Source organism: Rhodococcus sp. ACS1, assembly GCF_002300155.1.
Lineage (GTDB): Bacteria > Actinomycetota > Actinomycetes > Mycobacteriales > Mycobacteriaceae > Rhodococcus_F > Rhodococcus_F koreensis.
In genome coordinates this window covers 228436-654991 of sequence record NZ_NSDZ01000011.1, presented here as the reverse complement: position 1 = coordinate 654991, position 426556 = coordinate 228436, and the positions used below count along the sequence as shown (strand labels likewise).

The 426556-nt window shown below is 67.5% G+C and carries 398 protein-coding genes, 3 tRNA genes and 8 pseudogenes (1 of these 409 cut by a window edge); 198 read left to right on the top strand and 211 right to left on the bottom strand.

Features of this window, described 5'->3' with window-relative positions; genetic code table 11:
- Positions 1-430: 430 nt before the first annotated feature.
- From CJ179_RS44515 to CJ179_RS44480, 8 genes are all read right to left on the bottom strand, one after another.
- Complete coding sequence (locus CJ179_RS44515; protein WP_072949480.1) at positions 431-1405, bottom strand: 2-hydroxyacid dehydrogenase; 975 nt, start codon at positions 1403-1405, stop codon at positions 431-433.
- Positions 1405-2742 (bottom strand): glucarate dehydratase, encoded by a 1338-nt coding sequence (gene gudD, locus CJ179_RS44510; protein WP_072949482.1) that lies wholly within the window; start codon positions 2740-2742, stop codon positions 1405-1407. The genes CJ179_RS44515 and gudD overlap by 1 nt, the downstream gene beginning before the upstream one ends.
- A gap of 121 nt (positions 2743-2863) precedes the next feature.
- A complete protein-coding gene (locus tag CJ179_RS44505) occupies positions 2864-3580 on the bottom strand; it encodes a sulfite exporter TauE/SafE family protein (RefSeq protein WP_095865663.1) in 717 nt (238 codons plus the stop codon).
- Positions 3577-4587 (bottom strand): ABC transporter ATP-binding protein, encoded by a 1011-nt coding sequence (locus CJ179_RS44500; RefSeq protein ID WP_095865662.1) that lies wholly within the window; start codon positions 4585-4587, stop codon positions 3577-3579. Before CJ179_RS44500 ends, CJ179_RS44505 begins: the two co-directional genes overlap by 4 nt.
- Position 4588: 1 nt before the next feature.
- Positions 4589-5605 carry an ABC transporter ATP-binding protein gene (locus tag CJ179_RS44495; RefSeq protein WP_072949489.1) on the bottom strand — a complete coding sequence of 339 codons (1017 nt, stop codon included), beginning with the start codon at positions 5603-5605 and terminating at the stop codon, positions 4589-4591.
- Positions 5602-6615 carry an ABC transporter permease gene (locus CJ179_RS44490; protein ID WP_095865661.1) on the bottom strand — a complete coding sequence of 338 codons (1014 nt, stop codon included), beginning with the start codon at positions 6613-6615 and terminating at the stop codon, positions 5602-5604. Before CJ179_RS44490 ends, CJ179_RS44495 begins: the two co-directional genes overlap by 4 nt.
- A 12-nt stretch (positions 6616-6627) precedes the next feature.
- On the bottom strand, positions 6628-7554 hold the full coding sequence (locus CJ179_RS44485) for an ABC transporter permease (RefSeq protein WP_072949493.1): 927 nt from the start codon (positions 7552-7554) through the stop codon (positions 6628-6630).
- Between the two features lie 66 nt (positions 7555-7620).
- Positions 7621-9204 carry an ABC transporter substrate-binding protein gene (locus tag CJ179_RS44480; RefSeq protein WP_095865660.1) on the bottom strand — a complete coding sequence of 528 codons (1584 nt, stop codon included), beginning with the start codon at positions 9202-9204 and terminating at the stop codon, positions 7621-7623.
- Positions 9205-9558: 354 nt separating this feature from the next.
- Here CJ179_RS44480 and CJ179_RS44475 point away from each other — a divergent pair, with 354 nt between their 5' ends.
- The 4 genes from CJ179_RS44475 to CJ179_RS44460 all read left to right on the top strand — a co-directional run bounded on the left by CJ179_RS44475 (position 9559) and on the right by CJ179_RS44460 (position 12455).
- Positions 9559-10563 (top strand): 2-hydroxyacid dehydrogenase, encoded by a 1005-nt coding sequence (locus CJ179_RS44475; protein WP_095865659.1) that lies wholly within the window; start codon positions 9559-9561, stop codon positions 10561-10563.
- Complete coding sequence (locus CJ179_RS44470) at positions 10560-10955, top strand: universal stress protein (protein ID WP_072949500.1); 396 nt, start codon at positions 10560-10562, stop codon at positions 10953-10955. The genes CJ179_RS44475 and CJ179_RS44470 overlap by 4 nt, the downstream gene beginning before the upstream one ends.
- 85 nt (positions 10956-11040) lie before the next feature.
- Positions 11041-11937 carry a hypothetical protein gene (locus tag CJ179_RS44465; protein WP_095865658.1) on the top strand — a complete coding sequence of 299 codons (897 nt, stop codon included), beginning with the start codon at positions 11041-11043 and terminating at the stop codon, positions 11935-11937.
- Between the two features lie 62 nt (positions 11938-11999).
- Entirely contained in the window at positions 12000-12455 is a 456-nt protein-coding gene (locus tag CJ179_RS44460) for a hypothetical protein (protein WP_095865657.1), read from the top strand.
- Between the two features lie 6 nt (positions 12456-12461).
- Here CJ179_RS44460 and CJ179_RS44455 read toward each other — a convergent pair whose 3' ends face one another.
- Together CJ179_RS44455 and CJ179_RS44450 are read right to left on the bottom strand one after the other, a co-directional pair.
- Positions 12462-13916 (bottom strand): short-chain fatty acid transporter, encoded by a 1455-nt coding sequence (locus tag CJ179_RS44455; protein WP_095865656.1) that lies wholly within the window; start codon positions 13914-13916, stop codon positions 12462-12464.
- Positions 13913-15343: an amidase gene (locus CJ179_RS44450; RefSeq protein WP_072949506.1), complete on the bottom strand. Its 1431-nt coding sequence runs from the start codon at positions 15341-15343 to the stop codon at positions 13913-13915. The genes CJ179_RS44455 and CJ179_RS44450 overlap by 4 nt, the downstream gene beginning before the upstream one ends.
- Positions 15344-15456: 113 nt before the next feature.
- Here CJ179_RS44450 and CJ179_RS44445 point away from each other — a divergent pair, with 113 nt between their 5' ends.
- Together CJ179_RS44445 and CJ179_RS44440 are read left to right on the top strand one after the other, a co-directional pair.
- The gene (locus CJ179_RS44445; protein WP_095865655.1) at positions 15457-16434 is read left to right on the top strand and encodes an Lrp/AsnC family transcriptional regulator; all 978 of its coding nucleotides are present in this window, start codon (positions 15457-15459) and stop codon (positions 16432-16434) included.
- Between the two features lie 312 nt (positions 16435-16746).
- Positions 16747-17133 (top strand): hypothetical protein, encoded by a 387-nt coding sequence (locus tag CJ179_RS44440; protein WP_072949510.1) that lies wholly within the window; start codon positions 16747-16749, stop codon positions 17131-17133.
- A 15-nt stretch (positions 17134-17148) separates the two neighbouring features.
- Here the strand turns inward: CJ179_RS44440 and CJ179_RS44435 are convergent, their stop codons facing one another.
- A complete protein-coding gene (locus CJ179_RS44435; RefSeq protein ID WP_241031430.1) occupies positions 17149-17412 on the bottom strand; it encodes a hypothetical protein in 264 nt (87 codons plus the stop codon).
- 148 nt (positions 17413-17560) lie between these two features.
- On the opposite strand from CJ179_RS44435, the gene CJ179_RS44430 reads away from it, so the two are divergent.
- Positions 17561-18703: an RNA-guided endonuclease TnpB family protein gene (locus CJ179_RS44430; protein WP_095865654.1), complete on the top strand. Its 1143-nt coding sequence runs from the start codon at positions 17561-17563 to the stop codon at positions 18701-18703.
- Between the two features lie 111 nt (positions 18704-18814).
- On the opposite strand, the gene CJ179_RS44425 is transcribed toward CJ179_RS44430, so the two are convergent.
- Positions 18815-19408 (bottom strand): TetR/AcrR family transcriptional regulator, encoded by a 594-nt coding sequence (locus tag CJ179_RS44425; protein WP_095865653.1) that lies wholly within the window; start codon positions 19406-19408, stop codon positions 18815-18817.
- A 127-nt stretch (positions 19409-19535) separates the two neighbouring features.
- Between CJ179_RS44425 and CJ179_RS44420 the strand changes: the two genes are divergently transcribed.
- The 3 genes from CJ179_RS44420 (at position 19536) to CJ179_RS44410 (ending at position 23068) form a co-directional block, all read left to right on the top strand.
- Positions 19536-21041 (top strand): APC family permease, encoded by a 1506-nt coding sequence (locus CJ179_RS44420; RefSeq protein WP_095865652.1) that lies wholly within the window; start codon positions 19536-19538, stop codon positions 21039-21041.
- A gap of 3 nt (positions 21042-21044) precedes the next feature.
- On the top strand, positions 21045-21941 hold the full coding sequence (locus CJ179_RS44415) for a carbon-nitrogen hydrolase family protein (RefSeq protein ID WP_072949521.1): 897 nt from the start codon (positions 21045-21047) through the stop codon (positions 21939-21941).
- A 71-nt stretch (positions 21942-22012) separates the two neighbouring features.
- Positions 22013-23068 carry a diguanylate cyclase gene (locus CJ179_RS44410; RefSeq protein WP_095865651.1) on the top strand — a complete coding sequence of 352 codons (1056 nt, stop codon included), beginning with the start codon at positions 22013-22015 and terminating at the stop codon, positions 23066-23068.
- Here the strand turns inward: CJ179_RS44410 and CJ179_RS44405 are convergent.
- Positions 22956-24044 carry a DMT family transporter gene (locus CJ179_RS44405; RefSeq protein ID WP_095865650.1) on the bottom strand — a complete coding sequence of 363 codons (1089 nt, stop codon included), beginning with the start codon at positions 24042-24044 and terminating at the stop codon, positions 22956-22958. The genes CJ179_RS44410 and CJ179_RS44405 overlap by 113 nt on opposite strands.
- A gap of 74 nt (positions 24045-24118) precedes the next feature.
- Here CJ179_RS44405 and CJ179_RS44400 point away from each other — a divergent pair, with 74 nt between their 5' ends.
- From CJ179_RS44400 to CJ179_RS44390, 3 genes are all read left to right on the top strand, one after another.
- Positions 24119-25021, top strand: a complete 903-nt coding sequence (locus CJ179_RS44400; RefSeq protein WP_095865649.1) for a LysR family transcriptional regulator — start codon at positions 24119-24121, stop codon at positions 25019-25021.
- Positions 25022-25106: 85 nt separating this feature from the next.
- Positions 25107-25406, top strand: coding sequence for a hypothetical protein (locus CJ179_RS44395; protein ID WP_095865705.1), 300 nt, complete (start codon positions 25107-25109; stop codon positions 25404-25406).
- Between the two features lie 111 nt (positions 25407-25517).
- A complete protein-coding gene (locus CJ179_RS44390) occupies positions 25518-26123 on the top strand; it encodes a hypothetical protein (RefSeq protein WP_179377888.1) in 606 nt (201 codons plus the stop codon).
- Positions 26124-26133: 10 nt separating this feature from the next.
- Here CJ179_RS44390 and CJ179_RS44385 read toward each other — a convergent pair whose 3' ends face one another.
- From CJ179_RS44385 to CJ179_RS44335, 11 genes are all read right to left on the bottom strand, one after another.
- Entirely contained in the window at positions 26134-27078 is a 945-nt protein-coding gene (locus CJ179_RS44385; protein ID WP_095865648.1) for a dioxygenase, read from the bottom strand.
- A gap of 145 nt (positions 27079-27223) precedes the next feature.
- Positions 27224-27424: a hypothetical protein gene (locus CJ179_RS44380; RefSeq protein ID WP_072949538.1), complete on the bottom strand. Its 201-nt coding sequence runs from the start codon at positions 27422-27424 to the stop codon at positions 27224-27226.
- Between the two features lie 99 nt (positions 27425-27523).
- Positions 27524-28108, bottom strand: coding sequence for a hypothetical protein (locus tag CJ179_RS44375; protein WP_095865647.1), 585 nt, complete (start codon positions 28106-28108; stop codon positions 27524-27526).
- A 169-nt stretch (positions 28109-28277) separates the two neighbouring features.
- The gene (locus CJ179_RS44370) at positions 28278-29411 is read right to left on the bottom strand and encodes a DUF3500 domain-containing protein (protein ID WP_095865646.1); all 1134 of its coding nucleotides are present in this window, start codon (positions 29409-29411) and stop codon (positions 28278-28280) included.
- Between the two features lie 57 nt (positions 29412-29468).
- A complete protein-coding gene (locus tag CJ179_RS44365) occupies positions 29469-31103 on the bottom strand; it encodes an FAD-dependent oxidoreductase (RefSeq protein WP_095865645.1) in 1635 nt (544 codons plus the stop codon).
- A complete protein-coding gene (locus tag CJ179_RS44360) occupies positions 31100-31945 on the bottom strand; it encodes a fumarylacetoacetate hydrolase family protein (protein WP_095865644.1) in 846 nt (281 codons plus the stop codon). Before CJ179_RS44360 ends, CJ179_RS44365 begins: the two co-directional genes overlap by 4 nt.
- A gap of 41 nt (positions 31946-31986) precedes the next feature.
- Positions 31987-33264 (bottom strand): aromatic acid/H+ symport family MFS transporter, encoded by a 1278-nt coding sequence (locus CJ179_RS44355; RefSeq protein WP_095865704.1) that lies wholly within the window; start codon positions 33262-33264, stop codon positions 31987-31989.
- A 134-nt stretch (positions 33265-33398) separates the two neighbouring features.
- Positions 33399-34076 (bottom strand): FadR/GntR family transcriptional regulator, encoded by a 678-nt coding sequence (locus tag CJ179_RS44350; RefSeq protein WP_072949549.1) that lies wholly within the window; start codon positions 34074-34076, stop codon positions 33399-33401.
- Between the two features lie 51 nt (positions 34077-34127).
- Entirely contained in the window at positions 34128-35198 is a 1071-nt protein-coding gene (locus CJ179_RS44345; protein ID WP_095865643.1) for a quercetin 2,3-dioxygenase, read from the bottom strand.
- Positions 35195-36139 carry an alpha/beta hydrolase gene (locus CJ179_RS44340; RefSeq protein WP_095865642.1) on the bottom strand — a complete coding sequence of 315 codons (945 nt, stop codon included), beginning with the start codon at positions 36137-36139 and terminating at the stop codon, positions 35195-35197. The genes CJ179_RS44345 and CJ179_RS44340 overlap by 4 nt, the downstream gene beginning before the upstream one ends.
- A 73-nt stretch (positions 36140-36212) precedes the next feature.
- Positions 36213-36887: a TetR/AcrR family transcriptional regulator gene (locus CJ179_RS44335; protein ID WP_241031429.1), complete on the bottom strand. Its 675-nt coding sequence runs from the start codon at positions 36885-36887 to the stop codon at positions 36213-36215.
- 143 nt (positions 36888-37030) lie between these two features.
- On the opposite strand from CJ179_RS44335, the gene CJ179_RS44330 reads away from it, so the two are divergent.
- Both CJ179_RS44330 and CJ179_RS44325 read left to right on the top strand, forming a co-directional pair.
- Complete coding sequence (locus CJ179_RS44330; RefSeq protein ID WP_095865640.1) at positions 37031-38314, top strand: MFS transporter; 1284 nt, start codon at positions 37031-37033, stop codon at positions 38312-38314.
- The gene (locus CJ179_RS44325) at positions 38311-41019 is read left to right on the top strand and encodes an alpha-L-rhamnosidase (protein ID WP_095865639.1); all 2709 of its coding nucleotides are present in this window, start codon (positions 38311-38313) and stop codon (positions 41017-41019) included. The genes CJ179_RS44330 and CJ179_RS44325 overlap by 4 nt, the downstream gene beginning before the upstream one ends.
- Here CJ179_RS44325 and CJ179_RS44320 read toward each other — a convergent pair.
- Positions 40982-41758 carry a pirin-like bicupin family protein gene (locus tag CJ179_RS44320; RefSeq protein ID WP_072949564.1) on the bottom strand — a complete coding sequence of 259 codons (777 nt, stop codon included), beginning with the start codon at positions 41756-41758 and terminating at the stop codon, positions 40982-40984. The two genes, CJ179_RS44325 and CJ179_RS44320, sit on opposite strands and share 38 nt — an antisense overlap.
- Before the next feature lie 36 nt (positions 41759-41794).
- Positions 41795-42304, bottom strand: a complete 510-nt coding sequence (locus CJ179_RS44315) for a VOC family protein (RefSeq protein ID WP_095865638.1) — start codon at positions 42302-42304, stop codon at positions 41795-41797.
- A 102-nt stretch (positions 42305-42406) separates the two neighbouring features.
- Here CJ179_RS44315 and CJ179_RS44310 point away from each other — a divergent pair, with 102 nt between their 5' ends.
- The 5 genes from CJ179_RS44310 (at position 42407) to CJ179_RS44290 (ending at position 44695) form a co-directional block, all read left to right on the top strand.
- Complete coding sequence (locus CJ179_RS44310) at positions 42407-42868, top strand: MarR family winged helix-turn-helix transcriptional regulator (protein ID WP_072949569.1); 462 nt, start codon at positions 42407-42409, stop codon at positions 42866-42868.
- A gap of 22 nt (positions 42869-42890) precedes the next feature.
- On the top strand, positions 42891-43367 hold the full coding sequence (locus CJ179_RS44305) for a carboxymuconolactone decarboxylase family protein (protein ID WP_072949571.1): 477 nt from the start codon (positions 42891-42893) through the stop codon (positions 43365-43367).
- 117 nt (positions 43368-43484) lie between these two features.
- Positions 43485-44039 carry a YceI family protein gene (locus CJ179_RS44300; RefSeq protein WP_072949574.1) on the top strand — a complete coding sequence of 185 codons (555 nt, stop codon included), beginning with the start codon at positions 43485-43487 and terminating at the stop codon, positions 44037-44039.
- 193 nt (positions 44040-44232) lie between these two features.
- Positions 44233-44472 (top strand): DUF6400 family protein, encoded by a 240-nt coding sequence (locus tag CJ179_RS44295; RefSeq protein ID WP_072949576.1) that lies wholly within the window; start codon positions 44233-44235, stop codon positions 44470-44472.
- Positions 44459-44695 (top strand): hypothetical protein, encoded by a 237-nt coding sequence (locus CJ179_RS44290; protein WP_095865637.1) that lies wholly within the window; start codon positions 44459-44461, stop codon positions 44693-44695. The genes CJ179_RS44295 and CJ179_RS44290 overlap by 14 nt, the downstream gene beginning before the upstream one ends.
- A 19-nt stretch (positions 44696-44714) precedes the next feature.
- Here the strand turns inward: CJ179_RS44290 and CJ179_RS44285 are convergent, their stop codons facing one another.
- Positions 44715-45497, bottom strand: coding sequence for an IclR family transcriptional regulator (locus CJ179_RS44285; RefSeq protein ID WP_095865636.1), 783 nt, complete (start codon positions 45495-45497; stop codon positions 44715-44717).
- Between the two features lie 198 nt (positions 45498-45695).
- Here CJ179_RS44285 and CJ179_RS44280 point away from each other — a divergent pair, with 198 nt between their 5' ends.
- Genes CJ179_RS44280 through CJ179_RS44270 form a run of 3 tightly spaced genes read left to right on the top strand, consistent with a single transcriptional unit; the run spans position 45696 to position 48354 of the window.
- Positions 45696-46463, top strand: coding sequence for a CoA transferase subunit A (locus CJ179_RS44280; protein ID WP_087555275.1), 768 nt, complete (start codon positions 45696-45698; stop codon positions 46461-46463).
- Positions 46460-47122, top strand: coding sequence for a 3-oxoacid CoA-transferase subunit B (locus tag CJ179_RS44275; RefSeq protein ID WP_072949585.1), 663 nt, complete (start codon positions 46460-46462; stop codon positions 47120-47122). Before CJ179_RS44280 ends, CJ179_RS44275 begins: the two co-directional genes overlap by 4 nt.
- A 32-nt stretch (positions 47123-47154) precedes the next feature.
- Entirely contained in the window at positions 47155-48354 is a 1200-nt protein-coding gene (locus CJ179_RS44270; RefSeq protein WP_095865635.1) for an acetyl-CoA C-acetyltransferase, read from the top strand.
- A 36-nt stretch (positions 48355-48390) separates the two neighbouring features.
- Here CJ179_RS44270 and CJ179_RS44265 read toward each other — a convergent pair whose 3' ends face one another.
- Positions 48391-49053, bottom strand: coding sequence for an enoyl-CoA hydratase-related protein (locus tag CJ179_RS44265; protein ID WP_072943521.1), 663 nt, complete (start codon positions 49051-49053; stop codon positions 48391-48393).
- Positions 49053-49688 carry a TetR/AcrR family transcriptional regulator gene (locus CJ179_RS44260; protein WP_095865634.1) on the bottom strand — a complete coding sequence of 212 codons (636 nt, stop codon included), beginning with the start codon at positions 49686-49688 and terminating at the stop codon, positions 49053-49055. The genes CJ179_RS44265 and CJ179_RS44260 overlap by 1 nt, the downstream gene beginning before the upstream one ends.
- A gap of 153 nt (positions 49689-49841) precedes the next feature.
- On the opposite strand from CJ179_RS44260, the gene CJ179_RS44255 reads away from it, so the two are divergent.
- Together CJ179_RS44255 and CJ179_RS44250 are read left to right on the top strand one after the other, a co-directional pair.
- A complete protein-coding gene (locus CJ179_RS44255; protein ID WP_095865633.1) occupies positions 49842-51284 on the top strand; it encodes a sugar porter family MFS transporter in 1443 nt (480 codons plus the stop codon).
- Positions 51285-51320: 36 nt separating this feature from the next.
- Entirely contained in the window at positions 51321-51680 is a 360-nt protein-coding gene (locus tag CJ179_RS44250; protein WP_095865632.1) for a universal stress protein, read from the top strand.
- A gap of 43 nt (positions 51681-51723) precedes the next feature.
- On the opposite strand, the gene CJ179_RS44245 is transcribed toward CJ179_RS44250, so the two are convergent.
- Positions 51724-52800, bottom strand: a complete 1077-nt coding sequence (locus CJ179_RS44245) for a LacI family DNA-binding transcriptional regulator (RefSeq protein WP_257016123.1) — start codon at positions 52798-52800, stop codon at positions 51724-51726.
- An 86-nt stretch (positions 52801-52886) separates the two neighbouring features.
- Here CJ179_RS44245 and CJ179_RS44240 point away from each other — a divergent pair, with 86 nt between their 5' ends.
- Together CJ179_RS44240 and CJ179_RS44235 are read left to right on the top strand one after the other, a co-directional pair.
- On the top strand, positions 52887-54071 hold the full coding sequence (locus tag CJ179_RS44240) for a Gfo/Idh/MocA family protein (RefSeq protein WP_095865631.1): 1185 nt from the start codon (positions 52887-52889) through the stop codon (positions 54069-54071).
- A 1-nt stretch (position 54072) separates the two neighbouring features.
- On the top strand, positions 54073-55074 hold the full coding sequence (locus tag CJ179_RS44235) for a Gfo/Idh/MocA family oxidoreductase (RefSeq protein ID WP_095865630.1): 1002 nt from the start codon (positions 54073-54075) through the stop codon (positions 55072-55074).
- A 4-nt stretch (positions 55075-55078) separates the two neighbouring features.
- Here CJ179_RS44235 and CJ179_RS44230 read toward each other — a convergent pair whose 3' ends face one another.
- The 5 genes and pseudogenes from CJ179_RS44230 to CJ179_RS44210 all read right to left on the bottom strand — a co-directional run bounded on the left by CJ179_RS44230 (position 55079) and on the right by CJ179_RS44210 (position 59649).
- Positions 55079-55708: a nucleoside/nucleotide kinase family protein gene (locus CJ179_RS44230; RefSeq protein ID WP_095865629.1), complete on the bottom strand. Its 630-nt coding sequence runs from the start codon at positions 55706-55708 to the stop codon at positions 55079-55081.
- A 20-nt stretch (positions 55709-55728) separates the two neighbouring features.
- Positions 55729-56142: a hypothetical protein gene (locus CJ179_RS44225; protein WP_179377887.1), complete on the bottom strand. Its 414-nt coding sequence runs from the start codon at positions 56140-56142 to the stop codon at positions 55729-55731.
- 133 nt (positions 56143-56275) lie between these two features.
- Positions 56276-57464, bottom strand: a pseudogene (locus tag CJ179_RS44220) (RNA-guided endonuclease TnpB family protein).
- A gap of 94 nt (positions 57465-57558) precedes the next feature.
- A complete protein-coding gene (locus tag CJ179_RS44215; protein WP_143549046.1) occupies positions 57559-57864 on the bottom strand; it encodes a hypothetical protein in 306 nt (101 codons plus the stop codon).
- Positions 57865-58146: 282 nt separating this feature from the next.
- Positions 58147-59649: an APC family permease gene (locus CJ179_RS44210; protein WP_095865627.1), complete on the bottom strand. Its 1503-nt coding sequence runs from the start codon at positions 59647-59649 to the stop codon at positions 58147-58149.
- Positions 59650-59811: 162 nt separating this feature from the next.
- Here CJ179_RS44210 and CJ179_RS44205 point away from each other — a divergent pair, with 162 nt between their 5' ends.
- Positions 59812-60441, top strand: a complete 630-nt coding sequence (locus CJ179_RS44205; RefSeq protein WP_072943544.1) for a TetR/AcrR family transcriptional regulator — start codon at positions 59812-59814, stop codon at positions 60439-60441.
- A 9-nt stretch (positions 60442-60450) separates the two neighbouring features.
- Here the strand turns inward: CJ179_RS44205 and CJ179_RS44200 are convergent, their stop codons facing one another.
- Entirely contained in the window at positions 60451-62064 is a 1614-nt protein-coding gene (locus CJ179_RS44200) for an amidohydrolase (RefSeq protein WP_095865626.1), read from the bottom strand.
- Between the two features lie 327 nt (positions 62065-62391).
- Here CJ179_RS44200 and CJ179_RS44195 point away from each other — a divergent pair, with 327 nt between their 5' ends.
- The 9 genes from CJ179_RS44195 to rox all read left to right on the top strand — a co-directional run bounded on the left by CJ179_RS44195 (position 62392) and on the right by rox (position 70690).
- Positions 62392-63759: an MFS transporter gene (locus CJ179_RS44195; RefSeq protein ID WP_095865625.1), complete on the top strand. Its 1368-nt coding sequence runs from the start codon at positions 62392-62394 to the stop codon at positions 63757-63759.
- Between the two features lie 21 nt (positions 63760-63780).
- Complete coding sequence (locus tag CJ179_RS44190; protein WP_072943549.1) at positions 63781-64425, top strand: GntR family transcriptional regulator; 645 nt, start codon at positions 63781-63783, stop codon at positions 64423-64425.
- Between the two features lie 17 nt (positions 64426-64442).
- The gene (locus tag CJ179_RS44185) at positions 64443-65255 is read left to right on the top strand and encodes a carbon-nitrogen family hydrolase (protein WP_095865624.1); all 813 of its coding nucleotides are present in this window, start codon (positions 64443-64445) and stop codon (positions 65253-65255) included.
- Positions 65252-65929 (top strand): DUF2848 domain-containing protein, encoded by a 678-nt coding sequence (locus tag CJ179_RS44180; RefSeq protein WP_095865623.1) that lies wholly within the window; start codon positions 65252-65254, stop codon positions 65927-65929. Before CJ179_RS44185 ends, CJ179_RS44180 begins: the two co-directional genes overlap by 4 nt.
- 1 nt (position 65930) lies before the next feature.
- Positions 65931-67388, top strand: a complete 1458-nt coding sequence (locus CJ179_RS44175; protein WP_095865622.1) for a pyrrole-2-carboxylate monooxygenase subunit — start codon at positions 65931-65933, stop codon at positions 67386-67388.
- A 6-nt stretch (positions 67389-67394) separates the two neighbouring features.
- The gene (locus CJ179_RS44170; protein WP_016884597.1) at positions 67395-67742 is read left to right on the top strand and encodes a cupin domain-containing protein; all 348 of its coding nucleotides are present in this window, start codon (positions 67395-67397) and stop codon (positions 67740-67742) included.
- A 7-nt stretch (positions 67743-67749) separates the two neighbouring features.
- Positions 67750-68274 (top strand): flavin reductase family protein, encoded by a 525-nt coding sequence (locus CJ179_RS44165; protein ID WP_072943556.1) that lies wholly within the window; start codon positions 67750-67752, stop codon positions 68272-68274.
- A 252-nt stretch (positions 68275-68526) separates the two neighbouring features.
- Positions 68527-69240: a GntR family transcriptional regulator gene (locus CJ179_RS44160; protein ID WP_257016116.1), complete on the top strand. Its 714-nt coding sequence runs from the start codon at positions 68527-68529 to the stop codon at positions 69238-69240.
- A 10-nt stretch (positions 69241-69250) separates the two neighbouring features.
- Positions 69251-70690: a rifampin monooxygenase gene (gene rox / locus CJ179_RS44155; protein ID WP_095865621.1), complete on the top strand. Its 1440-nt coding sequence runs from the start codon at positions 69251-69253 to the stop codon at positions 70688-70690.
- Positions 70691-70776: 86 nt separating this feature from the next.
- Here the strand turns inward: rox and CJ179_RS44150 are convergent, their stop codons facing one another.
- The 5 genes from CJ179_RS44150 to CJ179_RS44130 form a co-directional block, all read right to left on the bottom strand.
- Positions 70777-71925 (bottom strand): ABC transporter ATP-binding protein, encoded by a 1149-nt coding sequence (locus tag CJ179_RS44150; RefSeq protein WP_072943560.1) that lies wholly within the window; start codon positions 71923-71925, stop codon positions 70777-70779.
- Positions 71926-71937: 12 nt separating this feature from the next.
- On the bottom strand, positions 71938-73710 hold the full coding sequence (locus tag CJ179_RS44145; protein WP_072943562.1) for an iron ABC transporter permease: 1773 nt from the start codon (positions 73708-73710) through the stop codon (positions 71938-71940).
- Positions 73711-73782: 72 nt separating this feature from the next.
- Positions 73783-74844 carry an ABC transporter substrate-binding protein gene (locus CJ179_RS44140; RefSeq protein WP_257016115.1) on the bottom strand — a complete coding sequence of 354 codons (1062 nt, stop codon included), beginning with the start codon at positions 74842-74844 and terminating at the stop codon, positions 73783-73785.
- Between the two features lie 5 nt (positions 74845-74849).
- Complete coding sequence (locus CJ179_RS44135; protein WP_072943566.1) at positions 74850-75734, bottom strand: amidohydrolase; 885 nt, start codon at positions 75732-75734, stop codon at positions 74850-74852.
- Positions 75735-75790: 56 nt separating this feature from the next.
- Positions 75791-76696: a hypothetical protein gene (locus CJ179_RS44130; protein ID WP_095865619.1), complete on the bottom strand. Its 906-nt coding sequence runs from the start codon at positions 76694-76696 to the stop codon at positions 75791-75793.
- Positions 76697-77282: 586 nt separating this feature from the next.
- On the opposite strand from CJ179_RS44130, the gene CJ179_RS44125 reads away from it, so the two are divergent.
- The 8 genes from CJ179_RS44125 (at position 77283) to CJ179_RS44090 (ending at position 85594) form a co-directional block, all read left to right on the top strand.
- Complete coding sequence (locus CJ179_RS44125; RefSeq protein ID WP_095865618.1) at positions 77283-77855, top strand: SRPBCC family protein; 573 nt, start codon at positions 77283-77285, stop codon at positions 77853-77855.
- Positions 77839-78693, top strand: a complete 855-nt coding sequence (locus CJ179_RS44120; protein ID WP_095865617.1) for an HpcH/HpaI aldolase/citrate lyase family protein — start codon at positions 77839-77841, stop codon at positions 78691-78693. The genes CJ179_RS44125 and CJ179_RS44120 overlap by 17 nt, the downstream gene beginning before the upstream one ends.
- A 30-nt stretch (positions 78694-78723) precedes the next feature.
- Complete coding sequence (locus CJ179_RS44115) at positions 78724-79782, top strand: amidohydrolase family protein (protein WP_095865616.1); 1059 nt, start codon at positions 78724-78726, stop codon at positions 79780-79782.
- Complete coding sequence (locus CJ179_RS44110; protein ID WP_095865615.1) at positions 79779-81431, top strand: thiamine pyrophosphate-binding protein; 1653 nt, start codon at positions 79779-79781, stop codon at positions 81429-81431. The genes CJ179_RS44115 and CJ179_RS44110 overlap by 4 nt, the downstream gene beginning before the upstream one ends.
- A 43-nt stretch (positions 81432-81474) precedes the next feature.
- Positions 81475-82356: a hypothetical protein gene (locus CJ179_RS44105; RefSeq protein ID WP_095865614.1), complete on the top strand. Its 882-nt coding sequence runs from the start codon at positions 81475-81477 to the stop codon at positions 82354-82356.
- Between the two features lie 35 nt (positions 82357-82391).
- Complete coding sequence (locus CJ179_RS44100) at positions 82392-83372, top strand: 4,5-dihydroxyphthalate decarboxylase (RefSeq protein WP_095865613.1); 981 nt, start codon at positions 82392-82394, stop codon at positions 83370-83372.
- Between the two features lie 31 nt (positions 83373-83403).
- The gene (locus CJ179_RS44095; RefSeq protein ID WP_095865612.1) at positions 83404-84255 is read left to right on the top strand and encodes an amidohydrolase; all 852 of its coding nucleotides are present in this window, start codon (positions 83404-83406) and stop codon (positions 84253-84255) included.
- A gap of 112 nt (positions 84256-84367) precedes the next feature.
- Complete coding sequence (locus CJ179_RS44090) at positions 84368-85594, top strand: MFS transporter (RefSeq protein WP_095865611.1); 1227 nt, start codon at positions 84368-84370, stop codon at positions 85592-85594.
- Here the strand turns inward: CJ179_RS44090 and CJ179_RS44085 are convergent.
- Together CJ179_RS44085 and CJ179_RS44080 are read right to left on the bottom strand one after the other, a co-directional pair.
- Complete coding sequence (locus CJ179_RS44085; RefSeq protein WP_095865610.1) at positions 85591-88845, bottom strand: protein kinase; 3255 nt, start codon at positions 88843-88845, stop codon at positions 85591-85593. The genes CJ179_RS44090 and CJ179_RS44085 overlap by 4 nt on opposite strands.
- A gap of 131 nt (positions 88846-88976) precedes the next feature.
- Positions 88977-90002 (bottom strand): LacI family DNA-binding transcriptional regulator, encoded by a 1026-nt coding sequence (locus CJ179_RS44080; RefSeq protein ID WP_095865609.1) that lies wholly within the window; start codon positions 90000-90002, stop codon positions 88977-88979.
- Positions 90003-90165: 163 nt separating this feature from the next.
- On the opposite strand from CJ179_RS44080, the gene CJ179_RS44075 reads away from it, so the two are divergent.
- Together CJ179_RS44075 and CJ179_RS44070 are read left to right on the top strand one after the other, a co-directional pair.
- The gene (locus tag CJ179_RS44075; protein WP_095865701.1) at positions 90166-91593 is read left to right on the top strand and encodes a cytosine permease; all 1428 of its coding nucleotides are present in this window, start codon (positions 90166-90168) and stop codon (positions 91591-91593) included.
- Positions 91594-91652: 59 nt separating this feature from the next.
- Positions 91653-92786, top strand: a complete 1134-nt coding sequence (locus CJ179_RS44070; RefSeq protein WP_095865608.1) for a C45 family peptidase — start codon at positions 91653-91655, stop codon at positions 92784-92786.
- Positions 92787-92829: 43 nt separating this feature from the next.
- Here the strand turns inward: CJ179_RS44070 and CJ179_RS44065 are convergent, their stop codons facing one another.
- From CJ179_RS44065 to CJ179_RS44050, 4 genes are all read right to left on the bottom strand, one after another.
- The gene (locus CJ179_RS44065; protein WP_072943589.1) at positions 92830-93480 is read right to left on the bottom strand and encodes a GntR family transcriptional regulator; all 651 of its coding nucleotides are present in this window, start codon (positions 93478-93480) and stop codon (positions 92830-92832) included.
- A gap of 116 nt (positions 93481-93596) precedes the next feature.
- Positions 93597-94592, bottom strand: a complete 996-nt coding sequence (locus tag CJ179_RS44060) for a transketolase family protein (RefSeq protein WP_095865607.1) — start codon at positions 94590-94592, stop codon at positions 93597-93599.
- 1 nt (position 94593) lies between these two features.
- Positions 94594-95481 (bottom strand): transketolase, encoded by an 888-nt coding sequence (locus CJ179_RS44055; protein WP_095865606.1) that lies wholly within the window; start codon positions 95479-95481, stop codon positions 94594-94596.
- Positions 95478-96869, bottom strand: a complete 1392-nt coding sequence (locus CJ179_RS44050; protein WP_072943595.1) for an MFS transporter — start codon at positions 96867-96869, stop codon at positions 95478-95480. Before CJ179_RS44050 ends, CJ179_RS44055 begins: the two co-directional genes overlap by 4 nt.
- 237 nt (positions 96870-97106) lie before the next feature.
- On the opposite strand from CJ179_RS44050, the gene CJ179_RS44045 reads away from it, so the two are divergent.
- The 3 genes from CJ179_RS44045 to CJ179_RS44035 all read left to right on the top strand — a co-directional run bounded on the left by CJ179_RS44045 (position 97107) and on the right by CJ179_RS44035 (position 99749).
- The gene (locus tag CJ179_RS44045) at positions 97107-97880 is read left to right on the top strand and encodes an SDR family NAD(P)-dependent oxidoreductase (protein ID WP_095865605.1); all 774 of its coding nucleotides are present in this window, start codon (positions 97107-97109) and stop codon (positions 97878-97880) included.
- A 145-nt stretch (positions 97881-98025) separates the two neighbouring features.
- Positions 98026-98448: a YciI family protein gene (locus CJ179_RS44040; protein ID WP_095865604.1), complete on the top strand. Its 423-nt coding sequence runs from the start codon at positions 98026-98028 to the stop codon at positions 98446-98448.
- Positions 98421-99749 carry an RNA polymerase sigma factor gene (locus tag CJ179_RS44035; RefSeq protein ID WP_072943601.1) on the top strand — a complete coding sequence of 443 codons (1329 nt, stop codon included), beginning with the start codon at positions 98421-98423 and terminating at the stop codon, positions 99747-99749. Before CJ179_RS44040 ends, CJ179_RS44035 begins: the two co-directional genes overlap by 28 nt.
- Here CJ179_RS44035 and CJ179_RS44030 read toward each other — a convergent pair.
- The 4 genes from CJ179_RS44030 to CJ179_RS44015 all read right to left on the bottom strand — a co-directional run bounded on the left by CJ179_RS44030 (position 99729) and on the right by CJ179_RS44015 (position 104436).
- On the bottom strand, positions 99729-100931 hold the full coding sequence (locus CJ179_RS44030; RefSeq protein ID WP_095865603.1) for a serine hydrolase: 1203 nt from the start codon (positions 100929-100931) through the stop codon (positions 99729-99731). The genes CJ179_RS44035 and CJ179_RS44030 overlap by 21 nt on opposite strands.
- A 192-nt stretch (positions 100932-101123) precedes the next feature.
- Positions 101124-103508, bottom strand: a complete 2385-nt coding sequence (locus CJ179_RS44025) for an excinuclease ABC subunit UvrA (protein WP_072943604.1) — start codon at positions 103506-103508, stop codon at positions 101124-101126.
- 62 nt (positions 103509-103570) lie between these two features.
- The gene (locus CJ179_RS44020; protein ID WP_072943842.1) at positions 103571-103981 is read right to left on the bottom strand and encodes a VOC family protein; all 411 of its coding nucleotides are present in this window, start codon (positions 103979-103981) and stop codon (positions 103571-103573) included.
- 5 nt (positions 103982-103986) lie between these two features.
- A complete protein-coding gene (locus tag CJ179_RS44015) occupies positions 103987-104436 on the bottom strand; it encodes a helix-turn-helix transcriptional regulator (protein WP_072943606.1) in 450 nt (149 codons plus the stop codon).
- 399 nt (positions 104437-104835) lie between these two features.
- On the opposite strand from CJ179_RS44015, the gene CJ179_RS44010 reads away from it, so the two are divergent.
- The 3 genes from CJ179_RS44010 to CJ179_RS44000 all read left to right on the top strand — a co-directional run bounded on the left by CJ179_RS44010 (position 104836) and on the right by CJ179_RS44000 (position 106179).
- On the top strand, positions 104836-105537 hold the full coding sequence (locus tag CJ179_RS44010; RefSeq protein WP_095865602.1) for an RNA polymerase sigma factor: 702 nt from the start codon (positions 104836-104838) through the stop codon (positions 105535-105537).
- 3 nt (positions 105538-105540) lie between these two features.
- On the top strand, positions 105541-105765 hold the full coding sequence (locus CJ179_RS44005) for an anti-sigma factor (protein ID WP_072943609.1): 225 nt from the start codon (positions 105541-105543) through the stop codon (positions 105763-105765).
- Between the two features lie 120 nt (positions 105766-105885).
- Positions 105886-106179: a hypothetical protein gene (locus CJ179_RS44000; protein ID WP_072943611.1), complete on the top strand. Its 294-nt coding sequence runs from the start codon at positions 105886-105888 to the stop codon at positions 106177-106179.
- Positions 106180-106261: 82 nt separating this feature from the next.
- On the opposite strand, the gene CJ179_RS43995 is transcribed toward CJ179_RS44000, so the two are convergent.
- Positions 106262-107278, bottom strand: coding sequence for an Lrp/AsnC family transcriptional regulator (locus CJ179_RS43995; protein WP_072943613.1), 1017 nt, complete (start codon positions 107276-107278; stop codon positions 106262-106264).
- 85 nt (positions 107279-107363) lie between these two features.
- Between CJ179_RS43995 and CJ179_RS43990 the strand changes: the two genes are divergently transcribed.
- From CJ179_RS43990 to CJ179_RS43975, 4 genes are all read left to right on the top strand, one after another.
- Positions 107364-108842, top strand: a complete 1479-nt coding sequence (locus CJ179_RS43990) for an MFS transporter (protein WP_072943615.1) — start codon at positions 107364-107366, stop codon at positions 108840-108842.
- Positions 108843-108876: 34 nt separating this feature from the next.
- Positions 108877-110271 (top strand): amidase, encoded by a 1395-nt coding sequence (locus CJ179_RS43985; RefSeq protein ID WP_095865601.1) that lies wholly within the window; start codon positions 108877-108879, stop codon positions 110269-110271.
- A 37-nt stretch (positions 110272-110308) separates the two neighbouring features.
- Positions 110309-111715: a M20 family metallopeptidase gene (locus tag CJ179_RS43980; RefSeq protein ID WP_095865600.1), complete on the top strand. Its 1407-nt coding sequence runs from the start codon at positions 110309-110311 to the stop codon at positions 111713-111715.
- Positions 111716-111843: 128 nt separating this feature from the next.
- Positions 111844-112308 carry a nitroreductase family deazaflavin-dependent oxidoreductase gene (locus CJ179_RS43975; RefSeq protein ID WP_072943620.1) on the top strand — a complete coding sequence of 155 codons (465 nt, stop codon included), beginning with the start codon at positions 111844-111846 and terminating at the stop codon, positions 112306-112308.
- A gap of 58 nt (positions 112309-112366) precedes the next feature.
- On the opposite strand, the gene CJ179_RS43970 is transcribed toward CJ179_RS43975, so the two are convergent.
- From CJ179_RS43970 to CJ179_RS43935, 8 genes are all read right to left on the bottom strand, one after another.
- On the bottom strand, positions 112367-112888 hold the full coding sequence (locus tag CJ179_RS43970; RefSeq protein WP_072943622.1) for a universal stress protein: 522 nt from the start codon (positions 112886-112888) through the stop codon (positions 112367-112369).
- Between the two features lie 10 nt (positions 112889-112898).
- A complete protein-coding gene (crcB, locus tag CJ179_RS43965) occupies positions 112899-113264 on the bottom strand; it encodes a fluoride efflux transporter CrcB (protein ID WP_072943623.1) in 366 nt (121 codons plus the stop codon).
- The gene (locus CJ179_RS43960) at positions 113261-113752 is read right to left on the bottom strand and encodes a CrcB family protein (RefSeq protein ID WP_072943843.1); all 492 of its coding nucleotides are present in this window, start codon (positions 113750-113752) and stop codon (positions 113261-113263) included. The genes crcB and CJ179_RS43960 overlap by 4 nt, the downstream gene beginning before the upstream one ends.
- 206 nt (positions 113753-113958) lie before the next feature.
- On the bottom strand, positions 113959-114738 hold the full coding sequence (locus CJ179_RS43955; protein ID WP_072943625.1) for an NAD(P)-binding domain-containing protein: 780 nt from the start codon (positions 114736-114738) through the stop codon (positions 113959-113961).
- 51 nt (positions 114739-114789) lie between these two features.
- Positions 114790-115191, bottom strand: a complete 402-nt coding sequence (locus tag CJ179_RS43950) for a carboxymuconolactone decarboxylase family protein (RefSeq protein ID WP_072943626.1) — start codon at positions 115189-115191, stop codon at positions 114790-114792.
- Positions 115192-115376: 185 nt separating this feature from the next.
- Positions 115377-116753, bottom strand: coding sequence for an NAD-dependent succinate-semialdehyde dehydrogenase (locus tag CJ179_RS43945; protein WP_095865599.1), 1377 nt, complete (start codon positions 116751-116753; stop codon positions 115377-115379).
- A 31-nt stretch (positions 116754-116784) separates the two neighbouring features.
- The gene (locus tag CJ179_RS43940; protein WP_095865598.1) at positions 116785-118404 is read right to left on the bottom strand and encodes an NAD(P)/FAD-dependent oxidoreductase; all 1620 of its coding nucleotides are present in this window, start codon (positions 118402-118404) and stop codon (positions 116785-116787) included.
- 61 nt (positions 118405-118465) lie between these two features.
- On the bottom strand, positions 118466-119401 hold the full coding sequence (locus CJ179_RS43935; protein ID WP_095865597.1) for an alpha/beta hydrolase: 936 nt from the start codon (positions 119399-119401) through the stop codon (positions 118466-118468).
- A 223-nt stretch (positions 119402-119624) separates the two neighbouring features.
- On the opposite strand from CJ179_RS43935, the gene CJ179_RS43930 reads away from it, so the two are divergent.
- The 4 genes from CJ179_RS43930 (at position 119625) to CJ179_RS43915 (ending at position 124357) form a co-directional block, all read left to right on the top strand.
- Positions 119625-120683 (top strand): alcohol dehydrogenase, encoded by a 1059-nt coding sequence (locus tag CJ179_RS43930; RefSeq protein ID WP_095865596.1) that lies wholly within the window; start codon positions 119625-119627, stop codon positions 120681-120683.
- A gap of 13 nt (positions 120684-120696) precedes the next feature.
- Positions 120697-122487, top strand: coding sequence for a sigma-54-dependent Fis family transcriptional regulator (locus CJ179_RS43925; protein ID WP_179377885.1), 1791 nt, complete (start codon positions 120697-120699; stop codon positions 122485-122487).
- A 233-nt stretch (positions 122488-122720) separates the two neighbouring features.
- Positions 122721-123923, top strand: coding sequence for an acyl-CoA dehydrogenase family protein (locus CJ179_RS43920; RefSeq protein WP_179377884.1), 1203 nt, complete (start codon positions 122721-122723; stop codon positions 123921-123923).
- A complete protein-coding gene (locus CJ179_RS43915) occupies positions 123920-124357 on the top strand; it encodes a WhiB family transcriptional regulator (protein ID WP_095865593.1) in 438 nt (145 codons plus the stop codon). The genes CJ179_RS43920 and CJ179_RS43915 overlap by 4 nt, the downstream gene beginning before the upstream one ends.
- 79 nt (positions 124358-124436) lie before the next feature.
- Here CJ179_RS43915 and CJ179_RS43910 read toward each other — a convergent pair whose 3' ends face one another.
- The 8 genes from CJ179_RS43910 to CJ179_RS43875 form a co-directional block, all read right to left on the bottom strand.
- Entirely contained in the window at positions 124437-124769 is a 333-nt protein-coding gene (locus tag CJ179_RS43910) for a helix-turn-helix domain-containing protein (protein ID WP_241031424.1), read from the bottom strand.
- Between the two features lie 107 nt (positions 124770-124876).
- Positions 124877-125233, bottom strand: coding sequence for a hypothetical protein (locus CJ179_RS51870; RefSeq protein ID WP_179377883.1), 357 nt, complete (start codon positions 125231-125233; stop codon positions 124877-124879).
- 131 nt (positions 125234-125364) lie between these two features.
- Positions 125365-126867: a long-chain fatty acid--CoA ligase gene (locus tag CJ179_RS43900; RefSeq protein WP_095865590.1), complete on the bottom strand. Its 1503-nt coding sequence runs from the start codon at positions 126865-126867 to the stop codon at positions 125365-125367.
- On the bottom strand, positions 126864-127646 hold the full coding sequence (locus CJ179_RS43895) for a triacylglycerol lipase (RefSeq protein ID WP_218834917.1): 783 nt from the start codon (positions 127644-127646) through the stop codon (positions 126864-126866). The genes CJ179_RS43900 and CJ179_RS43895 overlap by 4 nt, the downstream gene beginning before the upstream one ends.
- Positions 127643-128182: a GNAT family N-acetyltransferase gene (locus tag CJ179_RS43890; protein ID WP_095865589.1), complete on the bottom strand. Its 540-nt coding sequence runs from the start codon at positions 128180-128182 to the stop codon at positions 127643-127645. Before CJ179_RS43890 ends, CJ179_RS43895 begins: the two co-directional genes overlap by 4 nt.
- Entirely contained in the window at positions 128179-129282 is a 1104-nt protein-coding gene (locus tag CJ179_RS43885; protein ID WP_257016111.1) for an alpha/beta fold hydrolase, read from the bottom strand. The genes CJ179_RS43890 and CJ179_RS43885 overlap by 4 nt, the downstream gene beginning before the upstream one ends.
- Positions 129272-129571 carry a hypothetical protein gene (locus CJ179_RS43880; protein WP_095865588.1) on the bottom strand — a complete coding sequence of 100 codons (300 nt, stop codon included), beginning with the start codon at positions 129569-129571 and terminating at the stop codon, positions 129272-129274. Before CJ179_RS43880 ends, CJ179_RS43885 begins: the two co-directional genes overlap by 11 nt.
- A 132-nt stretch (positions 129572-129703) precedes the next feature.
- On the bottom strand, positions 129704-131323 hold the full coding sequence (locus tag CJ179_RS43875) for an NAD(P)/FAD-dependent oxidoreductase (RefSeq protein ID WP_095865587.1): 1620 nt from the start codon (positions 131321-131323) through the stop codon (positions 129704-129706).
- Between the two features lie 469 nt (positions 131324-131792).
- Here CJ179_RS43875 and CJ179_RS43870 point away from each other — a divergent pair, with 469 nt between their 5' ends.
- The 3 genes from CJ179_RS43870 (at position 131793) to CJ179_RS51075 (ending at position 134168) form a co-directional block, all read left to right on the top strand.
- The gene (locus CJ179_RS43870) at positions 131793-132926 is read left to right on the top strand and encodes an IS630 family transposase (protein WP_095865586.1); all 1134 of its coding nucleotides are present in this window, start codon (positions 131793-131795) and stop codon (positions 132924-132926) included.
- Between the two features lie 100 nt (positions 132927-133026).
- Positions 133027-133497: a helix-turn-helix domain-containing protein gene (locus CJ179_RS52380; protein WP_095863992.1), complete on the top strand. Its 471-nt coding sequence runs from the start codon at positions 133027-133029 to the stop codon at positions 133495-133497.
- Positions 133386-134168, top strand: a complete 783-nt coding sequence (locus tag CJ179_RS51075; protein ID WP_218834851.1) for an IS630 family transposase — start codon at positions 133386-133388, stop codon at positions 134166-134168. Before CJ179_RS52380 ends, CJ179_RS51075 begins: the two co-directional genes overlap by 112 nt.
- A 13-nt stretch (positions 134169-134181) precedes the next feature.
- Here CJ179_RS51075 and CJ179_RS43855 read toward each other — a convergent pair whose 3' ends face one another.
- The gene (locus CJ179_RS43855; protein ID WP_257016110.1) at positions 134182-135564 is read right to left on the bottom strand and encodes an MFS transporter; all 1383 of its coding nucleotides are present in this window, start codon (positions 135562-135564) and stop codon (positions 134182-134184) included.
- 318 nt (positions 135565-135882) lie between these two features.
- On the opposite strand from CJ179_RS43855, the gene CJ179_RS43850 reads away from it, so the two are divergent.
- Positions 135883-139293, top strand: a complete 3411-nt coding sequence (locus CJ179_RS43850; protein ID WP_095865697.1) for a serine/threonine-protein kinase — start codon at positions 135883-135885, stop codon at positions 139291-139293.
- A 56-nt stretch (positions 139294-139349) separates the two neighbouring features.
- Here the strand turns inward: CJ179_RS43850 and CJ179_RS43845 are convergent, their stop codons facing one another.
- Entirely contained in the window at positions 139350-139691 is a 342-nt protein-coding gene (locus tag CJ179_RS43845) for a hypothetical protein (protein WP_257016109.1), read from the bottom strand.
- 122 nt (positions 139692-139813) lie between these two features.
- Positions 139814-140599, bottom strand: coding sequence for a GntR family transcriptional regulator (locus CJ179_RS43840; RefSeq protein ID WP_072943631.1), 786 nt, complete (start codon positions 140597-140599; stop codon positions 139814-139816).
- 103 nt (positions 140600-140702) lie between these two features.
- Between CJ179_RS43840 and CJ179_RS43835 the strand changes: the two genes are divergently transcribed.
- The 3 genes from CJ179_RS43835 (at position 140703) to CJ179_RS43825 (ending at position 143356) form a co-directional block, all read left to right on the top strand.
- Positions 140703-141446, top strand: a complete 744-nt coding sequence (locus tag CJ179_RS43835; protein WP_218834916.1) for a class I fructose-bisphosphate aldolase — start codon at positions 140703-140705, stop codon at positions 141444-141446.
- Between the two features lie 135 nt (positions 141447-141581).
- Positions 141582-142547, top strand: coding sequence for a sugar phosphate isomerase/epimerase (locus tag CJ179_RS43830; RefSeq protein WP_095865583.1), 966 nt, complete (start codon positions 141582-141584; stop codon positions 142545-142547).
- A gap of 128 nt (positions 142548-142675) precedes the next feature.
- Entirely contained in the window at positions 142676-143356 is a 681-nt protein-coding gene (locus tag CJ179_RS43825) for a class I SAM-dependent methyltransferase (RefSeq protein WP_095865582.1), read from the top strand.
- Between the two features lie 3 nt (positions 143357-143359).
- Here the strand turns inward: CJ179_RS43825 and CJ179_RS43820 are convergent, their stop codons facing one another.
- Entirely contained in the window at positions 143360-144589 is a 1230-nt protein-coding gene (locus CJ179_RS43820; protein WP_095865581.1) for a cytochrome P450, read from the bottom strand.
- A 142-nt stretch (positions 144590-144731) separates the two neighbouring features.
- Between CJ179_RS43820 and CJ179_RS43815 the strand changes: the two genes are divergently transcribed.
- Positions 144732-145499, top strand: coding sequence for a hypothetical protein (locus CJ179_RS43815; RefSeq protein ID WP_095865580.1), 768 nt, complete (start codon positions 144732-144734; stop codon positions 145497-145499).
- 143 nt (positions 145500-145642) lie between these two features.
- Positions 145643-147049, top strand: coding sequence for a guanine deaminase (locus tag CJ179_RS43810; RefSeq protein WP_095865579.1), 1407 nt, complete (start codon positions 145643-145645; stop codon positions 147047-147049).
- Positions 147050-147095: 46 nt separating this feature from the next.
- On the opposite strand, the gene CJ179_RS43805 is transcribed toward CJ179_RS43810, so the two are convergent.
- The 4 genes from CJ179_RS43805 to CJ179_RS43790 form a co-directional block, all read right to left on the bottom strand.
- Positions 147096-147566, bottom strand: a complete 471-nt coding sequence (locus CJ179_RS43805) for an SgcJ/EcaC family oxidoreductase (protein WP_095865578.1) — start codon at positions 147564-147566, stop codon at positions 147096-147098.
- 86 nt (positions 147567-147652) lie between these two features.
- A complete protein-coding gene (locus CJ179_RS43800; RefSeq protein ID WP_072943638.1) occupies positions 147653-148816 on the bottom strand; it encodes a Gfo/Idh/MocA family protein in 1164 nt (387 codons plus the stop codon).
- 180 nt (positions 148817-148996) lie between these two features.
- Positions 148997-149278 (bottom strand): hypothetical protein, encoded by a 282-nt coding sequence (locus CJ179_RS43795; RefSeq protein ID WP_072943639.1) that lies wholly within the window; start codon positions 149276-149278, stop codon positions 148997-148999.
- Complete coding sequence (locus tag CJ179_RS43790) at positions 149275-149556, bottom strand: hypothetical protein (RefSeq protein ID WP_072943640.1); 282 nt, start codon at positions 149554-149556, stop codon at positions 149275-149277. The genes CJ179_RS43795 and CJ179_RS43790 overlap by 4 nt, the downstream gene beginning before the upstream one ends.
- Before the next feature lie 423 nt (positions 149557-149979).
- Here CJ179_RS43790 and CJ179_RS43785 point away from each other — a divergent pair, with 423 nt between their 5' ends.
- From CJ179_RS43785 to CJ179_RS43775, 3 genes are all read left to right on the top strand, one after another.
- On the top strand, positions 149980-151260 hold the full coding sequence (locus CJ179_RS43785) for a sodium:proton antiporter (protein WP_095865577.1): 1281 nt from the start codon (positions 149980-149982) through the stop codon (positions 151258-151260).
- Positions 151261-151475: 215 nt separating this feature from the next.
- Positions 151476-152045: an XRE family transcriptional regulator gene (locus tag CJ179_RS54285; RefSeq protein ID WP_072943643.1), complete on the top strand. Its 570-nt coding sequence runs from the start codon at positions 151476-151478 to the stop codon at positions 152043-152045.
- Positions 152046-152055: 10 nt separating this feature from the next.
- Positions 152056-153126: a low specificity L-threonine aldolase gene (locus tag CJ179_RS43775; protein WP_072943644.1), complete on the top strand. Its 1071-nt coding sequence runs from the start codon at positions 152056-152058 to the stop codon at positions 153124-153126.
- A gap of 127 nt (positions 153127-153253) precedes the next feature.
- Here CJ179_RS43775 and CJ179_RS43770 read toward each other — a convergent pair whose 3' ends face one another.
- Positions 153254-154465: a CaiB/BaiF CoA-transferase family protein gene (locus CJ179_RS43770; RefSeq protein WP_072943646.1), complete on the bottom strand. Its 1212-nt coding sequence runs from the start codon at positions 154463-154465 to the stop codon at positions 153254-153256.
- Positions 154466-154697: 232 nt separating this feature from the next.
- Positions 154698-155186 (bottom strand): hypothetical protein, encoded by a 489-nt coding sequence (locus CJ179_RS43765; RefSeq protein WP_072943648.1) that lies wholly within the window; start codon positions 155184-155186, stop codon positions 154698-154700.
- A gap of 531 nt (positions 155187-155717) precedes the next feature.
- Here CJ179_RS43765 and CJ179_RS43760 point away from each other — a divergent pair.
- Positions 155718-157895 carry a glutamine synthetase III gene (locus tag CJ179_RS43760; RefSeq protein WP_095865576.1) on the top strand — a complete coding sequence of 726 codons (2178 nt, stop codon included), beginning with the start codon at positions 155718-155720 and terminating at the stop codon, positions 157893-157895.
- 118 nt (positions 157896-158013) lie between these two features.
- Here CJ179_RS43760 and CJ179_RS43755 read toward each other — a convergent pair whose 3' ends face one another.
- Genes CJ179_RS43755 through CJ179_RS43735 form a run of 5 tightly spaced genes read right to left on the bottom strand, consistent with a single transcriptional unit; the run spans position 158014 to position 163391 of the window.
- Positions 158014-159102 carry a phosphotransferase gene (locus CJ179_RS43755; RefSeq protein ID WP_095865575.1) on the bottom strand — a complete coding sequence of 363 codons (1089 nt, stop codon included), beginning with the start codon at positions 159100-159102 and terminating at the stop codon, positions 158014-158016.
- Positions 159099-159452 (bottom strand): hypothetical protein, encoded by a 354-nt coding sequence (locus tag CJ179_RS43750; RefSeq protein ID WP_072943653.1) that lies wholly within the window; start codon positions 159450-159452, stop codon positions 159099-159101. Before CJ179_RS43750 ends, CJ179_RS43755 begins: the two co-directional genes overlap by 4 nt.
- Positions 159449-160474 (bottom strand): TIGR03857 family LLM class F420-dependent oxidoreductase, encoded by a 1026-nt coding sequence (locus CJ179_RS43745; protein ID WP_095865696.1) that lies wholly within the window; start codon positions 160472-160474, stop codon positions 159449-159451. Before CJ179_RS43745 ends, CJ179_RS43750 begins: the two co-directional genes overlap by 4 nt.
- Before the next feature lie 51 nt (positions 160475-160525).
- Complete coding sequence (locus CJ179_RS43740; protein WP_095865574.1) at positions 160526-161620, bottom strand: phosphotransferase; 1095 nt, start codon at positions 161618-161620, stop codon at positions 160526-160528.
- Positions 161621-161651: 31 nt separating this feature from the next.
- Positions 161652-163391 carry a PEP-utilizing enzyme gene (locus CJ179_RS43735; RefSeq protein ID WP_095865573.1) on the bottom strand — a complete coding sequence of 580 codons (1740 nt, stop codon included), beginning with the start codon at positions 163389-163391 and terminating at the stop codon, positions 161652-161654.
- Between the two features lie 267 nt (positions 163392-163658).
- Here CJ179_RS43735 and surE point away from each other — a divergent pair, with 267 nt between their 5' ends.
- Positions 163659-164444 carry a 5'/3'-nucleotidase SurE gene (gene surE, locus CJ179_RS43730; RefSeq protein ID WP_072943659.1) on the top strand — a complete coding sequence of 262 codons (786 nt, stop codon included), beginning with the start codon at positions 163659-163661 and terminating at the stop codon, positions 164442-164444.
- A gap of 94 nt (positions 164445-164538) precedes the next feature.
- Here the strand turns inward: surE and CJ179_RS43725 are convergent, their stop codons facing one another.
- Positions 164539-165171 (bottom strand): hypothetical protein, encoded by a 633-nt coding sequence (locus tag CJ179_RS43725; protein WP_095865572.1) that lies wholly within the window; start codon positions 165169-165171, stop codon positions 164539-164541.
- A 44-nt stretch (positions 165172-165215) separates the two neighbouring features.
- Positions 165216-166724, bottom strand: a complete 1509-nt coding sequence (locus CJ179_RS43720) for an AMP-binding protein (RefSeq protein ID WP_072943663.1) — start codon at positions 166722-166724, stop codon at positions 165216-165218.
- A 150-nt stretch (positions 166725-166874) separates the two neighbouring features.
- On the opposite strand from CJ179_RS43720, the gene CJ179_RS43715 reads away from it, so the two are divergent.
- From CJ179_RS43715 to CJ179_RS43690, 6 genes are all read left to right on the top strand, one after another.
- Positions 166875-168077, top strand: coding sequence for a cytochrome P450 (locus CJ179_RS43715; RefSeq protein WP_095865571.1), 1203 nt, complete (start codon positions 166875-166877; stop codon positions 168075-168077).
- Positions 168070-169500, top strand: coding sequence for an aldehyde dehydrogenase family protein (locus CJ179_RS43710; RefSeq protein ID WP_095865570.1), 1431 nt, complete (start codon positions 168070-168072; stop codon positions 169498-169500). The genes CJ179_RS43715 and CJ179_RS43710 overlap by 8 nt, the downstream gene beginning before the upstream one ends.
- On the top strand, positions 169497-170303 hold the full coding sequence (locus CJ179_RS43705) for a coniferyl-alcohol dehydrogenase (RefSeq protein ID WP_095865569.1): 807 nt from the start codon (positions 169497-169499) through the stop codon (positions 170301-170303). The genes CJ179_RS43710 and CJ179_RS43705 overlap by 4 nt, the downstream gene beginning before the upstream one ends.
- A complete protein-coding gene (locus CJ179_RS43700; protein ID WP_095865568.1) occupies positions 170300-171796 on the top strand; it encodes a pyruvate, phosphate dikinase in 1497 nt (498 codons plus the stop codon). Before CJ179_RS43705 ends, CJ179_RS43700 begins: the two co-directional genes overlap by 4 nt.
- Positions 171797-171873: 77 nt before the next feature.
- The gene (locus tag CJ179_RS43695; RefSeq protein WP_095865567.1) at positions 171874-172581 is read left to right on the top strand and encodes a TetR/AcrR family transcriptional regulator; all 708 of its coding nucleotides are present in this window, start codon (positions 171874-171876) and stop codon (positions 172579-172581) included.
- An 82-nt stretch (positions 172582-172663) separates the two neighbouring features.
- Positions 172664-173704 (top strand): ferredoxin--NADP reductase, encoded by a 1041-nt coding sequence (locus CJ179_RS43690; RefSeq protein WP_095865566.1) that lies wholly within the window; start codon positions 172664-172666, stop codon positions 173702-173704.
- 22 nt (positions 173705-173726) lie between these two features.
- Here the strand turns inward: CJ179_RS43690 and CJ179_RS43685 are convergent, their stop codons facing one another.
- The 10 genes from CJ179_RS43685 to CJ179_RS43640 form a co-directional block, all read right to left on the bottom strand.
- On the bottom strand, positions 173727-174707 hold the full coding sequence (locus tag CJ179_RS43685; protein WP_095865565.1) for a nitronate monooxygenase family protein: 981 nt from the start codon (positions 174705-174707) through the stop codon (positions 173727-173729).
- A 32-nt stretch (positions 174708-174739) separates the two neighbouring features.
- Positions 174740-176095: an NAD(P)/FAD-dependent oxidoreductase gene (locus CJ179_RS43680; protein WP_095865564.1), complete on the bottom strand. Its 1356-nt coding sequence runs from the start codon at positions 176093-176095 to the stop codon at positions 174740-174742.
- 45 nt (positions 176096-176140) lie between these two features.
- Positions 176141-176833, bottom strand: a complete 693-nt coding sequence (locus CJ179_RS43675) for a transporter (protein ID WP_095865563.1) — start codon at positions 176831-176833, stop codon at positions 176141-176143.
- 34 nt (positions 176834-176867) lie between these two features.
- The gene (locus tag CJ179_RS43670; RefSeq protein ID WP_095865562.1) at positions 176868-178166 is read right to left on the bottom strand and encodes an FAD-binding oxidoreductase; all 1299 of its coding nucleotides are present in this window, start codon (positions 178164-178166) and stop codon (positions 176868-176870) included.
- Positions 178167-178168: 2 nt separating this feature from the next.
- Positions 178169-178546, bottom strand: a complete 378-nt coding sequence (locus CJ179_RS43665) for a hotdog domain-containing protein (protein ID WP_072943681.1) — start codon at positions 178544-178546, stop codon at positions 178169-178171.
- Positions 178543-180207, bottom strand: coding sequence for an NAD(P)/FAD-dependent oxidoreductase (locus CJ179_RS43660; protein WP_095865561.1), 1665 nt, complete (start codon positions 180205-180207; stop codon positions 178543-178545). The genes CJ179_RS43665 and CJ179_RS43660 overlap by 4 nt, the downstream gene beginning before the upstream one ends.
- Before the next feature lie 107 nt (positions 180208-180314).
- Positions 180315-181772 carry an aldehyde dehydrogenase gene (locus CJ179_RS43655; RefSeq protein WP_095865560.1) on the bottom strand — a complete coding sequence of 486 codons (1458 nt, stop codon included), beginning with the start codon at positions 181770-181772 and terminating at the stop codon, positions 180315-180317.
- A gap of 44 nt (positions 181773-181816) precedes the next feature.
- Positions 181817-182911 (bottom strand): Zn-dependent alcohol dehydrogenase, encoded by a 1095-nt coding sequence (locus CJ179_RS43650; RefSeq protein WP_095865559.1) that lies wholly within the window; start codon positions 182909-182911, stop codon positions 181817-181819.
- 14 nt (positions 182912-182925) lie between these two features.
- Positions 182926-183705, bottom strand: a complete 780-nt coding sequence (locus CJ179_RS43645) for an enoyl-CoA hydratase/isomerase family protein (protein ID WP_072943688.1) — start codon at positions 183703-183705, stop codon at positions 182926-182928.
- A gap of 10 nt (positions 183706-183715) precedes the next feature.
- Positions 183716-185338: a class I adenylate-forming enzyme family protein gene (locus CJ179_RS43640; RefSeq protein ID WP_257016104.1), complete on the bottom strand. Its 1623-nt coding sequence runs from the start codon at positions 185336-185338 to the stop codon at positions 183716-183718.
- Positions 185339-185645: 307 nt separating this feature from the next.
- On the opposite strand from CJ179_RS43640, the gene CJ179_RS43635 reads away from it, so the two are divergent.
- Positions 185646-186326: a TetR/AcrR family transcriptional regulator gene (locus CJ179_RS43635; RefSeq protein ID WP_095865557.1), complete on the top strand. Its 681-nt coding sequence runs from the start codon at positions 185646-185648 to the stop codon at positions 186324-186326.
- 42 nt (positions 186327-186368) lie between these two features.
- Here the strand turns inward: CJ179_RS43635 and CJ179_RS43630 are convergent, their stop codons facing one another.
- Positions 186369-187838 carry an MFS transporter gene (locus CJ179_RS43630; protein ID WP_095865556.1) on the bottom strand — a complete coding sequence of 490 codons (1470 nt, stop codon included), beginning with the start codon at positions 187836-187838 and terminating at the stop codon, positions 186369-186371.
- Positions 187839-188128: 290 nt separating this feature from the next.
- On the opposite strand from CJ179_RS43630, the gene CJ179_RS43625 reads away from it, so the two are divergent.
- A complete protein-coding gene (locus tag CJ179_RS43625; protein ID WP_095865555.1) occupies positions 188129-188806 on the top strand; it encodes a TetR/AcrR family transcriptional regulator in 678 nt (225 codons plus the stop codon).
- 66 nt (positions 188807-188872) lie between these two features.
- On the opposite strand, the gene CJ179_RS43620 is transcribed toward CJ179_RS43625, so the two are convergent.
- Genes CJ179_RS43620 through CJ179_RS43610 form a run of 3 tightly spaced genes read right to left on the bottom strand, consistent with a single transcriptional unit; the run spans position 188873 to position 191656 of the window.
- Positions 188873-189646 carry a gamma-glutamyl-gamma-aminobutyrate hydrolase family protein gene (locus CJ179_RS43620; protein ID WP_095865554.1) on the bottom strand — a complete coding sequence of 258 codons (774 nt, stop codon included), beginning with the start codon at positions 189644-189646 and terminating at the stop codon, positions 188873-188875.
- Positions 189643-190998, bottom strand: coding sequence for a glutamine synthetase family protein (locus tag CJ179_RS43615; protein WP_095865553.1), 1356 nt, complete (start codon positions 190996-190998; stop codon positions 189643-189645). The genes CJ179_RS43620 and CJ179_RS43615 overlap by 4 nt, the downstream gene beginning before the upstream one ends.
- Complete coding sequence (locus CJ179_RS43610; RefSeq protein WP_095865552.1) at positions 190991-191656, bottom strand: hypothetical protein; 666 nt, start codon at positions 191654-191656, stop codon at positions 190991-190993. Before CJ179_RS43610 ends, CJ179_RS43615 begins: the two co-directional genes overlap by 8 nt.
- Before the next feature lie 157 nt (positions 191657-191813).
- Between CJ179_RS43610 and CJ179_RS43605 the strand changes: the two genes are divergently transcribed.
- Positions 191814-192779 carry an alpha/beta hydrolase gene (locus tag CJ179_RS43605; protein WP_095865551.1) on the top strand — a complete coding sequence of 322 codons (966 nt, stop codon included), beginning with the start codon at positions 191814-191816 and terminating at the stop codon, positions 192777-192779.
- A gap of 16 nt (positions 192780-192795) precedes the next feature.
- Here the strand turns inward: CJ179_RS43605 and CJ179_RS43600 are convergent, their stop codons facing one another.
- The gene (locus CJ179_RS43600; RefSeq protein WP_095865550.1) at positions 192796-193506 is read right to left on the bottom strand and encodes a TetR/AcrR family transcriptional regulator; all 711 of its coding nucleotides are present in this window, start codon (positions 193504-193506) and stop codon (positions 192796-192798) included.
- A gap of 141 nt (positions 193507-193647) precedes the next feature.
- Here CJ179_RS43600 and CJ179_RS43595 point away from each other — a divergent pair, with 141 nt between their 5' ends.
- Both CJ179_RS43595 and CJ179_RS43590 read left to right on the top strand, forming a co-directional pair.
- Positions 193648-195036: an APC family permease gene (locus CJ179_RS43595; protein ID WP_095865549.1), complete on the top strand. Its 1389-nt coding sequence runs from the start codon at positions 193648-193650 to the stop codon at positions 195034-195036.
- A complete protein-coding gene (locus CJ179_RS43590) occupies positions 195036-196181 on the top strand; it encodes a serine hydrolase (protein ID WP_218834922.1) in 1146 nt (381 codons plus the stop codon). Before CJ179_RS43595 ends, CJ179_RS43590 begins: the two co-directional genes overlap by 1 nt.
- 19 nt (positions 196182-196200) lie before the next feature.
- Here the strand turns inward: CJ179_RS43590 and CJ179_RS43585 are convergent.
- A pseudogene (locus CJ179_RS43585) lies at positions 196201-196380 on the bottom strand (FAD-dependent oxidoreductase); the annotation flags it as partial.
- 196 nt (positions 196381-196576) lie between these two features.
- Complete coding sequence (locus CJ179_RS43580; RefSeq protein WP_095865547.1) at positions 196577-199840, bottom strand: protein kinase; 3264 nt, start codon at positions 199838-199840, stop codon at positions 196577-196579.
- Positions 199841-200081: 241 nt separating this feature from the next.
- Between CJ179_RS43580 and CJ179_RS43575 the strand changes: the two genes are divergently transcribed.
- The gene (locus CJ179_RS43575; protein WP_095865546.1) at positions 200082-200612 is read left to right on the top strand and encodes a DUF1269 domain-containing protein; all 531 of its coding nucleotides are present in this window, start codon (positions 200082-200084) and stop codon (positions 200610-200612) included.
- Between the two features lie 103 nt (positions 200613-200715).
- The gene (adhP, locus tag CJ179_RS43570; RefSeq protein WP_174705514.1) at positions 200716-201741 is read left to right on the top strand and encodes an alcohol dehydrogenase AdhP; all 1026 of its coding nucleotides are present in this window, start codon (positions 200716-200718) and stop codon (positions 201739-201741) included.
- Positions 201742-201756: 15 nt separating this feature from the next.
- On the opposite strand, the gene CJ179_RS43565 is transcribed toward adhP, so the two are convergent.
- The 4 genes from CJ179_RS43565 to CJ179_RS43555 form a co-directional block, all read right to left on the bottom strand.
- On the bottom strand, positions 201757-204111 hold the full coding sequence (locus CJ179_RS43565; RefSeq protein WP_095865545.1) for an arylsulfatase: 2355 nt from the start codon (positions 204109-204111) through the stop codon (positions 201757-201759).
- Positions 204112-204201: 90 nt separating this feature from the next.
- Positions 204202-204867: a DUF1214 domain-containing protein gene (locus CJ179_RS53460; RefSeq protein WP_257016101.1), complete on the bottom strand. Its 666-nt coding sequence runs from the start codon at positions 204865-204867 to the stop codon at positions 204202-204204.
- Positions 204864-205682: a DUF1254 domain-containing protein gene (locus CJ179_RS53455; RefSeq protein WP_257016099.1), complete on the bottom strand. Its 819-nt coding sequence runs from the start codon at positions 205680-205682 to the stop codon at positions 204864-204866. The genes CJ179_RS53460 and CJ179_RS53455 overlap by 4 nt, the downstream gene beginning before the upstream one ends.
- A 101-nt stretch (positions 205683-205783) precedes the next feature.
- Positions 205784-206053 carry a hypothetical protein gene (locus CJ179_RS43555; protein ID WP_095865544.1) on the bottom strand — a complete coding sequence of 90 codons (270 nt, stop codon included), beginning with the start codon at positions 206051-206053 and terminating at the stop codon, positions 205784-205786.
- 107 nt (positions 206054-206160) lie between these two features.
- On the opposite strand from CJ179_RS43555, the gene CJ179_RS43550 reads away from it, so the two are divergent.
- The 5 genes from CJ179_RS43550 to CJ179_RS43530 all read left to right on the top strand — a co-directional run bounded on the left by CJ179_RS43550 (position 206161) and on the right by CJ179_RS43530 (position 210234).
- Positions 206161-207189 (top strand): IS110 family transposase, encoded by a 1029-nt coding sequence (locus CJ179_RS43550; protein ID WP_095865543.1) that lies wholly within the window; start codon positions 206161-206163, stop codon positions 207187-207189.
- A gap of 738 nt (positions 207190-207927) precedes the next feature.
- Positions 207928-208452 carry a PRC-barrel domain-containing protein gene (locus tag CJ179_RS43545; protein WP_095865542.1) on the top strand — a complete coding sequence of 175 codons (525 nt, stop codon included), beginning with the start codon at positions 207928-207930 and terminating at the stop codon, positions 208450-208452.
- Between the two features lie 182 nt (positions 208453-208634).
- Entirely contained in the window at positions 208635-208943 is a 309-nt protein-coding gene (locus CJ179_RS43540; protein ID WP_143549044.1) for a hypothetical protein, read from the top strand.
- Positions 208944-208981: 38 nt separating this feature from the next.
- Positions 208982-209470: a sigma factor-like helix-turn-helix DNA-binding protein gene (locus CJ179_RS43535; protein ID WP_095865540.1), complete on the top strand. Its 489-nt coding sequence runs from the start codon at positions 208982-208984 to the stop codon at positions 209468-209470.
- Positions 209471-209484: 14 nt separating this feature from the next.
- Positions 209485-210234 carry a rhomboid-like protein gene (locus CJ179_RS43530; RefSeq protein WP_241031418.1) on the top strand — a complete coding sequence of 250 codons (750 nt, stop codon included), beginning with the start codon at positions 209485-209487 and terminating at the stop codon, positions 210232-210234.
- Between the two features lie 90 nt (positions 210235-210324).
- Here the strand turns inward: CJ179_RS43530 and CJ179_RS43525 are convergent, their stop codons facing one another.
- Positions 210325-211026: an MspA family porin gene (locus CJ179_RS43525; RefSeq protein ID WP_095865539.1), complete on the bottom strand. Its 702-nt coding sequence runs from the start codon at positions 211024-211026 to the stop codon at positions 210325-210327.
- Positions 211027-211756: 730 nt separating this feature from the next.
- Here CJ179_RS43525 and CJ179_RS43520 point away from each other — a divergent pair.
- Positions 211757-212458, top strand: a complete 702-nt coding sequence (locus CJ179_RS43520) for a response regulator transcription factor (RefSeq protein ID WP_095865538.1) — start codon at positions 211757-211759, stop codon at positions 212456-212458.
- On the opposite strand, the gene CJ179_RS43515 is transcribed toward CJ179_RS43520, so the two are convergent.
- The 4 genes from CJ179_RS43515 to CJ179_RS43500 all read right to left on the bottom strand — a co-directional run bounded on the left by CJ179_RS43515 (position 212415) and on the right by CJ179_RS43500 (position 216391).
- Positions 212415-213815 carry an ATP-binding protein gene (locus CJ179_RS43515; protein WP_095865537.1) on the bottom strand — a complete coding sequence of 467 codons (1401 nt, stop codon included), beginning with the start codon at positions 213813-213815 and terminating at the stop codon, positions 212415-212417. The genes CJ179_RS43520 and CJ179_RS43515 overlap by 44 nt on opposite strands.
- A 60-nt stretch (positions 213816-213875) precedes the next feature.
- A complete protein-coding gene (locus CJ179_RS43510) occupies positions 213876-214793 on the bottom strand; it encodes a phosphatase PAP2 family protein (protein WP_083395676.1) in 918 nt (305 codons plus the stop codon).
- Between the two features lie 161 nt (positions 214794-214954).
- Complete coding sequence (locus tag CJ179_RS53850) at positions 214955-215293, bottom strand: hypothetical protein (RefSeq protein ID WP_167372186.1); 339 nt, start codon at positions 215291-215293, stop codon at positions 214955-214957.
- Between the two features lie 396 nt (positions 215294-215689).
- On the bottom strand, positions 215690-216391 hold the full coding sequence (locus CJ179_RS43500) for a GntR family transcriptional regulator (protein WP_072943730.1): 702 nt from the start codon (positions 216389-216391) through the stop codon (positions 215690-215692).
- A gap of 184 nt (positions 216392-216575) precedes the next feature.
- Between CJ179_RS43500 and CJ179_RS43495 the strand changes: the two genes are divergently transcribed.
- Genes CJ179_RS43495 through CJ179_RS43480 form a run of 4 tightly spaced genes read left to right on the top strand, consistent with a single transcriptional unit; the run spans position 216576 to position 222197 of the window.
- A complete protein-coding gene (locus tag CJ179_RS43495) occupies positions 216576-218357 on the top strand; it encodes an FAD-dependent monooxygenase (protein WP_095865536.1) in 1782 nt (593 codons plus the stop codon).
- A gap of 26 nt (positions 218358-218383) precedes the next feature.
- Positions 218384-219250, top strand: coding sequence for a fumarylacetoacetate hydrolase family protein (locus CJ179_RS43490; RefSeq protein WP_072943732.1), 867 nt, complete (start codon positions 218384-218386; stop codon positions 219248-219250).
- Between the two features lie 27 nt (positions 219251-219277).
- On the top strand, positions 219278-220201 hold the full coding sequence (locus tag CJ179_RS43485) for a VOC family protein (RefSeq protein ID WP_072943733.1): 924 nt from the start codon (positions 219278-219280) through the stop codon (positions 220199-220201).
- On the top strand, positions 220191-222197 hold the full coding sequence (locus CJ179_RS43480) for an acetoacetate--CoA ligase (protein WP_095865535.1): 2007 nt from the start codon (positions 220191-220193) through the stop codon (positions 222195-222197). Before CJ179_RS43485 ends, CJ179_RS43480 begins: the two co-directional genes overlap by 11 nt.
- Positions 222198-222242: 45 nt before the next feature.
- Here the strand turns inward: CJ179_RS43480 and CJ179_RS43475 are convergent, their stop codons facing one another.
- Entirely contained in the window at positions 222243-222839 is a 597-nt protein-coding gene (locus CJ179_RS43475) for a TetR/AcrR family transcriptional regulator (RefSeq protein WP_095865534.1), read from the bottom strand.
- A gap of 85 nt (positions 222840-222924) precedes the next feature.
- Here CJ179_RS43475 and CJ179_RS43470 point away from each other — a divergent pair, with 85 nt between their 5' ends.
- Positions 222925-223461 carry a GNAT family N-acetyltransferase gene (locus CJ179_RS43470; RefSeq protein WP_072943736.1) on the top strand — a complete coding sequence of 179 codons (537 nt, stop codon included), beginning with the start codon at positions 222925-222927 and terminating at the stop codon, positions 223459-223461.
- A 4-nt stretch (positions 223462-223465) separates the two neighbouring features.
- Here CJ179_RS43470 and CJ179_RS43465 read toward each other — a convergent pair whose 3' ends face one another.
- Both CJ179_RS43465 and CJ179_RS43460 read right to left on the bottom strand, forming a co-directional pair.
- On the bottom strand, positions 223466-223912 hold the full coding sequence (locus CJ179_RS43465) for an Imm63 family immunity protein (RefSeq protein WP_095865693.1): 447 nt from the start codon (positions 223910-223912) through the stop codon (positions 223466-223468).
- A 7-nt stretch (positions 223913-223919) separates the two neighbouring features.
- Entirely contained in the window at positions 223920-224612 is a 693-nt protein-coding gene (locus CJ179_RS43460; RefSeq protein WP_095865533.1) for a TNT domain-containing protein, read from the bottom strand.
- A 337-nt stretch (positions 224613-224949) separates the two neighbouring features.
- On the opposite strand from CJ179_RS43460, the gene CJ179_RS43455 reads away from it, so the two are divergent.
- Both CJ179_RS43455 and CJ179_RS43445 read left to right on the top strand, forming a co-directional pair.
- Entirely contained in the window at positions 224950-225243 is a 294-nt protein-coding gene (locus CJ179_RS43455) for a DUF4193 domain-containing protein (RefSeq protein WP_072943739.1), read from the top strand.
- A 338-nt stretch (positions 225244-225581) separates the two neighbouring features.
- Complete coding sequence (locus tag CJ179_RS43445; RefSeq protein ID WP_095865531.1) at positions 225582-226226, top strand: dihydrofolate reductase family protein; 645 nt, start codon at positions 225582-225584, stop codon at positions 226224-226226.
- 59 nt (positions 226227-226285) lie between these two features.
- On the opposite strand, the gene CJ179_RS43440 is transcribed toward CJ179_RS43445, so the two are convergent.
- Entirely contained in the window at positions 226286-226981 is a 696-nt protein-coding gene (locus CJ179_RS43440; RefSeq protein WP_095865530.1) for a metalloregulator ArsR/SmtB family transcription factor, read from the bottom strand.
- A gap of 92 nt (positions 226982-227073) precedes the next feature.
- Between CJ179_RS43440 and CJ179_RS43435 the strand changes: the two genes are divergently transcribed.
- The gene (locus CJ179_RS43435; protein ID WP_072943743.1) at positions 227074-227538 is read left to right on the top strand and encodes a DoxX family protein; all 465 of its coding nucleotides are present in this window, start codon (positions 227074-227076) and stop codon (positions 227536-227538) included.
- Positions 227539-227627: 89 nt separating this feature from the next.
- On the opposite strand, the gene CJ179_RS43430 is transcribed toward CJ179_RS43435, so the two are convergent.
- The gene (locus CJ179_RS43430; RefSeq protein ID WP_072943744.1) at positions 227628-228677 is read right to left on the bottom strand and encodes a type III polyketide synthase; all 1050 of its coding nucleotides are present in this window, start codon (positions 228675-228677) and stop codon (positions 227628-227630) included.
- A gap of 182 nt (positions 228678-228859) precedes the next feature.
- Here CJ179_RS43430 and CJ179_RS43425 point away from each other — a divergent pair, with 182 nt between their 5' ends.
- The 3 genes from CJ179_RS43425 to CJ179_RS43415 are packed head-to-tail and all read left to right on the top strand — an operon-like array spanning position 228860 to position 232432.
- Positions 228860-230155, top strand: a complete 1296-nt coding sequence (locus CJ179_RS43425; RefSeq protein ID WP_095865529.1) for a nucleotide disphospho-sugar-binding domain-containing protein — start codon at positions 228860-228862, stop codon at positions 230153-230155.
- A 9-nt stretch (positions 230156-230164) separates the two neighbouring features.
- A complete protein-coding gene (locus CJ179_RS43420) occupies positions 230165-230842 on the top strand; it encodes a YceI family protein (RefSeq protein ID WP_095865528.1) in 678 nt (225 codons plus the stop codon).
- 6 nt (positions 230843-230848) lie between these two features.
- On the top strand, positions 230849-232432 hold the full coding sequence (locus tag CJ179_RS43415; protein WP_095865527.1) for a bifunctional 3-(3-hydroxy-phenyl)propionate/3-hydroxycinnamic acid hydroxylase: 1584 nt from the start codon (positions 230849-230851) through the stop codon (positions 232430-232432).
- Here the strand turns inward: CJ179_RS43415 and CJ179_RS43410 are convergent.
- Positions 232425-233570 carry an endonuclease/exonuclease/phosphatase family protein gene (locus tag CJ179_RS43410; protein ID WP_218834915.1) on the bottom strand — a complete coding sequence of 382 codons (1146 nt, stop codon included), beginning with the start codon at positions 233568-233570 and terminating at the stop codon, positions 232425-232427. The genes CJ179_RS43415 and CJ179_RS43410 overlap by 8 nt on opposite strands.
- 389 nt (positions 233571-233959) lie before the next feature.
- On the opposite strand from CJ179_RS43410, the gene phoU reads away from it, so the two are divergent.
- The 6 genes and pseudogenes from phoU to CJ179_RS43380 all read left to right on the top strand — a co-directional run bounded on the left by phoU (position 233960) and on the right by CJ179_RS43380 (position 237584).
- Positions 233960-234607 carry a phosphate signaling complex protein PhoU gene (phoU, locus tag CJ179_RS43405; protein ID WP_095865526.1) on the top strand — a complete coding sequence of 216 codons (648 nt, stop codon included), beginning with the start codon at positions 233960-233962 and terminating at the stop codon, positions 234605-234607.
- Between the two features lie 156 nt (positions 234608-234763).
- Complete coding sequence (locus tag CJ179_RS43400) at positions 234764-235162, top strand: hypothetical protein (RefSeq protein WP_095865525.1); 399 nt, start codon at positions 234764-234766, stop codon at positions 235160-235162.
- Between the two features lie 102 nt (positions 235163-235264).
- Positions 235265-235465, top strand: a complete 201-nt coding sequence (locus CJ179_RS43395; protein WP_095865524.1) for a three-helix bundle dimerization domain-containing protein — start codon at positions 235265-235267, stop codon at positions 235463-235465.
- A 74-nt stretch (positions 235466-235539) separates the two neighbouring features.
- Positions 235540-235929: pseudogene (locus CJ179_RS43390) on the top strand (hypothetical protein); the annotation flags it as partial.
- 339 nt (positions 235930-236268) lie between these two features.
- Positions 236269-236685 carry a hypothetical protein gene (locus tag CJ179_RS51860; RefSeq protein ID WP_179377882.1) on the top strand — a complete coding sequence of 139 codons (417 nt, stop codon included), beginning with the start codon at positions 236269-236271 and terminating at the stop codon, positions 236683-236685.
- Positions 236686-236831: 146 nt separating this feature from the next.
- Positions 236832-237584 carry an SDR family oxidoreductase gene (locus tag CJ179_RS43380; protein WP_257016092.1) on the top strand — a complete coding sequence of 251 codons (753 nt, stop codon included), beginning with the start codon at positions 236832-236834 and terminating at the stop codon, positions 237582-237584.
- An 89-nt stretch (positions 237585-237673) separates the two neighbouring features.
- On the opposite strand, the gene CJ179_RS43375 is transcribed toward CJ179_RS43380, so the two are convergent.
- Genes CJ179_RS43375 through CJ179_RS43360 form a run of 4 tightly spaced genes read right to left on the bottom strand, consistent with a single transcriptional unit; the run spans position 237674 to position 242037 of the window.
- Positions 237674-238984 (bottom strand): CdaR family transcriptional regulator, encoded by a 1311-nt coding sequence (locus tag CJ179_RS43375; RefSeq protein WP_095865523.1) that lies wholly within the window; start codon positions 238982-238984, stop codon positions 237674-237676.
- A gap of 40 nt (positions 238985-239024) precedes the next feature.
- On the bottom strand, positions 239025-239414 hold the full coding sequence (locus CJ179_RS43370; RefSeq protein ID WP_095865522.1) for an ester cyclase: 390 nt from the start codon (positions 239412-239414) through the stop codon (positions 239025-239027).
- Positions 239415-239454: 40 nt separating this feature from the next.
- Positions 239455-240645 (bottom strand): acyl-CoA dehydrogenase family protein, encoded by a 1191-nt coding sequence (locus CJ179_RS43365; protein WP_095865521.1) that lies wholly within the window; start codon positions 240643-240645, stop codon positions 239455-239457.
- A gap of 45 nt (positions 240646-240690) precedes the next feature.
- Positions 240691-242037, bottom strand: coding sequence for an amidohydrolase family protein (locus tag CJ179_RS43360; RefSeq protein ID WP_179377881.1), 1347 nt, complete (start codon positions 242035-242037; stop codon positions 240691-240693).
- A 409-nt stretch (positions 242038-242446) separates the two neighbouring features.
- Here CJ179_RS43360 and CJ179_RS43355 point away from each other — a divergent pair, with 409 nt between their 5' ends.
- Both CJ179_RS43355 and CJ179_RS43350 read left to right on the top strand, forming a co-directional pair.
- Positions 242447-242833 (top strand): nuclear transport factor 2 family protein, encoded by a 387-nt coding sequence (locus CJ179_RS43355; protein ID WP_257016091.1) that lies wholly within the window; start codon positions 242447-242449, stop codon positions 242831-242833.
- Between the two features lie 48 nt (positions 242834-242881).
- Positions 242882-243514 carry an NADPH-dependent F420 reductase gene (locus CJ179_RS43350; RefSeq protein WP_095865519.1) on the top strand — a complete coding sequence of 211 codons (633 nt, stop codon included), beginning with the start codon at positions 242882-242884 and terminating at the stop codon, positions 243512-243514.
- Between the two features lie 132 nt (positions 243515-243646).
- Here the strand turns inward: CJ179_RS43350 and CJ179_RS43345 are convergent, their stop codons facing one another.
- From CJ179_RS43345 to CJ179_RS43305, 9 genes are all read right to left on the bottom strand, one after another.
- On the bottom strand, positions 243647-243997 hold the full coding sequence (locus tag CJ179_RS43345) for a hypothetical protein (protein ID WP_373560190.1): 351 nt from the start codon (positions 243995-243997) through the stop codon (positions 243647-243649).
- A gap of 529 nt (positions 243998-244526) precedes the next feature.
- Positions 244527-246056, bottom strand: coding sequence for an amidohydrolase family protein (locus CJ179_RS43340; RefSeq protein WP_095865518.1), 1530 nt, complete (start codon positions 246054-246056; stop codon positions 244527-244529).
- A gap of 92 nt (positions 246057-246148) precedes the next feature.
- A complete protein-coding gene (locus CJ179_RS43335) occupies positions 246149-247183 on the bottom strand; it encodes a 3,4-dihydroxy-2-butanone-4-phosphate synthase (RefSeq protein WP_095865517.1) in 1035 nt (344 codons plus the stop codon).
- Positions 247184-247239: 56 nt separating this feature from the next.
- Complete coding sequence (locus CJ179_RS43330) at positions 247240-247770, bottom strand: DoxX family protein (RefSeq protein ID WP_095865516.1); 531 nt, start codon at positions 247768-247770, stop codon at positions 247240-247242.
- A gap of 302 nt (positions 247771-248072) precedes the next feature.
- Positions 248073-248567 carry a flavin reductase family protein gene (locus tag CJ179_RS43325; protein ID WP_257016089.1) on the bottom strand — a complete coding sequence of 165 codons (495 nt, stop codon included), beginning with the start codon at positions 248565-248567 and terminating at the stop codon, positions 248073-248075.
- Between the two features lie 31 nt (positions 248568-248598).
- Positions 248599-249849 (bottom strand): acyl-CoA dehydrogenase family protein, encoded by a 1251-nt coding sequence (locus CJ179_RS43320; protein ID WP_095865515.1) that lies wholly within the window; start codon positions 249847-249849, stop codon positions 248599-248601.
- A 118-nt stretch (positions 249850-249967) separates the two neighbouring features.
- Positions 249968-250810 carry a fumarylacetoacetate hydrolase family protein gene (locus tag CJ179_RS43315; protein WP_095865514.1) on the bottom strand — a complete coding sequence of 281 codons (843 nt, stop codon included), beginning with the start codon at positions 250808-250810 and terminating at the stop codon, positions 249968-249970.
- A gap of 80 nt (positions 250811-250890) precedes the next feature.
- Positions 250891-252372, bottom strand: coding sequence for a CoA-acylating methylmalonate-semialdehyde dehydrogenase (locus CJ179_RS43310; protein WP_095865513.1), 1482 nt, complete (start codon positions 252370-252372; stop codon positions 250891-250893).
- Positions 252373-252414: 42 nt separating this feature from the next.
- Positions 252415-252969: a nuclear transport factor 2 family protein gene (locus CJ179_RS43305; protein ID WP_257016088.1), complete on the bottom strand. Its 555-nt coding sequence runs from the start codon at positions 252967-252969 to the stop codon at positions 252415-252417.
- 704 nt (positions 252970-253673) lie between these two features.
- Here CJ179_RS43305 and CJ179_RS43300 point away from each other — a divergent pair.
- A complete protein-coding gene (locus tag CJ179_RS43300; protein WP_095865512.1) occupies positions 253674-254609 on the top strand; it encodes a recombinase family protein in 936 nt (311 codons plus the stop codon).
- A gap of 123 nt (positions 254610-254732) precedes the next feature.
- On the opposite strand, the gene CJ179_RS43295 is transcribed toward CJ179_RS43300, so the two are convergent.
- Positions 254733-256064 carry an MFS transporter gene (locus tag CJ179_RS43295; protein ID WP_095865511.1) on the bottom strand — a complete coding sequence of 444 codons (1332 nt, stop codon included), beginning with the start codon at positions 256062-256064 and terminating at the stop codon, positions 254733-254735.
- A gap of 283 nt (positions 256065-256347) precedes the next feature.
- Here CJ179_RS43295 and CJ179_RS43290 point away from each other — a divergent pair, with 283 nt between their 5' ends.
- Positions 256348-257937, top strand: a complete 1590-nt coding sequence (locus CJ179_RS43290; protein ID WP_095865510.1) for a GntR family transcriptional regulator — start codon at positions 256348-256350, stop codon at positions 257935-257937.
- A 70-nt stretch (positions 257938-258007) separates the two neighbouring features.
- Positions 258008-258268: an acyl-CoA-binding protein gene (locus CJ179_RS43285; RefSeq protein WP_072943759.1), complete on the top strand. Its 261-nt coding sequence runs from the start codon at positions 258008-258010 to the stop codon at positions 258266-258268.
- A 61-nt stretch (positions 258269-258329) separates the two neighbouring features.
- On the opposite strand, the gene CJ179_RS43280 is transcribed toward CJ179_RS43285, so the two are convergent.
- Both CJ179_RS43280 and CJ179_RS43275 read right to left on the bottom strand, forming a co-directional pair.
- Positions 258330-259286, bottom strand: coding sequence for an alpha/beta fold hydrolase (locus tag CJ179_RS43280; RefSeq protein WP_095865509.1), 957 nt, complete (start codon positions 259284-259286; stop codon positions 258330-258332).
- A 163-nt stretch (positions 259287-259449) separates the two neighbouring features.
- Positions 259450-260574: a serine hydrolase gene (locus CJ179_RS43275; RefSeq protein WP_072943761.1), complete on the bottom strand. Its 1125-nt coding sequence runs from the start codon at positions 260572-260574 to the stop codon at positions 259450-259452.
- A 150-nt stretch (positions 260575-260724) separates the two neighbouring features.
- Between CJ179_RS43275 and CJ179_RS43270 the strand changes: the two genes are divergently transcribed.
- The gene (locus tag CJ179_RS43270; RefSeq protein WP_072943762.1) at positions 260725-261789 is read left to right on the top strand and encodes an MBL fold metallo-hydrolase; all 1065 of its coding nucleotides are present in this window, start codon (positions 260725-260727) and stop codon (positions 261787-261789) included.
- Between the two features lie 36 nt (positions 261790-261825).
- On the opposite strand, the gene CJ179_RS43265 is transcribed toward CJ179_RS43270, so the two are convergent.
- Positions 261826-262164, bottom strand: a complete 339-nt coding sequence (locus tag CJ179_RS43265) for a helix-turn-helix domain-containing protein (protein ID WP_072943763.1) — start codon at positions 262162-262164, stop codon at positions 261826-261828.
- A 91-nt stretch (positions 262165-262255) separates the two neighbouring features.
- On the opposite strand from CJ179_RS43265, the pseudogene CJ179_RS43260 reads away from it, so the two are divergent.
- A pseudogene (locus CJ179_RS43260) lies at positions 262256-262866 on the top strand (malonic semialdehyde reductase).
- On the opposite strand, the gene CJ179_RS43255 reads toward CJ179_RS43260, so the two are convergent.
- Entirely contained in the window at positions 262867-263157 is a 291-nt protein-coding gene (locus CJ179_RS43255; protein WP_072943765.1) for a hypothetical protein, read from the bottom strand. It abuts the pseudogene before it with no gap.
- Positions 263158-263417: 260 nt separating this feature from the next.
- Here CJ179_RS43255 and gvpJ point away from each other — a divergent pair, with 260 nt between their 5' ends.
- Positions 263418-263786, top strand: coding sequence for a gas vesicle protein GvpJ (gvpJ, locus tag CJ179_RS43250; protein WP_072943766.1), 369 nt, complete (start codon positions 263418-263420; stop codon positions 263784-263786).
- A gap of 80 nt (positions 263787-263866) precedes the next feature.
- The gene (locus CJ179_RS43245; protein ID WP_095865508.1) at positions 263867-264349 is read left to right on the top strand and encodes a carboxymuconolactone decarboxylase family protein; all 483 of its coding nucleotides are present in this window, start codon (positions 263867-263869) and stop codon (positions 264347-264349) included.
- 12 nt (positions 264350-264361) lie between these two features.
- Here the strand turns inward: CJ179_RS43245 and CJ179_RS43240 are convergent, their stop codons facing one another.
- From CJ179_RS43240 to CJ179_RS43225, 5 genes and pseudogenes are all read right to left on the bottom strand, one after another.
- Positions 264362-265255, bottom strand: coding sequence for a LysR substrate-binding domain-containing protein (locus CJ179_RS43240; protein WP_072943770.1), 894 nt, complete (start codon positions 265253-265255; stop codon positions 264362-264364).
- Positions 265256-265358: 103 nt separating this feature from the next.
- Positions 265359-266630: a glucarate dehydratase family protein gene (locus CJ179_RS43235; protein WP_095865507.1), complete on the bottom strand. Its 1272-nt coding sequence runs from the start codon at positions 266628-266630 to the stop codon at positions 265359-265361.
- Positions 266630-267565: a 5-dehydro-4-deoxyglucarate dehydratase gene (locus CJ179_RS52375; protein ID WP_218834920.1), complete on the bottom strand. Its 936-nt coding sequence runs from the start codon at positions 267563-267565 to the stop codon at positions 266630-266632. Before CJ179_RS52375 ends, CJ179_RS43235 begins: the two co-directional genes overlap by 1 nt.
- 30 nt (positions 267566-267595) lie before the next feature.
- Positions 267596-269185: pseudogene (locus CJ179_RS52370) on the bottom strand (aldehyde dehydrogenase (NADP(+))); the annotation flags it as partial.
- Positions 269186-269234: 49 nt separating this feature from the next.
- Positions 269235-270593: an MFS transporter gene (locus CJ179_RS43225; RefSeq protein ID WP_072943777.1), complete on the bottom strand. Its 1359-nt coding sequence runs from the start codon at positions 270591-270593 to the stop codon at positions 269235-269237.
- 185 nt (positions 270594-270778) lie between these two features.
- Between CJ179_RS43225 and CJ179_RS43220 the strand changes: the two genes are divergently transcribed.
- Together CJ179_RS43220 and CJ179_RS43215 are read left to right on the top strand one after the other, a co-directional pair.
- Positions 270779-271333, top strand: a complete 555-nt coding sequence (locus tag CJ179_RS43220; protein ID WP_095865505.1) for a GNAT family N-acetyltransferase — start codon at positions 270779-270781, stop codon at positions 271331-271333.
- A 16-nt stretch (positions 271334-271349) separates the two neighbouring features.
- Positions 271350-272174, top strand: coding sequence for a class II glutamine amidotransferase (locus tag CJ179_RS43215; protein WP_095865504.1), 825 nt, complete (start codon positions 271350-271352; stop codon positions 272172-272174).
- Positions 272175-272192: 18 nt separating this feature from the next.
- Here CJ179_RS43215 and CJ179_RS43210 read toward each other — a convergent pair whose 3' ends face one another.
- The gene (locus tag CJ179_RS43210) at positions 272193-273542 is read right to left on the bottom strand and encodes an APC family permease (protein WP_095865503.1); all 1350 of its coding nucleotides are present in this window, start codon (positions 273540-273542) and stop codon (positions 272193-272195) included.
- Between the two features lie 338 nt (positions 273543-273880).
- Between CJ179_RS43210 and CJ179_RS43205 the strand changes: the two genes are divergently transcribed.
- The 5 genes from CJ179_RS43205 to CJ179_RS43185 all read left to right on the top strand — a co-directional run bounded on the left by CJ179_RS43205 (position 273881) and on the right by CJ179_RS43185 (position 278722).
- A complete protein-coding gene (locus CJ179_RS43205) occupies positions 273881-275017 on the top strand; it encodes a Xaa-Pro peptidase family protein (protein ID WP_179377880.1) in 1137 nt (378 codons plus the stop codon).
- A gap of 71 nt (positions 275018-275088) precedes the next feature.
- On the top strand, positions 275089-276543 hold the full coding sequence (locus CJ179_RS43200) for an APC family permease (RefSeq protein WP_095865502.1): 1455 nt from the start codon (positions 275089-275091) through the stop codon (positions 276541-276543).
- Positions 276540-276986 carry a hypothetical protein gene (locus CJ179_RS43195; protein ID WP_072943786.1) on the top strand — a complete coding sequence of 149 codons (447 nt, stop codon included), beginning with the start codon at positions 276540-276542 and terminating at the stop codon, positions 276984-276986. Before CJ179_RS43200 ends, CJ179_RS43195 begins: the two co-directional genes overlap by 4 nt.
- 3 nt (positions 276987-276989) lie before the next feature.
- Positions 276990-278336: a dipeptidase gene (locus tag CJ179_RS43190; RefSeq protein ID WP_095865501.1), complete on the top strand. Its 1347-nt coding sequence runs from the start codon at positions 276990-276992 to the stop codon at positions 278334-278336.
- Positions 278333-278722: a hypothetical protein gene (locus CJ179_RS43185; protein WP_072943790.1), complete on the top strand. Its 390-nt coding sequence runs from the start codon at positions 278333-278335 to the stop codon at positions 278720-278722. Before CJ179_RS43190 ends, CJ179_RS43185 begins: the two co-directional genes overlap by 4 nt.
- On the opposite strand, the gene CJ179_RS43180 is transcribed toward CJ179_RS43185, so the two are convergent.
- On the bottom strand, positions 278712-279722 hold the full coding sequence (locus tag CJ179_RS43180) for an AraC family transcriptional regulator (RefSeq protein WP_072943791.1): 1011 nt from the start codon (positions 279720-279722) through the stop codon (positions 278712-278714). The two genes, CJ179_RS43185 and CJ179_RS43180, sit on opposite strands and share 11 nt — an antisense overlap.
- Before the next feature lie 221 nt (positions 279723-279943).
- On the opposite strand from CJ179_RS43180, the gene CJ179_RS43175 reads away from it, so the two are divergent.
- From CJ179_RS43175 to CJ179_RS43130, 10 genes are all read left to right on the top strand, one after another.
- Positions 279944-280918 carry a quinone oxidoreductase gene (locus tag CJ179_RS43175; protein ID WP_095865500.1) on the top strand — a complete coding sequence of 325 codons (975 nt, stop codon included), beginning with the start codon at positions 279944-279946 and terminating at the stop codon, positions 280916-280918.
- A 35-nt stretch (positions 280919-280953) separates the two neighbouring features.
- Complete coding sequence (locus CJ179_RS43170) at positions 280954-281868, top strand: TauD/TfdA family dioxygenase (RefSeq protein WP_095865499.1); 915 nt, start codon at positions 280954-280956, stop codon at positions 281866-281868.
- Between the two features lie 51 nt (positions 281869-281919).
- The gene (locus CJ179_RS43165; RefSeq protein ID WP_072943797.1) at positions 281920-282972 is read left to right on the top strand and encodes a 3-keto-5-aminohexanoate cleavage protein; all 1053 of its coding nucleotides are present in this window, start codon (positions 281920-281922) and stop codon (positions 282970-282972) included.
- A gap of 125 nt (positions 282973-283097) precedes the next feature.
- Complete coding sequence (locus CJ179_RS43160) at positions 283098-284405, top strand: MFS transporter (RefSeq protein WP_095865498.1); 1308 nt, start codon at positions 283098-283100, stop codon at positions 284403-284405.
- A 16-nt stretch (positions 284406-284421) separates the two neighbouring features.
- Entirely contained in the window at positions 284422-285015 is a 594-nt protein-coding gene (locus CJ179_RS43155; RefSeq protein ID WP_072943801.1) for an alpha/beta hydrolase, read from the top strand.
- A gap of 36 nt (positions 285016-285051) precedes the next feature.
- Positions 285052-286623, top strand: a complete 1572-nt coding sequence (locus CJ179_RS43150) for a long-chain fatty acid--CoA ligase (protein WP_072943803.1) — start codon at positions 285052-285054, stop codon at positions 286621-286623.
- 52 nt (positions 286624-286675) lie between these two features.
- Positions 286676-288376, top strand: a complete 1701-nt coding sequence (locus CJ179_RS43145; RefSeq protein WP_072943805.1) for an alpha/beta hydrolase — start codon at positions 286676-286678, stop codon at positions 288374-288376.
- 27 nt (positions 288377-288403) lie between these two features.
- Positions 288404-288856: a MaoC family dehydratase gene (locus tag CJ179_RS43140; protein WP_072943807.1), complete on the top strand. Its 453-nt coding sequence runs from the start codon at positions 288404-288406 to the stop codon at positions 288854-288856.
- Positions 288853-289707 carry a poly(3-hydroxyalkanoate) depolymerase gene (gene phaZ / locus CJ179_RS43135; protein WP_072943809.1) on the top strand — a complete coding sequence of 285 codons (855 nt, stop codon included), beginning with the start codon at positions 288853-288855 and terminating at the stop codon, positions 289705-289707. Before CJ179_RS43140 ends, phaZ begins: the two co-directional genes overlap by 4 nt.
- A gap of 85 nt (positions 289708-289792) precedes the next feature.
- Complete coding sequence (locus CJ179_RS43130; RefSeq protein ID WP_072943810.1) at positions 289793-291373, top strand: MFS transporter; 1581 nt, start codon at positions 289793-289795, stop codon at positions 291371-291373.
- 7 nt (positions 291374-291380) lie between these two features.
- Here CJ179_RS43130 and CJ179_RS43125 read toward each other — a convergent pair whose 3' ends face one another.
- Positions 291381-293072 (bottom strand): alpha/beta-hydrolase family protein, encoded by a 1692-nt coding sequence (locus CJ179_RS43125; RefSeq protein ID WP_072943812.1) that lies wholly within the window; start codon positions 293070-293072, stop codon positions 291381-291383.
- A gap of 62 nt (positions 293073-293134) precedes the next feature.
- On the bottom strand, positions 293135-293542 hold the full coding sequence (locus CJ179_RS43120; protein ID WP_072943814.1) for a hypothetical protein: 408 nt from the start codon (positions 293540-293542) through the stop codon (positions 293135-293137).
- 165 nt (positions 293543-293707) lie between these two features.
- On the opposite strand from CJ179_RS43120, the gene CJ179_RS43115 reads away from it, so the two are divergent.
- Together CJ179_RS43115 and CJ179_RS43110 are read left to right on the top strand one after the other, a co-directional pair.
- Complete coding sequence (locus CJ179_RS43115; RefSeq protein WP_072943816.1) at positions 293708-294106, top strand: hypothetical protein; 399 nt, start codon at positions 293708-293710, stop codon at positions 294104-294106.
- Positions 294107-294112: 6 nt separating this feature from the next.
- Positions 294113-295510: a hypothetical protein gene (locus CJ179_RS43110; RefSeq protein ID WP_095865497.1), complete on the top strand. Its 1398-nt coding sequence runs from the start codon at positions 294113-294115 to the stop codon at positions 295508-295510.
- A 32-nt stretch (positions 295511-295542) separates the two neighbouring features.
- Here the strand turns inward: CJ179_RS43110 and CJ179_RS43105 are convergent.
- The 5 genes and pseudogenes from CJ179_RS43105 to CJ179_RS43085 form a co-directional block, all read right to left on the bottom strand.
- A pseudogene (locus tag CJ179_RS43105) lies at positions 295543-295810 on the bottom strand (IS630 family transposase); the annotation flags it as partial.
- 62 nt (positions 295811-295872) lie between these two features.
- Complete coding sequence (locus CJ179_RS43100) at positions 295873-296250, bottom strand: SHOCT domain-containing protein (RefSeq protein WP_072943820.1); 378 nt, start codon at positions 296248-296250, stop codon at positions 295873-295875.
- Between the two features lie 30 nt (positions 296251-296280).
- The gene (locus CJ179_RS43095) at positions 296281-296580 is read right to left on the bottom strand and encodes an SHOCT domain-containing protein (protein ID WP_072943821.1); all 300 of its coding nucleotides are present in this window, start codon (positions 296578-296580) and stop codon (positions 296281-296283) included.
- Positions 296581-296613: 33 nt separating this feature from the next.
- On the bottom strand, positions 296614-297063 hold the full coding sequence (locus CJ179_RS43090; RefSeq protein WP_072943823.1) for a DUF6325 family protein: 450 nt from the start codon (positions 297061-297063) through the stop codon (positions 296614-296616).
- 91 nt (positions 297064-297154) lie between these two features.
- The gene (locus CJ179_RS43085) at positions 297155-297373 is read right to left on the bottom strand and encodes a three-helix bundle dimerization domain-containing protein (RefSeq protein ID WP_072943824.1); all 219 of its coding nucleotides are present in this window, start codon (positions 297371-297373) and stop codon (positions 297155-297157) included.
- 228 nt (positions 297374-297601) lie between these two features.
- On the opposite strand from CJ179_RS43085, the gene CJ179_RS43080 reads away from it, so the two are divergent.
- From CJ179_RS43080 to CJ179_RS43065, 4 genes are read left to right on the top strand one after another with little or no spacing between them, the layout of a single operon-like run.
- Positions 297602-298000 carry a hypothetical protein gene (locus CJ179_RS43080; protein ID WP_095865496.1) on the top strand — a complete coding sequence of 133 codons (399 nt, stop codon included), beginning with the start codon at positions 297602-297604 and terminating at the stop codon, positions 297998-298000.
- Between the two features lie 24 nt (positions 298001-298024).
- Entirely contained in the window at positions 298025-298864 is an 840-nt protein-coding gene (gene ppk2, locus CJ179_RS43075) for a polyphosphate kinase 2 (RefSeq protein ID WP_072943826.1), read from the top strand.
- 28 nt (positions 298865-298892) lie between these two features.
- Entirely contained in the window at positions 298893-301646 is a 2754-nt protein-coding gene (locus CJ179_RS43070) for a cation-translocating P-type ATPase (protein ID WP_095865495.1), read from the top strand.
- 10 nt (positions 301647-301656) lie between these two features.
- Positions 301657-303372, top strand: coding sequence for a SulP family inorganic anion transporter (locus CJ179_RS43065; protein ID WP_095865685.1), 1716 nt, complete (start codon positions 301657-301659; stop codon positions 303370-303372).
- A 5-nt stretch (positions 303373-303377) separates the two neighbouring features.
- On the opposite strand, the gene CJ179_RS43060 is transcribed toward CJ179_RS43065, so the two are convergent.
- Positions 303378-304352, bottom strand: a complete 975-nt coding sequence (locus CJ179_RS43060) for a GlxA family transcriptional regulator (RefSeq protein ID WP_072943828.1) — start codon at positions 304350-304352, stop codon at positions 303378-303380.
- A gap of 71 nt (positions 304353-304423) precedes the next feature.
- Between CJ179_RS43060 and CJ179_RS43055 the strand changes: the two genes are divergently transcribed.
- The 7 genes from CJ179_RS43055 to CJ179_RS43025 all read left to right on the top strand — a co-directional run bounded on the left by CJ179_RS43055 (position 304424) and on the right by CJ179_RS43025 (position 312734).
- The gene (locus CJ179_RS43055; protein ID WP_095865494.1) at positions 304424-305734 is read left to right on the top strand and encodes an MFS transporter; all 1311 of its coding nucleotides are present in this window, start codon (positions 304424-304426) and stop codon (positions 305732-305734) included.
- Positions 305735-305784: 50 nt separating this feature from the next.
- The gene (locus tag CJ179_RS43050) at positions 305785-307635 is read left to right on the top strand and encodes a long-chain fatty acid--CoA ligase (RefSeq protein WP_095865493.1); all 1851 of its coding nucleotides are present in this window, start codon (positions 305785-305787) and stop codon (positions 307633-307635) included.
- 39 nt (positions 307636-307674) lie between these two features.
- Positions 307675-308436, top strand: coding sequence for a MerR family transcriptional regulator (locus CJ179_RS43045; RefSeq protein ID WP_095865492.1), 762 nt, complete (start codon positions 307675-307677; stop codon positions 308434-308436).
- Positions 308437-308452: 16 nt separating this feature from the next.
- Positions 308453-308842: a DUF5313 family protein gene (locus tag CJ179_RS43040; RefSeq protein WP_072943834.1), complete on the top strand. Its 390-nt coding sequence runs from the start codon at positions 308453-308455 to the stop codon at positions 308840-308842.
- A gap of 168 nt (positions 308843-309010) precedes the next feature.
- Positions 309011-310633, top strand: coding sequence for an acyl-CoA carboxylase subunit beta (locus CJ179_RS43035; RefSeq protein WP_095865491.1), 1623 nt, complete (start codon positions 309011-309013; stop codon positions 310631-310633).
- A complete protein-coding gene (locus CJ179_RS43030) occupies positions 310630-310929 on the top strand; it encodes an acyl-CoA carboxylase subunit epsilon (RefSeq protein WP_095865490.1) in 300 nt (99 codons plus the stop codon). The genes CJ179_RS43035 and CJ179_RS43030 overlap by 4 nt, the downstream gene beginning before the upstream one ends.
- Before the next feature lie 26 nt (positions 310930-310955).
- Positions 310956-312734 (top strand): acetyl/propionyl/methylcrotonyl-CoA carboxylase subunit alpha, encoded by a 1779-nt coding sequence (locus CJ179_RS43025; protein ID WP_095865489.1) that lies wholly within the window; start codon positions 310956-310958, stop codon positions 312732-312734.
- Positions 312735-312773: 39 nt separating this feature from the next.
- Here CJ179_RS43025 and CJ179_RS43020 read toward each other — a convergent pair whose 3' ends face one another.
- Complete coding sequence (locus CJ179_RS43020; protein ID WP_072942838.1) at positions 312774-313679, bottom strand: IclR family transcriptional regulator; 906 nt, start codon at positions 313677-313679, stop codon at positions 312774-312776.
- A gap of 115 nt (positions 313680-313794) precedes the next feature.
- Here CJ179_RS43020 and CJ179_RS43015 point away from each other — a divergent pair, with 115 nt between their 5' ends.
- Together CJ179_RS43015 and CJ179_RS43010 are read left to right on the top strand one after the other, a co-directional pair.
- Entirely contained in the window at positions 313795-314718 is a 924-nt protein-coding gene (locus CJ179_RS43015; RefSeq protein ID WP_095865488.1) for an oxygenase MpaB family protein, read from the top strand.
- Between the two features lie 116 nt (positions 314719-314834).
- The gene (locus CJ179_RS43010; protein WP_095865487.1) at positions 314835-315233 is read left to right on the top strand and encodes a hypothetical protein; all 399 of its coding nucleotides are present in this window, start codon (positions 314835-314837) and stop codon (positions 315231-315233) included.
- Positions 315234-315263: 30 nt separating this feature from the next.
- On the opposite strand, the gene CJ179_RS43005 is transcribed toward CJ179_RS43010, so the two are convergent.
- Entirely contained in the window at positions 315264-315944 is a 681-nt protein-coding gene (locus tag CJ179_RS43005) for a TetR/AcrR family transcriptional regulator (protein WP_072942833.1), read from the bottom strand.
- Between the two features lie 36 nt (positions 315945-315980).
- Positions 315981-316826: an SDR family oxidoreductase gene (locus CJ179_RS43000; RefSeq protein WP_095865486.1), complete on the bottom strand. Its 846-nt coding sequence runs from the start codon at positions 316824-316826 to the stop codon at positions 315981-315983.
- Positions 316827-316867: 41 nt separating this feature from the next.
- Between CJ179_RS43000 and rraA the strand changes: the two genes are divergently transcribed.
- Positions 316868-317338, top strand: a complete 471-nt coding sequence (gene rraA, locus CJ179_RS42995) for a ribonuclease E activity regulator RraA (RefSeq protein WP_005563989.1) — start codon at positions 316868-316870, stop codon at positions 317336-317338.
- Between the two features lie 152 nt (positions 317339-317490).
- Here rraA and CJ179_RS42990 read toward each other — a convergent pair whose 3' ends face one another.
- The gene (locus tag CJ179_RS42990) at positions 317491-317718 is read right to left on the bottom strand and encodes an RNA-binding S4 domain-containing protein (protein ID WP_005263380.1); all 228 of its coding nucleotides are present in this window, start codon (positions 317716-317718) and stop codon (positions 317491-317493) included.
- Between the two features lie 110 nt (positions 317719-317828).
- Between CJ179_RS42990 and lysX the strand changes: the two genes are divergently transcribed.
- The 4 genes from lysX to CJ179_RS42970 are packed head-to-tail and all read left to right on the top strand — an operon-like array spanning position 317829 to position 323285.
- Entirely contained in the window at positions 317829-321170 is a 3342-nt protein-coding gene (gene lysX, locus CJ179_RS42985) for a bifunctional lysylphosphatidylglycerol synthetase/lysine--tRNA ligase LysX (RefSeq protein WP_095865485.1), read from the top strand.
- Entirely contained in the window at positions 321167-321847 is a 681-nt protein-coding gene (locus tag CJ179_RS42980; protein ID WP_095865484.1) for a DUF998 domain-containing protein, read from the top strand. The genes lysX and CJ179_RS42980 overlap by 4 nt, the downstream gene beginning before the upstream one ends.
- A gap of 14 nt (positions 321848-321861) precedes the next feature.
- The gene (locus CJ179_RS42975) at positions 321862-322680 is read left to right on the top strand and encodes an alpha/beta fold hydrolase (protein WP_095865483.1); all 819 of its coding nucleotides are present in this window, start codon (positions 321862-321864) and stop codon (positions 322678-322680) included.
- Between the two features lie 5 nt (positions 322681-322685).
- The gene (locus tag CJ179_RS42970) at positions 322686-323285 is read left to right on the top strand and encodes a histidine phosphatase family protein (RefSeq protein ID WP_095865482.1); all 600 of its coding nucleotides are present in this window, start codon (positions 322686-322688) and stop codon (positions 323283-323285) included.
- Positions 323286-323301: 16 nt separating this feature from the next.
- Here CJ179_RS42970 and CJ179_RS42965 read toward each other — a convergent pair whose 3' ends face one another.
- The 5 genes from CJ179_RS42965 to CJ179_RS42945 all read right to left on the bottom strand — a co-directional run bounded on the left by CJ179_RS42965 (position 323302) and on the right by CJ179_RS42945 (position 327842).
- The gene (locus CJ179_RS42965) at positions 323302-324519 is read right to left on the bottom strand and encodes an Hsp70 family protein (protein WP_095865481.1); all 1218 of its coding nucleotides are present in this window, start codon (positions 324517-324519) and stop codon (positions 323302-323304) included.
- 70 nt (positions 324520-324589) lie between these two features.
- A complete protein-coding gene (locus tag CJ179_RS42960) occupies positions 324590-326044 on the bottom strand; it encodes an Hsp70 family protein (RefSeq protein WP_174705504.1) in 1455 nt (484 codons plus the stop codon).
- A gap of 232 nt (positions 326045-326276) precedes the next feature.
- Positions 326277-326978: a dienelactone hydrolase family protein gene (locus CJ179_RS42955; protein WP_095865480.1), complete on the bottom strand. Its 702-nt coding sequence runs from the start codon at positions 326976-326978 to the stop codon at positions 326277-326279.
- A gap of 11 nt (positions 326979-326989) precedes the next feature.
- Positions 326990-327283: a putative quinol monooxygenase gene (locus CJ179_RS42950; protein WP_072942817.1), complete on the bottom strand. Its 294-nt coding sequence runs from the start codon at positions 327281-327283 to the stop codon at positions 326990-326992.
- Between the two features lie 61 nt (positions 327284-327344).
- Positions 327345-327842, bottom strand: a complete 498-nt coding sequence (locus CJ179_RS42945; RefSeq protein ID WP_072942815.1) for a hypothetical protein — start codon at positions 327840-327842, stop codon at positions 327345-327347.
- Positions 327843-327873: 31 nt separating this feature from the next.
- Here CJ179_RS42945 and CJ179_RS42940 point away from each other — a divergent pair, with 31 nt between their 5' ends.
- Positions 327874-328782, top strand: coding sequence for an SDR family NAD(P)-dependent oxidoreductase (locus CJ179_RS42940; protein ID WP_095865479.1), 909 nt, complete (start codon positions 327874-327876; stop codon positions 328780-328782).
- A 93-nt stretch (positions 328783-328875) separates the two neighbouring features.
- On the opposite strand, the gene CJ179_RS42935 is transcribed toward CJ179_RS42940, so the two are convergent.
- From CJ179_RS42935 to CJ179_RS42910, 5 genes are all read right to left on the bottom strand, one after another.
- Positions 328876-329325 carry a thioesterase family protein gene (locus CJ179_RS42935; RefSeq protein WP_083395677.1) on the bottom strand — a complete coding sequence of 150 codons (450 nt, stop codon included), beginning with the start codon at positions 329323-329325 and terminating at the stop codon, positions 328876-328878.
- A 22-nt stretch (positions 329326-329347) separates the two neighbouring features.
- Entirely contained in the window at positions 329348-330262 is a 915-nt protein-coding gene (locus tag CJ179_RS42930) for a cutinase family protein (protein WP_072942812.1), read from the bottom strand.
- Positions 330263-330443: 181 nt separating this feature from the next.
- On the bottom strand, positions 330444-331895 hold the full coding sequence (locus CJ179_RS42925) for a glutamate synthase subunit beta (RefSeq protein WP_072942810.1): 1452 nt from the start codon (positions 331893-331895) through the stop codon (positions 330444-330446).
- Positions 331888-336486: a glutamate synthase large subunit gene (gltB, locus tag CJ179_RS42920; RefSeq protein ID WP_095865478.1), complete on the bottom strand. Its 4599-nt coding sequence runs from the start codon at positions 336484-336486 to the stop codon at positions 331888-331890. Before gltB ends, CJ179_RS42925 begins: the two co-directional genes overlap by 8 nt.
- Positions 336487-336792: 306 nt before the next feature.
- Positions 336793-337341, bottom strand: coding sequence for a TetR/AcrR family transcriptional regulator (locus tag CJ179_RS42910; protein ID WP_095865477.1), 549 nt, complete (start codon positions 337339-337341; stop codon positions 336793-336795).
- Positions 337342-337396: 55 nt separating this feature from the next.
- On the opposite strand from CJ179_RS42910, the gene CJ179_RS42905 reads away from it, so the two are divergent.
- The 4 genes from CJ179_RS42905 (at position 337397) to CJ179_RS42890 (ending at position 341098) form a co-directional block, all read left to right on the top strand.
- Positions 337397-338419, top strand: a complete 1023-nt coding sequence (locus CJ179_RS42905) for an FAD-dependent oxidoreductase (RefSeq protein WP_179377879.1) — start codon at positions 337397-337399, stop codon at positions 338417-338419.
- A 300-nt stretch (positions 338420-338719) separates the two neighbouring features.
- Entirely contained in the window at positions 338720-339586 is an 867-nt protein-coding gene (locus CJ179_RS42900; RefSeq protein ID WP_095865475.1) for a glycoprotein, read from the top strand.
- Positions 339587-339656: 70 nt separating this feature from the next.
- Positions 339657-340334 carry a hypothetical protein gene (locus tag CJ179_RS42895; protein WP_095865474.1) on the top strand — a complete coding sequence of 226 codons (678 nt, stop codon included), beginning with the start codon at positions 339657-339659 and terminating at the stop codon, positions 340332-340334.
- The gene (locus CJ179_RS42890) at positions 340331-341098 is read left to right on the top strand and encodes a hypothetical protein (RefSeq protein WP_095865473.1); all 768 of its coding nucleotides are present in this window, start codon (positions 340331-340333) and stop codon (positions 341096-341098) included. Before CJ179_RS42895 ends, CJ179_RS42890 begins: the two co-directional genes overlap by 4 nt.
- Positions 341099-341469: 371 nt before the next feature.
- Here CJ179_RS42890 and CJ179_RS42885 read toward each other — a convergent pair whose 3' ends face one another.
- Positions 341470-341865 carry an SRPBCC family protein gene (locus CJ179_RS42885; protein WP_174705503.1) on the bottom strand — a complete coding sequence of 132 codons (396 nt, stop codon included), beginning with the start codon at positions 341863-341865 and terminating at the stop codon, positions 341470-341472.
- A 113-nt stretch (positions 341866-341978) separates the two neighbouring features.
- On the opposite strand from CJ179_RS42885, the gene CJ179_RS42880 reads away from it, so the two are divergent.
- The gene (locus tag CJ179_RS42880) at positions 341979-342374 is read left to right on the top strand and encodes a VOC family protein (protein ID WP_095865684.1); all 396 of its coding nucleotides are present in this window, start codon (positions 341979-341981) and stop codon (positions 342372-342374) included.
- Here CJ179_RS42880 and CJ179_RS42875 read toward each other — a convergent pair.
- Genes CJ179_RS42875 through CJ179_RS42860 form a run of 4 tightly spaced genes read right to left on the bottom strand, consistent with a single transcriptional unit; the run spans position 342364 to position 344655 of the window.
- Positions 342364-343047 (bottom strand): helix-turn-helix domain-containing protein, encoded by a 684-nt coding sequence (locus CJ179_RS42875; RefSeq protein ID WP_095865472.1) that lies wholly within the window; start codon positions 343045-343047, stop codon positions 342364-342366. The genes CJ179_RS42880 and CJ179_RS42875 overlap by 11 nt on opposite strands.
- A gap of 46 nt (positions 343048-343093) precedes the next feature.
- A complete protein-coding gene (locus CJ179_RS42870; protein ID WP_072942794.1) occupies positions 343094-343555 on the bottom strand; it encodes an RDD family protein in 462 nt (153 codons plus the stop codon).
- A complete protein-coding gene (locus CJ179_RS42865; protein ID WP_095865471.1) occupies positions 343552-344205 on the bottom strand; it encodes a hypothetical protein in 654 nt (217 codons plus the stop codon). Before CJ179_RS42865 ends, CJ179_RS42870 begins: the two co-directional genes overlap by 4 nt.
- A 54-nt stretch (positions 344206-344259) precedes the next feature.
- Positions 344260-344655 (bottom strand): DUF6292 family protein, encoded by a 396-nt coding sequence (locus tag CJ179_RS42860; protein ID WP_095865470.1) that lies wholly within the window; start codon positions 344653-344655, stop codon positions 344260-344262.
- Positions 344656-344927: 272 nt separating this feature from the next.
- Between CJ179_RS42860 and CJ179_RS42855 the strand changes: the two genes are divergently transcribed.
- Positions 344928-345374: a hypothetical protein gene (locus CJ179_RS42855; protein WP_072942788.1), complete on the top strand. Its 447-nt coding sequence runs from the start codon at positions 344928-344930 to the stop codon at positions 345372-345374.
- Positions 345375-345455: 81 nt separating this feature from the next.
- Here the strand turns inward: CJ179_RS42855 and CJ179_RS42850 are convergent.
- Positions 345456-345541: transfer RNA gene (locus CJ179_RS42850), tRNA-Leu, on the bottom strand.
- Between the two features lie 255 nt (positions 345542-345796).
- Between CJ179_RS42850 and CJ179_RS42845 the strand changes: the two genes are divergently transcribed.
- From CJ179_RS42845 to pknB, 7 genes are all read left to right on the top strand, one after another.
- Positions 345797-347095 (top strand): DUF3662 and FHA domain-containing protein, encoded by a 1299-nt coding sequence (locus CJ179_RS42845; protein WP_072942786.1) that lies wholly within the window; start codon positions 345797-345799, stop codon positions 347093-347095.
- A gap of 256 nt (positions 347096-347351) precedes the next feature.
- Positions 347352-347816, top strand: coding sequence for an FHA domain-containing protein (locus CJ179_RS42835; protein ID WP_005249074.1), 465 nt, complete (start codon positions 347352-347354; stop codon positions 347814-347816).
- The gene (locus CJ179_RS42830) at positions 347813-349300 is read left to right on the top strand and encodes a PP2C family serine/threonine-protein phosphatase (protein WP_072942784.1); all 1488 of its coding nucleotides are present in this window, start codon (positions 347813-347815) and stop codon (positions 349298-349300) included. Before CJ179_RS42835 ends, CJ179_RS42830 begins: the two co-directional genes overlap by 4 nt.
- The gene (locus CJ179_RS42825; protein WP_009476773.1) at positions 349300-350754 is read left to right on the top strand and encodes an FtsW/RodA/SpoVE family cell cycle protein; all 1455 of its coding nucleotides are present in this window, start codon (positions 349300-349302) and stop codon (positions 350752-350754) included. Before CJ179_RS42830 ends, CJ179_RS42825 begins: the two co-directional genes overlap by 1 nt.
- Positions 350751-352238 (top strand): penicillin-binding transpeptidase domain-containing protein, encoded by a 1488-nt coding sequence (locus CJ179_RS42820; protein WP_095865469.1) that lies wholly within the window; start codon positions 350751-350753, stop codon positions 352236-352238. Before CJ179_RS42825 ends, CJ179_RS42820 begins: the two co-directional genes overlap by 4 nt.
- A 2-nt stretch (positions 352239-352240) precedes the next feature.
- Positions 352241-353632, top strand: a complete 1392-nt coding sequence (locus CJ179_RS42815) for a serine/threonine-protein kinase (protein ID WP_095865468.1) — start codon at positions 352241-352243, stop codon at positions 353630-353632.
- Positions 353629-355548: a Stk1 family PASTA domain-containing Ser/Thr kinase gene (gene pknB, locus CJ179_RS42810; RefSeq protein ID WP_072942779.1), complete on the top strand. Its 1920-nt coding sequence runs from the start codon at positions 353629-353631 to the stop codon at positions 355546-355548. Before CJ179_RS42815 ends, pknB begins: the two co-directional genes overlap by 4 nt.
- A gap of 60 nt (positions 355549-355608) precedes the next feature.
- Here the strand turns inward: pknB and CJ179_RS42805 are convergent, their stop codons facing one another.
- Together CJ179_RS42805 and CJ179_RS42800 are read right to left on the bottom strand one after the other, a co-directional pair.
- A complete protein-coding gene (locus CJ179_RS42805) occupies positions 355609-356262 on the bottom strand; it encodes an aminodeoxychorismate/anthranilate synthase component II (protein WP_072942778.1) in 654 nt (217 codons plus the stop codon).
- A 54-nt stretch (positions 356263-356316) separates the two neighbouring features.
- A complete protein-coding gene (locus CJ179_RS42800) occupies positions 356317-357018 on the bottom strand; it encodes a DUF881 domain-containing protein (protein WP_072942777.1) in 702 nt (233 codons plus the stop codon).
- Positions 357019-357137: 119 nt separating this feature from the next.
- Between CJ179_RS42800 and crgA the strand changes: the two genes are divergently transcribed.
- Together crgA and CJ179_RS42790 are read left to right on the top strand one after the other, a co-directional pair.
- Complete coding sequence (gene crgA / locus CJ179_RS42795; protein ID WP_005249082.1) at positions 357138-357401, top strand: cell division protein CrgA; 264 nt, start codon at positions 357138-357140, stop codon at positions 357399-357401.
- Between the two features lie 67 nt (positions 357402-357468).
- Positions 357469-357927: a PH domain-containing protein gene (locus CJ179_RS42790; RefSeq protein WP_083395680.1), complete on the top strand. Its 459-nt coding sequence runs from the start codon at positions 357469-357471 to the stop codon at positions 357925-357927.
- Here the strand turns inward: CJ179_RS42790 and CJ179_RS42785 are convergent.
- Positions 357921-358838: a rhomboid family intramembrane serine protease gene (locus CJ179_RS42785; RefSeq protein WP_072942775.1), complete on the bottom strand. Its 918-nt coding sequence runs from the start codon at positions 358836-358838 to the stop codon at positions 357921-357923. The genes CJ179_RS42790 and CJ179_RS42785 overlap by 7 nt on opposite strands.
- A gap of 13 nt (positions 358839-358851) precedes the next feature.
- The gene (locus CJ179_RS42780) at positions 358852-359379 is read right to left on the bottom strand and encodes a peptidylprolyl isomerase (protein ID WP_025431550.1); all 528 of its coding nucleotides are present in this window, start codon (positions 359377-359379) and stop codon (positions 358852-358854) included.
- 100 nt (positions 359380-359479) lie between these two features.
- Between CJ179_RS42780 and CJ179_RS42775 the strand changes: the two genes are divergently transcribed.
- Positions 359480-360019 (top strand): hypothetical protein, encoded by a 540-nt coding sequence (locus tag CJ179_RS42775; RefSeq protein ID WP_072942774.1) that lies wholly within the window; start codon positions 359480-359482, stop codon positions 360017-360019.
- Between the two features lie 139 nt (positions 360020-360158).
- The gene (locus CJ179_RS42770; RefSeq protein ID WP_072942773.1) at positions 360159-360623 is read left to right on the top strand and encodes a hypothetical protein; all 465 of its coding nucleotides are present in this window, start codon (positions 360159-360161) and stop codon (positions 360621-360623) included.
- On the opposite strand, the gene CJ179_RS42765 is transcribed toward CJ179_RS42770, so the two are convergent.
- The 21 genes and pseudogenes from CJ179_RS42765 to dnaA form a co-directional block, all read right to left on the bottom strand.
- Entirely contained in the window at positions 360613-361584 is a 972-nt protein-coding gene (locus CJ179_RS42765; RefSeq protein WP_072942772.1) for a helix-turn-helix domain-containing protein, read from the bottom strand. The genes CJ179_RS42770 and CJ179_RS42765 overlap by 11 nt on opposite strands.
- 50 nt (positions 361585-361634) lie before the next feature.
- Complete coding sequence (locus CJ179_RS42760) at positions 361635-362225, bottom strand: chorismate mutase (RefSeq protein WP_072942771.1); 591 nt, start codon at positions 362223-362225, stop codon at positions 361635-361637.
- A 19-nt stretch (positions 362226-362244) separates the two neighbouring features.
- Entirely contained in the window at positions 362245-363078 is an 834-nt protein-coding gene (locus tag CJ179_RS42755; protein ID WP_095865467.1) for a siderophore-interacting protein, read from the bottom strand.
- Positions 363079-363172: 94 nt separating this feature from the next.
- A tRNA-Ala gene (locus CJ179_RS42750) sits at positions 363173-363245 on the bottom strand.
- 120 nt (positions 363246-363365) lie between these two features.
- Positions 363366-363439 (bottom strand) — tRNA-Ile (locus CJ179_RS42745).
- A 131-nt stretch (positions 363440-363570) separates the two neighbouring features.
- Positions 363571-364944, bottom strand: a complete 1374-nt coding sequence (locus CJ179_RS42740; protein ID WP_257016078.1) for a DUF3566 domain-containing protein — start codon at positions 364942-364944, stop codon at positions 363571-363573.
- A complete protein-coding gene (gene gyrA, locus CJ179_RS42735) occupies positions 364944-367466 on the bottom strand; it encodes a DNA gyrase subunit A (protein WP_072942768.1) in 2523 nt (840 codons plus the stop codon). Before gyrA ends, CJ179_RS42740 begins: the two co-directional genes overlap by 1 nt.
- A gap of 151 nt (positions 367467-367617) precedes the next feature.
- A complete protein-coding gene (locus tag CJ179_RS42730) occupies positions 367618-368460 on the bottom strand; it encodes an MHYT domain-containing protein (protein ID WP_095865465.1) in 843 nt (280 codons plus the stop codon).
- A gap of 11 nt (positions 368461-368471) precedes the next feature.
- Entirely contained in the window at positions 368472-369023 is a 552-nt protein-coding gene (locus CJ179_RS42725; RefSeq protein ID WP_005249094.1) for an ATP/GTP-binding protein, read from the bottom strand.
- A gap of 13 nt (positions 369024-369036) precedes the next feature.
- Entirely contained in the window at positions 369037-369411 is a 375-nt protein-coding gene (locus CJ179_RS42720; RefSeq protein ID WP_072942764.1) for a DUF742 domain-containing protein, read from the bottom strand.
- A gap of 7 nt (positions 369412-369418) precedes the next feature.
- Positions 369419-369835 (bottom strand): roadblock/LC7 domain-containing protein, encoded by a 417-nt coding sequence (locus CJ179_RS42715; RefSeq protein ID WP_005249096.1) that lies wholly within the window; start codon positions 369833-369835, stop codon positions 369419-369421.
- The gene (locus tag CJ179_RS42710; protein ID WP_095865464.1) at positions 369832-372678 is read right to left on the bottom strand and encodes a sensor histidine kinase; all 2847 of its coding nucleotides are present in this window, start codon (positions 372676-372678) and stop codon (positions 369832-369834) included. The genes CJ179_RS42715 and CJ179_RS42710 overlap by 4 nt, the downstream gene beginning before the upstream one ends.
- Positions 372679-373103: 425 nt before the next feature.
- The gene (gene gyrB, locus CJ179_RS42705) at positions 373104-375146 is read right to left on the bottom strand and encodes a DNA topoisomerase (ATP-hydrolyzing) subunit B (protein ID WP_072942754.1); all 2043 of its coding nucleotides are present in this window, start codon (positions 375144-375146) and stop codon (positions 373104-373106) included.
- Positions 375147-375343: 197 nt separating this feature from the next.
- Complete coding sequence (locus tag CJ179_RS42700) at positions 375344-376282, bottom strand: alpha/beta fold hydrolase (RefSeq protein ID WP_095865463.1); 939 nt, start codon at positions 376280-376282, stop codon at positions 375344-375346.
- A gap of 36 nt (positions 376283-376318) precedes the next feature.
- Positions 376319-377437, bottom strand: coding sequence for a PDR/VanB family oxidoreductase (locus tag CJ179_RS42695; RefSeq protein ID WP_095865462.1), 1119 nt, complete (start codon positions 377435-377437; stop codon positions 376319-376321).
- Positions 377434-378342, bottom strand: coding sequence for a metal-dependent hydrolase (locus CJ179_RS42690; RefSeq protein WP_095865461.1), 909 nt, complete (start codon positions 378340-378342; stop codon positions 377434-377436). Before CJ179_RS42690 ends, CJ179_RS42695 begins: the two co-directional genes overlap by 4 nt.
- 125 nt (positions 378343-378467) lie before the next feature.
- On the bottom strand, positions 378468-379031 hold the full coding sequence (locus CJ179_RS42685; RefSeq protein WP_072942747.1) for a DUF721 family protein: 564 nt from the start codon (positions 379029-379031) through the stop codon (positions 378468-378470).
- A complete protein-coding gene (recF, locus tag CJ179_RS42680; RefSeq protein WP_095865460.1) occupies positions 379021-380253 on the bottom strand; it encodes a DNA replication/repair protein RecF in 1233 nt (410 codons plus the stop codon). The genes CJ179_RS42685 and recF overlap by 11 nt, the downstream gene beginning before the upstream one ends.
- Positions 380254-381186 (bottom strand): annotated as a pseudogene (gene gnd / locus CJ179_RS42675) (phosphogluconate dehydrogenase (NAD(+)-dependent, decarboxylating)); the annotation flags it as partial.
- 40 nt (positions 381187-381226) lie between these two features.
- Complete coding sequence (gene dnaN / locus CJ179_RS42670; RefSeq protein WP_072942744.1) at positions 381227-382411, bottom strand: DNA polymerase III subunit beta; 1185 nt, start codon at positions 382409-382411, stop codon at positions 381227-381229.
- 660 nt (positions 382412-383071) lie between these two features.
- Complete coding sequence (dnaA, locus tag CJ179_RS42665) at positions 383072-384658, bottom strand: chromosomal replication initiator protein DnaA (protein WP_072942742.1); 1587 nt, start codon at positions 384656-384658, stop codon at positions 383072-383074.
- Positions 384659-385397: 739 nt separating this feature from the next.
- Between dnaA and rpmH the strand changes: the two genes are divergently transcribed.
- The 10 genes from rpmH to CJ179_RS42615 all read left to right on the top strand — a co-directional run bounded on the left by rpmH (position 385398) and on the right by CJ179_RS42615 (position 393600).
- Entirely contained in the window at positions 385398-385541 is a 144-nt protein-coding gene (rpmH, locus tag CJ179_RS42660) for a 50S ribosomal protein L34 (protein ID WP_005263481.1), read from the top strand.
- Between the two features lie 27 nt (positions 385542-385568).
- Positions 385569-385946: a ribonuclease P protein component gene (gene rnpA, locus CJ179_RS42655; protein WP_072942740.1), complete on the top strand. Its 378-nt coding sequence runs from the start codon at positions 385569-385571 to the stop codon at positions 385944-385946.
- A complete protein-coding gene (gene yidD, locus CJ179_RS42650; RefSeq protein WP_095865459.1) occupies positions 385943-386308 on the top strand; it encodes a membrane protein insertion efficiency factor YidD in 366 nt (121 codons plus the stop codon). The genes rnpA and yidD overlap by 4 nt, the downstream gene beginning before the upstream one ends.
- A 4-nt stretch (positions 386309-386312) precedes the next feature.
- Complete coding sequence (gene yidC, locus CJ179_RS42645) at positions 386313-387416, top strand: membrane protein insertase YidC (RefSeq protein ID WP_072942736.1); 1104 nt, start codon at positions 386313-386315, stop codon at positions 387414-387416.
- Positions 387417-387435: 19 nt separating this feature from the next.
- Positions 387436-387990, top strand: a complete 555-nt coding sequence (locus CJ179_RS42640) for a protein jag (protein ID WP_037234922.1) — start codon at positions 387436-387438, stop codon at positions 387988-387990.
- A gap of 771 nt (positions 387991-388761) precedes the next feature.
- Complete coding sequence (locus CJ179_RS42635; RefSeq protein WP_095865458.1) at positions 388762-389163, top strand: SgcJ/EcaC family oxidoreductase; 402 nt, start codon at positions 388762-388764, stop codon at positions 389161-389163.
- Positions 389164-389889: 726 nt separating this feature from the next.
- On the top strand, positions 389890-390573 hold the full coding sequence (rsmG, locus tag CJ179_RS42630; protein WP_012690670.1) for a 16S rRNA (guanine(527)-N(7))-methyltransferase RsmG: 684 nt from the start codon (positions 389890-389892) through the stop codon (positions 390571-390573).
- A gap of 69 nt (positions 390574-390642) precedes the next feature.
- Complete coding sequence (locus CJ179_RS42625) at positions 390643-391656, top strand: ParA family protein (RefSeq protein ID WP_072942732.1); 1014 nt, start codon at positions 390643-390645, stop codon at positions 391654-391656.
- Positions 391653-392744 carry a ParB/RepB/Spo0J family partition protein gene (locus CJ179_RS42620; RefSeq protein ID WP_072942730.1) on the top strand — a complete coding sequence of 364 codons (1092 nt, stop codon included), beginning with the start codon at positions 391653-391655 and terminating at the stop codon, positions 392742-392744. The genes CJ179_RS42625 and CJ179_RS42620 overlap by 4 nt, the downstream gene beginning before the upstream one ends.
- Before the next feature lie 157 nt (positions 392745-392901).
- Positions 392902-393600 carry a hypothetical protein gene (locus CJ179_RS42615; protein WP_072942728.1) on the top strand — a complete coding sequence of 233 codons (699 nt, stop codon included), beginning with the start codon at positions 392902-392904 and terminating at the stop codon, positions 393598-393600.
- Positions 393601-393615: 15 nt separating this feature from the next.
- On the opposite strand, the gene CJ179_RS42610 is transcribed toward CJ179_RS42615, so the two are convergent.
- The 5 genes and pseudogenes from CJ179_RS42610 to CJ179_RS42590 all read right to left on the bottom strand — a co-directional run.
- The gene (locus tag CJ179_RS42610; RefSeq protein WP_072942726.1) at positions 393616-394815 is read right to left on the bottom strand and encodes an N-acetylmuramoyl-L-alanine amidase; all 1200 of its coding nucleotides are present in this window, start codon (positions 394813-394815) and stop codon (positions 393616-393618) included.
- Positions 394816-394978: 163 nt separating this feature from the next.
- On the bottom strand, positions 394979-395302 hold the full coding sequence (gene trxA, locus CJ179_RS42605; protein ID WP_005249122.1) for a thioredoxin: 324 nt from the start codon (positions 395300-395302) through the stop codon (positions 394979-394981).
- A gap of 47 nt (positions 395303-395349) precedes the next feature.
- Complete coding sequence (gene trxB / locus CJ179_RS42600; protein WP_095865457.1) at positions 395350-396333, bottom strand: thioredoxin-disulfide reductase; 984 nt, start codon at positions 396331-396333, stop codon at positions 395350-395352.
- Positions 396334-396444: 111 nt separating this feature from the next.
- On the bottom strand, positions 396445-397632 hold the full coding sequence (gene nox, locus CJ179_RS42595) for a 4,4'-dithiodibutanoate disulfide reductase (RefSeq protein WP_095865456.1): 1188 nt from the start codon (positions 397630-397632) through the stop codon (positions 396445-396447).
- Positions 397633-397661: 29 nt separating this feature from the next.
- A pseudogene (locus CJ179_RS42590) lies at positions 397662-398027 on the bottom strand (dehydrogenase); the annotation flags it as partial.
- 177 nt (positions 398028-398204) lie between these two features.
- On the opposite strand from CJ179_RS42590, the gene CJ179_RS42585 reads away from it, so the two are divergent.
- On the top strand, positions 398205-398774 hold the full coding sequence (locus CJ179_RS42585) for a TetR/AcrR family transcriptional regulator (RefSeq protein WP_095865455.1): 570 nt from the start codon (positions 398205-398207) through the stop codon (positions 398772-398774).
- Between the two features lie 3 nt (positions 398775-398777).
- On the opposite strand, the gene CJ179_RS42580 is transcribed toward CJ179_RS42585, so the two are convergent.
- The 5 genes from CJ179_RS42580 to CJ179_RS42560 form a co-directional block, all read right to left on the bottom strand.
- Positions 398778-399527 (bottom strand): hypothetical protein, encoded by a 750-nt coding sequence (locus CJ179_RS42580; RefSeq protein WP_095865454.1) that lies wholly within the window; start codon positions 399525-399527, stop codon positions 398778-398780.
- 90 nt (positions 399528-399617) lie between these two features.
- Positions 399618-400199 (bottom strand): RNA polymerase sigma factor SigM, encoded by a 582-nt coding sequence (gene sigM / locus CJ179_RS42575; RefSeq protein ID WP_005263510.1) that lies wholly within the window; start codon positions 400197-400199, stop codon positions 399618-399620.
- A 47-nt stretch (positions 400200-400246) separates the two neighbouring features.
- On the bottom strand, positions 400247-404158 hold the full coding sequence (gene murJ / locus CJ179_RS42570) for a murein biosynthesis integral membrane protein MurJ (RefSeq protein ID WP_095865453.1): 3912 nt from the start codon (positions 404156-404158) through the stop codon (positions 400247-400249).
- A gap of 113 nt (positions 404159-404271) precedes the next feature.
- Positions 404272-406668, bottom strand: coding sequence for a DUF6049 family protein (locus CJ179_RS42565; protein WP_095865452.1), 2397 nt, complete (start codon positions 406666-406668; stop codon positions 404272-404274).
- A gap of 2 nt (positions 406669-406670) precedes the next feature.
- Positions 406671-407246, bottom strand: a complete 576-nt coding sequence (locus CJ179_RS42560; RefSeq protein ID WP_072942710.1) for an NUDIX hydrolase — start codon at positions 407244-407246, stop codon at positions 406671-406673.
- 149 nt (positions 407247-407395) lie between these two features.
- Between CJ179_RS42560 and CJ179_RS42555 the strand changes: the two genes are divergently transcribed.
- The 6 genes from CJ179_RS42555 (at position 407396) to CJ179_RS42530 (ending at position 416397) form a co-directional block, all read left to right on the top strand.
- On the top strand, positions 407396-408847 hold the full coding sequence (locus CJ179_RS42555; RefSeq protein ID WP_072942709.1) for a CCA tRNA nucleotidyltransferase: 1452 nt from the start codon (positions 407396-407398) through the stop codon (positions 408845-408847).
- Positions 408848-409084: 237 nt separating this feature from the next.
- The gene (locus CJ179_RS42550; protein WP_095865683.1) at positions 409085-413221 is read left to right on the top strand and encodes a bifunctional nitrate reductase/sulfite reductase flavoprotein subunit alpha; all 4137 of its coding nucleotides are present in this window, start codon (positions 409085-409087) and stop codon (positions 413219-413221) included.
- A gap of 86 nt (positions 413222-413307) precedes the next feature.
- The gene (locus CJ179_RS42545) at positions 413308-413712 is read left to right on the top strand and encodes a molybdopterin-binding protein (protein WP_072942706.1); all 405 of its coding nucleotides are present in this window, start codon (positions 413308-413310) and stop codon (positions 413710-413712) included.
- Positions 413709-414518: a molybdate ABC transporter substrate-binding protein gene (gene modA / locus CJ179_RS42540; RefSeq protein WP_095865451.1), complete on the top strand. Its 810-nt coding sequence runs from the start codon at positions 413709-413711 to the stop codon at positions 414516-414518. Before CJ179_RS42545 ends, modA begins: the two co-directional genes overlap by 4 nt.
- Positions 414515-415321, top strand: a complete 807-nt coding sequence (locus CJ179_RS42535; RefSeq protein ID WP_072942702.1) for an ABC transporter permease — start codon at positions 414515-414517, stop codon at positions 415319-415321. The genes modA and CJ179_RS42535 overlap by 4 nt, the downstream gene beginning before the upstream one ends.
- Positions 415318-416397, top strand: a complete 1080-nt coding sequence (locus tag CJ179_RS42530; protein WP_095865450.1) for a sulfate/molybdate ABC transporter ATP-binding protein — start codon at positions 415318-415320, stop codon at positions 416395-416397. Before CJ179_RS42535 ends, CJ179_RS42530 begins: the two co-directional genes overlap by 4 nt.
- A 21-nt stretch (positions 416398-416418) precedes the next feature.
- Here CJ179_RS42530 and CJ179_RS42525 read toward each other — a convergent pair whose 3' ends face one another.
- Entirely contained in the window at positions 416419-417933 is a 1515-nt protein-coding gene (locus CJ179_RS42525; RefSeq protein WP_072942762.1) for a DUF4185 domain-containing protein, read from the bottom strand.
- Between the two features lie 224 nt (positions 417934-418157).
- Between CJ179_RS42525 and CJ179_RS54280 the strand changes: the two genes are divergently transcribed.
- On the top strand, positions 418158-418571 hold the full coding sequence (locus tag CJ179_RS54280; protein ID WP_072942699.1) for a hypothetical protein: 414 nt from the start codon (positions 418158-418160) through the stop codon (positions 418569-418571).
- Positions 418568-418978, top strand: coding sequence for a PaaI family thioesterase (locus CJ179_RS42515; protein WP_072942698.1), 411 nt, complete (start codon positions 418568-418570; stop codon positions 418976-418978). The genes CJ179_RS54280 and CJ179_RS42515 overlap by 4 nt, the downstream gene beginning before the upstream one ends.
- 8 nt (positions 418979-418986) lie before the next feature.
- Here the strand turns inward: CJ179_RS42515 and CJ179_RS42510 are convergent, their stop codons facing one another.
- Positions 418987-420285: an MFS transporter gene (locus tag CJ179_RS42510; protein ID WP_072942696.1), complete on the bottom strand. Its 1299-nt coding sequence runs from the start codon at positions 420283-420285 to the stop codon at positions 418987-418989.
- A gap of 10 nt (positions 420286-420295) precedes the next feature.
- Positions 420296-421237 carry an NAD-dependent epimerase/dehydratase family protein gene (locus CJ179_RS42505; protein WP_072942694.1) on the bottom strand — a complete coding sequence of 314 codons (942 nt, stop codon included), beginning with the start codon at positions 421235-421237 and terminating at the stop codon, positions 420296-420298.
- Between the two features lie 143 nt (positions 421238-421380).
- Here CJ179_RS42505 and CJ179_RS42500 point away from each other — a divergent pair, with 143 nt between their 5' ends.
- The 3 genes from CJ179_RS42500 to CJ179_RS42490 all read left to right on the top strand — a co-directional run bounded on the left by CJ179_RS42500 (position 421381) and on the right by CJ179_RS42490 (position 423013).
- Complete coding sequence (locus CJ179_RS42500; protein ID WP_072942692.1) at positions 421381-422076, top strand: TetR/AcrR family transcriptional regulator; 696 nt, start codon at positions 421381-421383, stop codon at positions 422074-422076.
- Between the two features lie 67 nt (positions 422077-422143).
- A complete protein-coding gene (locus CJ179_RS42495; protein WP_095865449.1) occupies positions 422144-422749 on the top strand; it encodes a YqgE/AlgH family protein in 606 nt (201 codons plus the stop codon).
- Between the two features lie 87 nt (positions 422750-422836).
- Entirely contained in the window at positions 422837-423013 is a 177-nt protein-coding gene (locus CJ179_RS42490; protein WP_174705501.1) for a hypothetical protein, read from the top strand.
- On the opposite strand, the gene CJ179_RS42485 is transcribed toward CJ179_RS42490, so the two are convergent.
- Both CJ179_RS42485 and CJ179_RS42480 read right to left on the bottom strand, forming a co-directional pair.
- Positions 423001-423777, bottom strand: coding sequence for a Mut7-C RNAse domain-containing protein (locus tag CJ179_RS42485; protein WP_095865448.1), 777 nt, complete (start codon positions 423775-423777; stop codon positions 423001-423003). The two genes, CJ179_RS42490 and CJ179_RS42485, sit on opposite strands and share 13 nt — an antisense overlap.
- A gap of 15 nt (positions 423778-423792) precedes the next feature.
- Positions 423793-425097: an MFS transporter gene (locus tag CJ179_RS42480; RefSeq protein WP_095865447.1), complete on the bottom strand. Its 1305-nt coding sequence runs from the start codon at positions 425095-425097 to the stop codon at positions 423793-423795.
- 68 nt (positions 425098-425165) lie between these two features.
- Here CJ179_RS42480 and CJ179_RS42475 point away from each other — a divergent pair, with 68 nt between their 5' ends.
- The gene (locus tag CJ179_RS42475; RefSeq protein WP_072942684.1) at positions 425166-425843 is read left to right on the top strand and encodes a FadR/GntR family transcriptional regulator; all 678 of its coding nucleotides are present in this window, start codon (positions 425166-425168) and stop codon (positions 425841-425843) included.
- 32 nt (positions 425844-425875) lie between these two features.
- Here CJ179_RS42475 and CJ179_RS42470 read toward each other — a convergent pair whose 3' ends face one another.
- Positions 425876-426556, bottom strand: partial view of a DUF1648 domain-containing protein gene (locus CJ179_RS42470; RefSeq protein WP_095865446.1) — the 3' portion only. 291 nt of this gene lie beyond the right edge of the window; only the last 681 of its 972 coding nucleotides appear in the window; its start codon lies beyond the right edge, outside the window — the gene reads right to left on this strand; the stop codon is at positions 425876-425878.

The window sequence follows — 426556 nt, the reverse complement described above, 5'->3', positions numbered from 1 at the left end:
GGAGTACCAAAAACATTTGGCACTGACATTCATCGACACACTGTTGAGTTCTCAAAGAACACGCGCACACCATCACTTCTGACTCACTCGCCAGCCGCTCCGGGGCAACTTTTCCAGCTTATCTCATCGGGCTGACCGGCGCAAACCGGCACCCACTGAAGACATTCCGGGGTTGAAGCACAACCATACACGATGGTGAACTTCGGATTTGCCAGGCACTTCGTACAACCTCGTTGCATTCACCTTGCGGTGAAGGTCGGTGTCCGTGTCGCTCTGACTTGGAATAAGTTACGCGAACCGTGCGCCGTTTTCCAAATCGCCTGGTCGCAGCGATTCCGGCCGCCGATCTTCAGGATCTGCCACTGTCGCCGGCACCGACTCCTTCTATATAGGAACTCCTATATAGAAGGTCGCAAGACTGCGGCGGTCCTCAGCGACAGGTGCGCAGGACCGTCCGCCCCGTGTCCAGCCGGCGGATGTTGTCGGTGATGTCGCGGACGCGGCCGAGGAACGTGTGGTCGGTGACGCCGGACGAGTGCGGGGTCATCAGGACGTTTGGCAGGTCGCGGAACGGCAGTGCGCTCGGCGCACCGTGACCGCCGGCATCGGGATAGGAGTACCAGACGTCGATGGCCGCGCCCGCGATCCGATGCGACGCCAGTGCGTCGTACAGCGGCTGTTCCTGAACGAGGGGTCCGCGCCCGACGTTGATCAGAACTCCGTCAGGGCCGAGAGCCTCGAGTTCCGGCCCGCCGATCATGCCGCGGGTGTGATCGCCCAGCGGCGCGGACACCACGACGACGTCGGACTCGGTCATGAGCCGGAGCAGCGAGGTGTTGTCGCCCGCCCATTGGAGGCCTTCCGCGTCGGCGTCGAGATTTCCCCGGCCGGTGACCGCGCAACCCTCTGCACCGAACTTGCGGAGCAGGCTCCACGACCTCCCGCCGATGTGACCGAAGCCGACGAATCCGATCCGCGCACCACGCATGGACCGGGACTGCGCGATCGCGTCGTCGTAGACCGACGTCGCCCACACGTCGCCGCGGAGGGCGCGATCGTGTCGGAGGAATCCGCGGCGCAGCATCAGCGCCGACGACACGATGTACTCCGCGATCGAGTCCTCGTGGTGGAACGTGTTGGCGACCAGGGTGTCGGGGGGAAGGGCGTCGAAGGCCACGTTGTCGGTGCCCGCGCCGGCGACGTGCAGCAGGCGCAGCTTCGGCGCCGCGGCCGCCATCGCGGCGGTGAACCGGCCGCCCACGTACACGTCGGCGTCGGCGAGGTCGGGGACGATCGCCGACTCGTCGAACGTCCGATGCCACGACACCACGGCGCCGGACGGCAGCCCCGACTCGAACAGTTCGCGATGCGGCAGCAGATTCCGGTCGCCGACGACGATCTTCATCAGGCGCGGACCAGCGCCGGGCGCTTGCTGTCGAACGACCAGCCGGGCACCAGGAACTGCATGCCGACCGAGTCGTCGCGCGCACCGAGACCCTTCTGGAGGTACAGCTCGTGCGCGGCCTCGACCCGGTCCATGTCGAGCTCCACCCCGAGGCCCGGCGTCGACGGCACCGTCAGGTAGCCGCCCTCGATCTCATACGGGTCTCGGGTGATCCGCTGACCGTCCTGCCAGATCCAGTGGGTGTCGATGGCGGTGATGTCGCCCGGGGCCGCGGCGGCCACGTGGGTGAACATGGCGAGCGACACGTCGAAGTGGTTATTGGAATGCGATCCCCAGGTGAGGCCCCACGCATCGCAGAGCTGGGCGACGCGGACCGATCCGGCCATCGTCCAGAAGTGCGGGTCGGCGAGGGGGATGTCGACGGCGCCGGAGCGAATGGTGTGCCCCATCTCGCGCCAGTCGGTGGCGATCATGTTGGTGGCGGTCGGCAGTCCGGTGGCGCGCTTGAACTCGCTCATCACCTCGCGGCCGGAGAAGCCGCCCTCGGGGCCGACCGGATCCTCGGCGTACGCGAGCACGTCCTTCAGCCCGCGGCAGGTCTCGATGGCCTCCGACAGCAGCCACCCGCCGTTGGGGTCGAGGGTGACCCGGGCGTCGGGGAACCGTTCGGCCAGCGCCGTGACAGCCGCCGCCTCCTCGCGGGGCGCGAGGACGCCACCCTTGAGCTTGAAGTCGGCGAACCCGTACCGCGCCTGCGCGGCCTCCGCGAGTCGCACGACGGCGTCCGGTGTCAGCGCCTCCTCGTGCCGCAGGCGCAGCCAGTCGTCGGACTCGCCCGCACCCGACTGATAGTCCAGGTCGGTCTTGTTGCGGTCACCGACGAAGAAGAGGTAGCCGAGCGCCTGCACCTTCTCGCGCTGCTGACCGTCGCCGAGCAGGGCCGCGACGGGGACACCGAGGTGCTGCCCGAGAACGTCGAGGAGCGCCGACTCGACGGCGGTGACGGCGTGGATCGCGACGCGGAGGTCGAACGTCTGGTTGCCGCGGCCTGCGGAATCGCGGTCGGCGAACGTGCGCCGCAGGTCGGCGAGCACGCCGTTGTACTCGCCGATGCTGCGCCCGGTCACGATGGCGCGGGCGTCCTCGAGGGTACGCCGGATCGGCTCACCGCCGGGGACCTCGCCGACACCGGTGTTGCCGTCGGAATCGGTGAGGATCACCAGGTTCCGGGTGAAGTACGGGGCATGCGCGCCGGACAGGTTCAGGAGCATGCTGTCGTGTCCCGCGATCGGGACCACTCGCATGTCGGTGACGACCGGGGTGCTCGTTGTACTCATCTTCCGAAACCTTCCTTCACAGCGCAGCGCCGCCCGTGAGGCGCCTCACAACGAAAACTCTAAGTGGCCCGATCGATACATGTCCAAGACTTGTTGAGCATCGAACGATGCAGACACTGCATCAGAGAAGCTGCTGTCCGATCAGCATCAACGCGCCCACACAGGACACCGCGATCGACGTCCGGCGCAGGCGAGACGCGTCCAGGTGGCGGTTCACGAACCGCGACGCCACGTATCCGAGCACCGTCACCGGGGCGAGCAACGCGAACATCACCGCCGACTCGCGATGCACCGAACCCGTCGCGGCGAGAACGGCGACCGACAGCGTGGAGCCCACCAGGAAGAACGCGCTCATGTTGCCGCGCAGCTGCGCCCCCTTCGACCCCTGCATCACCAGCGCCATCGGCGGTCCGCCGATCGACGTGGCCGTGCCGAGGAGACCCGACGCGGCCCCGGCGACGGCGAGGTTCCGGCGTCGCGGCTGCGGCGCCCAGCCCAGGGTCGCGAAGACGACCCCGGACAGCACCACGCCCGCGAGCAGCAGCGACAACCCCCGTTCCGGCAGCACCACCAGCAGTACCGCGCCCGCGACGGTGCCCGGCACCCGGCCGGCCAGAGCCCACCCCGTGCCGGTCAGGTCCAGGGCCTCCCGTTCCCGCCACACCACCATCACCGTCACGACCGTCGCCGTCATGATCAGCGTCCCGGGCAGCAGGCTCGGATCGACGAGCGCCACGACCGGTGCCGCGAGCATGCCCATCCCGAATCCGATCGACGCCTGCATGCACGAGGCGAGAAAGACGGCGAGCGCGATGACCGCGAACTCGGCCCCGCTCACCCGACCGCGACCGGCACGCCGAGCGCGACCGAACGGCGAGGATGGTGGCATTCGGCGACGTGGCCGCTTTCGCTCGCGTCGACGGCGGCGGGCGGCACCGTGCTCGCGCAGATGTCGGTGGCGTGCGCGCAGCGGGTGCGGAACCGGCAGCCCGACGGCGGGTTCAGCGGCGACGGAACCTCACCCTCGAGGATGATCCGCTTGCCGCGGGATCCGGCGTCCAGCTTCGGTGCCGCCGACATCAGCGCCTCGGTATACGGGTGGGCGGGGCGGTCGAAGACGGCGTCCGTCGCACCCGTCTCCACGATCCGGCCGAGGTACATCACGGCGACGCGGTCGGCGACGTGCCGGACCACGGACAGGTCGTGCGAAATGAACACGTACGAGATGCCGAGCTGTTTCTGCAGGTCGTTCAGCAGATTGAGCACCTGAGCCTGCACCGACAGGTCGAGAGCCGACACGGGTTCGTCGCAGATGACGACGCTCGGGTTCAGCGCCAGGGCCCGGGCGATCCCGAGACGCTGACGCTGACCGCCGGAAAACTCCTGCGGGTAGCGGTGCTCGTCGCTCGGCCGCAGCCCCACGAGGTGCAGCAGTTCGCGCACCCGCGCCGCCCGGTCGCGGCTGGTCTTGTACATCGTCTTGTGGGTGCGCCACGGCTCGGCGATGATGTCCGCCGCCGACATCCGGGAGTTCAGCGACGCATAAGGGTCCTGGAACACCATCTGCACCCGGCGGCGCAGCGCCAGCAGATCCTTGCCCTTGAGCGAGAACGGGTCGACGCCGTCCCACGTCACCGAACCGGAGTCGGGACGCTCGAGCATCATCAGCGTCCGGGCGAGGGTGGACTTGCCACAGCCCGATTCGCCGACGAGCCCGAGCGTTTCGCCGCGGGCGAGGTCGAGGTCGATGCCGTCGAGCGCACGCAACTGGTTCTTGCCCGCCGCGTTGGCAGGCACCTTGAACGTCTTGGTGAGGCCCCGCACCTTCAGAATCGACTCGGACATGTCAGACCTCCTCGGGAAAATGGCACGCCGAGCGGCGGCCGGCCGCGACGCCGGCGAGCGGCGGGCGGGTGGTGCGGCACAGGTCGCGGGCGAGCGGGCAGCGCGCCTGGTAGACGCAGCCGGACGGAATGGAGTGCAGGTCGGGCGGGGTGCCGCCGATCGACTTCAGGTCCTCGCCGCGGACCGCGTGCACGGGGACCGAATCGAGCAGGCCCTTCGTATACGGGTGCTGTGGCGAGGAGAAGACCTCGGCGACCGGTCCGGTCTCGACGACGTTGCCCGCGTACATGATCGCGACGCGATCGGCCTCCTCCGCCACCAGCGCGAGGTCGTGCGTGATGAGGATGACGGCCATGTCGTGCTCGGTGCGCAGATCCCGCAGCAGCGACATGATCTGCGCCTGCACGGTGACGTCGAGTGCGGTGGTCGGCTCGTCGGCGAGCAGGACCGTCGGGCTCAGCGCGACGGCCATCGCGATCAGCAGGCGCTGCCGCATGCCGCCGGAGAACTGGTGCGGGTAGGAGTCGATGCGCGATTCCGGCTCGGGAATCCCGACCCTCTGCATCAGCGAGATCGCTTCGCGCCTCGCCTCTTTCGCGGACAGCCCGCGGTGGATCCGGAACGGTTCGGCCAACTGCTTGCCGACGGTGTAGACGGGGTTGAGCGCGGTCAGCGCGTCCTGGAACACGATGGCGAGTTCGGTCGCAGCGAGGGCGCGGCGGGTCTTCGCCTTCGCCGTCACCAGGTCGACGTCGCCGAGGCGGACCGAGCCGTCGGTGACGTCGGCGATCGGCTCGAGCAGGCCGACGAGCGCCTGCGCGGTCATCGACTTGCCGCACCCCGACTCACCGAGCAACGCGAGGGTCTCCCCGCGTCGCGCGGTGAACGACACGTGGTCGACGGCCCGAACCGTGCCCGAGGGGGTGCGCAGGTCGACGGTGAGATCCGCGACCTCGAGTGCGACGCGGTCGGTGTCTGCGAAGTCGGGTGATTCGACAGCCGGTGCAGGTGCACTCATGAGACGACCTTTCGGGTGGGGAACAGCCGGGAGCGACGCGACCGCGGGACGGTCAGGCGCCAGCGCTGGGCGGGGTCGGTGGCGATCCGGGCCCACGCGGCGAGCACGGTCGCCGACACGGTGGTGATGACGATGGCGAGTCCGGGGAAGAAGGACAGCCACCACGCCGTCTGCAGGTACGTCCGGCCCTGAGACACCATCAGGCCCCAGCTGATGTCGGGCGGCTGGATGCCGATGCCGAGGAAGCTCAGCGACGACTCGGCGAGCATCACGTAGCAGAAGTCCAGGGTGGCGACGGTGAGCAGAGTCGGCAGCAGGATGGGGAACACGTGCCTGCGGATGACGGCCCCGCTGCGGGCGCCGAACGTCCGTGCGGCGTCCACGAACAACCGGCTCTGCAGTTCCGCCGACTCCGCGCGGGCGGTGCGGAGGTAGATCGGGATGCGGGTGATCGCCAGCACCAGGACGATGTTCGCCGCGCTGGGCGAGAACACGTACAGGACGACGACGGCCATCAGCAGCGACGGGAAGCTCATGATGACGTCGGCGACGCGCATCGCCGTCGTCTCCCGCCAGCCGCGGTGGTAACCGGCCCACATGCCGATGAGCGAACCGACGATGCAGGACAGCGCGACCGCGGGCAGCGCCACCAGGAGGGTGGTGCGGCACGCGACGATCAACCGGGCGAGCATGCTGCGCCCGAGCGGGTCGGTGCCGAGGATGTTCATCCACCCGTTCGCCACGTGGAACGGTGCGAGGTTGGACTGGTCCAGGTTCTGATCGGTTGCGGCGTCGCCGACCAGCCACGGGCCGAAGACGGCGACGAGGAACACGAACACCAGGATCGCCGCCGCGACCGTGGCCACCCGGTCCCGAAGAAGCAGTTTCCACAACGGCGTCTTGTTCCGTGCGGGCTTGGGCGCGGGATCGGCCGGGGCCGGGGGCGTCTCGTCGGGGCCCTGGTGGACGTCGCCGGCTCCGTCGAGGCGGGGAGCGTTGTCTATGGACATGTCGGCGGCCTCCTAGACCTTGGTCTTCTCGCGGACACGCGCGTCGAGAAGTGCGTAGCCCGCGTCGATCAGGATGTTGAGGACGAAGATGCTGACCGCGGTCAGGAGCACCGCCGCCTGCAGGACCGCGAAGTCTCGCTGCAGGATCGCGTCGATCATCAGCTTGCCGATGCCGGGCCACCCGAAGATCGCCTCGACGACGACGGCGCCGTTGACCAGGCCGACGGTGAGGTCGCCGGCCACCGTCAGCGCCGGGGCAGCGGCGTTGCGGAGCGCGTGATGGGTGACGACGCGCAGGTCGCCGGCGCCCTTGCTGCGGGCAAGACGTACGTATGGTGCGGACAGCGCCGACACCATCGCGCCGCGCACCACCTGGGTGAGCACGCCCAGCGGGCGGATCAGTAGGGTCGCGATCGGCAGGATCCACGACAGCGCGCTTCCGGTGCCCGACGTGGGCAGCACTCCCAGCACCACCGCGAAGATCCACACGCCGGTGATGGCGAACCAGAAGTCGGGGATGCTGGCCGCGGTCATCGACAGCAGGCTCGAGATCCGGTCGGCCAGCGAGTTCGGCCGGTACGCCGCCCAGCAGCCGATCACGACGGCACCGATGATCGCGAGCAGCATCGTGAAGAACGCCAGCTGCAACGTGGCGGGGAACGCCCGCAGCGCCATGGTCGCGGCGGATTCACCCGTGCGCAGCGACTCCCCGAAGTCGAGGTGGGCGACCCCGGACAGGTAGTCGGCCATCTGGCTCAGCACCGGCTTGTCGAGGCCGTTCTCGGCCGCGAACTCGGCGCGCTGATCGGGGGTCGCGGAGACCGGGAGGTAGAGGTTGGTCGGGTCGCCGGTGAGGCGGGCGAGCAGGAACACACCGAAGAGGACGACGAGGAGAGGTACGAGGCTGGTGTAGACGCGTCGGCGCAGGAAGGCGAACATGACTCACCGCCTTCGGATCGGGTTCGGTTGGGACATCACAGTTCCTCCGGGGGCTGGGAAGAGGGTTTAGCCGTTTGCGGATGTGTCCGCGTGGGTCATCTCGCTCAGGCGCATCTCGTCGCCGGTCGCGGAGTTGGGCGTGTACTGCACGGTCGGGGACTTGGCGAGCACCGCGTTCATGTGGGCGATGTACGCGAACTGCCGGATCTCTTCCGGCTCGTTCGCCAGGACCGACGCGAACGCGTCCTGGCGGGCGTCGCCGACGAGTTGCTCGGCGGCGGCGATCTGCGCGTCGTATCCGGCCGAGCCGAAGTAGCTCTGGTAGCCGTCGCTGCGCATGTACTGGTCGACGGTGAACTGCGCGTCACCCGCCTGGTTGCCGTGCTGGATCATCAGCAGAATCGGTCCGGTGCCCTGCGGGAACGGCCGGATCTGGTACTGCATCTGCCCGGCCGTGTCCATCATCTCGATCTTCACGTTCAGGCCGGCCTTGCTCAGCGAGTTCTGGATGACCTCGATGGTCTCGTTGATCTTGGGGAACTGGCCTGTGCGCCCGATCAGGCGGATCTGGTTGTCGACGGGGACACCGTCGGCCTTGGCCTCCGCCACCAGTTGCGCGGCGCGGTCGGGGTCGTAGGGGGTGGGCTGCAGGTCGGGGTCGAACCCGACGATGCTGCTGCCGACGAGTTGCCCGGCCGGGTCGCCGAGTCCCTGGAACAGCGCCTTGACGATCCCCGCCCGGTTGACGGAGAGGTCGATGGCCTCGCGGACACGGTAGTCGTCGAGCGGCGGTTCGGTGGCCATCATCCGCAGCGCCGTCGTCTCGTTGTTGGGGTAGGCGACGCCGAGGTCGCCGGCGCCGTCCTCCGGACCGAGGTACGTGGCGAGTTCGGCCTCGTCGTTGGCGACCATCGCGGCCCGCACGCTGCCCTCGGTCCGCCACTGGTAGATCGCCCGCGCGTACTCGGGGGCCGTGCCCCAGTACGTGTCGTTGCGGACCAGGGACAGCCGCTGGCCGTGATCCCAGTAGTCGATCTTGTAGGGGCCGGTGCCGATGGGGTCGCGCACCTTGTCCTTGGCGTCGGTGGTGGACGGCACCATCTCCACGAACGAGATCCGCAGCGGCAGGATCGGGTCGGCGGTGGGCGTCTGGACCGTCACGGTCGACGGGTCGATCGCGTTCACCACGAGCGCGTCGTCGCCGAAGACGTACCCGTCGACGTCGCAGCCGATGGTCGAGTTGACGGTGCGGTCGATCGAGAACGCGGCGTCCTCGGCGTCGAACGCGCTGCCGTCGCTGAACGTGACACCGGGACGGATCCGGAACGTCCAGACGGTGTCCGACGTCTGCTCCCACGAGTCGGCGAGCTTCGGCTCCAGGTCGCCGGTGTCGGCGTTGCGTTCCACCAGCGGCTCGGTGATGTTGGAGCGGACGACGACTCCGGTCGAGGTGAGTGACGCGTCGCAGGGCTCGAGCGTGGGCGGCTCCTGCGGGAGCACGATCCGCAACGTGTCGGGGCTGGCGGCGTCGCTGTGGCTCGAATTGGCCACCGAGCAACCTGCGGCCAGAGCCGGCACCGTCAGAGCGGCGGTGGCCACGGCGACGACGCGGTAACGGGTTCCCTGCTGCAGCGAACGTGCAGGGCTCATGGTGTCCTCCGTAGGGATGTGTCGCGTACTCGACGCGAGTGAAGAGGGCCCGCCTGTGACGGTAGCCACAACGCTATGAGCGGCCCCGGGGAGCGTCAACAGGGGGTTACGGCGCAAAACGGCTCGTGAGGGCCGTCACAGACGCGATATCAGGGAGACTGCGATCACCCCGGCGGGCCCCTGACCGGCGCATACCCGAAGTTTTGACATCTGCGCACGTCAGCGCGCCGCCGACCAATGCCGTTTCAGTATCGATCCATGTTATTTACGTGTTGGACAGGTATTCCGAGGGCCGCTTAACTTACGGGTAACCGGCGGCGCGGACAGCCGCGTCGCCACTCGTCAGGAGGCACGATGGTGACCGCAGAGGCGTCCGTGAAAGAAGCTGCCGCACAGACCGTTTCAGGAGGGCGGGTTCTGCAGGTCGGGCCGCTGAAGCCGTCGCTCACCGCAACGCTCTCCGAGAAGTACGACGCCCGCACCCTCCCCCTCGGAGAAGACCGGAGCAGCTTCCTCGCCGAGCACGGCGAAACCGTCACCGCCGTCGTGACGTCCGGACGCACCGGAGTCGACGCCGCCCTGATGACGGAACTGCCGAATCTCGGCGCCATCGTGCACTTCGGAGTCGGTTACGACACAACGGATGTCGAGCGCGCCGAAGAACTCGGAATCGGCGTCAGCAACACCCCCGACGTCCTCACCGACTGCGTCGCCGACACCGCCGTCGGACTGCTGATCGACACGCTCCGCGGATTCTCCGCCTCGGACCGCTTCGTGCGCGCGGGCCGCTGGCCCGCCGAGGGCAACTACCCCCTCACCCGGAAGGTCAGCGGCACCCGGGTCGGCATCGTCGGCCTCGGCCGCATCGGCTCCGCCATCGCCGCCCGCCTCACCGGCTTCGGCTGCACGATCTCGTACCACAATCGGCGGGAGGTCCCCGGTTCGCCGTTCGCGTACGTCGACTCGGCCGCCGCCCTCGCCGCCGGGGTCGACGTGCTGATCGTCGCCGCGGCCGGCGGCAAGGGAACCCAGAAGCTGGTGGACCGAGAGGTTCTCGAAGCACTCGGGCCAGGCGGCTATCTGATCAACGTGGCACGCGGAAGCGTCGTCGACGAGGACGCGCTCGTCGAACTGCTCACCGAACGCAAACTCGCCGGCGCCGGACTGGACGTGTTCACCCGGGAGCCCCACGTTCCCGAGGCGCTCCTCGCGCTCGACACCGTCGTCCTCCTCCCCCACGTCGGGAGCGGAACCACCGAGACCCGCGCCGCGATGGAGGCTCTGACCCTGCAGAACCTCGACGAGTACCTCGCCCAGGGCACCCTGACCACCCCCGTTCTCGATCCGAGGTCACGATGAGCGTCATTCTCAGTTACGTCCCGACCGTCGAAGGTCGTGGCGCCCTGACCTTCGGGTTCATCGAAGCCCGCATGCGCGCAACGGATCTCGTGGTGATCGCCGACGGCGACAGCGCCTCGGCAGCCGGATTCGAGGCCGAACTGCACTCCGCCAGGGAGGAAGCGGACGCGGGCGCCGTCGACTACCGCATCGCACGGAACGAACCCGGCCGCTCCCACGCCGACAACCTCATCGACGCGTCCTACGACTCCGCCGCCGAACTCCTCGTCCTCGGCATGCGCCGCCGCTCCCCGGTCGGCAAACTCCTCATGGGCAGCGTCGCCCAGCGCGTGCTCCTCGAGGCGCAGTGCCCGGTCGTCGGGGTCAAGCCGCCGGTCGCCGCGGAGGTCTGAGCCGCCCCGGCGAAGTGCCCGAATCGCGGTGGATCGTGCTGCGGCGGCGGTATTCTTCCGGGCACGGGCCACGAGAGGACTGCCGATGCGCCGATCACCGTTCACCCGACTCGGCCGTCGGGCGGCCGTCATCACCGGCGCGCTGATCCTCGCCACCGCGGTGGCCGCCGCACCCGCCATTTCGGCGATGCCGGCCGCGAACACGCTCTACGTGACCGAGAACGGCACCGGTTCCGTGCTGTCCCTGCCCGCCACCGGCGGCACCCCGAGCGCCGTGGCCACCGGGATCGCCGGACCGGGCGGGATAGCGGTGTCGGGTGACACGCTGTTCGTCACCGCCGGCGCCTCGGTCGTGTCGGTGCCCGCCGCGGGCGGTAGCCCCACCACCCTCGCCACCGGCCTGGGTAACGCGTTCGACGTGGCGGTGTCCGGCGGGACGCTCTACGTCACCGAGTTCGATTCCGGCAACGTCGTCGCGCTGCCCGCAGGCGGTGGCACCCCCAGCCCGGTCGTCACCGGCCTCCAGCAACCGGTCGGGGTCGCCGTCTCCGGGAGCACCCTCTACGTCACCGTCGCCGGTGCGGGGACGCCCGGCACCGGTTCCGTCATCGCCGTGCCCGTCACCGGCGGCACCCCCACCGTGCTGGCCGCCGGCCTGAATCTCCCGGCGGGAATCGACGTCTCCGGCGGCACCCTCCACGTCGCGGTCGCCGGTGACGGATCCGTAGTTTCCCTGCCGGCCACCGGCGGCACCCCGACCGTCCTGACGACCGGGCTCGTCCGCCCGTTCGGTCTCACGGTCTCGGCGGGCACGGTGTACGTCGCGGCCGCGGGCGATGCAGGCTCGAGTAACGGCTCCGTGGTCTCCCTGCCCGCCACCGGGGGAACCCCCACCGTTCTGGCCGCCGGACTCGACCAGCCGTTTTCCGTCGCAGCCACCGCAGCGTGCACGGGTTCTCTGTGCATTCCGTTCGGTAGTTAGATCTCGCCGGCCCGACCCCATCCGGGGCCGTGGCGGCGCCGAATACCTGCCGTGGGACAGCCATGATCGACGGGCCCGATCGCGCGGACGGCGCACAACTGGGCGGTCGCCTCCTGACCTTGGTCGGCGACCGCGACTTCCACGCGCTCGCCCGCGAGATCTCGCGGATCACCTGCGGCACCGGGAGCGACGGCGCGGCGTTCACCGCGGTCGTGACGTGGATGGTCGCCACCATCGCCGACCTCGTCGCGGACCCGACCGCCAGTGTCACCGACGCCGTCGACAGCTTCATCAGCGTCGTCCCCGTCGTGCACGACGCGCCCGAGCTGGACGACGAGCTGCCCGCACCCGCCGAATGGCTGTTCAGCGCCGTCGTGAGTCACCTGCAGGGCAGGCACGGGGCGGGATCCGGTTCCCCGCCGCCCGTGCCCGCCGACACCGAACTCGCCCGGGTGCAGGCCCTCGTCGAAGCATTGCTGTGGCTCGACGCCCTCCTCGAACGCGACCACAACCTGTAGTGCCGCTCAGGGTTGCACGGGCGGGTCGTAGGTGAGCGTATTGCCGAGGAACCACAACAGTCCGAGCACGATGGGCAGGTGAAAGACGAGCTGCACCGCGGTGAACCCGACGAGGTGCCGGGCGCGCAGGCCCAGGATGCCGAGGAGCGGCAGCATCCAGAACGGGTTGACGAGATTGGGCAGCGCCTCCGCGGCGTTGTAGATCTGGACCGTCCACCCGAGATGCGCCTGAAGGTCGTTGGACGCCTGCATCACGTACGGGGCCTCGATGATCCATTTGCCGCCGCCTGACGGAATGAACAATCCGAGCACCGCCGAGTAGATACCGATGACCAATCCGAACGTGCCGTGCGACGCGACGCTGACGAAGCCCTCGGAAATGTAGTGCGCCACCGTGTTGCCGTCGGCGTCCTGCGCCCGGGTCATGATGGCCGCGATCCCGGCGTAGAACGGGAACTGCACCAGGATGCTCGCGCACGCGGGCACCGCGTTCTTCACCGCGAGCAGGAAGCGCCGCGGACGCCAGTGCAGCAGCATGCCCAACGTCAGGAACAGCAGGTTGTACGTGCTCAGGTTGGAGATCACGAGAATCGGATCGTTCGACGCGAATTCCCTGAGCAGCCAGCCGAAGACGAGTGCTCCGACGATCAGGGGAAGCACCGGGCTGTACTCGAGCCAGTCGCCGGGACGCTCCCGCTTCGGCAGCGGCGGCGGCACGTCGTGGACGTCCACCCCCAGATCCTCCGCGGTGACCGAGTTCGCCTTGTGCGGTGCGGACAGATACGCGATCACGATGCTGACCACGAAGATCACCGCCGCGAGGAACAGCGACTGCCGCAGGAAGATCGTGTCCCGGAACGGGATGACACCCGTGATCGCGAGCAGCTCCGGGGTGAGGCTCTTCGGATTCGCCTGCAGCTGCGCCGCCGAGGAGCTCAGCCCGAGCGCCCAGATTCCGCCGATTCCCAGATAGGCGGCCGCGCCCGCGGCCCGGTAGTCGAGGCCGAGTTCGGTGCGGCGCGCCATCGCCCGCGCCAGTAGACCGGCGAAGACCAGTCCGAAACCCCAGTTCACCATCGACGTCACGAGGCTCACCACCGCGATGAACGTGACGCCGCCGCGGGCAGTGCGCGGTATCGCCGCGAGCCGCGTGATGAGACGTTCGGCAGGTGGCGACGACGCCACGATGTAGCCGGTGACCACGACCATCGCCATCTGCATCGTGAACGGGATCAGATCCCAGAAACCGGTCGAGAAGTTCGTCGCCACCGTCGCCGGCGACGCCCCGATGGCCAGCGCGGCTCCGGCCACCAACGCCACCGCGAGCAGCGCGAAGATGAACGCGTCCGGGAACCACCGCTCGATGACCGCCGCGAACCGCAGCGCGACCCGGGCCAGGAAACCCTCGCGGGCGTCCTGCTGTTCCTCGTCGCGAAGCTCGGATTCGACTGTGCTGCTCATGATGTCGCCACCTTCGGCCGACGTGGCACGATAGGAAGACTCGCCGCGATGCCCACCGAGGACTCGAACATCTGCGCGTGCGCGAGCAGCCGCGCCTCCTGCCCCGGCGCACCGACCAGCTGCAGTCCCACCGGCAGTCCGGCGTCGGAGAATCCGCACGGGAGCGCAACGACCGGGCACCCGGTGAGACTCACACAGAACGTAATCGCGATCCAGTCGATGTACGTCCGCGATTCCACGCCGTCGATGCGTTCGGGATACGTCCACTCCACAGGGAAGGGATCGAGCGGCGCCGACGGGATCACCAGCAGATCGTGGGTCTCGAAGTAGTCCGCGATCTCGTGGAACAGTTGTCCGCGAACGCGTTCCGCCGACAGCAACGTCTCCGTGGACTGGGTGAGTCCACGCTCGATGTTCCAGACGATGTCGGGCTTGATCGCGCCGCGATGCTCGGCGAGAAGCCCGCCGTGCACGGCCGCCACCAGATGGCTGCGCAGCGCCTGGAAGGCGTCGTAGGCGCCGGTGAAGTCCGGGCAGTCCGTCACGACGTCGGCACCCAGTGCGTCGAAATGTTTCATCGCGTCACCGCAGACGCGGCGCATCGCCGGCTCCACCGGGAGGCACCCGAGGTCCGGGCTGAATCCGACGCGGGCGGGCGGGTCGAAGGTCGTCAGGCGTTCCAGGAACGACCGCGGCTGTTCCGGTTTCGTCAACGGGTCGTGCAGGTCGTGCCCGACCATCGCATCCAGCATGAGGGCGACGTCACCGACATCGCGTGCCATCGGCCCCTCCACCCACAGCGGGTCGAACGGGATGGCGGGCCTGCGGCGCGGGATCCGCCCGGGAGTCGGGCGCAGACCGACGGTCGCGTTGTATCCGGACGGGGTGCGGAGGCTGCCGCCCAGGTCGTTGCCGGTCGCCAGCCAGGCGCTGCCGGAGGCGAGCGCGGCCGCCGAACCACCGGAGGAACCGCCCACCGAACGGTCGAGGTTCCACGGGTTACGGCTGGGCCCGAACAGCGTGTTGTACGTGTGACCGCCGGCGAACTCGGGCACGTTGGACTTGGCGTACGGGATGCCGCCGTTGTTCTCGAGGACGCTCACCATCGCGTCGGACCGGGTGGCGACGTGGTCGGCGAACAGGGGCGAGCCGTGCGTCGTGCGCTGCCCCGCCACGTCGTTGTAGTCCTTCACCGCGACCGGTAGTCCGGCCAGCAGGCCGCGCCCGGCCGGATCCGGAACTTCGGCCTCCAACCGCGCCGCGCGTTCGGCGGCGGCATCGAAGAACTGGATCGGGAGGGAGTTGACTTGCCGGTCTGCGTCGGCAACGTACCTGCGGAGGGCTTCGAGCACGCTCGTCGGCGTCTCGGTCCCTTCGCGCAGCAGCCGGACGACCTCGCGTGCGGGTTTCTGGATCAGATCGGACATTGAGGGCTCCTCATGGGACGAACGTCAGTTTCGGCCCCAAGCGTCACCCTGGAGTCGGATTCAAGCAATGAAAACCAGCAATATGGAGGATTCAGCCGTACGATTGGCCGATCATGCCGGAACACACAGCCGATCCCCTGGACCGCAAGATCATCGCCGCGCTGATCGTCGACGGCCGCGCGACGTGGTCGACGATCGCGGCCGCCCTCGGCGAGGCCGAGCGCACGGTGGCACGCCGGGGTTCGCGGCTGCTGGAGACGGGGATGGTGGAGGTTCGCGGGATGGCGGACCCGCACCGCACCGCCGACTCCGATCCGTTCATCGTCCACGGCCGGTGCCGGCCGGACAGCACGTTGACGGCGGCCGTCGCGCTCGCGCACCGACCGGAGAGCGTGACGGTCTACGTCCTGTCCGGGCCGCAGCACTGCTACGCCGACATCTGGGCTCCGCGCCGCCGGCAGTCCCGCCTGTTCCTGCAGGAAATGGCGGCGCCGTCCGGTTTTCTGCAGATGGACATCTCGCCGGTGCTCGAATACATACGTACGCTTCACGACTGGGAACCGGGAATCCTGACCGAAACACAGACCGCCGAGATCCGCCGGATCCCGAAAACCCGCTGGCCGCAATTCACCGACCCGGTCGTCCTCGACCGGGAGGACAAGGCACTGGTGCGGTTGGTCGTCGAGAACGGCCGGGCGAGTTTCGAGGAATTGTCCCGGCTCGTGGGCATCTCCGAACAGACCGTCAAACGACGCCTCGACAAGATGCGGCAGTCCGGGCTGCTCACGTTCCGCGCGGTGTTCGACCCGGCGCTGATCGGCCTACCCGTCGCCGCGCTGCTGTGGATCCGGGCCCGGCCGTCGCGGGTGTCGGCGGTCGCCGAGGCGCTCGCCGGTCAGCCGTTTCTCCGGTACGCGGCGATCATCATGGGTGATTACCAGATCGTCGCGGACTTCCGGCTGCCGTCGAAGGAAGCCCTGCGCGAGTTGATGCTCGAGGCCGAGTGGCTCGAGCACGTCGACCGGCTGGAAAGCTCGCTGATCCTGGAAACCCTCAAGCAGAGCCGCGTGCTGGCCGGCGACCTCGGGTAGAAGACCACCTGCGGACCACCCCGTGTCGCGTATCCGGGTCAGGCCCCGTACGGTTACCCGTAGTTGAGTACACAGCTACCGAGTTCACGGGCGCCCGGCGTGTCCGTGCTCCCATCGGGCGTACCCAACTGTCACGCGGTGCCAGGACGCCCACCTCGAAGGTGGCCGACAGCGACGCTCTCGCAGCCCAAGCTCCCGACGAACAGCTTGACTTCTACCTTCTCGTGATCTGTCGGCGAATTGCATTTTCGGACCAACCTCCGAGCCTGCTGTGCCACGGCGACGGTCACAGAAATTGAAAGGTGATCGTTCATGCCACTCACCGCGGAGCACACCGCTCGTTACTCCGATGCCCTGATGACGCTGGCCCTCGCCGCGCATCGTCCGGCCACCGTCGTCAACACCGGCGCCGGATACGCCGTCCGGGTCGATTTCGAGCGCAGCATCCATTTGCTCGCCACCAACGCGCCGGGGGATCTCAGTTCCGATCCGGACGCGCAGAGCCCCTGGGTCGTGCGGTTCTTTCAGCGGCAACCCGACGCCGAGATCACTCAGCTCGTGGAGGTGACCGGGGAATGGCTCGCCGACGCGTTCGACCAGGCCCTCGCCGTGATGCCGATTGCTGGGGTCGCCGACGACCTCGATGCAGAATCTGGCGAGCACCCCACCGCACCGGGGACGCTCGACCGCGCGCAGTAACCCGACCGGCGTTCGTCACCGGCCGGCCGCGGACCGTCTCCCGCCCCCGGGCAGGCGGTCCGCGAGCCGTCCCAGCCGCTCGACCGCGGGCAAGGCGTACGCGATCTTCTCCGCGTCACGGGCAATGATCTCGGCGCTCTGATCGATTCCCTTCGCGCTGACGGCGAGCCCTTCCGCGGTCTCCGCGATCTGCTTCGCGGCGTCGAGTAGTTCGGACAGGTCGTCGAGGGCGGGACCCAGGCGGTCGATCAGTACCCCGATCTGGCGTATCCGGAGCACGACCGTCGCGACGGCCTGTTCCCACTCGCGGATCTCGCGCGAGACGTGCTGCAGGATCTTGATCCGTGAGTCTTTCGGCGCAAACCCGGTCCTTCAGGTCCGGGATAGCCGATCTGGTTTGTCGGACCGTGTGGCTAGTGTCTGGGTCATGGCGGGGAAGGTGGTGAAGCGGGCGTTCAAATACCGCTTCTATCCGACTGCAGTGCAGGCGGAACAGCTTGCTCGGACGTTCGGGTGCACCCGGTATGTCTACAACCGGGCGTTGGCCGAGCGGACGCGTGCCTGGTCGCAGGAGCAGCGGCAGGTGACCTACGCGGACACCTCGAAGATGCTCACCGGATGGAAACGCGATGCCGAGACCGCGTGGTTGGCGGAGCCGTCGAAGGGGCCGTTGCAGGAATCGCTGCGGCAACTGCAGGGTGCGTTCGAGAAGTTCTGGCGCAAGCAGACCCGCTACCCGCAATTCAAGAAGAAGGGCCAATCGAAGGATTCGGCGACCTACTATTCGAACTGCTTCACCTACCGGGGTGGGCAGGTCCGGTTGGCCAAGCAGGCCGAACCCCTGGATATTCGGTGGTCGAGGCCACTACCGGAGGGGGCCGTGCCGTCGCAGGTGACGGTGTCGCGCAATGCCCGCGGTCAGTACCACATCTCGATCCTCGTCGAAGACACCATCACCGAACTAGAGTCGACCGATCGGGTGGTCGGGCTCGACGCCGGGATCACCAGCCTGTACACGCTCTCGACGGGGGAGAAGATCACCAACCCGCGCCACGAGCGCGCGGACCGTGCGCGGCTGGCGAAGGCGCAGCGGGCACTCGCCAAGAAACAGAAAGGATCCCGGAACCGGGCCAAGGCCCGACTGAAGGTCGCGAAGATTCATGGCCGGATCGCCGATCGGCGCAACGATTATCTGCACACACTCTCCACTCGACTGGTGCGCGAAAACCAAGTGATCGCCATCGAGGATCTGAGTGTGCGGAACATGGTCAAGAATCGGTCGTTGTCTGGGGCGATCTCGGATGCGGGGTGGTCCGAGTTCCGGTCGATGCTCGAGTACAAGGCCGACTGGTACGGGCGCCGGGTGGTGGCGGTCGACCGGTTCTATCCGTCGTCGAAGACCTGCTCGGTGTGCGGGGTGATCGTCTCGGCGATGCCGCTGAACGTGCGGGAGTGGACGTGCCGATGTGGCGTCGTCCATGACCGGGATGTGAACGCGGCAAGGAACATTTTGGCCGTCGGACTGACGGTGGCAGCCTGCGGAGACGGTGTGAGACCGCCCCGCACATAACGTGCGGGGAGGCGACTGTCGGTGAAACAGGAAACCTCGGGACGCGAGACTCGGCGCCGGGCGGTGACGGGCGTCCAACCTATCCGTTACTCCGAGTATCCCGTACTCCGCCTAGCCCAGATCGTGGCCCGTCGCCGCGCGCGCGTAGGAGTGAAGGCTGGCGATCACTTCGACGCGGCTGCGCCGCCCGGCCAGCACCTCCATCTGGTAGCCGTCCTCCATCGCGACGAAATTGGCGGCGAGCATGCGCGGCGGGTCGGTGAGCGCGAAGTGTCCCTGCGTCTGCCCGATGACGAGAATGCCGTAGTAGACGTCAATTTGACGCTCGGTCAAGGAACTGTCCAGGGCCGCGGCCTTGGCGTCGCGCAGCGATCGCGGCCAGCACTCGAACAGGAGCCGAACCAGTTCGTCGTCCGGCCCACTGGCAACGCCGTGGTCGATGCAGGCGCGGAGGCGGTCACGCGCGTCGGGAAACTGTTCGGCGACGCGCTCGCGCTCCTGACTGAAGCGCTCGATGGCCCGCTGGTACGTCTCGTAGATCAGCGCATCGAGGTCGCCGTAGTAGAGCACCGCCGCGGGCGTGACCCCGGCCTGCTCCGCGATGTCGCGCAGACGCACCCCCTCCAGTCCGCGCGCGAGCACCGCCCGCTGGACGGCCTCGCCGAGTTCGGCCCGGCGTGCTCCCTGGTCCTTCTTCCGCGCCACTGCCTTCGCCCCACTCTCACCGAGTTCTTATACGAAAGTTTAGACAATACCTGCCCAGCTGTTGACAGGTAGATCACACTGTTCTTAAATTTCTATTTAAAGAATCCATTCGAGCTCAGGAGTCACCGTGCCGACCAACCCCACCGACGCCGAGACAAGCCTCGACCCACCGCAGGCACCCACCGGGAAGGGCCTGCAGGGCGGTTCCGTCGGCCTGCTCGCCGCCGTCGCGCTCGGCCTGTCGTCGGTCGCGCCGGCGTACAGCATCGCCGTCACCCTCGGTTTCGTGACGATGGTCGTCGGCAACCTCGCACCCGCCGCCCTGCTTCTCGGATTCGTGCCGATCCTTCTGACCGCGTTCGCTTTTCGCGAGCTGAACCGGGAGATGCCGGACTGCGGCACCACGTTCGTCTGGACCACCCGCGCGTTCGGCCCGCACACGGGATGGCTGTCCGGCGGCTGGGTGGTGCAGATCGCGACCCTCATCGCGATGACGGCACTCGCCCGGGTCGGAGCCGGGTACCTCTTGACGCTGCTCGGCCTGGAGTCGCTGGCGTCCAACAATGTCGCGGTGATCGTCACGGCCGTCCTGCTCGTCGCCGCGGTCACCACGATCGCCTACCGCGGTCTGCAACTCGCCGCGTCCGTGCAATACGTGCTGCTGGGGCTGCAACTGGTCGCCCTGTTCGGCTTCGGAGCGGCCGCGTTCGCCCGCACCGGCGCGTCCGCACCGAGCCTGTCCTGGCTGAACCCGTTCGCGTTCGGCGGCTTCGGCCCCTTCGCGGAGGCGGTACTGCTGTGCCTGTTCATCTACTGGGGGTGGGACGCCCTGATCACCGTCAACGAGGAAACCCGCGACAGCGACCGCATCCCGGGTCAGGCCGCGGTGATCTCCACGCTCGTCCTACTGGGCACGTATCTCTTCACCGGATTCGCCGCGATCAGCTTCGCCGGCATCGGCACCGACGGGCTGGGCCTGGGCAATCCCGACAACGCGGGCGACGTACTCGCCACGCTCGGGCCACCGGTTCTCGGCGCGGGCCTGTCGAAGGTGGTCGAACTCGCCATCTGCGTGTCGGCGATCTCGGCGCTGCTCACCTGTGTCATCGGGAGCTCACGCGCCACCCTTTCCATGGGCGCTCACGGCGCACTGCCCCGCGCCTTCACCCGCATTCACCCCACCTACCGCACCCCCGCGTTCGGCACCGTGTTCTTCGGGGCGACCGCCGCGGTCCTGCTCACCGCCCTCACGATCGTCTCGGGCAACTTCCTCGGCGACGCCATCCTGTCGATCGGCCTGCTCATCGCGTTCTACTACGGCGTCACCGGTCTCGCCTGCGTCTGGCACTTCCGGCACCGCCTGAACGACTCCCCGCGCGACCTGTTCCTCCGCGGCATCCTGCCCGCACTGGGCGCGGCGATCATGCTCGGCGCCTTCGCGCGCAGCGCCCACGACATGCTCGCCCCCGACTACGGGGCGACCTCGTTCCACGGCATCGGCGGGGTATTCCTGCTCGGTGTCGGTTCGATCGCCGTCGGCGCCGTCGCGATGGTGCTCGTCCGCACCCGCTTCCGCCGCTTCTTCCGAGACGGCCGCACCGCCGTCACCCGACTGACCGTCACAGAGGACTGAACCATGCGCACACTGACCATCGCCGCCATCCAGACCGCCCCGATCGCGTTCGACGTGGACGCCACCTGGCAGCGGTTCGCCGACCAGATCCGCGCCGTGCGCGACACCTTCCCGCACGTCGAACTCGTCGTGGTCCCCGAACTCCTGCTGGCCGCCGAGGCGCCCCTCCTCGAGTCCCGCTCCGACTGGATGGACCGGGTGGCCCTGCCGCTCGACGGCCCCCACCTCGACCGGATCTGCGCGCTCGCCGAGGAGACCGGCCTGTGGCTGGTGCCGGGAAGCCTCTACGAACGCGACGACAACAGGATCTACAACACCGCCGTCGCCGTGTCGCCGCTCGGCGAGGTCGTGGCCCGCTACCGCAAGGTCTTCCCCTGGCAGCCCTACGAGCACACCGCACCCGGCAGCGAATTCGTCGTCTTCGACATCCCCGGCACCGGCCGGATCGGGCTGGCGATCTGCTACGACGGCTCCTTCCCCGAGACCGCACGCCAACTCGCGTGGCTCGGTGCCGAAGTGATCATCCAACCCACCCTCACCACCACCCGCGACCGCGAGATGGAACTCGTCTGTTCGCGGGCCAACGCCTGGACCAACCAGGTCTACGTCGTCAATGTCAACGGCGCCGACCCGGCCGGCGTCGGTGCGAGCGTGGTGGTCGACCCCGAGGGCATCATCCGCCAGCAGGCAGGCTCGGGCGAGGAGATCCTCGTCGACACCCTCGACCTCGACGCCGTGACCCGGGTCCGCACCTACGGCACGTTCGGTCTCAACCGCCCCTGGCACCAGATCGCCCGGTACGGCAGCGACATTCGACTCCCGATGTACGAGGGCGCCGGAATCCAGACACCGCCGTGGCACGACGCCGCCGCGCCGATCCAGGCGGCCACCACCGGCTGACACGTCTCCCCGGGAGGGGCGGTGACCAAAGGCCCCGCCTTTCCCGGGACCGGTCCTGGATAATTGCCAGAGTGAGGCCCCTCGCTGCTTCGTCCGTCGACACGGTCCTTCAGGACTATCAGCCGCGCATCCTGCGCCGCTACCTGTGGATCACGACGGCGCTGCACCTGGCCGGGTTCGTTCTGCCTCCGATGGTCGGGTTGCCGATCCGGCCGGAGACCGTCGTCGCGCGCTCGGCCGGCATCCTCCTCGGAGTGATCGCACTCGTGGTGCTGTACCGGGGCGGACGCAGGCCGGGACGGCGGGCCTACCAGGTCAGCACCGCGGCAGCACTGCTCGCCACACCGATCGTGATGTCGGGTCTCATTCTTGCCGCCGCCCAATTGCTCTGCGCGATCGCGGCGACGTTCCTGGCGATGTATTTCGTCGTGTTCTACCCGAAACTGCAGGCGAGGCTCCTCGTCGGTTGCCTCACCGGATTCATGGCGGTCGGGGTCGTTCTCGCTCCCACCGCCTTCACACTGGTGCCCGTCGACGTCGACACGGCGACCGTGAAGGCTGCCGTTCTCGTCGTGGCGGTCACCTGTGTGATCGGTGCGGCCGAGATGTTCGGATCACTGACCCGGACGCTGATCGAATCGGCCAGCACCGACGCACTGACCGCCCTGCTCAACCGCGCAGGGTTCGAACTCGCGTTCCGGGACGCGCTCGCGAGCGCGGGCACGGAGCAGGCCTCGGTCACGTTGGCGCTCATCGACGTCGACCAATTCAAGTCGACCAACGACCACTACGGCCACGCTGCGGGGGACGCCGTTCTCGTCGATCTGGCGAACTACCTCGCCGCGCACCTGCCCCGCGGCGCCCTGCTCGCCCGGGTCGGTGGCGACGAGTTCGTCAGCTGCATGGTCGGCGAGCACCACGCCGAGCTGCCCGAGGTGATGGTGCGACTCGCGCGGCAGAGCCCCACCTCGTTCAGCTTCGGCGTCGCGTCGTGCACCGGAGAGTCCGACCCGCTCACCGCGCTCTATCGACGGGCCGACCGTGAGCTGTACACCGCGAAGCAGCGACACCACCCGCCCGAGCCGCCGGCCGACGAACAGTCACTGCGGACGGGGTGGAACGCCTGACCACGGGTCGTGCCACGGGTGATTCGGCGATGCGCGCGGTCACCGAACGACGGCCCGCCGGTCGCACCCGGGTGACCATCCACACCGCCGCGACGACCAGTGCGCATCCGGCGAACTGCCCGATGCTCGGACGCTCGTGCACGATCACGATGGAGAACAGCATCGCCAGGACCGGCTGGAGCAGCAGCAGCGTGGCACCCACCTCGGCGGCGAGCCTCGGCAGCGCGAATCCGATGAGGACCCAGCCGAGCACCTGGCTGCTCAGCGACAGCGCCGCCAACCAACCCAGCGCGGGCCAGCCGGGCGTGAGGTCCACCGTTCCCCAGAGCGATCCCACCACGGTCCCGACGACGCCCGCGGCGATCGTCGACACGAACACCTGCGACGACGCCCGGTGCGCGGATCCCGCCCGGCCGATGACGAAGATGTAGATCCCGTAGGCCACGCCCGCGGCCAGCGACAGCAGGGTTCCCAGGAACAACTGGTCGCCCTCGCCGCTGCCGCCGAGGATTCCGCCGGCGAGAGCCACTCCGGCGAACAGGAACGGCACCGCCACCACGAACCGGAGCGGCACCCGCGCACGGAAGACGATCCACGCCAGCAGTGGCACGACGATGACCTGGACGTTGACGACGACCGTCGAGATCCCGGCCCCGATCATCTGGATCGATCGCGCCCACAGTGCGAAGTCGACACCGAGCATCATCCCGCCGAGCACCTGGGCGGCGATCACCCGGAGAGGAATGCCGCCGTGCCGCCGAAACTCCTGCAGGGCGAGGAAACCGAGGATCGGCAACGCCAGCGCACACCGGAAGAACGTCGACGTGGCCGGCTCCACCCCGGACAATTTGATGAGACTGCCGGTCAGCGAAGTTGCCACCGCACCCGCCAGAACGAGCAGTCGCGGATCCACGGACGCGATGCTGAACGAGGGGCTGACGAGGGCACGGGGACGCAAACGGAGGACAGTAGTCACACCGAGAATTCTCCGAGCCTCCAACCATTACAACAAGTGAATAGTCGTTTCATGAAAGCAGTAGCATCACTAACATGTTGAGTTTGGAGCGCCTCCGCGCGCTGTGTGCCGTCGCCGAACACGGTTCGATCGGTGCCGCAGCGCGTGCCCTGCACGTCACACCGTCCGGGGTGTCGCAGCAACTCGGCAAGTTCGAACGCGAGGTCGGCGTCACACTCCTGGTGCCCGCGGGCCGCGGCGTTCAGCTCACCGACGCCGGCAGGCTCCTGGCCCGCCGGGGGCAGGAAGCGATATCACTGCTGGCGCAGGCCGAATCCGAGGTCGTCTCCCTCGATCGCGACGTGGTGGGCGAACTGCGCATCGGATCGTTCTCCTCCGCAGGCAGGGTCGTCGTGCCGACCGCGGTGGCCACGCTGCGCAGCCGGCACCCGCAACTCACGGTCAGCTTCTCCGCCGGCGAGACCGAGGAACTCATACCGGCGATCGTGCGCCGCGAACTCGACCTCGCCGTCGTCGACAGCTGGGTCACGATGCCCCTGCACCTCCCCGAGGACGCCGTGCACACCCTGGTGCACCGGGACTCGGCCGACGTCGCACTGTCCCGGGACCATCCCCTCGCATCCCGCGACCACGTCGACCTCGACGAGATCGCGGACATGCCGTGGACGACGTGGAAGAAGGGGGCGGTGTTCCACACCTGGCTGGTGCAGACGCTGCGCAACCGCGGCATCGAACCGGACATCCGATACGAAGCACCCGAATTCGCGGCGCAACTCGAATTCGTCGCACACGGACTCGCCGCCGCCCTCGTACCGCGCCTGGCCCGCGTCTGGGTGCCGGACAACGTCGCGATCGTCCCCGTGCGTCCCACACTCGAGCGGGAGATCTACGCACTCCGCCGCGCCGACAACGACCGGCCCACGGTCCGCGCGGGCATCGAGGCGTTGACCGAGGCCTTCGCCGGCGTCGGTGCCTGACTCGCGATCCGGGAATGCCCCGTAGGGGGCGGGCCCGAGTGCCATCATGAGATCGGTCTTCGATCGGACGGCGAGAGGAGTCGCGGTGAAACTTCGGGACGTGGTGAACCAGTCGGAGGCGAACGCCGCCGCGCGGATCTACGGCGAGCCCTACGAGACGACCGACGGAGCCACCATCCTCACCGTGACCAGATATCGCGGCGTCCTGGGCCCCGCGCCGGTCGGCGTCTTCGTCGTCCACGGCGGCACCGTGTCGTGGGAGCCCGCCGTCGACGGCAATCGGGTAGCGCTCTTCGGCGAATTCATCGGACTGGCGGCCGCCGTGATCGCCACCCTCGCCATGCTCCGCCGTCCTCCGTGGCCGGACCTCGTGCAAAAGGTCTGACTCGGCGGGCGGGCGCGAATCGAGGCCAGGCAGGAAGACCTGACAGAAGGCCCTACACGCGCAGGCGTTTCGGTTGCACAATGGTGGTGGGCAACCACCCGGAGGTGCGCGATGAGCGAAACGTGTGCAGCGCCGATACGCCTGTGGCGTCTGGGTCCGTGGAGCCGCAACCCACTCATGCGGGGTTGCGACCGACTGCGATCCGCGCTGGTCCTCGTCGGGGTGGTCTTCGTGCTCCTGATGATTCCACTGGCCGCGGCCGTCGGAACCGAGACGTACTCGCGGCTGGACAATCAGACCCAGGCCGCACTCGCCACCCAGCACTCGACCCCCGCGACGCTCGTGGAGGATTCCCGCAGCGGGAGCGCCGGCGAGGCCCTGTCCGCGGCACCGCAGTACCAAGCCCACGCGCGGGTGCAGTGGTCGGTGAACGGGCAGACGCACACCGCCGACGTTCCCACCGCAGCGGGTGCGAAGGCCGGTCAGACCGTCACCGTCTGGCTCGGCCCGAACGGCGACCTCGTCGCCGCACCGGAGACCGGTTCGCAGAACGCCGCCACGGCGGTGAGCGTCGCGTGCGGGATCTGGGTGGCGTCGACCGGCGGCTACTGCCTCCTGTTCCTGATCGTCCACTGGGTTGCGTCCCGCCGCCAGCAGGCCCGGTTGACCCGCGAATGGAACGAACTCGACAGACCTCCGGGGTGGCACGTCAGCTGACGGGCCGGCGCTACCGGCCGGGCGCCCCTGCCGGCGGTTGTCCGCCGCCCCCACCCGGACCGGCCGGCGCGGACTGCGTGTTCGCCGACTTCTCGGCGACGCCGATCGTGATCGCGATGGTCATGCCGGTGGCGGGCTCGCCGGTCACGGTGGCCAGTTCGGCGTCCCAGCCGTCGCCGAACACGTTGTCCGAGTCGAGGGAGACCTTCGACAGGTTGGAGACGCTGTTCGCGTAGCCGGTGTCGTACGCGAAGACCGTGGCGCACGGGTCCTGCGGCACCGCGATCTGCGACGTCAGACGGGCGTCCTCCCCGGCCACCGCCGATTCGAGGGTGTCGAACACCTCGAAGTGGATGTGCGGCCAGCGCCCGGAATAGCAGGCCGGGAAGATCGACGTGAACGACACCTTGCCCGCCGAATCCGCCACCTGGACGCCGCGCAGGTAGTTCTGCTCGGTGATGCCCTTGCCGTAGAGCGAGTACTCGCCGTCCCGGTCGCAGTGCCACAGGTAGACGGCCATTCCGGCGCCCGCCGCACAGTCCTTCGTCAGGTCCTGCAGGTCGAGTTCGATGGTCGTCGCGACGCCCTCCGCCGTCCCGGAGTACGCACCGAAGCTGCTGCGGATGTCCTGGCGCACGATCCCCGACTCGACCAGGACGTTCGGGCCGTTGGACCCGTCACCGGGATACGGTCCGGCCGTTTCCTGCGGCGCCGCCGCCACGCACGTGCCGTCGCTCGCCGTGTCCGCCGTAGTCGCTGCCGCGTCGGTCGTCGAGGACGAGCCCGCCGCCTGCTCGCCGCCTGCCGTCGAGCAGGCGGCGAGCGCGGTCGCTCCCGCGGCGCCGAACACGAACAGGGCGCGGCGACGCGACAACATCGACTTCAGGTCATGGCTGAGACCGCGATCGTGCTCGTGCACTTCTTCGGCGTGGTGGTGACGCGGGCTTTTCGTCATGGGGACCTCCAAGGGCTGTTTCGGGGTTGGGTCCCATACAAACGGCCCCCGGTGCGGACACCCTGGAGATTCGCTGCGAAGTCACTGTGAGCAGGTCGCAACGGAGTCACTGTGAGCAGGTCACAACGGAGTCACTGTGAGCAGGTCACAACGCTTCGGCGCCGGCCGTGCCGGAGAGCGTCTGTTTGTCGGTCTCGCGGACGAGGGGGATGCCGAGCGCAGCGAGCAGCATCCGGCAATCGTCGGCGTCGATCGAGTGGTGGGCGACGGTTCGCTGAGCGTTCCGGACGGAATCCTCGTCGAGCTCCCGCTCGCTCTCGAATATGGAAGCATCCCTGTCGGACATGGCTCCACCTTTCCTCGGCATCACCTGAATAGCCCGGAGCGAGCGCACCGAAACCGCCGTGGGGACGGCGCAATCAGGAGGTGACCGTCGAGGGAAGGATCAGCGACTGTAGGTGGCGAACAGCCTGCGGATGCTCTCGTCCCAGTACTGCTGGCGGCGGCGTTCGACGGCGCGTGCGCACATCGCCCACACCATGCCCAGGAGCAGCGCACTGGCCGCGAGGGTGAGGAGCACGGCCGCGACCGCGCCGCTGACGACGTCGGAGGTGGTGACCCTCGGGCCTGCCCAGTTGCCGTCCGCGTCGACGGCGATGGTCTTCTCGGTGCCCGCCGGCGTCCCCGAGGGGACCTCGATGCTCTGAGTGCGCGACTCGGCGGTCCAGGACCACGTCGCCTCGACCATCGGAGTGGTCCGGACCGAGCCGCGGGGCGACATGGTGATGGGGGCGTCGGTGCCGGTGACGGCCTTGGCGAGGGTGGTGGTGGCGCGCTGCTGCGCGGCCCGCGCACTCTCCTGGTTCCATTGCCAGGTGCCCATCACGGCGGCGAGCACGATCGCGATACCGGCGAGTGCAGCGATTACGGATCTCAGGGTGGCCGCGTAGCGATCGACCGGTCGTGCGAACGGGTTGGACGGTCGACCCGACACCGAGTACACCACGGTTGCCTTCGAGCGCCCCAACACGATTCACCTCATTGTTTCGTTCACGTAAATTGCCTGCTTCACCAGTGTCGCCACTGATCAGGCAACAAGGAAACCGAAATGGGCAAACTTGACGAGTCTCACACTCCGAGGTCAGAGGCGTGCAGTCCGGAGTGGGCCCCGCTCAGCGCTGTGCGGGGCCGAGCGGCACTCAGGGTTCGAGGTGCGGATCGGACTGTTCGCTGGACACCGTCCGGCTGCTCAGGTGCCCGCCGCCCCACTTCGAGTCGGTCCCGGCGTGGAGTGCGAGCAGGTCGTGGCCGAAGTCGTTGTCGAAGTCCCGCAGCACGGTGTGCAGGTGATTTCCACCGCCGACGGCGTTGACCGCTTCGATGAGGTACCGGTCGGTGTGGACGCGGAAGTAGTGCGGTGCGCCGCGCTTCTGCGCACCGGCCCACGCGAAGAACACCCGGTCGATACCCCCGTCTCGCAGGGCCTGCCGGCGGCGTTCGCCGGCCTCCTCCGGCAGTCGTTCGAGGTAGCAGTCCACGAGCCCCAGCAGCACTTGTTGCTGGTCACCGGACAATTTCGAGCCGCTGATGCCCGACGGCCGGTCGCGGACGAACTTCAGGGCGACCCGGTCGGCGTCGGTGATGGTGTAGCCAGGCATGCCGAGGTCGTAATGGTCCGGGTACTCGTAGGCCCCGATCCGCGGTACCTGCCGGGTCACGAAGTCGGCCGGCGCGACGTCGTGGATGACGGCGTGGCCGCGCTGCTCGTCGTCCAGCGAGGCCAGCAGGTCGAAGGCCAGGCCCTCGTCGTCGGCCAGCGGTTTCAGCACGCCGTCGTACTCGGTGGGCTGCGCGCCCAGCGCGACCGGGGTGGCGGAGATCCACCGCTCGTCGACGATCGTCAGGTTGAGGCACACGTGGTGACCGAGGAAGCGCATCGTCCAGGTGTCCTCGAAACCCGGCCGGCCGAAGAACGTCAGGAAGTACGAATCCGACGTGCGCCATGTCTGCAGTGCCGGTCCGAGGAAATCCTGCTCGTAGTCCCGGAGCACGTGCTCGAGTTGCGGAATCGACAGCACCTTCGTGAAGGTGCGCAGCGGCACGGCCAACCGGATCAGATCCCACACCAGCACCTTCTGGTGACGGTCCAGCTGGTGGAGCGGGATGCCGGTGCGGTCCGGCTTGGGGATGATGTCCCAGTTCAGCCGTCGCGGGTCGTCGAAATCGTCGATGATCGCGGTCGCCCGTTGCCGGGGGTCGAACGTATCGATCAAACCCATGGCGGTCACGAGCAGCTTGGTCGCCGTCTGGGGCGCCTCATGGAGAGCAGACACGTGAATCTTCCTTCTCGAGAGTGGAGGTGGAGCAGCGTTCGGCGAGGGGAGGTTTCGTCACCATCCCGCGGCGATGTCGATCGCCTTCTCGGCGTTCGCGAGGTCGCCGCCCCGCCACGCCACGTGCTGGTCGGGTCGGACGAGGACGAAGGGGCCGCCGAGGACGGCGCCCAGAGTTCCCCCGGTGTCGGACAGCCGTAGCACCGCCAGCGGGACGCCCAGTTCCGCGGCCTTCGCCGTCAGCGCGTCGAGTTCTGCGGTGTGCCGCGAGGATCCCGCGGCGTCCAGCACGACGAGGGTGTACTCCGGGCCGAGAACGTCGTAGAGCGAACGACCGTCGCCCAACCACGCGTGCGGCAGTAGCGCTCCGGGGCACGCGGTGGGCACGTACTCCACGGGATCTTCCGCCGGCGGCGTCGACCCGTCGGGAATGATGACCGGTGAGTCGGTGTAGGCGTAGCCGAGAACGAGTCCGAGCGAGTGGAATTCGCTCTTCTTCACGGCCAGCGCCTCTGCGGTGCGACGGCGTGCCTCCTCCGCTACGGGGCCTTCCTGACCGATCTCGACGGTGGAGAAGTGGTGTGCCAAAGCCTTTTCCTGCGCTCCGGCTTCGGCGATGGTGCGGGCGGCGACGGGCCGGCGTTCGGCTTCGTAACTGTCGAGCAGCTGCGGCCCGGCCCAGCCGCGCAGCGTCGCCGCGATCTTCCAGGCGATGTTGACGGCGTCACCGATGCACGTGTTGTACCCGTGCCCGCCCCACGGCGGATTGAGATGCGCGGCGTCGCCGACGAGAAACACCCTGCCCTTGCGGTAACTGTCAGACAGCAACATTCGTGCCACCCACGGGTCGGTGGCGATGATCTCGACCGGGACCGGCTCACCGATCAGGCTGTGCACGAGCGCGGTGGCGTCGACCTCCTCGTCCCGGACGTCGACGCCCTGCACGATCGCCCACCAGGTGTCCGACAGGTCGAGCCGGCCCACGATGCCCGCCGCCCCGGGCGCCATCACCCAGTGGTGGACGGCACCGTCGAACGGCACCCATTCCGCCAGGCCCGGCGCACGGAACAGGATGCTGAGATTGGGGCGCTCACCGGACGTGCCCTCGAACCGGGCGCCGATGGACTCGCGCACGACGCTCGCGCCGCCGTCGCACCCGAGGACGTAGTCCGCCACGACCGTTCGGGTCGGTCCCGGCCCTTCGACCGTCGCACGGACGGTGCCGTCGGCAAGTTCCTCGAGCGACGTGACGCGGGCGCCGAGTTGCAGGGTGGCGAGTTCGCTGCGCTGCACCGCTGCCCGCAGCACAGTTTCCACGACGGGTTGCGGTGCCTGCTGGCCGCGCTCGGGCGCCAGCGTCGGAGCGGCAACATCGAGCTGGAAACCGTTCTCGAACCGGGTGATCTCGTGGCCCAGGAGCGTCGAGCAGAACACGATGTCCTGCGCCCACTCGACGGGGAGCGGCGACGCGGCACGCACCTCGTCGGCCAGTCCCCACCGCCGCAGGTGCGTCATGGTGCGAGCGTTGGTGGTCTTGGCGCGCGGGCGTTCGGCGTCGACGTCGACCCTCGGTTCGACGACCAGGCTTGCCACCCCGTGGTGGGCCAGTTCGAGCGCGGCCGCGAGTCCGGACGGTCCGCCGCCGGCGATCAGTACCGGGGTCCGCGCTACCTCGGACGCGTTGTCGGTCATGCGCCCTTCCTTCCGCTGGCATCGACGATCGGGGTCCGCAGGACGCCGATCTTGTCGATCTCCACCTCGACGATATCGCCGGGCCCGAGCAGCCACGGTGGGTTCCGCACGTAACCGACGCCCTCCGGGGTGCCGGTGGCGATGATGTCGCCGGGGTGCAGGGTGAACGTCTCGCTGATGAGGGCGATGATCTCGCCGACCGAGAAGATCAGGTCCCGGGTGTTGCCGTCCTGCACGACTGTTCCGTTGACGCGGGTCTGCACCCGCAGACCGTCGGACAGATCCCCGACCTCACCGGCGGGAACCAGCGGGCCCAGGGGGCCGGACCGGTCCCCGTTCTTGCCGAGCGTCCATTGCGCCGTCAGCTTCTGCGCCGTGCGGGCGGTGAGGTCGTTGAAGCAGGCGTAGCCGAGCACCCCGGCCTGGCCGGTGGCCGCGTCGACGCTTTCGAGCCGGGTGCCGATGAACGCGGCCACCTCACCTTCCCAGTCGAGGCCCGCCTCGTTGGCCGGCACCGGCGTCGGGGCGCCATCGACGCTGAGCGACGGGGTCCACCGCCCGAACAGCGTCGGGTGGGTCGGCGGGGTGAAGCCGCCCTCGGCGGCGTGGGCCTTGTAGTTGAGGCCGACGCAGATGACGCGGGCGGAGTCGGGCACCGGCGGCACCATGCTGACGAGCGTGACGTCGATCTCCGGCGCCTCGAGATGTTCCGCCCGTGCCACCCAGCCGGCCGCGTCGCTCCAGAATTCCTCGAGTGCGGCGAGCGGTCGAACGAAGCCGTCTCGGAGGACACCCACGGTTACGGCGTCCTTGTCCTTCTTGCGGTAACCGACAATCTTCATCTATTTCATCCTTTTCGTCCGCCACCCTTCGGTGGCGAGTTCTAGCGGGAAATTTCGGTGCTGCGCGGGGTGGCCGCTTCGACGCGGTTGTCCGCATCGGCGGAGGTCGCGCCGGGGCGTCTCGGGAGGGTGGCCATCACAACACCGCCGATCAGCGCGGGCACGGCGAATGCCAGTGAGCTGACGATGACGGCACCGCCACCGGCGACGAAGAACGCGCCGTACGTGGGGCCCGCGATCGCCCCTGCCCGTCCGATTCCGAGCGCCCACCCGAGTCCGGTTGCCCGGAACCGGGCCGGGTAGAACGTCGCGATGTGATCGTTGAGCATGTTCTGGGTGCCGAGGCCGCCGAATCCGGCCAGCGCCACCAGCAGCATCAGGACGGCGGTCGGCGGGTGCGTGCCCAGCAGCGCGAGAGAGACTGCGGCCGTGGAAAACCCGGTCAGGACCAGCGGTTTGGGCCCGAACCGTTCGGCCAGCACGGAGGCGAGCAGCGTTCCGACGATGGCGCCGGCACTGTAGACGAGCAGGAACGTCACCGCCGAACCGATCGGGTAACCGGCATTACGCATGATCTGCGGCAGCCAGGTGGTCACCCCGAACATGGTGAGCATGCTGCAGATCGCGACGAACCAGATGCCGACCGTGGCCCGCCCCATCCGGTCACCGAACAGCTTGGCGACCGGCGACTTCGACGCCCGGCCCTCGGAGGATCGTTCGACGGCGAACGCCCGCGACTCCGGCAGAAACGCGAACGCCAACGGCAGCAACGTGATCAGCGGAACCGCACCGAATGCGTAGACCGGGCGGAAGCCGAACTCTTCGAGCAGCAGCAGGGACGCGGTCGATGCGAGGACGCCGCCGAATGCCGGCCCGGTGAGCACCATGCCGAGGATCCGGGACCGGTAGGCGGGGGACGCGAACTCCGCCGCCATCGCGATGGCGGTGGGCATCAACCCGCCGATGCCAAGGCCGGCCACCAACCGGGTTGCGGCGAAGATCTCGAAGGTCGGGGCGATCGCGGTGACCAGGGTTGCCGTCGAGAAGAGCGTCAGGCACGCGAGGAACAGGCGGCGACGGCCGAGGATGTCGGTGAGCGTCCCGGCCGTCAGCGAGCCGATGAGGACTCCGACCAGGGCGGCGCTGCCCACGGTGCCTGCCGCGCCGGCGGTGATGAACCACGGGGCGTGCCCGATCAGGGCGGGCAGGGTGGCGCCGTAGACGAACAGGTCGTATCCGTCGCTGAGGAGGGCAGCCCAGCAGAGGACGGGCACGAGCACTCTGCCGCGGCCGCCGGGCGAGGACGTGGAGAAATTCATGCGGAACACTCCTGGTCAGTGGGGGAGGATCAACTCGTCCATAAACGGTTATAACCGTTATGTGTGATGGTAGCCACAGACCACTGCCCCCTGTCAAGCACTGCATTCGGGAAAGGGCGGCAAAAAGTGATCGCTCAGTGAGCGTGCGCCTGCGCGGCCGCGCGGGCACTCGCCGCGTCGCCGGACTCGATGGCATCGACCAGTGCGCGGTGCACGTCGATCCGTCGCGCGAAGTACTCGCTGTTGGTGGCGCTTCGTTCGCGGCTCGCGCGCGTCGCGTGCTGCTCCACGTAGGTTTCGAGGCTCAGATAGGTTTCGCGCAACACCCGGTTGGGGCCGATCGCCACGATCCGGCGGTGCAGATCCCACACGGTGCGGATGAACGCCTCGGGGTCGCCGGCCGAGTCCTCGAGGACGGTCATCAGTCTCCGCAGGTCGGCGACGTCGGCCGCGGTCCGGTGCCGGGCGGCCAGTTCCGTCACGAGGGGTTCCAACTCTTCTCGGACGGCGATGGCGTCGGCGACTCCCGCCGCGTCGCCCTCGACGGTCAGCAGGGTGCGGCCGAGCCGGACCACCGACGACGGTTCGGCGACGAACAGGCCACCGCCGGGCCCGGGCCGGACGGTGATGACTCCCCGATCCTGCAGGAGCCGGACGGCCTCGATGACCGTTCCGCGGGCCATCCCCGACTCCTCCTGGAGTTCCTTGCGGGTGCCCACCCGATCACCGGGCGCGAGTTCGCCCGCGGCGATCCGATCCTGGATATGGGCGACCAGGGACTCTGCCCGGGTGACGGTGCTCTGGATCGCCATGGCTCGAGTGTAGAGCTCAGCCGCTCCGGCGGCGTGCGCGCCGGGCGGGACTCACCGCCCGGCGCCTCGGGCGGGCGGCGGGCCGACGACCTCGAGGTCCAGCTCCGAACGCGCCCGTGCGAACCCGTCGGCCGGGAACTGCATGTCGCCGCCCTCGGTGTGCACGTGCGCGTCCGTCGGGACGTTCATGTACTCGAAGAACTTCTCGAACACGCCGGTGGTCAGCAGGCCGAGCATCTGCGTGTCGTGGCTGTCGAACGCGAAACTGTGGATCGTTCCGGCAGGCGCATGGAGGAAGTCGCCCTTGGTCAGCATGATCTCCCGACCGTTGGCGTGCAGGAGAATTCGACCCTCGATGCAGAAGAAGTTCTCGGTGTGCTCGCGGTGGAAGTGACGGGGAATGTACGCACTCTTGCCGCCCATGGTGTGCATCGCGAAATACGTTCCGCCGGTGTTCCGGGGCCGTGCGAGATACGTGTTCAACTGGTCGAGGCTCGCCCAGCGGTCGCCTTCGCCTGCCTGCAGCACGTAGGGCGACTCCCCTGCCGGGAGCACCGCGCCCGTCACCGCGGGCAGGTCCTTCTTCTCGAGATCGTGGAACCGGATGCCGAACCGATCCGCGAATTCGGATTGCCGCGCGTCCGACATCGGCGCCGCGGCGGAGTCGAAGACGTGCGACTGGGTTGCGTGGCCGGTCGCCTGCGACCACCGGTGCCCGTCGCCGACGGTGAGCCAGCTCAGGAACCGGGTCCGGTGCGCGAGCATGCGGTACGCGTACGGCGTCCCGGCCGGGACGGTGACCGAGTCGCCCGGCACGAGCAGGTGCGATTCGCCCGGCAACCACACCTGCAGCCGTCCGTCGGTGACGTACAGGAAGCGATGCTCGCGGTCGTGGGAGAGGAACGGGGTCTCGGTTCCCTTGCCGCCATACACATATGCGGCGCCGAATTGTCCACCGGTGTCCTCAGGGCGGGCGATGACGGTGATCAGTTGCCCGCCGAGTTCGTGGCGCTCACCTTCACCGGCAGCCATGGCGTAGGGCACGCAGCGGCCGGGAAGGGTGTCGAGTTGCGGGGCGACAGCGTGGACCTCGTCGAGGACGGGAATGTCGAAAGTAGTCATGGTGTGCGTGTTCCTGGTTTCAGTGTGTGCGAGAAGAAGGCTTCGATCGCGGCGAATGAGGCGGAGGAGTACCTCTCGGTCAGTGCGCGACCGAAGTCGCTCACCGCGCGGGTCGAGGCCGGCGCCTGCGGATCTCGTTCGAGACGGCCTTGGTCGAGGGTCTGGTCGGGGCCGAGTTCGAGGACGTGCCCCGGGTTGAAGAACCCATGCCCGAATCCCTCGATCAGGTAGAGAATGGCGTCGTTGCCGTGAGCGACGAGCGCGTCGTACAACGCGACGCTCTGCGTGAACGGCACCAGGTTGTCGGCGACACCGTGCATGACCAGAAACGGCGGCGCTCCGGGCGCCACGTGCAGCGCGGGGCTCGCGGATCGCGCCGCGTCCAGTCGGTCCCGGATCGCGCCACCGAGCAACGACGCCTCCGGGGAATGGCCCTCCCCCGGTGTCCGTTTCGCGGAGAGGTCGACGAGGCCGGGCAGGTCGGCGGGCCCGTAACCGTCGACGACGGCCTGCACCGAGCTGTCGACGGTCGTGGGTTCTTCCCCGGGCAATCGTGTTGTGGCCGAGTGCACTCCGGTCAGCGCGGCGAGGTGCCCACCGGCCGACGATCCCCACACACCGATCCGGTCGGGGTCGATGCCGTGGTCCGCGGCGTTGGCGCGCAGCCAGCGCACCGCCCGCCGGACATCGAAGAGCTGGCCGGGGTGGCAGGTCCCGGGCGCGAGGCGGTAGTCGATGCTGACCATGACGTAGCCGTGTCCTGCGAAGTGTTGCACCAGATCTGGGCATGCAGTGCGGTCTTGAAGCCGCCAACCACCTCCGTGCACCCACACGATCGCAGGCAATGGATGCGCTGCCTCGGCGGGGCGTACGAGATCGAGTAGCAGATCGGGGGCGTACTCGACGGTGGATCGGCGGACGACGGTCGAAGCCGTGTCCAAGGGATTGAACTCCTTCGGATGCAGGACCCGGGCCTGGGTCGCCGCTCGCGCGGTTGTAAGGCCCTTCCATAGGTCACTGTCTGTCGGGCACAGTAGCAGCTTCGACAACCTGAACGGAAGACCCGGATTCTTCCTCCGTCGCGCCGGTCAGCGCGGCGGTCAGCCGCGCGGCATGTCCGCGGACACCCTCGACGATGTCGACGACGCCGTCGCTGAGCACCCACTGCAACTGCAGGCCGTCGCTCACCGCAATGCATTCACGCGCGAGCGCCGGGAAGTCCAGCGATGCCGGCAGCCCGTCTCGGTGCACCCCCTGACGCAGGCGCGCCGCGAGGGCATCGACGGCGCCGTCGTAGCGCTGCGCGAGGACGGCGTGGGCGGGACTGCTCGGATCCGCCGCCTCCGCGCTCACCAGCACGAACAGTTCGATGAGACCCGGCTGTCCGACGAGTCGCCGCGCCGCGTCGACCATCGCATCCAGGGTCGCCAGACCCGACACCTCGGCGGGGAGGGTGTCCCACCACTCGGCCGAGGTGTCGAGGCGGTACTGCGCCACGGCCAGAAGGAGGTGCTTCTTCGACGGAAAGTGGTGCAGCAGACCACTGTCGCTGATTCCCGCGTCGGTGGCGATGCTGGCCATGGTGGTCGCGTGGTACCCCTCCGCCGAGAATCGCCCCGCGGCCGCCTCCACGATTCGCGTGCGCCGCTCGATTCCCACCGAGTAGCTGCCACGCGCCCGTTTTCCCATGTCGCCACGATACGACAGCACGATTCTCGGATTGAAAACCGGATACACCCGGTTTTCGTGTACGGTGCTGTGCATCACACTGCGACGTCCGCTGCGCCCCACCTCGCCGCGCGGATCTTCACTTCACGGAAGGCGGAACGCCGATGGCTACCGTTCGCTCCACACACCCGTCCCCCGCACAGCTCGGCCACCCCTCCGCGGTCACCGCGCCGCGCCCCCGCTACGTCGTCCCCGCCCTGGTCGTCGGCGCATTCGGGGTGTATTTCGGCAGTCTGACCCCGACCATCATCACGCTGTCGATCCGCATCTTCGGCGTGGACGCCGAAGGCAAGACACTCGGACTGTCGACGGTGGTGCTGATCGGCGCCCTCGTCGCGCTCGCCTCGATACCGCTGTTCGGCTCCCTGTCCGATCGCACGACCAGCCGGCTCGGCAGGCGCACCCCGTGGCTGATCGGCGGCGCTCTCGTCGCGTTGGCCGGCCTCACCGTGATCGCGCTGGCGACGAACGTCGCGGCGATCGCCGCGGGCTGGGCACTCGCGCAGCTGGGCTACTCCGCGGCGCTGGCCGGGTTCGTCGCGCTCATCCCCGACTTCGTCCCCGACCATCTGCGCGCCCGGTTGTCGGGGATGATCGGCTTCGTCACGGCGTTCGCCGTTCTCGCAGGCGTCACCCTCGGGAGCCGCCTCGCCGACCACCCGGTGCCGATGATGATCATCCCCGGCATTACCGCCGTCGTGTGCCTGACCGTCGTCGCCGTGGTCATTCGAGGCGCCGACTCGGGTGTGGACCCGGCCACGTTGCAGCCCTACAGCTTTCGCGAGTTCGCGGCAAGCTACTGGATCAACCCGATCCGGCACGCGGACTTCGCGCTCAACTGGATCAGCCGGTTTCTGTTCGGGCTCGCGATGGTCGGGCTCACCACCTACGCGACCTACTTCCTGGTCGACGCGGCCGGACTGAGTATCACGGACGCGGCCGCCGAATACGCCCACGCCACCGCCGTCACCACCCCCATCTCGATCGGGTCGTTCCTGCTCGCCGGATTCCTCTCCGACAAACTGGGCCGGCGCAAGGCCTTCGTCGCGGTCGCATCGTTCCTCACCGGCGGCGCGCTGGTGTATCTGGCCGTGAACCCGCACGTCAGCGGGTTCCTGCTGGCGTTCGTCGCCTTCACGATCGGTCAGGCGTGCTACCTCACGGTCGACATCGCGATCGCCGCCGCGGTCATCCCCGACGTCCGGCAGACGGCCAAGGCGATGAGCGTGTACCAGGTGGCGGCCACACTCCCCTATGCCGTCGTCCCGCTCATCGGCGCCGTGCTCCTTCCACTCACCGGCGACAACTATGCGCTTCTGTTCTGCGTCCTGGCGGCCTGCGCCGCCGTCGCCGGCGCAGCCGTTCTCTTCGTGCGGTCGATCCGATGACGACACCGACACACCTGCGCCTCGAACATCTCCGGCCCGGCGAACCCTGCGGCACCACCCACCCGCGACTGTCCTGGTGGCTGCCCACCGGAAGCGCCGGTCAGCAGGCATACCAGGTCCGGGTCGCGGGCGTCTCCGACCGCACGTCGAGCACCCTGTTCACCACCGAGATCATCGAGGGACGCGACCACGTCCTCGTGCGACCCTGGACGGCAACGCATCCGGCGCCGACCGCGGGCGAGGCACGCACCTGGCAGGTGCGGTGCTGGACGGATCTCGGACCGAGCGATTGGTCCGAGCCCGCTCCATGGGTCACCGGCCTTCTGCACGGCGGCGACGTCACGGCCGACTGGATCGAACCGTACGAGCCGGACGTTCCGCCGCTCGGTCACCGTCCCGCATACCGGCTGCGCGCCTCCTGGCGACCGCGGGCGGAGATCACACACGCCTCGCTGTTCGCGACCGCTCACGGCACCTACGAGTTCTTCGTCAACGATGTCCGGGTCGGTGATCACGAGCTGACCCCGGGCTTCACCGCCTACCGCGCGCACCTGCAGGTGCAGCATTTCGACGTCACCGACCTGCTGCGCCAAGGACACAACGACCTGGGAATCCTGCTGAGCGACGGGTGGTTCCGTGGCCGGCACGGGTTCGAGCGCCACGGCGACGGATTCGGGGATCGGCTTGCCGCGCTCGCGGAACTGCACGTCCGTTATGCCGACGGTACGTCGGAACGCTTCGGCACCGGCGACGGCTGGACCAGCGCACCGAGTGAGATCGACGCCGCCGACCTGATGGACGGCCAGCGGGTGGATCTGCGCCGGGTGCCCGCCGACGAGGTACACCACCCGGCCGTGGTCGCTCGCGGTGGACTCTACGACGATCGTGTCCGGTTGACGACCGGCGTGGCACCCCCGGTGCGCCGGATCGAGACACTGGCGGCGGTGGCCGTCACCGAGCCCCGACCCGGAACGTACGTCGTGGATTTCGGGCAGAACATCAACGGATGGGTGGCTGCGGCCGACCTCGGCCCGGCCGGCACGCGCGTGACCCTCACCCACGGTGAGTCCCTCGCCGCCGACGGGAGGGTCGACACGGATCACCTGCGCGCTTTCGAGTTCGCGACCGGCAAGAGTTTGCCTGCCGGTCAGGTCGACCACGTCGTGTCGTCCGGGCGCCGCGGCGAGGCATTCGAGCCGCGCCACACCACTCACGGGTTCCGGTACGTCCAGATCTACGGGTCCGAGACGAAACCGGGGCCCGACTCGATCACCGCCGCCGTCGTGCACACCGACCTGGAACAGGTGGGAAGTTTCGGGTGCGACAACGCTCGTGTCGAGAAACTCCACGCCGCCGCGGTGTGGAGTTTCCGCGGCAACGCCTGCGACGTCCCGACCGATTGCCCCCAGCGCGAGCGGTCGGGCTTCACCGGCGACTGGCAGGTCTACGTCGAAACAGCGGCCTTCACACATGATGTCGCGGGATTCAGCGACAAATGGCTGCGTGATCTCGCCGCCGACCAGTGGCCGGACGGCACGGTACCCAACATCGTGCCCAACCCGGCAGGCAACCAGCCGTCGGGTAACCACTTCGCCGACATCGCCAACGGCTCGGCCGGTTGGGGCGACGCCGCCGTCATCGTCCCGTGGCAGCTGTGGCGCCTGTACGGCGACGTCGAAGTCCTGGAACGCCAATACGATTCCATGGCGCGGTGGGTCGAGCTGGCCGCCGGCGCAGCCCGGGACCACCGCCATCCCGACCGCGCACGTGCGCGTCCCGCACCGGACGACCACGAGAAATATCTGTGGGACACCGGTTTTCACTGGGGAGAGTGGCTCGAACCCGACGAGATTCCCGCGCCCGATCCCGCTCGCGATCACAGTGTGGTCGCCACTGCGTACCTCGCGCGGTCGGCGGGGCTGCTCGCGCAGATCGCCGGCGTACTCGGTCGCAACCGGGACGAGTGCCGGTACTCCGCGATAGCGGCGGGAGCCGTCCACGCCTGGCAGCGCGAATTCATCGCGCCGGACGGCACTCTGACCCACCCGACCCAGGCGAACTATGTCCGCGCCCTGGAGTTCGACCTCGTCCCGGCCGAGGCTCGCCCCCGGTTTGCCGACGAACTCGCACAGTTGCTCGCCGACAACGACGATCACCTCGGCACCGGTTTCCTGGCCACCGGGATGCTGCTGCCCGCGCTCGCACGCAACGGGTACCTCGACACCGCCTACCGGATACTGCTGTCCACCGGCAATCCGTCCTGGATGGAAATGATCGACCGCGGCGCCACCACCATCTGGGAGCGATGGGACGGAGTCGACGAGAACGGCCGCGCCACCGCTTCACTGAATCACTACGCCAAGGGCGCGGTCATCTCGTTTCTCCACCAGTTCGTCGCCGGCCTGCGCCCGGCCGAGACCACCGGCCCCGACACCGTCGGTTATCGCCGATTCGTCGTCGATCCGCGCCCCGGCGGGGACATCAATGCCGCCCACGCCGAGCACTGCAGCCCCTACGGCAACATCGCGGTGCGCTGGACGATCACCGACGACCTGTTCACCGTGAACCTGACCGTGCCGGCAGGCAGCGAATGCGAACTTCGACTAGGAAATACCACGGAACTCCTCCGGTCCGGGACCTACACCCGCACCTGCCCCGCCGCTCGCGTCATCCGGCGATCTTCGCGTGCATTTCCCACACGATGATCTCGGCACCGGTGTCGGTGGTCAGCTGCTGTCCACCGCCACCGCCGATCCGGACGGCGTCGCCCTCGGCGAGGAGGCCGACACCCTCCAGCGAGGCTTCGCCGCGTGCGACGAAGACGTGGAGGAACGGGGAGTCGGGCAGGGTGATGGGCGCCTGGCCGGGCTGCAGTCGTGCGACATGCATTGCGGCGTACTTGTTCTTGATGCGGATCGCCGAGTGGTCGGCGTGGCCCGGCATGCCGGACGCGACGGGAACCAGCCCGCCGGTGAGCAACTCGTGGTCGATTTCGAGTTGCTCGTAGCCGGGGGTGATCCCGGCTTCGTCGGGGACGACCCACATCTGGATGAAGTGGACCGGATCGCGGTGCTCGTCGGCGTCTCCCTGCAGTCGCCACGAGTCGTTCTTCTCCGAGTGCAGGATTCCGGTTCCCGCGCTCATGCGCTGGGCGAGTCCGGGGTAGATGACGCCGGAGTGGCCCATCGAATCCTGGTGCACCAGCGAACCCTGGAGAACCCAGGTGACGATCTCCATGTCCTGGTGCGGGTGGGTGTCGAAACCCTGGCCGGGGACGACGATGTCGTCGTTGTTGACCATGAGCACACCGTGGTGGGTGTTGGCCGGGTCGTAGTGGTTGCTGAACGAGAAGGAATGCTTGGAATCGAGCCAGCCCACGTTCGTCTTGAAGCGGTCGTCGGCGCGGCGGACGTCGAGGCGGGGTGAGGTGATGGCGGCAGTCATGAGTGAATCCTTTCCAGCGTTCTCAGAGCAGGGTTTTCACAGAACGTGTGAGCCGTACATTTCGCCGAGCGGATCGGCGATGAGTTCGAGGCGGGCACCGTCGGGATCGCGGAAGTACAGCGACACCTCGCTGTGTTCGACGAGTTCGACGCCGGCGTCGACCAGTTTCGTGCGCAGGTGATTCCAGCGGCCGGGTTCGACGCTGATCGCGATGTGGTGGAGTCCGCCGAGCACTTCCTGATACGGGCCGACCTCGAGGCCCGGGAAGTCGAAGAAGGCGAGCAGGTTGCCGTTGCCGATGTCGAAGAAGAAGTGCGAAGACCCGGGGTAGTCGCGATTCTCGATCAGTTCGGTCAGCGGGAACTCGAGGAGATCCTGATAGAACCGGACGGTGCGCTCGACATCGCTGCTGATCAGCGCGGTGTGGTGGAGTCCGCGGGCCGAGGATGCGGGCCGCGACGAGACGGGCTTCAGATGCTCGGCGCGGATCCTGTCGCGTTGCGCGGCGAACCGCTGGGAGCGCTCCTGCTCGTCTGTGGTGCTCATTGCCCGAACCTCTCTCCGCGAAACGCCGATGATTGCGCTTTCAACTATCACCACCGTACACCAAGTAGTTGCGCTGTCAACTACTTGGGATATGCTGGTCCCGTGGAATCGACCAGATGGCTCAGCGCCGAAGAACAGAACACGTGGCGCGCATACCTGGACGCCACCCGACTACTCCTGCAGGCGCTCGATCGGCAGCTCACCCGCGACTCCGGAATCTCGTTCACGGACTTCGAACTTCTCGTCGTGCTGTCGGAGGCGCCGCAGCGGCAACTGCGGATGCGGGAACTCGCCGACGCGGTCACCACGACGCGCAGTGGCGTGACCCGGGCGATCAGCCGGCTGGTCGAGGCAGGCTGGGTGCGGCGGCTGGAGTGCAAGGACGACAAGCGGGGAATGCTGGCCGAGCTGACCGACGCCGGCGCCGAGAAGCTCGCCGCCGCCAGCCCCGGACACGTGGCGGAGGTGCGCCGCGACATGTTCGACCTGCTCTGCCCCCGGGACGTCGCCATCCTCGGGCACGACTTCGGCGAAATGCGCGCCCACCTGCAGGAGAACCCCTGAGCCACCCACCGAAAGGCCGGTCATGAGCAGCACGTCCACGGAGAACGACTACGTCCACATCGACAAACAGAGTCCGGCCGTCTATCAGGCGCAGATCGGCGTCGCCAAGGCCATCCGTCACGCGACCACCGAGGCCGGGATGGACCGGCGGTTCGTCGAGTTGATCAACGTCCGCGTCTCCCAGATCAACCGCTGCGCGTACTGCCTGGACGTGCACGTCGCCGCGGCGATCGCGGCGGGCGAATCCCAGCAGCGTCTCGCAGTTCTGCCTGCCTGGCGGGAGACGACACTGTTCTCCGAACGCGAGGTCGCGGCCCTCACCCTGGCCGAGTCGATCACCACGCTCCCGGACGCGCACCGCCAGGACGCCGACTACGCCTTCGCGCGGCGGTTCCTGTCCGAGCAGGAGATCTCCACGGTGAGCTGGATCGCCGTCACGATGAACGCGTTCAACCGGATCTCCATCGTCAGTCGCCATCAGGTCCGGCCGAAGCAGTAACCGCAGCTCACCCACCCTCCGCAGATTTTAGTTGACATCGCAACGACTTCCCCCTACCTTAGTAGTTGCAGATTCAATTACCTCGATTCGAGTGCCGTTCACCGTCAAGGAGTTTTCATGACCACCGCCACCGCCACCCTCCCCAACCTCACCGCCGGAACCTGGACCATCGACACCGTCCACTCCACCGTCGGCTTCTCCGTCCGCCACCTCATGGTCAGCAAGGTCCGCGGCACGTTCAACGACTTCGCAGGCGCGATCACCGTCGCCGAGGACGGCACCACTGCCGTCACCGCCGAAATCCAGGTCGCGTCCATCGACACCAAGAACACCGACCGCGACGCCCACATCAAGTCCGCCGACTTCTTCGACGCCGAGCAGTACCCCACCGCCACCTTCACCTCCACCGCCGTCCGCGCCAAGGGCGACGACTACGTGGTCGAGGGCGACTTCACCCTCCACGGCGTCACCCGGCAGGTCGAGCTCGCCCTCGAGTTCAACGGCGTCAACCCCGGCATGGGCAACGGGCCGGTCGCCGGCTTCGAAGCCACCACCGTCCTCAACCGCAAGGACTTCGGCATCACCATCGACATGCCCCTCGAAGGCGGCGGCGCCGTCGTCGGCGACAAGATCACCATCACCCTCGAGATCGAGGCCGGTCTTCAGGCCTGACCCACCCGCACCACCAGAACCACCCGCGCCCCGTCGTCCACCCGGACGACGGGGCGCGTCGTTGTGAACACGACGCAACACTTTCGATCGACGTGATCCAGGTCATTGTGATCTTGGGCAGGCTCGAGTGACCCTGACCCCTTCGATGTCGGAGCCCGTTCGATGTCGGCGACTGCGAAACGAAGGTGACCACATGGGTAGCGACTCCGAACTCTCGTTCGCTCTCGACCTCACGCTGGACGAAGCGCGTCGGCGCACCGCTGTCCTCGAAGCGATCGGCGAGGACTGGGATCCCGTCGCCGTGCTGGCGGAGGAAGAGCGGGCCTACGACATGCTGTATTCCGGGCTCGACCCCGAGCAGCAGCGCATCTACGACGAACTGGTGCAGGCAGGTGTGCTCCCGGATCGGACGGTGGGCCGTGTTGCCGATTGATCCCACCGCGGACTTCTCCCGTCGTGCCTGGTTGCCCTGCCCGGGCTGCGACCACGGCTCGTCCTGCGGCGACTGCGGGTCCAGCCGCAACTGCCACCGGCACTGGCAGTACCTGCTGAGCAATCAGGGAACCACCGTGCACCTGCAGTGCCCCGACTGCACGCACGTGTGGAGCATCGACACCCGCCACGGGCGGCCGGGGCGTCGCCGGAAGGCCGCGTAGGCGGGGTCCGACCGCTGGTTCAGCCGCGGCTCCGCGGCCGGTCGGCGAGTAGCTGGGTGAGCCGGTGTGCCTCGCGGAGGAGGAATTCTCCCAGTTCGCGGCGTCGTTCCTCACGGAACCGGCTCTCCACCCCGGTGATGCTCAGCGCCCAGGCGGGTGCTCCCTGGGTGTCGAAGACGGCTGCGCCCATCCCCCAACTGCCCTCGACGAGCAGTCCGGGGTTGACGGTGTAGCCGTTGAGACGGGTCTCCGCGATGCGCTCGGCGATCTTCTCCCGGCTGTGCTGCGGCCCCCATTCGCCGGTGACGTCCGCGCGCGCCAGGTACTCGTCGATCTCGCGGTCCGGCAGGTGCGACAGGATGACCATCCCCGCCGTCGCCACCCCGAGCGGAAATCGGATTCCGATGTGCAGCACGTGCGAGCGCAGCGGGAAGCTGCCCTCCTCGCTCGCAATGCAGACCGTTTCGTCGCCGCGGCGAGCGGACAGGAACACGCTTTCGCCGGTCTCGCGGGCGAGATCGCGGAGGATGTCGCGGGAGCGGTCCGTGATGTCGTACCTGCTGGCGGCGAGCGAGCCGAGCAGGTACAGCTCGGGTCCGAGCGACCATTTGCCCGACTTCAGGTCGCGGTCGACCAGCCCCTCCTCGGCCAGCGAGACGAGGAGGCGATGCACGGTGGGGCGGGCGAGGCCCGTCTCCCGCGCCAGGGCGGACGTCGAGGATCCCGACGATTCGAGCGCCGCGACGGCCCGCAGGATCGATCCCACCCGGTGAATGACCTGTGGCCGCTGCGCCTCGTTCATGACCGGAGTATACGTCCACTCAGTGAACGCTCTTTTCCACGACGTCCAGACCGCGAGCAACATGTCCAATCTCCTTGAAATGCATGAAGCGACCCCTTTTAGTGGAGCAAAGCCCGTCGCAGAGGTCGTCCACTGGATGGACGAAATGTCGCGGGAAGGCGGTATCGCCGGGTTCGGCGGCCAGAAGAAAGGATGCACATGGGATCGAGAGTGTTCGACACCCCGGAAGAAGCTGTCGCGGACGTGTCCGACGGCGCGACGATCGCCGTCGGCGGATTCGGCCTGTGCGGAATCCCCGACTCGCTGATCCGCGCGCTCGCCGACTCGGGTGTCGGGAACCTCGAGGTCTTCTCCAACAACTGCGGTGTGGACGACCACGGGCTCGGGATCCTGCTGGGCGCCCGCCAGATTCGCCGTGTCACCGCGTCCTACGTCGGCGAGAACAAGGAATTCGCCCGCCAGTACCTCTCCGGTGAGCTCGAGGTGGAACTCACCCCGCAGGGCACGCTGGCCGAGCGCCTCCGGGCCGGCGGTGCGGGCATCCCCGCGTTCTTCACCCCCGCCGGTGTCGGCAGCCCGGTCGCCGACGGCGGCCTGCCGTGGCGCTACGCCGCCGACGGTTCCGTCGCGCTCGCGTCGCCCGCCAAGGAAACCCGGCAGTTCGGCGACAAGCGCTACGTCCTCGAACTCGGCATCACCGCCGACTTCGCCCTGGTCCACGCGCTGCGCGGCGACACCGCCGGCAACCTGGTCTTCGACAAGACGGCCCTGAACTTCAACCCCCTCGCGGCCATGGCCGGGAAGGTGACCATCGCGCAGGTCGAGGAACTCGTCCCCGCAGGCACCATCGATCCCGCCCAGGTGCACCTGCCCGGAGTCTTCGTTCAGCGCATCGTCGAGACCGGCCCCCAGAACAAGCGGATCGAGAAGCGGACAGTCAGCAGCACGGAAGGAGCCACTCGATGACCGGCACCAACGGATGGACACGTGACCAGATGGCCGCCCGCGCGGCCGCGGAGATGGTCGACGGCGAATACGTCAACCTCGGCATCGGACTGCCGACGCTCATCCCCGGATACCTCGGCACCGACGTCACCGTCACGTTGCATTCGGAGAACGGGATCCTCGGCACCGGCCCTTACCCCACCGACGAGAACGTCGACCCCGACCTGATCAACGCGGGCAAGGAGACGGTCACCGTCAACGCCGGAGCCGCGTTCTTCGATTCGGCGCTGTCGTTCGGCATGATCCGCGGCGGTCACATCGACACCGCCGTCCTCGGCGGCATGCAGGTTTCCCGCACCGGCGACCTCGCCAACTGGATGGTCCCCGGCAAGATGGTCAAGGGCATGGGAGGCGCGATGGACCTCGTGCACGGGGCGAGCCGCGTCATCGTCCTCATGGAACACACCGACCGGGACGGCAACCCCAAGATCATCGACACCTGCACCCTGCCGCTGACCGGCCAGGGCGTCGTCAACCGCATCATCACCAACCTCGCCGTCATCGACGTGGTCGGCGACGGCACTCTCGCCCTGCGTGAGGTCGCCCCCGGTGTCACCGTCGACGACGTCGTCGCTGCCACCGGAACCCCCCTCGAGATCCGCGAATCCGCGCTCGTCTGACCGACATTCGACACGACACCAAGGACACTTCCATGACTTCACGCACCAGGTCCGTCATCGTCGCCGGGGCCCGGACCCCCGTCGGCCGGCTGACGGGTTCGCTCGCCACCCTCTCCGGATCCGATCTCGGCGGCATCGCCATCAAGGGCGCCCTCGACAAGGCCGGCGTGGCACCGGAACTGGTGGAGTACGTGATCATGGGGCAGGTCCTCACTGCCGGCGCCGGTCAGATCCCGGCCCGGCAGGCCGCGGTCGCCGCGGGCATCCCGATGTCGGTGCCCGCCGTGACCGTCAACAAGGTGTGCCTGTCGGGTCTCGACGCCATCGCGCTCGCCGACCAGCTGATCCGCGCCGGCGAGTTCGACGTCGTCGTCGCCGGTGGGCAGGAGTCGATGTCCCAGGCGCCGCACCTGCTCCCGGGCTCACGGGGCGGTTTCAAGTACGGCGACACCACCCTCGTCGACCACCTCGCCTACGACGGCCTCTACGACATCTTCACCGACCAGGCGATGGGCGCGCTCACCGAGACCCGAAACGCGACCACCGACAAGATCGGTCGCGAGGAGCAGGACGCCTTCGCCGCCGCCTCGCATCAGCGTGCCGCGGCCGCGTGGAAGAACGGCCTCTTCGACGACGAGGTCGTTCCCGTCACCATCCCCCAGCGCAGGGGGGAGCCGCTCGTCCTCACCGAGGACGAGGGCATCCGCGCCGACACCACCGCCGAGTCGCTGTCGAAGCTGCGTCCCGCGTTCAGCAAGGACGGCACCGTCACCGCCGGGTCCGCGTCGCAGATCTCCGACGGCGCCGCGGCCGTCGTGGTGATGAGCAAGGCCAAGGCCGAGGAACTGGGACTGGAATGGATCGCCGAGATCGGCGCCCACGGCGTCGTCGCCGGTCCGGATTCGACGCTCCAGCAGCAGCCCGCCAACGCCATCGACAAGGCCTGCGCCCGAGAGGGACTCGACGCGTCCGCCCTCGATCTCGTCGAGATCAATGAGGCGTTCGCCGCCGTCGGCATCGAGTCGACCCGGCAACTCGGAATCGACCCGTCGAAGGTCAATGTCAACGGCGGCGCCATCGCCATCGGGCATCCGCTCGGCATGTCGGGTGCGCGGGTCGTGCTGCACCTCGCGCTCGAACTGAAGCGACGCGGCGGTGGAACCGGCGCTGCCGCGCTGTGCGGTGGCGGCGGACAGGGCGACGCCCTGATCCTCCACGTGCCGGGAGAATGACCCCTACTCTCGCCCAGTAGGTTTCGTATCAGCCGGTTATGACCGGCCCGTGGCGAGCGCGGCGACGGCCGGCGCGAACATGGTCGACTTGATCGCACCGAGCGTGCCGGCGTCCTTCCCCGCGAGCGGGGAGATCAGGTCGACAGCGGCACCCAGGACCGCGCCTTCGGGCGCGGTCCCGTCGACCAGCCCGCTGGTGTGCGCCTCGGTGCCGCCGTACCGGTGGCCGGTGGTCATTGCGGTGATCGCGGTCTGCGGCGTCAGCTTGGCCTGGATCAGCGCCGCCATGCCCGGGGTGAACGGGATGTGGATGTCGACCTCGGGGAAGCAGTAGAACCCGCGGTCCGACCGCATCACCCGGTAGTCGTGGGCGATTCCCAGCATGGCGCCCGCGCCGAACGCGTGCCCGTTGACCGCGGCCACCGTCGGCAGCGGGAGCGTCAGAATGCGGCTGAACAGGGCCTGCACGCGCCCGACGTACCAGTCCGCGCGGTCGCCGTTCGCCAGCAGCCACTCCAGGTCGAGGCCGTTGGAATAGAACTTTCCGGTGGCCGTGGTGACCAGGGCCTGCGCGCCGTGCTCGTGCGCGTCGTCGAGGAGACCGTCGACGGTGTCGAGCCACTCGGGGGAGAAACGGTTCTCGTCGTCGCCGAGGTCGAGGACGGCGATCTTGTCCCGGTAGGTCAGGGTGGCGGTCATCAGGAACCTTTCGTGGTGCTGTCGTGACGTTTCCCCGGGGGCGGGGGGTCGAGGGTGAGGACGGCGCGGACCGCCACCTCCAGGCGCCGGCGCACGGCGTCGTCCGGTTTCCGCCGGGCACGGAGCAGCAGTCCGGTGGGGAGTCCGACGACGCACGCTTCGATCACCTCGACCGCGCGACCGTCCCTGCGCCCCCACAACGCCAGCGCCAACCGAACGAACAGGTCGACGAGGACGGAGTCGAGGCGCGCCAACTCGTCCGCGACGTCCTCGGGGACGTCGGATCCGAGCAGTTCGTCGCGGCGCACGGTGAGCAGGAGCCGCGACGACTGCGGGAACTTCTCGGCGAAGACGGCCGGGGTGTCGGCGGCCGCGACGACGGCGTCCACGGGACCCCGCTCCAGCGCGTGCTCGACCGATTGCTGTTGCAGGTCGAGGAATCGGTGCGCCGCCCGCAACCATGCGCGTCCGACGAGCCCTCCACGGGAGCCGAATGCGTGATAGATGGCGCCGTTGGACATCTCCGTGGCGGCGGCGACCGCCCGCAGCGTCACCGCGCTCGGCCCGCCCTCGACGGCCAGCCGTTCGGCGGTGTCGAGCGCGGCGTCGAGGTCGTGGACGCGTGGCCTGGGCATACGGCGAACGATAACAGATCATGCGTTCTATTACCCGTCGGTAGGTACTGGCCTACCGCGCGATGGGAGCCGTTCGATGATCGGCTAGCCGTTGTGCCCCGAGTCACAATGGGTTAGCTTTGTCCGGACATAAACACATTACGTGTTCTGCACATGGAATACGTCGAGGAGATGTTCATGGCCAGCGATCTCACCCGAACTACCGCCCAGCACCTGCCCGCCGACGCGCCTGGACGGCACTCGCACAGGCTCGGCGTCATCGCCGTCGTCGCCACCTTCGGCGGCCTGCTCTTCGGATACGACACCGGAGTCATCAACGGCGCACTCGAACCGCTCAAGGAAGACCTCCAGCTCACCTCGGTCACCGAGGGCCTGGTGGTGAGCATCCTGATCTTCGGCGCCGCGATCGGCGCCCTCATCGGCGGCCGGATGTCCGACCGGTACGGACGCCGGCACAACATCCTGGTACTCGCGATCATCTTCATGATCGGCACGCTCGGCTGCGTGCTGTCCCCCACGTGGGAGATACTCGCACTGTTCCGCTTCATCCTCGGCCTCGCCGTCGGCGGCGCATCCGCGACCGTGCCCGTCTACCTCGCCGAGATCTCCCCCGCCGAACGGCGCGGCAGCGTGGTCTCCCGCAACGAAGTCATGATCGTGTGCGGGCAGTTCGCCGCATTCGTGATCAACGCCGTCATCTTCAACATCTGGGGTGAGCACGAGAGCGTCTGGCGCTTCATGCTCCTGATCGCCGTCGCTCCGGCCATCGTCCTGTTCGCCGGAATGCTGAGGATGCCGGAGAGCCCGCGCTGGCTGATGTCGCAGGATCGGCACGACGAAGCGCTCGCCGTGCTCCTCCAGGTCCGGTCCCCGGAGCGGGCGCGTGCCGAACTGGAGGAGGTCCAGGCGCTCGCGGAGGAAGAGAAGCTCGCGCAGACCGGCGGTCCCGCGGACCTGTCGGTGAAGTGGATCCGCCGCCTCATCTTCATCGGCGTCGGCCTCGGCGTGTTCCAGCAGGCCACCGGCATCAACTCGGTGATGTACTACGGCACCCAGCTGCTCGGCGACGCCGGATTCTCCTCCAACGCAGCCATTGTCGCGAACACCCTCAACGGACTGTTCAGCGTGCTCGGCGTCCTCACCGGCATCGCCCTGATCAACCGGATCGACCGTCGCAAGATGCTCATCGGCGGGTTCGTGCTCACCACCACGTTCCACCTCCTCGTCGGCCTGTCGGCCTTCCTGCTGCCCGACGGCACCGCGAAGGCCTATTTCATCCTCGTGTTCGTGGTTCTGTTCGTCTTCTCGATGCAGGGCACGATCGGTCCCCTGGTGTGGCTGATGCTGTCGGAGATCTTCCCACTGAAGATCCGCAGCTTCGCCATCGGCATCTGCATCTTCATGCTGTGGATCGCGAACGCGATTGTCGCGCTCGTCTTCCCGCCCCTCGTGGCAGCACTGGGAATCGCAGCCACCTTCTTCATCTTCGCGTGCCTCGGCGTGCTGGCTCTCGTGTTCATCACCACCCAGGTCCCGGAAACCCGCGGCCGCTCCCTCGAGGAACTCGAAGAGCAGTTCCGGCGCGAGTATTCGTGACCGTCTCCGCACCGAGTCCCGTGAAAGGTTGACCTCATGACAGTGCTCGTAGCAGTGACCGATACCTCCGAAGGATCGCACGCCCTCCTCGCCGGCAAGAAGGAAGCCGCGATGCTGGACACCGGTCTGCTGGTGGTGAACCTCTCCCTCACCGAACCCGAAGAGGTGCACACCCTCGCGGACGACGGGGTGACCGTCCTCGACCGGATCGGCCGCGGCGACCGCGATCCCGCAACCGCGGTGCTGGATCTGATCGACGACCGGCCCGACATCGAACGCCTCGTGATCGGGGTCAAGCGCCGCAGCGCGGTCGGCAAGGCCCTCCTCGGCAGCGTGAGCCAGCGCCTCATCCTGCAATCACCGATCCCGGTTCTCGCGGTCAAAAGCCCTCAGTAGAAGCTGGTTTCACGTTCCAGCGCGGCGCCCGGCAGCAGGGAGGTCACCCCTTCCCGCCGCCGGGCGCCGCTGTCGAACGGCGAACACTGAGCGTCGGCGTGTGCAGGTGGATGCGCCGCGACTGCGTCGGTCGCTCCAGCCGCTGCAGCAGGAATTTCGCGGCCTGCGCACCGACCGCGAAATTGCCGTTGTTGACCGACGTCAGCGACAGGTGCCGGATCCGCGCGAGATACGTGTCGTCGTACCCGACGAGCGAGAGGTCGTCGGGGACTCTCAGGCCGCGGTCGTCGGCCGCTGACAGCGCCCCGACGCACGTGACGTCGTTGAACGCGAGGATCGCCGTCGGCCGGGGTTCGGCATCGAGTACACGACCGGCCGCGACGTATCCGCTCTCCTCGGTCATGCCTGCGAACTGCACGGACGCGAGGTCGCCGCACCCGGCCTCGGTCATCGCCTCGGTGAATCCGTCGCGGCGCAGAGTGCCCACCACTCCGGGACCCTGCAGGTAGGCGATCCGCCGATGGCCGAGGTCCAGCAGATGCCGGGTGGCCAGCCGGGCACCGGCGATGTCGTCGTCCGCCGCGATGTCGACGTTCGGCAGACTCGGTTCGTGGGTTCCGGCGAGGACGACGGGGACGAGGGCCGCGGCCCGTTCGATCGCGGGGCCGGCGTCGGTGGTGCCCACCACCACCAACCCGTCGATCCGCTGCGACAGCAGGGTCTCGACGGTGTCCCGCCCGACGCGCTGATCCAGATGACTGTCGGCCAGCACCGGCGCGATCCCGACGGCGTCGAGCGTCGTCGTCATCCCTTCGAGCAGTTCGACGAACCAGGGGTTGCGGAGGTCGTTCAACATCACCCCGACTGTGCCGCTGCGCGATTCGGACAATCCGCGGGCGATGGTGTTCGTCCGGTAGTCGAGTTCCTTCATGGCCTGCGTGACCATCTCGCGGCGGGCGGGGCTGACATTCGCCTCGCCGCGGAGCACCCGGGACACCAGCGATTTCGACACCCCCGCCCGCGCGGCCACGTCGCGGATCGTCGGTGGGCGAAACGACGACGCTCCCGGCGCGGCGTCCGCCGTCTCGCCCTCGGCCGGGCCGCGATCTGATTCGTTCACGAGGGACAGCATATGGAGCCCGGGCCGTGTTACGCTCATCACAACTGGGACCGGTCCACGTTTGTCCCTTTCCGGAAGGAGCCGAGTTGAGCGAGCACGGAAGCCTGCGGCTGTCCGCGGGCATGGTCGGCGGCGGGCAGGGTGCCGACATCGGCAAGACCCACCGCTACGCGATGCGCCTGGACGACCGATACGACCTGCAAGCGGGAGTCTTCGGACGAGACAGCGCGTCGTCGGCGCAGATCGCGGAGAGCCTCGGCGTGACGGCCGAGCGCACCTACCGCGACCACCGGGAGATGGCCGAACGGGAGTCCACCCGCGAGGACGGCGTCGACGTGGTGGCCGTGACCACACCGAACGACAGCCACTTCGACATCGCGCGCACGTTCCTGGAGGCCGGCATCTCGGTGGTGTGCGAGAAGCCCCTCACCCGCGACTCGGAGTCGGCAGCGGAACTCGTCGCGATTGCCGAGTCGTCCGGCGCCATTCTGGCCGTCCCGCACTGCTATTCGGCCTACGCCATGGTCCGGCACGCGGCCCGGATGGTGCGCGACGGCGACCTCGGACGCATCCGGTTCGTGGCGGTGGAACACGCGTCCGGCTGGGCGGCGACGCCCCTCGAACTCGGCGAGCACCGGCAGGCGCGGTGGCGTACCGACCCAGACATCGCGGGATTCCCCAGCGTCGTCGGCGATCTCGGTACCCACGCCTTCCAGCTGTTGCGCTTCGTCACCGGTCTCGAGGCGACCCGGGTATCGGCCGAACTGGACACCCTCGTCCCCGGGCGGCGGGTGTTCGACAACGCCACCGTGCGCCTCACCCTCTCCAACGGGGCACCCGCGACGCTCTGGGCGAGCATGGCCGCCACCGGCAACGAGCACGGCCTGCGCATCCGGGTCTTCGGCGACACCGCGAGCATCGAATGGCGGCACGAGGATCCGCACCACCTGACGGTCCGCGACCTCGACGGCGCCACCACGATCCTCGCGCAGGGAATGCGCACGCTGTCCGAGGACGCCGCCCGGCTCACCCGTCCCGGGCTGGGACACCCCGAGGGCTTCCTCGAGGCGTTCGCGAACTTCTACCGCGACCTCGCGGACGAACTCCGCGCCCGCCGCGACGGCGAGCCCTCCACCCTCCGTGATCTCTCCTTCCCCACCGGACGCGACGGGCTGATCGGCGTCCAGTTCGTCGAGGCGACGGCCGCCTCCGACGCCGCCGACTCGGCCTGGGTCGTTCCCGCTTTCGCACACGAAAAGGTCGGTATCTGACATGCAGCGTTTCGCCCTCATCGGAGCCGGGTTCATCGGCGGCGTTCACGGCGCTAACCTCGCGGCGCACCCCGACGTCGACCTGGCACTCGTCTTCGACATCGACCTCGCGCGCGCGACGGACCTCGCCAAGCGGCACGGCAGCCGCGCGACCACCGATCTCGCGGAAGTCTTCGATCCCACGGCGATCGACGCCGTCTTCATCGCGTCGTCCACCGACACCCACGCCGAGCATCTCCGCACCGCGGCGACGGCGGGAATCCCGGCCCTGTGCGAGAAGCCCATCGACCTCGACCTCGCCCGCGCCATCGACATCGTGCGCTTCGCCGACTCCCGGTCGCTGCGGGCGATGGTCGATTTCAACCGCCGCTTCGATCGCGACTACGCCGAACTGCAGCGGGTCGTCGCGTCCGGCGAGATCGGCTCGGTGGAGCTGATCCAGATGACCAGCCGTGGCCCGGCGATGCCGCCGCTCGAGTACATCGCCGTCTCGGGCGGGCAGATGCGCGACCAGACCGTCCACTTCTTCGACCTGGCCCGGTGGATCTCCGGGCTCGACCCCGAGTCGGTGTTCGCGACCGGTTCCACACTGGCCGAACCCCGCCTCGCCGAGTACGGCGACGTCGACACGTCGGCGGTCACGCTGCGCCTGCCCGGCGGCGCACTCGTCCAGATCGACTCCACCCGGCGGATCGGCTACGGCTACGACGAACGCATCGAGGTGCTCGGTTCCACGGGCATGGTCGAGGCGCGACGTCAGCGCGCCGGGTCCGTTTCCCGGTACAGCGCGGGCCGCGTGGTCGACGACGGGATGCACGCGGGATGGTTCGAGAGGATCCGGGCCAGCTACCGCATCGCACTCGACCACTTCGTCGACGCACTGGAGAACGGTGCCGCCATCGGACCCACCCTGTCGGAGGCGTTGAAGGCGCAGGCGATCGCCGAGGCCGCGACCCGCTCGCTCACCAGCGGTCGCATGGAGCCGATCGAGTACCCGGCCTGAAGGGTCACACCGGGTCGCCGCGGACGACGACGTCGGCCCGGGCGCGGCCGGGTGCAACCAACGCGGCGTTGCGTTCGTCGCTGCGCCGCACCCACTCTCGCGCCTCGTCGGGTGACTTGCCGAACCGGATGTGCCGCTCGACGAGGCGGGCGACGCGCTCGTCCCCGTCCGGGGCGAGGAACCACGCTTCGTCGAGCAGGGCACGCACCGCCGACCACGGTCCCTCGTCGAGGAGGAGGTAGTTGCCCTCGGTGATCACCAGCGGAACGTCCGGCGGGACGGCGATCGCCCCGGCGTACGACTCCTCGACCTCGCGGTGGAACTGCGGGGCGTACACCGTCTCGCCGTTCCGTTCCCGCAGCCGGCGCAGCAGCGCCACGTACCCGGCGGCGTCGAACGTGTCCGGCGCCCCCTTGCGTCCGGCCCGGCCGAGGCGGGCCAGTTCCGCACTCGCCAGGTGGAACCCGTCCATCGGCACGACCACCGCGGACGATCCCAACCCCGCCAGCACCGCCGCGGCGACGGTGCTCTTGCCCGAGCCCGGCGGTCCCGCGATGCCGAGAACGCGGCGCGTGCCCGGCGCGGCGAGCGCCCGGGCACGCGCGACGAGTTCCTCGAGTCGACCGTCGTCCATAGGCAGACCGTAGTCCTCCCTCAGCCGACTACTCGTGGTGCACGGGTGGGTGCGTCCTCCGTCGGGGCGGAACGCCAGGTCGTCCCGAGCACCGCGCTGATCACCCGGTCCTGGACCGCCACGAGGATCAGCGTCATGAGGCAGCCGTAACCGAAGACGACGAGCAGCCAGAGCAGGTTCAATTCCGGTGCGCCGTCGACGAGCATCGGGGCCACCATCGTCACGAGCAGCGACTCGATCAGCCCCAGCAGCACCGCCGGGACGACTCCGAAGGGTGTGTGCCCCAGCAGGATCGGGTGCACCGACAGGACCAGGAAGATGACGACGGCCACGCCGACCCCCATCATCAGTTCGAACGGCACCCCGGGCAGGGCGTCCTTGACGAGCAGGAACAACCCGGCCCAGCCGACGCCGCACGCGAAACTCAGAAACATCCCCAGCAGGGCCTTCGGCGGCGCCTGGAGCGTGAAGAAAAGCTTGACGTTCTCTCGGCCGTGAACGACCGAGATTCCCCTCCAGACTCACGTCCCGAGGTTCCTGTTTCACCGACAGTCGCCACCCCACACGTTATGTGCGAGGTGGTCTCACACCATCTCCGCAGGCTGCCACCGCCAGTCCGACGGCCAAAATATTCCTCGCCGCATTCACATCCCGATCATGGACGACGCCGCACCGGCACGCCCACACCCGCACCGTCCAGCGGCATCGTCGACGCGACCTCCCCGCACACCGAGCAGGTCTTCGACGACGGATGAAACCGGTCGACCACCACCACCCGCCGCCCGTACCAGTCGGCCTTGTACTCGAGCATCGACCGGAACTCGGACCACCCCGCATCCGAGATCACCCGAGACAACGACCGATTCTTCACCATGTTCCGCACACTCAGATCCTCGACGGCGATCACTTGATTTTCGCGCACCAGCCGAGTGGACAGTTTGTGCAGATAATCGCGGCGCCGATCAGCGATCCGGCCATGAATCTTCGCGACCTTCAGTCGGGCCTTGGCCCGGTTCCGGGACCCTTTCTGCTTCTTGGCCAGCATCCGTTGCGCCTTCGCCAACCGCTCACGGTCCGTGCGCTCGTGGCGCGGGTTGGTGATCTTCTCCCCCGTCGAGAGTGTGTACAGGCTCGTGATCCCGGCGTCGAGCCCGACCACCCGATCGGCCGGCTCGAGTTCGGTGATCGTGTCCTCGACGAGGATCGAGATGTGGTACTGACCACGAGCATTACGCGACACCGTCACCTGCGACGGTACTGTCCCCTCCGGCAGCGGCCTCGACCACCGAACGTCCAGGGGTTCGGTCTGCTTGGCCAACCGGACCTGCCCGCCGCGGTAGGTGAAGCAGTTCGAGTAGTAGGTCGCCGAATCCTTCGACTGCCCCTTCTTCTTGAATTGCGGGTATCGGGTCTGCTTGCGCCAGAACCTCTCGAACGCACCCTGCAACTGCCGCAGCGCCTCCTGCAACGGCCCCTTCGACGGCTCCGCCAACCACTCCGTCTCGACATCCCGTTTCCATCCGGTGAGCATCTTCGAGGTGTCCGCGTAGGTGACCCGTCGCTGCTCCTGCGACCAGGCACGCGACCGCTCGGCCAACGCCCGGTTGTAGACATACCGGGTGCACCCGAACGTCCGAGCAAGCTGTTCCGCCTGCACCGCAGTCGGATAGAAACGGTACTTGAACGCCCGCTTCACCACCCTCCCCGCCATGACCGAAGACACTAGCCCCACGGTCCGACAAACCAGATCGGCCATCCCGGACCTGAAGGACCCGGGTTTGCGCCGAAAGACTCACGGATCAACCGTGTGCGGGAGGAGGAAGTCTGTGCTCCTCGCCGTGATCTCGCGTCTACGGCGCCACGTAGAACGTGCCGACGCTCGGTGTGCCGTACACGTCGTACAGGCCCGGGAGGTGCGCGGTCACGGCGACGACCACCTGACCGGGGCCGGTCGTGACCGCATCGCGATCAGGATGCTGATCGGTGATGATCCCGGACCCTCCGGTCGACAGATTGATCCACTGGAACTCGTATCCGTAGCCATCCGGGGTCGGATAGATCTGCCCGTGTCCGTGGTGGACGACGGGGTTGTAGAACGCGCCGCCGCGGGTCAGCGGCCAGCCTACCACCGTTCCGGGGATTTGGAGGGTGGTCACGCCGTCGAACTGTGGCGATTCGGCATTCGCCGGCACCGAACACCCGATCCATGCGCTCACCGCGAGCACCCCGATCGTCAACTTTCGCACTACTCGACTCACGTCGATCCCTCCCCTGGTTCGGATTCCCGGGATATGTCCGAATCCGACGAGGATTCGTTACGGAAGGGGTACGGCTCTGACGAGGCGCAGCGGGTCGACGTTTCTATCGGTCGGGCCCCTGTCCTGGGCCGACTCGGCGCGAGGTCCACCTGAACCAGAGGGTCCGGGGAGCGGACACGTCTAGGTCACCGTGCCCGGCGGGATCGGATTGCTTACTTCTTCGGGCGCGACCGAGGGCTCGGCATCCACGTCTGTGGTGCCCAGCCGGGCGTAGAGGTCGGGGTTGCGTCGCGCGAGCCGCGTGCCGAGCGCCAACCCGATCACCAGGCTGACCGGCGTGACGGCGACGAGGATCGTGTTCACGGCGGGTCCGGCGGCGGTGAGCAGGTCCATCTTGGCCACGATCAGCCACGTCGCGTACATCAACATGGCAAGGGCGGCGGCGGGGGCTACCCGCACCCTCCAGACCGAATGCCCGCGGCGGTCCCGCCAGAAGAATGCGAGAACGGCTGCGGCGGCCATGGCCTGGAGGACGACGATGCCCACGACGCCCGGCGAATTCACCCAGAGCAGGAGCTGGAGGTAGGGGTCGGCGCCTGCGAGCGCGAACCCGGCGATCACGATCGCCGCGAGCAGACTCTGCACGGCGCTCGCCACATACGGCGACTTGTAGACCGGGTGCAGCTTGCCGAGCACCCGGGGAAGTACGTGCTCGCGCGACAACGCGAAGGCGTAGCGGGTGATCGCGTTGTGGAACGCCAGCAGGCTCGCGAGGATGCTCGTGATGATCAGCAGTTCCATGAGCGTGCTCGCCCAGCCACCGACGTAGTTCTCGATGGCGTCGAAGTACATCGCGGCGGGGTCGGAGGCGGCGAGCGCGAGCGCCTGATCGGGGCCGTAGGCCTGGATGATGATCCACACCATGAAGGCGTAGAAGAGGCCGAGGAACGCGACCGCCAGGTACGTCGCCCGGGGGATCGTGCGGGACGGGTCCTTCGCCTCCTCCCGGTACAGGGCGGTCGCTTCGAACCCGATGAACGCGGCGAACGCCAGCGTCAGCACCCCGCCCAAGCCGGGGCTGAACACGTGGGCGGGAGCGAACGACTCGACACCGAGGCCCTCGGCGCCGCCGCGAAGGAGGACTGCGACGGCGAGCAGAACCAGAATCCCGGTCTCGGCGCTCAGCAGCAGGATCAGGAACCGCGCGCCGACATGGACCGACCGCGACCCGAGGAACCAGATGAGCCCGACGCCGATCAGCGACCACAGCCCCCACGGAAGGTCCAGGCCGACCAGATCCGCCATGGTGGACTGGGTGAAATACCCCAGGGCGCCGAAGATCCCGATCTCGAGCGCGTTGTAGGACACGAGGGCGAGGACCGCGGCGGCCAGACCCCACCGGGGGCCGAGCCCGATCGAGATGTACGAGTAGAACGCTCCCGCGTTGTGGATGTACTTGCTCATCGCGGTGAAGCCGATCGCGAACACGCCCAGCGCGAGCCCGGCCAGGATGTACCCGCCGGGCGCCCCGATGCCCCCGACGTTCAGCGCCAGGGGCGCGACGCCCGCCATCACCAGCAACGGCGCGGCGGCCGCGACGACGAAGAACACGATGCCGGCGGTGCCGAGGGCGCCGCCCTCGAGTTGCGCGCCGGAGGCGGGTCCGGGTGCGGTTTTCTTCATGGGGAACTTCTCCAGTCCGGGCAGGGGCGCGACGGCGGGGAAACCAGGGCGCGGATACGCGACGAGGAAACAATCGAATGTGTTTCGATTAGACTAGAACGAAGTGACCGGCGCCACAAGGGCATAATCGAATGAATTTCGATTGGAAAGGTGGGTGCAGCGATGGGCAGACCCCGCGTCGCACGCCTGGACCGCGAACGAATCGCGGAAGCGGCACTCGAACTGGTCGATCGCGACGGCGACTTCCGGATGCCGGATCTGGCCCGGCACCTGAACGTGCAGGTGTCGTCGATCTATCACCACGCCAAGGGCCGCGCCGCCGTCGTCGAACTGGTGCGCCACCGTGTCGTCCGGGAGATCGACGGATCGTCGTTCGAGCGCCTGCCGTGGGACGAGGCCCTGTCCGAGTGGGCGCGGTCGTACCGGGCAGCGTTCAGCAGGCACCCCACGGCCATCCGCCTCCTCGCCACCGAGACGGTGCGCGATCCCGGTTCGCTCTCGGTGTATCACTCGGCGGCCGCCGGTCTGCGCGACGCCGGCTTCCCGGACGACCACATCATGGCCGTCATCACCGCCGCGGAGAATTTTCTCCTCGGGGCCGCCCTGGACGCGGCCGCACCGGAGGTCATGATCGAAGCGGACGCGACGACGGCCGACGATCCGCTGACCCGGGCGCTCGCCGCCGCACCACGCGGCCCGGAGCGGGCCGAGCAGGCGTTCGAACTCGGCCTGGCGGCACTACTGGCGGGCTTTCGCGCCCTCCTGCAGGACCGCGGCGCGGTGCGGCGGTAGCACCGGGCGTCAGTGAACCCGCTTGCCGCCCAGCCAGGTCCGGGTCACGGCGAGCTCGCCGAGCGCCTGCGTGGACGACAGCCGGTACGGATCGACCGGCAGCTGAATCATGTCGGCGCGCATTCCCGGCAGCAGCCGGCCCCACAGGTCCTCCTCGAATCCCTGATAGGCGACGCCGGCCGAATACGCGGCGAGGGCCCGTTCGAGGCCGACGCGTTCCCGCGGCAGCCATCCCTCCGACGGGATGCCGGACGGTGTCTGCCGGTGAATCGCGGTGGCGATGCCCCTGATCGGCTCGTACGCGGTAATGGGCCAGTCGCTGCCGAAGGCCACCCGCGCGCCGCGCTCGGACAGCGTTCCGATCCGATACTGCTGCGCGCTCCGCTCGGCGCCGATTCGCGGGATCGTCAATTCCGTCATCAGGGCGTCGAGTTGGGCCCACAACGGCTGGAAGTTGGCGACCACCCCGAGCGACGTGAACCGGTCGAGGTCTTCGCCGTCGACCAACTGCAGATGCGCGATGGTGGCGCGACGATCACGAGGACCGTTGCACCGGTCGGCGTATTCGATCGCGTCGAGCGCCATGCGCACCCCCGCATCGCCGATGGCGTGGATGTGGATCTGGAATCCGAGCCGGTCCACCTCGGCCGCGGCCCGGCACAGCTCGTCCGTCGTCCAGTTGCTGATGCCGTGGGAGTGCGGACAATCCGTGTAGGGCGCCAGCAGGGCTGCGGTGCCTGCCTCGATCACGCCGTCCGCGAAGAACTTGACCGTTCCCGCCTTGACCGTGTCGCCGCCCCGTTCCCCGACCCGCTTGCGTGCCACGGCGAACGCGTCCCGGTCGGCCTCCCAGCCCTCCGGGGTGGCGCGGAACGCGAGATTGGCACGGGTGGCGAGCAGTCCGCGGTCCGCGGCCGTCAGCCACACGTCGACGTCGTCCAGTTCGGTCCACGCGTCCTGCACCCACGTGATGCCCGCGGCGGCAAGCATCCTCGACACCGACGCGAGCGCGTCGACCCGGACGTCGAGAGTCGCCTCCGGCACCAGCGCGAGCACCGGATCGATCGCACCCCATTCGCGCAGAGTGCCGAGCAACTCGCCGTCGGCGGTCCGCACGATCTCGCCGCCCGCCGGGTCCGGGGTGTCCCGCGTCAGTCCGGCCCGCCGCAGCGCCGCACTGTTGACCCAGGCGGTGTGATGGTCCATCGTGCGCAGGACCACCGGCCGGTCCGGGACCACGCTGTCGAGCCAGCGCGCCTCGAAGCGCCCGCCGGGCGCGAGCGTCGGCGACACTCCGTCCCCGAAGACGCACTCGGCCCCGGGGTTCTCGTCCGCCCAGCGGCGCACCTCGTGCAGGACCTCCTCGACGCTGCCGCAGTCGCGGATCGCGGCGCCGCGCACTCCGAGGCCGCCGAGCAACGGGTGGACGTGCCCGTCCCCGAACGACGGCAACAACGCGCCGCCGCCCAGGTCGATCACCTCGGTACCGCTCGCCCGCAGGGCACGGGCCCGCTCACCCAGCGCGACCACGCGACCGCCGGACACGGCGAGCGCGTCGGTGACGGGTAGGTCGGGATCGCCGGTGTGCACCGTGCCTCCGACGACCAGCAGTTCGGCGTCCACGGTCCCTCCTTCAACTAATCGAATATGATTCGATTAAGCTAGGTCGTGCGCGGGCCGACGTCAAGAGATGCCGGGTCACGGGGATGAAACGGAGAGTCCGGACCCCTCTTGCGGATCGTAGACCGGTCGTATACAACTGGTGTACGGCCTTTGGTGATCGGCTTCACAGCCGGACGGAGGCAAGAAAAAAAGCGGGCTCGGCGGCTGTTGGAGCAACCACCGAGCCCAGGCAGCACCATCTGCGCGACCGTTCGAGTCGCCTACTTGGAGGTAGGCGCAAGGACGTGCAGCTCGTCACGTAGCGACGATTCGACCTAGGAGTCGACTATGGCAACCGCCAACGACAAATCTATCAATCGCAGAACACACACCAGCCTGCCCGTCATCGCAGGTTCGAGCCTCGCCGGAACCGCAGTCGAGTGGTACGACTTCTTCCTGTACGGAACAGCGGCGGCACTGGTGTTCAACAAGCTGTTCTTCCCCACCGAAGATCCCCTGGTGGGCACCATGCTCGCGTTCGCCACCTACGCGGTCGGGTTCGTGGCGCGCCCGCTCGGCGCCGCGGTGCTCGGGCACTTCGGGGACGTCAAAGGCCGGCGCGCCACCCTGATCGCCAGCCTGATGCTCATGGGAGTGTCGACCTTCCTCATCGCGTTCCTGCCCACCTACGCGTCCATCGGCGTCGCCGCACCGCTGATGCTGGTGCTTCTGCGGCTGGTGCAGGGCTTCGCGCTCGGCGGCGAGTGGGGTGGCGCCGTCCTACTGGTGTCCGAACACGGCGATTCGACGAGACGGGCGTTCTGGTCCGCGTGGCCCAATCTCGGTCCGCCACTGGGCAATCTGCTGGCTGCCGGGGTACTCGCGGTCCTCGGTTCCACGCTGTCGGAGGACGCGTTCCTGTCGTGGGGGTGGCGGATCGCCTTCGGACTGTCGGCGCTCCTGGTGATCATCGGTCTGGTGTTGCGACTGTACGTCGCGGAGACCCCGCTGTTCGAGCAGTCGCGGGACACCGCGCCTGCCGAGAAGAAGGGCATGCCGCTCGCCGCGGCCGTCCGGGGACACTGGCGCCAGATCCTCCTCGCAGCCTTCACCCGCTTCGGCGAGAACGCCGGCTTCTACATCTTCTCGCTGTTCGTCATCACCTACATCACCCAGATCCTCGAACTCGACCGCAGCACCGGATTGAACGCCGTCATGATCGGTATGGTCGTTGCGCTGGTGACGATCCCGATGTTCGCCGTGCTCGCCGACCGGATCGGCCGGCGACCGATCTACATCGGCGCGTCCGCCGCCACCATCGTGTGGGCGTTCGTGTTCTTCGCCCTGCTGGACACGAAGAATCCGGCGGCGATCACCCTCGCGGTGGCGGTGGGGCTGCTGATCTTCGCGGCCTACAGCGCCGTGATCGGCGCGTTCTTCTCCGAACTGTTTCCCACCGAGGTCCGGTACTCCGGAGTCTCGCTGGCCTACAACCTCGCGTCGGTCCTCGCCGGTTCGCTGGCCCCGATCATCGCGATCGCGCTCTACACCCGGTTCGGCACCGGATACGCCATCGGTGCCTACCTCGCCGCCATGGGAGTCATCTCCCTGATCGCCTCACTCCTCGCGCGGGAAACGCAGTCCGTGGATCTCTCGGCCGTGGGTGACGAAGCGACGTCCCGGACGCCGGAAACGCCGGCGTCCGTCATCAACTGATTCTCCTCGAAGGGGCAAGCCATGACGACATCGAAGACCACCGGAGCAACCGCACCGGAGCTGGCCTACGAGTGGCTGAAGAACACCATCATCACCTTGCCCCGCGACGAAGAGATGTTCCTGTCCGAAGCGCAGGTCGCCGCGTCCTCCGGCATCTCCCGAACCCCCGTGCGAGAAGCGTTGCTGCGCCTCGAGGCCGAAGGCTTCATCCGGCGAGTGCCCCACAAGGGCGCGTTCATCCCGGCGTTGTCCGACAGCGACGTCGAAGCCATCATGCAGGCCCGCCGAGTGGTCGAGGAATGGTCCGTCACCGAAGTCGCGCCCCAACCGGGCCTGGTGCCGGACCGGCTCCGCATCCTCCTGGAACTGCAGGAGAACGACACCGACCCGGTCGACTTCATCGCACACGACCTCGAATTCCACACGGCCATCATCCGCGCGGCCGGCAACCCACTGATGAACAACTTCTACAGCTCGCTGCGGGACCGTCAGATGCGGATGGGAATCCGCATCGTCATGGCCGACGAAACCCGCAAGAAGCAGGTCCTCGTCGAGCACCGCGCCATCGCCGACGCGATCGCGGCCGGAGATCCCGCCGCTGCGGTCCAGGCGGTGCGTGAGCACCTCGACACCACGCTGCAATCCATGAAACGGCCGAACATCTAACGGCACGAAGGAAACCCATGAAGATAGCCCTGGCCCAGCTGGCCAGCCCCGATTCCGAAACCCCCGCGCACCGGCTCGAACGCGTGCGCCACCTCCTGACCGGACTCGACGACAGCGTCGACCTCATCGTTCTGCCCGAACTGTGGCGCGTGGGATACAACCACTTCGACGACTACGCCTCGGCCGCCGAAACTCTCGGCGGCGGCACCGTCCAGGTTCTGGCCTCCGTCGCCGTCGAACGGCGCTGCTACATCCACGCCGGCAGCATCGTCGAACAGGGTGAAGAGGGCAGACTGCGCAACACGGCGGTCCTGATCGGCCCGGACGGCCAGATCCACCACCACTACAGCAAAGTTCACGTGTTCGGATACGCCTCCCTCGAAGCGCAGCTCCTGCAGCCGGGAACGCAGATCCACACCACCGACACCCCGTTCGGCCCGATCGCGGCCACCACCTGCTACGATCTGCGATTCCCCGGACTGTGGACCGAATTGGATGCCGCCGGAGCGAAACTCGTCATCGTGCCCGCGGCCTGGCCCAAGGCCCGCAGGGAGCACTGGCGACTGCTGACGTCGGCCCGCGCCGTCGACAACCAGGTCTTCGTGATCGCTTGCAACGCCACCGGGACCCACAATTCCGTCGAACTCGGCGGCCACAGCCGGATCGTCGACCCGTGGGGAACGGTGATCGCCGAGGCCGATTCGTCCGAGGGCATCACCATCGCCGAGATCGACCCCACCGCGGTCGACCGCACCCGCGCCGAGTTCCCGGTCCTGAACGACCGGCTCGACGACTACAGCTTCCTCAACCGCAGAAAGGTCCTGTCATGACCGGCGCCACCACGCAGGTGCTCACCTTCGACACCCTCGACTCTTCCGAGACCCTGCGATTCGACGACGTCCGGACCCTGGTCGCCGGATACACCGGCCGCGACGAAGCGGCGGTGCAACATCACATCGACGAACTCGCGGCCATCGGTGTCGCACCGCCGGCGCAGGTCCCGATGTTCTACCCCGTCGAGATCGCGACGATCACCACCGCGACGCAGGCCCCGGTCACCGGCGCGCACACGTCGGGCGAGGTGGAGCCGGTGATCCTGCGGCACCGGGGGCGGTACTACCTCGGTGTCGGCTCCGATCACACCGACCGACAACTCGAGACCGTCGACATCGGCGACTCCAAGCGGGCGTGCCCGAAGCCGGTGGGCCCGGCCGTCGTCGAAATCGAGGACTGGGCGTCGTTCGACTGGGACGCGTGCCGGGCCCGGTCGTGGGTCGACGGAGTGCTGTACCAGGACGGCACACTGGCCAATCTCCTTACCCCGCATAACCTTCTGCAGATCTTCGCCGACCGGATCGGCGACACCGGCGAGGACCTGCTCTGCTTCGCGGGCACCCTGCCGCTGCTCGACGGGAAGTTCACCCCCGGACACCGGTGGGACCTCGAACTCACCCTGCCCGACGGCCGGACCCTCACCCACACCTACACCACCGAAGGACACTGACATGCGCACCGGAGCCGACTACCTGGCCTCCCTGAACGACGGGCGAGTCGTGCTCGTCGACGGGGAGAAGATCGACGACGTCACCACCCATCCGGCATTCGCGCCCGTGACCCGGACCATGGCGGAGATGTTCGACCTCGCCGCGGACGAGGCCAACGGCATGCAGTACGTCGCCCCCGAAACCGGGAACCAGGCCAATCGGGTGTTCTCGATTCCGCGGTCGCGGGAGGAACTCGCGCAGCGACGGGAGGCGATCGAGCGGTGGGCGCGGCACACGCACGGCTGGATCGGCCGCAGCCCCGACCACGTGGGGACGTTCCTGGCCGCGTTCGCGGCGCATCCCGAGGTGTTCGCCGCCGAGGGTGACCACGATTTCGGGGCGAACGTCTCCGCGTTGTACCGGCGCCTGCTCGACGAGAACCTCTACGTCTCGTACGCGATCATCCCGCCGCAGGTCTCGCGGGCGACGACGGCGTCGGGCTGGGAGGGCGAATACCTGCAGGCCGGCGTGGTCGAGGAGACCCCGGAGGGTCTGGTCATCTGCGGTTCGCAGATGCTTGCCACCGGCGGCGCGATCGCCGACGAAATCTTCGTCTCGTGCATCAAACCGCTCGGCCCGGACGACAAGGACTTCGCCGTCGGCTTCGTCGTCCCGGCCAACGCCCCCGGCCTCAAGCAGTACGTCCGGCGCCCGTACATCCCGGCCGCGACGAGCTCGTTCGACTACCCCCTGACCTGCCGCTACGACGAGCCCGACTCGCTCCTCGTCTTCGACGACGTCCTCGTGCCGTGGGATCGGGTGTTCGTCGACCGCGACACCACCGGTGTCCGCCGGCAGTTCTTCGAGACGGGCGCACACGTTCTCGGCAACTGGCAGGCGCAGATCCGGTTCGCGACGAAGCTGGAATTCATCGCCGGCGTCGCGCGTCGCGTCACCCAGGTCAACGGCATCGACAAGATCCCCAGCGTGCAGGAAAAGCTCGGCGAACTCGCCGCGCTCGTCAGCGGGGTCCGGTCCGCGGTGCTGGCCGCCGAATACACCGCCGAGCCGGATTCGGCGGGGATGTGGCTGCCGGGCAGGCAGGCCCTGTACGGGTCGATGGGCCTGCAGTCGGAGATCTACCCGCGGGTGATCGCGATCCTGCGTGACCTCGTCGGCGGCGGCGTGCTGCAACTCCCGTCGAGCGTCAAGGACCTCACCAGCCCGCTGACGTCCCGCGACATCGAACACTACGTTCAGTCCCCCGGTGTGCCGTCCGAGGAACGCATCAAACTCTTCAAACTGGCCTGGGACATCATCGGCTCCGAATTCGCCGGACGACACCAGCAGTACGAAATGTTCTACGCCGGCGCCCCCTTCGTGGTGAAGGGCGCGTACACGTACCGCAACTACGACTACGACAGCGCCGTCGCGGCAGTGCAGCAGTTCACCGACGGATACAAAGCGGAAAGCGAGTAACCCCTCATGGCCAAGCCCGAATTCGAATTCTTCCCGGTCACCGACGTCGAGTGGACCGTGTGTCCGGGTGACGATCCGAAGATCACCGAACGTATCCTCGCCAAGGACCCCGAAGGCAACGTCGCCACCCGGATCCTGCGCTACGAACCCGGCGCCGACTCCACCCCCATGGGCGTGCAGAAGCACGATTTCTGGGAGGAGGTCTACATCCTCGAGGGATCGTTCACGGACCTCACCCTCGGCGAGACGTTCACCGCCGGAATGTACGCGTGCCGGCCGCCGGGCATGCCCCACGGTCCCTGGAGCACGGACGAAGGTGTCGTCACCTTCGAAGTCCGGTACCACAGTAAGTAGGCCCGCGATGACCCTTCCGGCATTCCACGCCCCCACCCCCACGGACATGCGGCGCAGCATGGGCCGGTTCACCACCGGGGTCGCCGTCGTCAGCGCCGACGACGGGGACGGCGACCCCAGCGCCATGACGATCAGCTCCCTGACCTCGATCAGCCTGGACCCGGCGATCCTGCTCGTCTCGCTCACCCACGGCTCCCGCACCACCGAGGCCGTGGAGGCCGCGGGCTCGTTCGCCGTCTCGATCCTCGGGTCCCGCCAGGAAGCACTCGCCCGGCGGTTCGCCACCCGCGGCGGCGCCCGATTCGACGATCTGCCCTGCGATCGCAGCCGCTCGGGCCTGCCGCTGATCAAAGACGCTCTGGCCCAACTCGAATGCAGGATCCACAGCGCCCACGACATCGGCGACCACCGCGTCTTCTACGGTGAAGTCACCGACATGCGCTGCCGCGAAGGAACCGGCCTGGTGTTCTATTCGGGGCGGTTCGGCGACTTCCACGACTTCGGCCACGACGAGGTCCCCTGGTTGTTCTGATCGGCCCGCCGCGGACCTGCTCGCCGGCGCATCACTTGTGGTGCGCCGGCGATCGGCGTTGCACCGAAATTGTGCAACAATAGTGCACGTCAGCACGGACCTGATCGACTCAGGAAGGGAAGATCTTCATGCCCCCGAACTGCGTTCGCATCGAGCGCTCGACACGGTACGTTCGATGTTGTTGTACAACATGACGGGTGAGGCTCCGATGACGACGCTGCCCACTCGTCCCGGCGAGTCAGGTGACACACGATGGTGCTAGCGGCGGGCGCAGACCCGGACAACGAGGGCAGCCCCGATTCGGGCGCCAACCGGACGCTGCAGGCGTATCACGATCTGCGCGCCCTGATCCTCTCCGGTCATTACGAACCGGACTCCCGCCTCACCGAGTCGGGACTCACCACCCAGCTCCAGGTCTCACGGGGGACGATCCGTTCGGTGCTGGCACGCCTCGCCCAAGAGGGCTATGTCACCACCGAGGCGAACCGGAGCGCTCGCACCCGCTCGTTCTCGGTGGACGAGGCGATCGAAATTCTCGAGACCCGCGCGGTCCTGGAGTCGGCGCTGGCAGCGAAGGCCGCCGAACGCGCCACCGAGGCGGACATCGCCGCGATGACCGAGACCTGTAAGCGCATGTGGGACTTGCAGGTACCGGGCGGGCGCGAGGAATACTGGAATCTCAACCGCAAGTTTCACGAACAGGTCAAGCGGGCGGCACGGCAGGCCACACTCACCAGGTTCGTCGACAGCCTGCTCTATCCGCTCGTCATGCAGCAGTACCGCGACGCGGACCGTCGCGCGAACCCGCGCACCGACTCCGTCAGGGAGCACGAGGCCATCCTCGCGGCGATCGTCACGCACAACCCGGAGTCCGCCGCCGCGGCGATGCGGCATCACCTGTCTTCGGCCCGGCGAGCACTTCAGCTGAACTTCCCGACGTCGGACGACCAGCTGCGGAAAGGATGAACGGGGTTTCATGACTGATGTGATCATCGCCGGCGGCGGACCGACCGGCATGATGCTGGCCGCCGAATTGCGACTGCACGGTGTGGACGTGCTGGTGCTGGAGAAGGAGGTCGAGCCGAACGAACAGGTCCGTTCGCTCGGCCTGCACGTGCGCAGCATCGAGATCCTGGATCAGCGCGGGCTGCTCGAACGGTTCCTCGAGCAGGGCACGCAGTACCCGGGTGGCGGTCGCTTCGCCGGCATCGACAAACCGTGGCCCGAACATCTGGACACCGCGCACGCCTACATCCTCGGCATCCCCCAGCCGGTCACCGACCGGCTGCTGGCCGAGCACGCCGCCGAACTCGGTGCCGATATCCGGCGCGGCTGCGAACTGGCCGGCCTGAGCCAGGACGCCGACGGGGTGACCGTCGAACTCGCCGAGGCGGGGTCGCTCGGCAAGCAGGTGCGTACGCGTTACCTCGTCGGCTGCGACGGCGGCCGCAGCACGGTCCGCAAGCTGCTCGGCGTCGGATTCCCCGGCGAACCCGCCAAGGTCGAGTGGCTGCGGGGTGAGATGGAGGTGACCACTCCGCCGGAGGAACTGGCCGCCATCGTGGCCGAGGTCCGCAAGACCCACAAGGGGTTCGGTGTCGGTCCCGCCGGGAACGGCCTGTACGGGGTCGTCGTCCCCGCCGAGAGCGTCACCGAGGACAGCACCGTCCCCCCGACGCTCGAGGAGGTCGAGAGCCAACTGCGAGCGTTCGCCGGCACCGACTTCGGTGTCCACTCACCACGCTGGCTCTCCCGCTTCGGCGACGCCACCCGTCAGGCCGAGCGCTACCGGGCCGGACGGGTGTTCCTGGCGGGCGACGCCGCGCACGTGCACCCACCGCTGGGAGGACAGGGCCTCAACCTCGGGATCCAGGACGCCTTCAACCTGGGCTGGAAACTGGCCGCCGAGATCAACGGCTGGGCACCGGTCGATCTGCTGGACAGCTACCAGTCCGAACGGCACCCGGTGGGCGCCGACGTACTGAACAACACCCGCGCGCAGAGCGAGCTCATGTCCACCGAACCGGGCCCCCAAGCTGTGCGCCGGCTGGTGACGGAGCTGATGGACTTCGAGGTCGTCAGCCGGTACCTGATGGAAAAGGTCACCGCCATCGGGATCCGCTACGACTTCGGCGACGGGCACGAACTGCTCGGCAAACGGCTCCGGGACATCGGTCTCGGGAGCGGGCGCCTGTACGAACAGATGCACCATGGCCGCGGACTTCTGCTCGACCGGACCGGCCGGCTCTCGGTCGACGGCTGGGCGGATCGGGTCGACTCCGTCGCGGATGCCGACGCCGAGTTGGGCGTGCCGGCCGTGTTACTCCGTCCGGACGGCCACGTCGCCTGGGCCGGCGACGACCAGGCGGGACTCGACAAGCACCTGTCGCGGTGGTTCGGCGCTCCCGTCAGCTGAGCACTGGCGGTGAGGACCTCCTCCATTCGTGAGGAGGTCCTCACCGACTCAGAACGACACGCCGGCCGCCCGCTCCCACGCGGCGGTTACGACCACAGCGCGACCGTCCATGCCGGGTCCAGGACGACGGTCACGTCGTCGCCCGGGCGAGCACGGAGGTGCGCGTCGGCGTGCGCGCGGAGCGACACGTCCCCGACGGTCACGACCATCTCCTGGCGGTCGCCGAGATACTCGGTGGTCACGATGCGCCCCGGGAATCGGTTGGGACCGTGAGTTTCCCGCTCCTCGGGGATGATGCGGATGTTTTCGGGCCGGATGCACACGAACATTTCCTGGCCGGGGGTGGGCGGGGTGGATGGGGTGGTGAAACGCTCGCACCGCACCACCCCGACGGTCGTCTTGGCGTCGACGACGCGGTCGCCGGAGCCCGCCGGCCGGTCGAGCACTCCGGGGATGAGGTTGGCGCTGCCGACGAAGTCGGCCACGAACCGTGTCGCGGGCGAATCGTAGATCTCGCTCGGTGATCCGATCTGTTCGATCCGACCACGATTCATGACGACGATCGTGTCGGACATGGCCAGGGCCTCACCCTGGTCGTGCGTTACGTAGATGGTGGTGACGCCGAACTTCTGCTGGAACGAGCGCAACTCGGCGCGCAGCTGTGAGCGCAGCTTGGCGTCCAGGTTGGACAGCGGTTCGTCCAGCAGCAGGACCTCCGGCTCGCACAGCAGGGCGCGGGCCAGCGCCAGCCGCTGCTGCTGGCCGCCGCTGAGCTGGGTGGACCATCGGTCCGCGTACTCCGACAGGCCCACCTGTTCGAGCATCGTTCGGACGCGACGCTCCCGCTCGGCGCGAGGGTACGTCTTCCGGCCGTACTGCAGGGGAAACGCGGCGTTGTCGAACACCTTCATGTGCGGCCAGATCCCGTAGGACTGCGGCACCATCGCGATCGGCCGGACGTCGGGAGACACGTCGCGCCCCGCCGCGGCCGAGAAGACGGCCTGGCCGTTCATCCAGATCTCGCCGCTGTCGGCGGTCTCCAGTCCGGCGAGACAGCGGAGGGTGGTCGTCTTGCCGCACCCACTGGGCCCGAGCAGGGTGAAGAAGCTGTTCTGCGGCACGGAGAAGCTGACATCGTCGATGACGCGGGTCACCTCGCCGCTGTGCGGGCGGGTGAAGTGTTTCTGCAGGCCGGAGATCTGCACGGAATGGTCGGAACCAACGAGGGTTTTCATGTTCACGGCACCTCAGATGTGTTGTTGGAAGCCACGGCGGTTGACCCACCAGACGGAGACGGCGGACAGGGCGAGCAGGAGGACCGCGAGGGCGCTGGCCTCGGGATAGTTCGCGCTTTCACCGATCATGTCCCACAGCAGCACCACGACGGTGCGGTTGTCGGAACTGGACAGCAGCAGCGCGATCGGGAGTTCGCCCAGGGAGTTGGCGAACACCCACAGCCACGTGCTCGACACCGCGGGAGCGACGAGCGGGAAGACCACCCGGCGCAGCACGACGGCGTTGGACGCCCCGCTGACGCGGCCCACCTCTTCGAGTCCCTTGTCGAGTTGCAACAGTGCCGTCTGAATCATGCGTGATCCGCGTGGGATGTAGCGGGTGGTGAACGCGATGATGATGATCCAGATCGTGCCGTAGATCGGGATGGGCAGGTACAGGTACAGGAACAGCACAGCCATGCCGAGCACGACGCTGGGGATGGCGAAGACCAGGAAGGACAGATCGAACAGGCCCCTGCCGAGGCGCCCGGCGCGGGTCGAGGCCAGTGCCAGCCACAGGGCGAACCCGGCGGTCAGCGTCGCCGTGATCAGGCTGATCACCAGGGTGTTGACGACGGCGTGCGTCAGGTTCGGGTTGGTGAAGATCGCGCCGTAGTTGGCGAGGCTGAGCGCACCCAGGTTGTCGAAGTTGATCGGCTGCAGGTACGGGGTCAGGCTCGTCCAGACCAGGGTCAGGATGGGCACGATGATCGCGACGAGAACGTAGAACGAGACGATGCCGGCGACCGGGATGCGCCACCGCCCCAGCCGCACCGGTGTGGACCGGTACCCCTTGCCGCCCACCACCTGGAATCGGTGGGACTCGCGGGTCTGACGCCGGTAGACGGCGATCATCACGAGGGACAGCAGGACGAGCATGATGCCGTAGGCACTGGCCTGGCCGTAGTTGGCAAGACCCGACGGCGGCTGCAGGGACGCCTGGATGAGGCTGCTGAACACGAAGATCTGGTCCGGCATTCCGAGGATGGCAGGGATCGCGAACTCCTCGAGCGCAATGACGACGAGCAGCATGCTGGCCGCGGAGATCCCCGGCATCGTCAGCGGCAGAACCACTTTGCGGGTTCGCGTCCACCAGCCTGCACCCGACGTGGCCGCGGCCTCCTCGAATTCGAGGTTGAGCCGGGCGAACGTCGGCGCGAGCATGATGTACATGCCCGGGACACCGAAGATGCCGGCCACCAGGATCATGCCCGGCAGCGAGTAGATGTCGATCGAGAGCCCGAAGACCCGCTCGATGACGATGGCGATGGGGCCGTTGGTGGGGTTGGCCGCCAGGACCCACGCCACCGCCATGACCGTGGCAGGCACGGCCATGGGGGCCAGCGTGCTCGGCGCGAGGAAACGGCGTCCCGGAATGTCGGTCCGCTCGAACAGGTAGGCCAGGCTGACGCTGACAACCAATGCCAGCGACACGGTGCCGACCACGAAGACGAACGAGTTGAGCGCGACGTCGACCAGGCGTTTCGAGGAGAAGATCGCGGTGAAGTTGTCGAGCGTGAACCCGGGGACCTGGAAGGGCAGCTTCGTCTCGCTGTCCTTGAGGCTGCTGAACAACAGCATTCCCAGGGGGAAGAGCATGAGATAGGCGACGATCGCGCCGATGGCGATGTTGACGCCGACCAGGACGCGGTCCCGGCGCTTGGGGTGGTGTACGTCGGCGGGCTGAGGGCGTACGTCGTCGGGTCGAGGGCGTACGCCGGTGGAGAGCTGGGTGCCGGACTGCATCGCTGAAGTCTCCAAGGGTGAGGGGATAGAGTTTGCCGCCCGTCACGGGCAGCGGTGCGGCGGTGGGAGCCGTCAGTTGACGTTGGTGCCCAAGGCCTCTTCGACCTCGGGGAAGAAATCTGAGAACTGCTCGTACTGCGCGATGTCGGTCTCGCTGAACCATTCGACGCCGGCGTCACACAGGGCGCCGATGACACGGTTCGTGGCGGCGTCGGTGCAGTCCGTGTTGGTGGGAATGACAGAGTTGTACGTGCCGACCAATGCGGACTGGCCCTCTTCGGAGGCGAGGAAGGCGGTGAGCAGGCGACCCGCCGCCGGGTGCGGTGCACCGTCGGCCACGAACAGATACGACTTGTTGGCGTTCGTGGGGCCCACCGGTGCGACGGCGACCGGCGCGCCCTTCGACTCGTCCGCGAGCACGAGGTTGATGAGGTCGGTGCCGACCGGCGTCTGGCCGGACACGACGAGTGTGTGAGCCTGCGTCGTGTTTTCGGTGTAGTGGGGATTCAGCTCGGCCAGCCGGGACGCGTAGTCGAGACCGGCGTCGGCGCCGAGGGTGGGGTCCTGGGCCCACACGGTCATGAAGGACCCGCGCGACTCGACACTGAGTTTTCCGCCGTTCCATCGCGGATCGAGCAGGTCGTCCCAGCTCGCGGGCACATCGTTCGGGGCCAGGGCGTCGGTGTTGTAGGCCCAGACCTTCGGTACCGCCCACACGTAGACGAAGTCGTCGGCGAAGATCTGGTCGCTGGGCACCTCGTAGGATGCCCAGTCGACCTTCGCCGCCATGGACTGCGACGGCAAGACCGTGAGCCCACCTGCGTTGGACACATCGAACGTCACCCGGTCGGCGGCCTGCTCCACATTGAGCTGGGTGACCAGATCCGGAGCCTTCTTGTTCGTGTACCTGACCTCGATCCCTGGGAATTTCTTCTCGAACGCGTCGATCGCCGGCTTCATCTGAGCCTCCGGCTTCGGCGCGAACCAGACGACCTCCCCTTCGGCCTTGGCCGCCTGGTACAGCTCGTCGAGGTTCTTCGTGTCCGGAACAGGCGGCGGACCGCCGCAGGCGGTCAGGACGACGGCGACTGCCATGACCGAGGCCATGCAGAGCCTGCGCCGAAAGCGCTTCATAGCGATCAACATTCCTTCGCGGCGGTGGAAACGGAGCTGCCCTGGGCGAGCCCGTACAGCCGGCCGGCGGTGCCGCCCGCGATCAGCTCCAGGTCGGTGGCGTCGAGTGACGGCAGTTGCTCCCTGATGAGGTCGGCCAAGTCCGACAACGATCCGGCCGAGGCGGGGAAGTTCGAACCCCACATGACGTGGGCCGCCCCGAACTCTTCGATCAGCGTGCGGACCAGCGGTGCCGCGGATCCGCTCTCGCGCTGCGCGCGGAGTACGGCCGGCGGCGTGATCTTGATGAACACGCGGCCCGTCTCGCTGAGCTGGGGAGCTCCGTCCGAGTTCGGGTACGGCGCGGAGTCCAATTGCGGTCGGCCCGCGTGGTCGAGGATCGCGGTGAGTCCCGGGTACTGCTGGAGGAGCCCGGCGAGGATCGGAGCGTGCTGGGCGTGCATCTGGATGCAGACCGGCACGCGGCGGTCGGACAGGAACTGCCAGACCGGCGCCATGCGCTCGTCGTCGAGTCCGCGGCCGGGTGTCGGGACGGCGGTCGTTCCGTCCGCGGCACGGATGCGGACCCCCGAGAAGCCCCGCTCGTCGATCCAGTGGTGGAGGTCGTCGACCACCTTCGGGGAGAGGAAGTCCACCGAGCACACCCCGCTGAGGCGGTCGGGGTGCCTTGTGAGCTGGTCGGCTACGTAGCTGTTGTCGAATCCGTACACCGTGGAGGCCTGGACGACGACCAGGTGGTCGACGTCGGCGGCGTCGGCGGCCCGCAGCAGGCCGTCGATGTCGGTGGGCCGTTCCTGGGACCAGGTGGACCGGTGTCCGCCGAGCGGATCTGCGGGGTAGGCATCGGTGTCGGGCGAAATGATGTGGGTGTGTGTGTCGACTGTGAACATCAGTACCTCACGACTGGTGGGTGGGGTGGCGGGCGGAAAGTGGCGGGCGGGCGCGCTCAGGCGAGCTCGCCGAGATGCCGGGTGGAGTCGTCGAGGAGTTCGGCCACCGTCACGGGTGTGCGGATGACGTTCTGCTGCAACGCGTAGTCGATCGCGATCTGCAGACCGGCGACGAGCTCGTCGGTCACTCCGAAACGGAGGGCGCGCACGCGGGGACCGGGCTCGGTTTCAGCGGCCTTGCGCGCCTCGATCCGGTCTCCGAAAGCCTGGTAGAGCGCCGATACTGTGCGAGGCTCGGCCTCGAGGAGGTCACGCCGGACGGTGAGCACGTGGTTGATCGGCACCGTCTTGTGCCGGGCTCCCCATGCCTCCTCGGCCTCCCGCCAGTTCGGGATGATCGGCACCAGCGGCCCCTGCGCCCCGTCGAGCGCCGGCGGACCGAGGACGGCGGCCACGACATCGCCGCGCTCGAGCACGTCGAGCACCTTGCCGGTCGTGCGCTCGACGTTCGGCGGCTCGACATAGCTGGCGACGTGCGGCTCCTCGGTGGTCACCCAGGTGACTTCCTTGGCGTCGACGCCGAACTCTTCGTGCAGGATTCCGCGCACCCACAGACCGGTCGTCTGGCTGTAGGCCCGGACCGCGACCCGCCGGCCTGCCAGGTCCGCCGGGCTGATCTCGGCCGAACCGGGCCAGCGGGTCAGGGAGTGGTGGTGGAAGTCGCCGCTGAGTACCACCGGCAGAAGCGCGATCGGGGCTCCTGCCTCGCGGGCCTGCAGATAGGTGGCGATGGCCAATTCGCTGAAGTCGTACCGGAGCTCACGCACCATAGGAGCGAACGCCTTGTAGATCGGATCCGCTGCCGCGAGCTCGACGGGATGTCCCTCGACGCTGAAGCCGGGTTCCGCGAGGAACGCCGTGTGCGGGTAGGACTTCGCCGCGATGGACAAGGTTGTGGACATGAATACAACTCCTCTGTTGCGTCCGAACCCGGGGAGTGCATGTGGTGTGCCTCCGAACCCGGGGAGTGCACTGGTGTCAGTGCGCCGATGCCGTCATTCGACCGATGGGTGAATATCGGTTTTGTCTTACGGTTTCGCTCAATTTACGCGGGAGTGACGCCCATTACAAGCCTTTGAGGCTCGGATCGTCTAACAATTTTGCGGAAGCCGGGTCGAAGCAGGCGGCGAAGACACGGGGTTCGCGTCCGCCGGCGCAATCATGCTGGGGCAATCGGCCCACCGCCTCAGATTGTTCTACAAGATGAGTGCGGTCAAGTTGCGCATCGTGGACAAACCCGCGTCTGGAAAACAAGTTCTTGCTGTTCGCCGCAATCCGCTGCTACTCTGACGACAGAAAGTTGTTAAACAATCTGAGAGCCGACCGGGGAGACTCGGATGACGCCAGTGTTATCTGGCGACCGGCCTGCTCGCTGCCGGCGAGGGCACGCCCTCCGACACCAGCTCGCTGATCGAGTCTCGCGAGTTTCCCCGAAGCGCCACAGTGGTCTGTGGTGGCTGATCACGATCGTCAAGCGAGGACACAGTTGTGATAAAGATCGACGAAGCAATCGCCGTACCCGCGCCACCGGGGCGGGTGTGGGCGGTCATTTCCGACCCCACCGAGGTGGTGTCGTGCATCAACGGTGCCGAACTCGGCCAGTTCCACGACGACGGCTCGTTCGACGGCACGCTGGTCGTGAAATTCAGCGCGATCCGGGTGCGGTTCGGCGCCCGGATGTCGCTGGAGCTGGACGAGCCCGCCTGGGAGGGACGACTTTCGGCGCGCGGGCGGGACGGGCAGGGCGCGACGCGGTTCACCGCGCACGCGAACTTCCGGATCACCGAGGACCATGCGGGCGGCGCACGGGTGCAGGTGACCGGCGAGGTGGCCCTCGCGGGCAAGCTCGCGTCGGTGATCGAGGCGGGCGCCGGCGCCGTGGTGTCCCGGATGACCAACGACTTCACGGACGAACTGGTGCGCCGGTGCGCCGGGGAGACCGCGGTCGTGTCGGCGCCGAGCCGGCCGACCGTGTGGGCCCGCGTGCGCGCCTGGTGGCGCAGGACCATTCACAAGCGACAGAGCGAGCAGAGCGGAGTGGCAAGTGGCAAGACTCAATAGTGTGATCGGTGCGCTGGAATCGGGGCAGCACGCCTTCGCGGCGTTCGCGGCTCCCGAGCCGGCGGCGGCGCTCGACTTCGCGACCAGCGACTACGACGGTCTGGTGTTCGAGGCCGAGCACAAACCCTGGGACGCAACGACGTTGCGGGACAGCCTGCAGTATCTGCTCAACCGGCGACGGATATTCGAATCGGGCACGCTCGCCCCGTCGCCCACTCCGCTGATCCGGGTTCCCGTCAACGGTGCCGAACAGGGCCAGTGGCACGCGAAGCAGGCTCTCGACCTCGGGGCGTACGGAATCGTGTGGCCGCACATCAGCCGGGTCGAGGAAGCGCGCAATGCGGTCGCGGCCTGCCGGTACCCCCGCCTGCCTGGCGAGGAGCGGTACGACCCGCCGGGCCTGCGCGGCGACGCGCCTGCGGCCGCCGCACGGTACTGGGGCCTGTCCAACGACGAGTACTACGCGAAGGCCGACGTGTGGCCGCTCGCCCCGGACGGCGAGATCCTCGTCGTGATCCAGATCGAGGATCAACTCGGCATCGAGAACCTCCCGGCCATCCTCGAACAGGTGCCCGGAATCGGTCTCATCCTCATCGGTGAAGGCGATCTCAGCCAGGAACTGGGCGTGCCCCGTCAACTCGACCACCCGCTGATGGTCGAGGCCAGGAGCCGGATCGTGAAGATCTGTCACGAACACGAAGTCGTGGTCGGCCACCCGCACGTGACGACGAGCAACGTCGAGCGGGTGCTCGACGAGGGCTACCGCTTCCTCATGTCCGCGCCGGTGCGCAGCTATCCCGGCCTGGAACTGGGCCGCAAACTCACCAGTCGCTCCTGACCCCGAACACTGACCTGGAGAACAACCTTCATGATCATCGACTGTCACGGCCACTTCACCACCGCGCCACCCGCGCTCGGACAGTGGCGCGAGCGCCAGATCAAGGCGTTCGAGGATTCGGGCGCGCGGGTCTCACCCGACGAGTTGCACATCGGCGACGACGAGATCACGGCCGCGATCGAACAGGGGCAGCTGAAGCTCCAACTCGAACGCGGCACCGACCTCACGGTCTTCTCCCCCGGCGCGGGAAAGATGGCCCACCACTACGGCGACGAGCAGACCAGCCTGGTCTGGTCGCAGGTCAGCAACGACCTCATCGCCCGGGTGTGCGGCCTGTTCCCGGATCGTTTCGCGGCGGTGTGCCAGCTTCCGCAGTCGCCTGGTGACGCGCTGGCCTCCTCCATCCGCCGGTCGGCGGCAGAACTCGAGCGCTGCGTCGAAGAACTCGGGTTCGTCGGCTGCCTCCTCAACCCGGATCCCTCCGACGGGTACTGGCAGGCGCCGCCGCTGACCGACCGGATCTATTACCCGCTCTACGAGAAGATGGTGGAACTGGACGTGCCCGCGATGGTCCACGTCGCGATGTCGCGTAACCCCGCCATCCAGGGCACCTGCGCGCACTACCTCAACGGCGACACCGCTGCCTTCATGCAGCTGTGCCAGTCGGACCTGTTCACCGACTTCCCGACGCTGCGGCTGATCCTGCCGCACGGCGGCGGCGCGGTGCCCTACCACTGGGGCCGCTACCGCGGGATGATGCAGGACCAGGGCAGGCCGCCTCTGGAGGAATCGTTGCTGCGCAACGTCTTCTTCGACACCTGCGTCTACCACAAGCGGGGCCTCGAACTTCTCACCGACATCATCCCCGCCGAGAACGTGCTCTTCGCCTCCGAGATGATCGGCGCCGTCCGCAGCGTCGACCCGGAGACCGGGCACCGCTTCGACGACACCAAGGCGCTGCTCGACTCCATCGACTCCATCAGCGACGACGACCGGCAGGCGATCTACGGCGGCAACGCGCTGAAGGTGTTCCCCCGCCTGGCAAGCCGAGTCACCAACCACGACAAGCAAGAGGAGGTTGCGCGGTGAAGGTCTACGAAGCACTCGCAGCAGCGTTCGCCGCCGAGGGCACCACGGATGTGTTCGGCATGATGGGCGACGCCAACATGCACTGGATGAATGCCCTGGCCACCCGTGGGACGCGCCTGTACGAGGTGCGTCACGAGGGTGCGGGTCTGAGCATGGCGCACGGGTACGCCCGCGCATCCGGCCTGCCGGGTGTCGTGACGACGACGAGCGGGCCCGGCACCGCGCAGCTGGCCACGTCGATGATCGTGGCGAGCCGTGCGCGGATCCCGCTGGTCGCGTTCTGCGGGGAGACGCCCTTGGGTGACACGGGCGCCGTGCAGTACCTCGACCAGCGCCGGTTCGCCGCCGCGATCGAGTGCGAGTTCCTTCAGGTGACCAAGGCTGAGTCGGCCGCAGAAGTGGTGCAGCGCGCCTTCTACCTGGCCCGCACCCAATCCCGGCCGGTGATGATCAGCGCCCCGTTCGACGTGCAGCTGCAGGAGTTCGAGGACGACATGCCGTACGTCCCGTCCACCGAGCTACTCCGGACCCCCAAGCTCCTACCGCACCCGGACCGGATCCAGCAGGCGTGCGAAATCATCGGGGCGAGCAAACGAGTCGTGATCGTCGCCGGGCGGGGTGCCCGCAACGCGGAAGCAGGCGAGCAGATCCTCGCGCTCCAGCGTCGAACCGGCGCCCTACTCGCCACCACGCTGCAGGCCAAGAACTGGCTCAGCGCCGAAACCGAGTACCACGTGGGGATCGCGGGCCTGTTCGGGAGCAGGCTCGCGATGGAGCTGCTGCAGGAGGCCGACTGCGTGGTGTCGGTGGGCGCGAGCCTCAACCACTACACCATCGAGAGCGGATACCTGTTCCCCGAAGCCCGGTTCATCCAGATCGACACGGCGCCGCACCTGGTGATGGGCAACGGTCAGGTCGCCGACTGCTACATGCAGGCCGACGCGGTCACCGCCCTCGATGCCCTGACGGGCGCGCTGGGGGTTCGCGGTATCGAGATGGAAGGCTTCCACACCCCCGAGGTGCACGGCCGGCTCACCGCCCCGCTGATCGACCCCGCCGAGTTCCGCAGTCAGCCCGGCCTGCTCGACCCGCGCGAGGCGATCTCGGTGCTCGACGCCGAACTTCCCGGCGAGATCGGGCTGGTGCTCGGCAGCGGACACCAGACGGACTTCGGCACCATGCTCTTCCAGCGGTCCCGCGAGATCACCTCGAACTACGGCATGTTCGGTGCCATCGGCCAGGCTCCGCTGCTGACCATCGGCAGCGTCGTCGCCAACGGCGGCAAGCCGACGTTCGTGGTCGAAGGCGACGCGAGTTTCCTGATGCACCTGTCGGAGTTCGAGACCGCGTGCCGCTACGGCCTTCCGGTGCTCGTCGTCGTCATGAACGACGAAGGCCTCGGCGCGGAATACCACAAGGCGAAGGCCAAGGGCCTCGACCCGGAGCTCGCCGTCATCCCCACCCCCGAACTCGGCACGGTCGGGAAGGCACTCGGCGGCGGCGGCGCCACCGTCCGCACGACCGACGAACTGCGCGCCGCGCTGGCCGAGTACGTCCGCGACCCCCGGCCCACCGTGATCGACGTGCGCATCACCCGCGACGTGCTCAGCGTGCCCTACCGGCGCATGCAGTACGGCGAGGACGTATGACCGCGCGGGGACTGATCACGACCAACGAAACGAGGACTCGTCAATGAAAATCGTACTGGGCAGAGACGATCTCGCTGCCGTGGCCGTCGAGGGGGCCGTGGCCGCCGGTGCAACGCCCGAACGTCTCGACATCCGGCCCGTGCACAAGGCATCGCGCGGCTTCGTGAACGACGCGGCGGCGGACGTGTGCGAGCTGGCCGTGGTGACATTGCTGCAGGCGGCCGCATACGACAAGCCGGTGGCGCTGCTGCCGATCACCATGCTCGGCCGGTACCAGCATCAGACCCTGGTGACACTGGGCGAACTGGACGTCGAGGGTGTACGGGGCCGGAGCGTCGGCGTGCGCTCGTGGAGCCAGACCACCGGGGTGTGGCTGCGCGGGTTCCTCAGCGAGCAGTACGGCCTCGATCTGTCCGAAGTGGACTGGCACACGTACGAGGGCGGGCACGTCGACGGGGCCACCGACCCGGCGTGGGTCACGCGCGCCCCCGAGGGCGCAAAACTGCAGGCCGACTTCCTCGAAGGCCGGCTCGACTACGGGATCATGGGCAACGAACTGCCCTCCGACGACCGGATCCGCACCGCCATTCCCAACGCCCTCGCGGTTGCCGCCGAATGGGCCGCACGCAAGGGTTTCGCTCCGATCAACCACGTGGTGGGGTTCAGCGCGGCGGCCGCCGACGAGGACCCGAAGGCGGTACTCGCGGTGTACGACGCGCTGGCCGAGGCCGCCGCGACTGCCGGTCCCGCAGCGGGGCCGGTGAACCTGAGCCCCGTCGGGTTCGCCGGTCTGCGCGGGCCTGTCACCGACGCCGCCCGCTACGCCTACGAGCAGGGGGTGCTGCCGCGCCGCGTCGAGTTCGACGAACTGGTCGATCGCACCTGCGCCGCGCTCGGGGTGACCGCGTCCCGGCTCGGCGGCTGAACCACTCGCTCCCTCTGGAATACGAAAGGCTGAACATGAACACGCTCTCGGTCGCACTCGGCGACTACCGGCACGTGCAGGCCCTGCTGGGCGGCGACGTCACGGTGAACGGCTACGAGGTGAAACCGGTCGAGGTCAGCCCGATCATCGGCGCATACCGCCGGATGATCCGCGACCTCGAGTTCGACGTGTGCGAACTCGCGCCGACCTCCTACCTGATGGCGTTGCAGGCCGGGGTTCCGCTCACCGGCATCCCCGTCTTCCTCAACCGCCGCTTCCACCACGCCGACGTGCAGTGCGCTTCGGCGTCGGGAATCCGCTTCCCCGCCGATCTCGAAGGTAAGCGGATCGGTGTCCGCGCGTACACGGTGACCACCGGAGTGTGGATGCGCGGCATCCTGCGCGACGAGTACGGCCTCGACATCGACACCGTGAAGTGGGTCGTGGACGACGACGACCACATCGAAGGCCGGGCTCCCTCGAACGTCGAGCGCGTCACCGACGGCCGGTCGCTCGGTGAGTTGCTGCGGGCCGGCGAGATCGACGCCGCATTCAGCGGCAACGCCGGCACCGGACGTGCGGGGGCGCCGCGGGCCGGGTGGTCGGCGGCGGCCGAGCAACCCGCGGTCGAGGACGGGCCGTACCCGCTGTTCCCCGACCACGAGGTGCTCGCCACCGACTGGTACCTGCGCACCGGGATCTATCCGCTGCACTCGGTGATCGCGATCCGCAGCGAACTCGTCGACCGCGATCCGGCGCTGCCCACCGCCCTGTACGCCGCATTCGCCGAGAGCAAGCGCCGTCAGATCGAGGCCGATCCACAGTGGTCGGCGCTGGCGCGACTGGGCAAGCAGGCCAAGCAGATCCAGAGCGATCCGATCCCCTACGGTCTCGATGCCAACGACGCGAGTGTGCGTGCGCTCGTGAAGTACTCCCGGGACCAGGGTCTCCTCGACCCGGACTTCTCCACCGATCCCCACCAGGTGTTTGCCAAGGGCGAGTACCCGGACGCCTGAGCCAGCCCACCGAACGAGAAAGGTGTAGACCTTGGACATCGTCGACACCCACTGCCACATCATCTCCGACGACGTGACCCGCTACCCCCGGGCCCCGATCGGCGGGACCCAGTCCGGTTGGGCGACCACCCGCCCGGTCACCGCCGACGGCATGGTCGAGCGCATGGACGAAGCCGGGATCGGCCAGGCCGTACTGGTACAGGCGACAACCGCCTACGGCTACGACAACTCCTACGTACTCGACAGCCGCGCCCAGCGGCCGGACCGGTTCATCGTGGTGGGCACCGTGGATCCGTTGCGGCCGGACGCCGCCGGCAACCTGGAGGCGGCGGTCGGCGACAACGGCCTCGCCGGGGTCCGGCTGTTCACCAGCGGCAGCACGGTGCCCACCCAGGGCGAGTGGTTCGCCGCGCCGGAGACGTACCCCTTCTGGGACAAGGCCACCGAAATCGGAGTCACGGTGTGCCTGCAGATGCGGCTCGGACCGGCGACCGATCAAGTGCACCAGCTGCTTCGCCGGTTCCCGTCGGTCCGCGTGCTGCTCGACCACATGGGATACCCCGACATCGCGGCCTCACCCACCGACGCCGGCGAAGCGGTGGCGGAGCTGGCGGTCCATCCTGGCCTGCACCTCAAGCTGACCCACCGCAATCTCGAACCTCTCCACGACGCCGGCGAAAAGGCCTCTGGTTTCCTCGATCCGGTGCTGGCAGCGTTCGGAGCGCACCGGATCGCGTGGGGTTCCAACCTGCCCGCCGCCGAACAGTCACTGCCTGAACTCGTCGCCCTCGCCCACAAGGTACTGGCCGACGTACCCGAGCCCGAACGCCGCGAGATCTTCGCGGGCACCGCGCGACGGCTGTATCCCGGCCTGGCCGGATAGGTACTTTTCGCGAGAAACCCGCGGGTCTTGCCGGGTGTTCGGTTCTTTCGAGCCGAACACCCGGCCGACCGGCCTGTTCAGGATCGCCAATGGAAGGGAGCAAACCACGCCGATGACCGTCCTCTCCGGCCTCCGCGGACAAACCTTCGCGTCGCTGCGCACCACCAACTTCCGCCGTTACATCACCGGCCAGACGATCTCGCAGGCCGGCAAGTGGATGCAGACCATCGCCCAATCATGGCTCGTCCTCGAACTTTCCGGCTCCGCCACCGCAATCGGTGCGGTGATGGCGTTGCAGACCGTGCCGATGCTCCTCGTCGCCCCGTATGGCGGCGTCGTTGCAGATCGGGTCGACAAGCGGCGCCTGATGATCGCCTTGCAAACCCTGATGGGGGTGCAGGCACTGGTCCTCGGAATTCTCACCGTCACCGGAACAGTCCACCTCTGGCAGGTCTACGTTCTCGCTCTCGTGCTCGGCCTGAACCAGTGCTTCGAAACTCCGACACGCCAATCGTTTCTCCTCGAAATGGTCGGGGCCGATCGACTTCGCAACGCCGTCAGCCTGCAATCGGTGCTCACCTCCACGGCACGGATGGTCGGTCCTGCCGTCGCCGGGCTCGTCATCGCCGCCGGCGGTGTCGGTCTGTGTTTCCTTCTCAACGCCGCAAGTTTCGTCGCGGTCGTGATCTCCCTGCTCACCCTCGATGTCTCGCAGCTCAATCCGTCACCACCGACGGTCCGGGCTCGCGGTCAGCTCCGCGAAGGTCTCGCGTACGTCCGGCAGTCCGCTGAACTGATCGTACCGCTGACCATGATGGCGCTGGTCGGTTGTTTCGCCCTCGAATTCCCCGTAGTGCTACCGGTGATCGCCGACCAGACCCTCGACGCCGGGCCGGGAGCGTACGGCTTCATCACCGCCGCGATGGGAGCGGGATCGGTGGTGAGCGGGCTCGCTGTCGCAACCTGGGGCCGTACCGGAACCGGGCCGCTCGTCGTCACCGCGACGGCGTTCGGAGCCGTTCTCCTCGTCGCCGCCGTCGTCCCCAATCTGTGGGTCATGCTGGTCGTCATGGCCTGTGTCGGAGCCTGCAGTGTCGCGTTCAACTCGACGACGAACAGCACACTGCAACTCGCCGCCGCACCGGACAAACGCGGGCGGGTCATGGCCCTGTTCGGCATGGCATTCATCGGATCCACTGCGGTCGGCGGGCCCATCACCGGATGGGTGTGTGAGCAGTGGGGCGGCCGCGCAGGATTGCTTCTCGGGGCCGTCGCCTGCCTGATCGCCGCGGCTATCGGTGCACTGCGTCCGAGAGACCGGACTCGGCCACCGACCTAGTCGTGCGCCTGCTCCACGACCCAGGCCGCGACCTGGGTGCGGGAGGTGAAACCCAGCTTGGCCAGGATGTGCTCCACGTGACCCTGGGCGGTACGCGGTGAGATCACGAGGCGGTCGGCGATGGCCTGGTTGGTCAGGCCTTCGGCGATCAGGTCGGCGACCTGACGTTCCCTCTTGGTCAGTCGCGTCGGCGCGTCGGTGTCCGGTGTGGAGGTACCGGGCTGCGCTTCGTGGAGGGCGTAGGCGATGGCCGCGTCGAAGCCGAGCTGTTCACCTTTGCGGTGGGCCGCCGCGAATGCTGTGTCCCCGAGTCCCTGCCGGGCCTTCTCGGCGAATTCGGTCTGGTAGACAATCAGATTGGAATGGATGACCGCGGCACTGCCCACCGACCCCGCCAGCCATTGCGCGGCTCCCATCAGCACCGCGGCCCGAGTCGGATCTCGCCTCTCGCACGCGATCCAGGCCAGCGCTTCGACGGCGGCTGCGGCGAAGCGGGGGCTGTGCACCTGCCGCGACAGCTCCAGCGATTCCTCGAGGTACCGAACTGCGCGATCGGCGGCGCCCTGTCGCCACACCGCAATTCCCAAGGCCCACAGCGAATGCGATCGGTACATCTTCTCGCCGTACTTTTCCGTGATCGCGAGGACCCGCTCGTGGCGTTCGACGGCCCGCTCGGTCTGGCCGGACAGTCCGTAGGCCAACCCGAGAAGATAGAGCACGTTCGTCTCGAGTGTGCGATCCCCGCGTGCGCTGAACTCCGTGAGTGCAGTTTCGAGGTGCGTGCAGGCGTCTGGGAGGTCCCCGCTGTAGAGGGCCAGCGTTCCGTCGGCGAAGGAGACGAACGCACGCATCATGGGGTCGCTCGTGTGCGCGGTGAGGTTCCGCGCCTCCGCCACGAGCGCGGCACCGGACTCGAGATCGCCCTGCACGTTGGCCATCACGCTGGCGCAGTAGAGCGCCCTGATCCGGTCGACCGTCGGCTCTCCGGGGCAGCGGGCCAGTAGGTCGGAGAACCAGCGCCGCCCCTCGCTGTACAGACCCTGGGAGGTCCAGAACCAGCGGAGTGCGGCGGCGGTGCGCAGGCCGGCGGCGGGATCGTCGTCGATGCAGAACTCCAGTGCCTCACGGAGGTTCGGTTGCTCCCGCTTCAGGCGGGCGATCCAGTCCAGTTGCCGGGCGCTGATCCACTCGGCCTCCGCGGTGAGCGCCAGCGCCTCGTACCAATCCCGGTGCCGGCGACGCAAAGTCACGGTCTCGCCGGTCTGCTCGAGTTTCTCGTAGCCGTACGCGCGGAGGGTCTCGAGCATCCGGAACCGCACCACCGACCCGTGCCCCTCCCGGATCAGGATCGATTTCTCCACCAGGGAGGTCAGCGTGTCGAGCAATTCGTCCGGGCCCAGTCCGTCGCCGCAGACCTGCTCGGCGGCATCGAGTTCGACGCTGCCGGCGAAGACCGCCAACCGACCCCACATCAGTTGCTCACCGGTGGTGCATAATTCGAAACTCCAATCGATCGACAAACGCAGGGTCTGCTGCCGCGTCGGCGCACCGCGGCTGCCGCGGGTCAGCAGGGTGTAGCGGTCTGTCAGGCGCCCCAGGATCTGCTCGGGCGACATCGCCCGCAAACGGGCGGCGGCCAGTTCGATCGGCAACGGCAACCCGTCGAGGCGGTGGCAGATCCCCGCCACCGCCGCCGCGTTGTCCTCGGTCAGTGCGAATCCGGGAACCGCGGCGGCGGCGCGTTCGGCGAACAGGTGCACCGCATCGTATTTCGGTAATCCCCGCAACGACGGCCTGCGATCGGGATCCGGCACGGCCAGCGGCGGCACCTGCAGCACCGCCTCCCCGCCGATGCCGAGGGATTCGCGGCTGGTCGCCAGAATCCGCAGCGCCGGGCACACCCGCAACAGCGTCTCGGTCAGCTCCGCCACCGCGTCCACCAGGTGCTCGCAATTGTCGAGGACCAGCAGCAGTTCCCTGGAGGCGAGGAACTCGATCAACACCTCGCGCAGCGGCCGCGCCGAATGGTCCCGCACCCCCACCGCCGCGGCCACCGCATCCACCAGCGAAGACCCGTCACGCACCTCGCCCAACTCGACCAGCCGCGCACCGTCGCCGCAGTCCCGTTGCACCCCCGCGGCGACGCGCATCGCCAGCCGCGTCTTGCCGACCCCTCCGATCCCGGTCAGCGTCACCAACCGCGACCCGGCGAGCAGGTTCTTCGCCTCGGTGAGCTCGTGCCGGCGGCCGACGAAACTCGTCAGCTCCAAGAGGAGGTGTCCCGTCACGCCGCTCGCTGGTGTCGTGCCGCGCGGTCCGTGCCCTCGGTCGTGGACCTGCGCGTCGGGTTCCGTGCGGAGGGCCATGTCGTCGACGGAAAGACCGCGATCGAGTTGGATCCGCCGCAGTTCCTCCCCGAAGTCGGCGGCCGTCGCCGGACGTTCACCGGGGGTCCGGGACATCGCCCGGGCGATCACGTCGGACACGTCGTCGGGGATCCCGTGCTCCCGCAGGTCGGGCACGGGTTGCGTTGTGATCCGCAGGAACTGCGCGACCACCCGCTCCCCGCTGCGGCGTTCGAACGCGGCATGACCGGTGAGGGCACTGAACAGGGTGGCCCCGAGACCGTAGACGTCGGCGGCCGGGCTCGGCGGGTCACCCTGGAGGACCTCCGGCGCGGTGTAGGCCGGCGACCCGGTGACAGCGCCGGTCGCGGTCTCGAAACCGCCGCTGATGTGGGCGATGCCGAAGTCCGTCAACTCCGGTTCGCCGTATTCGGTGAGCAGGATGTTCGCGGGTTTGATATCCCGGTGCAGGATGCCGAGCCGGTGCGCCGTCTCCACCGCGCCGGCGACCTTCACCCCCAGCCGCAGCACCTCGTCCAGTTCGAGGGGACCGTCCTTGCGGACCCGGGCCTCCAGCGACCCGTGCGGATGATAGGGCATCACGATGTACGGAACTCCGCTGTCGGTGGCCCCGACCTGCAGGACGCCGACGATGTTCGGATGACCGGTGAGCCGGCCCATCGCCCGCTGCTCCCGGAAGAACCGGGCCTTGTTCTCCTCGTCGAGATCGACGGTGAGCACCTTCACCGCCACCGTGCGATCCAGATCCGCCTGGGTGCAGCGGTAGACCACTCCGAAGCCGCCGCGTCCGATCTCCTCGGCGTCGTCGAAACCGGCCGCACTCAGCTCCGACGCCACGACGGGGACGACGTACCGCTGCGTGTCGAGCGGATCACCTTCACCCATCGGACGGACCACTCACCCCGTCGGCTCGTGCCGCCGCGCGCTGGTTCCGACGGCACGACCAGAACGCAGATACAACCGTGGACTCGCCTCTCGATGGCGTGCCCACAAGGATATCGCTGCCATCGGTCGAATCACGGCGTCCGGGTAGAGTTCCGCACGATGAGGCGTCCGTGGAGTTTCCCCGGCGGCACGGACCGGTCGAGGTTGTCGAGGCGGTTGACGAGCTGTGTGACGGCAACGCGGGCAAGGAGTTCGGGCTGCAGGTCCACCGAGGTGATCGGGGGCGTCGCAGATCGGGTGTGCTCCGAGTCGGAGCCACCGACGATCTGGACGTCGCCGGGAACGTCGAGTCCGCGTTCCCGGACACGTGCGAGCACTCCGGCCGCGTGCCTGCCGGTGAGGCAGTACACCGCGTCGGGCGGGTCGTCGCGGTCGAACAGTTCGTCGGCGGCGTCGCGGCCGCCGGACTCCCCGGTGGTCTCGGGCCGGTGGGCGACCAGCGGGTCCTGACCGCGCGCCTCCGCCCAGGCGCGGTAGGCGGCCTCGGCGCCGAGGTTCCACGAGTTGGGGTCGGTCCCGGCAACGAGGGCCACTCGCGTGGCACCCGCTTCGTCGAGGTGCTGCAACACCAGGTCGGTCATGAATTCGGTGTCGGTGTCGATCCAGTTCTCGTACGCGGCCCGTGCCGGATCTTTGCCGACGGACAGGAACGGCACGCCTTCCCCGAGGAGCATCTCGATGAGGGGATCGTTGGTGACGGGTTCCGTGATCAGGAACCCGTCGCAGGCGAGGGCGGCGGCCGGTGACTCTTCGCGGGTCGGGTCCGACACCAGCATGAGTCCGTATCCGAAGTCCATCGCGGCCAGCGCCGCCGAACCCGCGAACCGCAGGAAGTAGTCGACGCCCTCGGGGAGCGAAGAATCCAGCGTTTCGAGGGGCCGGAGCACGAGGGCGAGGATGCCGAGACGGTTGCTGCGCAGCCCCCTCGCCACCACATCCGGCCGGTAGCCCAGGGACTTCGCGGTCGCGCGGACCCGCTCCCGCGTCGCGGCGGCGACGACCCCTTTGCCGCTGAACGTGTGCGACACCGTGGTGGTCGACACCCCGGCGTGCCGTGCCACGTCGGCGATGGTGGGCCGCGATCGTTTCTCCGTCACCGGATCAGGCTACCAACTGTCCGACCTGCACCAAATCGATTTGTAAATTTACTTCTCACGCTCTTGTCCAAATCGATTTGGTTCCGTACGGTGACCCGGGTCACGCCAGATCGGCGATTGCGCCACCAGCCGCACATCCGTGCTCGTCTACCCGGAGGACCCCATGGCATCGACTCGAGCAGACTCCCGCGCGGCGAAACCCGGCACGACGCCGCCCGCCGACCGTGCCGGGCAGGTGGAGACGCACGGCATCGACTTCATCCCCGACGGCGAGCGACACGGCCGCGCCCGGGACCTGTTCGCGGTGTGGGCGGCGCCCAACGTGAGCTACCTGGCCCTGGTCGTCGGCGGCGCACTGATCCTGATGGGCCTGTCGTTCTGGCAGGCGCTCGCGGTGATCGTGGTCGGCAACCTGTTCTCGATCCTCACCGGGATCGTCGCCGCCAGTGGACCGGCGTCGGGCACACCCAGCGAGGTGATCACCCGGGCGATCTTCGGCATCCGCGGCAATCGGGTGAACATCCTCGTGACCAGCTGGTTCATCAGCGTCTGCTACCTGGCGCTGAACTGGGCGGCCGCGTCGTACACGGCGTTCCGGCTCCTCGAACGGTTCGGCATCCACGCGACCACCCCGGTGAAGGTCGTCGTCATCCTGGCGATCGCCGCCGCCACGCTGGCCATCGGTGTGTACGGGCACGCGACGATCGTGCGGCTCTACCAGCCGCTGGCCGTCGTGCTGATCCTGATCTTCGTGGTGATGGCCGGCTACGTCCTCGGGAACGCCGACTGGGGTTACCAGCCGGCGGAGGCGCTCCACGGAATCGGGCTGTGGGCGACGGTGGCCGCGGGTGTTTCCATCGTGGCGTCGGCTCCGCTGTCCTACACCAACAGCGCGGACTTCGCCCGCTACCTGCCGGCGACCACGTCGCCGGTGTCGGTCACCGCCTGGACGGCGCTCGGCGCGTTCGTCCCCAGCGTGTTGTTCACCGCGCTCGGCGCACTCGCCGGCACCGGACTCGACATGGCCGACCCGCAGATCGCACTCGAGGCCATCCTCCCCTCCTGGTTCACGCCGATCTTCCTGCTCGCCGTCATCGTCGGCACCATCGCCAACAACGCGATGACCGCATACAGTTCCGGGCTCGCGCTGCAATCGGTCGGGCTGCGCCTGCGACGCTCGCGCAGCGTCCTCCTCGACGGCTCGATGGGCGTCGCCATGACGCTGTACGCCCTGCTCGTCTCCAACTTCCTCGACACCGTCAGCAACATGATGCAGCTCGTCGTGACCGTGATGGGTCCCGTGATGGCCGTCTACGTCGCCGACGTCCTGTGGCGCCGCAACCGCTACGACGGCCTCGGGCTCGGCGACGAAACCAGCAGCAGCCCCTACTGGTACAGCGGTGGGACCAACTGGGCGGGAACGGTCGCCGTCTTCACCGGCATCGCCGCGGCCGCGCTCTGCGTCGCCGCCCCGGTCTACACCGGACCCGTCGCGAACGCGGTCGGCGGCGTGGATCTGTCGCTGCCGGTCGGGTTGCTCGTGTCCGCGGCGCTGTACGTCGTGCTGATGCGCTCGTACCGAACCCGCTGACCCCCTGTGATCAATTGCTCCACAGCTTTATTCACACCATCTGGATAACGAGGACGATCATGACCGAATCCACCACTGCCCGCCCTCACGTCTGCGTCGACGACACCCGGCCGCGCGAACGCGGTGTCGCCCGCGGCACGCAGCTGCGCACCGACCTGCCCGCGTCCGTGGAACTGTATCTGCGCCTGTTCGATACGGTCGGCGTGAGCGAGAGCCGGACCCGCGACAGTGCGCACCGTCTCGCGGATGTCCTGGGGGCGTGGGGTCCCCGGTACCTCGACGAGATCGAGGGCATCGCTGTCGGCGCCGGGCTCGAAACCTGGCACGTGATGGCACTGAACGGCCGCACGGAGATCCTGTCCCAGGCCACCGCGGCCCGCCCCGGCGAGTGCTCCACCATCGCCTACGCACCCGCGGATCGCGCGTCGGCGCCGTTCGGGATCCAAACCTGGGACTGGCATCAGGAACTCGACCCGTACTGGCACACCCATCAGGTGCGCGGAACCCGCCACGCCTACGTCGGGCTGACCGAGCACGGCATCCTCGGCAAGATCGGGATGAACAGTGCGGGCCTCGGCGTGTTCTTCAACATCCTCGGCCACCGCGACGACGTACCGGCCGGGGTGCCCGTGCACATCCTGTCGGCGGCGGTCCTCGGTGAAGCCGGAACCGTCGACGAGGCCCTCGATCTGCTGCGCTCGGCGCCGATCGCAACCTCGGGCGCGCTGACGCTGATCGACCCCGACACCGTCGCGTGCGCCGAGGTCAGCCCCGTCGGCGTCGCCGCCCTGCACCCGACGGACGGATTCCTGACGCACACCAACCACTTTCTCGACCCGGCCAACGCCGCCCGCGAGAAGGCCGGCCTGTACGAGCCCGACTCCCAGGACCGCTACGGGCTGATCGCCTCCCGGCAGCAGCGATACGCGGCGCCTGCGGTCGCCGATCACCTCGTCGAGTACCTGTACTCCGATCCGGGGCAGCCCCAGCTGTGCTGCGTCCCCGCCCCGGACGCGGTCTTCGGTCAGCGCTGGGCCACCCTGTCGACGGTGCTGCTCGAACCCGAGCACCGGCGGGCCCGCATCCTCGCCGGCACGCCGCTCGACGCCCGCCGACGGTCGTGGACCACCCTCGACGCAACCGCCCCCGCGCACGTGCCTGCGTTCGTGTGCCGGGTGACGCCGGGTACGTGAGCGGCAAAGCGTGCTCCCGCACTCTTTGCCACTCACGTGGGAGTCAGGCAACCAGATTCGCCGAGGCCCAGTCCATGTGCGTCTGAATCGCTTTGGCCGCTTCGTCGGCGTCGCCGGTTTCGATGGCGTCGACGATGGCGCTGTGCCGGCCGACGTCCATGTTGCCGACGGCGCGGTCGAGGCCGGCGAACATGATCGACATCCGGATGGATCCCTCGAGGGAGATCCAGGAGTGCAGGAGTGTGTCGTTGCCGGTCAGCGAGCACATGGTGCGGTGGAAGTTCAGGTCGGCCTCAATGCGGGCCTCGAGGACCGCGGTGTCCATGACGTCGAGGGCAGCGCGCAGTTCCGCGATGGCGGTGGTGCGGTCGGCCAGGCCGGCGAGTTCCCGGACCGCCAGTGCCTCGAGGGCGGCGCGGACAGCGAAGATGTCGCGGATCTCCTTGGAATCGAGGTGCCGCACGTACAGGCGACCCCGCGCACCCGCGGAGATCAAGCCCTCTTGCTGGAGTTGACGCATCGCCTCGCGGAGCGTGCCGCGGCTGATCTGCAGCATCTCGGACAGTTCCGTCTCCACGAGCGGGCTGCTCGGCGCCAGTTCCCCGCTGGTGATCGCGACCCGCAGGGCGGCGACGGCCTGCTGACGGAGACTGGTCTTCTCCAGCCCGAGCAGTGCGGCGGGTTGTCCGGCCATGGGTGCCTCCGTGGGGTCGGCGATCAACTGTCGACAGCGGTCTGTTGACAGCAACCTGTTGACAGCCATCGTACGGCCCTCGCCCCCGGACCCGCGGCGAGGGCCGTACGTGCAGGTCATGCCAGTTCGCCCAGCACCTTGGCGACGATCCGGTCGGTGCTCAGGCCGTACCGATCGTGCAGGGTGGGCAGGGCGCCGGCGTCGAGAAACTCGTCCGGGAGGGCGATCGGCACGACACGCTTGCCGAGTCCGGCCGTGACGACGGCGGCCGCCACGGTTTCGAAGAGGCCGCCGATCACGGTGTGATTCTCCAGCGTGACCACCAGGCGGTCGGTGTCGATCTCGGCCAGGACGGTCGCGGCGTCGAACGGTTTGATCGTCGGCGTGTGCACGACCGCGACGTCGACGTTGTGCCCGGCCAGCCGATCGGCGGCCTGCAGGGCGCGCATCGTCATCAGCCCGCTGGTGACGAAGACGACGTCGTTGCCGCCGCGGAGCACCTTCGCCTTGCCCAGCTCGAACGTGTAGTCGTACTCGTCGAGCACGGTCGCGACCTTCCCCCGCAGCAACCGCAGGTACGTGGGACCGTCGGACGCGGCGAGTTGCGGGACGGCCTGCTCGATGTCGATCGAGTCGCACGGGTCGACGATGGTGAGGTTGGGGATGCCCCGGAAGATGGCCATGTCCTCGGTGGCCTGGTGGCTGGGCCCGTAGCCGGTGGTCAGGCCGGGGAGGCCGCCGATGATGTTGACGTTGAGGTTCGGTTCGGCGATGTCGAGGCACAGGAAGTCGTAGGCGCGGCGTGCGGCGAACACCGAGTACGTGGACGCGAACGGCACGAGGCCGGTCTCGGCCATCCCGGCGGCGGCTCCGAGCAGAAGCTGCTCGGCCATCCCCATCTGGAAGAAGCGGTCGGGGAACTCCTGCGCAAAGATGTGCATGTCGGTGTATTTGGCGAGGTCGGCGGACAGCCCGACGATCTTGTCGTTCTCCCGAGCAGCCTGTACGAGGGCGTGCCCGAACGGCGCGGACGCGGTCTTCTGCCCCTCGTCGACGAACGAGGCGATCATGGCCGAGGTCTTGAGCTTCGGCTTGCTGGCGGCGGTGGTCATGTCAGGCGTCCTTGTTGTCGAAGCCGGCGGTGAGCTGGTCGCGGCAGATCTGCCACTCGTGTTCGTCGATGCGCATGAAGTGCGCCTTCTCCCGGGTCTCGAGCAGGGGCACGCCCTTGCCGACGCGGGTGTCGCAGAGAACGATCGACGGCTTGCCGTCGGATTCGGCCGCGGCGTTGTCGAATGCGCGCACCAAGGCGGTGACGTCGTTGCCGTCGACGCGCTCGACGTGCCAGCCGCAAGCCGCCCACTTGTCGTGCACGGGTTCGGTGCTCAGTACCGTCGACGTGGCGCCGTCGGCCTGCAGCGCGTTGATGTCGACCATCGCGGTGAGATTGCCGAGCCGGTGGTGGTGCGCGCCCATCGCCGCCTCCCACGTCGAGCCCTCGTCGAGTTCGCCGTCGGAGAGGAAGTTGAAGACGCGGGCCGTCGAATTCTGGTGCCGCAGACCGAGGGCCATGCCGACCGCGATGGTGAGGCCGTGCCCGAGGGAGCCGCCGGAAATTTCCATGCCGGGGGTGTACGTGGACATCGCCGACATCGGCAGCCGGGAGTCGTCGGAGCCGTACGTCTGCAGTTCGCTGCGGGGGATGATTCCGGCCTCGGCGAGTGCGGCGTAGAGGCCGATCGCGTAGTGGCCGGTGGAGAGCAGGAACCGGTCGCGGCCTTCCCACGCGGGATCGTCGGCGCGGTAACGCAGTCGGTCGGCGTAGACGGTGGCGAAGATGTCGGCGGCCCCGAGCGCCTGCCCGACGTATCCCTGGCCCTGTTCCTCACCCATGTCGATGACGTTGTGCCGCATGCGGTAGGCGAACTGTTCGACGGTCGCGATGCGCGACGCTTCACTGGTCGTGTCTTCGGCCGCGGTAACGGCGGTTGTGATGGTCACAGGAGTTCCTTTTCCTTGCGGATCGTGGGCGTGGTGCCGGTCGACGTCGGCGCGTCGGCGCTTTTGGAATCGGCGCGCTCCGCGGCCTCGGCGGCGAGGCGACGTTCGGTGGGTCCCCAGGTCTCCCTGGTGATCAATGCCGCCCACAGTCCGATCAGGGCGTACGTGCTGAACAGCAGCGCGGGGCCCCACCAGCCGAAGGAGACGAACAGCAGCGTGGTGACGAAGGGCGTGAAGCCGGAGACCATCGCCGAGATCTGGTAGGCGAGGGACGCTCCCGAGGCACGGCGCGAGGCGTCGAAGAGTTCGGGGAACCACGCACCCTGCGCTCCCGCCAGCGAGTTCTGGCAGACGCCGTAGGAGATCACGATGGTGGCGATGATCAGGACGAAGAGACCGGTGTTGACCAGAAGGAACATCGGAATTCCGAACAGTGCGGCAAAGGCGCAGGACGCAATGTAGAGGGGGCGTCGTCCGATGCGGTCGGTGAGCCGGGCCCAGGCGACGGTGGCGAAGATGCCGATCGCGGACGCGATGCACAGGGCGACGAGGGTTTCGGACTTTCCGGCGAGACCCTGGTTGTGCAGGTACGAGATCATGTACGTGATCGACACCGCGTAGCCCGCCGTCTCGGCGACTCGAAGACCGATGCCGCGCAGGATGTTTCGCCAGTCGTATTTGATGGATTCGAGCACCGGCGACTTGACGATGTCGCCTTCGTTCTTGACGTCCTCGAAGACCGGGGACTCGGGCACCTTCGACCTGATGACCAGGCCGACCATGACCAGGACGATGCTGGCGAGGAACGGCACCCGCCAGGCCCAGTCGCCGCCGAGGTGCACGCTGAACAGGAACACCAGATTCGCCAGCAGCAGCCCGACGGGGAAGCCGGCCTGCACGATGCCGGTGAACTTGCCCTTGGATTTCCAGGGGGCGTGCTCGTAGCTCATCAGGATCGCGCCGCCCCATTCCGCGCCGAAGGCGAGGCCCTGGATGACGCGGACGAGAACCAGCAGCACCGGCGCGATCAGCCCCACCTGCGAATAGGTGGGCAGCAGGCCGATCGCGAACGTCGCGAGACCCATCGCGATCAGCGACGCCACCAGCACCGGCTTGCGGCCCAGCTTGTCGCCGAGGTGCCCACCGAGCACGCCGCCGAGCGGGCGCGCTGCGAAGCCGACACCGAGCGTCGCGAACGCCGCGAGTGTTCCGGTGACCGGATCCGCGCCGGGAAAGAAGGCCGTACCGAAGTACAGCGCCGCGGCGGTACCGAACCCGATGAAGTCGTAGGTCTCGATGACGGCACCCACGGAGGAGCCGATCGCTACGCGCCTGGCGTCCTTCGTGCCATGGACAGGACCTCGCATCCTGAGTGTTTCGGTACTCATGGGGACTCCTCTTCGGGCTGCCGGTTCTACGATTGCCGCGGATTTGTTGACTGTCAACAGTGCGGAGTTCACAGTGTGATCCGAGCCACGTCCATCTGTCAACCGTTATCCGCCGACGGTTGACTGTTAACAGTTGATCGACTTACTGTGGTGGCAGTCATCTACCGCGTCGTCGACCGGCTTCCTGCACTCCACCGCAGGCCGGGACCCGCGATCCCAGCTACACGAGGAGCGATCATGTCGTCCATCCAGCGCACCGCCGTCATCACCGGCGCCACCTCCGAGCGCGGTATCGGTCTCGCCACCGCCCGCCGCTACGCCGAAGAGGGCTGGGCGATCGTCGTTCTCGACCTCGACGGCGAGAAGTCCGCGAAGGTCGCCGCCGAGATCGGGAACGAGTTCGGCGTCCCCGCGTTCGGTCACGACATCGATGTCGCCGACGAGCAGTCGGTCCAGCGGGCGCACGACGCCGTCGCCGCCGAGGTCGCCGGCGGAAACCTCCCGGCTGTGGGGGCGCTCGCGAACATCGCCGGCATTACGTCGCCGGTGCCGTTCCTCGAGACCACGCTCGAACTGTGGAACAAGGTGATGGCGGTCAACGCCACCGGCACCTACCTGGTCACCCGCGCGTTCCTGCCGGCCATGATCGACAACGGCTGGGGGCGTGTGGTGAACATGTCGTCCGTCTCCGCCCAGCGCGGCGGCGGCGTCTTCGGGAAGGTTCCGTACTCGTCCGCGAAGGCCGCGGTCCTCGGTTTCACCAAGTCCCTCGCGCGGGAACTGGGCGACAGCGGGGTCACCGTCAACGCCGTCACCCCGGGTGCGGTCGACACCAGCATCCGGGTCGGCAGCACCGCCGAGCAGGAGGCCGCGCTCTGCCGCGACATTCCCCTCGGCCGGGTCGCGACCACCACCGAGGTGGCCGCGGTCATCACCTTCCTGTCCTCCCAGGACGCCGCGTACCTCACCGGCACCACCGTCGACATCAACGGCGGCAGCCACCTGCACTGACCGGATACGTGAGTGGCAAAGAGTGCTCCCGCACTCTTTGCCACTCACGTGAAGGTTTTTTGAAGGTGTGTCGATCCATGCCACCCCCCGTTCGACCTGAGGATGAGAAGGTCCAAGAGGGCCCCGACATCCAAGGAGACGAACCATGAAGTACATGCTGATCATGCGCGCCACGGACGAGACCTTCGCGGCATTCCAGGACGCCGACTTCGGCGAGATCATGGACGCGATGGGCAAGTTCAACAACGAGATGATCCGGGCGGGTGTGCTGCTCGCCGCCGAGGGCCTGGACCCCGACCCCGAATCGGGTGTCGTGGTCGACTACTCCTCCGAGACTCCGGTGGTGACCGACGGCCCCTACGGTGAGACGAAGGAGTTGTTCGGCGGCTTCTGGATGCTCAACGTGGCATCGAAGGAGGAGGCCGTGGAGTGGGCGAAGCGTGCCCCGATGGCCGGTCCCGGTTCGAAGGCGGAGATCCGCCGGGTCACCACGATCGACGAGTTCCCGCAGGACAACGAGTGGATTCAGAAGGAGCGGGCGTGGCGCGAAGAGACCGGCCAGCTCTGAGCGGGTCGGCGGGCGGCGGCCACACCGGGCGTGAGGCCGTCGCCGCCGTCTGGCGGATCGAGTCGGCGCGGATCGTCGGTGCGCTCGCCCGGTACACCGGCGATTTCGCGCTGGCCGAGGACCTCGGTCAGGAGGCGCTGGCGGAGGCACTCGTGAGCTGGCCACGCGACGGCATTCCCCACAACCCGGCGGGATGGTTGCTCACCGTCGGCCGCCGCCGCGCGATCGACGCGTTCCGTCGGCGCGCCGCCCTCGACGAGCGGTACGCCGTCCTCGCCCACGAACTGGGCGAGGGCGGCGCCGTCTCGGGTCCCGCGCCCGCCGATGCGGCCCGCGGCACCGGCGACGTGCTGTGGGATCCGGACCAGATCGACGACGACATCCTGGCGTTGATGTTCATCTCCTGCCACCCTGTGTTGTCGCGGGAGGCGAGGGTGGCGCTCACGCTGCGGGTGGTCGGCGGTCTGACTAGCGACGAGATCGCGAAGGTGTTCCTCGTCCCGACCGCGACTGTGCAGGCCCGGATCACCCGGGCGAAGAAGACGCTCGGCGCGGCCCGGGTGCCGTTCGAGGTGCCGCCCGCCGGGGAGCGGGCCGAGCGGCTCGGCTCGGTGCTGAGCGTGATCTACCTGATCTTCACGGAAGGGTCGTCGGCCAGCTCCGGCGGCGACCTGATCCGCGTCGACCTGGCGAGCGAGGCGCAGCGCCTCGCCCGGGTGCTGACCCGGCTCGTACCCGACGAGCCCGAGGTCCACGGCCTGCTCGCGCTGCTCGAGCTGACCGCGGCGCGGTTCCCGGCCCGCACCGGGGCGGACGGTGAGCCGGTGCTGCTCGAGCAGCAGGACCGCCACCGATGGGACCGTTCCGCGATCCGGCGTGGACGAGCCGCCCTCGCCCGCGCCGAACAGGTCGGCCGGGGCCTGGGCGCCTACGGCCTGCAGGCGGTGATCGCCGAATGCCATGCCGTCGCGCCGTCGGTCGACGCGACGAACTGGGAGCGGATCGTCCTCGTCTACGAGGCACTCGGCCGGCTGGCGCCGTCACCGGTGGTCGACCTCAACCGGGCGGTGGCGGTGTCCATGGCCCAGGGACCGGCCGCGGCGCTGCCGATCGTGGACGAACTGGTGGCCGCGCAGGCGCTGTCGAACTCGCACCTGCTGCCCAGTGTTCGCGGCGAACTGCTCACCCGCCTGGGACGCACCGGCGAGGCGCGGACCGAACTCGAGCTCGCTGTGACGCTGTGCGGCAACGAGCGCGAGCGGACCGTGCTCGAACGGAAACTATCCGACCTGGACGGGTGACGCGAGCGGGGCGTGCCGGTAGGCCGCCGTCTCGAAGTCCAGGTAGCCGCCGAACGAGACGGGGTCGGCGAACGGCAGGATCTGTGTGGCCCAGTACCCGGCGATTCCGGTGCGACGATCGATCCAGTAGTACGAGTTTGCGAGCCCCGCCCACCCGAGTGACCCCCGCGGACGGCCGGTGGGTGCGTCCTCCTCGTTCACCATGAACGTGTACGCCCACGACTTACGCTGTCCGGGAAAGAATTCGGCGTCGTTCGTGAGGGACGGAATCACGGCCGGCAGCATCCCGACCTCCTGACCCTCCAGACCGTTGCACACGGCCGCCTGCACGGTGTCGGCCCGCAGTACTCGTCCACCGGGCGCGTCGCCGTCGTTCAGCCACATCCGCAGGAACTTCAGGTAGTCGCCGACCGTCGAGTACAGGCCGTGCCCGCCCATGTGGATTTCCGGGTCCTGCGGGAGCACCAGATCCAGTGGGGTGAGCCGGCCGTCCTCCTCGCGCTGGTGGATCGTCGCGCGCCGGGCCGCCATCGACCCGGTCAGGGTGAACGACGTGTCACGCATGTCGAGCGGTGCGAAGACCCGCTCGGCCATCACCTCACCGAGTCGCTTGCCGCGGATCGCCTCGACCACCTGACCGGCCCAGTCGATGTTCGTCCCGTACTGCCACTTGGTGCCCGGATCGAACAGCAACGGCGTCTTCAGCGACGCCCTGCTCGCCGTGATCACGCTGGGCTGGTCGTGTTCCACCCCCAGCCGGTTGTAGGTCTCGTCGAAGAAGGCGTATCCGAACCCGGCGGTGTGCAGCAACAGCATCCGGGTGGTGATGTCGCGTTTCGGGGCCCGCAGCACCGGGTCGCCGTGGTCGTCGAATCCCTCGATGACCTGGATGTCGCCGAGTTCGGGAACGTACTCGCGGGCGGGCGCGTCGAGGTCGAGCAGCCCTTCTTCGGCGCACTGCAGCACCGTGGTCCCGGTGATCGCCTTGGTGGTGGAGAAGATCGCGAAGACGGTGTCGGTGGTCATCGGTTCGCCATCCGCGACCGACCGCACGCCGGCCGCACCCTCGAACACCGTCCGGTCGCGGTCGGTCACCATCGCGACCACTCCGGGTACCCGTGGCGCATCGTCCGCGGTGACGTCGTCGAGAACCTTGCCGAGCGCGGCATTGAGATCGGACATTCCACTCTCCTGTCGTGTCTGTGGTCACTGGCGGAAAGTGACGCTAGGACCGACGGGAGGGTAATGACGTCTCTGTTCGGCAGGGCACGTCTCGGTTCGGCACTATCCGGTGGCGGGCGTCACAGTCGCGGCGCGACCGGCACACGGAAAGGCCCCCGGCTGCCGTGGGCAACCGGGGGGCCGACGCCGTGGTCAGGAGCCGACGTACGCCGCGAGGTGCTCGCCGGTGAGGGTGGAGCCTGCGGCCACCAGATCTTCCGGCCTGCCCTCGAAGACGATCCGGCCGCCGTCGTGGCCTGCGCCGGGGCCGAGGTCGATGATCCAGTCGGCGTGCGCCATGACCGCCTGGTGGTGCTCGATGACGATGACCGACTTGCCGGAGTCGACGAGCCGGTCGAGCAAACCGAGCAACTGTTCGACGTCGGCGAGGTGGAGGCCGGTGGTCGGCTCGTCGAGGACGTAGATCTCGCCCTTGTCGGCCATGGCGGTGGCCAGCTTGAGCCGCTGCCGTTCGCCGCCGGACAGCGTGGTGAGCGGCTGCCCGACGCTGAGGTAGCCGAGTCCGACGTCGGCGAGCCGCTGCAGAATCTTGTGCGCCGCCGGGATCCGTGCCTCGCCGGCGCCGAAGAACTCCTCGGCCTCGGCCACCGGCATCGCGAGCACTTCGGCGATGTTCCGGCCGCCGAGTTTGTACTCCAGCACCTCCGCCTGGAACCGCTTCCCCTCGCACTCCTCGCAGGGGGATTCGACGGTGGCCATCACGCCGAGGTCGGTGTAGATGACGCCGGCGCCGTTACAGGTGGGGCAGGCGCCCTCGGAGTTGGAGCTGAAGAGCGCCGGCTTCACACCGTTGGCCTTCGCGAACGCCTTGCGGATCGGTTCGAGCAGTCCGGTGTAGGTGGCGGGGTTGCTGCGCCGGGAACCCTTGATCGCGCCCTGGTCGATCGACACCACGCCGTCCCGGTCGGACACCGAACCGTGGATCAGCGAACTCTTGCCCGAGCCCGCCACCCCGGTCACGACCACCAGCATGCCGAGTGGGATGTCGACGTCGACGCCGCACAGGTTGTGGGTGTCTGCGCCGCGCACCTCCAGCGCCCCCGACGATTCGCGGACGGACGACTTCAGCGTGGCGCGGTCGTCCAGGTGCCGTCCGGTGAGCGTGTCACTGGCCCGCAGACCCTCGACGGTGCCCTCGAACACCACCTCGCCGCCCTCGGTGCCTGCGCGCGGGCCGAGATCGACGACGTGGTCGGCGATCGCGATCGCCTCCGGCTTGTGCTCGACGACGAGCACCGTGTTGCCCTTGTCGCGGAGTTGCAGCAGCAGGCCGTTCATCCGCTGGATGTCGTGCGGGTGCAGGCCGATGGTCGGCTCGTCGAAGACGTACGTGACATCGGTGAGCGAAGAGCCGAGGTGGCGGATCATCTTCGTGCGCTGCGCCTCTCCGCCGGACAGCGTGCCGGACGGCCGGTCGAGCGAGAGGTAGCCCAGGCCGATTTCCGTGAACGAGTCGAGGAGGTGCTGCAGCCCGGTGAGCAGGGGCGCCACCGACGGTTCCTTCAGGCTCCGCACCCAGTCGGCGAGGTCGCTGATCTGCATCGAGCAGACGTCGGCGATGTTCTTCCCCTTGATCTTCGACGATCGCGCACCCTCGCTGAGCCGGGTGCCGTCGCAATCGGGGCAGGTGGCGAACGTGATCGCCCGCTCCACGAACGCGCGGATGTGCGGCTGCATCGCGTCGACGTCCTTGGCCAGGAACGACTTCTGGATTTTCGGGATCAGGCCCTCGAACGTGATGTTGACGCCCTCGACCTTGATCTTGGTCGGCTCCTTGTAGAGCAGGTCCTGCAACTGCTTCTTGGTGAACTTCGAGATCGGCTTGTCCGGGTCGAAGAAGCCGCAGCCGCGGTAGATGCGGCCGTACCAGCCCTCCATGCTGTAGCCGGGAATTGTCAGCGCGCCCTCGTTCAGCGACTTGCTGTCGTCGTACAGCGCAGTCAGGTCGAAATCGGTGACCGATCCCCGGCCCTCACACCGCGGACACATGCCGCCGGTGATGCTGAAACTGCGCCGCTCCTTCGTCTGCTGGCCCCCGCGCTCGATGGTGACCGCGCCCGCGCCGGAGATCGACGCGACGTTGAAGGAGAACGCCTGGGGCGAACCGATGTGCGGCTTCCCGAGGCGGCTGAACAGGATCCGCAGCATCGCGTTGGCGTCGGTGGCGGTGCCGACGGTCGAGCGGGGGTTCGAGCCCATCCGCTCCTGGTCGACGATGATCGCCGTCGTCAGACCGTCGAGCACGTCGACGTCGGGTCGCGCCAACGTCGGCATGAACCCCTGTACGAACGCGCTGTACGTTTCGTTGATCATCCGCTGCGACTCCGCGGCGATCGTGGCGAACACCAGCGAACTCTTGCCCGAGCCGGACACCCCGGTGAACACCGTCAGCCGGCGCTTCGGCAACTCGACGCTGATGTCCTTGAGGTTGTTCTCGCGCGCACCGTGCACGCGGATCAGGTCGTGACTGTCGGCAAGATGCAGCTCAGGCGACTCCGATTCCGTGGCCATGCTCATCGTGTCTCCATCTGTTCGGGCGGAGCCGCGTTCACGGTCTCCGTCGGTCGACTTGCTCGAACTCAGCGCAACTCTTGGATGCGGACCATGTTGCCCGCGGGGTCGCGGAATGCGCAGTCGCGGATCCCGTACGGCTGGTCGGTCGGCTCCTGCACCACTTCGACGTCGCCGGCCTGCAGCTTCTCGAAGGTGCTGTCGAGGTCCTTGGTCGCCAGGTTGATGGCGGCGTAGGTGCCCTTCGCCATCATCTCGACGATGGTCCGGCGTTCCTCGTCGGTGACCCCGGGGTCGGCGGCAGGCGGGTGCAGGACGATGGAGGTGCCGGGCTGGCCGACGGGGCCAACGGTGATCCACCGCAGTCCGTTGTATCCGACGTCGTTGCGGACCTCGAAACCGAGGATGTCGCGATAGAAGCCCAGCGCGGCGTCCGGATCGTCCTGTGGGAGGTAGGTCTGGTGAATGGTGATGTCCATGACCATCACGATAAATGCGGCTCGGCGACCGGCGCTTCTCTATTCCTGATCGGTCTGGTGACCTGTTTCGCGACGCACGACGGTATGCCCGCCGTCGCCTGCTCCGCGTCGCGCTTGTAGGTGCTGGGCGGCACGCCGACCAACTCGGTGAAGCGCGTGCTGAACGTGCCCAGCGACGCGCAGCCGACCGCGAAACAGACCTCGGTGACGCTGAGGTCGCCGCGGCGCAGCAGCGCCATCGCACGCTCGATGCGCCGCGTCATCAAATACGAGTACGGCGACTCTCCGTAGGCGAGCCGGAACTGGCGGCTGAGGTGCCCGGACGACATGTTCACGCCGCGGGCGAGCGCGTCCACGTCCAGCGGTTGTGCATACTCCCGGTCGATCCGGTCGCGGACGCGGCGCAGGCGCGCGAGGTCGCGCAGGTAGTGCGCCGGGGCAGGGCTGCTGGACACCTACGAAATCGTGCCACGTCGAGCGACAGTTGCCTACCCTCGCGGGTCAACTCGGCAGTGGTCGACGAGCGAGACGTGTTCGTGCGCCGCCGGGAGCCGGTCCCGCTCGGCGCCGCCGACGTGACGGGCCTCCGTTGAACCGAGTTCCTCCCAGTAGCTTTCCGAACGCGCCTGCGGAGTTCGCCGAACGTTCATGCGCCGCCCTTTCGGGATTGCCGGGTCGGGTGGTCCGTGGGGACCCGGGCCGCAGCGACCGTTGCCGATCGCCGCGGACCGCCACCACCCCTCCGAATCGAGTCTTCCCCGCACCGTGCGGTCAAGACAGGGCCGTTCGGCCCTACCCACCACACGATCGGGCGCGGACCGATCGACGGCTGTGGCCGAGGTCAGTAAGGTTGTATGTCATCCGGCCGTCTCACGCGGCCACGCTTCCGGAGCACCTCGATCACCGAGGAGGAGCGGATGACGGAGATCGACACCTCGTACGAGCAGCGCCTCGTCGATTCGTTGCGGGCGCGCGACGAGTCAGCTTTCGCCGAACTGGTCGACCGGCACACGCCGATGATGCTGCATGTGGCGCGGGGTTATGTGGCCAGCGCCGAGGTCGCGGAGGACGTCGTCCAGGAAACCTGGATCGCCGTGCTGCAGGGCATCGACCGATTCGAGGGCCGCTCGACGCTCCGAACCTGGCTGTTCCGGATCCTCGTCAACATCGCCAAGAAGCGGGGTGTCCGGGACCGGCACGATTCCGACGCCGAACTGGCCGCCTTCACGGGCAGCCCCACCGTGGACCCTGGCCGGTTCCTGCCGAGGACGGCACCGGAGGATCCACACCACTGGGCGACTCCCCCGACCAGCTGGCCGGAGTCTCCCGAGGGTTCGGTCCTCGGTGCGGAGGTCCTCGACGTCGCGAGCCGCGAACTCGAGCACCTTCCCGACCGCCAGCGCATCGTGGTCGTCTTGCGAGACGTCCTCGGCTACGACGCCGCGGAAGTGTCCGCGATGCTGTCGATCACCGCGGCGAATCAGCGGGTGCTGCTGCACCGGGGTCGCGCACACGTGCGTCAGGCCCTCGAGGACTATCTCGGAACGGGAGCGTGAGAAATGGACTGCCAGGACCTCGTCGAACTGGTCACGGCGTACCTCGAGGACGACATGGATCCCGACGCCCGGGCCCGATTCGAGACCCATCTCGGCGAGTGCTCGGGTTGCGCCACTTATCTGGAGCAGATCGAGCAGACGGTGCACACCCTCGGCACGCTGCCCCCGGAGGAGCTCGATCCGGCGCTGCGCGACCGTCTGCTCGACGCGTTCCGGGAGTGGCGCTAGCGGCGGGAGAGTTCCCGCAAAAAATAATGTCCGGCGGGGCGTAACGTTTCGCGCCCTCGCGGACACCGTTCTAGTAGCTGTGAACGCTGGGTTTGCGGCACTCGGACAGGAATTCAGACCATGAACGCCACACATTCGCACCAGGACGCCCGACGCACCCACCGCGGCTCGCTGCGGAAGCGGATCGTCACCGTGGTGGTGGCCGCGGCTGCTCTCGGCGTCCTTCCCATCGGCGCCGCGGCTGCTGTTACCCCGGTCGCCGACCACACGGTCGTAGCAGTGGCCGCCCCCGACACCGGCCGCGACATCCCCGGCGGCAACGACGACCGGACCCGCGACCGTCAGCGTGAACAGCGGCAGGAGCGCAGGGCCGAGGACATGCCCGCGATCATCTGGACCATCCCGCTCACCTGACGTTCAGCCCTTGCCGGACAACTAGTTTCGCAGCAGTCGCGGGTGCGACTGCTGCGTTCGGCGTGCAAGGTCGGGTGAATTTCTAGGCCGGGTCGTCGTGCAGTGTGGACAGCCCGGTGACGAATCCCCGGGCATCCAGCAGGCGCCCCGAGTGCACCGCGGGGCGGATGACGACGGCGCGGTCGGCGATGCGGGCGCCGGCGAGGACCTTCTCGAGTAGGGCTTCGAAACGGTTGACGTCGGCCAGGTCTCGCACCCACAGGGTCATGAGGAGGTTGTACCGGCTCGCGGTGGTCACCGCGAGCCGGACTTCCGCGAGCCGGGACAGCGTCGACCGGAGCCGGTCGATGGACGACGCAGGCACCTGCACGAAGTACCAGGCGTTGATCGGCCACCCGGTGTAGCTGCGCGCGACGTCCGTCCGGAGGACGAGGTCACCCGAGTGGCGCATCGTGGCGATGGCGTCGGCAACTCGCTGGGTGCTGACGCCGGCCTTCGCGGCGATGTCACCGGCCGGGGTCCGGCCGTCGCGGTACAATGCGCGGATGACGACCTCCTGAAGGTCGGCGGGAACCTGCCGGGCGGCACGCGGCCGCGGTGCTTTGGCCGCGGGGACCCGCTGCGCTTCTTCGTCGGAGAGTGCGTTCAACCTCCAGACACTGCCCTCCACGAGGATCTCGGTGACGAGGTGCGTACGGGCGTGGGTGATCAGACGCTGATCCCCCAGCCGGTCGATGACGAACGCCGACAAGGACTCCAGGTCCGGTCCCGCGACCACGGCGACGAGATCGCGCCCACCGGACGTGTGATCGATGGTGCGCACGATTTCTTCGTCGGCGAGCAGAAATGCGGTCTCGGCGGCCTTTCCCTGCGCGCATTCGATCTCGACGACGGCCACGGCGGGAAAGTGACGACGCTGCCCGCTGATCCACGCGAGCCCCTCTTCGGTGATCCTGGCCCAGCGCCGGGCGAGCGCGACCGGATCGGTCGCGAGGGCCCTACCCAGTTCGGTCCACGACGCCCGCGGCTCGAGTTGCAGTGCATGAATCAGCCGTAGATCGGCGTCTCTCCGCAGAGAATCCTGATTCGGTGAAGTCACTTTGCATCAATTCCTGACATTTTACCTATCGGATTTCAATCCAGCTGAGGATACGGCCACCACACGGTTTCTGCTGGAGGAACATATGAGCACTGCGCCACACACCGGCACGAGGCGGACCACCGGAACGTCCGCGGCCGTCGGCTTTCTGATCGTCATGGAGTTCGGCAGCGGTCTGCTGCAGGGGTGGTATCCCCCGCTCCTCACGAGCATCGGACAAGAACACGGGACCTCGGCGGCAGCGCTGAACTGGGTGAATGCGATCTTCCTGCTCGCATCGGTGGCCTGCGTTCCGATCATCGCCAAGCTCGGTGACATGTACGGCCACCGCAGGATGCTCGTGGCGTCCGCAGCGGCGGTGGCCGTAGGATCCTTCGTCGTCGCGTTCGCTCCGTCGTTCGCCGTGCTTCTCGCGGGCCGCGCCCTGCAGGCCCCGCTGATCGCTTTCCTGCCTTTGGAATTCGCCATCGTCCGGCACCGCGCTCCCGACCGGGCGGGGCGCAACATCGGCCACCTGATCGGGGCACTCACCGGCGGTGTGATCGTCGGTGGTTTCGTCGCCGGGTGGTTCATGACCCGAATCGACAACCTGACGGTGGTGCTGCTGGTTCCCGGAATCATGCTGGCGCTCTGCGTTCCCGTCGCCCATTTCCTGGTGCGGGAGACGACCGTTCGCAGTGCGGGGCGGATCGACTGGGCCGGGGCGGCACTGCTGTCCGCCGGTCTGCTCATGGTCCTGGGAGGGGTGTCCAACGGCAACGCCATCGGGTGGGGAAGCCCACTGATCGTCGTCCTCGTCGCCGGGGGTGCGGCCACCCTGGTCGCGTTCGCGGTCGTCGAGAATCGAACGGTCAATCCCCTCATCGACTTTCGTGTCCTGACGAAGGGCCGGCTGGTTCTCCCGATGCTCATCGCCGCACTGCTTGGAGCCCAGTCGTTCGGTTCCCAGGCGCCCATCTCGCTGTTCTCGAGGGCCGACCCGAATGCGTACGGATACGGCCTGGGCGTGTCGGCCACGATCGCGGGTCTCCTCCTGTCGATCACCGCCACCGGCGCCTTCATCGCCTCGACGATCAGCGACCGGATCGCTCGCGCACTGACACCCCGTTATGCGGTCGCATTCGGCGCCCTCGTCAGCGGAGCCGCGTATGCGGCGATGATCGTCTCCCACGACGGCGTGCTCACCTTCTCGATCTGGTTGTTCCTGCTGGGATTCGGCATCGGAACGCTCGCCGGCGTCGTACCTGCGATCATCGTCAGCCGCGCTCCCGAAGACTCGGTCGGAATCGCCTCCGGTGTCTACAACAGCTCCCGAACGGGTGCGGGATCGATTGCAGGCGCGATGTTCGCCCTGCTGATGTCATCACTGGTCACGTCGGTGACCGTCGGTGAGAAGACGAGTTCGATCTCGTCGTTCACCTCGTACGCCACCGTCTGGGCGATCTGCGCCGCCCTCTGCATCGGCATCGCCGTCCTGTCCCCGTTCCTCGATTCGCGCCGCCCGCGGACCGCCTCCGAGACCCCCGCACCGCCTGCCGGCGAGAACGAGCCGGCACCCGCCTGATCACGTCACGTCATTCGAACGAGAGGAAATACCCATGCCCGACCAGACAATCGCCGGACGCAGCGTCGCCGAACTGAACGACGCATTCGCCGGCGGATCGTTGACACCGCTCGACGCACTGGAGTCGACCATCGCGCGCATCGCCGCCAAGGACGACACGCACCGTGCGGTCTATGTGATCGACGCGGACGAGGCCCGCGAATCCGCCAGGCGCAGCGGCGAGCGGTGGCGCAGCGGCGCCGCACTGGGCCCGCTGGACGGAATCCCGGTGACGATCAAGGAGAACACCGCGAAAGTCGGTCTGCCGCAGTCGTACGGAACCGCCGCGCGGGAACCGGTGATCGCGACGGAGAACTCGCCCGTCGTCGACCGCCTGCAGGAGGCGGGCGCGGTGGTGGTCGCCAGCACCAGCATGCCCGATTTCAGCGGGCTCGGATCCGGGGTGTCGTCCCGGCACGGCATCGCGCGCAACGCCTGGAATCCTGCCTGGAACACGGGCGGCTCGTCCTCCGGTGCGGCCGTCGCCGCCGCACTCGGCTACGCGCCGGTCAACATCGGCACCGACATCGGCGGGTCGATCCGCATACCCGCGGCGATGAACGCCGCGTTCGGTTTCAAACCGTCCTACGGGCGCGTCCCGATCAACGACACCTATCTCGGTCGCTGCGCGGGCCCGATCACCCGCTCCGTTCGCGACGCCGCCCACACGATGGCGCTCATCGCCCGCCCCGATTCCCGCGACCACAGCTCGCTCCCCGACGAATCGATCGACTGGACCGACCTGGACGTCGACATCCGCGGGCTCCGCCTCGGAGTCAATTTCGGCCCGGTGGAGGGCAAGACCGCCGACCCCGAGATCGTCGCCGCGATACGCCGGGCCGTCGCCGTGTTCGAGGCAGCGGGCGCACAGGTGGAGACCGTCGAGCCGTATCTGTCCCGGGACTACCTGAGCACCGGTTTCATCCCGTTCTTCACCGCGCATCTGTGGGCGCAGATGAACGACAAGAACATCGTCGACGATCTGAGCCGGGCCGATCAGGAGATGGTCGCTGCGGTCTCGCGCATCGACTCGCTGTCCTCCCTCGAGCTCATCCAGGCGTACGACTCGATCGGGCCGTTCGTACAGGAGACCGTGAACATGCTCGGACGCTACGACGCCGTCCTGTCGCCCACCTCCGGCATCCTCGCCGGACCCGCGGAGAGCCGGATGATGACCGAGTTCGCGGGCCCGGCGAACTTCACGTCCGCGTTCAACGCCGCGGGCACCCCCGCCGCGTCGATCAACTGCGGCTTCTCGAAGGACGGACGGCCGATAGGCCTGCAGATCGCCGCCGATCGACGGCAGGACCTGACCGTTCTTCAGGTCGCCGCATGGTACGAGGCACACCGCGACCCCGAGGCGACACCGCAGTGGAATTCCCTCGACTGATCACCCATCGACATCTCCTTCGACCGATAGGACGGACATGAGCACCACCCACGACCTCGCCCGACTGATCGACGAGCTCGCACCCCGCTACACCGCACTCAGCGATGCCATCTGGGACGACCCCGAATTACGTTGGGAAGAAACAGCATCAGCAGAACGGCACATCGAGCTGGCACGCGCGGAAGGATTCCGCATCACCCCGGCGATCGGCGGTGTGCCGACCGCGTTCAGCGCGGAAGCCGGTTCCGGTGAACCCGTCATCGCCGTCCTCGGCGAATACGACGCACTCGCCGGCCTCAGCCAGGAGTCCGGCAACCCGGAACGCACCCCGGACCCGGCCAACACCTCAGGCAACGGCCAGGGCTGCGGTCACCACCTCCTCGGCGCCGGTTCCCTCCTCGCCGCCACCGCCGTCAAGCGCTACCTGGAGAAGAACGGACTGCCCGGGACCGTCCGCTACTACGGATGCCCGGCCGAGGAAGCCGCGGCCGGGAAGACCTTCATGGTCGCGGCAGGCGCATTCGACGACGTCGATGCGTCGATCTGCTGGCACCCGGGCGACAGCACCCTCGTGCAGCGCGACCACAGTCTCGCGTACATGCAGTCGTACGTGCGTTTCACGGGCCTCGCCTCCCATGCCGGGGCGTCACCGGAACTCGGTCGCAGCGCGTTGGACGCACTCGAACTGATGAACGTGGGCGTCAATTTCCTGCGCGAGCACATGCTCTCCGACTGCCGCATCCACTACGCGATCCTCGATGGCGGCGGCCGCTCGGCGAATGTCGTCCAACCGTACGCCGAGGCGTACTACGTCGTCCGGGCACCGAATGTCCGGGAGATGCGTGCGTTGTTCGAGCGGGTTCGCAAGATCGCCGAGGGCGCCGCCCTGATGACCGAAACCACGGTGGCGATCGAGGTCGACGGGGGCTCCTCGAACCTTCTCGGCAACACGGTGCTGGAAACGTCGATGCAGGACACGCTCCTCGAACTCGGACCGGTGCCATTCGACGAGCAGGACCTCGCCACGGCGCGGCAGTTTCTCACCGACAAGCCGCTCGACATGTTCGGTACCCGAATCGAAGAGGGTGACAGCCCACTGCACGACGGCGTGATCACATTCGACGCTGGCGCGCCCCGGCGAGTGCTCACGGGGTCGACGGACGTCGGCGACGTCAGCTGGGTCACTCCCACCGTGCAGTGCACCACCGCCTGCGTCAGCCGCGGCACGCCCGCGCACTCGTGGGAACTGGTCGCGCAGGGGAAGCTCCCCGCCGCACACAAGGGCATGGTCCACGCCGCCAAGGTCATGGCCGGATCGGCGATGAATCTCCTCACCGACGCGACCCTGCTGAAGCTCGCGAAGGAGGAGTTCCTCGAACGGACCACGAAGCAGCCCTACGATTCGCCGCTCGTCGACGGCGTGATCGCACCGCCGCTGCGGTAGGTGTGACGAGGCGGGCACTCATCCGAGTGCCCGCCTCGGATCGATCAGGAATCGAGAAGCGCCGCTCACCGGACCGCCCGTAGCGTCATTATTCGGAACACGACGGCTGGACCGATGGGAGAGAGCACATGACCACGAACAACCGAGCAGACAAGCGCAAGCCGGGTACGCCGGGTGCATTTTCGCGGTGGATGCAGCGGAAGATGAACGCCCGCATGAACCGCAAGATCCGACGCGGCCACGGCCAGTTCATGGGCATGGACGTGCTGATCCTCAACACGGTGGGCCGCCGGAGCGGTCAACCGCGGCAGTCACCCCTGGCGTGGTTCCCGGACGGTGACGACGCCCGGCTGGTCGTCGCGTCGGGCGGGGGGAGCCAGAATCCCGACTGGCACGCCAACCTGATGGCGCACCCCGGGAAGGTGTCGATCGAACTGCCCGGCAGCGACGCCGCCTCCGTCGTCCCGCAGCAACTCGAGGGCGCCGACCGTGAGCAGGCCTGGCAGCGCATCGCCGCCGCCCAGCCCCGCATCGCGAAGTATCAGAGCAAATCCGATCGTCAGTACCCGGTCATCCGGCTCACCTCACGATGACGGCGGCTCGGCAATGCCGCGGTCACCTTCACCCTGCTCGGCGGCCGCCCCTTACCGTTCAGGTCGGTACGAGCAGCACCGGTCGTCGGGCGTGGTGGACCAGGGCACCGGACACCGATTCGCCGAGGAACCGTTCCAGCAGTGACATCGCTCCGCCGCGGGAGGTGCCGATGATGATCATCAGGGCGTCGTTGGCTTCGGCGATCGTGGTCAGCAGCTGTGCCGGGTTCCCTTCCCTGGAGTAGTAGGCCCAATTGCCGGGCAGCGTGCCCAGCATGGTGCAGGCCTCACGGCGCTCGGATTCGACGGCGTCAGCGAAGCGCTGCTCCCAGTCGTCGCGGTCGGGTTCGACGGGCATGTCGTCGATATCAACGATGTGGGCGACATGCAGAAACGCCCCGAGTCGGCCGGCGAGGTCCATCGCATAGGTCAGGGCGGCGTGGCTCGCCCGGTGTCGGTCGAAGCCGACCACCAGATGGCACACCGCGGCGGTCGGTGCAGCGGGTCCGTCCACCCGCAGCGGAGTGCGCCAGTCCCGCAGATTGTCTCGGGCGACGTCGTGGTTTTCCTTCTTGGTCATCATCCTCTCCTCACACCGAGGCCAGAGCGAGGCCGATACCACCGGCGACGATCGTCACCAGCAGGGTGCCGACAGCGTTCGCTGCCCCTGTCAGATACTGCTGCCGTTGGATCAGCCGGACGGTCTCGAAACTGGCGGTGCTGAAGGTGGTGTACCCACCGCAGAACCCGACACCGACGATCCACTGCACCTGATGCGACACATCGGCGAAGAGCACCAACCCGACGACGAAGCCCAGTAACAGGGACCCGGTCACGTTGATCGTCGCTGTCGCCCAGGGGAACTCCGACGCCTTCCGGTGCCTTATCGCCCCGTCGAGCACGAACCGGGCGATGGCGCCGAGACCGCCGGCGCAGGCGATCCACACGGCGATCACTGCGCAGCCTCCGCCCGCCGCGACCGGATCCGGGCACCGGCCGCGATCCCGGCGACGGTAGCCACCAGACCAGCGAGCACGCTGCCGGCCGCGTAGGTGCCGGCCTGCCACCACTGGTGACCACGCAGGAGCAGGTCGGTATCGACGGCGAGGGTGCTGTAGGTGGTGAACGAGCCGAGCACCCCGGTCCCCACCAACAGGCGGGTCCGCTGGCGCCACCGGGTGTCCGGGCCGAGCCTGGTCAACGCCTCGAGCAGCCACCCGAGCAGGAGCGCCCCGGCGATGTTGATCGTGAACGTGGTGACCGGCCACCCACCCGCCACGGTGGGGAACCACACCCCGAGGTAATAGCGCACCGGTGTTCCCAGGAGTCCTCCTACGCCGACGGCGGCAATGGCCGCGGGGCGCACATGCAGCGGCCCCGGCGTGCGGGGTGCGGTATCGGGATCGATCGGCAGCGTCGGATTCGGATCGTGGTGACCGTGCACGGACATGCTCCTTCCACATCAGGGAAAGGAGCCATCAGCCCCGGGCTGGGGCGGTTCAGACAACCCCTTCGCGGGAGTGTCTCGGCGGAGATCCATCGCCGAAACAAACAATAGCGCCCCCTGCCGGCGGGCGCACCCCTGTCTGGTGCCCTGCGTGACCTAACCCCTCAGCCCTCCACCGACCGTCGTGGCGGTGGGAGACGAACCTAGCGGGCGCCCAGTAGTGCACGCGCCCGCAGGATCGCGTGTTCGACGTTGTCGTCGAGATCTCCCGATGGGAGCGCACCGATTTCGCCGCGGAGCAGCTCGACGTCCTTGAGCAGCAGGTCGTATTGGACATCGACGAGATTGTCGCTCATCCAGCTCTGGCCGGTCGATACCCCGATCACCTCGAGGAGGCCCGCGGCTGGCGTGCCGAGATTCTCCGCGAGATCGAGCATCCGTGCGGTGGCGGCCAGGTTGTAGGTGGCCAGCGCATTGTTGAGGAGTTTCACCAGGGCCGGCTGACCGTAGGACTCCATGCGGAACACGCGGCCGGAGATGTCGTCCAGCAGTCGGTCCTCGGCGGGGGTGGTGTCGGGTCCGGCGAGGAAGATGGTCATCGAGCCTCGGCGCGCACCCTGGGGGCCGCCCGACACGGGGGCTTCGAAGACGCGCCAGTCGTCCGGGGCCGAGGGCATGATCTTCCGAGCGTCTTCCGGCGCCAGCGTGGTGTGGACGAAAACGGTCAGCGGCCGCGTGGTGTGCTCCCGGAGCGCCGCGAAGACGGACGACACCTGGTCCGCCAGCCGCACGGCGACGTGAACGCTGTCCACGGACGGCCAGTCCAGAGCTGCCAGGTCGCTGCCGGCCGGTGACTGGGTCTCCTCCGACCACTCGCGGACGCGCTCCGCGTCGAAGTCGTAGCCGTACACCTCCCGCCCGAGTTGGGCGAGGTGTGCTCCGATGTTTCCGCCGATGGGTCCGAGCCCAATTATCAAGTGCATGAACGTTCCTCGGGTGTGAGATGTATGTGAGAAGTGCCGGGCTGCAGCCTCTCAGCCCTCGGTGAGGCCGCGCTCCGCCATGACCTGCTTGACGAGGGTCAGGCCGTTGAGCACGCGCGGGAACCCGATGTAGGGGATGCAGTGGATCAGGGCTCCGACGATCTTCTCCTTGGTCAGGCCGACGTTGAAGCCGGTGTTGATGTGCAGCTTCAACTGGGGTTCGGTACCCAGGGCGACGAGCGTGGAGATGGTCACCATCGTCTGCTCCTGCTGGGTGAGGCCATTGCGGGAGTAGATGTCGCCGAAGGCGAAGGAGACGATGTAGTCGGACAGGTCCGCGTCCAGGCTCTTGTAGGACTCCACGAGCTTGACGTGGTCGAACGTGTTGACGTGGTCGGTGGAGACGAGCTCCATCATGCGGTCGAGGCCGCGCTGGTAGCGATCTGTGGACATGAGTATTCCTCGTGAGCGGGTCTGAAAGTGTGGATGATGTGCAAAAAACGATACGTCGCGTAGCGAGCGGCTCGCCCATGGACGACGGATTCGGAAAGCGGCTCGTCGCCACGCTGCTCCCCTCGTTCGCAGCCCCGGGGGGAAGCGCTCCGGAATGATCGGAGCGCCTCCCATCCACGACTGAATTACTTCTGTCCCTGTGGGTTTCGCACGAGTTTCTTGTTGGCGAACTCGTTGAAACCGTACCGGGCCAGCTCGCGGCCGACGCCGGATCCCTTGACGCCGCCGAACGGGAGGTCGGGCGAACTCTTACTGGTGCTGTTGATCCACACCATGCCGGTCTCGAGTTCCGCGGCGACGCGGTCGGCCTTCTCCGGACTCGAGGTGAACACGCTCGACGAAAGCCCGAACGGGGAGTCGTTGGCCAGTTCGATCGCCTCGTCCAGGGAGCCGACGCGGTGGACGACCGCCACCGGACCGAACAGTTCCTCGTCGAAGGCGCGCATCTCGCGTGTGACGCCGGTCAGGACGGTGGGCGGGTAGTAGGCCCCCTCCGGCCGCCCACCGCCCAACAGCACTTCGGCTCCGTGTGAGATCGCTTCCTGGACAAGCTCGTCCAGCTCCTCGGCTCCCGAGTTCGACGCCATCGGTCCGAGCTTGGTCTCGGGGCTGGTCGGGTCGCCGGGCTGCCAGCCGGACATCCCGTCGACGAATTTCCGCACGAACTCGTCGTACACCCGTTCCTCCACGAGGAACCGTTTCGACGCGGTGCAGGCCTGCCCGCCGTTGCCGAGGCGGCCGATGACGGCGGCGGCCGCCGCGGCGTCGACATCGGCGTCGGCGAGCACGATGAACGGGTCCGAGCCACCGAGTTCCAGCACGCACTTCTTCATGTGCCTGCCGGCGATCTCGCCGACGGCGGACCCGGCCTTCTCGGATCCGGTCAGCGACACACCCTGGACGCGGGGATCCGCAACGGCGTTGGCAACCTGCGCCGAAGAGATGAAGGCGTTGAGGTAGACGCCCGCGGGCAGACCGGCCTCGGTCAGGACCCGTTCGATGGCGAGGGCGGACTGGGGGCAGTTCCGGGCGTGCTTGACGATGATCGTGTTGCCGAGAGCGATGTTCGGGGCAGCGAAGCGTGCCACCTGGTAGAAGGGGTAGTTCCACGGCATGATCCCGACGAGCGGGCCGATCGGCTCGGTGCGGACGACGGCCGTGCCGGATCCCGTGATGTCGAGGGGCTCGTCCGCCATGAAGTCGTCCACATGGTCGGCGTAGTACTGGTAGATCGAGGCCACCAGCTCCACCTCGCCTCGGGCCTGCGCGATCGGCTTGCCCATTTCCAGGGTGAGGAGCTTGGCCAGCTCGTCGGCCTGTTCCCGGTGGATCTCGGCGGCCCGGGTGAGGACGGCGCGGCGCCGCTCCAGCGGAGCGGCCCGCCAGCAGCGGTAGGCCGTGGTGCTCCGTCCGATGAGGTCGTCCAGCTCCGTGTCCGTGATCTCCGGGTATTGCGCGTTCTGGTCCCCGGTGACCGGGTCGGTGGTGGTGTACACACCCATGGGCGTTCTCCTGTGGTGGTGATGAACGGTGTCAGGCCGCGATCGTGTCCGCGGACTCGAAGCCGCGGTAGCCGTCGGCGGTGACGTCGGCGAGGACCGCACGATAATTGCCCAGACCACCCAGATAGAACAGGACACTGGGCTTCTTGCCCGGAATATTCGCGCCGAAAATCCACGAATCCACCTTCGTGAACACCGTCATGTTCGCGATCTCGGTGCACGTGTCCGTCCATTCGGCCTCGGCCTCCGGCGTCGGCTCGATCGCCCGCAACCCAGTGCGCTCGGCATACGCGATCGTCTCGCTGATCCACTCGACCTGCGTCTCGATGCTCGGCGGCAGATTCGTGAACGGGCCGTTCGGGCCCAGCACCATGAACCAGTTCGGGAAATTCGCCGTGGAAATCCCCAGATAACTGGTCGGCTGCCCGCCCCAGTGGTCGTTGATGTTCAGACCGCCGCGGCCGCGGATCTCCATCCGCCGGTAATTACCGTCCACGGCATCGAACCCGGTAGCGAAAACCAGCACATCCAACTCGTGCAGAACGCCGTCCTCGGTGACCACACCGTTCGCGGTGACCTCGCGGATCGGGTTCTCCTTGATGCCGACGGCGTCGACGTTCGGCCGGTTGAAGACCCGGTGGTAGCCGTCGTCGCACAGCGGGCGCCGGGCGAACAGACCGGTCGGGGTCAGTGTGCGGGCCGTTTCCGGGTCCTCGATGACCTCGGCGATCTTGGCACGGATGAACGACGCGGCCGCCTCGTTGGCTTCCTCGTCGGTGGCGATGTCACCGAAGGTGGCGAACATGAAACGGAAACCGCCACCGTGCTGCCAGGCCTCCTCGAAAACGCGGCGGCGTTCCTGTTCGGTGACGCTCATCGCCGGCACCGTGGACTCCTCGAAGCCGAACGCCACGGACGATTTCTTGACCTGCGACCAGATCCGGTCGTAATCGGCCTTGACCGCGTCGATCTGCTCGGCGGTCACGGGACGCTTGCCGACCGGGACGGAATACTGCGGCGTCCGGACGAACACGGTCAGGTGCTCGACCTCCGGCGCCAGCGCCGTGACGACCTGCTGGCCGGTGGAACCGGTACCGATCACCCCGACACGGCGGCCCGCGAGGTCCTTGCCCTCGGGCCAGGCGGCGGTGTGGATGGTCTCGCCCTCGAACGTGTCCAGACCGGGCAGGTCCGGGAAGTTGATGGCCGAGAGCAGCCCGACGGCATTGATCACGTACGTGGCCCGATACACGACGCCGGTGTCGGTGGTGACCTCCCACAGGGCCTGATCGTCGAGGTAGACCGCGGAGGTGACCTCGGTGCCGAAGCGGAAGTGGCGGCGCAGATCGAACCGGTCGACCACACCCTCGAGGTAGTCGAGGATCTCGGGCTGGGTGATGTACGTGTGTTCCCAGGTGCCGTCCTGCAGCAGATCCTCGTCGAAGGAAAACCGGTAGACATGACTCTCGGTGTCGGACAGAGCGCCCGGGTAACGGTTCCAGTACCAGGTGCCGCCGGGGCCGTCGGCCTTGTCGAAACCCACTGTGGTGAGACCGAGTTCGTTGTGCAACTTGTGGACGGCATAGATACCGCCGAATCCGGCACCGATGACGACGGCGTCAACGATCTGGGGTGTGGTTCGGGAAGTCATGGCGAACTCCTGTGTCGTTCCGATGCAGAGAAGAAAAGGGGTGAAAGAGGGATTGGCGTTGTTACGCGCGGTACCAGGCGGCGAGCTTCTCGAACTCCTCGGCGACGAGGGCGGAGCGGCCGGCCAGGAAGGGGTAGACGTGCTGCTGGCCGTCCCCGATGGACAGGGTGACGTCGACACCCGCTGCCGTGGCGCGTTCGGCCAGCCGGGTGGCGTTGTCGAGGAGCGACTCGACGCTGCCGGCCGTGACGTACAGCCGTGGGAAACCGGTGAAGTCGGCGTGCAGCGGGTTCGCCAGCGGAGTCTTCGGGTCGACGGTTCCGCCCAGGACCCCGGCGATCATGCCTTCGAGTAGTTCCGGGGTGATCAGGGCGTCGGTGTCGTTGTTGGTGAGGAGGGTTTCGCCCTCGTTCTCCATGTCGAGCCACGGGGAGAAGGCGATGACCCCGCCGGGGCCCGGTTTGCCCTGTTCCCGGAGGGCCAGGGCGATCGCGATGGCGAGGTTGCCGCCGGCGGAATCGCCGATGGTGGTGATGTTCCCTGGCGCGGTGCCGGATGCGACGAGCGCATCGAAGGCGGCCACACCGTCCTCGACCTGGGCAGGGTGCTGGAACTCGGGGGCCCGGCGGTAGTCCAGCACGAAGCTGACGGACCCGAGAGCTTTGGCGACGTGGCCGGCGAGCTTGCGGTGACTGGAGGCCGAGCCGACGGCGAACCCGCCGCCGTGCGTGTACAGGAGCACCTTCGAACTGTCCGCTCCCTCCGGCAGGCACCAGATGCCCGGGACTCCGCCGACGGTGTCCTCGCGGTACGTCACGCCCTCCGGTTCGACGGTCGGCTGGTGCCACTCGTCGAACATGGAGCGGAACAGGCGCATCGTGAGGTCCGGCGTCGCAGCCATGATCTGGGACCAGTCGGCGTAGAGGTCGCGCAGCACGTCCCGGTCGTCGGCATCGGCGGAAGTGACGCTGAGCTGTTCGGAGATGTTGGTGGTCATGATTGCCTTTGGCTCGGTGTCGGACCAGGTGGTTGACGCCTCGTCCGCTTGCTGTGTCCTACCTGCTGCGGCGGTCCCGATGTGATGGCCGCCACGGCGTCTAGGTCAAACATAGGAGTGGGTTCCGGCTCCCCTGTGTTCCGATGTGAAACACATCGAGCCTCGAAAGTCTGCTCATGATGAGGGGGCACCTGACACCCACCGTGAACGAGGTACTCCCCCAATGCATGCATTCGCCGTCCTCCCCGATGACGCCACGATCCATGACCTGGACATCCTGACCCCGAGCCCGGAAGGCGGGAAGGTCCTCTTGAAAGTCACGCGGGCCGGCGTCTGCCACACCGATACCCACCTGCGGGCCGGCGGATACGATCTGGGCAGCCGCGGGCTGATGAGCATGAAGGACCGCGGCATCGAATACCCGATGGTGATGGGCCACGAGGTGGTCGGCATCGTCGAACAGGTCGGTGACGATGTGGAATCCGTTCGTCCGGGCGACGTGCGACTGATCTACCCGTGGATCGGTTGCGGGGAATGCCGCCACTGCCGCGACGGCAACGACAACCGTTGCGCTGCGGGACGAAACCTCGGTGTGGCCCGCCACGGCGGCTACGCCGAATACATACTCGTGCCCGACGAGAAGTACCTCGTGGACATCGACGGTATCGACCCGAGTTGGGCTGCCACGCTGGCTTGTTCGGGTCTGACCGCCTACAGCGCCGTGGACAGGATACTTCCCCTCGAACCGGACGAGCCCGTCGTCCTGTTCGGCGCGGGAGGTCTGGGCCTCACCGCGGTCGCCTTACTCCGCGCCCGGGGCCACCGCAACATCTGCGCGGTCGATGTCGCCGAGGGAAACCTCGCCCTGGCCCGGGACATGGGCGCGTCGAGCACCGTCCTCTCCGGGCCCGCCAGCGGCGCCAAAGACATCCGACACGCCGTCGGCGGACCTGCGAGCGCCGTCATCGACTTCGTCAACACCGGCGTCACGGCCACGTCGGCCTTCGACGTCCTGACCAAGGCGGGGCACATGGTCCAGGTCGGACTGTTCGGCGGCGAAGTCACCATCCCGACCGCGCTGCTCGCCCTGCGCATGATCCACCTCGAAGGCAGCTTTGTCGGGACTCTTGCGCAGCTGCAGGACCTGGTGCGTATCGCACGAAGCGGAAAGCTACCCAACATCCCGGTCGTCGAACGGACGCTGTCCGCGGCGGAGGTATCCCGCGCCCTCGACGACCTCACCGCCGGGGGCATTGCTGGACGCATCGTCTTGACTGCCTGACACTGGGATGGTGATGGAAAAGTCACGCCGCGAGGACGAGGTCCGGAGTGCCCGGGAACTGCTGATCACGCAGGGACTGGTCCGGGCTTCCGTTCCCGCGTCCCTGGTCGCCGCGGAGATCGAGCAGAGCTGGCGCCGCTCGGTCTCGCACCGCGTCGATCCCGGGGCCGGACCCCACATTCTGGGGGAGATCGACCCGGACAGCGCCATCCTGCGTGCCGCAGGCCGGATCCTGGACCAGTGGCAGACGAACCTCACCGACTCGCGGATGACCCTGTTCCTGGCCGACGAGGCCGGCCGCATCGTGTCCCGCCGCATCGTCGACGCTCAGGACGAGCGGACACTGGACCAGGCCAGCGCAGTGGAAGGATTCGACTTCTCCGAACAGTCCCTGGGCACGAACGGGCTGGGTACTCCCATCGAGTCGCGCGGAATCGTATTCGTCCGCGGCACCGAGCATTTCAACGACGCCCTCGCTCAACTGGCGTGCGCGGGCGCTCCGATCAAGCACCCCATCACCGGGCGGATGGTGGGCTCGCTCTCCATCGCCTCGCACATCGACGCCGCCAGCCCCTTGATGGTCGCGATGGTGCGGCAGGCCGGATATCAGATCGCCGAAGCGCTCGAGCTGATGGCCGACTCCCGGGACCTCGAGCTCGCGCGCACCTACCGACTCTTCCGGTCCTCCCGGCACCCCGTCCTGGTGATGAACTCGGAAACGGTGATGACGGACCTGCCCGCCCTCGCCCACTTCGACGCGGAGTCCCACGCCGACTTGTGGGAAAAGCTACGCCGGCACCGCTGGGATCAGGACGAACTGCAGTTGGAGTTGCCCACGCTCGGTACCGAGGCCATGGTTCGGCGCCTCGGCCGCGCCGGTCAGGACGCGATCTTCGCGCTGGAGTTCACCGAGCAGGCCGCGGCGGCCGGAGCCGAGCAGGTGACCGTCGCCCACAACCCGGACAATGCGGCCGCACCTGCCGGCGGTGCGGCGCCCCATCGGACTCGGCTGAACCCGTACGGCGATGTGCAACGGCGGTTGAGCGCTTGCGCAGACGTCGACGGGCTCATCCGTGTCGTCGGGGACCCCGGCGCCGGCAAACGCCACCAGGCCTCGATATGGCTGCGCCGACGCACCGGCCAGGAGCCGAATGTCGTCACCGCCCGCGATTTCGCTGCGGACGACGCGGTCTGGGCCAAAGGGGAAGCCGTGTTGCGTGAGGGCCGTGGAATCGTCGTGGTGGGAGGAGATGAACTCGCCGACGACGTCCGCGCACGTCTCGGAGACTTCGCCGTGATCGCGCGGCCCGGAGTACCCGCAGGTGCCCGTGTCATCCTCACCGAAAGCACCGGCGATGCAGGCGAAGACGATGCCGTACGCGTCCCGTCTCTCGCGGAACTGCGCAGCGAGTTGCCCGACATCGTGCGCGAGGTCGCTGCCGAACTGTTCCCGGGCGCGCCGGCACTCCGATTCTCCCCCGCTGCGCTGCAGTGCCTGCTGGCCTGGCGTTGGCCCGGCAACGTCGCCGAGCTGGCCCAGCTCCTCACCGCCCTCCCGTATCCGGTTCGGAGCGGCCTGATTCAGACCAAGGACCTGCCTGCCCCCATGCGGCAGACGGCCTTGTCCTCGCTGAGCCGCTACGAGCAGGCAGAGCGCGAGACGATCGAGGGCGCCCTCCGCGAAGCGGACGGCAACAAGGCGCGCGCCGCCAAGATTCTGGGCATCGGCCGCACGACCCTGTACCGCAAGATGCGGGCCCTGAAAATCAATGCCGACGAGCGAATGATCGCTCCCGGTCCTTGACGTCGGTGCTCTCCGCCCGCCGGAGGTGACGGTTCCGCGTTGCGTCTCCGTGATTCCGACGGCGGGTTGTTCCGCTTTGGAACACCCCGAGGAGTGCGGTATGGCCCATTCTGGGATTACGACGCCAGGCAACCGGCGCCACGAAACGCGGCTGGGACGGATGCGCGCTGAGCCCTGCACCGCCTCACACGCATCGTCCGATCCGCCGATCGGCCCATCATCAGGAGAATGACGTGACCTCAACCGTGAGCAGCGATCCGACAACGCAGGTGGATGACGAGGATTTCCGCGACATCCTGTCCCACGCCCGGACTTTCGTGCGCGACATCGTGGTTCCGCGGGAGCAGGAGATCGACGAGAACGACGCGATCCCCGCCGAGATCCGGGCCGCGGCCAAAGACATGGGCCTGTTCGGATTCGCCATCCCCCAGGAGTGGGGTGGCCTCGGCATGAACCTGATCCAGGACGTCGAACTCGCAATGGAGTTGGGATACACCACTCTCGCCCTCCGCTCGATGTTCGGCACCAACAACGGGATAGCCGGTCAGGTGCTGGTCAACTACGGCACCGAGGAGCAGAAGACGGCCTGGCTCGAGCGGATCGCGTCCGGTGACGTCGTCGCCTCGTTCGCGTTGACCGAGGCCGGTGCCGGATCCAACCCGGCCGGGCTGCGTACCAAGGCGGTACGGGATGGGGACGATTGGCTGATCACCGGGGAGAAGCGGTTCATCACCAACGCGTCGATCGCGGACCTGTTCGTCGTGTTCGCCCGCACCCGGCCCGCCGACGGCGATGGACCCGGCATCGCCGTGTTTCTGGTCCCGGCCGATGCTCCGGGTGTGCAGGTCGGCGGCAAGGACCGCAAGATGGGGCACGCGGGGTCGACAACGGCCACAGTGCATTTCGACGACGTGCGGGTGCCGTCGTCGGCGCTGGTCGGCAGCGGTGAGGACGTCGGCTACCGTGCGGCGATGACGTCGCTGGCCCGCGGCCGGGTGCACGTGGCGGCGCTTGCGGTCGGGCAGGCGCTGCGTGCGCTCGACGAGTCGGTGGCGTACGCGGCGACCGCGACGCAGGGCAACACGGTGATCGGTGATTTCCAGTTGGTGCAGGCGATGCTCGCCGATCAGCAGACCGGCGTCATGGCCGGGCGCGCGCTGGTGCGTGACGCCGCCCGCGCTTGGGTCGAGGGCACCGATCGACGGATCGCCCCGTCGGTCGCGAAACTGTTCTGCACAGAGATGGTCGGTAAGGTTGCGGACCTGGCGGTGCAGATTCACGGCGGCAGCGGGTACATGCGGGAGGTCGCGGTGGAGCGCATCTACCGGGACGTCCGGCTGCTACGTCTGTACGAGGGCACCAGCGAGATCCAGCGTCTGATTGTCGGCGGCGGCCTCGTCAAGCGGGCCGGCAACGCGTCATCCGGGCGCCAATGAGCGAACAGACTCTGGACGATCGGTTCTCGAGCAGGGAAACCGGCACTCGCGACTCCGGTGAGTGGCGGGCGCGTGCCGCGTGCCACGGTGCCGAACTGACGGTGTTCTTCTCGCCCGACGCCGAGCGCGGCCGCGCCCGCGACCGCCGGGAAGCGCGGGCACGGCAGATTTGCCAACGCTGCCCCGTACTCGCGCCTTGCCGCGATCACGCGCTCGCGGTGGGCGAACCTTACGGTGTTTGGGGCGGGATGACCGAAGGCGATCGGCGAAAGTACATCCACCAACTCCGCCGGAACAGACGTCGACCGCTCGAATCCCGGCACACGCGACCAGTGGCCGATGTCCCGCAGACTCGATCGTCCACACAGGCTCTTCCTCAGCCGCCAATTGTGGCATCACCGGGAGGGGCGGCGAGGGGTCGTCCCTCCCGGTGATGCACGCCGGCTGCGCTCACCACACTCTTGGTGGCCGCGCGTATTGTGCGCTGAGACGCGGGCCGGATCGCGGACCGAGTCACGCGTCCGTTTCGTTCGCTTCGATGTAGCTGCGATACACCGAGAGCAGAGCACGTTTCTGCGACTCCGAGAGCCTCCGGTCGGCGCGCAACGCAGCCTCGGTGGCGTCGTCGTCGGCCCGAACGGATTCATCGAGCAATCCGGCCTGTTCGAGCATGGCTTCCGAGGAGAGATTGAGTGCGGTGGCGATCGACTTGAGGATCCGAACGGACGGTTCGTGCATGCCGCGCTCGATCTGGCTGAGATAGGGGTTGGAAACCGCAGTCATTGCGGAAAGCTGGCGCAGCGACAGATTCGCCATCTGTCGCTGCGCCCTGATGAAGTCCCCCAAGAGCTTGGTCCTGTCATCTGGATCTGTCGGCATTGTCGTCCCTGGTGTGATCGAGGCGGCGGATGCCTTCGAACCTACTCGGTCAGTCTGCCGTCGGATCTACTCGGTCAGGACGCCTTTGCCGGTGCGAAGGCAGCCGCGAGGTTGGTGGCGAAGTCACGCTGAGCCGTCAGCAGTGCGATTGCTACGTCGAAGCCGGATGCCGTGAGGGCCTGGAAGTCGGGCAGTTCCGGAGCGCCCTCGATCTTGAGCAGTTCGGGCGTCGGGATGGAGGGGGTCAGCTTCGCGACCGTCTTCGCGACATCCAGGGCGACCTTCTGCCCCTGCTTGACGGCGGAGACGAGCTGGTCGCCGGCTTTGGTGGAGGTCTCCGCGGTCGGGGCGGTGGGGGTTCCCGGGGTGGTCGTGGCGTCCTCGGAGTTCGCGGCGGTGGGGGTCTTGATCGTGGTGGTAGTGGCGGCCATGGTGGGGCTCCTTGCTGGTCGATTTTTCGCTGGCTGATTTATCCAACGTGGTAAATATATAAATCATCTGCTTGATATGTCAAGCAGGATGTTTTTCACGCGGCGGGTGCAACGGTCGGATCGGTTCTCGTTCACGGCGCCGGCGCTCCGAGAATGTCGGCAGGGAACTCGATTTCGCGTTTGAGGATCTTGCCGGTGGCTCCCTTGGGAAGCTTGTCGACGAGCCAGAGGTGGCGCGGGTACTTGTAGGCGGCGACCCGGGCCTTGACGTAGCCGCGCAGCTCGTCGGGAGTGGCGGAGGTCCCGGGTCGCAGCGTGATCGCGGCGGCGACCTCTTCGCCGAGGGTGGGATGGGGCACCCCGATGACCGCGGCTTCGCGCACTGCGCGGTGTTCGTAGAGCACTTCTTCGATTTCGCGTGGGTAGACGTTGTAGCCGCCGCGGATGATGATGTCCTTCTTGCGGTCGACGATGAAGTAGAAGCCGTCGTGGTCGCGGGTGGCCATGTCGCCCGTATGAAACCAGCCGTCGACGATCGCGGCGGCGGTGGCGTCGGGCCGATTCCAGTAGCCCTTCATCACGTTGTGCCCGCGGATGACGATTTCCCCGACCTCACCGGGCGGCGTGTCAGTTCCGTCCCGGTTGACCAGTTTCAGCTCGACACCGTCGATCGGCCATCCGATCGACCCGGCCTTGGAATGCGCGGGGCGGTTGAACGTGGCGGTCGGTGACGTCTCGGACAGTCCGTAGCCTTCGAGGATCGGTGCGCCGAACCTCTCCTGGAAGCCGCGTAGTACCTCGACCGGCAGCGCTGCACCACCCGAGACGCACATCCGCAGACTGGAGGTGTCCACCTGTCCGGTGTCGGTGTGGAGCAGGGAAACGTACATCGTCGGGACGCCCGCGAAGACGGTCACCCGGTGACGTTCGATGAGCTGCGCTACCGCCGCGGCCTCGAACCGCGGAACCAGCGACACGCTCGCGCCGGCCGCGATCGAGGCGTTCAGTACGTTGCTCTGCCCGAAGGCGTGAAAGAACGGAAGGCAACCGATCACCACGTCGTCCTGGCAGAAGTCGAACAGACCCATGAAGGTGGTGGCGTTGCGGTACAGGTTCGCGTGGGTGAGCTCTGCGCCCTTCGGAGTGCCGGTCGTGCCCGAGGTGTAGAGGATGACCGCGGTGTCGGCGCCCTCCCGGGCGGTGACCGCCGGTGAGGACGGCCAATCGGCGGTGGCGGCGAGCGTGTCGTCATCGATGACCACCAGGTCGGTGCCGGTCGCTGCGGCCGCCGACTCGGCCTCGGCGACGACGGTGCGCCACACCAGTGCCATCTTGGCGCCCGAATCGCGGAGGTGGTGCTCGATCTCGCGAGATTTGAGGAGCGGATTCATCGGCACGACCGTCGCGCCGACCCGCAACAGGCCGTAGTAGAGAACCGGGAATTGCACGACGTTCGGCAGCGAAATCCCGACCCGGTCGCCGGGGTCGATGCCGCGAGCCCGTAACCAACCTGCCGCGCGTGCGGTCAGTTCGTCGAGTTCGGCATAGCTGACGACGTCGTCGTCGATACGGATCGCCGGCCGGTCTGGATGACGGCGTGCGGACTCGGTCAGGATGTGGGCGAGGTTGGTCATGATCGGCTTTCGGGTGCTGGATAGGACATATGCAGGAAGGACGGTGGCCGGAACGGTGTCCAGTGGTCGGCGGGTTGGGCGAGACGGTCCGCGACCGCCCACAGGGCCGCGGGGTGACTGGCGATGCCGAGGTGACTGGCGAGAACGGCGATGTTCTCCGCACGGGGTCCGGGCTCGTCCAGGCAGGTCCGCCAGGCGACGATCCCGTCGAGCGGGGTGTAGATCGACGTTGCGGGGACCGGAAGCGGCCCCTCGTCGCGTTCGAGCGGGAGGTCCAACGGCTCGATGTGCTGGTGCGAGTGGCGATGGAACAGGCGGTTGGCGCGGCTTTGGTCGTGTCGGGCCAACCGGATCGGGCTGCCCAGGGTGATGACCTGTCGAACGGCTTGCGGGGTGCGGCGGGCAAGTTGGCGCGCGTAGATGCCGCCGAGACTCCACCCGATGAGCGTGACCGGCTGCTGATAGCGGTTGGTCAAATAGTCCAGCCGCGCCCGCATGCCGTGCACCGCTTTGCTCGTGGGGCCGATGTTGCGGCCGAGCCGCCACCCGTGCGTCCGGTATCCGAGTCCGCGGAGGACGGTATGCAGTGTGGCGGTGGAGGTATCGCTGCCGTTCAACCTGGGGAGCACGAGGACAGGGTGGTGGTCGCCGCGCGGAAATGCGGCAAGCAGCGGTGCCGTACAGGCCATGAGCGCGTAGTCGATGGCCGCACGCGCGGGGTCGGTGAAATAGAGCAGGTCGCCCGGTGCCGCGGTGCCCCGCAGCGATGTGCCGGTCACCGTGCGCTTTCTTCCAGGCCGAGTTCCGCACTGACGCCGATGGTGTCCATGGACGCCCAGGTGTGGTCGACGAAGTGGGCGAGCATGATCAGGTCGCGCAGGTTGCCCTGGCGGTCGCGGATGTGGTCGCGCAGCAGCGCCTCACCCTCGAAGCCCAGCGAACCGAACATCGCCAGCGAGTGTTCCTGGTCGGCGGCGAGCTCGACGACGACCTTGCGCCGACCTGCGCGGACCGCGTCGGTGAGTGCATGGCGGGCCAACGTGCGGCCGATGCCGGCTCGTCGGTGAGCCGAGTCGACAACGAGTCGCAGTTCGCCGACGTGGTCGGACCAGCTGGGCAGCGGGCGCACCGCGGCGAATCCGACGACCGCGGCGTCGTCGAGCGCGACCCAGTGCGCCGGGCGGTCGGCCCAGCCGCGCACCGTGTCCGGCTCGGTGACATCCTCTCGCATGAGTGTCAGGTCTTCGGCGGGCAGGCGACCGAAGAATTCGATCAGGGCGTCGGTGTGTTCCCGGCCCAACGCGACGATGTTCATTCCTGTGTCTCACTTCGCTGGATGAGGAAATCGATGATCGTGGGGATGGTGGTCTTGGCGGCGGTTCGGCCGACGAGCAACCCGACGTGCCCGCCGTCGAGGCGCACCTCGTGTTTGTCGGGCGAGCCGATCAGGTCGATCAGCGGGGCGGCGGAGGCTTCCGGCACGATGTGGTCGCGGTTGCCCAGCACGGTCAGGAACGGCACCGTGATGTCGGCGAGGTGCACGCGGTCGCCCCCGACGACCAGGGTGTCGTTGACGATGGCGTTGTCCCGAGTCATCTCCGCGAGCTGCCGGGCGACACCACCGGGCAACGGAATGTGGTCGGTGGCCCATCCGATCATCGCCTGGTGCGCTGCGACGTAATCATCGCTCCACAGTCGTTCCCACAGGTCCACATATTGGGTGACCTGGGCGGTCGGTTTCAGGACTTGGAAGCCCTGGTAGATGACCTGCGGCGGCACATTGCCGTCGGCGTCGAGCACGTTCCCCACGTCCAGTCCCCCGCCCCCGACCACGCTGGTCAGCGGACCCAGTTGCTGCAGGTCGACCGGGGTGGTCATCACGGTCAGGCTGCGTAACGGCGCATCGAGATGGTGGGCGGCGTAGAGCAGTGACAGCACGCTGCCGAAGCAGTAGCCGAGCATATTGATCTGCTCGGTGCCGGCAATGTGCCGCACGCGTTCGACCGCGGCGGGCAGGTAGTCGTCGACGTAGTCCTCCAACCGGTTGGCGGCGTCGCGTTCGTCGGGAACGCCCCAGTCCAGTAGGTAGACGTCGAATCCGGCAGCGAGCAGCCGTTCGACGAAGCTGTTACCCGGCTGCAGATCCAGGATGTAGCTGCGGGAGAACAGGCTGAACACGATCAACAGCGGCGGCGACACCCGCACGTTGTCGTTGCGGTAGCGCCACAACTCGGACCGGCCGTGTCGCCACACCACATCCTTCAATGTCTGCCCGACCTCCGGCCGGGAGAGACCGGCCGCCATCCGAATACCGTTGCGCGCCCGCAGCGCAGTGCGTTCGACCTCACGACGCACCCGGTCGACGATGCTCGCCGACGTCGGTTCCATCGTCACCACCGCCCGATCACTCTCCATGGGGGTGGCCCCGGCGCTGTTCGAGTTGCAGCGACAGTCGTCGCACATCCCGGTCCAGCGCCCCGATCTGTGTCCGGAGCCGATGCACATCGGTGCCCGCCGGCAGATTGACCAGGTGCCACACTCGTGACGCGACACCGTTCACGCCGTGGCCCACCGTGCGCCGCAGATCGAAAATCGCGGCGGCCGCGGTGGCGAACTGCCCGCTACGCACCAGCGCCTCGGCCAGCGGTGCCACCGCACGGTCCGCGGCGTCATATGGCTTGCGCCAGAACGGCTTTCCTGTCATCGATCCAGCCCGCCGTACATGTCCAACTCGGCGTCCGTGATCTCCGGGTATTGCGCGTTCTGGTCCCCGGTGACCGGGTCGGTGGTGGTGTACACACCCATGGGCGTTCTCCTGTGGTGGTGATGAACGGTGTCAGGCCGCGATCGTGTCCGCGGACTCGAAGCCGCGGTAGCCGTCGGCGGTGACGTCGGCGAGGACCGCACGATAATTGCCCAGACCACCCAGATAGAACAGGACGCTGGGCTTCTTGCCCGGAATATTCGCGCCGAAAATCCACGAATCCACCTTCGTGAACACCGTCATGTTCGCGATCTCGGTGCACGTGTCCGTCCATTCTGCCTCGGCCTCCGGCGTCGGCTCGATCGCCCGCAACCCGCTGCGCTCGGCATACGCGATCGTGTCGCTGATCCACTCGACCTGCGTCTCGATGCTCGGCGGCAGATTCGTGAACGGGCCGTTCGGGCCCAGCACCATGAACCAATTCGGGAAATTCGCCGTGGAAATCCCCAGATAACTGGTCGGCTGCCCGCCCCAGTGGTCGTTGATGTTCAAACCGCCCCGGCCGCGGATCTCCATCCGCCGGTAATTACCGTCCACGGCATCGAACCCGGTCGCGAAAACCAGCACATCCAACTCGTGCAGAACGCCGTCCTCGGTCACCACACCCTTCGCGGTGACCTCGCGGATCGGGTTCTCCTTGATGCCGACGGCGTCGACGTTCGGCCGGTTGAAAACCCGGTGGTAGCCGTCATCGCACAGCGGGCGCCGGGCGAACAGGCCGGTCGGGGTCAGTGTGCGGGCCGTTTCCGGGTCCTCGATGACCTCGGCGATCTTGGCACGGATGAACGACGCGGCCGCCTCGTTGGCTTCCTCGTCGGTGGCGATGTCACCGAAGGTGGCGAACATGAAACGGAAACCGCCACCGTGCTGCCAGGCCTCCTCGAAAATGCGGCGGCGTTCCTGTTCGGTGACGCTCATCGCCGGCACCGTGGACTCCTCGAAGCCGAACGCCACGGACGATTTCTTGACCTGCGACCAGATCCGGTCGTAATCGGCCTTGACCGCATCGATCTGCTCGGTGGTCACAGGACGCTTGCCGACCGGGACGGAATACTGCGGCGTCCGGACGAACACGGTCAGGTGCTCGACCTCCGGCGCCAGCGCCGTGACGACCTGCTGGCCGGTGGAACCGGTACCGATCACCCCGACACGGCGGCCCGCGAGGTTTTTGCCCTCGGGCCAGGCGGCGGTGTGGATGGTCTCGCCCTCGAACGTGTCCAGGCCGGGCAGGTCCGGGAAGTTGATGGCCGAGAGCAGCCCGACGGCATTGATCACGTACGTGGCCCGATACATCTCGCCGGTGTCGGTGGTGACCTCCCACAGGGCCTGATCGTCGAGGTAGACCGCGGAGGTGACCTCGGTGCCGAAGCGGAAGTGGCGGCGCAGATCGAACCGGTCGACCACACCCTCGAGGTAGTCGAGGATCTCGGGCTGGGTGATGTACGTGTGTTCCCAGGTGCCGTCCTGCAGCAGATCCTCGTCGAAGGAAAACCGGTAGACATGACTCTCGGTGTCGGACAGAGCGCCCGGGTAACGGTTCCAGTACCAGGTGCCGCCGGGGCCGTCGGCCTTGTCGAAACCCACTGTGGTGAGACCGAGTTCGTTGTGCAACTTGTGGACGGCATAGATACCGCCGAATCCGGCACCGATGACGACGGCGTCAACGATCTGGGGTGTGGTCTGTGCAGACATGGCGAACTCCTGTGTCGTTCAAATGCAGAGAAAGAAGCGGGGAAGGGGTGAAAGAAATTGGGGCGGAGCGGCACTGCGCGATTGCTGGGTCAGACGGTCGATTTCTCTTCCGCGTTCTGTGCCCTACCCGCCGCGGCAGTCGTAATGTGATAGCCGCCACCGCGTTTGGATCAAGGATAAAAGCAAGGTCCAGCACAACTGCGTTCCAATGTGAAACACCTTGTGGAAACTTCTGCGCGCGATCGGGCGCGACAGAATCAAGGGCGCGTTGTGGGCAGTATGCGGAAACAAGGCCCGTGCCACGAAGATCCTGGGCCGAATGAACAGACCCCCGGACAGTGGATCGTCGGGGGTCTGTTCATTCAGGAGTTCTCGGTGAGCTAGTGCCGTGCCCGGGAACCTTTGCCCTGTTTGGCGACACGCCGCCAGGTTGCGGCGTATCGGCCACGACACCGGTCACCCTGGTCGAGTGGCAGAACGAGTACGAGTGCGTCCACTCGACGACGACGAAGGCAATCGGTTGGTGCGGATCATCCGTCGCGGCACCGGGTCGGTGGTGACCTGGCGTCGCGCCCAGATGATCTTGCTGTCCGCGCAAGGCATGCCGGTCCCGAAGATCGCCGAAGTCAGTTTCACCAGCGCGGATCGGGTGCGCGATGTGATCCATAACTTCAATGCCGACGGGTTCGACTCGCTGTACCCGAAATACGCAGGAGGACGCCCGAAGACGTTCACACTGCCCGAGCGGCGGGAGATCAAGAAGATCGCCAAGTCCACCCCCGTCGAACACGATCTGCCGTTTTCGACCTGGAGCCTGACCAAGCTCGCCGAGTTCTTGGTCGCCGAGGGGGTGGTCGACGACATCAGCCATGAGGGCCTGCGGGTTCTGCTCCGAGAGGAGGGCGTGTCGTTTCAAAAGGTGAAGACCTGGAAATGTTCGAAGGATCCGGAGTACGCGGTCAAGAAGGCCCGCGTCGAGCATCTGTACGCGATCGCCGACCGGGAGGTCGTGCCCGAGCCTGGTGAGCCGGAGGTGGTGTTCTGTCTCGACGAGTTCGGGCCGCTGAATCTGCAGCCGCATCCGGGCCGGCAGTGGGCCGAACGCGGCGGCAGGCACAAGGATCCCGAGCGGGAGCCGAGGCGCCGCCGGCGAGCGACCTACAACCGGACGCAGGGGGTGCGGCACTTGTTCGCCGCATACGACCTGGCCGAGGACAGGCTCTACGGGCATGTCAAGCTCACCAAGAACCGCACGACGTTCCTCGAATTTTGCCGGTACCTGCGCAGCCTGTACCCGACAGGCGTTCGGCTGGCGATCGTGTGCGACAACTACTCGCCGCACCTGACCACGCGCACGTGTCGTCGGGTCGCGGACTGGGCGGAGGCGAACAACGTCGAGATCGCCTACACCCCGACGAACAGTTCGTGGCTGAACCGGATCGAGGCCCAGTTCACTGCCTTGCGATACTTCGCGCTCGACGGCACCGACCATGCCTCTCATCGCGAGCAGTCCAGCATGATTCGCCGCTACATCATCTGGCGGAACAAGCACGCCGCCGACGAGAAGTTACGGGAGATTGTCAACAGGGCAAACGTTGCCTGATGCGGCACTAGTAGCGTGTCGCTGCTTAGTTCTGCCTTGTTTCGTTTAAGTTGGAGGCGGCAGACTTCCCCTTCCCCTCTGCCGGTCAGGACCGTTGTCAATGCCTTCGCAGAAGAAGCGTCCGGTGACGTTGAGCTCGGCTGATCGTGAGTTCTTGGAACGGTTGACCACGACCGGGGTGCATCCGGCTTCGATGATCCGGCGGGCCCGGGTGTTGCTGGCGCTGGACACCTCGGTCGGGGCGGTCGATGAGAAGAAGGTGATCGCGGCACGGTTGGGGGTCTCGGGTGAGACGGTGCGACTGGTGGCCAAGCGGTTCGCTGAGACCAGTCAGGACGTGGAGGCCACGATCGGGCGCAAGCAGCGCGACCTGCCACCGGTGCCGTCGCAGATCACCGGCGAGATCGAGGCCAGGTTGATTGCGTTGGCGTGCACACAGCCCCCGGCGGGACATGCCCGGTGGTCGCTGCGACTGCTGGAGAAGCACGTCGCCCTGATCGACGACATCCCCGACCTGGACCACTCGACCATCGGCCGGATTTTAAAAAAACGAAACTTCGTCCTCACCTGAAGAAGTGCTGGACCATCCCACCAAAGGCGAACGCGGAGTTCGCAGCCCGGATGGAAGATGTCCTGTCGGTCTACGCCCGCCCCCACAACCCCTCTCGCCCGGTGGTGTGCATGGACGAAAAGCCCTACCAGCTCCTCGCTCACGTGCGTGACCCGCTCCCTGCAGGCCCGGGACGCGATCTGAAGGAGGACTCCGAGTATGTGCGGCACGGGACCTGTTCGATCTTCTGCTGGGTCGAGCCTCTGGCCGGCTGGCGGCGTGTCGATGCCCAGCCCCGGCGCACCAAGATCGACTGGGCTCGGCAGGTCAAAGAGCTTCTGTGCGTGGACTACCCGGACGCGGAGACGGTGGTGCTGGTGATGGACAACCTCAATACTCACGGCATCGGATCGCTCTACGAGGCCTTCGAGCCGGCCGAGGCGTTCGCGCTCGCGCAGCGACTCGAGATCCACCACACCCCCAAACACGGCTCGTGGCTCAACGTCGCCGAGATCGAGCTCTCTGTGCTGACCCGCCAGTGTCTGGACCGGCGCATCGAGGACCTCGAGACCCTGGGCGCCGAACTCGCCGCCTGGCAACGACAGACCAACGCCGATCAACGCCAGGTCCAGTGGCACTTCACCACCGACGACGCCCGCATCAAACTCCGCCACCTATATCCCAACACTTAGCCGCGACAGTCTACTAGCTCATCGTTGCGTCTGCAGGGCGTGCTGCAGGGGTGGCAGGTTGGGGCGAGCTCAGTTGACCGATCAGCTCTTCAGCTCTCGGACCGCCGAGGAATTCTGCCGGGGTCTTCGACGTCTCGCGCATTCCGATAACCGCGATCGCACCGATTCCGGTGGCGATCGCACCGAAGAATGCGACCGGAAGCCAGCCCGACGGGCCCGCGCCGAGGAGCACGGCGGCGATCAATGGAGCGAATCCTGCAAGAAGGTTCCCGAGCTGGTTGCTCACAGCCATGCCGGTGAATCGCACCGGTGCCGGGAACTGCTCGGCGAAGAACGACGTCCACACGCCGTTGTAGCAGCTGAAGAACAGCGACATGTTGACGAACGCGAAGATCGCGATCAGCATGACATTCGCCGTCGAAATCGCCCACAGGTAAGGGAAGATGCTGAGCGCACCGCCGACAGCGCCGATCAGCATCGTTCGCTTCCGGCCGATCACGTCGGAGAGGTAGCCGGCTGCCGGGATGCCGAAGATCGACAAGGCTATTGCCCCGGAGATGATGGCGAGCATCGTGCCCCGCTCCACCCCGACCGAGGTGGCGTACGAAAGGCTGAACACGGCGAACAGCGTTTGCATCGACGCCATCAGTGATGCTCCGGCGACTCGGATCACGTCGCGCCAGTGATGCGTAATCACGTCGTTCAGCGGCCGCTTCCGGACCTGATCTTCTTGTCGCGCTTCGGTGAAGGCCGGAGTTTCGTCGAGATGGCTTCGCACGTAGTAGGTGATGACGACGACTATGGCACTGAGCCAGAAGGGAATTCGCCAGCCCCAGGTGTAGAGCGCGTCGTGGGGCAGCATCGCGATCGGGAGGAACACGACGGTGGCCAGTGAGCAGCCGACGGCGTAGCCGACCATGACGAAACTGGTGAAGAATCCCCGGCGCCCGACCGGGGAATGCTCGACGGTCAGCGTCGACGCACCCGCCGATTCGGCACCCGCGGAGAATCCTTGCACGACGCGGAGGGCGACCAGCAGCACCGGGGCGACCAGGCCCAGCTGGTCATACGTCGGAAGGCACCCGATGGCAAAGGACGCGACGCCCATCATCACGACGGTGGCCAGCATGACGCGTTTGCGGCCGAGCCGGTCGCCGAAGTGTCCCATCACCACAGCGCCGACCGGGCGGGCGACGTACCCCACGGCGAAGGTGGCGAACGATGCGATGAGCGCGACGGTGGGGTCGCCGGAGGGGAAGAACAGCACGTTGAAGACCAAGGCGGCTGCGGCGCCGTATACGAAGAAGTCGTAGTACTCCAGCGCGCTGCCGAGGAGCGCGGCCGTCGCCGCGCGACGGGGAGTCATCGCGGGCGGCGACGAGGTCGTGCTTGTCATGTGTTTCTCCTGAAGCAGGCTCAGTGGTAGCAGGGCGGGGGCCGAGGATGTTTGTGACCCTTGGCATCGGCGGGGCGACCTTGTGACGGCCGCCACGGCGTGTGGATCAAACGTAAGAGAATGTTCCAACCCACCTGTGTTCCGATGTGAAACACCTCTTGCCCTACCAGGTCGATATTCCGAAGGCCGCCGATCGGCGTTTCCGGTCGGTACCCCTGGTATCGGTCGCGGGGATACTCTGGGATCACCCGCCCGCCGACGACGGGATGACTCGAGCCTGGCACCGGTGTGGTGACGCCGACCGGGATGGGGTGTGCGATGGCCGAATTCGATCCGTTTGCCACCCAGCGTGACAACGCCGGGGACATAACGGCAGAGCTGGAAGCCGCCGGATTCACCGACCTCGAAGAAATCGGCCGCGGAGGGTTCGGCGTCGTCTATCGATGCCGTCAGCCGCATTTGGACCGCACGGTGGCGGTCAAGGTACTCGCCGCGGACCCGGCGCCAGAGGATCTGGAGCGGTTCCTGCGCGAGCAGCGGGCGATGGGCCGGCTGTCCGGGCACCCCCACATCGTCACCGTTCTGCAGGTGGGCACCACCGCGGCGGGCCGACTTTACCTCGTGATGCCGTATCACCGGTACGGGTCGCTCGACGCCACGATCCGCCGCACCGGCCCCCTGAACTGGGCCGATACGCTGAACCTGGGGATCGCGTTGGCCGGGGCGCTCGAGACCGCCCATCGGGCCGGGATCGTGCACCGCGACGTCAAACCGGCGAACATCTTGCTGACCGAGTACGGCGACGCGCAGCTGGCCGATTTCGGCATCGCCCGGATTTCCGGGGGTTTCGAGACCGGTACCGGTGTGATCACTGGTTCGCCGGCGTTCACCGCCCCCGAGGTCCTCGCCGGGCAGAGCCCCACCCCGGCGTCCGACATCTACAGCCTGGGCGCGAGTTTGTTCTGTGCACTTACCGGGCACGCAGCGTTCGAGCGCCGCAGCGGTGAGCAGCTCGTGGCCCAGTTCGTGCGGATCACCACCGAGCCGGTGCCGGATCTGCGGGATCCGGCCATTCCCGGTGCGGTCACGGCGGTGATCGGGCACGCCATGGCCGCCGAACCGACGGCTCGCCCACACACGGCTGCGGAGTTCGGCGACGAGTTGCGCGACACTCAGGCCCGGGCCGGAGCACTCGCCGACACGCCCGCGGTCGCGCCGGAATCGGTGCCCGTGCCGACCGAGACACCCGCCGGCACGCAACGTGTGCGGCGTGCGCCGCCGACTCCGGCGACGAAATTCCGGCCACCCACCGCACCGAAGGCCCTGGTGCGCCGGGCACGGCTGCTCGAGGCTCTGCGGGCCGCGAGGCGGCGCCGACTGGTACTCATCCATGCGCCCGCCGGGTACGGCAAGTCCACCCTTGCCGCCCAGTGGCGCGAGGTGCTCGTCTCCGGAGGCACTGCGGTGGCGTGGCTCTCCGTCGACAACGACGACAACAACCTCGTGTGGTTTCTCGCGCACCTGATCGAGGCGATCCGGCGTGTGCAGCCCACCCTGGGTCACGATCTCGGTCAGGTACTGGAGGACCGCGGGGCCGACGCCGACCGCTACGTGCTGACCTCATTGGTCGACGAGGTGCACGACCGAGGGCTACCGGTGGCGGTGATGATCGACGATTGGCACCGGGTCACCGATTCCGCGACCCTCGCCGCCCTGGGCTACCTGCTCGACAACGGCTGCCACCACCTTCAGCTCATCGTCACCAGCCGGACCCGATCCGGACTGCCGCTCGGCCGAATGAAGGTTCGCGACGAACTGGTCGAGGTCGCCGCCGCGGACCTCCGTTTCGACCTGGACGAATCCACCCGGTTTCTCGTCGACGTGAACGGACTCGCGCTGGCCGATTCCGAGCTCGCCGCGCTGACACGTTCCACCGACGGGTGGGTGGCCGCTCTGCAGCTCGCGTCCCTGTCGCTCCGCGGCCGATCCGATGCGGGCGAACTGATCGCCCACCTGTCCGGGCGACATCATGCGATCGGAGAGTTCCTTGCCGAGAATGTGCTGAGCGCACTCGAACCCGAACTTCTCGACTTCCTGATGGCCACCTCGATTCCGGAACGAATCTGCGGCGAACTCGCGGGGGTCCTTGCCGACACGACCCGCGGGCAGGCGCTGCTCAAGGAGGCCGAAGAGCGGGATCTGTTCCTGCGCAGCCTCGACGACGACCGGGACTGGTTCCGCTATCACCATCTGTTCGCCGAGTTTCTCCGACGCCGGCTCGAGCGCGATGCACCCGAGCAACTCGCACGGTTGCACCGGAAAGCGTCGGACTGGTTCGCCGACCATCACGCGCTCGGCGAGGCGGTCGATCATGCGCTGGCCGCCGGCGATGACGACCGTGCCGTCGACCTGATCGAGTCGCACGCGATGAACCTGATCGAAAGCTCGAAGATGGGGACGGTCCTCGCTCTGGTCGCGAAACTTCCCGCACTGCTCGCACAGAACCGGGCCCGGCTCCAGCTGATCGTGGCGTGGGCCAACGTCCTGCTGCATCGGCTCGAGCCGATGCAGGCCTCCCTGGCGCGGGTCGAGGCTGCCCTCGACGAGCACACCCTGACCGAGGCGCAGGTGATCGATCTGCGGGTGGAGGCGGCAGTCATCGCCGACGTCGGTCGGTGCCACGCCGACGTCATCGACGGAGCCGGCGAGCAGGTCCGCGAATGTTTGACACGGCCGAACACCCTGCCGCCCTTCGTCGTCGCCGCGGCAGCCGACGTCACTTCCTTCGCCGACATCTGCACTTTCGACTTCGACGCCGCCCGTCGACTGCAGAACTGGGCACGGCCCTACCACCAGCAGACCCGCGGCCCGCACTTCGGGATGATCGGGCACTGTTTCGCCGGTATCGCCGCCAACGAACTCCTCGACATCACCGCCGCCGAGGATCACTTCCGGGCCGCCTGGGACCTCGCCGTTTCCACCGTCGGTGTCCACTCGTATGCGGCACAGCTGTCCGGGGCCCTGCTCGGTGACCTGCTGTATCAGCAGGGCACGATCGATGAGGCCGAGCGCCTGCTGGATGCCAGTTACCGCCTCGGCGCCGAGGGCGGCGTCGTGGATTTCATGCTCGCCAGTTACGGCACCGGAGCCCGGATCAAGGCCCTGCGCGGTGACATGCCCGCGGCCGCGCAGCGGTTGGACGAGGGCGCCGACACCGCCCGGAAGTTGTCACTGCCGCGGCTCGCCGCGCGGATCGACAACGAGCGGATTCGCTGCGGATGGGAACCGGGCACCGAATTCCACTCTCGGACAGAGCGGTCGACGCCCGGAAACCAACCCACCGTCATCGGCAGACGAACGACCGAAATCGACGAAGACTCCCAGATCCGGCTGCTCCTGACCGCCCACGCCTACGCCCAAGCCTGCACCCGAGTCGTGGCGGTGGTGCGGACACTCGAAACAGCGCGGCGACCGCGGGCCCTCCTCGAGGCGAGGATGCTGCACGCCCAGTGCCTGGCCGCCGCGGGAAGGGTCATGGACGCGAAACAAGTCCTCATTCCCGTTGCCGCCGACTGCGCCGAATATGGCCTGCCCCGACTGGTTGCCGACGGCGGCGAACTCGTCACCGCACTCCTCACCGGGATCGCCGACGATCAACGCCACGGCCGCTGGCGACCCGAATGGCCGTCCATCCCGGAGTCCTTCCTTACCCAGACGCACCCGCACTAGCGTCGCGGACTGCGCCCCTCACCGAAGAAACGCATGTGGCGGGCCGGTCAGCGCTGTTACTGCACGGCCGAAACCTCGGGGAGTGAGGGCAGCGGCCGGGATGCGACGTCCCGTGCCTCGTCCGGGGCGACGCCGACCATGCACAGCATCGCCTGGGAGAAGACTTCGTCGGTGCGGTCCTGTGCCGGCACTGACACCACGTGATGGAGGGTCGACAGCAGAGCGCCGAATACGCACGCCGTGGCTATCTCGACATCGGGAATCGTGAAGCTTCCGCTGTCCACGCCCTTGCGCAGGTCGCGGGCGGCCCGGGGGCCGAGGATGTCGATCAGCTTGGGGTGGGCCACGCCGAGGCGCACCACGAACCACCCCCACAGGGGACTGATCGCATGGCGCACGAGGTGCCACAGCGACGAGGAAACACCTCGGCGGCGCCGGGCAGCCTCGGCGACCGCTCCTGGGCGCGAGCGCGTTTCGACATCGTCCGGGCGCCCGTGGGCGTCTGACGTCCGATCCCGGATCAGCGGACCGCGTTGCCGAGGTCGACCGTGCTCACGTCGACCTCCAGCGGGATGATGTCGCTGCGCACCCAGGTTTCGTAGACGTCGTACCGGAGACCTTCGGGCGTCCAGGACGTCGAGCGGATGCACAACATGGGTTCGTTCTCGTCGATCGCCAGCGCCTCGGCGATCTCCGGCGTCGGCCTGGCGGCGCGGATGATGCGGTTGGCGCCGCCCAGGCTGAATCCCGCGTTCGTCAGCAGTGTCGTCAGCGACGCCTCGCCGGCGAGCACGTCGGTCGCGGACGCCAGGACCGGAGTCAGGATCGGCGGGCTGTAATTGGTACTGAACAGTGCGGGCGTGCCGTCGAGGGAGCGAACCCGCACCAACTCGAAACCCACTGTCTCGCTCGGCAGATTCAGCGCCTGGCAGACGTGGTCGGGAAAGGTGGCAGTTCCCGAGCGCAGCACCCGGGTGCTCACCGACCGGTTCTGGTGGCCCATCGCATTCTCGAGGAAGCCTTCCTTGCCCTGGATGACCCAACCGGTGCCGTCCTTGGGGGCGCTGGCGAACACTCCGCGGTTCGGGATTCGCTGAGCGACCCCGCGAGATTCCAGGAACTGCAGAGCCTGACGGACGGTGGCCCGCGACAGTTCGAACTGGACGGAAAGCTCGTTCTCGCTGGGCAGCTTGGCTCCGCGGGCGATGGCCCCCGACGAGATCCGACCCTCCAGCACGGACGCCAGCTGCTGGTAGTACGGCACAACCGACTGCCGATCGATCGAACCCTCGGTACTCGTAGTCACGGAGCGGCTCCTTTCGGCTCTCTGATGTCTCGATCGTAGGTGTTGAACGGCCAGGCGTTGTCCACGACCTTGCCCCTTGTCCATTTGCGACCCACCCAATAGAGTGCAGATTGTACGTACGATACGTATAATCTTATTCGACAGGATCAAGGGCCTCGAAACCCCCTCCGCACCGTTCGCCGCCTGGGCCGACACCGACGTCACCGGATTCATGATGACCCCCGGACAGGTCAAACAAACCGAAAAATTCTTCGCCGAACACCCACACCTGAGCCGCGTACTCACCATCGACACCTACTACGACGTCACCACCCTCGACGGCGGCGGCTCCCACGAACTGATCACCACCGTCGAAGAAGCCGTCCGCATGGGCGTCGACGCCGTCAAAATGCTCTTCCCCTGGAACATCTCCCGCAGCGAACGCGCCGCCATGTGCGCCCGCGTCGGCAAGATCGTCACCGCCTGCGACGCCTGGGACATCCCCCTCGTCCTCGAACCGGTCATCATGGGCGCACCCCGCACCGACGACGACGTCGTCGAAGAGGAGGAAGAAGAAAAGGTCGCCCGCATCGCCTACGACCTCGGCGCCCACATCATCAAGATCGCCTTCCCCGGCGAGGAACGCACCGCCCGCCTCGTCGACGAACTCCGCGTCCCCCTCGTCATCGCCGGCGGACCCCTCGCCGGCGACGTCAACGACACCGTCGACGCCATCGGGCAGACCCTGCGCGCCGGCGCCCGCGGAATCATCGTCGGCCGCAACATCTGGCAACGCGAACGCAGCGAAGGCGAACGCGTGCTCAAGGAGATCGGCACCCTGACCCGGGGCGTCAGCTTCACGTCCTGAGCGGGTGAACGGCAGCGGCGGACGCGTCGGCGAGCATGCCCGGCTCGCCGTCGCCGCCGGCCATATGTCTTGACAAATAGGGATACTAGAACGTACTAGTTGTGTACGACGTCTCCCGACAGGAAGTGCACAGCGATGAAAATCGGACTACTCACCGACTCGGTCAGCCATCTGCCCTTCGACGCTGCACTGGACCTGGCGCGCACCCACGGACTGTCGTCCGTCGAGGTCGCCACGGGAAACTGGTCGGAGAGTCCGCATGCCGATCTACCCGCCCTCGTGTCGTCCGACGGGGCGAGGGAGGAGTTCCTCGGCAAGATCACGTCCCGCGGTCTGACCCTCAGCGCTCTCACCGCCAACGGCAACCAACTCCACCCCGTCACCGGGGAGCGGCAGGCCGAAGTCGTCCGCGACACCATCACGGTGGCCAGTGCGCTCGGAGTCCCGACAGTGGTCCTCATGTCGGGATTGCCGGGCGCCGAGGGTGACTCGTCGCCCAACTGGATCACCACGTCCTGGCCGCCGGAGAACTTGGACATCCTCGCCTACCAATGGCAGGAGGTGGCAATTCCGTACTGGAAGGAACTCGCCGCCTTCGCGCGCGACGCGAACGTGCGTCTTGCCGTCGAAGCCTGTGGCGCCCAACTCGTCCACAACGTGTCGACCCTGCACCGGCTGATCGACAGCGCCGGGGCCGACGTCGTCGGCGCCAATCTCGACCCCTCACACCTCATGTGGATGGGCGCAGACATCCCCGCCGTCATCCGATCCCTCGGCGAGTCCATCTTCCACGTCCACGCCAAGGACATCCGGATCAACCGGTGGAACGCCGACAACGACGGACTGCTCGACACCGTTCCGATCACCACCCCGCACGACCGCGCATGGAACTACGTCACCCTCGGCCTGGGACATCCGGACGGGCAGCAGTTCTGGGCCGACTTCGTCTACAACCTCCGGTCCGTCGGCTACGACGGCACGCTCAACATCGAGCACGAGGACGCGCTCGTCAGTTCGATCGAGGGCGTAGGCCGGGCGGCCGAATTGCTGAACCAGGTGGTGCTCACCGAAACCCCCGACTGGACACCCGCCCGCGTGTAGGTGGACAACCGTATAGACGGACCGCGTGTTCGCCAGGTAACCCTTACTCTATGAGCGACAACGGCGCGGACAGTCGACCCGCACAGGTTCGGGCGCCGTGGGAAACCGGGACACCTAGGAGCGCGACCATGCCGCTGGCACCGTTCGACCCCATCACCGCGATCTACACACCGGCGCACGCCTGGATGTACGAGACCATCGTGGCACCGGCCGTCTACCGCTCACGCCGCGTCATCGACGAGTACTTCCTGCCGCATCTCCCCCCGAACGCCCGCATTCTGGACGTCGGATCGGGTGGGGCGCTGTTCACCAAGTACATCGCCGACCAGCGCCCCGACGTGCACATTCTGGGCCTCGATCTGTCGCAGGCGCAGATCAAGCGCGCCACCAAACGCATGCGCAGCTACGGCGACCGGGTGCGCTTCGATGTGGGCGACGCCACGAAACTGGAGTTCGCCGATCAGACGTTCGACGGCGTGATCAGCTACGGCTCCATCAAGCACTGGTCGTCGCGCGAGGCCGGGCTCGCCGAGTGCGTGCGCGTCCTGAAGCCGGGCGGACCGCTGCTGATCACGGATGCGGACCGCAGCACGAGGTTCGAGGACGCCGAGAAGTTCGTCGAGGACTACAAGGCGCCGCGCATTCTCGGTCCGGTCAACCTGGCGATCTTCCACACCTGGATCGCCGGGCGCTCGATCAGTCTCGACGAGGCGCGTGACCTCGCGGACCGGATCGAGCTCGACGACGCGACCGTAGCGCGCATCACCGACATGCCGCTCGTCATGATTTCCGGTCGCCGGCCGGCGTGAACGTCACGGTCGGTCGCCTGCCCGGGCCGGCAGTGACGCGATGCCGTTGACGAATGCGGAGAGCAGCAGCTCCGGCTCGCCCACCGTGTGGAGTCCGGGGTGGGCGGTGAACAGTTCCTCGAGCATGACCCGCAGCTCGAGCTTCGCGAGGTTCACGCCCAGGCAGTGGTGGATGTCTTTCGCACCGAAACCGAGCTGCTTGCCCGCGTTCGGGCGGGTGATGTCGAACCGGTCCGGATCGTCGAAGACGCGCTCGTCGTGGTTCGCGGACAGGTACCACATGACGACCTTGTCCCCGGCTGCGATGTGGGCCCCGCCGATCTCGGTGTCGACGGTCGCGGTGCGCCGCATGTAGGGCACCGGGGACGCGAAGCGGATCACCTCGTCGATCGTGTTGTCGATGTGGCCGGGAAAGTCGGCGAGCAGCAGTTCCTTCTGGCCGGGGTGCTCGCTGAGCAGGTGCAGCGCCCACGCCAGCGCTTGCCGGGTGGTCTCGTAACCCGCCGTGATCAGCAGGATGACGAACGACCCGAACTCCGTCGGCGTGAGGGTCTCCCCGTCGACCATCGTCGACACCAGGCGGGACGTCAGGTCGTCGCCGGGGTCCGCCTTGCGTTTCTTTCCCAGTTCGAGGGCGTACCCGTAGATCTGACCGAGACCCGCCGCACCGCCGGGGGCGGTGACGAACTCCTGATCCCCACCCCCGGAAATGACGTCGGCGGCCGCCGCCAGGATCATCGGCCGGTCGCTCTCCGGGATCCCGAGCAGCTCGCAGATCACCTGCACCGGCAACCGGGTCGCGACCTCGGGGACGAAGTCGAACACCGTATCTCGGGGCAGGTCGGCGGCGATCTGCGCGGCGTAACCGCGCACCCTGTCGGCGATGCCCCGCACCGACGCGGCGGTGAACGCGGATTGCACGATCCCCCGCAGATGCTGATGCCGGGGGTTGTCCATCGCGATCATCGACATGGCGAACTCGAGGATCTCGACGGGGACGTCGTCGATGGTGAAGCCCTTGGCCGAGGAGAAGACCTCCGGGTTCCGGCTCACCGCCACCACGTCGTCGTAGCCGACGACCGACCAGAAGCCCGGACCGTCCGTTTCGGTGTGGAACTCGATAGGCGACCGCTGACGAAGCCCCTCGAACAGGGCGCGACGATCCGCGAAGCTGCGGTCCCAGAACACGCGTGCGGCAGGCGAGATGATTCTTTCGGACGCAGAACCCGTCACCGGTCCCCCTCGGTCGGTCGAACAGTCACTGCGACCCTACTGGGCGGGCAGCGGTTGCGCAGGTGAGGAATCACCGCAGGTCAACGGCTAAGATCATAGAGTCGGCCCGCGGTGCGCCGGAGATGAACGGGGAGGACGACCTGTGACGTTGAGGGTTCGACTCGGCGACCGGCGAGAGATGCGCGATCATCCGTTGGGGACGACCGAAGCAGGGTTCCGGGCCGGCTTGACCCAGCAGGAGGCCTTCACCAGAGGCCGGGGTCCCTTTCCCGGCGACGCCGAGAGCGTCTTCTCCGAACGTGAACTGTTCGTCACCGCCCCCGACGACGAGGTGCTGGCGGTCGCGACGATCACCGGGGTCCGCGAGTACGACGGCGAGTTGCTCGTCGACGGCGACCTGGTCGTCGACCACGAGCGGGTGGGGACGCGGCTGCTGATCCGGACCCCCGCCGAGAACGTGTTCTCCTGCGCCGACGAGGAATCGGCGTGGGCAGGCTCGGTCGAACGAGCACGGTGGATCTACGTGCGGGCGCTGGTCGAGGTCGCAACCGTCAAGACGGCCTCCTACGACCGTCGGCTCGCAGGCGCGGATCCTGCTGCCGACCCCGCAACGACCCTCGCCACCGCCGACGAGACGATGCAGGTGGTGCCCCGGTACGTGATGATCCACTGCAGCGGGAAGCTACGACTCGGCGGCCCGTACGCCGACGTCGCGGACTGGGACGGGCACGTGGAACCCTGGTCCGACTACGGATACGTCGACTGCCTGCGCCTCGACGACGTCCTGGGCACCAGCGGCGACCTCGACATCGACGCTCTTCGGCCACTCACCTCGCGGGCGGCCGCCGCGGAACTCCTCGAGTCGCTGGGATGGGACAAGGTCGTCCGCCGATTCGTCGAGGCCCGCTGACCGTTGCGGTGACCGCCGGGCGCGCAGAATCCAACGCAGACGGCTTGGTCTGTTCGGCCGCGATCCAGGTCTGATCGGTGGCATTGTAGGTGTGGGCTGTTATCTCATCGCATGATCCGTTACCACTCGACGGGAGTTCACGCATGGCCACGCACCTCCACCTCGGACACATCTTCCACATCGCAGGCGCGCCGAAAGTGACCGAAGCCGCGGCCGCCCTGGTTTCGATACCCGACGGCGCCCTGGTGCTGGACGACGATGGGCGAATCGTGTTTTGCGGTGACCGCGCCGAGCTCCCGTTCGAATACGAGTCCGGCACCGTGTACGACCACCGGCCCGGGTTTCTGCTGCCCGGGTTCGTCGACACCCACGTCCATTTCCCCCAGACGTACGCCGGCGACTCCTACGGCGGCGGGCAACTTCTGGAGTGGCTGACCCTGTGCATGTTCCCGTCGGAGGCGAAGTTCGCCGACCGGGAGTTCGCGCAGCAGGCGGCCGTCGAGTTCACCAACCGGCGCATCTCGGCGGGCACGACCGCCGCCATGGTGTTCGGTTCGGCGTTTCCGCACGCCCAGGACGCGTTGTTCACCGAGACGCAGAAGGCCGGCCTGCGCATCGTGAGTGGCCGCGGAATTCAAACCGTCGGTGACGAAACCGCTCAGCCGCTGATGACGTCCGAAGAGGACGCCATCCGACTCACCCGCGAGGAGATCGACAAGTGGCACGGCGCCGACACCGGCGACGTCGACACCGCGCTGCTGCATGTGGCGATCATCCCGAGGTTCTCGCTGTCGGTGACGCCGGAGACCTTGAAAAATCTCGGCGAACTCTACGACGAGGTGCGCGACCGCGGGGTGTACGTGCACTCGCATCTCAACGAGAACAACCGACCCGGCACCGGCGAGGTCGACTCGACCAAGGAGACGTACCAGGTGAACTCGTACCTGGACACCTACGACGGGAAGTTCCTGCCCGGCTCGGCGGTCGGCGGAAAGAGCCTGCTCGGCCGGCGCACGATCCTCGCGCACTGCGTGCACTGCCAGGACGTCGAGCTCGAGCGGATGGCCGAGACCGGTACGTCGGTCTCACACTGTCCGATCTCGCAGCTGTTCCTGGGATCCGGAACGATGCCGTGGAAGCGCACGGTCGCGTCGGGTGTCACCATCTCCGTGGGAACCGATTTCGGCGGCGGCGACGAATGGCTGATTCCGCGGGTGCTCGGCGACGCGTTCAAGGTGCACATCACCGAGCCCGGTGACGACGGGGTGTCGATGCATCCCGCCGAGATGCTGTTCGTCGGCACCCTCGGCGGCGCCCGGGCACTGGACATGGAGAACCGGTTCGGCAACTTCGACCTCGGGAAGGAAGCCGACTTCGTCGTCGTCGACCCGGCGGGCACACCTGCGCTCGACGGGTTGCTGCGCAACGCCTTTCGATCCCCCGATCCCGATCTCGCCCGCGATCAGACCCTGTTCGCGCTGCTGATGGGGATCCGCGAGACGTCCATCACCGAGGTGTACGTCGCGGGCAAACGCGCCAAATCGTCCTGAACTGCGGTGGTGGCCGGCCTCGCGGGTCGGCCACCACCGCGTCGCCTCAGCTGGGGTTCACCGACGAATGATGGTTGGCGATCAGCCACTTTCCGTCTTCGTACCGGTACACCCACGTGACCCTCGCTGCCACGTCCTGGCCGTTGGCGTTGATCACCCAGCGGCCCACGTTGTAGGCCAGGTCGCAGTCCGAATACTTGTAGCTTTCTTCCATCCGGGCCGTGGGATCGGCCTTGATCAGATTGACGAAATACTCCGTTATCTCCTCCGGGGTGTCGGCGATGGGCACCGACAGAGTCGGCAGCAGTATCGCGTCCGGCCGGTACAGCGCGGCCACCCGGCTCGCGTCGCCGGAGACCAGTGCATCGTTCCAACTCGTGAAAAGCGCATCCAGCTCACTGTCACTCGCGCGGACACAACTGTCCTCGCTGTCGGAGGAAGTATCCGACGAACACGAAACCACCGAAATCGTCAACGCGAGAATCGCAATGCCTATGCCGAACGGTTTGGCATTCATACCAACCTCCGCGGAGAAGGGGCGCGTACGGGAACGACCCGCCAACCGATCAAGCGTAACCCCGCGACCACACGGCGCGGATCGGATCAGCGCACCCCGACCCACGCACCCGATGCGACCGATGCCGTGATGGCGTCGAGGGTTTCGGCCGCGGCGACGGCGTCGGCGATCGTTGCGCCCTGGGGCTTTCCGTCGACGATCGACGTGATGAAGTTGTTTCCCTCGATGACCTTGAGGTCGTCGTAGCTCATCGAGGACGCGGAACCCGGCTGGAAGCGGGCGTATGCCCCGGCGTCGGGTCCCACCCAGACCGTCGTGACCGGCTGGTCCTGGTACCTGCTGCCGAGACTCGTGCCGAGTTCGTTCATCCGGCGGAAGTCCCAGTACACCGCACCTTTCGTGCCGTGGATCTCGAACCCGTAGTTGTTCTGCTCGCCGACGGCCACGCGGCTGGCGTCCAGCGTCACCCGTCCGCCCGATGCCAAACGGACCAGCGCGCTGACGAAGTCGTCGTTCTCCACCGCTCCCAACTTGCCGCCGGTGGCGCGCGCATGCCCGCTGGTGGCCCCCGTCGGGACGGCGCGCTGCGGGATGAAGACGGCGGTGTCGGCCACCACGGCGTCGATGTCCCCGAGCAGGTACCGGATCAGGTCGACGCCGTGCGAGGCGAGATCGCCCAGCACGCCCGACCCACCGCGCGCGTTCTCGTAACGCCAGCTCAGCGCGCCGTCCGGATGTGCGGCGTAGTCGCTGAGGAAGCGGAACCGTGAATGTGTGATGGTGCCCAGTTCCCCCGAGGCGATGAGATCGTGTGCCATCGCGACGGCAGGTGCGTGCCGGTAGTTGAACCCGACGGTCGACTGGACGCCGGCCTTCTCGACGGCGGCAGCAACAGCCTTCGCGTCCTCGGACGAGAGCCCGACCGGCTTCTCGATCCAGATGTGTTTGCCCGCCTCGGCCATCGCGACGCCGATCTCGCGGTGCAGGAAGTTGGGTGCGGTGATGCTGACCGCGTCGATGTTCTCGTCGGCGGCGATGTCGCGCCAATCCGTCAACGCTGCGCCGAACCCGAACTGGGCGGCTGCTTCCTCGGCGCGACCGGGTACTTCGTCGGCGACGGCGCCCAGCCGGATCGTCGGGGCTTCCGGGAAGTGGTGGCGCTGCCGCAGATACGCGTTCGTGTGCACTCGGCCCATCCAGCCGAATCCGGCCACTGCAACTGCGATCTCGGTGGGGTGGGCGTTGGTCAAGGTCGACTCCGGAACTACTCGGCGTGGCGGGTGTCTCTACGACAGTGCTGTGCGCCGGCAGCGAAGTCAACCGTTTGTGCGGACAAAGTAGCTCTCGAGGGGAATTTGATGGGTTTCCGCTCGGCGCAGGGCGGGGACCGCCGGCCCCCGGACCAGCGTTCCCCTCGCCTTCCTCGACGGCTATGCGTCCGCGCGTCGCACCAGCGTCGGGACGCCGGCATCGACCCGAATCACACACTGATCGAGCGACTCGAACATCTCCTCCCCTGACGCTCCGGAGACGGAGACTTCATGCAACACTTGCCCTTCCGAGGCGAGAAGCGAGACCTGGGGTGCAACGTCCTCACCCGAGTCCGGGATCGAGTCCGCCCCCGCGGTCCGCATGACGGCGGCCAGAATGCTGCCGCTGTCGTCCGCCAGGACCTGCACGTGGGACACCTTCGGTGATTCCTGTGTCGTCATGCGAGTACGCCTCCTTCGAGATGGAACCAGATGCCCGAATTCGAGCTGTTATGAATGCCGAGCGCGTACCACTGCCTGCTGGGGCCGCCGAATACCGGTTCGTTGGCGGTGCCCTGCCACTGCGTCACCAGGACCTTCGTGCCGCCACCACCCTGACTGGCATCGAGTTTCGGCGTCGCCAACTGCGGCCCCTTCCAGATGTCCCCGAACGAGAAGGAGAATTGATTCGCCTGACCAGCGGCGAGAAAAAGCCCCTGCGGCGTTGTCGACCAAGCCATTTCAGTGTCCTTTCGTCGATTCGCGAATGCGATACAGGACCGACCGTACGGCGACCTGCGCCGGTTGGACCGAGTAGTCGACTACGCGAATCTCGCGCCGGACGCGGCGTTCGGTGCGGACACGATGCCGGCGAGGCTGAAGGGGGGCCAGGACGGCTCTCACGTCGCCGCAGGAGATCGTGTTCGTGTTCGTACATGGCCCGCGCTCCGGCCGCGAGGTAGTCCTCTGGCCCTCACGGCTGGACCAGCGCAGCGATCCGGTCAAACCATGGTGAACGCGGGGTTCGTCGTGCTTGGCTGGATGCACGAGACCCGATGAGGAGCCAAGGTCATGAACGAGCCGTTCACTGGTGATCCCGCGCTCGACGAAGTGGGATCCGCCGCGGTGGCCTCGCCGCCCCGCCCTGCCGGGGTAGGGACGCGATGACCTGGGCGATACCGGCGATCGCCGCGATGCTGCTCGCCTTCGCCGCGATCTCCCGGAAAGTTGCGGGTACCCCGCTCACCGCGCCGATCGCCTTCACGGTGGGTGGACTCGCGCTGGGTGCGGAAGGGGTGGGCCTGATCGAGGTGGACGTCACGGGCGAGATCATCAAATTGCTCGCCGAGGTGACGCTCGCGCTCGTGCTCTTCACCGACGCGTCGAACGTCGACCTCACCGCGCTCCGTCCCGAGATCGCGCTCCCGGCACGACTTCTCGGATTCGGACTGCCGCTGACGATCGCCGCGGGCTTCGGCGCCGCGGTGCTCGTGTTCGACGATTTCGGCTGGCCGGAGGCGTTGCTGCTGGCGGTGATCCTGGCGCCGACCGACGCGGCGCTCGGACAGGCGGTCGTGACGCTGCCCTCTCTACCGACGCGGGTGCGGCAAGGCCTCAACGTCGAGAGCGGACTCAACGACGGCATCTGCGTGCCACTGTTCCTGATCGTCCTCGCGATCGCCCGCGCCGAATCGGGGGCGATCGGCGGTGGCTCGGCCGCGATCCTGGTCGCCGAGCAGATCGGCTACGGCATCCTCGCCGGCTTGGGCGCCGGAGCGGTCGCGGCAGCAATCGTGGTCGTCGCCGGCCGGCGCGATGCGATCGACCCGCTGTGGATCCAGATCGTCCCGGTCGCCGCCGCCGTGCTCGCGTACACGATCGCCGTTCCGCTCGGCGGGTCGGGTTTCATCGCGGCGTTCGTCGGTGGCCTCGCCTTCGGTGCCATTCGGCGGCGGGCGGGGGGCGAGCTCTCGCACATGATCGAGGAGTCCGGCGATCTCTTCAACGCGGTGACCTTCATCGTCTTCGGTGCGGTGCTGCTCGGCCCCGCGCTCGGTCACCTGTCGTGGCAGGTGCTCGTCTACGCGGCGCTCAGCCTCACCGTCGTGCGGATGGTGCCGGTGGCGCTCTCCCTCGTCGGCCTGCACGCACGGGGGCCGACCATCGCCTTTCTCGGCTGGTTCGGCCCGCGCGGGCTCGCCACGATCGTCTTCGTGGTCCTGATCGTCGAGGAGTCGGGCGAACTCCCGCACGAAAACCTGCTGCTGACGACCGCGCTGGTCACCATCGGCGCCTCGGTCCTCGCCCACGGACTCACCGCCGCGCCGCTCGCCGATCGTTACGCGGCCTGGTTCCGGGGGCATCCCCGGCCGGAGACCCTCCACATCGAAGCGTCCGGGGAGAGGCCGGGCGATGTCCGTCCTCGCGTGGACGACGGCGGCTAGCAACAGCGGAACCATCCGGTGGGCAAAATGAAGAGGGCCGCCGGCACCTTCTCCGGTGTCAGCGGCCCGTCATCCGCTCCGGGAACGCCACGCAATGCAGCTCAGCGACGGGTTGCCCGCCAGCGCGACGATCATTAGACTGAACGAATAGTTCACTTTACCGAACGCAATGGTGAGCCGAGTCCAAGTGACGGTTGCCAGATCGAGGTGTGAGTATGCCCGGACCCGAGGGGCAATCGGTGAACGACAGGTGCGCCGCCATCGGTGAACAGATCGTGATGCGGCGAACCCAACGCGGAATGTCCGCAGCTGAGCTCGCACGCCGCGCAGGGATCAGCAAAGCGACCTTGTCGGGACTCGAATCAGGTACGGGGAACCCGACGATCACTACCCTGGATTCGCTTGCGGTGGCACTCAGAATTCCGCTCACGGACCTCATTTCCGGCGATCGAGACCCTGGGCCACTCCATCTGCGAGGAACCGGCGTCGAGTCGGGCGAGGTGAAGCGTGAACTTCTCCGCAGGATCAGCGGCGGGCATTCGGTCGAAATATGGCGGATGCGACTACCCGCGAACCACTCCAGCACAGGCCTCCCTCACGCAGACGGCACAGTCGAGCAGCTCTTTATCTCGTCTGGGCACCTTCGTGCAGGACCCGTGGACAACCCCACCGCGCTGGGACCGGGCGACTTACTCGCCTTTGCCGGCGACGCGCCGCACGTGTACGTCACGTCGAACGAGCCAGTTGACTTGACCGTGACATTCATTGTTCCAGTATCGAATTGAAAGGTCATCCATGACCTCGGCCGCCACACCCCTGCAGGGATACCTCAGTGACAACGCTGCAGGCGCGTCCCCCCAGATCCTCGCCGCGATGACGGCAGCAGCGGAGGGCCTGGCCGCGCCGTACGGCAATGACGAGCTTTCGCAGTCGGTGCGGACGAAGTTCGCCGACGTCTTCGACCATCACGTCGACGTATTCCCGGTCGGCACCGGTTCGGCGGCGAACGGACTCGCGTTGTCCGCTCTGACGCCTCCGTGGGGCGCAGTCCTGTCCCACCCGGACGCTCACATCAACAACGACGAGGCAGGCGCACCGGAGTTTTTCACGAATGGTGCGAGATCAATCCTGGTGGACGGCCCGGATTCCAAGATCGACGCGGACTTGTTCCGCGCAGCAGTGGGCCGGAGGAGAGGAGATGTCCATAGCGTGCAGCCCTCCGTCGTCAGCCTCACGCAGGCAACCGAGTCCGGCAGCGCATACAGTCTGGACGAACTCGCGGAACTGTCGTCGATCGCGCACGAAGCGGGTCTTCGTGTCCACATGGACGGTGCCCGTTTCGCCAACGCCTTGATCGCCATCGGGGCGACCCCGGCCGAAATGAGTTGGAAGGCAGGAGTGGACATCCTGTCGTTCGGTGCCACGAAGAACGGCGCGATGACCGCGGACGCCGTGATCTCGTTCGACGGCCGGCTGGCTACCGAACTGCAATACCGCCACAAGCGTGCAGGTCAACTCACTTCCAAAATGCGCTTCCAGACAGCGCAACTCGGCGCCTACCTCGACGACGACCTCTGGCTGAACAATGCACGCCACGCGAACGACATGGCGACGAGACTGCGCGACGGCCTCGCAGGCCTCCCCGGCGTGAAGATCCTGAGCAAGAGCGGCGCCAACATTCTGTTCTGCCACTTCCCCGATCACCTGTCGGCTGATCTCAGGGCTCAGGGGTACGCCTTCTACGGCGACCGCTGGGAGCCGGGAGTCGTTCGGTTCGTGACGTCTTTCGCCCATCACTCATCGGACATCGACACGCTTGTGTCTTCGGTCACCGAACTTACGCGCGGGTACCGATCTGTGCTGTAGGGCGAGAGCAACGATAGACCGCCTCAGCGCGACAACGCCTTTGGTGGCCACGAGACCTCTGTGGCCGCCATCGGATCTGCCTTCGTCGATGCGCTGAGCCATGCGATCTCAGCTGCGGGACGGGAGGCTAACCGACGGCGCCTCCGGTGCGAAGTCCGGCGATCGCGGTGTCGGTGAGGCCGAGTTCGCTGAGCACGGCGTCGGTGTGCTCACCGAGGGCGGGAACAGGTCCCATGGGCAGTTCGACATCGGTGAACGTCATCGGCGGCAGTACCGCTCGCACTGGCCCGGCGGCGGTGTCGACCTCCCGCCACCGGGCACGCTCGGACAGTTGAGGATGGTCGATGAGGTCTCTCATTCCGTTCAGGCGGGCGGCGGGCACGCCTGCCGCGGCGAGTCGTTTGTCCAGTTCCTCGGTGTCGAAACGGCGGGTGTGCTCGGCGACGACCTGGTCGGTTTCGGGTCGGTGCTCCACCCGCAGGATGTTGGTCGCGAACTTCGGATGCTCCGCAAGATCGGATCTGCCGAACACCTCGGTGACCAGCGCCCGCCAGCCGCGGTCGTTCTGCACCCCGATCAGGATCTGCCCATCAACGGTCGGGTACGCGTCGTACGGTGCGATCGAGGCGTGACTCAGACCCATCCGCTCGACTTGAGTGTCCTGGTACATCTGCAGGTACATGGGGTGCCCGAGCCATTCGACGGTCGCGTCGAACATGGACACATCCACCGCGGCCCCCACACCGGTGCGTTCGCGCCGAAACAGTGCTGCCTGCACCGCAGTCAGCGCATACATGCCGGCGGCGATGTCGGCGGCTGGAATTCCCGTCTTGGTTGCCGTCTCGGGGGTGCCGGTGATCGAGCACAAACCGGTCTCTGCCTGCACCAGCATGTCGTACGCCTTACGTGCCTGCAGTGGGCCTGCGGTGCCGTAGCCGGTCATGTTCACCACGATCAGTTCGGGGCGGTCGCGGCGCAAGGCGTCGGCGCCGAGACCGAGACGTTCCATCGCGCCGGGAGCAAAGTTCTGGACGACGACGTCGGCCCGGTCGAGGAGCCGACGTATCACCTCGAGCCCCTCCGCTGACTTCATGTCGACGCAGACCGACTCCTTGCCCCGGTTGAGCCACACGAAATGGGAGGCGAGGCCGTGCACGGCGGTGTCGTAGTTGCGGGCGAAATCGCCCTCCCCCACACGTTCGATCTTGATCACGCGGGCTCCGAGATCGGCCAGGTGCCGGGTGGCGATCGGGGCGGCCACCGCCTGCTCGAAGCTGACCACGGTGATCCCGTCGAGAGGAAGGTCCCGGCGCGCCGTCGAAGTCACAATTGAGGTCACGTGAAATTCTCCTGATGATGGACCGCACGCCGCAGACGGAGCGTTCGGTGCCGGCTACCCGGCATGGTGACTCCAGGATCGACCACCGCCCCACGACGCGGGTGTTCCAAAGCGGAACACCACAGAATCCGATCCGGGGAGCGCTGTGAGAGTCCGCTGAACGAGATCGCGGATTCACGGCGTTGCCGTGCCCTCTACCGGCGGAGGCGAGGACACCGGACTGACCGCCCCGCTATGCGGTGGTGACGTCGGGAGGGTCGGGAAGGTCGACGTCGAGAACGAAGTCGAGCCAGATCAGGGCATCGGAGAGCGTCTCCGCCCGCATGGTCACGTCGAATTGCTCGGCAGCGGTCAGCGACCGCTGCGCTTCGGCGAGATCCTCGGCGAGGAACGCCGACACCGTCCGCAGCACCCAACGCTCCGACGCCGAGAGGGCGTCTACGTCGACGAACCCGCCGTCCGTGAAGCGCAGGTCGAGGATGAACCTCTCCCCCGGTCGCGCGGCGCCCAAACGCGCGGTGACAACGCCGACGATGGCATCGACGACCCAGGCGAGCACGTCGCCGTACTCCGGTTGCTCTCCGACAGCCGGCGGTTCGGCGCACACCCGGGATATCTCGCCCGAGAACCGGACGACGTCGCGGTCACCGACCAGTTGCATCAGCCGGCCGCCGACTGCCGCGGCCGACGAACTGGTGGGGCTGCCCGCGTTCGATCCCATACTTCGAGAATGCCCGGTGCGGGGCACCGCCACACAGCGCGGTGGATCACTCCCAGTCGCCGGTATGGCCCCACCGGTCCCGGCCGCCCAAAGCTGACCGGTGGGGTCCACCGCCCGTGTAGCGGCGTCCGACGGAATTCGATTCGACGTCGGCGCGCTGCGTACGGGCACACCGCCCGATCCCTCGATGGGCGGACTCTCACCTCGGTCTGGAGGTGGCGAATTCGCGATTCGCTTCGCCTGCAACTGATTGGACGCTATCGCGAAATAAGGTAAAGCGCAAGTAAAGTTCCGTCGAGGGCTCGACGTTCCCGCCCCTGCCGGCCGGCGACGGCCTCAACCGACGGACCGAATCCGAACGGTGTAGTTTTGCTGTGGGCCTTATCCTCAGGGGACTCTGCGTGAGCACCGTCACGGCGGTCTGACACGGCCGAGAAATCTGCACGAAACATTCACGTTACGTTCCGTTCGTACAGTGTTGCCCCGACGCACCCCCACCTCATCCGCGGGGTACACGCGAGGGAGAAACACATGAGTGGGAATGCCGTCCGTCTGCAGGCGATCAAGGACGTCGAGGCATACGTGCCCCCGGCCGTCAGTTTCGTCGACGACGAGAAGCCGGGCGAGATCTTCGGTCAGAACGTGTTCAGCAAGACCGTGATGCAGAAGCGTCTGCCGAAGTCGGTCTACAAGTCCGTCATCGCCACGATCGAGAAGGGCAAGCCTCTCGACCCGATGGTTGCCGACGCGGTCGCGTCGGCGATGAAGGACTGGGCACTCGAGAAGGGCGCCACGCACTACGCGCACGTCTTCTACCCCCTGACGGGCCTGACCGCGGAGAAGCACGACAGCTTCTTCGACCCGGTCGGTGACGGGTCGGCGCTCGCCGAATTCGCAGGTAAGACGCTCGTCCAGGGCGAGCCCGACGCGTCGAGCTTCCCCAACGGCGGGCTACGCAACACGTTCGAGGCGCGCGGTTACACCGGGTGGGACGTCACCAGCCCGGCGTATGTGCTCGAGAACCCGAACGGCAACACCCTGTGCATTCCGACGGTGTTCGTGTCGATGACCGGGGACGCGCTCGACCACAAGACACCGCTGCTGCGGTCGCAGCAGGCGATGGGTGTCCACGCGGAACGCATCCTGACGCTCTTCGGCCACGACGACGTCGAGAACATCGTCTCGTTCTGTGGACCGGAACAGGAGTACTTCCTCGTCGACCGGCACTTCTTCCTCGCCCGGCCGGACCTGCTCAACTCCGGCCGCACCCTGTTCGGCGCCAAGCCGCCCAAGGGCCAGGAGTTCGACGACCACTACTTCGGCGCCATCCCGGAGCGCGTTCTCGGCTTCATGATGGACACCGAACGTGAGCTGTTCAAGCTCGGCATTCCGGCGAAGACCAGGCACAACGAGGTCGCCCCCGGCCAGTTCGAGATCGCACCGATGTTCGAACGCGGCAACATCGCCGCCGACCACCAGCAACTGCTGATGACGACGCTCAAGACGATCGCCAAGAAGCACGGCATGGCCTGCCTGTTCCACGAGAAGCCGTTCGACGGTGTCAACGGGTCCGGCAAGCACGTCAACTTCTCGCTCGGCAATTCCGACCTCGGCAGCCTCCTCGTTCCCGGCGACAACCCGCACGACAACGCCCAGTTCCTCGTCTTCTGTGCTGCCGTCATCCGCGGGGTGCACAAGTACGGCGGCCTGCTCCGCGCCTCCGTCGCGTCGGCGACCAACGATCACCGCCTCGGCGCGAACGAGGCTCCCCCGGCCATCATCTCCGTCTTCCTCGGAGATCAGCTCGCCGGCGTGTTCGAGCAGATCGCGAAGGGTGCGGCCACCTCGTCGAAGGGGAAGGGCACCATGAAGATCGGTGTCGACACCCTGCCCGTGCTCCCGACCGATCCGGGCGACCGCAACCGCACGAGCCCGTTCGCCTTCACCGGCAACCGGTTCGAGTTCCGGGCGCCGGGTTCGATGCAGACCGTCAGCGGACCCATCGTCACGATCAACACGATCATGGCCGAGTCGCTCGACTACATCGCGACCGAACTCGAGACCGCGGTCGCGAACGGCACCGACTTCGACACCGCGGTGCAGAACCTGCTCACCGAGATCATCACCAACCACGGTGACGTCGTGTTCAACGGTGACGGGTACTCGGAGAACTGGCAGAACGAGGCGGCCGCGCGTGGACTGCCGAACCTGCGCACGACCCTCGACGCGTTGCCCGAACTGATCACCGAATCGGCGGTCGAACTGTTCGGCAAGTACCAGGTGTTCAACCACCGGGAGATGCACTCTCGCTACGAGATCGGTCTCGAACAGTACGCGCTGACGATCGGTGTGGAAGCACGGCTGACCCTGGAATTGGGACAGACGTCGATCCTCCCCGCCGCGATTCGCTACCAGACCGAGTTGGCGCAGAACGTTGCGGCGCTGAAGGCCGCAGGCGTGGACGCGGACCTGTCCGCGCTCGAAGCCGTGTCGGCACCCCTGACAAACCTCAGGGTCGCGCTCGCCGAGTTGAAGTCCGCGCTCACCGCTCAGGGTGAATCGGAGGCATTGGCGGAGGCAACGCATGCCAAGGACGCCCTCCTGCCCGCGATGGCTGCCGTTCGCGCAGCAGCAGACAGCCTCGAGGACATTGTGGCCGACGACCTCTGGCCGCTGCCCACGTACCAGGAGATGCTCTACGTCCTCTGACGGACTGGAGTAGATCTGCACGTCATCAAGGTCCGGAACCTACGGCGGAAGCTGTAGGTTCCGGACCTTCGTGTCGACTCGCACCGCCCGGATCTCGGAGTACCTGTCACCGGCTGGATCAGGCCGAATCGCCGAGCGCTTCGACGGATTTCCAATCGACCGCGGCTGCGCAGTTGCGCCGCAGCAGCGCAAGAATCAGCTGGTTCACCACATCGTTGTCGGGGAGAACCGCGACCGCGGCGAGTGTGACGTAGAGGCCGCTGAGTAGCTGGATCCTGTAGTCGGCCGTCGCCTGCCCCTCGTCGTATCCGGAGGATTTCTCCGCGAACACGTCGATGTACGTCTTCAGCAATCGTGTTTCGTGTAGTCGGCGTTCGGCGACGTCGACACTGCCCGACATGAAGTACGCGAAGTCGTACATCGGATTGCGCAAGCCGGTGAACTGCCAATCCAGGAGCACGGCCGACACTCCCGCCTCCGACCTCTCGAAGAGAACATTGTCGACGCGAGGGTCGCCGTGAGTGAGTGTCAGGTGTTGCTGCGGCAGCCCGTACCAGGTGCGAACGAGTGCGACGGCATCTCGAACGGCGGCGAGGAAGTCCGGCGGGAGGTCCCCGGCGAAGCGAGTCAGCGCGGCCGCGGCCCCGCGTTCCGCCGCATCGCACCAGTAGTCGGAGACCTCGGACATGCGCACCAACCACGCTGGCGCTGCCTCGTCTGTCAGTGGGAAGAAGCTGGAGTGCAGGCGAGCGAGTTCCGCGACAAGGGATTCCGCCTCGGCCACACCACACCCCGCGGCTTGATTGCCGGGCGTCGTCGTTGCCGTCAAGTCCTCCAGGACGAGGTTGATGTTCGTCTCGTCGCCGGCCACCCAGAAGCACCGCGGAATCCGGCAAGCCTGTCGGCCACCGACTTCCCGGTAAGCGCCGATTTCGCGGTGGTATGCACCGCTCCGCAGTCCGTGCGCGTGCGCACCCGGTGCGCTCGGACGAAACTTCACCACGACCGCGGCGGGGGAACCCGATTCGGCTCGTGCGTACTCGATGCCGATTCGTACGGTGTCGCTCACGTTGCCTGCGCCGATCGGCTGCGCCGAGATCGACGCGACCTCGACCCCAGTGTGGCCTGCCTGCCGTAGCACGGACTGCACCCATGCGGTGTCGATCTCGGTGGCGACGTCGAGCACTCTGGGAGTCGGGTGATTCATGACCAGGACCCTTCGAAGTAGTTGGAGTTCCACACATCCGTGATGAGTCCCGCGGTCGCTTTGAAGACCTCGATTCCGCAGAGCCGCTCTCCGGTGGACAGGCGGATCGCGTTCCACGTCAGCGTCGCGAATTCCTCGTTGCCGGAGAGGTTGGTCACCTCAAATGTCGGCTGGTTCGACGCCAGGTCGGCACGAATGCGCTCGATTTGCTGATTCCGGCTGAGCGCGACGGTGTTACCCGCTTCGTGTCGAATGACCGGGTCTCCGCAGATTTCGTGGATGAGCTCGACCCGTTGCTTGTTGTAGATCTCGAACACATACTGTTCGACGAGTTCGACGGGGGTTCTCACCGGAGACTCCTGTACGTCTCGACGACCGGCTCGAGTTCTGCCGGGGTCGAGCAGTGCATGATGACACCGTCGACACCGAGATCGAGTTGGGCGGAGACCTTCTTCGCGCAGGCCTCGGCTGATCCTGTGGCGGCTGCGTCGAGCCACTCGGCGGGCAGCACTGTGCCGATGTGCTCGATCTCGGACGGGGTCGCCACCGCATCGCACCAGCCGTTCAATCCGGCGACCACCGGATCTTCTCGGAACCGCTGGAGCGCGTTGGGGTCCCAGTTGTTCGTCTTCACCATCAGGTCTCCGTACACCTGCAGGTAGGTGGCGAGTCTAGCCACGGTCTTCTTCAGTTGCAGTTCGACGGGCAGGTGATCGGGAACCGTTGCGTAGCAGGACCACACCTTGACCGCTGCGGGATCACGACCGGCCTTCTCCGCGGCGGTGCGGACCGCGTTCACACACCGCACGACAGTGTCGTCCGAGAAGTACGTGTGGAGAACGACGACGTCAGCGGCTCGCCCGGCCAGGGCCAGGGTCGCAGGCCCGAATGCGGTCAGCCCGATCGGAATGTTCTCGTCGAATGTCGGGTCGAGGCGCAGCGCCGGATAGTTTCCGGCCGGGCCGCTATGGCCCTCGACGGTCTCTCCCTTCCACAATCGGCGCATCAGACCGATGAAATCCTCCAGTTGCGCGGTGGTGACCGGCGGGAGGCCGAAGGCTTTCAGTTGCGGTGCCAGCCCACGACCGAGGCCGAGGACGAAGCGGCCGTTCGTCAGCCGGTGCATCGTCGTCGCCCATGCTGCTGTCACCATCGGGTGGCGGGTGTTGTGGTTGGTCGCAGCAGTGGCGATGTTCAGGCGTTCGGTCACCGCACCGGCCGCGCCCGTCAACGACCCGAGTTCCTTGACGTTGAACCGTTCGGAAAAGAACGCGGTGCCCAGGCCGAGACGCTCGGCCAGTGCCAGTTCGCCGTACATCTCTCGGGGAGACTCGACGTGTCCGCCGAGTGCGTAGAAGCCCAGTTCAGGCATCGAATCGTTCACTGAGTGTGCCTTTCGTGAGAACCGCAGTCGGGCGCCGACCTACCCACGGTTCACCGCGGCGAGTGGGTGGATCCCGATGTGGCGGGTGCCGTCGCGGTCCCGTGCATGTGTCAGGGAATTGGTGACCATGGACAGAAACAGGTCGTCACCGCGCTCCGTTCGTTCCACCAGCATCGCAGCCGCAACCCCGATGATGAAGTTGTGGAAGGTCGCGCACGCATAGTCCTGGACGAGACGTTCGAACGGATAGCCTTCGACCCCGAGGTCGACGAGTTCCGAGTGGTAGTGGAGGAGTAGTTCGTCCTCGTTCGCTCGACGTGTCGCGGCGTCCAGCGCGCCACCGATGAAGTAGGCGACGTCGACGACTCCCGGTGCGTACACCACTGTTTGCCAGTCCAGTACAACGAGCGGTACTTCTCCGCCGTGCGCGTCGAACAGAACGTTGTCGGGTCGGTAGTCTCCGTGCTGGACGGTGTAGGGCATCCTCTCCAGCGCCTGGTAGTACCCGGCGATGTTGTCGACGAATTCCTGCCCCAGTGCGATGTCGGCCTCGCTGAGCCGGCCGGCGTAGCGCTGACGGAATCCGTCGTACCATTCGGGCATCATCTCGGCGAATCGCTGCCAGTAGCTCGACGAGATGTCCATCCACGGGTTGCCCCTGAGTTCTTCGGAACCCCAGTAAGGCGCGTGGATCCGCGCGGCTTGTTCGACGGCGAGCCGCGTTTCGGCCACCGTGCAGCCGGTCAGCTGGTTTCCGGGACGTGCGGGAGTGAGATCCTCCAGGATGAGAACGAATTCGGTATTGTTCGAATCGATTTCGGCGTGGAAACAGGACGGGACGCGGACCTGGAGGTGCGGCGCGATCTCGGTGTAGAAGCCGACCTCACGGGCGTAGTTGAGCTCGCTGCGTCCGGCGGCGCGGCTCTGCTCGCTGTCGGAGGTCAGTTTCGCGACGAGCGACACGGGGCCGCTGCCAGGGTCGGAGTACGAGATCGTGATCTGATAGCTGTCGGCGACCAGACCTGTGCCTATCGGTTCGATTGCCGTGTCGGTCACCCGGTTACCGGAGGCGAGTATTCCCTTGTCGCGCAACACTCGATCCAGCCAGCTCGCGCAAATATCAGCTGCGTGCAATGTCTTCTCCTTATCGAGGGCCGGTACCGACTCAGATCTCGAGCACCGTCACGACACCTGTCGTGCCGTCGACCTCGATGAGTGCTCCGTTCGGGATGCGCTTGGTCGCGTCGGTGGCCGAGACGATGCACGGGATACCGATTTCCCGGCTGACGATCGCGGCGTGCGAGAACGGGGCTCCGACGTCGACGACCACCGCGGAGGCGGCGACGAACAGCGGTGTCCAGGACGGGTCGGTAATCGGGGCGATGAGGATCTCTCCGGGCTCGAGCGCGGAGGGGTCGTCGGGGGTGGTCAGGACCCGGGCGATGCCCCGGGCGGTGCCGGTGCAGCCGGACACGCCGACCACAGACTCGCCCGCGGCCAGCGCAGCACCGGCGGCGCCTGCGCGGAGCGACCAACCCTCTAGCGGCGGAACTTCCTCGGACACCACGAACGGCGGCTTGACGTCGAAGAGCGCGATGTAGCTCTTTTCCCGCTCGCGTACGATGTCGGTGAACGCAGCGGGATCGACGAGGTAGGCATCGAGTTCGTCGGCGAAGAGCATGAAGATCTGCTCCACGCTGTCGAGGGCTCCCGCCTCGACCCCGCGTCGGCCGAGCTCCCGTGCAGGAAGCCGGATTTCGTGGATCACCATGGCCGCCGTGGTGCGAGCGCGTTCGCGGCCGCGGAGCCAGAGAGCGGCGGCGGCGAGGGTTGCCTCGAACTGGGCGGAGGTCTCGGGATCCCCGGCGAGGAGCTCACGGACCACCGAAGCGGCGGCCTCGCGTTCCTCACTTCGGATGGCGCCCTTACCTTCCGGCGCCTCGTCGTCACCGACCCGCCGCATGCGGTCGACGGTGGCCAGCGCCAGTTCCGGTTTGACGCCCCATGTCTGGGCGCGGATCTCCCATTCCGCCGGGCCGCGGAAGTCCCAGTCCGACAGGAACGCGTCGAGATCGGTGCGGAACGCGGTGACGGCTGGGTCGGTGCTCGCCGACAGCCGGTCGTAGAGGCCGGGGACGCCCTCGTCGAACACGGCGGCCACCGCCGGATCCTGGGCGGTGCGGCTGAGGGTCCACATCCGCTTGGAGGGTCCGGTGGAGTCGACGTCACCGATGCCGCCGACCAGGGTGAGGGCGAGCTCGGGCCTGCCGACGGCGGCGGCGATCTGCGCGACGGCCCCCAGCCCGACACCCGATTTGAGGCTGGCCTCGATGTGGTGCTGGAACAGCGGCCGCAGGATGTAGTCGAAGGAGGTAATGCGCTCGCGCAACTGCTGATCGGTCAACGCGGACATGTCGGGCCGGTCGGCGCGGATCCGCACCACGTCCTGACGGTCGGCGTCGTACTCGGGCAGCCCGGTGGCCCCGATGACCTCCTCGACCAGCCAGGCGCCGGCGCGCTCGGCGAACTCCGGGTTCTCGTCGAAGTCCCGCTTCTCGCTCTCGTAGCTGGGAATCCCGGGCATGTCACCGAAGTACTGCAGGTCGACCGCCTCCGGTGACATCCCCGGCACACGGACGCCGAACAGCCGCATCAGCGACATGTTGATGTACAGGTAGCTGCCGAAGGCCGGGAGGATGTTGTAGTCGACCGTGGCGTCGTAGAGGTCGTGGCCCCAGACCTTGCATGCGACGAAGGCGTCCCGCCAGCCCGGTTCGAGATTGTGCTGGAATCCGGCGGAGGCGTTCAACGGACTGATCGGGTCGGGGAAGATCTCCCCGACGTTCGCGCGGGAGTACAGGGGAAACACCTTCGACACAGTGTCGTTGATGGGCCACTCAGCCATGCGATGCCTTCTTTCAGACAAATGTTTGGAGTGCCGGTTTCATTCCGGAACGATGCACGTCGCCTTTCGTGTTAGCGACTGTGAATTCACATTCTTATGTGAGTGGCGTCACTCTGTCAAGAGTCCCTGGCCTTGACCGGCCTCACGTCTGACGAGTTTCCACGTTTGCCGGTAGACAAAAGTGTGAATACTGCGTCACAATCCTTGGATACGAGGTCTGAGCTGGCGTCTGGTTTGTGGAGGTCGGCAGGGAAGGAGAGCGCTCACATGCGCATTTTGGTCACCAACGACGACGGCATCGACGCACCCGGACTGCATGCGGTGGCGACAGCTCTGGCAACCGAGGGGTACGAGATCACCATCGCCGCGCCGCGCGGCGAGTGCAGCGGCAGCGGCTCTTCGCTGGGCACCCTCGAGCACGGAGCGGAGATCGCCTACACGGAGCGCCGCTTCGAGCACCTGCCGGGAGTGCAGGCGCTCAGCTTCGACGCCCCGCCCGCATTTGCGGTGTTCGCGGCGTGCGCGGGGGTGTTCGGCCCTCCGCCGGACCTGGTCGTCAGCGGCATCAATCCGGGCCCGAACACCGGCCGGATGATTCTGAATTCGAGTACGGTGGCGGCCGCTTTGACCGCGTCGACCCTCGGCGTCCGCGGTCTCGCCGTCAGCTGCGGGTTTCCGCCGGAGCACCGATTCGACACCGCCGGCCGCATCGCGGTGTCGGCGGCACAGTGGATGCTCGCCCACAGCGCCCACCGTGCCGTGCTGAACGTCAATGTGCCCGATCTCGACATCAGTGAGGTCAAGGGCGTGCGGATGGCGCCGCTGGCACCGCGAGGACTGCTCGGCTTGACCTTCGACAAGACCCCGGACACGGTGCGGCTGTTGCGATTCGCCAATACCGAACGCCTCGGCACCGGAACCGACTCCGCTCTCGTGCGTGACGGCTACGTGTCGATCAGCGCCATTTCGGCCGTGGCGGCCAACTCCGAGGGCTCAGGCGTCGCGGCGCACGTCGAGGCGTGCCTGCCGTTCCCGGTGGCCGCCGAGTCCTAGGCGCAGGATTTTCCTGCGCTGCACCGTATATCGAACGCAGAAGGGTCGGGCCGGTCATCGACCGGCCCGACCCTTCTGCGTGTTGTGCGCTTGGTCAGCCTTCGTCGGCAGCGCCCCGGGTCCGCCCGGCGCTGAGGATGAGGTCTTCGTGCAGTTCCATCCAGATGTCGTGGTAGCTGTCGTACATCGGCCGCGCGAACGAGGCGTTGTCGCCGCCGCGGATGCGGTCGAGCGCCGCGGAGAGGCGCGGCAGGTAGCGACCGAACCGCGGCAGCGCATCGACCAGTTCCGGGAGCGACGCCCGCAGTTGCTCGTCGGTCTGCGCCAGCGCGCCGACGACCTCGCCGTCGTAGGTCGGGTCGCCGTGATCGTTGGGGGTGTCGTCGCTGCGCATCTGCCAGCGCTGACACACCATCTTGAAGTCGGAGTTGATCGGCAGGAATCGGTCGTAGAAGGCTGTCAGTGCGGTGGCCGCGGCGGTGGTGGCCGGATCCTGTGCGAGTAGCCGCAGATGCTCGGCCTTGCCCGCGGGGGTCAGCATCGCTCCCGGCATCCGGCCCTCCCGGCGCACCACCAGACCCTGCTCGACGAGCGGATCCAGGGCTGCCGGCAGGTCCTCGACGGGCACGCCCGACAGGGCGCTGAGCACGTTGTCGTTGGCCAGTCCCTTCACGCGGAGCGAATGCAGGACGTCGAAGGTGTGTTGATCTTGCTGGGCGTGAACCATGTCTGGCTCCTGTTCGGGTGAGCGGTGGTCAGATTGTGTCTTCGTCAGGAATTCGCGAAATAGTGCGAGCGCAGGGCCTTCTTGTTGAGTTTTCCGGTGGGCAGCCGCGGCAGGCGGTCGACGAAGTCGATCGAGCGGGGCGCTTTGAAGGTCGCCAGGCAGCCGCGGCAGTAATCGATGAGGTCGGCGGCGGTGGTGGCGTCACCCGGTACACCCTCGCGCAATTCCACCATCGCCTTGACCTGTTCCCCGAATTCCGGGTCGGGGATGCCGAATACCGCAGCGTCGACGACATCGGGATGGCGCACCAGGGCGGCCTCGATCTCCTCGGGGTAGATGTTGACCCCGCCGGAGATGATCATGAAACTTTCCCGCCCGGCGAGGTAGAGGAATCCGTCCTCGTCGAGGTAGCCGCGGTCGCCCATGCTTTTCCAGCCGGCACTCGTCGCGGTGTCTCCCGCGTTGACGTAGGCCGCCGCGGCCGGCGGTTCGAACCAGACCTTGCCGATCTCACCCGTCGGCAGCGGGGTGCCCGCGTCGTCGGTGACGTGCACACGGGTGCCGCCGAGGGGTCGGCCGACCGACCCGGGGTGGTCGGCGGATTCGGCCGCGGAGATGTACGTGTGCCCGTAGCCCTCGGAGGCGCCGTAGTACTCGTGCAGGACGGGCCCCCACCACGCGTTGATCTGTTCCTTGACCTCCACCGGGCAGGGCGCGCCGGAGGTGACGGCGGTGGTGTGCGTCGGCGACAGCGCGATGGCGCTCCTGTCGGGCAGGGCGAGGATGCGCAGCAGCATCGTCGGCACCCACTGCGAGTGGGTGACCCCGTGGGCGGCGATCGCCGTCATGGCCGCGGACGCGTCGAAGCGTTCCATACACACGACCGTGCCGCCGGCGGCCATCGTCATCAGCTGGAAGGTGAACGGCGCCGCGTGGTAGTTCGGGGCGGGCGAGAGCAGCACCGTGTCCGAGTCGATGCCGAGTTTCAGGGCGAGGCCCGCGTGACGGGTGGGGGCGTCCGCGGGATGGATGTCCAGCAATTTCTGCCGGAACGCCTTCGGACGGCCGGTGGTGCCGCCGCTGTAGAGGACGCGGGCGCCGAAGCGCTCGTCCGCGATGGGAGTCCTCGGGTGGTTCGCGATCGCCGCGGCGAGGTGCTCGACCCCGGGAGCAGGATCGGTGCACAGGGTCAGCGCGGTGTGCCCGCCGGGAAGGGCGTCGGCGACCGCTCCGGCGAGCGAGCCGCTGGTGACGACCGCGGCCGGTGTCGCTTCGGCGAGGAGCGCGGCGAGTTCGGCGGCGCCGAGGTGCCAGTTCACCGGTGTGACATACAGGCCCGCGCGCATTCCGGCCGCGACCACCACCGGCCATTCGATCCGGTTCTCCATCACCAGGACGATGGAATCGCCTGCTGTCACGCCTCTGCTGCGCAGGAGATGGGCGAGCTGGTTGGACTGCTCGTCGAGCTGCCGGTAGGTGAGCGAAGAACCGGAGGCGGCCATCACGAACGCGAGAGAATCAGGATGCTCGGTGGCGATTGCGGGTGGGTACACGTGACCTCTTTTTGTGAATTGTTCGTCACTATCTAGGTCAGGCTACAAGCGATTTGACTCGTCTTACAAGGGGTATTTGCAAATCCGGCGATTTGTGCTTTAGTGACACCAATGTCACAAACGAACGTGACCGTGACGGGAGACATCCAAATGACCACCAGCAGTGGTATCGACCTGATGGACCTGCGGGCATTCGCCTCCGGCTACGCGGACGAGATCTTCGCGCAGTTGCGCAACGAGGACCCTCTGCACTGGAACGAGGAACCGAACGGCCCGGGATTCTGGTCGGTGACTCGATACGCCGACGTCAAAGCAGTTGCCGCGGACCACGACACGTTCACCGTCACCCAGGGGACGCAGATCGCGAGCAGGCGCGCCGAAGGCGAAGGCGCCCGCAGCATTCACCACGTCGACCCACCGGAGCACGGTCCGCTGCGCAAGATCGTCACCCCGCACGTGCGACCCGCCAAGGTGAAGGCCCTCGTCCCGGACATCGAGGCGGTGATCGACGACCTGCTGAACAAGGCCGTCGGCGCGGGGCCGATCGACCTGGTCGCGAACATCTCCGCTCAACTGCCACTGGTGATGATCGGTCGACTGCTCGGCGCCCCGCTCGAGGACTGCCCGAACCTGCTGCGGTGGACGAACCAGATGGCCTCGGAGGACCCCGACTACTCCGCGGGCCCCGAGACCGCCGTGCGCGCCCGCGACGAGGTGTTCGCCTACTTCCGGGCCCTCGAGACCGAGCGTCGGGCCTGCCCGGCCGACGACCTGGTCAGCGTGCTGACCGCCGCCGAACTCGACGGGGTCCCGCTCAGCCGAGGTTACCTCGACGCCTACTACCTGATCCTGATGGTCGCCGGGAACGAAACCACTCGGAACCTGCTGTCGGGCGGTGTGCTCGCCCTGCACGAGAACCCGCAATGGTGGGACGTTCTGCGCGAGAATCCGGGCAAGATCCGCTCCGCGGTCGAAGAGATGGTGCGTTGGGTGTCGCCGGTGCTGTCGATGCGGCGCACCGCCACCCGGGACGTCGAGATACACGGCAAGACCGTGAAGGCCGGCGACAAGGTCGTCATGTGGTTCTGTTCCGCGAACCGGGACGAGCGGGTGTTCGAGGAGCCGGACACGTTCCGGGCCGATCGGTTCCCGAACGAGCACCTGGGTTTCGGGTGGGGCGATCACGCCTGCCTCGGCGCCAACCTCGCCCGCCTCGAGGCGAAGCTGTTCTTCACCAAGCTCGTCGAACGCGGCATCGACATCGACGTGGCCGATTCCCCGAAGCGACTGCAGAGCAACTTCTTCCGCGGCATCAAGACCCTGCCCGTGCGATTGGAGCCGCGCAATGGCTGACACCTTCGACCGGGCCGGTTGTCTGATCGACGGCGACTGGTTCGTGCCGGCCGGGCCGGTGATCGAGGTGATCGACCCGTTCACCGAGTCCGTGATGGGTGAGGTCGTCGACGCCGGATCCGAGGTCGTCGACGACGCCGTGCGGTCGGCCGCAGCAGCCCATCCGGCGTGGCGGCGCACCGACGTCGTCGAGCGGGCGGAGTTGCTCGACCGTGCCGCGGATCTGCTCACCCGTGACGGCTCGGCGATCGCGGCACTGGTCAGCCGGGAAATGGGTATGCCGATCTCGCTCGCGGAGGTCACACAGGCCCAGCTCCCCGCCGACGTGCTGCGGGCCACCGCCCGCACCGCCCGCGACTTCCCGTGGTCGCAGGACATCGACGGGGCCACCCTGGTCCGACGCGGCAGCGGGGTCGTCGGCGCGATCACGCCGTGGAACATGCCGGTCCATCAGATCGTCGCCAAGGTCTCGGCCGCACTCGCCGCCGGATCGACCGTGGTGCTCAAGGCGTCGGAGATGACCCCGTACGACGCGAACGCGCTCGCCGCGCTGTTCCTCGAGGCGGGATTTCCGGCCGGGGTGTTCAACGTCGTGACCGGAACCGGTGCGGTCACCGGAGCCGCACTGGCCGCGCACCCGGGCCTCGCGCACGTCTCGTTCACCGGCAGCGTCGTCGCCGGTCGCACGGTGGCCTCCCTGGCGGCGCAGACGTTGACCCGCTGCACCCTCGAACTCGGCGGAAAGTCACCTGCCGTGGTGCTGCCGGACGCGGACCTCGAGACCGCGCTCACCGGGGTCGTCACTTCCGGTCTGGTCAATTCCGGTCAGGCCTGCAACGCCACCACCCGCCTGCTGATCCCGGAACACCTCGCCGCCGACTCCGTCGACATCATCGAAGATGCAGTCGCGCAGCAGGTCCTGGGTAATCCCGCGGACCCCCGGACGCGTCAGGGGCCGCTCGTCTCGGCGCGCCAACGTGAGCGTGTCCTCGACCACATCGGTGACGCCGTCGCCGCCGGCGGGCACCTGCTCACCGGCACGGGCAAGCCGTCCGAGGCGTCCCCGACCGGGTACTTCGTCGATCCCACCGTCATCACCGGACTGCCCGAGGACGCCCGGGCCATCCGTGAGGAGATCTTCGGCCCCGTCATCGCCGTGCAGATCTACACCGATGTCGACGACGCCGTCCGCATCGCCAACGACTGCGCGTACGGGTTGTCCGCGGAGGTGTGGTCCGGCGACGTCGAGCGCGCTCGCGCCGTCGCCGGACGGCTCGACGTCGGCCAGGTCAAGATCAACGGCGTCCGCACCCGCAATCGGCCCACAGTTCCCTTCGGTGGCGTCAAGAATTCCGGCTACGGCCGCGAACTCGGCCACCTCGGCATCGAGGAGTTCACCGACGTGATGGCGGTAATATCATGACCGGCAACACTTTCAGTGGAAACGTCGTCGTCACCGGGGCGGCATCGGGGATCGGGCTCGCCCTCGCCGGCCAGTTGAGCGCGGCAGGCGCCACGGTCTACGCCCTCGACCGGCGCGACTGCCCGATCGGACCGGTGCGCACCCTGCTGTGCGACCTCTCCGACCCCGGCTCGATCAGCGACGCCGTCGCGGCCCTCCCCGGTGAGGTCACCGGGCTGGCGAACGTCGCCGGTGTCCCGGGCACCGCTGCCGCGCAGACCGTGCTGGCGGTCAATCTTCTCGGGCCGCGCCTGCTCACCGAACTTCTGCTCCCCCGCATGACCGCGGGATCGGCGATCGTCAACGTCGCCTCCGTCGCCGCGCACCGCAACACCGAATCCCCGGAGTCGATCGACGAACTACTGCGGGTCCGCGACCGCGCGGACCTGCACGCCTGGTTGCGTGACCACCCCGTCAAGGGGCCCGCCGCCTACGACACGTCCAAACGCGCCCTCGTCGACTGGACGCAACTGCTGTCGGCGAAACTGACGGCACGCCACATCCGTGCGCTGTCCGTCAGCCCCGGACCGGTCGAGACACCGATCCTCGCCGACTTCGAAGCCAGCATGGGCGCCGACGCGATGGCACGATCCCACGACGCGGTCGGCAGACACGGCTACCCCCACGAGATCGGCGCGGTCGTCGCGTTCGCCCTCTCCCCCGCCGCGTCCTGGCTCAACGGCATCGACATCCCGGTCGAAGGTGGCCTGTTCGCCACCCGTGCGGCCGCCAAATCCCCCGTTTTCGAAGGACTCTCGCTATGACCTCCTCCAGCAGCCCGGCCGAGCACGTCATCACCCTGGACGGCACCCACCCCAGCACCCGCGAGGTACTCGGCGGCAAGGCCTACAGCGTCAACAAGATGCGGGCGATGGGACTGCCGGTCCCCCCGGCGTTCGCGCTGCCCACCGGTGTCTGCGCGGTCTACCACGACAACGGCCGATCACTGCCGGACGAGATCTGGCAGCAGGTCCTCGAACACCTGCGACGACTCGAAACGGAGACCGGCCGCCGGTTCGGCGCCGGTCCGTCCCCGCTGCTGGTGTCCGTTCGGTCCGGCGCCGCGCAGTCCATGCCGGGCATGATGGACACCGTCCTCAACCTCGGCCTGACCCCCGAACTGTGTGAGGCGCTCGCCGCCGAGACCGGCGATCAGCGGTGGGCGACGGACACCTGGCAGCGGTTCTGTCACAGTTACGCCGACATCGTCGCCGGCGACCCCGGTGCCGCGCCGCCGCGCGATCCGCTCGAGCAGTTGCGATCGGCGATCGGCGCCGTCTTCGACTCCTGGACCAACGAGCGCGTCAAGGCGTACCGCGCCCGGCACAACCTCGGCGCCGGCGCCGGAACCGCAGTCACCGTGCAGGCCATGGTGTTCGGCAACCGCGACGAACGGTCCGGGACCGGGGTGCTGTTCAGCCGCGACCCGGCCACCGGCGAGAACACTCTCTACGGCGAATGGCTGGCGAAGGCGCAGGGCGAGGACGTCGTGTCCGGGGAGAAGACCCCGAACCCGCTCGTCACCGTCGGCGACATCCTGCCCGACGTGTACCCGGAACTCGAGCGCATCGCCGAGGTCCTCGAACGTGAGCACCGCGACCTGGTCGACATCGAGTTCACCGTCGAAAGCGGCCGGTTGTACGTCCTGCAGTGCCGGGCCGGGAAGCGTGCTCCGCGCGCCGCGGTCCGGATCGCCGTCGACCTCGTCCGCGAAGGTCTCATCACGGCCGACGAGGCGGTCTCCCGCGTCTCGGCCGAGCAGGCCGCGAGCCTGGCGAAAACGCAGGCGGTGCACGCCGACCGGACGGTCCTGGCCGGCGGCCTCGGCGCCGGCCCCGGTGTCGCCGTCGGGCAGGCCGTCAGCGACCTCGACCAGGCCCTCGACCTCGCCGCGGCCGGCACACCCGTCGTGCTCGTTCGCCCCTCCACCGCTCCGGACGACGTGCCCGCGATGTTCGAATCGGTCGCCGTCGTCACCGAACTCGGCGGCAGCACCTCCCACGCGGCGCTGGTGTGCCGGGAGATCGGGCTGCCGTGCGTCGTCGGCGCCGGAGTCGGCACCGTCGCGAAACTGACCGGGCTGACGGTGACCGTCGACGGCACCACCGGCGCGGTCTACGAGGGCGACGCCCTGCACACCCCCGACGAGGGCGACGTCGACGAGTACCTCACCGAACTCCTCGGCTACCTGCCCGACACCGTCCCGGTGGATCATCCGCTCGCACAGTTGCGCTCTGCGCACCTGGAACGGGCATAACACGAGGTCAGAACGATGCGACATCCACGGTCAGTGATATCTTGTTCGCAAACTCGGGCGACGGAGAGGGGGCGGCGATGACCACACAGCGACAGGTCCCACCGCGCACGCTCGACGACGTCTACACGCACGTCGGCCTCGTCGAACCCGGCGCGGCCACCCCGAAACGTCCCAACCGCCGCGGGGAGCTCACCCGGGAACGCATCGTGCAGGCCGCCATCGAATGCTTCAGCGAGTACGGGTACACCCGCACCCGGGTCTCCGACATCACCCACCGCGCGAAGACCGCGCAGGGAAACTTCTACCGGCACTTCACCGACCTCGACGACGTCTTCCTCGCCGCCATGCACACCGGGCTCCAGGAATTGTCCGAGGCCACCAGCCGCAAGACGACCACCAGCGGCGAACTCGAAGCGCTGATCGAGGTCAACAGCACCTACCTGCACGCCTACTCCCGGCACCGGCACATCCTGCGACTGCTGCGTGAAGCTGCCGCCGCCAGCGCCAACGAGGGTTTTCAGCAGCTGTGGCTGCAACTGCGTGACGACTTCATCGCACGCACCCGCCGCTGGCTGGAGAAACTGCACGACCGCGGGGAGATCGGGGACACCAACCTCGACCTGCTCGCCGAGTCGCTCGGCTGCATGACCGAGCAGATGGCCTACGTGCACGTCGGTCTCCCCGCCTCGACCCCCAAACGCGAACGCATCGACGAACTCGGCCGCGCCCTCGGTGAGGTCTGGTTCCGGGCGCTGCCCCCGGTCGCGTCGCCCTCCGAGCACTGACCACATTCCACCGGCTCCCTTCGGCCGCCGACGGCCGGAACGTGTCGCTTCCCCATCCTGAGCTGCAACGAAAGACGCACCCATGACCAACGTCGCACCCGATTCTCTCGGCTACACCGTCCGTGTCGCCGACGTCATCGCCGAGACACCCGACGCCTCCTCCCTCGTCATCGACGTCCCGCAGGAGATCGCCGACCGGTTCGCGTACCGGCCCGGGCAATTCCTCACCATCCGGATCCCCAGCGAACGCACCGGTTCGGTGGCGCGCTGCTATTCCATCGCCAGCTCGCCCACCACCGACGACCGGATCAAGGTGACGGTCAAACGCATCGTCGACGGATACGGCTCGAACTGGCTGTGCGACAACATCACCGCGGGCGACGACGTGCATGTGCTGCCACCGTCGGGCACGTTCACCCCGCACAGTCTCGACGGCGACTTCCAGCTGTTCGCCGCCGGCAGCGGCGTCACCCCGGTGATGTCGATCCTCAAGTCCGTGCTGGCGTCCGCGACCGGCACCGTGTCCCTGTACTACGCCAACCGGGACCGGGAATCGATCATCTTCGACGCCGAACTCGCCGACCTCGCCAAGGAGCACGCAGACCGGCTCACCGTCGAGCACCGACTCGAGAGCGAGGCGGGGTTACCGAGCCCGGACAATCTCACCCAATTCGCCGACGGCGGCCAGGACGGCACCGTCTTCGTCTGCGGACCCGCACCCTTCATGGCCATGGTCAAGGAGACGCTGACCAGCATCGGGTACGACCGGCACCGGATTCACATCGAGGAATTCCGGTCCCTCGACGGCGACCCCTTCGCGCCGATCAAGCAGGTCACCGCCGACGCCGCCGCGTCGTCGACCGTGGACGTCACCCTGGACGGCGACACCCACACCCTGTCTTGGCCGGCCGACGCAACCCTGATCGACGTGATGGTGGGCGCCGGGATCGACGCCCCGTACTCCTGCCGCGAAGGCGAATGCGGATCCTGCGCCTGCACCCTGCTGGAAGGGACCGTCGACCCCGGGGTCACCGACGCCCTCGATCCCGACGACGTCGCCGACGGCTACATCCTCGGCTGCCAGGCGAAGCCGACCAGTCCCACGCTGAAGATCGAATTCTGAAGCGTCCGGTTGCCGGGCTGATTCAGTCGCGGAGCTGATCGGGCAATGAGCGGGTGATGATCTGCTGAGCCTCGGTAAGGATCGAGTCCACTACCTCCTCGCAGCTGCCGATGTCGTGGATCAGGCCCTGAGCCTGACCGGCCCACCACATGCCGCCTTCGACGTCTCCGTTGCCGTACACCTGCTCGCGGCCGCGGACACCGCTGGCCAAGTGGGCGATGTCGTCGAACGTGGCACCCGGTCGCCGCGACAGTGTAGCGATTTCTTCGGACACCGAGTTGCGGGCGACACGGGCGGAGTTGTGGAACTCGCGGAAGACGATGACGGTGTCGCGTTCGGTGTTGTCGACGATCTGTTGTTTGACGTTGTGATGGATGGGCGCCTCCGTGGTCGCCATGAATCGGGTGCCCATGTTCACCGCCGACGCTCCCAGCGCGAGGGCGGCGACAAGTCCGGCGCCGGTGGCGAGTCCGCCGCTGGCGATGATCGGGATCGACAGTGCCCGGGCCGCAGCGGGGATCAGCACGAGCCCGGGAACGTCGTCCTCACCGGGGTGCCCGGCGCACTCGAAGCCGTCGATGCTGATCGCGTCGACGCCGAGTTGCTCGGCCTTGACGGCGTGCCTCACCGAGACCGCCTTGTGGATCACCTTGACACCCGCGGCTTTGAAGGTGGGCAGGTGTGGGGTCGGGTTGCCGCCGGCGGTTTCGACGATGGTGATGCCGCTGTCGACGATGGCGTCGCGGTATTCGGCGTAGGGCACCGGCTGGATGGTCGGCAGGATGGTGAGGTTGACGCCGAACGGTTTGTCGGTGAGGTCGCGGCAGCGGGCGATCTCCTTGACCAGCGCCTCGGGGGTGGGTTGGGTGAGGGCGGTGAGGAATCCGAGCGCCCCGGCGTTGGCCACCGCGCCGATCAGGTCTGCGGTGCCGACGGCGGTCATGCCGCCGCACACGATGGGGTGTTCGATCCCGAAGGTCTCGGTGAAGGTGTTGGTGAACATGCGCTTCCTCGTTCTTCTGTTCGGGGACTGGTCTAGCGCTGCCGGCTCAGGCTCGCCAGTACGGCCTTCGCCGCGCGCTCGCCCGACGTGGCTGCGTCGGCGAGCGACGGCAGATCGAGCTGGTAGTCGCCGGCGAGGTAGATGGTGCCGAGCGGATCACGCAACGTCGGAAGCGAGTTCCTCCGCCCGGGCGCCCAGAAGGGCACGACCCGATGGTGCTTCCGCACGATGCCCTCGCCCAGCTTCCCTTCCAGCTCGGGGAACACTGCGAGCAGGTCCTGCCGGTATCGCGACACGATCTCCTCGTCGGGGAGGTCGAACAACGCGTCGGCGTGAGCGCCGCCGGCGAAACAGGCCAGTGCTCCACCGGGCTTGCGGTCGTCGCCGTTCCGCATCGCCGCGGCGTGGTTGAACATCGCCTGGAACGACAGTTGCGGCGTCGAGACAGCGAAGTACTCGTCCCAGCGTTGCGGCCCGACTTCGTCGGTGAAGAATCCGACGATCACGTACCGGCCGTAGGTGATGTCGTTGAAAGCATTCCGGTGCTGCTGCGAGAGGTCCGGGATGATCCGCTCCGCGATATCGGCGGGTGCGGTCACGATCGCGCGCTTCGCCCGCAGCCGCACCGGTCGGTCACCGTCGTGGTAGTCGACGACCACGCCGTCACCGTCGCGCCGCACCGAGTGCACCGCCGAGTTCAGCCGGATCCGGTCACCGAGATCCTCCGCCAGCACGTCGGTCAGCGTTTGGTTGCCACCCACCGGCAGCGAGAAGTTCGGGATCTTCTCCGGGTCGGCCAGTGCGAGGCCGACCGACGTGACGAACTGGGTGGCGGCCGTCTCCTCCACCTCGCATCCCATCCACTGCGCCGACCACGACCGGACGACGTCGGCGGCCAGCTTCGACCGGACGCCCTTCAGTAGGTACGACGCCAGCTTGGTGTCGAGGTTGGCGCGAACCCGTTGTGCGATACGGCTCTGCGACTCCAGGAACGGCGTGACCGCGAGGATGCGTGCACCGACGATGGCCATGCCGATTCGGTCCATCAGGGTCATCCGCGTGCGGAACATGAGTGCGACGGGATTCGAGGTGTCGACCACCCCGCCGTTCAGGTACAGCGCAACGCTCTTGCCTGCGAGCGAGCCCATCTCGATCCCGTGCCGGTCGAGGGCATCGATCAGTGTGCCTGTGCCCTCGGTGAACTGAGTGCCGACGTTGATCCAGTAGTCGCCCTTCCGGACGGTCTCGACTCGGCCGCCCACGCGGTCGGTGGACTCGAGCACGACTACGTCGGTCTCCGGCGACAGCGACGTCGCCGCCGTCAAACCCGCCATTCCGGCGCCGACGACGACCACCTCGGTGGTCTCTTCCTGTACGTGCGTTGTCATTTCGGTTCCTGACTCTCGATCGATCACAAGGGAAGGTCCGGCCGCTCAGGCCGTGACCTCAGCGCCGCTGACGGCCTGAGCGTCGACGCGCTTGTTGTGGGCGTCGAACGCCCGGTACGCACGGAAGTACGTGAACATCTGCAGGCCCCACGTGGACAGCGCGAAGATGTAGAAGATCGTGTGCTCCGCGTCGTCGCCCGGGATGTGGACGAAGTCGTAGGTCGAGGCGATGACGAATCCGCAAGCGGTGGCGATGGCGACCGACATGGCGTGACCGTGCTCGCCGATACCCCACAGGCGCTTGACGAAGTAGATCAGGAACAACGTGGTGAGCACGTTGACGACGATGAAGAAGATCGTGGCTGGGGTGCCGATGTGGTACTGGTACCCGAGGAGGAGGAAGCCCACCACCGCGGCGAGTGCAAACGCGCCGATGTCCACCGCGACGGACGGCTTGTATCGGTGGGTGACCTTCATCAGCCCCAGAACCAGGATCAGCGTGATGCCGACCGACCGGGAGAAGGCGTCCAGAAAGGCTGCGCCGGTGTACATCGGACTGTCGTGACCGGCCTTCAGGATGCCGTAGACGAGGAAGTTCGAACCCGACGTTGCAACGATGATCCACTCGAGGCCGAGCAGGTAGTTCTTGTAGTTCCGGATGAACTTGATCCCGTATGTGAATCCGACGGCGATCATCCAGATGTCCGCTACCGCGAAGAGCAGTTCTCGGATGGACATGATTTTCTCCTTGGAGGGTGGCTTACGCCGATGGTTATTTCGTGAGGGCTGCCAGGCGATCCGAGGCACGGTCGGCGAGCCAGGCCGCGTGCAGCGCGGGGCCGCTGACGAGGCTGGGCCAGAAGCGCTTCCGGCCGTGCCAGATCGCGGCCAGGTCGTCGTATAAGGGCGCGCCGCCGATGCGGTCGGCGAGCAGGTGGCCCACGTACTGCGCCTGGGCGAAGCCGTGGCCGTTGCAGGCGAGCGAGTAGAGCACGTTGTCGGAGGCCTCGCCGGCGACGGGGAGCCACGTGGAGCTCATGCCGATCCAGCCGCCCCAGGCCTTCTGCGGTTCGATGTCGCGCAGGCCGGGGAAGCGGTCGCGGAATCCGCGGACGAGGTCGTCGGCGACGTTCCGGGCAGGGGTGCGGTCCGGCAGCGGATTCCGCCCGGTCTGCACGCGGCGGGTGCCGAACACGATCGTGCCCCGCGGGGTCACACGGTAGCTCTCGATGATCATGTGCAGCGTGACCATCGGGGCACGGCTGGTCCAGCCGATCTCGTCGAGTCGCTCGGGCGCAACGGGTTCGGTCTCGACCAGCGACGTCCACACCGGGGTGGCGAGGTTCTTCGGCGCGCTGGACAGGCCTGCGCTGTAGGCGTTGGTGGTCAGCAGCGCCTTGCGCGCCCGAACCCTTCCGTCCGGAGTTTCGACGGTGACCCCGCCGCCGGTGTCCGTGATGTCGCGGGCGGGAGTGTGCTCGTAGACCCGCACGCCGGATGCGATCGTCGCGGCCCGCAGGCCGAGGACGAACTCACCCGGGTTGAGGGTCCCACCGACGCCCTCGCGCATTCCGCCGAGGAAGCCGTCCGGAAGGCCCGCCTCGCGGCCCTCGACGAATTCGGCCGACGATCCGGCCTCGGCCATGACCTTCGCGTTGCGGCGCGCATGCCGGAGCTGCCCCTTGGACACGGCGGCCATCACAATGCCGGCCTGCTCGTAGCCGCAGTCGATCCCGTGGTGGGCGATGGCGTCCTCGGCGAAGTGCACCGCGTTCTCGGCGTACCGGTAGAGGTCGCGCAGCCGCTCGCTCTTCAGCAGAAAGCCCAGCAACTCCGGATCGGCGGCAATCGAATTCGTGACGTATCCGGCGTTGCGGGAGCTGGCGCCCCAACCGAGGGTCTGCGTCTCGAGGAGCACCACGTCGACGCCCTTCTCGGCGAGGCGGAGTGCGGCCGACATGCCGCCCCCGCCGCCGCCGATCACCACCACGTCGCAGTCGATGTCACCGGTCAGGGGTTGTTCGGCGGTGGCGGGCGTTGCGGCCCAACCGGTGTCGTAGATCAGCTCCATGGTTACGCCTCCGTCTCGTCTGCGGGAATGACCGCGGTGCCGCGAGCGCGCACCGCGACCAGTGGCGGCTCCAGGACGTGCGAGCTGCCCGTGTCGTCGGAGACGCGGCAGATCACCCGAAGCTCGAAATCCACCGTGCGACTGCGATTTCCCTTCTTCACCAGCGTGGCCTCGGCCTCGACGACATCACCGCCACGAACAGCGGCGAGGAACTCGACGGACGAGTAGCCGGCGAACAGGCCCTCGTGACCGTCCAGCTCGATCGACAGGTTCGTGCCGACGTCCCCGAAAAGTTTCAGGGCGTAGGCGCCGTCGACCAGATTGCCCGCGTAGTGCGCATCGGAGAAGGCGACATAGCGCCGGTGGACCGCCTTACTCATGAAATCTCCTGATGGATCGCGCCGAGGTGGCGGGACTCTGCCTCACCGTCGATCTCGACGCCGGGGTAGCCGCGCTTGGCGATCTCGGTGCACATCCGGCGGTACTTGCCGACACCGCCGACGTAGCCCATGAACGTGTTGGGTTTGCCCTCGACGTTGGAGCCGCGGTACCAGGAGTCGGTGGTGGCGTACAGCGTCTGGGCGACGGTCTCCTCGGTGATGTCGACCCAGTCGTTCTGACCCTCGACGGTGGTCTCGACGAGCGTCGCTCCGGAGTCGCGGGCGTGCTCGATGAGGTCGGCGATCCAGTCGACGGCCTGCTCGATGGTCATCACCACGTTGCTGGCGAGCGCGGGGCTCTGGGGGCCGCCGACCATGAAGAAGTTGGGGAAGTCCGTGGTCATCATCCCGAGGTAGGTCCGGACACCGTCGCGCCAGGCCTCCTGCAGCTTCGTGCCGGACGCACCGGTGAGACCGAGCCCGTACAGCGGGCCGGTGAAGGCGTCGAACCCGATGGCGAGCACGACGGCATCCGCCTCGTACGTGCCCTCCGATGTGACGATCGCGTTCGCGGTCATCGTCTCCAGCGGCTCGTCGCGCAGCGACACCAGCGACACGTTCGGCCGGTTGTAGGTCTCGTAGTAGTCGGTACCGAAGACACTGCGCTTGGCGCCCAGCGGGTGGTACCTGGGCACCAGTAGCTCGGCGGTGGACGGATCCTCGACGATCTCGCGGATCTTGTCGTGGAGAAATTCCGAGGCGGTCCGGTTCGCCTCGGCGTCGGTGAGGAGGTCGGCGAACTCGGCGCCGACGCCCTGGAAGCCGCTGCGCTCGTACGCCGCCTCGTAGCGCCGCCGGCGCTCCTCCTCCGACACGTCGAAGGCCTTGTCGGCCACCGGGCGGTCGGGGATGCCGCCGGGCGAGTGCCGGCACTCCTCACGGATCGCCGGGTAGTCGACCTTGATGGATTCGATCTGCTCCGTGGACAGTTCGGTGTTGCGGGCAGGCATCACGTAATTCGGGGTGCGCTGGAACACCGTGACGTGCTCCGCGACCTCCGCGATCAGTGGGATTGCCTGCACGCCCGAAGATCCGGTGCCGATCACGGCGACCCGCTTGCCCTCGAGGTCGTCGAGCGAGATGTTCCACCTGCTGGTGGACACCTGGAGTCCGGTGAAGTTCCCGAGGCCCGGCACGTCGAAGTCCTTGGGGGTGGACAGGCCACCCGCACCCGAGATCAGGTAGCGGCTGCGGCGCGTCTCGCCGTTGTCGAGCCGCACCTCCCACAGCCGGTCGGCCGCGTTCCACGTCGCGCCGACCACGCGGGTGTCGAAGGTGAAGTGCTTGCGCAGGTCGAAGCGGTCGGCGACGTGTTCGATGTAGCTGAGGATTTCGGCCTGCGGCGCGAATCGCTGGCTCCACGTCCATTCCTGCTGGAGTGCCTCGTCGAACGAGTAGGAGTAGTAGATGCTCTCGACGTCGCAGCGGGCGCCCGGATAGGTGTTCCAGAACCAGGTGCCGCCGACGCTGGGTCCGGCCTCGAAACCCGCGAAGGTCCACCCGGCGTTCGTGAGCCGGTGCGAGAGGTAGAGGCCGGAGAAGCCGGCACCGACGCCGATGACATCGACGATCCCGCTGGCTGAGGTGGAGGTGGAGTTCATGCTGTCGCTTTCGTTGTATTGGTCAAACGACTCGATCAACTGACTTAGTTGAGTAGACCAGTGGTCCCGGTCACAGTCAAGGGGTGACGCGAAAGTAGACGCGATCGCTACAGAGGGAGGTCGGGTGAATCGACGCCGACCACGCGATCGCCGCAGAACACCCGGACGGACTCACCGGGGGCATGACCGCCGATTCCGGAAGCACCCCAGAAGCTCTGCGCCGAACCGTCGGCGAGATCGGCGATCTTGGCACCGTTCACCCGCACCTCGCCCGACCGCACCCGGGATCCGACCTCGATGGCGCGGTCCAGGTCGCCACCGAACACGTACGCGTCGAGACCCGAAGGGTTCGCGTTGGCGACGCGCAGTGCGTCCTCGTCGGACTCCACGGCGTGCAGGCTGACGAGCGGCCCGAACAGTTCGGCGGTCGCCATCGACGCGTCGACTCCCGAAGCGACTGTGGGGGAAAGGAAGAACCCGTCGAGTGCGGGGAGCTCTGCGGGCTGATGGATCGTCCCGCCGTGGGCCCGCAGCCCTTCGATCCGGCTCTGCAGCGTGGCGAAATGCGGGGCGTTCGAGATCGGGCCCAGCTGCGTGTTCTCGTCGAGCGAGTGCCCGATGCCGATGCGGGCGATGCGATCGAGCAGCGACTCCAGGAGCGGCTCGACGAGGCTCTTGTGCGCCAGCACCTTTCCGGGGCCCTCACACCATTGACCGTTGAGCTTGGTCATCCCGTCGAGGATCCCGTCGGCGGCCACGTCGATGTCGGCATCGTCCAGCACGAGGGCGGGGTTGTTGCCGCCGAGCTCGAGCTGGAGCACCTTGAAGTCCTCCGCGGCCGCGCGGGCGATCGCGCGGCCGGCGTTCGGGCCGCCGGTGAACGAGACGATCTTCACGCGGTGATCGCCGGTGATCGCCGCGCCCACGTCGCCCGCGCCGTGGACGAGCTGCAGCGCACCGTCGGGCAGCCCGGCCTTGACGAAGCATTCGACGATGATCTGGGCGCTGCTCGGCGCATGCTCGGACGGCTTGAGGATGACGGGGCAACCAGCGGCGAGGGCACTCACCATCTTCGCGGCGGGGATGAAACTGGGGCCGTTCCACGGAGTGAGGATGGCGGCGGGGCCCCACGGAACCTTGTACAGCCGCACGTCGCGGCCACCGGCCTCCAGCGCCGTGCGACGCGGGATGGCGCGCAGATCCGCAGCGGACGAGCGGATCCGGTGCGGAAGGAACTGCGCGACCATCCGAGCCTTCGCGATCGGGACGCCGCTGGTGAGGGCATCGGTTCGAGCGATGTCCTCGATCAAGGACTCGACGACGTCGGCCGCACGCTCGATGACCGCCGCGCGTTCCTCGCTCGCCGCGTCGTCCCAGCGCTCGAAGCCGTACGCCCGCTCGGCATGCCGCAGTGCGCGCTCCACGTCGTCCGGACCGGTGGTGACGGCGCGGTGAACCGGCCGGCCCGTGTTGGGGTCGAGATTCCACGCGTCCGGGATCGTCCGGCACTCGGACCACTCGTCGGCGATGTAGTTGATCGGCTGGGGCAGTTGAGGGTTCGACATCCGCGTCTTCCTTCGGTGCGTGGGTATGGTTGGGGTCGGTGCGGTCACACGGTGAGGTCGGCGACGATGCGGGTCACCTCGCCCGACTTCATCGCCTCGAAGCCCTTGTCGATCTCGCGGAACGGGATCACGTCGCTGACCATCTCGTCGAGCAGCAGGCTGCCCTGGAGGTACAGACGCGCGAACTGGGTGATGTCCTCGTGCGCCTGACCGGAGCCCATGTACGAGCCGATGAGGCGCTTCTCGCCGAAGAAGAAATCCGACGCGGGAACGGTGAGGTCGGTGCCGTCCGGTGCGATGCCCACCAAGCATGCGGTACCCCTGGCGCGCAAGACCGACAGCGCGGTGGCCGCGGTGCGCGCGGAGCCGACGGCCTCGAACGAGTAGTCCACCCCGTCGCCGAGCACCTTCCGGATCTCGGTGGGGACATCGGCCGCGCCGTTCACGGTGTGCGTGGCACCGTATGTCCGCGCCGCCGCGAGCCGTGCATCGTCGAGATCCACGGCGACGATCGCCGAGGCACCGGCGAGCCGCGCGCCCTGGATGATGGCCGACCCGACACCGCCGCAACCGATCACGGCCACGGTGGCGCCGGGGCGTACCTGCGCGCCGCGGAAGACGGCACCGACGCCGGTGATGATGCAGCACGACAGTAGGCACCCGACGTGCAGCCCCACCTCGTCGGGCACCGTCACCAGCGAGTTCTCCCGCATCAGGGTGTGGCGGGAAAACGCGCCGATGTCGCCGAGCCGCTCCACGACCCGGCCTCCCGGCCGCTGGAAAGCGGGCCGGGGCCGCTGCCGGATCTGCGAGGCGCGCTGGCACTGCGTCGAGTGCCCGGCCTGACAGTTGCGGCACGACCCGCACGAGGGCGTGAGGGCGCCGACGACGCGGTCGCCCGGACGCAACGAGGTCACCGCGGAGCCGACCGACTCGACGATGCCCGCCACCTCGTGCCCGACCACCACCGGCAGGTCGGCGTGCACGGTTCCGGTCATGTAGTGCAGGTCGCTGTGGCACAGGCCCACGTTGGAGACCGCGACGCGGACCTCGTGGGGCTCCGGGTCGTCGACCTGGATCTCGGTGAATTCCAGCGGCTCGTTCACCGCGGTGAGAAGTGCTGCTTCGGTGGTGATCACTCTTGTCTCCGATCTCAATTGCTCGTCGTGGGCGCCGTCGGCGCCGCGTTCTTCGATGCCCAGAAGCCCTCGATGCCCTCGGTGAAGGCGCCGGACTCCCACGAGTGGCGGGCGGCGTCGTCTTCGCGGGCGAACGCGGCCTCGATGTCTTCGGGCCGCGGCCGCAGCAGACCCAGGTGCAGTGCGGTGGTACGGGGATCGGAGTTCCACTGCCCGACCACCTCGACCGCGCGGTCCACCAGTGTCTGCGGGGCCACGATCTCGTCGAGCAGCCCGATCCGCAGAGCCTCGTCCGCATCGATCCGGCTGGAGGCCAGAATGATTCGCATCGCATGGTTCCGAACCAGGCGACCCAGGAGGAAGCTCGAGGCGTTCGAGATGATGATCCCGCGGTGGTTCTCCGGCTGGTAGTACTCGGCGGCGGGAGTGCCGATCCGGGAGTCGCAACACAACGTGATCTCCGAGGCGCCGCCGACCGCGATCCCGTTCACGGCCGCGATCACGGGGACCTTCGTCTCGAGGATCGCGCGGGTGATGTCGTGGAACGTCGCGAAGGCCTCGTGAATCTCGTCGTAGCTGGTCGGCACCGACTGCAGGTCCTCACCCGCGGAGAACGCCCGACCCGCACCCGTGAGCACGATCCCGCGGACGACGTCACCCGTCCCGAACCGGCGGATCGTCTGCGCGAACCTCACCCGGGTGGCCACGTCCATCACATTCAGCTTCGCCGGACGGTTCAGTGTGAGCACCGCGACGTCACGGTCGATGTGCACGTCCAGGTAGTTCTCGGTCATGTCCGGCTCCTCAGCTACCGCTGCGGACGGTGCGCGGCGGTTGCAGGTCGTAGGTGGTGCGCGGGTGTTCTGCGGAACGCGCCTTCAGGACCGGCTTCGACACACGCTCCGACGGGGTGCGCGGGAAATCGGCGACGAACTCGACGTAGCGCGGAACCTTGAAGCGTGCCAGCTGGGCTCGCGCGCCGTCGACGATTCGCTCTGCGGTTCCGCGGCTCTCTTCGACGCCGGTGGCCAGCTGCACGAAAGCCTTGACCTCCTCGCCGAACAGCTCGTCCGGGACGCCGACCACCGCTGCCGCGACGACGGTGTCGTCGCGCTCCAGGACGCGTTCGACCTCGGCGCTCGCGATGTTCTCGCCGCCGCGGCGGACCATGTCCTTGATCCGGCCCACCAGGCGGTAGCTGCCCGCCTCGCGGACCGCGACATCGCCGGTGTGCAGCCAGCCGTCGCGCAGGACCTGCGCGGTGTCTTCGGGCCGGTTCCAGTAGCCCAGCATCATCGGTCTGCCCGAGGTGATCAGCTCGCCGGATTCTCCCTCGACAACCTCCGCGCCCCGCGGATCGACCACCCGGACCTGCTTCGTGGGAACCGGCTGCCCCAGCCGCCCGCTGCCGACGTCGGCCGTCCGCTCGGGGAAGCTGACCAGGTCGACCCCGCTTTCGGTCATCCCGAAGATCTCCCGCCACGGTGCACCCCAACGCTGTTCGAGCTCAGCGTGCAGCGCGACGGGGATTGCCGAGCACAGCACGAGGCGTAGGTCGTTGTCCCGGTCCTGCGGACTCGGCTTCTGCTTGAACAGCAGCGTGGGCATCGAGCCGAGCACGTAGCAGAATGTGGCCCGGTGCCTGCGGACGTCCGCCATGAAACCCGAGGCGGAGAACCGGGGCAGTACCACCAGCGGTGCGCCGATCGTGAGACACAGCGAGGTGTTCCACTGCGGGTCCATGTACGAGAACGGCTGCGAGGTGAGCGCCACGTCGTCGGCCCCGAGGCCTGCCGCGCTCGCGCAGACCCACCCCAACCGAACCCAGTAGTCGTGGGTCAGCATGCACGCCTTCGGGAATCCGGTAGTGCCCGAGGTGTACTGGAGATTCGCGAGCGTCTCGCCGGAGATGGCGACCCCCGGCCTGTCCGCCGGATACTGCGCGAGTTCGTCGCACGAGGCGGCTTCGACGATCCGGACATCGGCCAGATCGGCGTTCGCGGCGCGCACCTGTTCGACGAGTGGGGTGTGTTCGGCGTCGGTGAACATCACCCTGGCGCCGGAATCCCGCAGCACGAATTCGAGGTCTGCGCGCCGATATGACGAATTGATCGGCACCGCGACGCCGCCGGCCGCGAGAATCGCGAGCCAGGCGACCGGCCACTGCACCACATTGGGCAGCATGATCGCGACCCGATCGCCTTCACGGACCCCGTCCTCGCAGACAAGTCGCTGCGCCAGGCGTGACGTCCAGTCGTCGATCTCGCCGAAGGTCCACGACCCTTCCGTGAACCGGAGGAACTCGCGGTCCGGATACCTGAGGGCCTGGATCGCCAGCAGGCCGACGAGGGTGTCGATCGGCGGGTCCTGCGCCAACCGGGCCAGGGCTGGTACACGTTCCAGTCGAACTGAGTCGACTCCGGTCATGGTCATCCTCTTCAGACTTGTCGGGTGCGATGCGGTGTTGATGCGGGTGCTGCTCGCGATCTCATGTCGTGACGGCGCATTTCGCGGTGCGCTCGTGCCCCTCCGATCGCGATGGCGCCGGGCAGTGGGCTCAGTCATAGCGTAGAAGAACATAGTCATATGATCAAGGCAAATGATCGTATGACTATAAACGCTGCGAGTCGTGAGGTTCCCATCTCGGCGATGAGGCAGCTCGCCCGCCCAGCCGACTGGTAGCGTTTGCATTGACTTGATCAGTCGTTCACATCTGATTCGACAGGAGAAATGCATGGCCCGCATTCCCGCCGCCGAACGTCGCGCCGAATTGGTGGCGGCGGCCGTGCGCATGATCGCCGCCCACGGAGTGGACGGCGCGACCACACGCCGCATCGCGCAGGATGCGAACGCTCCGCTGGCCACGCTGCACTACTGCTTTGCCACGAAAGAGGTGCTGTTCGCCGCGGTCTTCGAACACGTCACCGCGCAGTATCGAGAGGTGCTGGCGCGCAACGATGTCCAAGGTGACATCGAGACCACCGCGCGCGCCCTGTTGCGCGGCGTGATGGAGTGGTACCTGGCGAATCCGGATTTCGGCGCAGCGATCGTCGAGCTGATCAGCTGGGCCCAGCGCCAGGAGGGCAAGCAGGCCGAGATGGTGTACGACGAAGCATTCGCGACCATGCGGCCGATCCTCGAGGCCGCCGCGACCGATGCGGGCCAGTCGGTCGACCCGAAAACGATCGCCGAACTGGCCTACATCGTGTCCACGTTGTCCGACGGATTCGCGCTCAACTGGCTGGTGTTCACCGACCGTACAGCGGCCGAGCTGCAGATCGAGCTCGTCCTGGGTGTCCTCGACGCGTGGATGGCCGCCAACGTCGGCGATGTGCCCAGACCGGCGGCTCCGGCCGCGAAGGCGTCACCCGAAGACGCCCTGCGTTCGCTGGTGTCCTGGGTGAGCGTGGAGTGACGCACCCTCGACGCCGAGCGTGGAGACAGGCGTGGGACTGATTCAGAACACGGCGCTGTCGACGCGTCGACCGGACCGGGCGCGTGAGATCAGCACGGTCACCACGACTAGCAGGGCGAGAACTCCCGACAGCCAGTAGCCGGTGCCGTAGAGGCCCTTTGCCGCGACCTCGAGGCCGGTGCCGACCACCGGAACCAAAGAGGCACTGAGGTCGCCGCTGATGAGTGCCGTGCCGAAGGCGAAACCCACGGCCATGGACGTGCCGGCGACACCGGCCGCCATCCCGGCCTTCTCTTCGGGCACTGCCATCTGCACCATGGTGAAGCCGGCTGCGTAGCCGATTCTGGTCCCGAGCCCCATGACGGCAGCGCCCACGAGGTATTGCCACTGCTGGTCGTGCGCCAGGGCGAGCCAGGCCAGCCCCGATGCGCTGGTGAGCGCTCCGATGACGAAGACGGGGACACCACGGCCGTTGAGCAGGGCGCGGTCGAGCACGGTTCCGCGGACCAGGAACGCCGCCGCGAAGGGTGCCATGAGCCAGCCCGTCTGCAGCGCGCTGAGCCCGAGTCCGTAGGAGTCTTCGGGCCGAAGATTCTCGGGAGAGATCTGGGCGTACGTGCTGAGCAGCAACAGAAAGGCCGAGTTCACCGCTGCGAACAACGCGATGCACAGGCACGACGCGGTGACCAGAGGCGTCTTCATCATTGCGACGTCGAACACCGCCGAGGTCGACCGGCGCTCGACGCGCACCCATGCGATGCCACCGACGATGCCGACCACCAACGGAACGAGTGCCGCGACGCCCCACACGAGGCCTTGCGTCAGAGTCAGCAGGATCGCCGCGACCCACGCGATCATCCACACCGTGCCGAGTACTGCGATGCGGCCGTTACGCTCGGAAGGCGGGGCATGTGGGATCGTGACAAAGCACGCAATGGTCGTGGCCGCGCACACTGCGGTGAGGATGACGAAGAAGCTCCGCAGCGACAGGCTCTCGACGATGAAGCCGCCGCCGATCATGCCCACGACGATGCCGACACCGGTGGCGACGACCAGAACCGCGACGCCCACCGTGATGCCCTCCTCGCCGAGATTGCGACGCAGGAAGCCGAGCGGAAGCAGCTGCGCCGCACCACCGAAGCCCATGAGCATGCAGCCGACCAGGAGGGTCGGATAGGAGTCGCCGACAGCGGGAATGAGCGCGCCGACCGCCAGGAATGCGGACGCCGCCACGGAGGCGTTTCGGTCGCCGTACAGATCGGCGAGGCGCGGCAGCAGGATGAAGCCCGCTCCCCCGCCGAGGGTCAGCGCCGTGTACAGCCACGTCGTCTCGGCCACTGTGGCAAGGCCGTACTGCGCCTGGATGATCGGCAGCAGTGGCGGCAGGATGAAGATGACGGCGTTGGTCAGGACGATCAGCAGCGTGCCGACACCGATGAGCACTCCTTTGTTCGGCGCAGGGCGACCGACAACCTCACTGGCGAGTCCGGCTTGCGGGTGGATCTCTGTCATAGGTTTCTCCGATTCGTGATCAGGCGCGGGAGTTCGTTCGTCGTCATGAGGGGCCTGTTCCTTCGAAAGTGGGCTGGTCGCAGTGAAGGGACGCCGACGACTGTGTGATCCGGCTCATACCGTAGGTCAAGTCAGTCATACGATCAAGATGTTTGACTCATAAATTTGATGGCACTACCTGCAGCTCGAGGCGGTCCTCCTCGGCGATACGCCAGTTCGCTTTCCGATCCGACTGCTAACGTGGGAACCGACTTGATCATCTGCTCAGCTCTGCCCAGACAGGAGAACGCATGGCTCGCATCCCCGCCGCCGAACGTCGCGCCGAACTGGTGGCGGCAGCCGTACGCGTAATCGCCGCCCACGGGGTGGACGGCGCCACCACCCGCCGCATCGCGGAAGAGGCGAACGCTCCGCTGGCCACGCTGCACTACTGCTTCTCCTCCAAGGAGGCGCTGTTCGCGGCGGTGTTCGAGTACGTCAACGCGCAGTATCGAGAGGTGTTGACGCGCAACGATGTCCATGGCGACGTAGCGACCGTCGCCCGCGCACTGTTGCGCGGCGTAATGGAGTGGTACGTGGCGAATCCCGATCTCGGCGCGGCGATCGTCGAGCTGATCAGCTGGGCCCAGCGCCAGGAGGCCAAGCTGGCCGAGATGGTGTACAACGAGGCATTCGCGACCATGCGGCCGATCCTCGACGCCGCCGCTACCGCTGCGGGCCAGTCGGTCGACCCGAGAACCATCGACGAACTGACGTACATCGTGTCCGTATTGTCCGACGGATTCGCGCTCAACTGGCTGGTTACCGACCGCACATCGGCAGAGCCGCAGATCGAGCTCACCCTCGGCGTGCTCGACGCGTGGATGGCCACGAACCTCGGCGCTTCCTCCGTGCCGGTGGGCCGAGCGTCGACGGTCTCCTCCCAGCCAACCCTGCGCTCGCTCGTGTCCTGGGTGAGCGTGGAGTGATACCGCACTGATCCGAAAGACAGCTGTCGGCCGCCCCTTTCGGTGGCGGCCGACAGTCTCTTGTGGTCAGATCCGCTGGTTGCCTTCGGCGACGATCCAGCTCAGCGCCGGATCGTCGCGTTCCATCCACTCGGGATGCCACTGGACACCGAGCACCGCGGCCCCCGGCAGCTCGACCGCTTCGACGACGCCGTCGGCCGCGCGACCCGTGACCACGAGGCCGGTACCGCAACGGTCGACCGCCTGGTGGTGCCACGAGTTGGTCACCGCGCCGGCACCGAACAGCCGTTCCGCGATCGAACCGGGCTCGAACGTCACCTTGTGGTCGTCGGCACCGTCGGTGAGCGGGGGCGAAACCGACAGGTGCTCGACGGAGCCGGGCGGGAGGTCGGCGATCAGCGTGCCACCGAGAGCGACGTTCAGGACCTGCAGGCCGCGGCACACCCCGAGTACCGGAATGTGCCTGGCGAGTGCGGCACGCACGAGAGCGATCTCGAACTCGTCCCGATCAGGGTCGTGGACCATCGGATCGTCCCGCGGATCCACGTCCCGGACCACTGACGGGTCGCCACCCCAGCGCGCGGGATGAACGTCCTGGCCTCCGGTCACGACCACGCCCGCCAGCCAGTGGCAGAGTGCCTCCGGGTCGGCATCGTAGGGCAGGTTCACCGGAATGCCACCGGCCCTGGCGATCCGATCCGAGAAGTCGGACATGAAGGCGTCGGCGAACAGGTGGCCGTAACGCTTGTCGAGTCCATCGACCAGCCCCAGCCGGAACCGCCGGCCGGTGATGCCGATCAGCGGCCGGATGGTGCCCGGCGTCGCGTTCTCCGTGCTCACGGGAACTCGAAGTATCGCGCCGACTCCCATTCCGAGAGCTCGGCGAACGGATCGCCACCCGCGGTGTGGAACTGCATCCACTCCCATCGGCGGGTACCCACCCAGTAGTCGACGAACTCGTCCCCGAGTTGTTCGCGCAGGATCGGATCTGCCTCGAGAGCGGCGGCCGCCTTGGTGATGGAGTTCGGCAACCGCTCGAGATCGGGCGCACACCACGCCATGTCGTTGACCGGCTCGGGCGGCTCGATCGCGCCGTCGAGGCCGGCGATCACCCCGGCGAGAATGGCCGCGACCGCGAGGTACAGATTCGCGTCGGCACCGGGAACCCGGTACTCGAGGCGGGAGTACGCCGGATGCCCGCACACCGCACGCACCGCGGTGGTCTTGTTGCTGATGCCCCACGTGACCGTCGTCGGCGGGCCGCTCAGGTCGACCAGGCGGCGATACGAGGTGATCTGTGGGAGCACGATCGACGTCGCGCCCTGCATCGTCGCGAGGAGTCCGCCGATCGCGTGCCGCATCGTCGGCGAGGGTCCGTCCTCGGCGTAGAACGCGTTGACCCCGTCGCGCTGCAGGGACAGGTTGACGTGCGAGGCCTGACCGTATCCGGCCGTCGGCTTGGCCATGAAGGTCACGGTGTGACCGAGTTCGAAGGCCACCTCGCGCATCACCTGCCGGGCGCGAGCCCAGGCATCGCACACCGAGATCGGGTCACCGGGAACCAGGTTGAGTTCGACCTGGCCTGCCGCGTCCTCGTCGCTCCACGCCTCCCACTCGATGCCGATCTCTTCGAGGCGACGGGCGACCGCCGACATGTAGTCGACCCAGTCCTTCGATTTCGCGAGGTGGTACGCGGTTCCAGCGGAACCGCCGAGCGGCGTCAGGTCGCGATATCCCTTGGCGCGGGCCTCGTGAATGGACTCCTGGAACAGGGTCGCCTCGATCTCGACCGCCACGGTGGCCGTGAAACCATGCGTTGCGAGTCGGTCGACCAGCTTTCGGGCCAGGTTACGCGGACAGGTCCCGACCGGGGTGCCGTCGGTCTGCCAGTAGTCACCGATCACGGACTGCAGGCCGGGCTCCCACTGCACGAGCGTCGACATGTCGGGCCGGAACTGGACGTCGGCCAGGTGCCCACGCCAGTCGGGGTAGGCGAATCCAAACGTGGGGTCGTTGCCCAGATCGAGGCCGAACAGGAGATCGGCGAACGCGAAACCCGACCCCGCGCTCGCGGCGAACTTCTTGGGCGCCACGTTCTTTCCGAGGAACGAGCCATCGTGATTGGTGGCCTCGAGCCGGACCGTGTGGACGGCGGCATCGCGATCCGTTGCGGTGGCGGTGATTTCAGACATCGTATCGAACCTTCCAGGATGCGGCGACGAGCACCGACAGCTGAGAGAGCGTGCCGCGCACGCCGATCAGACCGGTGGACAGGGCGGCGATCAGATCGTCGGCGCCCGAGAAGATCCCGGCCAGCAGCTCCGGGGGGCCGGCGATCACATAGTGCGTCTCACCCTCGCCGACGACCAGCTGGGCCAATCCGTCGGGGCCGTCCGCGACCGCGACGAGCACGTCGGGGATCCCCGGTACCGACCGGGCCGCGGCCCAGAACGCCTCCGCAGCAACCTGCCAGTCCGGCAGCGGCGGCGACAGCAGTGCCAGCGACGTTGCGACGAGGTCGCCTTCGCCCGCGGGCTCGCCGACCGAGGCGAGCCGCGCGTTGAGGTCGACGGTCAGGGTGACGTCGGGTGAGGTGAACACGCCGCTCGACACCGCGACGACACCGTTGGAGATGCTGATCGTCGCAGCCTGCGGGGTGTCGTGGGAGCGGACCGCGACGATGCCTTCCACCCCCTCCACGACGGAATCCGCACGGTTCGCGCGGACGGAATCGGTGATCGTGCGGCCGATCAGCCGGACGATCGGACTCGCATCGTCCTCGATCCGGATGTCGACCCCGTCGACCGCGTCGGCCTCGCATGTCGCGTGGCCGATCGTCGTTTCGGTCATCCTTCAGTCCTTTCGATTCGACGAGATCATGTGCGCGGTACACCGTCAGCAGCGGATCCCAGTTGGAATGCGACCTTCACAGTCAAACGTCTTGGTCACGTGACTATGATGGTGAGGCACAGATCACTTGTTGTCAATGACTTGCGAGGTTTCCGAGATGAACGACGACGCGCCCACCTGGTGGAATCTGCTCGACGGCGATGCGCAGGCCGCGGCCCGGATGATCGCCCATGCCCTGCAGAAACCGATCCGGGAGCTGGGACCGCAGCAGGCCCGGGCGCTCCTGAACACGACTCCACCTGCCGAGCCGATCACGCCGCTCGACCGTGTCGAACAACTGACCGTCCCGACCCGCGCAGGTGCGATCCGGGCTCGCCTGTACCGCGCGAACAGTGCCGCTCCGGACGGCGACACGCCCGCCCTCGTCTATCTGCACGGCGGAGGTTTCGTCCTGGGAACCCTGGAGGGAGCCGACGAGCTGTGTCGCGCGATCGCCGCAGGATCCGGATGGACGGTCGTGTCCCTGGACTACCGGCTGGCTCCCGAGAACCCCTACCCGGCAGCGCTGGAAGACTGCGTCGACGCCTACGCGTGGCTGACCGGGACAGCATCGGAGTTCGGTATCAATCCGGGAATGATCGCGGTCGGGGGCGACTCCGCCGGCGGCAATCTCGCCGCCGCCCTCTGCCTGCACCGACGCGACGAGCGCAGCCCTCTACCCGTGACTCAGGTCCTTGCCTACCCCGCCGTCGACGGGACATTCACTACGCCGTCGTGGTCGGAATTCGCCGATGCGCCGCTGCTGAGCACCGTGGACGCGCGCTGGTGCTGGGACCACTACGTCGGCCCCGGACTTCGGGCGGACGACCACCTCGCGGCACCCATGCGCGCCGCATCGCTGCGCGGCCTGCCGCCTGCCCTGATTCTGACCGCGGAGGTCGACCCGATCCGGGACGACGCCGAGGCATACGCCGGACGGCTGCGGCGCGACGGCGTCCCCGTCTCGCTGACCCGCTATGCCGGCGTCTTCCACGGTTTCGTCACCGAGATCGGTGTGTTCGCGCAGGCGAAACAGGCGATCGACGAGGTGTGCCTGCACCTGCGCGAGATCGCGCGGGCATAGCTCGTCGCTCAGCGCCTCACAGACCGGTTTCGCGGCTCTCGCGTTCGGCCGCCGCCAGGATCGCCTCGATCACCACGTCGAAGACGGCGCGGCGATCGATGCTGGTCAGTTCGGTGATGTGGGCACGGGCGGTGGGGTACTCGCCGTCGGGCAACTGGGCGTAGATGCGGGTCCACGACGACGCGTCCTTCGCCTGGATCTCGGGGTCCAGGGTGGCGAGTGTGGCGACCTGGCCCGCGAGCCCGAGCGCAGCATCGACGAACGCCCGGTAGTACCGGACGGTGGCGCTCCGGGACAGACCGGACCGCGAGAACGTGTCGAGAATCAGCTCCACCATCCGGCGCTCCGCAGGCCCGCCGGTCGTGCGCGCGAACGTCAGCGCGGCGATCGCCGGTGAGTGGGCCGCCGTCGCCCAGATCCGGTCGGCGATCCGCCGCAGCGTGTCCTGCCAGTGCTCGTCCTCGTTCACCTCGCCGATCTCGTCGAGCTCGATCGCGGTCGCGTGATCGTAGACGGCGAGCAGCAACTCGTCCTTGTCACGGAAAAGCCTGTACAACGTGCTCGCGTCCACGTTCAGCGCTTCGCCGAGCCGTCGCATCGTCAGCCCGCCGACGCCTTCACGTCGGGCGAGTTCGAATGCCGCCGCGACGGCCGCCTCCTGTTGCACACCCCTGCGTTCCCGCCGGGAGGGCCGCGGCGTCGTCGCAGGTGCCGAGTCCTTTGCCATCGTTCTCCCCTCGATTCCCGCGTCCACCGTAGCAAACCCTGTTTCCGACCGCGTTGCCAACACAACTGCCAACGCTGTTGACAACACCGATGCGATGCCTGTTTAGTGTGGTCGATCACAGCACTCCACGGAGGAATTCACATGACGGATTCGCAGGCCGCGACAGCGACGGACGAACCTCGATTGACCCCGCGACTGACGCTTCCGTCCGTCGTGGCATTCGGCCTGTCGTATATGGCGCCGAGCCTGGTCATGATCATTTTCGGCGTCATCGCCGTGGCGAGCGCGGGCACGGCGCCCACCGCGTTCCTCGTCGCGACGGTGGCGATGCTGCTCACCGCACTGAGCTACGCCCGCCTCGCCCGGATCTATCCGGTGTCGGGTTCGGCGTACTTCTACGCGCGCCGCAACCTGGGGTCGTCGGTCGGATTCCTGGTGGGATGGGCCATCCTGCTGGACTACCTGTTCCTGCCGATGGTCGCGTGGCTGGCACAGTCGATCCTGCTCAACGCCCAGTTCCCCGCCATCCCGATCTGGGTGTGGATGTTGATCAACGCGGGTCTGACGACAGCCGTGAACGTGATCGGCATCGCGCTCGCCGACCGCATCAACCGGGTGTTGCTCGCCGTGTCGGTGTTCCTCGTGTTGCTGTTCTTCGCCTATTGCGTCAAGTTCGTCGCGGGCAACCCCGTCGCGTCCTACACGGAACCGTTCTGGAATTCGAACAGCATGATGTCCGGCATCTCGGTCGCCGCGGCCATCGCGGCGTACTCGTTCCTCGGGTTCGACGCCGTCACCACTCTCGCCGAGGAGACCAAGGACGCCGCCCGCAACATCCCGCGAGCCATAATCTGGATCGTCGCGATCGGCGGCCTGATCTTCGTCATCGTCGCGTACGTGATGCAGCTGGTCCACCCCGGCGGCGTCTTCGAGGACGCGCAGGCGGTGGCGTACACGATGTCGGTCGACGTCGGTGGCCAGTTCTACGCCGATTGGACGAACCTCGCGGGCATCGTCGCCGGGTCCGCGTCGTGCCTGGCCGTCCAGCTCAGTTCGAGCCGACTGCTGTACATCATGGGCCGGGACGGTGTGCTCTCGCGTCGCCTGTTCGGGAAGCTCAACGCCCGCACGCGCACTCCGATCTTCTGCGTGCTGGTGACCGGCGCGATGTGCTTCGTCGGCATGAACATGCCCCTCGAAACTGCAACAGGATTCATCAACTTCGGCGCATTCTCAGCGTTCACCGCTGTCAACCTCTGCGTCATCGCCTACTACGTCCGCCATCGCTCGACCCGGCCGCTGAGCAGAATTCGCTTCGTCGTGATGCCGGCGATCGGCGCAGCCGTGACGCTGGGCATGATCACCCAGCTCAGCGAGCACGCACTGATCTCGGGCATCTCCTGGCTCGCCGTCGGAATCGTCTACCTGGTATGGCTCACTCGCGGATTCCGCCGGCCGACACCCGAAATGAACCTCACCCACGAGCAGGATGTCGTGGCCGCCGCACAGATCAGCGAGGGCCGGAAATGATGATCGGAACCGAACCACTTGTCACACTCGCGGATTGGCAGAGTCCCCCGCACAACCGGTACACCTTCGGCCGAATGCGCCAGATGGTGCCGACGGCACGAGTCGCGGCAGGCCCCGCACCGTTGCGGCTACCCGAGGACGGCGCACTCGACCTCGATCTTCCCGTCGGCAACGAGACCGTGCGTTCGATCCTCGAGCGCACCTACACCGACGGCTTCATGGTCCTGCACCGCGGCACCGTGCTCGCCGAGCTGTATCCCGGCGATCTCGACCCCGACCGGACCCACATGCTGTTCTCGGTGAGCAAGTCGATCGTCGGCACGGTGGCCGCGAACCTGATCGCGACCGGCACATTGGATCCCGACGCCCCACTCACCGCGTATGTTCCGGAATTCGCCGACTCGGGCTACGCCGGAGCCACCGTGCGGCACATTCTCGACATGCGGTCGGGTATCCGATTCTCGGAGGAGTACCTCGAACCCGGCGCCGAGGTACGCCTTCTCGACCAGGCCGTCGGCTGGGTTCCGCGCGTCGACGATTGGGTCCCGCAGTCGATGTATGGATTCCTTCCGATGCTGAAAGCTGCTCGCCCACACGGTGGCCCGTTCGAATACCGATCCTGCGAAACGGACGTACTCGGGTGGGTCTGCGAACGCGCCGCCGGTGAGCGCATGCCGTCGCTGCTGTCGCGTGTGATCTGGTCCCGGATCGCCTCGGACGACATGGATGCCGGAGTGGACCGCGCGGGAGCGGTATTCGCCGACGGCGGGCTCGCCGCCACACTCCGCGACGTGGCGAGGTTCGGCGAGATGCTCCGATGCGGCGGACGAAACGGCACCGACCAGGTGGTGCCGCAATCCTGGATCGAGGACGCCCTGCGCGGCGCGCCCGATTCCCGTGCAGCGTATGCCGAGTCACCGATCGCGACGCCACTGCCGGGTGGCATGTACCGCAACCAGTTCTGGGTGCCGCACGCCGATCGGCAAGTGCTGCTGTGCCTGGGGATCTACGGCCAATCCATCTACATCGACCTCGACCGAGACGTCGTGGTGGTGAAACTGTCGTCGTGCCCGACACCGGTGGACGACGAACTCGACAACGCAAGCTTCGCGGCCGCCGAGGCGATCGCGGCATCACTGGCCTGACCGGCAATCCCGGCCGGCCTCACGAGTTCAGTTGTGCCAGCACTTCGGCCGCGGCTCGGTAGCCGGACCGAATCGCCCCGTCCATGTAGCCGTTCCAGGTGTCGGAGGTTTCCGCGCCTGCCCAGTGCACACGCCCGATGGGATCGGACAGGGCGGCACCGTACTGCGTCCACACGCCCGCACCGAGTCGGCCGCCGTAGGCAAGCAGCTGGTGATCCCGTCTCGGCCTGGGACTTCAGTACTCTGCTCGGTGTGGCCATTCGACCGTGGATGCCCGGCACGGACCGTAACCCATTCGGCTGGTGAACCGCCGCTGACCGGCCACCGGACGCGATCGTGCAGCAGTGGGCCGAACGCAGTGATCGCCTTCGTCGTCGACACGGTGGAGGCAGAGGTCAGGTCGATTGCCGCTCCTCCACGACCCAGGCCGCGACCTGGGCTCGCGAGTTGAATCCGAGTTTGGTGAGTATGTGTTCGACGTGTCCCTGCGCGGTGCGTTGTGAGATCACGAGCCGGGCGGCGATGGCCTTGTTGGTCAGCCCCTCGGCGATCAGCTCGGCGACCTGTCGTTCACGTTTCGTCAGTTTCACCGATCCGGAGGGTCCGGAATCTTTCTGGAGCCGTTCGCCGAGTGCGTACGAGACGGCCGAGTCGAGATCCATGTTCCGGCCTTGTTGCAGCGCCTGCTCGTAATCGTTCTTTGTGAGCGCTCCGCGGACGACCCGTTCGCACTCGTCGTGATGAACGAGCAGGTCGGGGACGAAAACCGAGGAACTTCCCACTGCGTGACCAATGGCTTCGGCGGCTCCCATCAAAATGCCGGCGCGCTTGGGATCACTGCCGCCGGCGATCCACGCGAGAGCTTCGAGGCTGTTTGCGCAATTGACCGGATCGTCGACGAGACGGCTGAGCCGCAGCCCCTCCTCGAGCAATTCGGTTGCACGACGCCGTTCGCCCTGTCGCCACTGCGCAACCGCCATGACCCACAGGACGTAGGCCCGGTACACGGATTCGCCGTGGCGATCGGTGATCGAGAGGGCTTCCTCGTAGCAGTCGACCGCCCGGCGAGGATCGTCGTCGAGCAGCTCGTAGGTCAGACCGAGCAACGTGAGCGTCTCGACGTGTATGACCAACTCGCGCTCCGCTTCTCGAAGCACAGTGAGGGCCCGCTCGAAACCGGTACACGCGCGCACGAGATCACCGTTGAAGATCCCGAAGACGCCGTCCGCGTGATCGACGATGGCGCGCGCGACGGGATCGGGCACATGGTCGGCAAGGGCATGCGCCTGCTCGACGAGGGCAGCACCTCGCTGATGGTCCCGTTGCTGTTCGGCCATCAGGCAGTTGGCGTAGAGCGCTTTGACCGTCACGATCGTCGGCGGCAGATTCGGTGACGAGAGGAATCGGTCGAGCCAGCGCCGTGTCTCGCTGAGCAGACCGCGCGTACTCCACAGCAGGGACGAGGCGGTCGCGATCTGCAAACCTTCCTCGACGTCGCCCTCGGTCAGGCAGAATTCCATGGCATCCCGCAAGTTCGGCTGCTCGCGACTGAACCGGGAGAGCCATTCGATCTGCCGAGGGCCTATGAACTCGGCTTCAGCGGTCCGGGCCAGCTGGCGATACCAATCCCGGTGCCGACGACGCAGGTCCGAATAGTCGCCGGTCTGCTGAGCCTTTTCCCGGCCGTAGTCGCGGAGAGTCTCGAGCAGCCGGTATCGCACCGTGACGCCCTGGTCCTCCCGGTTCAGGATCGACTTGTCGACGAGCGATGCCACCGCGTCCAGGAGGTCCTCTGCGTCGCTGTCTGCACCGCATACCTGTTCTGCCGCATCCAGTTCGAAGCTACCCGCGAATACCGACAGTTGTTCCCATGCGCGTTGCTCTCGCACGGTGCAGAGTTCGTAGCTCCAATCGAGGCACAACCTCAACGTCTGCTGGCGCGACGGTGCCCCGCGGCTTCCGCGCGTCAGCAACGCATAGCGGTCGCTCAGGCGTTGCAGGATCTGCTCGGGCGACATCGCCCGCAACCGCGCCGCCGCCAGTTCGATCGGTAGCGGCAACCCGTCCAGTCGGCGGCAGATTCGGGTCACCGCGGTCTTGTTCGTCTCGGTCAGGGCAAAGGCCGGTACCGCGGCGGTGGCGCGTTCGGTGAACAGCGACACGGCGTCGTAGCGGGGAAGACCCTGGAGTGACGGCTCGCGATCCGGGTCGGGGACCGCCAGCGGTGGGACGCGCAAGGTCGCTTCACCGCCGATTGTCAGGGGTTCCCTGCTGGTCGCGAGAACACGCAGGCGGGGGCTCTGTTGCAACAGTGTCGTCGCGAGGTCCGCCACGGCATCGACCACTTGTTCGCAATTGTCCAGTATCAGCAGAAGTTCTCGCGAAGAGAGGAAGTCCAGCAGGACTTCACGAAGAGACCGAGCCGTCTGGTCACGCAATCCGAGGGTGGTGGCGACGACGTCGATCACCAGAGACGGGTCGCGGACCTCCCCGAGTTCGACGAGCCATGCCCCGTCGGCGAATTCGCGCTGCATTGCCGTAGCGACGCGTATCGCCAGACGGGTCTTCCCGACTCCGCCTATTCCGGTCAACGTCAGCAGCCGCGATGCTGCCAGTAGATTTTTCGCCTCGGTGAGTTCGTGCCTGCGCCCGACGAAGCTGGTCAATTCCAGCGGGAGATTTCCCGTCCGATGAGCGGAGGGACCGAGCGGTGTTCGCCGTGGAGTGTCCGCCGGGTCCGGGGCGGCGGTGGTCGGCGATGCGTGCAGAGCCATGACGTCGACGGGCACACCACGGCCAAGCTGGACGTCGCGCAGCTTCTCACCGAATGCGGCGGCAGAGGGTGGCCGGTCCTCGGGTCGGCGGGCCATTGCCTGCTCGATCACGGCGGTGACGTCGTCCGCGATCCCCTGCTCCCGAAGGTCCGGTGTCGGTTCGGTGGTGATGCGGACGAACTGGGCCACCAACTGTTCGCCGCTGCGCCGCTCGAACGCTGCGTGCCCGGTGATCGCACAGAACAGGGTCGCACCCAGCCCGTAGATATCCGACGCCGGGCTCGCGGACGCGCCGCCGAGGACCTCGGGCGCGGTGAACGCGGGCGAACCCGTGACGATGCCCGTCGCGGTTTCGAAGCCCCCGGACATGTGGGCGATCCCGAAGTCCGTGAGAGCCGGCTCGCCGTATTCGGTGAGGAGGACGTTTGCGGGTTTCACGTCACGGTGGACGATGCCCTGCCGGTGTGCGGTCTCGAGTGCACCAGCGAGCTTGACCCCGAGGTGCAGCACCTCGTCCACCGACAGCGGGCCGTGCCGTCGGATACGAGTGTCCAGGGAGCCCTGCGGGTGGTAGGGCATCACGAGAAACGGGTCGCCGCTTCCCGTGATGCCGACTTCGAGCACGGTCACGATGTTCGGATGGCCGGTCAGACGACCCATCGCCCGCTGTTCCCGGAAGAATCGTTCCCGATTCTCCTTCGCGAGATCCGTGGTCAGAACCTTGACGGCTACGGTCCGGTCGAGCGTGGCCTGCGTGCACCGGTAGACGACGCCGAAGCCGCCGCGCCCGATCTCCCGGGCGTCGTCGAATCCGTCCGCACTCAACTGCGCGGTGGCCGTCGGGTCCACATCGCGTTGGGTCTCGAACGGATCGTCATCGGCCACTGCTAGGTCGATTCATCCGAGCCATGTCGCCGGTTCAGCACCACTTACCTCTCGAGGACGCCTCCCCAGGATATCGCCGACGACCCGCAACAGTGGTGACGTTTGCGCGGCGGAGACATCGTGAGCGCTCGCTGCGCGACGACGACACGCTGGTGATCACCCGTTTTGGGCGATGCGAGCGGGACCGCGGGTGCCGAGGCTGGAAGCGGGTCCACCGTCAACCAACCCATCGGAGGAAATCATGGCCCTCGATACATTCGCCCTGCTCGCGGCGGTCTATGACTCGCAAGACGCCGCGATCGCCGACTACGACGCCGTGCACGATCTCTACGTCGAGGCGGACCTGATCGATACATACGATGCGGCCGTCATCACCCGGACCGAAACTGGCAAGGTCAAGATCGTCAAGAAACATGAGCAGCCGACCCGGCAGGGAGCGTGGGGTGGGCTCGGCATCGGCTTGGTTGGAGGTGCACTCGTTGCCCTGTTCCCGGCCGTCGGGCTCGGCGCCGGGTTGTTGCTGGGTGGTGCCGGCGGCGCCGGTCTCGGGGCACTCGGCGGGCACGTCGCAGCCGGGATGAGCCGCTCCGACCTCAAGGATGTGGGTGAGCTACTCGACGACGGGGACAGCGGACTGATCGTCGTTGCGGCGACGGACCTCGAGGCGCGGGTCGAGAAGGCGCTCGAACGCGCATCCAAGGTGAAAAAGAAGCAGCTCGAGGCGGACACGGAGCGGGTCGGCAAGGAGATCGACGAGGCGTCCAAATCCTGAGATCCGGCGCCTGAACCGCGGATTCCGCGTGGCATCCGGCGCAGCCGACCCACCGTAGTGGCACCCCCGCTCGTAGTGTGCACCACAGACGCAAGGAGGCCCCATGACCAGCACGATGAAGGCCGCGGTCGTCAAAGAATTCGGACGGCCGCTGACCATAGAAGAGGTGCCGATTCCGACGCCGGGCCGCCATCAAGCGCTGGTGAAGGTCGAGACGACCGGTGTTTGCCACACCGACCTCCACGCCGCGGACGGAGACTGGCCGGTCAAGCCCGCCCCACCGTTCGTCCCCGGCCACGAGGGCTATGGGACGGTCGTTGAACTGGGCGAGGGTGTGGCCGACCTCGAGATCGGCGAGCGGGTCGGGAATGCCTGGCTGTGGTCGGCCTGTCTGGACTGCCGGTACTGCCGCACGGGTTGGGAAACCTTGTGTGAGAAGCAGATCAATGGCGGATACTCGATCAACGGATCCTTCGCCGAATACATGCTGGTGGACTCGCGCTTCGCGGCGCGCATTCCGGACGGTTCCGACCCGGTGGAGGTGGCGCCGATACTCTGCGCCGGTGTGACGGTGTACAAGGCACTGAAGGTCACCGACCTCGAGCCGGGTCAGTGGGTGACGATCTCGGGAATCGGAGGCCTCGGTCACGTCGCGGTCCAGTACGCGGTGGCGATGGGGTTCAGGGTGGCCGCCGTCGACGTGTCGGATTCGAAGCTCGAACTCGCCCGGAACCTCGGCGCGGAAGTCCTCGTGAATGCGACCAAGGAGGATCCGGCCGCTCGAATTCAAGCGGCGACCGGCGGAACCGACGGCGTGCTGGTCACGGCCGTGCATCCTGCCGCGTTCGGGCAGGCCATCGCAATGGCCCGGCGGGGTGGGACGATCACTTTCATTGGTCTGCCACCCGGGGATTTTCCCGCTCCGATCTTCGACACCGTCCTCAAGGGGCTGACCATTCGGGGGTCGATCGTTGGCACTCGGCAGGACATGCGCGAGGCACTCGACTTCTATACGCGCGGGAAGATTCATCCGACCGTGCACACCCGCAGACTCGACGAGATCAACGACGTCTTCGACGAGTTGCGCCAGGGCACGGTCGACGGCCGTATCGTGCTGCAATTCGCATGAATGCGGTCAAGTCCTCTATTCCCGCATCAGCATCAGGGCGGCTTCCCGCTCGAGGTCGAGGTACGGTTCACCGCTGACGTCGATCGCGACCCGGTTGATCGTGCCGCCGGTGAAACGATGGGGTGATTCGCCGGGGTAGTCGTCGGTGATCGGCTCGCCCGGGTGCCTGCCGACGTACAGCCCCGCACCGGCGATCGCGAACGCCCCCATCTGAGTTCTGATCCGGCCCTCGCCGACCTTCCGATCCCCATGGAAGAGGGACAGTGTTCCCAAGGTGGCGGCAGGTTCCTGCTCGTCCTTGTCGAAGGACGCGGACAGAATCAGGTCGGTGCCGGTGGGGACGTCCTCGGAGCCGACGATCATCTGTTCGTCGCTGCCCACGAAGTTGTTGACGTAGTGCAGTCGGTTGTCCTTCACGTACAGTGCGTGCCCGCCGAAGCGGGATCCGATCGCGAAGAGCACGCCCTCGGCGCCCGGCTCGGGGATGTCGACGAGCGCCCCGATCACGAAGGACCGCCCGCGGGTGTTGACCGCTTGCCATTCGGACACCGCGGCCACGTCCGGGTAGTACACGTACCGGTCGCGGGCAGCGGCCAGTTGGGGGCGGGGCGTGCCCATGATTTCGACACCCGATCGATCGTCGAGTGGAAACGCCAGGTTCGCGCCGGCCTCGGCGAACCAGATGTTCACCAATTCCCGCAGCTTGTCCGGGTGCTCCGACGCCAGGTTGTTCACCTCTGCCCGGTCGACATCGGTGTGGTAGAGCTCCCACTCGTCTTCGTTGAAGTGGCCCCACCCGGCGATGGTCGGGTGCGTCGTGACGGCCTTCCAACCCTCGTGCCAGATCGATCGCGAGCCGAGCATCGAGTAGAACTGGGTCCGGCGCGCCGAGGGCGCGGACTTGTCCTCGAACGTGCCCCGCATGCTGACGCCGTCGAACTGGGCCTGGGTATGGCCCTTGATGGTCTCGGGTGGTTCGACGCCGATCAGGTCCAGGAGCGTCGGCACGATGTCGATCGCGTGATGGTACTGGTCACGGATCTCGTCCCGCGCCTTCGTTCCGGCCGGCCACGAGATGATGCACGGGTCCGCGGTGCCGCCGTTGAACTCGTAGCGCTTCCACATCTTGAACGGGGTGTTGAACGCCATCGCCCAACCGTTCGGGTAGTGGTTGTACGTCTTGGGTCCGCCGAGATCGTCGAGCTTCGAGAGGTTCTCCGCGAGGTCGTCCGGGATGCCGTTGGCGAACTTCATCTCGTTGACGGAGCCGTTCGGGCCGCCCTCACCACTCGCGCCGTTGTCGGAGACGACCACGATCACGGTGTTCTCCAACTCGTCGTTCTGCTCGAGATAGTCGAGCACCCGCCCGATGTGATGATCGGCGTGGGCCAGGAAACCCGCGTAGACCTCGGCCATCCGCGCGAACAGCCGCTTCTCGTCGTCGTTGAGCGTGTCCCACGGGCGGGTGTAGTCGAGTTCCGGGAACGGCTGCCCCTCGGGTCCCGACCGGGTGTCGGGGGTGCCGATCGGATTGATCGGCGGCAGCTCGGTGTCCGCCGCGACGATGCCCATCTCCTTCTGCCGGGCAAGGGTCTGCTCACGGACCGCGTCGTAACCCATGTCGAACTTGCCCTCGAACTTCGCGATCCACTCCTCCGGGGCGTGATGCGGAGCGTGACACGCACCGGGCGCGTAGTAGAGGAAGAACGGCTTCTCCGGCGCGATCACCTTGGCGTCCTTGATGAACTCGAGCGCCTTGTCGGTGATGTCGTCGGTGAGGTGGTAACCGTCCTCCGGCGAACTGGGCTGGTCGACCGGGTGGTTGTCGTAGACCAGATCCGGATACCACTGGTTGGTCTCCGCACCGAGGAACCCGTACCAGCGCTCGAAACCACGCCCGCTCGGCCAGTTTCGGCGGGTCGCCGCCAGGTTCATCTCGTCCGTCGGGCACAGGTGCCATTTGCCCACCATGTATGTGTTCCAACCCCGCTCGCCGAGGATCTCCGAGAGCATGCCGTTCTCCGGCGGGATCGTGCCACTCGCATTGGGGAATCCGATCGACGCCTCCGTGATGCAGGCCATGCTGTTACGCGTGTGGTTTCGCCCGGTCAGCAAACAGGACCGCGTGGGCGAGCACAGCGCCGTGGTGTGCCACTGCGTGTACCGAACCCCCTTCGCAGCGATCCGATCGATGTTCGGCGTCTCGATCGGCCCGCCGTAACATCCCATTGCCGAGAATCCGACGTCGTCGAGCACGATGTAGAGCACGTTCGGCGCTCCGTCAGGGGCCCGAGGGGGCTCGAACGGCGTCCAATCCGGGACCGAATCCCGGATATCGACGTTGACAACACCGCGAAATGGCTTGACCATGATGCGCCTCTCCTCGCCTACACTCCTGCTGACAGCCTCGACACTCGTGCGCTCACACACCTCACCCGACACGGGTGAACCCGAACCCGCCTACTGTTTTCGGATGACGTCCGGGAACTGGTAGGAGTCGTCGAGGATGGTCCGGTCGGGGACGTACGCACGGATGATCAGACAGAACTCGCCGTCGGGCGCGGGGAGCCAATTCGCCCGTGCAGCAGGGTCACTGGGCTCCTCGTGCGACAGGTGCAGGGTGAGTGTCCCGTCGCGGAACACGAGGTCGCCGGCGTCGAGGTCGACGGTGCCGAGATTGACACGCCCACCGGGGGCACCGGCAAGCATGAAAGCGTCCTTGTCGTACATGGTCAACGACCAGAACCCGCCACAGTTTCGGTCGACCGGTGGCAGGGCGTTCTCGGCGAACGTCATCGTGTACTGCTCGCGGCCGTGGAGGAGACCACCGGCGCTGTCGGTGCCCCGGATCAGGTAGACCGCCTCGTGGAAGTCGTTGACGTAGATGTAGATCACCGAGGCGAGGGCCCGGCCGAACCAGTCGGTACCCCACACACCGCCGTTGTGTTGGCGCTGCCACCCGTTGCCGACGTCCACGCCGACCTGGACGTAGGTCGCAGACGCATGGAGGGCGACGTCGGCGCTGAGCGCTGCACGGTCGAGGAGCGCGCGGTACGACTCGTCGGATCGGTGCAACGCGACGAGTGTGCGCGCTTGATCGGCCATCGGGGTGTCGGAGTCACTCATCCGGGGATTGAAGTCGAGCATCGCGCCGAGATCGGCCCAGAACGATTCCGGCTTGACCCATTGCGGCCTGCTGGCGTCCGGATTCGCCGCGAGCATCTCGGCGGTGAGGCCCGGGGAAAGATGGCAGTGGCGGCGTCGGCCTCGTAACCGAACGATCGTTGCCCGGGCTGATCCTCGTCGAGGGGATACATCCCGATCTGGTCGAGGACGACGCGGGCCTGCTGCTTGGATTCCTCCGAGTGCGCGGCGAAGCTGCGCGGAATCACCGCGGCCACGTTGGTAGGCATCCGCAGGACGCCCACGAATTCCGCGGCCTCGTTCCCCTCCCAGGCGGGTCCGACGAGCAGGAACTTACCGCCGGGTGTTCCTGCGGCCGAGCCCAGTTGGTGGATGACGTTGGTGAGAACGTCGACGATCTGGACGGTCCAGTAGTGGCCGGCGGGAACGTCGGTCGGCGTCTGAACGACTACGGCGTCCCGGGTCAGATCGGCGAACCCGACGCCGTAGATCGTGTCGTTGTTCGGTGAGACCACCCACCGCTGCGCCGGACTCATGTAGTCGGCCAGCGCACCGGTGCGGTTCTTCGGTGCGCCGGGCAGGATGCCGAGTTGCAGTCCGGCCCTGCCCTCCATGAGGTCCCACATGGACGTGCGGCCGAACGTGTCCACCGCCGGGTATCCCCAGTAGTAGACGACGCGGGCGAGGGCCTCCACATAGCTTTCACCCGCCAGTGCGGCAGGAACCCCCGCAGACCGGGCCAGCCCGGCGTGCGCGGGCGTGAACCCTCTGGCGACGTCGTCGAACGAAGTACCCATCCGAACACGGTGCCCCGCGGCGCCCGCCCGGCCATCACCCGTGCCGGGTGAAAACGCCGGCGTGCCTCACAACAGGATTCACACCGGGGGCGGGTTCGGCGTCATTTCATGAAGACGGTGCCCCCGCCACCGTCCTTGGTGGTGTCCCGCGGCTGCCCTTGCCACTGCGTGCACCAGTCACCGAGGGGATTGCTCGGCGCGTCGAAATCCCAGTGCGGGGCGTCCTGGAACGGACCACAGGTCGGTTCCTTGGGCGGCGTCGAGGACGGCGCCGACGGCTGATTGCCGACCGTCTGCGCGGGCGCCACCGCCGACGCGAGAGACATTCCCGGACCAGCCAGGGCGAAGCCCGCCGCGACGGATCCGACCACGATGACATTCTTGATGCGATGAAGGGGCGGGGCCTCCCGCTACCTCGTGGTTCCCGGCGAATGCTGGGGGTGTCCACTTCAACACGGCGAAGAAGAAGGTGGCCCCTATGAGCCAGTATGACGGAAGTCAGGTCGTCGGGATCGATCTGCATCGGCAACGGTCGGTGATCGTCCGACAGACCGATACCGGTGAGCAGCTGTCCGCGGTGCGGATCGTTAACGACCCTGTCGCGTTGGGACTGCAGATCGAGAAGGCCGGCCCACACCCCGAAGTGGTCCTCGAGGCGACCTACGGCTGGTACTGGGCGGTCGACGCCTTGCAGGCCGCCGGGGCGAGCGTACATCTGGCACACCCACTGGGGGTCAAGGGATTCCGATATCGACGGGTGAAGAACGACGTCCGCGATGCCGCCGATCTGGCGGATCTGCTGCGGATGAACCGGTTGCCTGAGGCGTGGATCGCCCCACCGCAGACCAGGGAGCTGCGCGAGCTGGTGCGATACAGAGCGAAGCTGGTCGCGCTGCGGTCCGGACTCAAGGCGCAGGTGCACTCGGTGCTCGCCAAGGAAGGGGTGCTGATCCCGGTGTCGGATTTGTTCGGTGGCACCGGTCGCCAGCGTCTGGCGAAGGTGCCGCTCGGTGTCGCGTACGCGCAGCGGGTGATTTCGTTGCTCGAGCTGATCGACGTCCTCGACGCGCACGAGGGACGATTCTTCGACCAGATCGCCGCCGAGTTGCGTGGCCATCCCGGTTATCGGGCGATTCAGGCGCTGCCCGGGGTCGGTCCCACCCTCGGTGCCGTGTTCGTCGCGGAGATCGGTGACGTGCACCGCTTCACCGACCCCAGCCACCTGTGTTCGTGGGCCGGCCTGACCCCCAAGCACCGCGAGTCCGACACCGTCGTTCGCCGCGGGCACATCACCAAGCAGGGCTCCAAACTGGTGCGCTGGGCGGCGGTGGAGGCCATCCAGCGGCAACCGGCCGGGACGAAGATCTCGGTCGACCGTAAACGCATCGAGGCCCGCCGCGGCAGGAACATCGCCAAGGTCGCCGCGGCCCGCAAACTGCTCACCCTCGTCTACTACGGGCTGCGTGACGGACACATCCGCGCGTTGATCCGCCAGAAGGCGGCGTGAGCACCTCGGACGCAACACGCGCGCGGACGCTATATTGTCTGACCCCCGCATCGGCGTGGTCGCGGTTTTGATTGACCCCCGCGTGTTGCCAGCGCACAGCTCCATGCCCGCACCGCCGGGCGAAGGGATGACCGGCAGCCGAGGAATTCGGCCTTGCCCCAAACCCATTCGCATCACAATGGAGGCCTAGCACCACCCACAACCGCACAGCCCCACCTCGTCAGGCTCCCGGCCCCGGGGAAGTCTGCACCGGGCCGGGCCAACCGGTCAAGACCGTACGTCCTCGCTGGCGCTCCGGGCGCTGCGTCTTGACCCCGGCCCTTGCTCGGTGCTGCCCGCACGGAAGCCGCCACCCAAGAAACGCCAGTTGACAGGACCCCGCCCTTTTAGGGATGACAATATTCATGACGACCTTTCGAGGTTGCTGCCGCTGTCCCACACCACCTCGGCGTGGCGCGCCAACCACATGTGGGACTTCCGCCTGCCGCAAGGCGTGACCGAGGGGCGCTCCCAGCACTGGGCGAAGCGGGGCACATATCGAACATACTCCGACGCAAGACCATTCATTTCAGATCCTCAGCGAATACTCAGGAAGGGCAGGATCATCGACCGGCGACCGTGCGTAGCCTGGTCACATGGGGTCGCATCACCCCGGCAGTCCCCCGCACACTGCCAAGCCCTGGCATTTCGCAGAATAGATCGACGAAACAGCAAGGTATGAAACAGAAGTAGACCGCAATGAATGCCCATCGGCGCAGTTCCTCTGCGGCGCCCACCACGGGGTCGGCGCGGACGGTCGTGACTGTGGCGCGGTTGCTCGGTAAATCGATCATCGCCCGTACCGGCCGGTCTGTCGGTCGCGTCGACGACATCGTCGTCCGAGTCGACGGCGGCAAGGAGTCCCCACCGGTAACCGGAATCGTGGCCGCGGTCGGCGGGCGCCGGGTGTACGTGCCGACCTGGCGGATCCGCAGCCTCGACCGCGGCCGGGTGTCCTTGTCGACCAATGCGATCAGCTCGCGTGGGTTCGCACTCCGCAGCGGGGAGATCCTCGTACGCGCCGGCATTCTGGGCCATCGGTTCGTCGACCGGTGCACCGCTGAACTCGTCCTCGCCGTCGACGCGGAACTCGACAACACCGGTGGCGAGTGGATGCTCAGTCGAGTCGTCACCTGCCCCCGCCGCCGGATCGGCACGCACTGGAGAGTCCACGACCGGGGACGAATCACTCGCGACTGGACCCGAGTCGAACCCTCCGCCTAATTGCCGTCAGCGGATATACGGTGTGCCACTATATTTTTCGCACGCCCTGAATGCTGCCAGGAGATTCACAGGTTCATGCCAGCCGACCGCCAGGATGCGGGCCTGCACTGGGATTGTGCACTCCTCGACCAGGGGTGCACCAACCCACCTCCCCGGTGGGTTTGCCAGTGAAAGGATCGATGATGATCACACACTCCACGACGACGGGAACACGGCGACGTCTGTCGAGAATCGCCGTCACAGCGGCACTCGCGGCCATTCCGCTGGCCGCGGTCACCGCGCCGGCATTCGCTGCCACCACCACACCAGCGCAAGTTCAGGTGGACCGAGGCTGGCACGACGGGAACCACCACGACAAACAGCACGAGAACTGGCAGGACACCGACCCCTGGCCCCCGCAGACCGACAATCAGACCCCCGCTCCGACCACCAACCCCTTCGCCGGGCTGCTCGCGACCAACCCCTTCGCCGGGTTGTTCGGGTCCAGCTGACACCGGGTAAGTGGAACACGAAAGTGAGCTGAGGTCCGATGAGATCATCACCGTTCGGTGCGCTCGACACCCTGGCCGACACGGCAGCCACCGGAGATCGGGACGCCGCCAGGCACCTGCTCGACATCGTCTGGCCTATCCTGGTCCGACGTTGCCGGGCCGAACTCGACAGCACAACAGCTGATTCCGTCGCGACAGCGGTGTCATCGACGGCGCTGCGCGCATTTCCGCACCGCAGGCCACCCCAGCAGCCGTTGCTGCGCGTCCTCGAGGCGACCACGAACTCGATGATCGACCGCACCGGCGCGGCCGACCCGACCTCCCGGAAACCCGGACCGCTCGCGGCCTTACCGGGCACCCAACGAGAGGTCCTGATCCTGCGACTCGTGGTGGGACTGAGCGTCGACGACACCGCGACCTCCCTCGGGCGCACATCCGCCGAGGTGCTGCTCGACCAGCATCGGGCCCTGCAGAAATTGCGCGAGATCGGCATCCCCCACGAACGACTACCACCATCGCGACGATGATGAGGAGGGTCGCGATGCGGAACGAGGTCGAGCGGCGTGCCTGCGCCGATACCACCACCCGGCGCATACTTACCCCGGTGGACGCCGCCATCTCGTCGCACCTTCGATCGTTTCCGCGGGCAGCCTGGACGTACATCCGGCGGGCACCCGGCACCTACGTCTGGCTGGCGATACTGCTGGTCACGACTGTGGTGGCGAGGCACCTGTCGCCGGATGTGCTCCACGACGTACTGGGTAACCGCTCGACCAACCTGCACCACCTCGCCGAGGACCCCGTTCGAGTCCTGATCGCGAGCGCCTTCTGGCTCGCCGGCGGCGGATGGATCACGTACTTCATCGTCTACAACATCTTCCACGTGCCGGCGGAGCGGTGGCTGGGAACACTTCGATGGTTGTGCGTGGTGGCGATCGCGCACATCGGTGCCACCTACATCAGCGAAGGTGCACTGTATGCCGCGATCCGTCATGGCCGCGTCCCTGCCTCGGCGGTCGACACCCTCGACGTCGGCGTCAGCTACGGACTGGCCGGGGTGGTCGCGATCCTCACCTACCGAATCGCGGCGCCCTGGCGCTATCTCTACCTCGCGGGCGTGCTCGCCTTCTTCGCGGTACCCCTCTTCGTGCATCTGACCTTCACCGCGATCGGCCACTTCGCCGCCGTTCTCATCGGCCTGTGCTGCTACCCGCTGACCCGTGCCCGCACCGGCACTTGGTCGCCCGCCGACACGGCCCGACGATTTCGCCGAGAGCACGGCAACGCGTAGGCAGGCGTCACCACAGACACCGCTGCCCGGCACCGATCGCGGATCGGTGTCGGGCAGCGGGCCGAAACGTCTGCCACGAAGCGTGAACTGCTAGTTGAGCTTCTGCGGCACTCCGTAGGTCGTGACGGTATCGCCCCCGGCCGTCACAGCTGTCGCGTACGGCCGGATGGTGACTGCCCCGAGCGCGCCCGAGATGGAACCGTGTATGCCCTGCAATCGCACCGATGCCGCCGGACCGTCGAACGACTGGTTCTCCAGGAGCGGAACTGTGGTGATGCCACCCGGTGCCAGATCGATGTCCAGTTCCTGGGACGGAATGATGTCGCCGGCGAGGTCGGCGTGGTTCGACGCATTCAGGCTCAGCGAGGGTGTCGGGACGAGGCCGAGGTCGATTCCGTTACTTGCGCCGATCACGAATCCGAGACCCGGCGAGTTGAGCACCACAGTGGCGCCGGACAGAGCGATCGGATAGCCGATCTGGTAACCGATGGTGAGTGTGGTGCCCTTGAACTCCGCGGCATTCGGCCCGGTGATATTCACCCCGGCGTAGCCGTTGTGAAAGAACTCGACCGACGTGGGCACACCGTCCAGCGGCGGAACGACCTGAAACTGAGTGTCACCCTGCAGGACCTCGACGCGATTGCCCCTCGCATCGACAACGGAACTCGAATTGTCCACGCCCGCAGACGCGGTACCATTGCCCAGCACCATCGCAAGCGCCGCAACACCTGCGACCGCGAGGGCGCGGGTAAGACCGGTGTACTTCGAGCGAGATTTGCTGATGTTCGTCATACCGACCCCATTCGTTCGGAATTTTCTACGAAATGCGTAGGAGCTGAGGGTAACCGGTGATTTGGCCTGCTGCTCGGGATACAAGGAAAACCGCGAATCCTGGTCACATCGGCAGGGATCATCCCGCCTGCGCGCACACCGACGGCTCCCGCCGGCCTCTGGGGTCGCGGCCGGCGGGAGCCGACGAACCGGAGCTCATCTCTCGCCTGGGAATGAGGGCCCGGTGCACTGACGTATCGGTTGCATCGATCATCATCAGCATCCGAATGCTATTCCACCGCAACGTTGTCCGGAAAGTACTGAGCGCCGATTCTCAGCGGGGTCTCAGACACGCCCGGACTCCGACGGGCGAGCCCGGCGCCTCTCAGCGTTCCCACAGGATGCCGGGTGCATACTCGCCAGTTGACAGAAGGACCCAACCGACAGAAGGGGCACAACAGACGCATATCGGAACCGTCCCACCACCACCGCGAGCAGTAAATGCCTTCTCTCCACACAGTTTCGGCACACACCGCTCGCGGTACAGCGCTGCCTCCCCACAGGACTCGCTCACCCGAATTCTGCTTCGCGGCAACGGAGTTGAGAAACAGGACGGTCACCGTGAACGCGGCACACGAAGTCACCTCGACGAACGGCTCGGCGTCCGGAATTTCTCCGGCATCAGGCCTCTCGGACATCTCGGGGCCTGGCCGGGATACGGTGGTCACGTGTTCGATCACAGGTCTGTGCAATGAGGGTGCTGGTCGTCGAGGATGAACCCAGGCTGGCCCAGATGGTCCGTCGCGGCCTCGAGCTGGAAGGATTCGTGGTCGTCACCGCCGCCACCGGACCCGACGGGCTCTGGCGCGCCACCGAGGAATCGTTCGATGTGATCGTGCTCGACATCATGCTGCCGGGGATCAGCGGGTATCAGGTCGTCCGCGAAATCCGGGCCAGGCAGAACTGGACGCCGATCCTGATGCTGACCGCCAAGGACGGCGAGTACGACGAGGCCGACGCATTCGACCTCGGCGCCGACGACTATCTCACGAAGCCATTCTCCTACGTCGTGCTGGTCGCGCGGCTGCGGGCGCTGGTCCGGCGCGGCGCACCCATGCGGCCGGTAGTACTCACCGCCGGGGACCTGAGCCTCGATCCCGGCCGCCGCCGGGTCACCCGCGGGACCGAGGAGTTGCAGTTGACCCGCCGCGAGTTCGGACTGCTCGAGTACCTGATGCGGAACCCGGACACCGCGCTCACCAAGAACGAGATTCTGCGGAACGTGTGGGACGCGAATTACGCGGGGGACGAAAACGTCGTCGAGGTGTATGTGGGGTATCTCCGTCGCAAGATCGACACCCCGTTCGGTACCCGCACGATCGACACGGTGCGCGGGGTCGGTTATCGACTCACGACCGGCTCTCCGGACGCACCTCCTGCACCGGAAGCGTGACCACCACTCGTGTCCCGCCGTGCTCGGCCGCGTCGATGCGCACCGAACCCCGATGCGCCGACACGATTTCTGCGACGATCGCCAGTCCGAGTCCGGAACCCCCGTGAGCGCGGGAGCGGGCGCTGTCGAGTCGCACGAAACGCTCGAACACACGCGCACGATCGGACTCGGGAATGCCGGGTCCGTCGTCGTCGATGGTGACGCACGCCTGGCGGCCGGATCGGGACACCCCGATGGACACGGTGGTGGCGGCGAATCGGACGGCGTTGTCGACGAGGTTGCGCACCGCCCGGGACAGCTGGGCGGCGTCACCGCGGATGCGGACCGGGGTGAGCGTTGCGGTCACCGTGACGGTGGTGTCGGCGCGGGAGCGGCGGACTTCGGTGTCGACGATGTCGTCGAGATCGACGTCGGCGACCCGCAGCGGCAATCCGTGCTCGTCGGCCCGTGCGAGCAGCACCAGGTCGTCGACGAGAAGCTGCATGCGGGTGGTCTCGGGACGCAGGGTCCCGCGGACCAGGTCGCGGTTCAGGACTTCGGGCCGCGCATCGGCTACGTCGAGGGCGGTGGTCAGCGTGGCCAGCGGGCTGCGCAGCTCGTGGGAGGCGTCGGCGATGAACCGCCGCTGGGCCGCGTGCCCAGCCTGGATGCGGGCAAGCATGTCGTTCATCGTGCGGGCGAGCGCGGCGATCTCGTCGCGTGGACGCGGCACCGGGACCCGTTCACCGAGGTCGGTGGTCGAGATCGCGGCGACCTGGGTGCGGATGCGCTCGACCGAGCCCAGCGATCGGCGCACCAGTTTGTAGGTCACTCCCGCCGCGACGAGGGCGATGACCGGTGCTCCGGCGGCGACGAGCCCGCCGACCGTGGCCAGGGTTGCTTCCACCGACTCCTCGCTCGCGGCCACGATCACGGTGTAGTCGCCGCCGACCCCGTTCGCCCCTTGCACGGTGGTCCGCAGATCTGCGCCGCCTGTTTCGTGAGAGACCAGACTGCGGACCGGTGCACCGCCTACCGGTGGCCGCACCACGGTGACCGGGAGCCCGAGATCATCCTGTGAGGAGCGCACCACCGCGCCGGCGTTGTCGACGACCTGCACCAGAGCGATGCGTTGGTCGGTGTCGAAGAGCTGGCTGTCGAGATCAGCGGGCGAATCGGTGCGCAATCCAACGGTGAGGTCGGCGGCGCGGCCGGTCGCGGCGTCGTCCAGGGCCGACAACAGGGTCCGGTCCAGCACGAACAACAGGGCTGCGGCGCCGAGCACCAATGCGACCGCCACCACCGCTCCGGCGCTCAGGGCCGAACGCAGGGCAAGCCCCCACCGCGACGGAATGAGCCACACAGGTGCGCTGTTCATGGGGCCATCCTCCGCCACCGGACACCCGCGGGCGAGAAGCCGGAACGGCGCCCCAGGACGTCATGCCGCTCGTCCCGTCGTCGCCGCATCGACAGGTGAGACCGCGTGTGGGGGATCAACCTGTGTGGCACTGTGCACGCGATCAGAGGCTCGCCGCATCCAGATGCCATAGAGCGCGGAACCGATCAGGGCGGCGAGGCCGCCGAGGAGAATTCCGCCGATCACGTCGGTGAGCCAGTGCTCGCCGAGGTAGAGGCGGGTGACCGCGACCACCACGGTCACCGCGAACGCCGCGGCGAGCAGCAGCCCGCGCCGGGCAGCCGGCGACCCGTATCCGAGGATGACCGCGACCATGGTGGACAGCACCATCGCCCCCGTCGCGTGCCCGGACGGGAACGAGTGGTCAGTCTCGAGGAGTACCTGGGACACGATCGGCGGGCGCGACCGCCCGACAATGGATTTGGTGACGGTCGACGCGAGCGCGGCAGCCCCGACGGTCCCGATGAGAATCAGTCCCGGGACGAGTGATCGTGCCCGCCGGGACAACAGCGCCCCCAGCACCACCGCGATGACGGCGGTGCCGACGGGGCCACCGGCGTCGGTGATCGCGATTGCCGGGCCGGTCACCCACTCCGTCCGGTGATCGGCGAACCAGCCCAGCACAACGGGATCCGCGGTGGTGACCCACGCGCCGACCCTGACCTGGTAGGCCAGCGCGCTCAACGCCACGGTCAGCCCGAGGATCTGCAGGCCGATCAGCGGTGGTGTCGCCGAACGCCGGTTCGTCCCCGCCACCGCCCGCCAGGTGGTTGCGGCCAGGAAAACAGCTGCTCCGGCCACCAGCAGCGAGAATGCAAGGGCGGCGCCGGTGCTCTGATGTACATCGGCGGCGGCGTCGTGGGCTCGTCCGATCAGATTGTCGTGGTGCCCATACGCCGATGCCTTCGAAAGCAAGAGAAGTGGTGGTGCCTGTTTCACGTTCGCAGTATCGGCGCCGGCTGCTGTGGAAGCGCTGAGAGCGCGACCGGCGTCGCCCGGCACTGTCAGAGGGACGCCGTCTCTCAGCGTCCTCACAGCGCGCCGCGTACATACTCGGGCCGGTTGACCGAAATCCCCTGATGATTGGAGCTCCGACGCAATCACCAACTGCCACCGCAGAGCCGATCGTGGTCACCTTGCGCGGCACGACGATGCGCCTCCTGCGAATCAACTACCGGCTGTCGCGTATCCCGCTGCGATTCGTCGAAGCGGTGCTGACCCGATTCGACGAACAGGCGCCGATCCGGCTCGCCTACGAAGAGGTACTGATCGAATGTGATCGCGCCGCCGCCCAACTGCTCGGTGATCACAATGCGGACAGGCGCGCCACCGAACTGCACCGGCATACGGCCGCTGTGCGAGAGGCGATTACGCGCGCAAACAGCAGGCGCGACCATCACGGCCTGATACTCCTCGACGAGCAGCGCGATCGGTTTCACCGTAGGCGCCGCCAAAGGCAATTCGAGGGCATCTCCTGACGGAGCCCGTTCCGATCGTCACCTAGGTCGCCGATGCGTTGCGCTGGAGGGCATTCCGGCGCCGAAGAAGCCTCGGCGATTCCGCGGATTCGCACCTGCGGTTCGATCATGCCGACTGGGTGGGGTGCGATGATACCCCCCTCGCCGAGCGCCTTCCACTGCCGGTAGTCGCGAGCGACCAGCGCCCCCACGCCGGCCGCCGTCACGGCCAACCCCGCCGCGACAAGATCCTCGGGACCATCAAGTGTTCTCCTCCGGGTAGCGATTCCACTGCACGGCAAGCACGAATTGCGAGAGCGATGCGTAAGACTCGAGATCGATGTCGGATAGCTGCGCCAGGTGGTGCTAGAGCTTTGCTCAGGCGAGGGCGCGCTGGTCGTCCCTGCCGTCGAGCTGCTCGGCGTACCGGACGAGCGCGGCGGTGGTGCGTTCGATGTGCTCGCGCAGCGCCTGGGTCGCGCCTGTTTCGTCGCGGGCGACGGTGAGTTCGGCGATGGTCTTGTGCTCGGCGGCGATGTCGCGGGTGGCGTCGCGGGCGAACTCCTGGGACCAGTGCTGGTAAAGCTCAGCGCAGTCGCGCAGGCCGGTGGCGATGGCGGCGAGCCGTGAGCTGCCGCAGCCGACGAGCAGAGTGCGGTGGAAGTCGCGGTGGACGGTGGTGAAGGCCGGGTCGACGTGCCCTTCGCTGGTCATCATGGGAGTGTGGGCCAGCGCATGGTGCGTGGCAATGACCGAAGCCTCCCATGCCAAGTCGCCGTGCTTGATCGACTCCGCGAGGGCCAGGGTCTCGATCAGGACCCGGGTGCGCGTCAGGTCCTGCAGGTCGTCGATCGTGAGTGTCGTGACGGCGAAGCCGCGCTGGGGTGTTGCTTCGACGAGGCCCTCGCCGGCCAGTCGGATCACGGCCTCCCGGACTACAGAGAGGCTCACGCCGTACTGCTCGGTGAAGTCGTTCATCTTGAGCTTGCTCCCAGGCGCCAGCTCGCCGCTGAGGAGGTCGCCGCGGATGCGGTCGTAGACCTCCTGGACGCGGGTGGGCTTGGCGGGAGTGTTGGTCATGCGGTCAGTCTACGGAATCCACCGAAATATCGGTATGGGAAGAAATAATCGATTTTTTGTTGACACATCGATGAGATCTGGAGCACACTGTGATCCAGGCAATACACCTGCCAGGGCCTCAGCGCCGGGCCGTCGGCAACCCTCTCGTCCACTCGTTCGGCGGTCCCGATAAAGGAGACATTCCATGACTGACATCCAGGTTCCCGTTCTCATCGTGGGCGGCGGTGGCGCCGGGCTCACGGCGTCGATGTCGCTGTCCAACCTCGGCGTCGACTCGCTGTTGGTGAGCGGTCTGCCGGGCACGTCGACGCTGCCGAAGGCGCACGTGCTCAACCAGCGCGCGATGGAGATCTTCACCGAGGTGGGGGTGGCTCCCGAGATCTACAAGCGCAGCACCCCTGCGGCGAACATGCGGGCGAACGGTTGGTACGCCGGCCTGGCCGGCGCCCACGACGGCTACGGACGCAAGCTCGGCGAGCTCGAGGCGTGGGGCGGCGGCTACACCGACCCCGACTACGTGGCCGCGAGCCCCTGCCGGACCTGCAACCTGCCGCAGATCCGGCTCGAGCCGGTCCTGAAGGAGCACGCCGAGAAGCTGAACCCAGGTGGGATTCGGTTCAACCACGAGCTCATCGATCTGGTCCAGGACGCCGACGGTGTGACCGCCACCGTGCGGGACAAGGACGCCGACGCGACCTACCAGGTGCGCTCGCAGTACCTGATCGCTGCCGACGGCGGCCGGACGGTCGGCAAGCTCGTCGGGGTGGAGATGAACGGACCGCGGGACATCATGAAGATGGTCTCGATCCACATGACCGCGGACCTCTCCCCGTGGGCCGCCGACGACGACGTGCTGATCCGCTGGCTGGTCAACCCCGACTTCGGGGGCTCGTGGAGCGGGGTGCTGGTCCCGATGGGACCCGACCACTGGGGCCCGGAATCGGAGGAGTGGGTCTTCCACATGCAATACGCCACCGACGACCCGGACGCGATGCAGGAGGAGAAGGTCCTCGCTCGGATGCGCGCCTCACTCGGCCTTCCGCCCGACCTGGTGCCGACGGTGCACCGAATCAGCCAGTGGGTGATGGAGGGCGTCATCGCGGACAAGTTCCGCCAGGGCCGGGTGTTCTTCGCGGGTGACGCCGCGCACCGTCACCCCCCGACCGGTGGCCTGGGCCTGACCTCGGCGATCCACGACGTCTACAACCTGAGCTGGAAGCTGGCCGCGGTCCTGGCCGGCCGCGCCGGCGACGGCCTGCTGGACACCTACGAGGCCGAGCGCAAGCCCGTCGACAAGAACAACATCGACAACGCAATCGCCAACGCGATGAACCACTTCACGATCGACAAGGCCCTGGGCCTCTCGCCCGAGAAGACCCCGGAGGAGAACTGGGCCGAGCTCGCCCCGCTGTGGCACGAGCTTCCGGAGTCGGCGGCCAAGCGGCACGCCCTCAACCGGGCGATCGGCTCACAGACCATGGAGTTCCGCCACCACAACGTCGAATTCGGCTACCGCTACGACTCCACCGCCATCGTGTCCGACGGGAGCCCGGAGTACGTGCCGCTCGACCCGGTCCGCCTCTACGAGCCCAGTAGCCAGCCGGGCCACCCGATGCCGCACGCGTTCGTGGAGCGACGAGGCGAGCGGATCCCGCTCGGCACCCTCGTCCACGGCGGCAAGTTCCTGCTCCTCGCCGGCGAGGAGGGCCACGCCTGGGTCGAGGCCGCCAACAAGATCGCCGCCGAGAACGACCTCCCGCTGGTCGCCGGCACCGTCGGCGTCCTCGACTCCGACTTCATCGACGTGCGCTGCGCCTGGTTGAAGAACCGCGGCATCTCCTCCACCGGCGCCGTCCTGGTGCGGCCCGACCGATACGTCGCGTTCCGGTCGAGCGACGGCGTCGCCGACCCGCACGCCGCGCTCGAGGACGCCCTGTCCCAGGTGCTCTCCACCGAGCTCCGCTGACCTAGATCTCACAAGGAGAATCCCCCATGCGTATCGCCAACCTCGCCGGACGGCTCGTCCTGGTCACCGACACCGGTGCCGTCGACGTCGAAGAGGCCAGCCGGGGCCAGTTCGGGCCCGACCCGACCGCCATCTACCGCCGGTGGCCCGACTTCACTGCCTGGGCCGAATCGGCCGAGCTTCCGTCCGGCCGACCCTACGACGACGCCGAACTCGGCGCACCGGTCCCGGAGCCGGGTCAGGTGTTCGCGATCGGTCTGAACTACCGCGCGCACGCCACCGAGAGCGGGTTCGACTTCCCGGTCGAGCCGCCGGTCTTCACCAAGTTCCGCACCTCGATCACCGGTCCAGTCGGTGACCTCGCCCTACCGGGCGAGACCGTCGACTGGGAGGCCGAGCTGGTCGTCGTCATCGGCCGCGAGGCCCGTCACGTCGCCGCGGCAGACGCGTGGGACTACGTCGCCGGCCTGACCGCCGGGCAGGACTACTCCGAGCGCACGCGGCAACTCGTCGCGCCCGCACCGCAGTTCAGCCTCGGCAAGTCGTTCCCCGGCTTCGCGCCGATCGGCCCGGTCGTCGTCACGCTCGACGAGCTGCCGGACCCCGCAGACCTCGAGATCGGCTGCAGCATCAACGGGGAACAGGTCCAGAAGGCCCGCACCAGCGACCTGATCTTCTCGATCCCGGTTCTCATCGAGCGACTCTCCGCGGTCCTGCCGCTGCAGCCGGGTGACCTGATCTTCACCGGCACACCCAGCGGCGTGGGCGGCGGACGAACCCCGAAGCGGTTCCTCGTCCCCGGCGAGGAGGTCGTCACCTGGATCGAGGGCATCGGTGCACTCCGTCAACGATGCGTGCCCGGCACCCCGCACACCACCGCCTCCGCCTCGTAACACCTGACAGGGAAGGACAGACCCGCCATGGCTCTGCACCGCCTCACCTCGATCACCGTCGGCGTCCCCAACGTCGAGGAAACCGCCGCCTACTACACCGACTTCGGTCTCACACCGCTCGGGGGAAACGCGTTCGCCACCACCGACGGCGGCGAGCAGTTCAAGCTCGCCCACGCACCCCGCAGGCGCCTCGTCGAGATCGGCATCGGCGCGGAGAATCCCGACGACCTCGACCGCATCGCCCGTCAGCTCCGCACCCTGGACCTGCCGGTCGAGCGGACCGCCGACGCGCTGGTCACCGAGGAGCCGATCGCGGGCTTTCGCGCCGTCGTCTCGGTGGCACCCCGCATCGAGCAGCAGCGCACCGAGCCCACCCCGTACAACGGGCCCGGCCGGATCGACCGCGCCAACGTGCGGGCGCCGGGCATCGTGCGCGAGGGCCCGGTGGCCCCGCGCAAGCTCGGGCACGTGGTCATCGGGTCCACCGACCAGGCCGCGACCCAGCGGTTCTTCACCGAGGGCATCGGGTTCAAGGTCAGCGACGTCGTCCCGTCCATCGCCGCGTTCATGCGGTGCTCGACCGACCACCACAACGTGCTGGTTCAGCAGGCACCGGTGAACTTCTTGCACCACACCTCCTGGCAGGTCGAGGACATCGACGAAATCGGCCGCGGCGCAATGGCGATGCTCGAGGAGAACCCCGAGCGGCACGTCTGGGGCCTGGGTCGCCACCACGTCGGATCCAACTTCTTCTGGTACCTCAAAGACCCGGCCGGCAACTTCTCCGAGTACTACTCCGACATCGACTGCATCGTCGACGACGCGCTCTGGACACCCGGCACCTGGGAAGGTGTGAAGGGCCTGTTCAACTGGGGCCCGCCCCCGCCGCCGTCCTTCCTCATGCCCGAGGACGTCGCCGCGATGATGACCGGGGCCCACAATGCCGGTTAATGACCGTGCACACGTCCCCGTGCCGGCGTGGACCCCGACAGCGGACGCCGCCGCCCGAACACAGATCAGCACGTTCGGGCGGTGGCTGGCCACCGAAGGACGTGGTGAGTTCGGCGGCTACGACGAGCTCTGGCGCTGGTCGACCACCGAACTCGAGGAGTTCTGGCAGGCGATCGCCGACTTCTACGACGTGCGCTTCCGCCAGCAGGCAACGCGAGTGCTGGCCGACGACGCGATGCCGGGCGCGGAGTGGTTCCCCGCCGCCACACTCAACTACGCCGACCAGGCGCTGCGCCACACCGGCGACAGGACCGCGATCGTCGCCGTCTCCGAAGGCGGGCACCGGCACGAGGTGACCCGCGACGAGCTCCGCAACCAGGTCGCCTCCCTCGCACACTGGCTCCGAACCCAGGGCATCGGCCCGGGCGACCGTGTCGTCGGCTACCTCCCGAACATCACCGCCACCGTCGTCGCGTTCCTCGCCACCGCCGCCGTCGGCGCCACCTGGTCGGCCTGCTCCCAGGAGTACTCACCCGACGGCGCCGCCGACCGCCTCGGCCAGCTCGAACCCACCGTGCTGTTCATCGCCGACGGCTACCGCTACGCCGGCAAGGAACACGACCGCTCCACCTACAACGACGAACTCCGGCGCCTGCTGCCCTCGGTGCGGACCACCGTGTGGGTGCCCCACCTCGGCGCGGCCCAGCCACCCGGCACCGAGCACTTCGGCACCCTCACCCAGGGCGACCACCTGCTCGAAACGACCCCGGTGCCGTTCGACCAGCCGCTGTGGGTGCTGTACTCGAGCGGCACCACCGGCCGCCCCAAGGGCATCGTGCACGGCCACGGCGGCGTCACCCTCGAGCACCTCAAGTTCCTCGGCCTCCACCTCGACCTCGACGCCTCCTCCCGCTTCGCCTGGTACACCAGCACCAGCTGGATGATGTGGAACATCCAGGTCTCCGGCCTGCTCCTCGGCGCCACGATCGTGCTCTACGACGGCAGCCCCGGCTGGCCACACCCCGGCGCCCTGTGGCAGCTGGCCGCCGACGAGCAGTTGACATTCCTGGGCACCAGCGCCGCCTACCTGACCGCCGCCCACAAGGACGGCACCCACCTCGCCGCGGCCTACGACCTCCAGCTGACCGGCCTCGGCAGCACCGGCTCACCACTGCCCGCCGGCACCGCCCAATGGATCCACGACACCCTGCCCACGACCTGGCTCGCCGCCGCCAGCGGCGGCACCGACATCGCCTCCGGGTTCGCCGGCGGCGTACCCACCCTCCCGTCGTACCCCGGCGAGATGCAGGCCCGGTTACTCGGCGTGGCCCTCGAATCCTGGGATCAGCACGGACAACCCGTCACCGACGAGGTCGGCGAGCTCGTCGTCACCCGCCCGATGCCGTCCATGCCGCTGTACTTCTGGAACGACCCCGACGGAGCCCGATACCGCGACGCTTACTTCTCCACCTACCCCGACGTGTGGCGCCACGGCGACTGGGTCACGGTCAACACCCGCGGCGGCGTCATCGTCCACGGCCGCTCCGACGCCACCATGAACCGGTACGGCGTCCGCATGGGCAGCGCCGAAATCTACGAAGTCGTCGACCAACTCGAAGAAGTCGCCGACGCAGTCATCGTCGGCGTCGAGGAATCCGACGGCGGCTATTGGATGCCGCTCTTCGTGGTCCTCGCCGACGGACACGACCTCGACCCCGACCTCATCGCCCGAATTCGCGGCCGGATCCGGTCCGAAGTCTCCCCCCGCCACGTCCCCGACGACGTCATCGCCGTTCCCGCACTGCCCCACACCATGACCGGCAAACGCCTCGAAGTCCCCATCAAGCGAGTCCTCCAGGGCGCCGCACTATCGAGTGTCGCCAACCCGGCCGCACTCGACGACGCCGACGCGCTTGCACAGTTCGTCCCGATCGCAGCCCAACGAAAGACGGCCCTGCACACTGACATTCCTCACACCTCGTCACCGGCGACCTGACCCCACCAGCCATCCGACCGGCCCGGACAGCCAGCCGACTTCGCCTTACGTCGCCGCATCCGAGGACAGCGCGGCGAGCTGGTGCCGAACCGCGGCGGTGACGCGCTGCCGGTCGTCGGTGGCGAGGAGGTCGAGCAGGGCGCCCCGCAGTACCGCCAACGCCGCGGTGCGACGGACCGCACCGGCCTCGCTGTCCCTCTCCGGCTGCGGTTGGCACGAGGCGAGGACGGCCAACCAGTCGTCGACCGTCGACCGGGCGAATCCGGCCCACGCACCGTCGGGTTCGACGAGTGAGCGGGCGTACGCCTCGGTCCACAACCGCAGCAACGGACGATGCTCCTCGGCGGCGAGCCACTCCCATACCCGCTCGACCGCCGCGGGCAGCCCGATCGGCTCCGCGCCCGCGTCCTGCCCGAGGCGGTCCAGCATCGTCAGCTCGTCGCTGCGGGCCTTCGCCAGCAAGGCGCGCACCAAGCCGTCCTTGTTGCCGAACAAGAACATCAGCACACGTGGGCTCGAGCCGATCGCCGCCGCCAACGGACGCAGCGACAGATCGGCCAACCCGTGCTCGAGCGCGTAGCGGTAGGCGGCGTCGAGCAACTCGGTCTGCCGCGCGGACGGGGTTGTCGTTTCCGGGGACACGGCGGTAGCCTACCTCCACTGAAACAGTCGTGTCAGTGAGTGCAGAGCATCACCCGCCAGGGACGCGCTCCGGGAAAGGAAACCCATGTCGTCGCAATCACCCCAGCGACCGGAAGTCGTGGTGCGCCCGGCCGATCGTCCCGGCGATCTGGGCTGGGCCGTGATGGCCCACGGCGAGATCTACCACCAGCAGTTCGGGTGGGACGCCGGCTTCGAGGCGCTGGTTGCACAGATCGTCGCCGACTACGCCACCGACCATGACCCGGCCCGGGAAGGCGCCTGGATCGCCGAGGTCGACGGCCAGCGCGTGGGGTGCATCTTCTGCGTCGCCGGCGACGAACGCGCAGTCGCCAAACTACGGATCCTGCTGGTCGCCCCGGGCGCCCGCGGTCTCGGCGTCGGGTCCCGGCTGGTCGAGCGATGCATCACGTTCGCCCGCGACGCCGGCTACCGGCAGGTCACGCTGTGGACCAACGACGTGCTGGCGTCGGCCCGCAGGATCTACGAGGGTGCCGGGTTCGTCCTCACCGACGAAGAACCGCACCACAGCTTCGGCCACGACCTCGTCGGCCAGAATTGGACCCTCGACCTGAGCGTGACCACGACGGCGACCGGTAACTGACGACCTACGGAGGCGCCGGCAGCATGTCGAGGACGGCCCGCTCGGCGCCGGCGGCCGTCAACGCCGACCGGGTCGCGGCGAGCCACGCATCGGCCCACGCCGGTTCGATGCCGCGCAGCAACTGGTACTGCGCGTGCCAGGACGCGGCCCGGAATCCGGGCTGTTCCGGTGGATGCAGGCGCAGAGCGATGCGCTCGGCCACCGACTCCGCGACCCAGGACACGAACTCGTCCGGATCGGTGGTGTGCCGGTCCGACAGCAACCGATCGCGTTCCCGGACGGTCAGATGCCACCCGTCCTCGGGCGCACTCCAGCAGAACGGACGCGCGTCCTCGTGCGCCTGCCCGAGCGCCGGCAGATCCTCCGGGCGCGCACCCATCCGCCCCGTCACCTCCAGGATCCGCCGGCGCATGTCGTGATCGAGCAGGTCGTCGTTCAACGGATCAACCATGTACGCGTCACTGCAGCGGGTACACGCTGCGCACATACCCGGCGCACCGCAGCCAGCTGACATCGACCTTCGTCCCGCATTCGGCGACCTGCGGCAGCAAGTCAGGCACCACCTCGAACTGCGTACCGAACCCCTGCTGCTCGAACCACGGTGCAATAGGACCGGTGTACAGGGGAAGGGGCTTGGTCACGACGTAGACGTGGTAGTTGCAGAAGTCCGCGGGATCGGACACCAGGTTCACCGGCGGAAGCGCGCGGGAGGTGTAACTCGCGCCGGCCGGGGCCAGGAAGTTGCCGCCTTCGCTGCCGTACCGGTCGATCAGCGTGCCCACATCCAACTGCCCCTGCACCCGCCGGGGGTTCCCGCTGCCGTCGAGGACGTAACCGTTCTTCGGCGGGTACTTGTAGGAACCCGCCGGAACCACCGTCGGATCCCAGTACTTGCTCAGAAACTGATCGGCCGTGAGATCGCCGGTGCGCTGGTATCCGGCAAGCTGCACGGCAACCGGGAACAGATCCGACAGCGTCTGCGGTCCGAGCCTCCGGTCACCGTCGAACAACTCCGTCGAACAACCCTGCCCGCCGAGGAGATCACTCGAACCTGCCGACGAACCCGGCGCCGCACTGGCGACCGCCCCTTCGGCGAACAGAATCGACAACACGAACCCGACCACAAGGAACAGCTGGCGATAGCGATGCATAACGAACCCTTCCCCCTCGAATGACGATTCCGATGCGGTCCCATCTGACCGGGCATCGAGCACAGCAAGATCATTTACGAGAGAATCGTGACAGATCCGTCCACGATCGTGACCGAACTTGCGACCGCGCGTCGCCCCCAACGGAATAGCAGCCACCACCAGGGGTATCCAATCCCGACACACGCCGCGCCACACGCGTGCCCGATCGACGCGGCCGAGCCCAGCCACCCCTGACCTGGCCCTTTGCGAGCACCGTCACACCCCCCGGGCGCATCCCGTGCTGCCGGGGGCTCTAACCTGGCGGGTCAGAACACGCAGATCACGAGGTTGAACAATTATGGCCACCGATTACGACGCACCCAGAGTCACCGATTCCGACGAGTCGACGGACACGTCGCTCGAACAGCTGACCGCCAGCAGGAAAGAATCCCAATCACCCGCGGTGGACATCGACGACACCGACCCCGCCGAATCCTTCGACCTGCCCGGCGCCGACCTGTCCGGTGAGGAATTCACCGTCCGCGTCATCCCGAAGCAGTCCGACGAATTCACCTGCACCAGTTGCTTCCTGGTCCATCACCGCAGCCGACTCGCCCCGGGTGGGCAGCTGATCTGCCGGGACTGCGTCTGACAACACCGATGCGCGCGCGTCTGCGGCGATGACCGGACAGCGCCGCGGTCCGCGTGCCATCCTCGGGGGGTGGCACGCACCTGGTTGTCGGTGACAGTGGAACTGCTCGGCGGGCGCGGGGACGCGACGTCGACGACACGCTACAACAGGTGGGGCCGGGATACCGATGGGACCGGAACCGCGGCGGGAGCACGCCGGGCCGGTGGCGCCGCCGGTCATCAACCGGCTCCCGGGACGGCCGACGGAACACGAGGTTCGACGTTCCGCGATGAGTTCGGCCGCCTCTTGCGGTCTGCATACTCGTATCCCGGTCCATCCGTTCATTGAAGGAGTCGCGCATGCCCCGCACCCGGATCCACAACATGAACATCTCCCTCGACGGCTACGCCGCCGGCGAGCACGTGACGTTCGACGCCCCGATCGGCGGTGCCGAACGGCTGTTCGCCTCGTTCGACGGACGCGTCATCCACGGGGTCGACCGGGTAGACGACCCGATCACCCTGGACCGCGCCCTGACCAGCCTGTGGGGCCAGGGCATCGGCGCGGAGATCATGGGCCGCCGCAAGTTCGGGCCCCAAACCGGCGATTGGCCCGACGACGGGTGGCGAGGCTGGTGGGGCGACGAGCCGCCATTTCGAACACCGGTGTTCGTCATGAGCCATCACCCACGCCCCAGCATCGACTTTCCCAACGGAACCAGCTTCCACTTCGTGGATGCGTCACCCCACGAGGTGCTGCGCATGGCCCAGGACGCTGCCGACGGTCAGGACGTCCGCATAGGCGGAGGCCCCTCGACGGTGCGGCAGTTTCTGCAAGCCGACCTGATCGATTTCATGCACTTGGTGATCGTGCCCATCACCCTGGGGCGCGGCGTATCCCTCTGGGAGGGCTTGGACGGCATCGAAGACCGCTTCACCGTCGAGACCGTCGCCTCCCCCAGCGGGCTCACCCACCAGTTCTGGAACAAGAACGGTCACGACTGACCCCGGTCCTTCGGCCGATCGGGACCGTCTCGAGCGATGACGACAGGGTGGGCGACGTCTCAGGCGGAGGGCGAGTCCGAAGTGACCGGTGCTGCATCGTGGAGTACCACACAGCATCGACCCGGCTCGGGGGCCAGTTCGGCGCGCGCTCCGCTCCGGCCGCTGCCGGCGATCACTCCCTCGACCAGTCGTAAATTCAACCCGCACACGACCTCCAGGTGGTCACGGGCAACCCGATGAAACGGACAGTTGCGTAGGTCGACACGGCCGTCCGCGTCGATCTGAGGGAGATATCCGCAGCCGCGGAGCGCCGCCAGGAGGTCTCCGCCGGCGTCGGCCGCAGCCCGCTTGCCGGCGTCGAGCGCTGCCTCGTTCACTGCCGCCCTGACGACTCCGCTGGTGTCATGTTCGACCGAGGAGACCAGCAACCGGGCAAGCAATTCGTAATCCCGGGGAGGCACGCTGACAGACATTTCCGTCGTCGCCCGGGTGTAGAGCTTCGCGGGGCGCCCGGCGCCGGGTCCGCCGCGACCGGCCGGTCTCTGGTAACTGACCGTCAACAGCTCGGCGTCGGCCAGCTTGTCGAGGTGATAGGCCGCGAGGGTTCGGCCGATGTCGACGGCGGCAGCCGCTTGCTCCCGCGAGACCGGCGCGTCACTTTCCGCCACGAAATCATAGAGTCTGCGCCGCAACGGATCGTCCAGGTTGCTCAACGCCGCCAACGCAGTTGGGGTTGCGGACCCGGATGCGGACATACCCCGACTGTAACACCAAACAGTATTGACAAATAGGGCGCGGCGGACGATTCTAAAAACACATCCCATTACTTTTACAAGGAGGTTTTCTGATGGCCACCCCAACGCCTGCACACTCACCCGGGCCTCTCGAACGCGCCCGCAGCGACCCCGCCTACAGCGCGTTCCTCTTGCTGCGGATCGGATTCACCGTGCTCCCGATCGCCATGGGCCTCGACAAGTTCACCAACGTGCTCACCACCTGGGAGGACTACCTGGCACCGTGGATCGTCGACCTGAGTCCGCTCGATGCGCACGACACCATGCTCGTTGTCGGAGTCATCGAAATCGTCGCCGGGATCGCCGTCGCGATCAAACCACGATATGCCGCTTATATCGTGGCCGCCTGGCTCGCCGGAATCGTGATCAACCTGCTGACCTACCCGGGCTTCTACGACATCGCACTGCGCGACTTCGGACTGATGCTCGGCGCACTCACCCTCGGCCGGTTGGCCTACGTGTACGACCCCGCCTGGCACAGACACACCGTTCCATCCACGAATCTCGCTGCAGCATAGCGATATCGTTTACGCTCCTGATCGCCTCCCGCGACAACACCACCCTCGCGTCCACCCGACCGGGCCCACCGGCACCGTCGGGTAGAGGGTCAGATGTGGAACAGCATCGTTTCTGCGGTCAGGCCCGGGCCGAATGCCATGGCGCAACCGGAGCCTGTGGGTCCGCCGTTCTTCGCTCGTTCCATGATTTCAGCGAGAACGAAGAGCACTGTCGCCGAGGACATGTTGCCGTAGTTGTCGAGGACATGACGGGACGGTGCGAGGTCTCGATGGTCGAGTCCGAGAGACTCTTCCACGGCGTCGAGGATCGATCGTCCACCGGGATGCACGGCCCACAGGTCGATGGAATCCTTGTCGGCGCCGGCCAGGATGGTTTTCAGATTCTTCTCGTCGAGTGCTCGCGAGAGGGCGCCGGGGACCTTTCCGGACAACACCATGTCGAAGCCGATGTCTCCGATGCGCCAGGTGATCAGCTCGGAGGTGTCCGGAACCATGACGGCGTTGAACGAGTCCAGAGCGATGCCTTCCTCGTCCGCGGATACCAGCACCGCGGCGGATCCATCACCGAATACGAGGAACGACAGCATCGTTTCGAGCGACTCGGACCGCTGCAGGTGAAGCGAGCACAATTCGAGGCTGACGACGAGCACGCGGGCACCGGGTTCGCTCCGCACGATGTGATGGGCGAGTTTGAGTCCGTTGATGCCCGCAAAGCAGCCCATGAAGCCGATCTGGGTGCGTTCGACGGACGAGCTGATTCCGCACCGTTTGATGAGCTCGAAGTCGATTCCGGGGGAATAGAACCCGGTGCAGGTGACGACGATCAGGTGGGTGATCTCGGCGGCACGGTCGCCGAGTTCGAGACCTTCGACGGCCCGGACGGCGAGATCTGGTGCGTTACGTTCGAATTCGACCATCCTGGTCGCGGTGTCCACTTTGTTCGGATCGTCACCGTAAAAGGATTCCGGTGAGGCGATACCCGCCCATCGGTGCGAGATCTGGCACCTGTCGGCCATTCGGCGGAAGAGCAACTGCTTGCGACGTTGGCTGAACGTGCCGTCGGCGAAGTCGACGAATGCCTGATGGACATCGTGCTCCGGAACAACCGTACTGATGCGATTGACAAAGGCAGTAACCATGACGGGGTGCTCCGAAACTGGATGAGGAACCGATGGAGGCAGTGTGGGTGCAATCGCTGAACCGACGACGGCGAGAACGTTAGACCGCGTTCCGCCGCTCTGCAAGAGCACCGTCGGTCGCCACTCGAGGGTACGGTCGCAACGTCATGCAAGTTCCGTCGAGCCTCTGCAGGAGGAGCGCGATGTCGTCGATCCTGCTGTGCAGCGCCCCGCTGACCGGCCATGTGCAGCCGATGATTGCGATCGGCCGACAGTTGGTGCAGGACGGGTGTGCGGTGTCGATCCTGACGGGGCGCAAGTTTCGGCCCCACGCCGAACGTGCCGGGATCCGGTTCATCGCGCTCCCCGACAGCTGCGACTACGACGAAGCCTCGCTCAACGAACGGTTCGCCGGTCGCGCCCGGCGGCCGGCGTTTCTCCGGTCCCGGTTCGACGCGGAGCGGATGTTCGCGGCGCCGCTGGCGGACCAGTACCGTGCCGTCCTCGAGGCGCTCGAGCGGGTGGACGCCGACACGATCCTCGCCGAGAACCTGTTCCTGGGCATGCTTCCGCTGATTGGCCGAAGCCCGGGCACTCGCCCGCGCGTGTTCGGCGTGTGCACATCCCCGCTGATGGCAACCAGCGTCGATACCGCGCCGTTCGGTCCGGGACTGTCCCCGGCGACCGGAAGGCTCGGACGTCTGCGCAACCGGGTACTCAACGCCGGCGCGCGGGGCATCGTTCTGCGCCGGGCCCAGCAGGTCGCCGCGGCAGCGACACGTGACTGCACCGGGGCCGAGCCCCCGTGCTTTCTACTGGACTGGGTGTTGCACGCCGAGACGGCCTTCATCCTGACCACGCCCGGCTTCGAGTACCCGCGAAGCGACATCGGACAGCGCCTGACCTTCGTCGGCCCGATTCTGCCTGCCGCCCCCGGCGACGCACCGAAGCCGCCGTGGTGGGACCGCCTGAACACCGACCGGCCTGTCGTCCTCGTCACACAGGGCACCCTGGACAATCACGACCTCGGCCGCCTCGTCGAGCCGACCATCGATGCCCTCGCCGACACCGGTGCGCTGATCGTGGCCACTACCGGGGGACGCCCGATCGCGGCGGTGCGGCGTGACTCTCCGAATCTGATCGTGTCCGAATTCGTCTCCTTCGACCTCCTCCTCCCACACGTCGACGTCATGGTCACCAACGGCGGCTGGGGCGGGGTACATTTCGCGTTGTCGCACGGCGTCCCCCTCGTCGTCGCGGGCAGTACCGAGGACAAAGCGGAGGTGGGTGCGCGACTCGCGCGCTCCGGTGCAGGCGTGCGACTGCGCTCGGGCAGCCCCGGCCCGGCCCGGATTCGCCGGGCTGTCGAAACCGTTCTCCGCGATCCCGCATACCGGACCCGCGCCGAGGAATTGGCTGCCGAGTTGGCCGAACTCGACGCAACCAGATCGATCTCGCAGGTGATCATAGGTCGCGCGCGATCAGGTTCGGTCGGCTAGGTTCACTCCATGCGCAAACGGGTGTGGTGGATCATTGCGGGTGTCGTCGCCGTGATCGTGCTGGTTGTCGGCGTCGGACCCTGGGCGTATGCGACATTTCTGCACGGTGATCAGCCCGATGCGCTGCACCTGTCGGACGACCCGGCGGCCGCCGCGACAGGCCCCCTCGACGGCACGTGGTCCGTGTCTCCCGGCTCGCACGCCGGGTACGAAGTCTGGGAAACCTTGAGCGGCCAACGAACCTTCGTGCGCGGTCAGACCGATCAGGTCACCGGTACCGCCGCTGTCGAGAATTCCGTACTCACAACAGGGAACGTGAAGGTCGACGTGAAATCGATCGCCACCGACGACACCCGCCGGGACAACATGTTTCGCACCCTGGTGATGAACACAGCCTCTCAACCCACAGCGACGTTCGAGATTTCCCAACCCGTCGACCTCTCCGAATTGCCTGCCGACGGCACCGCGGTCACCGTCCCCGTCCACGGCACACTGACATTGCGCGACCAGACCCGCGACGTGACCACGAATTTCCAGATCCGCAGGTCAGGACAGAATATCGAGACGGCGGGCGCAATCGACACGGTCTGGACCGACTACCAGATCAACAAACCGACCCTCTTCCCGAACATCGTCGTCGAGGATGCCGGACAGGTGCAGTTCGCGATCGTGCTGAGCAGGAGCTGACCGACGATCACCACCACCAACCGGATTCCGCCCACCGTTCCGGTTCTGATCGTCGGTGGCGGACCGACCGGTCTGACGACCGCGAACCTCCTCTCCCGCTACGGCATCGAGAGCATCGTCCTCGAACGTCACCGCGGTCCCTATCCACTGCCGCGGGCCGTCCATCTCGACGACGAGGTCCTCCGGATCCTGCAAACGGTCGACGCTGCCGCCGAGATCACCCGAATATCGCGCCGCGCACTCGGAATGAGACTGGTCGACGCCGAGCTACGGACACTGGTCGAGATCCGGCGTGACCGCCCGGTCGGGTTGCACGGTTGGCCGGAGACCAACATGTTCGATCAGCCTGACCTGGAACAGGTTCTACGGACGAACCTCGAAGAGCGCGCAGCGAATGCCCTCGCCTCCGGATGCGAGGCCGTCCGGGTGCAACGACGGCCGAACGGCACCGTCGATGTCACGATCCGCGACACCCGTACCGGACACGAGACCGTTACGACAGCCCGGTACGTGCTCGGGTGCGACGGCGCGAACAGCATGGTCCGATCCGCGATCGGCACAGGCACAAGAGATCTCGGGTTCACACAACGATGGCTGGTGGTCGATGCCGAGTACGACCACGATCTCGGGATGTGGCCGGGGGTCCACCAGGTCTGCGCCGGCGTCGGATCTGCAACGTTCATGCAGATCGGTGACAACAGATACCGGTGGGAATTTCGCCTCCCGGACGAGTCCCGATTCGACTCCGACGACGACATCAGCCCGGCCGATGTGCGCGACCTGCTCGAACCATGGGTACCGGCAGGAGACACCGGTCTGCGGGTGCTGCGGCACACCATCTATTCTCACCGCGCCCGGGTCGCACGCACCTGGCGCAGGGGACCTCTCCTTCTGCTCGGCGACGCCGCCCACCTCACGCCACCATTCATCGGGCAGGGTCTCGGTGCAGGACAACGCGACGCCATGAACCTCGCCTGGAAACTCGCCGCCGTCCTCGACGGCCACGCCGACGATCGACTGCTCGACACCTACGAGCCCGAACGCAGCAGACATGTCGTCCGGGCCATCCGCGCCGCCACCGCGATCGGCCGAATCATGGCCACGCGCCCCACGCGCCCCGTTCGAGCCGGACACGCTGTGCTGCGCCGAGCATCGGCGCTACCGGGACCCGACGCACTGGCGACACGCGTCCTCGCACCACCGCTGCGCGGAAGTGCACTGACCCCCAGCGTCCTCGCTCTGCCGTCGTACCGGACCAGGACCGTCGGAACACCGATCCCGCAGGACGTCCTCGACGACGAGACCGGGACCGGGAGAACCGACAGCGTGCTCGGCCCCGGCTTCGCACTCGTCTGCGCCGGGAAGCCGCCGCACGCCCTCGCCGATGTCGGCCGCCGACTCGACGCGAAGGTCGTCACCAGCCGCTCCCTCGCGGGATCGACCGGTGAAATCAACCGCTGGATGCGTCGCAATCACCTCACCGAAGTGCTGGTCCGACCTGATCGGATCGTCCTCGCTGCTGTCGACCGCCGGGGTCGCATGAGTCCGACAACGTCCTGGTTGCCACTGCTGACCGGTGAGGTCAGCTGAGGTCGATGTCGGCGTAGATCGCGGCGTGGCCGGAGGAAGCGTGCCCCGGTGCGGTCATGGTCGGAAAGTGCTCGAACAGCGTGCCGTGCTTGCCACCCCAGACACCCTTGCGGAAGATCGCCCCACCCGTCGCCCGATCGAACAGCGCAGGAGAGAGCAGCACATAGTCGATCTTGTTGCTCGCGGTGCCATTGGCGTAGGTTCCGGGCCGGCCGCCGTCATCGAACCCGGCCACCTCCGAGACGTCGCGCAGATCCGTACCGACCAGCAGCGGCTCGAGCGACGCACTGTCGGGGGTGTCGTTGAGATCGCCGACGACGGCCACGAACTCCGCGCCGTCGGCGCGCAGTTGCCAATAGATCGCGGCGACCCGCTCGGCCTGCCGAAGGCGGCGCGCGTTGCTGTCGGCAGGCGTGCCGTAACCCTTGCTCTGGAAATGGTTGACCAGCACCGTCAACGACGAGCCGGCCAGCGTGCTGGTGCCCGGGAAGTCGAAGGTGAATTCGGGGCAGTCGCGGCTGAAGATCGGTCGACCGGTCGGGGTGCGGTCGTCAACGTGCGAGCGGATGCCCCGCAACGGATAGGCGTCCTTCGACAGGATTCCGACAGCGAGGCCGCGATCGTCGTTGCCGTCGATCACCATCGCGTGCGGAAACAGCGGATTCCGGTCCTGGTCGACGATCGCGGCCTCGGCGAAACGCTCGAGAGCGATCCGGCCCTCGACCTCGACGACGGCAGCGATATCGGCGTCCACCTCGCGCAACACCTGGGCGGTGTGCGTCATCGCCAGCGCATCGATGCGTTCCTTGGTCAGCTCCACCCACCCGACCCAGTCGCCGCGCCCGTCGGCAACGACCGACACCGCGGCCTGCGAACGCTTGACCAGTCGTCCGTGGACCTGCCGCAGTACCGCGTAGGTGGTGGTGTCGGATCGGTCGAGATCCAGGGCCACCAAGAGGTCGAGGATGAGCTTCTTGTCGTCGTCGGTGTAGGTGTCCTGGGCGATCAGCTCGCCGAGCTGGGCGTGTGCCTCGAGGATGTCGCGCCCGTCATCGTCCGGCGCGCTGCCCATCGCGCGGGGACGGGAGAAGAGGTTCTCGACGTTGAACGAGGCAATACGGAGCGAGGTGGACGACACGATGACTCCCGGTTTGACTTCGGACGGCGGAGAAGACGACGGGGTGATGGTCGATCGAGCACGATGCGAGCCCAGGCCCGCAGACGGCAGCCTATCCGGGCGCCGACCGGAACGGAACACAACCGAGCCACACCCGCACGACCGGGAACGATCCTGGATAGGCACGAAAGGCGTTGCACCCTTTACTTATCGGATCGGCAGTCGATTGTTGCGCTGCCGACTGTTCACAGGGCATCCGGCCAATCCACCGCGCCTGTATACCTAGAGTTCTCCGACTGTGAGCGGCATGACTGATTTCCCCCCGGAGTGGGTATCCCCGGGCTGTGCGCCATCCGGCCCGCCCGGTCTCGAGCCTGGTGCCAGTCGATCGCGAGAGGAACTCCGGGACGATGCGGGAACAATTCGACGAGCAACTCGAACAGATCAGGGACGACCTGGTCGAACTGTGCACCCTGACCGAGCCCGCGATCGACTGCGCAACCCGGGCCGTGCTCGATACCGACCTCCCGGCAGCCGACCGCGCCACCGAACTGAGTGCCGACATCGAGGCCCGCGCCGGAGAACTCGATCATCGAGCACTCACGCTGATCGCCCGCCAACAACCGGTGGCACTGGACCTGCGATCCCTGATCGGCGGCATGCACAACATCGCAGATCTACGGCGGATGGGCAGTCTGGCGGCACACATCGCCGAGGTGGCCCGGCTGCACCATCCCGAACCGGTCGTTCCCCACGAGCTGCGGGGCATCATCTCGGACATGGGCGTCGCCGCCACCGCACAGGCCGCGGCGGCACGAGAAGTCCTCCGCACCCGCGACGAGGCGGCCGCATTGGACCTCATCTGGGCGGACGAACGAACCGACGAACTACTCCGCAGACTGTTCGCCGCCACCAAGAGCGACGAGTGGCTGCATGGCGCCGCGTCCGCCGTGAACATCACATTGCTGGGCCGATTCTACGAACGCTTCTGCGATCACACCGTCGAGATCGGGCGGCGCGTCATCTTCGTGGTCACAGGAGAAATTCCCGACCAATGACAGCTCGGCGGAACCGGATCCGTCGGCTGAGCACAGACATTCGTGCACCGGAATTTCGCCGACACGACACCGCCACGTACCTGCAACCGCCTACGACGCCCGGGAAGAATGGCAAGAGCGCAGACCACGTAACACCGTGCCGAGGAAGGGGCGGGCATGTCCGAGGAATTACTGGTCAAGCAAGGTGTGGCAAAAGGAACCGCGATGGGTGGAGCGGTTCTCCTCGTCACCGTCGGTGTGCTCGAATTTCTGCAAGGCATCTCCGCGGTGGCCAAGGACGAGGTGATCCTCGTCGGAGTGGAATACACCTACAAGCTCGACGTCACCGCATGGGGGTGGATTCACCTCGTCCTCGGGGCGGTCGTCGCGGCCACCGGCATCGGATTGTTCAGCGGGGTGATCTGGGCGCGAATCTCCGCGCCCATCATCTGCGGCCTGTCGATCGTCGTCAATTTCCTCTGGCTGCCCTACCAGCCGTGGTGGGCGATCACGATCATCGTGCTCAACGCCGTCGTCATCTGGGCCGTGGCGACCTGGGATCCCGCCAAGATCTGAGCGCGACAGGCCCCAGCCGGACGGGCGCGAGGACCGGACAAAGTCCCTTGTCCCGTCGCGCGACGGTGGTCCTGTGCGGTCGACGGGACGAGAATGTAAGAGTTGTCCACCAGCGAAGAACAGCACATCGACGTCGTCCGCCGACGCCTGCAGGACAGGTTCCCCGACCTCGATACCCGCCTGATCGACGAGGCGATCGACGCCGCCCATCACCGGTTCGACGGCCGCCCGGTCCGCGACTTCGTCCCCCTGCTCGTCGAACGCGCCGCCGCCACCACGCTCAACACAGCACCTTCCCCTTAGCGTCAGCCTGCGGGAAATTCGACTGCCTGATACGTGCTGCCTGGCGAACCGGTGGGGTCTACAACGCCTTGTACGGTGAATTTCGTGCCGCCAGCTTGCCCGGCCCGTCACGGCGCGGCACTGTTCCCGCGCACCTGTTCGCCTACCAGCTCGAGCACGGCGTCATCCCGCGGCTGGGGTGGTCCGGTGCCGACGACGCGGTGCTGTGCCACCAATGCGACTTCGCCGGCTGCGTCAACCCAGCACACATGCGACTGGGCACCAATACCGTCAACCGCACCGAGTACCACCTGCGGCGCCGCAACCTCGCCAGCCCCCTCGCCGACGTCCGCGGCCCGGCCGGACGTACCCGCGCAGTCGCGGCCGCCATCCGCACCGGCCTCGCGCACTGCGACGCTCCCGCCAGCATCGAAGAGCGGATCCGGAGTGCAGAAGCGGCCGGACTTCCTCTCACCCTCTGGTAACCACGGGCAGTAGCAACGACTGCCCACAGCACGCGAACCCCGGTCCGCGGATTTCAACCCAGGTCGAGTTCCGGTGCGGTGGTCAGGTATTCGATCTGTTCCAACGTCACCGGCACGGTGGACTCCCCGATGGGGCAGTGCTGATGATGGCTTGTTGGGTGGAGGGGAGGGTGATCGAGAAGTAGGCGCTGCCACAGTTGGCGGGGTAGTCCGCGCGGGTGACGGTGGACCCGTCCGGCGACGTGGTCGTGATGCGATCCGGATTGATCTCGTTCAGGTACTCGTCCTGCCGGTGACGCCGCCGCCCGGCCGCTATCCGACGGGTGGGCGGTGCGCGCAATGGCACACAGGTTCTCTGTGGTGAGGACGCAGGCGGATTCGTTTGTCCACAGAGCAGACTCTGATCATCACATCGCGGTGATTCATTGGCGCTACAGGAGGGTGACCATGTTGCGGAGAGTTTCCCCCAGCCTGACTTCGGAGCTCAAACAGACTGCAGGGCCTTCCGGTGCCGCCGGTCCCTGCAGGATTGATGCCGAATCGATCGCCCTCGTTGAGTTCGCTCTTCGCTGGCTCCCCTTCGGCGGCCCCAGCGCCGACGACGTCCTGGTGGAGTTCGGAATCAGCATGCTGACCTTCGCCCAGCGGATCGAGGAGATACTCGCATCGGGGCGGTGGACAGGCCTCGACTTGGCAGAACGGAACCGCCTGCGGGAAATGGCTGCCGCAGTTGGCCGCAGGTCGGAACGACGATAACCGCAGCCCCGTCGGGGCGGCGCAACAGTTGTCCCGCAGCCAATGACGGGGGTGCTGGGCCGAGCATGCCATCGTGACCCAGTGAGTGTGGGCGTGGATCCGGAGCGGCCGGTGCACGCATTCGAACCGAAGTAGAGGAGCGCGCGGTGACCGGTATCGACAACCAGACCGCCCGAACCGCGGTCGTGACGGGAGCGAGCTCGGGAATTGGCGAGGCCACCGCCCGGGCTCTGGCAGCAGCAGGGTTCCAGGTGGTTCTCGGTGCACGCCGCCTCGAGCCTTGCGAGCGTATCGCCGCCGAGATCGGAGGCACCGCGCTCTTCCTCGACATCACTTCCGATGAGTCCGTGACGAGGTTCGCGGACTCCCTCGATTCGGTTGCGGTGTTGGTGAACAATGCCGGCGGTGCCCGGGGGATGGCGGCGGTCGGCGACGGGGAGGTGGAGGATTGGCGGTGGATGTGGGAGACGAATGTTCTGGGTACTTTGCGGGTCACCAAGGCACTGATCCCGAAGCTGCTCGCAGACGGAGACGGGATGGTTATCACGGTGACCTCGACCGCCGCGCTCGAGGTCTACCCCGGCGGGGCCGGGTACACCTCGGCGAAGCATGCCGAACGGGCACTGCATCGGATGCTCGAAGCCGAACTTGCCGATACCCAGCTCCGGTTCACCGAAATCAGTCCCGGAATTGTCCACTCTGATTTCTCGACCAACCGGTTTCACGGTGATGCCGAGCGGGCTGCGGCGGTGTATGCGGGCATGACACCGTTGACCGCGGAGGATGTTGCGGACGTCATCGCTTTCGCCGCCACCGGACCGCGGAATGTGTCCATCGAGCATGTGGTGATCCGGCCACGTGCCCAGGCCGATTCGGTGACTGTTTTCCGCGAAGATTGACCCGCTCCCACACGGCACGGCACGGCACGGACAAGAGCAGTGGCGGTAGTGGGCGCGTGTATCGAGCGTTCGTGGGGAATTTCTGCCCGTCAGGGGCTGGGCACCTCGTCTGCCTGCCCGGTCAGTGCGTCTTTGAGGATCAGCGCAACCCAGGTTTCCAGGGTGCGGTCATCGAGGCTGCGGCCGAGGAGCTCCTCGGCTCTCTTGATCCGGTAACTCACGGTGTTACGGACGACGAAAAGCTCATTCGCAACGGCCAATGGGCTGCGTTTGAGTCGGAGATACGCCTCGGCGGTTTTGCGGAGTTCGGCGGCTTGCGGTTCGTCGGCGGCCAATGCTCCGAGCTGGACCCGCACGAACCGGTCGGCCTTCGCCGGGTTCTGCGCGAGCAAGGTGAGAAGGTGCAGGGACGTGAAGTCGATGAGCTGGGCGCGGATACCCGGTAGCGCTTCGCTGATGTCACGTGCCTCGAGCGCTTCCTGATGGGTGACGGCGAACCCGGTGAGCCCGCCCTGGGGGCTGCCGAGGGTGGCGCGGACACCGTTGTACTTGCCGAGCAGCGAGTTCAGTTCCTCAGGGGTGCCCGTCAATGCTCGGGTGCTGTTTCCCCATGCATACATACTCGCCCGCCCGTACGGGATGAGCAGTGTCTGTTCTGCGCCGGCCGCGTGCAGCAGTGCGATCGCGATCTTGTGGAGAGCGGAATCATCTGCGGCCCGTGAGGTTTCGGCCCACAGCACCACGCCGAGGTGGGACCGGTGGGAGAGGGTGTAGTGCAGGGTGTTCTCGGCGGCGGGAACATCGCTGCAGTCGCCGGCGAGGATGGTCCGCACCATCTCGTCGCGCGCGGCGACGGTGGTCATGACCCACCGTTCGTGTTCGAGCCCGTACTCGCGGCCGATGGCTTCGGTGAACCGGTCGACGAAGTCGAACAGCACCTCCACCGCGAGTTGGAGTTGGGTGGGTTGTTCGGCGATGGGAACGTGCTCGACGCAGGCGCGCATATACGCCTCGGCCAGCCAGGCGTGTCCTTGGCGGACCGATGCCCAGATTGTCGGCAGCGCGATGCCGCGGTGCACATAGTCCTGGATGGCGCGGATCGTGTCCTCGGTGATGGCCGGGGTGTCGATGTTGCCGCTGTCGATGCCGAGCATGGCGATGATGGCCGATGATTCGGTGCCCAGGCGCACCGTCGCGATCTGTGCGGGGCCCTTGCCGAACTCCGGGGCTGCTTCGACGGCGCGGACCGCGATCGTGTGACCGAGCGCGACCGCCCAGTCGACCGCATCCTGCCCGACCTGCTCGATCGCGGGACCGAGCACCGCAGGCGAGCACACCGGGACGATCTGGGTGCCCGGCTCGACGCGCAGTTGCCGTACCCAGTGACCCTGGACGGCCATCGGTGCGTCTCCTTCCGCTGCGGTGCTACGGTCCCGTTCGTTACTGCTGGTCGTCGCCCAGGAACTCGGCGAAGTTCCAGTAGTCGTTGAGTTCGAAGACCTTGCCGTCGACGATACGACCGACGATGCCGTACTTGATGGTGAATGCCTTTCCGGTCGCCTTGATCGGGCCGAGGTCCTTCTCGAACGTCCCGATCATCAGCGCCTCACCGGCGCAGTCGGTGTCGGTTTCGATGGTGTGCAGCAACTCGAAGCGCAGATCGGGAATGGATACGAACGAGCCGGCCATGAACTGGGCGAGTTCGTCGCGGCCGCGGAAGGTGGTGTTGATGGTCTTGTCGGTGTAGACGAGATCGTCACGGAAGTAGGCGAGTACTCCCTCGATGTCGTGATCGTTCCACCGGTCGTAGAGCTTGTCGAGAATGGTCATGGTGTCCTTCTACAAGTGGGATCGGTCAAAGGTCTGCAGGTCACAGGAATGTGGTGTTCGGGCTCAGCCCCAGCAGCACCCGGCCGTACAGCTCGGTGTTGGTGTTGGGCTGCATCAGCGCGTGCAGGGACAGGGACTGGATGTCGCGGTGGTAGCGCTGGATCGGCACCGAGGACTGAATCGCCGACGCCCCGCTGGCCTGGAAGAGAATGTCGACGGCCTCGCGGGCGAGTTTGATCGAGTGGCCGGCGTGTCCGCGGATCGCGGCCCGGTTCTCGAGGGTCAGTTCCGTGCCCACGTGCTCGTCGATCAGTGCCCCGGCGCGAGCTGCATGGGCTTCGGCGGAGAACAGCTTGAGCTTCGCCTCGGCGACCTGGTGGTGGGTCAGCGGCGCCTCGATCTGGCTGGCGTACTCGGTGTAGGTGATGGTGCTTCCGGGCAGGCGCTCGAGGAAGACATCCATCGCGCCGCCGGCGATACCCACCGGGGCTCCGGCCGACGCGGCGATAAACACCGGCACACCCGGAGAGCGGAAGTAGGGGTTCTCCGCCGACGGGGTGCTGCCGGGATACTGGGCAGTGGCCAGGTTCTGCACCGAAAGCACCCGGTGGTTGGGCACGAAGACGTCCTTGGCGACGGTGGTGCGGCTGCCGGTGCCGGCCAGGCCCGAGGAGTACCAGTCGTCTTCGTAGTCGAGTTCGCTGTAGGGGATCAGCACGAACTGCGGGGCGACGCTGCCGTCTTCCTCTTCGACCAGGGCGGCCAGCCCGGCCCAGTGTGCGTTGGGAGATCCGGTGTTCCATCCCCAGCGGCCGTTGATCAGGATGCCGCCGTCCTGCCGCTTGCCTTTGCCGGTCGGGGCGAACACGCCGGCTGCGCGGACTCCGGGTACGGAGAACACTTCTTCCTGCGCCTGGTCCGGGAACAGGGCGATCATCCAGTTGACGGAGTTGATCAGGGTGCACACCCAGCCGGTGGACGGGCATCCGCGGGCGACCTCGGCGAGCACCGCGTTCTGCTCGGTGATCGAGGCTTCGAAACCGCCCCGGCTCTTCGGGAGGGTGAGTCGGAAGACGCCGGCGTCGGCGAGGGCGTCGATGTTCTTGTCCGGTACCTGGCGGAGCATTTCGGTGTCGGCGGCGTTGGCGCGGAGGAAGGGAACCAAGTCCCGCACGCGCGCAAGGACGTCCTGCGCGGACTCGACGCGGGCTGGGGATTCGGTGGTGCTCATGTGTCTGTCTCCAATGGGGCGGGGGTGGGGGAATCGTGTTCTGGATCAGGCGCCGAGGCCGGCGGCCGATGCCGAGGAGTTGAGGTGGTGGACGGTGTTCTCGGCGGCCTGGACCACGCTGGCGGTGTCGATGTCCATCAGGGTGCGGTCCCGCTTGACTCCGTGGCCGGCGACGAAGACGTCGGTGACGTGAGCGGCGGTGGCGTTCAGGATCAGGGCACCGATCGGGGAATTGACCGGCCCGGATTCGAGACCGCCCAGGTCGAGGATCACGATGTCGGCCTGCTTGCCGACCTCGAGGGATCCGGTCACGTGGTCGAGTCCGAGGGCGCGGGCGCCTTCGATGGTCGCCCAGCCGAGGACGTCGCGGGTGGTGTGCAGGGTGGCCTGGCCGCCGTCCCGCAAGATCGTGTGGCTGGCGGCGCGGCTCTGCTCGTATGCGCTGCGCATCTGACCGAACAGATCGCCTGCGACGCCGACCTCCGCGTCCACACTCAGGCTCGGCGACAGACCGACGGCGTCGAACCGGGCGAACGGCGGGGCGCCGTGGCCCATCACCGACTCCACTGCGGGCGATGAGGAGATGGTGCCGCCGGTGTCGGCGATCAGCTTCAGTGCACCGTCGCTCGAGGTGTTGGTGTGGATGTAGGTGATATCCGAGCCGAGCAGGCCTTGCTCGTTGAGGGATTCGACGGTGTTGCGGGCTCCGAGCGCCGAGCACCCGGTGTGCATGGTGATCCGCAGACCAAGCTCGCGGGCGAGGCGGATGTCGTCCCACGCGGCGTCGTAACTGCTGAATTCGGGGCCACGAACACCGGCGGCGAGGGTCAGCAGATTGTCGTCGGTGGTGCGGTACTGCTCGACGATCCGGCGGATGTCGTCGGGGTGGCGGTTCTCGCTGTCGACACCGAGCCAGTCCTGCAGCGGGGAGACTCCGACGCTGTGCGCGTAGACGGAACGGATCTTCGCTGCCTTCAGGGCCGCCACCGCGGCGTCGGAATGGTCCGGGGTATTGGAGATGTGAGACCAGTCGAGCACCGTGGTGATACCGGCGTTCAGGGCACCGGCCGCGCCGAGGAGGTTGCTGTTGTACACGTCATCGGGACGGAAGAACTGTCCGCGGGTCAGGGTGGACTGGAAGTAGTCCATCAGATCCCCATCGGGAAGTGAGTTGCGCAGCACCGTCTCCCACAGGTGGCGGTGGGTGTCGATGAGACCGGGAATGACCACCCGCCCGGTGGCGTCGATGACCTCGTCCGCTTCCTCGGTGATCGACGGGCCGACCGCGACGATCACACCGTCCTCGATCAGGATGTCACCGTCGGGGATGTCGTTGTCAGCGGGTGCGGTCGGAATGATGTAGCCGCCCCGGATCAAAACACGCCTGCTCATGTTGGAGAACCTCTCTGTCTGCGGGATGCGCACCGAGCCGATGGGTGTCGGTGCACACCGTCCCTTGCGGGCTGTGACGCCCAGCATGTGTGACTGCAACCACACTCGGCTTGCGCTCTGCGCCACAACGTGGGGCTGGGATTTGCGCGCCGGGCAGAATCTGTGAGCATCGGGCCCGGTGCGAGCGCGGATGAGGCGCTCGGCCCAACAGGGCAGCGGCAAATGTGGCTGCCGACGTCTTGCCGCGGCGAACGGTCCCGGCCACCGTTGACCCAGGCGTACTGCGGCCGGTCGCGGCGCCGCGTTGAAGGTGGTGCGATGTCGCGTATTCGGAAGACCGCGCAGTGTGACAGACCCGGCACGGATCGTGGCGACCTCGGTCCCCGGCGACGAGCACGAAGGGATGGACATGAATGACGTCGACCCGGTCCGCACCCGCATCCGCGACCTCGAACGGCGTCGATACGCCGCCATGGTCAGTGCCGATGCCGACACCCTCGAGGCACTGTTGTCGACGCGGCTGATCTACACGCACTCGAACGGCGCCCGCGACACCAAGGTCAGCTACCTCGCCAAGGTGCGGAACGGAACATTCACCTACACCTCGATCGACCACCCCGAGGAGCAGATCCTCGTCGACGCCGGCTGTGCGGTGGTCCTCGGCCGCATGATCGCGTCCGCATCCTGGGCGGGGGTGCCCAAGAGACTTCACAACAGCGCGCTCGCCGTCTGGGTCGACGAGGGCGACGCCTGGCGGATGGTCGCGTACCAGCCCACACCCATCCCCGACCACTGACCACCGCTCGGGAAACCGCGACGACAACGACTCGATTCAGGAGGAACCATGACTCGTCCGGCCCCTGTCACACCGCAGACGGTCGCCGTGATCGGCGCCGGCGTGATCGGCCGAACGCTGGCCACCCGATGGTCGAAGGCGGGTCACACCGTCGTGTTCGGTGTCCGGCGGCCCGAAGATCCTTCACTCGTCGAGTTCGCCGCCGAGATCACCGCCGACGTCGGAACCATCGACGCCGCCCTCGCGGCAGCCGAGACCGTCCTGTTCGCAGTCGACGGCGCGGCAATGGAGACCGTCACCGCCACGGTGGGTGCCGCACTGGACGGGAAGACCGTCATCGACGCCACCAACAACCTCGGCCGTCAGCCACTCAACAGCATTGCCGCCCTGACGGCGCAGGCGCCGACGGCACAGATCTACCGGGCATTCAACAGTCTGGGGTGGGAGAATTTCGCCGACCCCGAGTACGGGGACCTCACCGGCGACCTGCTCTACAGTGGTCCGGTCGGATCGAGCCAGCAGATCGTGGAGACCCTGATCAGCGACACCGGACTGCGCCCGATCTGGCTCGGCGACAACGACAAAGCCCATATCTGCGACACGATCACCGAGTTGTGGTTCACCCTCGCCTTCGAGCGGAAGTACGGCCGCGGCGTCGGCATCAAGATCCTCACCCGCTGAATCCTGAACCCGGACAACCGACGACCGGGTGCCCACCTGACCGGGCCTGAGCACGCGCCGCTGCTCCCCACACCGACGTGTAGAACGATCGTGCAATGCACGGTTGATGGGTGGCGTCCTGGAAGACCGGACTCAGGCGACCGCCGGCAACGCGGCGTCCTCGCACCATTGGCTTTCGACGGACACCGCACCGGACAAGCCCAGCATGTCGCGAATGGGACCGCCGGTGCACAACTGGGAGTCGACGATCCGCCGATCCACGCGTCGCGCGCCGAGTCCGGCACCGATCGGACTTGCGGCAATGAGGATCTCCGCCGCACGAGTGCATCGTCCCCCCTCTAGCAGGAGGGTCTCTTCGTCGACGACGCGGATCGGAACGTCCTGGGCGTCGATGATCTGCCCAATCATCAGGACTACGTAGTCGGTGTCCCAGTCTGCATCGTGGTACGCCAACAAGCGGCCGGAGCGCGACCCAAGCGTCAACGACACATCCAGGGTGACCCCGGAACGGTTCGGCTGCGGGCCATCGCCTGCTGCGGAAGCGATAAGAGCGAGGGTCCTGGGCAGAACGACTCTCCGCGAATTCCAACTGAAGAAAGGTTCACCGTGAGTGTTCATGACGCTCGTTCCTCTCTCGCATTCCCTTGTGGCGTTTGTTTTCTCACCTCAATTCTGTGTGATGCGCGTCACCACTTCTCGGTGTGTAGGCACAGGATCGGGGAATGCTTTTGCGCTCCGCGCCCTACCTCCGCCAGATGCGGGAGCTGCAGCACCAGATGCGGATCCCGGAGGCCGTGACACTGTCGGGGCTCCCGGACCCTGTACCGCACGGTCCCACCCCGGTCGTTGACGTACACGCAGACCCCAGCCGCACAATGAACCACCTGTGGGGGCGAGTGGTATCACTCGCCCCCACAGGTGGTCGGCGGCACGGACCACTGGTCCAGGTTTCGTCGGGTGTCTGCGCTGCGGCGGCGTCCGGGAATCGGGATGGCGGAACTGTGAAGCGGGTCTATGTGACCGGGTCGGCCAGCACGTTCCCGATGAACCCGTCCTGGCTCTGCCGCTCGCGGTATCCCCGTTCCGCGAACGCATCAGGCACCAGTCCTCGAGCGTCGAAGAGGTACGCCAAGGATTCGTCGACGAGGTCGTGCAGTGCGGTCAAGTCGTGTCCGACGAGGCGGCCGGCCCATTTGCGAACCTGACCGCCGACGAAGACGGTGTCGACGTTGCGGGCGGTGGCGAAACCGACCAACGTTGCGAACACGTTGGTGCCGGGCCCGGTGTTGAGGTCGGTGGTGCGCAGCAACACGATGTCCGCGTCCTTGCCTGGGGTCAGGGTGCCGACCTTGTCGGTGAGGTTCGCGTTGAGGGCACCACCGATGGTGGCGAAGGAGAAGATCTGTTCGGGTGTCAGTGGGGTGGCGGGATCGTCGGCGCCGGAGTCGATCTGGTCGAACACCTGGCTGCGGGACAGGGTCAGCAGGGTCTGCATCTCGATGAAGGGGTCGATGCCGTAGCTGACTTCGGCGTCTTGGCTCAGTCCGGGCACGATGCCGCGTTCGAGGGCCTGCCGGACAGGGGGGAAAGCGGGGCCCAGCCCGAAATTGGCGTCCGATCGGGCACAGATGTTGACTGTCACACCGGCATCGCGGATCAGGTCCCAGTCCCGGTCGGGCAGCCCGAAGCAATGGTTGAAGGTGTGTTGGGGGGTGAGCAGTCCGGCCTGCTGGAGCTCGGACAGATGAGGAATGTAGTTACCCCATTCCGAGGACACCCAGAGGTCGTGTTCCTTGGCGAAGGCCCACACCTGCGGCGCGGGGAAGGCGTCGAACAGGCGCAGGGTGAGCAGCTGGTCGTCGGTGGCGAAGTACTCGTCGCGCAGGCGCAGGATGTCCTGGGGCCAGTGCTGGTCCCAGATCCCCGATTGGGGGGCGCCCGCGGCGTGCACGGCACGGATTCCGGCGTCCCGCAGCGCTTCGACGGCGGCGTTGGAGTGGTCCGGGGTGCGCGAATTGTGGGAGTTATCGATGATCGTGGTGACGCCCGCGTCCAGGGCCACCAACGCGGTGGTCAGGTTCCCGACGTAGTTGTCGTGCGGCCGGTAGTGGGGGGCGAAGCCTTCGTGGGTCAGGCTCACGTATCCCGGGAAGTCCACTGCGGGGGCGATACCGCGGAGTTGGCCTTCCCAGGCGTGCAGGTGAGCATCGACCAGGCCGGGAATGACGATCGAATCGCTGGCGTCGACGACGATGCTGTCGGCGCCAGCATGCACCTCCGGTCCGACGTCGAGGATCTTGGTACCCCGGATGAGTACGTTGCCGACGAAGTTCCCGATGGCGGGATCTCCGGTGACGACGGTGCCGTTCTCGAGCACGATGGTGCGTTCGGTGTCCCCGGCGCTGCGCATGAGGGCTGCGAGTTGTGCTTCGTCCCGCGTGTCGGCGGCCCGGTGTCGGCGGCTGGTCGCCCCTTCAGGCACCTGCTCGGTCTGGGGCGGGCGGGCATAGGCGGAGGGGCGGGCTGCGCCGGCGACGCTCATGAGAGGGTTCCTTCCTTGCGGTGCGATCAGCACCACGTCGTCGTCTTGATCTGCACTGTCGACGGTGCTGAGGGGTTTGGTCTCAGTGGTGCTCAGGCGCGCTGGAACCAGGATTCGAGGTCGCGGCCCAGGGTCAGGGATCGTGCTCCGGTGCGCCGGAGCATCACCCGCAGTGCACTCGCCGGCGTGTGGACCCGATCGGTGATCGACGCTGCGGTGCGGGCGGTGAGGTGCGATGCGTGGTGACCGCGCATCGCCACGATGATGCACGGTCCGGCCCCTGGGGCGTCGACGTCTTCGACGATTCTGTCCGCGGTGGTGAGGTGCAGGGGGACCGCGGTGCGGTTCCGGACCTCACCGACGACCAGGCACAGGTAGTCGACGTCGTCCGTGAACGCCGTCAGCTGCGCCCGGACCCCCGCCAGCTGAAGGGGAAGTTGGAACGACAGCGGCGGGGGTGCGTCGACGGCGAGATCGGAAAGTCCGATGCAGGGCAGGTTGTGCTGGGCGGCGAAGGTGCGCACGTCCTCTCCTGCTGCCATCGACGTCGCGTCAATGAGTCCGACCACCGTGGCGAGCATCGCCGCGGGGGTGAGCCGAGCGGTGCTGATCAGGTCGACGGCGGCCTCCGCGAAGCCGTGCTGGCGCCGGGGCAGTCCCATTTCCGCGCGGAGGGGAACCACGTGCCCGGGCCGAGTGAACGCTGCGGCGGTGGCATTCGAGGACGCGAGCAGCCTCGCGGTCGTTGCCCGATCTGCGGCGGAGATGCCGGTGCCGATTCCTTCGGCGGCGTCCACTGTCACGCAGTGCCGCAGCCCCGGCCGGTCGGCCCCGCGTTGTGGGACCAGGTCGAGTTCGTCGCATCGGGTGGAGGGAAGGGCCACCTGAAGGAAGCCGGAGGTGTGCGCGATGGCGAAGGCGGTGAGGTGCCTGTCGGCGTGCATCGCCGCGAACAGCAGGTCAGCTCGATCGGGTTGCTCGGCGTCGTCACAGAGCAGCACCGCCCCACCCCGGCCGAGCTCGGATACTCCCATCGACACCCGTGCGAGCGCGCGGCGTTCCTCACTGTTCGGCGCGAGATCGATCAGTACCCCGGTGGGGGTCGGTAATTCGTCAACGATGGTCATCTCGAGTACCTCTCGGTCTGCACGGCGGGTTGTCCCTGCGCGGAGCAGCGGGCCGGTCAGCCGACGTCGGCGCGCGAGGCTCGGGCCTGCCGCACGGTGCGTAGCGGTGGATATGCCGCGACGACCGCGACCACGACGACAACAAGCCCGATGAGAACCTGCTGTTCACCGTTGACACCCCAGGGCAGGGAGTCGATGAGCGCATCGAGCGAATAGCGGCCGGGACCGGTGAAGCCGAGCACGAGGGCGGTGCCGGACAACACAATCGGGTACTCGCCGCCTCCGGCCGAGTTCCAGAAGGTGTTGTTCAGATAGATCATGGAGAATCCGGCGACGAGCATGGTGCCTGCGGCGATGGCCGCACCGAGCGGTGTCACCAGGCCGAGCAGCAGCAAAGTCGCGGCGGCGAGTTCGCAGACCACCGCGAGTCGTACCTTCGTCCGTGCTGGGACCTGCCCGAGCTTGCCGAAGAGCGCCTCGGCGCCGGCCGGACCAGGTCCGCTGAACCAGCCCAACGCTTTTTGCGTGCCGTGAGCGAACAGGATCGCGGCGAGCAACACTCGCAACAAGAGCAAACCGATGTCCATGTCACTGCTTTCTGTGATGAGGCGGTGCCTCAGCTGGGGACGGGGCGGAACTGGACGGCTTCACCCAGCATGTGTGATGTCCGCCACGGTGGTCTTGGGCGGGGAGCGCAAAGTTCGGCTGGACCGTTGCGCGGCGGTCATCGACGGCCTGCGCTCGCACGAGGACGGGATCGGCCCGTGTCGGAGACGGGTACGGGGTTTACCCGGCTGTCCGGGCCCGCCTGCCGGCGGGCCCGGTTGTCTCCGGGAGGTCGGTGGGTCCGGCGGCCTGGACCGGCGCCGTGATGCCGGGGCGGCGCTGGTCAGGAATCGTGCGGTGCGTGGGTGCCGAACAGTCGTCCGTGGTAGACGAGCGGCGCGGCGTCACCGAGTTCGGCGGCGTCGACGGTGCCCAGGACGATGACGTGGTCACCGCCGTCGACCAGGTCGGCCACGGTGCAGGCGATCCATCCCGGGGCGCCGGGGATGCGGGGCAGGTCGTGGTCGAGATCCCAGCGGGTGCCGTGGAACTTGCCGACCCCGCCCTTCTTGGCGAACGACAATGCGGTCGCGGCCTGGTCGGCGCCGAGGATGTTGAGTCCGAACCGTCCGGAGGCGCGCACCAACTCCAGGGTTTCGGATCCGCGGTCGAGGGAGACCAGCACCATCGGCGGGTTCATCGACAACGACGCGAACGCGCTGACGGTGGTGCCGTACGGCATGCCCCCGTCGATCGCGGTGACGATGGAGACCGGGGTGGCGACGGCGGCCATGACTTCCTTGAAGGAGGTCTGCACATCGTTGTGGATGGTTGTCATTTTTGTTGACTCCTTGAACGTGGCTGTCTGGTCAGCCGGTGATGTCGCGGCCGAGCAATTGGCGGGCGATGATCCATTTCTGGACCTCGTTGGCGCCCTCGTAGATTTCGCCGATCTTGCTGTCGCGGTAGATCGCTTCGACCGGGCCCGGGGTGCCGTCGGCGCCGAGCTCGCGGGTGAAGCCGAGTCCGCCGAACACCTGGACGGCGTCGCGGGCGATCGTCACCGACAGTTCGGTGCCGGCGAGTTTGGCCATCGCCGCTTCCGGCTCGGGGAACGGGTTGCCCTCGTCGAGCCGGATGGCGGCCTTGATGTACAGGGTGCGGGCGGATTCGAGGGCGAGGGCGTGATCGGCCATGAGGAACTGCCAGTGCTGCATCGATCCGAGTTTGCGCCCGAACGCTTCTCGGGTGGAGAGCCGGTCGGCCATGTGGTCGAACGCGGCCTGCGCCATGCCGACGCCGGCGGCGGCGATCCCGATCCGCCCGTAGGTCAGGGTGGACAGGGCGATCTTCAGTCCGCCGCCTTCGGTTCCCAGGAGCGCGTCGTCGGGTAGTTCGACTCCGTCGAGAATGACGTCGGCGGTGAGCTGGCCCTTGTTGCCAAGTTTGCGGTCGGCGCGGCCGACGCTCACCCCTGGTGTGGTGGTGGGGACGATGAACAGCGACAGCCGCTCGCCGGTGCGGGCGAGGATGACGATGACGTCGGCGACCGGGGAGTTGGTGATCCACCGTTTACGCCCGTCCAGCCGCCACCCGGTCGCGGTTCTGGTGGCGACGGTCTGCACCGCCTGCGGGGACAGATCACTGGAGGCGCCGGGCTCACTGGTGGCGAAGGCGCCGATGATCTCCCCGCGCACCAGGGGGGTGAGCCAGCGGTTGCGCTGTTCGGGTGAGCCCTGGTTGAGGGCGTTGCCGGCGAGGATGCAGTGCACGTCGAAGATCGCGGCGACGCTGTTGGAGTAGTAGGCCAGCTCCTCCACGACCGCCGCGGTCGCCGACGACGGTCGGGCCAGTCCGGCGCCGTGCACGTCGGCGGGGAACGGGATCTCGAAGATCTTCTGGTTCGCCATGGCGCCGAACACATCGAAGGGGAACCCGTCGTCGACCTCGTCGCCGGCGGCGATCCGCGCCGCGGCGGGGGCGACAAACTTGGACGCGAATTCCCGGGCCCGGGTGCGGATCTCGGTCGTCTCGGTGCTCGACTGGGTGTCGTGGTACAGCCGGTCGACCTGACGGACCGGGGTGGCCGCGGTGGTGGTCGTGTCGTGGGTCAGGGTCATCGTCTCTCCGAAATGTGGCGTGAACGGGTCAGTCGGGGCGGAACAGGGGGTGGGGTTCGTCCCACGGATCGGTTTTTCCGGGCGCCCTACGCCGCGATCCGTGGGACGAAGACGCGGGTCAGTCGCCGAGTTGTTCGCGGCTGACGATGAGGTTGTGCAGCACGCCGATCTTCTCCACCTCGATCTCGACCACGTCCCCGGCGGTCAGGAAGCGCTGCGGGTTCATCCCGACACCGACCCCACCCGGGGTGCCGGTGGCGATGACGTCGCCGGGACGCAGGGTGACGGTGTCGGTGATGTAGGCGATGATCTTGCCGACCGGGTGGATCAGGTCCGCGGTGTTGCCGTCCTGCACCGTTTCCCCGTTGACGCGGGTCTGCACCCGCAGCCCGCTCGGATCGGGCAGCTCGTCGGTGGTGACGATTGAGGGGCCGATCGGGCCGGAGCGGTCCGCGTTCTTGCCGAGGGTGAACTGCGGGGTCTCGATCTGCTTGCGGCGGGCGCTGAGATCGTTGAACGCGGTGTACCCGAGCACATGCTGAAGGGCGGTGTCCTCCTGCGCCGCCCACACCGTCTCACCGATGACGGCGGCGAGTTCGACCTCCCAGTCCAGTCCCTTCTCGGTCGGTGGGACCGGCACCTCGGTGCCGTCGACGACCAGGGTCGACGCCCAGCGGCCGAAGATCATCGGGAACTTCGGCAGGTCGAGGCCGGCGACGGACTTCGATTCGTCGGCGTGCGAGTGGTAGTTGATGCCGACGCAGAAGATCCGGGCGGTTTCCGGCACCGGGGGCGCCTGCTCGAGATCAGCGAGGGCCAGCAGTTCACCGTCGCGTTCGGCGTGCAGGGCGGCGTCGGGATTGCGGTAGAAGTCGGCGACGGTACCCAAGGGGGTCACCTTGTCGCCGTCGACGGCGCCGATGTGGCGGGTGCCGCCGACGCTGTATCCGATCAAACGCATGTTTCTCTCCTGGAACCAGATTGGTTGATGGGTCTGGTAATTCGGGTGATTCGGGTAGTTCGGGTGCTCGCTGACGGGTGTCAGTTGGGGCGGAAGCCGAAGTCGACACCGGTCACGGTTTCGTCCCAGCGGGCGGTGACGTACTTCGGTTGGGTGTAGAACCGCCACGCGGCGTTGTTCAGGCCGGTGTCGCCGAACACCGAGTTCTTCCAGCCGGCCACCGAATAGGGTGCGACCGGGACCGGGATCGGGACGTTGACCCCGACCATGCCCGCGGAGGCTTCCCGCTGGAACTTGCGGGCCGCACCGCCGGAGGCGGTGAAGATCGAGGCCCCGTTGCCGTACTCGTGGTCGTGGATCAGCTTCAGGGCCTCGTCGAGGGTGTCGACCCGGACCACCACCACCACGGGTCCGAAGACCTCGGCCTGGTAGATCTCCGCGGTCGGGTCGACATTGTCGACGAGGGTGGGGCCGACGTAGAAGCCGTTCTCGTAGCCGGGCACCACCTCGGCGGAGCGGTCCACCACCACGGTCGCGCCGGCCTGCTGCGCGGCGGCGACGATCCCCTGGATGCGCTGCTGCGCGGCGGCGGAGACGACGGGTCCGATTTCGGATTTGGGGTCGTTGCCCGGCCCGACCACGACCGCCTTCGCCCGCTCGGCCAACGCGGCGACCAGGTCGTCGCCGACCCCACCGACCGCGACGGCCACCGAGATCGCCATGCAGCGCTGGCCGGCGGCGCCGAACCCGGCGGAGGAGATCGCGTCGGCGGCGGCCGCGATCGGGGCGTCCGGCATCACGACCAGGTGGTTCTTCGCCCCGCCGAACGCTTGGACCCGCTTGCCCGCATTCGCGGCCCGCTTGTAGATGCTGTGCGCGATCGGGGTGGAGCCGACGAAGGACACCGCGGCGACCTCCGGGTGGTCGATGAGGGCTTCGACGACCTGCTGCTGGCCGTGGATCACCGAGAGCACACCGTCGGGCAGGCCCGCTTCCTTGGCGAGTTCGGCGATGCGGATCGCCGGGCCCGGGTCCTGCTCGCTGGGCTTGAGGATGAAGGTGTTGCCGGCGGCGATGGCGACGGCGGCCATCATCAGCGGGATCATCACCGGGAAGTTGAACGGGGTGATCCCGAGAACCACGCCGAGCGGGTGCAGGGTGGAGAAGGTGTCGATGCCGCGGCCGGTCTGCTCGCTCATCTCGCCCTTGAGCAATCCGGGGACGCCGCAAGCGAGTTCGACCGAGTCGAGGCCGCGGGCGACCTCGCCGCGGGCGTCGTCGAGGGTTTTGCCGTGCTGGGCGGTGATCAGCTCGGCGAGCTCGTCCTGATGCCGGCGGATCAGGTCGCGGAAGGTGTAGAGCACCTGGGCGCGGCGAGCGGCGGGCAGGTCACGCCAGGTGGGGAAGGCGGCGGCCGCGGAGGCCACGACCTGCTTGACGGTGTCCTCGTCGGCGAGGGCGACCGAGGCCAGGGGTTGGCCGGTCGCCGGATCGAGGACAGGGAGCTGGTCACCCGCGGACACGTGCGATCGGCCGTCGATCCAATGGGCGATGGTGGTCATAGCGACCTCTCTCGAAGATGTCGGAACTGGGTGGGCGGCCGGTCAGGCCGTGGGTGCGTGCTTGCCGACGACACCGTCGAAGACCTCGACGACCGCGTCCTCGGTGATGGCGTCGTTGTCCTCGGGCGAGTCGATCTCGCGCCAGAGTTCGTAGGCGATTTCGCGGGCGATCTTGCCGTCGCGCATCTGGAAGCAGTGCACCAGGCGGACGCTCATCTTCGTGCCGATCGCATACGGCAGGTTCGGCATCTTGTCGCCGACCACGGTCACGTGCGCGATCTGGTCGTCCATGACGAATTCCTCGGTGGCGAACCGGCGCAGCGCGATCGTCTTGTCGTAGACGAGGGTCTTGAAGATGTCCATGTATGCCGCGCGGACCTCGGCCGGGTCGGTGTAGACCATGCCGCGCGAGGGGGCCTCCCACACGATGTCGTCGGTGTAGAGGGCGATCGCCTTGTCCACATCGTCCGGGTTCTCGTTGTGGAAGTGCGCCTGCACGACCTCGAGGTTGCGGGCGATGATCTCCTCGTGCGTGAGCTCCGAGTTCGGACGGGTGTCGGCAATCACGCTATCCACCGACGTCTGTGCCTGAGTCATGAATTAACAACCTTTCAAACGGTGCGGCAACGTCCCCTTCTCAGCGAGCAGATGTGCTGCCCCGTGAAATCGCCAGCGTGTGCGTTGCCTGTGTGGTCCTGGCGCTTGACCTAGATCCTGTGTGAGGCGCGACACAAGGCGCTTGCGCGTGGGGACAAAAGTTCGATGGATCGATTGTGTCCATCGCTCATCGCCGCGATTGACTACCGACAGCGCACACGCATCGAGCCCCTAGCTGTAGTTCGCAGTTCGGTGGTCAACGGCGTGGCATGGGGATGTAGGTGAGGACGGCTCAGGGCCGCTACACAGCCGTGCGACCACGCCAAGGATCCCGGCAGCGGTGACGAGGGAATCCCGTCCTCGCACATCTTGTGGCCGGCGAATCTTGTTCCCGGTCATCTTCGGGCTCGGACAGGGGCGGGCAAGGCGTTCCAGTCGAGTTTGGACGAATCGGCGCCAGATTCGCACCGACCGCCAACCACACACCAATCCCTTGGCAACTTCGACCTGCTTCTTTCCGACTCGCCAGACGAAAGAAGCGGCAATCCGCGGGAGGCCAGGCCGCGCACTTTCACTCCCAACCTGTCGAGAATCGATCCTTTTTCGACATACCTTTTGACCAGTAGATTCAGTACGTCAAGAGCGTCGACAACCCGTGTCGAGAAACTATGCCGAAAAACCCCTGCGCGGGATATTGTCGACACATGCTGATCGGGTACGCGCGGGTGTCGAGCGCAGACCAGAACCCTGACCATCAGGTGGATGCGCTGCGCCGCGCCGGGGTGGCGGCCGAGGACATCCACGTCGACCATGCGGGCGGGGCGAAAGCGTCACGCCCTCAACTCGATCTGGTGCTGGCGCGGCTCCGCGCCGACGACGTTCTGGTGATCACCCGCCTCGACCGGCTCGGGCGGTCGATGCTGCATCTGATCACCCTCGGCGCCGATCTGCGCGAGCGGGGCATCGGGTTGAAGGTGCTCGAGCAGGGGATCGACACTGCCACTGCCGAGGGCCGAGCGATGTTTGGGATGCTGTCCGTCCTCGCCGAATTCCAGCGTGAGTTGATCGTGGCGAACACCCGCGACGGGCTGGCTGCCGCTCGGGCCCGCGGCCGTAAGGGTGGCCGGCCCTCGAAGCTGAGCTCGGATCAGATCGAACTGGCTCAACGCCTGTACGACGCAGGCGATCACACCGTCGCGCAGATCGCCGGCATGCTGAAAGTGCCCCGTACCACGGTGTATGGGCATTTGAACAAACGTGTGGACATCGCGCCGGTCACGCAGGACATCATCCTGGTTGCCGAGCCACCGGCACCCACGTCTCGCACGTGCCCGACCTGCGGGCATGAACCCACATCGCGCGCCGAGGCAGCACACCAACGTGCTGACCTCGCAGTGACTTGGCTCCAACCGGACCCCGATCACCGCGGAACGCTAATCGGTCGACAGCACTGCCGGCATTGTGAACTCGGACAGCCAGCATTCGACATCGCCTGCAGCATCTGCGGCGACGGCCCCATCCTCGCCGGCAGACTCGCTGAGCTGGCCGAAAAGGGAGATCTGATCAAGCCGGTCCAGCGATGGCTCACCGCAGCCGGATGGACCGTGACGCCTGATCTGCTATGCCCGGACCACGCGTGAGGCGAGAGCGGAGCCGCTGCAGCGGGGGATGGAATCCGACACCTTTCGAATATCGCACCCCACCAGTCCAAACCCAGATAGACGAACCGAAACGCGAGAGCGTCGTCGAGCCCGCCTCCGACGTCAGATTCGCGCGGAGTCGGCGAGGGACTTACCACGCGTCTCGGGCGCCCAGGCGGCACTGACAGCGAGGCCGATCAGGGCGATCGCGGCAGCGCCGAGCATGGTCGGGCCGATGCCCCAGCGGTCCAGGGCGATCGGGACCATATAGGTACCGACGGCGCCACCGACTCGGCTGAGTGACGAGGCCAGTCCCACCGCGCTGCCTCTGATTTCGGTCGGGAACAGTTCGTTGGGGTACACGAGCTGAAGGACCTGGGCGCCTCCGGTGAAGATCGCGTATGTCGCGAACAGGCACAGGATGACAGGTACCGGACTGCCCGGGAACAATCCCAACAGGAGCAGGGTCAGTCCGGACCACGCGAAGCTGTGGATCAGCAGGGTGCGGCGACCCAGTTTGTTGATGGCGGTCAGCGCGATGACGCAGCTGACCAGGAGCAGGATCGTGACGACGGCCGAACCCATGTTCGCCACTCGCCCGTCGAGGCCGAGACCGGCGAGGATCCTCGGCCCGAAGGCGTACACCGCGAACAGCGGCACGACGGATGCGGTCCAGAAGGTCGTGACGAAGACGATTCGTCCGAGGTAGCCCGACTTCCAGAGCGGGCCGATTGCCCCGGCGGAGCTGCCGGGCTCGATCTCGAGTGTGGCGTGTGGGCCGAAGATTTTCGTGATGATCGCACTGGCTTCGGCGACGCGCCCCTTGCCGGCGAGCCAGCGCGGTGACTCCGGTGTGCCGGCGCGGGCGAGCACGGTCAGGGCAGCCGGTACCGCGGCGCTGGCCAGCACCCACCGCCAACCCTGATCACCAACTCCGCTGACGAGGTCACCGACGACATAGGCGGACGCGGCACCGAGGAACCACATCACGGTGAGCGAACCGATGAAGGGGCCACGATATTTCTTCGGGGTGAACTCGGTCAGAAGTGAGGCGGCCACGGGATAGTCCGCCCCGATTGCCACTCCGATCAGAACCCGGAGCAGGAACAACCACCAGAAGCCGTCCACCCAGAACTGCGCGACCGAAAAGACGACGACGGCGATCAAGTCGAATGTATAGAGACGCCGGCGGCCGAAGCGGTCGGTGAGCCGTCCGCCGAGGAACGATCCGAGGAAGATACCGATCGTTGCCGACGCGGCAATGAGGCCTTGCTGCGCCGAATTCAGACCCCACTGCGGCGTGATCTGCACCATGGCGATGCCGATGATGCTCAGCACGTATCCGTCGAGGAAGGGTCCCCCGCCGGCGTGGAGTGCGAGTCGTTTGTGGAAGCGCAACAGCGGGGCATCGTCGACGAGGAACGCTTCTGTCCGGGCGTGAGGTGGCTGGTCCATCGAGTTTCTCCTGAGCTGATTGCGGCCACAGGGGCCGTATCCGGGCTCGCATGACGACGGGCGCGTCGTCACGCACAGGGAACCCGCGCGCGCCCTGTGCCTGCGCCTCGGTGAGTATGCATGCGCCGCCTGTTTGTTGACCATCGACTCGAGTCGAAACGGTCACCTTGTTGGGATTTGATTCATAAGTACCTGAGCAGACTGAAGGCACAACATGCCAGCTCACCCGCGCCGATGCCTGCTCTACTATTTGTGAGTCGATCGCGAGGAAGGGGAGGCGGACGTGCCACTGTCCGAGGCGGAACGACGTGCACTCGAGCGGCTGGTGTCGGCACCGAGCACCCCCCAGTCGCTGGCCCTCCGCGCCCGCATCGTTCTGGCGAGTTCCGAGGAGTCGATTTCCACTGTTGCTCGCGCCCTTGGGGTCTCACGCAACACGGCACTGAAATGGCGGACCCGATTCGGCACCCACGGTCTGCAGGGGCTCGAGGATCTGCCGAGGCCGGGTCGTCCGACCGCCGCAGGGGACGACTTGCACCGTGCGATCCTGCGTATTCCGCTGCAGCGACCGCCGGACCGGGGGTGGACCACACGCACGATCGCCGAGGCACTCGGCACCAACCAGGCAGCGGTGAGCCGGGTTCGGCGTCGGTGGTTCGCAGATCGGCCCGACCTCATCTCACATTCGGTCCTGGACTCGCCGAACTCGATGGTGCTCGCGGCTGTCGTCATCGATCCCGGCGTGCGGGTCCTCGTCTTCCACCAGCCGGCAACGCCCGCAGCGCGACCGCACAGCAGACAGACCAGTCAGCTCACCGAACCCGTCCGTGTCCTGCTTTCGGCCCAGTTCGCCTTCCCTCGCGAAACCCCGGCCACCGGGAACGACATCTCCCCGACGCTGCTGACCACGTTGGGCGAGGTCGACGCCGCGGTGCCGCGTAATTGGCCGGTTACCGCGCTCGTCGATCGTCCGATACCGCCTCGGGTGGACCGTTGGCTTGTTGGGCATCCCCGATTCAGTGTGTACGAAGTCGATCCCGACTCGTGGCTCGCGCAACTGAACTCGATCACCGCAGTCCTCGACCCTCGCCAATCGCCGGGACTGCTCGATCTCGAACACAGGGTGCGCCGGTGGGCGGAGCAACCGAGCACACCATTTTCCTGGGTCCGCGCCTCACCCACCCGCGCTTCTCGCCGGCCCGCGACCGAAGACCACCGGTCACGCTCCCCCTCACCCATATTGGCATCGGCAGTGGTCGAAGCACTACGCGAGTCCCTCGCCACCGGCGCGTTCCGGCCGGGGCAGCGCATCGCAGAACAGCCTCTCGCCACTCGGCTCGGTGTCTCCCGCGGGCCGATCAGGGACGCCCTGAAAATCCTCGCCGAGGACGGACTGATCGAACTCGAACCGCACCGCGGCGCGTACGTGCCCCTCCCCACTCGGCGCGACGTCTACGACACCTACACCGCCCGAGGCCCCCTCGGAGCCCTGCTGCTGCGCCGCATCGCCACGAACGGATCATCCCGTCTGGCCGCGGCGAAAGACGCGCTGGACGACCTCGTCCAGCAGGCCGAAATGCGCGACGTTCCCGGCACGGGCGACGCCGACATCCGGTGGCAGGACACCCTCGCTGCCGCAGCCGACATGCCGAGAATCGAGAAGATGTTCGTCCGTCTCTCGCTGCAGTTGCGGATGTTCGTCTCGATTCTCGGTCTCGAATACGCGTACTCGGTCGATGAGATCGTCGCCGACAACACCGCGATACTCCTCGCTCTCGAGGCCCAGGATCCCGAAGAGGTCACGCGGCTCTGGCGCCGCAAGATCGACAACGCCGTGACCTACATGGTCGGACAACTCGGCCATCTCGACTGAGTGAACCAGCCGCCATCGGCTCCGGCCGCTACGATTGCGTCGAATCGTCCGTCCGAGAGCCAGGGGTGCCATGTCGGAGTTGGATCAGGCGTTTGCCGATGCACAGGAGAACGTCAACAAGCTCACCTCGCGACCGGACAACGATCAGCTGCTGCAGCTGTACGCGCTGTTCAAGCAGGGGTCGAAGGGTGATGTCGAGGGCAAGCGGCCCGGTCGGTTGGACATGGTCAAACGCGCCAAGTACGACGCCTGGGCCAAGTTGACCGGTACGAGCAGCGCCGACGCCAAGCAGGGCTACGTCGACCTGGTAGCCCGGCTCACGCAGGGCTGAGTTCAGCGGGCCCCGAAGCACCAGTCCTGGACATGCTGATCGTGCGCGAACTGTGCACCGATCAGGCAGTCAGCACCAGGTTCGCGGATTCTGCGGTCTCCGAACCGCGTATCCGGGTCACGAGGCGAGCAATCGCATCGGCAACCGCGGTCGGTTGTTCGAGGATCACCGAGTGGCCGGCGCCGTCGACGCAGACGAAATCGGCGTCCTCGACCTGCGCGGCGATTGCCACCGAATGGGTGGGCGGCGTCATCAGGTCCGCGGAACCGCACAGCACGAGCGTGGGAATCGCCGAGAGCGCCGGCAGCGTCTCTGACTCGTCGTAGGTCGTGAACGAGTCCAGGAAGCTGGTCATCGTCACGATCGGGGTCTCGTCGTGCATCGCGATGGCGAGCTCGAGGACGTGTGTGCTGACCTTCCGGTCACCGAATTCGGCCCCGCGGATGACCGGTGCGAATACCTTGCACCCGAGGCGCTTCACCTGCTCCATGGATGTCGGTGCTCGGCGCACGGCCTCCTGGACCCAGGACAGGACCGGGGCGCGCAGCAGTCGGCCGAATCCGGCGTCGGCCAGACCACTCGCGGCGGTTGCGATCAAGCCGATCCCGACGATGCGGGTGCCGATCTCGTGCGGATACCGGCGCGCGTAGGTCAGTGCGGTCATCCCACCCATGGAGTGTCCGACCAGAACGACCGGATCGGTGGGGGCGATGGCGTCCAGTACCGCGTGGAGGTCGCGGCCCAACTGCTCGAGGGTGTAAGTCGCAGCGGGCGCCACGTCGGAATCGCCGTGACCGCGGTGGTCGTAGCTGACGATCCTGGCGTCGGTGTACTGCCGCATCAGTTCGTCCCGCACCAGGATCCACGATTCGGCACTCAGGCAATGGCCGTGCAGAAAGACGATCGTCATGGGGGCGTCGGTGGGGCCGTACTCGCGAACCGCAAGCGAAACACCGTCGTCAGCCGAGACAGTGGTCCTGCGCTGGACCGGGGCTTGGGTGGTGCTCTCGATCGACATGCCGGCCTCCCTCCTCCTCGCGATGACAGGTTCTACTGTCCATCGCGCAGGTTCGGGAAATAAGCACCCCGAGTGCTGTCCGTAATCACCCGCGGGTGACCGTCCCGCCACCCAGGGTGGATCCGGCCGCGCCGCTCCGCCGACCCGCGGTTTCGTCGGATCGCTACGACGGCGGCGCAGGCCACGGGTGGTCGAGGCTGACGATCTTCACGATCTCGGTGAAGAAGTTCCACACGCCCAGCGGGTCGGCGTTCGAATTGACCAACACCACCACCGTCTTGCCCTCGGGGGGAAGGTAGTAGGCATAGGTCTGGAAGCCCGCGATGTTTCCGTTGTGGCCGATCCAGCCGTTCTGGTTCTCGACCCCGAGTCCGTACAGCGAACCCGTGCCTTCCGACGGCGCCGGCTGAAACTGCTCCCGTTCGTGCTGGGTGGCGGGCGAGAGCATCGTTCCTTCTGCCAAGTCGCGCACCCACACGCGCAGATCGTCGAGCGTGGAAATCATGTTTCCCGCGCCGAATCCCCACGACGGGCTCCAGTCGGTCGCGTCCACCGTCGCGCCGTCGGGTGTTTTCGCGTATCCCCGGGCGTGCGGTGACGGAAGGGCCGCAGTGGTGGGGACCGAGGTGTCGTCGAGATTCTCGGGTTCCGTGATCCGCTCGGCGATGTAGGTATTCAGCGGCAGGCCGGATGCCTTCTCGACCACGAGACCCAAGAGGAGGGTGTTGGTGTTGGAGTAGTCGAACGCGGTTCCCGGCGCGAAGAGGGGTGGACGGCTGAAACTGATCGCGAGCAGTTCCTGGGGTGTCCATTGGCGCTGCGGCTGACTCGGGAGCGCCGGAATCACCACCTCGGAGTAGTCGAACAGCCCACTGCGCATGGCCGCCAACTGGCGGAGGGTGATCGCCTCGCCGTTGGGGACGTCGGGCACATACCTGTCGATCGGATCGTCGAGGCCGACCTTTCCCTCATCGACCAGTTGCAGCACGGCGGTGGTGGTGAAAGTTTTGGTGAGGCTGCCGACGCGCATGAACAGGTCCGGCGACATGGGGTCGCCGGTGGCGGTGTCGCGTACCCCGAACGCCTGCACGTAGGGTGCAGCGCCGTCCTGCCAGACACCGACGATCGCCCCCGGAACCGAGGCGTTCTCCATCGCCGTCGGGATGGTTTCGGTGAGCTGCGCATCGGGCAGGACCGGTGCATCGTCCGATTCACCGCATCCCGCCAGTCCCGTCGTGAGGACCGCCAGAACGGCGACCAGTCGCCGCACCGAGGATGTTCGTGCCACCCCGCTCTCCCATCGCTGTCTCGAATCTCGACCTGCTCGAAGCTTGCGTGGAACACTGTTTCCAGTATGGGCGGCCGTACCCAGCCGGGGAGGCGGATTACTTCGGGTGAACCGTCACCGACGAGTCGGGTGGCGTGTTAGAACGAACGAGTGGCACTCGGCGAACAGATCGAGATCGACGCTCGGACGCGCATGATCGTGGGTCAGGCGCTCGACATGGCCGCGCACCAGCCGGACGTGGGCAACGTGATCGTCCACCGGGCCGGAGATCTCCTGGTGCTCGTCGACAGCGGGGTGACCACCGCTTTCCGCGACGCGATCCGGTCCGCCGCCGACGACCTCGCCCCGTGGTCGAAGATCCTTCTGCTCACCACCCACGGCCACCCCGACCATGTCGGGAACAACGACCTCGTCAACGACCTCGGCGACGGACTCGACCGCTCGAACGTGCAGCACTTCGTCAGCGCACACGACGCGAGCCAGTACCGCGATGACGGTCTTCCCTACTGGATCACGAGTCTCGAGCGCGTGTCCGGATTGGTGCCGGGGTTCGAGGATCCGGCTGACGCAGCTCGCCGGCTCCTTGCCATGTACCGGCCCTACGTTCCCGTCACCGACGTCACCCGGACCTATGAGGAACTCCCGCTCGAGCACCTCGTCATCGGCTCTCAACACGTGTCGGGTTGGTCGTTCGGAGACGGTGCCGTCCAGGTCGTCCGCACCCACGGCCACTGCGCCGGCCAGGTCGTCGTCCACCTTCCCGGGGCACGATTGCTGCACCTGTCCGACGAACCGAACGGGCCGTGCGGCGCGATGCACGACGCCAACCAGATGAACATCTTCGCCGCGGCCGCCCTGGCGCTGACGCTGGTCGAGACCGGCGCCGTCGACGTCGTCACGGAGGGCCACGCGTTCGAGGTGTTCGATCGCCCGGCCGCAGCCGAGCGCCTGGCGTCGCTACTCGATCAGGCTTCGGCGCTCGACGGCGCCGCACAGGCATTGCTCACCGATCGCATCGACGATCTGCCGGCGTTCGTTCACGCCTTCATCGCGCGATCCCAGGAACTGGGCGTATCGGGTGCGAATCCGAACCCCATGTTCAACACGATGATGACGATCGCCAAGTTGCGCGAGCTCGGCCTCGTAGCGAAAGGTGCAGGTTCGCAACAGACGTGGACCCGACCCGCGCTCGACGACTCCACGCGCGCACCCTGATCCCCGGTTGCGGCAGTCCGAGTCGGGACTCGCCGGTCACTGCACCGTGAGATGCGTCTTCGCCCACTCCGCCAGTTCGTCGAGGACCGGCATCAGTGACTGGCCGGCCTCGGTCAGCTGATAGGTGACCGACACGGGCGGTCCCTCGCAGACTTCCCGCGTCACCAGACCGGCCCCGGCCAGTTCGACGAGACGGTCGGAGAGCACCGAATCGCTGATGCTCCCGACCGATCGTCGCAGCCCGGAGAACGTCGCCGGGCCCGACATCAGCGTCGCCAGAATGACGCCGTTCCAGCGCTTGCCCAGGAACGTGAACGCTCTCGCGAGCGCGCCGTCGCACGCGCGCGGATCGTGCTGTTCGACGCCTGAGCTCATACCTCGACCATAGCAAGGTGCTAGCATCCAACTGTCAACTAGTTTTTTACTAGTAACATTTTTGTTGCTAGTCATCGAGAGGGAAGCAACCATGAGCTCAGACGTACAGACGCGACCGGAACTGGACGAGGCGGGTCGCGCCCTGCTGTTCAGCGAGGCACGCACGGCCAACAGTTTCGCGTCCACCCCGGTGACCGACGAGCAGCTCGCCCAGATCTGGGACCTCGCGAAGTGGGCACCGGGGTGGCGAACACCCAGCCCCTGCGGATCGTTTTCGCCCGGACCGACGAGGGTCGCGCGCGACTGCTGCCACACATGAGCGAGGGCAACAAGGCAAAGACCGAGTCGGCGCCCGCGGTCGCCATCCTGGCCGTCGACACGCAGTTCCACGACCACATCCCGGCGTTGCTGCCGTTCCGGCCGGAGCTGCGCGACGTCTTCGAAGGCGACGAGAAGATGCGCGAGCGAACGGGCGAATTCAACAGTGCACTCCAGGCCGGCTACTTCATCCTCGCCGTCCGATCCCTCGGCCTGGCCGCAGGCCCGATGGCAGGCTTCGACGCCGCCGGAATCGACGCCGAGTTCTTCCCCGACGGCCGCTTCCGTTCCATTCTCGTCGTCAACATCGGGCACCCCGGCGCGAACCCGTGGTTCGATCGGCTCCCCCGCCTGGACCCGGCCGACACCGTGTCCTGGATCTGACTACCCGTCGGAACTCTCACGACGGTGCGTCCCCCGCCGACCGGATCGAGGGCTGGGATCGACGGTCACCTCGTCCGTGTCGGCGAAGACGAGGCGCCCGTCGTCGAGTGCGATCGCCCACCGATGCGCCGGCGCCCAGTCGTGCCCGGCACCACCCGGCTCGGTGAGTGCCGCGTAGTCCTCGACGACCTCACCGGTCGCGTCGGCCTCGGCCTTCCTGCGGACCAGCACCCGCGTGCCGACGGTCAACTCGGGGCCGGGCCCCGACCTGTCATCGCTTGCGTCGCCCATCGTGCACCTCTTCGTTCGGCGAACCTGGTCAGGAGCATAAGCACCTGCGGGCCCCGGGGCGACCCGAGCACCGAAAGAGCCGACCGTCCGGACCGTTTCCCGGCCGGCACGAGGAACGAATTACCTAGTCAATTCCCGTCTTTGACCGATTAGGTTCCCTCGGTTCCGGGTAGTCCGGTAGCCGCACGATATTCACGGTTTCCGCCATGTCGCAGGGCATGCGGTAACGGGCGGCACGAGCAAAAGCGAGGTGCACGGCAATGACCACAGCCGGTGGAGGCCCGAGCTCGAGCAGCCTGGCCGATGTCATCGACACCATCTTGGACAAGGGCCTGGTCATCGACGCCTACGTCCGGGTCTCGCTGGTCGGCATCGAACTACTCACCATCGACGCCCGCGTCGTGGTCGCGAGCGTCGACACCTACCTGCGTTTTGCCGAGGCGGCGAACCGACTCGCGATCGGCAGCGAACCGAAAGGCCTGACCGATCTCGTCTCCGACGTCAAGGGCAGCGGCAGCACGAAATCCAAGACCAAGGGCGTACTCGAGGGCGTGGGCGAAACGCTCAGTGAGCTGCTCGGCGGATCGGACAACGAACGCGAACCCGCACCCCGTCGGAGGCGGACATGACCACCGCCGCCGAGGCCACTGCTACGTAGAACACGTGTCAGATCTATCGCCCGCGACGGCTCTCGCTGTAGCATTCGGGGATGAGTCGAGTAGGTAGCTACAGTGACGATGACGTGGCAGGTTGGCTGTCGATCTCACCCGAGCTGGGTGGTGCGCTCGGCGCCTTCACGGACGCGGTATACAACCGGAACCAGTTACCGTTACGCGTGCGGGAGATCGCGCGGATGGCGGTCGCGGAGGCCAACGAGTGCGCCGTGTGCCTCGGCACCCGCGACAGCAGTGGCGCCGACGCGGGCATCGACGAGCACTTCTACGATCACGTCCTCGAGTGGGAGTCGTGGCCCGGGTACAGCGCGGAGGAGCGGACGGCGGCGGAGTTCGCGCACCGGTTCGCCACCGATCACACGGCGCTGCGCGAGGACGAGGACTTCTGGGCGCGGTGTCACGAGCATTTCACCGACGAGATCCTGACCGACCTGGCGTTGTCGTGTGCGTTGTGGCTGGGGACGGGCCGGGTGCTGCGGGTGCTCGACATCGGTCAGACGTGCAAGCTCACGCTCTGAGCGTGCCGGCCCTCATTCCCATTCCCGCTGCGGCAGGACGTCCTCCATGAGCCTGCGCAACGCGGGGTTCCGGCTGTCCGAGCGCCAGGCGGCGTTCATCTGGACGGGCCGGTCGCGGATCGCGGAGACAGGCCGGAACACGACCCCTTCCGGGTGCATCGTCTGCGCGGATTCCGGGACGAGGGCCAGGCCCAGCCCGGACCGGACGAGCACCAGCATGGTGTGCACCTGCGTGACGTACTGGACGTAGCGCGGGGAGGCCCCGACGATCGTGAACGTGCTGATGAGCAGTTCGTGGAAATACCGCGCATCGACCGGCGAATACATGACGACGGGCTGGTCGTCGAAATCCTCCACCGCCAACTGGCCGGCGTCGGCGAGGGGGTGACCCGCGGGCAGCGCGGCGACGAGACGTTCGTGGTGGATGGGGCGGGTGTCGATGCCGGGGCGGGTGAGGATGGGGCGGATCAGTCCGAGATCCAGTTCACCGCTGATCAGCGATTCGATCTGCACCGACGTGACCATCTCCCGCAGAACAATTTTCACGTCCGGCAGCCGGTCGCGTGCGGCCTCGAGCAACCTCGGCAGCACCGCGTGCGCGGACGCGCCGGTGAACCCGACGACGACGGTGCCGAGATCACCGGCAGGCACCCGCCGCACCGTCAGGGCGGCACTCTCCGACAGACTCAGAATGCGCCGGGCGTCGGGCAGGAACGCCGCCCCGGCCGCGGTGAGGGTGACGGATCGGCTGGTGCGGTCGATCAACTGCACCCCGAGTTCGCTTTCGAGCTGCTGGATCTGACGGCTCAGCGGCGGCTGCGTCATGTGCAGGCGCTCCGCGGCGCGACCGAAATGCAGCTCCTCCGCGACGGCGATGAAACACGACAGCCGTGCGAGGGAGAACATTCGATCCACTCCTTTGCCTCGAGGTGGGCCCGAGCCCGAAGCTCAATCTAGCCCACCCGGAAGACGCCGACCGAGTTCGCGGTCGGCGTCTTCCGTGAGACAGCTACCAGCGAGGGCAGGTGTTCTCGAACGTCGGGTCCACCGACTTCATGTACCCGGTGTCGTCGCGGTCGCGCACCCCGCAGTCGAGGTACTGCTGGTGCAGGGCGGCGAGCGCGTCCTCGTCGATCTCGACGCCGAGACCCGGCGTCGTCGGCACCGCGACCGCGCCGTCGACGAACTTCAGCACACCCGGCTTGACGACGTCCTCGGTCTTCCACGGCCAGTGCGTGTCACACGCGTACGTGAGGTTCGGGGTGGCGCCGGCGAGGTGCACCATCGCGGCCAGGCTGATGCCGAGATGCGAATTCGAGTGCATCGACAGGCCCAGGCCGAAGTTGTCGCAGATCCCGGCGAGCAGCCGCGACCGCTGCAGGCCACCCCAGTAGTGGTGATCCGACAGCACGACCTGCACCGAATCCTTCAGCACCGCAGGCTTGAGCTGATCGAACGCGACGACGCACATGTTCGTGGCCAGCGGCATCTTCGCCTCACGCGCCACCTCGGCCATGCCGTCGAGACCGGGTGTGGGGTCCTCGAGGTATTCGACGATGCCGTCGAGTTCCGACGCCACCCTGATCGACGTGTCGACGGTCCACGCGGCGTTGGGGTCGAGGCGCAGCGGCAGGTCGGGGAACGCGGCCCGCAGCGCCTTGATACCGGCGATCTCCTCGTCCGGGGAGAACACGCCGCCCTTGACCTTGATGGCCTCGAAGCCGTACTCGCCGATCATCTTCTGCGCCTGGCGGACCAGACCGTCGGGGTCGATCGCCTCGCCCCATTCGTCGGGCTCGGCACCGGGGTGCCCGGCCCACTTGTAGAACAGGTAGGCGCTGAACGGGACGGCGTCGCGTACCTTGCCGCCGAGAAGGTCGGACACCGGCCGGCCGAGTGCCTTGCCCTGCACGTCGAGGCACGCCACCTCGAACGGGGAGAACACGCGGTCGGTGGTGCTGGCCGTGGTGATCATGCCCGCGACACCGTCGCCGCCCGTGACGGTCAGCGTGGCGATCTTCGCGTCGATCGCCGCGCGGATCGCGTTGAGCGCGAACACGTCCAGCCCGACGATCGCCTCGGCGGCCGCCTCGAGCCGGAGCAGGTGGGCCGTGTCGGCGTACGTTTCACCGAGTCCGACGAGACCGCCGTCCGTGTCGAGCTGGATGATCGCGCGCAGCGCGTAGGGCTGGTGCACGCCGACGGTGTTGAGGAGCGGCGGATCGACGAACGCGACGGGCGTGATCCGCGCGCCGGTGATCCGGATCGGTGCGGCAGTCATCAGACCGCCGCCTGCACGGCGAGAGCGTCGGCGAGAACGGCGCGGCCGGCCGCGGTGATCCGAATGAGCTCACGCAGGTGCACGTCGCTCGTGGGGACGAGCGGCGGCCGCACGGGCCCGGCGTCGATACCTTCCATCGCGACACCCGACTTGATCAGCGACACCGCATATCCGGGCACCTGGTCGCGCAGGCGCACCAGGGGGTGGAAGAAGTCGCGGAGCAGTGCGTCGGTGAGTTCCTGGTTGCCGGATTCGAGTGCGTCGTAGAAGCCGAGTGCGAGTTCCGGCGCGAAGGCGAACGTGGCGGACGAGTACAGCGTGACACCGATCGCGCGGTACGCCTGCTGGGTCACCTCGGCGGTGGGCATGCCGTTGAAGAACAGGAACTGCTTGCCGGACGGGGCGAGCGCGTCCTTCACCGCACGGACGATGCGGCCCACCTTGTCGAGGTCACCGGTGCCGTCCTTGAACCCGACGACGGTCGGGAACTGCGCGACCTCCACGGCTGCCGGCTCGTCGAAGCGGGCGTTGCCGCGGTTGTAGACGACGAGCGGCAGGTCGGTGGTCTCGGCGACCGCGCGGGTGTACTCCACCAGTCCGGCCTGCGGCATCGTCACCAGGTACGGCGGGAGCAGCAGGATGCCGTCGGCGCCGTTGGCTTTCGCGCTGGCGGCGAACTCCTTGGCCTGCTGCACGGAACCGCCTGCGCCGGCGAAGACGGGGACCCGTCCGGCGACGACTTCCGTCGCCTTGGCGACGATCCTGCCGAACTCCTCCAGCCCGAGGGCATGGAATTCGCCTGTGCCGCAGGCGATGAAGACGCCTCCGGGGCCGGCGTCGACACCCTTGGCGACGTGCTCGGCGAGCCGGTCGTAGTCGACGTCGCCGGATGCTGTGAACGGGGTGACGGGGAAGAACAGGACGCCGTCGAGCATGGGGAACTCCTTCACGAGGGAAAAACAGTCTTGGGTGAGTCGGCCGTCGATGCGACGCCACAACTGGTCGGGGTTGCCGTCGGCGATGGCGGCGGGAAGCAGCGAGCTCGGAACATCCTGGTAGGCAACGGGTCGCAGGAAGCGTTCGATCGCCAGCGAACCCACGGACGTGGTGCGCGAGTCGGACGTCGCGGGGTGCGGACCACCGTGCACCATCGCGTGACCGACCTCGACCCCGGTGGGCCAGCCGTTGAACAGGATTCGTCCGGCCTTGAGCTCGAGGACGGGCAGCAGGCGGCCTGCCTCGTCGAGATCGGCGTCGTCGACGTGGACGGTCGCGGTCAGCTGGCCTTCCAGCTTCGCCGCCACGGCGCGCACCTGCTCGGCGTCGCGGCAGCGGACGATCAGGCTGGACGAGCCGAACACCTCCTGCTGCAACACCTCCGAGCCCAGGAACGTGTCGGCGGCGGCGCTGAACAGCGCCGCCCGGCCGGTGTTGGGCGCGTCGGATTCGGTGCCGCGGGCCTCCACGGTCGCAGCTCCGCTGAGCGCGGTGACGCCGTCGGCGTAGCAGCCGGCGATGTTCGGGGTGAGCATCGGGGTGGGCGTGCTCTCGGCGACCGCGGCGCGCGCGGACTCGACGAACGAGGTGAGGCCGGGACCGTCGACCGCGATGACGAGACCGGGGTTGGTGCAGAACTGCCCGGAACCGAGGGTCAGCGACCCGACGAAGGCGCGACCGAGTTCGGCGCCGCGGGTGGTGAGCGCGTTCTCGAGGAGGAACACCGGGTTGATCGAACTCATCTCCGCGTACACCGGGATCGGTTCCGGGCGTCCCGCGGCGGCCGCGACCAGAGCGGTTCCGCCGGAACGGGATCCGGTGAAGCCGACGGCCTTGATGCGCGGATCCGTGACCAGCGCGGTGCCGAGCCCGCGGCCCGAGCCGAACAGCAGGGAGAACGTCCCCGCAGGCATGCCGGTGCTCGCGACGGCGTCGGCGATGGCGCGGCCGACGAGTTCGGACGTGCCGGGGTGCGCGTCGTGGGCCTTCACGACGACGGGGCAGCCCGCCGCCAGCGCCGACGCGGTGTCGCCGCCGGCGACGGAGAACGCGAGGGGGAAGTTGCTGGCGCCGAACACCGCGACCGGTCCGAGCGGGACCTTCCGCTGGCGGATGTCGGCACGCGGCAACGGGGTGCGGTCGGGCAGCGCAGGATCGATGCGGGCACCGTTCCAGCCGCCGTCGCGCAGGACGCCGGCGAACAGCCGCAGCTGTCCGGAGGTGCGGCCCACCTCGCCGGTGACGCGGCCCTGGGGGAGTCCGGATTCGGCGCACACCCGGGCGATCAGCGTCTCGCCGAGCGCCTCGATGTTGTCGGCGATCGTCTCGAGGAACCGGGCGCGCTCCTCGGACGTCGTGGCGCGGTACGGCGCGAACGCCTCGGCGGCGGCGGCGCAGGCCGCGTCGACGTCCCGGTCGTCACCGTGCGCGAAGCCGGGCTCGAGCTGGTGGCCGGTGGCGGGGTCGATGCCGTGGATGGTCGTGCCGGAACCCTGGACGGGGTTGCCCGCGATGATCATCTGTCCGGTCACGTCGGTCCGGTTCACCGTTGCTGTCATGATGCGATCCTCGAATTCTCGTCTGCGTTTCGTATGGTCCGGTGACGGGTCATTTGGTGGCCAGGGTGTCGTCGGACGCCACCTCTGCGACGTTCGCGACTTCGTCGATGTCTTCCTTGTCGCGCCGGAAGTACGTCACCGCCGCGGCGGCGGCCAGGGCGAAGAGCGACAGCACGATCAGGCCCATCGTCACCGTGCCGGTCTGCTCCTTGATGACACCGAAGCCGAACGGGGCCACGAAGCCACCCAGGTTGCCGAGCGAGTTGATGATCGCGATCGCCGGTGCCAGCACCATCGGGTGGAGCGTGCGCTGCGGAATCGACCAGAACAGCGGGCTCGCGCTCTTGAACCCCATCGTCGCGACGCACAGCAGCGGCAGGGCCAGCCAGGGCGTGACGAACGCGGCGGCCATCGTGCCGATACCACCGATGAGCAGCGCGGCGACGAGGTACGGCTTGTGCCGTCCGGTGCGGTCGGCGGAGCGGTTGGAGAAGTACATCGCGAAGATCGCGCAGATCCACGGGAGCGAGGACAGCAGCCCGACGGTGACGTCGGTGGTGCCCGGGATGCGGCGGATGATCGACGGCAGCCAGAACGTGTTGGCGTAGATCGCCATGGTGATCGCGAAGAAGATGCCGCAGCACACCAGGATCCGCGGCTGCAGGAGCAGCTTCCAGCGCGAGCCCGACTCGCCGCGCTTCGCGGACGCCTCGCTGCGCAGCACGTCCTCCTCGGCGATGACGGCCTGCAGGTCGTGCTTCTCCGGGCCGGTGAGCCACTTCGCGTCGTCGATCTTCGAGTCGAGCAGGCGGTAGGCAATGCACCCGACGACCACCGACAGCAGGCCCTCGAGGGCGAACATCCACTGCCAGCCGTGGTGCCCGCCGAGTCCGTCGAGGGACAGCAGCGGTCCGGACATCGGTCCCGAGATGGCGGCCGCGATCGACGAACCGGCGATGAACAGGGCGGTGGCGCGGCTGCGGTGGTTGTTCGGCAGCCAGCGGGTGAAGTAGAAGATGATGGCCGGGAAGAAGCCGGCCTCGGCGACACCGAGCAGGAACCGCAGGGCGTAGAACATCTCGGGGCCGTTGACGAACGCCATGGCCGCGGACACCAGGCCCCACGAGATCATGATGCGGGTCAGCCACACCTTGGCGCCGAACTTCTCCATCAGCACGTTCGACGGCAGTTCGAAGATCGCGTAGGCGATGAAGAAGACACCCGCGCCGAATCCGTACGCCGCGGCGCCGATGCCCACATCTGCTTCGAGGTGGGTCTGGGCGTAGCCGATATTCGAGCGATTGAGCTGGTTACAGATCAACATCACGATGAACAGCGGCACGACACGGCGGAAGATCTTGGAGACCGCGCTGTCGACTGCCGGCGAGACGGCGAGGGGGAGGGTCATCGGTGACTCCTCTCTCTGGATTCGGGGGGTGACGAAGTTGGGGGACTCTGATCACGCCCCGATCCGGAAGCGTGACCTGAGTCATAGGAATCACGCTAGAGGGATGTTCGATACATGTCCAAGTCAAAGATTCTCGTTATCGATACCGAAGTTGTATCGACTCGGGTGGTGCTAGTTTCCCTACCGTGAGCGCCGGCGCAGTCACCTTCGAGTTCGTCCACACTACCCGCGAATTCTTCCCTCAACTGCAACGATGGCTCCGCGAACCGCACGTCGCGCGGTTCTGGAACCACGACACCGCGGACGCCGACATCGAGCGCGACTTCGGCGGCAGCATCGACGGCACCGAACCCTGCGAGGATTTCCTCGTGCTGCGGGGCGGCGTGCCGTTCGGCTTCATCCAGCGATACCGGATCGCCGACTATCCCGAGGACCTCGCGCTCCTCACGGCCCTCGTCGACATCCCACCGGGCAGCATCTCCATCGACTACTTCATCGGCGATCCCGGGCGTATCGGCCGAGGGCTGGGAACGGCGATGATCCGGGCGTTCGTCGCCAAGTGCCGCGCCGACCTACCCGACGCCACCGCGATCGTCGTCCCCGTCGTCATCCCCAACCGGGCGTCGTGGCGGGCGCTGGAGAAGGCCGGCTTCCGACGCGTCGGCGAGGGCTATCTCCCACCCGACAACCCGATCGATGACGGAAGCCACTACGTCAGCAGACTCGACCTGATTGAATGAGAAGATGTGCAGGTGGATGGCATACTCCGGCGATCCGATCCTCGTCGAGGACCTCCTCTTCCGGCCGGTCCATTCCCTGATCGACCAGAGCTTGCACTCCCGCATGGGTGCGACCACCACGAACGGTGACGGGTTCGGCATCGGCTGGTACGGGGACGGCCCCACCCCGGCCCTGTTCAAATGCATCGAACCCGCCTGGAACGAACGCAACCTGCGGGAGATCTCCCGCCAGATCCGGACGCCGATGCTCTTCGCGCACGTGCGCGCGTCGACGGGAACTCCCGTGCAGCGCAGCAACTGTCACCCCTTCCGGCACGGCAACTGGCTGTGGATGCACAACGGCGCGCTGCGCGGATTCACCGAGATGAAGCGCGAACTGGCCCTGGCCGTCGACCCGAGTCTCTACCCGCAGATCGAAGGATCCACCGACTCCGAGACACTGTTCTTCCTCGCGCTGACGTTCGGACTCACCGACGACCCGTTCACCGCCGTCGCCCGCGCCGTCGGGTTCGTCGAGGACGTCGGCGCCCGGCACGGGGTCGAGAACCCGGTGCAGGCGACGATCGCCACCACCGACGGCGTCTCCGTCTGGGTGTTCCGGTACTCGACCGAACAGCAGACGCGCTCGCTGTTCTTCTCCACCGCGATGGACAAGGTCCGTGCCCTGCACCCCGAGGTGGAGGTACTGCGCGAACTGGGCGACGAAACCCGGTTCGTGGTGTCCGAACCGCTGCGCGACCTCGAGGGCGCGTGGCAGGAGGTGCCCGAGTCCCATGCCGGGGTCATCCGCCCCGGCGACGACGAGATCCGGCCGTTTCTGCCCGTCCCACCCGTCCGCTGAGACCGCGCCCCACTCCCCTCACCGCGTGCGGGACGCCCGGCGAGCGCGCACCGCGCTCCAGAACAACTCGAGCACAACCGCCAGCACCACGATCCCGATCATCGCCACGAACGTCTGCGGGGCGGTCAGCAGCGTCTGCACGGCGAAGACGACGAGAACGACGACGGTCAGTACGATTCCGGCGACGAGGATGCCTGCGCGGGAATCCGTTTCGTGGCGGAGCCGGTAGGCCGCGATCGACATCACGAGAAAGATCGCGAGAGCCACGGCGCTGCCGAGGGAGGCGATGGCGGTGAGATCCACCAGATTCGCCAGGAGCAGGATCAGCGCGACCGAGATGGTCAACCCGCGTGTGCCCCCGACCCAGGCTCGACTACCGAACACCGGTGGAAAGGTCCCGGATTCGGCGAGTTTGGCGGTGGAGCCGGCCGCCGCATAGACGTTGGCGTTGACCGAGGAGGAGGTGGCCAGCAGCGCCGCGAGAGCCATGATCGCGAACCCGGCGTCGCCGAGAGCGGGTTGGGCCGCAACGGCGAGGGCCGTATCGCCGTTGTCGATGACCTCCTGCACGGTCAGGGTTCCGAAGACTCCGAGAGCGATCAGCACGTACAGGAGGATCGTGATGCCCAGGGCCAGGTACATCGCACGAGGCAGGTTGCGACGCGGGTCGGGAAGGTCGCCGCCGGTGAAACTGATGACGGTGAAGCCCAGATAGGCGAAGAAGGTCAGCGCCACGCTGCCGACGATGTCCAGTGTCGGCGGGTACGTGGACGGTGCCAGCAGGCTCGGGTCGAGTTGAGCGAGTGTGACGACGACGAAGACGGCGAACACCGCGAGCAGGATCACCACGATCGCGGTCTGGACCCGGTCGATGAACTTGGTGCCCGCGATGTTGATCGCCGCCACGAGCACGACCACGCCGGAGGTGAGTATGCGACTCCACGCACCCGAATCGTCGAAGAACAGTGCGGCGCCGTAACTCCCGAACGAGACGGCCACCATGGCGGTGACGATGAGCGCCGCGAAGTAGAGCAGCCACGACGTGATTGCGGTGATGTGCCCGCGGCCGTACCCCTGGAGCAGGAATGTCACGATGCCGCCCGAGGACGGGTAGCGCGCCCCCAACTTCGCGACGGCATAGCCCTGCAAGGTGGCCACCACGCCGGCAAGGAGGAACGACAGCCACACCGCGGAGCCGGCCACGGCCCCGGCCTCCCCGAGGAGGGCGAAGATGCCGGCACCGACCATCGAGCCGACGCCGAGGAACGCGGCGCCGCGCACGGTCATGGCCTGAGCGCCCGCGGGGGCACCCTCGCCGGAGTCACGTCCGTCGAGGGGTTCACGGGCCATGTCGTCCATGTCATTCATGGTGCAACCGCCACGTCTGCGAAGGGCCGAGATCGGTCGCATCAGTCCGATGTCCAACTGGAGAACTGTGCCGGCCTCGTCCCCGTTACCAAGATGGCAATTGAATTTTACCGGAATTCTGCTGCGGTTTCGGTCCGGGCAGGCGCACAATTCGATTTGGCGGGCCTTCACGCGCCCGTGGGAGGTGGACCGTGGCGATGCGGTGCCGATCGAGCGGAGTGCCCTGAGCAACCGTCGTCATGCGGTCATGGACGCGGCGAGTTCGCAATGCGAATTCGGTTTCTTTGTCTCGAATTTCGGGTGGCAGTCGAAGATCTCCACACTCACCGGAGGGCTCGATGACATCGATCGCGCATCCGACGCCCACGCCGTTCACCGGCGAAGACTACGCCGCCCGAATGGCACGAGTCGTTCACGACGCCGTCGCCGCGGGCTTGGACGGTCTGCTCGTCACGCCGGGACCGGACCTGGTGTGGCTGACGGCGTATCGGCCGACCGCGATCACCGAACGACTCACGATTCTGGTGCTGTGCCCGGATCGGCAGCCGACCATGGTGGTGCCCGCGCTCGAACGACCCGACGCCGAAGGTGCGGACGGGACGTCTGCGGTGTCGCTCGTCGAGTGGTCCGACGGCACCGATCCGTACCAGGTGGCCGGCGCACTGCTCGACCCCACGGGTAGATACGGCGTCTCCGACTCCGCCTGGGCGATGCACCTGCTGGGCCTGCAGCGACAGCTACCGCGCTCGTCGTATGTGGCACTGACCGACGGGATGCCGATGTTGCGTGCCGTCAAGGACCCCGCCGAGCTGGCTCGGCTGTCCGCGGCCGGCGCCGCAGCCGATGCAGTGTACGAGCAGATCGTGCAGACACGTTTCGCCGGTCGGCGAGAGAACGAGGTCGCGGCAGAACTTGCCGGATTGTTGCGCCGATTCGGGCACGAGCAGGTCGATTTCACCGTCGTCGGGTCCGGACCCAACGGCGCCAATCCTCATCACGAGGCCGGTGACCGGATGATCGAACGCGGTGACATCGTCGTCCTGGACTTCGGCGGCCTGATGTTCGGCTACGGCTCGGACACCTCCCGCACGGTCGCGGTGGGCGAGCCGGCACCCGAAGTGCAGCAGGTGCACGACATCGTCCGGCGGGCGCAGCAAGCGGCCGTCGAGGCAGTCCGACCCGGGATCAGCTGTCAGCAGATCGATCGGGTGGCGCGGTCGGTGATCAGCGACGCCGGCTACGGCGAGCAGTTCATTCACCGCACCGGACACGGGATCGGGGGCACCACCCATGAGCCGCCGTACATCGTCGAGGGCGAGGAACAGCTCCTCGTCCCCGGCATGTGTTTTTCGATCGAACCGGGCATCTACCTCGCGGGCAGGTTCGGGATCCGCATCGAAGACATCGTCACCGTCACCGAAGACGGCGGACGCCGCCTGAACAACACCAGCCACGACCTGCGGGTTGTCGACTAGGAGGGCAGTGGGATGACACGCAGCAGCGAGGCCGGGAACGCCGACCGCCGGTTCCGAGACAGGTGGATGTCATGAGTGCACCGGACATACCCTCCGACCAGCCGCCCGCTCAGGCCGAGGCCCGCACCCGCGGTCCGGCGGGGTCGTGGATTTCCTGGCTCGCCCTGGCGTTGATGACCACCAGTTCGGTGGCGAGCCTGCGTCCGTCGCCGACGATGGCCGTGTACGGCCTGGCGTGCGTGTTCCTGTACCTCATCCCCGCTCTGGTGTTCCTGCTACCGACATCGCTGGTGTCGGCCGAGCTGGCATCGGGATGGGAAGGCGGCGTCTACAATTGGGTCTCCCGCGGGATCTCCAAGCCGATGGGATTCCTGGCGGTGTGGTGCCAGTTCGCCATGACGATCTTCTACTATCCGAGTCTGCTCGGGTACGTCGCAAGCACGCTCGCCTACGTCATCAATCCGGCCCTCGCGAGCAACGGAGTGTGGACCGCGATAGTCATCATGGTGACCTACTGGTCCGGGGTCTACATCTCCTCGCGCGGAACGAAGGGTGTGGCAGGTCTTTCCAGCGCCGGCCTGATCATCGGCACCCTGGTGCCCGGTGCACTGCTGGTGATTCTGGGAACGGTCTTCCTGGGCCAGGGCAATGCCTCCGCCGCACCGATGACCGCCGACCACCTGCTGCCTGCGTGGGCCGGCCTGGCAAGCCTCGTGTTGATCGTCAACAACTTCCTCTCCTACTCCGGCATGGAGATGAATGCGGTGCACGTGTCGTCCCTGCGGAACCCGGGCAAGGAATTCCCTCGCGCGATGTTCCTGTCCATGGGCCTGGTCCTGGCGATCTTCATCCTGCCCGCGTTGGCGATCAGCTGGGTGGTACCGGCCGAACAGCTGTCCCTGACCGCCGGGGTGATGCAGGCATTCGACGCGGTCTTCGCGGAGTTCGGCTGGCAATGGCTCACACCGGTGATCGGAATCATGCTGGTGGCGGCGTCGCTCGGTGGCATGTTGACCTGGCTCGCCGGCCCGTCCAAGGGCTTGGTGCTCATCTCCCGGCAGGAAGGCTACCTGCCGCCGTTCCTGCAGCGGGTCAACAAGCACGGCGTGCAGCAGAACATTCTGGTCACGCAGGGCCTGGTCACCACAGTGATCGCCCTGCTCTACGCGTTCATCCCCGACGTGTCGAGCGCGTACTGGATCTTCTCGGTGATCACCACGCAGGTGTACCTGATCATGTACCTGCTGATGTTCGTCGCCGCGGTTCAGCTGCGCCGCAAGGCCCCCGACCACCCGCGTGGATACCGGGCACCGATGCTGGTCGGATTGTGCGGGGTCGGGTTCGCCGCCTCACTCGCCGCTCTCCTCATCGGCTTCATCCCGCCGTCGCAGTTCAGTTCCGGCAATGCCGGCGTGTACGTTCTGATCGTCGCCGCGGGAGCACTCGGCCTCGGCCTGCTCGTGCCCTATCTGTTCTACAGGGCCCGGAAGCCCTCGTGGAAGCAACCCGAGGAGAGCGAGTCATGACCACCGCGAAGGAAGCCTCGAGCCGACGCGACCGCATGATCATCTACGGTCTCGTCACCTTCATCATCGTGATCCTCACGATCATCGCCCTGCTCCTCTTCCCCTATGTCTCGTCGAACCGGGAAGCCGACGACAAGGCGGATCAGCTCATCGCGGCCCTCGACCAGGCCGGTGCCCGGACACCGTCGCACGACCAGATCGTCGGGGTGCTAGGGGACGACGGCGGGGCGATCTGCGCCAACCCGAACGCTCCCCTGGCCCGGGCCACGCTGCTGTCCCAGATGGCCAACGGAGCAGGCGGGCCTGGAACCCGGCCCGTCGTCGTGGACGAACGGGTGGTGAAGGGGGAACTGTTGGTCATCCAGATCTACTGCCCCGACAAACTTCCCGAATTCCAACAGTTCGTCGGCGACCTCGAGACCAGCGACGTGGCGGGTGAGTGAGCGATGAACCTGAGAGAACGCATCAGCGACCTGATGCCGCAGGCGCGAGAAGAACTGACCGAACTCGTCGCCATGCAATCGGTGGCCGACCCCCGCCGGTACCCTCCCGAAGAATGCCACCGTGCGGCCGAATGGGTGCGAGCGAAATTCGCGCAGCACGGCTTCACCGACGCCCGTCTGGAAGAAACGTCCGACGGCAGCCACGCCGTGGTCGGGTCACGCCCTTCCCCGAACCCGCACGCCCCCACCGTGCTGCTCTACGCCCACTACGACGTCCAACCCCCGCTCGACGACACCGCCTGGGAAACACCACCATTCCAGCTCACCGAGCGGAACGGACGCTGGTACGGACGCGGCACCGCCGACTGCAAAGGCAACATCCTCGTCCACCTGACGGCGCTGCGAGCCCTCGGAGCCGAACTCCCCGTGCACCTGAAACTCGTCGTCGAGGGGTCGGAGGAGCAGGGCACCGGCGGTCTTGAAGGCTTCGTCCGCGAAAATGCCGATCTCCTGCGCGCCGACGCGATTCTCGTGTGCGACACCGGTAACGCCGATGTGGGCCTGCCGGCCGCCACCGTCAGCCTGCGGGGACTGGTCAACGTCGTCGTCACCGTCGAAGCACTCACCTCAGATCTGCACTCCGGCATGTTCGGTGGCGCCGCCCCGGACGCCCTCGCCGCGTTGATCGCGATGCTGGCAACGCTGCGAGACGCCAAGGGCAACACCACCGTCAACGGTGTGGACAACACCCAGACCTGGACCGGAGAACTCTACCCGCCGGAACAGTTCCGCACCGACGCCGGAATGCTCGACACCGAATCGTTTCTCGGCGACGGCACCGTCTCCGACATGCTCTGGGCGCGTCCGGCGCTGACCGTCCTCGGCATCGACTGCCCGCCGGTGGTCGGATCGGCGGCCGCGATCGCACCGCGGGCACGCGCCCGCCTGAACCTGCGGATACCGCCCGGGCTCGAACCCGCGCAGGCACAGCGAGCGCTGATCGACCATCTGCACTCCGCGGCGCCGTGGGGGGTGGCCGTCGACGTCGTGGTCGAGGCCTCGGGGGCGCCGTACCGGACCCGCACCGACGGACCTGCCTACCGGGCCCTCGGTTCGGCCATGGAGGAGGCCTACGGCCGGCCCATGGTCATGCTGGGACAGGGCGGCTCCATTCCGCTGTGCAACGTCCTCGCCGACACGTACCCGGACGCCGAGATCATCTTGATGGGCGTCGAGGAACCCCGGGCACTGATCCATGCCCCCAACGAAAGTGTCGACCCCTCGGAGATCGCGGCGATGTCGCTGGTCGAAGCCCGGTTCCTGCAGAACTACGCGAGTATCCGCTCATGACGTCCGCAGCGGGTCCGGCCCGCACCTCACCGCAACTGGGCGCGGCGGTCCTCCTCGTCACCGTCGGGGTGCTCGAGATCCTGCAGGGCCTCTCCGCCGTGTCCAAGGACGAGGTGCTCGTCGTCGAGGCCGGATACACGTACGAATTCGACGTCACCTCGTGGGGGTGGACCCACATCGTGCTCGGGGCGCTGGTCGCCGCGGCGGGTGTCGCTCTGCTCGCCGGGGTGACGTGGGCCCGCGGCGCCGCCTTCGTGATCTGCGGTCTGTCGATCGTCGTCAACTTCCTGTGGCTGCCGTACTACCCGATGTGGGCGATCACCCTCATCGCGCTCGACGCGGTCGTGATCTGGGCTGTGGCGGCCTGGCATCCCACTAGGGTCTGACGTCCGCGTGCTCGGCTCGCCATCTGCTCGGGCTGACCCCGAACCGGCCGCGGAACCACCGTGAGAAGTTGCTCGGCGCCGAGAACGCCAGCATGTCCGCGATCTCGGTGAGGTTCAGCCGCGGATTCGCGACCATCCGTTCGGCGAGTTCGGTGCGGGTGCCGTCGAGGACGGTGGAGAACGACTCTCCACTCTCGGCGAGACGGCGGTGCACGGTTCTCCGGTCGACCCCCAGGCTGCGGGCCACCTGCTCGACGGAACAGCGGCCGGTGGGAAGCAGCAGTTCGATCAACTCGCGGACCCGGCTCACGATCGTCACGTCGTCCGACGGCTCCCACGATTCGAGCAGTTGCTGGGTATAGGGGCGGAGCAGCGGATCGGACATCTTGTTCGGCGCGTTCAGGTCGCCGGCCTCGAGGACGATGCCCGCGAACTCGTGGTCGAACTTCATCGCAGGCCCGAACAACCGGCGGTGCGTCGCGGCGTCGGCCGGTGCCGGGTGCGGGAAGCAGACTGCGAGCGGTTTCCAGCCGCCGCCGAGGAAGCCCCGCAGCAGCCGGTGCAGCACCCCCACCGCCAGTTCCACCGACTGCCGGATGTCGGTGGCCTCCCCCACGTCGAGTTCGATTCGCAGGGTCACCAGCCCGCCGCGCTCCGACATCCGGGTCCGCAACGCTTCGTTGTACGTGTGGTCGTAGCGGGTGAGGACACGCAGGGCGCTGCGGACGTCGGGTTCCTCGCGGACGACGAGGCTGAGCGGTCCGAGGTTGGAGAACTGCCTGCGTTCGGCGAGGCGAACCCCGAAATCCGCGTATCCGGATCTGTCCGCCGACTGCTCGAGCAGTCGCGCGATCGCTGCGGCGGGTATCCAGCGGTCCTGCAGACCGAGCCCGGACGGGTCGAGGCCGGCGGCGCGCAGCAGCGGCGCCGGCTCGAGTCCGAGCGACCGGCACAGTTCCACGTACCCGTTCAGTGACGCGTAACGCGCGAGAGGTTTCATATCCCGTCCCTGCCCTCTCCCGACACCTGGCCGTGTCCCGAAATGATAGGCGTCCTGTCCCGTCAGGATAAGCATACGACCGGACGCGGCCCTACTGTTAGGTGCATCACAGAGAGACGGCGCGGAGAGCTACCCCACGGCACCGGATCACCCCGGCCCGCCCCCGCGAGCAGTTCCGCAGCGGTACCGCGCCGATCATCACGTCGAAGAGGAGAAATACTGTGGCACAGGCTGTTCGGTTCTACGAGCACGGCGCACCCGAGGTCATGCAGTGGGAGTCCGTCGAGGTCGGAGAACCCGGCCCGCACGGGGTCCGGATCCGCCACGAGGCGGTCGGCCTGAACTTCGCCGACACCTACTTCCGCACCGGCCTCTACCCGGCCGAACTGCCCGCGGGCATGGGCGTCGAGGGCGCCGGTGTGGTCGAGGCGGTCGGCACCGGAGTGACCCACGTGCAGGTCGGCGACCGCGTCACCTACACGGGCAGTCCGCTCGGCGCCTACAGCACCGAACGCGTGATGCCTGCCGCCCCGCTCATTCCGCTGCCGTCCGCGATCGGCTTCGACACGGCCGCCGCGATGACGATGCGCGGGCTCACGTCGGCCTACCTGCTGCGCCGCATCGCCCCGCTGAAGGCCGGCGACACCGTGCTGCTCCACGCGGCCGCCGGTGGCGTCGGACTCATCTTCACCCAGTGGGCGAAGCTGCTGGGCGTCAACGTGATCGGCACGGTCTCCACCGACGAGAAGGCCGCGATCGCCCGCGCCCACGGCTGCGAGCACGTGATCGTCTACACCCGCGAGAACGTCGCCGAGCGGGTCCGCGAGATCACCGACGGCGCCGGCGTTCCCGTCGTCTACGACAGCATCGGCCAGTCCACCTTCGAGACTTCGCTCGACTGCCTGTCCCGGCGGGGACTGCTCGTGTGCTTCGGCACGGCGTCGGGACCGATTCCGCCGATCAACGCGATGCAGTTGGCCGTCAAGGGTTCGCTGTTCGTCACCCGGCCCGCGCTCGCCGACTACATCGCGGACCCGGCGGAGCGCGCCGAACTCGCCGGTGAACTGTTCGGCCACGTCGAGGCGGGCCGGATCCGCATCGAGATCAACCAGAGCTACGGACTCGAGGACGCCGTCCAGGCGCACCGCGACCTCGAATCCGGCACCAGCATCGGCTCCTCGGTGTTCCGGCTCTGAGCCTGGCCACCCTTCACCACGACGGAGACACCATCATGAACGACACCGCGCAACTGACGTATTCGCCCGAGCGGCACGCGATCCTCTCCCCCTCCGGTTCGTTCCGGCTGACACCGATGACCTGCTCTCTCGGCGCCGAGTTGTTCGACGTGAACCTCGGCGACGTCTCTCGCGACGACGCCCTGTTCGCCGAACTCCGGGAACTGCTGCTCGAGTACAAGGTTCTGTTCTTCCGCGACCAGGACATGAGCCGGGCGGAGCACGTGGCGCTCGCCGAGCGCTTCGGCCCGCTCGAGGATCATCCCGTCGCGGGCAGCGACCCCGAGTATCCCGGGCTGGTGCGGATCTACAAGGACCTCGACAGCCCGGCCGAGCACTACGAGAACGCCTTCCACTGCGACGCCACCTGGCGTGCCAACCCGCCCATGGGGTGTGTGCTCCGGGCCGTCGAGACGCCGCCGGTCGGTGGCGACACCATCTGGGTGAACATGGCCCTGGCCTACGAGAAACTCCCCGACCGGGTGAAGGAGCAGATCGACGGACTGCGCGCCCGGCACAGCATCGAGGCCTCGTTCGGCGCGGCCCAGACGCTGGAGCAGCGGCACGCCCTGCACGATCGCTTCCCCGACGCCGAGCACCCCGTGGTGCGCACGCACCCGGACACCGGCGAAAAGATCCTGTTCGTCAATTCCTTCGCAACCCACTTCGTCAATTACCACACCCCGGACAACATCCGGTACGGCATCGACTACGCGCCCGGCAGCAGCAACCTGCTCAACTACCTGATCAGCCAGGCCTCGATCCCCGAGTACCAGGTGCGGTGGCGGTGGACCCCGAACAGTGTTGCGATCTGGGACAACCGGTCCACACAGCACTACGCCGTCCAGGACTACTGGCCCGCCGTCCGCAAGATGGAACGCGCCGGAATCGTCGGCGACCGGCCCTTCTGAATTTCTCACTTCCCCTAGTCATCAGTTCCGATTTCGAAACGGAGAACACCCATGCATTTCCACGACGACGCCCTCTTCCCCGAGAACCAGGAGAAGCTGGTCATCACGTGCGCCCCGTACGGTCCCGAGTGGGAGCCGGACGACTTCCGCGAGGACCTGCCGCTGACGATGGACGAGCACGTGCAGAAGGCGGTGGACTGCTACGAGGCCGGCGCCACCGTGCTGCACATCCACGTCCGCGAACTCGACGGCAAGGGCTCCAAGCGGCTGTCGAAGTTCAACGAACTGCTCGCCGGACTGCGGCAGGCGGTGCCGGAGATGATCCTGCAGGTCGGCGGTTCCATCTCCTTCGCCCCCGAGGGTGAGGGCGCGGACGCGAAGTGGCTCTCCGACGACACCCGGCACATGCTCGCCGACCTCGATCCGGCACCGGATCAGGTGACGATCGCGATCAACACCTCGCAGATGAACATCATGGAGTTGATGACCGCCGACGACATCGCGGGCACCTCGATGCAGCGGCCCGAGCTGGCCGAGGCGTACCGGGAGATGACGGTCCCGGCCGGCCCGGCGTGGGTGGAGGAGCATCTGCGTCGCCTGCAGGCGGCCGGGATCCAGCCGCATTTCCAGCTGTCGAGCATTCCGCAGCTCGAGACGGTGGAGCGGTTGATCCGGCGTGGGGTGTACACCGGTCCGCTGAATTTGACCTGGGTCGGTATCGGTGGCGGTTTCGACGGCCCGAATCCGTACAACATCATGAATTTCGTGCAGCGGGTGCCGGACGGTGCGTGCCTGACCCTCGAGACGTTGATGCGCAGTGTGCTGCCGGTCAACGCGATGGCGATCGCGATGGGTCTGCATCCGCGGTGCGGGAACGAGGACACGATCTGGGGTCGCAAGGGCGAGAAGATGACCTCGGTCGCGCAGGTCGAGCAGTTGGTCCGGGTGGCCGGGGAGCTGGGCCGGGAGGTGGCCACCGGTAAGGAGGCCCGCGACATCTACCGGATCGGTCAGACCTACGCCGATGCCGACGAGACCCTCGCCAAGCTCGGTTACGCCCCGAACCGCCGTCCCGGCCAGGTCGGATTCACCCAGCACGCCTGAGTTCCCGCACCCGAGGGGATTTCGTCACGAACGGGGAGGGAGCCGGAGGATTCGCTGCTCCTGCCGAGCACGCCCGGCTCCCTCCCCACACCCTTTTACCAATCCTGTCGGCCATAGGAGGCCTCATGGGACCGAACACCACCACCGCCCCGGACACTATCGGCGAGACCGCTGCGCCGGCCCGACGGTCGCGGGTATACCCCTGGATCGTCTTCGCGCTCACCTTCGGACTGCTGCTGTCGGACTACATGTCCCGGCAGGTTCTCAGCGCCGTCTTCCCGCTCCTCAAAACCGAATGGGCGCTGTCCGATTCACAGCTGGCTTCGCTCAGCAGCATCGTCGCACTCATGGTCGGCCTGCTGACCCTCCCGCTGTCGCTACTGGCCGACCGGTGGGGCCGGGTCAAGAGCCTGCTTCTCATGGCCGTCCTGTGGAGCGCCGCCACGCTGCTCTGTGCGCTCGCCACCAACTACGAGCAGATGCTCGGCGCCAGATTCCTCGTCGGTGTCGGCGAAGCCGCCTACGGCAGTGTCGGCATCGCAGTGGTGCTCAGCGTGTTCGCCCCGCGCGTGCACTCCGCGCTCAGCGGCGCCTTCATGGGCGGCGGATCGTTCGGTTCCGTGATCGGTGTCGCCCTCGGCGGCGTCATCGCCGTCAACCTCGGCTGGCGCTGGTCGTTCGCCGCGATGGCCGTCTTCGGCCTCATCCTCGTCGCCCTGTTCCGTGCCCTCGTATCCGAACGGAAACTGACGGACGCCGCCGTCCTCGACGACCCCGCCGACACACCCACCGGTTTCCGGGCACCGCTCTCGAGCCTCTTCTCCACACCCGCCGTCGTGCTGGCGTACATCGGTGGCGGTCTGCAGATGTTCACCGCGGGCGTCCTGCTGGCGTGGCTGCCGAGCTTCTTCAACCGGTCGTACGGCCTCGCCCCCGACAAGGCCGGCGCGATGGCGTCGATCTTCGTCCTCGCCGTCGGCAGCGGCATGGTGGTGTGCGGCATCATCACCGACCGTGTGAGCCGGGACGATCCCACCAAGAAATGGACCACGGCCGTCGTGTACGGCGTGCTCTCGCTCGTGTTCCTCGGAGCCGGTTTCCAGATGCCGTCCGGTTCCACCCAGCTGATCCTGATCGGCATCGGCGCCTTCTTCTCCGCCGGCTCGTCCGGTCCGATCGCCGCGATGGTCGCGAACCTCACCCACTCCTCGGTGCGTGCCTCGGCCTTCGGCACCCTCACACTCGCCAACAACCTTCTCGGACTGGCACTCGGCCCGTTCGTCGTCGGACTGCTCGCCGACCGCTTCGGCCTCGTCACCGCCCTGCAGATCGCGCCCCTGATCTACGTCGTCGCGATCGTCGCCCTGATTCTCGGCAAACGTGCCTACCCGGCCGGACGCCGCAAGCTCGCCGCCCTTACCGCCATCTCTTAGGAAACTGGAGCCGACCGTGACCACCTCCACCGAACCGACCGTGGTGATCGTGCCCGGACTGCGCGATCACGTCGCCGACCACTGGCAGACGTTGCTCGCCGAGCGACTCGACAACGTGCGGACGGTGCCGCCGCTCGAGCGGGACAAGCTCAGTCTCGCCGCGCGGATCGCCGCCCTCGACACCGTTCTCACCGACATCGACGGTCCGGTGGTGCTCGTCGCGCACAGCGCGGGCGTGGCGATCACGGTGCACTGGGCCCAGCAGGCGTCCCGTCCCGTTCAGGGCGCCCTGCTGGCCACCCCACCGGACTTCGAGGAGCCGCTCCCCGCAGGCTACCCCGCACGCGGGGACCTCGACGCGAACGGCTGGAACCCCGTCCCCCGGCGCCGGCTCCCGTTCCCCAGCATCGTGGCGGCGAGCACCGACGACCCGCTGGCCCGGTTCCGCCGGGTCGCCGGGATGGCCGAATCGTGGGGCAGCAAGCTCGTCGACCTCGGCGCCGTCGGTCACCTCAACCCGGCCGCCGGCTACGGGTACTGGCCGTACGCCGAAGAGCTGCTCCGCGAGCTGATCAACTCGACCGCCGCCACCGCCGCGTCGTTCGCGTAGCGCGACGGCACTGTTCCCCCGACGAGAAAGTTCACCGTGCTCAACCTCTCCGTACTTCTCGAAGACTCGGCCCGCCGATTCCCCGACCGCGTCGCCCTGGTGCTCGGTGACCAGCGGATGACCTACGCCGACCTCGACGCCCAGTCGAACCGGGTCGCGAACCTGCTGGTGTCGGCCGGCATCGAACCCGGCGACACGATCGCGCTGTCGTGCCCCAACATTCCGCAGTTCCCCGTCGTCTACTACGGCATCCTCAAGGCGGGCGCGGTGGTCGTGCCGCTCAACGTTCTGCTCAAGGATCGTGAGATCGCGTATCACCTCGACGATTCCGATGCCAAGGCCTACTTCTGCTTCGAGGGCACCCCCGAACTGCCGATGGGCGAGTACGGACTGTCCGGCTTCGCGCAGAGTCCCCGCTGCCGCGCCCTGTTCCGCATCACCACCGACCCGGCCGCCCCCGCCATGATCGACGGCGTCGGGACGCTCGCCGACGCCCTCGCGCGGCACGACAGCAACTTCGACGCCGTGGTCCGCGAACCCGGGGACACCGCCGTCATCCTGTACACGAGCGGCACCACCGGAAAACCCAAGGGCGCCGAACTCACCCACGCCAACATGGCGCTGAACGCGCTGACCGCCAACCGGCTGTTCGACAGCACACCCTCGACCCACGACCGGTATCTGGTGACACTGCCGCTGTTCCACTCGTTCGGCCAGACCGTCACCCTCAACGCAGGCATCTCGGTGGGCGCGACCCTCGTGCTGCTGCCCCGGTTCGAGGCCCGGGCCGCACTCGACCTCATCGAGCGGGAGGACATCACCGTCTTCGCGGGTGTGCCCACCATGTACTGGGGGCTGCTCGGCGCCCTCGACGAACATCCCGTCGACATCGACCGCATCGCCCGGAACATGCGCCGTGCCATCTCCGGCGGCGCCGCCCTGCCGGTGGAGATCCTCACCCGGTTCGCCGACCGGTTCGGCGTGCAGATCCTCGAGGGCTACGGGCTGTCCGAGACGTCGCCGCTCGCGACGTTCAGCGACCCCGCTCTCGAACCCCGGCCCGGATCGATCGGCGTTCCCGTCTGGGGCATCCAGGCGCGTCTCGTCGACAAGGAGTGGAACACCGTCACCGGGACCGATCAGATCGGTGAGATCGCGCTGCGCGGTCACAACATCATGAAGGGCTACTACAACCGCCCCGAGGCCACCGCGGAAGTGCTGCGCGACGGCTGGTTCCGCACCGGCGACCTCGCGCGGGTCGACGAGGACGGCTTCTACTACATCGTCGACCGCGCCAAGGACCTCATCGTGCGCGGCGGTTTCAACGTCTATCCCCGCGAGATCGAGGACGTCCTCATCGGGCACGACGCCGTCTCCCTCGCCGCCGTCGTCGGTGTCCCCGACGACAGCCACGGCGAGGAGGTCAAGGCCTACGTCATCCTCGAACCGGGCGCACAGATCACCCCCGGCGAGCTGATCGCCTGGTCCAAGCAGCAGATGGCGAGCTACAAATACCCTCGCACCGTCGAATTCGTCGACTCCCTGCCGATGACCGCCACCGGCAAGATCCTCAAACGCGAACTCGGCCGCACGCCGGCCGCGCTCTGACTCACTCCGCACTCTGACATCTCAGAGCACACTTCCATCGAAAGCTCCGCCCATGAGTACGTCGTCCCCCACTCCGACGACCCCCGACGAGCTGACCGCTCCCCTCGACCTCCTCCTCACCCGCGGAACCCGCGGCGTCGCCGCCCGCATGCTCCCCGACAGCTCCTGGAGCCGTTTCGGCATCAGCCTCGCCGGCAGGCCCCGCACGGTCGCCCTGCGCGGCGGCGCCCTCGTCCGTGAACTCGGTGCGATCGTCGCCGGCACGTCCGACCGGGCTCCCGCCAAGGCGGACAAGCGTTTCGGCGATGCCGCGTGGCAGCAGAATCCCGCCCTGCGGCGGGCCATGCAGGCGTATCTCGCCACCTCGCACACCGCCACTGCCCTGCTCGAGGACGCCGACCTGGACTGGCGCGATCACGAACGGATGCGGTTCGTCTTCGACAACCTGGTCGAAGGACTGTCGCCGACCAACAATCCGTTCCTCAGCCCGCTCGGGTGGAAGGCGATGGTGGACACCGGCGGACTCAGTGCGGTACGCGGTGTCCGGGCCTTCCTCCGCGACATGCAGTCGAGTCCGCGGGTGCCTGCCATGGTCGAACCCGACGCGTTCGAGGTCGGGGAGCACGTGGCGGCGACGAAGGGTGCCGTGGTCTTCCAGACCCGCACGTTCGAGCTGATCCACTATGCGCCGCAGACGGAGACGGTCCACGCCACACCGCTGCTGATCGTCCCGCCCGTCATCAACAAGTACTACATCCTCGACATCGCACCGGGCCGCAGCCTGATCGAGCACCTCGTGCAGCAGGGACAGCAGGTCTTCGCGATCTCCTGGCGCAACCCCCACGCCCGGCACCGGGACTGGGGTGCCGACACGTACGGTGCCGCGATCCTGGAGGCTCTCGACGCGGTGCAGTGCATCGCCGGAACCACGAGCGCGCACGTCCTCGGCACCTGCTCGGGCGGCATTCTCGCCGCCATGGTCGCCGCACACCTCACCGAGATCGGCGAGGGCGACCGTATCGCCGGCCTCACCCTGGCCGTGACCGTTCTCGATCAGACCCGCGCCGGAACGGCGTCGGCCATGATGAGCGAGCGTGCCGCTGCCGCGGCGATCCGGGACTCGGCCGCCAAGGGATTCCTCGACGGTCGCACGCTCGCGGAGATGTTCGCATGGCTGCGTCCCACCGATCTGGTCTGGCGGTACTGGGTCAACAACTACGTGCAGGGCCGGTCTCCGGCCGCGTTCGACGTGCTGTTCTGGAACTCGGACACCACCCGCATGGCGGCGGCACTGCACCGCGACCTCGTGCTGCTCGGCCTGCGCAACGCGCTGACGATCCCCGGTGCCGCCACCATGCTCGGCACGCCCGTCGACCTCGGCACGGTGACCGCGGATTCGTACGTGGTCGGCGGGTCCGCCGACCACCTCTGCCCGTGGCAGTCGACCTACCGCAGCGCTCGCCTCCTCGGCAGCAAGGACGCGCGGTTCGTGCTGTCGTCGAACGGACACATCGCCTCACTCGTGAACCCGCCGGGCAACCCGCGGGCGTCGTACCGGTTCGGCGAACCCGTCTCCGAGACGCCGGACGCGTGGCTCGCCACCGCGGAGACTGCGACGGACTCGTGGTGGACCGACTACGCGCACTGGCTCGCCGAACGCAGCGGACCCGACGTCGACGCACCGCACACCCTCGGTGCCCGGCAGTACCCGCCGCTGGCGCCCGCCCCCGGCACCTATGTGCACCACTCCTGACCCGCTCGTCACCGACAGAGGAACACCATGACCCTGCATCTCACCCATCCCGCCGAACTCGTCGAGTCGGTCGGCCGGACCATCGGAACCACTGGCCCCTACAAGGTCCTGCAAGACCAGGTGAACCTGTTCGCGGAGGCGACCGGCGACTTCCAGTGGATTCACACCGATCCGGATCGCGCCGCCGACGGACCCTTCGGCGGCACCGTCGCACACGGCTATCTGACGCTGTCGCTGGCGCCGAGCATCCTCGCGGAGGCACTCACCGTCGACGGCGTCGACGCCGCCCTCAACTACGGACTGAACAAGGTCCGGTTCCCGGCGCCGCTTCCGGTCGGATCCGTCCTGCGCGCCACCGTGGCTCTCACCGCAGCCGAACAGAAGCCGGCCGGCGTCGAAGCAGTGTTCCGGCTGACCTACGAGATCGACGGCGGAACCCGTCCGGTGTGCGTCGCCGACGTCGTGGTGCTCTACACGTGACGGTGACCGAACTGTTCGGCGGCCGCGACCGGTTCGAGGACAGGGTCGTTCCGGTGTGCGGGCTGCGGATCCGAGTGCGGATCCGCACCGGCACCGGGGTGCCCCTGGTGCTGTGCAACGGCATCGGGGCCGGCCTGGAAGTGCTCGAACCGCTGGTCGCCGCACTGGATCCGGCCGCGACGATCATCAGCTTCGACGTCCCGGGCACCGGAGGTTCGCCTGCCTCCCCGGTTCCGTACGCAATCCCGGCCCTCGCCTACGGGCTGAGCCGGTTGCTCGACGAGATCGGGGTCGGCACCGTCGATGTCCTCGGGTTGTCGTGGGGCGGAGCGCTGGCCCAGCAGTTCGCCCTGCAGCACCCGCGGCGCTGCCGTCGTCTCGTCCTCGTCGCCACCGGCACCGGCGCCCTCATGATTCCGGGTCATCCGCGCGTGCTCTCGAAGATGCTGACCCCGAAGCGGTTCACCGATCCCGCCTACGCGTCGGCCGTCGCCGGCGACCTGTACGGCGGCGCCGCCCGCCGCGCCGGCGGCGACGGTGACGTGGCGCGGATCTTCGGGAAGCAGCGGCAGGCCGGCTCCCGGGTCGGCTATCTCCACCAACTCCTCGCGGGCGCCCTGTGGACGAGCCTTCCCGTCCTGCCGCTGATCCGGCAGCCCACGCTCGTCGTGGCGGGCACCGACGACCCGATCATTCCCGTCCTGAACGCGCGCATCATGAACGCACTGCTGCCACACGCGACGTTGCACATCCACGCCGGCGGGCACATCGACATCGTCACCGACGCATCCGGACTCGCACCGGTCGTCGCCGGGTTCCTCGCACACCCGGAAACGGGTGAATCCACGTAGGACACCCCCTGCACGTGGGAGACTCGGGTCTGGGAATCACCGCTCGGCGCGACACCGCAGTGGCCGGTCGGCACAGGAGGCGCCCGTGTCCGAAGACCGAACCAACAGCTCGGGTACCAACCTGGAGGGGTCGCAGCGGCTGCTCGCCCTGCTGCTGGCGATGGCGATGTTCGTGCTCGTCGTCGACACCTCACTGATGAACGTGTCGATCTCAGCCGTGGTCCGCGACCTCGACACGACCGTCAGCGGCGTCCAGGCGGCGATCGCACTCGAGGCACTGGTGTCGGCCGCGTTCATCCTGATCGGCGGCAAGGTCGGCGACCTGATCGGACGCAAACGGGCGTACGTGATCGGTCTGCTCGGGTATGCCGTGGGCGCATCCGCGATGGCGCTCGCGCAGAGCCTGACCGCGATCATCGTGTTCTGGGCGATCCTCGGCGGAATCGGTGCGTCACTGCTGTTGCCCGCCATGCAGTCCCTGATCCACGGCAACTTCGAAGGTGCTGCGCAGAAGAAGGTCTACGCGCTGGTCGGCGCGGCGGCGGCGATCGCCGCCGCAGTCGGACCGCTCCTCGGAGGTTTCATCACCACCTTCCTGTCGTGGCGCGTCGCATTCGTGCTCGAGGTCGTCATCATCGCGATCGTGCTGTCCGGGATCCGACTCGTCCGCGACGTGCCGTACACCGGGCCCCGGGGAATCGACCCGGTGGGTGCGGGCCTCTCCGTCCTCGGGATGGGCGGCATCGTGCTGGGAATCCTCGTGTGGCAGGAAGGCGGCGAAGCGGTGGCCGCCCTGCTGGTCGTGGGTGCGCTGGCGCTGGCCGGACTGGGGTACTGGCTCGTCCGCCGGAAGCGTCGCGGGGAACCGCCGCTGCTGGACCCCGATCTGTTCCGCTCCACAGTGTTCCGACTGGGAATCTCACAGCAGATGCTCCAGCAGATAGCGTTGGGCGGCACGATGATCGCCCTTCCGATCTACCTCCAGATGGTGCTCGAGTACAACGCGATGCAGGCGGGACTGTCACTCGCCCCCCTCTCGCTCAGCATGTTCGGCGTGGCGCTGCTGGCGGGCAAGAAGGCGGGAGATCGCAGTCCGAGCAGCATCATCCGCTGGGGATTCGTCCTCGTCACGATCGGCGTCGCAATACTGATCCCGATCGTGCCGCGGGCCGAGTTCGGCTGGGCATTGCTGCTCCCACTGGCAATCGCGGGCTCGGGGCTGGGTTTGCTGGTATCCCAACTCAACAACTACACGCTCGCCCCGATCTCGGAGGAGCACGTCAGCGAGGCGGCAGGCGCGAACTCCGCAGCGGGATCGTTCGGGCTGTCGTTCGGACTGGCGTTCGCCGGCGCCATCATGCTGGCGACACTGTCCATCACGTTCACCGCCATGGCGCAATCGAGCACCGTCCTCCCGCCGGCCGACCAGCAGCACGTGGCGCAGGTACTCGAGGACGACGCCGAGGTCATGAGCAACACCCAACTCGAACAACTCCTCGTCGGCCAGCCACCCGAGATACGAGACGAGGTGGTCCGAATCAACACCGACGCACGGCCACTCGCCCTGCAGGTGGCGCTGCTCGTACCCCTCCTCGCCGGTCTCGCCGGACTGCTCAACTCGTTCCGCATGAGACGAGAACAGGACCCCGCGCCGCCGCAACCGTGACGACGGGTCAGCCGTCCGCCCCCATCTCGGCGAGCACGGTCCGCAATCGCTCGTTGTCCGCCGGGGTCCAGCCGTCCGGCGCCAGGATCGCGCTCCACGCATCCGCGATGTCGACGACGTAGGTATGCCCGTGCCCGTCGGGGACGCCCGTCGACACCGCCATGTCCGCCGCAACTTGGAGGAACGTCACGAACGGGAACCATTGCGTGCTGTCCAGGACGTCGTACCCGCGCTCCTCCTTCAGCCAGTCGGGCTCGCTCACCAGCAGCTCCGGCGACCACCAGACGATCGGGTCGGACGCGTGCTGCAGGTACACCATCCGTGGCTTCCCCCACGGGGTGTCGGGGCGGGGCAGATCCTCCGGCGCCCGCGCACCGAAGCGCACGGTCTCGCCCTGCTCGTAGATCGGAAGCCATTCGGGTGAGCCGGGATCCCGGTTGGTCGTCACGTCGGTCCAGATCTCGTTCGCGTTCGGCGGTCCGGTGAACAGAACGCCGTCGGAACGCGCCTCGACGTCGTCGACGCTGCCGAACGCGCTCTCGCCGCCGAAGGAGCCCAGGCTCTCCCCCATCACGACGAGTTTCGGACGGGTCTCCGGTGGCAACTGCTTCCACTTGTCGTACACCGCGTCGAATTGCGCCTCCCCCGCCTGGCGGGCCCGCTCCTTGTCCACGAGGAACGACAGCCAGCTGGGGAGATACGAGTACTGCAACCCGACGATCGCGGTGTCGCCGTTGTACATGTACTCGAGTGAGGAGGCGAGGCTCTCGTTGATCCATCCGGTGCCGGTGGTTGTCGCCACGCCGATCACCGCGCGATCGAACCCGCCGGCCCGTTCGAGTTCGTCCGCTGCCAGTTGGGCGCTCTCCCGGATCGAATCGCCACCGCTGGCGAGCCCGGCGTAGGTCCGGATCGGCTCCAGTGCGGGCCGTCCACCGTTGAAGGCGGACAGTTCCTCGACGGTCGGGCCACGCGAGATGAACGACCGACCCTGCCTTCCCAGCGAATCCCACGTGACCAGCGATTCCGGTCCGCCCGAACGCAGCGTCGTCGTCGGCGGTTCGTCACCGGCCTTGGTCTCCTGGTTCACCGCGGCGAACGAATTGTTCAGACCGGTCATGATCACGCGGACCGCCACCCCGTTGAGGAGTGCGAACAACAGCGCTATCGCCAGCACGCCGATCACGGTCGCCGAGATCCGTCGCGGCACGACACGGCTGATCTTGCGTTCGACCCACCGCACCGCCCGCAGCAGCAACCGGGAGATCGCAACCAGCAGCACGAAAATCAATACCGCCACGATCACCGTCACGACGTAGCCCGTCCACGGGAACGATGCGGCGCTCATGAGTGCCCGAAGCTGATCCTGCCAATTCGCGAACCACACCAGCATCGCCGCGGTGCCGACGAGCCCGATCACCAACGCCCCCCGCCGAACCCAGGTCTTCACGCGCGCCGACGGCTCCCGCCGCACGAGATGACGAACCAGAACGGAACCCAGAAATCCGAGGGCGTAGCCGACCGCCGCCGAAACACCGGTGACCAATCCCTGGAAGAACGGACCCCGCGGCAGCAACGTCGGCGTCAACGACAGCCACACGAACAGCACGGCAACGACCAGTCCCCCGAACGCATACCGGTCCGGCAGCCAGCGACGGTACTGCTGGGGCGGTCGTGACGATCCGGATTCGTCGGTCATCTCATCCTCTCCGTGACGGGGCGGACGCGACGATTCCCTCGTGCCGCGTTGGGAACAACGACCTAAATGCTCTCCTCGTAGCCCGGATGCCACGTCGCCACGGCCCAGATCACGAACACGTCGAGCAGAATGATGACGATCGACCACAACGGGTAGTGGGGCAGCCACAGGAAATTAGCGAGTATCGACAACGCGCAGATCACCATTGCGCCGACACGGGCCCACGTCGCACCGGTGAACAGCATGACGCCGACGAGCGCGACGATCACGCCGAGCACGAGGTGGATCCACCCCCACGCCGTCGTGTCGAACTGGTAGACGTATTCCGGCCCGGCCACGACCAGGTCGTCCTTCATCAGCGCCGAGATACCCGAGAGCACATGCAGTATTCCGATAGTGAGCAAAACTATCGCTGCCACCATGGACGTGGCGGCGGCGACCCCCTGCTTGGCCAACGATTGATCGGACATGACGATCCCCTTCCCCGGATATGCGGTGGGATGCAGACATTGTCTGCCGCCGCGTCGCGCAAGGTCAACATACGCCCGGTACCGGAATCTCGCTGACAGCAGCAATCCGACGGGGGATACTCGTTATACCAGTTCATTTCGTACGTTGACGAAAGAGGAACGGTCATGTCCGAGGAATCACTGGTCAAAAAAGGTGTGGCAAAGGGAACCTCGATGGGCGGGGCGGTTCTCCTCGTCACCGTCGGCGCGCTCGAATTCCTCCAAGGTATCTCCGCAATCGCCAAGGACGACGTCATCGTCGTCGGCGTCGAGTACACCTACAAATTCGACGTCACCGCGTGGGGATGGTTCCATCTCGTACTCGGCGTGATCGTGGCCGCCGTCGGCATCGCGTTGTTCACCGGAGCGACCTGGGCCCGCGTCGGAGCCATGGTGCTCTGCGCCGTCTCGATCTTCGTCAACTTCCTCTGGCTGCCGTACTACCCCCTGTGGGCGATCACGATCATCGCGTTGAATGCGGTAGTGATCTGGGCGGTTGCCACCTGGAACCCAGACGAGGCCTGACCGACCATGAACGAGGCCTCGAGCGCGGACGCGCTCGGCAAGGACGAACGCGCCGAACTACTCCGGTTGCGCGACGAAGTCACCACACTGCGAGCCCAGGCGGCAGGTGAAGCTGCCGGTGTTCCCGCCGAACCGGTTTCCCGCCCACCCCACAACGGGCTGCGCTGGACCGCGGTGACGATCCTGCTCGTGCTGGTCGCCGTCCTCGCGGTCGCGTCGGTCACCGCCCGCTTCACCCGCAGCCAGATCCTCGACACCGACCGCTACGTGAGCACGGTCGCGCCGCTGGGCTCGAATCCCGCACTGCAGGCTGACATCACCAACCAGATCACCGACGAGATCTTCGCGCGCGTCGACGTCGAGGGTCTCACCACCGAAGCCCTCACCGCGCTGACCGACATGACGAATCTCGCCGCGAACGCGCCGCGCCTCGACAAGGCGGTCGTCGGCCTCGCACCGGTGCTCACCAGCCAGGCCAAGAACTTCGTCCACGACACCGTCAGCTCGCTCGTGCGATCCCAGCAGTTCGAAGACCTGTGGATCCAGGCGAACCGGGCCGCACACAACGCACTCGTGGCAGTGATGACCGGAAACTACGGCCTCAGCTCCGTGGAGGTCGACCAGAGTGGCACCGTCAGCATCTCCCTCGGCACCGTCATCGACCGCGTGAAATCGGAACTCGTCGGCCGCGGCTTCGCGTTCGCCGACAAGATCCCGTCGGTGGACAAGCAATTCGTGCTCTTCCAATCTCCCGAACTCGTGAAGGCGCAGCGCGCCGTCCGCGCACTCGACAAGGCGTCGGCCATCCTGCCGTGGCTGGGCATCGCCTGTGCCGCCGCTGCCGTGGCCGTCGCACCCACCGGCAGGAGGCTCCGTGCTCTCGCCCTTGCGGGACTCGCGATCGCTCTCGGAATGCTCGCTCTCGCAATCGGCATTCTCATCGGACGGGCCATCTATCTCGACAGCGTCCCACCTGACATCCTGTCGCCCGATGCGGCGACGGCCGTCATCGACACGGTCCTCGTCCCGCTGCGGACGAGCCTGCGCGCGGTCGCGGTACTGGGCCTGGTGATCGCACTCGGCGCCTACCTCATCGGTGGCTCGTCCTCGGCGACCGCCGTGCGTCGCGGCTACGGGCAGGCACTCGACTTCGTTCGGCGGTCCGGCAGCGGCCGGCCACCGAACGAGGTGGAGCGGTGGGCCTACCAGCTCCGCATTCCGTTGCGCTGCGCGGTGATCGGTATCGCCGCAGTACTGCTGATGTTCTGGCGCTACCCCACCGGACTGGTCGTGCTGTGGATCGTCATCATCGGCCTGCTGGCACTCGTGGCGATCGAGTTGCTCATCCGTCCGGCCCGCACTTCCGCCGCGGCGATGGACGCTATGCCAGCGTCTTCGCCTTGATCGACTGAGTGACGTCGGCACTCGGCGAACGCGGCCAAACCGAACGCGCGCCACACCTCGAAACCGTCGATTGCGAGATATCGGAATGCTCGGCCATCGAGCGTGTGGACCAGTGTGTGGCGTTCTTCGGTGTCGTTTCGAGGGTCGAGGTAATCAGATCCTTGATCTTGTCGTCGTCGATCGTCCTCGGTTCAACCCCAGCCTCTGCGCCACTTCGGTATTCGATCCACCATCGGCAGCAGCAAGGATGATGCGCGACCGTACCGCCAAACCTGCAGCGGTCTTGCGTCGCCGCGCCCACAGGGACACTAGTGAAGGCGCAGCGCAGCCGCCGCGGCTTCGGGCAGCCGCGGCGACGGACGCTATGCCAGCGTCTTCGCCTTGATCGACTGGAACTCGGCCTCGGTGATCGCGCCGGAGTCGAGGAGCGCCTTGGCATCCGAGATCTGCTGAGCCGGAGACTGCCCGGCGACATCCCGAATGTAGGTGTCCTGCGCCTGCTTCACTTGCTGGGCGGCAGCCATCGACCGCTTCGCCATGCCGTCGCTGTTGACGATCAGGTAGATCAGCGCCGACAGGAACGGAACGAAGAACAGGAAGAAGATCCAGATCGCCTTCACCCACCCCGAAGTGTCGCGGTCCCGGAACAGATCGGTGATGATCGAGAACAGCACGGTCAGGTACGCCACGAAGGCGAAACAGACGAAGATGAACCAGAAAAACTCCCAGAAGCCTTCCATTTTCAGTGCTCCGTCCACTCGGTGTTGCGGTCAGGAAGCCAGGATCTTGGCCTTCTCTGCGTTGAATTCTTCCTCGGTGAGGACCCCCTGAGTGCGGAGTTCACCGAGTTGTTTCAGGGCCGCAATACGATCCGTGCCAACGGCCGGCGGTGCGGGTTGCGCCGGCGGAGGCGGCGGAGGCGGCGGAGGCGGCGGCGGAGCCTGCTGCTGCGGGGCCGGCTGGTTCCCCGCCCACCGCTGCCCTTGTCGTCGGGAGACCCGGTTGGAGACGGCGGTCGCGGTACCCGCCACGACGGCGGTCCGAGCGATCCCGCGCAGAAGTCCTGGCATGATGTGCTCCTCAGCTCTGGATTCGGCAGCCTGTCAGCTGGAGGCGTCGAGCGCGTCGAGCGCCGCCAGAATGCCTTGGACGGGGATGCGCCCGGATGCCACGAGCTGGGCCCCTTCGCGCCGCAGAGCGGAGGCGAACGGTGCGGCCCAACAATTCTCATAGACGAGAATCGCCCCGGAACACCCGGGCTCGAGCACGGCCGCGGCTTCCTCGAGGTCGGTGCGGTCGATCAGGCCCGTTGCCGCTTCGGCGAAGAGCGTCACGTCCACTCCGCCCTCGAACCCGAGGTCCTCGATCGCGATACCGGACAGCGCTCCGTCGGGTTCCTTACGGACGAAGATCAGGTCGAGTACCCGGATGATGTTCCGATCGACGAGATCGATCAGCAGTGGTAGTGCCGAACCGTCGGGTTTCCGGTCTGCGGGGAACTCCACGACGAGATAGTCGATGGGCCCGAGTACATCCAGATCGTTGTCGTTCACCGCAGGACCTCTCTTCTGAAGACAGCAGCGGCAGCCACACGGGCCTGCGCTCAGTATCCATGAGCCGGTGCGGAACCGCTAGAGTACAAAGTCACCCGACCGATTCCGTCGCTGTCGCACGGGCGGCGAGGTCGCGCCGAGCCGCCTTCTCGACGAGAAGGGGGATGAAGTCGCGAACGCGGCTCTCCGCCAGTCGTTTGTGGACGGTGCGCACGATGTGCTCGATGTCGACCGACGAGACCGACGGGTATCGAGTGATCAGGCGCTCGATGACCTTTTCGACTTGAAGCAGTTCGTCGTCCCCCGTCATCGATCAATCGTCATCCCGGCGGGCGGCTACCGTCAAGACACGAAATGAACTCTCGAACAACGCGGTTCGGTTCCGCTCCGCGCATGTGCGGGATCCTGGAATGAATCCAGTATCCGACTCCGTCCGGAAATATCGTTTCACGACTGCGGCGGGGGTGGAACGGCGGACAATGGGGGTACCGGGCCGCCGGCTCGCGGTAGAGAACTCGCGGTAGAGAAAGGGACTGTCATGTCCGAGACATCATCGGTCAAACAGGGCGTCGCGGCAGGCACCTCGATCGGGGCAGCCATCATGCTCGTCACGGTCGGCATCATCCAGTTCTTCCAAGGGGTCGCCGCGGTCGCCGAGAACGAAGTCTTCGTCGTCGGTATCGAATACGTCTACAAGCTGGACCTGACGACGTGGGGCTGGATCCACATCGTGCTGGGCATCGTGATCCTGGGGGTCGGCCTCGCGCTGTTCACCGGAGCGGGCTGGGCGCGGGTGTCGGCGATCGTGGTCGCGGCCGTGTCGATTCTCGCCAACTTCCTGTGGCTGCCGTACTACCCGTGGTGGTCGCTGCTCATCATCGCACTCGACGTCGTCGTCATCTGGGCCGTGTCGACCTGGAAGCCGGAACAGGTCTGATCACCCGGCAAAGCGGGAGAAACCGTGGGAAAGAAGAGCAAGGACAGGGCCGGGGCCGAGCTGTCCCGGCCCGACGGCGCCGAGCCGTCCGCACCGATGAAGAACAAGGAGTACCGGCGACTCCTGAAACCCCTCCATGCCGAACTCGTCGCGCTGCAGGAGTGGGTGAAGTCATCCGGCGCGAAGGTGTGCGTCGTCTTCGAGGGCCGTGACACCGCGGGCAAGGGCGGCGTCATCAAGGCGATCACCGAACGGGTGAGCCCGCGGGTGTTCCGGGTGGTCGCGCTGCCGGCCCCCACCGAGCGCGAGAAGTCGCAGATGTATGTGCAGCGGTACCTGCCGCACCTGCCCGCCGGCGGAGAGGTCGTCATCTTCGACCGAAGTTGGTACAACCGCGCGGGGGTCGAACGGGTGCTCGGCTTCTGCACCGAGGAAGAAACGGAGCACTTCCTCCAACTGATCCCGACGGTCGAACGCTCGATCGTCGACTCGGGAGTCATCCTGCTCAAGTACTGGCTGGAAGTGAGCGAGGAACAGCAGACGATGCGCCTGCAGAGCCGGATGGACGACCCCCGGAAGTACTGGAAGCTGTCGGAGCTCGACCTGAAGTCGTACAGCCGCTGGTACGACTACTCCCGCGCGCGGGACGAGATGTTCCATCTCACCGACACCGGCTGGGCGCCGTGGTACGTCGCGATCAACGACGACAAGAAACGCGGACGGCTCAACGTCATCAGCCACTTGCTGAGCCAGGTCCCGTACGAGCCGCTGGACCGCCCCGACCTCACCCTGCCGAAGCGGCAGAAGGCGGAGGGCTATCAGGAACCGGGGCAACCCCTGCACTGGATCCCCACCCCGTACTGAGGATCCGAGCCGGAAAGGACGAGCGGTCATGGTCTCGACGGAATCCGCGCAGACGCACACGGCCTGGTACGCCCAGGACGCCGATGCCGTCGTCGCCGCGACAGCATCCGATCGGCAATCGGGCCTGACGGCCGGAGAGGTGGACGAACGGCGCCGACGGCACGGTCCCAACGAGATCGCCTCGGAGCCGGGCCCGTCCGCGTGGGCGATCGCGCTGCAACAGCTGAAGGATCTGATGAACCTGATGCTGGTCGCTGTGGCGATCGTCAGCGTCGTCATCGGCGAGGTCTCGACCGCGATCATCGTCGCGGCACTCGTCGTGCTCAACGTCGTGCTGGGCACGCGGCAGGAACTGAAGGCGCGCGCCAGCGTCGACGCGCTCGCGAAGATGCAGACACCGCAGGTGCGGGTGACCCGGGACGGGACTCTCCTGCAACTCGCCGCCACCGGCCTCGTACCGGGCGACATCGTGCAACTCGAGGCCGGCGACGTCGTCCCCGCCGACGGCCGATTGCTCACGTCGGCGACCCTCGAGACCCAGGAGGCGGCACTGACGGGTGAGAGCGCACCCGTCCCGAAGGACACCCAGACCCTCGGCGCCGCCGACGTGCCCCTCGGCGACCGCAGCAACATGGTCTTCCAGAACACGTCGGTCACCCGGGGCACCGCGACCATGGTGGTCACCGAAACCGGAATGAACACCCAGATGGGCCAGATCGCGTCGATGCTGTCGGCCGTCGCGCCGAGCAAGTCTCCGCTTCAGCGCGAACTGAATTCGCTCACCAAGGTGCTCGGCATCATCGCGTGGACGGCGGTCGCGCTCATCGTGATCCTCGGGGTGATCCGCGGACAGAGCCTGACGACGGTGCTGCTGCTGGGCATCTCCATGGGAGTGTCCGCGATCCCGACCGGCCTGCCCACGTTCGTGCAGGCGATGCTGGCCTTCGGTGCCCGTCAACTGGCCGAGGCGAAAGCCGTCGTGAAGAACCTCACCGACGTCGAGACCCTCGGCGCCACCAGCGCGATCAACTCGGACAAGACCGGCACGCTGACGATGAACCAGATGACCGTCCGGTCGCTGTACTTCCACGGCCGGTGGTACACCGTCGACGGCGAGGGATACAGCAAGACGGGCCGGATCACCCAGACCGCAGGCGAGGCCGCCCCCGACTTCACCCTGCTCGCCTACGGGCTGTGCCTCGACAGCGACGCCACCGTCTCCGACACCGGTGACGTCGTCGGCGATCCGACGGAGGCCGCGCTGGTCGTGCTCGCGGCCAAGATCGGCGTCGACGCTCCGCTCACCCGGCGCACGTATCCCCGCATCGCGGAAGTGCCGTTCGACTCCGCGTACAAGTTCATGGCGACGTTCCACCACCTCCAGGTCGACGGCAGCACCCAGTTCGTCGAACTCGTCAAGGGCGGCCCCGACGTGGTCCTCGCCCGCTGCGCCACCGCCTTCCTGCCGGGCAGGCACGCGGTGCCACTCGACCAGGTCCGGGACGAACTGACCGCGGCGAACCGGGAGTTGTCCGAGAAGGGTCTCCGCGTGCTGGCGTTCGCCGCCCGCAGGCTCGACGGGCAGGAGGACGCCGCGGCGGCCGACCCCATGTCGTTCGTCGAGGACCTCACGTTCGTCGGGATGGTCGGCATCATCGACCCGCTGCGGCCGGAGGCGATCGACGCCGTGCGCACCGCCCACGCAGCAGGTATCGAGGTTCGCATGATCACCGGCGACCACGCGATCACGGCGTCGGCGATCGGCGCCGAACTCGGCCTCGGTCCCGGCGCGATCGGCGGTCCCGAACTCCAGGCCATGACGGACGAGGACCTCACTGCGGCCCTCCCGCGCCTGCACGTGTTCGGCCGCGTGACCCCACAGGACAAGCTCCGTCTCGCCGACATCATGCAGCGGAGCGGCGCGGTCGTGGCGATGACCGGCGACGCCGTCAACGACGCCGCCGCACTGAAGAAGGCCGACATCGGCGTCGCCATGGGTTCGGGCAGCGAGGTGACGAAACAGGCGGGCAAAATGGTGCTCACCGACGACAACTTCGGAACCCTGATCACCGCGATCCGACTGGGCCGCAACATCTACGAAAAGATCGTGTCGTACATCCGGTACCAGATGTCGAAACTGTTCTCGCTGGTTCTGCTGTTCCTCGTGGCGAGCATCTTCGACATCAACGACGGGGTCGCGCTCACCCCGCTCATGGTGTTGTTCCAGCACTTCTTCATCACGCTGTTCCCCGTCGCGGTCATCATGCTCGATCCGGCGCCGCCGGACCTGATGAACAAGCCGCCCCGCGACCAGCACACGCCGATCGCCAACAAGACGGCGTTCGGGCAGTGGCTGGCGTACGGCATCCTGCAGTTCGCCGTCACCCTCGCCGCGATGCTGCTCGCACCGGGCGACATGAGCACGACCGAGGCGAGCGTTCCTATGACGACGGCATTCGTGGTGCTGTCGCTCGGGTCGATTCTCGCCGGACTCGTCATGCGGCGCGACCCGGAATCGGGCCTCACCCCACCGATCCTCGGCGCACTGAAGATCCTGTCGATCCCGGTCGTCGTCACCGTGTTCGCGGTCGAAATCGGCTTCCTCCAGGACCTCCTCATGACCACGTCGCTGACCGGTGGGCAGTGGCTCGCCTGCCTCGGGTGGTCGCTGATCATCCCGGTGGTCGTGGAGGCGGAGAAGGCTCTGCGCCGCAGGCGGCACGCGCGTCCGATCACTCCGATCTCCGCGGCAGCCGCGGTCGACCCGCAGCGTGCGCGCTGAGGCCGGCACCATGTCCTGGACAGGAGGCCTCGCGCAGTTGCCCGGGATCGTGACGGCACGGGCGTACCGCCGCGAGTGGCTGCGACCCGACATCACCGCCGGACTCGTCCTCACCGCGCTCCTCATCCCCGCCGGGATGGGATACGCGGAGGCCGCCGGGTTGCCCGCCTACGCCGGGCTGTACGCCACCATCGTCCCGCTCCTCGCGTACGCGGTGGTGGGCCCGTCGAAAATCCTTGTTCTCGGACCTGATTCGTCGCTCGCGCCGCTCATCGCCGCGGCAGTCCTGCCCCTCGCCGTCACCGACGATCCGGAGAGCGCCCTGGCCCTCGCAGGCATCCTGGGCGTCCTCATGGGCCTCATCCTCCTGGTCGGCGGGTTCCTGCATCTCGGCTTCGTGACCGAACTGCTGTCGAAGCCCATCCGGCTCGGGTACCTGAATGCGATCGCGTTGATCGTCGTCGTCGGCCAGTTACCCAAACTGCTCGGGTTCGACGTCGACGCGTCCGGACTCATCGGGGAGATCGGCGGGATCGGAAAGGCGGTGTTCGGGGGCGACATCGACCCCGTCGCCGCCGCGGTGGGTCTCGGCTCCCTCGCCGTCATCGTGGCGTTCCGCATCTGGATTCCCCGCATCCCGGGCGTTCTGGTGGCGGTGGTCGGGGCGATGATCCTGTCGGCCGCGCTCGGGCTGACCGACGACATCGGGATGGTCGGCGCCCTCCCCGCGGGCCTGCCGCTGCCGTCGTTCGGCGGCGTCGACTGGGGCGACGTGGGACAACTCGTCGGACCGGCCGCCGGAATCGCCCTGATCGCGTTCGCCGACACGGGCGTGCTCTCGCGCACGTTCGCCGCCCGCCGCGGCGAAGATGTGAACGGCAGCACCGAGATGAAGGCGGTCGGCGTCGCCAACATCGCGGGCGGGCTGTTCGGCGGCTTCCCGATCTCGGCCAGCGGGTCCCGCACGCCGGTGGCCGAACAGAGTGGCGCCCGCACGCAATTGGCGTGCGTCGTCGGCGCCGTCGCGGTGCTGGTCTTCGTCCTCATCGCCCCCGGTGTCACCGCCTACCTCCCCGACGCGACGCTGGGCGCCGTGGTGATCGTCGCGGCCACGGCGCTGGTGGACGTGGACGGCATGGTCCGCATGTGGCGGATGAGCAGCGTGGAATTCGGGCTCGCCGTCGCCGCGTTCCTCGGGGTCGCCCTGGTCGGTGTGCTGCAGGGCATCCTCGTCGCGATCGGCCTGTCGTTCGTCGCCGTGGTCGCGCAGGCCTGGCAGCCGTACCGCACCGAACTCGTCCGGACGGCGGACCGGCCGGGCTTCCACGACGTCGAACGCCACCCCGGCGGGGACCGCATCCCCGGACTGGTGCTGGTGCGCTTCGACGCCCCCCTGTTCTTCGCGAACGGTGAGATCTTCGACGAGTACGTGCGTTCGGTGGTGGCGGAGGCGCCGACACCGGTCGAGTGGGTCGTGATCGCCGCCGAGCCGATCACCGGACTCGACACCACCGCCGTCGACGAACTCGTCGACCTCGACACCTACCTCGAAGGCAAGGGAATCCAGCTGGCGTTCGCGGAGATGAAGGGCCCGATCAAGGATCGGCTCATCCGGTTCGGGGTGGGCGACAGGTTCGACGCCACGCACTTCTACCCGACCATCGACTCCGCGGTGGAGGCATTCCGCGACCGGGCCGAAAGCGCCGGGGATCCGGCCGAAGACTGACTCGTTCAGACGGCCTGGCCTCGAAAGGTTCTGCGATACGCCGACGGCGGAACCCCCAGCACCGCACCCATGTGCTGCCGCAGGGAGGTGCCGGTTCCGAACCCGACCTCACGGGCGATGACGTCGACGGACAGGTCGGTGGTCTCGAGGAGTTCGCGCGCACGGTCGACCCGGCGGGTGGTCAGCCAGCGGTTCGGGGTGGTGCCGACCTCCTCGCCGAAGCGCCGGGTGAACGTGCGGACGCTCATGTTCGCGTGCGCCGCCAACCGGTTCAGCGCCAGCGGTTCGCCGAGGCGATGCAGCGCCCACTCGCGGGTCGCCGCCGTCGACTCCGACGTGGTCTCCGGGATCGGCCGCTCGATGTACTGGGCCTGCCCGCCGTCGCGCCACGGTGGGACGACGCATCGGCGCGCCACCCGGTTGGCGACGTCCGACCCGTGATCGCGGCGCACGATGTGCAGGCAGAGGTCGAGTCCGGCGGCGACGCCCGCCGAGGTGAGGATGTGGCCCTCGTCGACGAACAGCACGTCGGGGTCGACCCGGACCTGCGGATACGTGCGCTGGAAGTGCTCGGTGTTGCGCCAGTGGGTGGTGGCGCGCAGGCCGTCGAGCAACCCCGCCGCGGCGAGAATGTACGAACCGGTGCAGATCGAGACGTACCGCGTGCCGGGCCGGACGAATGCGAGGGCCCGCTCGAGGTCGGCGGGCAGATGGCCTTCGTCGTACGCCGGGCCGAGTTCGTAGGACGCGGGGATCACGACCGTGTCGGCCTCGGCCAGCAACTCCGGGCCGTGGTCGACGGACACCGAGAAGTCGGCGTCCGAGCGGACCGGCCGTCCGTCGGCCGTGCACGTCTGCACGTCGTACAGCAGATTCCCGGCGGCGTCGTGCGCCCGTCCGAAGACCCGCGACGGGATGCCGAGTTCGAACGGGATCACACCGTCCAGGGCGAGCACGACCACACGATGACGAACGACCATGGCCAGATTCTTTCATATGTTGTCATTCCGGCAACTGTTCCGGCGCGGCGCCGTCCCGCAGACTTACCGTCGTGACGTCCGACATCGCGCCCCCGGCACCTCCTGCCCAGACGGCCCCGCCGCGCCTGCACTACGCCTGGCTCGTCGCGGCCGTCGCGTTCCTCGCCCTCGTGGGAGCCGCCAGCTTCCGGGCGGCGCCCTCGATCCTGATCGACCCCCTGCACGAGGACTTCGGCTGGTCACGGGCGAGCATCTCGTCCGCCGTGTCGATCAACCTGGTGCTCTACGGGCTGACGTCGCCATTCGCGGCGGCGCTCATGGAACGCTTCGGCATGCGCCGGGTGGTCACCGCCGCGCTGGTCCTGGTGTCCGCCGGCAGCGGACTGACCGTCTTCATGACCGCCACCTGGCAACTCGTACTGCTGTGGGGTGTGCTCGTCGGTCTCGGCACCGGCTCGATGGCGCTCGCCTTCGTCGCCACCGTCGTCGACCGCTGGTTCGTCGCCCGCCGCGGCCTCGTCACCGGCATCCTCACCGCAGGCAGCGCCGCCGGACAGCTGGTGTTCCTGCCGATCCTCGCGATGGTCGCCGAGCACTACAACTGGCAGACCGTGGCGCTGACGGTGTCGTTCGCCGCCCTCGCCGTCGTGCCGCTGGTGCTCGTGTTCCTGCGCAACCGGCCGTCGGACGTCGGGACGGTCCCGTACGGCGCCGGGCCCGACTACGTCGCGGAACCACCCGCCCCGACCGGTCGCGGCGGCGCCGCGGGCCGGGCCGTGACGGTGCTGCTGTCGGCGGCGCGGACCCGAGTGTTCTGGTTGCTGGCCGGCACGTTCGCGATCTGCGGGGCCAGCACCAACGGACTCGTCGGCACCCACTTCGTCCCGGCCGCGCACGACCACGGCATGCCGGTGACGGCGGCGGCGACCCTGCTGGCGGTGATCGGGATCTTCGACGTGATCGGCACCATCGCGTCGGGCTGGTTCACCGACCGGTTCGATTCACGCAAGCTCCTCGGCATCTACTACGTGCTGCGCGGAATCTCGCTGATGCTGCTGCCGATCCTGTTCGCGAACACCGTGCACCCGCCGATGATCGCGTTCGTCATCTTCTACGGCCTCGACTGGGTGGCGACCGTGCCCCCGACCGTCGCGCTGTGCCGCAAACACTTCGGCGGCGACGCCCCCATCGTGTTCGGCTGGGTGCTGGCGTCCCACCAGATCGGCGCCGGCCTCGTGGCATTCCTCGCGGGACTGGTGCGCGACCAGTTCGGCGGCTACGACGCCGCGTTCTACGTCGCGGGCGGGCTGTGCGCGATCGCGGCCGTGATGTCTCTGGCCATCGTCGCGAAGCCGCGCACGGTGGCGCCCGGGATCGGTTGACCTGCGCCGAAACCACTCCCCGGAGCGCCCCCGGTTCCTAAGATCGGTACATGGCAGCTCAGCGCGCGTCGGACGAGGTCATTGACCGCTCCAAGATCGAGAATCGGGCTCCGTCGGTAGCCGCACTGTTCGTGGATCGGGTGGCCCACTCACCCGGTCGCGAAGCGTTCCGATACGTCGACCCGGACGACCCGACCATGTGGGCCAGCGTCACCTGGTCCGAGGCGGGCGACCGGGTGCGCAACCTCGCGGCCGGTCTCATCGTCCTCGGCGTGCAGGCCGAGCAGCGCGTCGCGCTGGCCTCCGCCACCCGCTACGAATGGGTGCTCGCCGACCTGGCCGTGATGTGCGCAGGCGCGGCCACCACCACCGTGTATCCCACCACCACGGCCGCCGACGTCGCCTACATCGTCGCGAACTCGGGCAGCCGCGTCGTCTTCGCCGAGGACGACGCGCAGCTCGCCAAGCTGCGCGAGAACCGCAGCGAACTCGGCGACGTCGAGAAGGTCGTCCTGATCGACGGCACCGCCGGAGACGACGACTGGGTCATCACGTTCGACCAGCTACACGACCTCGGCGAAGAACTGCTGGCCGAGACACCCGACGCCGTGCACGACCGCATCGAGGCGATCGACCCCGACGACCTCGCCACCCTGATCTACACGTCGGGCACCACCGGCAGGCCGAAGGGTGTGCGACTGTCGCACTCGGCGTGGACGTACGAGGCCGCCGCGATCGACGCCACCGGCATCCTCGACGCCGACGACCTGCAATACCTCTGGCTCCCGCTGTCCCACGTGTTCGGAAAGGTCCTGCTCACGCTGCCGCTGCAGATCGGTTTCGCGACGGCGGTCGACGGTCGCGTAGACAAGATCGTCGAGAACCTCGCGGTCGTCCAACCCACGTTCATGGGCGCCGCCCCCCGCATCTTCGAGAAGGCGTACGCGCGGATCGTCTCCACCGTCCGCGAGGAGGGCGGGCCGAAGGAGAAGATCTTCGACTGGGCCATCGGCGTCGGCCTGCGGGTGTCGAAGGCGAAGCAGGCCGGCAAGGGCACGTCGCTGCTCGACTCGGTGCAGCACGCCGTCGCGGATCGGCTGGTGTACAGCACGATTCGCGAACGCTTCGGCGGACGCCTGAAGTTCTTCATCTCCGGGTCCGCGGCACTCAATCGTGATGTCGCGCAATGGTTCGACGCCGTCGGCATCGTCGTCCTCGAAGGGTACGGACTGTCCGAGACCAGCGCCGCCTCGTTCGTCAACCGCCCGTCGGCATACCAGTTCGGCACCGTCGGCTGGCCCATCCCGGGCACCGAGACCCGGATCGCCGACGACGGCGAAATCCTCATCAAGGGTCCGGGCGTCATGAGCGGGTACCACGAGAACCCCGAAGCCACAGCCGAAGCGCTCACCGACGAGGGCTGGTTCCACACCGGCGACATCGGCGAACTCGACGACAAGGGCTACCTGCGGATCACCGACCGCAAGAAGGACATGTTCAAGACGTCCAACGGCAAATACGTCGCACCGTCCGCGCTGGCGGCCACGTTCAAAGGCATCTGCCCCTACGTCGGTGAACTCATCGTCGACGGCGAAGGGAAGTCGTACTGCGTCGCCCTGATCTCCCTCGACGCCGAATCGATCGAAGAATGGGCGAAGAACAACAACCTGGGCGGCAAATCTCTCGCCGAGATCGCCAACGCCCAGGAGACCCGCAACCTGATCGGCGGCTACGTCGAGGAACTCAACGCCGGACTGAACCGGTGGGAACAGATCAAGAAGTTCCGCATCCTCGAACGGGAACTCACCGTCGAGAACGGCGAGATCACCCCGAGCATGAAACTCAAGCGCAAGGTCGTGATGACCAACTTCTCCGGCGAACTGGAAAATCTCTACACCTGAGTTGACCCTCACGCGACGTAAGGCTGCACGGTAGAGGACGTGAGCGAGAAACACACGGTCGGCGTGGTCGCCAGACTGGTCGGAGTGAGTGTGCGCACCCTGCACCACTACGACGAGATCGGCCTGGTGACCCCGTCCGACCGCACCCCCGGTGGGTACCGCAGCTATTCGGACGCCGACGTGGAACGTCTGCACCGCGTACTGACGTACCGCGAACTGGGATTCCCCCTCGAGGAGATCGCAGCCCTCCTCGACGACCCGGACGTCGATGCCCTCGCGCATCTACGGCGACAGCACGCGTTGCTGAGCGAACGGATCGATCGCTTACACGAGATGGCTGCAGCCGTGGAGAAGATGATGGAGGCGAAAAGCATGGGCATTCAACTCACCCCCGAAGAGCAGAACGACATCTTCGGCGACAACTGGCCGGGCGAGGAGTACGCGGCCGAGGCCGAGGAGCGGTGGGGCGACACAGACGCGTGGAAGCAGTCCCAGAAGCGCACCGCGAAGATGAGCAAGGACGACTGGAAACGCATCAAGGCCGAGGGCGACGCGGTCGAAGCCGCACTCGCACAGGCGATGACCGACGGCGTCGAACCCGGATCCGATCGGGCCAACGCACTCGCCGAGCAGCACCGCGCCGGCATCGAGCGGTTCTACGACTGCGATCACGCGATGCAGGTGAACCTCGCCGAGATGTACCTCGCCGACGACCGCTTCCGCAGGCACTACGACGACGTCGCCCCGGGCCTGGCGCAGTACGTGCGGGACGTCATCGTCGCGAATGCGGAAAAGCAGTAGCACTATCCTGAAATGCATGTCCGATTCGCAGCGTCCCAGTCCCAGTCAGTACGTCGGGTATCTGTTCGGTCGGACGCTGCCGGATTCGATGCAGGACTGGGTCCGCAACGACCTCGTCGGGCCGGGCGCCTCGGTGCGGTACGTCCTCCGTTTCATGCTTCCCGTCGCGGCGGTGCTGGCGTTGTTCCTCCTCATCCCCGGTCCGATCTGGATTCCGCTGGCGATGATGGCCCTGCTGCTGCTCCCGCTGCTCTACTTTGCGGTCGCGCTGATGAACATCTACCGTCGCCACCGTCTGCTCAGCCACGGCCTCGATCCGGACCTCGTCGGCGAGAAAGCGCAGCGCCGCGCCGACCGCACACGCGAGGACTACGAACGCCGCCACGGCCGCACCGAGGACCGGTAGCAGCAGCGTGACGCATCACACCCTCTCGTCGAGAGTGATGCAGCGCACGTGAACGATCGATAAGTAATGCGTTAAAGTGGCGGCGTCCGAGTGGGTACTCCCACGAACCGCGTACCCCACAGGGTTCAGCGCAGGTTCCGACAGCCTCGACGGGAAGAGCAGTCATAGATGACAGTCACAGATTCGGCGGTCACGCCCGATATTCACACGACGGCGGGAAAGCTCGCCGACCTGCGTAATCGTCAGGCCGAGGCGCAGCACCCGAGCGGTGAAGCAGCGGTCGACAAGGTCCACGCCAAGGGCAAGCTCACCGCCCGCGAACGCATCACCGCGTTGTTGGACGAGGGCTCCTTCGTCGAACTCGACGCCCTCGCCCGCCACCGCTCGGTGAACTTCGGCCTCGCCGACAACCGCCCCGTCGGCGACGGCGTCGTCACCGGCTACGGCACCGTCGACGGCCGCGACGTCTGCGTGTTCTCCCAGGACGCCACCGTCTTCGGCGGCTCCCTCGGCGAAATCTACGGCGAAAAAATCGTCAAGGTCATGGACCTCGCCCTCAAAACCGGGCGCCCCCTGATCGGCATCAACGAAGGCGCCGGCGCCCGCATCCAGGAAGGCGTCGTCTCCCTCGGCCTCTACGGCGAAATCTTCCACCGCAACGTCCAGGCCTCCGGCGTCATCCCCCAGATCTCCCTGATCATGGGCCCCGCCGCCGGCGGCCACGTCTACTCCCCCGCCCTCACCGACTTCGTCGTCATGGTCGACCAGACCTCCCAGATGTTCGTCACCGGCCCCGACGTCATCAAGACCGTCACCGGCGAAGACGTCACCATGGAAGACCTCGGTGGCGCGCACACCCACATGGTCAAGTCCGGCGTCGCCCACTACGTCGCCTCCGGCGAACAGGACGCCCTCGACTACGTCAAGGACCTCCTCTCCTACCTGCCCAGCAACAATCAGGCCGCCGCCCCCCGAATGCTGCCCACCGACCCGATCACCGGAGCCATCGAGGACTCCCTCACCGCCGAGGACCTCGAACTCGACACCCTGATCCCGGACTCGGCGAACCAGCCCTACGACATGCACGAGGTCATCCGCCGCATCCTCGACGACGACGAATTCCTCGAGGTCCAGGCCGAACGCGCCGGCAACATCGTCGTCGGCTTCGGCCGCGTCGACGGCCGCTCCGTCGGCATCGTCGCCAACCAGCCCACCGTCTTCGCCGGCTGCCTCGACATCGACGCCTCCGAAAAAGCCGCCCGCTTCGTGCGCACCTGCGACGCGTTCAACGTCCCGATCATCACCCTCGTCGACGTCCCCGGCTTCCTGCCCGGCACCGACCAGGAATACAACGGCATCATCCGCCGCGGCGCCAAACTCCTGTACGCCTACGGCGAGGCCACCGTCGGCAAGATCACCGTCATCACCCGCAAGGCCTACGGCGGCGCCTACGACGTGATGGGCTCCAAGCACATGGGCGCCGACGTCAACCTGGCCTGGCCCACCGCCCAGATCGCCGTGATGGGCGCCTCCGGCGCCGTCGGGTTCGTCTACCGCAAACGCCTGCTCGAGGCCGCCAAGAACGGTGACGACGTCGACGCGCTGCGCCTGCAACTGCAACAGGAGTACGAGGACACCCTCGTCAACCCGTACGTCGCCGCCGAACGCGGCTACGTCGACGCCGTCATCCCCCCGTCCCACACCCGCGGGCAGATCGTGGCCGCCCTGCGCCTGCTCGAACGCAAAATGGTCACCCTCCCGCCCAAGAAGCATGGGAACATCCCGCTATGAGCGGCGGCGAATCATTCGGCACCTTGACCGCGGAACTGGCGGTCGACGAGGTGCTCGACGAGATCGCGCTGGGCTCCGGCATCGCCGAAGAGCCGCCGGCGGCGCCGGCCGTGACGTTCTCGGGCAACCCGAGCGACACGGACATCGCCGCGGTGCTCGCAGTGTTCGCTGCGATCGCCTCGTCCGGTTCCGCGGCGGAAACGCCCGCGTCCGATGACGATTCGTGGGGCACCCCCGCCCTCATTCTGCGTCGGCAAGTAGCCGCCGCTGCCGTCCTGGTCAACGCAGGCTACTGAAACTGTAGAAAAGGGAAGACATTTCGATGAGTAGTGCACGTATTTCCAAGGTGCTCGTCGCGAACCGCGGTGAGATCGCAGTGCGGGTGATCCGGGCCGCCGCCGACGCCGGCCTGGCCAGCGTCGCCGTCTACGCCGAACCCGACGCCGACGCCCCGTTCGTGCGCCTGGCCGACGAAGCCTTCGCCCTCGGCGGACAGACCTCCGCCGAGTCCTACCTGGTGTTCGACAAAATCCTCGACGCCGCCGCCAAGTCCGGCGCCGACGCCATCCACCCCGGCTACGGCTTCCTCTCCGAAAACGCCGACTTCGCCCAGGCCGTGATCGACGCCGGCCTGATCTGGATCGGCCCCTCCCCACAATCGATCCGCGATCTCGGCGACAAGGTCACCGCCCGCCACATCGCCGAAAAGGCGAAGGCCCCGATGGCCGCCGGCACCAAGGACCCCGTCCGCAACGCCGACGAGGTCGTCGCCTTCGCGAAGGAATACGGCGTCCCCGTCGCCATCAAGGCCGCCTTCGGCGGCGGCGGCCGCGGCATGAAGGTCGCGCACACCATCGAGGAAATCCCCGAACTGTTCGACTCCGCCACCCGCGAGGCCGTCGCCGCGTTCGGCCGCGGCGAATGCTTCGTCGAACAGTATCTGGACAAGGCCCGGCACGTCGAAGCGCAGGTCATCGCCGACCAGCACGGCAACGTCATCGTCGCCGGCACCCGCGACTGCTCCCTGCAACGCCGCTTCCAGAAACTCGTCGAGGAGGCCCCCGCCCCGTTCCTCACCGACGACCAACGCAACCGCATCCACAGCTCCGCCAAGGCCATCTGCACAGAGGCCGGCTACTACGGCGCCGGCACCGTCGAATACCTCGTCCAGGGCGACACCGTCTCCTTCCTCGAGGTCAACACCCGCCTGCAGGTCGAACACCCCGTCACCGAGGAAACCGCCGGCATCGACCTGGTGCTGCAACAGTTCAAGATCGCCAACGGCGACCACCTCGACATCCTCGAGGACCCCACCCCCCGCGGCCACGCCTTCGAATTCCGCATCAACGGTGAGGACGCCGGCCGCGGCTTCCTGCCCGCCCCCGGACCGGTCACCAAGTTCGTGCCCCCCACCGGCCCCGGCGTCCGGATGGACTCCGGCGTCGAAACCGGATCCGTGATCGGCGGCCAGTTCGACTCCATGCTCGCCAAGCTGATCGTCACCGGCGCCACCCGCGACGAAGCCCTCGCCCGGGCCCGCCGCGCCCTCGCCGAATTCCAGGTCGAAGGCCTGGCCACCGTCATCCCGTTCCACCGGGCCATCGTCTCCGACCCCGCCTTCATCGGCGACGGCACCTCATTCGACGTCTACACCAAGTGGATCGAAACCGAATGGGACAACCAGATCGAACCCTTCACCGGCGCAGCCCCGCTCGACGACGAGGACACCCTGCCCCGGCAGAACGTCGTCGTCGAGGTCGGCGGCCGCCGCGTCGAGGTGTCGCTGCCCGGCCAGTTCACCCTCGGCACCGGCGGCGCCCCGGCCGGGGCGGCCCGTAAGAAGCCCAAGGCCCGCACCCGCGGCGGCGCCGCCGGCGGCGCCGCATCCGGTGACGCCGTCACCGCCCCCATGCAGGGCACCGTCGTCAAGGTCGCCGTCGAAGAAGGACAGCAAGTCGAAGAGGGCGACCTCATCGCCGTCCTCGAGGCCATGAAAATGGAAAACCCCGTCAACGCCCACAAGGCCGGCACCGTCACCGGCCTCGCCGTCGAACCCGGCTCCGCCATCACCCAGGGCACCGTCCTCGCCGAGCTCAAGTAGCTCGTGAGTACTTGTTAACCGCCCGCGGTTAACAAGTACTCACGGGTGGCGGCCGTGCATGGCGGTCGTCACCCGGGCCGCGGCGTCGCGGACCAGTTCACCAATTTCCGCCGTGCGCACCCCCGACATCGGCCGGGACGCATCGGCGACGCACAGCACGACCGCCGGTTCGCCGTCGCGGTCGAACGCCGCCGCGTTGATCGACAGCGGCTGGTAGCTGCCCTCCGGGTCGATGTCACCGACCACCGCATCCGCCGACAGCAGTTTGCGCGCCTCCCGCAGCGCGACGGTCGAGCGGTGCCCTCCCACTCCGCGACCGCGCAGTTCCGACACCGCGTCCGCCAGCGAATGCTGTTGCTGCTGCATGCATTCCATCGCGTATCCGCGCTCCCGAACGAGCGCGAGAGCCGGCTCGTACGTCGCGCGCAGCACGTCCACGTCGACACCCAGGCTCTGCCCGCCGAGGGCATACCACTCGTCGCGCTGCTCCTGCGGATACCAGGCCGCGATCCCCGAACCGATCGGCGGCACCAGCAGCACCTTGTCGCCGAGGCGCAACCCGAGGGTTCCCCGGCGCCCGCCGACCGGTTGCACCACCTCCGCCACCACCACGTCGCTTCCCGATTGCACGAACGCGATGGACGCCATGTCGGACGCGTCGGCCAGTTCGTGCATCACCGACCGCGCGAGATCGACGACGTCCGTGGCTGCCTCCGCTGCCCGCCCGACCGGGATCAGCGCGGGACCGAGTCGGTAGGTCTTGCGGGTGGGGTGCCGAATCAGCCAGCCGGCCTCGGTCAGTGCGACGACCATCGGATAGCAGGTGGCCTTCGCGACGCCGAGGTGCCGGGCGATGTCGGCGAGGCTCCGGGGCGTCTCCGGCTCGTCGGCGAGGAGTTCCGTCAGCATCACGATGCGGTCGGTCTGGGGTGAATTTCGTGCCATGTGTTTGCATAATGCCACTCTGGTGTCGCACTGTGACAGGGGATACAGTCGAGCCATCTGAACGATCGCTAAATTGCCTGGCCATCTGTCACAGCCGCTGCAGGAAGTGAAACTCATGAAACGCTTCGACCTACGTCGCCGGACCGACCGCCTCGACCCCGAGACGCAGTACGAAGAGATCGCCCGGATTCTCGCAACGCAGGAATTTCCCTGGGACATCAACCAAGCCCTCAGCTTCGCGCTGTTCCGGACATACGCGGTGCCCACCATCGGCAGGCTGCTGTTCGAGACCGGCGAATTCACCGAACGCGTGCAGAAACGCTACGACGACACCGGCCTGATCCTCGACGCGGTCCTCGAAAACGGCCTCACCAGCGACCCCGGCCGCGCCGGCATCCGACGGATGAACCAGATGCACGGCTCCTACGACATCTCCAACGACGACATGCGGTACGTCCTGTCGACGTTCGTGGTGATCCCGGAGCGCTGGATCGAGGACTTCGGCTGGCGGAAGCTCACCCGCAACGAGATCGTCGGTACCACCAACTACTACCGTGCGCTCGGCAAGTACATGGGCATCAAGGAGATTCCCGAGACCTTCGAGGCGTTCGAGAAGTTCCTGGACGACTACGAGCGGGAACACTTCCTCTTCGACTCGGGCGGCCGCGCCGTCGCCGACTCCACGCTCGACCTCCTCTGCACGTTCCCCCCGAACAATCTCGCACCCGCCGCCCTGATCAAACGGTTCTCCTGGGCCCTGATGGACGATCCGCTTCTCGACGCGTTCGCCTACCGTCGGCCGTCCCGCCTCGCGCGGACGCTGTCCCGGGGTGCGCTGAAGGCCCGCGCCCGGCTCGTCCGGTTCTATCCCGTGCGCACCGTGCCCAAGTTCGCTCGCGACCTGCCCAATATTCGCAGCTACCCGAACGGGTACGAAGTGGAGAAACTGGGCACCTTCCCCCGAACCTGCCCCGTGCAGCACACCAACGGTACGGTCGCGCCGGAAAACACCGCATCCCGAACCGCTTTGGACGCCTGATCGACGTAAAGCCGTGTGTTCGAACTATTCTCGGACACACGGCGAATGGGGATGGGTAACTCCCGATTCTGCCGTAACGTGGCTGCGCGTAGCGACCGTCGACAGGAAGGGATTTTGTGAACTTCTCGCGAGGGACCCTGACCATTGCCGCACTGGCAGGAGCGGCCTCACTCGCTCTGGCCCCCACGGCAACCGCCGCCACCACCTACCAGATCACCGTCATTCCGCCGATCGGCACCGTCCGCGCCAACAATCTGGTGACGCTCGGCGCGCTGGTCACCCCCACCCCGACGGGGACGGACGGATCCACCCCGGTCGAGCTGGAACTCACCGACCCCTCCGGCGACGTGACCGCGCGGTCGATCCCCCTCACCCTGGGCGCCGGGACGGCCGCGATCCGGACCCACGAGGCCGGCCGCTACACCGCCGTCTTCACGTTCGCCCCACCGAACGGCGAGCCGACCGACACGACCGCGCAGTTCGACGTCGTCGCGTCATCGGGTCTGGGGAGCTGACGACCGCACCCTGCCGGGGCGCACCGCCGGTCAGACGTCGGCAGTGCGCCTCTTCTTCGGCTTGACGGGAAGCTCGGTGGAGCCGACCGTCTTCATGGCGATCTCGACATACTTGCGGGCCACGGCGTCCGGGGTCAGCTTGCCCTCGGCGTGATACCAGCGCGGAATCGACTGGCACATACCGAGAAGCGCCCGCGTCGTCTCCGCGGCATCCGCAACGTCGAACAGCTCCCGCTTCTTGCCTTCCTTGACGATCTCGAGGACCAGCTCCTCCACACCCTTGCGGACGGTGCGGTACCGCTGCCGGTTCTCCGGGCTGAGGTACCGGACCTCGCTCTCGAGTGCCGCCAGCCGGGACCTCATGGTCATCCGCAGCACGATCGCCTCGATGACATTGGCGAGCCGTTGCACCGGATCGTCGCCGCCGTCGGCGCTCGCGGCGTGGGCCCGCTCGAGGACGTCGCTGGTGGACAGCTCGAGAAGCGCGAGGAGAACAGCTTCCTTGTTCTCGTGGTGGTAGTAGAGAGCGGGTACCGTGACACCGACTCGGCGGGCGATGTCGCGCACCGAGGTGCCGTGGAAGCCGTGTTCGTAGAACGCGTCGAGGGAGGCGCTGAGGATCGGCGTCAACTTCGTGGGTTCGAGGCGGCGCCAGTCTGCCGCGTTGCCGACCTCGATGGGCGGCGTCGCACCCTTGGATGAGCTGACCATCAAAGACCTATCTACCGCTCGCTATGCCAGGACGGGTCAAGTGTAGCTGTAAAGGTAGTCGGCGAAGGTCCGCGGCGGGCGCCCGGTGAGCGCCTCGACGTCGCCCGTCACCACCGCCAACTCGCCGGCCGCGATCGCTGCGTACGAGGTCACCCACCCTGCGACCTCGAATTCCGGCGCCCCGTAGTGGGCCCGGGACGCGTACGCCTCGTCCAGGGTCTCGTTCTCGAAACGCACCGAACGTCCGGTCACCCTCGTGATTGTCTCCGCGGCCTCGGTGAGGGTGAACGCGTCCGGTCCCGTCAGTCGGTAGGTGACGCCGTCGTGGTCGCCGTTACCGGTGGTGAGCACGGCCGTCACGGCGTCGGCGACGTCGTCGGGCGCCACCGCGCTCACCCGGCCGTTCCCGGCGGGTCCCCGGATGACTCCCTGATCGTCGGCCATCAGCGGGATCATCGACTGATACCAGCCGTCCTGCAGGAACGTGAACTTCAGGCCGCTCTCCCGGATGTGCTGCTCTGTGAAGTAGTGGTCGCGGCCGAACGTGAACGTGCACTCGGGCGCCGCACCCAGAAACGACAGGTAGACGATCCGCTCCACCCCGGCGGCACAGGCCGCGTCCACGGTGGTGCGGTGCTCTTCGCGCCGGGTCGCGCTCTCGTGACCCGAGACGAGGAACAGCAACCGGACGCCGTCCAGCGCGGCCGTCATCGCCGGACCGTCGGCGTATGTGGCCACGGCGAACCCGGAGTCGAAATGCTCGGCCAGTGGCCCCAGCCGCTGCGCGTTCCGCCCGATCAGCCGCACACCGGCGCCGCCGCCGAGCCGCTCGAGCACCTTGCCGCCGATGGACCCGGTGGCTCCTGTCACTGCGATGGTCATGGCCCGAATTCTCCCAGCGCCGGCCCTCTATCCTGGCGCGTATGACTGAACCCGTGGCAACCGCTGACCTGGCAGACGAGATCGGACCCGACATCCGGAGCTGCGACACGCAGTTCATCCAGTTCGGCGGCCGTGAAGTGTTCTCCGGCCCCATCACCACCATCAAGTGCTTCCAGGACAACCTGCTGGTCAAGCAGACCCTCGGCGAGCCCGGCAACGGCGGCGTCCTCGTGGTCGACGGCGACGCCAGCATCCACACCGCCCTGGTCGGCGACATCATCGCCGGCCGCGGCGTCGACAACGGCTGGGCCGGCGTGATCGTCAACGGCGCGGTCCGCGACTCGGCGATCCTGAAGACCCTGGACATCGGCGTCAAGGCACTCGGCACCAACCCCCGCAAGAGCACCCAGACCGGCTCCGGTGAGAAGAACGTCCCGATCGAGATCGGCGGCGTGACGTTCAACCCCGGCGAGACCGTGTACAGCGATCAGGACGGCGTCGTCGTCCGCTGATCCCGCCGGAACCGAGCGGCGGGGTCGGTCTCCATCGGGACCGACCCGCCGCGAGGCGTGCCGGACCGGCCCCGACGCGCTCGAATGTGCCTGTCTCGCGTCGGGTTCCGTCGCCGGGCACTGTTCCTGCAGCGGTTCGCGACCGCGAGCCGTCAGGACTGAGAACTCACCCGAGCCGTCATCCCACCGATCTCCACGACGTCCCCGTCCCGCAACTGCCGACCCCGCCGCACCTCGACCTCACCGTTCACCGACACGAGTCCGTCGGCGATCACTTCCTTCGCCTCGGCCCCCGACTCGATGAGGTTGGCGAGCTTCAGGAATTGGCCGAGACGGATGGATTCGTCGCGGATCGGCACGGCGTCGTGAATGTCGGACATGCCTCTATCTTCCCTCTTCACCCAAATCGCGGCCCAACGGCTCACACTGAACACTGGAACATCTGTCTCCCGTGATCGGTACGTATCTCTTGCCGGGAAGGAAACGCTCGATGTCAGCTAGCACCGAGACACACCACGCGTCCGAGGCCGACCTCACCGCACCACGGCCCCGACCCGCACTCGGCTCGAAGAACGGGCGCCTGCACCAGGTTCCCCACATCGCGGGACTGATCCTGGGCGTCTTCTCGGTGCTCGTATTCCTGTGGAGCATCTCGCCGGTACTGCGCTACTACGTGCACGTGCCGCGGGAGTACGTCGACACCTACTACTTCGACGCTCCCGACACCAGCCTGTCGTGGGCGCTGGTGGTCGCGCTGCTCGCGGCGGCGCTGGCGAGCCGCAAGCGCATCGCCTGGTGGCTGCTGACGATCTATCTGACTCTGATCCTGATCACCAACGTGATCGTGAGCATCACCGACCGGAACGTGAACGCGATGGTCGCCGCCGTGGTCCAGGTGGTGCTGATCGGAATCCTGATCGCGGCCCGGCCCGAGTTCTACACCCGGGTCCGGCGCGGCGCAGGCTGGAAAGCGCTGGGCGTGCTCATCGTCGGACTCGCCATCGGCACCCTCGTCGGGTGGGGACTCGTCGAATTGTTCCCCGGCACGCTGCCGCAGGGCGAACGTTTCCTGTGGGCGCTCAACCGCGTGACCGCGCTCGCCGCCGCCGACAACGAACAGTTCAGCGGTCGACCACACGGATTCGTCAACACCCTCCTCGGCCTGTTCGGCGCGATCGCCCTGCTGGCCGCCGTCATCACCCTGTTCCGCGCCCAGCGCTCCCACAACGCGCTCACCGGCAACGACGAATCGGCGCTGCGCGGACTGCTGTTGCAGTACGGCGCCGACGACTCCCTCGGCTACTTCGCCACCCGCCGCGACAAGGCCGTCGTGTTCGCCCCCAGCGGGAAAGCGGCCATCACGTACCGTGTCGAACTGGGCGTGTGCCTGGCCAGTGGCGATCCGATCGGCGACCCGGAGGCGTGGCCGCACGCGATCGAGGCGTGGCAGGCGCTCGCGTCCCAATACGGTTGGGCCACCGCCGTGATGGGCGCCAGCGAGACCGGGGCCACCGCCTACAACAAGGCCGGTCTCACCGTCCTCCAACTCGGCGACGAAGCGATCCTCCGCACCCGCGAGTTCAACCTCAGCGGACGCGACATGCGGCAGGTCCGCCAGGCCGTCACCCGCGTCCGCCGCCAGGGCGTCACCGTCCGGATCCGCAGGCACCGCGACGTTCCCCCCGAGGAGATGGCCGAGGCCATCCGGCTCGCGGACGCGTGGCGCGACACCGAGACCGAGCGCGGCTTCTCGATGGCTCTCGGCCGGCTCGGTGACCGCCTCGACGGCGACTGCCTGCTCGTGGAGGCCATCGCCGAGGACGGCGAAATCGACGGCATCCTGTCGCTGGTTCCGTGGGGGCCCACGGGCGTCTCCCTCGACCTGATGCGCCGCAAGCCGACCTCCCCCAACGGCGTGGTCGAGCTGATGGTGTCCGAACTGGCCACCACCTCCGACCAATTCGGCATCACCAGGGTGTCGCTGAACTTCGCGGTGTTCCGCTCGGTCTTCGAGGAGGGTTCCCGCATCGGGGCCGGGCCCATTCTGCGGATCTGGCGCTCGATCCTCGTGTTCTTCTCCCGCTGGTGGCAACTCGAGGCGCTCTACCGGTCCAACGTGAAGTACCAGCCGGAGTGGGTGCCGCGGTTCCTCTGCTTCGAGGACAACCGGCAATTGCTGCGCGTCGGCTTCGCCTCGGCCGTCGCGGAAGGATTCGTGACGCTGCCCCGGTTCGGCCGTTCCGGAACCCACGACGCCATCGCGCACACCGGCCACCACGCCTCGGTTCCCGCCGCACTCGTCGCCGCCGAGGGACTGCACTCCGACGGCAGCGCACCCGGCGAGGGCCTCGCGCCGACGGCGACCGGACCGAAACGTCCCGAGCAGGTCCGCGTCCGGCTCGACAAGTTGGCCGGTCTCGCGGAACAGGGCATCGACCCGTACCCGGTCGCGTATCCGCCCTCCCACACGGTGACCGAGGCCGTGGAGTCGCCGGAGGGAACGACGGTCCGCATCGCGGGCCGCCTGCTCCGGATCCGCGACTACGGCGGCGTCGTGTTCGCCGTGGTCCGGGACTGGTCCGGCGACATCCAGATCCTCATCGACGAGGCCCGGGTGGGCACCGACCGCATCCGGGCGTTCGCCGCCGAATTCGACCTCGGTGACCTCGTCGAGGTCGCCGGCGTCATCGGATACAGCCGGCGTGGTGCGCTGTCGCTGCTCGCGAACGAGTGGCGCATGACCGGCAAGTGCCTGCACCCCCTGCCCGACAAGTGGAAGGGCCTGTCCGACCCGGAGACCCGGGTGCGGCAGCGGTACGTCGACCTCGCCATCAACTCCGACGCCCGCCGCCTGCTCGAGGCCCGCAGCGCCGTCGTGAAGTCGCTGCGCGATTCGCTCGGCGGCCGCGGCTTCCTCGAGGTGGAGACCCCGATCCTGCAGCAGGTGCACGGCGGCGCCAACGCGGCCCCGTTCCTCACCCACATCAACGCCTACAACCTGGACCTGTACCTGCGGATCGCGCCGGAGCTGTATCTCAAACGGCTGTGCGTCGCGGGCATGGAGAAGGTGTTCGAGATCGGCCGCGTCTTCCGCAACGAGGGCGTCGATTTCAAGCACAACCCGGAATTCACGATCCTCGAGGCGTACGAGGCGCACAGCGACTACGAGAAGATGATGGTCCTGTGCCGGGAGCTCATCCAGACGGCGGCGGTCGCGGCGTACGGACGCGAGATCATCATGCGGCCGGGCCCCGACGGCGCGCTGGTGGAGGTCGACATCTCCGGCGAATGGCCCGTCAAGACGATGCACCAGGCCGTCGCCGAGAAACTCGGCGTCGACGTCTCCCCCGAGACGCCGCTCGCGGAACTGCAGCGGCTGTGCGACGAACACGAGATCCCATACCAGTCGGCGTGGGACGCCGGCGCCGTGGCGCAGGAAATGTACGAGCACCTGGTGGAGGACTACACCGAGTTCCCCACGTTCTACACCAACTTCCCCACGTCGATGTCGCCGCTGACGCGGCCGCATCCCACGATTCCGGGAGTCGCCGCGAAGTGGGACCTCGTCGCGTGGGGCATCGAACTCGGTACCGCGTACAGCGAACTCACCGACCCGGTGGATCAGCGGAACCGGCTCACCGAGCAGTCGATGCTCGCGGCCGGCGGCGACGAGGAGGCGATGGAACTCGACGAGGACTTCCTGCAGGCCCTCGAGCACGCCATGCCGCCGACCGGTGGGCTCGGCATGGGCGTCGACCGGGTGGTCATGCTCATCACCGGCGGCAGCATCCGTGAAACCCTCGCCTTCCCCCTGGCCAAGCCGAGGCAATGACCGCCCGTGGCCGGGTGGCCGTCGCGGCTCTACTGATCCTCGGCGCTGTCGGCTACGCGTCGTGGCTGCTCGAATTCGTCCTCGACACCGGCATCGATCCGCTGCGGGGATTCGCGAGCGAACTCGCCGCCGCGGACCAGCCGTACGGATTCTGGTTCCGCACCGGCGACCTGCTGACCGGATGCATCGTCGCCGTGGCCGGGGTCCTCGGACTGTCGCGGTACTCGCAGGGCTGGGTGACGGCGGTCGGGTGGATCGCACTGATCGTGTTCGCTGCCGCGACCGTCGCCGATTCGCGTCTGCCGATGAGTTGCGCGGCCACCACCGACGCCGTGTGCGCCGCGCGTGAGGCCGGCGGACACCTGCCGCTCACCCATGATCTACACGCCATGACCAGCGCGTCCGCGTCGACGGGAGCCGTGGTGTCGTGCCTCGCGTTCCTGTTGGCCGCGTTCCGCTACCGCTGGCCGACGTGGTTGAAAATTACCGGCGTGACCGTGGCGACGGTGTTCGTCGGGGGCACGGTCTGGACCCTGACGGCCGCCGGGTTGCGCGGCCAACAGGACGCCTGGCTCGGGCTCGGCCAGCGCGTCCAACTGCTCGCGTTTTGCGGTTGGCTGATCTTCGTGGCGCTCAGCGTGATTCACGTCACCCCGGAAAGGGATGGTTCCACGTGAAACGTCCTGGGGAAATGGTGGTGGGAGTGCATGTGGTCGTCGACGGCGACGGCCCACCCGTCGTCCTCTGCGGCGGCCTCGGCGGGAACTGGTTCGACTGGGACGAGGTAGTGAGACTGCTGTCCGGGACCTGCCTCGTCGTACGGATCGATCGACCCGGATACGGACTCAGTCCCCCCTCCGGCGATCGGCCGTCCGCTCGTGGCGAGGCCGACAGAATCGCCGGCGTCCTCGACGCGCTTCGGGTGACCACCCCGGCCGTGCTCGTCGGCCACTCGCTCGGCGGCATCTACGTCGAGGCGTTCGCGCGGCTGTACCCCGAGCGAACCGGCGGCGTGATCCTGCTCGACGCCACCGTCACCACCCGCCCGCACCGCGTGATCCCGACCCGGTGGCGCGTCACGGCAGGCAGGCGGGTGGCCCGGGCGGCCAGCGCGGTGGGACTGCAGAAACTCCTCGGCCCCACGGTCCGCCGGATCCTGAACCATTCGACACCACCCGACGGGTTCGCCCCGGACACCCGCCAGTGGGTCGAGCGAATCTACCGCGAGCCCGCCTACCTCGAATCCTCGATCGTCGAGAACGCGTCGTACCCGGCGCTGGCCCAGGAACTGGCCGCACTGCGCGAGACCACGACGATCACGGCGCCCGTCGTCGTGGCCGCCGCCCACACCGGCCGCACGACGCCCTGGGGGTCGGCGTGGATCCGCACGCAAAGGCAGTTCGCGCAATTCCTCGGCGCCGCGTTCCGCGTCGTGCGACCCGCGCACCACCACGCGATGATCGATCAGCCCGGCCAGATCGCGGCGTTGGTGCGGGAGCTGGCAAGCTGAGCTGCGTGCAACTGCTATTGATCCGCCACGCGCTGCCCGAGCTCGTCACCACGTCCGGCGGGCGCGCAGACCCCGCACTGACCGAGGAAGGTCACGCGCAGGCCAAGCGGCTGCCCGCCGCTCTGGCCCCGTACCGCATCGCCCGGATCGTGAGCAGCCCGCAACGCCGCGCACTCGAGACGGCGGCGCCGGTCGCCGAGGCGCTCAACCTTCCCGTCACCGAGTACGTCGGGCTCGCGGAATACGACTACGACCTCGACCACTACATCCCGTTCCACGAGGCGGAGGCACGCGCGCCGGAGGCCTACGCCCGCATCCGGGCAGGCGAGTTCCCGAAGTCCGTCGACGCCGACGCGTTCCGCACCAGGGTGTTCGAATCCCTCGGCCGCATCGTCGAGGAGTCCGGTCACGAGGACACCGTCGCGGTGTTCGCCCACGGCGGCGTCATCAACGTGTTCCTGCAGGAGCTTCTCGGCCTCGACCGGCCCCTCGTGTTCCCGATCGAATACGTGTCCGTGACGCGGGTACTCGTCTCCCGCAGCGGTGAGCGACGGGTGGCGTCGGTCAACGAGACCGGCCACGTCCGGGACATGCTGCGTCGGTAGAACCCGCTCCGATCCGCTAGAGGCCGGGAATCCGGGGCAGCGGAGGAAGCGGCGGGGGCGGCGGGAGGGTCGGCAGCTGAATCTGCGGCAGACCGGGAATGAGGGGTCGCGGGGCGGGGGCCGCTGCGGGCGCAGGTTCCGGCACGCTCGCCTCCTGCTGGGCCGGCTCCGGAATCGACACCGCGGCCGGCGGTGGCGCCGCCGGTGACGGCGCGGGCGACGGTGACGTCTCCTCGGCGCTCGGCTGAGTGGCGACCGGACGTGCGTCACCGTCGGAGCTCTGGCTACCACCGAAGCCGAGACCGAGACCGATCACGGCGACGACGGCCAGCGCACCGCCTGCCAGCGCACCACCGCGGATCACGGGTTTGGCGAACCTCTCGGCGCCGCCGCGGTCCGAAGAGTCCGCGCGGTCCTGTGCCAGCAGCGCAGCGCCTTCCGCGGCCACCAGTTCGGGCTGCACCGGCACGATCACGGGGAGCGCGAGCCACGATTCCATCAGGGACGCGACCAGCGGGATATGCGCGCCGCCCCCGATCAGAACCACCGCGTCGGCACCACGCCCGGACGATTCGATCACCTCGCGGGCCAGACGCGCCGACGCCTCGACGGGACGGACGATGAGCGAATCGAGATTGTCCTGCGAGAGCAGCAGCAGACCGCCGTCGCCGGGTACGCAGACCGCGGTGTTGGTCGACAGTTCCTCCTTGGCCCGCCGGCAGCGTTCGGTGAGCGCCCAATCCGCGGCCTCGTCGACCGGGTGGGCAATGCGTTCCTGCTCGAGCTGGTGGTCGCGGATCAAGCGATCGATGCCGTCGCCGCTGATCTCGTCGGTACGCGCCGACGAGAGCACCGCACCGGTGAATCGGTCGACCACGGTGACGGTGAGGCCGGAACTGCCGAGGTCGTAGAACACGAGCGTCGAATGGTCGCCGAGCTGTCCCGACGCCTCGAGCATCCAGAGCGCCGCAGTCACTTCCGGGACCAGATGGCAGTCGATCGCGGCCTCCACGGCAGCGGCCTGCGCCTCGTCCCGATACGCGACACCGAAGACCTGCACGTCGTCGTCGGCGGAGCGCTCGGCCATCACCGTTTCGATGGAGTCGGCAACCAGCAATTCCGGTTGGGTGTGGGCCGAATCCACGGGAAATGACCGGAATACGGCCCCCTCGTCGTCCGGGTACGCCACGCGCACCGCGCTGGCACCGACGGATACACCGAGAACTGAAACCATGGAAAGACTATAACGGTTTGGTCACGACAGGCGTGCCGGGGCCTCACTGCGACCGCCGTCGTTATTCGGCTCAGAGCCCGGGGATCCGCGGCAATTCCAGTGGTGCGGGCGGCGGAATCGTCGGCATCTGGAACTGCGGCAGACCCGGGATCAGCGGAGCGGGTTCCGTCGTCGTCGGCGGAGCCGACGTGTCGGTCGGCGCGACACTCTGCGTATCGGGGGCGACCGGCGCCTGCGTCGGACTCTGCGTCCGCGTCTGCGTCCGTGGCTGATACGTGCTGCGCACCTCGGTCTGCGGCGGGATCACCGGCTGCTCGTCGACGACCGACGGAGCCGCCTCCACCGGCGGGGGCACTTCCGCGGTCGTCGTGGACTGCGGCGGTGCGGCCTGTTGCGCGGCGGGCGCCTCCGTCGTCGCCTGTGTGACGGCCGGCTGGGCGTCCTCCTCCGAACCCTGCAGAAGGTCGGTGCCGAAGCCGAGTCCGAGACCGACCGCGGCGACCACGGCAACGCCGGCGAGGACGAGGCCACGACGCTTCCGGGCCGGTGCGATCGCCTCGTCCGAGTACGAGTGCGAGGACGAATGCCACAGGGCCTGCGTCTCGGGTTCCAGCTCCAGCTCAGGTTCGTGCTCCGGCACCGGCTGGGGCAGGGGTGCCACGAACTCGTCGAACGTCGGGAGCGCCAGCAGGGCCGCACCCTCCGCCGCCACCAATTCGGGTTGCGCGGGGACGATCACGGGAAGATCGAGCCAGGACTCCATCACCGACGCGACCAACGGAATGTGCGCGCCGCCGCCGATCAGCACCGCGGCGTCGGGGGCGCGTCCCGATCGGCGGATGACCTCGCGGGTGAGGCGCGCCGAGGTCTCGACGGGGCCCACGATGAGCGAATCGAAGCTGTCCTGCGACAGGAGCAGCAGACCGCCCTCGCCCGGCATGCACACCGCGCCGTTCGTGGACAGCTGCTCTTTCGCGTCGCGGCACCGCGCGGCGAGCGCGAAGGCGGCCGCAGCGTCGGCGGGATGCGCGAAGCGGTGCAGTTCGAGTTGGTTGTCGCAGATCAGCCGGTCGACGAGGTCGCCGCTGATCTGATCCGAGCGCGCACTGCTGAGCACCATGCCGGTGTCGCGGTCGAGGACGGTGACGGTGAGACCCGAACTGCCGAGGTCGTAGAACACGAGCGTCGAGTGGTCGCCGAGTTCCCCGGACATCTCCAGCATCTGCAGCGCGGCCGTGACTTCGGGGACCAGTTGGAAGTTGCCGATCTGCAGTCGGGCCATCGCAGCCTGCATGGCACCGGCCTGCGCGTCGTCCTGGTACGCGACGCCGATGGCCTCCACCACGTCGGTCTCGTCCCGCTCGGCGAGCACCGTCCCGATGGATTCGGCGGCGAGCTCCGCCGGCCGTTCGAGTGTTGCGGTCACCGACCGCGATTGGAAGGTCGGGGTTTCGAGGCTCACGGCGTCGTGGCACGCGAAGCGCACCGCGCTGGCGCCGACGGATACACCGAGAACTGAAGTCATGCCGCCGACTATAACGGTTCGGTTACGGGTCTCGCGCAGGAAGGAGTTCGGAGGCCACGTCAGGCGGGTTTTCGACGTACTCCTGTGACGCACATCGTATTCCCGGCGACCCGTCGGCGTCGAAACCTGCGGAAATGCAACGCCCGAAACGCGGTGAACGCAACACGCCGTGACGTGTCTCCTTGGTGGACGAATATCGCGTTGCCGTCCACCCGAGGGGATTCGGCCGCGGTCAGTCGGTTCCGGCTGCGCGTGTGCCGTCCACGTGGGTGACGAACCACTGCAGCGTGCGCGCCCATCCGTCCCGGGCGGCCGCCTCGTTGTACACGGCGGGCCGGTCGTCGCAGTGGAAGCCGTGCTCGGCCTCGGGGTAGCGGACGATCTCCGTGTCCACCGGGGCGTGCGCGACGGCGGTGCGCAACTCCTCGACCTCCTCGGCCGGGATCCCCTTGTCGCGGTCACCGAACAGGCCCAGCCACGGCGTTCGCAGCAAGCCGGCGGCGTCGAGTTGCGTCGGATACCCGAACCGCCCCTTCGCGATGCCACCGCCGTAGAAACTCACCGCCGCCCCGAGCTCGAGCCGTGTCGCCGTGTGGAACGCGACCGTCCCGCCCATGCAGAACCCGACGATCGCGGTGTTCGACGGGTCGATCGAGGCCGCCGACAGAGCCGCGACGGCCCCGTCGACGTCCTCGTCGATGTTCGCCGCGGTGAGCTCACCCATCAGCGGCATCGCCGCCTGAAGGTCGTCGTAGTTCAGCACCGGATCGCCGCTGCGGTGAAACAGGTGCGGCGCGACGGCGTGATACCCGGCCGAGGCGAAACGACGGCAGACGTCGACGATGTGATCGGTGACGCCGAACGCCTCCTGGATGACGACGACGCCGCCGCGGGCCGGACCTTCGGGGGCAATGACGGTGAGTGGTGTGGTCACGAAATACGACTCTAGGAAACCGGCTTCAGCGGGTGGATTCCCGGTGCCCCGGCGAGGTGCTCACCGAACTTCCCGAGCGCGGCCTGGAAGTGCGGCGACTGCATGTGCGCGTCGAGCGCCTCCTGGCCGGTCCACACCTCCACGGTGACGAAGGTTCCCGCGACCGCGGCTGATTCGAAGACCTCGTACGAGATGCAGCCCTCTTCCTTGCGGCTCTCCGCGGCCAGCGCGGACAGTCCGCCGCCGACAATGTCCTCGGAGCCGGGCTTGGCAGGAATGGTCGCTACGACATGCAGATCGGACATCGACTCCCTTTCGTGAACGCCACCTCGTGTGGCCCGTCTCACGTAAGCACAGTTGGGTCGGCTAGGAAACCCGAAGTCGCGTCAAATAATCGGCGACCTTCGGTTCGTCCCAGCCGTGCGCCTCGCGGAGACCGTCCGCGATGGTCGCGAGATAGGCGGGCGCGGGCGCGTTCCTGGCGACGACGTCGCCGCGGGCGCGGGTGGTGAACGTGCACATGGGGACGCCGTTGCGGGATCCGAGTGTGACCAGGCGGTCGTAGCAGGCGGGTTCCTGCGCGTGAATGTCCTCGAACTGTTCCCGCGTCACCAGGAAGGCGCGGGCCGCGACGGTGCCGGGCGCGTCGGGGTCGTAGAACGCGCGGCCGCCGCCCCAGATCCGCGACTCTCCCGCGAAGAACACCGTGCCGGGTATCACCACCGGCATCGACGCCCGTGGAGCACGCGCGTCGCGGGCGCCCGCGTGCACGAGGTTGCCCCCGGCCGGGCGCCCACCACTCAGGTAGCAGGTCAGACGCGTCGCAGCCATGTTCGATCCATAGCTGACGTACCAGATCAGCACACGAACGACCGTACTCGGACAAGATGGTCACATGAGTCTTCTCGGCGAATTCAGGGGCTGGCGCAGCGGTGCACGGAAGCATCACCGCCTGCGGGATCTCGACGGCACCCTCGTCGTCGTCACCGGCGGCGGCAGCGGGATCGGGCGCGAGACCGCGCTGGCGTTCGCGTCCGAGGGCGCGGTGGTGGTGGTCGCCGATCGCGATCTCGAATCCGCGCAGCAGACCTCCGATCTCATCAACTCCGCCCAGATGAAGGGCGGCGGCGCCGTCGCCATCTTCGGTGGCGGCTCCCACGCGTATCAGGTGGACGTCGCGGTGGAGGACGAGGTGCAGCGCTTCGCGGAGACGGTGCAGGCCGAGCATGGCACCCCCGACGTCGCGATCAACAACGCCGGAATCGGATACTCGGGCACGTTCACGCAGACGCCGCAGAAGGACTTCGAACGGGTGATGGACGTGAACTTCTGGGGAGTCGTCTACGGTTCCCGCGCGTTCGCCGAGCAGATGATCGAACGCGGAACCGGCGGGCACATCGTGAACCTGTCGTCCGCCGCGGCGTTCACGCCGCAGAAGCGACTCACGGCGTACGCGACGAGCAAGGCCGCGGTGTTCATGCTGTCGGACTGTCTCCGAGCGGAATTGGTGAATCACGGCATCGGCGTCAGCGCCATCTGCCCGGGACTCGTCCACACCAACATCATCCAGGCCACCGACTTCGCCGGCGCCACCCCGGAGGAGCAGGCGAAGATGCGCGACCGGACCGACAAGCTCTATCGCAAACGCGGTTTCACCCCGGACCGGGTGGCGACCCAGATCGTGAAGGCCGTCAAGTCCAACAAGGCCGTCGTCCCCGTCACGCCCGAGGCCAAGTTCGGGCGCCTGCTGAGCCGCCTCACCCCGGGCAGCATGCGGCTCGGCGCCCGCCTCGACCTCGGCTGATCCGAGACGTCAGGGGGTGGGCGCCTGCACCCAGCCGGCCCCCGACGACTTCCGCACGTGAGTGGGAAAGCGTGCCGGAACACACTTTGCCGCTCACGTACGGGACCAGCGGGCCAGGTACTCGCGCTCGGTGGGAGTGATGCGGCGTAGCCGCTGGGCGTCGACATCCGCGACGGCCATCTGCGTGGTCGCGGTGACGGCGGGCGGGTCGGTGATCGGGGTACGCGCGCCCCGGACCTCGTAGCCGATGGTGAAGTCGACGGCCCGGTGCTTCGCGATCCACATCGTGACCCGGAGCGGACTGTCGGAATGCCGCAACTGTCCCCGGTACCGCACGTGGATGTCGGCGATGAACGCGCTCGTGATGAGCGACGAGTTCTCGCTGCCCTCGCTGAGCAGCCAGTCGATCCGGGCCTCTTCGAGCAACGTCACCATCCGCGCATGGTTGATGTGCTGAAAGGCGTCCATGTCGGACCACCGGACGGTCACGAAGGCGTCGTAGCCGACGACGGCGGCAGGGGAGTCGGTCACGATGGACATCATCCCCTGCCGCCGTCGGTGGAACTCACGCGCTGTCGCGCAACCAGTTCCTCAGCCACGTGGTGGCCGGCGTACCCGAACCGTCGACCGCGTAGCTGGTGTAGTCCTGGTGGGCCTGCGACTTGTAGAACTGCTCCAGCTCGTCGATCCGCTTCTCGTTGTGCTGCTCGTCCAGCTGAGCCATCAGCGCGGGCACACCGCCGACCGCGAGGATGTCGTTCCAGATCGCGAGCGCTTCCTGCTGGTAGCGGCCGAACAGGTTCGGCGTCGGATCCGACGTCTGCGCGAGGAACCCGGCGAGCCGCGTCACGAAGTCTTCCTTCGGCGTGGAGCAGTACAGGTCGCCGTACGCGCAGAAGGTGCGTGTGTTCTGGCTGACCCAGCCGAACCCGCCAATGCGGGGACCACCGGCGCCGCTGCCGGCGACGGCGGGGCCGACGAGGGCGTCGGTCGGCGACCGCCGCGGATCGGAGACGAGTCCGACGGCCGCGATCTTGTCGGCCGGGACGACACCGAGTCCGGTGCCGATCTCGGCGGCGAGATCACCCGCGGCGTCGGCGCCCTGGCTGTAGCCGATGATCGACAGCTTGGTATCGGGGCACTGCTGCGACATCGACGACAGCATGCCCTTGGCATTGGTGACCGCCTGCGCCTTCGAGCGCCCGTACACGTCCGACTCCCACGGGAAGGCCGTGGCGGCGTACGTGACGTAGTCGGTGCGGATCGACGACGGCAGGCCGTTCGTCACCGCGGACAGCAGACCCGGAGTCGGCCTGACATTGGCGTTGGTGGACGTTTCCCACGTCCCCGGAATGGCGACCACGTACAGGCTCGGGCAGGGGTCCGCGGTGGCTACTGCGCTCGTACCCATCACCCCCGACGCCACCGGGATGGCCGCGGCAGCGGCCACTGCGGTCAAGAATGCGATAACCCGTCTCATTGCCATGGCATCAACCTGTTCTCCCCTTCGCCGTCCGGCAGACGGGATGCTGCCAGGACGACGTGACCTAAAGATGCACGATCGGTAAATGAACGTTACCGACCGAACGTGACCCCCGCACGATAAACCGGCACCCCGGTAGGAAAACCTACCGGGGTGCGGATTGAACTGGCGGTTACAGCTACCGCTGCGGGGCGGTGGTGGGCTCGATCGGAGACGGCAGCGCCGTCTTGCCCTCGAGGTACGCATCGACCGCTGCGGCCGCGGAGCGACCCTCGGCGATGGCCCACACGATCAGCGACTGTCCGCGTCCCATGTCGCCGGCCACGAAGACGCCGTCGACGTTGGTGGCCCACTTCGCGGAGCGGGCGACGTTGCCGCGCTCGTTGAGGTCGACGCCGAGATCGGTGAGCAGGCCCGGCTTCTCGGGTCCGACGAAGCCCATCGCCAGCAGGACGAGGTCGGCTTCGAGCTCGAAGTCCGAGCCCTCGACCTTCTCGAAGCGACCCGACTTCATCTCGACCTCGTGGGCCTTCAGTGCGGTCACCTTGCCGTCGGCACCGACGAACCGTTCCGTGTTCACGGAGAAGAGGCGTTCGCCGCCTTCCTCGTGAGCGGACGCGACGCGGTACATCAACGGGTACGTCGGCCACGGGGTGTGCTCGGCGCGGGTCTCGGGCGGTCTCGGCATGATCTCGAACTGGTAAACGCTCTCGGCACCCTGACGGTGCGAGGTGCCCAGGCAGTCCGCGCCGGTGTCGCCGCCGCCGATGATGACGACCTTCTTGCCCTCCGCGGTGATGGTCGGCTGCTCCAGATCGCCGAGCTGCACGCGGTTGGCGATCGGCAGGAACTCCATCGCCTGATGGATGCCGTCCAGCTCGCGGCCGGGGATCGGCAGGTCGCGGGCCTCGGTGGCGCCGCCGGCCAGGACCACGGCGTCGAACTGCTCGCGCAGTGCGTCCGCGGTGATGTCGACGCCCACGTTGACACCCGTCTTGAAGACGGTGCCCTCGGAGTTCATCTGGTCCAGACGGCGGTCGATGTGCCGCTTCTCCATCTTGAACTCGGGGATGCCGTACCGCAGGAGCCCGCCGATGCGGTCGGCCCGCTCGAACACGGTGACCATGTGCCCGGCGCGCGTCAGCTGCTGCGCTGCAGCGAGACCCGCGGGACCGGAACCGACGACGGCGACCTTCTTGCCCGTCGAACGCGTCGGGTGCACCGGCTTGACCCAGCCCTCGTCGAAGGCGCGGTCGATGAGCTCGACCTCGACCTGCTTGATGGTGACGGGGTCCTGGTTGATGCCCAGGACGCACGACGCCTCACAGGGTGCGGGGCACAGCCGCCCGGTGAACTCCGGGAAGTTGTTGGTCGCGTGCAGACGCTCGATGCCGTCGTGCCACCGGTCCTTGTACACCAGGTCGTTCCACTCGGGAATCAGGTTCCCCAGCGGACAGCCGTTGTGGCAAAACGGGATACCGCAGTCCATGCACCGGCTGGCCTGAGTCTTCAGGGTGTCCGACGAGAACTCCTCGTAGACCTCGTTCCAGTCGAGCAGACGCAACGGCACCGGCCTGCGAACCGGAAGTTCGCGTGACGTGTGCTTCAGGAAGCCGCTTGGATCACCCACGAGCTGCCTCCATCACTGCCTCGTCCACGTTCTTTCCATCCTTCTTCGCGGCCTCGATGGCCAAGAGCACCTTCTTGTAATCGCGGGGCATGACCTTCGCGAAATGATTGACCTGCTGCGACCAGTCGGAGAGGATGCGCGCGGCAACCTCGGAGCCCGTCTCGTCGCGGTGACGCTCGATGGCGGACTTCAGCCAGGTGAAGTCGTCACCCGTCAGGTCCTCGAGATCCACCAGTTCGGTGTTGAGGTTGTCCTCGAACGCCTTGTCCGGGTTGTAGACGTACGCGACGCCACCGGACATGCCGGCACCGAAGTTGCGTCCCGTCGCACCGAGGATGACGACCTTTCCGCCGGTCATGTACTCGCAACCGTGGTCGCCGACACCTTCGACGACGGCGGTGGCACCGGAGTTGCGGACCGCGAATCGCTCGCCCACCACACCGCGGAGCAGAGCCTCACCGCTCGTGGCACCGAACAGGATCACGTTGCCGCCGATGATGTTGTCCTCGGCGACGAACCCGGGCGCGGTCTCCAGCGGCGGGCGCACCACGAGGCGTCCACCGGACAGGCCCTTGCCGACGAAGTCGTTGGCATCGCCGTGCAGGCGCAGGGTCATGCCCTTGGGGACGAACGCACCGAAGCTGTTACCGGCCGAACCGGTGAACGTGATGTCGATCGTGTTGTCCGGCAGTCCGTCGCCGCCGTACGCCTTCGTCACCTCGTGGCCGAGCATGGTGCCGACCGTGCGGTTGACGTTGGTGATCGGTGACTCGAACGTGACCTTCTCGCCCTTGTCGAGAGCGTTGCGGCTCTGGACGATCAGCTGCTGGTCGAGCGCCTTGTCCAGGCCGTGGTCCTGGGTGCCCGTGCAGTACAGGTCCTGGTCCATGAACGCCGACTCGGTCTCGTGCAGGATCGGCGACAGGTCGAGGTTACCGGCCTTGCTGCCCTTCCAGTGCTCGAGCGCCTTCGTGGTGTCGAGGACGTCCACCTGCCCGACCGCCTCGTCGAGGGTGCGGAAGCCGAGCTCCGCCAGCAGCTCGCGCACCTCTTCGGCGATGAAGAGGAAGAAGTTCTCCACGAACTCCGGCTTGCCGTTGAACCGCTTGCGCAGCACCGGGTTCTGCGTCGCGACACCCACGGGGCAGGTGTCGAGGTGGCAGACCCGCATCATGATGCAACCCGACACCACCAGCGGGGCGGTCGCGAAACCGAACTCCTCGCCACCGAGCAGCGCGGCGACCATGACGTCGCGGCCCGTCTTGAGCTGGCCGTCGACCTGCACGACGATGCGGTCGCGCAGACCGTTGAGCAGCAGCGTCTGCTGGGTCTCGGCGAGGCCGAGCTCCCACGGGGCGCCCGCGTGCTTCATCGATGTCAGAGGGGTGGCACCGGTGCCACCGTCGTGACCGGAGATCAGCACAACGTCCGCGTGTGCCTTGGACACACCCGCGGCGACGGTGCCGACACCGACCTCGGACACCAGCTTCACGTGGATCCGGGCCTGCGGGTTGGCGTTCTTCAGGTCGTGGATCAGCTGCGCGAGATCCTCGATCGAGTAGATGTCGTGGTGCGGCGGCGGCGAGATCAGTCCGACGCCGGGCGTGGAGTGCCGGACCTCGGCCACCCACGGGTACACCTTGTGCGCCGGCAGCTGGCCGCCCTCACCGGGCTTCGCTCCCTGCGCCATCTTGATCTGGATGTCGGTGCAGTTGGTCAGGTAGTGCGAGGTGACACCGAAGCGTCCCGACGCAACCTGCTTGATCGCGGACCGCCGCCAGTCGCCGTTCTCGTCCGGGGTGAAGCGGGCCGGGTTCTCGCCGCCCTCACCGGAGTTGGAACGACCGCCGAGGCGGTTCATTGCGATCGCGAGCGTCTCGTGCGCCTCGGCGGAGATGGAGCCGTAGCTCATCGCACCGGTCGAGAAGCGCTTGACGATCTCGGTGGCGGGCTCGACCTCGTCCAGCGGGACGGGCTCGCGCACACCCTTCTTGAATTCGAAGAGGCCGCGCAACGCTGCGAGGCGCTCGGACTGGTCGTCGACCAGCTTCGTGTACTCCTTGAACACCTCGTACTGCCCGGTGCGCGTGGAGTGCTGGAGCTTGAACACCGTGTCCGGGTTGAACAGGTGGTACTCGCCCTCACGACGCCACTGGTACTCGCCGCCCACCTCGAGCTCGCGGTGCGCGCGCTCCTCGGGACGGTCCAGGTACGCGTTGGAGTGGCGGACCGCGACGTCGGCGGCGATCTGGTCGAGACCGATGCCGCCGAGGCTGGACTGCAAGCCGGTGAAGTACTCGTCGACCAGGTCCTGCGACAGGCCGATGACCTGGAACAGCTGGGCGCCGGTGTAGGACGCGAGGGTGGAGATGCCCATCTTGGACATCACCTTGAGCACACCCTTGCCCGCGGCCTTGATGTAGTTCTGGATGGCCTTGTCGAGGCTGACACCCTGCAGTTCGTTGTTCTGCACCGCCTCGTCGACGGTCTCGAACGCCATGTACGGGTTGACCGCTGCCGCACCGAAGCCGATGAGGAGCGCCATGTGGTGCACCTCGCGGGCGTCGCCGGCCTCGACGATGAGGCCGACCTTGGTGCGGGTCTTCTCACGCACCAGGTGGTGGTGCACGGCCGAGGTCAGCAGCAGCGACGGGATGGGCGCGTACGTCTCGTTCGACTCACGGTCGGACAGGACGACGAGGCGCGCACCGCCGGCGATGGCCTCCGACACCTGGTAGCGGACGTCGTCGAGGGCCTTGCGCAGACCCGCTCCGCCCTCGGCCACCGGGTACAGACCGCGGACGATGACGCTGCGGAAGTTCGGGAATTCACCGTCGTCGTTGACGTGAATGAGCTTCGACAGGTCGTCGTTGTGCAGGATCGGCTGCGGCAGGAAGATCTGCCGGCAGGACTCCGCGGTGGGGTGCAGCAGGTCGTGCTCGGGGCCGATGGTGCCGCCGAGGCTGGTGACGACCTCCTCGCGGATGGCGTCGAGCGGCGGGTTCGTGACCTGCGCGAACAGCTGCGAGAAGTAGTCGAACAGCATCCGCGACCGCGAGGACAGCACGGCGATCGGGGTGTCGGTACCCATGGAACCGAGAGCCTCGGCACCGGAGATCGCCATCGGCTTGACGAGGAGGTTGACCTCTTCGTTGGTGTACCCGAACATCTGCTGACGCAGAACGACGCGCTCGTGCGACATGTAGGTGTACGGGCGGTCCGGCAGGTCGTTCATGTGGGTCAGACCCTGGTCGAGCCACTCCTGGTAAGGGTGCTCGGCGGCCAGTTCCGACTTGATCTCGTCGTCGCTGATGATGCGACCCTCAGCGGTGTCGACGAGGAACATGCGGCCGGGCTGCAGCCGGATCTTCTTCACGACGGTGGCCGGGTCGATCGGCAGGACGCCGACCTCGGAGGCCATGACGACGAGGTCGTCGTCGGTGACCCAGAGGCGGGAGGGGCGCAGGCCGTTGCGGTCCAGGACGGCGCCGATGACGGTGCCGTCGGTGAAGCACACCGACGCCGGTCCGTCCCACGGCTCCATGAGCGACGAGTGGTACTGGTAGAACGCCCGGCGTGCCGGGTCCATGCTCTCGTGCCGTTCCCACGCTTCCGGGATCATCATCAGCACGGCGTGCGGCAGGCTGCGGCCACCGAGGTGCAGCATCTCCAGCACCTCGTCGAACCGCGCGGTGTCGCTGGCGCCCTTCGTACAGACGGGGAAGATCTTCTCGAGTTGATCGCGTCCGCCGAAGATGTCGCTGTCGATGAGCGCCTCACGGGCACGCATCCAGTTCTCGTTGCCGGTGACGGTGTTGATCTCACCGTTGTGGGCCACGCGCCGGAACGGGTGGGCCAGCGGCCACGACGGGAACGTGTTGGTGGAGAAGCGCGAGTGCACGAGGCCGAGGGCCGACTCGAGGCGCTCGTCCTGCAGGTCCAGGTAGAAACCCTTGAGCTGCGGGGTGGTGAGCATGCCCTTGTAGACGAACGTCTGGCTCGACAGGCTCGGGAAGTACACGGTCTCGCGACCGGGGCCGTCCTTGCCTGCGCCTTCGCTGCCCAGTTCGTGCTCGGTGCGCTTACGGACGACGTAGGCGCGGCGTTCGAGGTCCAGGCCGGTGAGGGCGTCGTTCTCGCTGCCGATGAAGATCTGCCGGAACGTCGGCATGGCGTCGCGGGCCAGGGCGCCGAGCGACGAGTCGTCGGTCGCGACCTCACGCCAGCCGAGAACCTTCAGGCCCTCGCTCTCGACGATCTTCTCGACGGCTTCGGCGGCGCGCTGCGCGTCGGCCTTGCTCTGCGGCAGGAATGCGATGCCGGTGGCATACGTGCCTTCCGCGGGCAGCGGAAAGTCGACCACGGCGCGGAAGAACTTGTCCGGGACCTGGAGGAGGATGCCGGCGCCGTCACCCGTGTTGGGTTCGGAGCCCGCGGCACCACGGTGCTCGAGGTTCACCAGCGCGGTGATCGCCTTTTCGACGATGTCCCTGCTGCGGCGGCCCTTCATGTCCACGACGAACGCGACACCACAGGAGTCGTGCTCGTTCGACGGGTGATACAGCCCCTGGGGGCCTGGAAGTTGCTTCATACCTAGCCTTCGTATGCCAAAAGATGCACCGACGACCAGCAGCGCTGATGGCCATCAACTTGCAATGCAGGTGCCGTCACGACGTGCTCGGCACCACCGATCGGCTATCGCCCTTTTGCAGCACGCTGGGTGTGGTCCTCGCACCAGGCGACGTGGCTTTTCGGTCGGGTCGGACTTTCGTGGGTCCAACGTGTAACGAAAACGATAATTCAGAACCCCTGACGAAACACAACTTAGGTTGGCCTATTTACCCTCTGAACTGGGCATTGTCGAGGGCGGACCTCGTCCGACTGCACTGAGTACATGTTAAGTGAGCGCGCCGAGGACCGCTGTAATTCCCGCAGTCGGATCGAAATCGAGATCCGGGACGGTGAGCTGGTGAAGGATGAGACCGTCCAGGTAGTCGGTGATCACGACGGCGTCCGAGGCGGGGTTTTTCGAACCCACGAGTTCCAGCATGTCCGCGCCCCATTCCACGAGGGCGCGCCGTGCCGATCCGATCTTCGCGTCGAGCCCCGACGTGACGGAGGCCTCGACGAAGAGCGCGTATCGCGCGCCCGTGCGGACCCGGTCCGGACCGGTGGAGAATCTCACGAACGCGACCAGCGCGTCGACCAGCGCATGCTTGCTGTCGGGGCGGAGATGCGCGAACTTTTCCCAGTCCTCCCGGTCCCGTTCGACGAGCCGGGTGACGATCCCTTCGAGCAGTGCGCCCCGGCTGCGGAAGTAGTTGGACGTGGACCCCTGCGGCATTCCGGCCAGTTCGTCGACGCCGCGGTGCGTGAGGGCCCGTACCCCCTTCGTGCCGAGAAGCGCAATGGCGGCGTCGAGCACCTGCTCCCGTTTGTCTGCCATGACACCGACACTACATCGGTAGTAAATTCACTACACCCGTAGTAGCGTGATGGTCATGACGCACTCCGCAGCAGTCCTCGGCGGCGGCATCGGCGGGCTCGCCGTCGCCCGCTACCTGTCCCGCGCCGGCTGGCACGTCGACGTCTTCGAGCGTGCCGACACCCTGCCCACGTCGGGCACCGCACTCGGCATGTGGCCGCAGGCCCTCGACGCGCTGGACGCGATCGGCGCCGGCGATCGGGTGCGCACGCTGGGATCGCCGCAGCACCGCGGCTCGCTCCTGCGCCCCGACGGATCCGTGATCGGCACCATCGACAACCGCGACCGCACCGCCTACCTGCTGTCGCGGCCCGCCCTGCTGGCCACGCTCGCCGAGACGCTGCCCGACGGCATGATCTCGTTCGGCACCCCCGCTCCCACCCTCGACGCGCTGACGGACCGCGACGTCGTGATCGGCGCGGACGGTCTGCGCAGCCCCACCCGCACGCAACTGTTCGGCGAGAAATTCGAGCCACAGTATGTAGGAGCCACCGCCTGGCGCGGCTGGGTGCCCGGACATCGCGACACAGTCAGCGAAACCTGGGACACAGACGCACTTTTCGGCATCACCCCGCGCGACGGCGAACTCGTCAACTGGTTCGCGTGCATCCGCACCGACGCCGGGCACCCCGGCGGCCTCGACTTCCTCCGGTCCCGGTTCGGGAGCTGGCACGCCGACGTGCGGGCAGTACTGGATGCGGCCACCCCCGACGCGATGCTCCACCACGACCTGTACGAGTCGCCGGCCCTGCCGTCGTACGTGTCGGGCACCACGGCGCTGCTCGGCGACGCCGCCCACGCGATGGCGCCGAACCTCGGCCGCGGCGCGTGCGAGGCCCTCGTCGACGCCGTCACGCTCGGCCGATTCCTCACCGCCGACACCGACATTCACACCGCGCTGCGCCGCTACGACCGCACGCGGCGGCCCGCGACCCGGCGGCTGGTGCGTGGATCGCGCGCCATGTCCGCCGTCGCGATGACCGGCCGCCTCCGTCCGCTGCGCGATCTGACGGTGAGGCTGGCCGCGGGCCTGGCCTGACCGGAATCCGGGGGCGCGGGAACGGTTGCCCGTCTGGTACTTTGCCGCGGTAGGGGGAAGAGAAAGAACCGGGGGCGGTCATGGGGGCGGTGAACGACGGCTGCGGCAGTGCGCCGGCAGCACGGACGGATCTCATCAGGGAAACAACACATCCACCGTGTCGGTGGAGGCATTCTGCTGTGCTCGCTTCCCTCTTTCGGTGCCTCTGATCTGCATCTCTCTTGCGTTTGCTTCGTCAGCGCCAGTCCGTTCGATCAACCATGTCCGTTCGACTTCAGGAGTCACGACTTGAGAATCCGCATGCACGCTCTGGCCGCCGCGATCTCGGTGTCCGCCGCCGCTCTGCTCGGGGCCGCGACGGCACACGCCGCTCCGGCCACAGCGCCGTCGACGTCGCAGCCTGGCGTCACCGATCCCTCGACGCCGCCCACCACATCGCAACCCGGCGTGACGGTCCCGTCCACACCGCCCGGCACGTCCCAGCCGGGTGTCACCGACCCGACGGCCCCGGCCACGACGCCGCCCGCTCCCCCGCAGGCGCCGCTGGCGGTCCCGGGCGCCGAGACGGCCGCCCCCGCAGCACCCGACCTGGCACAGGGCGAGGCTCCGGCGGAACCGGCACCCGCGGCGCAGTCCGTGCCCGCCGAGCAGGCCGCCCAGTCCGCGACCGTGTGGATCGACCCCGACGACATGCCGAAGTCGCACCAGGCACCCGTCGCCCCCGCCCTGCCCGTGCCGAAGCCGGTGGTCGAGGTGAACGCGGCCGCCGACACGCTGGTCGGCGCGGTGCCGGTGGCCGTCAACGGCCGCCAGTACGGCAACCCCGAGGGGTACGTCGGGACCATCGGTTGGCGGGTCGGTGACGCCACCGGCACCGCGGGCGTCGCCGTCGACCCGTCCTCGCCGACCGCCGCCACCGTCTCCGCGTTCTCGGCCGACTCCAACGCCGAGCACCCGACGAACTGGTCGGCACCCGTCGACGTCACACAAGTCGCCGCCGTGATCGCGGACGCCGCCGACCGGTCCCCGGCGTTCGGGCAGCTGGTGCAGACGATCGCGTCCCTGCCCGCACCGCAGCTCCCGCAGCTGCAGTCGACCGACAGCGGTCCGGCGACCACCACGATCGGCGGCGTGAACGTGCGCAGCCAGGCGACGCTGCACGTGTGATCCGATTCCCCCGCGCGGAGCCGTCAGGGGTGGGCTCCGCGCGGGGGAATGAGGTGTGGAGGATTCAACTGTGACAGAACCGCCGAACAGGGCAGCCCTCGACCGCTTCTCGCACTGGTACCCGCCCTTCCCGTCGGCCGCGGCACCGACGGTTCCCGTCGCGGAGCCCGAACCCGAACAGCTGCCCCCTCCCCCCGCGCCGACATGGCTGGCGCCAGGCGACGAACCCGATCCCACCCCGCCCGTCCGGGACGGTCGCGGCAAGCGGAAACTCGCGGTCGCCGGAGCCGCCGCAGCGGTGATCGCCGTCGTCGTCGGTGGGGTCGCCGTGTTCGCCTCCACTTCCGGTGACGCGCGCGGAAACCCGGTCGCCGCAGGATGGTGCACCGCATCCCGCGACGGTGCGACGGTGGTCGGCAACGGTCCCGGCGGGACCTCCGACGGCGTCGCCGCGATCCTGGCCTTCGATCACGCCTACTACGTCGCACGAAGCGGCGCGAAGGCCCGCGAGGTGGTCGCTCCCGACGCGCCGCTGGGGTCCGCCGAGACCATCCAGGGCGGCATCGACTCGCTGCTGCCCGAAGGCACCGAGCACTGCCTCTCCATCACCGAAACCGAACCCGGCCACTACGCGGTGACGCTGTCGGAACTGCGACCGGACGGGTCGACGAAACGGTACGAGCAGGTCGTGACCACCGCGGACCGCGACGGTCGCACGTACATCACATCCATTGGAGACGCGAAGTGACCGACCCACTGCAGCAAGCACTTCCGGTGTCGACCCTGGTTCTCGGGGCGTGCGGAGGAGCAGGCGCCACCACGACGACGCTCGGGCTCGCCAACACCGAGGCGGCCCGCGGCGGTGCGGTCGTCGCCGTCGACGCGACTCCCGCGGGCGGCGATGTCGCCGAACGCGGCGCCGACGCCGTGCTGTCGGTGAGTGGCCTGGAGCAGCTGGTGGCCGCCGGCCCCGTCGCGGACGACGTGTTCGACGAGTACTGCTCCCGCACGAGCGCCGGGACCCGCATCCTGAACCGCATCGGCAACCAGACCGCGGCTGACCGTGAATTCCACACTCTCACAGTGGCACTGCGTGCTCGCAGGGTGAGTGCCGTCCACGACCTCGGTCACCGGTTGCGTGCCGCGTACCTCGCGCCGCTGCTGGCCACCCCGTCGCCCATCGTCCTCGTCGTGCCGTGCCGGGCCGACGCGTTCAACCGCCTCCGGTCCGCACTGCAGTCGATCGGCGACACGCTCGGCGAACCCGGACTCGCCCGCACCGTCGTCACCGTGTCCAATCAAGACTCCACCGGTTGGCAGGTGGATCTCGACCTCCTCCGCGAATACCTGGGCGGACAGGTATGGGGCGTCGAGACCATCCCCTACGACGAACACCTCGGCATGGGAATCGTCATCGAACACGGCAAGCTCGCACCCGAAACCCGGGCGGCGTACCAGCGCGTCGCCGCAGCGGCAACGGCCGTGGCCGAAGGTCGTAAGGAACGAGTCTGAGCGCGGCACGTCCAGTACCCTTCCGGGCCGGGAGGACATTCGACATCAGGGGGCTGTCTTGGGGGGAACCCGTTCGGCGCTGCTCCTCATCCCGGGCCGAATTCAACTCGCGAAATCGCACTAAATGCCTTCAACATGCTGATCGACATGCAAAACCAAGCGGTTACCATCGAGGACGAACTCGACGTCGAGCGATCGACAGAGGTCCCTCTCGCTCAGATGCGCGCCATTCTCACCGCCAAGTGATTCCATTCGGTTCGAGCTGAGCCGCTGACATCCGCACACGAATTTGCCATTTGCGCCCGCAATTGCGTGAGATTCTGGCTAATCGGTGTGCAAACGCAACAACAAGCGACTACAGCGCGACCGCCTCATGCCTCCAGCAATTCCTTCAGCTTCTGGAGGTCGGCGGTGACGGTTGCGGCGTCCTGCGCGAATTCTTCGGCGCTCACGCCGTCGCGTCGCCGGATGGTGAAGACGACTTCGCTGTGGTCGCCGTCGGGGATGACGCGGACGGGGTTGTAGACGGTGTCGCCGCCGGGGAGGGTGACGTCGTGGTCGAGGATGCCGTAGTCGTTGGCAGGCGCGAAGGTCACGGCGACCTGGCCCATCGGGGAGTCGGCGAGCCAGCGGTCGCCGTCGCGGGTGATGGTGCTGCTGAGGCCGGCCGCCCAGGCGGGGAGGTTGGCGGGGTCGCTCGCGTACGCGTACACGTCGGCGGCGGTCCGGGCGATGAACACACTGACATGGGTTGATTCGGTGGTCATGACTCCCAGCATCCCCGCTGCACGACCCGGATGATTGAAGAAATCGGACCCCCGGGTGCGCGATGTCCGAAACCTTCAATGCGGGTCCGCCCGAGATCGTTAGCGTTCTGGACATGACCGCAACATTCAGTGCCATCGAACTGGTCGTCCGCGACCTGCCCACGTCGCTCGCGTTCTACCGGCGGCTCGGACTCGACATTCCCGCCGACGCCGATCAGGCGCCGCACGTCGAATTCGAACTTCCGGGTGGGGTCCGCCTGCTGTGGGACACGATCGAGACCATCCGCTCGTTCACCCCCGACTGGACCGAACCTTCCGGCGGGCATCGGATCGCGCTCGCCTTCGACTGCGGGACCGCTGCCGGCGTCGACAATCTCTTCGACGAGATCACGGGCGCCGGGTACAACGGCAAGAAGAAGCCGTGGGACGCACCGTGGGGGCAGCGCTACGCCACCGTCGACGATCCCGACGGCAACTCCGTCGACCTCTTCGCCGCGCTCACGCCGTGACGAGCTGACCGAACGTGCGGCCCGTCAACTCCTGGGCCTCCCGGATCAGGTGGGCCTGGTCGGCGAACCCGGCCATGCCGGCCGCCTGCGCAGCGGGAATGGCCGACCCCGCCAGCCCGACCGCCGACTGCAACCGGAGGATCCGGGCCAGCATTTTCGGCCCGTAACCGAACTGCCGTCGGCACAGGCGGTGCAGTTGACGCTCGCCGACACCGATTCCGTCCGCGACGTCGCGGACGGAGGCCTGCTGCTGCAGAAGTCGCACGACCACGGAGATTCTGCCGTCCGACGGCGGCCCGAGGAGCCGGCGTGACCGCGCGAACTCCTCGAGTGCCCGGCCGGGGTCGGCGGCGTCGGCGATCCTGCCGAGGAATTCTGCGGTAGCGCGGTCGCTCAGCACGTCGGCGAGCGGCACCCGCTGATTGATCAACTCCTCGGCCGGGGTTCCGAGAAGATCCGGCAGAGTGCCCGGGGAACAACGTAACCCGACGTAGTGGTCGCCCGCTCGGCTGCGAGTGAGATACGGGCGGGAGTCCGGGCCGGCCACGACGACGTCGCCGTTCATCCAGATGAGGTCCATGCAGCCGTCCGGCAGGATCGCCGCCTCACCGCCGGCCGCCGTCTTCTGCCACACGACGGCGCCGGGAAACACCGACCGCCGCTCCGTATACATGACCCCATGCTAGGCAGCCCCTACGACAATCTGCCGGGGTGCGCGGTCAGGCGCCCGGCTCGCCGACGTGCAGATCCGGCTCCCAGTCGTAGACGACGGCGGTCCGCAGCAGAATGTCCTGCAGCGACCGGCGCCGGCCGTCTACAGCCGCCCACAGCAACCCGAACCCGAACATCACGCACAGCACCGCGCGGAGAAGGGCGCGCAGCCAGCCGATCAGTTCACCGTTGCGGCTGACCACCCGCAGCCCCATGATCACGGCGCCGACGGTGCGGCCGCTCACCGCCCAGCACGCGGTCAGGTACAGCACGGCCACGCCGATGAACATGCTGACGGAGAGCAGGGCACTGGCGTCGGGAAACGTGAACTCCTGCGGGGAGAACAGCAACCGCACGAACAGTGCGCCCACGTAGATTCCGCCCATCACGGCCATGACGATCGCCAGATCGATGCCGCAGGCCAGACCCCGGGTGACGATCCCGGCGGCGCGATGCGCCGGGGCGCTCATGCATCGTCCGGTTCGTGCCCGCGCCCGAACAACTTGCCGACGAACCCGGCGACGGCGTCGTCGGCCTGCATGCCCTGGGTGCGCACCCCGCGGACCGCCTCGTTGGACATCGAGTCGGTCGATTCACGGATGATGCGCGGGAGGTCGACGCCCTCGATCACGGTGTCGGCGAGCACGACCAGGTCGACGCGTCCGATGACGGAATCCACATCGACGCGGTCGACGATCGCATCCACGTCGACCCGCGCGGCGACGGCGTCGATGTCGACGCGATCGAGGATCTGCGGAATGTCGACCCGGGCGGCGATCGCGTCCACGTCCACCCGGTCGATGATCCGCTGGATGTCGATTCCCTCGGCGACGACGTCGAGGTCGACGTGATCACGCACGATCGTCGTGAGGTCCACCTCCTGAAGAGCGACCTGCACGACCTTCCGCAGCACCGCGTGCAGCACCCGGTCCGCGAGTTCGTCGGCGCCGCGGAGTGTCTCGGTGCCGCGTTCCTCGAGGGTGACCAGAACGGGGTCGACTCCCGGCAGGCGTCGCGCCGTGTCGATGCCGAATCCGATCACGCGCTGCAGCGCGCCGCCGGCGGTCGCGGCGGCGCCGACCGCGAGGTGCAGCGGATCGGGGGCTCTCCTGCCGTCCATATTCGCTATCCAAGCCGGTCGACGCCGGGGCCGCACGGGTTCCCGCGAACTGGGTCACCCGCGAGGAGCGCCGGGGCCGTGCACGATTCGCGGGGCGGGCTGTCCGGACGCCCGCTGAGGGGCCCAGTCGGCGAGTTCGGTGAGCATCTCGGCGACCCGATCCGAGCACAGTGCGGGATCCGGGGCCGGTCCCAACCCGAGCGCCTCGACCACCAGAACGTTGCCCTGCGAGAGTCCGTGGACCCCGAGCGACCACCCGAAGTGACGGTTCCAGGCCAGGACCGCCTTCCGGCCGCGGTAGTAGGGGATCTCGCTGGAAAGGGTCACAACCACGTCGAACGCTGGGGTGAACCACCAGTCGACCGACAGGGCCTCCACCATCGTCGCGACGGAACCGACGTACTCACCGACATTCGCCGAGCTGGTGGCCCGGACCTGGCTGATGCTCATCTACAACCCACTCTCGACGTTCGCAGAAACCGAGCGGAAGAAGCCGGACGGCAGGTTCACACTCGAGTCATTCGTCACGAACCGCCGGGGGGACGGGTTCGGTCCGGATGGGCCGGAGGGTCGCGACGTGGCTTCCACTCCATCGTCGGGCTGCGCCGACCACCCGGGTAGGCACCCTGGGGTGGGGATGACACCACCCCGGCGGGCCCGTCGGCTAACGGATTCCGGTGCCGTACCGACAAGAGCAACGTACGGACCCGAAGGAGTAGTCGATGACCCACAGGTTCCTCACGATTCTCGCCGGAGCGGCCGCCGTCGCCGCGACGGTGGTCACCGTCAGCGCCGCACCCGCCCAGGCCGAACCCACGGCCGACTGTCACACCGCCACCACGCCCACGTCCGGCACCTCGCACTGCACGGCGCAGGACGTGCCCGCCGGCAGGACCGCCGTGCACATCGGGACGGTCGAGTGCTTCGGCCTGACGCCGCGGGCGATTCCCGGCCCCGGAGGTGTGTCGCACATTCCCTGGATCCAGGGCTACCGCCGCGACGGCGTGTGGGTTCCGGCCGGGACACCGTCCACCGGATCGTGCGTCGCCGGTTACGGCGCCCCGTGGTGGGAGGTCGGCGTCTCGACGGGCGCCTACACGACCTGCGGACTGCAAGAAGGGATCGTCACGTACGTCAGCGTCGCCTGCAATCCGATCCGCCCCCAGTAGGCACCGGTACGGCCAACGAAACGAGGCCACGAACTCCGTGGAGTTCGTGGCCTCGTTCTCGCGATTCCGAAGAATCGCATGTGGTGGGCGAAGGGGGACTTGAACCCCCACGTCCCGAAGGACACTGGCACCTGAAGCCAGCGCGTCTGCCATTCCGCCACTCGCCCGAGCGACCCGGAAACATTAACACGAGGTCGCCAGAAATCACGATTCGTACAGGTCAGGACCCGAAACGGCGACAAAAACACCCGTCCAGGCAAAGACCGATATCATGCAAGGGCGTAGACCCGTGTCATGGCTCGAGGCAATGACAGTACCGTGGGATCCACGCACGGCAGTGGCGCGACACGGACGTGTCTTGTCACGGCTGCCGCGCACCGAGGACAGAAGGCCCGACCGACAGGCACCGTGAGGAGGTTCCGATGGGGATAGTTCAACGTTTCGAGCGGAAGCTCCAGGGAGCCGTGGGTGACGCGTTCGCCCGGGTCTTCGGCGGTGGTGTGGTGCCGCAGGAGGTGGAGGCCGCGCTTCAGCAGGAAGCCTCCGACCGGATCCAGCAACTGGACGGTGGGCACCTGCTCGCGCCGAACAGCTATGTCATCGCCATCAACAACTCGGACCACGAAGAACTTGCCGCCGACCGCGAGTTGACGGTCAAGGCCTTCGCCCGACACCTCGAAGACTTCATTCGCGACCAGGGCTGGCAGACGTATGGTCCCATTCATGTCGCGTTCGAACCGTCGCCGTCACTGCACACCGGGCAGTTCCGCACCCGGGGTTCGGTGGATCCGGACGCCGGCCGCCAGGGTGCGGCCACGCCGGGGCGACCCGAACCGCCACGCGGTCCCGCACCGCGACCACAGGCACCGTTTGTACCCGTCACGTCGAATCCAGGAGCTGGCCCCATGACGCAGAACTCAGGCTACGACCCCAGCCGCGAACCAGCGGGCAACCGCAATCCCGACCCGCAGTACGCGCGCAACGGTCATGCCCATGCGGGTCAGGACCAGCGGTACCCGCAGGGCTACCAGAACGGTTACGACCGCGGCGGCTACCAGCAGGGCGGCTACGACCAGCAGCAGTACCCTGACGACCAGCGCGGCGGGTACCCCCAGGATCAGGCCTACGGTCAGGCATACGACCAGGGCGCGCAGGCCCCCGGTTACGAGCAGCCCGCGGACGCCGGTTACGACTACCAGCAGGGCGGCTACCAGCAGGACTACCAGGGCGGCTACGACCAGCAGGCTCCCGCGCGCTACCCGGACGGCTCCTACGCCGACGCCGGCTACCAGCAGCCGCAGGGCTACGACCAGGGTTACGACCGCGGCGGCTACCAGCAGGGTGGCTACGACCAGCAGCAGTACGACCAGCAGGGGTACGCCGACTACGACCAGGGCGGCTACGGCCAGCAGGCGTACGCACCGGACGGGCACACGTTCACGGCGACCCTGCAGCTCGAGGACGGCAGCGGACGCCACTTCCAGCTGCGTGAGGGCAACAACATCATCGGCCGCGGCCAGGAGGCACAGTTCCGCCTGCCCGACACCGGTGTGTCGCGCCGCCACATCGACATTCGCTGGGACGGTCAGGTGGCGATGCTGTCCGACCTGGGCTCGACCAACGGCACCACCGTCAACGGTGCGCCGGTGCAGGACTGGCAGCTGGCCGACGGAGACATCATCCGGGCGGGTCATTCGGAGATCCTGGTCCGAATCCTCTGAGGCTCCACCGAGTTGGGACCCCGAAGACACATCGCCGAGACCCGAACCCGAACTCCCTCGCCGAGACACAACCGAGACGGCTTCGATACTGGACCGACATCGCGTCGGAGCCCGTGTCGGACGTAACACGGTGGGGACTCCGTATCGTTGTGGGCTGTCCGTATCCTGATCGCAGGGTGCGGGTTGCCCCTATGATGCTGCGAGAAAAAGACGCCGGAATCTCGACTGTTCCGGCCACAGAAGGAGGTGGACTGCCGTGCAAGGTTTGATTCTGCAACTCACACGAGCAGGTTTCCTGCTCCTGCTGTGGCTGTTCGTCTGGACCGTCCTGCGGGCGTTGCGTGGCGACATCTACGCCGGCTCCGGCGTCCGTGTGCCGCCCCGATATTCGCGCAGCGGCAATGTTCTGCCGTCGCTGGGGAAGACGAAGACGGCCAAGTATCTGGTGGTGACGCAGGGCGGCCTCGCCGGCACGCGCATCACTCTCGGCACTCAGCCCGTCCTCATCGGCCGGGCCGACGACTCCACGCTCGTCCTCACCGACGACTACGCATCCACCCGCCACGCTCGGCTCTCCCCGCGAGGCGCCGACTGGTACGTCGAAGACCTCGGCTCGACCAACGGCACGTACCTGGATCGCGCCAAGGTCACCACATCTGTCCGCGTGCCGCTCGGTACCCCCGTACGGGTCGGCAAAACGGTAATCGAGTTGCGCCCGTGACCCTCGTACTCCGCTATGCCGCCCGCAGCGATCGTGGCCTCGTCCGTTCCAACAACGAAGATTCGGTGTACGCCGGGGCCCGCCTGCTGGCGCTCGCGGACGGCATGGGCGGTCACGCGGCCGGTGAGGTCGCGTCGCAGTTGATGATCGCGGCCCTCGCGCATCTCGACGACGACGAGCCCGGCGAAGACCTGCTCGGCAAGCTGGAGGCCGCCACCCGCGAGGGCAACGACACCATCGCCGATCACGTCGAGGAAGACCCCGAACTCGACGGCATGGGCACCACGCTCACCGCAATCCTGTTCTCCGGCAACAAGCTCGGGCTGGTCCACATCGGCGACTCCCGCGCCTACCTGCTCCGCGACGACTCCCTCGCACAGATCACCCGGGACGACACGTTCGTGCAGTCGCTGGTCGACGAGGGCCGGATCACCGCCGAGCAGGCGCACACCCACCCGCAGCGCTCGCTCATCATGCGCGCCCTCACCGGCAACGAGATCGAACCGACGCTGACGGTCCGCGAGGCCCGCGCCGGCGACCGCTATCTGCTGTGCTCCGACGGACTGTCGGACGTGGTCAGCGACGAGACCATCGAGAACACGATGCGGGAGGGCTCGCAGGACGAGTGCGCCGACCGGCTCATCGAACTCGCCCTGCGCAGCGGCGGCCCGGACAACGTGACGGTCGTCGTCGCCGACGTCATCGACCTCGACTACGGGCAGAGTCATCCCATCGTGGCCGGTGCCGCCTCCGCCGACGACGAGGAGGACGCGCCGCCACCCAACACGGCTGCGGGACGTGCCGCGGCGATGCGTCCGCCGCGTGCGACGCCGAAGCGGGTGGTCCCGCAGGTCGAGGAACCGCCGACGAAGAAGAAGCGTCACCGCATGTGGTGGGCTGCGCTCGCGCTCGGTCTGATCGTCGTGGTCGCCGTCGCTGCCTTCGTGGGGCGGGCTCTGGTCCGCAACAACTACTACGTCGGCGCCGACGGCGAACGCGTCACCGTGCTGCGCGGAGTTCCCGGTTCGGTGCTCGGTTACTCGCTACAGGAGGCGAACCTGGTCGGCTGTGTCAGCGACTCCGGCGACCTGACGTTGATGTCGCCCACCGAGGCACCGAACGGGTGCACCATCCTCGAGGTCGACGACCTCCAGCCGTCCGCCCGTGAACAGGTGCGTGCCGGGCTGCCCTCGGGCAAGCTCGACGACGTCCGCAACCAGATGACGCGGCTCGCGCAGAACGATCTGCTTCCGGTCTGCGAGTCGGAGTCGGCCACCACGACGACGACCACCCCGGCACCGAGTCCAGTTCCGACGCCGGCACCCGCGCCCGTCCCGGAGACCACGGCGCCCGCGCCCGCACCCGCTCCCGCTCCCCCGGCAGCGTTGCCGGCACCGGAGACACCTGCACCCCAGACCCCGACCGCCACCCCGGCGCCGACCGTGACCCAGGTTCCCGGTCAGAACTGCAGGACGGCTAGCTGATGTCGGTCGCAAGTGCATCACCGGGGGCGCAGTTTCCCAGTCCACCCGGCGGGTTCGCGCCAGCCCCCGTGCAGTCGACGCGCCGGGGCACCGAGCTGATCCTGATCGGTTTCGCGATCCTGATCACCACGATCTCGCTGGTGCTGGTGGAGGCCAGCCAGGAACAGAGCATCACCTGGGACCTCGCCAAGTACGCCGCCGCCTACTCGGCGCTGTTCCTGATCGCGCATCTCGCGGTGCGCCGGTTCGCGCCGTACGCCGACCCCCTGATCCTGCCGATCGTCGCGCTGCTCAACGGACTCGGCCTGGTGCTGATCCACCGGCTCGACCTCGCCGACGCACAGTCCGCCGCCTACTTCGGGCTGCCCGTCCCGTCGCCGGACGCCAACCAGCAGGTGCTGTGGACGACGCTGGCCATCGCCGGTTTCGTGGCCGTGCTGGTGCTGCTCAAGGACTACCGCCTCCTCGCCCGCTACAGCTACACCCTGGGCCTCGCCGGACTGGTGTTCCTCGCCATCCCGGCGATCCTGCCGTCGAGCTTCTCCGAGGTGAACGGCGCGAAGATCTGGATCCGCCTCCCCGGCTTCAGCATTCAGCCCGGCGAGTTCGCGAAGATCCTTCTGATCATCTTCTTCGCCTCCGTCCTCGTCGCGAAGCGCGACCTGTTCACCACCGCGGGCAAGCACGTGTTCGGCATCGACCTTCCCCGTGCCCGCGACCTCGGGCCCATCCTCGTCGCGTGGATGGTGTCGGTGGGTGTGCTGGTGCTGGAGAAGGACCTCGGCACGTCGCTGCTGCTGTTCAGCACCGTGCTCGTGATGCTCTACATCGCCACCGAACGCGTCGGATGGCTGCTCATCGGTGTCGGACTGCTCGGCATCGGTTTCTTCTTCGCGTACCAGTTGTTCGGCCACGTCCGGGTCCGGGTCAGCACCTGGCTCGACCCGCTGGCCGACTACAACAACACCGGCTACCAGATCTCGCAGTCGCTGTTCGGGCTCGCGACCGGTGGCGTCGCGGGGACGGGGCTCGGCAGCGGCAGGCCCGCCCAGGTGCCGTTCGCGAAGACCGACTTCATCGTCGCGACGATCGGCGAGGAACTCGGACTCATCGGTCTCGCCGCCGTCCTGATGCTGTTCCTGATCCTCGTCATCCGCGGCCTGCGCACCGCACTCGCCGTCCGCGACAGCTTCGGCAAGCTCCTCGCCGCCGGTCTGTCGTTCACGATCGCGGTGCAGGTGTTCGTGGTGGTCGGCGGCGTCACCAAACTGATCCCCCTCACCGGTCTGACCACGCCGTTCATGTCGTACGGTGGGTCGTCCCTGCTCGCCAACTACCTCCTGCTCGCGATCCTCATCAAGATCTCCGACGCTGCCCGTGAGCCGGCCGTCCCGAAGAAGAAGGGCCCCGCACCCATCGCCGACGCCCCGACCGAGATGGTGCCGCGCTCATGAACACACCGCTGCGTCGTGTCGCGATCGCCGTCATGGTGATGGTGGTCGCCCTCCTCGCCAACGCCACCTACGTCCAGGTCATCAAGGCGGACAACCTGCGGGCCGATCCGCGGAACTCGCGCGTGCTGCTCGACGAGTACTCGCGTCAGCGCGGCCAGATCTCGGCCGCCGGGCAGGTGCTCGCGGCATCCGTGCCGACCGACGACCGCTACAAGTACCTGCGCACCTACCCGCCGAACCCGGCGGCGCCGTCGAGCCCGCTGGCCAACGCACCGGTCACCGGTTTCTACTCCATGCAATACGGCAGCACCGGACTCGAGCGGTCCGAGGACCCGGTCCTCAACGGTTCCGACAACCGGCTGTTCGGGCGTCGCTTCTTCGACCTCGTGTCCGGACGCGACCCGCGCGGCGGCAACGTGGTGAGCACCATCAACCCGGTGATGCAGCAGGTGGCGTACGACGAGCTGACCGCGAAGGGCTACACCGGTTCGGTCGTGGCGATCGAGCCGAGCACCGGACGCATCCTCACGATGGTGAGCACCCCGAGCTACGACCCCAACTCGCTCGCCAGCCACGACGGCACCGAGACGACGCAGGCGTGGGAGGCCCTGAACGCCGACCCGGAGAAGCCGCTGATCAACCGCGCGGTGTCGCAGACGTACCCGCCCGGTTCCACGTTCAAGGTGGTGGTCACCGCCGCCGCGCTTGCCGCCGGAACCACCCCCGACACCCAGCTGACCGCGGCCCCGCAGATCACCCTTCCCGGCACGTCGACGACGCTCGAGAACTACAACGGCTCCACCTGTGGCGGCGCACCCACCGCGTCGCTGCGGGAGGCGTTCGCGCGGTCCTGCAACACGGCGTTCGTCGAACTCGGTATCAAGACCGGAACCGACGCCGTCGGCGACCAGGCCAGCGCACTCGGCATCGGCGGGCAGATGCCCGGCGTCCCGTTCCCCGTCGCCGACAGCACCATCGGGTCGATCCCCGACGACGCCGCGCTCGGCCAGAGCAGCATCGGCCAGCGTGACGTGGCGCTCACCCCGCTGCAGAACGCGATGATCGCGGCTACCGTCGCCAACGGTGGAGTGCGCATGCAACCACAGCTGGTGTCGGAACTGCAGGGCCCGGACCTGTCCAACCTCGCGACCACCAACCCGGTGTCCGAAGGCCAGGCGATGTCGTCCCAGGTGGCGGCTACCCTGACCGAGCTGATGATCGGTTCCGAGAACAACACCAGCGGCGAGGGCAAGATCCCGGGCGTCCAGATCGCGTCCAAGACGGGCACCGCCGAGCACGGAACCGACCCACGGAACACCCCGCCCCACGCCTGGTACATCGGATTCGCACCCGCCCAGAACCCGACCGTGGCCATCGCGGTCATCGTCGAGGACGGCGGAGATCGTGCACTGGCCGCAACCGGCGGCTCGGTGGCTGCACCTATCGGCCGTGCCGTCATCGCAGCCGGACTACAAGGGGGCTGATTGTGGCACTGAACAACGGCGCGCTGATCGCCAATCGATACCGCCTGATCCGGCTCATCGCCACGGGCGGAATGGGACAGGTCTGGGAAGCGACCGACAACCGGCTCAACCGTCGTGTCGCGGTGAAGGTTCTGAAGTCCGAGTTCTCTTCCGACCCGGAGTTCGTCGAACGGTTCCGCTTCGAGGCGCGCACCACCGCGCAGCTGAACCATTCCGGCATCGCCGGGATCTACGACTACGGCGAGGTCCGCGACGCCACTGGCGACTCCACCGCCTACCTGGTGATGGAACTCGTCAACGGTGAGCCGCTCAACGCCGTCCTCGCGCGGGTGGGCCGTCTCGCGGTGCCGCACGCACTGGACATGCTCGAGCAGACCGGGCGGGCGCTGCAGGTGGCGCACGACGCCGGAGTCGTGCACCGCGACGTGAAACCGGGCAACATCCTGATCACCCCCACCGGTCAGGTGAAGATCACCGACTTCGGCATCGCCAAGGCCGTGGAGAACTCGCCGGTCACGCGCACCGGCATGGTGATGGGCACCGCCCAGTACATCGCCCCCGAGCAGGCGCTCGGCCAGGACGCGACCGCGGCCAGCGACGTGTACTCTCTCGGCATCGTCGGCTACGAAGCGCTGTCGGGACGGCGCCCGTTCATCGGCGACGGGGCCATCACGGTGGCGATGAAGCACGTGCAGGAGGCGCCGGCACCGTTGCCGAACGACCTGCCGCCGAACATCCGCGAGCTCATCGACATCACGATCGCGAAGGATCCGAGCACCCGCTACGCCAGCGGCGGAGAGTTCGCCGACGCGGTCGCGGCGGTCCGGGCCGGCAGGCGGCCTCCGCCGCCGGGTGTGTCGGGCACGGGGGCGGCGCGGGTGCTGCGCCCGCCGATGACCGGTGCGACCCAGATGATGCCGCCTTCGCAGACCGCGTACGCGGGACCGGTCACCGGGCAGGTGCCGCCGGACGACGCGAACGGTGACGGCAAGAAAGGCGGGTTGACCAGCGGCCAGAAGGCCGTGGCCTGGGGTGCAGGTGGTTTGATCCTGCTGGCGGCGATCATCGCGCTCGCACTCGTCCTGTTCGACGGTGGTGACACGAAGGACCCGACGTCGCCTGCGATCACATCCTCGCTGCGGACGATCACGACGACACCGCGGCCGACGACCACGACGACGACCGAGGAAGAGACGTACACCACCGAGCCGACGTACACGACGACGACCACCCCGCCGCCGCCGCCGACCACGACGACCACCACCCAGCCGCCGACCACGACGACGACAGAGCCGACGACGACTACCACCACGACCACCACCGCACCCACGACGACGACCACGACGACCACGTCGGAGGAGTCAACTACTCCGACCCCACAAGGACAGCCATGACGACACCGCGCAACCTCTCCTCACGCTACGAGCTGGGTGAGATTCTCGGCTTCGGTGGCATGTCCGAGGTCCACCTCGCCCGGGACGTCCGGCTCAGCCGCGATGTCGCGATCAAGGTCCTGCGTGCCGACCTGGCCCGCGACCCCACGTTCTACCTGCGGTTCCGCCGCGAGGCGCAGAACGCGGCGGCGCTGAACCATCCGGCGATCGTGGCCGTCTACGACACCGGCGAGGCGGAAACCGACGCGGGACCGCTGCCGTACATCGTGATGGAGTACGTCGACGGCGACACGTTACGGGACATCGTGCGCGGCGAGGGCCCGATGGCGCCGCGCCGGGCGATGGAAGTCATTTCGGACGTGTGCGCGGCGCTCGACTTCAGCCACCGCAACGGCATCGTGCACCGTGACGTGAAGCCCGCCAACGTGATGATCAACCGTGCGGGCGCGGTGAAGGTGATGGACTTCGGCATCGCGCGGGCGATCTCCGACGCGTCCAGCCCCATGACGCAGACGGCCGCCGTCATCGGCACCGCCCAGTACCTCTCGCCCGAGCAGGCGCGCGGCGAGCAGGTCGACGCCCGGTCGGACGTGTACTCGCTCGGTTGCGTGCTGTTCGAGATCCTCACCGGCGAACCCCCGTTCAAGGGTGATTCCCCGGTCGCGGTCGCCTACCAGCACGTGCGGGAGGACCCGCAGACGCCGTCCGTGGTCAACCCGGACATTCCGCGCGAGCTCGACTCGGTGATCCTCAAGGCGATGAGCAAGAACCCCGCCAACCGCTACCAGACCGCCGCGGACATGCGCAGCGACCTGGTCCGGGTTCTCGGCGGGCAGCGCCCCAGCGCGCCGATGGTCATGAGCGACGAGGACCGCACCACGATCCTCGGTGCCGTCGACTCCGGCGCCGGACACTACCGGCGTCCGCAGACCGCCACCCAGGCGACGGCGACGAAGACGGACGGCGGCGAACCCGACAAGAAGAAGAACCCGATGCGGCTGGCACTGATGGCGCTGGGCGCCCTCATCGTCGTCGGCATCGTCGGCGCGTTCCTGTGGTCCGTGGGCCCGGGCTCGAAGGCTGATCAGGTGACCATGCCGGACGTCACGAACCAGGCGGCCGACGACGCCGAGACCACGCTGCAGAACCTCGGCTTCCGCGTCTCCCGGCAGCAGAAACCCGACGCCGTCGTGGCGACCGGCAACGTCATCACCACCCGGCCCGTCGGCGGCGTGCAGGTGGACGAGGGCAGCACGATCACCCTCGAGGTGTCGTCGGGCCCCGAACAGGTGAAGGTCCCGCGGCTCGCGGGTCTGACCCAGCAGGAAGCCCAGCAGGAACTGAACGCGGTCGGTCTGCGGCTCGACACCGCCGTCGCCCGCGCACCGTCCGACGCCTCCGACGTCGACAAGGTGATCCAGCAGAACCCGTCCTCCGGCGCGAGCATCTCCCTCGACTCCGAGGTCGCCGTCACGCTGGGCACCGGACCCGAGCAGATCCGCATCCCCGACGTCACCGGCCAGAAGGTCGAGGTCGCGCAGGCGAACATCGAGGGCGCCGGCTTCAAGGTGCAGATCCAGAACATCGATTCCGGTGTGCCCAAGGGGCAGGTCGTCTCCACCGATCCCGTCGGCGGCTCCACCGCCGCCAAGGGCGACACCATCCAGATCCGGGTGTCGAACGGCAACAACATCGAGATGCCCGACCTGACGGGCAAGACGGTGTCGCAGGCACTCGCAGAGCTGCGCAGCGCCGGCTGGAGCGGGTCGTCGGCCTCGCTGAATCAGACGCAGACGTCCACGCTGGACCCGGAGATGGTCGGCAAGATCATCAGCCAGGAACAGCCGCCGGGATCGGAAATCACCAAGAACGCTGTCGTCTCGGTCGGTGTCGGCGCGCTCGGCATCCCGCGGTAGGCGGCTCCGCCGCCCGTGCGCCTTTCTGGTAGCTACAGCAACCAGAAAGGCGCACGGGCGCTACGCGCCCAATGCCTGCGCGACCTCGGCTTCGAGGGTGGCGACGAGGGATTCCTTGGGGGCGTCGCCGCAGACGGTGAGCCAGTTGGCAAGCATCCGGTGCCCGCCCTCGGTGAGCACCGACTCCGGGTGGAACTGGACGCCGTGGATCGGCAGTTCCCGGTGCCGCATCGCCATGACGATGCCGCTGTCGGTGTGCGCGGTGACCTCGAGTTCGTCCGGGATGGTGTCTTCCAGGACGGTCAGCGAGTGATAGCGCGTGGCGGTGAACGGGTCGGGCAGACCCGCGAGAACACCCTCGCCGGTGTGGTGGACGATGCTGGTCTTGCCGTGCAGGAGTTCGGGCGCCCTGTCGACGGTCGCGCCGAACGCGGCGCCGATCGCCTGGTGTCCGAGGCACACCCCGAGTAGCGGCGTGCCGGCCGCGGCGCATGCCGTGACCAGGTCCATCGTCGCTCCGGCGCGCTGCGGTGTGCCGGGGCCGGGGCTCAGGAGAATGCCGTCGAACTCGGCCGCTGCGGCCGCGATCGCGTCGGGCCCGGTGAGGTTCGGATCGTCGTTGCGCCAGACCACTGCCCGGGTTCCCAGCTGTCCGAGGTACTGGACCAGGTTGAACACGAAGCTGTCGTAGTTGTCGACGACGAGAATCCTCATGGGAGCAGGGTATTCTGCTCGCCCCGAGCCCCGCACGGCCGGGGACCGTTCACGTCAGTGGCCCGCGTACCCGGGCACGGACAATTGGCCGGACGCGGCCTCCGAGTAGCCGAGGCCGAATCGCGTCGCGTACTGCTTGAACACCCGGATTCCGGGTTCGTTGGCGAGTGCCGCCTCCAGTCGCGCCGGATCCCCGATCGCCGACATCACGTACGGCGGGCTGTAGGTGCGGCCGTGCAGCAGCAGCGTGTTGCCGATGCAGCGCGGCGCGGACGTGTTGACGATCCGCTGGTCCTGCATGCCGACGGCCTCGGCGCCGCCCACCCACAGCGCGTTCAGCACACTCTGGACGTCCTGCTGGTGGACGACGAGATCGTCCGGCGACGCGTCGACGGGGTACTTGCCGTCCGCGTCGCGGGGGGCGTCGGTGAGTGTGACGGTGACACCGGGGCCGGTCATCGGTGTGAGTCCGGCATCGGTGGCGAGCGCTTTGCTGTCGGCGAGCGCCTGCGCGACGCCACTGTCGGACGCCGCCGCGTCCTGCTGCAGCGACTCCACCTGCGCCGCCAGGTTGTCGCGGGTCTCGGCCACCTGATCGGTCTCGGACTGTGCGTTCCGCACGAGGTCGGACAACCGGGTGGAATCACCGGCACGAATCTCGTTGCCGTGCGACACCTGGCGGGTGGTGGCCACCAGCAGGCCGGCCACGAGACACACCACCAGCACCGCGATCCGCCAGAAGATCGACCTGGTCACCGGTGTTTCCGTCCCCTCGTCCTCGCCGCGCGAATCGCGGCTACGTTAGCGTGTACACACGCAGGTATTTCCGAATCTACCTGCCCACATTCCCGCAGAGCCGCACGAACGAGGACGTCATGCCGAAGTCGAAGGTCCGAAAGAAGACCGATTACACCATCAACCCTGCGAGCCGCACCCCGGTGAAGGTGAAGGCAGGCCCCTCGAGCACCCTGTACGTCTCGGTGATGCTCGGGTTCATGCTGGTCGGCCTGGTGTGGCTGCTCGTCTACTACCTGGCCGCCGACCAGCTCGAGTGGATGAACAACCTCGGTGCCTACAACTTCCTCATCGGATTCGGCTTCATGGTGGTCGGGCTGATCATGACAATGCGCTGGCGTTGACGATCACAATTACACGTATGTCATTCATCCCCAATGTGGACAACGCCTGTGGATAGCCGCAGGTCGAGTGCCGATGTCTGCTGACGAGGCACCGCTGGAGTGGTCGACGCCGCTCGGTGCGGTGATCGCTCTGGCCGCGGGCGGGCTCGTGTTGGGGGTCGCGGGACTGTCGGTGTCGATCGAGCCGGCGGGCCGTGTCCTCGTATGCGTCGCCGCCCTCGGGCTGCTGCTGACCGCCGCGTCGGCGCTCCGGCAGCGCCCGCGCCTGGCCGTCGACAAGGAGGGCGGCGGCATCGTGGTGCACCGGCTGACGGGCCGCCACGGGTACACCCGTTCGCAGATCGACCGGGCGCGTCTGGTGCGGTACCCACGGCTGGGCCGTCGGGTGCCGATGCTCGAGATCGACGTCCGCACCGAGGACGGCACCGAACGCCTCCTGATCTTCGGCCGCTGGGATCTCGGCACCAATCCGGAGGACGTGTTCGATGCCCTCGCGGTGCACCGTCTGGTGGGCCGGGGTCAGTAGCCGAAGCTCGCGCGGAGCTGCAGGGTGCGCACCGCGATGACGGCGAGCGGCACCAGCACCACGACGCCGAGGCAGACCCAGCCGACGGTGACGGCCTTCTCCCGGTTGTTCCCGGCGCCCAGCAGCTGAGGCCCGTAGAGGATCGCCGCAGTGGCCGCGGCTCCGGCGACCAGGCCGCCGAGATGCCCCCACAGTGAGATGCCGGGGATGGTGATGCTGATGATCACGTTGATGGCGATCACCGAGATCACCGGCGCCGGACTGCGTCGCAGCCTCAGGAGGATGACCGCCTGCGCGCCCATCAGCCCGAAGACGGCGCCCGACGCACCCGCGGTGACCGCGTGCAGCTGGAACAGCATCACCGCGGCGGAACCGCCGAGGATCGACGCGAAGTACACGAAGGCGTAGCGGGCGCGGCCGAGGACCAGTTCGGTGTCGCGGCCGATGATCCACAGCGCGAACATGTTGACGGCCAGGTGGATGAGACCGAAGTGCAGGAATCCGCTGCCGATCACGCGGACGAACTGACCGTCCACGACAGCGGGTGGGAACAGCGCCCAGTCGGCGAAGAGCGTCGATCCCGCCTGGTTCTGCATGATGCTGCGGGACTGCGCCGCGGTGATCAGGAAGATGCCGACGTTCGCGGCCATCAGGATGTACGTCACCAGCGGCACCGCACGCTGCGTGGTCACGGCGCCTGCGACGTTGCGGACCGCGCGGACGTCACGCTGCCCGGCGGCGACACAGTCGACGCACTGGTAGCCGACTGCGGCTTCACGCAGGCATTCGGGACACGCGGGGCGACCGCACCGATTGCACGACAGTGCAGTGGGGCGATCGGGGTGGCGGACGCACCGCGGCTGGGGCGGAGTGCCCTCGTTCGCGGCACCGCCCCAGCCGGGGTTGGTCATGTGCTGCGGTTCCCTACGCGATGGTGACGCTGTTGATCACGACCGGCTCGAGCGGACGGTCCGCGCGATCGGTGGCCGTGGTCGAGATGGCGTCGACGACCTTCTTCGACTCCTCGTCGACGACCTCACCGAAGATGGTGTGGCGACGGTTGAGGTGCGGCGTCGGGCCGGTGGTGATGAAGAACTGCGAACCGTTGGTTCCCGGGCCCGCGTTGGCCATGGCCAGGATGTAGGCGCGGTCGAACTGCAGTTCCGGGTGGAACTCGTCGCCGAACTTGTAGCCCGGGCCGCCGGCGCCGGTGCCGGTGGGGTCGCCACCCTGGATCATGAATCCGTCGATGACGCGGTGGAAGACGGCGCCGTCGTAGAACGGTCCGGAGTCGGTGCCACCGGCGTTGGCGGTGCTGTAGTCCTTCGAACCGTCGGCCAGGCCGACGAAGTTCTCGACGGTCTTGGGCGCGTGGTTGCCGAACAGCGCGATCTTGATGTCGCCGCGGTTGGTGTGCAGCGTTGCGGTTGCGGTCTGATGAGGTGAAGTCACACCACCATGTTGCCATTGTGCGGTTCCGCGTGGTTCCGCCGCCGTGACTCGAGTACTTCGGATCGGTTCGTGCCGCCGGTTCTTGTGACAAAGTGGGGTCATGACACGAGCGACGGAGTCCCTCACGCACCTGCTTCCGACCGAACGCGCCGAGCACCTGCAGGAGCAGGTGTCCGAACGAGTCGAGACCGCGCTGGCCCACGTCGAGGATTCGGCTGTTCGGGTCAAGGAATCCGAGGCTGTCGATCAGGCCCTGCGCTGCGCGCGCTCGGCTGCGCTCGCCGCGGCCCGCGGCGCCGGGCAGGTCAGTGTGTTCCTCGGCAGGCAGGGGGCGTCGCTGGCGAAGAAGGGGTACGAACGCGCCCGGACCGCACCGGTGAAAGAGGTCGCCCAGGACGTCATTCGTCCCCTCACCTCGACTGTTGCGCCGGTCGAGGAGAAGAAGTCGCGGAAGGGCCGTCGCGTCGCGATCATCGTGCTGATCGGTGCCGCTGTCGCCGGGGGCGCGGTGTTCTTCAAGAGCCGCCGCCGGGAGCAGCCGCGGGTGGCGTCCGCTCCCCCGAACCTGAGCGATATCGACAGCGCGGACACGCAGGAGGCCACGCCGCCGACGGCGACGAAGCCCCTCGCGGCCAACTGATCCGTCCTCCCCGACCGGCAGGGCGCGCGCTCGTGCGGTGTCGTCTGGCGTGCGGTCATGTCTTCGTTTCACGGCTTGTACCAGGGGTATCCCGCTGGTAGATGCGCACCAGCGCGAGGATCCGTTCCGAGGAGCAGACATGGCCGCCACACGTATCGCCCACCGCATCGCCGTCGTCGCGTTTCCGCTCGCCGCCACCGCGGCCCTGCTCACGGCCGGGCCCGCCGGCGCCGACCCACCCCACCCCTTCGGCGGACCGGCCCTCACCATCGGATGTCCGAACCAGGGCAGTCTGATGTCGTTGACGGCGCTCACCGGGCAGTCCGGACCGGAGGCGGTCCCGCCGATCGCCGACGGCGACATCCGGTTCGAGTCGCACCCCGCCGCGCCACCGATCCCGGCGGCCGCGCAGGTCACCGTCGCCTGGGTCAACACCGACAGCGGACGTTCGGGGATCGTGAACCTCGGCGGCGTCTACCCGTTCCTGTCCGCGACGGTGAACACCGGCGTCGGGAACGTGGTGGCCACGGCGTTCGGGTCGATCAACTTCGGCAGCAGCCCGATCTGCCAGGCGAACCCGGCCATCGGAACGTTCATTGCGTGAATTCGGCTGTGTGGCAGCCGAACCGGCGACGGTAATCGCCGGGCGCGAGGCCGACCACCCGGTTGAAGTGGTGGCGCAGCAGCGCACCGGAACCGAATCCGGTGCGTCTCGAGATCGCCTCGAGACCGAGGTCGGTGCCCTCGAGTAGCTGCCGCGCGTAGAGCACGCGCTGCGTCGTCAGCCACTTCACCGGGGTGGTGCCCGTCTCGGCCGCGAACTTGCGCGCGAACGTCCGCGTCGACATGGACGAGCGGGCCGCGAGCTCGTCGATCGTGTGCGGCAACTCGAGGTTTTCGCTCATCCACGCCATCGTTTCGCTCAGGCTGTCCGACGTGCACGCGACCACCGGCTGCTCGATGAACTGCCGCTGCCCGCCGTCGCGTTGTGGCGGCACGACCATCCGGCGGGCGATCGTGTTGGCCACCGTGGAACCGAGCTCCCGGCGCACCACGTGCAGGCAGGCGTCGATGCCCGCCGCGGTGCCTGCGCTGGTGACGAGGTTGCCCTCGTCGACGAACAGGACGTCGGGGTCGACCACCGCGGTCGGGAACCGGGCGGCCAGTTCCTCGACGTACCCCCAGTGAGTGGTGCACTTGCGCCCGTCCAGCAGTCCCGCCTCGCCGAGCAGGAACGCACCGGAGCACAGGCTGAGGACCGTGGCACCGGCCTCCGCGGCCGCGCGCACGGCGTCGAGCGCCTCGTCCGGAAAGCCGGACTGCGCCCCCGGCGGCGGGACCACGACGAGATCCGCGTCGCGCAGCGAGTCCAGCCCGTACTCGGCGGAGAGCGTCAGCCCCGGGGTGATCGATGCGAGTGGTTCGCCGGGGCAGATCCCGCAGATCCGGAAATCGAATGCCGGCACCCCGTGTTCGGTGCGGTCGATTCCGAACACCTCGCAGACCACACCGAACTCGAACATCGACACCCGGTCGAGGAGGAGTGTCGCGACCTTGGAGATCATGCCCCCAGTCTAGTTGGCGATATCTTGCCGGACCATGTCGAAACGGTCAGTCATTCGCGGACTGCGCCGCAGATCGACACGAGCGCGCGGGCCAGCGTCGCCTGATGCAGTGCGTCGAGGCGCTGTTCGGCCGCCACCGCGACCGCGGCGTCGACGAGAGCGGGCACGCAGCCCGGACCCGCGAGCAGATCCTCCTGCTCACGCAACTGCAGGAGGATGTCCGTGTTCTGGCGGTCGATGATGGGACGGACCTGCGTCAGGTCGGGCCGGACGGTCGGCGCCGCGCCCGGCGCGACACTCCACCAGGAGAACAGCGCGCGCTGCACAACCTTGTTGGCCTCGATCTGATCCCGGAAGATCTGCTGCACCCGCGGCGCGCTGAGGCCCTCGTCGGCGGCCTGGGTGGCGACCGCGCCCAGCACCTGCGCCTCGCGCGCGGGATCGTCGATCGGCGACGGCGTGCCCCACTTGGCGGCCGCGACCGTGTCCGCCGTGGCGAGGCGCAGCGACACCGCCAGGGCGATCGGTTGCAGCGGGCGGGTCTGCGCATTCGCGGGCGCGGCACCGGCCGCCGTCAGCATTCCGAGCATCGCCGCGGCCAGGACCGCTCGGCGGGCGAGTGCGGGCCGGGCCGTCGTCATGGTGCGAGTGTAGGGCCGGTCAGTCGTCCAGACCGGCGACTCCGCGTTTCCAGTAGCCCGTGAACAGCGACTCCATCCGGTCCTTGCTCCACGCGCGCAACGGCTTGATGTCGTTCGCCTCGCCGGCCGCGAACAGGAACGTGCGGCCGTCGGGCAGCGCGAGCGACTGCACCGTCGACGCCAGTGTGGACTCGCTGCCGTCGCGAACGAGCCACGTCACGTCCACGTCGTCGCGCGCGGCCAGCGGGTAGCCGTGCTCGACGGCGTCGTCGGTCTCGATCACGACGTGCGCCGACACTTCGGCCGGGGATTCGTCGAGCCACCGCGCGACCGCGGGAAGCGCGGTGGAATCGACGGCGAAGACGTAGTGGTCGAAGTTGTGGGCGAACGCCTTCGCGCCGGGCGGGCCGGCGATTGTCACGTCGTCGCCGATCTCGACCGTCGTCGCCCAGGACGACGCGAGCCCGCCCTCGTGCAGCACGAAGTCCAGGTCGAGTTCGCGGGCGTCGGCGTCGTAGCGCCGGACGGTGTACTTCCGGCTGGTCGGGAGCGGTCGCGGCCAGTCGAGCATCATCGCGTCGTTCGCGACCGGGATGCGGCGGGTGCCGTCCGGATCGGGGAACACGATCTTCACGTGATCGTCGGCCTGATAGGTGTGGAACCCGTCCAGTCCGGGACCACCGATCGTCAGGCGCACCATGCGGGGCGTGAGGTACTCGCGCGCTCGGACCGTGACCGTGCGGACTCCGATCGGGTAACCGATGCGCGCGGTTCCCTCCCCCGTCCGGTGGTGCGACGCCACGCGGCTGCGCGGATCGAGACGGTCACGGGCTGCGGGATCGAGGGCGGTCATGAAGTAAGGGTAACCTCACTCGTAATGGGGTCCACACAGCAGTGTGCCCCGGACTCTTCCGAATCCGGGGCACACCGTTACTTCTTTCAACTTGTGGAGCCTAGGAGATTCGAACTCCTGACATCTGCCTTGCAAAGGCAGCGCTCTACCAACTGAGCTAAGGCCCCGTTACCTCGTGCCACACCTCGTTGCCGCGGAGCAACTTGGTCAGTCCGATTGCCACCAGCACTCCGGCTCCCACGAACAGGAGGACCTTCATGCGACTGACCTTTCACCGGCACCAGGAGTGGGCCTAGGAGGACTTGAACCTCCGACCTCTTCGTTATCAGCGAAGCGCTCTAACCGCCTGAGCTATAGGCCCCTGAAGTCCGGAAACTCATCTCGCACAGTTCCCTGAACCGAGTCGGAAGATTACCCCACCGGACCGGCAACTACCAAAACCGGTCCGGCGAGACGCTCTTTTCCCAGCTCAGTCCCTATCGGTTTTCGCGTTCAGTCCCGGTCCGCGAGCGTCACTTCGACGCCCCCGACGAGGTCCGAACACAGGTTGTAGATGAACGCGCCGATCGTCGCCAGCGCGGTGAAGAGCACCATGTTGGCGAGACCGATGACGGCGGCGTATCCGAAGACCTGCCCGGCCGTCACGAGCCCGTCAGAGCTCGACTCCGCGACGATATCGGTGAACGCGTTGTTCAACCGGTCCCACACGCCCATCCCGTCCAGGACGACGTACAGCAGACCGACGGCCACCATCCACACGAAGAACAGCGACACCGAGATCACGGACGAGATCTTCAGCGTCGACCACGGGTCGATCTTGCGGACCTGCACCGACGCGCGGAGGGCCTCACCCTCCTCGACCCGCTGCGGGGCCACGGCGATCTTCGGCTGCTGACCTGTGGCCGCCGCCCCCGGCAGGGGGTGCTTGGCCTCGGACAGGTCCGGCATGTCCTTGGGGAGGACGTCCCGGTTGATGTGCCGGGTGGGTCCGTCGATCGCGGACGCCTTCGCCTTCGCGGCCTCCCGCTGCGTCACGGCCCCCGCCGCGGCTGCGCCGGACACCGCACCGACCGCCGCGGTGGCAGCCGTCGAGGACGCTGCGCGATTGGTCTCCTGCTTCTGCGCGGGCTGACCCTTGGCGGGTGCGGACGAGTTCGCTGCCGGCGACTTCTGCGTGGGCACCGCCTGGGTGGGCACGGCCTGGGTGGGAGCACCCGGGTTCTGTCCGCCCTGCGGTCGCTGCCCCTGGGGTGCACCCTCGGGCTGCGACTTCTGCGGCGAGGTGGTCTGCGAACCGCCCGGGGCCTTCGCTGCCGCGGCACCCGCGGCCGCCGTTCCCGCACCGTTGGCCGGGTTCGGCTGCCCCTCCGGGCGCGAGGCCTGCTTGGCTCCCGCCCCGCCCTGCAGGGGCCGCTTCAGGTTGGTCTGCGGCTCACGCTGCATTCCCCGCTGCCACGGCGGTGCCTGATTTCCCCGGATGGACTCGGTGGGCGCACCACCCGCGGGAGCCCGGTTACCGGGGGCCTGCTGGTTCGGAGCCTGACCCTGCTGCGGTGGCACGGACCGGCCCTGCGGGGTCTGTGTACGCGGACCCTGATGCTGGGGCGTCGACGGAGACCGGGTCGGATCGGCCGGGGCCTGCCGATCCGGTCTCGCATCGGGAGCACCGCCCGGCCGGGCAGCCGGCCCCGCCTGAGCGGGGCCACGACCGGCTGACGCCTGCGGCCCCTGCGGCGCGGAACCCTGCTGCGGGTTCGGTCGCGCCGACCCGTTCTCGGGAGTCCGGGAGGCCTGCTGGTCGGGTCGCGCCTGATTGGCGGAACCCGGGTTCTGCCGGTCACTGCCTGGCTGGTTGGGAGTGCTCACTAGGACTCCTTAGCTCCTTTGCCGCTGCTCTCGGCGTTGTCGTCGGTCTCGTCGGGTTCGTCGGCATTGCGCGCGATCGCGAGCAGGGTGTCGCCTTCCCCGAGGTTCATCAAACGAACACCCTTCGTCTGCCGACCCGCCTTGCGGACCTGCTTGGCGGCGGTGCGGATGACCCCACCGCCCGACGTGATCGCGTAGAGCTCGTCGTCGTCGTTCACGATGAGCGCTCCGACCAGGGTGCCACGTTTCTTGTCGTATTGAATCGTGAGTACACCCTTTCCGCCGCGTCCCTGGACCGGGTAGTCCTCCATGCCGGTGCGCTTCGAGTAGCCGCCCGACGTCGCCACCAGCAGGTAGGTCCCCTCGCGCACCACGTTGAGCGACAGCAGTTCGTCGTCGCCGTTGAATCGCATGCCCTGGACGCCGGACGTGGCGCGTCCCATCGGGCGCAGCGCCTCGTCGGTGGCGGAGAAGCGGATCGACTGTCCCTGCGCGGAGACGAGCAGCAGGTCGTCGTCGGAGGAGCAGAGGACCGCGCCGACCAGTTCGTCCTCGCCGCGCAGGTTGATCGCGACGATGCCGCCGCTGCGGTTCGAGTCGAAGTCGGTGAGCTTGGACTTCTTCACCAGACCGTTGCGGGTGGCGAGAACCAGGTAGGGCGCGTCCTCGTACGTCTTGATCTGGATGACGCTCTGGATGCGCTCGTCGGGCTGGAACGCGAGCAGGTTGGCGACGTGCTGTCCGCGGGCCGTGCGGCTCGCCTCCGGCAGCTCGTACGCCTTGGCCCGGTACACGCGGCCCTTCGTGGTGAAGAACAGCAGCCAGTCGTGGGTGGAGCTGACGAAGAAGTGCGAGACGATGTCGTCCTGCTTCAGCCCGGCGCCCTGCACACCCTTGCCGCCGCGCTTCTGCGAGCGGTACAGGTCGGTCTTGGTGCGCTTGGCGTACCCGGTCTCGGTGATCGTGACGACGACGTCCTCGCGGGCGATCAGATCCTCGTCGGCCACGTCACCATCGGCCGCGATGATGCGGGTCCGGCGGTCGTCGCCGTGCTTGTCGACGATCTCCTTCAGCTCGTCCCGGACGATCCCGCGCTGACGCTCGGGCTTCTCGAGGATGTCCTTGAGGTCGGCGATCTCCCGCTCGATCTCGGCGAGTTCGTCGATGATCTTCTGACGCTCGAGGGCGGCGAGGCGGCGCAGCTGCATCGCGAGGATCGCATCGGCCTGAATCTCGTCGACGGTGAGCAGCTCGATCAGGCCTGCCCGCGCGATGTCCACGGTCTGCGACGCCCGGATGAGCGCGATGACCTCGTCGAGGGCGTCGAGGGCCTTCACCAGTCCGCGCAGGATGTGAGCGCGTTCCTCGGCCTTGCGGAGCAGGTACTCGGTGCGCCTGCGGATGACCTCGACCTGGTGCGCGACGTACAGGCGGATCATCTGGTCGAGGCGCAGGGTGCGCGGCACGCCGTCGACGATGGACAGCATGTTGCAGCCGAAGCTGGTCTGCAGCTGGGTGTGCTTGTACAGGTTGTTGAGCACGACCTTCGCGACCGCGTCACGCTTGACGGTGACGACGATGCGCATACCCGCGCGGTCCGAGGACTCGTCGTGGATGTCGGAGATGCCGGCGATCTTCGCGTCACGCACCTGCTCGGCGATCGACGTGATCAGGTTGTCGGGGTTCACCTGGTAGGGCAGTTCGGTGATGACGATCGTGGTGCGCCCCTTGGCGTCCTCCTCGATCTCCACGACACCGCGCATGCGGACCGAACCGCGACCGGTGGTGTAGGCGTCGTGGATGCCCTGGCCGCCGACGATCAGGCCGTGCGTCGGGAAGTCGGGACCCTTGACGCGTTCCATGACCGCCGTGAGGGTGGACTCCTCGTCCGCTTCCCAGTTCTCCAGGGCCCAGTAGATGGCCTCGGCGACCTCGCGCAGGTTGTGCGGCGGGATGTTGGTGGCCATACCGACGGCGATGCCGCCGGAACCATTGATCAACAGGTTGGGGATACGGCTGGGGAGAACTGACGGTTCCTGTGTACGACCGTCGTAGTTCGGGGTGAAGTCGACCGTCTCGTGGTCGATCTCCCGGAGCATTTCCATCGCCAGCGGAGTCAGCCGGCACTCGGTGTACCGCATCGCGGCCGCGCCGTCGTTGCCGCGGGAACCGAAGTTGCCCTGGCCGTCGACGAGCGGGTACCGCAGCGACCACGGCTGGGCCATGCGGACGAGCGTGTCGTAGATCGAGGCGTCGCCGTGCGGGTGGTAGTTACCCATCGTCTCGGCGACCGGTCGCGCAGACTTCACATAACCGCGATCGGGCCGGTACCCGTTGTCGTACATCGCGTACAGAACGCGGCGGTGCACCGGCTTGAGGCCGTCCCGCACGTCGGGCAGCGCACGGCCCACGATCACGCTCATCGCGTAATCGATGTAGCTGCTCTGCATCTCCTGCTGAATGTCGACGGGCTCGATGCGGTCGTGCCCCGGTCCCTCCGGCGGCAACGTTGTGTCGGTCATGAGCTCCTTCTTCTACTCGGCTTGACGTCTCCTCGCGGACTCGCGGTCCAGCACGACGTCGCGCAACCACCCGAGTCTATAGGTGCAGGTCAGCTATGAGGGTGAAGGACTCGGGTGCGCCCGGGAATCGGTGCCGCAGGAGTCGCCCGATCTACTGGAGTTCGAGCTCCCTGCCCTGCGTTTCGGCGGCGAGGGATTCGGCGGCGAGCATGTCGGCCTCGAGTTCGAGCTCGGCGGCGACGCGGTCGGGCGCCATCAGCAGGGCGGTGATCGGGATGGTGACCACCAGCATGCCCAGCACGAAGACGGGGAACAGGATCGAGAACACCTCGAGGCCGTCCGGACGCGCCACGGCCTGGTCGACGGCAGCGCTCAGCCCGAACACGCCGGTGTAGTGCATGGCCACCAGTCCGGCGGCCACGACCACCGACGCCACCAGCCGCAGCGTGCGCGACTCGAGGGCCGAGATGGACCACATGATTCCGGCGCCGACGCCGAGGCCGATCACCGCCGACGCCGAGGTCAGCAGGACGTCGGAGTTCACCGAACCCTGGATCTCGAGGGATGCGACGATCGCGAGGTCCATTCCGGTGAACCCGATGCCGAGGAGCACCGCACCACCTGCGAGGCGGCCGATCTCCACCGTTGCACTCGGCAGCCGGTGCTTCGTCGGTGGCGGGCTGATGATCAGCAACGCGACCGCGGCGGCCGCGACGGGCACGACGAACGAGATCACGATCCACAGGACGTCGTAGCGCACCACGCTGCCGTAGACCTCGAACCCGACCATCGCGATGTAGTGCGGCAGCCACGCGCCGATACCGCCGATGGACAGCGCGCCCCACGCCAGCCACAGGTACCGCTGCCTCGGGTTCGGCGCGGTCACCGCCTTGCGGGCGCTGGCGATACCGACGAAGACGCCGATGAACGACGTGACCGCGGCGAGGCCGATGATCCACGTGCCCATGGAGAAGTGCTGCAACTCGTCCGACATGTTTCGAATCCTCAGTACGCGGCCGTGTGGAGCTTGGTCAGTGCGTATTCGGTGATCGCGACCAGGGCGCGTTTCGCCGATTCCCGGTCACGCGCGTCGATCGGGATGATCGGCACGTCCTCGGAGATCGCGAGGGCCGCCCGAATGTCCTCGATCGGGTAACGGGGGGCGTCGTCGAACTCGTTGATCGCGACGAGGAACGGAAGCTGCCGGGCCTCGAAGAAGTCGACCGCCGCGAAACTCTCGTCCAGCCGGCGGGTGTCGATCAGGACGATCGCGCCGATCGCACCGCGGATCAGGTCGTCCCACATGAACCAGAACCGGTGCTGACCGGGCGTGCCGAACAGGTACAGCACCAGGTCGTCGGCCAGGCTGATGCGACCGAAGTCCATGGCGACGGTGGTCGTGCCCTTCTGCGGTGTCGCAGCCAGGTTGTCGACGCCGTCGCTGGCGTTGGTCACGAGCGCCTCGGTGCGCAGCGGGACGATCTCGGAGACCGCCCCCACCAGCGTGGTCTTGCCGACGCCGAACCCGCCGGCGATCACGATCTTGGTCGAGGTCACCCGATTGCGGGGATCAGATTTCGCGAAGTCCACTGAGGACCCTTTCGATGAGTTCACGACGTTCGGAGTCGGTCGAGTCTTCCTTCAGGGTGGCCAGGATCTGAAGATGACCGGCCTCGACCAGGTCTGCGACGAGGACGCGTGCCACTCCGAGGGGCACACCCACCCGGGCGGCGATCTCGGCGACCGAAGGCGACTGCTGGCACAACGCGACGATGGCCGCGTTGACGTCGTCGAGTTCCCACTGCCGGTCCACCGACTGCGGCAGTGCCTGAATCAACGCTTCGAGCGCGAGCTCGACCGCGGGCCGGGTCCGGCCCGACGTCAGCGAGTACGGGCGCACGATGTTCGGGCCCCGCTGCTCCGAGTGGTGGTCGTTCATGGGCATGGGCTGGTCAGAGGCCCTGCGGGGTGCGGGCCGTGGCCTGCACCGATGCGCCGACGCGGTCGACCAGGATCGCCATCTCGTAGCCGACCTGCCCGATGTCGCACTCGGCGTCCGTGAGCGTCGCGAGGTGCGAGCCGTCGCCGACGCTCATGAGCAGCAGGTACCCGTGCTGCATCTCGACCACCGACTGCAGCACGCCGCCGCCCTCGAAGAGCCGGGACACGCCGGCCGACAGGCTTGCGAGCCCCGACGTGACCGCGGCCAGCTGCTCGGCCCGGTCGATCGGGAGGTGGGCGCTGGCCGCCATCAGGAGACCGTCCGCGGACACCAGCACGGCGTGCGAGACACCGGGGACGTCACTGGCGAAGTTCGACACCAACCAGTCGAGAGGTCGCGTGACGTCGGATCCATGAGCGGTGTTCATCGGTCTCCTTCAATGCTGTTACGTTCCGCGAGCCTCGTAGCCCTGCCGTTTCGGACGCCCTGCTGGTGACGACTGAGATTGGCGCGAATCGTCTCGGGGTCGCGCACCCGGCGCAGGGTCCCCGTATTGTGCGCGCCTTCGACCGTGCCGGGAACCAGCCGGTCACCGGGGCGCCGCTTCGGCAGTCCGATCTCCGGGTCGACCTCGACGGGGGTCTCGCTGATCCGTTCCGCGGCGGACCATCCGGCGTCGCCGGCGGAGTGCCAGACGCCGGGTGCGCCCTCGGCGCCGGTCGGATCGGTCAGCCAGTCGGACACCATGTCGGAGAAGATCGGGGTGCCGCCGCCGGGCCGCGGGGTCGCCGCGGCCGGGGGCGGATCGATCCGCGACTGGAAGAACGACGCGGTCTTCGCCGAGTTGGTGCGGTAGCGGTGCCGGACCGGTGCCTGGTCGTCGCCGTTCGACAACAGGGGCGCCGGTTGTTCCGCGGTCCGCGCCTCGATGCGGTTCTCGCTGCGGGGTGCGTGCGGTGCGTGCTGCGGCTGCGATTCCGCCGGCGCCGTCTCCGGCCGCGATGCCGGGGTCGCCGCCTGCGGCCGCCGCACGGGCAGCTTCGGCATCGCTCCGGATCCGCGGACGTTGACGGTGTCCTGGGACTGCGCGGCCGGGGCAGCGGCCGACGATCCCGCGCCGGCCGCGATACCGCTGGCACCGGGCTGCCGTTGGGGCAGGCTGGTGCCCGACGCCGTCGTCACCGCACCCGCGGGAGCCGGGCTCGGCGCCGGCGGAGGCGTGGACGGGGTGCGGGTGGGCAGTCCGTTGCGGGTCGCCGGCAACTGCGGGGTGTCCTTGCGCGGCGCCGGGGCCGCGGGCGCCGGGATGGCGGTCCGAACCGGTGCCGCGGGAATCTTCCGCTGCGATCCCGTGTCCTGCCGCGCCGCCTGCGACACGATCAGCGCGTTCGGGATGTGGATGCTCACGGTCACACCCGGGTTGCGGGCGGTGTCGAACGTCGACCGCAGGCGCACGGTCAGACCGTGACGCTTCGCGAGCCGGCTCACGACGAACAGGCCCATGTGGCGGGCGGTCTCGGGACCGACCTCGCCACCCGACGCCAGGCGTTCGTTGACGGCGCGCATGTCGTCGGCGGGGATACCGATGCCGCGGTCCGCGATCTCGAGCAGCACTCCACCGTCGACGGCGCGAGCGAAGCTGAACGTCACCGCCGTGTCCGGCGGCGAGGCGCGCAGCGCGTTGTCGACGAGTTCGGCGAGCAGGTGCACGACGTCGGTGACGACGGTGCCGCTGAGCGCACCTTCGGGGGTCGCACCCATCTGGACCCGCTGGTAGTCCTCGACCTCGGAGATCGCGGCGCGCAGCACGTCACCGAGCGGGATCGGCGCCGCCTGTGACCGACGCACGCGGGTGCCGGCCAGAATCAGCAGGTTCTCGCCGTTCCGGCGCATACGCGCGGCCAGGTGGTCCAGCCGGAACAGGCTCTCGAGGCGCTTCGGGTCCTTCTCCTCGAACTCGAGATTCTCGATCAGGCCGAGCTGCTGGTCGACGAGCGACTTGCTTCGGCGGGCGAGCGTTTCGAACATGTCGTTGATCTGCAGACGCAGTTGCGCCTGCTCACCGGCGAGCTTGAGTGCCTGCCCGTGGATGTCGTCCACGGCGCGGGCGAGCTGCCCGATCTCCTCGGAGGAGTGCACGGCCACCGGTTCGAACGACAGCCCCCTCGGATCGTCGCTGGCCTTGATCTGCTCGATCGCGTCCGGCAGGTCGCGGCGGGCGGCCTTCAGCGCGCCGTACCGCAGTCGGCGGATCGGGCCGATCAGCGACCGCGACACGAGGAGCGCGAGAACGAGCGCGGCGAGCAGCGTTCCGAGGACGATCGCCGTGTCACGCAGCGCGGCGGACCGGGTCTCGGCGGCGCGGATCTGCACGGTGGACGCGATGTCCTTCGCCACTTCGCTGGTCAGGTCCTGGTAGATGTCGCGGCTGGCGATGAGCGAGGAACGCAGCTGCAGGATGGGCAGCACCCCGCCGCGTGCCGCGTCGGCCAGACCCCGGTCGATGAGGGCGTTGCGGTCGTTGATGTTGTTCCGCAGCGTCTGGAGGCGCTCGTCGCCCTTCGGGTAGTACCGGTCGAGGACGTCGAGGAGGCTCGATTCGGCGCCGGCGGCCGCGACGACGGCCGAGGTGGGAATGTTGCCCGTGCGGGCCTTCTCCCGTCCTTCGGGACTGGCGTACACGTCCTTCACGATCACGAGACCCATGGCCTGTTCGAACAGGCGACGCTGCGCCTGCCAGGCGTTGGTCAGCTGGTAGCCCTTGTCGACGACCTCGCTGTCCTCGATGGGGCGGACGATGTCGTCGACTTCCCGGATGAAGTCCGCGGCGAACGCGCGCTGGCGTTCCGCGAGCAGATCGGTGGCGACACCCGGGGAGTCCATCAGATTGAGGAGGGCCCGGCCGTCCGAGACGGTCTGGTTGATGGAACTCGCGACGGCGGGATCCAGTTCGGGGTTCCGGGCCTGTTCGGACACGTCGTTCATCAGGGATTCCGCGACCGCACGGTCTTCCTTGGTGAGGGTGCCCGAGGCGTAACCACTGGTCACGGTACCCATCGAGGCCTCGAGGGCCACGATGTCCGGGACGACGACGATCTGGTCGGCGGCCTCGGTGAAGTGGACGGCGTTGCTCAGCTCGCCCTGCACGCGGAGCCCGCCGAGCACCATGGCGACGGTGACGGGAACTGCGAGTACCGCAGTGACCTTCCACCGCAGGCCCCAGCCCTCGATATCCCAGAACTTTGCCCGGGGCGGCGAATCGTCGCTCATCCCACGCTTCCTTTCCAACCACTCATAGCTTGTCGCTCTGTGCTCGTGACCCCGCCCGCGAGAGGGCAGCCGTACCGGATCGGACGACACGCGTCGACAGAGGAAAGTGATCGATCAGTTGCGCTGTGCGCAGCGCTGCCCGACGCACCGATTTCCGAATGTAACGAGTTCATCACATCCCCATGGGGAACGTTCTTACCACAGAAATTCCCCGATCCTTACTTCCAAGTAACATCCGCACCACTGATCCCAGACGTTGCCGCCGCGGGGTGGATCAGCCGACCAGGCTACACAGAATCGCCGTTCACAGTCGAGGACGGAATTCTGCGTCATCCGTTCCCGCAACCGGCCCAGACGGGTGCAGCCACCGGGGTCTTCCGACCACCGGTGGCTGCACGCGATCCGTATTCTGTTGTGCCGGATACCTAGACGTCGAGGAAGCGGACGTCCTTGGCGTTACGGGTGATGAAGCTTCGCCGGGCCTCGACGTCCTCGCCCATGAGGACGCTGAACAACTCGTCGGCTGCGGCCGCGTCGTCGAGCGTCACGAGACGCAGGACACGCACGGTCGGATCCATCGTGGTCTCCCACAGTTCCTTGGCGTTCATCTCGCCGAGACCTTTGTAGCGCTGGATGCCGTCGTCCTTGTTGATCTTCTTGCCCGACTCGAGGCCGGCCTTGACGAGGGCGTCGCGCTCGCGGTCGGAGTAGGCGAACTCCGGGTCGGCGCGCTGCCACTTGAGCTTGTACAGCGGGGGCTGCGCCAGGTACACGTGGCCGTGTTCGACGAGCGGCCGCATGAAGCGGAACAGCAGCGTGAGCAGCAGCGTTGCGATGTGCTGGCCGTCGACGTCGGCGTCGGCCATCAGCACGATCTTGTGGTACCGCAGCTTCGCGATGTCGAACTCGTCGTGGATGCCGGTGCCGAACGCGGTGATGATCGACTGGACTTCGGTGTTCTTCAGCACCCGGTCGATACGTGCCTTCTCGACGTTGATGATCTTGCCTCGCAGCGGCAGGATCGCCTGGTACATCGAGTCACGGCCGGACTTCGCGGAGCCGCCTGCGGAGTCGCCCTCCACGATGTAGATCTCGGACTTGCTCGGGTCGTTGGACCGGCAGTCGGCGAGCTTGCCCGGCAGGCCGCCGAGGTCGGTGGCGCTCTTGCGCCGAACCAGTTCGCGGGCCTTGCGGGCGGCGACGCGGGCCTGCGCCGACGACACCGCCTTGTTCACGATGGTCTTCGCGTCGGCCGGGTTCGCCTCGAACCAGTGCGAGAGGTGCTCGTTGCTCGCCTTCTGCACGAACGACCGGACCTCGGTGTTGCCGAGCTTCGTCTTCGTCTGACCCTCGAACTGCGGTTCACCTACCTTGACGGAGATGATCGCCGCGAGACCCTCACGGATGTCGTCACCGGTGAGTTTCGGGTCCTTCTCCTTGAGCAGCTTCTTGTCGAGTGCGTACTTGTTGACCGTCGCCGTCAGAGCGGACCGGAACCCCTCTTCGTGGGTGCCGCCCTCGTGGGTGTTGATGGTGTTCGCGAACGTGTGGACCGACTCCGAGTAGCCGGAGTTCCACTGCATCGCGATCTCGAGTTCGTGGCCGGTGCCCTTCGCGGTGAAACCGACGACGGAGTTGTGGATCGGCTGCTTCGTGCGGTTGATGTGCCGCACGTAGTCCTCGAGTCCGCCCGGGTAGTGGTAGACGCGGGTCTTGACCTTGTGGACGGCCGGCGCATCGGCTTCGGCGTGCTCGTCCTCGGCGGACTTCGGGGCGTCCGCGACCTGGCTGACGACCTCTTCCGTGACCTCGGCGTCGCTCACGCGCTCGTCGGTCAGGGTGATCGTCAGGCCCTTGTTGAGGAAGGCCATCTCCTGGAGGCGGCGCGCGACCGTCTCGAAGCTGTAGACCGTGGTCTCGAAGATGTTCGGGTCGGCCCAGAACGTGACCGTGGTGCCCGTCTCCTTGGTGGCCTCGCCCTTGACGAGTTCACCCGGCTTCGAGTCGGTGTAGGTCTGGTTCCAGCGGAAGCCGTCGCGCTTGATGTCGACGTCGAGCCGGGTGGACAGCGCGTTGACGACGGAGATACCGACACCGTGCAGACCGCCGGACACGGCATACGAGTCGGAGTCGAACTTGCCGCCGGCGTGCAGCTGGGTGAGGACGACCTCGACGGTGGGGACACCGGAGGCGTGCATCCCGACGGGGATGCCTCGGCCGTCGTCGACGACCTGGACGCCACCATCTTCGAGAAGGGTGATCTCGACCTTGCTGGCGTAGCCGGCCATGGCCTCGTCGACGGAGTTGTCGACGACTTCCCAGATCAGGTGGTGGAGACCGCGTTCACCGGTGGAACCGATGTACATACCCGGTCGCTTACGGACGGCTTCGAGTCCCTCGAGGACGGTGATGGAAGAAGCGCCGTAGTCCTTGCTGGAGGTGCTTTTGTCTGACTTCTGGGCAGCCACGGGTGGGTAGCTCTCCTTCTCCGTCCAATGCCCGACGCAGGCGCCCACCGCCCTGGTCGGGCACGCGGGAGACGAGAATCGGGAATCTTGCCGCTAGTTACCTCGGCCATCTTACTGGTACGTCTGGCCCAGGAGCGGGCTATGACACCCCTGAGCGCCCCGTAGACGAATTTTCAGGGCGCCTCGGGAGTGAAAACCTAGGCTGACGCGCTCTCGGACGGCCCGTCCGGGGCATTTCCCCATTGCCGGTCCTCGACGTCCAGCACGAACTCCGCGGCGAGTTGCGCAATGTCCTCGGCGTGGGAGATGGGCGACCAGTGACCGGCGTCGACCCCTCGACGGCGCAGATCGGGTGCCCATTTCTCGGTGTCCTCGTACCCGACGGGCCGTACCGCCTTGTCGTTCTCGTTCAGGATCAGCTGGACGGGGACGTCGGTGTACCGCTCACGCGGCCGCAGCAGGCTGGTCCGGATGTTCGCCCGGTACAGCTTGAGACCGTTGACCATGTCGTCCGCCAGCGTCGGCGCCGGACGCACCAGGGCCGGGTCGAGGCGGTCGAAGAACTTCAGGAACGCCGGCCAGTGCCGGGAGAACCACAGCCGCAGCGGCAGCGTCGCCAGGCCCGGGATCTGGAACAGGACGGTGTAGCCGGACGCGACGGCCTGCGCGAGCGGCCCGCCGAACCGGCGGTCGGAGATGCGGCGGCGCATCCACTTCCCGAGGTGGTCGAGGTTCGGCCCGGAGACGGACGTGAACGACGCGATCCGCGTACGGGCGCCCGGTTCGCAGACCGCCTCCCACGCCTCCACCGACCCCCAGTCGTGCGCGAGCACGTGCACCGGCCTGCCCGGGCTGACGGCGTCGATCACCGTGAACAGGTCGCCCGCCAGGGCGGGCAGCCGGTAGTCCTCGACCCGGGTGGGCACGGTGCTCTCGCCGGCGCCGCGGCTGTCGTAGCTGACCACCCGGAACCGTTCCTTCAGGAACGGCACCACCCGGCTCCACAGTTCGTGGGTGTCGGGCCAGCCGTGAACTAGCACCATCGTCTCGCCGGCGGGGTTGCCTTCCTCGAACACGGCGAGGTCGACGGAACCGTTGGTGATCCGCCGGGCGGTACCGGACGTGGATGGAGTCATGGGTGTCCTCTGGGTTCGGGTTCGGGAATCGGTGGATTACAGGTCGAGGACGAGGCGGCCGCCGTCGGTGCGGGACACGCAGATCAGCATCTCGTTCTCCTGCTCGGCGTCGGTGAGCCGCGTCTCGCGGTGGTCCGGGGTGCCGGACAGCACCTTGACCCTGCAGGTGCCGCAGAATCCCTGCTGGCACGAATACCCCACTCCGGGCATCGTCTTCTTGATCACCGTGAGCGCGGATTCGTCGGCGGGCACGGTGAGCACCTCACCCGTGCTGACGAGCTGCACTTCGAATTCGGTGCCGCCCCGGACCGGCGGCGCACCGAATCGCTCGAAATGCAACGCGGTGGCGGGGCTTCCGGGAAAGGCGCGGCGCACCGACTCGAGCATCGGCGTCGGCCCGCAGCAGTAGACGGCGCCGCCGGGCGCGGCACGCTCGAGCAATTCCTCTGCGATTGGCAGTCCGAATTCGTCGTCGGGGCGGATGAAAATCCGTGACGGATCGAATGTTTCGATCTCGTCGAGGAACGGCATCGACTCCCGGGACCGGCCGGAATACACGAACTGCCAGTCCATCCCGAGATCGCGCGCGGCGCGCACCATCGCCAGGATCGGCGTGATGCCGATGCCGCCGGCGACGAAGAGCGCGCTCCCCTCGCCCACGAACGGAAATCCGTTGCGGGGTCCGCGAACCGTCACCGACGCCCCCGGCTCGAGGGCATGCATCTCGAGGGATCCGCCACCGCCGTCGGGGATCCGGCGGACGGCGATGCTGTAGCCCGTGCGGTCGGACGGATCCCCGCACAGCGAGTACTGGCGTCGCAGCCCGGACGGCAGGTGGAAGTCGAGATGCGAACCCGGCTGCCACGCAGGAAGTTCGGCGCCGTCCTCGGCCTCGAACCGCAACTGCACGACGTTGTCGTCCAGTGCCACGACGTCCCGTTGGGAGACAACCATTTTCATCGCCACATCGGGGTTGTGACCGGCGACGCCGGGGTCGTACTCGTACGCGGTGAGAACACGAAGGTACTTGGCGGCCACGGCCTCGGTGATCCGCATGGCGCGGTCGGGACGCGAGCGGCCCTTGATGTCCGGCGGCGCGTCGTACCGGGGCAGCCCCTGCCCGGTGAACACCTCCCGCACCTGGGACAGCTTCATCGCTCGGCCACCTGAGCCGCCGGCGAGGACGCCAGGTACTTCACGGCCTGCGCCGTCGAACCCTCGTTGCTCGGGTGGTACGACCGCGTGAAGTACGTCGACATCCGCTTGCCGAGTTCGCGGGCCGTCGGGAGGGTGCCGCGCTTGCCCGCCGCGAAGAAATCGGTCAGGTGCGGCTTACGCCGGTGCGCCGACCACTGGGCGAGCTCCGGATCGTTCCGCATGAGGAATCGGGTGCCGCGTACCCACAGCCATACGATGACCGGAGTCACGATCAGCTGGGTGCGGATCCGCCGCGACTCCCGCTTGTCGAAGTACCGCATGACGTCGTACGCCACCGACCGGTGCTCGACCTCCTCGGCGCCGTGCCAGCGCAGCAGGTCGAGCATCGTCGGGTGCATCCCCACCCGATCGAGGCCCTCGGCGCCCAGGACCCAGTCGCCGAGGAACGCGGTGATGTGCTCGATGGCGGCGATGACCGCCAGCCGCTCGATCAGGTAGTTCTTCTCGCGCAGACCGGTCAGCGGTCGCGGTCCGAGGATCTTGGAGAAGGTCCATTCCATCTGCTCGGTGAAGGGTGTCGGATCGAGCCCCTTCTCCTTCAGGTGCACCAGCACGCCGGTGTGCGCGTTGGCATGCATCGCTTCCTGGCCGATGAACCCGACGACGTCGTCGCGGAGCTGCTCGTCCTCGATCAGCGGCAGGGCCTCTTTGAACGTCTCGACGAACCACTCCTCGCCCGCGGGCAGGAGGAGGTGCAGGACATTGAGGACGTGCGTGCTGAACGGGTCGCCCGGGATCCAGTGCATCGGGAGGTTCGACCAGTCGAACTCCACGTTTCTGGCCTGCAACAGGATGTGGTCCGGTTCGGGGATCGCGTTCCGGGGCGCAGTCGGGGCGGACATCTCATTACTCCTTCGTGCCGGCGGCTGCGCCACGACGAAGGCTTGTGGCACAGTTCACTCGATGACTTGGAGTAACTGTAACACCGGGTAATAGACAAAACTAGGGACCGAACGCCCGCTCCGGCCTATCCGTAGGTGTCGCGGGGGCCGCGCCCCCGGATGTGCCGTTCCCCTTTTCGCCAGCTCGGCGCGGTCGGACCGGTGATCCGCAGCGACTTCACGACGCCGTCGCCGACGGCCGCGGCGATCTTCGCGAGAATCTGCGACTGCATCATCCGAAGCTGGGTCGCCCAGGCCGTCGACTCCGCGGAGACGCTGAGAATCCCGTCCCGCAGCCCGGTCGGCTCGGCGTGCGCGGCGATGTCCTCACCGACCACCTGCACCCATCGACCGAGGACCGTTCCCTCGGACACCTTGGGAGACCAGCCGCGTTGTTTCGCGAGCGCGCTGGTCAGCGCACCGAACGGCTGGGGATCACGGTCGTCGGGCCCCGGACCGGACCAGCCTCGCCTGCGCCGGGCGCGCAACGCCCGCACACCGGTCCCGGACCGGCGGCCCTGCCCGACGGATTTTCCGCTCGCCTTCGCCGCGGCCCGCGCCTCCTCGAGGGCACGCCGGGCGAGATCGATTCCCTTCACCTCCGGTTCGGGGGTCGCCGCGGGCACGGTGGGTTCGGCATCATCCGTCACGGCGGTCCTCCGTCTCTTCCAGGATGTGTGAGATTCTTCCTCGATCGGTGTCGCGGGCCTCGACGCCGTACCGGACTGCGTCGAGTTCTTCCGGTACATCTTCCGGCACGGCGGCCGTGATCAACACCTGTTCGGCGTCCAATGCGACCTTGGCGAGGGCGCGGCGACGCTTGCGGTCGAGTTCGGCGAACACGTCGTCGAGCATGAGGACCGGATCGCTGCCTTCCGACCGCAGCAGGGCGAATCCCGCGAGCCGCAGCGACAGCGCGAACGACCACGACTCGCCGTGACTCGCGAATCCCTTCGCCGGGGTGTCGCCGAGTTGCAGTTCCAGATCGTCACGATGCGGTCCGACGAGGCACACACCCCGCTCGATCTCCTTCGAGCGCATCACGGACAACTCCTGGAGAAACCGCTCCTCGAGGAACGCGATGTCGCCGGACTCGGGCGCTCGCGCCGGTTCGGTGAACTCCGGCGGCAGCGAGGACCCCAGACTCGAGCGGTAGCGGATGCTCGCGGGCCTCGACTCGGGTGCCAACGACTGGTACGACTCGGCCAGGTGCGGCGCGAGGTCGTGGACGAGATGCAGCCGCCCGGCGAGCAGCTGGGCGCCGTGCGCGGCGAGGTGTCCGTCCCAGACCTCCAGTGTGGCAAGGGCACTCGCACCGTCCTCGCCCGGCTGACCGCTGCCCCGCGAAGACCGCCGCAACGCGCCACCCGCGGTCTTGAGCAATGCCGACCGCTGGCGCAGCACCCGTTCGTAATCGGCGCGCACCGCCGCCATCCTGGGGATCCGGGACGTGAGGAGTTCGTCGAGGTACCGGCGTCGCTCCCCCGGATCTCCGCGGACCAGCGACAGATCCTCCGGCGCGAACAGCACCGTCTGCAGAATCCCGAGAATCTCCCGCGGCCGCCGGGTGGGCGACTGGTTGATCCGCGCGCGGTTCGACTTGCCCTCGTTCAACTCGAGATCGACGGTCAGTTCCCGGCCCGTGTTGACGACGGTGGCCCCCGCGAATGCCTGAGCGGTACCCGTCCTGATCAGCGGTGCGTCGGAGCTGACCCGATGCGACGAGAGCGTCGACAGGTAGCCGAGCGCCTCGAGCACATTCGTCTTGCCGTGCCCGTTGGGTCCGACGAAGACGGTGCAGCCCGGACGCAGGTTCAGACCGAGGGCGTCCCAGGAACGGAAATCTCTGAGCGAGAGTGCGCGAACGAACACCTACGTTCCAGAACCGGCTTCTGCCTCGCCTGCCGCCTTCTTCACGGCGTGACCACCGAACTGGTTGCGCAGCGCGGAGACGGCCTTCATCGCGGGGGAATCGTCCTGACGGGACGCGAACCGCGCGAACAGCGCGGCCGAGATCACCGGCGCGGGCACGGCGTGGTCGATCGCCTCCAGCACGGTCCAGCGGCCCTCACCGGAATCGTCTGTGTAACCGGAGATCTCGGCGAAATCGGGATCCTCACCCAGTGCCTTGACGAGCAGTTCCAGCAGCCACGACCGGACGACGGTGCCGTTGGTCCACGCGCGCAGTACACCGTGGACGTCGGTGACGAGGTCTTCGGCCTCGAGCAGTTCGTAGCCCTCGGCGTACGCCTGCATCAGTCCGTACTCGATGCCGTTGTGGATCATCTTCGCGTAGTGGCCGGCGCCGATCGGGCCTGCGTGAACGAACCCGTCCGCACGCTCACCCTCCGGGCGCAGTGCGTCGAAGATCGGCAGCGCCCGCTCGACGTCCGCGGCCGACCCGCCGACCATCAGCCCGTAGCCGTTCTCGAGTCCCCAGACCCCGCCGGACACACCGCAGTCGAGGTAACCGATGCCGTGGGATCCGAGCAGCTCACCGTGAATCTTGTCGTCGGTGTATCTCGAGTTGCCGCCGTCGATCACCAGGTCGCCACTCTCGAGCACCGACGCCAGCCCGGTCACCGTGTCCTGGGTGATCTTTCCTGCCGGAACCATCACCCACACGACGCGCGGAGACTCAAGTCGCTGGGCGAGTTCCGCCAGTGACGCCACATCCGTGACCTCGGGGCGGGGGTCGTAGCCGACCACCTCGTGCCCGTGCGCGCGCAACCGCTCGCGCATGTTGAATCCCATTTTTCCGAGCCCGACCAACCCGATCTGCATCGTGATCTCCGTCCACTCGTGAGATTTCTTACGGCAGTACTGGTTTCGCTTCCGCGAATCGTCAGCCCGGCAGACGCACCGGCATCAGCAGGTACGTGTACGCGCTCTCCGGTGCCGCGAAATTGCCGGAATCGTCGGGCTCGATCTCTTCCTCGGTGGCCGGACGCAGCACCGCGGGGCGGCTGGGGGTCGTGAAGCCGAACAGCACCTGCTCACTGTGCAGCGAGGACAACCCGTCGATCAGGTAGCCGGGGTTGAAGGCAATGGTGAGCGGCTCGCCCTGGAACACCGCGTTCAAGCCTTCCTCGGCCCGACCGGCGTCGTCGCCGCCGGCGGAGAGCAGCAGCCCCTCGGTGGAGAACTGCAGGCGGACCTGCGCACCACGCTCGGCGACGAGCGCCACACGCTTGATGGCCTCGACGAGCGGAGCGATCTCCACGGTGGCCAGTGCAGTGTGCTCGGACGGCAGCAGCTGCCGGAACTTCGGGAACTCGGCGTCCAGCAGTCGGGTGGTGGTGCGACGGCCTTCGTTGACGATGCCGAGGAGGCCGTCGTTTCCGACCGCGGAGCCCGAGCCGAGAGCCAGCTCGACCGGTGAAGTGGCATCTCCCGCAAGCGTTTTCGCCGACTCGGAGAGGGTCTTGGCCGGGATGAGGACGGCCGCGGCGGTGTCGGGGTTCGCCGGCGACCACTCGAGTTCACGAACCGCGAGACGGAACCGGTCGGTGGCCGCGAGCACGATCGCGTTGCGTTCGATCTCGACCCGGATGCCGGTGAGCATCGGCAGGGTGTCGTCCTTGCCCGCCGCGACAGCCACCTGACTGATCGCCTCGGAGAACAGGTCCGCGGGAATCGAGCCGGTCTGCTGCGGCAACTGCGGAAGCTGGGGATAGTCCTCGACCGGCATGGTGGGCAGGGAGAACTTGGCGCTACCGCAGGTGATCAGCACACGAGTGCCCTCGAGCGTCACGTCGACGGGCTTGTTGGGAAGCGACTTCGTGATGTCGGCGAGAAGCTTGCCCGAGACCAGGACCTGACCGGCGCTACCGACCTCGGCCCCGACCCTGACCTGGGCCGACACCTCGTAGTCGAATCCGGAAACCGTCAACCCTTGCTCGGTCGCGTCCAGGAGAACTCCGCCGAGGACGGGCACGGGAGGCCGCGACGGCAGACTGCGAGCGACCCATGCCACTGAATCAGCGAATTCTTCCCGGGAGACACGAAACTTCAGGCTTCCAAGCTCCATCGCCGGGTTGTTCCTCTCGGTAGGCACGGTTGTTCGCCACGGTCGAGCCGTGACCACAGCACTGCAGTCTTTCACAGAGCGGCGATGCATAACCGTATGCCCTCGAGGACGAACTTGAAAGCGGAACGCCTCCGTCCTCGAGTCTCCGACGGAGGCCTGTGAACGGACGCGATCCCCAACCCTGTTTTCAAAGAGTTTTTTATAAGAATTAATGAGAAGTACTATTAGGTCCTGTGGAATCTGTGGACGAACAGCTGTAGACGCTGGTCCCTCCGCGTACTCGTATGGGGAATTCTCGAGGACAAACTCGAGGACCGATCCGGCACCCGTGTGGACTACTCGAGGTTGTTCAAAGTTCTGCACGTTCTGTCCACAGAGATTCCACCTCATCCCCACATTTATCCACAGGTGTGCATGCTTTATCCCAGGTCCCGGCGTCGGCGTGTTGCCCCGGTGTGTCGCGCCGGCGGGGGTTTGCGCAAGCCTCGAGTAGACCCTCGAGCGGTACCTCGAGGACCCGCTCGAGCCCACCCTCGAGGACCCGCTCGAGGAGCCCCTCGAGTTGCTTGCGGCGGCGGAGTCGGATCATCACGCCCGCAAAACGACCTGTGCCCCCGGTAGGCGAGCTACCAGGGGCACAGGAGAGGCAGAGGCGGGTGACTACCTCTTGGAACGCTGCTTGATCCGGGCGGTGAGCTCCTGGACCTGGTCGTAGACCTTCCGCCGCTCCGTCATCTCCTTGCGAATCTTCTTGTCCGCGTACATGACGGTGGTGTGGTCGCGGCCGAACGTCTGCCCGATCTTCGGAAGGGACAGATCGGTCAGCTCCCGGCACAGGTACATGGAGATCTGGCGGGCGGACGCCAGCGGACGCGCCTTGCCGGGCCCGCACAGGTCGTCGATCGACATGTTGAAGTACTCCGCGGTGACCGCCATGATCGTCGCCGCATTGATCTCGAGACTCGACGAGTCCGGCATCAGGTCACGCAGCACCACCTCGGCGAGCGTGAGGTCCAGAGGTTGCCTGTTCAGGGACGCGAACGCCGTCACCCGGATGAGGGCACCCTCGAGTTCCCGGATGTTGCGTTCGATCCGGGAGGCGATCAACTCGAGGACGTCGTCGGGCACCTCGAGCCGGTCCATTCGGGCCTTCTTGCTGAGGATGGCGATACGGGTTTCGAGTTCGGGGGGCTGAACGTCGGTGATCAGGCCCCATTCGAAGCGGGTGCGCAGGCGTTCCTCGAGTGTCGCCAGCTGCTTCGGCGGCCGGTCGGAGGAGACGACGATCTGCTTGTTCGCGTTGTGCAGGGTGTTGAAGGTGTGGAAGAACTCCTCCTGGATACCTTCCTTGCCCTCGATGAACTGGATGTCGTCCACCAGCAGCACGTCGGTCTCGCGGTAGCGGCGTTTGAACGCCACCTTGCGGTCGTCGCGGAGGCTGTTGATGAAGTCGTTGGTGAATTCCTCGGTGGAGACGTATTTGACGCGCATCCCCGGGAACAGCCGCTGGGCGTAGTGGCCGGCGGCGTGCAACAGGTGCGTCTTGCCGAGGCCGGACGCTCCCCAGATGAACAACGGGTTGTACGCGCGCGCCGGTGCCTCGGCGATGGCGACCGCCGCGGCGTGGGCGAACCGGTTGGACGAGCCGATCACGAACGTGTCGAACGTGTACTTCGCGTTGAGGCTGTTCCCACCCGTCGCCGCAGGTGCCGGGCCCGCGGGCGGCTTCGTGAAATACGACGGCCAGGATTCGTGGACGCTGGCGAGGGCCTCGGTGTCGTCGTCCACCTCCTCGAAGTCCGTGGTGTCCGAGTAGGGCTGGTCTTCCCCGGAGCCGAAGCGGCGCCTGCGGAAGGTGCCGGAACTGGTGACGGAAGGCTCGAGATGGCGAGGGGTGTGGACCGGTTCCGGGTCCGGCCTGCGCTCCCGGCTCGGGGCCTCGGATTCGGGTTCGTCGTCGACTGGGGCGGCGATGCGCACACCGAGACCCTCGACCTGCTCACCGAGATGCCGGCCGAGCGCGTGCAGGATCGGCTCACGCAGATCCCGTTCGATCGCTTCCTGCGCGAAGGGCGACGGAACGGACAGGAGCGCGAAGCCCTGTGCGAGTGTCAGCGGTTTGACGAGCGCCAACCACGCCTTCTGTCCCCTCGTCAACGGCGGCAGATCGCCGCCGGGCGAATCGGATGTGAGGTCGGCGACGACGTCGATCCAGATCCGTGCGAGCGCATTCGGATCGTCGTTCACGTGGTTCCTCCCCAGTGTGTTCGCGGACTCGGCGGGTGCGGTGCCGAGTCCAGTGTCGGTGCCGTCGTCGAGGCGGAAATGGGAGCTTCCCCGACCTGAGGATGGACCCCGTACGGACCTACGAATATGCCATCTGAACTGTGTTTCCACACAATTATCCACAGATGTGGACAAACCGCAGACGCCTGCTGTCGCGGCGTCGTGTGACGGTGAGGAGTCCAGATTGAGCGCGCTGACCTGCGCATATGCATGCGAAACCTGGATGAGCGGGTGTGGGGACCCGAGAAGTGAAGGGTGTCAGGAACCCTCGTGATGATCCGAAGCGGGACACCATCTGTGCCCTGTGGATGAATTGTGGTGAATGTGCAGATGAGAACGCTGAAGTCGAGAGCTGGGCACTCGATCAGGGTTCATCGGCGAGACCATGCATAGACGCTAGCAACAGTGTCGGCAACCTCACAGCGGTTTGGCACATTGGAAGTTGGGGTGCAAGCATTTGTCGATCCTCGGCGTGTCGGTCAGCCGATTCGCGGGGGAATCGCAGGTGAGCGAGTTTGACCTGACCGGGAGTGGTAAGTACTCTCGAACAGTCACCCTGTGGTGAGGTGGCGGTTTCGTGCTGGCTCGAGTCCAGTTTCGAAGTCGTTTCATCCCCACCCTGTGGATGAACACCTGAGTTTTCGCCAATGTTAGATCCATGACGCCGGGAGGCGTCGATGAACTTCGAGGAGTGTTGACCGTGGCCAAGGGCAAGCGGACGTTCCAGCCGAACAACCGACGCCGCGCGCGCGTTCACGGCTTCCGTCTTCGTATGCGGACCCGTGCGGGTCGTGCAATCGTTTCGGCGCGTCGCCGTAAGGGCCGCGAATCCCTCACCGCCTGATCCCGACACTGGGTTCGGGAGCTCGGGGTGTTGCCTGAGCCGCACCGATTGCGTCGTCATTCAGATTTTTCGTTGACTGTGCGACGTGGTCGTCGGATGGGAAGACGCGACCTGGTTGTGCACGCTTTCGACCGTGTGCAGGCAGATGAGCTGGTGAGTAGCGGCGGTCCGCGATTCGGACTGGTTGTGAGTAAGGCTGTCGGGCCGGCGGTGATTCGACATCGAGTCGCACGCCGGCTTCGTCATATCTGCATCGACCTCGTGGACGTGGTTCCACGGGGAACCGATGTGGTGATTCGCGCTCTTCCGGGAGCTGCGACTGCAAGTAGCCGGGACCTGGAGAAGCAACTTCGTGCAGGTCTCCTTCGATTGGACCTTCTTGCGCCCGTGAGTAACTCCACATGAAAAGCGCACTCCACGAGTCGCGCACCGACACGGCCGAGGGCAGCTCCTCGGCCTCTTCCGCGTGGAAGTCGGTCCGTGCGTTACCGGCGCGCACCCTCATTTTCTTCATCGAGCTCTACCGGACGTATGTGTCGCCCCTGAGGTTGCCGACCTGCCGGTTCATGCCGACCTGTAGCGAGTACGCGGTGGAATCCCTGCGTACCCACGGGGCGATCAAAGGCCTTCTTTTGACGGTGGTTCGGTTGGCGAAGTGTGCCCCCTGGCACCCTGGAGGGTGGGACCCGGTCCCTGCCCGTCACGACCGTCATGCGGGTAGCCGTCGTTGCTGTCCGGCGAACGTGGACGAACAGAGGAGTACATAGAGCCGTGCTCGACTTCATTTACTATCCGGTGTCCGGGATCCTGTGGGTCTGGCACAAGGTTTTCGGTGCCATTCCCTTCCTGGGTCCGGACAGCGGCATCACGTGGGCGCTCTCCGTGGTGTTCCTCGTGTTCACGCTGCGTGCCGTGCTGTACAAGCCGTTCGTCAAGCAGGTCCGCACGACGCGCCAGATGCAGGAACTTCAGCCGCAGATCAAGGCTCTGCAGAAGAAGTATTCGGGTGACCGCCAGCGTCAGGCCACCGAGATGCAGAAGCTCCAGAAGGAGCACGGGTTCAACCCGATCATGGGCTGCCTCCCGGTTCTCGCGCAGGCGCCGGTCTTCATCGGCCTGTTTCACGTGCTTCGCTCGTTCAACCGCACCGGCACCGGTATCGGTCAGCTCGGCATGTCGGTCGAGGCCAACGCGAACACACCGAACTACTTCTTCAGCGTCGAGGACGTGCAGTCCTTCCTGAGTGCCCGCCTGTTCGGTGCCCCCATCTCGGCCTGGATCACCATGCCGAAGGCTCAGCTCGACGCGTTCGCCGCATACGGTCCCATCCCCACGGTGCTGAACATCGCCGTCGTCGCGGTTCCGCTGATGATCATCGCCAGCATCGCAACGCACTTCAACTCGCGTGCCTCCGTCGGGCGCCAGAGCCCCGAGGCGGCCGCGAACCCGCAGTCGGCGATCATGAACAAGCTCGCGCTGTGGGTCTTCCCGCTCGGTGTGCTCGTCGGTGGCCCGTTCCTCCCCATCGCGATCCTCCTGTACTGGGTGAGTAACAACATTTGGACGTACGGGCAGCAGCACATCGTCTTCCGCAAAATCGACGAGGAAGAGGAAGAGAAGAAGCAGGCTGCCATCGCACGCCGGGCGGACAACGCTCCGAAGCCCGGCGCACGGCCCGATCTCACCAAGAAAAAGAAGAAGGCCGCGACCGCAACGGACGGTTCCGACGCCGACAACGAACCGGAGATCGTCGAGGGCATCGTCGAAGGCGACATCTCCGATCAGCCGAATGGTGACGGTTCGGCGTCGAAGCCGAAGCCCGGTGCCCGCCCCCAGTCCAACCGCGGAAAGTCCCCCAAGCGCAAGCGGCGCTGATTCAGAAAAGAGAACGAGCATGGCTAGTGAGCCTGACATCGCAGTGGACGGAGATGAGACAGACGTGACTGCACCGACGCAGAACCCGGACACCGAGGTGGATTCCGATTCTGACGACTACCTGATCGAGGAAGGGGAAATCGCCGGCGACTACCTGGAGCAGCTGCTCGACGTACTCGACTTCGACGGCGACATCGACCTGGACGTCGAGGGCGACCGCGCTGTTGTCAGCATCGACGGTGGAGACGATCTCACCAAGTTGGTCGGGCGCAAGGGTGAGGTGCTGGACGCACTTCAGGAACTGACTCGCCTCGCCGTGCAGCAGGCGACGGGCGAACGCAGTCGACTTATGCTGGACATCGCCGGATGGCGTGCCGGCCGTCGCGCCGAACTCACCGAGCTGGGTTCCTCGGCGGCACGTCGCGTACTCGAGAGCGGTGAACGCGAGGAGCTCGCTCCGATGACGCCGTTCGAGCGCAAGATCGTTCACGACGCAGTCGCGAAGGTCGACGGCGTCTCGAGTGAGAGCGAAGGCGCCGAGCCGTCACGTCGCGTGGTCGTCATCAAGGACTGATCCACCCACGCACCAAGGCGGGGCTCCCGGATTCACTTCCGGGAGCCCCGCCTTTTTGGTCCCACCCCGTCACTTTGGGTGCGTTTCGTTTCACGTGAAACACAGACCCCTCCCCTCCCCTCCCCCACCGAGGGGTCCGTGCCCGGCCTCCATCGCGCAGCAGAATTCAGACGCGGCGGAACCCGAGAACTGAACGCAGTGTGGCAGTGAAGAACGCCGACAGTGCAGCGGGCGCAGTGGGCGGCACACGACGAGGTATCGGATCTCGAGTAAGTTCCGGTGCCTGCTGATCCCGACTCGAGTCGGCCAGGAGGGGCGCCGGGATGTTGTCCGTGGAAGGTCGGGCAGAGGCTGCGCACCGGCGGATCGAAGTCACCGACGACTTTCCCGCGGGGGCGCCCCCAACCACAACCGCCAACCGAGAAGGGCAATCTTCAGTCGCCGAAGAGGGGGTCGGTATTCGGGTTCCGGTAGTGGGATAGGTCGACCAGGCGCGACACCTCAATGCAACCGTCGTGAACAACAGTCGGCGTCACTCTGACAGGCACGGATCGCGAGCCCGATCGCCAGGTGGATCTTGCCGGTGCCCCCGAAGTCGAGCGGCCCCGGTAAGTGCTCGAGTCCCGCTCGAGACGATGGGCGCCGACGATGGGAACTCCTCGAAATGAATTGCGGTCCCGGACGTCGCACCGGCGATGAGTTTCGACGAGTTCCGAAGTCCACACCTTCCAAGGGGCCGAACCGGGGCCCGTCGACTGGATGGAGTGACAGATGAGCGAGGACGAACAACAGATCCGGAATCTGATCGAAAGTTGGGCCGAGGCTGTGCACGGTGGTGATATGGCTGGGGTTCTCAGGGACCACACCGACGACATCGTGATGTTCGACGTGCCACCACCCTACGAGGGCGCTCGCGGAATCGATGAGTATCGCGAGACATGGCCGTCATTCTTCGAATGGCAGTCGAGAGGTGCCAGGTTCGAGTTGGTGTCATTGGATGTGACTGCGGGCGAGGATGTCGCATTCGCCCGCGCGCTCCTCCGGTGCGGAACGGAAGCGGAGCTCGCCGACAATCCGGAGAACCGTCTTCGGCTCAGCGTCGGGTTGCGGAAGGAAGACGGTCGTTGGCTCGTCGCTCACGAGCATCATTCCTTTCCGGACACCAGTGTCTGACGGGCGATCGATGTGGGTCGGCGACAGTCATTCTTTGGGGCCTTTTCGGGCGAATTTAGGTTGTAGTTTCACCCACCCAACCACACCCGGGAGTTTCGTCACTGTGATGATTACGAAATCGGAATCGTAGGTGTGAAAGCGAAATTTCGATAGAAGGGCGCGCCCGGCTCGAGTAACGTTCGCGAGACGGTTGGCACCGATCCCCACAGAGTGTGTTCCACGTGAAACACCACCCCGATGTTCCCCGTGAAACTGCTCGCGACTCGACCGGCGCGGTGAACTCTGCTCGTCGAGGTGACACGGGTCCGGCCGGGTAGGAACGAGAATCAGTGCCATCGAGGGCGCGGCGACGTGACCTTGCCGCGACACCGCGCTCGCCGCTGCGGTTCCACGTGAAACATCCCGCGGGCGACCCCGATGCGGTGTGGCGCCATCAACGGCCGAAGGCAGCGCGCCGTTGGGAGGATGCGCACCGAGCGTCATGGTTCCCGCGGCCAGACTCATCCGTCCCGTATCGAGACGTCACGTCGTGACGAGACAACCGTTCCCGCCCGCGGCGCGATACGTCGCGTCGCCGTTGGAATGCCCAACCCCTCCCCTCCCCCACCGGAAGGGGTGCGGCTCGACACTGTCCGGCGTTGCGCGTTCGAGTTGAGGGACATACTCGTGGGCGAGGGCGGATAATGGAGAGGCTGTGTTTGTTGATTTCGCGTTATTCGCGGGAGGATGTTTCACGTGGAACCGAATGCTGGAGAGCCGGCCGAATGGGACGAACAAGCGGCGGCACGCCAGGTGTTCGGTGAACGATTCGATATTGCGGAGCGCTATTACAAATCGTTGGCGACCGACGGTGTCGAGCGGGGGTTGATCGGACCGCGAGAGGTTCCGCGACTCTGGGAACGTCACCTCCTCAACTGTGCCGTCGTCGGTGAGCTGATCGCTGAGGGCGAGTCGGTCGTCGACGTGGGAAGCGGTGCCGGTTTGCCCGGTATCCCCCTCGCGATCGCCCGGCCCGATCTCCGGATCACGTTGGTCGAGCCGTTGCTGCGACGGTCGGTGTACCTCGCGGAGTTCGTGGAGTCGAACGGTCTGGACGTGCTCGTCGTCCGGGGTCGCGCCGAGGAGTCCGGGGTGGTGAAGGAAGCCGGTGGCGCGGATGTCGTCACTTCCCGCGCGGTGGCCCCGTTGGAGAAGTTGGCCAAGTGGTCGCTGCCGCTGATTCATGAGCATGGGAGAATGCTCGCATTGAAAGGTTCGAGCGCCGCCGAAGAGATTTCCCGTGATCGCGCTTCCTTGACTCGTTTGGGTGCTGGCAAGCTGGATATCGTGGAATGCGGAGTGGGCCTGCTTCCTGTCCCCACCGTTGTCGTTCGGGCAGAACGTTTACCGAAACGCCGTCAGCGTCGATGACGATGAGCACACTGGACCAGGGAGTGAGTATGTCGAGTAACGAGCGATTCCCAATCGAAGGAGTAGTCAATGTCGGGTGGGCCTGAATCCGCCGTTTCACGTGAAACCGTTTCACGTGAAACCGACCATCAATCCGACCAGGCGACTAGCTCCGGGAACGGAGACGACGGATTCACTGCCCCTTACAACGGAATCTCCGTCGAGGAGACTCCGATCGGTGCCGCCGCGCACCGGGCGAGCCAGGTGCTGCACCCGCACTCGGTGGGCCTGCCGAAACCACCCGAACGGCGGATCCTCACCATCGCCAACCAGAAGGGCGGCGTCGGCAAGACAACGAGTGCCGTCAACCTCGCATCCGCTCTCGCGGTTCAGGGGCTGACTGTTCTGGTGATCGACCTCGACCCGCAGGGCAACGCCAGCACCGCGTTGGGGGTGGCCCACCACTCCGGTGTGCCGTCCAGTTACGAGCTTCTCCTCGGTGAGGTGACGGCCGCGGAGGCGATCCAGAAGAGTCCGCACAACGACCGGCTGTTCTGCATTCCGGCCACGATCGACCTCGCCGGCGCCGAGATCGAACTGGTCTCCATGGTCGCCCGCGAGGGACGGCTGAAGGGTGCGCTGTCCGAGAAGGCGCTCGGCGAGGTGGATGCCGATTTCATCCTGATCGACTGCCCGCCGTCGCTCGGACTACTCACGGTGAACGCGATGGTCGCCGCCAAGGAGGTACTGATCCCGATCCAGTGCGAGTACTACGCACTCGAGGGTGTGGGACAGCTGCTGCGGAATATCGAACTGGTGCAGGCGCATCTCAACCCCGACCTGCACGTGTCGACGGTTCTCCTCACGATGTACGACGGCCGCACCAAGTTGGCGGACCAGGTGGCCGAGGAGGTTCGTACCCACTTCGGGGACGCCGTCCTCCGCGCTGTCATTCCGCGCAGCGTCAAGGTGTCCGAAGCTCCCGGGTACGGGATGACTGTGCTCGACTATGACCCCGGTTCACGGGGGGCCATGAGTTACCTCGATGCGGGACGTGAACTCGCAGCACGCACCGCGCACATCACGAAGCAGGAGCAGCGATGAGTCAGACGCGTAAGGGTGGACTTGGCCGTGGACTGGCTGCGCTCATTCCTACCGGGCCGACCACGACCGGACCGGGGTTGGGCAACGCCGCCGCCGACGTCGTGATCGGGACGGACCGGCGCAACGTGCTGACCGCGCCCGCACCGAACTCGTCGGACTCTGCGACCGACGAGAAATCTGCTCCCGCGTCCACGGGAAACAACGGAAGGCGCAAGGGAGCTAGCAAGGGCGCCGACGGCGCATCCGGCAACGGTGCCCAACCCCTCCCCTCCCCCACCGGTGCGGTGTACCGGGAAATCGCTCCCGACCTGATCGAGCGGAACCCGAAGCAGCCGCGTCAGGTGTTCGATGACGACGCTCTCGCGGAACTCGTTCATTCGATCCGCGAGTTCGGTCTGATGCAGCCGATCGTGGTGCGCCCGCTCGAGGACGGCAAGTTCCAACTCGTCATGGGCGAGCGTCGGTGGCGTGCCAGCCAGGAAGCCGAGCTGGAGACGATCCCGGCCATCGTCCGTGAGACCGGCGACGACGCCATGCTCCGCGACGCGCTGCTGGAGAACATCCACCGCGTCCAGCTGAACCCTCTCGAAGAGGCTGCGGCGTACCAGCAGTTGCTCGAAGAGTTCGAGGTGACCCACGAGGAACTGGCGGCGAAGATCGGCCGCTCCCGTCCCGTCGTGACGAACATGATCCGACTGCTGAAGTTGCCGATTCCCGTGCAACGACGCGTCGCGGCGGGTGTGCTGTCCGCCGGTCACGCTCGGGCCCTCCTGTCCCTGGAGGCGGGTGCCGATGCGCAGGAAGTGATGGCGGCCCGCATCGTCGCGGAGGGCATGTCGGTTCGCGCGACGGAAGAGGCGGTGACGCTCGCCAACCGCAGCGACGACCAGGCGCAGCCCGTCCAGCGACGCAAGCCGATCCAGATGCCGGGCCTGCAGGACGTCGCCGAACGGTTGTCCGATTCGTTCGACACGAGGGTCACGGTCAGCCTCGGTAAGCGCAAGGGCAAGATTGTGGTCGAGTTCGGTTCGGTGGACGATCTTCAGAGGATCGTTGGGATGATGGAGGCACAGAAGGCCGATTCGTGAGCGCCTGAGAGAGGTAGAAGGACCCGCGGATGATCCGTCACTGTGACAGCGGCCGCCGGCGGACCGATTCCAGCAGAACTATCGGGGGCGAAACACATTGAATACCAGAGGATGTCGAATGATCTGCGGTAGTGACATTTGGAGGCTGAGCTAGCCAGTGTCGACTCACGTCACATCGCTCACTCTCGACGGCTTGGACAAACTCTCCGCCCATGCCCGTCGCTGTGTCTTCTGGGAGATGGATCCGGCGGCGATCCACAGTTCGCGCGGATTCTGCGACCAGGAATTCGAGAAGGAAGCCTGGCTGTCGATGGTCATGCTCGAATGGGGATCGTGCGGGCAGGTTGCCGTCATGGACGGGAAGCCGGTCGGCAGCGCCCTCTACGCTCCCCCGCGGACCGTGCCCCGCGCGCAGTTACTCCCGACCGCTCCGGTCGGCGCCGACGCCGTCCTCCTCACGAGTCTCCGGCTCGAGCCCGCCGGCGAAGAACAGAACCTGGGGACCACGTTGATCCAGGCCGTCGTGGCCGATCTGGTGCGCCGCGGTGTTCGTGCCCTCGAGGCGTTCGGGATCCGCAACACGGAGGGAACCGGGCCGATCGACACAATGGGACTGGCCTCGGCGACCGCGGCTCGCGAATGCTCCCCCGAGGAGTGCATGATTCCGGCGACCTTCCTCGAGGACAACGGTTTCGAGATCGTCGCGCCCCACCACCGGTTCCCGCGACTGCGGCTCGAACTGAACCGGGATCACGGATGGAAGGAAGACGTGGAGGCCGCGCTGGAGCGTCTCATCCACACCGCCTCGGTGAGCATGGTCGACATCGGAGAACGCACGCCCGTCGGAGCGCACTGAGCGCTCGGCGGGAGATCAGGAACGTTCGGAGGAAGACAGCTCTTCGGCGAGCAACTCCGCGAACGTGAACGTTCCGGTCGGCTGATCGTCCTGACCGAGCAGGTACAGGCGCTTCACGGAGATGAGGATCGCCTCGGCGATGGCGTCGCGCGCCCGCGGGTTGGAGAGCACCGCGGCGTCCAAGTCGTTGGTGAGGTACCCGAGGTCGATCTGCACGGTCGGCATGTTCGTCAGGCGCAGCAGATCCCAGGTGCGGCCGTGGGTGCGGCAGTCCTGCAGCGGCGTGCGTGCCACGATCTCCCGCTGGATGAATCCGGTGAGAACCTGACCGATCATCGACGTCGAACCGTGCGAGTTCCCGAAGTGGAAGCTGGCGACACCGTTCGCGGAGGGGCTGGTGTTTCCGTCGCAGCGCAGCGAGATCATCAGGTCGGCATCGAAGGCGTTCGACGTGGATGCGCGTTCGATGTCTGTGGGGTTCTCGTGGTGCGGGCGGGACAGGAACGTCTCCATCCCGGTGGCGGCCATGCGACCTTCGAGTCGGCTGGCGAGGTCCCACAGGATGTCGGACTCCGAGATCGTGCCGTACGGGGAACGGACGATGGTTCCGTAGGTGTTGCCGCCGAGGCCCGGATCGATGACGATCCGCTTGCCGCTCAGCTGCGGCCCGGAGCTGCGGACCATTTCCTCTTCGCTCATCGCGTGCGGGGACCCACCGGTGACGCGGGTGCCGAGCAACTCGAGCGACCGCAGGGTGGCGGGACCGCAGATGCCGTCGGCGGCGATGCCGATCTCCCGCTGGAACGAGGACAGGGAGTCGTGGGTCTGCGGGCCGAAGAAGCCGTCGACCCGTCCGACGTAGAAGCCGAGGTCCTGCAGGCGGGTCTGCAGGGTGGCGACGTCGTCGCCGTAGAGCGGTGCGGACAGCTGGTAGATCAGCGTGCGCGCGCCCAGGCGGTACGACGCCTCTTTCATGGACCGGTAGGTGGCCGGACCCACGATTCCGTCGACGAGGAGCCCACGCTGCTGCTGGAAGGCCCGTACGGCGCTGTCCAGGTGATGATCGAACACGGCGTCGGGGGCGATCCAGTGGGATCCGTTGGCGCTCTCACGCCGGGTGCCGGGGACACCGTTGTGCAGGAAACCGAGACCGGCCAGAGTGCCCCGAATCTCAGCGACGGCCGGACCATGGTCGCCGTGACGGAGTCGGTGCATGTTTCAGGGCCTCTCAGTCCGAATCAACGAGAAATACGAATCTCGGTACAAACAAAACGATCGATGTGCCCGGTCGGTCTAGCTGATGCGACTGGAGCACATCGATCGATTGTCTCAGAGATTCCCACAAAATCGGGAATCGCGCTGGGTGTTCGGGTGTCGATCAGAGAACGTCGGCGAGCTCTTTCAGCAGCGCAGCCTTGCCCTTGGTGCCGACGATCGTGTTGATCGGCTTGCCGTCCTTGAACAGGATCAGCGTGGGGATCGACATGACCTGGAAGTCGCGGGCAGCGCCCGGGTTGGCGTCGATGTCGAGCTTCGCGATGGTCAGCTTGTCGCTGTGCTCACCGGCGATCTCCTCCAGGACGGGGGCGATCATCTTGCAGGGGCCGCACCAGGTGGCCCAGAAGTCGACGAGGACGGGCTTGTCGCTGGAAATGACGTCCTGCTGGAACGAATCATCGGTGATGGTGACGGTATTCGACACGGGGATTTCCCTTACTCGAGATGGGTAGGTGGGTGTGGGTGGCCGGCTCAGGCGTCGACCGGTGAGCCGGCGGCGGCGACGGTGTTGGCGGTGATGTCGCCGCGCTCGGCCAGCCAGCGCTCGGCATCCATCGCCGCGGAACATCCGGTACCGGCGGCGGTGATCGCCTGCTGGTAGATGTGATCGACGAGGTCGCCGGCGGCGAAGACGCCGTCCACCGAGGTGGCGGTGGACGGGTTCTCGACGATCACGTAGCCGGCGTCGTCGAGGTCGACCTGACCCTTGACCAGTTCGCTGCGCGGATCGTGACCGATGGCGACGAACATGCCGGTGACGTCCAGCGTGGACGTCTCACCGGTGACGGTGTCGCGGATCACGAGGCCGGTGACGCTGTTCTCCCCCAGCACCTCGACGGGCGCCGCGTTGGTCACGAACCGGATCTTCGCGTTCGCCTTGGCGCGCTCGAGCATGATGCGGGACGCGCGGAACTCCTCACGGCGGTGCACCACGGTGACGCTGCGGGCGAAGCGGGTGAGGAAGGTGGCCTCCTCCATGGCGGAGTCGCCGCCGCCGACCACGACGATGTCCTGATCCTTGAAGAAGAATCCGTCGCACGTGGCACAGGCGCTGACGCCGCGGCCGAGCAACTTCTCTTCCCCGGGAATCCCCAGGTAGCGGGCTGCGGCACCCATCGCCAGCACGACCGCGTGAGCCTGGTAGGTCTCGCCGTTCACGACGACCTTCTTGATCGGGCCGGTGAGGTCGAGTTCCTCGACGTCCTCGGTGCGGATGTCGGTACCGAAGCGCTTGGCCTGCTCGCGCATCTGGTCCATCAGGTCGGGTCCCATGATTCCCTCGCGGAATCCGGGGAAGTTCTCGACGTCGGTGGTGGTCATGAGGGCGCCACCGAACTGGGTCCCCTCGAACAGCAGCGGCTCGAGTTCCGCGCGCGCCGCGTAGACGGCAGCGGTGTATCCGGCAGGTCCCGAACCAACGATGATGAGTTCATGAACCGTCGATGGAGTGGTCATGCGGGCCTTCCAGTAGTGAGGGGTGCTCAGTCGTATGGATCAACACAAGACTAAAGGGTGTTGTTCCCGGACTGCAGGTGATACCGGTCGCTCCCCCGGCAGGCCACGTGATCAGCGCAGAGTCTCCCGGATGACGCAGCGCGTCCCCGTGTAGATCGTGGGCATGCACTTGTTGCAGTGGATGCACAGTCCCTCGGCGACGTGCCGGTCGCGGAACTTGTTCACGAGGTCCGGGTCGCGGAGCAGTGCGCGGGCCATCGCGACGAACTCGAATCCTTCGCCGAGCGCGTTCTCGATGGTGTCGAGCCGGTTGATTCCGCCGAGGAGGATGAGCGGCATCGACAGGGCGTCGCGGAACTGCCGGGCCATCGGCAGGAAGAAGGCCTCCTCGAATGGGTAGGTCGGAAAGATGCGCGGCCCGTACACCTTCAGTCCCCAGCCCACCAGCTTCGGCTGTGAGGCAACGAATTCCGCCATCGGGACTTCGCCACGGAAGAAGTACATCCCGTTGAGCAGCGAGCTGCCGCCGGTGAGCTGCATCGCGTCGAGGTGCCCGTCGGCCTCGAGGAGCTGGGCGATGCGGAGACTGTCGTCGAGCCACAGCCCTTTCGGAACACCGTCCGTCATGTTGAATTTGGCGGTGACGGCCACCGAGTCGCCGACGGCGTGGCGCACCCGCTCGAGCACCCGGCGCGGGAACGCCGCCCGTCGCTCCAGGCTGCCCCCGTACTCGTCCGTGCGCCGGTTGAGATTGGGGCTCATGAACGAGCTGAGCAGATAGTTGTGGCCGAGGTGGACCTCGATCGCGTCGAATCCGGCGTCGACGGCGTTGCGTGCCGTGCTCTCGAAGTCGTGGGTGACCTCCTCGAGTTCGTCCCGGGTGGCACCTCGCACGAGACCCATCGCCGGCGAGCTGAGCCGAGTGGACGGCGCGAGCGTCCTGGTGCGGTTGGACAGCGTGTTCGCGACCAGACCGGCATGACCGATCTGGGCCGCGGCCAATGCCCCCTCGGCGTGGACGGCGTCGGTGAGCCGGCGCAGGTCGGGGACGCGGGCGCGGTCGAGCACCAGGGTGTTTGCGTGGACGCGTCCGCCGGGTGAGACGGCGCAGTACGCGACGGTCGTCAGTGCGGCGCCGCCGCGGGCGACCTCGGCGTGGAAGTCGACGAGCCGGTCGGTGACGCGGCCGCGTGGCATGACGCCCTCGAACGTGGCCGCCTTCACGATGCGGTTGCGCAGCGTCAGGGGGCCCAGGCGGGCCGGCTCCCAGATATCGGGCTGGGGTGGTGGAACGGTCATGGTGGTCTGCCTTCTGGGGTGCTGGGTGCTCAGGCGAAGGTCGCGGCCAGCGCCGCGCGGGCCGGTCGCCAGGTGAGCCCGAGTTCGTCGCGGGTTCTCGAGTCGTCGGTGGGGGTGGCCGAGGTGAGGAGCCAGGCCGCCTCGTAACCGAGCCCGGGGCTGAGGTGTGTGAGTCTGCCGATCACGTCGGCGATCCGCCCGATCATGCGAAAGGCGCTGCCCGACAGTGGGATGCGCCGGATGCGACGACCCGAGGAGTGTTCGAGGACGTCGTTGAGCTGATTGAACTCGACGAGTTCACCGCCGCAGACGTACCGGCGTGGACCACGGCCGGGGTGCATCGCGGCGGCATGGACGGCGGCCACGTCCCGCACGTCGATCATCTGCATGCCGCCGACCACCGGTTCGATCCGCGCGGCCTCACCGGCGGCCGCCGCGAGCAGGGCGTCGGGAGTTTCGGTGGCCGGTGACCGCGATCTTCATGTATCCGCCTCGTTCGAATTACGGTGCCACTGGACTCGTAATGGGTACGATATAGCGCGGACGGCACTTCTGTCCCACAATTCGAACCAATGAATGCAACCGGAACCGGCCGCCCCCGCGACCCGCGGATCGACACCGACGTCCTCGCGGTCACCCGCGCGATGCTCGTGGAGTCGGGCTGGGAACAACTGAGCATGCGAGCCATCGCGACGCGGTCCGGGGTGAGCAGGGCGTCCATCACCAGGCGGTGGCCGTCGAAGGCACACCTGGTTCTCGACGCCATCCTCGGCGCGACACCCGACCTGTCGCCGTTCGAGGGCACCGATCGCGAAGGCTGGATTCGCTGGGTGGTGACCGGCAGCGCCGAACTGTTCTCACGACCCGAGGTGCGGGCGGCCACGCCGGGACTGCTGGCCGCGATACGGGACCACGACGATCTCCGGACCGCGCTCTGGCGGGGATTCAGCGGGCCGAGTACTCAACTGTTCGGAAGCGCGGATTCCGGGGAGTCGAGCACTGCGACGGCCGTGCTGGTGCTCGCCGCAGGCGCGGCCCTTTTCACGAGCCTGATCGCCGTGGAGGACGACACTCCGGCATTGCGGGCGAAGATCCTCGAGTTGCTCATGCCGGTCGCCCGTTCGGAACCCGAACGGGACTGAGGGTCAACCGATGTCGGTGACGGCGATCGTGGCCGGATCGTCCGCGCCGCACTCGCGGCCCACCACCAGGGCGGTGATCTGCGGCGGGCGCGGCGCGGCCACCAGGAGCAGTACCCCGGGCACGCCGTCGAGGCGGACCTCACCGGAACCGAGAAGCGCACGGGCCGGATCGATACCGTTGGCGCGCAGGCATTCTGCCAGCTGATCAGGATCCTCGAGCGGTCCGAGCTGCCGCGAACCGATCACGGTGAGGAGGCGTCCGGAATCGAGATCGGAGCCCAGGTCGAGAACCTCCGGTGCCTGCGAGGTCTCGGAACTGGGCAGGGCAACGGGCGGCGGCTCGGATTCCCGGCCGTCCGGTACGACGACCGCAACGGCCACCACGACCGCTGCTGCCGCCGCGAACGTTCCCGCGGCCGCGGCAGCCCACTTCCGGCGCCGGGCGATCGGCACGACGGTGGCCTCGGCGGGGGTGTCGCGTTCCGCGGCGAGCGCGCGGTTGATGCGGTCGGCGATGTCGGCGGGAATCGGGGTCGAGACGGAGTGATCGCGGCCGAGCGCACCGAGCTGATCGGTGACCCGGTCGAGGGCGTCGATGACGGCCATCGCCTGCGGGTCGCTGCGGACGAGCGGCCACAGACGATCGCCGACCGACTCCGGCAGCACCCCGGCATGCAGATCCGCGAGTAGGTCCTCGGAATAGGGAGGTTCGGGCAGCGCGGCATCGGACGGCTCGGATTCACGGTCGGCCATGGCACCTCCTCACCGAATCATCGTGGTCCGGGACATGGTCCGGGACGTCAGGACACTTCCCCGCTCCTATTAGGTTTTGACGCTGCGGAGTCATGATCGGTTCCCCTCCACCCGAAAATATTCGAGAGAAGCGGCCAGCTTCTTCCGGCCGCGGGCGCAGCGGCTCTTCACGGTGCCCTCCGGAACCCCGAGGAGAGCCGCGGCCTCGCTGGTCGACCGGCCCTCGAGGTCCACGGCCACGATCGCGGTCCGCTGATCCGGAGGGAGCTGCGCCAACGCGCGCTCGACCACCAGGCTGAGCTCCACCTCGGAGACGTAATCGCGGGTGTCGCGCGGTTCGTCGTCCTCGTCGGCGGACAGGGACACCGCCGGGCGGGCCTTGTTCCGGCGGATGCGGTCGAGGCAGGCGTTGACGACGATCGTGTGCAGCCAGCTCCGGACCGCGGCGTCCCGGCGGAACGAGCCCGCGTTGCGATGGGCCGACAGCAGCGCCTCCTGCAGGGCGTCCGCCGCGTCCTCGGTGGTGTAGCTGGTGCGTTTGGCGACGTGCCACAGGTGGTCGTAGTGCCGTCCGAGCAGGGTTTCGAAGGCGTGCCGATCGCCGGCGACGTGCGCAGCCAACAGGTCGACGTCCGAGGGCTCACCCTCGGAATCCCCCCGGAAGATTCGCACCGGCGGATGTTAGCTCAGTTCGCCGGCCCGCGAGCACCGGGTGCCGACTACGTGGAGGCGTTGAAACCGATGTCGGCGATGGACGATTGGTTCGTGCCGCGGGAATTGCTCAGGCCGGTGATCCACACCAGGACGTTCTTGGTGGGTCCCTCCGACTTGACCGGGATCTCGGTGACGCCGTTGCCGAGGACCTTCGAACCGAGCACCTGCGTCTGGTCGAGCGTCGGATTCTCGGACGGGGCGCTGCGGATCTCGACGTTGGTGCCCGGGGTCGGCGAGTTGATCCACACACTCGACAGGGTCGCCGGCTCGTCCAGCGTGACCATCAGGCCCACACCGTTCTTCAGCGAAGGGAACGGCTGAAAGTACGAGTCGGTGCTCCACACGGTGGACGTGTTGCCGTCGATGGCCAGCCGGGCGTTGGCGGCGGAGTCGGGTGTGCCCTGCGGCGAGAACACCGTCGCCCCCGAGGGGGTGATCGGAGCGACGTTCGCCGCCGGGGCGGGCGCGGCGGCGGGCGACTCCGGGTTCGGTGGGGCCTCGGCCGAGGTGGTGAGTCCGAAGTCCTGTTCGGTGAGCGGCGCGTCGGAACTGCTGCCCGTGAGGAACGTGGCGAGCCAGAATCCCAGCAGCGCCAGCACGATGATCGTGACGACCGCCAGGCCGACGAGCGCGGCGATCATCCGGTTGGACTTCTTCTTCTCTGCCTCCAGCGCTTCCGGGTCGGCGAGAGCGTGACCGGACGGGCTGGGGCCCCGCTGCCCGAGCCGCAGCACGGGGATGAACTCGGTCTTGTCGTTGACGACGGCCGCCTGATCGAGGATGTGCTGCACGGTGGCCGCCGTGCGGATTCCACCGTTCGGCTCGAGCGAGCGCAGGGCCACCGCGGAGATCTCGAACGGGACCTCCGGCCGGATCACCCGCGGACCGATGGGCTGCCCGCTGGAGTCGCGGTCGGCCAGTCGCATGCCGCCGACGCTGCCCGGGCGGTTCGAACCCGACGGCTCACCCGCGGGAGCGGACGGGTCGCCGAGCGGCCAGCGGGCGGTGATGAGCGCGTAGAGCATCGCGCCCAGCCCGCGCACGTCGGAACTCGAGTCGGAGTCGGCGAGCGTGGCCGGGAACGCCAGCACGGCATCGCCGTTGATGCTGATCCGGACGCGGTCGGGATGGTCGATGGACAGTGCCCCGCCGGCCCGGTGCGCGGTCTCGGCGGCCGCGGCGAGCGCGCGGATGGCGCTGGCGGCGCCGATCGGAGACGGCTTGGTGTCGGCCATCTCCCGCAGCGACCGGCCCGGAGTCCACTCGGCGACGACGATGCCGCCGGAGCTTCCCCGGACCACGTCGAGGACACGGGCGAGACCGGGCGAATTGATCCGGCCCAGTCGCAGGGTGCGCGACAGAATTGCTTGCGGGCCTTCGGGACCGGCCGAGGTGGAGCGCTGCTCGGAGTCGACGAAGGTCAGCGCCACCTCGCGGTCGAGCTTGACGTCCAGTGCCTGCCAGAACTGCAGTCCCCGCGAACCGCCGTGCGGGGTCAGCAGGCGGTATCGACCACCGGCGACGGAGGCGCCGGGAATGAGCTTGGGGCCACGGGGAGTACGACGCGGGCCCGCTCCGGGGTCACGACCGGGCGCGGGTGTGATCGGGATCACGCCGGTGTCGTAGCTGAGATCCCGTGCGGGTGCGGAGCCCATGTGACGTGTGTCTCGACGTTCGTCGGCGGGCGACTCGCCGGAGTTTTCGCTGGGAGTCTTCGGCGCCGCCTTCTTCTCGGCGTTCGCCCCGGTCTCGTTGCTCTGCGCAGGTTTCGGAGTGCCGGCAGAGGCCGCGGACGCGTCGGCGGCCTTCTTTTGCGAGGTGTCCGCGTCTTTCTTCTGCGGTGCGTCGGCGCCGGCCTTCTTGTCGGACTTCGCGGAGTCGGTGGAGGCCGACTCGGACGAGATCCGGGTCGTCGGGGCGTCGACGCCGTTGGGTGCGGCGGCCGAATCGCGTTCGGACGCTTGCACCGTAGAACCTCCGGCTCTCTTGCTGCCGGCCACGTCGTCGTCGCTCACCCTCACTCCTTCATTTTCGAATGCCCAACTCCGACCAGTACCGGGCGGCGATCCGACCCGCTCGTGTCCAGGGTACGGGAGTCCACCGGGTCGTTCGATACCACGCGGCTGTCCTCCGGTGTCGCGCGGTGTGGCGCGGACCACGGGAATCAGTTCTGTTTCGGCGTCTGAGAGCGGATCGACCTCCGGTTCCGGTGCGGCGCCGCGACCGCGCAGGGCGCGGACCTTGCGGGTGACGGCGACGGTGATGGACACGATTTCGGGGATCTTCGCGAACCAGAGGATCGCGAACGTGACGACGAGCATCAGCATGCCGCTGATGGCGACGCGGACCATGGAACCCGGTCCGCCGAACAGTTCGGTGAGCCGGTCGAGTTGCAGCAGCCGGTCGGCGCCGAGCATGGCGAGGGCGCCCGCGAGGGAAGCGAGGACCACCACCCACACGGTCTTGCCGACGTTCGCCATCTGGAGATTGCCGAGACTGCGGTGCAGCAGGTACCCGCCGACGAGGGCACCGGTGATGTAGCCGAGGCCGTTGGCCACGCCGAGCAGGATCACCACCTGGTCGTCGCTCGAGGCGATCATCGGGGTGAGCGCGGACAGCGCGATCTTCACCGCGGTGATGCCGAGGACGATCCACGTGGGAGTCCACGCCTGTTCGCGGGCGTAGAACACGCGGAGCTGGATCAGCACGAGCGAGTACGGGATGAGCGTGAACGCGGACCAGCTGACGGCCTCGCCGAGACGTTCGGCGTCCCCGGACCCGAAGTTGCCGTACCCGTACAGCGCCTGACCGATCTCCGGTCCGGCGAACGTGAGGAACGTGATGATCGGGATCAGGGAGATCATCGTCAGCCGGGTGGCGACGGACAGGTCGTCGACCACGGCGGGGGTGTCGTCGGCGGCGGCGTTGCGGCTGAGCCGCGGCATGATCGCCGTCAGCACCGTCACGCCGAGCACGCCGTACGGCAGCTGCAGCAGTAGCCACGCGTTGTTGTAGATCGCGGGACCCGACGCGTCCGCGTGGGACGAGATGCGGGTGGCGACGATCATGCCCGCCTGGCTGATCAGCACGTACAGGATGATGGCGACGGCCATGCCGCCGAACTGCTTGAGCCGGTCGTCGAGGCCCCACAGCGGTTTCAGCGAGATGCCCTCGCGCCGGATCGCCGGCACCAGACTCATCGCCTGCACCACGACACCGAGCGTGACGCCGACGCCGAGGACCAGCAGTTTCGGGTCGCTCATCCGGACCGGGTCGAGGGTGATCTCTCCCGGCGTGGCGTAGTAGATCACCAGCACGGTGAGCATCACGACGTTGTTCAGCACGGGGGCCCAGGCACCGGGTTTGAACACCTGCCGGGTGTTGAGAATCGCCGTGAGCAGTGCCGACAGTCCGTAGAACAGGATCGCGGGCAGCAGCAGATAGGACAGGGCTGTGGTGAGGGACGTGTTCACCTTGCCGTCGGCCGACAGGAAGACGTGGGTGGTGAGCACGGGCGCCGCGGCGGTCGCCAGCAGCGCCGCCGTTCCGAGCAGCACACAGGTGGCGGTGAACAGGCGGCGCACGAACGCGGCACCCTGGTCCGGGTCCTCCCGTTCGGCGCGCACCAGGACGGGCACCACGATGGCGGTGAGCACCGCGCCCAGCACCAGCTCGGAGATCATGTTCGGGATCTGGCTGGCGACGGTGAACGAGCTGGCCACCGACCCGCCCAGCAGTGTCAGGACGAGAAGCTGCTTGGCGAAACCGGTGATGCGGCTGACGAGCGTCGCCACCGCGATCGACCCGGTCGACGCCAGCAGGCGGGAGTTGCTCTGTTTCTGCGGCGCCGTCGACGGCCCCGAGTCCTGGACCGGAGGTGGTGGCGGAGGGTCGACCCGGATGGCCGCGAACTGCACCGTCGGCGCCTCGTCCGGCCGGATCTCCCGAGCCCAGTGGTCCCGCTCCCACGGCGCGACCCGGGGATGGGAGCGATCGGGAAGCCTCTGGCCCCTACTGGGCAAGTTCCCGGTCATGAACGTTCGTACCCTTCGTCAGCTGGATCCGGCTGGCCGCGGAATCGATGCCACAGCCGGCGGCCGGCGAGGAACAGCAGCAGAGCACCCGCGCATGCTGTCAGTATCGCCAACGCCTGCCCGTACGCGTTGGACCGTACCGTCACGCTGGTCGGCTCTCCCAGTTGCTGTCCATCGGCGGTGGTCAGAGAGAAGTTGACGACGAGCTTGCGGGAGTCGTTGGCCTCGGTGGGAACGGTGAGGGTGCGACTGCCCCGCGGAGGCAGCGTGGTGGGGCCGATGTCCGTGATGGTCATCCCGGAAGGCGCGTCCACCTGCAGACGGACGGTGATCCCGACCGGGAGGTCGTTTCTGGCGACCAGCAGCAGCGGGCTCTGTTCCGACGCCAGCGTGTAGACGCCGCCCGGCGACACGACGGTGACGGCCCCGAACATGTCGTCCATGGTTTCGGCCACCTCGTCGGCGCGCGTGTCGGACGCTTCTTCCGCGGACCGGCGTTCGTCGTCGCGGCGATGCGCGAGGCTCATCGACCGCACCAGGTCCTCGCGGAGCGGCGCGGTGAACCGCTCCGGGGTGAGCGGGGCCTGCGGGTCGTCGACCAGCGCCGCGTTCAGTGCCTCGATCCGGGGCATCTGCGTGGCGGCGGCGTCGCGGATGTGGGCGGGGACGCTGTCCTCGGCGGCCTGATCCGGGTAGTCCAGGCTCGCGACCTCGGGTGATCCGGGCTGACGTCCGAGCAACGCGGGCAACGGCCGGGGCGTCGCGAGCCCCGAGCGCATCAGCGACGACACCGTCGACAGCAGCGTCTTCGCGTCGTCGGCGCCTGCCGTCCACAGCTGCGGCGGCACCACCATCAGCGATCGGGGGACACCGGCGGCCCGTGCGGCCTCGGGTTCGAGGGCCGACCACGACACCGCACCGAGCGCGTCCTGCAGCCGGGCGGTCTGGGAATCGTCCGAGAGGTCGTACCGGGCGCGCTGGGGTGTGTAGGACGGAGTCTGCGGAGTCGTTCCCATCGCGGCGAGCGCCGTGCCGACGGACGGATCGAACAGCAGCGCGTCGACGCTCCCCGTGGCCGCGGGCGTCTCGGTGGCCGCCGGGGTGGTGGTCTCCCCGTTCGCCGGGACGGGGGCTGCGGGCGGCGGTGTCGCCTCGATGACGTGGGCGCTGTCCCGGGGCGTGGTCGTGTCGACGGAGTTCGCGGCCACGAGCGCGGTGGTCGCGTCGTCTCCGCGGAGCATCTGCGCGGTCGCGTCGTCGAGCACGCCGGCGTCGCTCCACACGAAATTGCGCAGCGACGTGACACCCAGCACATTGTCGACGATGTCGGCGGGGGCGTCGACGGCGGTCGCGGTGAGGTCGGCGTTCCCGACCTCGGTGATCGCGGACAGGTCGGCCTGCGCGAACGGCACCGACGTGGTGCACATCGTCGCGGCCAGCGTCCGGGCACGCTCGAGCCACGCCGACGCGGCCTCCTTGCCCGCACCCTCGTGCGCGGAACCGGTGGGATCGGACGGGTCGTCCACCACCAGATAGCCGCGCGTCATGTTCTCGACGGTGATCAGCAGGTCCGGGTCCACCGCCAGGCACAGACTGTCCCGCAGCGTGTGGTCGCGGTCGACGCTCTCCCGGGTGGCGAATTCCGCCGCCCCCAGCAGTTCGTCGAGCCGGCCGCCGTCGTTCAGTGAGGTCGCGAGGTCGTCGTCGACGAGACGCACCGGTTCGGTGACGGAGCCGGCAACGCCCGCCGCGAGCCGGGGGCGGTCGGCGAGGGGCCACATCATGGTGACGGCGACGGGACTGGAGATGTCCGGGGGCACCGCCGGACTGCCCGGGACACCGAACACGGGCAGCAGGAAGCGGGCGTCGTCGAGGCGCGCGGCCCCGCCGTACTCGGGGGTGCCGTTCACGTTCACCATCAGCGGGTACACGCCGGGTTCGGTGATGTCGAGAGAAAGGTCCGTGTCGGAACGCAGCGGCAGCGACAGCGTGAACTGCTTGCTCTGGCCCTCGTCGAGGCGGCCCGCGACCGTGTCGAACATGCCGACCGTGTCGTAGCGGGACTGATCGAGGGTGAGGGACGTGCGGAGACCCTCGCTGCTCGCGACGGCCGGAGCGCGTTGCAGTCGCACACTGACGTCGCGGACCGTGCGGTCGCCGATGTTCTTCACCGAGCCCGTGACGGTGACGATCGGGTCGCTGGTGGTGGTCACCGTGGACGGGGTGACGTTGTCGATGTGCAGTTCGAGGAACTCGGGGTCCTCGTCGACGAGCTGGGTCCCGGCGCTCTCCGGCGGCACGGGTTCCTGGGCCGACGCCACCACGGTGCTGGTGGGAGCCAGAACGACCGCGAGTGCGGTCAACGTCACGGCACCGACCCGACGCAAAGCCATCCTCATCCGGCGTCTGGCCCCTTCTGGAGCTTCAGGTCGGAAGTGGGCGGAGTGGTAGTCATCTTGGAGATCAAGTCACCGGCGATTTCTGCGAGTTTCCGTTCGTCTGCGTAGGCCAGGCGTGATCCCAGCTCGGCGAGCGGCACCCACGCTACCTCGGTGACTTCCACGTCTTCGTCCGACAGTTCCCCGCCGAGGCATCTCAGCAGATAGTGATGGACGGTCTTGTGGACCCGGCGGCCCTCGGTGACGAACCAGTAGTCGATGCTGCCGAGTGACGCCAGGACGGTGCCCTGGATGCCGGTCTCTTCCTGGACCTCACGCATCGCGGTCTGTTCGGCGGTCTCGCCCTGCTCGATATGCCCCTTGGGCAGCGACCACAGCAGCCGCCCGCGACGGTCGGTGCGCCCGATCAGCGCGGCGCACAGATTCTCCCGCGGTCCGCCGAGTCCGTTGACGACGAGCCCGCCCGCCGACGTTTCCCGCACCGTCCTCATGTGGGGTTTCGCGGGTTTGCCGACGGCGCCGCGCCGCCGCGAGTTGCGGCGACTCCTGTTCGCACGTTCGGCAGCAGACACCCCATCGATAGTAGTTGGCTTTGCCGTTTCCACCGGAACGCCGCACCCGAACCGAGACGCTTCGTGACACACCTGTGGTGAACCGAACTGCGAGGTGACAGCGTGTATGCGTATCCCGCTATTTGCGCACCTCGGTAAGCTTCCTGGACGTGACTGCCCCTTCTCTCGACGACGAGCGCCGTACGCGACTGCTTGCCGGCGCCGCGGTGACGCTGCGCGAGCTGTCCGAAGTCCTGACGCCGCTCGGTGAGAAGTTCGCTTCCGCCGGTCACGAGTTGTACCTGGTGGGGGGCAGCGTCCGGGACGCGATCCTGGGTCGCCTCGGCACCGACCTCGACTTCACCACCGACGCCCGCCCGGAGCAGGTGCAGAAACTGCTGTCCGGCTGGGTCGACAACCAGTGGGACACGGGTATCGAGTTCGGGACGATCAGCGCCGCCAAGGCGGGTCAGCAGATCGAGATCACGACGTACCGGGCCGATGCCTACGACCGGGTGTCGCGCAATCCCGTCGTCCAGTTCGGGACGAAACTCGAGGACGATCTGGTGCGGCGCGATTTCACGGTCAACGCGATGGCCGTCCGGATCGGTGCGGACGGCTCGCAGGACTTCGTCGACCCCCTGAACGGCATGGACGCGCTGCTGGCCGGGGTGCTGGACACGCCGTCGGCGCCGGAGAACTCGTTCAACGACGACCCGCTGCGCATGCTGCGGGCCGCCCGGTTCGTGTCCCAGCTGGGATTCACCCTGCAGGAGCGCGTGCATCGGGCCATCGTCGACATGGCCTCGCAGATCGAGCGGATCACCGCCGAACGCGTGCGTGCCGAACTGGACAAGCTGATCCTCGGCGAGTTCCCCATCGACGGCATGAACGTGATGTGCGAGACCGGTCTGGCCGATTTCGTGCTGCCCGAGGTGCCGCAGATGAAGCTCGAGATCGACGAGCACCACCAGCACAAGGACGTGTACTGGCACTCGCTGACGGTGCTGAAGCAGGCCGTCGACCTCGAGGACGGCGACCCCGACCTGGTGCTGCGCTGGGCGGCGCTGCTGCACGACATCGGCAAACCGGACACGAAGCGCAACGAGCCGGGTGGCGGCGTGAGTTTCCACCACCACGAGGTGGTCGGCGCGAAGATGGTCCGTAAGCGGATGCGGGCCCTGAAGTACTCGAAGCAGATGGTCGACGACGTCTCGCAGCTCGTGTTCCTGCACCTGCGGTTCCACGGCTACGGCAAGGGGCAGTGGACCGATTCCGCGGTGCGCCGGTACGTGACGGACGCCGGTCCGCTGCTGCCGCGCCTCCACAAGCTGGTCCGCGCCGATTGCACCACCCGCAACAAGCGGCGGGCGGCCGCGCTGCAGGCGACGTACGACGACATCGAGGAGCGGATCGCCCGGATCGCCGAGCAGGAAGACCTCGCCCGGGTGCGCCCCGACCTCGACGGCAACGCGATCATGGAACTGCTCGGCATTCCCGCGGGGCCGGAGGTCGGGAAGGCCTGGAAGTACCTCAAGGAGCTCCGGCTCGACCGCGGTCCTCTCAGCCGGGACGAGGCCGAGGCCGAACTCCTGTCGTGGTGGGCCGCGCAGCAGGCCTGACCGATCCGCCGGTTCCTCCCCTGTCAGCCACCCTGCACACCCGAATCGAGTGACGTCGGTCACATGAACTGGCCGTTGCCGTGGTGCCGACATCACCACCGCGCCCGCGGCCGGGTGCGAGAGACGTCATCGAACGCTCACCGGGGTTAATCCCGACGAAACACGCCGGTCGGCACCATTGATACAGGTCGTGAGCCAGGTGGACACGCGGCGACCGTGCAGGTGAGGAGCGAGTCGATGCAGCAGCAGAAAGCCGGGACTTCCACAGTGAAGACCGCCTGCTCGTACTGCGGTGTCGGCTGCGGCATGGTGCTCGAGGTCGGGATCGATCCCGAGACGAATGCCCGCCGGGTGCTCAAGGCGTCCGGCGACAAGGACCATCCCACCAACTTCGGGCGGCTCTGCACCAAGGGCGCGACGAGCGCGGAGATGCTCGTGGCCGGTGGCCGCATGGAAACCGGGTACGTGCGGGACGAGCGCGGGGAGGCGCCCACCGCGGTGGACGTCGGCGCCGCCATCAGCGAGACCGCCCGCCGGCTGAAGGAACAACTCGACGAGCACGGTCCCGACGCCCTGTCCTTCTATGTCTCCGGCCAGATGTCCATCGAGGCCCAGTACCTGATCACCAAACTGGCGAAGGGCTTCGTCGGGACCAACCAGATCGAGTCGAACTCGCGTCTGTGCATGGCCAGCGCCGGCACCGGCTACAAGCAGTCCCTCGGCGCCGACGGCCCACCCGGCTCGTATCAGGACTTCGACAAGGCCGACGTGTTCTTCGTGATCGGCGCGAACATGGCGGACTGTCACCCCATCCTGTTCCTGCGGATGATGGACCGGATCAAGGCCGGCGCCAAGCTGATCGTCGTCGACCCGCGCCGCAACGCGACGGCCGACAAGGCCGGCCTGTTCATGCAGATCGCGCCGGGCACCGACCTCGCACTGCTCAACGGCCTGCTGCACCTGCTCGTGCAGAACGGGCACACCGATCCGGCGTTCATCGCCGAGTTCACCGAGGGCTGGGAGGTGATGCCCGAGTTCCTCGAGGAGTACACCCCCGAGAAGGTCGCGGAGATCACCGGCATCCTCGAGGCCGACATCCGGCAGGCCGCCCAGTGGATCGGTGAGGCCGAGAACTGGATGAGCTGCTGGACGATGGGCCTCAACCAGAGCACCCACGGCACCTGGAACACCAACGCGATCTGCAACCTGCACCTGGCCACCGGGGCCATCTGCCGTCCGGGCAGCGGCCCGTTCTCCCTCACCGGTCAGCCGAACGCCATGGGCGGCCGCGAGATGGGATACATGGGTCCCGGACTGCCTGGCCAGCGGTCCGTGCTCGCCGCCGACGACCGGGCGTTCATCGAGGATCTGTGGGAACTGCCCGAAGGCAGCATCCGCACCGAGGTCGGCACCGGCACCGTCGACATGTTCGAGCGCATGGTGGCGGGCGACATCAAGGCGTGCTGGATCATCTGCACCAATCCCGTTGCCACCGTGGCCAACCGGCGGACCGTGATCGAGGGCCTCGAGGCCGCCGATCTCGTGATCACCCAGGACGTCTTCCTCGACACGGAGACCAACGGGTACGCCGACATCCTGCTGCCCGGCGCGCTGTGGGCGGAGTCGGATTCGGTGATGATCAACTCCGAGCGCAACCTCACCCTGCTGCAGCAGGCCGTCGACCCGGTCGGCCAGGCGCTGCCCGACTGGCAGATCATCGCCCGCGTCGCCTGCGAGATGGGATATGCGGACGCGTTCACCTACGAATCCTCGGAGGGCGTGTTCGAGGAGATCAAGCGCACCTGGAATCCGAAGACCGGCTACGACCTTCGCGGCGTCAGCTACGACCGGCTGCGGGAGACGCCGGTGCAGTGGCCGAGCCCGCCCGGCAACCGTACCGATCGCAACCCGATCCGCTACGTCAACGACGGCGTCAGCCAGAACCTGCTGTCCGCTCCCGACGGTTCACTCCCCCGCCTCGCGTTCGCCACCGCGAGCGGCAAGGCCGCCTTCTTCCCGCGCCCGCACATGCTGCCCGCGGAGATGCCCGACGACGACTACCCCCTGGTCCTCAACACCGGGCGCCTGCAGCACCAGTGGCACACCATGACGAAGACCGGCAAGGTCGCCAAGCTCAACAAGTTGAACTCCGGCCCGTTCGTCGAGATCAACCCGGCCGATGCGCAGAAGCTGTCGATTTCCGAAGGCGACAAGGTGGAGGTCGCGTCCCGGCGCGGCCGCGCGGTGCTTCCCGCCGTCGTCAGCGACCGCGTGCTGCCAGGAGGCTGTTTCGCCCCGTTCCACTGGAACGACTCGTTCGGTGAATACCTCAGCATCAACGCCGTCACCAACGACGCCGTCGACCCCACGTCCTTCCAGCCGGAGTTCAAGGTGTGTGCCGTCTCCCTGACCCGGGTGGCCCCGGTGTCCGAGCCCGAGGTTCCCGAATCGGGTGGGGCTCTCACCCTCGCGAGCGGCTCGCCCGCCGCGGAGATGAGCCGCATTCTCGGACTGGATGATTCGGCATCCCCCAGCTTCGACGAACACGAGCGCACGTACCTCGCCGGACTTCTGGCGGGTCTGCAGTCCACCGAACTGCAGGGCGTTCCGGTTCTTCCGCGCACCGCGCCGATCTCCGGGTCGAAGAGGGTGTGGCTGGACGGTCTGATGGCGGGGCTGTTCTCCCGCTCCGCCGTACCGGACGGCTCCGCGGCGCCGGACACGAGTCCCGCGACCGCTGAATCGGTCCAGCACCCCGTGGTCGTGGTGTGGGCGTCGCAGACCGGCAACGCGGAGGAGTTCGCCGCCGAATGCGCCCGCCAGCTCGAGGAAGCCGGCCACGGCACGCACCTGACCAGCATGGACGACTACGACGTCGCGGGCCTTGCCGACGTCCGCGATCTCCTGATCATCACCAGCACGTTCGGGGACGGCGACGCCCCCGACAACGGCAGCAGCTTCTGGTCCGCGCTCAGCAGCGACGAGGCACCGAGGCTGGCGCAGACCCGCTACGCCGTACTGGCTTTCGGAGACTCGAACTACGACGACTTCTGCGGGCACGGCAAGCGGATCGACGCCCGGTTGGAGCAACTCGAGGCGAAGCGGCTGACCGAGCGCGTCGACTGCGAACCCGACTACGAGGACCAGGCGCACCAGTGGCTGACCCAGGTGCAGAACCTGGTCCGTGAGCGCGCGGCCGGCGGTGCTGCCCAGGCCGCCCCAGCGCCTGCCAGGCCCGCGGCGAAGAAGGCGGCGACGTTCACCCGGAAGTCTCCCCTCGTCACCCGGTTGACGAGGAACATCCCGCTCAGCGCGGCCGGTTCGTCGAAGGACGTGCGGCAGTTCGGCTTCGAGGTGAACGATCCGGAATTCTCCTACGAGGCGGGCGACGCGCTCGGTGTGTGGCCCACCAACAGCGATGGCGTCGTCGACGAGTGGTTGAAGGTCACCCGGTCGATCCCGGACACACCCGTCACGCTGCCGGACCTGCCGGAGATGACACTGCGGGAGGCGCTGCGCACGAAGCTCGAGATCACCAAGGTGACGCCCGAACTGCTGCGGTTCGTGCAGAGTCGCACGCAGGACACCGAGTTGGCGCGACTGCTGCGCCCGCACAACAAGATCGCGCTCCAGCAGTGGTTGTGGGGACGGCAGTCGATGGACGTGCTGGCGCAGTACGAAGTCGACGCCGACGCGGAGGAGTGGCTGGGCGTCCTCAAGCGCCTCCAGCCGCGGCTGTACTCGATCTCGTCGAGCCCCAAGGTGGACCCGGGTGAGGTGCAGCTGACCGTCTCCGCGGTGCGCTACAACCACGAGGGCAAGAACCGCTCCGGGGTGTGCTCGACGTTCCTCGCCGATCACTGCGACGACGTCGACGTGCCGATCTTCGTGCAGAAGTCGGCGCACTTCCGTCCCCCGTCGGCCGCCGATGCGCCGATGATCATGGTCGGTCCCGGCACCGGGATCGCACCGTTCCGCGGATTTCTGCACGAACGCAGGGAATTGGGTCACACGGGCAAGAACTGGATGTTCTTCGGTGAGCAGCACGAGGCTACCGACTTCTACTACCGCGAGGAGATGGAAGCTATGCACCGCGACGGATTTCTCACCCACCTCGATGCGGCGTTCTCCCGGGACCAGCGGCAGAAGATCTACGTGCAGGACCGCATCCGCGAACACGGCGCCAAACTGTGGGGCTGGATGCAGGAGGGTGCCTCCCTATATGTGTGCGGCGACGCCAGCCGGATGGCGAAGGACGTCGACGAGACGGTTCGTGAAGTCGTCCGCACCCACGGTCGCCTCGACGAGGAGGACACCGAGCTGTACATGAAGCAGCTGTCCAGCGACAAGCGCTACGTGCGGGACGTGTACTGATCCGCATCTTCGGCGGTTTCTACTTGTTCGGTCCGTATATGCCGACATAGTATGGCGGTCATGACGCATGCGCGGACGACCTCCGGATGACGGGTATCCGGATACGACAGGCCGCGGAACTCCTCGGCGTCAGCGACGACACGGTCCGGCGGTGGATCGACAACGGCAGCCTCGCGGCGGACAAGGACGAGTCGGGCCGCAAGGTGATCGACGGTCCCGCCCTCGCCGAGTTCGCGCGCGCCAACGCGTCGAAGTCGCCCGACCTGCTCGGATCGGAATCCTCGGCACGTAACCGATTCACCGGCATTGTCACCGCGGTCGTGATGGACAAGGTGATGGCTCAGGTCGAGATGCAGTGCGGGCCTTTCCGTGTCGTTTCCCTGATGAGCAGTGAAGCCGTTCGCGACCTCGGGCTCGAGCCCGGCAAGGTCGCGGTAGCCGTCGTCAAGTCGACCACGGTGATCGTCGAAACTCCTGGAGGAATTTCATGAAGATGTCCTGGCGCCGGGTCACGACGGGGGCTGCTGCGGCCGCGCTCGGTCTGGGCCTTCTCACCGGTTGCGGTTCGAACGACGACAGCGGTGCCTCGGGTTCGGCCGAGTCGACGTCCGCGGCCGCATCGGGCGGCGACATCACGGTGTTCGCCGCGGCGTCGCTGAAGGGCACGTTCACCGAACTCGGCGAGATGTTCGAGACCGCGAACCCCGGATCCCACGTGGAGTTCAGCTTCGCGGGTTCGTCCGACCTCGCCGCGCAACTCGACCAGGGCGCTAGCGCCGACGTGTTCGCGTCCGCCGACACGAACAACATGAAGAAGGTCGTCGACGCCGGACTCGTCGCGGGAACCCCCGTCAACTTCGCGACCAACACGCTGACCATCGTGACGGCACCCGGAAACCCCAAGGGCATCACGTCGTTCGCGGATCTGAACCGTGAGGGAACGCTCGTCGTCACGTGTGCCCCGCAGGTTCCGTGCGGTTCCGCGACACAGAAGGTCGAGACGGCTTCGGGTGTCGACCTCACCCCCGTCAGCGAGGAGTCGTCGGTCACCGACGTGCTGAACAAGGTGACGGCCGGTCAGGCGGACGCCGGACTCGTGTACGTCACCGACGCGGCAGGTGCGGGCGACAAGGTGACCGCCGTGCCCTTCCTGGAGGCGGCGCAGGCCGTGAACACCTATCCGATTGCCGCGCTGTCCGCTTCGAAGCAGCCGGAGGCGGCGCAGGGCTTCCTCGACCTCGTCACCGGACCCGAGGGCCAGGCGGTGCTGGCGAAGGCCGGATTCGCTCAGCCGTGATCCGAGCGCCGCGCGTGAAGGTTCCGTCCGGGCTTCCGGGCTGGATCTTCGTGCCCGCAGCGGTGGGCGGCCTGTTTGTCGTCCTGCCGTTGTTTGCGATGCTGGCGAGTGTCGACTGGACGCGCTTCTTCGAACTGGTCACGTCGGAATCCTCACTCGCGGCGTTGGAACTGAGTCTGCGCACCGCCGCCGCAAGTACTGCCCTGTGCATCCTGCTGGGCGTCCCGATGGCGGCGGTGTTGTCCCGCAGCAGCTTTCGCGGACTCAACGTGCTGCGTTCGCTGGTGCTGCTGCCCCTGGTACTCCCACCGGTGGTCGGGGGCATCGCCCTGCTCTACACGTTCGGCCGGAAGGGTCTGATCGGGCAGCACCTCGAGGTCGCGGGCATCCACATCGCGTTCACCACCACGGCCGTGGTGCTCGCACAGACCTTCGTCGCGCTGCCGTTCCTGGTGGTGAGCCTCGAAGGGTCGCTGCGGACCGCGGGCAGGCGGTACGAGCACGCCGCCGCCACGCTCGGTGCGAGTCCCACCACCGTCTTCCGGCGGGTGACGCTCCCCCTGGTGCTGCCCGGACTCGTGTCCGGTTCGGTGCTGGCGTTCGCGCGGGCGCTCGGCGAGTTCGGGGCGACGCTGACGTTCGCGGGCAGTCTGCAGGGCGTCACACGGACCCTGCCGCTCGAGATCTACCTGCAGCGCGAGACGGACGCGGATGCGGCCGTGGCGTTGTCGCTGGTGCTGGTGATCGTCGCGGTCGTCATCGTGGTGGGTTCGCGGGGCTGGGCGTCGAGGGCGGCGCTGTGACCGGCCTGAGCGTCGAGGCCAGGGTCGCTGCACGCGGCGTCGAGGTGGGATTCGACCTCGCCGAGGGTGAGGTGCTGGCGGTCCTCGGACCGAACGGCGCAGGCAAGTCGACGGCGCTGTCGGTGGTCGCGGGCCTGGTCCGCCCGGACGCCGGACGTGTCGAACTGAACGGTCGCGTGCTCACCGACACCGAGCGTGGCATCGCGGTGCCGCCGCACCGTCGCGGTATCGCGCTGCTCGCGCAGCAGGCACTGCTGTTTCCGCATCTGACGGTGGCCGCGAATGTGGCGTTCGCGCCGCGTAGTTCGGGCCGCGGGCGCCGGGAGTCGCGGGCGGTCGCCGAGAAGTGGCTGGACGCAGTCGATGCGGCCCAGTTCGCCGATCGCCGTCCGCACGAGTTGTCCGGGGGGCAGGCGCAGCGGGTCGCGGTCGCCAGGGCGCTCGCCGCGGAACCGCAGGCGCTGTTACTCGACGAACCCATGTCCGCCCTCGACGTCGCTGCGGCCCCCGCCCTGCGGGTGCTGCTCAGGCGGGTGCTGCGGGAGGGCGACCGGACCGCGGTCGTCGTCACCCACGACGTTCTCGACGCGCTGGCACTGGCCGACCGGGTGATTGTCGTCGAGGGCGGACAGGTCGTCGAATCCGGTTCGGTGCGCGACGTGCTGACGCGCCCGCGCAGTGCGTTCGCCGCGCGGATCGCCGGACTCAACCTCGTCCCCGTGTTCGCGGCGCAGGGCGGGTTCGAGACGGAGACCGGTGTTCGGATGCAGGGTCTGCTCGACGCCGACTTCGTCGGGGGCGCGCCGGCCGTCGCGGTGTTCGCACCGCATTCGGTGGCCGTGCACAGGCGGTCTCCGGAAGGCAGTCCACGCAACGTCTTCCAGGTGACCATCTCGGAGATCGAGGTGCGCGGGCCGACGGTCCGGGTGCGCGCCGCCGAAGCCGGAGGCCGGCTGGAGCTGAGCGCCGACGTGACCGCGGCGTCCGTCGCGGAACTCGATCTGGTGCCGGGCCTGGACGTGTACTTCGTGGTCAAGGCCACCGAAGTTGCGCTTCACACCGTGCGTACTTGTTAACGTCGGGCGGTTAAGAAGTACTCACGGGTGCAGGGACGCATGCATCAGGTAGACGTTGTAGCTGTCCCACTCCGAGATCGTGAAATACAGATCCTCGCCCGTCGACCACGGGTGGATGAAGCCGCCGTACGCCTTCGGATAGTCGGCCGTGTCGACGAGCGTCGCCGCGTCCGACCATGCACCCTGCGGGCTCGACGACTGCCGGAGGATGATCGAACCGCCGACGGGTTCGAGGTAGCTCATCTGCCACGTGTCCGCGGCCGCGTCGTAGCGCACCGACAACTCGCTGGCCACCCCACCGACGATGGGGGTCGCGAGGCGCTGGGACACGGGTGTCCACGTGCCGTCCGACCAGTACTGGTACGACGTGGTGTTGAGTACCTGGTCGACGGGTACCCGGGCCAGGCCGATGGTGCCGATCCGCCCGTTGGGGGTGCCGAACATGTACACGTAGTCGCCGTGCGGCACCATCGCGGACACCTGGAACCGGGCACCGAAGATGTTGTCCCACTTGGCGTGCTGGTCCTTGATCCAGGTCTGCCCGTTGTCGTCGGAGTAGGCGATGCCGCCGTAGTTCGTGTACCACATGCCGGGGACCATGCTCCAGCGCTTCACCGACATGTAGCTGAGGTACTGACGGTCACCGATCGCGAACCCCGACGTGGGGATGGTGGTCGTCTCGAAGTTGTTGATGTGCCTGCTGTCGATGATCTCGGCGGCGTGGCACCGGCTGTCCTGGACCATGCTGTCGATGGTCATGCCGTCGGACAGGTCGGTGTCGGTGCTGTGGCCGAGAACGTTGCTCCGCCAGTCCTCGCCGAAGGCGCCGGGCGGGGTCCAGTCCTTGCCGAACGTGTCACCGAACGCGACCGCCACCTCGCCGGGCCTCGTCTCCCACGTGATGCCGAGGTCGGTGCCGTCCACCTGCCAGCGCTTGTCCGTCCGGTTCTCCGAACCCTGTCCGGTCAGCTGCGACACCAGCCGGACGTCGCCGACGGCCGGCTTCGCCATCGCGGCGGTGAGGGAACCACGTACGGCCGGGTTGATCTCGACCGGCGGCGCCGGCTGCGGTTCGGGTCCCGGACCGCCGGGAACGGGAATGGGAATGGTCTCGGGCCGCGGATCGATCGAGATCTTCGGGATGGTCAGCGCACTCGAGCCCGACGACCCCGATGACCCTGCCGAACCCGAAGAACCCGGGCCGGTTTCCGGTTCGTCGACGTCGTCGGTGAGGTCGGGGCACGGGTCCGCGCACGGATCGGCGGGTAGGTCCTGGGCGACGCGGGTCTGGTCGACGCGCGGTCCGGGAACGGGGACGGGCACGAAGTCGGGGTACGGGATCGGGATGCTCACGGTCGGCGGGATCGGGGGCAGCAGTGGCCCGCCCGGGCTCGGCGGCTCCTTCGCCGGGTTGAATCCGGTCTCGCCGCAGGCGTTCACCGGGAGCCACGGCAGGGTCTCGGCCGACGCGGGTGCGGCGGTGAAACCGATCGTCGCGGCGACGGCGGCGGCCACGCACAGGGGCACTCCGGGCACAGACCAGGACTTGTCGACCACGGGACCCCTCCACATCGGTGGTCGGAGTGATGGTGGACCGACCTGCACGCGCGGGGTCGAAGATAACACCGGGGGACGGCATCCGCGGCGCACGCGCCCGGCCCGCCCGGTTGCGGTCCGGTCACAGTGCGGTTTCACCGTCGCAGCGGAATTCGCGGATATTCGGTGGAACCGGATGCGGTCCCGCTGCGTCCAACCTTCATATGGATCCTCTCGAGTACTCGTTCGGAACCGGTGCCGACGCCCCGGTGGCGTGGACGTCGCCCGCCGACCTCGACCTCGGACCGTCGGGCGGCGTCGACGCGGTGCGCCTGGACTTCGACGGCGACGGACTTCTCGACGACGCGATGTGGGATTCGGACGGCGACGGGGTGGCCGATCGTTCGGTGCTCGACTACGACGCCGAGGACGAGTCCCGCTACTTCACCGATCCTTCCGGCGACGGGACGTGGAACGCCGAGATTCCGCGCGAGCCACCGGTGATCGCGGCGGTGCACACGTGGCGCCCCGATCCGGTGGTCGGCACGGCCGGGACCATTGACGCCGGCGCCCAAGCCGGGCAAGGTGGGTTGGGATTTCAAACTTACCGAGGGTTCGACGAGGAGAACACACGATGACCGATCTGACCCGCGAGGCGGCGAGCGCCTTCGTCGTCGCAGCCGGACTGGAACTCGACGAAGTGTCGGGAACGAAGGTGGTCGGCCACATCGACCTGTCCGCCGACCATCACACACCGTGGGGAGTAGTGCACGGCGGCGTCTACACGACGGCGGTCGAATCGGCCGCGAGCATCGGCGCGAGCACGGCCGTCGCCGATCGCGGTCAGTTCGCGGTGGGCGTGCACAACGGCACCGACTTCCTCCGGGCCCGCACCGAGGGGCGGGTCGACGTGGTCGCGGTGCCCATCCAGCAGGGCCGCGTGCAGCAGTTGTGGTCGGTGGTGATCACGGCGTCCGACACCGGCAAGGAGGTGGCTCGCGGTCAGGTCCGCCTGCAGAACGTGCCGATGCCGGGGTCGGAATAGCCCGGTTCTCAGGCAGGTTCGCGCCGGGTGTTGAACAGCACGCCGACCAGTCCGAGGCCGTAGAACGCCCCACCCGCCAGCACCAGTGCGAGTGATCGGCCGTCGGGGGCGATCACGAGGGACGCCGCGGCGATCGACCCGATGAACGCGACGTTGAACACGGTGTCCTGAAGCGCGAACACCTGTCCCCTGCGGTCGTCCTCGATCTCGATCTGCATCGCCGCGTCGCCGCTGAGTTTGATGGACTGCCCGGCGAATCCAAGCAGCAGCGCGCCGCACAGCAGCGACGCCTGCGTGAGGGTCGCGACGAACGTGCACTGCACGACGAGCGCGAGGATCAGGCCGCCGACGATGGTGCGGGACCGTCCGATGCGCGGAATGAGGAACGGTGTCGAGATCGCTGCCAGCAGCATGCCCGTGGCGGTGGCGCCGAGCGCGACACCGAAACCGGCGAGGCCGCCTGGCAGGGCGCTGACGGTGGCGGTGTCGCGCAACACCAGAACCATGATCAACGTGTTGACGCCGAACACGATCCGGTGCGTGCCGATCCCGATCATGGCGGTCGTGACGCCCGGCGAATGCCACACGGCGAGCGCCCCGTTGCGCAGTCCGGCGGCGACGGCGCGGACCGCCCCGTATTCGGGTTTCTCGTCGGCGTGCGGACCGAGAAGTCGATGGTGGAAGCGCGACGCTGCGAACGCGGCCACCGCGGAACCGCAGGCGGCGGCCGCCACGGCGATTCCGGAGCCGCGGTCACCGGCGCCCACGAACGAGATGATGGCGACGGACGTCGCGGCCCCCAGCGCGGCGACGACGGAACCGGTGGTGGCGAGCACCGAATTGGTGGCCACGAGCCAGGAACGGTGCACCACGCGCGGCAGCGCCGCCGAGACTCCCGCGAGAACGAACCGGCTCACACCGATGGCGGAGAGGGCGAGCACGAGGAGCGCGGATTCGCTGGTCCCGGTCTCCAGCAGCGCGGCGGTCACCAGAATCAGCAGTCCGCGCAGCACATTCGCCCACAGCAGCACGCTGCGGCGGTCCCAGCGGTCCAGGAGTGCGCCCGCGTACGGTCCGATCACCGAGTACGGCAGCAGCAGCACCGCGAAGCCGGCGGCGATCGCGACGGGATCCGTCTCCCGCTCGGGGTTGAACAGAATCGCGCCACCGAGTGCGGCCTGGAACATGCCGTCGCCGAGTTGGCTGGCGAATCGCACGGTGGCGAGACGGGCCAGTCCGGGCGACCGCCGGAGCGTGTACGCCGTTCTGCGCCACGCCTCGCGCCGGTCCCCGAGCTGTTTCGCCATTCACAGGACCCTATCCGGCGGCCGCGACCGACCTGTCCTGCCACCACCGGACGGTCTCCTCGGCAGCTCGGCCGAGTGGCGTCGGGGCCAGTCCGAGGCGGGCCTCGCTCTCGGACGAGTCCATCACGAACGGCTCCTCGAACTGATACAGCATCTCCGCGAGTTCGCGGGTCCCCTGGTGGACGAGCCCGCCGCCGCGGATCACCCAGCCGGGCAGGGTGCCCACCTTCGGGGCGGGAACCCCGGCGGCCTTCGCGTAGGCCTCGACCATCTGCCGCTGGGTGACGGCCGGCGCGGTCGGTGCGTGCAGCACCGAGTTCCACAGCGCCGGGTCGTGGGCCGCGGCGATCATCGCGGCCGCGAAGTCGTGGATGTACGTGAACGAGTGGGGCAGGTCGGCGGAACCGAGGACGCGCATCGTCTTGCCCGCGAGGACGACGGGCACCATGCGCTCGCCGGCGTGCGCGTTCAGCACCCGCGGTCCGAAGAAGTCGGACGCGACGACGCTGACGGTGGGCGTCGAGGACTCGGCGCGGGCCTTCAGCAACCGGGTCCGGATGCCGCGCTTACCGGAGTCGGCCGACCGCGGCGTGTGTTCGGTCATCGGCTGCCGAGACGCGTCGTAGGAGTAGAGGCTCTCGGGGAAGACGACGACCGCGCCGACGCGTCCGGCGGCCTCGAGGACCGTCTGCTCGGCGGCGGGGAGTTCGCGCTCCCAGGCGTCGGCGTTGTAGGCGGCGTGGATGCAGTGGTAGACGGCGGTCGCTCCGTCGAATGCCTCCTGCAGCGCGGCGGCGTCGGAGACGTCGACCTTCCGCCGCTCGATCAGGGGATGGTCCGGGCCGCTGCCCGAGCGGGTGAGGACCCGCACCCGTCGGCCCTGTTCGGCGAGCTGCCGGGCGACGGTCCAGCCGACGGGTCCTGCTCCGGTGACGATCTCGAGGTTCGACATTTCTGCTCCCGCTGAGTGAGTCGATTTCGGTGATTCGAGAGCACTGCTCTCTGTTATTCGAGAATGCTCCCTCCGGTCCGCAATGTCAAGAGCAGTGCTCTCGTTTGTTGACACTGCTCTCTGAAATTGCGACGCTGGACCCCATGCCAGGAACACCACGCGAGCGCGCCCGCGAGCAGACGTTGCAGGACATCACGAGGATCGGTCGCGAACAGTTGGCCTCGGTCGGGGGTGCGGCCCTGTCGCTGCGGGCCGTCGCGAGGGACCTCGGCGTGGTGTCGTCCGCCGTGTACCGGTACGTCAAGAGCCGCGACGAACTGCTGACGCTGCTCGTCGTCGACGGATACAACGAACTCGGCGACGCCGTGGAGGCCGCAGTGGCGTCCGCGGCCGGACCGCGGGAGCAGTTCCTGGCGCTCGGACGTGCGGTGCGGGAGTGGGCGCTGCGCGAGCCCGCGCGCTACGGATTGCTGTTCGGCAGCCCGGTTCCCGGTTACGACGCGCCCGGGGAGCAGACGACGACTCCGGGAACGCGGGTGATCTACGCGCTCGTCGGGATCTTCGACAACGCGTTCCGGGCGGGCAAGCTCGAGGCGGACGCGGCGGCGCCCATCGACGACCGGCTCGCCACCGACCTCGACCGCGTTCGCGCCGAACTCGGCCTCACCACACCCGATCATCTGCTCGCCCGCGGCGTGCTGGTGTGGTCGGCACTGTTCGGGGCCGTGAACTTCGAGGTGTTCGGGCAGTACGGCGCCGACACGTTCACCACACCGGGCGCACTGTTCGAGCACCACCTCGCCGTACTTGCCGAGACGGCGGGGCTGCCCGCGGCGTAAAGCGGCGAACCGGACGCAGGTCGCGTCCTCCGTCACATCGCGTTCGCCGCGGTGGGATGATGTTCAGGTGGCGCACGCAGAAGAACCCGAAGATCGAACGGCGTCGACGGAACCGGTGGTCCGGCCCGGCAGCCTGTTGGTCTCGTCCACAGATCTCGTCGAACCCGCATTCCGTCGCACCGTGATCTATGTGATCGAGCACAACGAGGCCGGAAGCCTCGGTGTGGTCATCAACCGTCCCAGCGAAACCGCCGTCCACGACGTGCTGCCACAGTGGGCGCCGCTCACCGCGCGCCCGTCCGCGCTGTACGTCGGCGGTCCCGTCAAACGTGACGCCGCACTGTGCCTGGCGACGCTGCGCACCGGCGCGCAGGCCGACGGCGTCCCCGGTCTGCGCCGGGTCCACGGCCGCGTGGTGATGGTCGATCTCGACTCCGACCCCGAGGTCGTCGCCCCGCTGGTGGAGGGTGTCCGGATCTTCGCCGGCTACTCGGGCTGGACATACGGTCAGCTCGACTCGGAACTTCAGCGCGACGACTGGATCGTCATCTCGGCGCTCGCGTCGGACGTCGTCGCCCCCGCCCGGGTCGACGTGTGGGCGCAGGTGCTGCGCAGGCAGCCGCTCCCCCTCGCCCTCCTCGCCACCCACCCGATCGACGTCGAGCGGAACTAGCCGACACACCCCGCGCACGTCCCTGGGCTGTCGGGGACGGGTGGTATCAACAGAGGTGGGGAACGAGAAGTGAGGAGGACAGCACACGTGATCGACACCTGTCACGGAACATTGATCGTGCACACGCTCTACGGAGCCGAATGCACCGACGAGTCGTGCGTCGAGTTGTCCGAGGTCCGGCACGCACTGATCATCGACTGTGACGAATTCGGTGACTGCGGGTGCTCGGCGGAGTTCGCCGAGCAGTTGCGTCACGCCTCCTGAGAATCCACCTCGAGCGTCACCCCGACCTCCGACAATCGCCGGCTCAGCTTCGGGAGATGGCTGCCCGGCCAGTACAGCTGCGCACAGTCCCGGCACCGGCTGAACTGGTGTTCGTTGCGCGCGACCCCCGGCGGCGCCTCGGCGAGCGCGTCGTCGCGGGGAATCGGCGCGAGTAACCCGTTGCATCGCGCGCACCGCGTGAACGGCGTGATCCGCGACCGAAGGTCGAAGCGGTCCAACACTTCCCGCAGCTGCCGGCGTGGGTCCGTTTCGTGCAGGAACGCCCCGTGGGTGACCGCCGACCTCTTGAGCAGTCCCGTGTCCCGGGTCAGGACGACGCGGTGCTCGGCGAGGGAGATGTCCACCAGTTCCGTGTCGTCGAAGTCGTTGCGGTAGCGGGTGTCGAAGCCGAGCAGGCGGAGGTAGCGGGCGAGGCGGCCGAGGTGCACGTCGAGCACGAATGTCGGGTCCCGCAACGGTCGCGGGCGCAGTTGCGTCACCCCGGTCAGGTCGAAACGCTCGAACACGGGATACACCGCGACGCGTTCGCCGCCGCGCAGGAGATACGCGAAATCGACGGACACTTCGTCGACGAGGATCAGATCCACCTCGGTGTGCGGGACGCCCAGCGCCTCGATGCGGTCCTTCACCGACGGTGTGCCGTCGAATCGGTGCTCGAAGGTGCGCTTGCGCTGCACCGGCGGCAGAAAGTCGTTCAGCTCCTCGTAGAAGCGGAACTCGCAGTGGCGAAGCGGTTCGGGCATCGGCGTTTCACGTCCTCAGGCCACAGTACTGGCCGCCTCGGCCCGGTCCCCACCCTTCGTGCGGACGCCCAGCACGGCGACGACGCCGCACAGGACGGCGCCGATGATCGCGAGTTCGAGGACGGCCACGTGCATGCCCTGGACGGTGATGGCGATGCCCGCGCAGATGGACGGCACCGCGAGACCGACGTAGCCGACGGTGAAGAACGCGGCGAGTGTGCCGCCCTGGGCGTCGGGGGCGTGCTCGGCGGCCGCGGCGCCCACCGCGCGCATCGCACCGGCGAACGAGAGTCCGTGTCCCACACCGACGACGACCGTCACGGCGCACAGAAGGGCGAGGGACGGCGCGAAGTCGACGACGAGCAGACCGACCATGCCGACGCCGACGGCGCCGATGCCCAGCGTTCGGCAGAGCACGGTTCCGAGTCGGTTGGCGACGAGTTGCGCCGACACCGAGCACACCATGACCAGTGCGGCGGCACCGCCGGCGACCACCAGGTTGCTCACGTCGAGCAGGTCGATGATCCACGTCGGGACCACCGACTGGAACAGGCCGACGGCGCCCCACGCCAGCGCCACTCCGAGGGAGGACAGCCAGAACACCCGGCGGAGCGGTGCGGGGACGTGCGGCACCTGGAACAACTGGGTGGGGCGTGACTGTCCGCCGGTGGGTGCGGGGAGCAGCAGCACCAGGATCAGCGCGGGCAGGAGCGCCAGCGTGAACAGCACGTACGGCAAGACCAGGGCGTGCGGAAGGTACTGCGCGACGGCGCCGCCGAAGAGCGGGCCGAGCGCCGCACCGAGGGCGGTGGTGAGGGTGGCGGCGAGACCGGCGCGGCGCAGGTTCCGGGCGGGTTCGTGCTCGATCAGGGCGGCGGAACCGGCGGCCGAGCACGCGCCGACGGCGATCCCCTGGGAGATCCGGCCGAGGAACAGCCAGACGGTCGAATCGGCGAAGGCGAGGAGCACGGCGCCCAGCACGCTGAAGAAGATCGCGGCCAGCAACACGAAGCGGCGTCCGAGCGCGTCCGACAGCGGGCCGAAGAACAGCAGCGAGGGAAGCAGACCGGCGACGTAGACGGCGAAGATCAGCGTCTGGACCAGCGGGGTGAAACCGAATTCGTGGCGGTACAGCGAGTACAGCGCCGTGGGCATGTTGGAGCCGAGGAGCAGGACGACGAGGAGATAGTTCAGACCGTGGAAGTGGCGGCTGGTGGTGCGGGCGGTGGCGGTCGGGAGGGTGTCTGCGCGAGCGGTTGACGTGGACGTGTGGGGTCGCCTCCTCGGGCTGTCCGAATACGTGAAGCTGTCCAAATACATGGGACGTCCTACGTAGTTTAGACGGGCCGGTCGGGACGAGCGAGCCGGCGAGGTGTGAGGATGAGTACATGACGGTGGTTCGGCGCGAGTCCGCGTATCAGCAGTCCCTGGACTGGATGCGCGGCAGGATCGCCGAGGGCGACTGGAAGGTGGGCGAGCGCATCCCCACCGAACCCGAGCTGATGACGCTGCTCGGGGTCGGGCGCAACACCGTGCGCGAGGCCATCAAGACCCTGACGTCCACGGGCATCCTCGAGATCCGGCGGGGATCGGGGACGTTCGTGCGGGCACGCACCGACATCGGCGGGCTGCTCGGGCGGCAGGTCGCGGTCGCCGAGATGCTCAACGTCTTCGAGGTCCGGCGGGCCCTCGAGACGGAGGCCGTCCGGCTGGCGTGCGGGCGGCGCACCGACGACGACCTGCGGTCGCTGTCCGCGCTACTCGACGAACGGCAGCGCACCGCCGACGAGGCATCCCGATTCGCGGACGCCGACCTCGCGTTCCACCTCGGGGTCGTGGAGGCCGCGCACAATCCGGTGCTGTCCGACCTGTTCGCCGGGATCCTCGAACCCACCCGCGCCACCTACGACTTCACCGAGGGCGTCCACCCGCCGTCGCTGACCACCGACGACCACCACGCCGTCGTCGACGCGATCGCCGCCCGCGACGAGGACGCCGCCGTCCGCGCCGCCCTCGGCTACCTCGACCGCGTGCTCGACGCGGTGCACCAGGCCTCCCGCCCGTGAGCGGTTAGCGAGTCCCTGCACTCTTTGCGCACTCACAGGCGGCGGAGCCGCCTGTCGGCGAACGCGTTGAGTGCGCCGGCCATCTCCTCGGCCCGCGCGCTGGTGACGGTCAGGCGGTCGCCGCACGCGGTCGTGACGATCACGGCGGGGCCGGTCCTCGTCACGACGCCGTAGTTGCGCCTGCCCTTCACCTTGAGTCCCCAGCCGCCGAAGTCGTCGAACGGTGCGATGACGTCGACGCGGGCGCCCTCGATCTCCTCGATCCCGTACTGCAGCGCGGTCATGCCCATGTTCACCACCCGGATGCCGGTCCGGTCGACGATCACCCGGAATCGGAGCAGGCTCACGATCAGCAGCCCCACCGGAACGAACACGGCGAGCGGCCACCACGCGTCGACGAGCAGGCAGACCGCGAGAGCAGGCACGACACCGAGCAGCAGGAGCAGCACCAGCGAGCCGACGGTGCCGAACCCGACCGTGTCCGCGACGGTCGCAGGGTCGTCGGCGCGCGGCAACCGTGGGTCGGGAGTACCGGTCGCGGCAACCCGGGGCCGGTAGTCGCGGAGCAGGGCGGCGCCGATCAGGCCGACGACGGCGCCGATCACGACACCGAGGCCGAGCGACCACAGCGGGAGTTCGGTGTCCGCGGGGTCGGTGACATCGAGTTGGACGTAGAGCAGCAGCACCTGCACCGTGAGGATCAGGCCGACCAC

Coding starts and splice junctions, on each gene's coding strand:
- CJ179_RS44515 (WP_072949480.1), bottom strand. CDS start 1,405: ATGAAGATCGTCGTCGGCGACCGGAATCTGCTGCCGCATCGCGAACTG.
- gudD (WP_072949482.1), bottom strand. CDS start 2,742: ATGAGTACAACGAGCACCCCGGTCGTCACCGACATGCGAGTGGTCCCG.
- CJ179_RS44500 (WP_095865662.1), bottom strand. CDS start 4,587: ATGTCCGAGTCGATTCTGAAGGTGCGGGGCCTCACCAAGACGTTCAAG.
- CJ179_RS44495 (WP_072949489.1), bottom strand. CDS start 5,605: ATGAGTGCACCTGCACCGGCTGTCGAATCACCCGACTTCGCAGACACC.
- CJ179_RS44490 (WP_095865661.1), bottom strand. CDS start 6,615: ATGTCCATAGACAACGCTCCCCGCCTCGACGGAGCCGGCGACGTCCAC.
- CJ179_RS44485 (WP_072949493.1), bottom strand. CDS start 7,554: ATGTTCGCCTTCCTGCGCCGACGCGTCTACACCAGCCTCGTACCTCTC.
- CJ179_RS44480 (WP_095865660.1), bottom strand. CDS start 9,204: ATGAGCCCTGCACGTTCGCTGCAGCAGGGAACCCGTTACCGCGTCGTC.
- CJ179_RS44475 (WP_095865659.1), top strand. CDS start 9,559: ATGGTGACCGCAGAGGCGTCCGTGAAAGAAGCTGCCGCACAGACCGTT.
- CJ179_RS44470 (WP_072949500.1), top strand. CDS start 10,560: ATGAGCGTCATTCTCAGTTACGTCCCGACCGTCGAAGGTCGTGGCGCC.
- CJ179_RS44465 (WP_095865658.1), top strand. CDS start 11,041: ATGCGCCGATCACCGTTCACCCGACTCGGCCGTCGGGCGGCCGTCATC.
- CJ179_RS44460 (WP_095865657.1), top strand. CDS start 12,000: ATGATCGACGGGCCCGATCGCGCGGACGGCGCACAACTGGGCGGTCGC.
- CJ179_RS44455 (WP_095865656.1), bottom strand. CDS start 13,916: ATGAGCAGCACAGTCGAATCCGAGCTTCGCGACGAGGAACAGCAGGAC.
- CJ179_RS44450 (WP_072949506.1), bottom strand. CDS start 15,343: ATGTCCGATCTGATCCAGAAACCCGCACGCGAGGTCGTCCGGCTGCTG.
- CJ179_RS44445 (WP_095865655.1), top strand. CDS start 15,457: ATGCCGGAACACACAGCCGATCCCCTGGACCGCAAGATCATCGCCGCG.
- CJ179_RS44440 (WP_072949510.1), top strand. CDS start 16,747: ATGCCACTCACCGCGGAGCACACCGCTCGTTACTCCGATGCCCTGATG.
- CJ179_RS44430 (WP_095865654.1), top strand. CDS start 17,561: ATGGCGGGGAAGGTGGTGAAGCGGGCGTTCAAATACCGCTTCTATCCG.
- CJ179_RS44415 (WP_072949521.1), top strand. CDS start 21,045: ATGCGCACACTGACCATCGCCGCCATCCAGACCGCCCCGATCGCGTTC.
- CJ179_RS44400 (WP_095865649.1), top strand. CDS start 24,119: ATGTTGAGTTTGGAGCGCCTCCGCGCGCTGTGTGCCGTCGCCGAACAC.
- CJ179_RS44390 (WP_179377888.1), top strand. CDS start 25,518: ATGAGCGAAACGTGTGCAGCGCCGATACGCCTGTGGCGTCTGGGTCCG.
- CJ179_RS44385 (WP_095865648.1), bottom strand. CDS start 27,078: ATGACGAAAAGCCCGCGTCACCACCACGCCGAAGAAGTGCACGAGCAC.
- CJ179_RS44380 (WP_072949538.1), bottom strand. CDS start 27,424: ATGTCCGACAGGGATGCTTCCATATTCGAGAGCGAGCGGGAGCTCGAC.
- CJ179_RS44365 (WP_095865645.1), bottom strand. CDS start 31,103: ATGACCGACAACGCGTCCGAGGTAGCGCGGACCCCGGTACTGATCGCC.
- CJ179_RS44360 (WP_095865644.1), bottom strand. CDS start 31,945: ATGAAGATTGTCGGTTACCGCAAGAAGGACAAGGACGCCGTAACCGTG.
- CJ179_RS44355 (WP_095865704.1), bottom strand. CDS start 33,264: ATGAATTTCTCCACGTCCTCGCCCGGCGGCCGCGGCAGAGTGCTCGTG.
- CJ179_RS44350 (WP_072949549.1), bottom strand. CDS start 34,076: ATGGCGATCCAGAGCACCGTCACCCGGGCAGAGTCCCTGGTCGCCCAT.
- CJ179_RS44345 (WP_095865643.1), bottom strand. CDS start 35,198: ATGACTACTTTCGACATTCCCGTCCTCGACGAGGTCCACGCTGTCGCC.
- CJ179_RS44335 (WP_241031429.1), bottom strand. CDS start 36,887: ATGGGAAAACGGGCGCGTGGCAGCTACTCGGTGGGAATCGAGCGGCGC.
- CJ179_RS44330 (WP_095865640.1), top strand. CDS start 37,031: ATGGCTACCGTTCGCTCCACACACCCGTCCCCCGCACAGCTCGGCCAC.
- CJ179_RS44325 (WP_095865639.1), top strand. CDS start 38,311: ATGACGACACCGACACACCTGCGCCTCGAACATCTCCGGCCCGGCGAA.
- CJ179_RS44320 (WP_072949564.1), bottom strand. CDS start 41,758: ATGACTGCCGCCATCACCTCACCCCGCCTCGACGTCCGCCGCGCCGAC.
- CJ179_RS44315 (WP_095865638.1), bottom strand. CDS start 42,304: ATGAGCACCACAGACGAGCAGGAGCGCTCCCAGCGGTTCGCCGCGCAA.
- CJ179_RS44305 (WP_072949571.1), top strand. CDS start 42,891: ATGAGCAGCACGTCCACGGAGAACGACTACGTCCACATCGACAAACAG.
- CJ179_RS44300 (WP_072949574.1), top strand. CDS start 43,485: ATGACCACCGCCACCGCCACCCTCCCCAACCTCACCGCCGGAACCTGG.
- CJ179_RS44295 (WP_072949576.1), top strand. CDS start 44,233: ATGGGTAGCGACTCCGAACTCTCGTTCGCTCTCGACCTCACGCTGGAC.
- CJ179_RS44285 (WP_095865636.1), bottom strand. CDS start 45,497: ATGAACGAGGCGCAGCGGCCACAGGTCATTCACCGGGTGGGATCGATC.
- CJ179_RS44280 (WP_087555275.1), top strand. CDS start 45,696: ATGGGATCGAGAGTGTTCGACACCCCGGAAGAAGCTGTCGCGGACGTG.
- CJ179_RS44275 (WP_072949585.1), top strand. CDS start 46,460: ATGACCGGCACCAACGGATGGACACGTGACCAGATGGCCGCCCGCGCG.
- CJ179_RS44270 (WP_095865635.1), top strand. CDS start 47,155: ATGACTTCACGCACCAGGTCCGTCATCGTCGCCGGGGCCCGGACCCCC.
- CJ179_RS44265 (WP_072943521.1), bottom strand. CDS start 49,053: ATGACCGCCACCCTGACCTACCGGGACAAGATCGCCGTCCTCGACCTC.
- CJ179_RS44260 (WP_095865634.1), bottom strand. CDS start 49,688: ATGCCCAGGCCACGCGTCCACGACCTCGACGCCGCGCTCGACACCGCC.
- CJ179_RS44255 (WP_095865633.1), top strand. CDS start 49,842: ATGGAATACGTCGAGGAGATGTTCATGGCCAGCGATCTCACCCGAACT.
- CJ179_RS44250 (WP_095865632.1), top strand. CDS start 51,321: ATGACAGTGCTCGTAGCAGTGACCGATACCTCCGAAGGATCGCACGCC.
- CJ179_RS44235 (WP_095865630.1), top strand. CDS start 54,073: ATGCAGCGTTTCGCCCTCATCGGAGCCGGGTTCATCGGCGGCGTTCAC.
- CJ179_RS44230 (WP_095865629.1), bottom strand. CDS start 55,708: ATGGACGACGGTCGACTCGAGGAACTCGTCGCGCGTGCCCGGGCGCTC.
- CJ179_RS44225 (WP_179377887.1), bottom strand. CDS start 56,142: ATGTTTCTGAGTTTCGCGTGCGGCGTCGGCTGGGCCGGGTTGTTCCTG.
- CJ179_RS44210 (WP_095865627.1), bottom strand. CDS start 59,649: ATGAAGAAAACCGCACCCGGACCCGCCTCCGGCGCGCAACTCGAGGGC.
- CJ179_RS44205 (WP_072943544.1), top strand. CDS start 59,812: ATGGGCAGACCCCGCGTCGCACGCCTGGACCGCGAACGAATCGCGGAA.
- CJ179_RS44195 (WP_095865625.1), top strand. CDS start 62,392: ATGGCAACCGCCAACGACAAATCTATCAATCGCAGAACACACACCAGC.
- CJ179_RS44190 (WP_072943549.1), top strand. CDS start 63,781: ATGACGACATCGAAGACCACCGGAGCAACCGCACCGGAGCTGGCCTAC.
- CJ179_RS44185 (WP_095865624.1), top strand. CDS start 64,443: ATGAAGATAGCCCTGGCCCAGCTGGCCAGCCCCGATTCCGAAACCCCC.
- CJ179_RS44180 (WP_095865623.1), top strand. CDS start 65,252: ATGACCGGCGCCACCACGCAGGTGCTCACCTTCGACACCCTCGACTCT.
- CJ179_RS44175 (WP_095865622.1), top strand. CDS start 65,931: ATGCGCACCGGAGCCGACTACCTGGCCTCCCTGAACGACGGGCGAGTC.
- CJ179_RS44170 (WP_016884597.1), top strand. CDS start 67,395: ATGGCCAAGCCCGAATTCGAATTCTTCCCGGTCACCGACGTCGAGTGG.
- CJ179_RS44165 (WP_072943556.1), top strand. CDS start 67,750: ATGACCCTTCCGGCATTCCACGCCCCCACCCCCACGGACATGCGGCGC.
- CJ179_RS44160 (WP_257016116.1), top strand. CDS start 68,527: ATGGTGCTAGCGGCGGGCGCAGACCCGGACAACGAGGGCAGCCCCGAT.
- rox (WP_095865621.1), top strand. CDS start 69,251: ATGACTGATGTGATCATCGCCGGCGGCGGACCGACCGGCATGATGCTG.
- CJ179_RS44150 (WP_072943560.1), bottom strand. CDS start 71,925: ATGAAAACCCTCGTTGGTTCCGACCATTCCGTGCAGATCTCCGGCCTG.
- CJ179_RS44145 (WP_072943562.1), bottom strand. CDS start 73,710: ATGCAGTCCGGCACCCAGCTCTCCACCGGCGTACGCCCTCGACCCGAC.
- CJ179_RS44140 (WP_257016115.1), bottom strand. CDS start 74,844: ATGAAGCGCTTTCGGCGCAGGCTCTGCATGGCCTCGGTCATGGCAGTC.
- CJ179_RS44135 (WP_072943566.1), bottom strand. CDS start 75,734: ATGTTCACAGTCGACACACACACCCACATCATTTCGCCCGACACCGAT.
- CJ179_RS44130 (WP_095865619.1), bottom strand. CDS start 76,696: ATGTCCACAACCTTGTCCATCGCGGCGAAGTCCTACCCGCACACGGCG.
- CJ179_RS44115 (WP_095865616.1), top strand. CDS start 78,724: ATGATCATCGACTGTCACGGCCACTTCACCACCGCGCCACCCGCGCTC.
- CJ179_RS44105 (WP_095865614.1), top strand. CDS start 81,475: ATGAAAATCGTACTGGGCAGAGACGATCTCGCTGCCGTGGCCGTCGAG.
- CJ179_RS44100 (WP_095865613.1), top strand. CDS start 82,392: ATGAACACGCTCTCGGTCGCACTCGGCGACTACCGGCACGTGCAGGCC.
- CJ179_RS44090 (WP_095865611.1), top strand. CDS start 84,368: ATGACCGTCCTCTCCGGCCTCCGCGGACAAACCTTCGCGTCGCTGCGC.
- CJ179_RS44085 (WP_095865610.1), bottom strand. CDS start 88,845: ATGGGTGAAGGTGATCCGCTCGACACGCAGCGGTACGTCGTCCCCGTC.
- CJ179_RS44075 (WP_095865701.1), top strand. CDS start 90,166: ATGGCATCGACTCGAGCAGACTCCCGCGCGGCGAAACCCGGCACGACG.
- CJ179_RS44070 (WP_095865608.1), top strand. CDS start 91,653: ATGACCGAATCCACCACTGCCCGCCCTCACGTCTGCGTCGACGACACC.
- CJ179_RS44065 (WP_072943589.1), bottom strand. CDS start 93,480: ATGGCCGGACAACCCGCCGCACTGCTCGGGCTGGAGAAGACCAGTCTC.
- CJ179_RS44060 (WP_095865607.1), bottom strand. CDS start 94,592: ATGACCACCGCCGCCAGCAAGCCGAAGCTCAAGACCTCGGCCATGATC.
- CJ179_RS44050 (WP_072943595.1), bottom strand. CDS start 96,869: ATGAGTACCGAAACACTCAGGATGCGAGGTCCTGTCCATGGCACGAAG.
- CJ179_RS44045 (WP_095865605.1), top strand. CDS start 97,107: ATGTCGTCCATCCAGCGCACCGCCGTCATCACCGGCGCCACCTCCGAG.
- CJ179_RS44040 (WP_095865604.1), top strand. CDS start 98,026: ATGAAGTACATGCTGATCATGCGCGCCACGGACGAGACCTTCGCGGCA.
- CJ179_RS44030 (WP_095865603.1), bottom strand. CDS start 100,931: ATGTCCGATCTCAATGCCGCGCTCGGCAAGGTTCTCGACGACGTCACC.
- CJ179_RS44025 (WP_072943604.1), bottom strand. CDS start 103,508: ATGAGCATGGCCACGGAATCGGAGTCGCCTGAGCTGCATCTTGCCGAC.
- CJ179_RS44020 (WP_072943842.1), bottom strand. CDS start 103,981: ATGGACATCACCATTCACCAGACCTACCTCCCACAGGACGATCCGGAC.
- CJ179_RS44010 (WP_095865602.1), top strand. CDS start 104,836: ATGTCATCCGGCCGTCTCACGCGGCCACGCTTCCGGAGCACCTCGATC.
- CJ179_RS44005 (WP_072943609.1), top strand. CDS start 105,541: ATGGACTGCCAGGACCTCGTCGAACTGGTCACGGCGTACCTCGAGGAC.
- CJ179_RS44000 (WP_072943611.1), top strand. CDS start 105,886: ATGAACGCCACACATTCGCACCAGGACGCCCGACGCACCCACCGCGGC.
- CJ179_RS43990 (WP_072943615.1), top strand. CDS start 107,364: ATGAGCACTGCGCCACACACCGGCACGAGGCGGACCACCGGAACGTCC.
- CJ179_RS43985 (WP_095865601.1), top strand. CDS start 108,877: ATGCCCGACCAGACAATCGCCGGACGCAGCGTCGCCGAACTGAACGAC.
- CJ179_RS43980 (WP_095865600.1), top strand. CDS start 110,309: ATGAGCACCACCCACGACCTCGCCCGACTGATCGACGAGCTCGCACCC.
- CJ179_RS43975 (WP_072943620.1), top strand. CDS start 111,844: ATGACCACGAACAACCGAGCAGACAAGCGCAAGCCGGGTACGCCGGGT.
- CJ179_RS43970 (WP_072943622.1), bottom strand. CDS start 112,888: ATGACCAAGAAGGAAAACCACGACGTCGCCCGAGACAATCTGCGGGAC.
- CJ179_RS43955 (WP_072943625.1), bottom strand. CDS start 114,738: ATGCACTTGATAATTGGGCTCGGACCCATCGGCGGAAACATCGGAGCA.
- CJ179_RS43950 (WP_072943626.1), bottom strand. CDS start 115,191: ATGTCCACAGATCGCTACCAGCGCGGCCTCGACCGCATGATGGAGCTC.
- CJ179_RS43945 (WP_095865599.1), bottom strand. CDS start 116,753: ATGGGTGTGTACACCACCACCGACCCGGTCACCGGGGACCAGAACGCG.
- CJ179_RS43940 (WP_095865598.1), bottom strand. CDS start 118,404: ATGACTTCCCGAACCACACCCCAGATCGTTGACGCCGTCGTCATCGGT.
- CJ179_RS43935 (WP_095865597.1), bottom strand. CDS start 119,401: ATGACCACCAACATCTCCGAACAGCTCAGCGTCACTTCCGCCGATGCC.
- CJ179_RS43930 (WP_095865596.1), top strand. CDS start 119,625: ATGCATGCATTCGCCGTCCTCCCCGATGACGCCACGATCCATGACCTG.
- CJ179_RS43925 (WP_179377885.1), top strand. CDS start 120,697: ATGGAAAAGTCACGCCGCGAGGACGAGGTCCGGAGTGCCCGGGAACTG.
- CJ179_RS43915 (WP_095865593.1), top strand. CDS start 123,920: ATGAGCGAACAGACTCTGGACGATCGGTTCTCGAGCAGGGAAACCGGC.
- CJ179_RS51870 (WP_179377883.1), bottom strand. CDS start 125,233: ATGGCCGCCACTACCACCACGATCAAGACCCCCACCGCCGCGAACTCC.
- CJ179_RS43900 (WP_095865590.1), bottom strand. CDS start 126,867: ATGACCAACCTCGCCCACATCCTGACCGAGTCCGCACGCCGTCATCCA.
- CJ179_RS43890 (WP_095865589.1), bottom strand. CDS start 128,182: ATGAACATCGTCGCGTTGGGCCGGGAACACACCGACGCCCTGATCGAA.
- CJ179_RS43885 (WP_257016111.1), bottom strand. CDS start 129,282: ATGGAGAGTGATCGGGCGGTGGTGACGATGGAACCGACGTCGGCGAGC.
- CJ179_RS43880 (WP_095865588.1), bottom strand. CDS start 129,571: ATGACAGGAAAGCCGTTCTGGCGCAAGCCATATGACGCCGCGGACCGT.
- CJ179_RS43875 (WP_095865587.1), bottom strand. CDS start 131,323: ATGTCTGCACAGACCACACCCCAGATCGTTGACGCCGTCGTCATCGGT.
- CJ179_RS52380 (WP_095863992.1), top strand. CDS start 133,027: ATGCCTTCGCAGAAGAAGCGTCCGGTGACGTTGAGCTCGGCTGATCGT.
- CJ179_RS43855 (WP_257016110.1), bottom strand. CDS start 135,564: ATGACAAGCACGACCTCGTCGCCGCCCGCGATGACTCCCCGTCGCGCG.
- CJ179_RS43850 (WP_095865697.1), top strand. CDS start 135,883: ATGGCCGAATTCGATCCGTTTGCCACCCAGCGTGACAACGCCGGGGAC.
- CJ179_RS43830 (WP_095865583.1), top strand. CDS start 141,582: ATGAAAATCGGACTACTCACCGACTCGGTCAGCCATCTGCCCTTCGAC.
- CJ179_RS43825 (WP_095865582.1), top strand. CDS start 142,676: ATGCCGCTGGCACCGTTCGACCCCATCACCGCGATCTACACACCGGCG.
- CJ179_RS43810 (WP_095865579.1), top strand. CDS start 145,643: ATGGCCACGCACCTCCACCTCGGACACATCTTCCACATCGCAGGCGCG.
- CJ179_RS43805 (WP_095865578.1), bottom strand. CDS start 147,566: ATGAATGCCAAACCGTTCGGCATAGGCATTGCGATTCTCGCGTTGACG.
- CJ179_RS43795 (WP_072943639.1), bottom strand. CDS start 149,278: ATGACGACACAGGAATCACCGAAGGTGTCCCACGTGCAGGTCCTGGCG.
- CJ179_RS43790 (WP_072943640.1), bottom strand. CDS start 149,556: ATGGCTTGGTCGACAACGCCGCAGGGGCTTTTTCTCGCCGCTGGTCAG.
- CJ179_RS43785 (WP_095865577.1), top strand. CDS start 149,980: ATGACCTGGGCGATACCGGCGATCGCCGCGATGCTGCTCGCCTTCGCC.
- CJ179_RS54285 (WP_072943643.1), top strand. CDS start 151,476: ATGCCCGGACCCGAGGGGCAATCGGTGAACGACAGGTGCGCCGCCATC.
- CJ179_RS43775 (WP_072943644.1), top strand. CDS start 152,056: ATGACCTCGGCCGCCACACCCCTGCAGGGATACCTCAGTGACAACGCT.
- CJ179_RS43765 (WP_072943648.1), bottom strand. CDS start 155,186: ATGGGATCGAACGCGGGCAGCCCCACCAGTTCGTCGGCCGCGGCAGTC.
- CJ179_RS43760 (WP_095865576.1), top strand. CDS start 155,718: ATGAGTGGGAATGCCGTCCGTCTGCAGGCGATCAAGGACGTCGAGGCA.
- CJ179_RS43755 (WP_095865575.1), bottom strand. CDS start 159,102: ATGAATCACCCGACTCCCAGAGTGCTCGACGTCGCCACCGAGATCGAC.
- CJ179_RS43745 (WP_095865696.1), bottom strand. CDS start 160,474: ATGCCTGAACTGGGCTTCTACGCACTCGGCGGACACGTCGAGTCTCCC.
- CJ179_RS43735 (WP_095865573.1), bottom strand. CDS start 163,391: ATGGCTGAGTGGCCCATCAACGACACTGTGTCGAAGGTGTTTCCCCTG.
- surE (WP_072943659.1), top strand. CDS start 163,659: ATGCGCATTTTGGTCACCAACGACGACGGCATCGACGCACCCGGACTG.
- CJ179_RS43725 (WP_095865572.1), bottom strand. CDS start 165,171: ATGGTTCACGCCCAGCAAGATCAACACACCTTCGACGTCCTGCATTCG.
- CJ179_RS43715 (WP_095865571.1), top strand. CDS start 166,875: ATGACCACCAGCAGTGGTATCGACCTGATGGACCTGCGGGCATTCGCC.
- CJ179_RS43710 (WP_095865570.1), top strand. CDS start 168,070: ATGGCTGACACCTTCGACCGGGCCGGTTGTCTGATCGACGGCGACTGG.
- CJ179_RS43705 (WP_095865569.1), top strand. CDS start 169,497: ATGACCGGCAACACTTTCAGTGGAAACGTCGTCGTCACCGGGGCGGCA.
- CJ179_RS43700 (WP_095865568.1), top strand. CDS start 170,300: ATGACCTCCTCCAGCAGCCCGGCCGAGCACGTCATCACCCTGGACGGC.
- CJ179_RS43695 (WP_095865567.1), top strand. CDS start 171,874: ATGACCACACAGCGACAGGTCCCACCGCGCACGCTCGACGACGTCTAC.
- CJ179_RS43690 (WP_095865566.1), top strand. CDS start 172,664: ATGACCAACGTCGCACCCGATTCTCTCGGCTACACCGTCCGTGTCGCC.
- CJ179_RS43685 (WP_095865565.1), bottom strand. CDS start 174,707: ATGTTCACCAACACCTTCACCGAGACCTTCGGGATCGAACACCCCATC.
- CJ179_RS43680 (WP_095865564.1), bottom strand. CDS start 176,095: ATGACAACGCACGTACAGGAAGAGACCACCGAGGTGGTCGTCGTCGGC.
- CJ179_RS43675 (WP_095865563.1), bottom strand. CDS start 176,833: ATGTCCATCCGAGAACTGCTCTTCGCGGTAGCGGACATCTGGATGATC.
- CJ179_RS43670 (WP_095865562.1), bottom strand. CDS start 178,166: ATGGAGCTGATCTACGACACCGGTTGGGCCGCAACGCCCGCCACCGCC.
- CJ179_RS43665 (WP_072943681.1), bottom strand. CDS start 178,546: ATGAGTAAGGCGGTCCACCGGCGCTATGTCGCCTTCTCCGATGCGCAC.
- CJ179_RS43660 (WP_095865561.1), bottom strand. CDS start 180,207: ATGAACTCCACCTCCACCTCAGCCAGCGGGATCGTCGATGTCATCGGC.
- CJ179_RS43655 (WP_095865560.1), bottom strand. CDS start 181,772: ATGTCGAACCCTCAACTGCCCCAGCCGATCAACTACATCGCCGACGAG.
- CJ179_RS43645 (WP_072943688.1), bottom strand. CDS start 183,705: ATGACCGAGAACTACCTGGACGTGCACATCGACCGTGACGTCGCGGTG.
- CJ179_RS43640 (WP_257016104.1), bottom strand. CDS start 185,338: ATGACCGGAGTCGACTCAGTTCGACTGGAACGTGTACCAGCCCTGGCC.
- CJ179_RS43635 (WP_095865557.1), top strand. CDS start 185,646: ATGGCCCGCATTCCCGCCGCCGAACGTCGCGCCGAATTGGTGGCGGCG.
- CJ179_RS43630 (WP_095865556.1), bottom strand. CDS start 187,838: ATGACAGAGATCCACCCGCAAGCCGGACTCGCCAGTGAGGTTGTCGGT.
- CJ179_RS43625 (WP_095865555.1), top strand. CDS start 188,129: ATGGCTCGCATCCCCGCCGCCGAACGTCGCGCCGAACTGGTGGCGGCA.
- CJ179_RS43615 (WP_095865553.1), bottom strand. CDS start 190,998: ATGTCTGAAATCACCGCCACCGCAACGGATCGCGATGCCGCCGTCCAC.
- CJ179_RS43610 (WP_095865552.1), bottom strand. CDS start 191,656: ATGACCGAAACGACGATCGGCCACGCGACATGCGAGGCCGACGCGGTC.
- CJ179_RS43605 (WP_095865551.1), top strand. CDS start 191,814: ATGAACGACGACGCGCCCACCTGGTGGAATCTGCTCGACGGCGATGCG.
- CJ179_RS43600 (WP_095865550.1), bottom strand. CDS start 193,506: ATGGCAAAGGACTCGGCACCTGCGACGACGCCGCGGCCCTCCCGGCGG.
- CJ179_RS43595 (WP_095865549.1), top strand. CDS start 193,648: ATGACGGATTCGCAGGCCGCGACAGCGACGGACGAACCTCGATTGACC.
- CJ179_RS43590 (WP_218834922.1), top strand. CDS start 195,036: ATGATCGGAACCGAACCACTTGTCACACTCGCGGATTGGCAGAGTCCC.
- CJ179_RS43575 (WP_095865546.1), top strand. CDS start 200,082: ATGGCCCTCGATACATTCGCCCTGCTCGCGGCGGTCTATGACTCGCAA.
- adhP (WP_174705514.1), top strand. CDS start 200,716: ATGACCAGCACGATGAAGGCCGCGGTCGTCAAAGAATTCGGACGGCCG.
- CJ179_RS43565 (WP_095865545.1), bottom strand. CDS start 204,111: ATGGTCAAGCCATTTCGCGGTGTTGTCAACGTCGATATCCGGGATTCG.
- CJ179_RS53460 (WP_257016101.1), bottom strand. CDS start 204,867: ATGAGTGACTCCGACACCCCGATGGCCGATCAAGCGCGCACACTCGTC.
- CJ179_RS53455 (WP_257016099.1), bottom strand. CDS start 205,682: ATGGGTACTTCGTTCGACGACGTCGCCAGAGGGTTCACGCCCGCGCAC.
- CJ179_RS43550 (WP_095865543.1), top strand. CDS start 206,161: ATGAGCCAGTATGACGGAAGTCAGGTCGTCGGGATCGATCTGCATCGG.
- CJ179_RS43545 (WP_095865542.1), top strand. CDS start 207,928: ATGAATGCCCATCGGCGCAGTTCCTCTGCGGCGCCCACCACGGGGTCG.
- CJ179_RS43540 (WP_143549044.1), top strand. CDS start 208,635: ATGATCACACACTCCACGACGACGGGAACACGGCGACGTCTGTCGAGA.
- CJ179_RS43535 (WP_095865540.1), top strand. CDS start 208,982: ATGAGATCATCACCGTTCGGTGCGCTCGACACCCTGGCCGACACGGCA.
- CJ179_RS43530 (WP_241031418.1), top strand. CDS start 209,485: ATGCGGAACGAGGTCGAGCGGCGTGCCTGCGCCGATACCACCACCCGG.
- CJ179_RS43525 (WP_095865539.1), bottom strand. CDS start 211,026: ATGACGAACATCAGCAAATCTCGCTCGAAGTACACCGGTCTTACCCGC.
- CJ179_RS43520 (WP_095865538.1), top strand. CDS start 211,757: ATGAGGGTGCTGGTCGTCGAGGATGAACCCAGGCTGGCCCAGATGGTC.
- CJ179_RS43515 (WP_095865537.1), bottom strand. CDS start 213,815: ATGAACAGCGCACCTGTGTGGCTCATTCCGTCGCGGTGGGGGCTTGCC.
- CJ179_RS43500 (WP_072943730.1), bottom strand. CDS start 216,391: ATGACCAACACTCCCGCCAAGCCCACCCGCGTCCAGGAGGTCTACGAC.
- CJ179_RS43495 (WP_095865536.1), top strand. CDS start 216,576: ATGACTGACATCCAGGTTCCCGTTCTCATCGTGGGCGGCGGTGGCGCC.
- CJ179_RS43490 (WP_072943732.1), top strand. CDS start 218,384: ATGCGTATCGCCAACCTCGCCGGACGGCTCGTCCTGGTCACCGACACC.
- CJ179_RS43485 (WP_072943733.1), top strand. CDS start 219,278: ATGGCTCTGCACCGCCTCACCTCGATCACCGTCGGCGTCCCCAACGTC.
- CJ179_RS43480 (WP_095865535.1), top strand. CDS start 220,191: ATGCCGGTTAATGACCGTGCACACGTCCCCGTGCCGGCGTGGACCCCG.
- CJ179_RS43470 (WP_072943736.1), top strand. CDS start 222,925: ATGTCGTCGCAATCACCCCAGCGACCGGAAGTCGTGGTGCGCCCGGCC.
- CJ179_RS43465 (WP_095865693.1), bottom strand. CDS start 223,912: ATGGTTGATCCGTTGAACGACGACCTGCTCGATCACGACATGCGCCGG.
- CJ179_RS43460 (WP_095865533.1), bottom strand. CDS start 224,612: ATGCATCGCTATCGCCAGCTGTTCCTTGTGGTCGGGTTCGTGTTGTCG.
- CJ179_RS43455 (WP_072943739.1), top strand. CDS start 224,950: ATGGCCACCGATTACGACGCACCCAGAGTCACCGATTCCGACGAGTCG.
- CJ179_RS43445 (WP_095865531.1), top strand. CDS start 225,582: ATGCCCCGCACCCGGATCCACAACATGAACATCTCCCTCGACGGCTAC.
- CJ179_RS43440 (WP_095865530.1), bottom strand. CDS start 226,981: ATGTCCGCATCCGGGTCCGCAACCCCAACTGCGTTGGCGGCGTTGAGC.
- CJ179_RS43435 (WP_072943743.1), top strand. CDS start 227,074: ATGGCCACCCCAACGCCTGCACACTCACCCGGGCCTCTCGAACGCGCC.
- CJ179_RS43430 (WP_072943744.1), bottom strand. CDS start 228,677: ATGGTTACTGCCTTTGTCAATCGCATCAGTACGGTTGTTCCGGAGCAC.
- CJ179_RS43425 (WP_095865529.1), top strand. CDS start 228,860: ATGTCGTCGATCCTGCTGTGCAGCGCCCCGCTGACCGGCCATGTGCAG.
- CJ179_RS43420 (WP_095865528.1), top strand. CDS start 230,165: ATGCGCAAACGGGTGTGGTGGATCATTGCGGGTGTCGTCGCCGTGATC.
- phoU (WP_095865526.1), top strand. CDS start 233,960: ATGCGGGAACAATTCGACGAGCAACTCGAACAGATCAGGGACGACCTG.
- CJ179_RS43400 (WP_095865525.1), top strand. CDS start 234,764: ATGTCCGAGGAATTACTGGTCAAGCAAGGTGTGGCAAAAGGAACCGCG.
- CJ179_RS51860 (WP_179377882.1), top strand. CDS start 236,269: ATGGCACACAGGTTCTCTGTGGTGAGGACGCAGGCGGATTCGTTTGTC.
- CJ179_RS43375 (WP_095865523.1), bottom strand. CDS start 238,984: ATGGCCGTCCAGGGTCACTGGGTACGGCAACTGCGCGTCGAGCCGGGC.
- CJ179_RS43370 (WP_095865522.1), bottom strand. CDS start 239,414: ATGACCATTCTCGACAAGCTCTACGACCGGTGGAACGATCACGACATC.
- CJ179_RS43365 (WP_095865521.1), bottom strand. CDS start 240,645: ATGAGCACCACCGAATCCCCAGCCCGCGTCGAGTCCGCGCAGGACGTC.
- CJ179_RS43360 (WP_179377881.1), bottom strand. CDS start 242,037: ATGAGCAGGCGTGTTTTGATCCGGGGCGGCTACATCATTCCGACCGCA.
- CJ179_RS43355 (WP_257016091.1), top strand. CDS start 242,447: ATGAATGACGTCGACCCGGTCCGCACCCGCATCCGCGACCTCGAACGG.
- CJ179_RS43350 (WP_095865519.1), top strand. CDS start 242,882: ATGACTCGTCCGGCCCCTGTCACACCGCAGACGGTCGCCGTGATCGGC.
- CJ179_RS43340 (WP_095865518.1), bottom strand. CDS start 246,056: ATGAGCGTCGCCGGCGCAGCCCGCCCCTCCGCCTATGCCCGCCCGCCC.
- CJ179_RS43335 (WP_095865517.1), bottom strand. CDS start 247,183: ATGACCATCGTTGACGAATTACCGACCCCCACCGGGGTACTGATCGAT.
- CJ179_RS43330 (WP_095865516.1), bottom strand. CDS start 247,770: ATGGACATCGGTTTGCTCTTGTTGCGAGTGTTGCTCGCCGCGATCCTG.
- CJ179_RS43325 (WP_257016089.1), bottom strand. CDS start 248,567: ATGACAACCATCCACAACGATGTGCAGACCTCCTTCAAGGAAGTCATG.
- CJ179_RS43320 (WP_095865515.1), bottom strand. CDS start 249,849: ATGACCCTGACCCACGACACGACCACCACCGCGGCCACCCCGGTCCGT.
- CJ179_RS43315 (WP_095865514.1), bottom strand. CDS start 250,810: ATGCGTTTGATCGGATACAGCGTCGGCGGCACCCGCCACATCGGCGCC.
- CJ179_RS43310 (WP_095865513.1), bottom strand. CDS start 252,372: ATGACCACCATCGCCCATTGGATCGACGGCCGATCGCACGTGTCCGCG.
- CJ179_RS43305 (WP_257016088.1), bottom strand. CDS start 252,969: ATGACTCAGGCACAGACGTCGGTGGATAGCGTGATTGCCGACACCCGT.
- CJ179_RS43300 (WP_095865512.1), top strand. CDS start 253,674: ATGCTGATCGGGTACGCGCGGGTGTCGAGCGCAGACCAGAACCCTGAC.
- CJ179_RS43295 (WP_095865511.1), bottom strand. CDS start 256,064: ATGGACCAGCCACCTCACGCCCGGACAGAAGCGTTCCTCGTCGACGAT.
- CJ179_RS43285 (WP_072943759.1), top strand. CDS start 258,008: ATGTCGGAGTTGGATCAGGCGTTTGCCGATGCACAGGAGAACGTCAAC.
- CJ179_RS43280 (WP_095865509.1), bottom strand. CDS start 259,286: ATGTCGATCGAGAGCACCACCCAAGCCCCGGTCCAGCGCAGGACCACT.
- CJ179_RS43265 (WP_072943763.1), bottom strand. CDS start 262,164: ATGAGCTCAGGCGTCGAACAGCACGATCCGCGCGCGTGCGACGGCGCG.
- CJ179_RS43255 (WP_072943765.1), bottom strand. CDS start 263,157: ATGGGCGACGCAAGCGATGACAGGTCGGGGCCCGGCCCCGAGTTGACC.
- gvpJ (WP_072943766.1), top strand. CDS start 263,418: ATGACCACAGCCGGTGGAGGCCCGAGCTCGAGCAGCCTGGCCGATGTC.
- CJ179_RS43245 (WP_095865508.1), top strand. CDS start 263,867: ATGAGTCGAGTAGGTAGCTACAGTGACGATGACGTGGCAGGTTGGCTG.
- CJ179_RS43240 (WP_072943770.1), bottom strand. CDS start 265,255: ATGTTCTCCCTCGCACGGCTGTCGTGTTTCATCGCCGTCGCGGAGGAG.
- CJ179_RS43235 (WP_095865507.1), bottom strand. CDS start 266,630: ATGACTGCCGCACCGATCCGGATCACCGGCGCGCGGATCACGCCCGTC.
- CJ179_RS52375 (WP_218834920.1), bottom strand. CDS start 267,565: ATGCTCGACGGCGTCCTGTTCTTCCCCGTCACCCCGTTCACAGCATCC.
- CJ179_RS43225 (WP_072943777.1), bottom strand. CDS start 270,593: ATGACCCTCCCCCTCGCCGTCTCGCCGGCAGTCGACAGCGCGGTCTCC.
- CJ179_RS43215 (WP_095865504.1), top strand. CDS start 271,350: ATGGCATACTCCGGCGATCCGATCCTCGTCGAGGACCTCCTCTTCCGG.
- CJ179_RS43210 (WP_095865503.1), bottom strand. CDS start 273,542: ATGAATGACATGGACGACATGGCCCGTGAACCCCTCGACGGACGTGAC.
- CJ179_RS43205 (WP_179377880.1), top strand. CDS start 273,881: ATGACATCGATCGCGCATCCGACGCCCACGCCGTTCACCGGCGAAGAC.
- CJ179_RS43200 (WP_095865502.1), top strand. CDS start 275,089: ATGAGTGCACCGGACATACCCTCCGACCAGCCGCCCGCTCAGGCCGAG.
- CJ179_RS43195 (WP_072943786.1), top strand. CDS start 276,540: ATGACCACCGCGAAGGAAGCCTCGAGCCGACGCGACCGCATGATCATC.
- CJ179_RS43190 (WP_095865501.1), top strand. CDS start 276,990: ATGAACCTGAGAGAACGCATCAGCGACCTGATGCCGCAGGCGCGAGAA.
- CJ179_RS43185 (WP_072943790.1), top strand. CDS start 278,333: ATGACGTCCGCAGCGGGTCCGGCCCGCACCTCACCGCAACTGGGCGCG.
- CJ179_RS43180 (WP_072943791.1), bottom strand. CDS start 279,722: ATGAAACCTCTCGCGCGTTACGCGTCACTGAACGGGTACGTGGAACTG.
- CJ179_RS43170 (WP_095865499.1), top strand. CDS start 280,954: ATGAACGACACCGCGCAACTGACGTATTCGCCCGAGCGGCACGCGATC.
- CJ179_RS43165 (WP_072943797.1), top strand. CDS start 281,920: ATGCATTTCCACGACGACGCCCTCTTCCCCGAGAACCAGGAGAAGCTG.
- CJ179_RS43160 (WP_095865498.1), top strand. CDS start 283,098: ATGGGACCGAACACCACCACCGCCCCGGACACTATCGGCGAGACCGCT.
- CJ179_RS43145 (WP_072943805.1), top strand. CDS start 286,676: ATGAGTACGTCGTCCCCCACTCCGACGACCCCCGACGAGCTGACCGCT.
- CJ179_RS43140 (WP_072943807.1), top strand. CDS start 288,404: ATGACCCTGCATCTCACCCATCCCGCCGAACTCGTCGAGTCGGTCGGC.
- CJ179_RS43125 (WP_072943812.1), bottom strand. CDS start 293,072: ATGACCGACGAATCCGGATCGTCACGACCGCCCCAGCAGTACCGTCGC.
- CJ179_RS43120 (WP_072943814.1), bottom strand. CDS start 293,542: ATGTCCGATCAATCGTTGGCCAAGCAGGGGGTCGCCGCCGCCACGTCC.
- CJ179_RS43115 (WP_072943816.1), top strand. CDS start 293,708: ATGTCCGAGGAATCACTGGTCAAAAAAGGTGTGGCAAAGGGAACCTCG.
- CJ179_RS43110 (WP_095865497.1), top strand. CDS start 294,113: ATGAACGAGGCCTCGAGCGCGGACGCGCTCGGCAAGGACGAACGCGCC.
- CJ179_RS43100 (WP_072943820.1), bottom strand. CDS start 296,250: ATGGAAGGCTTCTGGGAGTTTTTCTGGTTCATCTTCGTCTGTTTCGCC.
- CJ179_RS43095 (WP_072943821.1), bottom strand. CDS start 296,580: ATGCCAGGACTTCTGCGCGGGATCGCTCGGACCGCCGTCGTGGCGGGT.
- CJ179_RS43085 (WP_072943824.1), bottom strand. CDS start 297,373: ATGACGGGGGACGACGAACTGCTTCAAGTCGAAAAGGTCATCGAGCGC.
- CJ179_RS43080 (WP_095865496.1), top strand. CDS start 297,602: ATGTCCGAGACATCATCGGTCAAACAGGGCGTCGCGGCAGGCACCTCG.
- CJ179_RS43070 (WP_095865495.1), top strand. CDS start 298,893: ATGGTCTCGACGGAATCCGCGCAGACGCACACGGCCTGGTACGCCCAG.
- CJ179_RS43065 (WP_095865685.1), top strand. CDS start 301,657: ATGTCCTGGACAGGAGGCCTCGCGCAGTTGCCCGGGATCGTGACGGCA.
- CJ179_RS43060 (WP_072943828.1), bottom strand. CDS start 304,352: ATGGTCGTTCGTCATCGTGTGGTCGTGCTCGCCCTGGACGGTGTGATC.
- CJ179_RS43050 (WP_095865493.1), top strand. CDS start 305,785: ATGGCAGCTCAGCGCGCGTCGGACGAGGTCATTGACCGCTCCAAGATC.
- CJ179_RS43040 (WP_072943834.1), top strand. CDS start 308,453: ATGTCCGATTCGCAGCGTCCCAGTCCCAGTCAGTACGTCGGGTATCTG.
- CJ179_RS43035 (WP_095865491.1), top strand. CDS start 309,011: ATGACAGTCACAGATTCGGCGGTCACGCCCGATATTCACACGACGGCG.
- CJ179_RS43030 (WP_095865490.1), top strand. CDS start 310,630: ATGAGCGGCGGCGAATCATTCGGCACCTTGACCGCGGAACTGGCGGTC.
- CJ179_RS43025 (WP_095865489.1), top strand. CDS start 310,956: ATGAGTAGTGCACGTATTTCCAAGGTGCTCGTCGCGAACCGCGGTGAG.
- CJ179_RS43020 (WP_072942838.1), bottom strand. CDS start 313,679: ATGGCACGAAATTCACCCCAGACCGACCGCATCGTGATGCTGACGGAA.
- CJ179_RS43015 (WP_095865488.1), top strand. CDS start 313,795: ATGAAACGCTTCGACCTACGTCGCCGGACCGACCGCCTCGACCCCGAG.
- CJ179_RS43005 (WP_072942833.1), bottom strand. CDS start 315,944: ATGGTCAGCTCATCCAAGGGTGCGACGCCGCCCATCGAGGTCGGCAAC.
- CJ179_RS43000 (WP_095865486.1), bottom strand. CDS start 316,826: ATGACCATCGCAGTGACAGGAGCCACCGGGTCCATCGGCGGCAAGGTG.
- rraA (WP_005563989.1), top strand. CDS start 316,868: ATGACTGAACCCGTGGCAACCGCTGACCTGGCAGACGAGATCGGACCC.
- CJ179_RS42990 (WP_005263380.1), bottom strand. CDS start 317,718: ATGTCCGACATTCACGACGCCGTGCCGATCCGCGACGAATCCATCCGT.
- lysX (WP_095865485.1), top strand. CDS start 317,829: ATGTCAGCTAGCACCGAGACACACCACGCGTCCGAGGCCGACCTCACC.
- CJ179_RS42980 (WP_095865484.1), top strand. CDS start 321,167: ATGACCGCCCGTGGCCGGGTGGCCGTCGCGGCTCTACTGATCCTCGGC.
- CJ179_RS42975 (WP_095865483.1), top strand. CDS start 321,862: ATGGTGGTGGGAGTGCATGTGGTCGTCGACGGCGACGGCCCACCCGTC.
- CJ179_RS42965 (WP_095865481.1), bottom strand. CDS start 324,519: ATGGTTTCAGTTCTCGGTGTATCCGTCGGTGCCAGCGCGGTGCGCGTG.
- CJ179_RS42960 (WP_174705504.1), bottom strand. CDS start 326,044: ATGACTTCAGTTCTCGGTGTATCCGTCGGCGCCAGCGCGGTGCGCTTC.
- CJ179_RS42950 (WP_072942817.1), bottom strand. CDS start 327,283: ATGTCCGATCTGCATGTCGTAGCGACCATTCCTGCCAAGCCCGGCTCC.
- CJ179_RS42940 (WP_095865479.1), top strand. CDS start 327,874: ATGAGTCTTCTCGGCGAATTCAGGGGCTGGCGCAGCGGTGCACGGAAG.
- CJ179_RS42935 (WP_083395677.1), bottom strand. CDS start 329,325: ATGATGTCCATCGTGACCGACTCCCCTGCCGCCGTCGTCGGCTACGAC.
- CJ179_RS42930 (WP_072942812.1), bottom strand. CDS start 330,262: ATGAGACGGGTTATCGCATTCTTGACCGCAGTGGCCGCTGCCGCGGCC.
- gltB (WP_095865478.1), bottom strand. CDS start 336,486: ATGAAGCAACTTCCAGGCCCCCAGGGGCTGTATCACCCGTCGAACGAG.
- CJ179_RS42910 (WP_095865477.1), bottom strand. CDS start 337,341: ATGGCAGACAAACGGGAGCAGGTGCTCGACGCCGCCATTGCGCTTCTC.
- CJ179_RS42905 (WP_179377879.1), top strand. CDS start 337,397: ATGACGCACTCCGCAGCAGTCCTCGGCGGCGGCATCGGCGGGCTCGCC.
- CJ179_RS42900 (WP_095865475.1), top strand. CDS start 338,720: ATGCACGCTCTGGCCGCCGCGATCTCGGTGTCCGCCGCCGCTCTGCTC.
- CJ179_RS42885 (WP_174705503.1), bottom strand. CDS start 341,865: ATGACCACCGAATCAACCCATGTCAGTGTGTTCATCGCCCGGACCGCC.
- CJ179_RS42880 (WP_095865684.1), top strand. CDS start 341,979: ATGACCGCAACATTCAGTGCCATCGAACTGGTCGTCCGCGACCTGCCC.
- CJ179_RS42875 (WP_095865472.1), bottom strand. CDS start 343,047: ATGTATACGGAGCGGCGGTCGGTGTTTCCCGGCGCCGTCGTGTGGCAG.
- CJ179_RS42870 (WP_072942794.1), bottom strand. CDS start 343,555: ATGAGCGCCCCGGCGCATCGCGCCGCCGGGATCGTCACCCGGGGTCTG.
- CJ179_RS42865 (WP_095865471.1), bottom strand. CDS start 344,205: ATGGACGGCAGGAGAGCCCCCGATCCGCTGCACCTCGCGGTCGGCGCC.
- CJ179_RS42860 (WP_095865470.1), bottom strand. CDS start 344,655: ATGAGCATCAGCCAGGTCCGGGCCACCAGCTCGGCGAATGTCGGTGAG.
- CJ179_RS42855 (WP_072942788.1), top strand. CDS start 344,928: ATGACCCACAGGTTCCTCACGATTCTCGCCGGAGCGGCCGCCGTCGCC.
- CJ179_RS42845 (WP_072942786.1), top strand. CDS start 345,797: ATGGGGATAGTTCAACGTTTCGAGCGGAAGCTCCAGGGAGCCGTGGGT.
- CJ179_RS42825 (WP_009476773.1), top strand. CDS start 349,300: ATGTCGGTCGCAAGTGCATCACCGGGGGCGCAGTTTCCCAGTCCACCC.
- CJ179_RS42820 (WP_095865469.1), top strand. CDS start 350,751: ATGAACACACCGCTGCGTCGTGTCGCGATCGCCGTCATGGTGATGGTG.
- pknB (WP_072942779.1), top strand. CDS start 353,629: ATGACGACACCGCGCAACCTCTCCTCACGCTACGAGCTGGGTGAGATT.
- CJ179_RS42805 (WP_072942778.1), bottom strand. CDS start 356,262: ATGAGGATTCTCGTCGTCGACAACTACGACAGCTTCGTGTTCAACCTG.
- crgA (WP_005249082.1), top strand. CDS start 357,138: ATGCCGAAGTCGAAGGTCCGAAAGAAGACCGATTACACCATCAACCCT.
- CJ179_RS42785 (WP_072942775.1), bottom strand. CDS start 358,838: ATGACCAACCCCGGCTGGGGCGGTGCCGCGAACGAGGGCACTCCGCCC.
- CJ179_RS42775 (WP_072942774.1), top strand. CDS start 359,480: ATGACACGAGCGACGGAGTCCCTCACGCACCTGCTTCCGACCGAACGC.
- CJ179_RS42770 (WP_072942773.1), top strand. CDS start 360,159: ATGGCCGCCACACGTATCGCCCACCGCATCGCCGTCGTCGCGTTTCCG.
- CJ179_RS42765 (WP_072942772.1), bottom strand. CDS start 361,584: ATGATCTCCAAGGTCGCGACACTCCTCCTCGACCGGGTGTCGATGTTC.
- CJ179_RS42760 (WP_072942771.1), bottom strand. CDS start 362,225: ATGACGACGGCCCGGCCCGCACTCGCCCGCCGAGCGGTCCTGGCCGCG.
- CJ179_RS42755 (WP_095865467.1), bottom strand. CDS start 363,078: ATGACCGCCCTCGATCCCGCAGCCCGTGACCGTCTCGATCCGCGCAGC.
- gyrA (WP_072942768.1), bottom strand. CDS start 367,466: ATGACCGACACAACGTTGCCGCCGGAGGGACCGGGGCACGACCGCATC.
- CJ179_RS42730 (WP_095865465.1), bottom strand. CDS start 368,460: ATGTCGGACGAGTTGCAGCACTTCTCCATGGGCACGTGGATCATCGGC.
- CJ179_RS42720 (WP_072942764.1), bottom strand. CDS start 369,411: ATGCCCATGAACGACCACCACTCGGAGCAGCGGGGCCCGAACATCGTG.
- CJ179_RS42715 (WP_005249096.1), bottom strand. CDS start 369,835: ATGAACACCGCTCATGGATCCGACGTCACGCGACCTCTCGACTGGTTG.
- CJ179_RS42710 (WP_095865464.1), bottom strand. CDS start 372,678: ATGAGCGACGATTCGCCGCCCCGGGCAAAGTTCTGGGATATCGAGGGC.
- CJ179_RS42700 (WP_095865463.1), bottom strand. CDS start 376,282: ATGACTCCATCCACGTCCGGTACCGCCCGGCGGATCACCAACGGTTCC.
- CJ179_RS42695 (WP_095865462.1), bottom strand. CDS start 377,437: ATGAAGCTGTCCCAGGTGCGGGAGGTGTTCACCGGGCAGGGGCTGCCC.
- CJ179_RS42690 (WP_095865461.1), bottom strand. CDS start 378,342: ATGTCCGCCCCGACTGCGCCCCGGAACGCGATCCCCGAACCGGACCAC.
- dnaN (WP_072942744.1), bottom strand. CDS start 382,411: ATGGAGCTTGGAAGCCTGAAGTTTCGTGTCTCCCGGGAAGAATTCGCT.
- yidD (WP_095865459.1), top strand. CDS start 385,943: ATGAAAAGCGCACTCCACGAGTCGCGCACCGACACGGCCGAGGGCAGC.
- CJ179_RS42640 (WP_037234922.1), top strand. CDS start 387,436: ATGGCTAGTGAGCCTGACATCGCAGTGGACGGAGATGAGACAGACGTG.
- CJ179_RS42635 (WP_095865458.1), top strand. CDS start 388,762: ATGAGCGAGGACGAACAACAGATCCGGAATCTGATCGAAAGTTGGGCC.
- rsmG (WP_012690670.1), top strand. CDS start 389,890: ATGTTTCACGTGGAACCGAATGCTGGAGAGCCGGCCGAATGGGACGAA.
- CJ179_RS42625 (WP_072942732.1), top strand. CDS start 390,643: ATGTCGGGTGGGCCTGAATCCGCCGTTTCACGTGAAACCGTTTCACGT.
- CJ179_RS42620 (WP_072942730.1), top strand. CDS start 391,653: ATGAGTCAGACGCGTAAGGGTGGACTTGGCCGTGGACTGGCTGCGCTC.
- CJ179_RS42610 (WP_072942726.1), bottom strand. CDS start 394,815: ATGCACCGACTCCGTCACGGCGACCATGGTCCGGCCGTCGCTGAGATT.
- trxB (WP_095865457.1), bottom strand. CDS start 396,333: ATGACCACTCCATCGACGGTTCATGAACTCATCATCGTTGGTTCGGGA.
- nox (WP_095865456.1), bottom strand. CDS start 397,632: ATGACCGTTCCACCACCCCAGCCCGATATCTGGGAGCCGGCCCGCCTG.
- CJ179_RS42585 (WP_095865455.1), top strand. CDS start 398,205: ATGAATGCAACCGGAACCGGCCGCCCCCGCGACCCGCGGATCGACACC.
- CJ179_RS42580 (WP_095865454.1), bottom strand. CDS start 399,527: ATGGCCGACCGTGAATCCGAGCCGTCCGATGCCGCGCTGCCCGAACCT.
- CJ179_RS42565 (WP_095865452.1), bottom strand. CDS start 406,668: ATGGCTTTGCGTCGGGTCGGTGCCGTGACGTTGACCGCACTCGCGGTC.
- CJ179_RS42550 (WP_095865683.1), top strand. CDS start 409,085: ATGCAGCAGCAGAAAGCCGGGACTTCCACAGTGAAGACCGCCTGCTCG.
- CJ179_RS42545 (WP_072942706.1), top strand. CDS start 413,308: ATGACGGGTATCCGGATACGACAGGCCGCGGAACTCCTCGGCGTCAGC.
- modA (WP_095865451.1), top strand. CDS start 413,709: ATGAAGATGTCCTGGCGCCGGGTCACGACGGGGGCTGCTGCGGCCGCG.
- CJ179_RS54280 (WP_072942699.1), top strand. CDS start 418,158: ATGGATCCTCTCGAGTACTCGTTCGGAACCGGTGCCGACGCCCCGGTG.
- CJ179_RS42515 (WP_072942698.1), top strand. CDS start 418,568: ATGACCGATCTGACCCGCGAGGCGGCGAGCGCCTTCGTCGTCGCAGCC.
- CJ179_RS42510 (WP_072942696.1), bottom strand. CDS start 420,285: ATGGCGAAACAGCTCGGGGACCGGCGCGAGGCGTGGCGCAGAACGGCG.
- CJ179_RS42505 (WP_072942694.1), bottom strand. CDS start 421,237: ATGTCGAACCTCGAGATCGTCACCGGAGCAGGACCCGTCGGCTGGACC.
- CJ179_RS42500 (WP_072942692.1), top strand. CDS start 421,381: ATGCCAGGAACACCACGCGAGCGCGCCCGCGAGCAGACGTTGCAGGAC.
- CJ179_RS42485 (WP_095865448.1), bottom strand. CDS start 423,777: ATGCCCGAACCGCTTCGCCACTGCGAGTTCCGCTTCTACGAGGAGCTG.
- CJ179_RS42480 (WP_095865447.1), bottom strand. CDS start 425,097: ATGTATTTGGACAGCTTCACGTATTCGGACAGCCCGAGGAGGCGACCC.
- CJ179_RS42475 (WP_072942684.1), top strand. CDS start 425,166: ATGACGGTGGTTCGGCGCGAGTCCGCGTATCAGCAGTCCCTGGACTGG.